426 protein-coding genes and 2 pseudogenes (1 of these 428 only partly in view) are annotated in these 461,373 nt (G+C 45.6%); 196 read left to right on the forward strand and 232 right to left on the reverse strand.

What is annotated here, in order from left to right:
* Together NL647_RS07120 and NL647_RS07125 are read left to right on the forward strand one after the other, a co-directional pair.
* Positions 1-319, forward strand: a pseudogene (locus NL647_RS07120) (hypothetical protein); the annotation flags it as partial.
* 4 nt (positions 320-323) lie between these two features.
* Entirely contained in the window at positions 324-1,970 is a 1,647-nt protein-coding gene (locus NL647_RS07125; RefSeq protein WP_009704022.1) for a BatD family protein, read from the forward strand.
* A gap of 67 nt (positions 1,971-2,037) precedes the next feature.
* Here the strand turns inward: NL647_RS07125 and NL647_RS07130 are convergent, their stop codons facing one another.
* The 5 genes from NL647_RS07130 to NL647_RS07150 all read right to left on the reverse strand — a co-directional run bounded on the left by NL647_RS07130 (position 2,038) and on the right by NL647_RS07150 (position 8,026).
* Positions 2,038-4,104, reverse strand: coding sequence for a GGDEF domain-containing protein (locus NL647_RS07130; protein WP_017818511.1), 2,067 nt, complete (start codon positions 4,102-4,104; stop codon positions 2,038-2,040).
* A 373-nt stretch (positions 4,105-4,477) separates the two neighbouring features.
* Complete coding sequence (gene pstB / locus NL647_RS07135) at positions 4,478-5,227, reverse strand: phosphate ABC transporter ATP-binding protein PstB (protein ID WP_005452851.1); 750 nt, start codon at positions 5,225-5,227, stop codon at positions 4,478-4,480.
* Between the two features lie 60 nt (positions 5,228-5,287).
* The gene (pstA, locus tag NL647_RS07140) at positions 5,288-6,151 is read right to left on the reverse strand and encodes a phosphate ABC transporter permease PstA (protein ID WP_009697868.1); all 864 of its coding nucleotides are present in this window, start codon (positions 6,149-6,151) and stop codon (positions 5,288-5,290) included.
* A gap of 22 nt (positions 6,152-6,173) precedes the next feature.
* On the reverse strand, positions 6,174-7,106 hold the full coding sequence (gene pstC / locus NL647_RS07145) for a phosphate ABC transporter permease subunit PstC (RefSeq protein ID WP_005452855.1): 933 nt from the start codon (positions 7,104-7,106) through the stop codon (positions 6,174-6,176).
* A gap of 98 nt (positions 7,107-7,204) precedes the next feature.
* Positions 7,205-8,026, reverse strand: a complete 822-nt coding sequence (locus tag NL647_RS07150) for a phosphate ABC transporter substrate-binding protein (protein ID WP_253649897.1) — start codon at positions 8,024-8,026, stop codon at positions 7,205-7,207.
* Between the two features lie 333 nt (positions 8,027-8,359).
* Between NL647_RS07150 and NL647_RS07155 the strand changes: the two genes are divergently transcribed.
* Positions 8,360-10,003 carry a methyl-accepting chemotaxis protein gene (locus NL647_RS07155; protein ID WP_253649898.1) on the forward strand — a complete coding sequence of 548 codons (1,644 nt, stop codon included), beginning with the start codon at positions 8,360-8,362 and terminating at the stop codon, positions 10,001-10,003.
* A gap of 218 nt (positions 10,004-10,221) precedes the next feature.
* Here the strand turns inward: NL647_RS07155 and NL647_RS07160 are convergent, their stop codons facing one another.
* Both NL647_RS07160 and NL647_RS07165 read right to left on the reverse strand, forming a co-directional pair.
* The gene (locus NL647_RS07160) at positions 10,222-10,413 is read right to left on the reverse strand and encodes a hypothetical protein (protein WP_005452866.1); all 192 of its coding nucleotides are present in this window, start codon (positions 10,411-10,413) and stop codon (positions 10,222-10,224) included.
* Positions 10,414-10,906: 493 nt separating this feature from the next.
* Positions 10,907-12,250: a DEAD/DEAH box helicase gene (locus NL647_RS07165; protein WP_253649899.1), complete on the reverse strand. Its 1,344-nt coding sequence runs from the start codon at positions 12,248-12,250 to the stop codon at positions 10,907-10,909.
* A gap of 423 nt (positions 12,251-12,673) precedes the next feature.
* On the opposite strand from NL647_RS07165, the gene NL647_RS07170 reads away from it, so the two are divergent.
* Positions 12,674-12,922, forward strand: a complete 249-nt coding sequence (locus NL647_RS07170) for an Lpp/OprI family alanine-zipper lipoprotein (RefSeq protein WP_005441096.1) — start codon at positions 12,674-12,676, stop codon at positions 12,920-12,922.
* 319 nt (positions 12,923-13,241) lie between these two features.
* On the opposite strand, the gene NL647_RS07175 is transcribed toward NL647_RS07170, so the two are convergent.
* On the reverse strand, positions 13,242-13,442 hold the full coding sequence (locus NL647_RS07175) for a hypothetical protein (protein ID WP_253649900.1): 201 nt from the start codon (positions 13,440-13,442) through the stop codon (positions 13,242-13,244).
* A gap of 65 nt (positions 13,443-13,507) precedes the next feature.
* Here NL647_RS07175 and NL647_RS07180 point away from each other — a divergent pair, with 65 nt between their 5' ends.
* From NL647_RS07180 to NL647_RS07190, 3 genes are read left to right on the forward strand one after another with little or no spacing between them, the layout of a single operon-like run.
* Positions 13,508-14,107 (forward strand): phage repressor protein CI, encoded by a 600-nt coding sequence (locus NL647_RS07180; RefSeq protein WP_253649901.1) that lies wholly within the window; start codon positions 13,508-13,510, stop codon positions 14,105-14,107.
* On the forward strand, positions 14,107-15,141 hold the full coding sequence (locus tag NL647_RS07185; RefSeq protein WP_253649902.1) for a hypothetical protein: 1,035 nt from the start codon (positions 14,107-14,109) through the stop codon (positions 15,139-15,141). The genes NL647_RS07180 and NL647_RS07185 overlap by 1 nt, the downstream gene beginning before the upstream one ends.
* Complete coding sequence (locus tag NL647_RS07190) at positions 15,138-15,611, forward strand: Panacea domain-containing protein (protein WP_253649903.1); 474 nt, start codon at positions 15,138-15,140, stop codon at positions 15,609-15,611. Before NL647_RS07185 ends, NL647_RS07190 begins: the two co-directional genes overlap by 4 nt.
* Before the next feature lie 56 nt (positions 15,612-15,667).
* Here the strand turns inward: NL647_RS07190 and NL647_RS07195 are convergent, their stop codons facing one another.
* Genes NL647_RS07195 through NL647_RS07205 form a run of 3 tightly spaced genes read right to left on the reverse strand, consistent with a single transcriptional unit; the run spans position 15,668 to position 19,141 of the window.
* Positions 15,668-17,782, reverse strand: coding sequence for a hypothetical protein (locus tag NL647_RS07195; RefSeq protein ID WP_253649904.1), 2,115 nt, complete (start codon positions 17,780-17,782; stop codon positions 15,668-15,670).
* Entirely contained in the window at positions 17,772-18,224 is a 453-nt protein-coding gene (locus NL647_RS07200) for a hypothetical protein (protein ID WP_253649905.1), read from the reverse strand. The genes NL647_RS07195 and NL647_RS07200 overlap by 11 nt, the downstream gene beginning before the upstream one ends.
* Entirely contained in the window at positions 18,224-19,141 is a 918-nt protein-coding gene (locus tag NL647_RS07205) for a hypothetical protein (protein WP_253649906.1), read from the reverse strand. Before NL647_RS07205 ends, NL647_RS07200 begins: the two co-directional genes overlap by 1 nt.
* A gap of 225 nt (positions 19,142-19,366) precedes the next feature.
* On the opposite strand from NL647_RS07205, the gene NL647_RS07210 reads away from it, so the two are divergent.
* Positions 19,367-20,413, forward strand: coding sequence for a tyrosine-type recombinase/integrase (locus tag NL647_RS07210; RefSeq protein WP_253649907.1), 1,047 nt, complete (start codon positions 19,367-19,369; stop codon positions 20,411-20,413).
* Between the two features lie 180 nt (positions 20,414-20,593).
* On the opposite strand, the gene NL647_RS07215 is transcribed toward NL647_RS07210, so the two are convergent.
* Genes NL647_RS07215 through NL647_RS07230 form a run of 4 tightly spaced genes read right to left on the reverse strand, consistent with a single transcriptional unit; the run spans position 20,594 to position 24,709 of the window.
* Complete coding sequence (locus NL647_RS07215) at positions 20,594-21,520, reverse strand: L,D-transpeptidase family protein (RefSeq protein WP_253649908.1); 927 nt, start codon at positions 21,518-21,520, stop codon at positions 20,594-20,596.
* A gap of 6 nt (positions 21,521-21,526) precedes the next feature.
* Positions 21,527-22,942 carry a deoxyribodipyrimidine photo-lyase gene (gene phrB, locus NL647_RS07220; RefSeq protein ID WP_050938341.1) on the reverse strand — a complete coding sequence of 472 codons (1,416 nt, stop codon included), beginning with the start codon at positions 22,940-22,942 and terminating at the stop codon, positions 21,527-21,529.
* A gap of 23 nt (positions 22,943-22,965) precedes the next feature.
* Positions 22,966-23,769, reverse strand: a complete 804-nt coding sequence (locus NL647_RS07225) for a MerR family transcriptional regulator (protein ID WP_005452878.1) — start codon at positions 23,767-23,769, stop codon at positions 22,966-22,968.
* On the reverse strand, positions 23,759-24,709 hold the full coding sequence (locus NL647_RS07230) for a DUF523 and DUF1722 domain-containing protein (RefSeq protein WP_005452880.1): 951 nt from the start codon (positions 24,707-24,709) through the stop codon (positions 23,759-23,761). Before NL647_RS07230 ends, NL647_RS07225 begins: the two co-directional genes overlap by 11 nt.
* Before the next feature lie 397 nt (positions 24,710-25,106).
* Between NL647_RS07230 and deoD the strand changes: the two genes are divergently transcribed.
* The 4 genes from deoD (at position 25,107) to NL647_RS07250 (ending at position 30,576) form a co-directional block, all read left to right on the forward strand.
* Complete coding sequence (gene deoD / locus NL647_RS07235) at positions 25,107-25,817, forward strand: purine-nucleoside phosphorylase (protein WP_005375140.1); 711 nt, start codon at positions 25,107-25,109, stop codon at positions 25,815-25,817.
* Positions 25,818-25,885: 68 nt separating this feature from the next.
* On the forward strand, positions 25,886-27,355 hold the full coding sequence (locus tag NL647_RS07240) for a hypothetical protein (RefSeq protein ID WP_005452883.1): 1,470 nt from the start codon (positions 25,886-25,888) through the stop codon (positions 27,353-27,355).
* Between the two features lie 169 nt (positions 27,356-27,524).
* Positions 27,525-29,009, forward strand: coding sequence for a hypothetical protein (locus tag NL647_RS07245; RefSeq protein WP_253649909.1), 1,485 nt, complete (start codon positions 27,525-27,527; stop codon positions 29,007-29,009).
* Positions 28,993-30,576, forward strand: coding sequence for a GGDEF domain-containing protein (locus NL647_RS07250; RefSeq protein ID WP_017818508.1), 1,584 nt, complete (start codon positions 28,993-28,995; stop codon positions 30,574-30,576). The genes NL647_RS07245 and NL647_RS07250 overlap by 17 nt, the downstream gene beginning before the upstream one ends.
* Positions 30,577-30,624: 48 nt before the next feature.
* Here the strand turns inward: NL647_RS07250 and NL647_RS07255 are convergent, their stop codons facing one another.
* The gene (locus NL647_RS07255; RefSeq protein WP_114092097.1) at positions 30,625-31,515 is read right to left on the reverse strand and encodes a DMT family transporter; all 891 of its coding nucleotides are present in this window, start codon (positions 31,513-31,515) and stop codon (positions 30,625-30,627) included.
* A 146-nt stretch (positions 31,516-31,661) separates the two neighbouring features.
* On the opposite strand from NL647_RS07255, the gene NL647_RS07260 reads away from it, so the two are divergent.
* From NL647_RS07260 to NL647_RS07280, 5 genes are all read left to right on the forward strand, one after another.
* On the forward strand, positions 31,662-32,048 hold the full coding sequence (locus NL647_RS07260; RefSeq protein WP_009697879.1) for a DUF3302 domain-containing protein: 387 nt from the start codon (positions 31,662-31,664) through the stop codon (positions 32,046-32,048).
* Complete coding sequence (locus tag NL647_RS07265; RefSeq protein WP_005452888.1) at positions 32,048-33,178, forward strand: HlyD family secretion protein; 1,131 nt, start codon at positions 32,048-32,050, stop codon at positions 33,176-33,178. The genes NL647_RS07260 and NL647_RS07265 overlap by 1 nt, the downstream gene beginning before the upstream one ends.
* 310 nt (positions 33,179-33,488) lie before the next feature.
* Positions 33,489-34,037 carry an ECF-type riboflavin transporter substrate-binding protein gene (locus tag NL647_RS07270; RefSeq protein WP_005452889.1) on the forward strand — a complete coding sequence of 183 codons (549 nt, stop codon included), beginning with the start codon at positions 33,489-33,491 and terminating at the stop codon, positions 34,035-34,037.
* A 6-nt stretch (positions 34,038-34,043) separates the two neighbouring features.
* On the forward strand, positions 34,044-35,801 hold the full coding sequence (locus tag NL647_RS07275; protein ID WP_253649910.1) for an ABC transporter ATP-binding protein: 1,758 nt from the start codon (positions 34,044-34,046) through the stop codon (positions 35,799-35,801).
* On the forward strand, positions 35,798-36,637 hold the full coding sequence (locus NL647_RS07280) for an energy-coupling factor transporter transmembrane protein EcfT (RefSeq protein WP_253649911.1): 840 nt from the start codon (positions 35,798-35,800) through the stop codon (positions 36,635-36,637). The genes NL647_RS07275 and NL647_RS07280 overlap by 4 nt, the downstream gene beginning before the upstream one ends.
* Positions 36,638-36,724: 87 nt before the next feature.
* On the opposite strand, the gene NL647_RS07285 is transcribed toward NL647_RS07280, so the two are convergent.
* Positions 36,725-37,906, reverse strand: coding sequence for an MFS transporter (locus tag NL647_RS07285; protein ID WP_009697882.1), 1,182 nt, complete (start codon positions 37,904-37,906; stop codon positions 36,725-36,727).
* 347 nt (positions 37,907-38,253) lie between these two features.
* Here NL647_RS07285 and NL647_RS07290 point away from each other — a divergent pair, with 347 nt between their 5' ends.
* Positions 38,254-38,997: a metalloregulator ArsR/SmtB family transcription factor gene (locus NL647_RS07290; protein ID WP_253649912.1), complete on the forward strand. Its 744-nt coding sequence runs from the start codon at positions 38,254-38,256 to the stop codon at positions 38,995-38,997.
* 51 nt (positions 38,998-39,048) lie between these two features.
* Here the strand turns inward: NL647_RS07290 and napH are convergent, their stop codons facing one another.
* Both napH and napG read right to left on the reverse strand, forming a co-directional pair.
* Positions 39,049-39,903 carry a quinol dehydrogenase ferredoxin subunit NapH gene (gene napH, locus NL647_RS07295; RefSeq protein WP_045486394.1) on the reverse strand — a complete coding sequence of 285 codons (855 nt, stop codon included), beginning with the start codon at positions 39,901-39,903 and terminating at the stop codon, positions 39,049-39,051.
* Positions 39,903-40,673: a ferredoxin-type protein NapG gene (gene napG / locus NL647_RS07300; RefSeq protein WP_005452896.1), complete on the reverse strand. Its 771-nt coding sequence runs from the start codon at positions 40,671-40,673 to the stop codon at positions 39,903-39,905. Before napG ends, napH begins: the two co-directional genes overlap by 1 nt.
* A 682-nt stretch (positions 40,674-41,355) precedes the next feature.
* Here napG and NL647_RS07305 point away from each other — a divergent pair.
* A complete protein-coding gene (locus NL647_RS07305; RefSeq protein ID WP_005452898.1) occupies positions 41,356-41,856 on the forward strand; it encodes a GNAT family N-acetyltransferase in 501 nt (166 codons plus the stop codon).
* A 91-nt stretch (positions 41,857-41,947) separates the two neighbouring features.
* On the opposite strand, the gene NL647_RS07310 is transcribed toward NL647_RS07305, so the two are convergent.
* Together NL647_RS07310 and NL647_RS07315 are read right to left on the reverse strand one after the other, a co-directional pair.
* The gene (locus NL647_RS07310; protein ID WP_017818498.1) at positions 41,948-42,937 is read right to left on the reverse strand and encodes a phosphotransferase; all 990 of its coding nucleotides are present in this window, start codon (positions 42,935-42,937) and stop codon (positions 41,948-41,950) included.
* Positions 42,937-43,212: a GNAT family N-acetyltransferase gene (locus NL647_RS07315; protein WP_009701951.1), complete on the reverse strand. Its 276-nt coding sequence runs from the start codon at positions 43,210-43,212 to the stop codon at positions 42,937-42,939. The genes NL647_RS07310 and NL647_RS07315 overlap by 1 nt, the downstream gene beginning before the upstream one ends.
* A 142-nt stretch (positions 43,213-43,354) precedes the next feature.
* Between NL647_RS07315 and NL647_RS07320 the strand changes: the two genes are divergently transcribed.
* Positions 43,355-44,101 (forward strand): flagellar brake protein, encoded by a 747-nt coding sequence (locus NL647_RS07320; RefSeq protein WP_017189597.1) that lies wholly within the window; start codon positions 43,355-43,357, stop codon positions 44,099-44,101.
* 63 nt (positions 44,102-44,164) lie between these two features.
* Here the strand turns inward: NL647_RS07320 and NL647_RS07325 are convergent, their stop codons facing one another.
* The 3 genes from NL647_RS07325 to NL647_RS07335 all read right to left on the reverse strand — a co-directional run bounded on the left by NL647_RS07325 (position 44,165) and on the right by NL647_RS07335 (position 50,216).
* Positions 44,165-45,793, reverse strand: a complete 1,629-nt coding sequence (locus NL647_RS07325; protein WP_005452906.1) for a methyl-accepting chemotaxis protein — start codon at positions 45,791-45,793, stop codon at positions 44,165-44,167.
* 206 nt (positions 45,794-45,999) lie between these two features.
* On the reverse strand, positions 46,000-47,628 hold the full coding sequence (locus NL647_RS07330; RefSeq protein WP_005452908.1) for a methyl-accepting chemotaxis protein: 1,629 nt from the start codon (positions 47,626-47,628) through the stop codon (positions 46,000-46,002).
* A gap of 227 nt (positions 47,629-47,855) precedes the next feature.
* Positions 47,856-50,216, reverse strand: coding sequence for a Lon protease family protein (locus tag NL647_RS07335; RefSeq protein ID WP_005452910.1), 2,361 nt, complete (start codon positions 50,214-50,216; stop codon positions 47,856-47,858).
* A gap of 197 nt (positions 50,217-50,413) precedes the next feature.
* On the opposite strand from NL647_RS07335, the gene NL647_RS07340 reads away from it, so the two are divergent.
* Both NL647_RS07340 and NL647_RS07345 read left to right on the forward strand, forming a co-directional pair.
* On the forward strand, positions 50,414-50,911 hold the full coding sequence (locus NL647_RS07340; RefSeq protein ID WP_005452911.1) for a hypothetical protein: 498 nt from the start codon (positions 50,414-50,416) through the stop codon (positions 50,909-50,911).
* A 101-nt stretch (positions 50,912-51,012) separates the two neighbouring features.
* The gene (locus NL647_RS07345) at positions 51,013-52,644 is read left to right on the forward strand and encodes an ABC transporter ATP-binding protein (protein ID WP_053052339.1); all 1,632 of its coding nucleotides are present in this window, start codon (positions 51,013-51,015) and stop codon (positions 52,642-52,644) included.
* A 281-nt stretch (positions 52,645-52,925) separates the two neighbouring features.
* Here NL647_RS07345 and NL647_RS07350 read toward each other — a convergent pair whose 3' ends face one another.
* The gene (locus NL647_RS07350) at positions 52,926-54,965 is read right to left on the reverse strand and encodes a prolyl oligopeptidase family protein (protein ID WP_253649913.1); all 2,040 of its coding nucleotides are present in this window, start codon (positions 54,963-54,965) and stop codon (positions 52,926-52,928) included.
* Between the two features lie 137 nt (positions 54,966-55,102).
* Complete coding sequence (locus NL647_RS07355; RefSeq protein ID WP_005452914.1) at positions 55,103-56,002, reverse strand: LysR family transcriptional regulator; 900 nt, start codon at positions 56,000-56,002, stop codon at positions 55,103-55,105.
* 156 nt (positions 56,003-56,158) lie between these two features.
* Here NL647_RS07355 and NL647_RS07360 point away from each other — a divergent pair, with 156 nt between their 5' ends.
* Both NL647_RS07360 and lldD read left to right on the forward strand, forming a co-directional pair.
* A complete protein-coding gene (locus NL647_RS07360; RefSeq protein WP_005452915.1) occupies positions 56,159-57,850 on the forward strand; it encodes an L-lactate permease in 1,692 nt (563 codons plus the stop codon).
* 291 nt (positions 57,851-58,141) lie between these two features.
* Complete coding sequence (gene lldD / locus NL647_RS07365) at positions 58,142-59,281, forward strand: FMN-dependent L-lactate dehydrogenase LldD (RefSeq protein WP_005452916.1); 1,140 nt, start codon at positions 58,142-58,144, stop codon at positions 59,279-59,281.
* A 66-nt stretch (positions 59,282-59,347) separates the two neighbouring features.
* Here the strand turns inward: lldD and NL647_RS07370 are convergent, their stop codons facing one another.
* A complete protein-coding gene (locus NL647_RS07370) occupies positions 59,348-59,695 on the reverse strand; it encodes a helix-turn-helix transcriptional regulator (RefSeq protein ID WP_253649914.1) in 348 nt (115 codons plus the stop codon).
* 349 nt (positions 59,696-60,044) lie between these two features.
* On the opposite strand from NL647_RS07370, the gene NL647_RS07375 reads away from it, so the two are divergent.
* The 5 genes from NL647_RS07375 (at position 60,045) to fusA (ending at position 66,734) form a co-directional block, all read left to right on the forward strand.
* A complete protein-coding gene (locus NL647_RS07375) occupies positions 60,045-61,148 on the forward strand; it encodes a mechanosensitive ion channel family protein (RefSeq protein WP_026138297.1) in 1,104 nt (367 codons plus the stop codon).
* A 170-nt stretch (positions 61,149-61,318) separates the two neighbouring features.
* Positions 61,319-62,203, forward strand: coding sequence for a LysR family transcriptional regulator (locus NL647_RS07380; RefSeq protein WP_047514134.1), 885 nt, complete (start codon positions 61,319-61,321; stop codon positions 62,201-62,203).
* 179 nt (positions 62,204-62,382) lie between these two features.
* Positions 62,383-63,387: an N-acetyltransferase DgcN gene (gene dgcN / locus NL647_RS07385; RefSeq protein WP_253649915.1), complete on the forward strand. Its 1,005-nt coding sequence runs from the start codon at positions 62,383-62,385 to the stop codon at positions 63,385-63,387.
* Positions 63,388-63,413: 26 nt separating this feature from the next.
* Positions 63,414-64,400, forward strand: coding sequence for an N-acetyl-D-Glu racemase DgcA (gene dgcA, locus NL647_RS07390; RefSeq protein WP_253649916.1), 987 nt, complete (start codon positions 63,414-63,416; stop codon positions 64,398-64,400).
* A 309-nt stretch (positions 64,401-64,709) separates the two neighbouring features.
* Entirely contained in the window at positions 64,710-66,734 is a 2,025-nt protein-coding gene (gene fusA, locus NL647_RS07395) for an elongation factor G (RefSeq protein WP_253649917.1), read from the forward strand.
* A 73-nt stretch (positions 66,735-66,807) separates the two neighbouring features.
* Here fusA and NL647_RS07400 read toward each other — a convergent pair whose 3' ends face one another.
* The 4 genes from NL647_RS07400 to NL647_RS07415 form a co-directional block, all read right to left on the reverse strand.
* Positions 66,808-67,002 carry a hypothetical protein gene (locus NL647_RS07400; protein ID WP_253649918.1) on the reverse strand — a complete coding sequence of 65 codons (195 nt, stop codon included), beginning with the start codon at positions 67,000-67,002 and terminating at the stop codon, positions 66,808-66,810.
* 101 nt (positions 67,003-67,103) lie between these two features.
* Positions 67,104-67,310 (reverse strand): (Na+)-NQR maturation NqrM, encoded by a 207-nt coding sequence (nqrM, locus tag NL647_RS07405; protein ID WP_005452936.1) that lies wholly within the window; start codon positions 67,308-67,310, stop codon positions 67,104-67,106.
* On the reverse strand, positions 67,310-67,807 hold the full coding sequence (locus NL647_RS07410) for a NifB/NifX family molybdenum-iron cluster-binding protein (RefSeq protein ID WP_005452938.1): 498 nt from the start codon (positions 67,805-67,807) through the stop codon (positions 67,310-67,312). The genes nqrM and NL647_RS07410 overlap by 1 nt, the downstream gene beginning before the upstream one ends.
* Complete coding sequence (locus NL647_RS07415; protein WP_005452940.1) at positions 67,804-68,094, reverse strand: DUF134 domain-containing protein; 291 nt, start codon at positions 68,092-68,094, stop codon at positions 67,804-67,806. The genes NL647_RS07410 and NL647_RS07415 overlap by 4 nt, the downstream gene beginning before the upstream one ends.
* A gap of 341 nt (positions 68,095-68,435) precedes the next feature.
* Between NL647_RS07415 and NL647_RS07420 the strand changes: the two genes are divergently transcribed.
* The 3 genes from NL647_RS07420 (at position 68,436) to NL647_RS07430 (ending at position 71,650) form a co-directional block, all read left to right on the forward strand.
* Positions 68,436-69,428, forward strand: coding sequence for an ABC transporter substrate-binding protein (locus NL647_RS07420; RefSeq protein WP_005452943.1), 993 nt, complete (start codon positions 68,436-68,438; stop codon positions 69,426-69,428).
* Between the two features lie 88 nt (positions 69,429-69,516).
* Entirely contained in the window at positions 69,517-70,416 is a 900-nt protein-coding gene (locus tag NL647_RS07425) for a proline/glycine betaine ABC transporter permease (protein ID WP_029788247.1), read from the forward strand.
* On the forward strand, positions 70,409-71,650 hold the full coding sequence (locus NL647_RS07430) for a glycine betaine/L-proline ABC transporter ATP-binding protein (RefSeq protein ID WP_029788248.1): 1,242 nt from the start codon (positions 70,409-70,411) through the stop codon (positions 71,648-71,650). Before NL647_RS07425 ends, NL647_RS07430 begins: the two co-directional genes overlap by 8 nt.
* 69 nt (positions 71,651-71,719) lie before the next feature.
* Here NL647_RS07430 and NL647_RS07435 read toward each other — a convergent pair whose 3' ends face one another.
* Positions 71,720-71,935: a hypothetical protein gene (locus NL647_RS07435; RefSeq protein WP_005452947.1), complete on the reverse strand. Its 216-nt coding sequence runs from the start codon at positions 71,933-71,935 to the stop codon at positions 71,720-71,722.
* Between the two features lie 198 nt (positions 71,936-72,133).
* Between NL647_RS07435 and NL647_RS07440 the strand changes: the two genes are divergently transcribed.
* Both NL647_RS07440 and NL647_RS07445 read left to right on the forward strand, forming a co-directional pair.
* Positions 72,134-72,643 (forward strand): copper resistance protein NlpE, encoded by a 510-nt coding sequence (locus tag NL647_RS07440; protein ID WP_050904135.1) that lies wholly within the window; start codon positions 72,134-72,136, stop codon positions 72,641-72,643.
* Between the two features lie 193 nt (positions 72,644-72,836).
* Positions 72,837-73,649: a 5'-methylthioadenosine/S-adenosylhomocysteine nucleosidase gene (locus NL647_RS07445; protein ID WP_050933437.1), complete on the forward strand. Its 813-nt coding sequence runs from the start codon at positions 72,837-72,839 to the stop codon at positions 73,647-73,649.
* A gap of 68 nt (positions 73,650-73,717) precedes the next feature.
* On the opposite strand, the gene NL647_RS07450 is transcribed toward NL647_RS07445, so the two are convergent.
* Together NL647_RS07450 and NL647_RS07455 are read right to left on the reverse strand one after the other, a co-directional pair.
* The gene (locus NL647_RS07450) at positions 73,718-74,104 is read right to left on the reverse strand and encodes a universal stress protein (RefSeq protein WP_038899338.1); all 387 of its coding nucleotides are present in this window, start codon (positions 74,102-74,104) and stop codon (positions 73,718-73,720) included.
* Between the two features lie 76 nt (positions 74,105-74,180).
* Positions 74,181-75,065 (reverse strand): LysR substrate-binding domain-containing protein, encoded by an 885-nt coding sequence (locus tag NL647_RS07455; protein ID WP_061065940.1) that lies wholly within the window; start codon positions 75,063-75,065, stop codon positions 74,181-74,183.
* A gap of 94 nt (positions 75,066-75,159) precedes the next feature.
* Between NL647_RS07455 and NL647_RS07460 the strand changes: the two genes are divergently transcribed.
* Positions 75,160-76,065 (forward strand): DMT family transporter, encoded by a 906-nt coding sequence (locus NL647_RS07460; protein WP_049534830.1) that lies wholly within the window; start codon positions 75,160-75,162, stop codon positions 76,063-76,065.
* 121 nt (positions 76,066-76,186) lie between these two features.
* Here the strand turns inward: NL647_RS07460 and NL647_RS07465 are convergent, their stop codons facing one another.
* Positions 76,187-76,846: a hypothetical protein gene (locus NL647_RS07465; RefSeq protein WP_005452963.1), complete on the reverse strand. Its 660-nt coding sequence runs from the start codon at positions 76,844-76,846 to the stop codon at positions 76,187-76,189.
* A gap of 295 nt (positions 76,847-77,141) precedes the next feature.
* Between NL647_RS07465 and NL647_RS07470 the strand changes: the two genes are divergently transcribed.
* Positions 77,142-78,233, forward strand: coding sequence for a transporter substrate-binding domain-containing protein (locus NL647_RS07470; RefSeq protein ID WP_038899365.1), 1,092 nt, complete (start codon positions 77,142-77,144; stop codon positions 78,231-78,233).
* Between the two features lie 81 nt (positions 78,234-78,314).
* Here the strand turns inward: NL647_RS07470 and NL647_RS07475 are convergent, their stop codons facing one another.
* From NL647_RS07475 to NL647_RS07485, 3 genes are all read right to left on the reverse strand, one after another.
* Entirely contained in the window at positions 78,315-78,833 is a 519-nt protein-coding gene (locus NL647_RS07475) for a glycine zipper 2TM domain-containing protein (RefSeq protein WP_253649919.1), read from the reverse strand.
* Between the two features lie 220 nt (positions 78,834-79,053).
* Positions 79,054-79,401 carry a GlpM family protein gene (locus NL647_RS07480; RefSeq protein ID WP_253649920.1) on the reverse strand — a complete coding sequence of 116 codons (348 nt, stop codon included), beginning with the start codon at positions 79,399-79,401 and terminating at the stop codon, positions 79,054-79,056.
* Between the two features lie 18 nt (positions 79,402-79,419).
* A complete protein-coding gene (locus tag NL647_RS07485) occupies positions 79,420-79,779 on the reverse strand; it encodes a hypothetical protein (RefSeq protein WP_005452972.1) in 360 nt (119 codons plus the stop codon).
* 227 nt (positions 79,780-80,006) lie between these two features.
* On the opposite strand from NL647_RS07485, the gene NL647_RS27225 reads away from it, so the two are divergent.
* On the forward strand, positions 80,007-80,189 hold the full coding sequence (locus NL647_RS27225; RefSeq protein WP_005452974.1) for a hypothetical protein: 183 nt from the start codon (positions 80,007-80,009) through the stop codon (positions 80,187-80,189).
* 65 nt (positions 80,190-80,254) lie between these two features.
* On the opposite strand, the gene pncB is transcribed toward NL647_RS27225, so the two are convergent.
* Positions 80,255-81,565 carry a nicotinate phosphoribosyltransferase gene (pncB, locus tag NL647_RS07490; RefSeq protein WP_005452976.1) on the reverse strand — a complete coding sequence of 437 codons (1,311 nt, stop codon included), beginning with the start codon at positions 81,563-81,565 and terminating at the stop codon, positions 80,255-80,257.
* Between the two features lie 390 nt (positions 81,566-81,955).
* Between pncB and NL647_RS07495 the strand changes: the two genes are divergently transcribed.
* Positions 81,956-82,681 (forward strand): NUDIX domain-containing protein, encoded by a 726-nt coding sequence (locus NL647_RS07495; RefSeq protein WP_050902495.1) that lies wholly within the window; start codon positions 81,956-81,958, stop codon positions 82,679-82,681.
* 31 nt (positions 82,682-82,712) lie between these two features.
* On the forward strand, positions 82,713-83,366 hold the full coding sequence (locus tag NL647_RS07500) for a nicotinamidase (protein WP_005452981.1): 654 nt from the start codon (positions 82,713-82,715) through the stop codon (positions 83,364-83,366).
* A 99-nt stretch (positions 83,367-83,465) separates the two neighbouring features.
* Here the strand turns inward: NL647_RS07500 and sodC are convergent, their stop codons facing one another.
* From sodC to NL647_RS07515, 3 genes are all read right to left on the reverse strand, one after another.
* Entirely contained in the window at positions 83,466-83,978 is a 513-nt protein-coding gene (gene sodC / locus NL647_RS07505) for a superoxide dismutase family protein (RefSeq protein ID WP_017818482.1), read from the reverse strand.
* A gap of 27 nt (positions 83,979-84,005) precedes the next feature.
* Entirely contained in the window at positions 84,006-84,470 is a 465-nt protein-coding gene (locus NL647_RS07510) for an ankyrin repeat domain-containing protein (protein ID WP_009697911.1), read from the reverse strand.
* Between the two features lie 100 nt (positions 84,471-84,570).
* Entirely contained in the window at positions 84,571-86,085 is a 1,515-nt protein-coding gene (locus NL647_RS07515; RefSeq protein WP_069217780.1) for a catalase, read from the reverse strand.
* A 259-nt stretch (positions 86,086-86,344) separates the two neighbouring features.
* On the opposite strand from NL647_RS07515, the gene NL647_RS07520 reads away from it, so the two are divergent.
* From NL647_RS07520 to NL647_RS07530, 3 genes are all read left to right on the forward strand, one after another.
* Positions 86,345-86,701, forward strand: a complete 357-nt coding sequence (locus NL647_RS07520) for a VOC family protein (protein ID WP_017189613.1) — start codon at positions 86,345-86,347, stop codon at positions 86,699-86,701.
* A gap of 188 nt (positions 86,702-86,889) precedes the next feature.
* A complete protein-coding gene (locus tag NL647_RS07525) occupies positions 86,890-87,693 on the forward strand; it encodes an alpha/beta hydrolase (protein WP_005452997.1) in 804 nt (267 codons plus the stop codon).
* Between the two features lie 134 nt (positions 87,694-87,827).
* A complete protein-coding gene (locus NL647_RS07530; protein ID WP_050902581.1) occupies positions 87,828-88,721 on the forward strand; it encodes a DMT family transporter in 894 nt (297 codons plus the stop codon).
* Positions 88,722-88,822: 101 nt separating this feature from the next.
* Here NL647_RS07530 and manA read toward each other — a convergent pair whose 3' ends face one another.
* The 3 genes from manA to malX all read right to left on the reverse strand — a co-directional run bounded on the left by manA (position 88,823) and on the right by malX (position 92,875).
* On the reverse strand, positions 88,823-90,010 hold the full coding sequence (gene manA, locus NL647_RS07535) for a mannose-6-phosphate isomerase, class I (protein ID WP_253649921.1): 1,188 nt from the start codon (positions 90,008-90,010) through the stop codon (positions 88,823-88,825).
* 21 nt (positions 90,011-90,031) lie between these two features.
* Positions 90,032-91,210, reverse strand: a complete 1,179-nt coding sequence (locus tag NL647_RS07540; protein WP_253649922.1) for a MalY/PatB family protein — start codon at positions 91,208-91,210, stop codon at positions 90,032-90,034.
* Positions 91,211-91,303: 93 nt separating this feature from the next.
* Complete coding sequence (gene malX, locus NL647_RS07545; protein WP_253649923.1) at positions 91,304-92,875, reverse strand: maltose/glucose-specific PTS transporter subunit IIBC; 1,572 nt, start codon at positions 92,873-92,875, stop codon at positions 91,304-91,306.
* Positions 92,876-93,112: 237 nt separating this feature from the next.
* Here malX and malI point away from each other — a divergent pair, with 237 nt between their 5' ends.
* Positions 93,113-94,135, forward strand: coding sequence for a Mal regulon transcriptional regulator MalI (malI, locus tag NL647_RS07550; RefSeq protein ID WP_253649924.1), 1,023 nt, complete (start codon positions 93,113-93,115; stop codon positions 94,133-94,135).
* On the opposite strand, the gene NL647_RS07555 is transcribed toward malI, so the two are convergent.
* Both NL647_RS07555 and NL647_RS07560 read right to left on the reverse strand, forming a co-directional pair.
* Entirely contained in the window at positions 94,132-94,872 is a 741-nt protein-coding gene (locus tag NL647_RS07555; RefSeq protein WP_017189618.1) for a DNA-binding transcriptional regulator YciT, read from the reverse strand. The two genes, malI and NL647_RS07555, sit on opposite strands and share 4 nt — an antisense overlap.
* A 91-nt stretch (positions 94,873-94,963) precedes the next feature.
* Positions 94,964-95,353, reverse strand: coding sequence for a VOC family protein (locus NL647_RS07560; RefSeq protein ID WP_017818473.1), 390 nt, complete (start codon positions 95,351-95,353; stop codon positions 94,964-94,966).
* Between the two features lie 158 nt (positions 95,354-95,511).
* On the opposite strand from NL647_RS07560, the gene NL647_RS07565 reads away from it, so the two are divergent.
* Positions 95,512-95,988 (forward strand): peptide-methionine (S)-S-oxide reductase, encoded by a 477-nt coding sequence (locus NL647_RS07565; RefSeq protein ID WP_253650112.1) that lies wholly within the window; start codon positions 95,512-95,514, stop codon positions 95,986-95,988.
* Positions 95,989-96,140: 152 nt separating this feature from the next.
* Here NL647_RS07565 and NL647_RS07570 read toward each other — a convergent pair whose 3' ends face one another.
* The 10 genes from NL647_RS07570 to NL647_RS07615 all read right to left on the reverse strand — a co-directional run bounded on the left by NL647_RS07570 (position 96,141) and on the right by NL647_RS07615 (position 107,926).
* Entirely contained in the window at positions 96,141-97,553 is a 1,413-nt protein-coding gene (locus NL647_RS07570) for an alginate export family protein (protein ID WP_005453010.1), read from the reverse strand.
* 101 nt (positions 97,554-97,654) lie between these two features.
* The gene (locus NL647_RS07575; protein ID WP_005453012.1) at positions 97,655-99,241 is read right to left on the reverse strand and encodes a PTS transporter subunit EIIC; all 1,587 of its coding nucleotides are present in this window, start codon (positions 99,239-99,241) and stop codon (positions 97,655-97,657) included.
* A 3-nt stretch (positions 99,242-99,244) separates the two neighbouring features.
* On the reverse strand, positions 99,245-100,651 hold the full coding sequence (locus tag NL647_RS07580) for a Sapep family Mn(2+)-dependent dipeptidase (RefSeq protein WP_017818470.1): 1,407 nt from the start codon (positions 100,649-100,651) through the stop codon (positions 99,245-99,247).
* A gap of 59 nt (positions 100,652-100,710) precedes the next feature.
* Positions 100,711-101,406 (reverse strand): ribose-5-phosphate isomerase RpiA, encoded by a 696-nt coding sequence (gene rpiA / locus NL647_RS07585; protein WP_009697920.1) that lies wholly within the window; start codon positions 101,404-101,406, stop codon positions 100,711-100,713.
* Positions 101,406-103,403: a transketolase gene (tkt, locus tag NL647_RS07590; RefSeq protein ID WP_253649925.1), complete on the reverse strand. Its 1,998-nt coding sequence runs from the start codon at positions 103,401-103,403 to the stop codon at positions 101,406-101,408. Before tkt ends, rpiA begins: the two co-directional genes overlap by 1 nt.
* Positions 103,404-103,415: 12 nt before the next feature.
* Positions 103,416-104,369 carry a transaldolase gene (gene tal, locus NL647_RS07595; RefSeq protein ID WP_009697922.1) on the reverse strand — a complete coding sequence of 318 codons (954 nt, stop codon included), beginning with the start codon at positions 104,367-104,369 and terminating at the stop codon, positions 103,416-103,418.
* A 4-nt stretch (positions 104,370-104,373) separates the two neighbouring features.
* Complete coding sequence (locus NL647_RS07600; RefSeq protein WP_017189624.1) at positions 104,374-105,108, reverse strand: HAD family phosphatase; 735 nt, start codon at positions 105,106-105,108, stop codon at positions 104,374-104,376.
* A 23-nt stretch (positions 105,109-105,131) separates the two neighbouring features.
* A complete protein-coding gene (locus NL647_RS07605; protein ID WP_005453032.1) occupies positions 105,132-106,289 on the reverse strand; it encodes an iron-containing alcohol dehydrogenase in 1,158 nt (385 codons plus the stop codon).
* A 71-nt stretch (positions 106,290-106,360) separates the two neighbouring features.
* Positions 106,361-107,071 (reverse strand): ribulose-phosphate 3-epimerase, encoded by a 711-nt coding sequence (locus NL647_RS07610; RefSeq protein ID WP_005453033.1) that lies wholly within the window; start codon positions 107,069-107,071, stop codon positions 106,361-106,363.
* A 9-nt stretch (positions 107,072-107,080) separates the two neighbouring features.
* Positions 107,081-107,926 (reverse strand): Cof-type HAD-IIB family hydrolase, encoded by an 846-nt coding sequence (locus NL647_RS07615; RefSeq protein WP_045421774.1) that lies wholly within the window; start codon positions 107,924-107,926, stop codon positions 107,081-107,083.
* Positions 107,927-108,138: 212 nt separating this feature from the next.
* Between NL647_RS07615 and ulaR (NL647_RS07620) the strand changes: the two genes are divergently transcribed.
* From ulaR (NL647_RS07620) to NL647_RS07655, 8 genes are all read left to right on the forward strand, one after another.
* Positions 108,139-108,915: an HTH-type transcriptional regulator UlaR gene (gene ulaR / locus NL647_RS07620; RefSeq protein WP_005453036.1), complete on the forward strand. Its 777-nt coding sequence runs from the start codon at positions 108,139-108,141 to the stop codon at positions 108,913-108,915.
* A gap of 291 nt (positions 108,916-109,206) precedes the next feature.
* A complete protein-coding gene (locus NL647_RS07625; RefSeq protein ID WP_083135310.1) occupies positions 109,207-109,647 on the forward strand; it encodes a PTS sugar transporter subunit IIA in 441 nt (146 codons plus the stop codon).
* An 11-nt stretch (positions 109,648-109,658) separates the two neighbouring features.
* Positions 109,659-111,059 (forward strand): fructose-specific PTS transporter subunit EIIC, encoded by a 1,401-nt coding sequence (locus NL647_RS07630; protein WP_010453114.1) that lies wholly within the window; start codon positions 109,659-109,661, stop codon positions 111,057-111,059.
* Between the two features lie 121 nt (positions 111,060-111,180).
* Positions 111,181-114,012 carry a GH92 family glycosyl hydrolase gene (locus tag NL647_RS07635; RefSeq protein WP_180826920.1) on the forward strand — a complete coding sequence of 944 codons (2,832 nt, stop codon included), beginning with the start codon at positions 111,181-111,183 and terminating at the stop codon, positions 114,010-114,012.
* 134 nt (positions 114,013-114,146) lie between these two features.
* On the forward strand, positions 114,147-116,567 hold the full coding sequence (locus tag NL647_RS07640) for a GH92 family glycosyl hydrolase (RefSeq protein WP_253649926.1): 2,421 nt from the start codon (positions 114,147-114,149) through the stop codon (positions 116,565-116,567).
* Positions 116,568-116,614: 47 nt separating this feature from the next.
* Positions 116,615-119,320: a GH92 family glycosyl hydrolase gene (locus tag NL647_RS07645; protein ID WP_253649927.1), complete on the forward strand. Its 2,706-nt coding sequence runs from the start codon at positions 116,615-116,617 to the stop codon at positions 119,318-119,320.
* A gap of 144 nt (positions 119,321-119,464) precedes the next feature.
* The gene (locus NL647_RS07650; RefSeq protein WP_253649928.1) at positions 119,465-121,921 is read left to right on the forward strand and encodes a GH92 family glycosyl hydrolase; all 2,457 of its coding nucleotides are present in this window, start codon (positions 119,465-119,467) and stop codon (positions 121,919-121,921) included.
* An 89-nt stretch (positions 121,922-122,010) separates the two neighbouring features.
* Positions 122,011-124,491 (forward strand): GH92 family glycosyl hydrolase, encoded by a 2,481-nt coding sequence (locus NL647_RS07655; protein WP_253649929.1) that lies wholly within the window; start codon positions 122,011-122,013, stop codon positions 124,489-124,491.
* A 64-nt stretch (positions 124,492-124,555) separates the two neighbouring features.
* On the opposite strand, the gene NL647_RS07660 is transcribed toward NL647_RS07655, so the two are convergent.
* Both NL647_RS07660 and NL647_RS07665 read right to left on the reverse strand, forming a co-directional pair.
* Positions 124,556-124,921, reverse strand: coding sequence for a VOC family protein (locus NL647_RS07660; RefSeq protein ID WP_253649930.1), 366 nt, complete (start codon positions 124,919-124,921; stop codon positions 124,556-124,558).
* A gap of 81 nt (positions 124,922-125,002) precedes the next feature.
* Positions 125,003-125,869 carry a LysR family transcriptional regulator gene (locus tag NL647_RS07665; RefSeq protein WP_038899312.1) on the reverse strand — a complete coding sequence of 289 codons (867 nt, stop codon included), beginning with the start codon at positions 125,867-125,869 and terminating at the stop codon, positions 125,003-125,005.
* 103 nt (positions 125,870-125,972) lie between these two features.
* On the opposite strand from NL647_RS07665, the gene NL647_RS07670 reads away from it, so the two are divergent.
* Both NL647_RS07670 and NL647_RS07675 read left to right on the forward strand, forming a co-directional pair.
* A complete protein-coding gene (locus NL647_RS07670; RefSeq protein ID WP_253649931.1) occupies positions 125,973-126,584 on the forward strand; it encodes a LysE family translocator in 612 nt (203 codons plus the stop codon).
* A gap of 108 nt (positions 126,585-126,692) precedes the next feature.
* Positions 126,693-127,043, forward strand: coding sequence for a rhodanese-like domain-containing protein (locus tag NL647_RS07675; RefSeq protein ID WP_253649932.1), 351 nt, complete (start codon positions 126,693-126,695; stop codon positions 127,041-127,043).
* A 79-nt stretch (positions 127,044-127,122) separates the two neighbouring features.
* On the opposite strand, the gene NL647_RS07680 is transcribed toward NL647_RS07675, so the two are convergent.
* Positions 127,123-128,205 carry an AarF/UbiB family protein gene (locus NL647_RS07680; protein ID WP_253649933.1) on the reverse strand — a complete coding sequence of 361 codons (1,083 nt, stop codon included), beginning with the start codon at positions 128,203-128,205 and terminating at the stop codon, positions 127,123-127,125.
* A 128-nt stretch (positions 128,206-128,333) separates the two neighbouring features.
* The gene (locus tag NL647_RS07685) at positions 128,334-129,203 is read right to left on the reverse strand and encodes an SDR family oxidoreductase (RefSeq protein WP_253649934.1); all 870 of its coding nucleotides are present in this window, start codon (positions 129,201-129,203) and stop codon (positions 128,334-128,336) included.
* Between the two features lie 187 nt (positions 129,204-129,390).
* Here NL647_RS07685 and NL647_RS07690 point away from each other — a divergent pair, with 187 nt between their 5' ends.
* The gene (locus tag NL647_RS07690; protein WP_253649935.1) at positions 129,391-129,936 is read left to right on the forward strand and encodes a TetR/AcrR family transcriptional regulator; all 546 of its coding nucleotides are present in this window, start codon (positions 129,391-129,393) and stop codon (positions 129,934-129,936) included.
* 92 nt (positions 129,937-130,028) lie between these two features.
* Here NL647_RS07690 and NL647_RS07695 read toward each other — a convergent pair whose 3' ends face one another.
* The gene (locus tag NL647_RS07695; protein WP_253649936.1) at positions 130,029-130,979 is read right to left on the reverse strand and encodes a LysR family transcriptional regulator; all 951 of its coding nucleotides are present in this window, start codon (positions 130,977-130,979) and stop codon (positions 130,029-130,031) included.
* Positions 130,980-131,168: 189 nt separating this feature from the next.
* On the opposite strand from NL647_RS07695, the gene NL647_RS07700 reads away from it, so the two are divergent.
* The 3 genes from NL647_RS07700 (at position 131,169) to NL647_RS07710 (ending at position 134,710) form a co-directional block, all read left to right on the forward strand.
* The gene (locus tag NL647_RS07700) at positions 131,169-131,984 is read left to right on the forward strand and encodes an enoyl-CoA hydratase/isomerase family protein (RefSeq protein WP_253649937.1); all 816 of its coding nucleotides are present in this window, start codon (positions 131,169-131,171) and stop codon (positions 131,982-131,984) included.
* 217 nt (positions 131,985-132,201) lie between these two features.
* Complete coding sequence (locus NL647_RS07705) at positions 132,202-132,633, forward strand: DUF2000 domain-containing protein (protein ID WP_017818453.1); 432 nt, start codon at positions 132,202-132,204, stop codon at positions 132,631-132,633.
* Between the two features lie 340 nt (positions 132,634-132,973).
* Positions 132,974-134,710: an ABC-F family ATP-binding cassette domain-containing protein gene (locus NL647_RS07710; protein ID WP_253649938.1), complete on the forward strand. Its 1,737-nt coding sequence runs from the start codon at positions 132,974-132,976 to the stop codon at positions 134,708-134,710.
* A 45-nt stretch (positions 134,711-134,755) separates the two neighbouring features.
* Here the strand turns inward: NL647_RS07710 and NL647_RS07715 are convergent, their stop codons facing one another.
* Both NL647_RS07715 and NL647_RS07720 read right to left on the reverse strand, forming a co-directional pair.
* Positions 134,756-135,640, reverse strand: a complete 885-nt coding sequence (locus NL647_RS07715; protein ID WP_253649939.1) for a glutathione S-transferase C-terminal domain-containing protein — start codon at positions 135,638-135,640, stop codon at positions 134,756-134,758.
* 63 nt (positions 135,641-135,703) lie between these two features.
* Positions 135,704-136,243, reverse strand: coding sequence for an NADPH-dependent FMN reductase (locus NL647_RS07720; RefSeq protein ID WP_253649940.1), 540 nt, complete (start codon positions 136,241-136,243; stop codon positions 135,704-135,706).
* Positions 136,244-136,392: 149 nt separating this feature from the next.
* On the opposite strand from NL647_RS07720, the gene NL647_RS07725 reads away from it, so the two are divergent.
* The gene (locus NL647_RS07725; RefSeq protein WP_253649941.1) at positions 136,393-137,343 is read left to right on the forward strand and encodes a LysR family transcriptional regulator; all 951 of its coding nucleotides are present in this window, start codon (positions 136,393-136,395) and stop codon (positions 137,341-137,343) included.
* Between the two features lie 116 nt (positions 137,344-137,459).
* Here NL647_RS07725 and NL647_RS07730 read toward each other — a convergent pair whose 3' ends face one another.
* The 6 genes from NL647_RS07730 to NL647_RS07755 form a co-directional block, all read right to left on the reverse strand.
* Positions 137,460-137,891, reverse strand: coding sequence for a VF530 family DNA-binding protein (locus NL647_RS07730; RefSeq protein ID WP_005436283.1), 432 nt, complete (start codon positions 137,889-137,891; stop codon positions 137,460-137,462).
* A gap of 165 nt (positions 137,892-138,056) precedes the next feature.
* On the reverse strand, positions 138,057-139,661 hold the full coding sequence (locus tag NL647_RS07735) for an ABC-F family ATPase (RefSeq protein WP_080585318.1): 1,605 nt from the start codon (positions 139,659-139,661) through the stop codon (positions 138,057-138,059).
* Positions 139,662-139,867: 206 nt separating this feature from the next.
* Positions 139,868-140,320 (reverse strand): hypothetical protein, encoded by a 453-nt coding sequence (locus NL647_RS07740; protein WP_005453079.1) that lies wholly within the window; start codon positions 140,318-140,320, stop codon positions 139,868-139,870.
* Between the two features lie 13 nt (positions 140,321-140,333).
* Complete coding sequence (locus NL647_RS07745) at positions 140,334-142,007, reverse strand: LruC domain-containing protein (protein WP_050904209.1); 1,674 nt, start codon at positions 142,005-142,007, stop codon at positions 140,334-140,336.
* 226 nt (positions 142,008-142,233) lie between these two features.
* Positions 142,234-142,653, reverse strand: a complete 420-nt coding sequence (locus tag NL647_RS07750) for a VOC family protein (protein ID WP_253649942.1) — start codon at positions 142,651-142,653, stop codon at positions 142,234-142,236.
* 4 nt (positions 142,654-142,657) lie between these two features.
* Positions 142,658-143,458: a PhzF family phenazine biosynthesis protein gene (locus NL647_RS07755; protein WP_253649943.1), complete on the reverse strand. Its 801-nt coding sequence runs from the start codon at positions 143,456-143,458 to the stop codon at positions 142,658-142,660.
* Positions 143,459-143,804: 346 nt separating this feature from the next.
* Here NL647_RS07755 and NL647_RS07760 point away from each other — a divergent pair, with 346 nt between their 5' ends.
* The 8 genes from NL647_RS07760 to cydX all read left to right on the forward strand — a co-directional run bounded on the left by NL647_RS07760 (position 143,805) and on the right by cydX (position 150,188).
* Positions 143,805-144,761 carry an MBL fold metallo-hydrolase gene (locus NL647_RS07760; RefSeq protein ID WP_253649944.1) on the forward strand — a complete coding sequence of 319 codons (957 nt, stop codon included), beginning with the start codon at positions 143,805-143,807 and terminating at the stop codon, positions 144,759-144,761.
* Positions 144,751-145,065 carry a hypothetical protein gene (locus tag NL647_RS07765; protein ID WP_005453102.1) on the forward strand — a complete coding sequence of 105 codons (315 nt, stop codon included), beginning with the start codon at positions 144,751-144,753 and terminating at the stop codon, positions 145,063-145,065. The genes NL647_RS07760 and NL647_RS07765 overlap by 11 nt, the downstream gene beginning before the upstream one ends.
* Complete coding sequence (locus NL647_RS07770) at positions 145,053-145,919, forward strand: DUF692 domain-containing protein (protein ID WP_253649945.1); 867 nt, start codon at positions 145,053-145,055, stop codon at positions 145,917-145,919. Before NL647_RS07765 ends, NL647_RS07770 begins: the two co-directional genes overlap by 13 nt.
* Positions 145,912-146,643: a putative DNA-binding domain-containing protein gene (locus tag NL647_RS07775; RefSeq protein ID WP_253649946.1), complete on the forward strand. Its 732-nt coding sequence runs from the start codon at positions 145,912-145,914 to the stop codon at positions 146,641-146,643. Before NL647_RS07770 ends, NL647_RS07775 begins: the two co-directional genes overlap by 8 nt.
* Positions 146,640-147,239 (forward strand): DoxX family protein, encoded by a 600-nt coding sequence (locus NL647_RS07780; protein WP_009697956.1) that lies wholly within the window; start codon positions 146,640-146,642, stop codon positions 147,237-147,239. Before NL647_RS07775 ends, NL647_RS07780 begins: the two co-directional genes overlap by 4 nt.
* Positions 147,240-147,328: 89 nt before the next feature.
* On the forward strand, positions 147,329-148,924 hold the full coding sequence (locus tag NL647_RS07785) for a cytochrome ubiquinol oxidase subunit I (RefSeq protein WP_005436271.1): 1,596 nt from the start codon (positions 147,329-147,331) through the stop codon (positions 148,922-148,924).
* Positions 148,925-148,933: 9 nt separating this feature from the next.
* Positions 148,934-150,070, forward strand: a complete 1,137-nt coding sequence (gene cydB / locus NL647_RS07790) for a cytochrome d ubiquinol oxidase subunit II (RefSeq protein WP_029788296.1) — start codon at positions 148,934-148,936, stop codon at positions 150,068-150,070.
* Positions 150,071-150,080: 10 nt separating this feature from the next.
* Positions 150,081-150,188, forward strand: a complete 108-nt coding sequence (cydX, locus tag NL647_RS07795; protein ID WP_005453120.1) for a cytochrome bd-I oxidase subunit CydX — start codon at positions 150,081-150,083, stop codon at positions 150,186-150,188.
* Between the two features lie 75 nt (positions 150,189-150,263).
* Here the strand turns inward: cydX and NL647_RS07800 are convergent, their stop codons facing one another.
* From NL647_RS07800 to NL647_RS07825, 6 genes are all read right to left on the reverse strand, one after another.
* Positions 150,264-150,758 (reverse strand): GNAT family N-acetyltransferase, encoded by a 495-nt coding sequence (locus NL647_RS07800; protein WP_253649947.1) that lies wholly within the window; start codon positions 150,756-150,758, stop codon positions 150,264-150,266.
* 94 nt (positions 150,759-150,852) lie between these two features.
* Positions 150,853-151,320 (reverse strand): Sbal_3080 family lipoprotein, encoded by a 468-nt coding sequence (locus NL647_RS07805; RefSeq protein WP_009697960.1) that lies wholly within the window; start codon positions 151,318-151,320, stop codon positions 150,853-150,855.
* 144 nt (positions 151,321-151,464) lie between these two features.
* Positions 151,465-151,929, reverse strand: coding sequence for an NUDIX domain-containing protein (locus NL647_RS07810; RefSeq protein WP_199479102.1), 465 nt, complete (start codon positions 151,927-151,929; stop codon positions 151,465-151,467).
* Positions 151,930-151,959: 30 nt separating this feature from the next.
* Entirely contained in the window at positions 151,960-152,289 is a 330-nt protein-coding gene (locus NL647_RS07815) for a hypothetical protein (protein ID WP_005453130.1), read from the reverse strand.
* 141 nt (positions 152,290-152,430) lie between these two features.
* Positions 152,431-152,979 carry a nuclear transport factor 2 family protein gene (locus NL647_RS07820; RefSeq protein ID WP_367618292.1) on the reverse strand — a complete coding sequence of 183 codons (549 nt, stop codon included), beginning with the start codon at positions 152,977-152,979 and terminating at the stop codon, positions 152,431-152,433.
* A gap of 11 nt (positions 152,980-152,990) precedes the next feature.
* Positions 152,991-153,854 (reverse strand): alpha/beta hydrolase, encoded by an 864-nt coding sequence (locus NL647_RS07825; RefSeq protein ID WP_367618293.1) that lies wholly within the window; start codon positions 153,852-153,854, stop codon positions 152,991-152,993.
* Between the two features lie 302 nt (positions 153,855-154,156).
* Here NL647_RS07825 and NL647_RS07830 point away from each other — a divergent pair, with 302 nt between their 5' ends.
* Entirely contained in the window at positions 154,157-155,062 is a 906-nt protein-coding gene (locus NL647_RS07830; protein WP_061065973.1) for a helix-turn-helix transcriptional regulator, read from the forward strand.
* A gap of 2 nt (positions 155,063-155,064) precedes the next feature.
* Here the strand turns inward: NL647_RS07830 and NL647_RS07835 are convergent, their stop codons facing one another.
* Entirely contained in the window at positions 155,065-155,979 is a 915-nt protein-coding gene (locus tag NL647_RS07835) for an AraC family transcriptional regulator (RefSeq protein WP_253649950.1), read from the reverse strand.
* 339 nt (positions 155,980-156,318) lie between these two features.
* Between NL647_RS07835 and NL647_RS07840 the strand changes: the two genes are divergently transcribed.
* A complete protein-coding gene (locus NL647_RS07840) occupies positions 156,319-157,563 on the forward strand; it encodes a dipeptidase (protein WP_253649951.1) in 1,245 nt (414 codons plus the stop codon).
* 61 nt (positions 157,564-157,624) lie between these two features.
* Here NL647_RS07840 and NL647_RS07845 read toward each other — a convergent pair whose 3' ends face one another.
* Positions 157,625-160,048, reverse strand: coding sequence for a formate C-acetyltransferase/glycerol dehydratase family glycyl radical enzyme (locus NL647_RS07845; RefSeq protein ID WP_253649952.1), 2,424 nt, complete (start codon positions 160,046-160,048; stop codon positions 157,625-157,627).
* A 2-nt stretch (positions 160,049-160,050) separates the two neighbouring features.
* Entirely contained in the window at positions 160,051-160,992 is a 942-nt protein-coding gene (locus tag NL647_RS07850) for a glycyl-radical enzyme activating protein (protein WP_045387086.1), read from the reverse strand.
* 254 nt (positions 160,993-161,246) lie between these two features.
* Between NL647_RS07850 and NL647_RS07855 the strand changes: the two genes are divergently transcribed.
* A complete protein-coding gene (locus NL647_RS07855) occupies positions 161,247-161,921 on the forward strand; it encodes a fructose-6-phosphate aldolase (protein WP_253649953.1) in 675 nt (224 codons plus the stop codon).
* Positions 161,922-162,161: 240 nt separating this feature from the next.
* On the opposite strand, the gene NL647_RS07860 is transcribed toward NL647_RS07855, so the two are convergent.
* The 4 genes from NL647_RS07860 to NL647_RS07875 all read right to left on the reverse strand — a co-directional run bounded on the left by NL647_RS07860 (position 162,162) and on the right by NL647_RS07875 (position 166,145).
* Positions 162,162-162,590 carry a DUF2809 domain-containing protein gene (locus NL647_RS07860; RefSeq protein WP_253649954.1) on the reverse strand — a complete coding sequence of 143 codons (429 nt, stop codon included), beginning with the start codon at positions 162,588-162,590 and terminating at the stop codon, positions 162,162-162,164.
* Complete coding sequence (creD, locus tag NL647_RS07865) at positions 162,577-163,917, reverse strand: cell envelope integrity protein CreD (RefSeq protein WP_253649955.1); 1,341 nt, start codon at positions 163,915-163,917, stop codon at positions 162,577-162,579. The genes NL647_RS07860 and creD overlap by 14 nt, the downstream gene beginning before the upstream one ends.
* A gap of 75 nt (positions 163,918-163,992) precedes the next feature.
* Entirely contained in the window at positions 163,993-165,435 is a 1,443-nt protein-coding gene (creC, locus tag NL647_RS07870) for a two-component system sensor histidine kinase CreC (RefSeq protein ID WP_253650113.1), read from the reverse strand.
* Positions 165,435-166,145 (reverse strand): response regulator, encoded by a 711-nt coding sequence (locus NL647_RS07875; protein WP_017189660.1) that lies wholly within the window; start codon positions 166,143-166,145, stop codon positions 165,435-165,437. Before NL647_RS07875 ends, creC begins: the two co-directional genes overlap by 1 nt.
* A gap of 261 nt (positions 166,146-166,406) precedes the next feature.
* Between NL647_RS07875 and NL647_RS07880 the strand changes: the two genes are divergently transcribed.
* Positions 166,407-166,919 carry a DUF2799 domain-containing protein gene (locus tag NL647_RS07880; RefSeq protein ID WP_009697974.1) on the forward strand — a complete coding sequence of 171 codons (513 nt, stop codon included), beginning with the start codon at positions 166,407-166,409 and terminating at the stop codon, positions 166,917-166,919.
* Positions 166,920-166,945: 26 nt separating this feature from the next.
* Here NL647_RS07880 and NL647_RS07885 read toward each other — a convergent pair whose 3' ends face one another.
* Together NL647_RS07885 and NL647_RS07890 are read right to left on the reverse strand one after the other, a co-directional pair.
* A complete protein-coding gene (locus NL647_RS07885) occupies positions 166,946-167,404 on the reverse strand; it encodes a GNAT family N-acetyltransferase (protein WP_009697975.1) in 459 nt (152 codons plus the stop codon).
* 90 nt (positions 167,405-167,494) lie between these two features.
* Positions 167,495-167,965 (reverse strand): GNAT family N-acetyltransferase, encoded by a 471-nt coding sequence (locus NL647_RS07890; RefSeq protein WP_026138289.1) that lies wholly within the window; start codon positions 167,963-167,965, stop codon positions 167,495-167,497.
* A 132-nt stretch (positions 167,966-168,097) separates the two neighbouring features.
* Between NL647_RS07890 and NL647_RS07895 the strand changes: the two genes are divergently transcribed.
* Positions 168,098-169,288: an MFS transporter gene (locus tag NL647_RS07895; protein ID WP_009697977.1), complete on the forward strand. Its 1,191-nt coding sequence runs from the start codon at positions 168,098-168,100 to the stop codon at positions 169,286-169,288.
* Entirely contained in the window at positions 169,263-170,234 is a 972-nt protein-coding gene (gene yidZ / locus NL647_RS07900; RefSeq protein ID WP_253649956.1) for an HTH-type transcriptional regulator YidZ, read from the forward strand. Before NL647_RS07895 ends, yidZ begins: the two co-directional genes overlap by 26 nt.
* Before the next feature lie 44 nt (positions 170,235-170,278).
* Here yidZ and NL647_RS07905 read toward each other — a convergent pair whose 3' ends face one another.
* Positions 170,279-171,169: an alpha/beta hydrolase gene (locus tag NL647_RS07905; protein ID WP_005453194.1), complete on the reverse strand. Its 891-nt coding sequence runs from the start codon at positions 171,167-171,169 to the stop codon at positions 170,279-170,281.
* Between the two features lie 148 nt (positions 171,170-171,317).
* On the opposite strand from NL647_RS07905, the gene NL647_RS07910 reads away from it, so the two are divergent.
* Positions 171,318-172,235 (forward strand): LysR family transcriptional regulator, encoded by a 918-nt coding sequence (locus NL647_RS07910; protein ID WP_050933958.1) that lies wholly within the window; start codon positions 171,318-171,320, stop codon positions 172,233-172,235.
* Positions 172,236-172,243: 8 nt separating this feature from the next.
* On the opposite strand, the gene NL647_RS07915 is transcribed toward NL647_RS07910, so the two are convergent.
* Positions 172,244-173,119, reverse strand: coding sequence for an aspartoacylase (locus tag NL647_RS07915; protein ID WP_017189664.1), 876 nt, complete (start codon positions 173,117-173,119; stop codon positions 172,244-172,246).
* 61 nt (positions 173,120-173,180) lie between these two features.
* Positions 173,181-174,059: a 6-carboxytetrahydropterin synthase gene (locus NL647_RS07920; RefSeq protein WP_005453207.1), complete on the reverse strand. Its 879-nt coding sequence runs from the start codon at positions 174,057-174,059 to the stop codon at positions 173,181-173,183.
* Between the two features lie 202 nt (positions 174,060-174,261).
* Here NL647_RS07920 and NL647_RS07925 point away from each other — a divergent pair, with 202 nt between their 5' ends.
* From NL647_RS07925 to NL647_RS07960, 8 genes are all read left to right on the forward strand, one after another.
* Positions 174,262-175,131 (forward strand): DMT family transporter, encoded by an 870-nt coding sequence (locus tag NL647_RS07925; protein WP_253649957.1) that lies wholly within the window; start codon positions 174,262-174,264, stop codon positions 175,129-175,131.
* Positions 175,132-175,523: 392 nt separating this feature from the next.
* The gene (locus tag NL647_RS07930; RefSeq protein WP_253649958.1) at positions 175,524-177,698 is read left to right on the forward strand and encodes an FUSC family protein; all 2,175 of its coding nucleotides are present in this window, start codon (positions 175,524-175,526) and stop codon (positions 177,696-177,698) included.
* A 10-nt stretch (positions 177,699-177,708) separates the two neighbouring features.
* On the forward strand, positions 177,709-179,394 hold the full coding sequence (locus NL647_RS07935) for a TolC family protein (protein WP_050926395.1): 1,686 nt from the start codon (positions 177,709-177,711) through the stop codon (positions 179,392-179,394).
* Positions 179,394-179,597, forward strand: coding sequence for a DUF1656 domain-containing protein (locus tag NL647_RS07940; protein ID WP_005453214.1), 204 nt, complete (start codon positions 179,394-179,396; stop codon positions 179,595-179,597). Before NL647_RS07935 ends, NL647_RS07940 begins: the two co-directional genes overlap by 1 nt.
* 12 nt (positions 179,598-179,609) lie before the next feature.
* Positions 179,610-180,497 (forward strand): HlyD family secretion protein, encoded by an 888-nt coding sequence (locus NL647_RS07945; RefSeq protein WP_005453216.1) that lies wholly within the window; start codon positions 179,610-179,612, stop codon positions 180,495-180,497.
* A 19-nt stretch (positions 180,498-180,516) separates the two neighbouring features.
* Positions 180,517-181,203, forward strand: a complete 687-nt coding sequence (locus NL647_RS07950) for a potassium channel family protein (protein ID WP_253649959.1) — start codon at positions 180,517-180,519, stop codon at positions 181,201-181,203.
* Positions 181,196-182,341, forward strand: a complete 1,146-nt coding sequence (locus NL647_RS07955; RefSeq protein WP_005453220.1) for an AI-2E family transporter — start codon at positions 181,196-181,198, stop codon at positions 182,339-182,341. Before NL647_RS07950 ends, NL647_RS07955 begins: the two co-directional genes overlap by 8 nt.
* Before the next feature lie 193 nt (positions 182,342-182,534).
* Positions 182,535-183,206: a DUF2057 domain-containing protein gene (locus NL647_RS07960; protein WP_005453222.1), complete on the forward strand. Its 672-nt coding sequence runs from the start codon at positions 182,535-182,537 to the stop codon at positions 183,204-183,206.
* Between the two features lie 63 nt (positions 183,207-183,269).
* On the opposite strand, the gene NL647_RS07965 is transcribed toward NL647_RS07960, so the two are convergent.
* The 3 genes from NL647_RS07965 to NL647_RS07975 all read right to left on the reverse strand — a co-directional run bounded on the left by NL647_RS07965 (position 183,270) and on the right by NL647_RS07975 (position 185,559).
* Positions 183,270-184,106, reverse strand: a complete 837-nt coding sequence (locus NL647_RS07965; protein WP_005453224.1) for an outer membrane beta-barrel protein — start codon at positions 184,104-184,106, stop codon at positions 183,270-183,272.
* Between the two features lie 126 nt (positions 184,107-184,232).
* Entirely contained in the window at positions 184,233-184,676 is a 444-nt protein-coding gene (locus NL647_RS07970; protein WP_009697987.1) for an RDD family protein, read from the reverse strand.
* A gap of 118 nt (positions 184,677-184,794) precedes the next feature.
* Positions 184,795-185,559 carry a ferredoxin--NADP reductase gene (locus NL647_RS07975; protein ID WP_009697988.1) on the reverse strand — a complete coding sequence of 255 codons (765 nt, stop codon included), beginning with the start codon at positions 185,557-185,559 and terminating at the stop codon, positions 184,795-184,797.
* Between the two features lie 209 nt (positions 185,560-185,768).
* Here NL647_RS07975 and NL647_RS07980 point away from each other — a divergent pair, with 209 nt between their 5' ends.
* Positions 185,769-186,221 (forward strand): thioesterase family protein, encoded by a 453-nt coding sequence (locus NL647_RS07980; RefSeq protein WP_005453229.1) that lies wholly within the window; start codon positions 185,769-185,771, stop codon positions 186,219-186,221.
* A 679-nt stretch (positions 186,222-186,900) separates the two neighbouring features.
* Here the strand turns inward: NL647_RS07980 and NL647_RS07985 are convergent.
* Positions 186,901-187,119 (reverse strand): VF530 family DNA-binding protein, encoded by a 219-nt coding sequence (locus NL647_RS07985; protein WP_005436214.1) that lies wholly within the window; start codon positions 187,117-187,119, stop codon positions 186,901-186,903.
* 132 nt (positions 187,120-187,251) lie between these two features.
* Here NL647_RS07985 and NL647_RS07990 point away from each other — a divergent pair, with 132 nt between their 5' ends.
* Positions 187,252-188,181: a LysR family transcriptional regulator gene (locus tag NL647_RS07990; protein WP_253649960.1), complete on the forward strand. Its 930-nt coding sequence runs from the start codon at positions 187,252-187,254 to the stop codon at positions 188,179-188,181.
* On the opposite strand, the gene NL647_RS07995 is transcribed toward NL647_RS07990, so the two are convergent.
* The gene (locus tag NL647_RS07995; RefSeq protein WP_020195369.1) at positions 188,178-188,468 is read right to left on the reverse strand and encodes a putative quinol monooxygenase; all 291 of its coding nucleotides are present in this window, start codon (positions 188,466-188,468) and stop codon (positions 188,178-188,180) included. The genes NL647_RS07990 and NL647_RS07995 overlap by 4 nt on opposite strands.
* Before the next feature lie 5 nt (positions 188,469-188,473).
* Positions 188,474-189,127: an oxygen-insensitive NAD(P)H-dependent nitroreductase NfsB gene (locus NL647_RS08000; protein WP_020195370.1), complete on the reverse strand. Its 654-nt coding sequence runs from the start codon at positions 189,125-189,127 to the stop codon at positions 188,474-188,476.
* Between the two features lie 195 nt (positions 189,128-189,322).
* Here NL647_RS08000 and NL647_RS08005 point away from each other — a divergent pair, with 195 nt between their 5' ends.
* Positions 189,323-190,759 carry a helix-turn-helix domain-containing protein gene (locus NL647_RS08005; RefSeq protein WP_253649961.1) on the forward strand — a complete coding sequence of 479 codons (1,437 nt, stop codon included), beginning with the start codon at positions 189,323-189,325 and terminating at the stop codon, positions 190,757-190,759.
* A gap of 129 nt (positions 190,760-190,888) precedes the next feature.
* Complete coding sequence (locus NL647_RS08010; RefSeq protein WP_253649962.1) at positions 190,889-193,546, forward strand: alpha-amylase family glycosyl hydrolase; 2,658 nt, start codon at positions 190,889-190,891, stop codon at positions 193,544-193,546.
* A 119-nt stretch (positions 193,547-193,665) separates the two neighbouring features.
* Here the strand turns inward: NL647_RS08010 and NL647_RS08015 are convergent, their stop codons facing one another.
* Positions 193,666-194,832, reverse strand: a complete 1,167-nt coding sequence (locus NL647_RS08015; protein ID WP_253649963.1) for a D-alanyl-D-alanine carboxypeptidase family protein — start codon at positions 194,830-194,832, stop codon at positions 193,666-193,668.
* Between the two features lie 253 nt (positions 194,833-195,085).
* Here NL647_RS08015 and NL647_RS08020 point away from each other — a divergent pair, with 253 nt between their 5' ends.
* From NL647_RS08020 to NL647_RS08035, 4 genes are all read left to right on the forward strand, one after another.
* Positions 195,086-196,381 (forward strand): alpha/beta fold hydrolase, encoded by a 1,296-nt coding sequence (locus NL647_RS08020; RefSeq protein ID WP_253649964.1) that lies wholly within the window; start codon positions 195,086-195,088, stop codon positions 196,379-196,381.
* A 188-nt stretch (positions 196,382-196,569) separates the two neighbouring features.
* The gene (locus NL647_RS08025; RefSeq protein WP_005447484.1) at positions 196,570-196,785 is read left to right on the forward strand and encodes a DUF4177 domain-containing protein; all 216 of its coding nucleotides are present in this window, start codon (positions 196,570-196,572) and stop codon (positions 196,783-196,785) included.
* A 20-nt stretch (positions 196,786-196,805) separates the two neighbouring features.
* On the forward strand, positions 196,806-197,012 hold the full coding sequence (gene yidD / locus NL647_RS08030; RefSeq protein WP_226982152.1) for a membrane protein insertion efficiency factor YidD: 207 nt from the start codon (positions 196,806-196,808) through the stop codon (positions 197,010-197,012).
* The gene (locus NL647_RS08035; RefSeq protein ID WP_005447482.1) at positions 197,012-197,401 is read left to right on the forward strand and encodes a hypothetical protein; all 390 of its coding nucleotides are present in this window, start codon (positions 197,012-197,014) and stop codon (positions 197,399-197,401) included. Before yidD (NL647_RS08030) ends, NL647_RS08035 begins: the two co-directional genes overlap by 1 nt.
* A gap of 82 nt (positions 197,402-197,483) precedes the next feature.
* Here the strand turns inward: NL647_RS08035 and NL647_RS08040 are convergent, their stop codons facing one another.
* From NL647_RS08040 to NL647_RS08055, 4 genes are all read right to left on the reverse strand, one after another.
* Positions 197,484-197,972: a GNAT family N-acetyltransferase gene (locus NL647_RS08040; RefSeq protein WP_009697997.1), complete on the reverse strand. Its 489-nt coding sequence runs from the start codon at positions 197,970-197,972 to the stop codon at positions 197,484-197,486.
* A gap of 231 nt (positions 197,973-198,203) precedes the next feature.
* Positions 198,204-198,446, reverse strand: a complete 243-nt coding sequence (locus NL647_RS08045; RefSeq protein WP_239212896.1) for a glutaredoxin domain-containing protein — start codon at positions 198,444-198,446, stop codon at positions 198,204-198,206.
* Positions 198,447-198,471: 25 nt separating this feature from the next.
* The gene (locus NL647_RS08050; RefSeq protein ID WP_005447479.1) at positions 198,472-199,404 is read right to left on the reverse strand and encodes a ribonucleotide-diphosphate reductase subunit beta; all 933 of its coding nucleotides are present in this window, start codon (positions 199,402-199,404) and stop codon (positions 198,472-198,474) included.
* A gap of 52 nt (positions 199,405-199,456) precedes the next feature.
* Positions 199,457-201,715 (reverse strand): ribonucleoside-diphosphate reductase subunit alpha, encoded by a 2,259-nt coding sequence (locus tag NL647_RS08055; RefSeq protein WP_253649965.1) that lies wholly within the window; start codon positions 201,713-201,715, stop codon positions 199,457-199,459.
* A gap of 465 nt (positions 201,716-202,180) precedes the next feature.
* Between NL647_RS08055 and NL647_RS08060 the strand changes: the two genes are divergently transcribed.
* Positions 202,181-203,161 (forward strand): rhodanese-related sulfurtransferase, encoded by a 981-nt coding sequence (locus NL647_RS08060; RefSeq protein WP_253649966.1) that lies wholly within the window; start codon positions 202,181-202,183, stop codon positions 203,159-203,161.
* Positions 203,162-203,218: 57 nt separating this feature from the next.
* Here NL647_RS08060 and NL647_RS08065 read toward each other — a convergent pair whose 3' ends face one another.
* Positions 203,219-203,524 carry a DUF6482 family protein gene (locus tag NL647_RS08065; protein ID WP_009703238.1) on the reverse strand — a complete coding sequence of 102 codons (306 nt, stop codon included), beginning with the start codon at positions 203,522-203,524 and terminating at the stop codon, positions 203,219-203,221.
* Between the two features lie 109 nt (positions 203,525-203,633).
* On the opposite strand from NL647_RS08065, the gene NL647_RS08070 reads away from it, so the two are divergent.
* From NL647_RS08070 to NL647_RS08080, 3 genes are all read left to right on the forward strand, one after another.
* Positions 203,634-205,115 (forward strand): deoxyribodipyrimidine photo-lyase, encoded by a 1,482-nt coding sequence (locus NL647_RS08070; RefSeq protein WP_253649967.1) that lies wholly within the window; start codon positions 203,634-203,636, stop codon positions 205,113-205,115.
* 79 nt (positions 205,116-205,194) lie between these two features.
* Complete coding sequence (locus NL647_RS08075) at positions 205,195-205,695, forward strand: fasciclin domain-containing protein (RefSeq protein ID WP_038898256.1); 501 nt, start codon at positions 205,195-205,197, stop codon at positions 205,693-205,695.
* A 44-nt stretch (positions 205,696-205,739) separates the two neighbouring features.
* Complete coding sequence (locus NL647_RS08080) at positions 205,740-206,429, forward strand: flavin reductase family protein (RefSeq protein WP_005447467.1); 690 nt, start codon at positions 205,740-205,742, stop codon at positions 206,427-206,429.
* A 19-nt stretch (positions 206,430-206,448) separates the two neighbouring features.
* Here the strand turns inward: NL647_RS08080 and NL647_RS08085 are convergent, their stop codons facing one another.
* Both NL647_RS08085 and NL647_RS08090 read right to left on the reverse strand, forming a co-directional pair.
* Complete coding sequence (locus NL647_RS08085; protein ID WP_005447466.1) at positions 206,449-207,321, reverse strand: patatin family protein; 873 nt, start codon at positions 207,319-207,321, stop codon at positions 206,449-206,451.
* A gap of 191 nt (positions 207,322-207,512) precedes the next feature.
* Positions 207,513-208,154: a MarC family protein gene (locus tag NL647_RS08090; protein WP_005447464.1), complete on the reverse strand. Its 642-nt coding sequence runs from the start codon at positions 208,152-208,154 to the stop codon at positions 207,513-207,515.
* Between the two features lie 213 nt (positions 208,155-208,367).
* Here NL647_RS08090 and nfsA point away from each other — a divergent pair, with 213 nt between their 5' ends.
* The 4 genes from nfsA (at position 208,368) to NL647_RS08110 (ending at position 213,439) form a co-directional block, all read left to right on the forward strand.
* Positions 208,368-209,090, forward strand: coding sequence for an oxygen-insensitive NADPH nitroreductase (gene nfsA, locus NL647_RS08095; RefSeq protein ID WP_047514303.1), 723 nt, complete (start codon positions 208,368-208,370; stop codon positions 209,088-209,090).
* 534 nt (positions 209,091-209,624) lie between these two features.
* Entirely contained in the window at positions 209,625-210,746 is a 1,122-nt protein-coding gene (locus tag NL647_RS08100) for a polysaccharide export protein (RefSeq protein WP_009698012.1), read from the forward strand.
* A gap of 71 nt (positions 210,747-210,817) precedes the next feature.
* Positions 210,818-211,258 (forward strand): phosphotyrosine protein phosphatase, encoded by a 441-nt coding sequence (locus NL647_RS08105; protein ID WP_005447459.1) that lies wholly within the window; start codon positions 210,818-210,820, stop codon positions 211,256-211,258.
* 30 nt (positions 211,259-211,288) lie between these two features.
* Positions 211,289-213,439 (forward strand): polysaccharide biosynthesis tyrosine autokinase, encoded by a 2,151-nt coding sequence (locus NL647_RS08110; RefSeq protein ID WP_154202942.1) that lies wholly within the window; start codon positions 211,289-211,291, stop codon positions 213,437-213,439.
* 113 nt (positions 213,440-213,552) lie between these two features.
* Here the strand turns inward: NL647_RS08110 and NL647_RS08115 are convergent, their stop codons facing one another.
* Positions 213,553-213,924, reverse strand: a complete 372-nt coding sequence (locus NL647_RS08115) for a hypothetical protein (RefSeq protein ID WP_005447457.1) — start codon at positions 213,922-213,924, stop codon at positions 213,553-213,555.
* 4 nt (positions 213,925-213,928) lie between these two features.
* Positions 213,929-214,237, reverse strand: coding sequence for a monooxygenase (locus NL647_RS08120; protein WP_050932693.1), 309 nt, complete (start codon positions 214,235-214,237; stop codon positions 213,929-213,931).
* A gap of 109 nt (positions 214,238-214,346) precedes the next feature.
* On the opposite strand from NL647_RS08120, the gene NL647_RS08125 reads away from it, so the two are divergent.
* Both NL647_RS08125 and NL647_RS08130 read left to right on the forward strand, forming a co-directional pair.
* The gene (locus tag NL647_RS08125; protein ID WP_253649968.1) at positions 214,347-215,240 is read left to right on the forward strand and encodes a LysR family transcriptional regulator; all 894 of its coding nucleotides are present in this window, start codon (positions 214,347-214,349) and stop codon (positions 215,238-215,240) included.
* A gap of 326 nt (positions 215,241-215,566) precedes the next feature.
* Positions 215,567-216,838 carry a DUF1835 domain-containing protein gene (locus NL647_RS08130; RefSeq protein ID WP_253649969.1) on the forward strand — a complete coding sequence of 424 codons (1,272 nt, stop codon included), beginning with the start codon at positions 215,567-215,569 and terminating at the stop codon, positions 216,836-216,838.
* A 49-nt stretch (positions 216,839-216,887) separates the two neighbouring features.
* On the opposite strand, the gene NL647_RS08135 is transcribed toward NL647_RS08130, so the two are convergent.
* Positions 216,888-217,484, reverse strand: a complete 597-nt coding sequence (locus NL647_RS08135; protein ID WP_253649970.1) for a TetR/AcrR family transcriptional regulator — start codon at positions 217,482-217,484, stop codon at positions 216,888-216,890.
* Between the two features lie 284 nt (positions 217,485-217,768).
* Here NL647_RS08135 and NL647_RS08140 point away from each other — a divergent pair, with 284 nt between their 5' ends.
* From NL647_RS08140 to NL647_RS27230, 5 genes are all read left to right on the forward strand, one after another.
* On the forward strand, positions 217,769-218,608 hold the full coding sequence (locus tag NL647_RS08140; RefSeq protein ID WP_005447451.1) for a hypothetical protein: 840 nt from the start codon (positions 217,769-217,771) through the stop codon (positions 218,606-218,608).
* A gap of 12 nt (positions 218,609-218,620) precedes the next feature.
* Positions 218,621-219,745 carry a BamA/TamA family outer membrane protein gene (locus NL647_RS08145; protein WP_253649971.1) on the forward strand — a complete coding sequence of 375 codons (1,125 nt, stop codon included), beginning with the start codon at positions 218,621-218,623 and terminating at the stop codon, positions 219,743-219,745.
* 9 nt (positions 219,746-219,754) lie between these two features.
* Positions 219,755-220,819, forward strand: coding sequence for a DUF4056 domain-containing protein (locus NL647_RS08150; RefSeq protein ID WP_253649972.1), 1,065 nt, complete (start codon positions 219,755-219,757; stop codon positions 220,817-220,819).
* A 320-nt stretch (positions 220,820-221,139) separates the two neighbouring features.
* The gene (locus NL647_RS08155; RefSeq protein ID WP_005447448.1) at positions 221,140-222,444 is read left to right on the forward strand and encodes a dicarboxylate/amino acid:cation symporter; all 1,305 of its coding nucleotides are present in this window, start codon (positions 221,140-221,142) and stop codon (positions 222,442-222,444) included.
* 403 nt (positions 222,445-222,847) lie between these two features.
* The gene (locus NL647_RS27230) at positions 222,848-223,312 is read left to right on the forward strand and encodes a DUF6795 domain-containing protein (RefSeq protein WP_313905200.1); all 465 of its coding nucleotides are present in this window, start codon (positions 222,848-222,850) and stop codon (positions 223,310-223,312) included.
* A 133-nt stretch (positions 223,313-223,445) separates the two neighbouring features.
* Here NL647_RS27230 and NL647_RS08160 read toward each other — a convergent pair whose 3' ends face one another.
* The 5 genes from NL647_RS08160 to NL647_RS08180 form a co-directional block, all read right to left on the reverse strand.
* Positions 223,446-223,889: a DUF6795 domain-containing protein gene (locus NL647_RS08160; RefSeq protein WP_367618288.1), complete on the reverse strand. Its 444-nt coding sequence runs from the start codon at positions 223,887-223,889 to the stop codon at positions 223,446-223,448.
* Positions 223,890-224,065: 176 nt separating this feature from the next.
* Entirely contained in the window at positions 224,066-224,440 is a 375-nt protein-coding gene (locus tag NL647_RS08165; RefSeq protein WP_017818396.1) for a YkvA family protein, read from the reverse strand.
* A 221-nt stretch (positions 224,441-224,661) separates the two neighbouring features.
* Complete coding sequence (locus NL647_RS08170) at positions 224,662-225,786, reverse strand: M20 family metallopeptidase (RefSeq protein ID WP_045396822.1); 1,125 nt, start codon at positions 225,784-225,786, stop codon at positions 224,662-224,664.
* A 9-nt stretch (positions 225,787-225,795) separates the two neighbouring features.
* Positions 225,796-226,263: a YjiG family protein gene (locus NL647_RS08175; protein WP_005374849.1), complete on the reverse strand. Its 468-nt coding sequence runs from the start codon at positions 226,261-226,263 to the stop codon at positions 225,796-225,798.
* A complete protein-coding gene (locus NL647_RS08180; protein ID WP_005437881.1) occupies positions 226,263-227,003 on the reverse strand; it encodes a nucleoside recognition domain-containing protein in 741 nt (246 codons plus the stop codon). The genes NL647_RS08175 and NL647_RS08180 overlap by 1 nt, the downstream gene beginning before the upstream one ends.
* Before the next feature lie 422 nt (positions 227,004-227,425).
* Between NL647_RS08180 and NL647_RS08185 the strand changes: the two genes are divergently transcribed.
* On the forward strand, positions 227,426-227,749 hold the full coding sequence (locus NL647_RS08185) for a hypothetical protein (protein WP_045414386.1): 324 nt from the start codon (positions 227,426-227,428) through the stop codon (positions 227,747-227,749).
* Between the two features lie 91 nt (positions 227,750-227,840).
* Positions 227,841-228,557 carry a DsbA family protein gene (locus tag NL647_RS08190; RefSeq protein ID WP_020195400.1) on the forward strand — a complete coding sequence of 239 codons (717 nt, stop codon included), beginning with the start codon at positions 227,841-227,843 and terminating at the stop codon, positions 228,555-228,557.
* A gap of 113 nt (positions 228,558-228,670) precedes the next feature.
* Here NL647_RS08190 and NL647_RS08195 read toward each other — a convergent pair whose 3' ends face one another.
* The 5 genes from NL647_RS08195 to NL647_RS08215 all read right to left on the reverse strand — a co-directional run bounded on the left by NL647_RS08195 (position 228,671) and on the right by NL647_RS08215 (position 239,242).
* Entirely contained in the window at positions 228,671-230,731 is a 2,061-nt protein-coding gene (locus NL647_RS08195) for an alpha-amylase (protein ID WP_253649974.1), read from the reverse strand.
* 191 nt (positions 230,732-230,922) lie between these two features.
* The gene (gene mtgA, locus NL647_RS08200) at positions 230,923-231,600 is read right to left on the reverse strand and encodes a monofunctional biosynthetic peptidoglycan transglycosylase (protein ID WP_110416118.1); all 678 of its coding nucleotides are present in this window, start codon (positions 231,598-231,600) and stop codon (positions 230,923-230,925) included.
* 177 nt (positions 231,601-231,777) lie between these two features.
* Positions 231,778-234,006: a 1,4-alpha-glucan branching protein GlgB gene (gene glgB, locus NL647_RS08205; RefSeq protein ID WP_005447426.1), complete on the reverse strand. Its 2,229-nt coding sequence runs from the start codon at positions 234,004-234,006 to the stop codon at positions 231,778-231,780.
* A 226-nt stretch (positions 234,007-234,232) separates the two neighbouring features.
* On the reverse strand, positions 234,233-236,413 hold the full coding sequence (gene malQ, locus NL647_RS08210; protein WP_005447424.1) for a 4-alpha-glucanotransferase: 2,181 nt from the start codon (positions 236,411-236,413) through the stop codon (positions 234,233-234,235).
* A 375-nt stretch (positions 236,414-236,788) separates the two neighbouring features.
* A complete protein-coding gene (locus tag NL647_RS08215; protein WP_005447423.1) occupies positions 236,789-239,242 on the reverse strand; it encodes a glycogen/starch/alpha-glucan phosphorylase in 2,454 nt (817 codons plus the stop codon).
* Positions 239,243-239,809: 567 nt separating this feature from the next.
* On the opposite strand from NL647_RS08215, the gene malT reads away from it, so the two are divergent.
* The 8 genes from malT (at position 239,810) to sstT (ending at position 249,658) form a co-directional block, all read left to right on the forward strand.
* The gene (gene malT / locus NL647_RS08220; protein ID WP_253649975.1) at positions 239,810-242,518 is read left to right on the forward strand and encodes an HTH-type transcriptional regulator MalT; all 2,709 of its coding nucleotides are present in this window, start codon (positions 239,810-239,812) and stop codon (positions 242,516-242,518) included.
* 877 nt (positions 242,519-243,395) lie between these two features.
* Positions 243,396-244,313, forward strand: coding sequence for a DUF368 domain-containing protein (locus tag NL647_RS08225; protein ID WP_050908771.1), 918 nt, complete (start codon positions 243,396-243,398; stop codon positions 244,311-244,313).
* A 449-nt stretch (positions 244,314-244,762) separates the two neighbouring features.
* Complete coding sequence (locus tag NL647_RS08230; RefSeq protein ID WP_005447420.1) at positions 244,763-245,188, forward strand: hypothetical protein; 426 nt, start codon at positions 244,763-244,765, stop codon at positions 245,186-245,188.
* A 9-nt stretch (positions 245,189-245,197) separates the two neighbouring features.
* Complete coding sequence (locus NL647_RS08235) at positions 245,198-245,809, forward strand: SCO family protein (RefSeq protein WP_005447419.1); 612 nt, start codon at positions 245,198-245,200, stop codon at positions 245,807-245,809.
* A complete protein-coding gene (locus NL647_RS08240) occupies positions 245,799-246,266 on the forward strand; it encodes a copper chaperone PCu(A)C (protein ID WP_253649976.1) in 468 nt (155 codons plus the stop codon). Before NL647_RS08235 ends, NL647_RS08240 begins: the two co-directional genes overlap by 11 nt.
* Before the next feature lie 177 nt (positions 246,267-246,443).
* A complete protein-coding gene (locus NL647_RS08245) occupies positions 246,444-246,746 on the forward strand; it encodes a glucose PTS transporter subunit EIIB (RefSeq protein ID WP_253649977.1) in 303 nt (100 codons plus the stop codon).
* A 254-nt stretch (positions 246,747-247,000) separates the two neighbouring features.
* Positions 247,001-248,077, forward strand: a complete 1,077-nt coding sequence (rsgA, locus tag NL647_RS08250; protein WP_009700613.1) for a ribosome small subunit-dependent GTPase A — start codon at positions 247,001-247,003, stop codon at positions 248,075-248,077.
* Between the two features lie 363 nt (positions 248,078-248,440).
* Complete coding sequence (gene sstT / locus NL647_RS08255; protein WP_026000277.1) at positions 248,441-249,658, forward strand: serine/threonine transporter SstT; 1,218 nt, start codon at positions 248,441-248,443, stop codon at positions 249,656-249,658.
* A 79-nt stretch (positions 249,659-249,737) separates the two neighbouring features.
* On the opposite strand, the gene iolG is transcribed toward sstT, so the two are convergent.
* The 9 genes from iolG to iolE form a co-directional block, all read right to left on the reverse strand.
* The gene (gene iolG, locus NL647_RS08260) at positions 249,738-250,724 is read right to left on the reverse strand and encodes an inositol 2-dehydrogenase (RefSeq protein WP_253649978.1); all 987 of its coding nucleotides are present in this window, start codon (positions 250,722-250,724) and stop codon (positions 249,738-249,740) included.
* A 21-nt stretch (positions 250,725-250,745) separates the two neighbouring features.
* Positions 250,746-251,573, reverse strand: coding sequence for a sugar phosphate isomerase/epimerase (locus tag NL647_RS08265; protein WP_017189700.1), 828 nt, complete (start codon positions 251,571-251,573; stop codon positions 250,746-250,748).
* Positions 251,574-251,758: 185 nt separating this feature from the next.
* The gene (locus NL647_RS08270) at positions 251,759-252,592 is read right to left on the reverse strand and encodes a MurR/RpiR family transcriptional regulator (protein WP_005447408.1); all 834 of its coding nucleotides are present in this window, start codon (positions 252,590-252,592) and stop codon (positions 251,759-251,761) included.
* 72 nt (positions 252,593-252,664) lie between these two features.
* Positions 252,665-253,492 (reverse strand): class II fructose-bisphosphate aldolase, encoded by an 828-nt coding sequence (locus NL647_RS08275; RefSeq protein WP_005437843.1) that lies wholly within the window; start codon positions 253,490-253,492, stop codon positions 252,665-252,667.
* A gap of 10 nt (positions 253,493-253,502) precedes the next feature.
* Complete coding sequence (locus tag NL647_RS08280; RefSeq protein WP_069687870.1) at positions 253,503-254,372, reverse strand: 5-deoxy-glucuronate isomerase; 870 nt, start codon at positions 254,370-254,372, stop codon at positions 253,503-253,505.
* 180 nt (positions 254,373-254,552) lie between these two features.
* Positions 254,553-255,539 carry a 5-dehydro-2-deoxygluconokinase gene (gene iolC / locus NL647_RS08285; protein ID WP_005447397.1) on the reverse strand — a complete coding sequence of 329 codons (987 nt, stop codon included), beginning with the start codon at positions 255,537-255,539 and terminating at the stop codon, positions 254,553-254,555.
* 12 nt (positions 255,540-255,551) lie between these two features.
* Positions 255,552-256,727, reverse strand: a complete 1,176-nt coding sequence (locus tag NL647_RS08290; protein WP_069687872.1) for a Gfo/Idh/MocA family protein — start codon at positions 256,725-256,727, stop codon at positions 255,552-255,554.
* Positions 256,728-256,825: 98 nt separating this feature from the next.
* The gene (gene iolD, locus NL647_RS08295) at positions 256,826-258,697 is read right to left on the reverse strand and encodes a 3D-(3,5/4)-trihydroxycyclohexane-1,2-dione acylhydrolase (decyclizing) (protein ID WP_253649979.1); all 1,872 of its coding nucleotides are present in this window, start codon (positions 258,695-258,697) and stop codon (positions 256,826-256,828) included.
* 93 nt (positions 258,698-258,790) lie between these two features.
* Positions 258,791-259,684, reverse strand: a complete 894-nt coding sequence (gene iolE / locus NL647_RS08300) for a myo-inosose-2 dehydratase (protein ID WP_253649980.1) — start codon at positions 259,682-259,684, stop codon at positions 258,791-258,793.
* A 538-nt stretch (positions 259,685-260,222) separates the two neighbouring features.
* Between iolE and NL647_RS08305 the strand changes: the two genes are divergently transcribed.
* Complete coding sequence (locus NL647_RS08305) at positions 260,223-261,665, forward strand: sugar porter family MFS transporter (RefSeq protein WP_005447390.1); 1,443 nt, start codon at positions 260,223-260,225, stop codon at positions 261,663-261,665.
* Between the two features lie 70 nt (positions 261,666-261,735).
* Positions 261,736-262,626, forward strand: coding sequence for a LysR family transcriptional regulator (locus NL647_RS08310; RefSeq protein WP_253649981.1), 891 nt, complete (start codon positions 261,736-261,738; stop codon positions 262,624-262,626).
* A gap of 12 nt (positions 262,627-262,638) precedes the next feature.
* On the opposite strand, the gene NL647_RS08315 is transcribed toward NL647_RS08310, so the two are convergent.
* Entirely contained in the window at positions 262,639-263,388 is a 750-nt protein-coding gene (locus NL647_RS08315) for a sulfite exporter TauE/SafE family protein (protein ID WP_253650114.1), read from the reverse strand.
* A gap of 31 nt (positions 263,389-263,419) precedes the next feature.
* The gene (locus NL647_RS08320; RefSeq protein ID WP_045486129.1) at positions 263,420-264,307 is read right to left on the reverse strand and encodes a TIM barrel protein; all 888 of its coding nucleotides are present in this window, start codon (positions 264,305-264,307) and stop codon (positions 263,420-263,422) included.
* Between the two features lie 180 nt (positions 264,308-264,487).
* On the opposite strand from NL647_RS08320, the gene NL647_RS08325 reads away from it, so the two are divergent.
* The 4 genes from NL647_RS08325 to NL647_RS08340 all read left to right on the forward strand — a co-directional run bounded on the left by NL647_RS08325 (position 264,488) and on the right by NL647_RS08340 (position 267,715).
* Positions 264,488-265,693, forward strand: a complete 1,206-nt coding sequence (locus NL647_RS08325) for an acetyl-CoA C-acetyltransferase (RefSeq protein ID WP_253649982.1) — start codon at positions 264,488-264,490, stop codon at positions 265,691-265,693.
* A 27-nt stretch (positions 265,694-265,720) separates the two neighbouring features.
* The gene (locus tag NL647_RS08330) at positions 265,721-266,374 is read left to right on the forward strand and encodes a CoA transferase subunit A (RefSeq protein ID WP_274880027.1); all 654 of its coding nucleotides are present in this window, start codon (positions 265,721-265,723) and stop codon (positions 266,372-266,374) included.
* Positions 266,374-267,051, forward strand: a complete 678-nt coding sequence (locus NL647_RS08335; RefSeq protein ID WP_053053514.1) for a 3-oxoacid CoA-transferase subunit B — start codon at positions 266,374-266,376, stop codon at positions 267,049-267,051. The genes NL647_RS08330 and NL647_RS08335 overlap by 1 nt, the downstream gene beginning before the upstream one ends.
* 169 nt (positions 267,052-267,220) lie before the next feature.
* Positions 267,221-267,715: a type IV pilin gene (locus NL647_RS08340; protein ID WP_253649984.1), complete on the forward strand. Its 495-nt coding sequence runs from the start codon at positions 267,221-267,223 to the stop codon at positions 267,713-267,715.
* Positions 267,716-267,768: 53 nt separating this feature from the next.
* Here NL647_RS08340 and pdxY read toward each other — a convergent pair whose 3' ends face one another.
* The 6 genes from pdxY to NL647_RS08370 form a co-directional block, all read right to left on the reverse strand.
* Positions 267,769-268,632 carry a pyridoxal kinase PdxY gene (gene pdxY / locus NL647_RS08345; protein ID WP_005447374.1) on the reverse strand — a complete coding sequence of 288 codons (864 nt, stop codon included), beginning with the start codon at positions 268,630-268,632 and terminating at the stop codon, positions 267,769-267,771.
* A 107-nt stretch (positions 268,633-268,739) separates the two neighbouring features.
* Entirely contained in the window at positions 268,740-268,922 is a 183-nt protein-coding gene (locus tag NL647_RS08350; RefSeq protein WP_005447373.1) for an AbrB/MazE/SpoVT family DNA-binding domain-containing protein, read from the reverse strand.
* Positions 268,923-269,068: 146 nt separating this feature from the next.
* On the reverse strand, positions 269,069-270,379 hold the full coding sequence (gene potE, locus NL647_RS08355) for a putrescine-ornithine antiporter (RefSeq protein WP_005447372.1): 1,311 nt from the start codon (positions 270,377-270,379) through the stop codon (positions 269,069-269,071).
* A gap of 65 nt (positions 270,380-270,444) precedes the next feature.
* A complete protein-coding gene (speF, locus tag NL647_RS08360) occupies positions 270,445-272,625 on the reverse strand; it encodes an ornithine decarboxylase SpeF (protein WP_005429232.1) in 2,181 nt (726 codons plus the stop codon).
* Between the two features lie 710 nt (positions 272,626-273,335).
* Entirely contained in the window at positions 273,336-273,782 is a 447-nt protein-coding gene (locus NL647_RS08365) for a helix-turn-helix transcriptional regulator (protein ID WP_005447369.1), read from the reverse strand.
* Between the two features lie 496 nt (positions 273,783-274,278).
* Positions 274,279-275,484 carry a tetratricopeptide repeat protein gene (locus NL647_RS08370; RefSeq protein ID WP_005447367.1) on the reverse strand — a complete coding sequence of 402 codons (1,206 nt, stop codon included), beginning with the start codon at positions 275,482-275,484 and terminating at the stop codon, positions 274,279-274,281.
* 513 nt (positions 275,485-275,997) lie between these two features.
* On the opposite strand from NL647_RS08370, the gene pulA reads away from it, so the two are divergent.
* Entirely contained in the window at positions 275,998-279,987 is a 3,990-nt protein-coding gene (gene pulA, locus NL647_RS08375; protein WP_253649985.1) for a pullulanase-type alpha-1,6-glucosidase, read from the forward strand.
* 122 nt (positions 279,988-280,109) lie between these two features.
* Here pulA and NL647_RS08380 read toward each other — a convergent pair whose 3' ends face one another.
* Together NL647_RS08380 and NL647_RS08385 are read right to left on the reverse strand one after the other, a co-directional pair.
* Entirely contained in the window at positions 280,110-281,243 is a 1,134-nt protein-coding gene (locus NL647_RS08380) for a glycerate kinase (RefSeq protein ID WP_253649986.1), read from the reverse strand.
* A 149-nt stretch (positions 281,244-281,392) separates the two neighbouring features.
* On the reverse strand, positions 281,393-282,529 hold the full coding sequence (locus NL647_RS08385) for a sugar diacid recognition domain-containing protein (protein WP_253649987.1): 1,137 nt from the start codon (positions 282,527-282,529) through the stop codon (positions 281,393-281,395).
* Between the two features lie 534 nt (positions 282,530-283,063).
* Here NL647_RS08385 and NL647_RS08390 point away from each other — a divergent pair.
* Positions 283,064-283,237 (forward strand): hypothetical protein, encoded by a 174-nt coding sequence (locus NL647_RS08390; protein ID WP_005428284.1) that lies wholly within the window; start codon positions 283,064-283,066, stop codon positions 283,235-283,237.
* A 38-nt stretch (positions 283,238-283,275) separates the two neighbouring features.
* Here NL647_RS08390 and NL647_RS08395 read toward each other — a convergent pair whose 3' ends face one another.
* Together NL647_RS08395 and NL647_RS08400 are read right to left on the reverse strand one after the other, a co-directional pair.
* Complete coding sequence (locus NL647_RS08395; protein ID WP_253649988.1) at positions 283,276-284,964, reverse strand: amidohydrolase; 1,689 nt, start codon at positions 284,962-284,964, stop codon at positions 283,276-283,278.
* A 79-nt stretch (positions 284,965-285,043) separates the two neighbouring features.
* Positions 285,044-285,433 (reverse strand): hypothetical protein, encoded by a 390-nt coding sequence (locus NL647_RS08400; RefSeq protein WP_253649989.1) that lies wholly within the window; start codon positions 285,431-285,433, stop codon positions 285,044-285,046.
* Positions 285,434-285,675: 242 nt separating this feature from the next.
* On the opposite strand from NL647_RS08400, the gene NL647_RS08405 reads away from it, so the two are divergent.
* From NL647_RS08405 to NL647_RS08445, 8 genes and pseudogenes are all read left to right on the forward strand, one after another.
* Entirely contained in the window at positions 285,676-287,523 is a 1,848-nt protein-coding gene (locus NL647_RS08405; protein ID WP_253649990.1) for a M3 family metallopeptidase, read from the forward strand.
* Positions 287,524-287,578: 55 nt separating this feature from the next.
* Positions 287,579-288,115 (forward strand): DUF924 family protein, encoded by a 537-nt coding sequence (locus NL647_RS08410; protein ID WP_009695992.1) that lies wholly within the window; start codon positions 287,579-287,581, stop codon positions 288,113-288,115.
* Positions 288,116-288,258: 143 nt separating this feature from the next.
* Entirely contained in the window at positions 288,259-288,549 is a 291-nt protein-coding gene (locus NL647_RS08415) for a putative quinol monooxygenase (RefSeq protein WP_009695991.1), read from the forward strand.
* A 203-nt stretch (positions 288,550-288,752) separates the two neighbouring features.
* Positions 288,753-289,463: an HAD family hydrolase gene (locus NL647_RS08420; protein ID WP_050907996.1), complete on the forward strand. Its 711-nt coding sequence runs from the start codon at positions 288,753-288,755 to the stop codon at positions 289,461-289,463.
* Positions 289,464-289,618: 155 nt separating this feature from the next.
* A complete protein-coding gene (locus NL647_RS08425; protein ID WP_110414962.1) occupies positions 289,619-289,936 on the forward strand; it encodes a DUF4144 family protein in 318 nt (105 codons plus the stop codon).
* Between the two features lie 139 nt (positions 289,937-290,075).
* Positions 290,076-290,640, forward strand: a pseudogene (locus tag NL647_RS27235) (methyltransferase domain-containing protein).
* Positions 290,641-290,702: 62 nt separating this feature from the next.
* Entirely contained in the window at positions 290,703-291,953 is a 1,251-nt protein-coding gene (locus NL647_RS08440; protein ID WP_253649991.1) for a hypothetical protein, read from the forward strand.
* 94 nt (positions 291,954-292,047) lie between these two features.
* Positions 292,048-292,986, forward strand: coding sequence for a LysR family transcriptional regulator (locus NL647_RS08445; RefSeq protein WP_005447345.1), 939 nt, complete (start codon positions 292,048-292,050; stop codon positions 292,984-292,986).
* 35 nt (positions 292,987-293,021) lie between these two features.
* On the opposite strand, the gene NL647_RS08450 is transcribed toward NL647_RS08445, so the two are convergent.
* On the reverse strand, positions 293,022-293,468 hold the full coding sequence (locus tag NL647_RS08450; protein ID WP_005447343.1) for a hypothetical protein: 447 nt from the start codon (positions 293,466-293,468) through the stop codon (positions 293,022-293,024).
* Between the two features lie 363 nt (positions 293,469-293,831).
* On the opposite strand from NL647_RS08450, the gene NL647_RS08455 reads away from it, so the two are divergent.
* The 6 genes from NL647_RS08455 to NL647_RS08480 all read left to right on the forward strand — a co-directional run bounded on the left by NL647_RS08455 (position 293,832) and on the right by NL647_RS08480 (position 302,182).
* The gene (locus NL647_RS08455) at positions 293,832-294,323 is read left to right on the forward strand and encodes a VOC family protein (protein WP_005428296.1); all 492 of its coding nucleotides are present in this window, start codon (positions 293,832-293,834) and stop codon (positions 294,321-294,323) included.
* 215 nt (positions 294,324-294,538) lie between these two features.
* Positions 294,539-296,209, forward strand: a complete 1,671-nt coding sequence (locus NL647_RS08460; protein ID WP_253649992.1) for an ABC transporter ATP-binding protein — start codon at positions 294,539-294,541, stop codon at positions 296,207-296,209.
* Entirely contained in the window at positions 296,202-297,890 is a 1,689-nt protein-coding gene (locus NL647_RS08465) for an ABC transporter ATP-binding protein (protein WP_253649993.1), read from the forward strand. The genes NL647_RS08460 and NL647_RS08465 overlap by 8 nt, the downstream gene beginning before the upstream one ends.
* 51 nt (positions 297,891-297,941) lie before the next feature.
* Positions 297,942-299,915 carry a TonB-dependent receptor gene (locus tag NL647_RS08470; RefSeq protein WP_253649994.1) on the forward strand — a complete coding sequence of 658 codons (1,974 nt, stop codon included), beginning with the start codon at positions 297,942-297,944 and terminating at the stop codon, positions 299,913-299,915.
* Positions 299,915-301,162 carry an MFS transporter gene (locus NL647_RS08475; protein WP_253649995.1) on the forward strand — a complete coding sequence of 416 codons (1,248 nt, stop codon included), beginning with the start codon at positions 299,915-299,917 and terminating at the stop codon, positions 301,160-301,162. The genes NL647_RS08470 and NL647_RS08475 overlap by 1 nt, the downstream gene beginning before the upstream one ends.
* 153 nt (positions 301,163-301,315) lie before the next feature.
* Entirely contained in the window at positions 301,316-302,182 is an 867-nt protein-coding gene (locus tag NL647_RS08480) for an AraC family transcriptional regulator (RefSeq protein WP_253649996.1), read from the forward strand.
* A gap of 236 nt (positions 302,183-302,418) precedes the next feature.
* On the opposite strand, the gene NL647_RS08485 is transcribed toward NL647_RS08480, so the two are convergent.
* Positions 302,419-302,880 (reverse strand): ecotin family protein, encoded by a 462-nt coding sequence (locus NL647_RS08485; protein ID WP_009695978.1) that lies wholly within the window; start codon positions 302,878-302,880, stop codon positions 302,419-302,421.
* A 210-nt stretch (positions 302,881-303,090) separates the two neighbouring features.
* Here NL647_RS08485 and NL647_RS08490 point away from each other — a divergent pair, with 210 nt between their 5' ends.
* The 3 genes from NL647_RS08490 to NL647_RS08500 all read left to right on the forward strand — a co-directional run bounded on the left by NL647_RS08490 (position 303,091) and on the right by NL647_RS08500 (position 304,501).
* Positions 303,091-303,687, forward strand: a complete 597-nt coding sequence (locus NL647_RS08490) for a LysE/ArgO family amino acid transporter (RefSeq protein WP_253649997.1) — start codon at positions 303,091-303,093, stop codon at positions 303,685-303,687.
* A 39-nt stretch (positions 303,688-303,726) separates the two neighbouring features.
* Positions 303,727-304,146 (forward strand): VOC family protein, encoded by a 420-nt coding sequence (locus tag NL647_RS08495; RefSeq protein WP_009695976.1) that lies wholly within the window; start codon positions 303,727-303,729, stop codon positions 304,144-304,146.
* A gap of 103 nt (positions 304,147-304,249) precedes the next feature.
* On the forward strand, positions 304,250-304,501 hold the full coding sequence (locus tag NL647_RS08500) for a TIGR03643 family protein (protein ID WP_253649998.1): 252 nt from the start codon (positions 304,250-304,252) through the stop codon (positions 304,499-304,501).
* 29 nt (positions 304,502-304,530) lie between these two features.
* On the opposite strand, the gene NL647_RS08505 is transcribed toward NL647_RS08500, so the two are convergent.
* The 4 genes from NL647_RS08505 to NL647_RS08520 all read right to left on the reverse strand — a co-directional run bounded on the left by NL647_RS08505 (position 304,531) and on the right by NL647_RS08520 (position 311,347).
* On the reverse strand, positions 304,531-305,256 hold the full coding sequence (locus NL647_RS08505; RefSeq protein ID WP_005447330.1) for a hypothetical protein: 726 nt from the start codon (positions 305,254-305,256) through the stop codon (positions 304,531-304,533).
* 517 nt (positions 305,257-305,773) lie between these two features.
* Positions 305,774-308,464: an alpha-glucosidase gene (gene ygjK, locus NL647_RS08510; RefSeq protein ID WP_253649999.1), complete on the reverse strand. Its 2,691-nt coding sequence runs from the start codon at positions 308,462-308,464 to the stop codon at positions 305,774-305,776.
* 525 nt (positions 308,465-308,989) lie between these two features.
* A complete protein-coding gene (locus tag NL647_RS08515) occupies positions 308,990-309,757 on the reverse strand; it encodes a hypothetical protein (RefSeq protein WP_005447325.1) in 768 nt (255 codons plus the stop codon).
* Between the two features lie 456 nt (positions 309,758-310,213).
* Complete coding sequence (locus tag NL647_RS08520) at positions 310,214-311,347, reverse strand: MBL fold metallo-hydrolase (RefSeq protein WP_253650000.1); 1,134 nt, start codon at positions 311,345-311,347, stop codon at positions 310,214-310,216.
* Between the two features lie 157 nt (positions 311,348-311,504).
* Here NL647_RS08520 and NL647_RS08525 point away from each other — a divergent pair, with 157 nt between their 5' ends.
* Positions 311,505-311,750, forward strand: a complete 246-nt coding sequence (locus NL647_RS08525) for a Rho-binding antiterminator (RefSeq protein WP_009695972.1) — start codon at positions 311,505-311,507, stop codon at positions 311,748-311,750.
* A gap of 95 nt (positions 311,751-311,845) precedes the next feature.
* On the opposite strand, the gene NL647_RS08530 is transcribed toward NL647_RS08525, so the two are convergent.
* From NL647_RS08530 to ompW, 5 genes are all read right to left on the reverse strand, one after another.
* Positions 311,846-313,333, reverse strand: a complete 1,488-nt coding sequence (locus NL647_RS08530) for an MDR family MFS transporter (RefSeq protein WP_009695971.1) — start codon at positions 313,331-313,333, stop codon at positions 311,846-311,848.
* Positions 313,330-314,355, reverse strand: a complete 1,026-nt coding sequence (locus NL647_RS08535) for an HlyD family secretion protein (RefSeq protein WP_005447317.1) — start codon at positions 314,353-314,355, stop codon at positions 313,330-313,332. Before NL647_RS08535 ends, NL647_RS08530 begins: the two co-directional genes overlap by 4 nt.
* A gap of 258 nt (positions 314,356-314,613) precedes the next feature.
* Positions 314,614-317,214, reverse strand: coding sequence for a TRAP transporter permease (locus tag NL647_RS08540; protein WP_170922489.1), 2,601 nt, complete (start codon positions 317,212-317,214; stop codon positions 314,614-314,616).
* A gap of 77 nt (positions 317,215-317,291) precedes the next feature.
* The gene (locus tag NL647_RS08545) at positions 317,292-318,263 is read right to left on the reverse strand and encodes a TAXI family TRAP transporter solute-binding subunit (protein ID WP_017189728.1); all 972 of its coding nucleotides are present in this window, start codon (positions 318,261-318,263) and stop codon (positions 317,292-317,294) included.
* Positions 318,264-318,718: 455 nt separating this feature from the next.
* Positions 318,719-319,363: an outer membrane protein OmpW gene (ompW, locus tag NL647_RS08550; RefSeq protein WP_005447312.1), complete on the reverse strand. Its 645-nt coding sequence runs from the start codon at positions 319,361-319,363 to the stop codon at positions 318,719-318,721.
* A gap of 506 nt (positions 319,364-319,869) precedes the next feature.
* On the opposite strand from ompW, the gene NL647_RS08555 reads away from it, so the two are divergent.
* The 4 genes from NL647_RS08555 (at position 319,870) to NL647_RS08570 (ending at position 322,792) form a co-directional block, all read left to right on the forward strand.
* Entirely contained in the window at positions 319,870-320,520 is a 651-nt protein-coding gene (locus tag NL647_RS08555) for a Qnr family pentapeptide repeat protein (protein ID WP_005447311.1), read from the forward strand.
* 8 nt (positions 320,521-320,528) lie between these two features.
* On the forward strand, positions 320,529-320,840 hold the full coding sequence (locus NL647_RS08560; RefSeq protein ID WP_005447308.1) for a cupin domain-containing protein: 312 nt from the start codon (positions 320,529-320,531) through the stop codon (positions 320,838-320,840).
* Between the two features lie 331 nt (positions 320,841-321,171).
* On the forward strand, positions 321,172-321,957 hold the full coding sequence (locus NL647_RS08565) for an EAL domain-containing protein (RefSeq protein WP_253650001.1): 786 nt from the start codon (positions 321,172-321,174) through the stop codon (positions 321,955-321,957).
* Positions 321,958-322,099: 142 nt separating this feature from the next.
* Positions 322,100-322,792, forward strand: coding sequence for a helix-turn-helix transcriptional regulator (locus NL647_RS08570; RefSeq protein WP_020480876.1), 693 nt, complete (start codon positions 322,100-322,102; stop codon positions 322,790-322,792).
* A 240-nt stretch (positions 322,793-323,032) separates the two neighbouring features.
* Here the strand turns inward: NL647_RS08570 and NL647_RS08575 are convergent, their stop codons facing one another.
* The gene (locus tag NL647_RS08575; protein WP_005447303.1) at positions 323,033-323,779 is read right to left on the reverse strand and encodes a hypothetical protein; all 747 of its coding nucleotides are present in this window, start codon (positions 323,777-323,779) and stop codon (positions 323,033-323,035) included.
* A gap of 187 nt (positions 323,780-323,966) precedes the next feature.
* On the opposite strand from NL647_RS08575, the gene NL647_RS08580 reads away from it, so the two are divergent.
* The gene (locus NL647_RS08580) at positions 323,967-324,296 is read left to right on the forward strand and encodes a multidrug efflux SMR transporter (RefSeq protein WP_005428450.1); all 330 of its coding nucleotides are present in this window, start codon (positions 323,967-323,969) and stop codon (positions 324,294-324,296) included.
* Between the two features lie 16 nt (positions 324,297-324,312).
* Positions 324,313-324,942 carry an HAD-IB family hydrolase gene (locus tag NL647_RS08585; RefSeq protein ID WP_253650002.1) on the forward strand — a complete coding sequence of 210 codons (630 nt, stop codon included), beginning with the start codon at positions 324,313-324,315 and terminating at the stop codon, positions 324,940-324,942.
* Between the two features lie 56 nt (positions 324,943-324,998).
* Here NL647_RS08585 and NL647_RS08590 read toward each other — a convergent pair whose 3' ends face one another.
* Together NL647_RS08590 and NL647_RS08595 are read right to left on the reverse strand one after the other, a co-directional pair.
* Positions 324,999-326,177, reverse strand: coding sequence for a lytic polysaccharide monooxygenase (locus NL647_RS08590; RefSeq protein ID WP_253650115.1), 1,179 nt, complete (start codon positions 326,175-326,177; stop codon positions 324,999-325,001).
* A gap of 215 nt (positions 326,178-326,392) precedes the next feature.
* Positions 326,393-326,833: an Lrp/AsnC family transcriptional regulator gene (locus NL647_RS08595; protein WP_045486755.1), complete on the reverse strand. Its 441-nt coding sequence runs from the start codon at positions 326,831-326,833 to the stop codon at positions 326,393-326,395.
* A 147-nt stretch (positions 326,834-326,980) separates the two neighbouring features.
* Between NL647_RS08595 and NL647_RS08600 the strand changes: the two genes are divergently transcribed.
* The 3 genes from NL647_RS08600 (at position 326,981) to NL647_RS08610 (ending at position 330,776) form a co-directional block, all read left to right on the forward strand.
* On the forward strand, positions 326,981-327,565 hold the full coding sequence (locus NL647_RS08600) for a LysE family translocator (RefSeq protein ID WP_009702356.1): 585 nt from the start codon (positions 326,981-326,983) through the stop codon (positions 327,563-327,565).
* A 280-nt stretch (positions 327,566-327,845) separates the two neighbouring features.
* Positions 327,846-329,768 (forward strand): S9 family peptidase, encoded by a 1,923-nt coding sequence (locus NL647_RS08605; RefSeq protein ID WP_187993357.1) that lies wholly within the window; start codon positions 327,846-327,848, stop codon positions 329,766-329,768.
* A gap of 234 nt (positions 329,769-330,002) precedes the next feature.
* Entirely contained in the window at positions 330,003-330,776 is a 774-nt protein-coding gene (locus NL647_RS08610; protein WP_009695961.1) for a siderophore-interacting protein, read from the forward strand.
* 69 nt (positions 330,777-330,845) lie between these two features.
* On the opposite strand, the gene NL647_RS08615 is transcribed toward NL647_RS08610, so the two are convergent.
* From NL647_RS08615 to NL647_RS08625, 3 genes are all read right to left on the reverse strand, one after another.
* Positions 330,846-331,715, reverse strand: a complete 870-nt coding sequence (locus NL647_RS08615; protein ID WP_005447289.1) for a LysR family transcriptional regulator — start codon at positions 331,713-331,715, stop codon at positions 330,846-330,848.
* Positions 331,716-331,783: 68 nt separating this feature from the next.
* A complete protein-coding gene (locus tag NL647_RS08620) occupies positions 331,784-332,296 on the reverse strand; it encodes a GNAT family N-acetyltransferase (protein ID WP_005447287.1) in 513 nt (170 codons plus the stop codon).
* Positions 332,297-332,484: 188 nt separating this feature from the next.
* Positions 332,485-333,282: an arylamine N-acetyltransferase gene (locus NL647_RS08625; protein WP_005447285.1), complete on the reverse strand. Its 798-nt coding sequence runs from the start codon at positions 333,280-333,282 to the stop codon at positions 332,485-332,487.
* 291 nt (positions 333,283-333,573) lie between these two features.
* Here NL647_RS08625 and NL647_RS08630 point away from each other — a divergent pair, with 291 nt between their 5' ends.
* From NL647_RS08630 to NL647_RS08640, 3 genes are all read left to right on the forward strand, one after another.
* Positions 333,574-334,722 carry an S-(hydroxymethyl)glutathione dehydrogenase/class III alcohol dehydrogenase gene (locus NL647_RS08630; protein ID WP_005434809.1) on the forward strand — a complete coding sequence of 383 codons (1,149 nt, stop codon included), beginning with the start codon at positions 333,574-333,576 and terminating at the stop codon, positions 334,720-334,722.
* Positions 334,723-334,910: 188 nt separating this feature from the next.
* A complete protein-coding gene (fghA, locus tag NL647_RS08635; protein WP_009701302.1) occupies positions 334,911-335,750 on the forward strand; it encodes an S-formylglutathione hydrolase in 840 nt (279 codons plus the stop codon).
* A 200-nt stretch (positions 335,751-335,950) separates the two neighbouring features.
* Complete coding sequence (locus tag NL647_RS08640; protein WP_049535082.1) at positions 335,951-337,141, forward strand: BamA/TamA family outer membrane protein; 1,191 nt, start codon at positions 335,951-335,953, stop codon at positions 337,139-337,141.
* A 49-nt stretch (positions 337,142-337,190) separates the two neighbouring features.
* Here the strand turns inward: NL647_RS08640 and NL647_RS08645 are convergent, their stop codons facing one another.
* A complete protein-coding gene (locus NL647_RS08645) occupies positions 337,191-337,559 on the reverse strand; it encodes a DUF805 domain-containing protein (protein ID WP_017189737.1) in 369 nt (122 codons plus the stop codon).
* Between the two features lie 276 nt (positions 337,560-337,835).
* Here NL647_RS08645 and NL647_RS08650 point away from each other — a divergent pair, with 276 nt between their 5' ends.
* The 3 genes from NL647_RS08650 to NL647_RS08660 are packed head-to-tail and all read left to right on the forward strand — an operon-like array spanning position 337,836 to position 339,806.
* On the forward strand, positions 337,836-338,297 hold the full coding sequence (locus NL647_RS08650) for a hypothetical protein (RefSeq protein ID WP_005447276.1): 462 nt from the start codon (positions 337,836-337,838) through the stop codon (positions 338,295-338,297).
* Between the two features lie 2 nt (positions 338,298-338,299).
* The gene (locus tag NL647_RS08655; RefSeq protein ID WP_005447275.1) at positions 338,300-339,391 is read left to right on the forward strand and encodes a GGDEF domain-containing protein; all 1,092 of its coding nucleotides are present in this window, start codon (positions 338,300-338,302) and stop codon (positions 339,389-339,391) included.
* 10 nt (positions 339,392-339,401) lie between these two features.
* Positions 339,402-339,806, forward strand: a complete 405-nt coding sequence (locus tag NL647_RS08660; protein WP_253650003.1) for a hypothetical protein — start codon at positions 339,402-339,404, stop codon at positions 339,804-339,806.
* 87 nt (positions 339,807-339,893) lie between these two features.
* Here the strand turns inward: NL647_RS08660 and NL647_RS08665 are convergent, their stop codons facing one another.
* From NL647_RS08665 to yidD (NL647_RS27240), 3 genes are all read right to left on the reverse strand, one after another.
* Positions 339,894-340,691, reverse strand: a complete 798-nt coding sequence (locus NL647_RS08665; RefSeq protein WP_005447273.1) for a Cof-type HAD-IIB family hydrolase — start codon at positions 340,689-340,691, stop codon at positions 339,894-339,896.
* A gap of 150 nt (positions 340,692-340,841) precedes the next feature.
* Positions 340,842-341,807, reverse strand: a complete 966-nt coding sequence (locus tag NL647_RS08670; protein ID WP_047514456.1) for a DUF3137 domain-containing protein — start codon at positions 341,805-341,807, stop codon at positions 340,842-340,844.
* Positions 341,808-341,838: 31 nt separating this feature from the next.
* Positions 341,839-342,189 carry a membrane protein insertion efficiency factor YidD gene (gene yidD / locus NL647_RS27240; RefSeq protein ID WP_079401627.1) on the reverse strand — a complete coding sequence of 117 codons (351 nt, stop codon included), beginning with the start codon at positions 342,187-342,189 and terminating at the stop codon, positions 341,839-341,841.
* A 511-nt stretch (positions 342,190-342,700) separates the two neighbouring features.
* On the opposite strand from yidD (NL647_RS27240), the gene NL647_RS08675 reads away from it, so the two are divergent.
* Positions 342,701-344,380: an RluA family pseudouridine synthase gene (locus tag NL647_RS08675; RefSeq protein WP_047514471.1), complete on the forward strand. Its 1,680-nt coding sequence runs from the start codon at positions 342,701-342,703 to the stop codon at positions 344,378-344,380.
* A 213-nt stretch (positions 344,381-344,593) separates the two neighbouring features.
* Here NL647_RS08675 and NL647_RS08680 read toward each other — a convergent pair whose 3' ends face one another.
* The 9 genes from NL647_RS08680 to NL647_RS08720 form a co-directional block, all read right to left on the reverse strand.
* Entirely contained in the window at positions 344,594-345,934 is a 1,341-nt protein-coding gene (locus tag NL647_RS08680) for an MATE family efflux transporter (RefSeq protein ID WP_005449001.1), read from the reverse strand.
* Positions 345,935-346,144: 210 nt separating this feature from the next.
* Entirely contained in the window at positions 346,145-347,167 is a 1,023-nt protein-coding gene (locus NL647_RS08685; RefSeq protein ID WP_009696617.1) for a LacI family DNA-binding transcriptional regulator, read from the reverse strand.
* A gap of 134 nt (positions 347,168-347,301) precedes the next feature.
* Positions 347,302-348,396 (reverse strand): ABC transporter ATP-binding protein, encoded by a 1,095-nt coding sequence (locus tag NL647_RS08690; RefSeq protein ID WP_154202979.1) that lies wholly within the window; start codon positions 348,394-348,396, stop codon positions 347,302-347,304.
* Positions 348,396-349,745, reverse strand: coding sequence for a GH1 family beta-glucosidase (locus tag NL647_RS08695; RefSeq protein WP_009696616.1), 1,350 nt, complete (start codon positions 349,743-349,745; stop codon positions 348,396-348,398). Before NL647_RS08695 ends, NL647_RS08690 begins: the two co-directional genes overlap by 1 nt.
* A gap of 23 nt (positions 349,746-349,768) precedes the next feature.
* Positions 349,769-350,653 carry a carbohydrate ABC transporter permease gene (locus NL647_RS08700; RefSeq protein ID WP_154202980.1) on the reverse strand — a complete coding sequence of 295 codons (885 nt, stop codon included), beginning with the start codon at positions 350,651-350,653 and terminating at the stop codon, positions 349,769-349,771.
* Position 350,654: 1 nt separating this feature from the next.
* Positions 350,655-351,644, reverse strand: a complete 990-nt coding sequence (locus tag NL647_RS08705) for a carbohydrate ABC transporter permease (protein ID WP_005448995.1) — start codon at positions 351,642-351,644, stop codon at positions 350,655-350,657.
* A 60-nt stretch (positions 351,645-351,704) separates the two neighbouring features.
* Positions 351,705-352,952 carry an ABC transporter substrate-binding protein gene (locus NL647_RS08710; RefSeq protein ID WP_005448993.1) on the reverse strand — a complete coding sequence of 416 codons (1,248 nt, stop codon included), beginning with the start codon at positions 352,950-352,952 and terminating at the stop codon, positions 351,705-351,707.
* A gap of 22 nt (positions 352,953-352,974) precedes the next feature.
* Positions 352,975-353,979, reverse strand: coding sequence for a LacI family DNA-binding transcriptional regulator (locus NL647_RS08715; RefSeq protein ID WP_005448990.1), 1,005 nt, complete (start codon positions 353,977-353,979; stop codon positions 352,975-352,977).
* Between the two features lie 480 nt (positions 353,980-354,459).
* On the reverse strand, positions 354,460-355,785 hold the full coding sequence (locus NL647_RS08720; RefSeq protein WP_005448989.1) for a carbohydrate porin: 1,326 nt from the start codon (positions 355,783-355,785) through the stop codon (positions 354,460-354,462).
* A gap of 446 nt (positions 355,786-356,231) precedes the next feature.
* Here NL647_RS08720 and NL647_RS08725 point away from each other — a divergent pair, with 446 nt between their 5' ends.
* On the forward strand, positions 356,232-357,422 hold the full coding sequence (locus NL647_RS08725) for a GGDEF domain-containing protein (RefSeq protein WP_005448988.1): 1,191 nt from the start codon (positions 356,232-356,234) through the stop codon (positions 357,420-357,422).
* A 51-nt stretch (positions 357,423-357,473) separates the two neighbouring features.
* Here NL647_RS08725 and NL647_RS08730 read toward each other — a convergent pair whose 3' ends face one another.
* Positions 357,474-357,755: a hypothetical protein gene (locus NL647_RS08730; protein WP_005448987.1), complete on the reverse strand. Its 282-nt coding sequence runs from the start codon at positions 357,753-357,755 to the stop codon at positions 357,474-357,476.
* A 141-nt stretch (positions 357,756-357,896) separates the two neighbouring features.
* Positions 357,897-358,181, reverse strand: coding sequence for a pyrimidine/purine nucleoside phosphorylase (locus tag NL647_RS08735; protein WP_005448986.1), 285 nt, complete (start codon positions 358,179-358,181; stop codon positions 357,897-357,899).
* A gap of 220 nt (positions 358,182-358,401) precedes the next feature.
* Here NL647_RS08735 and NL647_RS08740 point away from each other — a divergent pair, with 220 nt between their 5' ends.
* Positions 358,402-358,905, forward strand: a complete 504-nt coding sequence (locus tag NL647_RS08740) for a DUF2850 domain-containing protein (protein WP_009696613.1) — start codon at positions 358,402-358,404, stop codon at positions 358,903-358,905.
* A gap of 348 nt (positions 358,906-359,253) precedes the next feature.
* Complete coding sequence (locus NL647_RS08745; protein ID WP_253650004.1) at positions 359,254-361,794, forward strand: glycosyl hydrolase family 18 protein; 2,541 nt, start codon at positions 359,254-359,256, stop codon at positions 361,792-361,794.
* Positions 361,795-361,913: 119 nt separating this feature from the next.
* Here the strand turns inward: NL647_RS08745 and NL647_RS08750 are convergent, their stop codons facing one another.
* Together NL647_RS08750 and NL647_RS08755 are read right to left on the reverse strand one after the other, a co-directional pair.
* Positions 361,914-362,768, reverse strand: a complete 855-nt coding sequence (locus NL647_RS08750) for an alpha/beta fold hydrolase (RefSeq protein ID WP_253650005.1) — start codon at positions 362,766-362,768, stop codon at positions 361,914-361,916.
* Between the two features lie 122 nt (positions 362,769-362,890).
* Positions 362,891-363,481, reverse strand: a complete 591-nt coding sequence (locus NL647_RS08755; protein WP_005448982.1) for a TetR/AcrR family transcriptional regulator — start codon at positions 363,479-363,481, stop codon at positions 362,891-362,893.
* 253 nt (positions 363,482-363,734) lie between these two features.
* Between NL647_RS08755 and NL647_RS08760 the strand changes: the two genes are divergently transcribed.
* Together NL647_RS08760 and nhaD are read left to right on the forward strand one after the other, a co-directional pair.
* Positions 363,735-364,760, forward strand: a complete 1,026-nt coding sequence (locus NL647_RS08760; RefSeq protein WP_253650006.1) for an acyltransferase — start codon at positions 363,735-363,737, stop codon at positions 364,758-364,760.
* A 420-nt stretch (positions 364,761-365,180) separates the two neighbouring features.
* Complete coding sequence (gene nhaD / locus NL647_RS08765) at positions 365,181-366,611, forward strand: sodium:proton antiporter NhaD (protein ID WP_009696610.1); 1,431 nt, start codon at positions 365,181-365,183, stop codon at positions 366,609-366,611.
* Positions 366,612-366,637: 26 nt separating this feature from the next.
* On the opposite strand, the gene NL647_RS08770 is transcribed toward nhaD, so the two are convergent.
* Entirely contained in the window at positions 366,638-367,033 is a 396-nt protein-coding gene (locus NL647_RS08770) for a GFA family protein (protein WP_154202984.1), read from the reverse strand.
* 157 nt (positions 367,034-367,190) lie between these two features.
* Here NL647_RS08770 and NL647_RS08775 point away from each other — a divergent pair, with 157 nt between their 5' ends.
* Positions 367,191-367,355 carry a hypothetical protein gene (locus NL647_RS08775; protein WP_253650007.1) on the forward strand — a complete coding sequence of 55 codons (165 nt, stop codon included), beginning with the start codon at positions 367,191-367,193 and terminating at the stop codon, positions 367,353-367,355.
* Between the two features lie 243 nt (positions 367,356-367,598).
* Here the strand turns inward: NL647_RS08775 and NL647_RS08780 are convergent, their stop codons facing one another.
* The gene (locus NL647_RS08780; protein WP_172581209.1) at positions 367,599-369,332 is read right to left on the reverse strand and encodes a hypothetical protein; all 1,734 of its coding nucleotides are present in this window, start codon (positions 369,330-369,332) and stop codon (positions 367,599-367,601) included.
* 9 nt (positions 369,333-369,341) lie between these two features.
* The gene (locus NL647_RS08785) at positions 369,342-369,806 is read right to left on the reverse strand and encodes a CesT family type III secretion system chaperone (protein WP_009696607.1); all 465 of its coding nucleotides are present in this window, start codon (positions 369,804-369,806) and stop codon (positions 369,342-369,344) included.
* A gap of 541 nt (positions 369,807-370,347) precedes the next feature.
* Between NL647_RS08785 and NL647_RS08790 the strand changes: the two genes are divergently transcribed.
* Positions 370,348-370,956 (forward strand): YitT family protein, encoded by a 609-nt coding sequence (locus NL647_RS08790; protein ID WP_005448966.1) that lies wholly within the window; start codon positions 370,348-370,350, stop codon positions 370,954-370,956.
* Between the two features lie 151 nt (positions 370,957-371,107).
* Here the strand turns inward: NL647_RS08790 and NL647_RS08795 are convergent, their stop codons facing one another.
* Positions 371,108-371,557 (reverse strand): DUF302 domain-containing protein, encoded by a 450-nt coding sequence (locus tag NL647_RS08795; RefSeq protein WP_005448963.1) that lies wholly within the window; start codon positions 371,555-371,557, stop codon positions 371,108-371,110.
* Between the two features lie 213 nt (positions 371,558-371,770).
* On the opposite strand from NL647_RS08795, the gene NL647_RS08800 reads away from it, so the two are divergent.
* Both NL647_RS08800 and NL647_RS08805 read left to right on the forward strand, forming a co-directional pair.
* A complete protein-coding gene (locus NL647_RS08800; RefSeq protein ID WP_253650008.1) occupies positions 371,771-373,762 on the forward strand; it encodes a peptidase U32 family protein in 1,992 nt (663 codons plus the stop codon).
* A gap of 32 nt (positions 373,763-373,794) precedes the next feature.
* The gene (locus NL647_RS08805; RefSeq protein WP_199450140.1) at positions 373,795-374,190 is read left to right on the forward strand and encodes a hypothetical protein; all 396 of its coding nucleotides are present in this window, start codon (positions 373,795-373,797) and stop codon (positions 374,188-374,190) included.
* Positions 374,191-374,313: 123 nt separating this feature from the next.
* On the opposite strand, the gene NL647_RS08810 is transcribed toward NL647_RS08805, so the two are convergent.
* The 10 genes from NL647_RS08810 to agaR (NL647_RS08855) form a co-directional block, all read right to left on the reverse strand.
* Entirely contained in the window at positions 374,314-375,168 is an 855-nt protein-coding gene (locus NL647_RS08810; protein WP_253650009.1) for a tagatose bisphosphate family class II aldolase, read from the reverse strand.
* Positions 375,159-376,364 carry an N-acetylglucosamine-6-phosphate deacetylase gene (nagA, locus tag NL647_RS08815; RefSeq protein WP_253650010.1) on the reverse strand — a complete coding sequence of 402 codons (1,206 nt, stop codon included), beginning with the start codon at positions 376,362-376,364 and terminating at the stop codon, positions 375,159-375,161. Before nagA ends, NL647_RS08810 begins: the two co-directional genes overlap by 10 nt.
* Entirely contained in the window at positions 376,354-376,794 is a 441-nt protein-coding gene (gene agaF / locus NL647_RS08820) for a PTS galactosamine/N-acetylgalactosamine transporter subunit IIA (protein ID WP_009702878.1), read from the reverse strand. Before agaF ends, nagA begins: the two co-directional genes overlap by 11 nt.
* Positions 376,795-376,853: 59 nt before the next feature.
* The gene (gene agaE, locus NL647_RS08825) at positions 376,854-377,738 is read right to left on the reverse strand and encodes a PTS N-acetylgalactosamine transporter subunit IID (protein ID WP_009696601.1); all 885 of its coding nucleotides are present in this window, start codon (positions 377,736-377,738) and stop codon (positions 376,854-376,856) included.
* Positions 377,728-378,504: a PTS N-acetylgalactosamine transporter subunit IIC gene (agaW, locus tag NL647_RS08830; protein ID WP_045486019.1), complete on the reverse strand. Its 777-nt coding sequence runs from the start codon at positions 378,502-378,504 to the stop codon at positions 377,728-377,730. Before agaW ends, agaE begins: the two co-directional genes overlap by 11 nt.
* A gap of 16 nt (positions 378,505-378,520) precedes the next feature.
* Entirely contained in the window at positions 378,521-378,994 is a 474-nt protein-coding gene (gene agaV, locus NL647_RS08835; RefSeq protein WP_005448946.1) for a PTS N-acetylgalactosamine transporter subunit IIB, read from the reverse strand.
* 22 nt (positions 378,995-379,016) lie between these two features.
* Entirely contained in the window at positions 379,017-380,174 is a 1,158-nt protein-coding gene (locus NL647_RS08840) for an SIS domain-containing protein (RefSeq protein WP_253650011.1), read from the reverse strand.
* A complete protein-coding gene (locus NL647_RS08845; RefSeq protein ID WP_253650012.1) occupies positions 380,171-381,481 on the reverse strand; it encodes a D-tagatose-bisphosphate aldolase, class II, non-catalytic subunit in 1,311 nt (436 codons plus the stop codon). The genes NL647_RS08840 and NL647_RS08845 overlap by 4 nt, the downstream gene beginning before the upstream one ends.
* Before the next feature lie 8 nt (positions 381,482-381,489).
* Positions 381,490-382,266, reverse strand: a complete 777-nt coding sequence (gene agaR, locus NL647_RS08850) for a transcriptional repressor AgaR (protein WP_005448941.1) — start codon at positions 382,264-382,266, stop codon at positions 381,490-381,492.
* A 439-nt stretch (positions 382,267-382,705) separates the two neighbouring features.
* The gene (gene agaR, locus NL647_RS08855) at positions 382,706-383,476 is read right to left on the reverse strand and encodes a transcriptional repressor AgaR (protein ID WP_009696595.1); all 771 of its coding nucleotides are present in this window, start codon (positions 383,474-383,476) and stop codon (positions 382,706-382,708) included.
* 499 nt (positions 383,477-383,975) lie between these two features.
* Between agaR (NL647_RS08855) and NL647_RS08860 the strand changes: the two genes are divergently transcribed.
* The 7 genes from NL647_RS08860 to NL647_RS08890 all read left to right on the forward strand — a co-directional run bounded on the left by NL647_RS08860 (position 383,976) and on the right by NL647_RS08890 (position 391,508).
* Positions 383,976-384,221 carry a DUF3297 family protein gene (locus tag NL647_RS08860; protein ID WP_005448935.1) on the forward strand — a complete coding sequence of 82 codons (246 nt, stop codon included), beginning with the start codon at positions 383,976-383,978 and terminating at the stop codon, positions 384,219-384,221.
* A gap of 225 nt (positions 384,222-384,446) precedes the next feature.
* The gene (locus tag NL647_RS08865) at positions 384,447-385,157 is read left to right on the forward strand and encodes an ABC transporter ATP-binding protein (RefSeq protein ID WP_005448934.1); all 711 of its coding nucleotides are present in this window, start codon (positions 384,447-384,449) and stop codon (positions 385,155-385,157) included.
* Positions 385,144-387,669: an ABC transporter permease gene (locus tag NL647_RS08870; protein ID WP_253650116.1), complete on the forward strand. Its 2,526-nt coding sequence runs from the start codon at positions 385,144-385,146 to the stop codon at positions 387,667-387,669. Before NL647_RS08865 ends, NL647_RS08870 begins: the two co-directional genes overlap by 14 nt.
* The gene (locus NL647_RS08875) at positions 387,669-388,802 is read left to right on the forward strand and encodes a lipocalin-like domain-containing protein (protein ID WP_253650013.1); all 1,134 of its coding nucleotides are present in this window, start codon (positions 387,669-387,671) and stop codon (positions 388,800-388,802) included. The genes NL647_RS08870 and NL647_RS08875 overlap by 1 nt, the downstream gene beginning before the upstream one ends.
* A gap of 82 nt (positions 388,803-388,884) precedes the next feature.
* The gene (locus NL647_RS08880; protein WP_253650014.1) at positions 388,885-389,736 is read left to right on the forward strand and encodes a helix-turn-helix domain-containing protein; all 852 of its coding nucleotides are present in this window, start codon (positions 388,885-388,887) and stop codon (positions 389,734-389,736) included.
* A gap of 86 nt (positions 389,737-389,822) precedes the next feature.
* The gene (locus NL647_RS08885) at positions 389,823-391,175 is read left to right on the forward strand and encodes an MATE family efflux transporter (protein ID WP_017189759.1); all 1,353 of its coding nucleotides are present in this window, start codon (positions 389,823-389,825) and stop codon (positions 391,173-391,175) included.
* Positions 391,176-391,241: 66 nt separating this feature from the next.
* On the forward strand, positions 391,242-391,508 hold the full coding sequence (locus NL647_RS08890; protein WP_005448923.1) for a DUF2999 family protein: 267 nt from the start codon (positions 391,242-391,244) through the stop codon (positions 391,506-391,508).
* Between the two features lie 189 nt (positions 391,509-391,697).
* Here NL647_RS08890 and NL647_RS08895 read toward each other — a convergent pair whose 3' ends face one another.
* The 3 genes from NL647_RS08895 to NL647_RS08905 all read right to left on the reverse strand — a co-directional run bounded on the left by NL647_RS08895 (position 391,698) and on the right by NL647_RS08905 (position 394,474).
* Positions 391,698-392,519, reverse strand: coding sequence for a hypothetical protein (locus NL647_RS08895; RefSeq protein WP_253650015.1), 822 nt, complete (start codon positions 392,517-392,519; stop codon positions 391,698-391,700).
* Between the two features lie 108 nt (positions 392,520-392,627).
* Positions 392,628-393,110, reverse strand: a complete 483-nt coding sequence (locus tag NL647_RS08900) for a methylated-DNA--[protein]-cysteine S-methyltransferase (protein WP_253650016.1) — start codon at positions 393,108-393,110, stop codon at positions 392,628-392,630.
* Positions 393,107-394,474 (reverse strand): DNA-3-methyladenine glycosylase 2 family protein, encoded by a 1,368-nt coding sequence (locus tag NL647_RS08905; protein WP_253650017.1) that lies wholly within the window; start codon positions 394,472-394,474, stop codon positions 393,107-393,109. The genes NL647_RS08900 and NL647_RS08905 overlap by 4 nt, the downstream gene beginning before the upstream one ends.
* Positions 394,475-394,677: 203 nt before the next feature.
* Here NL647_RS08905 and NL647_RS08910 point away from each other — a divergent pair, with 203 nt between their 5' ends.
* The gene (locus tag NL647_RS08910; protein WP_005448910.1) at positions 394,678-394,881 is read left to right on the forward strand and encodes a hypothetical protein; all 204 of its coding nucleotides are present in this window, start codon (positions 394,678-394,680) and stop codon (positions 394,879-394,881) included.
* A 349-nt stretch (positions 394,882-395,230) separates the two neighbouring features.
* The gene (locus NL647_RS08915; RefSeq protein WP_005448907.1) at positions 395,231-395,674 is read left to right on the forward strand and encodes a DoxX family protein; all 444 of its coding nucleotides are present in this window, start codon (positions 395,231-395,233) and stop codon (positions 395,672-395,674) included.
* A gap of 159 nt (positions 395,675-395,833) precedes the next feature.
* Here NL647_RS08915 and NL647_RS08920 read toward each other — a convergent pair whose 3' ends face one another.
* Positions 395,834-396,727, reverse strand: a complete 894-nt coding sequence (locus tag NL647_RS08920; protein ID WP_005448905.1) for a LysR family transcriptional regulator — start codon at positions 396,725-396,727, stop codon at positions 395,834-395,836.
* A gap of 148 nt (positions 396,728-396,875) precedes the next feature.
* On the opposite strand from NL647_RS08920, the gene NL647_RS08925 reads away from it, so the two are divergent.
* Positions 396,876-397,229 (forward strand): DUF413 domain-containing protein, encoded by a 354-nt coding sequence (locus NL647_RS08925; protein WP_009696586.1) that lies wholly within the window; start codon positions 396,876-396,878, stop codon positions 397,227-397,229.
* Positions 397,230-397,374: 145 nt separating this feature from the next.
* Here the strand turns inward: NL647_RS08925 and NL647_RS08930 are convergent, their stop codons facing one another.
* Positions 397,375-397,626: a DUF3081 domain-containing protein gene (locus tag NL647_RS08930; RefSeq protein WP_005448903.1), complete on the reverse strand. Its 252-nt coding sequence runs from the start codon at positions 397,624-397,626 to the stop codon at positions 397,375-397,377.
* A gap of 374 nt (positions 397,627-398,000) precedes the next feature.
* Here NL647_RS08930 and nagB point away from each other — a divergent pair, with 374 nt between their 5' ends.
* Complete coding sequence (nagB, locus tag NL647_RS08935; RefSeq protein ID WP_005448902.1) at positions 398,001-398,801, forward strand: glucosamine-6-phosphate deaminase; 801 nt, start codon at positions 398,001-398,003, stop codon at positions 398,799-398,801.
* 126 nt (positions 398,802-398,927) lie between these two features.
* On the opposite strand, the gene NL647_RS08940 is transcribed toward nagB, so the two are convergent.
* From NL647_RS08940 to NL647_RS08975, 8 genes are all read right to left on the reverse strand, one after another.
* Positions 398,928-399,794, reverse strand: a complete 867-nt coding sequence (locus NL647_RS08940; RefSeq protein ID WP_253650018.1) for a glycerol kinase — start codon at positions 399,792-399,794, stop codon at positions 398,928-398,930.
* A 151-nt stretch (positions 399,795-399,945) separates the two neighbouring features.
* Positions 399,946-400,374, reverse strand: a complete 429-nt coding sequence (locus NL647_RS08945; RefSeq protein ID WP_005434695.1) for a hypothetical protein — start codon at positions 400,372-400,374, stop codon at positions 399,946-399,948.
* Positions 400,375-400,821: 447 nt separating this feature from the next.
* Positions 400,822-401,703: an L-ribulose-5-phosphate 3-epimerase gene (locus NL647_RS08950; RefSeq protein ID WP_253650019.1), complete on the reverse strand. Its 882-nt coding sequence runs from the start codon at positions 401,701-401,703 to the stop codon at positions 400,822-400,824.
* Between the two features lie 8 nt (positions 401,704-401,711).
* Positions 401,712-402,359 (reverse strand): 3-keto-L-gulonate-6-phosphate decarboxylase UlaD, encoded by a 648-nt coding sequence (locus NL647_RS08955; protein ID WP_038880142.1) that lies wholly within the window; start codon positions 402,357-402,359, stop codon positions 401,712-401,714.
* 5 nt (positions 402,360-402,364) lie between these two features.
* Positions 402,365-403,186 (reverse strand): Cof-type HAD-IIB family hydrolase, encoded by an 822-nt coding sequence (locus NL647_RS08960; RefSeq protein WP_005434688.1) that lies wholly within the window; start codon positions 403,184-403,186, stop codon positions 402,365-402,367.
* Between the two features lie 4 nt (positions 403,187-403,190).
* A complete protein-coding gene (locus NL647_RS08965) occupies positions 403,191-403,883 on the reverse strand; it encodes an L-ribulose-5-phosphate 4-epimerase (protein ID WP_009696581.1) in 693 nt (230 codons plus the stop codon).
* Between the two features lie 9 nt (positions 403,884-403,892).
* Complete coding sequence (locus NL647_RS08970) at positions 403,893-404,369, reverse strand: PTS sugar transporter subunit IIA (RefSeq protein WP_009702554.1); 477 nt, start codon at positions 404,367-404,369, stop codon at positions 403,893-403,895.
* Between the two features lie 123 nt (positions 404,370-404,492).
* The gene (locus NL647_RS08975; RefSeq protein ID WP_005434683.1) at positions 404,493-406,253 is read right to left on the reverse strand and encodes a PTS ascorbate-specific subunit IIBC; all 1,761 of its coding nucleotides are present in this window, start codon (positions 406,251-406,253) and stop codon (positions 404,493-404,495) included.
* Between the two features lie 386 nt (positions 406,254-406,639).
* Between NL647_RS08975 and ulaR (NL647_RS08980) the strand changes: the two genes are divergently transcribed.
* Both ulaR (NL647_RS08980) and ulaG read left to right on the forward strand, forming a co-directional pair.
* Entirely contained in the window at positions 406,640-407,395 is a 756-nt protein-coding gene (gene ulaR, locus NL647_RS08980; protein WP_005448893.1) for an HTH-type transcriptional regulator UlaR, read from the forward strand.
* 124 nt (positions 407,396-407,519) lie between these two features.
* Positions 407,520-408,587, forward strand: coding sequence for an L-ascorbate 6-phosphate lactonase (gene ulaG / locus NL647_RS08985; protein WP_005448892.1), 1,068 nt, complete (start codon positions 407,520-407,522; stop codon positions 408,585-408,587).
* 566 nt (positions 408,588-409,153) lie between these two features.
* Here the strand turns inward: ulaG and NL647_RS08990 are convergent.
* Positions 409,154-409,858, reverse strand: a complete 705-nt coding sequence (locus NL647_RS08990; RefSeq protein ID WP_253650020.1) for a carbonic anhydrase — start codon at positions 409,856-409,858, stop codon at positions 409,154-409,156.
* An 867-nt stretch (positions 409,859-410,725) separates the two neighbouring features.
* Entirely contained in the window at positions 410,726-411,349 is a 624-nt protein-coding gene (ureG, locus tag NL647_RS08995) for an urease accessory protein UreG (RefSeq protein ID WP_253650021.1), read from the reverse strand.
* A gap of 799 nt (positions 411,350-412,148) precedes the next feature.
* Here ureG (NL647_RS08995) and NL647_RS09000 point away from each other — a divergent pair.
* Positions 412,149-412,973, forward strand: coding sequence for an AraC family transcriptional regulator (locus NL647_RS09000; RefSeq protein ID WP_253650022.1), 825 nt, complete (start codon positions 412,149-412,151; stop codon positions 412,971-412,973).
* A 225-nt stretch (positions 412,974-413,198) separates the two neighbouring features.
* A complete protein-coding gene (rnk, locus tag NL647_RS09005; RefSeq protein WP_042604974.1) occupies positions 413,199-413,591 on the forward strand; it encodes a nucleoside diphosphate kinase regulator in 393 nt (130 codons plus the stop codon).
* 68 nt (positions 413,592-413,659) lie between these two features.
* On the opposite strand, the gene NL647_RS09010 is transcribed toward rnk, so the two are convergent.
* A complete protein-coding gene (locus NL647_RS09010; protein ID WP_253650023.1) occupies positions 413,660-414,925 on the reverse strand; it encodes a RidA family protein in 1,266 nt (421 codons plus the stop codon).
* Positions 414,926-415,039: 114 nt separating this feature from the next.
* Entirely contained in the window at positions 415,040-415,222 is a 183-nt protein-coding gene (locus NL647_RS09015) for a hypothetical protein (RefSeq protein WP_053052533.1), read from the reverse strand.
* 1,165 nt (positions 415,223-416,387) lie between these two features.
* Between NL647_RS09015 and NL647_RS09020 the strand changes: the two genes are divergently transcribed.
* A complete protein-coding gene (locus NL647_RS09020; protein ID WP_253650024.1) occupies positions 416,388-416,615 on the forward strand; it encodes a PAS factor family protein in 228 nt (75 codons plus the stop codon).
* Positions 416,616-416,742: 127 nt separating this feature from the next.
* Here the strand turns inward: NL647_RS09020 and NL647_RS09025 are convergent, their stop codons facing one another.
* Genes NL647_RS09025 through NL647_RS09035 form a run of 3 tightly spaced genes read right to left on the reverse strand, consistent with a single transcriptional unit; the run spans position 416,743 to position 419,500 of the window.
* The gene (locus tag NL647_RS09025; RefSeq protein WP_253650025.1) at positions 416,743-417,747 is read right to left on the reverse strand and encodes an iron ABC transporter permease; all 1,005 of its coding nucleotides are present in this window, start codon (positions 417,745-417,747) and stop codon (positions 416,743-416,745) included.
* Positions 417,740-418,729: an ABC transporter substrate-binding protein gene (locus NL647_RS09030; protein WP_253650026.1), complete on the reverse strand. Its 990-nt coding sequence runs from the start codon at positions 418,727-418,729 to the stop codon at positions 417,740-417,742. Before NL647_RS09030 ends, NL647_RS09025 begins: the two co-directional genes overlap by 8 nt.
* Before the next feature lie 9 nt (positions 418,730-418,738).
* A complete protein-coding gene (locus NL647_RS09035; protein ID WP_114093179.1) occupies positions 418,739-419,500 on the reverse strand; it encodes an ABC transporter ATP-binding protein in 762 nt (253 codons plus the stop codon).
* 273 nt (positions 419,501-419,773) lie between these two features.
* Between NL647_RS09035 and NL647_RS09040 the strand changes: the two genes are divergently transcribed.
* Positions 419,774-420,550, forward strand: a complete 777-nt coding sequence (locus NL647_RS09040) for a helix-turn-helix domain-containing protein (RefSeq protein WP_253650027.1) — start codon at positions 419,774-419,776, stop codon at positions 420,548-420,550.
* 113 nt (positions 420,551-420,663) lie between these two features.
* On the opposite strand, the gene NL647_RS09045 is transcribed toward NL647_RS09040, so the two are convergent.
* The 12 genes from NL647_RS09045 to NL647_RS09100 form a co-directional block, all read right to left on the reverse strand.
* Positions 420,664-421,716 (reverse strand): DMT family transporter, encoded by a 1,053-nt coding sequence (locus NL647_RS09045; protein ID WP_253650028.1) that lies wholly within the window; start codon positions 421,714-421,716, stop codon positions 420,664-420,666.
* A gap of 198 nt (positions 421,717-421,914) precedes the next feature.
* A complete protein-coding gene (gene ureG / locus NL647_RS09050; RefSeq protein WP_009696564.1) occupies positions 421,915-422,529 on the reverse strand; it encodes an urease accessory protein UreG in 615 nt (204 codons plus the stop codon).
* A gap of 30 nt (positions 422,530-422,559) precedes the next feature.
* Positions 422,560-423,306, reverse strand: a complete 747-nt coding sequence (locus NL647_RS09055; RefSeq protein WP_237359321.1) for an urease accessory protein UreF — start codon at positions 423,304-423,306, stop codon at positions 422,560-422,562.
* Positions 423,257-423,766: an urease accessory protein UreE gene (ureE, locus tag NL647_RS09060; RefSeq protein ID WP_009696562.1), complete on the reverse strand. Its 510-nt coding sequence runs from the start codon at positions 423,764-423,766 to the stop codon at positions 423,257-423,259. The genes NL647_RS09055 and ureE overlap by 50 nt, the downstream gene beginning before the upstream one ends.
* 19 nt (positions 423,767-423,785) lie before the next feature.
* A complete protein-coding gene (ureC, locus tag NL647_RS09065; protein ID WP_010453624.1) occupies positions 423,786-425,489 on the reverse strand; it encodes an urease subunit alpha in 1,704 nt (567 codons plus the stop codon).
* Between the two features lie 11 nt (positions 425,490-425,500).
* On the reverse strand, positions 425,501-425,821 hold the full coding sequence (locus NL647_RS09070) for an urease subunit beta (RefSeq protein WP_009696560.1): 321 nt from the start codon (positions 425,819-425,821) through the stop codon (positions 425,501-425,503).
* A 10-nt stretch (positions 425,822-425,831) separates the two neighbouring features.
* On the reverse strand, positions 425,832-426,134 hold the full coding sequence (gene ureA / locus NL647_RS09075) for an urease subunit gamma (protein WP_009696559.1): 303 nt from the start codon (positions 426,132-426,134) through the stop codon (positions 425,832-425,834).
* 77 nt (positions 426,135-426,211) lie between these two features.
* Positions 426,212-427,120 (reverse strand): urease accessory protein UreD, encoded by a 909-nt coding sequence (locus tag NL647_RS09080; RefSeq protein ID WP_253650029.1) that lies wholly within the window; start codon positions 427,118-427,120, stop codon positions 426,212-426,214.
* Positions 427,121-427,580: 460 nt separating this feature from the next.
* Positions 427,581-428,414, reverse strand: coding sequence for a helix-turn-helix transcriptional regulator (locus NL647_RS09085; protein WP_253650117.1), 834 nt, complete (start codon positions 428,412-428,414; stop codon positions 427,581-427,583).
* A 170-nt stretch (positions 428,415-428,584) separates the two neighbouring features.
* Positions 428,585-429,685, reverse strand: coding sequence for a hypothetical protein (locus tag NL647_RS09090; RefSeq protein WP_253650030.1), 1,101 nt, complete (start codon positions 429,683-429,685; stop codon positions 428,585-428,587).
* 63 nt (positions 429,686-429,748) lie between these two features.
* Positions 429,749-431,194 carry a TrkH family potassium uptake protein gene (locus NL647_RS09095; RefSeq protein WP_253650031.1) on the reverse strand — a complete coding sequence of 482 codons (1,446 nt, stop codon included), beginning with the start codon at positions 431,192-431,194 and terminating at the stop codon, positions 429,749-429,751.
* A 605-nt stretch (positions 431,195-431,799) separates the two neighbouring features.
* Positions 431,800-432,492, reverse strand: a complete 693-nt coding sequence (locus NL647_RS09100) for an AraC family transcriptional regulator (protein WP_226982138.1) — start codon at positions 432,490-432,492, stop codon at positions 431,800-431,802.
* A gap of 658 nt (positions 432,493-433,150) precedes the next feature.
* On the opposite strand from NL647_RS09100, the gene NL647_RS09105 reads away from it, so the two are divergent.
* Positions 433,151-433,927 carry a hypothetical protein gene (locus tag NL647_RS09105; protein WP_253650032.1) on the forward strand — a complete coding sequence of 259 codons (777 nt, stop codon included), beginning with the start codon at positions 433,151-433,153 and terminating at the stop codon, positions 433,925-433,927.
* Between the two features lie 51 nt (positions 433,928-433,978).
* Here NL647_RS09105 and NL647_RS09110 read toward each other — a convergent pair whose 3' ends face one another.
* A complete protein-coding gene (locus NL647_RS09110) occupies positions 433,979-434,734 on the reverse strand; it encodes a hypothetical protein (protein WP_017189786.1) in 756 nt (251 codons plus the stop codon).
* A gap of 244 nt (positions 434,735-434,978) precedes the next feature.
* On the reverse strand, positions 434,979-436,205 hold the full coding sequence (gene gltS / locus NL647_RS09115) for a sodium/glutamate symporter (RefSeq protein ID WP_253650033.1): 1,227 nt from the start codon (positions 436,203-436,205) through the stop codon (positions 434,979-434,981).
* Positions 436,206-436,652: 447 nt separating this feature from the next.
* Here gltS (NL647_RS09115) and NL647_RS09120 point away from each other — a divergent pair, with 447 nt between their 5' ends.
* The 4 genes from NL647_RS09120 to NL647_RS09135 all read left to right on the forward strand — a co-directional run bounded on the left by NL647_RS09120 (position 436,653) and on the right by NL647_RS09135 (position 439,425).
* Positions 436,653-437,024, forward strand: a complete 372-nt coding sequence (locus tag NL647_RS09120) for a GntR family transcriptional regulator (protein WP_005428840.1) — start codon at positions 436,653-436,655, stop codon at positions 437,022-437,024.
* Positions 437,021-437,878: an ABC transporter ATP-binding protein gene (locus NL647_RS09125; RefSeq protein WP_009696550.1), complete on the forward strand. Its 858-nt coding sequence runs from the start codon at positions 437,021-437,023 to the stop codon at positions 437,876-437,878. The genes NL647_RS09120 and NL647_RS09125 overlap by 4 nt, the downstream gene beginning before the upstream one ends.
* Positions 437,878-438,708, forward strand: coding sequence for a hypothetical protein (locus NL647_RS09130; protein WP_253650034.1), 831 nt, complete (start codon positions 437,878-437,880; stop codon positions 438,706-438,708). The genes NL647_RS09125 and NL647_RS09130 overlap by 1 nt, the downstream gene beginning before the upstream one ends.
* Before the next feature lie 198 nt (positions 438,709-438,906).
* Positions 438,907-439,425 carry an RNA methyltransferase gene (locus NL647_RS09135; RefSeq protein WP_020195062.1) on the forward strand — a complete coding sequence of 173 codons (519 nt, stop codon included), beginning with the start codon at positions 438,907-438,909 and terminating at the stop codon, positions 439,423-439,425.
* Positions 439,426-439,515: 90 nt separating this feature from the next.
* On the opposite strand, the gene gltS (NL647_RS09140) is transcribed toward NL647_RS09135, so the two are convergent.
* Together gltS (NL647_RS09140) and NL647_RS09145 are read right to left on the reverse strand one after the other, a co-directional pair.
* The gene (gene gltS / locus NL647_RS09140; RefSeq protein ID WP_005428854.1) at positions 439,516-440,751 is read right to left on the reverse strand and encodes a sodium/glutamate symporter; all 1,236 of its coding nucleotides are present in this window, start codon (positions 440,749-440,751) and stop codon (positions 439,516-439,518) included.
* A gap of 560 nt (positions 440,752-441,311) precedes the next feature.
* The gene (locus tag NL647_RS09145) at positions 441,312-441,944 is read right to left on the reverse strand and encodes a CatB-related O-acetyltransferase (protein ID WP_009696547.1); all 633 of its coding nucleotides are present in this window, start codon (positions 441,942-441,944) and stop codon (positions 441,312-441,314) included.
* 198 nt (positions 441,945-442,142) lie between these two features.
* Here NL647_RS09145 and NL647_RS09150 point away from each other — a divergent pair, with 198 nt between their 5' ends.
* From NL647_RS09150 to NL647_RS09165, 4 genes are all read left to right on the forward strand, one after another.
* A complete protein-coding gene (locus NL647_RS09150) occupies positions 442,143-442,916 on the forward strand; it encodes a DUF4344 domain-containing metallopeptidase (protein ID WP_009699794.1) in 774 nt (257 codons plus the stop codon).
* 41 nt (positions 442,917-442,957) lie between these two features.
* Positions 442,958-443,344 carry a thiol-disulfide oxidoreductase DCC family protein gene (locus tag NL647_RS09155; protein WP_009696545.1) on the forward strand — a complete coding sequence of 129 codons (387 nt, stop codon included), beginning with the start codon at positions 442,958-442,960 and terminating at the stop codon, positions 443,342-443,344.
* A gap of 175 nt (positions 443,345-443,519) precedes the next feature.
* Positions 443,520-445,181, forward strand: a complete 1,662-nt coding sequence (locus NL647_RS09160; protein WP_045485989.1) for a methyl-accepting chemotaxis protein — start codon at positions 443,520-443,522, stop codon at positions 445,179-445,181.
* Between the two features lie 121 nt (positions 445,182-445,302).
* The gene (locus tag NL647_RS09165; protein ID WP_053052521.1) at positions 445,303-445,797 is read left to right on the forward strand and encodes a peptidylprolyl isomerase; all 495 of its coding nucleotides are present in this window, start codon (positions 445,303-445,305) and stop codon (positions 445,795-445,797) included.
* Between the two features lie 96 nt (positions 445,798-445,893).
* Here NL647_RS09165 and NL647_RS09170 read toward each other — a convergent pair whose 3' ends face one another.
* The 9 genes from NL647_RS09170 to NL647_RS09210 all read right to left on the reverse strand — a co-directional run bounded on the left by NL647_RS09170 (position 445,894) and on the right by NL647_RS09210 (position 454,256).
* The gene (locus NL647_RS09170; protein ID WP_253650035.1) at positions 445,894-446,550 is read right to left on the reverse strand and encodes a DUF2268 domain-containing putative Zn-dependent protease; all 657 of its coding nucleotides are present in this window, start codon (positions 446,548-446,550) and stop codon (positions 445,894-445,896) included.
* A gap of 68 nt (positions 446,551-446,618) precedes the next feature.
* Positions 446,619-447,410 carry a LytTR family DNA-binding domain-containing protein gene (locus NL647_RS09175; RefSeq protein ID WP_253650036.1) on the reverse strand — a complete coding sequence of 264 codons (792 nt, stop codon included), beginning with the start codon at positions 447,408-447,410 and terminating at the stop codon, positions 446,619-446,621.
* Between the two features lie 15 nt (positions 447,411-447,425).
* Positions 447,426-448,448: a sensor histidine kinase gene (locus NL647_RS09180; protein WP_253650037.1), complete on the reverse strand. Its 1,023-nt coding sequence runs from the start codon at positions 448,446-448,448 to the stop codon at positions 447,426-447,428.
* Positions 448,449-449,795 carry a hypothetical protein gene (locus NL647_RS09185; RefSeq protein ID WP_253650038.1) on the reverse strand — a complete coding sequence of 449 codons (1,347 nt, stop codon included), beginning with the start codon at positions 449,793-449,795 and terminating at the stop codon, positions 448,449-448,451.
* Positions 449,796-449,840: 45 nt separating this feature from the next.
* Positions 449,841-450,626, reverse strand: a complete 786-nt coding sequence (locus tag NL647_RS09190; RefSeq protein WP_061009073.1) for an outer membrane lipoprotein-sorting protein — start codon at positions 450,624-450,626, stop codon at positions 449,841-449,843.
* On the reverse strand, positions 450,619-451,887 hold the full coding sequence (locus NL647_RS09195; RefSeq protein WP_253650039.1) for an ABC transporter permease: 1,269 nt from the start codon (positions 451,885-451,887) through the stop codon (positions 450,619-450,621). Before NL647_RS09195 ends, NL647_RS09190 begins: the two co-directional genes overlap by 8 nt.
* On the reverse strand, positions 451,875-452,573 hold the full coding sequence (locus NL647_RS09200) for an ABC transporter ATP-binding protein (protein WP_005374479.1): 699 nt from the start codon (positions 452,571-452,573) through the stop codon (positions 451,875-451,877). Before NL647_RS09200 ends, NL647_RS09195 begins: the two co-directional genes overlap by 13 nt.
* A 9-nt stretch (positions 452,574-452,582) precedes the next feature.
* Positions 452,583-453,251 (reverse strand): hypothetical protein, encoded by a 669-nt coding sequence (locus NL647_RS09205; RefSeq protein ID WP_253650040.1) that lies wholly within the window; start codon positions 453,249-453,251, stop codon positions 452,583-452,585.
* A gap of 84 nt (positions 453,252-453,335) precedes the next feature.
* Positions 453,336-454,256: a LysR family transcriptional regulator gene (locus NL647_RS09210; RefSeq protein ID WP_050918524.1), complete on the reverse strand. Its 921-nt coding sequence runs from the start codon at positions 454,254-454,256 to the stop codon at positions 453,336-453,338.
* Positions 454,257-454,375: 119 nt separating this feature from the next.
* Here NL647_RS09210 and NL647_RS09215 point away from each other — a divergent pair, with 119 nt between their 5' ends.
* The 3 genes from NL647_RS09215 to rodA all read left to right on the forward strand — a co-directional run bounded on the left by NL647_RS09215 (position 454,376) and on the right by rodA (position 457,833).
* Complete coding sequence (locus NL647_RS09215; protein ID WP_017189797.1) at positions 454,376-455,425, forward strand: HlyD family secretion protein; 1,050 nt, start codon at positions 454,376-454,378, stop codon at positions 455,423-455,425.
* Between the two features lie 10 nt (positions 455,426-455,435).
* A complete protein-coding gene (locus NL647_RS09220; RefSeq protein ID WP_005443463.1) occupies positions 455,436-456,446 on the forward strand; it encodes a DUF2955 domain-containing protein in 1,011 nt (336 codons plus the stop codon).
* A 304-nt stretch (positions 456,447-456,750) separates the two neighbouring features.
* On the forward strand, positions 456,751-457,833 hold the full coding sequence (gene rodA, locus NL647_RS09225; protein WP_005428884.1) for a rod shape-determining protein RodA: 1,083 nt from the start codon (positions 456,751-456,753) through the stop codon (positions 457,831-457,833).
* An 85-nt stretch (positions 457,834-457,918) separates the two neighbouring features.
* Here rodA and NL647_RS09230 read toward each other — a convergent pair whose 3' ends face one another.
* The 3 genes from NL647_RS09230 to NL647_RS09240 all read right to left on the reverse strand — a co-directional run bounded on the left by NL647_RS09230 (position 457,919) and on the right by NL647_RS09240 (position 461,000).
* Positions 457,919-458,635: a YebC/PmpR family DNA-binding transcriptional regulator gene (locus NL647_RS09230; protein WP_017189799.1), complete on the reverse strand. Its 717-nt coding sequence runs from the start codon at positions 458,633-458,635 to the stop codon at positions 457,919-457,921.
* A gap of 135 nt (positions 458,636-458,770) precedes the next feature.
* The gene (locus NL647_RS09235) at positions 458,771-458,980 is read right to left on the reverse strand and encodes a DUF3283 family protein (protein ID WP_005448858.1); all 210 of its coding nucleotides are present in this window, start codon (positions 458,978-458,980) and stop codon (positions 458,771-458,773) included.
* A 94-nt stretch (positions 458,981-459,074) separates the two neighbouring features.
* Entirely contained in the window at positions 459,075-461,000 is a 1,926-nt protein-coding gene (locus NL647_RS09240) for an ATP-binding protein (protein ID WP_253650041.1), read from the reverse strand.
* A 68-nt stretch (positions 461,001-461,068) separates the two neighbouring features.
* Here NL647_RS09240 and NL647_RS09245 point away from each other — a divergent pair, with 68 nt between their 5' ends.
* Positions 461,069-461,373, forward strand: partial view of an ABC transporter substrate-binding protein gene (locus tag NL647_RS09245; RefSeq protein WP_017189801.1) — the beginning only. Its footprint extends 451 nt past the window's final position; the window shows 305 of its 756 coding nt (coding positions 1-305); the start codon lies at positions 461,069-461,071; its stop codon lies beyond the right edge, outside the window.

Genomic DNA, 461,373 nt, shown 5'->3' on the forward strand with positions numbered 1-461,373 from the left:
ACAGCAACAAAAGTCTCAAAATGAGGCTAAGAAAGAGCAAGGACAACAGTCACAAAATCAGCAAGAATCTGAAAATAAAAAAGAAAAGCAGAAAGCCGAGCTGCAACGCGCTAAACAAGGAAAAGAGAAACTGGATGAGCAGAAAGATCAGCCAATGCAGGCTCAAGCTCAACCAGAGAAAACACATCAGGATGACCCTGAGTTCCGACGCTTAGAAGCGGTGGAAAGTGCTCGTGACCCAAGCTTCCTGATTCGTGCTCAAATGCAGTTGCAAGCTCAACAAAAACAACCTCCACAACAATCAAATAAGGAGTGGTAAGTCCATGATGAAAAAAGGCGCAAAACTGGTCTTTGTTCTAATGGCCAGCCTACTAACTAGCTTTTCGGTTTTTGCTCAAAGCCTTCAAGCCAGCGTAAATAAGACTCAGGTGGCTAAAAACGAAGTGATCAACCTTAGGATCATGGCAGACACAGAGCTAGGCTCAGATGCGATTAACTTTGATGCTCTGAAAGATGATTTCTTTTTGGGTCAGCCGCGTTATGGTCGCTCGAGTAATAACATCAATGGTCATAAAACCGTTCGCACTGAATGGAGTATTTCAATTGCTCCAATGAAAGAAGGTGTCGTGACCATCCCTAGCTTCTCTGCTGATGGAATGACAACAGAGCCTATCAAACTGCGCGTCACCAAAGATCAAACAGAACCGGACATGGATGAACTGTTTAGTTTCAACATGGACGTGGATAACCATACGCTTTATCCCCAGCAGTCTACGACGGTGCGAATGCAGTTAGTCATAAAGGCAGATCCTCGTCGCCTTGATAACCCTCAAATCCTCCCACCAAGTATTGAAGGGATGAAAATCGAGCCAGCAAGCGATGCCAAACAAGGTCGTCGCGTTATAGATGGACTTGAAGTTACGGTGTTAGAACAGTCATTCCACATTACTGCGGATCAACCAGGCACGTACACGCTTAACGGCCCTAAGCTGACTGGTTCATATATCTATGGGGACAGCTTAACTGGCTCAACCAAGATCATGCCAATCAACACAAAAACAGAGCAAATGACAATTACCGTCAAGCCAATTCCAAAAGACTTCAAAGGAAACTGGCTGCCTGCAAGTGCGTTAGAAATGACACAGAGCTGGCAAGATGATCAGGGTAATCCTCTGTCTGTGAATAAGATAAACACTGTGAAGCAAGGTTCTTCTATCACTCGTACGATTCGCATTCGAGCACATGGTACTCAAGCGGAATACTTGCCACGTATTGGTATTATTTACCCAAGTACATTACGTGTTTACCCTGAACAACCACAGTTTGAAACCTCGCGCGATGGCACAGTGACGATGACCGTCAAACAAGTGCTAATCCCTACCGAGGCAGGCAGCCTGACACTTCCGGGGTATTCTGTAAATTGGTGGGATAGCAATCGAGATCAAGAGAGAAAAGCAGAGATCACCCAGCTCAAATTGAATGTCGAAAAAAGTGATAGTGGTTTAATTACCTTGCCAGAAAGTGCGTTACCAACGCAACCTGCAGCTACTTCGGCACCCACTGCGCCAAGTGGTGTAGATTCAATTTGGCAAACACTCACTTTCGTATTCGGCGTATTGTGGCTTGTCACTTCTGCTATCGCGTTTGGACTATGGAAAACACGCGCAACTCAACAAACAGAAAAGGCAGTAAGCGCGCGTCATGGTTCGCCAATTCAAGATTTAGAGCGCACCATCAAACAAGGTGACAGCGTGATGATTGAAAGAGCAGTTAATGATTACCTAAACACCCATCATAGCAGCAGCGAATCTGACGCAGTAAGAGCGGTGAAAGAGGAGTTAGCCGTTATGAACCAATCTCGCTTTAGCGCGACACAACAAGCGTGGAAAGCAGAAACTCTACTCGTCAAACTTAAACAACTGGCGAAAGAGAAGCACACTAAATCTAGCCACCAGCTAGAAAAGTTGTAATCTCCTTCATCCTACTAACGCAAAATGGCAGCTCAATCAGAGCTGCCATTTTTGTATTTTGGTGATCTTAAGCAACGATTTGATCCGGCGTGTCGAACATACGAACACAATTTCGACCGCTATTTTTCGCCTGATAAAGCGCTTTATCTGAAAGTTGATAAAGGTGATCAAAATTAAAATCTTTTCCTTGAGTTTGATAACAGGAATAACCGACAGAAACCGTAAGCAATTCACCTTCTGGGTTGTGACAATGCTTGATTCCTTCATCCTCGATACAACGTCGAATACACTCCGCACGTAGCCTAACCTCTTCTTGGTCAGACCCGATCATAAGAAGGACAAACTCCTCACCACCAATGCGACAAAATACTTCGTCTTCATCTTTGGTATGATGCTCAAGAATATTGCCAATTCGCATTAAGGCAATATCCCCTTCTAAGTGCCCATAATGGTTGTTAAACAAACCAAAATGGTCAATATCGATCAGAATAAGACCGAAAGGCATCACCTCATTATGTTCGATATAACAATACTTTTGCATCACATGCTCTAACATGCGGCGGTTGCCCAAACGTGTTAGCGGATCAAGTTTGGACAAAACCTCCAATTGTCGATTCGCTTCTTCCAGCTCTTTTGTTCGATTCTTGACTTCAAGCTCTAGGTTCTCATTGAGCTCTCTAATCGCTTCCTGCGCTTGCGTTCTTTGCAGCACTTCAGCAAGGCTTGAAGCAAACATTCGAATCACTTCACGTAGCTGAGATGTCAACGGTGCACGGGTAAGAAGGTTATCCACGGCGATAAAAGCGATAGGACCGCTGCTATTCGATGTCAGCACTGTCATGGCAGCCCAACCGAACCCTACAATGTTACAGTCATGGTAAATAGGTACCGATTCTTCAAAGGCGACCTCATTTGGCATCGAGCGAGCTAAATTGATCAAAGAGAAGTCTTGCGTCTCACCAAAAAAGTAAGATTCATCAACCACATTCCCTTGAATGTCGGTTCCCCACGTTCCTTGCATATAAGAGCAATTTTCATCGGTTAAGAACACGGCCATACGGTCAATGCCAAGGTTCTTAATTGCAAACGTCACCGCAGATTTACAGACATCACTCACGGTCGTACAACGTGATAGTTCAACCATACTGGAGTGCAGCATACGCACATTTTGCTCTTGGCGTTTTCGGATAAAAATTTGAGAGAAAAGCGAACCAAAAGACTCCAGCATTTGCTTTTGGTAAGCGGTAATCGGTTTACGGTGAATGAAGTTGTCCAACGCAAACCAGCCAAACGGCTCATTCCCATCGCGTAAAATCAACATCGCGTTCCATCCCTGCCCGACAACTTTGCCTGCGGTATATATAGGGGCATCTTCAACGATGACCAGATTGCGCTCTATGCTCGACAAAGCGGCGATGTACTCTTCACTCAATTGGTGAAGATCATACTGAGTGTGGAACTCGTCAATAGTAGTACCCGACTCATCTGTACCGTACGTGCCACTGAAACTGCGCTTTTTCATATCAAGCAACATCAAGGTTGAGCGATCAAAGCCTAGACGCTCACGCAGTGCCTCTACTGCTTTTAAATAGAGATCTTTCAAAGAGTCTGGGTTGGAAATTTCTAAAGCGACTTGTTGTACGAGCTTCATATTTTCGATGAACCGTTCACGTTGGCTGAGTTCATCAACATATTGGGCTTCTCGTACATCGCGATGCTTCATCTCAAGCGACGCGTGTTTTTCAGCTCGAATGCACTGCCAACGAGCAGCAGCGAGCTGCATAGCGTCGTAGCTTTCTTCGTAAATATTGTGAGCCGATCGGGCTTGAACGTTTTGTACTAGTAGATAGGTGCGCTTAATCGGTGTGTTATCGAGCATCATGATGTAGCTGTCGCCACCCAGATCTTGAATGTGTTCCCAATTGCAGGTGTTGATCGCAAGGGGAATAATACTTTCTGAGGTATCAAACTGGCTTGCCCAATCCCAAAAAGCTTCTGGATACTGACGAATTGGAAATAAGTCACCACGGGAAAAAAGAATGGTCCCGGTTGGATTAGTCAGCGGATCGTCGAAAATCGCTATCGCGCTGGGGGAAAAGTGCTGTTCTAGATGCTCGAAGATGGCTTCCGCCAAGAGCCTATGATCTCTCGTCGAAGAGACTGTTCTTGTAAAACTTTTTAAACTCACCTGACCAACCTAATCTACTTTTTTATTTTCGATAAAAAACTACTTAGGTGTAGATATGCAATCAATGGAATCCAAGTTGAGCTGTTAAGTCTTTCGCAAAAAATATTAACTTAATTTCACATTCGAGAACCTTTCAACATTTTTAGACAGGTGTTTCATCAGAATTACATACTGCAAAAAAAATGAGCAAAAATGAATCAACATGAGCATTGCTAATAATGATAGGCAGTCACACCCAAAATAAAAAAAGCCCCTCACTAGGAGGGGCAAGAGTACCATCGCTTATAGTTATTAACGTATATGCTTGTAAATACTGTAATTAACCAAAGTCACCGTTTACATAACCTTGGGTGCGGTCGTCTTTTGGATCGCTAAAGATAACTTGTGTATCGTCATGTTCAACCAATTCGCCCATCAGGAAGAACGCAGTACGATCTGAGATACGACGCGCCTGCTGCATTGAGTGCGTTACGATCACGATGGTGTAGTTCTTCTTCAACTCTTCCATCAATTCTTCGATTTTGTGGGTCGCAATCGGGTCAAGTGCTGATGTTGGCTCATCCATTAGAATCACATCAGGCTCCATCGCGATTGTACGTGCAATACATAGACGCTGCTGCTGACCGCCAGATAGACCAAACGCGTGAGACTTAAGACGGTCTTTTACTTCATCCCAAAGTGCTGCACCACGCAGAGATCGTTCCACGACTTCATCGATGTGCTTTTTGTCTTTGATGCCTTGAGCTCGCAGACCGTACGCCACGTTTTCATAGATACTCATTGGGAATGGGTTTGGCTTCTGGAATACCATACCAACCTTAATACGAAGATCAGCAACATCGATATTGCCGTAAATATCTTCACCGTCCATTGCCAACTTACCCGTGATCTTCACGCCTTCAATCAGGTCATTCATGCGGTTCAAGCAACGTAGCAATGTTGATTTACCACAACCTGAAGGACCGATAAGTGCCGTCACTTGGCGTACTGGGATTGGTAAGTTGATTGATTTCAGTGCTTGGTTGTCACCGTAAAACAGATCTAGGTTTTCAATATCAAACTTGTTCATTTTCTTAATCTCTTAAATCTTGAATTCGTGTCTTTTAACGTGCGTTCTTAATTCGTTTTGTTAGTAAGTTGCGGTGTTAAAACGTCGTGCGATAAGTTTTGTAAACATGTTGATCAGTAGAACAACAACAATCAGAACTGTCGCGGTACCGTAAGCCTGATTCCATTCTTCAATGGTAAACAGTTCGGTAGTCAGTTTGTATAGATGAACGGTTAACGTACGACCTGAATCCAATAGAGAATCCGGAATACGTGCAACCATGCCTGCTGTCAGGAATACTGGAGCAGACTCACCAATGACACGACCAATACTTAGAATGACCGAGGTTAAGATACCTGGCATTGCGCTTGGAAGAATTAAACGCCAGATAGTGTAAATCTTAGAAGCACCCAGACCGTAAGAACCTTCACGGTATGTTTGCGGTACTGCCATCAACGCTTCTTCCGTAGTACGGATGATCACTGGCAGGATAAGGATACTTAGCGTTAGGGCACCTGATAGAATCGAGAAGCCAAGACCAAGAATTGCCACAAAGAAAGTCATACCGAATAGACCGAAGATGATCGACGGAATACCCGCCAATGACTCAGTACAAAATCGGATAATCTTCACTAAACGACTGCCTACTTTCGCGTATTCGGTCAAGTAGATTGCTGTCATGATACCGAGTGGAGCAGCCACTGCGATAGATGCGATAACCATGTAAATTGTCGCCACAATCATTGGGAAGATGCCCTGCTCTTCACCTGTACGCGTATAGTTATCAGTAATGAAGTTCCAATCTACATGTTGTAGACCGTTTGATAGGATGTACCAGATAATCCAGAACAAAAAACCTACCGTCAGTGCTGCCGAGATCCAGACAAATGCGCTAAAGACATTATCTTTGAACTGGCGTGCTTTTTTAAGTTTTGCGCGATCCATAATAGTCACCTTTAACGAGCGATTACTTCGCTTTTTCTCGGTTTAGGTAAAGTAGTACAGCGTTCAACGACATGATGAAAACCAGAAGTACCACACCTGTAGCGTAAAGTGCGTTTGCGTGAACACCACTTGCGTAAGACATTTCAATAGCGATGTTTGCCGTTAGCGTACGCGCCGAATCCAAGATGCCTTCTGGCATAGCTGGCGCGTTACCCATAACCATAATGATCGCCATGGTCTCACCCAACGCACGACCGATACCCAGAATCACACCTGTCATGATACCTGAGCGAGCCGCTGGAACGAGCAATTTAAAGATGGTGTAGATTTTAGATGCGCCTAACGCCAAAGAACCTTCTTTGTAAGTACGAGGAACCGCGCGGATAGACGTTTCAGAAACCGTAATTACCGTTGGTAGAATCATCACACCAAGAACGATGATACCTGCAAGGATAGTGTTACCCGCTGGCACATCAAAAACGTTTTGAATCAGTGGAACGATAATAACTAGACCAAAGAAACCGTAAACGACGGAAGGGATACCTGCGAGCAGTTCTACTGCCGGGCGAATAATGTCCGCCAAGCGCTTTGGTGCGATTTCCGCGATAAAGATAGCAGTCAAAACACCAATTGGAACACCCACTAAAACCGCGCCAGCTGTCGATACGATAGAAGCGACGATCATAGTGGCAACACCGTATAGTGCAGGTGGTAACCAGTTTTGACCTAGGACAATGCCCGAGACGCCCGCTTCTTGGAATGCTGGGATACTCTCTCGAACGATGAAGTATGCGATAACTGCTAATGATACGATGCCGATAACAGCACTCGTTAGGAACAAGCCGTGGAAGATGCGTTCTCTCCAATCGACGCGGCGTTTTTCGCGTAAACCTGGCTTGCTGATCGCTTTAGCGTCAGTAGTCATAAGCTTTTCACTATTTGTTGCGATGGTCATAAAAATCTCACGGTTCTTGGCAATGCCGTTGAACACAATGGATAGAAAAGGCTCAGCCCGAAATGTTGGGCTGAGCAAACTTTAGAGTCCCGATAGGATTAGTTAACTGAGATGTAACCTTTTTGGTCAACTAGCGCTTGCGCTTCGTCAGTTAGCATCCAGTCTAGGAATCTTTGAGTTTCAGCAGATGGCTTGCCATCTTTGTAAAGGACAAGGAAAGGACGAGCAACTTTGTAAGAACCGTTCTTCACATTGTCTACCGATGCTTCGATACCATCGATTGGAAGCGCGTTTACAGAGCCATCAACAGTACCAAGAGAAATGTAGCCGATTGCGTATGGGTTAGAAGCAACCATAGTCTTCAGTGCACCGTTACCGTTAGCAACTTGAGCGCGTTGAGAGATTGCAGATACTTTCTTACCAGAAATTTTCATTTTTAGAGACATGATGTCTTCGAATGCACCACGAGTACCAGAAGCCGTATCACGAGTGATTGCTACGATTGGCTTATCTGCACCGCCAACATCTTTCCAGTTTGTCACTTCGCCTTTGTAGATAGCAGTAACTTGCTCAGCCGTTAGACCTGATAGTTTGTTTTGTGGGTTTACAACAACTGCGATACCGTCTAGAGCAACTGTCTCTTCTTTTAGAGCAGGCTCTTTCTCAGAGTCTTTTAGGTTACGAGAAGACATACCTAAGTCTGCAGAACCGTTTTTCGCTGCTTTAACACCAGCAGATGAACCAGGACCTTGAACTTCGATAAATACGTTCGGGTTTGTCTTCATGTATGTTTCAGAGAAAACTTCCATCAGTGGAGTTACGCTGCTAGAACCCACTGCAGAGATAGTTTCTTTAGCAGAAACAGGAGTCACTGCCATTGCGCCTAGAAGTGCGATTGCACCGATTACTGTCTTTTTCATCACAATTTCCTTTAAGTGGCCTTATTGCCGTTGTGTTTCACTTGAACGGTGCTCACTTTAGAATCCAAATATGACAGTTGTGTTTCACTTAGTTGAAGCCTCTATGACACGTTGTCATTTCTGCTTAATAAATCAGCAATCAAACTTTATTTACTTTCGAGCTCAAAATACTTTGACTGCTTTTTGTAATAGCAAAATGCCAACTACATCGCTTTTAATATATTTCATAACAAATAAACATTGTTAAATGATTGATATATCGAGACTAATGATTAGAATCGTTACGCTTTACTTACAAAAATGATAATAGTTACAATCTTTAGAGGGTCAATCATGCGTCAATTACTTAGTGCGCTGTCTATTAAGCTACAGGTTTTCGTGCCCGTACTTTTCACTGTCATACTTCTCATCGTAGGTTTGAGCGTAGGCATAGGAAAATTAGAGCAAGCGTTCGATAAAGTTACGGTTTCAACAAATAACCTTATCGTGCACAAAGAAGAACTGAGCTCAATCGTAGACAACACTTATGCCATGCGCATTAAGGCTATCTACAGTCTTTTCAGGGCTGAAGATGTCAAAACACTTAACCAAGAATTACAACGACGTCAGGCGACAAACCAAGATTTTTTAAACTCAATCGATCAAATTGAAGGTATTCATGCAGAGGTAAATGCCATGCGTGAGGCGATGAACCACTATGTGGATTTCACTCGAGTCACCATGACACCTCTGTTAAATACCAAGCATTCATCGGACTACACAACATCGGATTTTGACCGAGAATACGAAACCGCAATGGGCAAATACCGCCTCGCTGGTGAGGCAATGATCAATGCCATTGACAGCTTGTCTAAAAAGCTCAATCAAATCGTAACGGATGAAGTAGAAGAAAACGGAGTATTGCACTCTAATACGCTAACCTACAGCACCATCTCGCTGGTCATCATCCTTTCTATTGCTTCATTAATCAGTTGGCTGCTGGCAAGCTATATTGTTGCGCCTATTCGTAATCTGCAACAAACCATGAGAGAAGTAGCAAAAGGCAACTTGCTTGTAGAAGCAGAAGAAGTAGGTAAAAACGAAGTATCCGAATTGGCAAGTGACGTTAACCAAACGATCCATCAGCTTCGTGGCACCGTCGATTCTCTAGTACGAATCAGTGAAGATGTCGCTTCGGCCTCTACTGAGCTTGCGACAGTCATGACACAAAGCAGCGCAAACTCTGATCAAGAAAAACAAGAAGTAGAACAAGTCGCTTCTGCAATTAATCAACTTGAATCTACCGCTGCGGAAGTGTCAACTAACGCACAACAAGCGGATAGCGCGTCTAATGAAGCGACGAAATTAACTTCACAAAGTTTGAGCATGTTTGAGGAAAGCACGCGTGCAAGTACTAAGATGGCAGATCAACTCAACGAAGCTGCCCACGTAGTGACATCACTAAAAGACCAGTCGGAACAGATTGGTAAAGTGATTGAGGTTATTGAAAGTATCTCTGAACAAACCAACCTGTTGGCACTCAATGCCGCTATTGAAGCAGCACGCGCAGGTGAAAGTGGTCGTGGATTTGCCGTAGTTGCAGATGAAGTACGTATGCTTGCAGCAAGAACTCAAGAATCGACCAAAGAGATCCAAACCATCATTGAAGAGCTACAACAACAGTCTGGTCACGCAAACGAAAGCATGCATTCAAGCTTAGCCATGCTAGAAGACAACCAGGCGCTTGCTGCAGAAGTAAGCCGTTCTCTGAGCGACATCAACAGCGCGATTTCTGACTTGAACGCGATCAATACTCAAGTTGCGACCGCTTCAGAAGAACAGAAACAAGTCACCTCTGACATCAACAACAACTTAAGCACTATTTATGAGTTGGTCAGCCAGAACGTAACGGGTATCACCCAATCAGCCGCTGCAGCGCAAGAGTTGTCTGGTTTGGCAGAAAATCAGAAACACCAGCTTAAGCAGTTCCAAATCTAAGCGTTCGACTCAACGCATAATTTACACACGAGAAAACAAAAAGCTCCGCAATCGCGGAGCTTTTTATAAACAACAAAACGATTCAAATATCAGGTCACCGGAAAGCAAGACTCAATTAGAAAAGATGTGTCGTTACAACCCAAATTAGAGCGAGGAAGCCAACAAAATAAAGTGAGGAAACAACAATGGATTTTATCAACTCTCCCATCTGTGATTTCTCAGTAATCATGAGTTCCTCCACGATACATAACCAAAGCACAGCTTATTACTGCCATACAGAGAAACGAAAACATCTCAACGAACAAAGTTGTTTGTTCCCACCCTAGTTCTCGACATTGTTGCTCAGTAAGGGTCATGTCTATTTCTTCTAACCATTGATCTTTTTGTTGCTGAATATCTTGCTGCTGCATATCGTATTCTCCTCTTCACACCCCGCTCATGCTAAGCAAAAAAACCGTTCAGAAAAATCAAAGTGTCTTTAACCCACGTTTAGAATAAATAAACATAAAGCTTATACCCAAGTAACCTCGAGATGCTTGGTTCAGCGAGGATGACTTGGTTTGTAGACGCGGCGGCGATTTAAAGGTTTAGTGGGTCTAAATCAAAAATCGACAACAAAGTATACAAGCCAAGGCCCTTACTATTTACAAAGAGTGCCCTTCGGGAGCGTGTCATTGACTCGCTTTTTTAGTCAAACAAATGGCTACGTCAAACCAACTTGGAAAGAGCTGGCTATTACGCTGCGTCGTTTTCCTTGAAGTCAAATCAATAACAACGCTCTGAACTCCGCATCTTGAAGTCACTTGGGTATATCTGTATCGTTTGTTTGAAAGAATAAGGCATAAAAAAACCGAGCTCTTAAGCTCGGTTTTCGTCTATCAGTTTTGTCACTTTCGCTAAAGATTAATCTTCAGAACTTGGTGCTGCTGGCTTCTTTTTAGGGATAAACACGTTATCACCCACTGCCACGTTTTGATAGAAACCTTTGTCGCGCTGAGCTGGTTTCTTCGGCGTTTTCTTAGCTTGAGGACGTGCTTTCTTAGGAGCCACTTTCTTATTGCGGAAATCTGGCTTACGTGGCTTCAGACCTTTGAATTTACCTTTTAGATCTTCAAACACAGAGAAGCTCAAATCTTGCTGTAAGTATGTTTCTACACGCTTGAAGCTATCCCAATCTTTAGGGCCGACCAATGAAACTGCATCACCTTTGTTACCCGCACGACCAGTACGACCAACACGGTGAACGTATTCTTCTGTATGCTTAGGCATATCGAAGTTAATTACGTGTGTCACAGTCGCGATATCAAGACCACGAGAAGCAACGTCCGTTGTCACCAGTATCTTAAATACCGCACGCTCAAACTGGCTCATGATGGTATTACGTTGAGTCTGGTTCAAGTTACCGCTTAGTGCGATAGCTTTCAGTTTCTTCTCGTTCAACTTCGCTGTTAGACGCTCAGTATCATCGCGAGTCGCAGTAAAAATGATCACCTGACGGTATTCAGCTTCTTCTAGAACTCGTTCAAGAATCGCTTCTTTGTGATCTAAGTGATCACATAGGTAGAATTTCTGAGTAATGTCTTTGTGTTCTTCGTTCGAAACACCAATTGCAATACGTTTTGGCGCATTCAGCATTTCTGCCGCGATGTCATTCACTTCTGCGTGATCAAGTGTTGCAGAGAACATCAAAGTTTGACGACGACGGTGTCTTGCCGCTTTATGAATGCGACGCAACTCCGGAGCAAAGCCCAGATCCAACATACGGTCAGCTTCATCTAGAACCAATGTTTCCAGACCATCAAGGAACAAAGAACGGTGCTCCAGATGATCAGCCAAACGACCTGGAGTGGCAACAATAAACTTAGGGTAGCGACGCAGTGCTTTAACCTGATCGTTAAAGTTTTCACCACCAAGAATCAATGCAGCATCGTAGGACAAACCACCAAGCATTGAGCGAAGCTCACCATATACTTGTTTTGCTAGCTCACGCGTTGGCGCAAGAATCACAGCTCGTGGGTCTTTTGCAGAAAACGACTTATTCTTTAGTGACTTATGTAGCATTGGCAATACAAACGCCAAAGTCTTACCCGAACCCGTTTTCGAAGATGCCAATAGATCCTTGCCTGCAATCGCAACAGGAATCGCCTGCTGCTGAATGTCAGTCGCTTTTTTGAAATCGTAGTGTTTTAGGTTCTTCAACAATCGGTTGTCTAGGCCTAGATCTTTAAATTGCAAAGTATTCTCCAATAAATAGTCAGCGTCTTGAGCGCTTTTTCAGTGTCGTTTCCGCTCTAACGCAGCAAAAAATAAAAGCTCGATATAGTACCGCAAATCATAGGAGTATAGATAGAGATCACACAAACTAATTCCAATAGAAAAAATAAAGTTTCCGCTTAGAAACTTTCATTTGTGTCAATATCGTCTAAATTATTGATATCAGGTAGTAGCAAAAGAGCTGCTGTACTACCTGATACTGGCGTTAGCAAGTGAGTAATCACTTACATTTGTAAGAAGAAAGTTAGCGTCCGTATCAGGTACTCTATGAAATCCTTGGATTTTTTTGACTTTTGCTACATCATGTTCTGATAGAATGTATTCACATTTGACCCTATGACTATATGACACAGAATTTATAGCGTAGAAATTTCACTATATGCAAGGAGTTCTAATATGAACAAAACGTTGATCGCAGCTGCAGCAACTTCAGTACTTCTACTAGCAGGTTGTGCTTCTTCTGACGAAGCAGCAACAGCTACTAAACTAGACGAACTAAGCAACCAAGTTAGCCAACTAAGCCAAGACGTACAGTCTCTACAATCTGACGTTCAAAAGTCTAACGACGCGGCTATGGCAGCTCAAGAAGAAGCTGCACGTGCTAACGAGCGTATCGACAACATCGCTCAGTCTTACACTAAGTAAGAAACACAAGCATAAAAACTTAGGCTATCAATAACTTGCCTTTGTTATGATGGCTACTTGTCGATTAAGTGGCGACATTACATCGTGTCGCCACTTTTGTTTTTGCCAACCTTGAGCCAAACACTTCCATAGAACAACTAAGATTCTTTCTACGTTCCTTCAGAGCTACCTGAAATAATTTCACCCTCAGAGTTGTCATTTAAGGTTTTGATGATCCCCTCACTGATCGCGGCCTATAGAACCTCCCGTAAGTAGCATTGTTAAGAGGATTGAGTCCTGCCTTGCTGAATGAGTTTGGTTTTAGGTGACGCTGCGAAGCTCATACCTTTTGCTCCGCTAGCTTTTCCATGTACTTGACCATGTTCACCATAATCAGACCTTTAGAGGCGTCTTTTGGAACAATAGGAATGTTGCCAAGGTCTTTTTGACGGTCAAATGAAGAGGAAGGCATGCCAGTGCGGTGCAAAAATTCCTTTTTTGTGCATACGGGCGCATCAATTGCTATTTGAAGCGTTGCCATAAGTGGTATCCTTCTTGTTTGAGATTTGTTGATGCTTAATGATGGAACATGATAGAGCTAAAGAAATGAGTCAAATTCCAGCTAAGGTTCCCCCATTCGATTACTCAAGTGCTCGCGAATTTACGGATAGGCTAAAAATAGTGACTGGTTGTGATAGCTATAACTTGCTCGCCGATCACTACGGAATCCCAAAATCGACCATCCTAACTTGGCATCATCACGATCGAATTGCTCATGAGTTAATTGTTCGAGAACACCTAGCATCTGGTGCATCAGTTAAGTACCTTGCTCTTGGTGAAGGTGAACCGTTTTCTGGTAGCAGCAGTCCGAATGAGAATCTCGCAACATACAAGCTTGAGGGTGGCTTATTAGAGAAATCCGGCAGCATGTCTTTGGACTTGGCGACCCTTGACCGCTTTGGTCTTAAGCCATCAAATACCCAAGTCATTGAAGACGATGCTGGTATTTACTACATCAACAAAGAATCAACAGACCCTATATCCGGTAACTACCTGATTGATGTAGATGGGCGGCTATCTATCAACTATCTACAACGATTACCTGGTAAAAAATTGGCAATTGCCTTTGATGCTTCAACGATTGAAGTGTCGGAAGAAGATATCAAGGTGCTTGGCCGCGTAGCTATGGAGATGAGGAAAAAGTGATGGGGACATCAGCTCAAGAAAACCAGCGAAATTCTGACAATGATCAGACCTTTGGTTTCAGTTCACCAAATAAGGTTTGGGAATCTCTAGGGAAAAAGTTAGATCAAGGTTTTTATATATTCCTCACCGTAATAGGCACTGTGCTCCTCACTTTAGGTGGAGCATTTGCAAACGGTTACTCTTGGCTTGGAACCGAAGGGGCTTGGACAACTTCAACGGGCTTTTGGAGCTCTTTATGGGCAATTGTATGCAACCCTTACATTCATTTTATAGCTGGTCCTATACTTTTTGGATGGGGTGCGACTGGTACTTACAAAGACTTTGCGCAACTTGATAAAAAGAACCGCGCCTTAGAAAAAGATAAACGCTCAATGTCACGTCAAAAGCTAATGCTGGTCAAATCTCTCGAAGATTCCGAACTAGAAAACAACACGCTTAACGCAAAATTAAAATCTAAGCATGCTCAGTTAGTTGAAACTTGGTTAAATGGCGCATTCACCCAACTTCTCGATGTAAACACTCATGCGAGAGTATCTATTTACTACTATTACCAGGATGCTTTCTATATTCTTGCGCGTTTCTCGCCTAACGGCCATATTGGGCGTATTCACAATCAAAAATTTGCTTTAAATAAAGGCGTAATCAGTCAAGTATACAGACACCTTGAATGCCACGAAGTTAAAGCGCCTTCTCATGGTGATTCGCCTGAAGAGCACAAAAAGTATATGATGGAACATTATGGATATACTGAAGATCAGCTATCTGAGTTTAACATGAAGAGTTGTCGTTATTTTGGTCAAGCAATTAGAGAGGCGGACTCAGTAATCGGAATAATTCTTTATGAAAGTGACCATAGTGAAGACTTGATCGACAGTGATTTAATAACCAGAATTAAAGATTATAATAAGAACTACTGGAGCCACTTGTGTCAGTTCGTACGGCACGGATTAGAGTTAGACTTATCTGCACAACAACATGAAAGTTCAAGCCCTGATCAAGATGCCTTAGCAGAACTAGGAGGTAGACGTAAATGAATGAACTTCAACGCATCGTTGCTTATTTGTGTAGCAACTACCCACACGGGTCAGAGCTTTCAAAAGCTCGCCTGACGAAGCTAGTTTATCTTGCAGATTGGTTTAGTGCGTTATCTGACGAAGAAACACTTACTGATATTGATTGGGTTTTTAATCATTACGGACCATACGTAGATGACGTTGTAGATAGCGTAACACGGCATAAAGACTTTAGTGTAGATCACACTAAGACAATGTATGGCTCCGACAAATGGGTAATCTCTTATCATGGTTCAGAAAGAGAAGTTAATCGCTTGAACGAAAGAACAAAAGAAATCTTAGATTTGGTAATCAAAAAAACCAAAAATATGTATTTCAACGATTTTATTGACTATGTGTATTCAACTTATCCTGTTCGAGCTCAAAACCGTTATACGAATCTGAACCTAGTAGAGCTTGCCGATGAGTATTTAGAGAACCAGGCAGTTTAACGTGTTATAAAAAAGGCATCTATATGATGCCTTTTTTAGTTTTATCTGGACAAGTATTACGCATTTAAAGGGCTAGACTCAAGCCTTACAATTACTTTCCTAGGTAAGCGAACCAACTCAAAGCTACTTTCGCTTAGCCCAGCTACTGAAGAGTTAAATGTGTCTTCATTTTCATCAAATGATGCTGCCACAATGCTCTGTAATCCCCGAGTTTTTGCTAAGGTGTCTAGCATCTGATTCACACTCTTGGTACTCATAGAGTGCTGTGCTGGCTCATCAAACAATATTAGCCCCGGATGGTTTCCCCCTTGAGATGCCGATGCTTTATATAGTGCAATCAAGTAAGACCAAATAAGCCTTACAAAATCACTCGCTGATGAGTCAGATTTGATATCAGCCACACTTGCACTTTGCTTTTGCTGAAGCTCTGTTGGTGTTTCCAGCTGCTCTCGTAGCTCTATGTCACTTAGGTAAGGGAGTAGCGTTCCTGGCTTCACTTCGATTTCGTCGACTTCAGCACTTCGGTAGCCAAATTTGGAAGCTAGTGACTTAAACTCAGTAGAGAAAGCGTTAATCTTGCCCCAATCATTTCCTGTAAAGCTATGTTTTGAAAGTGAAGCTATCTCTGAATTTAACTTCTTATAGTGTTTAGCTAAAGACGCCAGTGTTTCTAGGAGCCCCGTCATTTTATCTTCAAGCTTTTTCAGATCTATCTGACGATTTTCTATAACGATTTTCTTTCTAATATCAGCTTCTTTGATGCTGTTCGTTGATTTGATGTCTCGTTTCAGTGAGATGAGTTCTTTTCTAAACTTAACTACCTCACGATTTATGGTTAGTAGTTGACCTTTGTCTCGCTCAATTGTTTTTTGGAGGCCATCTATTAACGACTTAGTCATCTTTTTCTGGTTATCTAAGTGAGTGATATTTTCTTCTAATGACATCGGCATAGCTACGCTATCCGGAGAAATTAAAATATCATCAATTAGATTAAGACAGGTATGGCACCTTCCTTTGGCAAAATCCAGCTCTGCTTCATCCACACCAAACTTGACTAACTTTCTCGTAAGTTTGTTACCTTTCAAATCTTTATCGATGCTCTCTAAGCTTTCTTTATATTGACCAAGCTGAGACTCATTAATTTTAATCTGGCTCCCACACATTCCCTGCATGAGCAAAAGCTCATCGATTCTATCTTGAACTGATTCGATTTTAGCTACTAAGTCCTGCGAGTCGTCAGAGAGCTGTGCCTTCTCATTTTTCACAACCTCATACATTTCTTGGTTTAGCTCAGCTTTGACCTGTTCAAATGGTTTAACCTCTAAACCTACTCTTTCACCTATGGTTACCAATTTCGGGTCAAACTCGACTGATGGTACTTTGCTCACCCCAGAAACAGATAAACCTTTATTTTCTACTGAAACCTTAATTTCAGTTGCAGACTCAGACCACTCACTAAGCACCCTAGCACGCTTTGATTGCAGTTCATTGAGCTTTTTGGTGTTCCTGAAACTATCGAGGTCTAGCAGAAAACTAGCGACCTTTTCTCGCATCCCACTTACCCCATAATATGGGATATTAGCAATGTAATCTGTCCAACCTCTTTTCTGTTCAATAAGTAAAGCAGAGAAGACTGATTGCAAATACAGCTTGGTCTCTTTACCTTTATTATCTGACAAACTAGGAAGTTCAAAGCCTAAGAACTTTTCAAGGTATGCAAAGAACCCTCGGTATTCATCTTGGGCAGAACCCGCATCATGTAAAAACGTATATTGGCTTCTGAAGTTTGATAAAGATTCGTTAGTCAGATATGCACCTTCAATAATCTGAATCAGCTTTGTATCAACAGCTTCCGATTTGATAGCGCGTTTTAATGTTATGATTTGCCCCTGTTTGTTCTCTAGCTCTAAATAGACCGTAGAACTAACAACTCGCTTTTCTTCACCATCTAAATCAAATCTATCTTTTAGTGCATATGGTAGAGCTGCACTTCCTTTAGACCCGATGATCTCTTCCATACCAAGAGCATAAATTAACGAGTTAACGAAAGTACTTTTTCCTGATGAGTTGTCACCACGAATAATGTTTAGACCAGGACTGAACGGAATTCTATACCCATAATCTTGGTTGTCTGTAGCGGATAACGTTACAAATAATTGGTTAAACTTCATCTACCCACCTTTTAGCTGCATTACTTACCATTTTTTCAGTGATCTTTTTTGCAATTACTTTCAATTCTTTCGCTTCTGAATCAAACAACTCAACCAGTTTAGTCCCTGATATAAAGTTCTCGGACTTCGCAGTTAGTTGATATGCACCATTACTGGTCCTTGCGAGCAAGCCTTCTGAGGTTGCATAGCTAAGCGCCATATTGAGTGACGGATCAATTCCCCATACACCTAATAGGAGCTCTTTTTTCTCGGCGGACACCTGTAATGCTTTCATTCGTTGAGGATCAAGCATCGCCCAATTAAACAAGTGCAATTTAAGGAGACTCGCTTTACCACCGCTACAACACAATTTCAAAATCAAAAGCAACTTTCCAATTTTGTACATTGGTCTCAGCTCAGGAATTACTGCCGATTTTTTTCGGTTAAAAATCAGTTTGCTCACTACTCAATCCTCATTGGGCATTCTGCAATCCACCTCGCCACCATGTGCTTGGTAATCGACACCAAATCTTCGTATTCAATCGTTGAAATGTAAGGGTCTTTTTCAAATCGACCAATCAGCTTTTCTTCAATTGAAGAAACTAACCTTTGAGGACTGTCTTCCCATGTCATCGACACTTCTTCTACCTCATCCTCAAACTTGTTTACAAGCTTTGCTATACGCTCATAGAGATCTGGTGATTGGATAAAAATACGTCGTAAAATATCGTACCCATCAAGGTATAGTTTTTTGGTCAATTCATTAAGTCGTTGATGTGTTTTAGGCTTATAAACATTATTGATGGAGCTTCTGACTTCATTTTTTTCGTCAATATTTTCGTCATACTCTGTCGTTAGTTCAGGTTCTGGAATCACTTCACCTTTAGCACTCGTGAAACACAATTGCTCACCATTCACCACCTGCTGCTGTCTTATATCCTGAATATAGTAATCTAGGTCTTTTACTAGTACTTGGAAGTCATCAGCTATAAATGACAACCCTTGATCTTTGACTTCAGCTTCTTTCTTTCTCGCATGCGCATGAATGTCATGTTTTCCGATACGAGGAGTAATGAATAACCACTGAGAAATCTTGCAATCGCCTATATGCTTTATTAAAGCTTCTTCGTTCTTAGCAAGCTTACCAATGTCAGTCGTCATCTTATCTCGCTGCTTCTCATGAAGAATCCCAGCGCTATATTCTTCATCAGGACAATAGCACTGAATCATAATGCCCTCGTCCAGAACAAAGCCTTCAATGCCTAGGTCACCCGGAGACGCTACCATGTCTTGATAGGTGTCATATCGCTTTTTAAAGACCAACTGGATCAACCTTTCCCATCTGTCACCGTCTAATAGGCCAACATCAGTGTGAATCATATATTTTGAGCACCCATCGCATATAAATAATCCTCATGATACGTGCTCGGTTACATCCAGTTAATCCTTAAATTTTAGAGGGTTATAAGTTATCACCATATATGTGATTAACACCTCAACGCGCACCACATTAATTAACTTGTTTATCATTAACAAAAACAAACAATGGATAATCAGGACTCATCAATGCACTGTATATAAAAACAGTATAACACGGCAATTATAATGTCCATTAGAAACTTAAAAGACGGTCACAACAAACCTTGGCTTTGTGAATGCTACCCGCAGGGCCGAGCAGGTAAACGAATTCGCAAACGCTTCGCTACAAAAGGCGAAGCACTTGCGTTCGAAAAATTCACCATGGCCGAGATTGATGATAAACCTTGGCTTGGTGAAAAGAAGGACTTACGTACACTTCAAGACTTAATCGAACTCTGGCACAAGCTTCACGGTCAGCACCTAAAGTCTGCGGCAAAAGTGTACCCTCGCCTCTGCATAATAGTGGAAGAACTCGGCAACCCGTTTGCAATCAAGTTTACTGCAAAAGACTTTGTTCACTGGCGTTCTAGCCGAAAAGCAAAAAACCGATATGGGGATGAGACTGCTACTGGTAAATCAATTTCCGCTCCTACCAACAATCTTGATTTAAGATATTTGCGAGCTGTGTTCAATGAGCTGATTTCCCTTGGAGAGTGGACTAAACCAAATCCACTTTCCAGTGTTAAAGCGATCCCTGTTAATGAGTCCGAGATGGGCTTCTTCTCAAATGAAGACATCACCACCCTCTTCGACCGTATAGGTAAAAGCAAGCGCGCTAAAGAGTTCGAACTCGTATGCAAAATTTGCTTATCGACAGGGGCACGAATTTCAGAAGCTATCAATCTTCGACTACCGCAGATCACTAAACACAAAATCACATTCATTGATACCAAAAGCAAAAAGAACCGAACTGTTCCAATCACTGAAAAACTTTATAACGAACTGATAGAGTTTGAACGAACAGGAGAGAAAGATCGCTTGTTTAAAAACTGTATTCACGGCATTGGATATATTGTTAGCCAAACATTTCCAGACTTACCGAACGGCCAGAATACACATGTTTTTCGACATACATTTGCAAGTCGATTCATGGAGGCCGGAGGAAACATTCTGGTATTGCAAAAAATTTTAGGCCACAGTGATATCAAGATGACCATGCGCTATTCCCATTTCTCAACCGATCATCTGATTCAAGCGGCTGAGTTAAATCCCATTTCAAGATTGGGTTTGTAGCCACAAATATGGCGACAAAATGGCGGCGAATTTTCTTAATACTGATGATTATTGAAGAGTATTGATATTATGCGTAGTTTATAACTCATTGAAATATCTTTAAAAGCCTTGATTTCACTGACTTCCAGAAAGCACTACGCATTACACTAAGTAAGATGTGATTCCGCGCTTTAACGCTTGTTAAGGCGCGGTTATTTCTACTGGAACACCATTCTGAGCAGCAATCGTTGCTTTAGCTTTCGCATTCGTCATCCCATATTCATCCAACCACCAATCCAACTCTTGTGGAATTTGTAAGTGATCTTTCTCGCCGTTGCTGCGAGTCAATGGTTCATGCGCCTCAACAAACACACTACGATCTGGTTCTAATGCGACTTTAACCGGTTGATTGATGATTTTTACTTTTTCGCCACGACGTACTTTATCAAATAACCATTCGATATCTCTTGGGTCCATACGAATACAACCCGCACTCACACGCATACCAATACCAAAATCTTTATTGGTGCCGTGGATCAAGTATTCACCATGCCCATATGCCAAACGAAGTGCAAACATACCTAGTGGGTTATCTGGTCCAGCAGGAACGACAGCAGGTAGGTCAATCCCCTTTGCTTTGTACTCTGCACGAATAGAGGCAGGTGGCGTCCAAGTCGGATTAGGACGCTTTTGACTGATACTTGTAGTCATTTCTGGAGTGTCTCGACCAATTCGACCTATACCTACAGGAAAAACATGAACCACGTTTTCGTTTTCTGGGAAATAGTAAAGTCGCAATTCGGCAAGGTTAATGACAATACCTTTATGAGGGACATCAGGAAGAATAAGCTGAGTAGGGATCGTTAAAACGTGACCATCTTGAGGGAGAAACGGGTCAACCCCTTTGTTTGCAGCCATTAGCGCAAGCATGCCAACATCATATCGCTTCGCAATATTCGCCATAGTTTCGCCTTGTTCAACCACATGGTTTTCCATGCGACCTATAACGCGAGCTCCGTCCTCTGGTAGTTGGTACATTTTAGCGAATGACAAACTACTCACTAAAGACAACGATATAGACAACAGGGTTCTTTTAGCGATACTCATTGGACGCTTCTTGCTAGGCATCTCTCTCTATTCCTTGGCATTTTTGAAGAGCCGTAAGGTTATCTCTCTTTCCACCTTGTGATCAACCATCGGCTTGTGATAATCCAGTAAATTAAAGCCACTCCATAGCCAAGGGTTATGAATGAATTTGTTTGGTACTTGTTTTATTTCCGGCACCCAATGGCGAACAAAGGTTCCGTCAGAGTCAAATTTCTCGCCTTGGCTGATCGGATTGAATATGCGGAAGTAAGGCTGCCCGTCGCACCCTGTTGATGCCGACCATTGCCACCCACCATTGTTGGCGGCAAAGTCTCCATCCACCAGCTTACTCATAAAATAAGCTTCACCCCACCGCCAATCGATATGAAGATCTTTGGTTAAGAAGCTTGCCACTATCATACGTAGTCGATTGTGCATCCAACCTGTTGTATTAAGTTGGCGCATTGCCGCATCCACGATAGGGTACCCAGTATTTCCTGCTTTCCAGCGTTCGAAGGCTTGCTCATCGTACGACCACTGAATCTTGTCTTCCCAAGCAATGAAGCCTCTGCCCTTGACCAACTTTGGCTCGAATACCAATAAGTGTTGATAAAATTCTCGCCAAATGATTTCGCTCAGCCACGTCGCTTTACCATCTGATAGGTCAACCATAGGGCTTTCAGCATACAACCTAGCGATGCACTGCCTTGGTGACAGAGCGCCGATAGCCAAATACGGAGACAATTGACTCGTACCATCAACAGAAGGGATATCCCTTTCAGCTTGGTAGGCATCACTACGGTCTCGAGCAAATTCTCGCAAATGCTGAACAATATCACTGGTTGCTGCGAACCATCGCTTGCTAGATTCTCTAGGATAAGAGAATGCGACACCATCATGGTAGCGATCTGGCTGAATCGGCTGGATGGTAGACGGTGACAGCTCGGCTTGCGGCTCAGGTTTCGATACAACTGGCATTTGAAACTTTGCCAACCAAGCACGTTTAAACGGGGTGAATACTTTAAAGTACTCCCCCTGTTTATTTAAAACGGTAGTCGGAGCATGAACGCACTTATCGTGAAAAGTATCAAAGGCAATGCCTCGAATTGAAAGTGCGTGAGAAACCTCTCTATCTAGTGCTTGTTCATTCACCTCGTAATGGATGTTCGCCATGACACGTTGAGCGCTTAAAGAAGTAGCCCAATCATTTATGACCTCTGTTACATCGGCAAACTCGGGCACCTCTTTGTATAAAAATGGGATGTTGAGTTTGGCGAGCTCTTCATTAAGGTGAGATAAACGTCGAGCAATCAAATCAGCTTGCATCGGTGCCATATGGTGCTCTCGCCACTGCTCAGGGGTCGAAACAAAACAAGCAACAACCGGAAGCCCAGTATCCAATGCAGCCTTAAGTGCTGTGTGGTCTAACGTTCTTAGGTCACGTCGAAACCATACAAGAATCATGTCGCCTCCTTACGAGGATGGATTTATTGCGGGAAATGCAGTTTTTCGATGACTTCAGATAGCTTCACTTGCTTCGGAGCTTGCTCTAATAAGGTCGCCAAAGCTTCAACTTGCTTGATAGGCAGCGCTTTATTCGAGAAGAAATGCACGTATTGATAACGTGACATCACATCATGCTCAACTAAACCCGAGATGTCTTCGACTTTATCAATCAGAGTAATGTGATACCCCTGTTCACACAGCTTTGCCGCCTGAATCCAGCTCTCTGAGTCACGAACTTGTTCAAAACTCAAAAGCAAACATTTTCCCTTGGAAGATGCCTTATTTTCCGAATCGACAACCAAGGCTAATCGAGTAATCAAGCAAGTTTGGAACAAACCAAGCTGTAAAGAACGTAGCGAGACTTTCACCAAATCTAACGCTTCAAACACAGGATTGACCAGCTGTTCAATGACAATGTTGAGTGGGTACTCTTTTAGCACATTCGATAACAGCGTTTCTGTTTTGCCACGATTGAGTTCAGATAACGCTTTGAGCATTGACTCCACTTCTTCTAGTCGTTGGATATCGGTCACTAAATCCACATCTGATTCCTGACCTAGCAAGCCTTTGACTTTGCCAATCGCAACGCCTTTTGCAAGCCAACCTTGAATTTCACGAATAGTATCTAAATCCTGCTGTCGATACAGGCGGTGACCCTTCTCTGTTCTTTGTGGTTGGATCAAGTTATAGCGTCTTTGCCAAGCGCGCAGAGTAACGGGTTTTACTCCCGTTAACTCTGATACATCTCGAATTGCGTATAGTTTTTCTTCTTGGCTACAATCCATAACGAAGTCTCATCTCCTGTGGATACGGTTCTAAGTATTTTTGTTTCTGTAAGTACGCGTCGGGGTACGTATTGAGATAGTGCTTAATTAACGTTAACGGGGCAAGTAATGGTAACAAGCCCGTACGATAATCACTGATCACCGTCGCCAGCTCCGCTTTTTCATTAGCGGTTAAAGAGCGTTTAAAATAGCCTTGCAAATGCATCAGGACGTTCGTGTTGTTTTTTCGACTGGCGCGATTCTGTAACGCTTTCATCAGACCTAGACGATATTCGTTGTAAAACTGTTCCATTTCGTAACTTGATACATCTGCAACCAAGCGTCCCAGCGAACGATAAGACTCTGGATGGTGCGCCATTAAAGTCAGCTTATAGCGAGAGTGAAAATCAATAATTTTGCCGCGTGTGGGCTCGCCGCCCATCGACTCATAAAAGTCATTCAAACAGTAAACACGCGTGATGAAATTTTCTTTTAAAACCGGATCGTTTAGACGACCGTCTTCTTCTACAGGCAACCACGGCATTTTTTCCATTAATGTTCTGGTATACAAACCAATACCTTCTTTCGCCGCACTATTTTTGCTGTATACCTTCACTCGCTCCATGCCACACGTTGGTGACTTCGCACATACGATGTAACCACACAGCTCTTCACCCTCTAATTCGTTCACCTTATTTTCTGAGTACGCAAGCATGTTGTCAGTATGGTCGTTTTCTGGATTTTTCGTTTCTACCAGCGCGATTCGCTCCTCATTGCTTACCAAACGAATAGTAGGGCGGGGAACAGACATACCAACACCGACTTCTGGACATACGGGAACAAAGCTAAAGTAGCCGTCGAGCTCTTTCGTTACGAAGTTACTGATTTTATGTCCCGAATCGAAACGAACTCGTTCGCCTAGTACACAAGAACTGATACCAACTTTGATTGAAGATTCCATAACGAAGCATCCTATACAAAATGTTTTGTTGTATAACTTATAGCAAGTCAAATAACATTGTACAAGAAAATAAATTGTACAATTTAATCGTTTTACTCACTCTCTTCGAATATCGATCAGAAACTTTTAAGAAAAAATTTTGTGCTGAAAGACGAGATTTTGTGCGCGCAATCGACAAACTGCTCAAAAGCAAATCGATTGCCTTTTTGCTTTCAACAGATTTAGTTATCAACAGATTATTTAAACAATAAAACCGACCATTTTGTGACTCAACTCTCATGCCCCCCTACCCTGTCCCGATATTATTGCCTCAACGAAAACGAACAAGTTCAACAGAATTGGTAATAGCATTCTATAATTGATGCGTTTTACCTGAACAAAACTTTGGAGAGCACTTATGGCAACCCCACACATCAACGCACAACCAGGTGATTTCGCTGAAACAGTACTAATGCCAGGCGACCCGTTGCGTGCAAAATACATCGCAGAAACTTTTCTAGAAGATGTGAAACAAGTTTGTGACGTTCGCAACATGTTCGGCTTTACTGGCACATACAAAGGTAAGAAAGTGTCTGTTATGGGTCACGGTATGGGTATCCCATCTTGCTGTATCTACGTACACGAGCTAATCGCTGAATACGGCGTGAAAAACGTTATCCGCGTAGGTAGCTGTGGTGCAGTACGTGACGATGTGAAACTAATGGACGTTGTTATCGGTATGGGTGCTTCTACAGACTCTAAAGTTAACCGTATCCGTTTCAACAACCACGATTTCGCAGCAATCGCTGATTACGGTCTTCTAGAAGAAGCGGTTAACCAAGCGCGTGCTCAAGAAGTACCAGTTAAAGTAGGTAACGTATTCTCTGCAGACCTATTCTACACACCAGAAGCTGACATCTTTGAGAAGATGGAAAAACTAGGCATCCTAGGTGTAGATATGGAAGCGGCAGGTATCTACGGCGTAGCTGCAGACCTAGGCGCGAAAGCTCTAACTATCCTGACAGTTTCTGATCACATCATCCGTGGTGAAAAACTAAGCTCTGAAGAGCGTCAAAAGTCGTTCAACGACATGATGAAAGTTGCTCTAGAAACTGCAATCAACATCTAAGAAATACTTAAGTAGTAATTTGCAGCCGGAGCCTGACCGGCTGCCTGAATTATCCCGAGGGGGCGATTGTGTCTAACGGCGAACTGCCAAAGGACGCAGATGGGTTACAACTCAACTTTTGTAAAACATTGGCGTGTGACAACTTTGGATTGAGTGATGCAAAGCGTTACGTCTTGCAGCATGCTAACCCTAAACGTCCGGCGATGGTGTGCCGTGAATGTGGAGCTTTCCCCCCCTTACTTAACAACCGCGATGTGGTCAACGAACTTCATCGTTTGAGACACGTCCACAGTGATGGACTACCTGCTTGTCGCAATGATGACTGCGACAACTTCGGACTTTCTGTCCACACTCATAAACACCTCTATCACGCTTTTGGTTACAGTGGCGATCGCCAACGTTACCGCTGTAAAGTGTGTCAAAGTACTTTTGTCGATAAATGGTCTGGTGCCAACAAAAAGCTTCAATTTCAAGAGAACTTGATGGGCTTGCTGTTCACGGGATATTCCGTCCGAGAAATCTGCCGTAAACTGAGCATCAATCCAAAAACCTTTTACGATCATGTTGATCACATTGCTAGTCGTTGCCGCCGTAAGCTTGCAACCATTGATGCACGCTGGGTAAACCACGCGCAGCATTATGAGCTCGCTTCTAGCTACGTTGCATTGCAACCCCATAGTAATAATGGCGTGTATTGGATTGCTTCTGGTGAGGCACATTCGGGCTACATTCTTTGTCAGCATGTGAACTATTCATCTGATGATGAGCCAGTGGCGTCCTTGGATCACAATCCATACGATGAAGTTTCTCGCTTTGTATCACAAGAATACACCGCTGAAGCAAGTGAACCACCACCAGAGCCATCAAAAAAGCTGCGTGAGCGCATCGATCAGAAATACCAAACGATTTTGGCCCGTGGTAACGTCGAAGATCCAATGGGAAATCTCTCTGTTTTCCACTATCCGTCTAAAGGTGCCTTAATTCGTCCACCTTATACCTCGTACGCACACTATCTTCATGTATTGGATATGTGTTGCCCAGAGAAGCGCGTATCGATCTACATGCCACAAGATCCCCTGCTCCGCTCAGCGGCGTTGAGCGTCTGTTTGTCTCGTATTCAAGAGAAAAACGTCGATCTTATGTACGTAGAAGAAGACGCAATTTGGGATATGAATGCCCCGTTTGGTAAGGTAGATATCGCTTATATGAGTTGGTGGCGAGATCGCTGGGCGATTTCTAGTCAATACGAATGTAACAAAGGTATTTGTTATCTAGCTGGTGATAAAAATGAACCTGAAGCTTGGTTCAATGTAGCAACAACTCGCCACATCCAATTCTATCAAAACCGTTTCCAACTGCTGTTTGAGAGCTTCATCAACGAGCCACGTCGCAAATTAAGACCTGCTGGTATATTGCCTCTTTTAGATATATTCAGAGCTTGGCATAATTTGTGCTATCAGGATAAGCAAGGACTCACTGCCGCTCAGAGACTGAAAGTCACCGACGCACCACTAACGATCAAACAATTGTTGTCATGACTATTTAACAGTTTACTCATTTAGAAGTGGTAAGTAAGCGCTGAACACGGTATACATTACAGTATCCGATCCCTTATTGGTGTGGCGATTTTCCACACCGAAATGATAAACGCATCTAACCACTTGTTTTTAGGTGTAAATTCCAGTTCTATAGTCATGGATGTGAACGTTGGATAAAAGCCAAATTCAGCTCGAAACTGAGCTAACTGCGCTTGAAGGTCAGATAAAAACTGATCCTGAGCGCGCATTTCGAATTGCAGAACAATGCCGGATACGCGCAGAACAAATTCTGTTTGTTGACGGTGAGATTCGTGCGCTTATTGTTATGTCCCATGCCTGCTGGTGTAGCATGGATTATCGACACGGCTTAAAGCTGGTTAAAGACGCCTATAACCTTCAAATTCAACTCGACACTGACGACCACTTACCTGAAATACTTCACTTATTTGCCCTACAATACTGGGGACAAGCTAAGTACTACTCTGCTCAGCAATACTGGATTAATGCTCTAGAGCAGTCTGCGCTAGTCGACGATATCGAGGTTCAAATCGAAGCTTTGATTGGTCTTGGTAATGTTTGGCGAATCACCAATGAACACAAACTTGCCGCCTCAACCCATGAGCTCGCGGTAAAAGTGGCAAACAACGTTCGCATAGCTTGGCTAGAAGGGAAAGCCAGAATCCTGCTTGCTTGGGATTACTACTTGCTGAATAACTTTGTCGAAATGCTAACAGTGCTCGACGGTGCGACCGAAGTACTTCGAGATCACGAAGACAGCACTTGGCACGCAGAAATCTGGGATTTCAAAGGTCTCGCTCTACTGGGTTTAGAACGTTTAGACGCAGCGGAAGAAGCTACTCAAAAAGCCCACCAGCTCGCAATTGAACAAGATCTTACGTGGATGAAAGCGCATTCTTTCATCAGCCGAGCAAGGCTCGAATTACTACGTAAAAATACCGAAAGTGCATCTGAGCTACTGCAATCAGCAGAACAATCCGCCCTCGCGTTTGATAACGGCGAATTGCTCAGTCAAATTTGTTTCCAACAATCGCGCGTAGCGGAAGAGCAAGGTGACTATCAAGGTGCTTTCCAAGCGTTTCAGAAATACCGCAAACACGCACTCAAAATGCTGAAAGAGCAAACGCATCGAGTCAGCATGGACAAAGCACGAGGCTCAAAACGCCAGTTAGAACAGCGAGCACGCAAGCTCATCAATCGTATCCGTGCTCAACATGAATATGACCCAGAAAAGCAGTTCTCAAATGTAGTATCAGAAACTTACTGGTGGGAACAACTGGTTCTATTTAAGACCGAATTAAAACGCTCTAATCATGCGATCATCATGATCCGCCACGCTGAGCCCGCATTTCTCGATATTTGTACCGAGCTGGTTCACTCATTGACCACTTCCAGTGATTTAATTTCCCGCCTAAGCAGCGATCGCTTAGCCATGCTTATCGCAGAAAAAGACCAAGCGGCAGAAGATCTGTATCAAACCGTGTGTTCGATGCTAGACATCTATCCTTGGAAGCGTCGTGGTCTTGATGGTCCAAAACCGACACTTTATCTACAGGACATCCTAACCTTCCCGTTCACCTTAGAGCAGTTGGAAGAAAGCCATATTGAGGTATTGAAGAATGGAACAACTGCTTAGTAAGGTCACTGATGCGGGAATGGATCCCTCTTCTGTCGCCGGTGAAGAGGCATTGATTCTGTGGGAGCACATTCGCCTTCATATCGCCTCGACCAACAAAGAAAAAGCGCATTGCTACATCATTAGTGCTGAATATCGTAGCAAGATTAAACAGTTAACCGAGAGTATTGAAGAGCTACGCCTTGCACTTGATCTACTAAAACTCCCAGAGGATGTAGAAGATATCCTATCGGTAAAAGCGAGTTTAAGTGATCGCTTGGTAGAAAAAGGGGACTATAACGCAGCACTGACCGAATACATCGCCTCAACCAACATCGCCGTTGAGTACGGCTATATCGATGAATATGTTCTCGCCATCATTGGTATGGGCAATCTTTGTGATGCGTATGGGGATCATAATCGTGCCCTACGTTATTACCAGAAAATCGACGCGATTGACCATGCAATCGGTAGCCGTTCACTAAGACTGCGTTACAAACTCTACATGCTAGCGTGCTACATCAGCCTGCAACGCATCGGCGCAGCAACCGAGCTACTAAGTGAATGCGAAGAACTGAGTATCCTAGTAAGTGATAAGAACTTAACTGGGCAAATTCATTTATATCGCGCCAAGTTATATCGTCTCCAAAAGGAATATGAACAAGCCTTACTTGCGATTTCGCAAATCCAGTATGCGACAGGCAAGCAACATACTTACTGGCTCTCAACCATGGTAAAAATTGAAACGGCTTACTGCTTAAATGAGGTCGGTCATCAATCTTTAGCGAACTTGCTGCTGGCATCAACGGGCAAACGCATTAATGAGCACTCCTCACCACTTATTGCGAACCGATTCTACAATGCAATGAGCCAAGTATGCGCGTCGCAAGGCTTGTTCAAAGAAGCGTTAAACTACGAGAAGAAAGCTTTTCGAGTTGAGTCCGACTTAGTCAAACATATTCCGATTAGTGAGTTGGGACCAGCACAGTTGCGCCGCCTCACTCGCTTTGAGCTGCAACTAAAACTCATTCTGTCTGAGATTGAAAACAAAGAACTCAAAGAGACCACCAAGCAACACAAAAATACCGTAGCTCAGCTTCAACAAGATGTATTCACCGATCCGCTGACTTCTTTACATAACCGACGTTGGTTGGAAGTGAAACTAAAAGATCTGCTGCTGCACGACACGCCATTTGCACTTATGGTGATCGACATTGACCACTTCAAATCGATTAATGACGAACTCAGCCACCTTGTTGGTGACAAGGCGATCGTCAATGTGTCGAAAGAACTCTCAGGTTACTTCAAGTTCCGCGGTTCATCGTGTGTGCGCTTCGGTGGAGAAGAGTTCTTGGTTATTCTTGAAAACACCGAAGTCGCTAAGGCTGAAATGCACGCAGAAAACTACCGAGAACGTATTTACCAATTTGGGTGGCATGAGATTCTTGGTGAACGCGGTCTGACCGTGTCGATAGGCATTACTTTGCATCGGGAGGGAGAGAATACGCAACGTACCTTCTATCGCGCCGACAAAGCCCTATACCGCGCCAAAGCCAATGGCCGAAACCAAGTCTGCACTGAACTATAAAAACGCCCCAGCAACAACTGGGGCGTTTTTATAAGCCGAATGACAAGCTTAAAGAAAAAACAAAGAAATACCGCCAAGTGCGACTAATGTACCAAGGATACTCTTCACGCCGACCTTTTCTCCTCGCAGAGCATAAATCACCAAAATAAACAGTGGGCTGGTTGCAATTAACGTCTGAGCAATGGCGGGGTTAGCGTATTTCAACGCGATTTGTTGTAACCATAATGCCAGAAATGTCCCCACGAAAATTGCCAACAACAGCCAAACTAGCGCTTTGTTGCCCATTGCTTTTAGGTGCTGTTTAATGCTGCTAAACGGCGCCGGTTCGACAATTTTCACCACCAAACACACTGCCAACACGCCAATACTAAGACGAATGAGAGCACCGAGCAGCGGTGGAAGATCGCCCGCAACCAACGCATAGTGAGAGATCACCACACCTGAGGCTTGGCACACACTCGCGAGTAACCCAAATCCGATACCGCTCCAGTTTGTTGCCGCTCCCGAGGTTGATGGTTGAAATACCACAAACGTAACCGCAACCGTGGTCACTACCACGCCCAGCCAACTTTGTAGTGTGAGTTCAGACCCAAGAAAAACCATGGCAAGCACGCCGGATAAAGGCGGTGCAAGGGATTCTAAAAGTAATGTTTTGTTCGGACCAATGCGCTTTAATGCAGCAAAATAGGCACTGTCACCAACAGCAATACCAATCACACCAGAAATTGCCAACACCGCGAGATGTAACGGCTCAATGTACGCAGGTATACCTTGAGGTAGAAAAGGAATAACAACCACCATCATCATTGAGGCGATCACACCTTTTACTATGTTCAACTGCATTGCTGAAAATCGGTGGCTGAATTGGCTGTAAATCCAAGTCGCAACCGCCCAAACGATGGCTGCACTTATCGCGGCAAGTTCACCAGAATAATGCACTACTCACTCCTTCGTATTCCATGCCGTATCTCTCAATAACTGTGTATCAAATTATAAATTACTTGATCCACCTATTGTTCTATCAAATACTTAAACAGTTAATTTACGTAAGTTTTTCTATTTAGCAACAAGCACAGGGAAGTAAGATGTTTCTAGACTATTTTGCACTTGGGTTACTCATTTTCGTTGCTCTGGTTATCTTCTACGGGATCATTGTCATTCACGATATTCCTTATGAAATAGCGAAGGAACGTGAACACCCTCATCAAGACGCCATTCACTATGCAGGCTGGGTCAGTCTTTTCACACTTCATGCTCTTTGGCCATTTCTGTGGATCTGGGCAACCTTATGGCGCAAAGAACGCGGATGGGGTTTCAAACAACTTGAGCAAGAAACGCATGATATCCATCATCGCCTCGAAGAGCTAATTGACGAAGTCAATGAATTGAAAAAAGAAGTCTCAACACTCAAAGGTCAAAAACCTGCACAAAGTGTTCCTGCACAAAAAGAACAAGGTAAGGAGGAGCAATAATGGATTTACTACTGGTTCTGACTTACGCCGCATTATGTATCGCCATTTTCAAAATCTTTAACATTCCACTTAACAAATGGACAGTGCCAACCGCAGTGCTTGGCGGCGTTGTATTGGTCGGCACACTAATCTTGTTGATGAACTATAACCACCCGTTCACACAAATTGGTAATCAAGTATTCTCTACCACACCAGTGGTGTCAGGCGTTCGTGGGCGCGTCATTGAAGTGCCTGTACAACCAAACCAACCTCTACAAAAAGGCGACGTTCTTTTCCGTATCGACCCGATTCCATTCCAAGCAGAAGTCGATAAGTTACGTGCAAAAGTGAAAGAGGCAAGCCAAGGTGCACTTGGACTTGAGTCTGGCGTGCAAGAAGCGGAAGCAGCGGTTATCAAAGCGCTTGCCGAGCGTGACAAAGCACAGCGAGAATTTGACCGTTATCAACGCGGTTTTGATCGCGGAGCATTCACTGAGCAGCAATTGGATACTCGACGCCAAGCATACAAAGCGGCACAAGCCGCATTGGAAGTCGCACAATCTAAGCAACAACAAGCGCAAATCGCGCTGGATTCTGAAGTGGGTGGTGAAAACACCCAAGTCGCTTCATTGCTTGCAGAACTTCGCCAAGCAGAGTTCAACCTAGAACAGACCGTCGTTACAGCTCCTACTGATGGCTATGTTACCCAGCTCGCACTGCGTCCTGGTGTTATGGCAGTACCATTGCCTCTTGCTCCAGTGATGACCTTTGTTCATACCGAAGATAAACTCTATACCGCTGCGTTTCGCCAAAACTCACTACAGCGTTTAGAACCGGGATTTGAAGCGGAATTTATGTTCCGCGCGCTACCGGGCAAAGTCTTTAAAGGTGAGGTTGTTGATGTATTGCCAGCCATCGGCGAAAGCCAATTCCAAGCTCGTGGCTCCCTGCTTGGTACAGAGGCATTGCGTACCAGCGGTCGTGTATTCGTGACGCTGAAAATTACCGATGACCTTGCTGAATATCACCTGCCTATGGGTACGGCGGTAGAGGTTGCCGTTTATTCTGACAGCTTCACTCATGTCTCCATCATGCGTAAGGTTCTCATTCGAATGAAGAGCTGGCAAAACTACCTATACTTAGACCATTAATTTATCGATAAAAATCGCATTAAAAAGTGTAATCAGGGGCTGACAGTTAGCCCCTGATTTCATTCTAGCCATCCAGACAGATAGCATTCCCACTTTTATCAATATTCTGTATAATGCGCGCCTTATTTTTGATGCTTGCTGAAAAACTAAGCCAGTCAATAGAGTGCGTGAATCCAATCACACATTTCTTGAAGAAAAACAGAGCAAACAATAAGCAGCTTGGTTGTTTCTTAACTTTGTTACACAATCAGCGCTATACAAAAAAGCAAGTGAACGTTCTTTAAAATCGACAATTGAACTGAGGTTATCTATGAATCTTTCCGCTAAAACCGTTGTGGTTATTGCAATCGGTGCTGCATTGTACGGCATCGGTGGTCTGCCAATGTTCGGTATTCCAGTATTTGCAAACACGACGCTAAAACCAGCAATGGCGGTATTAGCATTGTTCTCAGTACTATTCGGTCCTCTTGTGGGCTTCTTGGTTGGCTTTATTGGCCACTGGGTCACTGACCTGTTCGCAGGTTGGGGGGTATGGCTTACTTGGGTACTTGGTTCAGGTATTGTCGGTTTAATTATCGGTCTTTTCCCTTCTCTGACGCGCAACCGCTTGGAGAAAGGTGATTTCAATATGAAAGACTTTGTGTTGTTCGTGGTACTTGCTCTATTGGGTAACGTATTTGGTTACGGTTGCTCAGCCTTCCTAGACACCATCTTGTACGCAGAACCGTTCACTAAGGTATTTACTCAGCTATCTATCATTGCAGCTGGTAACACCATTCTTATTGCTATTGTGGGCTTCTTCATTCTTAAGTCTGTCGCAAAACGTAACAAGCAAAGCCGCAACTTAACAGAGGCTTAATGTCGAATGACAATCGAATTTTCTAACTTCTCTTTTAGATATGAGTCGCTGGACAAACCGACGCTAAAAAATATCAATCTAAGGATAGAGAAAGGAGAGAAAATCGTCATTATCGGTCCAAGTGGTAGTGGTAAATCTACCCTTGGCCAATGTCTTAACGGACTAATCCCACACGCAATCAAAGGGGAGAACAGTGGCAAACTGACCATCAATGGTCAAGACACAACCCCTTTTGACATGCACCAATACACCGAGCAAGTTGGCACCGTTTTACAAGATACAGATAGCCAATTTGTTGGGTTAAGCATCGGCGAAGACATCGCGTTTGCACTAGAAAACCAGCTCACTTCTAACATCGACATGTACCCGTTAGTCAAAGCAACGGCGAAAATGGTCGACCTAGAACAAATGCTAAACCGCTCCCCTCATGATCTATCTGGTGGTCAGAAGCAGCGTGTTTCTTTAGCTGGTATTTTGGTGGACGATGTCGATATCCTACTGTTTGACGAGCCTCTAGCGGCACTCGACCCGAAAACCGGTAAAAAGACCATTGAAATCATCGATGACTTGCACCGTGAAACAGGGAAAACCATCATCATTATCGAGCATCGTCTTGAGGATGTGCTGCACCGTTCTGTCGATCGCGTTATTTTGATGGAAAGTGGTGAGATCATCGCCGATACAACACCTGATGCAATTTTGGCGTCCCCATTGCTGGAAGAATATGGCATTCGTGAACCTCTGTATCTTTCTGCATTGAAAGAAGCGGGCTGCGCGATTGAAGGTGACGCGAAACCATCAAGCCTAGATACGTTGCCACTGGCTCAGTACCAAGCAGCTGTCGACTCTTGGTTTAACACTTCACAAGAGACTTCAATAGCCGCCCCACTCGACTCACTGCTAGAAGTGCGTAACTTAACCTATTCTTATGACGGCGAGAAAAATGCCCTCGAAAACGTCAGCTTTGATGTTAAACGTGGCGAGTTCGTTTCTGTTTTGGGAAAAAATGGTTCTGGTAAATCGACGATAACAAAGTTGGTGATGGGCGTTATCGAAGCTGATCAAGGCTCGATGTCGCTAAATGGTCAAGACCTTAGTGAACTCTCCATCTTCGAACGCAGCCAAAAGGTTGGCGTAGTCATGCAAAACCCAAATCATATGATTTCACATCACATGATTTTTGATGAAGTGGCATTTGGTCTGCGCAACCGTGGTGTTGAAGAGAAACAAGTCGAAGTGAAAGTACTCGAAGTCTTAGAGTTATGTGGTCTCAGTAAATACCGTCATTGGCCAATTGAAGCTCTTAGCTACGGTCAGAAAAAACGCGTAACCATTGCATCTATTTTGGTGCTAGAACCTGAGCTATTGATTCTTGATGAGCCTACTGCTGGTCAAGATTACCGCAACTACACATCGATGCTGAGCTTTATCGAGAAACTCAACAGAGAACTCGGCATCACCGTGATGATAATCTCTCATGACATGCATTTAGTCTTGGAGTACACCACTCGTTCCATCGTGATTGCCGACAGCAAACTCATTGCTGACGCGCCGATGACGGCGGTTTTCAGCGCCCCTGCACTGTTAGATCAAGCAAACTTAACGACCACCAGTTTGTATGAACTCGCAACCAAGTTGAATATTGAGAATACGAACGGCTTTATGCAGCACTTTATCGATGTAGAGAAAGCGAGGCGTGCAAACAAAACCGAAGCTGAGATTACCGTTCAAGCAAGAGAAAACGTTGAGAAAGTAGTGGCATGAAAGACAACAAAATGAAGTTTGGTATCAACTATATTGATACACAGTCGCCACTGCACAAGCTGAATGGCATCACTAAGTTCTTGATGTTTATCGCTTGGGTGACAGTAGTGCTGACGACATTCGATTTACGCATCATCGCGTTATTGATCATTGTCGGTCTTGCCCTGCTCAAAATGACTAAGGTGCCATTCCACGTATACAAGCCATTGTTAATTGGTACAGGTAGTGTATTGCTTATCAACGCATTGTTTATGTTTGCATTAGCCCCACAACAAGGCACTGAGTACATGGGGTCAACGACCGTTTTATTCTCATTGCCAGGTAACTACTCCCTGACTCAGGAAACCTTGTTTTACCTTGTAACGGTAACGCTGAAATACTTCAGTATGTTCCCTATCGCTTTGGTGTTTGTGTTTACGACACATCCTACTGAGTTTGCGGCAAGTTTGAACCGTTTGGGAGTGCCTTACAAAATCGCTTATGCCGTCAGTTTGACCTTACGATACTTACCTGAGGTGAAGAAAGACTTTGTAAATATCATGCATGCACAACAAGCTCGTGGCGTAGAACTTAGTAAGAAAGCACCGTTGTTTGCTCGAATGAAGAATGTCGCCAAGATTCTGGGGCCGTTGATTTTCTCTAGCCTAGATCGCGCAGACCAAATCTCCAATGCAATGACATTACGTGGTTTTGGTCGTCACTCATCTCGCACTTGGTATAGCTTAAAACCGCTAACTAAAGCAGACATGCTGTGTATGGCGGGCATCGCTGTTATTGTTGCGGCAGCAATCGCTAAACGAGTATTAGACGCTCAACTGTTCTGGTATCCGCTGTAATACCGCAACACTAACAATAAAAAATGGGATGCCGCAGCATCCCATTCTTGTATCTAACATCTCATTTATTGAGAAGTGAGCACTAACTCAGTTCCATCTCAACACGCGTGTTTCATTGCCCTCTTGCGGCTTGGCTGGGATGTTCAACGAAAGCAACAGGCTCACCGCCGCCATGCCTGCGCCTATATAAAATACGCTTGATGGCGATACCAACCAAATCACCCCGAAAGTAACTGGGATGACGACAGCTGCAATGTGGTTAATCGTAAACGCCACGCCGGCAGTTGAAGCCATATCGGCAGGATCGGCAATCTTTTGAAAATACGTTTTGATCGCCAATGCTAACGCGAAGAACAGATGATCAATAACGTAAAGCGCAGCTGCCCATTCCGCTGTTTGAACCAAACCATAGCCAACAAAAACAAAAATCAAACCAACGTATTCGAACATCAAAGCCTTACGCTCACCAACAGCGCCGATAAAACGTCCAATACGTTTAGCAAACAAAAAGTTAAAGACGTAGTTAATAAGGAAAAGTAACGTAATGTCCGCAGCCGAATAACCGAACTTCTCTACCATCAAAAAGCCAGCAAATACGGTGAAAATTTGGCGACGCGCCCCGCTCATAAAAGTCAGAGCGTAATACAACCAGTAACGCTTACGTAAAACCAGCTTCTTATTTTGTGGTACTTCGGTTTTAAACTCAGGGAAAGCAAACGCCATCACGATAATCAAGACAAAACCAATCCCCCCAGCAAGTAGGTAAACGGTTTTGAAATCGAACTTAAGTTGCTCTAACAACACCCAAATCGCACCGTAAGTAAAGAGTGAAGCCAACGCACCAACCGAGATGAATTTACCCAGCATCTCTGGCGCCTCTTCTTTAGAGAGCCACTGCAGCGACAAAGATTGCTTTAACGTTTCAAAGTAGTGGAAGCCCGTCGACATCAACAGGGTAGTAAAAAGAAGTCCAAATAAAGATGGGAAGTAACCTGTTATTGCCGTCCCTAACGTCAGCATTGCCAACGACACCAACATAAAGCGCTGCTCACGAATAAACAGCAATACAAATACGACGGTAAAGGCTAGAAAGCCAGGGATTTCTCGCACGCTCTGTAGTAACCCGATATCTGCGCCATCAAAGTTAGCTTTTTCAATGACAAAGTTATTTAACAGCGCCATCCAAGTCGAGAAGGCGATAGGAACGATAATAGAAATCAGCAGAAGAAAGTTTTGTGGTGTTCTCCAGCTTTTCGGTGACGTGCTCATGATGTGTCCTTAGAATATGAAGCCGCCATCATACCGCCAAATGTAACAAATTCGCAATATCATTATTATTTCCTCGTTAGCTTGGCTTTCTTTTTTATTTCATCATGTTAGCTTAAGAAGCAGATTCATCTCCTCGTTTATCAAACGATTTTATGTGACTATTTTTAAAGTATATTTTACAAAATTATTCCGTATTTCTAGACACCAACATTGAACCGCAACATCGTGATGAAGAGATAGGTGATGAGATAAAGGAAAGATACGTGCTTCTTGTTACACACCGGCAGGGTTATACTGTGCCAATCAACGTTCATTTTGACGTAAGTCTCTGCAATTCCTAATTTGATATGATGAAAAAACAAGTTTTGTTCCTTTGCACAGGTAACTCCGCGCGCTCGCAACTTGCCGAGGCAATTTTCAATCACATGGCGGAGGAGTTGTTTCATGCGGACAGCGCAGGTCTTCATCCTAATGAGGTCGATGAAAGAGTATTTGAGGTATTACAAAGCCATGGAATGAGTGGCAAAGGTTTACGCTCAAAAGATTACGCAGAAGTCGAAGACAATCACTACGACTTCGTTATCACACTGTGCGATAACGCAAAAGACGAATGTGTCATCTTCGAACAAGATATCGACCAACTGCACTGGAATCTTACCGACCCAAAACCGCTTGATGGTATTCAACCATTCCAGAATACGGCAAAAGAGTTGGTCGAACGTATTAGCTTGTTTTTGTTGTTAAATAGCGAAGAAAACACCAGTCATGTGGACCCAAGCAGTTTCTTCAAACTGATGAGCGATCCCTTGCGTCTGAAAATTTTGATGTTGCTGGAAGATGAGCAAGATCTGACGGTGACTGATCTTAAAAACGCACTAAATGAGAGCCAACCAAAGGTATCTCGCCACTTGGCATTACTGCGTGATACCACGTTTTTAAAAGACACACGCCATGGGCTTTGGATTCATTATCGTCTCTCACCATCGCTACCAATGTGGATTAAGCATCTGTTGCAAACGGTGCGTGTCGGTAATCCTGGTATCATCAATATTGAAAAAACACGTCTGAAATCACTCCAGAATCCAGAGTGATTTCACTTCTTTTAGTGGTCCACCTTTCCTAGCGTCAGCTTAACTGGACCACTAATCAATGTTCTTCACCTTGAGTCGGTTTTGGAATTCAAACACTTTTTCAGGGCACACATCTAAGCATCGACCGCAGCTCATACAAGTTTGATCCATGACTCGTCGGTCACCTTCTTTGAGGGGTTGGCGCAGAATATCTGGTTCAGGACATACATAAAAACAGTCCATGCATTTGGTACAATCTTCTCGACGAACAGCCGTCACTCGCAACAAACTCTTACTACCAATTACGCCATACATTGCTCCCAGAGGGCACAAGTGACCACACCAACCATGCTCAACCAAGAGTAAATCCAGCACAAACACAAGTAGTATCAATACCCATCCAGCACCCATGCCAAAGACTAAGCCTCGATGAAGGGCGGCGACGGGGTCCAACCATGTCCAAAGTACAGAACCTGATATCGCACTGCCAAGCATTAGAGCAGGGATCAACCAATAACGGATGTTCGGCGACCAACGGTAGCTCGCTTTAAGGTTAAGCTTTCTGCGCAACCACGCCGCAAAGTCTGTGACAATGTTCAAAGGGCACACCCAAGCACAAAACGCTCTCGGGGCAAGAATCGCGTAAAAAACTAAGACAATCACAACCCCTAGCAGAGCATTAAACTCTGGGATATGACCTGTCGCCAGCGATTGGAGAACAATCAGAGGATCGCTTAACGGCACTGTATTAAGCAACATACTCGAAGATAAGTTACCTTGCAGAATGCCCCATGTGGGACCGGCCATAAACAGAGCAATGATCGTCAATTGGCACAATCGGCGAACAATAAGAAAACGATGCGCTTGCCACCAGCCAAGCTTCTCGACAGCTTCTTTGCCAGCATCTTGCGCTAAATTCTTGGCCATCACTGACCTCCTTTAAGCGACTCTAGAGCACCACTAGGCACAGGTGTTTCTTCAGGCAATACGTTTTCTAGCGGCTTGTCGATTTCTTGCCAGCCAAAATTGTAGTGACTACCAACTTTGCCCTTGGCTAAATCTGTTGGAACAACTTTAATCGCCGCAACATCTAGCACACATGCTTGCTCACACTTACCACAACCAGTGCACACATCAGAATTAACCGTTGGAATCAATTTAGCGTGATAACCCGTTCGATCATTTCGGATGTTTTCTAGCGTTATCGCTTCATCAATCAGCGGGCATACGCGGTAACAAACATCACAGCGTAAACCTTGCCAGTTGAGGCAGGTTTCATGGTCAATAAGCACAGCCGTTCCCATTCTTGCATCGTCAATGTCCGTTAAATCATGGTCTAAAGCCCCGCTTGGGCAAGCGACGACGCAAGGGATGTCTTCGCACATTTCGCATGGAATATCACGCGCAGTGAAGTAAGGAGAACCTGTTGCGACAGGAGACAGTAAACTAGCAAGCTTTAACGTGTCGTAAGGGCATGCTTGAACGCACAAGCCGCAACGGATGCAAGCCGATTCAAATTCACCTTCAGGTAACGCGCCAGGAGGTCGAATCGGTACGCCTTTAGTTTCTCGCGCTTGGCTTTGCATTGACTGCAAGCCAAGAACACAAGCCGCAGCACCAACACCAGCCGCAGTGCGTGCGGTGTCACGCAGGAATCGTCGCCGACTTTGCGAGACTTTTGATTGAGAGGATTTCATTATTATATTCCTCAACTACGCTCTAATTGCTCTTAAATAAGTTAAGCATAAATAGCGTTAAAAAGGCGGTCTCCCCATACCCCATAAGAGGTAACTCCAACCTGTCTTGATTAAAATCAACTCGTTGCAGATACCCAGTTCACATTTTGGTGAAATGGCTTTATTTCGATCAATATACCCAAGCAACTTCAAGATGCTGGACTCAGAGCGTTGTCATTGATTCGAGGTCAAGGAAAACAACTTGGAACGGCGAGCTCTTTCCAAGTTGTTTGAAGCAGAGATCGAGTCAATGCCCCCTCCCTAAGGGCACTCTTTGCAAATAGTAAGGGCCTTGGCTTATATACTTTGTTGTTGATTCTTGATTTAGACCCACTAGACCTTTAAATCGCCGCCGCATCTACAAACCAAGTCATTCTCGCGGAACCAAGCATCTCAAGGTTACTTGGGTATGCAACTTCACCATTATTCCCCATAAAGGTGAAGTTCTTTAGTATAAAAATTCAACACAAAATCACTCTCATTGGTGTTTTCAATGATAATTCACTATAAAAAGTTGAAATAAGCACTCGATAACCCACTAAATTAAAAGCGGTTTAGCCTATAAAGTTCAAAAAATGCTATTCAAAACAGAATTCTCTCGTTAGATTGAAGTTAATTCCAAAAAACTACAAAGGAGAGAAGCATGGAAATTATCGTTCGTCCAACCACTGTTGAAGACGCTGCTGCGCTAGTCGAAATTTATTCACAACCAAAAGCACAACGTGAAACCCTGCAACTCCCTAAGCCATCTGTCGCTATGTGGGTCGAACGGTTATCGAAAATACCAGCAGGTGTGTATAGCTATGTCGCAGAGATCGATGGCAAAGTAGTCGGAAATATAGGCTTTCATCACTCACAGCGTCCAAGAACATCACATACCGCATCATTTGGTATTGGTGTTCATGATAAGTACCACGGTTTAGGGGTTGGCAGCGCATTGATCAGCACGGTCACCGAGTTGGCGGATAATTGGTTGAATGTAAGACGCATACATATTGAAGTAAACTCAGACAATGAGGCAGCCATTGGCTTGTACAAAAAACATGGCTTCGAGATAGAAGGCGAGTTTGTCGATGCATCTTTTCGTGATGGTGAGTTTATAAATACTTACAGTATGGCTCGCATCAAAAAACCGAAAAACTAACCAACACTAACGATAAACCTCCCAAAGCACCAATACCCAAGTAACCTAAAGGTGCTTGGGTATAACGCAGCAATTTCCTGGGAGTTTTTATTTACTGGTGAGAACCTAAATCGAGCTCATCGAGGGCGCGTTTGGTGAGTGATTCCGTATAGGGATTAATTTTCCAGTGCTCTGGACTCCATCCTTTCACAAATCGTTGAAAATCAGCCCAAGCAAGTGCGAACAATGGTCGCCATTCTTGCTCGACGACGTTGTTATCAAGGTCGGGCTGGTAGTGATTCAGCGCATTCGTTAACGCAGAAAAATAGTTATCTAACACCCAAGACTCCATCTCAGTACACTGACTCGGCTCGATTGCACTGCTCATAAACAACGCAACATCTTTCATCGCACAGCCATGCCCCACGTACTGGAAGTCTACCGCTGCCGCCGCTGAGCCTTGTTCGTTAAAACAAAAGTTTGCCAGCTTGGCATCACCATGCACTAAGGTTTGAAACCGAGCCTGACGCAACGTTTGGTCAATGCTCTCCGCGCGTTGCTTGAGCCTATTATCTTGTAACGCAACCAATTCATCCGGTCGCGTTTGCAAATGCCAGTAGGTTCCGGTTTGCCAAAGTTCATCATGGCGCCCCCCAATATGGCGCGCATGAAAGTTGGCTAACCACGTCAAGCAAGCTTTTAACTGACCTTTGGTCGCGTCTTTGACGACGTTTGGATAACCCGCCAGAGCCAGATCTTCCATCACAATCAACCACTCTGTTTCATTCTGAAAGCACTTCAATCCTTGTGGAATTCGACAACGTTCATCAACAGGTTGGCTGAAGTGCTGATACCAACTCACTTCAACTTGATAAGAATGCAGTTTACGTTGATGCGAGCGGTCTGTATTCCACCCTCTCGGATGTTGTGACGGTCTTGGTAATTTGACGTGTTTTACGATAACGGAACGGTCTGGAAAAGTCAGTCGAACTAACTCCCCATAACCGCCCCATAAAGATTGAATCACATCGATGTGCTCTAAAGTGCCAAGCGCTAGCTCGTCACCGATGTTCTGATAAAGCGGATTATTCATTGGCTCCATTATGCGAGTAAATGTGCCCATTCAGGGTGCGTTGCCATGTATTTAATCACGTATGGGCAAACGGGTACAATGCGATAACCTTGCGCTTCGATCTCTGGTAAAACAGCTTCCATCATCACTTTGCCATACCCCTTCCCTCTTACTTCTTCAGGAATAAGCGTTGAAATGATATGCATCTCTTGCCCATCGAGCTTATAAACCACTTTCGCTTTGTGGTTTTCCTCCAAATCGACCCAAAAAATTTGGCTTGTTGTGTCTTGTGTCACTTTCTGCATTATCCGTGCCCCACTTTTCACTTGTGCTTTATTGAAACTCGCTATGCGACTGCATAGAATGATATCCACGCAATAGTCTAGTAATTTAGTATTACCATAACATAGCGCGAAACGTCTTCTCACATTAGGTACGACAATAATAATGAGAAATATGATGACGAGTGCAAGGGACAATCGTTCGTCTCAGCCAAGCAAAAATGCACCTGAACGTCAGGCAACAACATTAAACAGCACTGATGCAATGGCAATGGTGGAGCACGGTAGTGAAGTGACATTGAATGTTACGACGCCCGTGGGGACTAAGTTCATCACCACCAGCACCTTTATGGGCTGTCATTCCAACAATACCGCGCTAATTGAGATCCCAAATATCTCCGATGACGATTTAAAGTTTTATTTTCAAGAGGGATTTTGGATTAACGTGAAAGCTTATTCACACCGTGGTGAAGGCGCTGTTATTCCTTTTCGAGCACAACTTCAACATCGCCTTGGAGACCCATATCCACTCTTAGTTTTAGGCTTGCCAAATACCATGCAGGTCTACCAATTGAGAAAAGAAGTGCGATATGAAGTGAACTTACGCTCTCGACTCCAGTTTGAACAATTCCGTGCAGAGTGCGAAATTCGAGATCTATCAAAAAGCGGTTGTCGCTTTGTAACTTCACCGATGAGCCGAACACTTCAAGTTGGTGATCTTGTCACGTTGGATATCGCGATGCCCGGGAATGGGCGTATGCTCGCACCACTCAAAGGGCGAATCTGCAACTTACAGAAATCCACACATTATGCGCGATATGGCATGGAGTTTGATGACTTCGGCAAAGCAAATGCAAAGAACCTATTGAGCCATCTTAAATTTGATGGCACGAAACTGAAGCTGAAGGGATAACCCTCCTCAGCACCCAAAACAAAAAGGCACCGATAGTCGGTGCCTTTTGCTTTTCTGCTCAAATTACAATTTGAAGAAGCTTAATTGCTCTTTTTGCTTTTCCGCCAATTTAGACAGCTCGCTGCTTGCACTTGCACTTTGGCTAATACCAGCAACGTTCTGGTTGACCAGTTCAGACATATTGACCACATTACGGTTGATATCTTGAGTCACCTGAGATTGTTGTTCTGCCGCCGTTGCAACTTGTGTATTTGAGTCGTTGATGTCTGCAACAGACTCTGTAATTCCCACCAACGCTTGGTTCGCTTGATGAGCCAACTCGTTGTTGCGAGACAACATATCTAAGCTCACTTGCATGCTGTCATTCGCCAAACCCGATTGCGCTTGCAGTTCTTCAATGATGGATTGGATCTCTTGTGTTGATTTCTGAGTGCGAGCAGCCAGCATACGAACCTCATCCGCTACGACCGCAAAACCACGTCCGGATTCACCTGCACGAGCGGCTTCAATCGCAGCATTCAGCGCTAACAAATTCGTTTGTTCTGATACACCGCGAATCACCTCAACCACGTTGCTGATTTGCTCAGACTGAGTTTGAAGACGCTGAACCACCTGAGCTGCGTCGTTCAGTGCTTCTGACATCTGTTCACTAGCGTGTGCACTCTCTTTGAAAATGGACAAGCCCGACTTCGCCAAGCCATCAGCTTCACGTGCCGTGGAGTCTGCTGCTGTTGCATTACTGCTTACATTGTCTGCGGTACTTGCCAATTCATTGACTGCCGACGCGACTTGTTCAATCTCGATCAACTCTTGTTGCGCGTTAGCTTCTGCTTGAGTCATCACAGCAGCCAGTTCGGTTGACGCCGAAGCAACCTCTTCACTGATACGCATCAATTGATCTACGGTGCTACGCAATTGTTCTGCGGTTAGGTTTACATCTTGGCTTAGTTTCGCCATTTCGTTTTCACCATCCGCTTCCGCACGCACGTTCAGATTACCCTGGGCAAGCTGACGCATCACACCTTGTAGATTGATGATTGGTGTCACTATCTTGCCAGACAGTAACCATGCACCGATAAGCGTTAGGGCAAACACTGACAGAACCGTGAACGTCGCATTGTCTTGTACACGTAGGTTTTGACGTTCACTTTCTGCCATGCTTTCTGCAGCAACTTCATTAACACGCTTAGACAACGCATTCATTACTGTCACCATGTCGTTACCTGCACGGCGGTATTGAGTGATCATCTCCTCACGCTGATCTGCGCTGAGTAAACCTTGATCGTATTTTGTCACAGCATCAATCACTCGATGAGCTTGCTCGATATATGCGCTTACTTTCTCACGCACATCGTTAGTTTGCGAATGGTAAGCAGGGTTCGCACCAATTTGACTTACCTTATTGTCTATCTCTTTTGCGATGTTGTTGAGCTCATTGATGTAATTTGTGCGACGCTCAGGGATGTACATGGCGTAAATGCCGTTGATTCGAAGGGGATAAACCAAGTTGTCGATTTCTGACAATAGGTCTTTGTACAGAATGACAGACTCACTATTCTCCGTACTGCGTTTTAACTCTACTTGTAGCTCATTACGTGTGAACCACAGAGCAATAACCACTGCTAACGCCGTTGCCAAAACTGGCAAAAGTACCTGCATTCTGACTGACAGGTTTTTTAATAATTTCTGCATTTCCGAACCAATAAAAAAATAAAAGACGTGGGGGCACGTCAAGTTTTGTAAAATGGGCGGGAATGTTATAGATATCAGTAACTTTCAGCCAACAAATTATGTTTATCGTATTGATAAGCAAGCTCAATAAAATGCTGGAATTATGGATAAAAAAATCCCCAAGCCTTCGCTTAGGGATTCTCGTAATATCAATTGGCGCGGATTGCTTATAGTTTAAAGAAGCTCAATTGCTCTTTCTGTTTCTCGGCAAGGTGAGAAAGCTCTGTACTTGCGCTCGCGCTTTGGCTGATGCCTGCTACGTTTTGGTTTACCAGTTCAGACATGTTAACCACGTTACGGTTGATGTCTTGAGTTACTTGAGATTGCTCTTCTGCGGCAGTCGCCACTTGCGTGTTTGAATCGTTAATGTTTGCAACAGACTCTGTAATGCCAATCAACGCATCGTTCGCTTGTTGTGTCAGCTCGTTATTGCGGTTAAGCATTTCTAGGCTCACCTGCATGCTGTCGTTTGCAAGACCAGACTGCGCTTGAAGCTCTTCAATAATTGATGAGATTTCTTGCGTTGAGTCTTGAGTGCGCGCTGCCAGCATACGAACTTCGTCTGCTACGACAGCAAAACCACGACCAGATTCACCAGCACGTGCAGCTTCGATCGCTGCGTTCAGTGCGAGAAGGTTAGTTTGCTCAGATACGCCACGAATCACTTCAATCACATCGTTGATTTGAACAGACTGCTCTTTTAGGCGCAATACCACTTGTGCTGCATCGTTCAGTGCTTGAGACATCTGCTCGCTTGCTTGAGCGCTCTCTTGGAAGATCGACAAGCCAGACTGTGCTAGACCATCAGCTTCACGCGCAGTCGCATCTGCAGATGTCGCGTTATCACTCACATTGTTTGCTGTGCTTGCTAGCTCGTTAACCGCTGATGCAACTTGCTCGATTTCAGCCAATTCTTGTTGAGCATTCGCTTCAGCTTGCGTCATTACCGCTGCAAGTTCTGTTGAAGCAGACGCCACTTCTTCACTGATGCGCATCAATTGATCAACCGTATCGTGAAGCTGTTTCGCTGTTTGGTTTACGTCTTTGCTTAGCTGAGAAATTTCGTTGTCGCCATCAATGTCTGCACGCACTGACAGGTCACCACCTGCTAGCTTACGCATCACTTCTTGCAGTTTTTGGATTGGCGTAACAATCATGCCAGATAGGAACCAAGCACCCAGCAAAGAGAACGCAAATACCGCAATCACAGAGATCATTGCATTGTTTTGTACGCGAGTATGCTCACGAGCGCTTGCTGCAGTTGCCTCAGTCGCAATCTCATTCACACGTTGTGATAGTGCGTTGATGGTTGCCACCATTTCGTTACCAACACGGCGGTAACCTGAGATGAAGTTTGTGTATTCGCTATCAGAAACCAGACCACGATCATGACGGTTGAAGAACTCTACAGCACGTGTTGAGTAATCAATGTATGCATCGATGCTTTGACGTACTTTTTGCGCTTCTTTACTGAACGTGCCGCGCTCATCAACAAGATCAAGATCGATATCAATCGCTTTCGCGCCTGACTTTAGATCAGCAAGGAATGCATCACGACGAGAAGCATCGTAGATCGCGTAAACCGCGCTTATGCGCAATGGGTAAACTTGGTCATCGATTTTCGCTAATGTGTCTTTATAGAACACAAGAGAATCGGAGTTAGAAGCAACCAATTCTTGCTCTGCTTCTAGGTTGTTTTGAGTGATCCACAATGTAATAAACAGAGTGATCGCGGTGAATAAAACTGGAACCAAAACTTGCGTACGTACCGACAAGTTTTTCAGTGATAGCTGCATGAGTAACCTCAGGTATTTGAGTGTTGGCTTCCTTGCGATGGGATTATTCCCAGACGAATAAACAAGGAGGCAAATACTAGAGGTAGATCACACTTTTGTCCAGAACGAAAAGCCATCAATTTCATAACTTTATCGACAATATCCCGTCAAGTGCGACGGGATATTGTCGTTATGACAAGTTATGAAAATTTGTACGCTTTTCTATCAATTTTTATGTTAATAAGCGCCTATTTTCTCAACGCATTAAGCTTAGCTTGTGCCAAACCAAAAATAGTATCGATTGGGTATGTGCCTTCATCTGTTGCTTCGCCCGCCGCTTTGCCAGTGAACAGCTCAACAGCCTCAGTAACATGGTCGATTGCCCAGATATGAAAGTCCCCTTTCTCTACCGCTTTAACAATGTCAGAACGAAGCATCAGGTTATGTACGTTTGAGCGCGGAATAATCACCCCTTGTCCATCGTGACGACCTTTAATTTCGCACACATCGTAGAAACCTTCGATCTTCTCATTTACCCCACCGATAGGCTGTGCTTCACCAAATTGGTTCATCGAACCTGTGATAGCAATGTCCTGACGGTTTGGCTGCTTCGAGAATGCCGATACTACCGCACAGAACTCCGCCATACTCGCACTGTCACCGTCAACGCCACCATATGATTGCTCGAAAGTAATCGTGGTTGTTAGTGGAACACGTGCCGTCTTACCAAATACAGACGATAGATAAGCCGACAGAATCATCACACCTTTCGAGTGAATGCTGCCGCCAAGATCAACGCTTCGCTCGATATCAATCACGTCGCCATCACCGTAACAAGTGGTCGCTGTAATTCGGTTAGGTGCACCGAACATGTGATCGCTGGTGCTCAGCACTGACAATGCATTTACCTGCCCTACCGCAGAACCTTCGGTATGGATCAAAGTCGTGCCGTTGACAAAGGTTTCCATCACGCTGTCTTGCAAACGACTCACTCGCATTTCCTGATTACTCAGCGCCTCTTCTACGTGCCCGATACGAATCATATTGGAGTTCGCTTGGCGAGCCACGTAGTTAGACTCACGTAATAGGTTTGCAATGTTGGCAGAGTGCAGTGAAATCTTCGTCTGGTCACCAGACAAACGAGAGCTGTATTCAATGATGCGTGCGATGGCTTTCTTATCGCAATGCAGCATATTATTGTCGTTCACCACGCTTGAAATAAAGCGTGCATATTGTAGTTCTGAATCCGGTGTACGCTTCATCTCATCTTCGAAATCAGCCGTAACACGGAATAGTTCACCAAATTCTGGATCGTAGTGTTGTAGCAATTGGTAAGTGCGGTAATCACCAAACAAGATGATCTTGATATCCAATGGAATCGGTTCAGGATCGAGCGAAACCGCCCCCGTCAACGTCACCTCTTTCTCTAGCGAAGTGAAGCTCAATTGGCGAGAACGCAATGCGCGCTTCAACCCATCCCACACATAAGGTTGCTCAAGCACCTTTTGTGCATCCATCAGCAGCACACCACCGTTCGCTTTGTGTAAGCTACCAGCTCGAATCAAAGAAAAGTCCGTGAACACGGTACCTTTGAACGTCGCCGTTTCAATTGAGCCAAACAGTGAGTGATAGTTTGGGTTTTCTTCCACCACAATAGGGAATTCACAATCTTTACGACTCACCAACACGTTTACTTTGTAGCGGCGTGGGAGCTTCTTATCTAAAGATGCTGTTGCAATCTCACCTTGCTCTCCGCTCTGCTCCAAGAAGATCTCTGCATTTTCAACAATGTCTTTTTGCAGATCGGTCAGGTACGTTTTGATTTCTGGGTACTCTGCATAATCCAATTTCAATTGCTTAATGAAATGGGTGATCACATCCAGAGTCACGTCATCGTTGAGCTTTTTGATCTTCTCACTGAACGTGTCTTCCCACTCGGTCAACTCGCGAACCATGTTGCGCAGGCTGATTTCCAATTCATCAATGCTGCTGCCGAAATACTCTTGTTCTTTCTTACTTAGCTCATCAAAAGATTCTTCGGTGTGCAGATCTTCACCGTTCATCGCCACAAATTGGTAATCGCCTTGTGCCGTAATCGTTAGACTAATGCCCTTCTCTTTGGCTTCTTTACTGATACTGTCTAACTCTGATTGCTGCTTATTCGCCAATTGGTTTTTTAGGCGATCGGCACGGCTATAGTACATCTCGTTATCGAAGGCGAGTGGCAATGCGTTAAGCAATTTGCCCATCAGCTTTTCAATATCCACTTTCAGCTTATTACCAATGCCACAAGGCAGCTTAAGCACTTTCGGTATACGCGTATCTTCAAAGTTCGCAACGTAACACCAATCAAACAGTGCCGCAGCATCATGTTGATGACGGTTTAAATAGCGCAGGATCATCGTGCGCTTACCTAGACCATTCTGACCTATGGCGTAGATGTTGTACCCTTTCTCCTTGATTGACATAGCAAACTCAACCGCTTTTTGTGCGCGCTCTTGTCCAACAATTTCGTCAATCGGAGGTAATTCCTTGGTCGACTTACATGGCATATTCTCTAACTCAGCTACAGAATACAGCTGTTTAGCTTCCAATCTTTGTACTGCCATACTTGCCTCCTTTTCTTATTGTCTTTACCTCAGTGTAGAGATTATTTGTTTAAATTTAAGTGATTTATCTTCCACCCCGGTTCGTTTGCACATTTTACGAGCAGCTGTTCTAAGTTTAAAATGCTAATAAGTCGCACTTGCAATTGATAATTAATTTCATTTAATATCTATCCAAATCGAATTTTGTGGAGACGAAGATGAATATTGAGCAATGCTGGATGCGCTACTTGAAAGCAGAGCAATTGATGGAGCAAGGTCACTGGCCTGAAGCCCATCGTCTGTACGAAGATGTGCTCAACCATTTGCCAAATCACATTCACTCCGCTCTTGAAAATGAACAAACTAAGCCATGCCAGTTCGTATGTTTAGTGAGTGGTTTACGCGATGCCAGCGTGGCGCAATCTGAAATCCTAAACAAACTAGGAATGCAGCAAGAAGCGTTCTCGGCTCTTAATCAATCTTATGCGCTACTCCAGTTTTTACAGCTAGAAAGCCACGATTTAATTGGTCGAGTGAGCCAGATGCTCAGCAAACACAGTGAAGATTTGTTGGCTCATATGGCAGCGTTTTGCTCTGCTCAGAGAAATGCAGAGTGGATGATAGAACTCGATCATGTCACTCGTGCTCATGAGCAGTTCTTGTATTTACAAACCATGAGTTCTGCAGAAACCGGAGCGACTCAGCTATATAATTGATCGTTCAAGATAATTGATCATTTGAGCGATAAGGCATAGGAATTTGCCACGGCAAGGCGACAGCATAAAAGTAATAACAACTCGATACACAAGGAAACGTGATGTCCACACAAACCATTCTTTCGGTGAGTAACCTATCTGTCAGTTTTACGACAAACGATGGTATCGTCGATGCAGTAAAGAAGGTGAGCTTTGATCTCAAAGCTGGTGAAACACTGTCTATCGTAGGCGAATCCGGCTCAGGAAAATCAGTATCAACCAATGCGTTGATGAAACTACTACCAGACAATGCCATTTTGCACTCAAATTCTTCTATCTTCTTCGAAGGCGAATCCATACTAGATAAAACCGAACGTCAGATGCAGAGCATCCGCGGCGATCGTATTGGCATGATCTTCCAAGAGCCGATGACTTCACTCAACCCTTACATGCGCGTTGGTATTCAAGTGGCAGAAGCCATTATGTGTCATCGTCCTGTAAGTAAAAAACAAGCCAAAGCAAAAGTACTTGAACTGTTCGATTTGGTGCATCTACCAAATCCTCAACAAGCTTATGATAAGTACCCGCACGAATTTTCAGGCGGCCAGTTGCAACGCATCATGATTGCCATGGCATTGATCAACGAACCAGATATCCTGATTGCTGATGAGCCAACCACTGCGCTCGATGTCACCGTCCAAGCAGAAGTGCTTTATCTGATTAAAGAGATTCAAGCCAAGATGGGCATGGCGATCCTATTTATCACTCATGACTTAGGCGTTGTGAAGCACTTTGCAGACCGAGTATTAGTCATGTGTAAAGGTGAAGTCGTCGAAGAGGGCATCACTGAAGCGCTCTTCTCAGACCCGCAACATGATTACACTAAGATGTTGATTAATTCGATTCCAAAAGGCAGCAAAGACCCAATTGAAGAAGATGCGACTGAACTGCTAAAAGCCGATGACATCCGCGTTAAGTTTCTTGTTAAACCTCACTTCATTGCGAGTAAAAATGAATACTTTGAAGCCGTGAAAGGCATCTCCTTAGCGTTAAAACAAGGAGAGACCCTAGGTATCGTTGGCGAGTCTGGCTCCGGCAAATCAACCCTTGGTCGTGCATTGATTGGCTTACTGCCGTCAACGGGTAAAATTCAGTTCAAAGGGCAAGACCTAGCGCTTCTGACGGACAAAGAACGCTTTGCGCTGAAGAAAGACGTGCAGATGGTTTTCCAAGACCCATACGGTTCGCTTTCGCCTCGTATGACCGTTGGCGAAATCATTACTGAAGGACTAACCGTTCATCAACCTCAAATGAGCAAAGCGGAACGAATGCAAAAGGCGCGTGATGTGCTGCGTGAAGTGCGTCTAGATCCAGCATCTATTAACCGTTACCCACACGAGTTTTCTGGCGGTCAGCGTCAACGTATTGCGATTGCGCGCGCGTTGATTCTTGAGCCTTCTTTCATTTTGCTTGATGAGCCAACCTCAGCTCTCGACCGCTCTGTTCAGTTAACCGTCATTGATTTGCTAAAAGATCTGCAGAAAAAGCACAATATTGGTTACCTCTTTATCAGCCATGACCTTTCTGTCGTTAAAGCACTCTCTGACCGTGTATTGGTCATGCAAAAGGGTGAGGTAATGGAGCAAGGGACTGCGGAAGAGATCTTCCATAACCCGAAAAGTGATTACACTAGAAAGCTGATTGATGCCTCATTTGATCTTGAAAACAATGAAAATCAACATGATGCTGCTTAGATTAGTCACAGTTTCATATTCATACACTAGGATTAAAGTATGGTGAGATTTTCGCCATAACTACGAAAATGGTATAGCTGCCATTCGGTTTGGCCGCCGAGACTGGTTGGTTCAAAGTTAGGCTTAGTCACCCTAACTATCAAATTGAGTTCCCCCAACCATGAAAAATGCCGCGAATGATTTCGCGGCATTTTTTATTGTGTTTCAGATGGTATCTCGCACCTGACTGGCTGCTAGCCTCTGACGCCAAGGAAAACAACTTAGCGTCAGGTCGTTAGCCTTTAAATATCGAGTGCTGTAATGCCCATGTTATGTAACGCAAACGCGTAAACATCCGTGGTCAGATCGATTTGTTTACTCAAAGGCATACCCGCGCCATGTCCTGCGTTAACATCAATACGAATCAATACTGGATTGTCTCCCTGATGCTTGTCTTGCAACTCTGCGATGAATTTGTATGAGTGTGCAGGTACCACACGGTCATCGTGGTCTGCGGTCGTGACAAGCGTCGCAGGGTACGACTCGCCCTCTTTCACGTTGTGTACGGGTGAATAACCGAGTAGATACTTGAACATAGCCTCAGTTTGCTCTGACGTGCCGTAGTCGTACTTCCAGCCTTCACCAGACGTAAAGGTGTGGTAGCGAAGCATATCCAATACACCAACCGCAGGAATCGCGACTTTAAACAGCTCTGGACGTTGAGTCATACACGCACCAACTAACAAGCCGCCATTTGAGCCCCCACGAATCGCAAGACGCTCTGAACTGGTGTAGTTCTTCTCAATCAAATATTCCGCTGCGGCAATAAAGTCATCAAACACATTTTGCTTTTGTTGTTGAGTACCTGCATTGTGCCAAGCTTTGCCATACTCACCGCCACCACGCATGTTTGCCACCGCGTAGATGCCGCCCAGTTCTAGCCAGTTCGCAACATTTCCCGAGAACATCGGCGTCAAACTGATATTAAAACCACCGTAGCCATACAGCATGGTTGGTGCGCCACCATCGAGTTTGGTGCCTTTTTTGTAAGAGATGATCATCGGTACTTGCGTGCCATCTTTCGAGGTATAGAACACTTGTTGAGATTCGTATTCTTGACGGTCAAACGGCGCTTTTGATTCTTGGTAAAGCGCTGAACCACCACTTTCTACATCAAAAGAGAAGATGGTTGGAGGGGTCACGTAGTTAGTAAAAGTATAATAAAGCGTCTTGTCTTCTGCTTTGCCTTGTAAGCCATATACGGTGCCTTGATCGGGTAGAGTGACTTCGCGTACCAACTCCCCCTGATAAGTAAACTGCTGAACCTTGGAGAGAACATCAACCATGTAAGTGGCAAACAAATAACCACCACCTTTGCTGATATCCAGTGGTTGTTCCTGCTCGGCTATGATCTCTGTCCATTGTTGAGATTGAGTGTTGTAGCCAACCACCTTGCCGTTTGGCGCATCCAAATTGGTGTAAAAGATCAATGTGTCATCTTGGTTATCGATAAGATAAGTGTCACCTTCGACAGTATCTTGAAGCGTACTCACTGCTTGCTCTTCTGAAGTAAGATCGACATAAAACAGTCTGTTTCCTGATGTCGATTCCGCACCAGTGATAATCAAGAAACGATCATCTTTGGTTGTCACTCCCCCTACATAACGGTGCTTTTGTGACTCCAATGCACCAAAGATCACTTTGTCTTCAGATTGTGATGTGCCTAGCTCATGGTAGTAAAGCTTGTGCTGCTCAGTGCGCGCTGAAAGCTCACTGCCTTTTGGTTTGTCATAACTTGCATAATAAAAGCCTTTGTTGCCAAGCCAAGAAATCGTAGTGAACTTAGCATCTACGATTTCAGGCTCAAGTTGCTCTTTCGTTTCGACGTCAATGACAAAGATCTTACGCCAATCACTACCACCCTCAGAAATTGAATAGGCGACAAGAGTGTCGTCATTAGAGAACTTCACTTCCCCAAGCGATGTCGTTCCTTCCTCTGAAAACGTGTTTGGATCGAGAAAGATTTCCGCTTCTTCACCCTCTTTACGGCGGTATAAAACGCTCTGGTTCTGCAAACCGTCATTTTTATAGAAGTAGGTATAGTCGCCATGAACAAAAGGTTGAGAATACTTTTCATAGTTCTGACTGTTCGCCACTAGTTCACGAATTTGCTGACGGAAAGGAATCTGACCTAAGTAATCGAAGGTGATTGAGTTTTGTCCTGAAACCCACTCTGCGGTTTCTTGGCTCAAATCGTCTTCCAGCCAACGATATGGGTCTGCGATGTCGTGACCAAAATAAGTGTCGACGACAGAATCTTTACGAGTTTTTGGGTAATGCATAACGTCCGTGTTACTCCATTTGAAGTTAAGTGTTTAGTTTTATTATTTTATTGAGATTTATTCTCAATACCTACCTTAGGGTTCAGGTACAGAATTTCAACCAATAGATTGAAACATTTCTTATATTTATGAACCGACTAAAAGTAATGTGAGATAGTGAGATATCGCTCTCGAATGTGTTCTATTAAAAGCTTCACTTTGTTAGGCGGTTGACGAGTAAAAGGGTAAACCGCGTAGATACCTAGCTTTTTACCAACCAATTCTGGGAAGATATCCACCAACTCCCCACTACGAATGTCATGATAAACCAAGCAACGCGGTACGTAGGCAATGCCGTGCCCACCCAAAGCTGCTTTTCGTAATGCGGTAGCGTTATCTGTCGAGAAACATCCAGAGACTCTAACGATGTAATCGCCATCTTTGCCTTTGAACTGCCAATCCGTTGCCCCCGTGGTTTGATAGGCGTATTGCAAGCAGTTGTGTGTCGTTAAATCGATCGGTTCGATCGGTTTACCATGTTTAGCAATGTAAGAAGGAGAAGCACATACTACCCATTGAGAGTCCAGAATATGCCTCGCAATCAGACTGGAATCTTCCAAGTAGCCGGTACGAATTACCAAGTCAAAACCACCAGCAACCAAGTCGACAAAGCGGTTATCAAGCGACATATCCACTGTTAAACCAGGATGCATATTACAAAACTCTGCAACTGCATCCGCTAGAATCAAATCACCGGAGATAGTCGGCACCGACATTTTAATATGACCACTGACATTCTCACCAAAGCCTGAAACTGCATCCATAGCCTCCTGAGTGGCTTGCTTCACATTTTTAGCACTATGTAACAAAACCTTTCCCGCTTCGGTCAGGGTCAATTTACGCGTTGTTCGATATAATAGCTGAGCGCCAATTTCTTCTTCCAATCGAGCAATTCTTTTACTAACTACCGAATTTGTAAGGTTATTTTCTTCAGCCACCTTACTAAAGCTGCCCATTTCTACTACCTGAGAGAATAGGATTAGGTCGTCTGCACGCATCGATTATGTCACTTTTGGAATAAATTAATTTCATTATTTCCCTATATCTATAAAAAATAAAGGGGTAAATTCACGCCAAATTAACAAAACCATTACAACAAAAATCATCTCTACAGCATAAAGCCGTTCGAGAAGTCAGCGTACGAGGATGTACCAATGAGTGAAACCCTACTTGCCCTTGTGGCGTTTTCGCCAATTGTTGTCGCCGCCATATTATTGGTTGGTCTCAACTGGCCTGCTAAAAAAGCTATGCCTGTTGCGTTCGGTCTAACCGTCGCTATCGCCCTAATGTTTTGGGATATGTCAGCTACTCGCGTACTGGCCTCTGTATTCCAAGGGTTAGGAATTACTGTCTCTGTTCTATGGATCGTGTTCGGTGCCATCTTCTTGCTCAACACTTTAAAACATACCGGAGCGATCACGACTATCCGCAATGGATTTACTGATATTTCGGCAGACCGTCGAGTGCAAGCCATCATCATCGCTTGGTGTTTTGGTTCATTCATTGAGGGTGCATCGGGGTTCGGTACACCTGCAGCTATCGCAGCACCACTATTGGTTGCGATTGGTTTCCCTGCTCTTGCAGCGGTCTTGATGGGCATGATGATCCAATCAACACCAGTATCATTTGGCGCGGTTGGTACACCAATCATCGTGGGTGTGAATAAAGGTCTAGATACACACAACATTGGTGAAGCACTTGTCGCACACGGTTCAACGTGGGATGCCTACCTGCAACAAATCACCGCAAGTGTGGCAATGATTCACGCGACCGTTGGCACGCTAATTCCTGTACTAATGGCAATGATGCTGACTCGCTTCTTCGGTAAAAACAAGAGCTGGAGCGAAGGTCTAGACATTCTGCCATTTGCACTATTTGCTGGTGTTGCTTTCACCGTTCCTTACGCACTTACAGGCGTGTTCTTGGGTGCAGAGTTCCCATCACTCATTGGTGGTCTAGTGGGTCTAGCCATTGTGGTTACCGCGGCGAAGAAAGGCTTCCTTGTTCCAAAAACAAAATGGGATTTCGAAAGCGAAGATAAATGGCCAGCAGAATGGCTCGGCTCTCTAAAGATCAATCTGGATGACAACCCAGGCAAACCAATGAGTCTGACCAAAGCATGGGCTCCATACGTACTACTAGCGATTATCCTCGTAGCAAGCCGTGTGAGCCCTGAGTTCAAAGGTCTACTTAAGAGCGTAAGCCTTTCGTTTGGTAATATTCTTGGCGAGACAGGCATCAGCACAGCGATTCAACCTCTATACCTTCCTGGTGGCATCCTAGTCTTCGTAGCATTGCTTGCGGTTCTTCTACAAGGTGGTGGTGCGAAATCATTGGGTAAAGCGTTTGGCGAATCGAGTAAGACGTTAATTGGTGCAGGTTTTGTTCTTGTGTTCACCATTCCTATGGTTCGCATCTTCATTAACTCAGGTGTCAACGGTGCAGATCTCGCAAGTATGCCAGTAACCACGGCAAACTTCGCAGCAGACCTAGTTGGCTCAGCATTCCCGGCGTTGAGTGCTACCGTTGGTGCCCTTGGTGCATTCATCGCCGGCTCTAACACAGTGTCGAACATGATGTTCAGCCAATTCCAGTTCGAAGTAGCACAGACACTGACCATCTCAAGTGCCATTGTCGTGGCTCTACAAGCGGTAGGCGCTGCTGCGGGTAACATGATTGCTATCCACAACGTGGTTGCTGCATCCGCAACCGTTGGCTTGTTAGGACGCGAAGGTGCAACGCTACGTAAGACGGTAATTCCAACGTTCTACTACCTCGTGGTAACTGGCATCATCGGTCTGATTCTAATTTACGGTTTCCAAATCACCGACGCTTTAATGAATTAATAATAAATGCAGGGCTTCCCCCGCCCTGCTCTTTCTCTGGTACATCGGTCTGCACTACTACCCCGACACTTTTGGTGTGGCTTGCTGCATCAATCCCCCGACCGGTGTACCAGTCTTTTTCAGTGCAGATAATTGATTGTTCAGTGTATGGAATCCACCACAGCTCAATCACTTATCTATACTCTATTCTGACGTCGACTGCCGAAAGGATGGCAGTCAGTGGAACACTGACAGAGCAGGTGCTCATTGACTCAGGACGCAATCTTAGAATAACAGCCAGGACACACTATTATGATTATCTCTGCTTCTACAGATTACCGCGCTGCTGCGAAAGCCAAGCTGCCTCCATTTCTTTTCCATTACATTGATGGTGGTTCATACGACGAGCGCACGCTGAAACGCAACACCGATGATTTAGGTGATGTTGCGTTGCGACAACGTGTTCTGCGTGACATGAGCGATCTAAGCCTAGAGACTGAGATCTTCGGTGAGAAACTTGCTATGCCAATCGCACTTGCTCCTGTTGGTCTTACTGGTATGTACGCAAGACGTGGCGAAGTACAAGCCGCGAAAGCCGCAGAAAAGAAAGGCATTCCTTTCACCATGTCAACGGTATCCGTTTGTCCTATTGAAGAAGTCGCACCTGCGATCGAACGCCCAATGTGGTTCCAACTGTATGTTCTAAAAGACCGAGGCTTTATGAAGAACGTACTTGAGCGCGCGAAAGCGGCAGGTGTAACGACACTGGTTTTCACCGTAGATATGCCAGTTCCAGGTGCTCGTTACCGTGACATGCACTCTGGTATGAGTGGTCCAAATGCAGCGATGCGCCGAGTATTCCAAGCCATGCGCCATCCAAGCTGGGCACTGGATGTCGGTGTATTAGGTAAACCTCACGATTTAGGGAACATTTCTACTTACCGTGGCGAACCAACGAAGCTGGAAGATTACATTGGCTGGCTCGGTGCAAACTTTGATCCTTCGATTTCTTGGAAAGATCTAGAGTGGATTCGTGACTTTTGGGACGGACCAATGGTCATCAAAGGCATCCTAGACGAAGAAGATGCAAAAGACGCAGTTCGCTTCGGTGCAGACGGTATCGTTGTATCCAACCACGGTGGGCGTCAACTTGACGGTGTCCTTTCGACAGCGAAAGCTCTGCCTAGCATCGCAGATGCAGTGAAAGGTGACCTAAAGATTTTCGTCGACTCCGGTATCCGCACTGGTCTGGATGTCGTTCGTATGTTGGCGCTTGGTGCTGACTGTACGTTGCTTGGTCGCTCTTTTGTTTACGCACTAGCGGCACAAGGCGGTGCGGGTGTTGAAAACTTGCTTGATTTGTATGACAAAGAGATGCGCGTAGCGATGACACTCACTGGCGCAAAAACTATCGCCGATCTGTCGCGTGATTCTTTGGTGAAAATTCCATAGACCTTGCCGACTCTCCCCCTAACAAAAAAGCGAGCTCAATGAGCTCGCTTTTTTTAGAAATTTGAATTAGCGGACGTGATGTTCGTATTCAATCACTACTTGGTTGCCTTCAATAAAAACGTTACGAATGTCACCGTCTACGGTCACTCTGTTTTGTAAGTAAACCGAACCAGAACCCGATACATCGCGTTCGGTCATTGATGGGATAACTTGTCCGGGACGAACGTGCAATTGATCACATAACTGCTTAACAAAGCCCAAAGTCAACGGTGCGTTACCGCGTAACAACGAAGAGAACTCATGTAGACTTAAACCTAGACGTTTTGCCATCTCCATTTGGGTAAGGTGCATTTTTGCTTTTTGCGACATCCAAATGTCGTAGAGCGCATTTCGGTCTAGCTCTGTAAATTCCATGGTTCATCTCCGCATTTCAAAGTGACCTTAAAGTCTCATATTTAAATGTGATAAATGTTAGCGATGAGTCAAAGAACCTACAATTGATGGTTCGTATGGTAGTGCTTATCTTTCAATCTACGAGTTCTATCACATCTCATAGGTTGATTTACTCATACTTTACATTTCGTCATACCTATCATTATCTTGAATTAATATAAAAGTCATTAATGCCAATGTAAACAGCAAAACATCCCTGTTACAACACAACGAGACTTTGTCACTTTCGTTCCACCTCATCATTTTTCTAGGGCGAATTGGTAAATTCTGCTACCTTTCCCCCATTGTTCTATAAAAAGAAACTTTACTTATGCCACAGTGGTTTACAGAGCTTCAAACTTACGTCATGGCTAACCACCAAGATTGGAGCAGCAGCGTTTTATTTATCACGATAGCCAGCTTCTTTGCTTGGATTGCTTGGCGTGTCTTGCATTCGCGCCTCTCTATTCTTGTAGAGAAAACCCCCTTCCATTGGGATGACCTTTTATTAGAAGCGTTAAAAACCCCCGTCAGCACACTCATTTGGTGTTGGCCCGCTACGGTATCAATCGGCATTGTTTTGCAAAGTGAGTTAGGCAACGAGTTCAACTGGCTTAGCACACTCAAACTCATCCTAGTGATCAGCATATTAGTTTGGATAGTGATGCGTCTTATCACTAATGTTGAGGACTATGTGCTGGAACAGAAAACTCGTGATGAAACCACGGTGCAAGCGATCGCCAAAGTCGCGCGCCTGTTCTTCATCGTGATTGGTGTGCTTACCGTCATGCAAGCATTCGGGCTTAGCCTTTCTGGTTTGCTAACCTTTGGTGGCGTCGGTGGTTTGATTGTCGGTTTAGCAGCAAAAGACTTACTGTCCAACTTCTTTGGCGGCTTAATGATTTACTTCGATCGCCCATTTAAAGTTGGCGATTGGATTCGCTCGCCAGATCGTAAAATCGAAGGCACTGTTGAACGTATTGGATGGCGCATGACCAGTATCCGTACTTTCGATAAAAGACCGCTCTATGTACCAAACTCAGTGTTCAGCAATATCGTCGTAGAAAACCCATCGCGAATGCTAAACCGACGCATCTTTGAAACGATCGGATTACGTTATGATGATGCAGAAAAAGTACCCGTCATCATCGATGCAGTACGTGAAATGCTACAAAACCACAAAGATATTGATACGCGCCAAACTCTGATTGTGAACTTTGATTCGTTTGGAGCTTCCTCACTAAACTTCTTCATTTACACCTTCACTAAAACGGTGAACTGGGTGCGTTACCATGAAGTGAAGCAAGATGTGTTACTGCAAGTAATGGCGATCATTAAAGAACACGAAGCGGACATCGCATTCCCAACTCAAACGCTCAAGCTCGATCCAATTCAAATGGCGAAAGCACAAGCTCAAGAAGAGCAAGGCTACTAGCGATGCAGACTGCCGTCATCTAACGATGGCTTATCGAATAAGGACCAAGCCCCGGACGTTATGCTGGGGCTTTCTTTTTATCTATAGGACAAGTTCGAGCAACTATTGTTAAAAAGCGTAGGAATTGGATAAGCTAGCTTCAAGCTCAAACGAATGAACAGGACAGCGCAGTGAATTTAAGACAATTGGAAGTCTTTTACGCCATCATGCAAACCGGAACCGTTTCTGGTGCCGCGCGCTTATTGCATGTATCGCAACCCAATGTCACTCGGGTACTTGCCCACACGGAACAACAACTTAGCTTTGCCCTGTTTGAGCGCGTCAAAGGCCGCTTAGTACCGACCCAAGAAGCCAAAGCCCTATTACCAGAAGCCGAGAAAGTCTACCAACAGCTTGGGCAATTTCGTTCCCTCACCAGTAAAGTGAAACAAGGCACTCAGCACTTGAGAGTCGGAGCACCTCCTGTCTTAGCTTCCCAACTGCTTGCTCCAACGGTTGCTGCACTGTCGAAGCAACAAGGCATCTCATTTGAGCTATTAACGGCAAACCGTGATGAGCTGTGTTCAGGCTTACTTAAGCACGAATTGGATGTGGCGATTGCCTTCGGTGAAGAAGCGCCACCCGCAATTTTGAGTGAGGTGTTACTCAAGCAACAACTTGTTCTGATTGCGCCAAAAGAAGCGCTCAGTTCAACTGAGGACTCGGTATCGTTTGATGATTTGATTCAGCACGAATTGCCAATCATCGGCTTGGACAGTCGAGACCCACTCGGTTTGTTGCTTCATCAAACACTCTCGGCACGCGACGAACATTATCACCACGCTATCACAGTACGCAGTTACGCCGCTGCTGCTGAACTGGTCAAACACCATGCCGGCTTTGCGATTGTCGACCCATGGACATCAAAACAGTATCAAGATGATGAATCGGTAAGCGTGCGCTCACTTTCTCCTGCGCTGTCATTTTCAATCTCTATCATGTTTGCGGAACATACACCGCAATCCATTTCGACCAAGCTTTTTATTGATTCACTTAAGCGACATGTGAATCAGTAAGTTAGCACTCACCTTACCCTATAACCTCAAGTTATAGACGCACAACAAATAGGCATTCGGCTTCCCTCTTCAAACTGGCTACATTGTTTGAAAACGCCATTACTTGAACGTATTGGTTAAAAACGTCTTGTTTGAAAACGTACTGTTTAAAAACATACAGAATGACAGAGGGAACCATCATGCAAATTGCTCAACCTTACTTACTTTTTCTTGGTGACGTCACCGATCCATTAGCCGCAAAAACTGCGCGCGGTATCCATCAATGGCGCCCAGAGATTTGCTTAGGGCAGCTTCGTCTTACGTCAGAAACCGTTTCATTAGGTTTAACCGATATGACGCTGCAACAGGCTCAGCAGCAAGGCGCAAAAACGCTCGTCATCGGCACAGCAAACCCTGGTGGTGTTATTCCTGAATCATGGCAAGCGACGTTACTAGAAGCGGCGGAAATGGGGTTTGAAATCGCCTCAGGTATGCACCAACGTCTTTCTGAATTCGCTCCTTTAGATGACTTACAACAACGTGGCTTAACCAAGTTACACGATGTACGCCATTACGATGCCTCGCTCAAAGTGGGTAATGGTAAAGCGCGCTCGGGGAAACGCTTACTAACGGTTGGCACCGACTGCTCGGTTGGCAAGATGTTCTCTGCCCTCGCGATTGAGAAAGCTTTACAGCAATCTGGTTGTAACGCTGAGTTCAAAGCCACAGGTCAAACGGGCATCTTAGTCGCGGGCAGTGGTATTTCGATTGATGCGATTGTCGCGGACTTTATCTCTGGTGCGGTGGAAGCCATCTGCCCTGAGTTTACTGACCACGAATGGGACATCATTGAAGGGCAAGGCTCGTTGTTCAATCCTTCTTTTGCGGGCGTGAGTTTAGGCTTGCTTCACGGCGCACAAGCGGACGCTTTGGTATTGTGTCACGAGATCGGTCGCCCACACATTCGCAACCTTCCCCATGCGAAATTGCCAACGATTGAACAAACCATCGAGGCAAATTTACAAGCAGCACGTTTAACAAACCCTGACACACAACTTGTTGGAATCTGCTTGAATACCTCTGCAATCAGTGAAGATGATGCCGCACAGCTTTGCCAAGAATGGACGGAGAAATACCAAGTGTCCGTAACCGATCCTGTGCGTTTTGGCGTAGAGCAAATTGCTCAACAGATTATTGCGATTTAAGTTGCGATTTAAGGATTGTAGATGCGATGAAAATCCATGTAGAGCCCGTCACCATTGCGATGGCGACGCCTTTTCGTATATCCCGTGGCAGCAGAACTGAATGTCACGTGGTGCGCGTAACCGTAGAACAAAGTGGCATCAGTGCCCAAGGTGAATGTACGCCTTACCCTCGTTACGGCGAGTCGGTGGAATCGGTAATCAAAGCCATTTCTCAAGCCGCTCATGAACTGCAAGGTTTGTTTGCCAAAGGTGACGCGAACATAGTCTCCCTCAGAGAAAAACTACAAACTCTTCTCCCTGCCGGTGCGGCACGTAATGCGCTCGACTGCGCGATGTGGAACTTACAAGCCAAACTCGCAGGCAAGCAACATGCCCAAGATCTATTTGAATTGCCGACATCGATTGTCACTGCGATGACCGTGTCGATTAACACGCCAGAGGCAATGGCAAACCAAACCCGTAGTTACATCGAACAAGGCGCAAAACTACTTAAAGTGAAGCTCGATGGCGAACAAGTGATTGAACGCGTTCGCGCTGTTCGTGAAGCGGCAGGCGATGCGATGATCGTGCTGGATGCGAACGAAGCATGGCAAGAACTGGACTTAGACACCACCTTTGCCGCGCTAGCGCCACTGAATATTGCGATGATTGAGCAGCCTTTACCCTCGAATGACGATGACAAGCTAAAAGACATTTCGCACCCAATTCCACTTTGTGCCGATGAAAGTTGCCATACACGCCAACAATTGCATGAATTGGTAGGCAAATACGAAATGGTCAACATCAAACTCGACAAGACGGGTGGTCTTACCGAAGCCTTATTGCTTGCAGAAGAAGCGAAACACCTTGGTTTTACCTTGATGTCCGGTTGCATGTTAGGCACTTCATTGGCGATGCGTGCAGCGCTACCCATCGCGGTCCAATCGAAAGTGATTGATTTAGATGGTCCGATTTTACTGGGTCAGGATATTGAGCCCGCTTTGGTATATCGAGAAGGAGAAATCGTTCTGTAAAGAAGCGATGATAACCCCATCACCGATTTCATGACCTAGATTAAAAAACAATCACCATCAGCATGAAATAAGTCACATAAATTACGAGGTTATTACGGCATGCTAACACGGTAGTAACCTCTAATGCGCTTTTTCAGCAAGGTGGTGGTTGTATGTATAGAGTCATCCGAAAAATGACATGGAAGACGAACAGGCGGTAAACCCGCCCTACTCCAATGCAGTTCGTACCTGATATCAGGTTTGCTTTGGAACCGTTGATTTGCCGATAACGGCTTACTCGGTTTCGCACGTCATTTGCAAGGAGGCTCTATGCCTATCAATAAGATCCGCAACGTCGCCTTTGTCGGTCAAACGGGTACCGGCAAAACCACACTGATAGAAAAACTGCTCTACACCTGCCAAGCCACTAGCCATTTAGGTTGTGTGGAAAAAGGCGATACGGTGACCGATTTCGACCAACAATCCATCCAATATCAACACAGTATCGAAGCCACCCCAGTCGCCCTAAGTTGGAACAAACACCGCCTCAATATCATCGACACCCCCGGACAAAGTGAATTACTCGGACGCACACTCAGCGTGTTCCCTGCCGTTGAAACTTCCGCGTTGATCATCGACCCACAAATGCCCATCAACCAAACTTCTGACCGCTTGTTCGCCTTTGCTAAAGAGCAGCAAAAGTGCCAGATGATCATCATCAACAAGCTCGATAATCACGGTAACCAACTTGAAGCCGTGATGGAAAACATCATCGAACACTTTGGTGATAATTGCTTACCAATCAACTTACCTTCTGCCGACGCTCAATCGGTCGTAGATTGCTATTTCGAACCAGAGATCGAACGCGACACTTTGCTCGCTAAAGTCGAAGAAGCGCATGAAACCTTGATAGACCAAGTGATTGAAGTCGATGAAGAGCTGATGGAACTGTATCTCGAACAAGGCTCCGAGCTAACAGCAGAACAGCTGCATGATCCGTTTGAAGAAGCATTAAGAACCGGACACGTAATTCCAATCTGCTTTGTGTCATCCGAAACAGGCGCAGGGGTAGAACTACTGCTGAGAACTCTTGCGGAAATCATGCCGATGCCAAATGAAGGCAACCCACCGCTGTTGGAGAAAAACGGCAAAAAGGTCAAAGTAAACTGTGAAGCACTTGAGCACAGCGTAGCTCATGTGTACAAGATCAGCGTCGATCCTTACATGGGCAAACTCGCTTACTTGCGTGTTTACCAAGGTGAAATCAACGCAGGCAGCCAACTCTACATTGGCGAAAGCAACAAAGCGTTCAAAGTCGGTCATCTCTACCAATTGCAAGGCAAAGACAGAACGGAGATCCCAAGGGCGCTTGCCGGCGACTTCTGTGTGCTCGCCAAAGTGGATGAGTTGGAATTTGATTCCATTGTTCATGACTCTCATGAAGAAGATGGCGTGCAACTCAAAACCCTCAACTTCCCTGATTCAATGTACTCGCTGTGCCTAAAACCCGTTAAGCGTGGTGACGAGCAAAAGCTTGGGGATGTACTGAATAAAATCGCCAGTGAAGACCCTTCTCTTCGAATCGAACATCGCGCACGCACTAATGAAACCATCATCAGTGGTCAGGGTGAATTCCACCTCAAAGTAGCGCTGGAGAAAATGTCTTCTGTTTACAAACTGGAAGTGGAAACCAGCCAACCAAGCGTCGAATACTTTGAGACCATAACCAAACCAGCAGAAGGTCATTATCGTCATAAGAAACAGAGCGGCGGCGCGGGTCAATTTGGTGAAGTGCAATTAAAAGTACGCCCACTCGAACGCGGTGCGGGCTTCAAGTTCATTAATAAAGTGGTTGGCGGCGCGATTCCTACTGCACTCATCCCAGCAGTGGAAAAAGGCATTGTTCAGGCATTGGAAGAAGGGGCGATTTCTGGTAACCCAATCAAAGATGTCGAAGTGACCGTTTACGATGGTAAATACCACTCGGTTGACTCGAAAGAAATCGCGTTTGTCATCGCAGGTAAGAAAGCCTTCTTAGATGCGATCAACAATGCAGACCCGATAGTGCTCGAACCGATTGTGCAAATGGAGCTTCATATTCCAACCGCAAACGTGGGTGATGTATCCGGCGACTTATCCGGTAATCGCGGGCTAATTGAAGGAACAGAGCCTATCGACGCAAACTTCACCATGTTAAGAGCCAAGTCTCCAGTCAACGAACTGCAAGATTATGCTCGTCGTCTGCGCTCAATTACTGGCGGTGAAGGTAGCTTTAACATGACACTCAGCCACTACGAACCAGCGCCACCAGCTGTGCAAAAACAGGTCTGCAACGAAGCGACGCAGCAAAGCTAAGGCTTAATACGTTTAACCTCACTAACAAAAAACGCCCTCAAAACTTGAGGGCGTTGTTGTATTCAGTTGAGGTCTATTTGTCTAACGACATACCAATATGTTCAAGCTTGGATTGGAACTGTTCAACACTGTCGGCTTCATAGGTAGGAGAACCGTTAAAATAGCGTGGCTTCTCTGGCAACATCGCATTCTTGAGTTCTTGTTCCTGATCGACATTGTCATGGTACACCGTTACACGGTTTGGGATATCCTGCTTCATAAATGCCATTTTGGTTCTCCTTTATTAAGACGAATCTTAAGCGTAGAACTGAACAAAAAATGCGCAAAAACTCATCATTAAAAACTTGATCTTCTAGACAATATTAGGAACTATTGACCTTTCGAACTTGGCTCTTGGATCTGATAGAGGCGGCGTTCATTCTCTGCGCAAGTAGTCTCACAGTTACACACTTTGTCAACGCCGACGTTATTCAAGCCACCGCAACTGCCTTGAATGCGTTTATTGTGAAAGATCACGCCCAGTGACATCAACAAAATGATGGCTAAGAACCCAAGAAAAGTGAACAACCAAACCATTACTTCACCTCTTTCACGTAAGAAGAAACCAATGCTTTAAGTTTAGTTGGGCGCAACGTCATGAGTGTGTTTTTTGATTGAGATTGAGGATTGATCAATAGCGAAGGCGCTTTTTTGCTACCACAGCCACCGCAACCACCTTTTTTGACGTGATTGGTCGAAGGGCGACCTTGCGTCGCAACCGTTAATGGCGATCGAGGCACACCCATTACATCATCCAGTGAGCTGCGAGTCGATAGCTTAAAGACTTGTTTACCACTGCTCAAGAGCTTACCAAGCGCACGTTCCCCAATGTTGCGAACCAACACTGCATCCACATGATATTCTTGCAAAGATTGAATAAGTTGAGATTTTGCTTTACAGCCAGCTTGTGGCATAGAAGCAATATTAGCTAGGTTTTTCAACAGCCCTTCCGTATCGGAATAAATCGCAATGTATGGGGCTTTTACAAAATGATTGGCGACGCGTTCGCCGTCATTCGGAATAGCGTAAATCATGAGTTTGACTCCTGGTCAGGAAAAACAAGTGCATGACCCTCAACTAGGCTTTTCGCGACTTTAAAACGCGCGCTTTTAACCGTATTACCAAAGGTCTGGCGAGAGACTCCCATTTGGTCGGCAGCTTGCTGCTGGCTCAATCCTTCCAGATCGGCTAATCGCAATGCCTCTAGTTCTTCTGGCAATATGTTGACTTTCTCCAGCTCATAAAACGGTACGCCATTGGGCTTAAAACAATGGTGTGCTGCACGTCCACATATGCGTCTTTCTATTTTTGGTCTCGCCATCACATCCTCTCTACAAAACGCCTTAACCTTACGCTCGTTTATGGCATATGCCAATTATAGTTTTTAGCATATGCCAATATCTTAGTTTGCAAAAATCGTATTCATAGCGAAATATTCGTTAGACATCTAATAATAATGCAACAGCGCATACAAACCACCATACGATTCATTGACATGAGTCGATAAAAAACCTTTCATTTCTGTGGCTATTTTCATCAAAAATTCACCAACACTTTCACGCTCATTAACAAACAAAGCTATAATTCACCTAACACATTAGTTTGAACACTAATGATTAATTAGTTACCCTAAGTGAGCAATTTAGAGAAAGGAAACTCAATATGACGTACAAAACTCCCTTACTACTAGCGATTGGTGCGCTAGCAGCGACCAACGCAAACGCAAGTGAGTGTGGAACGGTTACCATTGCAGATATGAACTGGAACTCTGCAACACTGATTGCCAACGTGGACCGTTTTATTCTTGAGCACGGCTACGGCTGTGATGCCGAACTCATCCCTGGCGACACCATGCCAACTGGCACCTCAATGATCGAAAAAGGACAGCCCGATGTGGCACCAGAGCTTTGGAGTAACAGCCTTAAAGATGCACTAGATAAAGGTGTTGAAGAAAAGCGCCTACGCTATGCTGGTAAAGCACTCGTCGATGGCGGTGAAGAAGGTTTCTGGATCCCTGCCTACCTTGTTAAACAATACCCTGAAATGAAAACCATCGAAGGTGTGAAAAAACACGCGAAGCTGTTCTCTCATCCAGAAGACAAAGCAAAATCGGCATTTTACAGCTGCCCAGCTGGTTGGAACTGTCAAATCAGCGCCGGTAACCTTTTCAAAGCGATGGACCTTGCCGGATCAGGCTTTGATATTATCGACCCAGGATCAAGTGCAGGTCTGTCTGGCTCAATAGCAAAAGCCTACGAACGTGAAGAAGCCTGGTTTGGTTACTACTGGGCACCAACTGCGGTTCTCGGTAAGTACGATATGGTGAAAGTGGATTTCGGTAGCGGCGTTGATGAGAAAGAATTTGTCAGCTGTACGACACAAGCTGATTGCGAAAATCCAAAACCAACCATGTACCCACCTTCACCGGTTCACACCATTACGACTGAAGAGTTTGCTTCACGCTCTCCGGCTGCATACAACTACTTCACTAAACGTGGTTTCACCAATGCAGACATGAACCAATTGCTGGCTTGGATGGAAGACAACCAAGCGGACGGTGAAGAAACCATGTTCCATTTCCTAGAAAACTACCCACAGATCTGGACCGCATGGGTTCCTCAAGACGTAGCTAAAAAAGTGCAAGGTGCACTGTAAGACTTAGACGTTTCGTAAATGGTATAGGAATACCAAAATTGTTGTATGCCGAGGCTCACTTGGGTCTCGGCAAGAAAAGGAAGTAAACATGTCTGACTCGAATTGGCTTAGCGAATTCCCAGAAATGGATCGCTCAGATCTCAGAGCTATCCGCAAAACCCTAGATGGTGCCTACCGCGATTTCTCTCGCGAATACGGCGACCTTATTGAATCATTCTTCGATCCTCTTCTCTCATTTCTCGTTTGGTTCGAAAAACTCCTCATTTCTACACCATGGATGATCATCCTTGGTGTATGTACCGCGTTGGTTTATGCCGCAAGCCGATCGTGGAAACTGGCTGTCGCGTGTTTCGTGTCATTAATCCTGATTGGGTACTTTGGCATGTGGGAAGACACGATGCGGACGCTCAGCATCATCACGGTGTGTACCATGCTCGCCATTGCGCTCGGCATTCCTATCGGTATTGCCATGGCACGATCCAATCGCGTGCAATCCGTCGTGACACCACTGCTCGACGTGATGCAAACCATGCCCGCGTTCGTCTATCTGATTCCGGTCGTTATGCTCCTTGGTATCGGTAAGATCCCAGGTTTGATTGCTGTTGTGATCTACGCGATTCCACCAGTCATTCGTTTAACCAACTTAGGCATTCGACTCGTAGATAAGGAAGTTCTTGAAGCCGCCACCGCCTTTGGTGCAAGTAACAAGCAACGCTTAATCGGCGTACAATTACCTTTGGCAATGCCAACCATTATGGCTGGTATCAACCAAACCATCATGATGGCACTTTCTATGGTTGTTATCGCTTCTATGATTGGCGTTAAAGGCTTAGGTCAGCCAGTATTAAAATCAATTACCAACCAGTATTTCACCCTTGGTCTGCTTAACGGGCTAGCAATTGTGGCACTGGCGATTCTGTTTGACCGAGCGTCGCAAGCTTACGCGAAGCGAACCCAAGCACACTTAGGAGATCTGAAACATGACTAAGCCACTTATTGAAATTAGCGGGCTGTATAAGATCTTCGGACCAAAGCCAAAAACAGTGATTGAGCGAGTAAAACAAGGCCAGAGCAAAGACCAAATTCTGGCTGATACGGGTCATACCGTTGGTTTAAAAGACATCAATCTGCAAATTAACAAAGGCGAAATCTTCGTTATTATGGGGCTATCTGGCTCTGGTAAGTCGACCATGATTCGCCACTTCAACCGTTTAATTGACCCAACCATGGGGCAAATCTTAGTTGAAGGCGTCGACGTAATGCAGCTGTCACCAAAAGAGCTAGAAGAGTTTCGCCGCCATAAAATGTCGATGGTATTTCAACGCTTTGGTCTTTTGCCCCATCGTACTGTGGTTGACAACGTAGCTTACGGCTTGGAAATCCAAGGCATCAAAAAAGAAGCGCGTCTTGCGAAAGCCAATGAATGGTTGGAGACAGTTGGTCTGAAAGGTTACGAGAACCAATACCCTGCGCAGCTTTCTGGTGGTCAGCAACAACGTGTAGGCTTGGCTCGTGCACTGGCGACTGACGCCGAGATCCTATTAATGGATGAAGCGTTCTCGGCACTCGACCCTCTGATCCGTAGCGAGATGCAAGATCAGCTGATTGAACTCCAAGAGAAGCTACATAAGACCATTATCTTTATCACTCACGATTTGGATGAAGCGCTTCGCTTGGGTGACCGTATCGCTATTTTGAAAGATGGCGAGTTAGTACAACAAGGTTCTCCAGACGAGATTCTGCTACACCCTGCCGATGAATATGTAGAGGCCTTCGTGAAGGACGTAAACCGAGCACGCGCTCTGACGGTTGAAACCGTGATGCAGCCACCAGCGTATCGCATTGCAGCAACAACCATTGAAGAAGCCCTTGTTGAGATGAAACGCGTGAAACAAGACTACGCGTACCACGTGACCGATGATGGCTATCAAGGAGTGGTTACCAAAGAGAGCTTGCTAGATGCTGCGAAAACCGATGCCGCACAAGAGCTGGCAGAAGAGATCTACGAAGAAGTGCCTGTTGTCTCTCCTGATTCCGTAATTGAAGAAGTACTTCCAGACACCATGTCTTGTGACTACTCACTGCCGGTTGTGGATGACGAAGGTAATCTGCAAGGTGAACTAGAACGTAGCGCCGTGGCTGAAATCTTTACTGATAATACCGAAGAGGAGTCTCCGTCAAAGGAGGTCAAAACACCACCCGCAATGGATAAAGCATCCTAATACGCAAAAGGCTCATCATCTGATGAGCCTTTTTTATCTGGTCGCGATTTAAAAATTGCGCTACGAAAGTCAAAACATAAACACAAGGAACACAACCAACAGAAAAATACCAAAATAGCTGATGCGTATTCGCATCGCTTTCGACATTGGTTTGTGCGGACGCTTGCCTAAAGTAATAATCGACAGCCCGATATAACCGGTGCAATAACTCAATCTCCACAGGAAAATTTCTATAATAATAGAACGAACAATTGCTCGAAGAACGACTGTAACCAATTCTTCCATTTTCTTCTCCTATCCCTTTTATTTGCAAATCACTGACGTTAAAGATTTTTTCTTACAGAAGCTGTTCAATGGTTTGCTTTGTTCTGACGCAGGTTTAGGAAACAAGTCTATTATTATCACGGTATACCTAAGTGACCTTAGCATACATGCAACGAGATTACTTTGGTATATCAACTTGTTGATTTAGAGAGGAATAAAATGAAAAAGACACTATTAGCACTCACTGGTGCGGTCGTTATTCTAGCAGGCTGTCAGGATGAGAAACCAGCAGAGACAACTGCGGTTGACATTCCTCAGGCCTCAGAAGTTGGAAGCACCGTTGATGCAACACCGATTGAAGAAGAGCAAATGATCACGACAGATACCTTTGTAGATTCTGGTCACAATGCGCAAAATTCGCTGGATTGGAACGGCATTTACAAAGGCAAACTTCCTTGTGCAGATTGCGCGGGTATCGATACAACGCTAACCCTTAACGAAGACGGCACTTATACATTAGTAGAGCTGTATGAAGGCAAAGAAGGCGACCCAATCAAATCAGAAGGTAAGTTCACTTGGAATGAATCAGGCAACACCATTACATTGGTTGATGAGTCTGGTCCAAACCAGTACTTCGTTGGTGAAAACATGCTAATGAAGTTGGATATGAACGGCGAAAAAGCGACTGGCGAACTGGCTTCATTTTACAACCTGAGCAAGATGCCTTAATACGGTATAACCATTTAATCTAGTCCTGATAAAGACCAAATCCGAGCCTCCCCCGCTCGGATTTTTTCATTCTTGTTATTTAGAACGACAATCAAGAATTTTCATTTATTAAGAAAAATAACAATTCAACCAATTGACGCAAACGATTGCTATTGGTAGATTTCGCCATCTTTCTCATTTGTAAGTATGTCGTATGCAAATCTTTAAACGTTTCGCTGCACTTTTTCCTGCAGTACTTTCTTTCTCTGTTTTCGCTCAAACTCAACCAATCCTGGTGCAAGGTGCGATGGATATTGAAACCAGCACCCTAGTTGAAGCATTGGATGATGCCAAACAAACCACCATTGGTTCTTGGACCTTCTGGCAAGGTGATATAGATGGCTATCCAGTCGTGGTTTCTCGTACCGAAGTTGGCTTGGCGAACGCTGCGGCCTCGACCACTATTGCGATTGAACACTTCAATCCAAAGTATATTATCAACCAAGGTACATCTGGTGGTCACGATCCTAAGTTATACCGCAGTGACATTGTGGTTGGCGAAGCGAGTTTCAACATGGGCGCTTACAAGTCTGAGTTTACCGAAAAAGGCAAAGGCATCGACCCAATGAAGTGGCAGAACTTCGACGTAACCATGCGTCTACGTGAAAACGGCGAGTTTGTTGAACACAAACAATTCAAAGCGGATCCGGCACTGGTTGAAACCGCTCTTTCTTTGTCTGAAGAATACAAAAAAGGCAAAGTCGTGAGAGGCTTGATTGGCTCAGCGGACGAATGGAACCGCGAAGTGGATCGTATCAACTGGTTCCATGAAACATACGGTACGTCTGTTGAAGAAATGGAGACTTCCTCTGCGGCATTGGTTGCTCAAGCTTACCAAGTGCCTTTCGTTGGTATCCGTATACTTTCGAACACAGATCAACACAAGCAAGACTTCGATCCGCAAACCGCGGTCGATTGTCAGCTATACACGATTGATGTGATTAAAGCGCTGATCAAAAAGCAATAGTCGCTTTTAGAATCATAAAGGGAGGCTTAGCAAAGCCTCCCTTTTACTTTGTAATCTTGAGTGAGGGCTCAGTCCAAATATACGACGAGCAAGTCTGCCTCAATAGCATTGGCGAGCTTGGGAATAGAAGAGAACAAGCGGCTCATAAACTTATGATGGTGACCACACACCACCAAATCGATGTCATTTTCCTTCGCTATACCAGCCAACTTAATATGTAGATCCCCCACCACCACCATGGACTCGCTAATTGGATAATCACTCTGCTTAGCTAAAGCATCAAGTTCTTGCATTAGCTTTTGCTCGTCCTTCGATTCCAGCGCGACCCTATCGTGATCAACAAAAACAAAAGACACCTTACTGTTTGCATCTCTTGCCATCGCAATAGCTTTGTCGATCACTACTCGACTCGAATCTGATAAATCAACTGCCACCAAAATGTGCGCGTAGCTCATGATACTCTCCCAACTGACCTGCCTAAACTAAGTCTAGCATCACAAGGAATACCACGAAGCAATCACACAATCTGCGCTATAAGCACTGCTGTTTAAGCCAGTTAGTCAACTTGATGATTTCAGGCTGGCGAGCACGATTCTTCTTATGTACAAAGTAAAAGCTATCCCCAGTTTCTAAGCCGTGAGAGGGGATATAAACCAAGTCTTGAGCCTTATCCCGTTCATTCAACATAAAGTCATTGGCAAACGTAATGCCTTGGTCATAGCGAGCAGCTTCGATAGCCAGCAGCATGTGACTGAAGTGCTGCATATCAATATCTTTTGGCAACTCAAACCCACCGGCTTTGCACCACTCTGACCAATCTTTACCGCGCTCACGATAGATAGAATCAGTCGAAAGAATCGGATAGTGCCAGAGTGCATCCGGCATTGGTTGGTCTTGAATTTCTTTCCAGATATTGAGGCTACATACCGGATACAAAGTCTCATCATATAAACGCACAGCCACGTAATTACGCTTAGGCTTCTGCACTGTGATAAAACAGTCACCAACGCTGTCGGTTTGTTCTGGATCTCCTGCAACCATGTTGAGCGTAAGATCAATTTCCGGATGCTGACGCTTGAAGTCCGCCAATCGTGGGATTAACCATTTCACCGCCAGCGAGCTGTAAATTGCCAAGCGTAGACTGCCCTTTTCGCCTTCACGCACTTTTTGACTCGCCATCGCAATGGCACTAATAGCAGGACTGATATCTTCAAGATAACGAAAGCCAGTATCCGAGAGCGATAACTTACGCCCCTGACGAATGAACAGGGCTTCACCAAGGTAGTCTTCTAATATACGAATCTGATGACTCACCGCACTTTGCGTCACGTTGAGCTCCTCTGCTGCAAGGGAAAAGCTCAAATTACGAGCAACGGATTCGAAACAGTGAACCGCTCTAAGAGGTGGCAATTTCATTATCTAAAAATCTCATACTTAAACTAATAAATATCATTTCACTTCATCCTATGACATCACCTACTCTTTGGCAAAGAATGAGGAGAGGAATAACGTGAAAGTCACATCTGTCGGCGCAGCCATGCTGCTATTAATTGTTGGTAACCTAATTGCGGTGCTCTCAGACGCTTTGATCAAAAGTGTCGGTAACGAGGTGCCGGTTTTTCAGTTCGTGTTTTACCGACAATTGTCAGCGGTGATGATTTTATTGCCTGTATTCTTGCTCACCAAACAAGCCCCATTGATGGAAGGCTTTAAATGGCATGCAGTGCGTGCCCACGTTTGGCTAACTGGTGCGATTTTTATGGTGTTTGCCATCTCTTCAATGCCACTCGCTACGGCAAATGCGATCTTTTATGCAGCTCCTTTGATCATGTTGCCACTGGCAGCCATCTTCTTTGGAGAGAAACTTTCTGCACAATCTATTGCAGCGGCAGTGATGGGCTTTGCAGGCGTGCTTGTGATTATTCGTCCTGATCAGATTGATTGGGCGGCGCTATCGGCATTGGTTGTCGCAGTCACTTTGGCGATCAACAACCTGCTAATTCGGAAGTTACCGAAGAACCAATCCGTACCACACACACTTTTGATGACGAACCTAGCCGGTATGCCTGTATCACTCTTGTTGGTGTTTATCGAGGGAGAAGCATGGGATTGGAGTTCATTCCCTGTGGCGGCAGGTTCAAGCTTATTCATCATGATTTATGCAGCAACCTGCGTGTTGGCTTATCGCTCTATCGATAGCAACAAAATTGCTAGCGCAGAATACAGCGGCTTAATTGGTGCCGTGATCGTTGGTTTGATTTGGTTCGGTGAAGTGCCAGATATCTTTATGGCAATCGGCACGGTAATGATTGTCGTGCCTCTGATTTGGCTATCAAAACGAGAACGCCGCAAACAAAAGCAAGCACAAGCCGCCAAACTCGCAGAAGAGCAACATCACCGAGCCCCTGCAGCGTAAGTATTTAAAAAGCCGAGCGTTCATCGCTCGGCTTTTGTATTTTAGTATCCGATATTCATGCTCGCTTCTGAAACTCACTCTATGCGCAGACATCAACACAACACCCGAATTGTCGTTGCCCTTAATTACTTGTAGAAGAGGTGATCTTACCTAGCCCGTACAGCGTGATTTCTCGCTCATTCATATTGTAGATATTGTCAGCCGATGCTGCGTTTATAGTGAAGTAGTAAAAGCCTTCTGGGTCGGGTAATCCCATTTTTCTGTAGTAATCAATGTATGGCTGATGATATTCGTGACCAACAGGAAAGTCTGTGGCAATGTCATCCCCAGCTCCCCAAGAATGCACTCCGATCGTCGCCCCACTTTCTATCGTTCTATTCACGCCAGCTACAAACAAATCTGTACCACCAGAGGCTATCTCTCCATCAGCAGCAATGTAAGAATCTAAATGGCTTGCACGTACTTGGTAAGCAAGCTCTAGGTTTGCATCATCATCAGCAGAACCATCAATACTAATAAACTTAAGTAGTTTAATCTCTGGGTGCTTTTTCATCATACGTTCAAATGCAGCAGGTGACCCTTTACAAACGACCCCTTGTAATTCTGCCACATCCCCCTTAACTGCAAAGGACAGACTAGGTTCATCTGGAAACAGTTGATCTCCACATTGTGATACAAACAAATTAGGTGCATTAGCTGGAGTAGAAGAATGGCTTTGTCCCTCGATACCACAGCCTGTCAACGCAATCAAAATAATCATCGTCAATGTTTGTTTCTTCATTACTACTCCAATAAAACATCATTCAATAAAGAGACAAATTTTAAACAAAAAAACAGCCTCTTCTATCGATGCTTACATACGCTTACAGACTCTCCCAATGCTCGTCTCGCTGTTAACGTCATCGAACTTGAAATTCAATGAAGCGTTGCCTGCTATAGTTAAAACAGTAAATAACAAAATTAAGGCAGCATTGAATTCATCATTACCTCTCGGAAACTCTCAACACTCGGGCTTTTTTGTGCAAGAAATCGCTCTTGATTCAATTCAGCGCTGCCACTTTTTTGAGGGTCTGCGCATGCAAATTGGTTTGAAAACGACACTTCAATTCCTTGTAATTACAACATTTTTGCTTCTTTCTTTACTGACTAGTTCCTCTAACGCTTCTCCGCTTAAGGTCGGGACTTACCCATGTCCTCCTTTTGTTATTGGTTCTGTTGACAGTGATTTGAACGGTCTCAGCATTGAATTATGGGAGCAAATTGCCAAAGAAATGAGCGTCGAGTTTCGTTTTGAAAACCAACCTTTAGACGATCTACTCAACGCGATAGAAACAGAACAAATAGATATAGGTGTTTCATGTATTTCTATCACTCCAGAACGCGAACTGTTCGCTGATTTTTCTCATTCTTTCTACGAAACCCATCTCGCGATTGCGGTAAAAAACCAAGGCTATCTGCATACCTTGCAATCTATCTTTTTGAACCCGGCTTTGTGGCTCATCGTTGGTGCCATCATATTGGTAGCTGGCTTAGTCGGAGCATTTTTCTATGCGTTAGAAGAAGGGAAAAACGAAAAGTTATATTCAATGAAAAACAGAAGCGGTCGCTGGGTTGAAAGCTTTATTCTTGGCTTGCTGTTTATTACCCGAGGACCGTTTAACTACTTTGAATTTAAAAGCTTAACTGGGCGAATTGTGACGGTATTCATTGGTGTTTTCAGCATGCTTTTTATCGCCAGTATTACTGCAGTTTTGGCTAGCAAACTCACCCTTAGCCAAGGTTATTCACAAATCAAAGGTATCAATGATCTTGCCAATGTTGAAGTCGGTACCAAAACGGCTACCACCTCTTCCTTGTTACTCACTAGCTTTGGCATTCGCCACAAAGACTATGCAGACATGACGGCGCTTTTAACTGCCTTAGACAAAGGAGAAGTCGAGGCGATTGTCGCGGATGATGTTGTGCTCAAATACATGATTGGCAGTAGCAGACTATCTGGGCAATTTGAGGATTTAGAAGTGTTGCCGTACCAACTAGAAAAACAGAACTACGGCTTCATCATCACAGAGAATAACCGTTATGAGGAAGAAATTAACCGCGCGCTGTTACAAATCCGTGAATCACGAAAGTGGCGTAAAACGTTGGTCGACTATTTCGCAGACAAGTAGTATTCACCACTATCTTCTAAAACGAAAAAAGCCCTTAAGTTCAATGAACAAAAGGGCTTATGTATTCAATCTAGTTGGCGATTATTGCGGTAGAACCACTTTACCATCTTGAATTGGGAAAGTTTTGCCTGCAGGTTTGCTCTTCATGCGCACAGTCGTTGGTGCACCTGCAACTTCATAAGTGACATCGTAACCTACTACTTTTTCTGAAGTGGTGTATTCAGTGTGGCATTGTTTCTCTGTTGAAGTCACAACATCGCCCTTCTGCACATTGTCTTGAATTTCACGCCCCGCCATTGCACCGGCGATGGTTCCTGCCGCCGTTGCAATCACTTTGCCTGAACCACCACCGATTTGGTTACCTAGTGCAGCACCCGCCGCCGCACCGCCAACCGTGCCAAGGATCTTGTTGTTGTCTTTAGGTGCAACTTGATGCGTCACTACGACATCTTTACACACTTGATGTGGGCTCTTCACGGTTTCAGTTACCGCTTCAACAAGCGTAATGTTTGCTTCAGTTGGTGCAGGTGGCGTTTTGTCTTTACAGCCTGCTAGTACAGCAACCACTGCCGTCGCGATTGCGATAGATTTCATATTCATGGATTACTTCCCAGTACAGTTATCTTTGATTGGCGGTATAGTAAATCGAGAACTGGAATTCACATCAGGTAAAAACAAGCCCGAGGTCATTAGCAGGTTAAAAAACGGCGTTTTATAAACGGAATGTCAGGAGGTAATCTTGAAAAGGTCAATCGGAGCCAGATCACATCAATGCTGACTATGAATCGCCCAGCAACTACTAAGTCAGATTGAGCAAACTTTAAGCAACCACCATCCATCGAGTCCAAAAGGCGAGCAAAATCGATGCGAACATGACCCAAACCAGCGTCGCGGCTGTCAGTGTAACCACCAAGCTCAAGCGGTAGCTAAAGTAAAAGACAGACATCAGATACGCCGCATAAGGTATTAGAGAGTAGATACCGAACAGTGCGGTTTGGCGCAGTGCCTCCATATCTCGCTCGCTGCCCACAATAAAGTGCGCAATCAATGCGAAGGTCGGAAACAAAGGCACCAAACCTGCAATATAGAAGCTTTTTGATTTAGAGAGCATGGCAATGACGAGTACTGCCACCGCACCGAGTAACGATTTGAGAAAAAGACTGGTCATCAATATCTATCAAACCGTCTAAGCTAAACTCAAAAACAGCTCATCATCTGTCAGATATTTATGACGATGGCTTAGACTGCGTAAGTGCATAAACATAAAGTCAGGAAAACCTGGAGCAATGACGTTGTTTGGCTCCCAGAAGATGCCACCCACGAAAACGTAGCGGCCTTGCTTTTCATCATCATGCAAAGGGTTATTGATTGGTGTCGACAATTCAGCGCGGCATCCTTCAACCACACAGACGATTTGCCCTTTAAAAATGCCAATTACACGTTTAACAAGGTTCGCTTTTATTCCGCACTTCCATGCTTGGCGCGTTGCCCACTCATAACCGTGTTTGTTAATCGCTTTTTTCTGTAAATGCACAACCAAATTCATCGCTCATTCCCGAGTTGACCTTTGTTTGTACTATAACCAAATCGCCTTCTCGGTTTGCCGATTTTAATTTGTCGAAACCATAGAAGATAAAAATCAAGAAACGGGAGCTTTACAACAATTCGCCTTTTCCTTAACGAATTTTAGGATTTTTCTGACAATATAAAACAACTTCTGTTGCATAGAATGGCGTCATATTTATAAAAATAACGACAACAATAAGGTGACGTATGGCTTTTGATGACTATTGGAAGAAGGTTCGTGAAAAGCACTTAAAGAGTGCCAACTTAGAAGGGCTTATTGTTAAAAGAATACGAGCGAATACAGGCAGTAAGAGACTCCCATATCGAACGAAGTGTGGCGCACTGTGTGAAATCAAGTACAACGAAGTGTGCGACAGTCAAAAAGAGTGATGATTCTGCACCACCCTTTTCTCAGTATTTCAACTTTACCGCCGATAAACACCGTTATTACCGGACTACGCGTCAATAAGGTAGTTATCGCCTTCGTTTTCTAGGCGATCGATCAGTACGCGACACTCATCGAGATCAAGCGGCTGCTCAAAACGACGCTTCAAATTCATTAAAAAGAAGATGTCTTCGCACATCGCTTTCTCTGGCTCATCGCTGATTTTCGCAACAGGTGAGCCGTTGCATGACACCATTTTAATAACGATAGACAAAGGTTTGTACGCAACACCTTGTGCGTTCACGTAATCACCCATATCGTTCGCAAGCGACGTACCAATGCCAAAACTCACTTGAACACGACCTTGGAAGTGCTCACAAATATCTAGCGCTTGATCGAAGTTCAAACCATCGGTAAACACCAAGGTTTTCGTCATTGGATCGATGCCAAGCGATTGATAATGCATAATCATCTTTTCGCCCCATGTGTAAGGGCAGCCACTATCATGACGCACTCCCACATAAGCATTACTGAGTTCTTCATCAAAGTCTTTTAAGAACGCATCAATACCAATGGTGTCCGTTAATGCAATGCCTAACGCGCCATTAAACATCTTTTGCCAACGCTGCAGTGCTACCTTTTGTGAATCACGGACATTCACGAGCGCTTGGTGCCCCATAAACCATTCGTGTGCCACTGTACCGATTGGCGTGAGATCGAGCTCTTTCGCCAAATGGTAGTTACTGGTTCCAGTTAGACTGTCAGGCAACTCTTCGCTCAGGTACTGCAACATTGATCGCTGAGCTTGGAACGAGAAACGACGACGAGTCGACATATCAGCAAACTTAAAGTTGGTGATATTACGACGTTTCAGCTCTGCTTTAAGGAGACGAACCTTCTCTTCTAAAACCGATTGGAACTGCTCGACTGGGATCTCTGCCCAACGTGCACGGCTACGCACTTCGGACACAATACTCATGATGATGGTTTCGTAAAGAATGGTTTCTTTCCAAAGACCATTGATGGTAATGCGTAATTGGCTTGTGCCATCAGCCATGGTTTTCGTATTGAAAGAAACATCGCGTTGAGGGTTAAAACGAAACGCATGCAGTGCATCAACAAACTCAGGACTTAGATAAGGCGCAACACCTTTCATGTACTCAATTTCTTCTGCAGAGAAGGTGATATCTTGCAGTTTAAGTACTTCAGCTTTCACCTCTGGCAGCAATTCAGATAGATCTTCTTCACTGCGCACGATGAATTTATAAGACACCATCGCATCGGGATAAAGCGCTGCAACAGCACTCATCATGTTCACTTTGTATACGTCAAAATCTAACGCACTTTGGATGATGCGAGACGAAAATAAATTGGTGGTCATTCGGAGCCCTTCTACACGCCCTTTTTCGTTTATACCCAAATTCCCTCAGCACGGTACAAACCGCATCTTATTGTTTTCCCGACAAAGTTGGGGGAAAGTTCTCAACAAGGCAAACTTGGGTATATAACTTGTTGTTACTAACTTAATTGCGTAAACAATAAACACCCACTTAGGGTTTGTCAACTTTTGTTACTAACCACTCATTTTTATAAGGTTTTTACGCACAAAATTCGGACAGTTATTGTGGATAACCTGAGCAGATAAGCACACCTTTGCTTAAAGAGGAACGCTAGACAACAATGAACACGTTTCTAACAATCGGTTACTTACCCATTGATTGACTACTTGTTATGCGCTAGATTACTTACAAATTATTCTCAGGACCAAATCATGATCGTAACCGTCGACATTATTCCATTCAGACTATCTGGCTGCGCCGATAAGGGGTTGGAAGTGTTGCTGATCAAGCGTTCGAACCCGGAACGTCCGTACCACGGTGTATGGGCCCTACCCGGCGGGTTTGTGTTTGATAAAGACATGACCCACGAAGGTGGACGCCCGGCAGACGAGAACTTTGAAGCAGCACGACGCCGTATCTGCCGCGAAAAAATCCATACCTACCCTCGTCACTTTAGTGAAGCCTTTGTCGATGGCGACCCAAAACGCGATCCTGAAGATTGGAGTCTGAACATCACTCACTACGCCTTGGTTGACCGTAACAACAAAGAGCAAATCGACAATGCTGGCGTTCCAGAATGTCATCTAAAGTGGTTCCCACTACAAGCAATCCTTGATGGCGAAGAGACCCTCGCTTTTGATCACCAAAAGATGATTGAAAAGGCATGGCAGAAGTTGCGCGCCTCTATCGAATACACCTCGATCCTGTTGTTCGCACTTGATAAAGAGTTTCTGGTTGCCGACATCATTGCCGCCTATCAAGAGTTCGGTATCGACATCAGTCGCATGACGATCAAACGACGCTTGATTGATTCAGGTGTACTCAAGCCAACCAACAAAGTCGCTTCCACTAACAAAGGTAAAGGCGGCAAACCAGCGATGGTCTACACCCTAGCAAGCGACGAAGTAACCTTTTTCCAAAACTGTTTGCGTGGCTAACGCAAGCATAAAGACAGACAAGGAGTCTGCCATGACAGTTCGAGTTAATTACCAAACCACAGCAGTGATCGACGTGGATCCTGAGAAAGGTTTCACCGAACTTTGCCCTGACGAACTGCCAGTCACTGGCGCATTAGAAATCGTTCCAGAACTACTAAAGAACCACGCGAAAGGTCGCTTAAAGCTCGTCAGCCGTGATTTGCACCCACCAAAAGCGGCGTGGGACGCAGAAACGCCAGCGAATATGCTTGAACCAGTAGGCTTACCTAACGTGGATATTAAGTGGAACCGCCATTGTGTGCTTGGCACTACGGGCGTTGAACTGTTGGACGGCCTACCTCCTGTTCTGGAGTACGATTTCCAAGTGAACAAAGGCATGGACCCAGACGCACATCCTTACGGTATCTTTTTCCACGACGTGGCTGATACCAAAACCACAGGTGCGAATGAGTTCCTCAAGTTCAACAACATCGATACAGTTGTTGTCGGCGGCTTAGCGCTCGATTTTTGTGTAAAAAAATCCGTCACTCAAGCACTCGACTTAGGCTTCAAAGTAATTGTGAACCTAGCTTCTAGCCGTGCGGTCTTGCCAGATACCGTCGATGCGGTAATTGCAGAGATGAAAGAGAAAGGTGCGATATTTGTCGACAAGGCGGATGACATCATCGTTGAAAACTTCGCGTAATATATGTCGATTTAAATCTAAGCCCATCAGCTTTTGCTTAAAAAGAAAACGGTCCAGCTTATCTGGACCGTTTTTTGTTTGTGGCGTCTAAGAAGGGGATTACTTAATCACACCACACACAATGCGAGCACCGCCGCCGCCAAGTTTCGCCGGATGGTCAGAGTGGTTATCACCACCAGCATGAACCATCAAAGCACGACCTTTTACGTCATCAAGTTTCACTCGTGGTGCCAATACTGGCTGATCCGCCATTCCATGAGCATTCACGTAAAGCGCAGGTAAATCGCCAAGATGATTGTCGTCCGTCCAAGGGAAGCCATGCTTGCCTGTTTTTTCTGGGTCATAATGCCCTCCAGCAGCACCGCCAAGAATGGTTTTACCTTCTTTGGTAATGCTGTCACACGAGCCGTTAGCGTGTAAATGGAAGCCATGCGTACCAGCGGGTAAACCCTGTAGTTTCGGTGTAAAAACGGTGCCGTAATCACTGTCGCTGATCATCACGGTACCAGTTGATTGCCCAGAGCCAAGGTCAATCATTTCTACGCTTACTGTCTCGGCAAAAGTTGGAGAAGAGAGAAGCGTTAGTGCAGCAAGCCATGTTGTTTTATTCATACTGTGGGTCCTATTTATTGTTATTTATCAGTGTTGAAGCGATTTCAACACATTGGATTGACCATAGATCTCGGCAAATTCTTTCAAATTTAGCCCAGCTTTATTGCGCAGCTCTGGTGAACAATCCGCTTGATAGAGGTCTTTAGCTATGCCTATTTCACGTTTGATGAGTGCCCCCATTAATGCAGTGTTACCACGCTTATCTTGTAGGCAGGCGTTGGCTCCGGAGTCGAGCAGCAAGCGAACGGTTTCTCTATGTCCTTGATATGCGGCCACCATCAATGCGGTATAACTTTGGTTATTGCGTTGGTCGATTGGGAAGCCTTGAGAAACAAATGTATCGACCACTTCGTTATTGCCAATTCGCGCAGCATCGAAGAACAGTTCAACCAGAGATTGGTATTCCTCTTCCAGCTTGTCTTCGGCGGCCAATAAGCTCAGCGAAAAGCTCAAAGAGAACAGAACGGCACTGAGCAAAAACACGGTTTTCATTTACTCACCCTCATTAACAGAATTGGAGAATGACCCACGGGAGCCCTGATTTTCGGGCAGAAAAGAGCAGATAAATCTCCCGCAGGTCAAAACTTATTGCTTACATCATCGCTTTGTTTTTCACTTGCTTGAGATTGGTATCTGTCGCCTCAGCCAAACGCGTACCGTACTCTTTGTCTGCGCGGTAGAAATAGCTCACCATGGTTTCCTTAACGTCTTTATCCATCACCTTGTTCAGGTCACCCGCTAAGTTGGCAATCAAATCACTCTGGTCTTGCTCGTTCATGCTGCGGAACAACACACCCGCTTGGTAGAAGTTGCGAGGATTGCTGATCGCTTTTTGTTGAACAGTGCCAACCAGCTTGGTTTCAACCGCTTTAAATTGCGTGTCTTCTGCCAACGCCAGTTTACGGCTTGGTTCGTAGTTCACATCACCATTGCCTTGCTTCGCGTTGTTGCTCAATCCATCTTGGTTATGGTTATTCACTGATGCTAAAGGACGGTTTACTGGCAGCTGGAACAAATTCACACCCAAACGGTACAACTGTGTATCTGCATAAGCGAACAAACGACCTTGTAGCAAACGGTCTTCTGATGGTTCGATACCAGGAATCAGATTCGAAGGCGCAAATGCCGACTGTTCAGTGTCTAAAAAGAAATTTTCTGGTAGGCGATTCAACGTCATAGTGCCGACTTTTTGATCCGGTACATTCAGCCATACTTTGGTTGCATCCAACCCGTTGTAATCCAGTTTGCTCAGAGCTTCTGGTGACAGCACTTTCACGTAGAGATCCCACTTAGGATAGTTACCACGCCCAATTTCTTTGTACAGATCATTGGTTAAATGGTTGAAGTCCTTACCCTGCATCGCAGTTACTTCATCAGGACGAAGGCTTTCAATACCTTGTTGGCTCTTCCATTGGAACTTCACGTAGTTCACATCGCCTTGCTTATTGATCCACTTGTAAGCGTGCACACCAAAGCCATCCATCGTGCGATAGCTTGCTGGCGTGCCTAAGTTGCTATAAACCCAAGTCAGCATGTTGGTCGCACTCGGCTCATGACTGAAGAAATCAAAGAATCGGTTTGGATCCTGAACGTTGTTAACTGGAGACGGTTTGAGAGAGTGCACCATATCCGGGAACTTAATCGAATCACGGATGAAGAACACAGGCAGGTTGTTCCCTACCAGATCCCAGTTACCCTGTTCAGTATAAAATTTAGTGGCGAAACCACGAGGATCGCGAAGTGTCTCTGGTGATCCTTTTGAGTGAATAACGGTCGAAAAACGTACGAAAACAGGAGTTACTTTTCCTTTGTTAGTAAAAGGAGCGGAAACCGTTAAGTCACTAAAATCACCCGATGCAACAAACTCACCGTGAGCACCTGTACCACGAGCATGCACAACACGCTCAGGAATTCGCTCTCTAGCAAAACGCTGCAATTTTTGGATCAGGTGAACGTCTTGCAGTAATACGCTGCCATTTTCACCTGCTGTGATTGAATTCTGGTTGTCACCAACTGGTGCACCATTGTCTCTTGTCAGGGTTTGCGCCTGTAGAGATGTGCTGGCTAAGCCAACTGTAATTAATAAAAAGCTTTTTGACATCTGCATGGTTGCTCTCCAATGCGTGCTAACCATTTGACCAGTCGAGTGGTCAATGGATACTCAAAAGCTCTTTTCTGCCCACCGAGAATATATCTTCAACAATTACATTTGTTTAATGGGAAATAACGATAGATTTAATAGGGAGAACCAATGAAATTTTTGAGGTTTTATCGGTTTGATTAATAAAACCTAGACTCGGGCTGAGAAACTCGACGGAAGAGTTAATACACTGACAGAAAAGCACAGCGATGAAAAGGACACCAGAATGCACCAACATGAAAAGTTAAATTACGTTGAGTTTGGCACGCGAGACATCAATGCGACTAAACAGTTTTTCGAGCAAGCCTTTGGATGGAGCTTCGTTGACTATGGACCAGAGTACAGCGCCTTTTCAGGTCAAGGTTTAGACGGTGGCTTTTTTGCAGCAGAGCAAGTGAGCCAAACAACAAATGGGGCGGCACTACTGGTGTTCTATAGTTCAGATATTCACGCTACGTTAGCTAAAGTCGAACAGTTCGGGGGGCAAGTAATTCGTCCGATCTTCGAATTTCCCGGCGGTTGTCGTTTCCATTTCACCGAGCCGGGTGGCAATGAATTCGCAGTCTGGTCTGAAAACCATTAATTAATGACAGGTAAAACAATAATTAATGACAAGTAAAACAACAACGTACCATTACATTCGATAGTTGACTCGAAGAGTTACAAACCAGCTCGCCTCGCCTTCTCATTTATTGATAACGCGGGGCTTTTAGAGCGGTTAAATCTTATACAGTTGTTTTTGTTCTTTAAATACAAAAGCAAAGGTAAAACATGGAAGTTTTGAAGCGTTGGTTCATCGCCCTTTCAATAGGGGTTGTATTATCGGCATGTGGTGGGGGAGATGGCTCCTCTGTAGACAGCAGCTCCGCATATGTTCCTGCGGAAAAAATACAAGACAATATTTTTTCCAATATCACTGGCGTTAGTTATCCCTACGACATCTACTTGCCAGAAAACTATGAAGAGCGCACGACATCTTTGCCCGTCATCTACGTTTCCGACGGTAATGGGACTGGTCAGGGGTTTGGTAACCTCATCGCCAATGCCGAACTCGATGTCATCCTAATCGCCATTCATGAAGGTCCTCCTGGACGCAGAAACATTGATTATTTGCCACCAGGCGTCGATGACTTCTACCTTTTCTTAACCCAAGAACTCATCCCAATTGTTGAAGCCGAATACGATATTGATCCAAATGAACGCACACTGGCTGGACATTCATTTGGAGGCGCAAAAACTGCCTATATAATGCTAACGGAAGACATCGGCGTCGAGTTCTTCAAAAATTTCATCATCTCTGACGGGTCATTTTGGCGCATTGATGACACCATCTATTCTTTGGAGGAGCAACGTTACGAGGCTTCACCATGGTTAGAAGCCACCGCTATATTGAGCTCAACAAACATCGGAAATCATCCATCGGTTGATGCTTTCTATAAACATATCCAATCGAAGGGCTACATGGGTTTTAATTTGCCACCGCTCATCGAGTACAAAAAATTAGATCACGGGAAGATGTGGTACCACACCTACAGAGACAGTCTACCAATCTTGTTTCCAAAAGAAGAAATTTAAGACCATCAAAATAAGTCAGTGGTAGCCAGATTCGGAACTGACATTGCATTTCTGGTTGATCTCATCCTTGGTTTAATCCACTGTTAGCGCAACAATTAATCAATGGGGCGCTAGACCTCGACCAAGGATGTATCATGACTGCAGCCAGTTTTTTTCGCTTACTTTGTCTCGCTGCTATTTGGGGTGGCTCGTTTCTGTTTATGCGAGTCGCCGCTAATACGTTCGGACCGGCTTACTTAATCGAGTTTCGTGTTGCATTTGCGGCAATAGCATTGCTCTTAATAGCTTTCTATCTCAAAAAGAAACTTGCTTTCACAAAACACATTAAGCACTTTTTCATTATTGGCTTGTTTAATAGCGCCGTGCCCTTTCTGCTTTTTGCTTATGCTGCTCAAACGCTGAATGCGTCGACCTTAGCCATTCTCAACTCAACCGCACCGATATGGGGTGCGTTAATTGGTTTTGTTTGGTATCGCAGTCCTTTAACGGCAAAAGCCATTCTAGGTATGATGATTGGTATTGGTGGTGTGGCTGTACTTGTCGGCTTGGATTCTTCAACCATCGGCAGAGAGGCTATCTTCCCCATCGGGGCAAGCCTAATGGCTTCTTTCAGCTATGGGATTGCAACCAACTACACTAAAAATGCTCCGCAAGTTCCAGCTTTCGACAATGCACACGGCAGTATGTGGGCAGCGGTTATTTGGGTTCTACCGTTATTACCTTTCCTACCAATGCGCGCTGAACCAAGCAGTTTTGAATGGAGCTCCGTCATCGCTCTTGGCGTTGTGTGTACCGGTCTCGCTTATTTACTCTACTTCCGCTTAGTTTCGGATATTGGTCCTGCTTCTGCCTTGACCGTCACTTTCCTTGTCCCCGTTTTTGGTATTTTATGGGGTTACTTGATTCTGGGTGAACCTGTCGGTTTTAATACCATCATAGGGACAATTTTGGTGCTAGGCGGAACCATGTTGGTGACAGGTTTCTCTCCTGCTGCAATGCTGGCAAAGCGAAAACAAAGAGTGGCATAACGACCGTTGTAGTGCGCAGTCACCATATTTATGCCCAAGTAACATCAAACCATTTGAGACCGCGGGAATAGCGGTCTCAGTGTATGAGATAGACAAAGCACTCAGTTATACGCTCTTGCTAGCAAGCCACTGCCTTGATATTGGTAAAACTTACAATCGTTAGTGATAAATGCAGATTCTCCGGCTTTAAGGGTCAGACTTGTCTCTAGTGTCATGATCTCAACTCTGCCTTCAACACAAAAAACAATCTCTGCACCACGCACAAACTGTTGTTTGCATTCGCCATCGGAAGAGAGAATATCAAATCCAAAATCATCTACCGGAATTGGATAGCTCAATTTGCCCTCTTTATGAATTGGCGGCAGCTTAATCAGTTCCGGTTGCGTGGTGTGAAATGCCGTATTTGCGATAAGCTCATCCACATCAATGTACTTGGACGTTAACCCAGCTCTAAGCACGTTGTCAGAATTCGCCATGATTTCCAACGCTGTACCTTGCACATACGCATGAGGCGTTTCGGCATGGAGAAACATCGCTTCACCAGGTGCAAGTTCTATCGTGTTCAACATCAACGGAGACAGCAATCCAATGTCTTTCGGGTAATGCTTTTGAAACTCAGCCACATAACTGAGCACTTCTCTTTCCAATGCCGTCTTCGGACCACGCTCTAATGCCGCGTCCAATTCTGCCAAGGCTTGAATTTTATGAGTTTCGTTCAACGTCATGATCGCCGTGAAGAAGTCTTTCAGCCCGTCTTGATTTGGGTGCTCGGCTAACGCTGCCACCTTACCATCTAAACTGCGAATACCAAATTGGCGGAACAGCGTCAGTATCTGTTCTATCGGACGAAAGCCATTCATCGCCTTGTAGAAAGTCAGTGCGTAGACCAACTCTGGCTTGTGATTAGCGTCTTTGTAGTTGCGATTAGGAGCATTAAGCGGAATGCCTTGTTCATTCTCTCGTGCAAAACCAAGCTCAGCTTTTCGCTTGTTAGGATGAACTTGAATCGAGAGCGGAGAATCCGCCGCAAGCACTTTGAATAGGTACGGAAGTTCACCGAAACGCATCATGGTGTAATCACCAAACATGCTTGCTTTGTCTCTCGCAATCACATCAGATAATAACTCACCGGTTGCTGCGAGGCGCGAGCAACCATTAGGGTGCGCTCCCATCCAAATTTCAGCTTGAGGTTGATGTTTCGCATTTTCGATGCCAAATAGTTTAGAAATCGACTCTTTGCTTCCCCAAGCGTAGTTTTGAATCACGTTATCTAGCTTGAACAGTGACATCTCACTCTCTCCCGCGGTGTTTTAACACTGCAATTTGATCGCTTGAATCAAGGCTGAAACGCCCTGCTCGACTTTGCTTCTTGGGCAACCCAGATTGAGTCTGAGATAGCCTTTACCAGAATCGCCATAAACATCTCCAGACATGATGGCAACATTGAATTGCTCAATTAACGCCTGATTAAGCAGCGTCATATCTAGATTCAAAACAGATAAGTCAATCCATGCTAAATAGGTCGCGTCTGGGACAAGGTAACTCACTTCAGGAAAGGCGCTTTCCAGTGCTTCTTTCACGTATTGATGGTTAGCCAATACATACTCGTTGAGCGCCTTTAACCAAGGTTCTCCGTGACGATAAGCCGCCATCGTACCAAGCACGCCCATAATAGAAGGCGATGAAAGACCATCCACCTCTTTGAGTTTATGCAGATAACGTTCGCGAGTTGGTGAATCCGCGATCAACGCATACGCGCCATTCAAGGCTGGAATATTGAATGATTTAGACGCCGATGTGACGACAGCCCAATCTTGTAAACAACCAACCCCCACGTAAGGGACGTGACGCTTAAAGCACACATCCATGTGGATCTCATCAGAAATAACTTTGACTTGGTATTGGTTACAAAGCTCCGCCATCTTTTCCAATTCGCTTTGACGCCACACTCGCCCTGTTGGGTTGTGAGGGCTGCACAACAACAGCACTGTGTTATTCTGGTCAGCGAGTTTGGTTTCCAGATCTTGCCAGTCAATTTCAAATCGACCCTTCTGTTTGATGAGCGGACTGCGAACGCACGTACGGTCTTGCCCTTCAATCATTTTGTCGAACGCATCATAAGCTGGCGTATGGAACACCACGCCCTGCCCCGGCTGACTCCATTGCTCAATCAACTTTGACACAATGTAGATAACCGAAGGTCCGTACACCACTTGCTGAGTATCGATTTCGCAGTCAAAGCGAGTCTGATACCAGTAGCGAATCGCGGACTTAAAATCCTCATGATTCCAGCGGCTATAACCTAATACCGGATGCTCTAAACGTTGTTTAAGCACATTCATTACAGGCTCTGGCGCAGCAAAATCCATATCTGAAATGGTAAACGGGAGTAGACCCGCTTTACCAAATCTATCCTGAACGTAGTCCCACTGCGTGCAGTAAGTGCCAGTGCGATCAATCGGTGTATCAAAGTCGAAATTCTGAGTCATACGAATATTCCAATATTAAGGTCCCTCGTCACAATCTCATTGGGGGGGGAGGATGGAGATTGTGCCGAGGGGGAGCATCTATCAAAGCAATGATTAGCTAGCAGACATGATGGCTTGCATTTCATTCTTCACTAGGTGAACTTGCGTGCCAATCACGACTTGCAGGTTGTGCTCATCAAGCTTCACTACACCCAACGCACCGTTGGCTTTCAACTTCGCGTCGTCGACCAAACTCATATCGTTAACAGACAAGCGAAGACGAGTGATGCAGTTATCCAAAGCCGTGATGTTCTCTTTGCCACCAAGGGCTGCCAATACTGCGGCACCTTTGCCAGATTCGTTGATGAATGCCGCTTCAAGCTCTTTGTCCACTTCCGCCGTATCGACTTCACGACCTGGTGTTTTTAGGTTGAACTTAGTGATCGCAAACTTAAATACTGAGTAATAAACCACGAACCAAACACCCGCCACCAGCGGTACTAAGTACCATTTCGTCGCCGTGCCTTGCAGGATACCGAACACCAAGAAGTCAATCAGGTTGCCGTCTGTGTTACCGATGGTGACATCAAGCAAGCCCATCACCATAAAACCCAGACCAGTCAGAATCGCATGGACAAAGTAAAGCACTGGCGCAACGAATAGGAACAAGAATTCAAGCGGCTCAGTGATACCGCCTACCACACAAGCTACGACGCCAGAGATAAGCAGTGCTTTAATTTTTGAGCGGTTCTCAGGGCGAGCACAGTGGTACATCGCAAGAGCTGCACCCGGTAAACCGCCTAGGAAAGTTGGCATTTTACCTTGAGACAAGAATGCCGTGACTTCCGGTGTAAATGCCGTTGTGTCAGGACAAGACAATTCAGAGTAGAAGATGTTTAATGCGCCAGACACGGTTTGACCACACACATCCATAGTACCGCCTGCTTCAGTGAATCGAATCAGCGCAACCAAGATATGGTGAAGACCGATTGGCAGCAATAAACGTTCGCCTGTACCAAACAGCATAGGACCGAAATCACCCGCGCCTTCGATCACATGACCGATACCATTAATGCTTGCAGCAAAGTAAGGCCATACGAATGGGATAAATACACCGACAACGCCCAGTACCAATGCAGAAATGATTGGAACAAAACGAGCACCACCAAAGAACGCTAGCGCATCTGGCATTTTGAAGGTGTAAAAACGCTGGTGAAGTTTCGCAACAATCACACCAACGATTACCGCGCCAAGGATACCAGTATCAATCGATTCAATGCCGATGATGCTTTTCACACCGTAGGCGGCACGTTCCGCTTCACTGTCTAGTACACCAGCGACGGTTAGGAAGAAGTTGATCGCAAGGTTGAACGCAGCATAGCCAACGAAACCCGCGAAACCTGCCACGCCTTTCTCTTCACGCGCTAACCCAAGCGGGATAGCTACTGCGAACATTACAGGTAAGTAAATGAATGCGACAAGACCGATTTTGGTCATCCACATAAACAGGTATTGCAAAGGGGTGTTGTCTAAAAATGGGATGGCTTCTTTGATAGCAGCGCTAGAAAACGAGCTGCCGACACCAAGAAGAATACCTGAGAATGCCAGCAGCGCGACTGGCAACATGAAGGTCTTGCCGAGGCTTTGCAAGAACTCCCACATGGTCGATTTATTGCTTTTAGACATAGTTTGTCTCCGGAATTTGAGAACTTGTAGGGCTCATACACATCACATTATGTGCGCATGAAGTGTTGTTTTTATGCACTCAATATACGCTGCTAAAAATTTTGATAAAACGTTTTACCAAAAATTCTGTGATCGAGTTAGATATCTTTTTCCACAAACTGTGTAGGGCTTTTAAAATCAACCTAATAGGGTTACAGTTTGATGATAAAACGTTTTTCTAATCCATAAAGTGAATCTATGTCGTCAAAAAAAGTGACCATTACAGAAGTCGCTAAACATGCTGGCGTGTCAGTTACCACCGTCTCTATGGTGTTGGGGAGTAAAGGGCGGATCTCTCCAGACACAATAGAAAAGGTCAACGCTGCGGTAGAAGAGCTCGGCTATATCCGTAACCGTGCCGCTGCCAACCTACGATCCAATTCCAGCGAAATCATTGGATTGATCCTCAAAGACATCAGTGATCCCTATTACGCAGAAGTCGCAGCAGGATTGAGTGAAGAAATCGAGCAACAAGGTTACATGCTGTTTCTGGCTCAAAGTGGGGATAGTCAAGAAAAGTTTGAGAAGTGCGTATTAACCATGGCACGCCAAGGTGTCGGTGGTATCGCATTTTGCCCGATTGGTGAAAGCCAGCAGTTCAACGTCGAAAACCTTAAGCAACACAATCTGCCAATGGTGTGCATTTCACGCGCTTCGGTGGATAAGCAAATCGACTATGTAGGACCAGACAACATGTACGCCGCCAAGTTGGCGACGGAGCATCTGGTTAAGCAAGGGCATCGCAGAATCGCTTATGTCGGTGGCGCGAGCAGTTCTTTGTGCCGTGCTGAGCGTATTGGTGGGTATTGTTCAACTCTGATGCAGTTTGGTTTGCCTTTCAAACCAGAATGGGTGGTCGAGTGTGAGAAAAGCCAAGCGTCTGCCGCTCAAGCTGTGCAGCAGTTGTTGTTGGAACATCCACAGATTACTGCGGTTCTTTGTCACCATTCCTCGACGGCACTAGGCGCGGTTTATGGCATACATCGAGCGGGACGTTCTATCGGTAAAGATCAGTTTATCGGCGAGCAAGTATCGGTGATTGGTTTTGATGACGTTGAAGAAGCAGAGTTAATTGAACCACCGCTCACCTTCGTTAATTCCAATGCACGAGAGATGGGAAGACAAGCGGCAAAACGATTGATCAATCAACTCAAGCAAGAAGACAGCGAACCTTACAGCTTGATCCTGCCTCCCAAACTCATTGTTCGTGAGTCGGCTTAACCCAACACCACTTCCACGCCTTGCTTTCTCAACTGTTCGAGGTCGCTTTTCGGAGCGGCTTTGTCGGTTAACAACACAGAGATTTCACTCGTTTTACCAATCGAAGATGGGTAGATTTGCCCAAACTTGCTTGAGTCCGTCAGCACGATATTACGGCGCTTTTTCGCAATGATTGTTTCAGCGATTTCTGCACGCATCATGTCTCGGCTAGTAAAGCCTGTGTCTTGATGGAAACCGTCAATACCCAAGAAAGCCGTGCTGAAATGAATGTTCTCAATACACAGCTTAGTCAGCGGTCCAACCAAGCTCTCGCCTTGATGCTGATACACACCACCAAGCAAGATGATGTTAGCTGAGGTGTTACGGATGAGGTGGGCGATGTACGCTGATGGAGTAATGAGGGTGACGTCACCACGTTCAGCCAATGTGCGAGCCAAGAGCGCATTAGCACTGCCGCCTTCGATCAATACAGTTTCGTTTGGTGATACCAAGTCTGCCGCTTTGTTGGCTAACGCTTGTTTGATGTCGAAACGCACTTCGAGTCGCGTATCAATGTCGTCACTTTGTAGCGCCGTCGCAGCGCCGTGTACGCGCTTTAAGTAGCCTTGTTGCTCAAGGAAGTTCAAATCCTGTCTGATGGTCACGCCCGACACGCCAATGATGTCAGAAAGCTCCGTCACTTGAACGCGTTTGCGGTCATTAACCAATTGCAGGATTTCATTTTGTCTTGAGTTCACAGGCTCACTCCTTATAGATGAGCTTGCAGTATACGCCCGAACACTTTCATATGAAAGCAGCCTGTGAACGATGGAAGTAAGCTAAGCTGCGTTACACCGTAAGCTCAAGACGGTTGCCATCCGGATCTAACACGCAGCTTTCATAATAACCATCACCTGTTTGTCTCGGACCATCGACCCATTGGTAGCCATCATCCACTAAGGTTTTAGTTAATTGATCCACGGCCTGCTCTGATCCTAAGGCGAAGGCAAAGTGTGCCAACCCTGTGACCTGCATTGCATGAGATTTTTCACAGGCGGTCACACCTTCCATCGACATTAACTCCAGTCGTGCACCACTTTCAAACGAAAGAAAGTAAGATGAAAATTGCTTAGTTGGATTGTGATATTTATCGTTAGACACCGCGTTAAAGTATTTCTCATAGAAGGCTTTTAGCTCTTCCAAACGTTCAGTCCAAATCGCGATATGTTCTATTTTCATTAGGATTCCCCCTAGCTCTTAACTGCGCTCAATCTAACGAGGAAACGCAGCACAAAAAAGAGAGCAAATCACTTCTGAGTTGTTCCTGTTTTATGGTTGGAGTTGTGTTTGAATGAAAGTGATGCCCATAATGGCGCAAAGTTTTTCAGGACAGAATGATGGAAGAAATTTACTTCGCAGGCGGCTGCCTTTGGGGTGTTCAAGAATTTATGCGTCACCTTCCCGGCGTAATCAGCACCGAAGCAGGACGAGCAAATGGCACGACGGACAACACTCAAACCGAATACGATGGCTACGCGGAATGCGTGAAAACCCAGTTCGACCCTGAACAAGTGTCGGTTGAAACTTTAATGGGGTATCTGTTTGAGATCATCGACCCGCACAGTGTTAACAAGCAAGGTGAAGACGTAGGTGAGAAGTACCGCACCGGGGTTTATAGTCAAAACGAACAACACCTAGCGATTGCCAAAGCATTTATCGCAGCAAGACCAGATGCCGATAAGATCGCCGTAGAAGTGCTGCCACTCACGAACTACGTGCCAAGTGATGATGAGCATCAAGACCGACTCACACGCTTTCCAAACGACTACTGCCATATCCCGTTAGATTTGCTGTATAAGTACAAGCAAACCTAGAGGCACCCACTGAACACTTCCCAGTTTTCCAATAAAAAAGCCCAGCATGTCGACTGGGCAAAATTGCTGCTTAAAAAACATGACGTGCCTTAATCAAGGCAAATAGGACAGATAAAAGCAGTATGCTTGGATATTTATCGTCTATCGCAATACTAGAAGTTGTAGATCACTGCGATTTCGGCACGAGTAATGTTATCGCTTTGAGGACCGACAACATCACGCGTATAGTCACTATCCAACGCATAGTACAGGTTCAACTCCGTTTTTAGGTTGCCCGTAATGTAGTTGTGGAACTGCAGATAAAATTGAGTGTAAGCGTATTTTTCATCAGAGTTTTCACCGAACAAAATATCCTGATTTAAGGTATAAATCGCATCGTCTGTATCGGCGCGCCACGTTGACATAAAGCCAGTGATAATGCTCTGTTTTGGCATGTACTCAATAACTGAATAACCGCCAACCTGCATCGCGTTACCGTAAGCCCCGTCATGAGCAAAACCTAGAGGATCCCCCGTCCATAGTGGGTTGAACGTGTTCACTTTATCGCTATCCTTACTTGTTCCCGATGCATAATGAAGGTTTAAACCTGCACGTACATTCCAATCTGCACTCCAGTTGTAGTTCAGATCCGCATAAGCCATATACGCTGAAATATCTTTGCCAGCATGGTCACCAAACTGATAAACACCATCAACCATGTACCCGAAACCTTCACGAACAAAATCATGTGCGTGCAAGCCCAGTACTTGAATATCCACATCCCCATCAGGAGCATTAACGAATGAACTGTTAGTCACGTCATTGCTCATGAAATAAGCCTGCATTGCGCCATAGTCCGTGCGCCAATTCGCAAAGATACCTGTGGAGGTTTTTCCGTTGGTTTTGTCATCCCAGTTCCCACTCCAACTGCCATCTTTGCGCAATGGGAAGACTTCTTCACCGTAATAAACATCAAAGTTGATGCCATTCACTCTGTATTTGGCACTCGCCGCATTCCAACTCGATTGCACGGGTGTTGGTTCTCGGTTCATCATTTGCCATTCATTGAGGTAGATCTCTTGGCGTCCTAAACGTGTGCTCAAATACTGTTCACCATCATCGAGCAACTTGAACTCTGTGAATAGTTGGTGGAAGTCAGTACCAGCATCATCTACCGGACCAGGGTTATCTAAGTTGGTGTAGTTGGTGCGGATTTCACCGTAGATTCGAGCCCAATCTTGGTATGTCACATCAGTAGCAAACTGCATTCGGCTACGGAACTCATTTTTCTTACGTACATCAGAGTCATACATATGATTCCAACGATTATCAAAAGCCGCTTTAATGTTACCGCTAAATGAAACTTTCCACTCTCCATCATCAGTAATATCAAGGCGTTTTAACTTCTCTGAAAAGCTCTTTTCGCTCTCCGCAAGATTGTCTACGTAGCTCCAATCTTCATTTGCACGATCACCCCAAAACACGATTGGGTTTCTTTCAGACCATGTAGGGGCTTCGGTTGCGTGTAGCGCACCAGAAATACTCACTGCAAGCAAGGTTAGGGACACTTTTGTTATATTTTTCATAATTATATTTCCATATTTTGGGTACAGAAATCCCTACCCGTGGTGCTCGCACCACAGGAGGGTTCACTTGTTATTGGTTTTTTATTTGTAGGGGGGAATGATTAAGAGTCGACGCCCAGCGCTTCTTTAATACCTGACGCAATGGTAATAACGTTCGCACCGTAGATGACCTGAATTCCTTTTGGCATTCTCACCACGCCAATTGCATTCAGTTGTTTTTTCCAGACATCATCTGCTGCCGCTAACGTTTCATCATGTAGGGAAACCCTTAAGCGTGTGGCGCAGTTTGAAACGTTATCGATGTTCTCAGCACCACCCAGCGCTTTAATAATTTCGACTGGAAGACCTGCAGAGTTCTGCTCTTTTTTCTTCTTGAAGTCTGCTTTTGAGTAAAGAGCGATATCTGCATCATCGTCCTCTTCACGACCTGGTGTTTTAGAGTTGAACTTCAGAATCACGTACTTAAATGTGTAGAAGTAAACAACGAAGTACAGTGGGATAATCCATAGCAACGCCCAAGCATGTACCTTCTCTGGCTGTAGTAGGTTTGGCACCATAAACAACAGTTGGTTACCATGAATTGAGACGCCAAACATCTCAGTAATGACATAAGCCAAACCATTTAATGGCACGTGCACAGCAAAGAACAAGAATGGTTGAACAAACAAGAAAGTGTATTCAAGTGGCTCTGTGATCCCGATAACTGCTGCAGTAAATACGGCAGGGATCATAATCGCAGCGACTTTCTTTTTGTTTTGTGGTTTCGCGGTGACATACATCGCATAAGCCGCACCTGTAAGACCACCAATCTGAATTGGAATACGACCACTAGTAAAGTTATGTGTGATGTAACCAGTTGCCTCAGGGGAGCTCATTTGACCATTCATGATATTACGTACACCTTCGTACACAACGCCATCAATTTCCATTACCCCACCCACACGAGTGTATTCAATTGGGAAGGCGATGAGATGGTGGAGACCAAATGGTAGTAACCCCTTATCAAACACGCCGAATAGGAAAGAGCCAAAGATACCCGAGCTAGTAATAAGCGTCGTGATAGATTGCAGCCCACCCGCGATCGGTGGCCAAGCATGATAAGCGACAAAGCTGATCGGCATAATCGCAAGATAAGCAAAGATTACGACAGCACGTGGACCAGAGAAGAAGCTCAACATTGCTGGCATTTCAAATTTGTAGAAACGGTTGTGCAGTGCCGCGGTGATACAGCCCACAATGATCCCGCTAAAGATCCCCATGTTGTATGAGAATACGCCTAGGTTTTCACCCCATAGTGAATTGAAATTTTGTGCGGCAACTTTGTCGTAACCCATGTTGTTAACAAGGTAATCAACACTGGTCGTTTCCGGTGTCCAGCCGTTAAAAGCGGCAATGGAACCAATCGCGACGTTGAAACACATAAACATGGTAAAGCCTGTAAATGCTGCCCAACCTTTTTCAGATTTTGACAAGGCAAAGGCTAAACCAATCGCAAAGAATGGTGGTAGGTTTCGCATTACCATCAAACCAAGATCGAGCATCAGTTTGAAGAACGCAAAAATGACAGAGTCTTGAGCTGACATTTGGTTTACAACGCCAGCGCCTATCCCTATAAAAATACCTGCAATGACCAGTACAATGATGGAAACCATCATACCGCCGGCAAGTGCTTGAACCTTATCTCTCATAATTTACTCCTGAAGTGATATGAGAACTTTCACGTATATCGTTATTGCTTTTATTAGTGACTCTAGGTTGAGCTGTTCATTTGGCTCGTGCACAAAGGTCACTTCTTCAGGGAAAGTTGGTCCAAAAGCTACTCCATGCTCCAATGCACGCGCGTACGAAGCCGCGCCTTTACTAAAGCAATTTGCATCCGTTCCAGTAACATCGGAATAAGCTTTCCCCATCGCTTGGATAAGGGCACTTTCGGGAGAGAGGTAGGATAGAGGTAAGTACTGATGTTCGACAAAGTTCACACCAGCTTGTTGGGATAAAGCCAGTAATTGGGAACGAACTCTCTCGATACTCAGTCCTTTAGGAAACCGAAAATCAAAATCCAAATTGTAGCCATGCGAATCCATGTTGATGGCAGAAACACAACACGTTGTGTATCCCATCTCATCATCGTTATGGTATAGACCTAACTTATGCCCGACGTAGTCATTTGCAAAGTGGGAATCAAGCAAGTGGACCAAGCTGGCAGAGTTTGGATCTAATCCTTCCACATGGCGCATAACGTTGACGAACTTGTCCATGCAGTTATCAACTTTATGCGGGTTGCGGGATTTCTCCCACGGCGTTGAAATCTCAACGCGGTAATGTGACTGACAGTCAATCACATCAGCAAAAGCAGCAAACTGATGCGCTACTTTTTCAGCACTAGAGCCTGCCAATTCAAGCACCAAAAAGTGACAAGTGGATGTTCTATCTCGTTCACTCTCGATGCGTCTAATTTGGCATGCGCTATCACTGCTTCTGGCAGAAAATTGCTTCTCCAATGACGCATACAAAATACCCTTTTCACCGTTGACGATTGGGAAGTCGCCATCTGGAGAAAAACCATATTCTGGCTGCGGATTGTGTTGAAAGTAATGCTCTACACATTCCCAAGTTGTCTCTTCTGCACCACCAATAATGACTCTTATTTTCTTATTGAGAGGGGCAGTAAGTTGTTTAAACAACTTGAGGATGTACAAGCTAGCAATCAGTGGACCTTTGTTGTCTGTTACGCCTCGTCCAAAAACCATGTTATCAATTTTAGTCATGCGGTATGGCGGCGTTCGCCATAGCGTCTCATCCCCTGCTGGCACCACATCAACATGGTGCAGCAGAGCGATTTCTTGATCACCTTGCCCAAAGCTTATATCCAAAGCATAACCTTGGTGATCACGCACTTCTAAACCTTCTCTTTCAGCAAATTTGATTAAGTAATCAAACGCTTGTCTAATTTGATAACCAAACGGAGCATTCTCTGTTTGTGTCGTCAAATCACGTACTGATGGAATAGCAACTAGCTCAGATAAATCGTTAAGTAACTCATCAATATGCTGTTCAAGATACTCGATTGCTTCTGTCGAAAACTTGCTTTCCATCATGTTTAATCCCTTAAATCCCTAGCCAAGAAGAGGTTATTAATAAACTTGTTATCAGGCTCTCAATTTACCGATAACCAACGAACGCCTTGTGTATTTGAAAACGCCATATAGTGCGCACGGCATTGAGAAAATATGCCATTCTCAACCACACCTGAAAGGGAGTTCAGTCGCTGTTCTAATTCGGTTGGCTCACTCATATCTAGACCAGAAACATCCAAAATGATATTGCCATTATCGGTAACGCAATCAGGGCGTTGCAAAGGACGACCACCAAGGGATTTTAAGGCGAGAATAACTGGCATTTTCGCCGCTGGGAGGACTTCAATTGGCAGAGGGAATCTCCCCAACGTTTCCACTAAACGTCCTTCATCTGAGATGGTGATAAAGCACTTAGTCATAGAGGCAATGACTTTTTCACGCCCTAAAGCCGCGCCTCCACCTTTGATTGTGATGCCGTTTGTCAACCCTTCATCAATGCCATCAACGTAATAATCCACGTACAAGCAGTCTGCGAGAGGGATTTCTTTCAAACCTGAACTCTGGATGGCTTTAGAAGAGCGTTCTGAACTTGATACACAGTGAGCAAACGCCACGCCACTAGCTGCCAATAATTGGACAAATACTTCTGCTGTTGCACCTGTACCAATTCCAATAACCGTATCTGGAGTGACATTTTGTAGAATGTGGTCCAAGGCTGCTTTCGCAGCCTTAACTCTGACACATTCATCCACCGTATTTGTGATGAAAGTTTCCATTACGCGTTCTCCATCATACGCTTGGCAGTATCCACAACGTTTGCCACAGTAAAGCCGTACATTTCAAAGAGCTGATCAGCAGGAGCAGACTCACCAAAGCTCGTCATACCGATGATCTCTCCTTGTAAGCCAGCGTACTTAAACCAGTAATCTCGAATACCAGCTTCAATCGCGATACGATTGGTCACATTGGTTGGGAGAACGTGTTGCTGGTATTGTGCACTCTGCGCGTCAAACACGTCGGTTGCAGGCATCGAAACCACACGACAGCGAACATTGTTCAACTGCGCCTTTGCTTCCATAGCAAGAGCAACTTCAGAACCCGTGGCAATGAGAATAAGCTCAGGTTCACCGTCACAGTCGGACAAGATGTAACCACCTTTCACGATGTTTTCTAATGTCTCCTCATCACGCTCAAATTGAACAAGATTCTGGCGCGAGAAAATCAGTGAAGTTGGACCATCCGTTCTCTCGATAGCGGCTTTCCAAGCGACTGCGGTCTCGACTTGGTCACAAGGACGCCATGTGCTCATGTTTGGCGTTAAACGCAGTGATGCGATTTGTTCCACAGGTTGATGCGTTGGACCATCTTCACCCAAACCAATTGAATCATGCGTGTAGACAAAGATGCTGCGTTGCTTCATCAATGCGGCCATACGCAATGCATTACGTGCGTATTCCATAAACATTAAGAATGTGCCGCCATAAGGAATAAAACCGCCGTGGAGAGCAATGCCATTCATCATGGCTGACATGGCAAACTCACGAACTCCGTAACTAAGGTAATTACCTGAAGCATCCTGAGCGGTAATCGCTTTTGAACCAGACCAATTCGTTAGGTTTGATGGAGTTAGATCTGCCGAGCCACCTAGGAATTCAGGTAAGTGCGCGCCGAAGGCCTCAATCGCGTTTTGCGATGCTTTGCGAGTCGCGATAGTCGCAGGTTTGGCTTGCAAAGTTTTAATCACATCTTCACTGATTTGAGCCCAGTTTTCTGGTAGGTCGCCCTTTACTCGACGATTAAACTCTGCTGCCAGCTCTGGGTATGCCGATTCATATTCCACAAAGCGATTCGCCCATTGCGCTTCCGCATCTTTACCTGCAACTTTGGCATCCCACGCTTGATAGATTTCATGCGGGATTTCAAACGGGGCGTATTCCCAACCTAGGTTTTGACGTACTAGCGCTACCTCTTCTTCACCTAACGGTGCACCATGACAATCGTGGCTTGCTGATTTGTTTGGCGATCCAAAGCCAATAATGGTTTTACAGCAAATTAACGTTGGCTTACTGGTTTCTGCCTGAGCCTCTAGAATCGCTTGGCGAATTGATTGAGCGTTATGACCATCAACATCCGCAATGACGTGCCAACCATATGCTTCAAAACGTTTAGGCGTATCATCCGAAAACCATCCTTCAACCTCGCCATCAATTGAAATGCCATTGTCATCCCAAAACGCAATCAGCTTGCCTAAACCTAGTGTACCAGCTAACGAACAAGCTTCGTGGGAAATGCCTTCCATCATGCAGCCATCACCCATAAACACATAGGTGTGGTGGTCAACGATATCATGACCAGGACGATTAAACTGATCAGCTAATACCTTCTCAGCGAGTGCCATACCAACCCCATTGGTAATGCCTTGACCTAGCGGACCAGTCGTTGTTTCAATCCCCGGTGCATAACCATATTCTGGATGTCCCGCAGTCTTAGCATGCAACTGACGGAAAGATTGAATATCTGCCATCGTCAAATCATAGCCAGACAAATGCAATAAGCTGTAAATCAGCATAGAGCCATGACCGTTAGAAAGAATGAAACGGTCACGATCCGGCCAATTAGGGTTGGTGGGATTATGTTTTAGAAAATCACGCCACAGAACTTCCGCAATATCCGCCATGCCCATCGGTGCACCAGGGTGACCAGAGCCAGCTTTTTGCACCGCATCCATACTCAATACACGAATCGTGTCTGCAAGTTTATTTCGAGAGATCATCTTCACTGCTCCTTACAGACGTGCTTCAATCATTGCTTCTAGTTTGCCTTGGTCTACGGCAAAGTTACGAATACCCTCAGACAACTTCTCTGTCGCCATTGGATCTTGGTTCATTTCCCAACGGAACTCAGCTTCAGTCATTGCCGTTGGCGCAGGGTTCACATTCGTGCGTTGAGCATAAAGCTTTGGTTCAACCTCACCCTCTTGCGCTGCAAGTTGATCTAAGATTGCAGGACCAATCGTTAGACGATCACAGCCAGCTAGAGCGAGCACTTCATCAGCATTACGGAAGCTAGCGCCCATAACCACAGTGTTATAGCCATGATCTTTGTAGTAGTTGTAAATCTTAGAAACCGAGACAACACCCGGGTCTTCATGTGGAAGGTATTCTTTTTGATCAGTATTGTTTTTGTACCAATCTAAGATACGACCAACAAATGGAGAGATAAGGAATGCCCCCGCTTCTGCACACGCTTTTGCCTGAGCAAAGTTAAACAGCAGCGTTAGGTTACAGTTAATGCCTTCTTTTTCGAGTACTTCTGCTGCACGAATGCCTTCCCATGTTGACGCCAGCTTGATCAAAATGCGCGCTTTCTCAATGCCAGCTTCTTGGTACATGGCGATCAATTTTCGCGCTTTCACCAAACTGGATTCTTTATCAAATGATAAGCGAGCATCAACCTCAGTAGAGATACGCCCTGGTACGGTTTTTAAGATTTCTACGCCGATGTTGACCGCCAATTTATCGCTTGCATCGATGATCTGCTGTGCTCTATCTGCGCTTTGTTTTTTCGCCCATTCAATCGCATCTACAATCAAGTGATCGTATTGAGGCATCTCTGCCGCTTTAAGCACTAATGAAGGGTTTGTCGTCGCATCTTGAGGCTGGAATGCAGCAATCGCATCAATGTCACCAGTATCAGCAACAACCGTTGTGTATTTTTTCAATTGTTCTAATTTGTTCATAACTCTATCTCGATAAGTTGATAATCAATTGCGCTAGCGAAATTTGACTCATTGACGATAAAACAATGTCTGCATGCGAGACATCTAAGTGCTGAGTCAGGTAATTGGTTACCGCAACTGTTGAAATACCTGCCGCTCGAGCCGCTGTAACTCCTGGAGGAGAGTCCTCAAAGGCAATGGCTTGACTGGCAGAAACTCCGAGTTTTTCTAGGCTAGTGAGATAAACGTCCGGAGATGGCTTACGACGTTCAATCGAGATTTCTTCTGCTCCGGTGAAACAGTCAAAGTAATGTTCTAAATTCAGGCGCTTCAGAATCGGCATGTAATGCTCGTATTCAGAACTTGTTGCTAACGCCATCTTAAGCTCCATTTGCTTTGCTGTGTCTAGATAGCAGCGAACACCTTTTCGTTCTGTTTGAAGTGCAATCAGTCGATAAGCATGACTAAAGACTTGTTGTCTGATTTCATCATCAGATAACACTTGCTTTGAATGATATCGATAAAGGTCACAAAGAGAGGTTGCTGGTACTGAGCTCCCAACTAGACCAGCAACCTGGAGTGGCGAAACATCAATCCCGAATGGCTTCATTAGAGCTTCCCAGGCCCTAAACAAACAGGTTTCTGTATCGACGAGTAGACCATCGAAATCGAAGATTAACGCTTGAATATCACGACGTTTGATGTCCTCTCTATCCACATTCAACGCTGCAAATTTCATTGTTTTTACTTCGTTTTCCATGTTCTCAACCCCTTTTTGTTCTGCTATACCAAGCTGGCGTGCAGAATCGTTTTCATCTCTTCGCCCGTTGTCAAAGGTAGGTTGAAGCAGAACGCTGGTTCTAATGCCTTTACGTCTTCCTCTGTGACTCCTACCTGCGTTAGGTTGTGCTCTAAACCAATTTGCCCTAAAAACGTGACTAAGTGCGTTGCTAGCGATTGCGCTTTTTCTTCAGTGCTTCCCACGGCACCAAATAGCTCTGCAACTTTTGCGTAACGTTCTGGTTGTTTACGCCATTGCAGTTGAACATAAGCGGGATAAACCACCGCTAGTGTCAAACCATGAGGTAAATTCGTTTTTCTACTACCTAAGATTTCCCCTAGAGGATGCGGTGCGCCTGCGCCACCATTAGCCAAGGAGATCCCAGCCAACGTATCAGCGCTTGCCAATCGACAACGACCTTCGATATCGGAGCCGTTCTTCACAACAGCAGGCAAGTTTTCTACCACCAGCTTCATGGCTTCTAGCGCCAAACTATCAACTAATGGTGAAGGCTTTGTGCCGGTGTACGACTCAAACGCATGTGAAAACGCATCAAAACCAGTCATCGCAGTCATACGAGGTGGTAAGGTCAGCATTAATTCAGGATCAATAATGGCTTCACATGGATAAAAATCAGGATGGAACAATGTCAGTTTTGAGTGGCTATCAAGATCAGTAATAACCGCTGCATGAGTAACCTGAGAGCCCGTTCCAGATGTTGTTGGTATCGCAATCAAAGGCACAGTTGATGCTGGCAGCGCCTTAATATCACCAAAAGGCGAATCATAATTTTTAAACCAGTGTGCCCAATCAATTGTGTCAACCTTCATGGTTGCTGCGATGATCTTCGCGGTATCGATCGATGAACCACCGCCAATGGCAAGTACAACGTCACAGTCAGCTTCGATACCAACTTGTCGTCCAAGCTCAACAACCGTCGTTGGCGGATTAGGTACAACGCCATCGAAGTGCGTTACATGAATATCTTGTTCGGCAAGCAAAGCAAAAATACGCTCATAAGCTGGTTTAACTGCTTCAAATATCGGTTCAGATACAATCAAACAGCGTCGACCGTATTTGGCAATCATATGACCAATTTGGCTCACATTGCCCGGGCCAAAGCTCAGCTTAGTCGGTTGGTAGTGATTAAAATGTGTCATGGCAATTCCTTGGTTGGTGTCGAGCCGGAGCATTTCGAGGGGGAAGTTCAGCCCGACACCATTAACTCTAATTAAGCTAGTTCAGCGGCAACGGCTTCTTCAGCAGCATTCAGTGCAGCACGGAAATCTTTTACGCCAGCTGTAATGCCTTCTTTGTGACCGAAGATGTTGGTTGATGCCACCATCACATCAATGTCTTCTTTCAACAGCGGCTCTAGGTTGTGGTTACGGATACCACCGTCAACACACAATTCACAGTTAGGGTTACGCTCGTTAATTAGCTGACGCGCTTCGCGAATCATTTCAATCGCAGACTCACGCCATAACCATTCATCGTTGTTCACGCCATGAATAACAATGTGTAGTCGGTCTAGGTAGTAAATTGCTTCTTTAACGAAAGAGACAGGAGTAAAACAGCCAACGGTTAGACCAAACTTCATGTTGTAGTCACGGCAGTACTTCATCATGTACGCCAATGGCGCACCCAAGAAGTTCTCTGCTGGAAGAATCAGCATGTCTGCGCCAGCTTTAGCAATCTTTTCTACAAATAGACGATCACAATCTTTAAAGTAAGCGTGGACTTCGATTGGCTTATCCGTGTACTGACGAATACCTTCAACGATTTGATGACCACCCATAAGCTGCATGTTTTTCAAATCATGCATATCAGCAGCATCACAGTGAATGTAATCCGCACCCGCGTCAGACACTTCTTTTACGATATCTGCGATGTGGCCGTAATCTACGTGTGCAAGACCTGCTGCGATTTTTACTTTTTTCATTGTGTTTCCTTAATAGAAGTAAGAGTGTTGGCATGAATGCTGACCTTCAGACACGATCAATCTGAGGTACTGCCCAATGCCGCAACCGTTGTTATCTGTGACAATTAAGTTCGCTAACCCACGAATGGCTGGACTAGCGTTTTCCATTGCTACGGGTTCTCCAACAACGCGTAACATTTCTGCATCGTTGTCTCCGTCACCAAAAGCAATGGTGTATTTCGGATTCAGGTTGAGTTGATTAAGTAGGTGAAGAGTTGCGGTGCCTTTGTTCGCTCCCTTCGCTGTGATATCAAGCTTGTTCGGAGTTGAAAGATCGGCTTGTACATGATGATGAATCAGCACATCACGTAATTCACAGAGAGCGACTTTGTCTTCGCTAGAGACCAAGACTTTATATACATCACCACATTCATTAAGTAGTGAACGAACACTCGGTACAATTTTCATGTTGTCCTCAACGCCCAGTGCCAACATCTGTTGCTGAAGACCTAGGAAGTGTTCAGATTGTTGAGTCGCAAAAATGCCGTTTTCGCAATAAAGCGTGAAATAAAACTGACCAATATTGAGAGTGTCGAGTAATGCATTGAGTACATTTGAACCAATGACTTGGCTATCGTTGATGCTGCCTTGAACAGGGTCAAACTGGTAGGCTCCATTACAGCAAATCATCGGCAGTTCAATGCCAAGCTGCTTGGCAAAAGGAAGCATCAGGTTATGTGGACGACCACTTGCTAATGTGACTTTATAACCTTCACTAATCGCAAGTTTGATCGCTTCGATATTGTTACTACTGATCTGATTATGGTCATTTAACAGTGTGCCATCTAAATCGATAATGATTGCTTGATACTTCATCTTGGTCTCCAATGACTCTTTGTGACGCAAAATGACTATAAACGGTCAAATAACGTCACGTAAAGTCATTTTTGACTTAAAACGATTCAAAACAGGCTAAAGATCACAAAAATCGGTCACAAACAATTCAAAAAACGTCATTTTGATTTTTTATTTGCTCAAAACGTCAAATTCGGTCAAAATTGGTCAAAACAAAAATCAAGGACTTAACTATGAATGAAGCTCAGCGTCATAGAAGGCTTTTGGAGTATCTAGAAAATCACACGTATATCAGCACGAGCGACTACGTTGAGATGCTTGATATTTCTCTATCAACAGCCCGACGCGACATAACAAAACTCGCAGAAGACGGGAAACTCACTAAGATCCGCAATGGTGCGGAAGTGATTAAATCAGAACAAGTAGCCACACAATCTCATGTTGCTTCTCATTTCATTCCTTCAGAAAAAGACATTGAGAATTTTGCAGCTAAATCTCGGATTGCCCAAGCCGCCGCTGAAATGTGTGATGAAGGTGATAGTGTGGTGGTAAGTGGCAGTAACACAACGTTATTGTTGGGTGACTATTTAGCTGGCAGCAACATTCAAGTGGTGACCAACTTTATGCCACTTGCTTACCAACTCATTCAGAAGAAACATTCTAGTTTGATCATTCTAGGTGGGCAGTATCTACCAGAGCGTCATATTACCATCTCACCAGATGCTGAAAATACTGACGACTATTCAAGTCGTTACGTTTTCTTCACAGGTACCGGTGTTTCGAAAGCTGGCGTGTACACTTCTGATCTCTTGGTTTACATGGCTGAGAAGAAACTATTGGAATACGGTGATCGTCTAGTAGCATTAGTCGATAGTAGCAAGATAGGCAAACACGGCGGAAAGCTTCTGGCTTCTGCCTCTCAACTTGATACCCTAATTACGGATCAAGGTGCCGATGAAACAACACTTAAAGCACTAGAAGAAGCTGGCGTTCAAGTAATTACGGTATAGCAACGTATTACCATAGACATAACAGCCGGAAGCAACAGTCATGTTCTTCCGGCTTTTTCAATTAATATTTGATTCCCTTCTCGTTTATTTTCAAGCTTCATTATTAATTTCAAAATAAATGGAATATAAGTCACAATACTAATTCCCTTCTAGCTCATTGATATTAATGACTTCTATCACACTTAGCTCTCAGTGATACAAAAATATAGTTATTGGATTTTTTTTACTATTTCAGAAAACCATAACATTAATTAAATTTGCCTCATTACTTCAGTACCAATGAGTCAAAAAATGATTACAGAACTAACAAACGTCAATTTAATTAAAGGCAACCTTCAAGCAAATAATAAAAAAGAAGTCTTTGAAGAGCTAGCGCAAATGCTATTCGAAAATAATCGAATCAGCAGCAAAGAGGCTTTTTTAACCGACATCGAAGCACGTGAAGCATTAAGCGTGACTTCAATGGACGGCATCGCTTACCCACACGCAAAAAGCAAAGCGGTTACAGAGCCTGCAATCGCTGTTGGCGTAAAGCACGAAGGCATCGAGTATGGCGACGAAGAGGGAGTCAAACCGACCGTATTCTTCATGATTGCCTCACCAGATAACGGTGCCGACCACCATATTTATGTTCTTCAAGAATTATTCGGTAAATTTAGCGAAGAGTTTATTGAAGATATTCATAACGCAAAAGACGAAAACCAAATACTAAATATTTTAATTAATTCATAAGGCGTGAAATTATGAGTACAATCACAGCTCAAGCTAGTAATAATAGCGATTTCAAAAAAATCCTAAGTACCATGAAAGGTCACCTTTTATTCGGTACTTCTCACATGCTTCCATTTATCGTTGCGGGTGGTGTACTACTGGCGCTAGCGGTAATGGCATCAGGTAAAGGTGCGGTTCCTGCGGACGGTTTATTGGCTGATATTTCTAATATCGGTATTAAAGGTCTAGTGCTGTTCCCAATTATTCTTGGTGGCTTCATCGGTTACTCAATTGCAGACAAACCAGCACTAGCGCCAGCGATGATCTCTTCTGGCATCATGGCTGACATGGGCGGCGGCTTCCTTGGTTGTATCGTAGCGGGCTTCATCGCAGGTGGTGTGGTATTCCAACTTAAGAAGATCCCTCTTTCTGCTAACATGACTGCGTTGGGCGCTTACTTCATCTACCCTCTACTAGGTACGCTTATCTCTGCAGGTATCGTTCTATGGGGTATCGGTGAGCCAATCAAGATCTTCATGGCTTCTATGAACGAATTCCTAGCTTCTATGGCTGGCGCTTCTAAAGTGGTTCTAGGTACGATTCTTGGTGGTATGACTGCATTCGATATGGGCGGTCCAATCAACAAAGTAGCAACGCTATTCGCTCAAACTCAAGTTGATACACAACCATGGCTAATGGGTGGTGTTGGTATCGCAATCTGTACGCCTCCTCTAGGTATGGCACTAGCAACATTCCTATTCAAGAAGAAGTTCACTAAGCAAGAACAAGAAGCAGGTAAAGCAGCAGCAATCATGGGTTCTATCGGTATCTCTGAAGGTGCTATCCCATTCGCAGCAAACGACCCTGTACGCGTTCTTCCTTCAATCGTTGCTGGTGGTATCGTTGGCTGTGTGTTCGGCTTCCTAACAGACGTACTGCTACACGCACCATGGGGCGGTCTAATCACAGCACCTGTATCAAGCAACATCCCAATGTACGTTGTGGGTATCGCACTAGGCTCACTAACAACAGCGGTTATCGTTGGCTTCTGGAAACCAGTTGCTGAAGAAGAAGCAGAAGACGAAATCGCAGAAGCAGCACCTGCACAAGCTCAAGCGGCTCCAGCAGCAGGCGAAGGCGAGTACGACATCGTAGCAGTAACATGTTGCCCATCTGGCGTAGCACACACATTCATGGCAGCGAAAGCACTAGAGAAAGCAGGTGCAGCAGCGGGTCTGAAAATCAAAGTAGAAACTCAAGGTCAAAACGGTATCCAGAACCGCATCACTGACCTAGATGTAGCAAACGCGAAGCTGGTTATTCTAGCTCACGATATCCAAGTAAAAGACGCTCACCGCTTTGCAAAAGCAAACGTTGTTGAGTGTTCAACGAAAGAAGCGATGCGTAACGCAGCGACTCTTGTGAAAGCTTAAACCTTAAGCTCCTCCCCCTAAGAGCCCTTTCCCCCAAAGGGCTCTATTTCAAGTTTTTAAGTTTTAGTAATACCCCTGATTTTTTTAATTATATAACCCTACAATTTACAAGGCTTTAAAAATGAAATTCAAACCTTCCCTACTCGCTTGCGCAGTTCTCAGTGGTCTAGTCGGTCTGAGTGGCTGTAACGACGACACAACCAACATTTATGAAGGCGGTGACACCAACCCTGCACTGCCGGATATTCCTGACGGCGGCAAGCCAGTATGTCCTCCAGTTGGCGATGGCGACTGTGATGACAAGCCAAACCCAGAAACACCTGAAATCGACATGGGCGTTCACATCCCAGTAGATTTCGCCGATATGGACGTAACACGCTACGTCAACCCATTCATCGGCACAGGTAACCTAGGCAACACCTACCCTGGTGCAACCACACCACACGGCATGGTGCAGCTTTCTCCAAACAACGGTTCTAACGGCTGGGAATACATTTCAGGCTACTATTACCACGACGCACGTACTTCCGGTTTCTCTCATACCCACCTTTCCGGAGCTGGTGCTGGCGACTTGAACGACATTCTCGTCATGCCAATCAACTCGCGTTCGGATTACATGATTGATGAAGGTTCGGCAACGCTAAACCTAGAAGCGTCTCGCTTCCAACATCGTGACGAGCAAGCGACAGCGGGCTACTACAAAGTCGATCTATTGGATTATGACATCAAAGCTGAGTTGACGGCGTCGGATCGCGTTGGTGTGCACCGCTACACCTTCCCTCGTGATGAGAAGTCAGAAATCATCGTGAACACTGGCTTCAAAATTAACTGGGACTACACCTCAGATTCTTACTTGAAATGGGACAAAGACAATAACCGCCTTGAAGGTCACCGTTTCTCTGATGGCTGGGCACCAAGCCAAAAAGAATTCTTCGTGATGGAATTCGACCAACCAATCAAAAACGTTCGCTTTGCTTACTACGATAAAGAGCAAGGTCGTTACATGGACGTGCCAGAAGGCATTACGGAAATCGGTAACGAAACACGCGGCAAATACCAATACGCGCGCGCTTACGTAGAGTTCGACACATCCAAAGACGGCTTAACGGTTGAAGCGAAATTGGCGCTATCAAACGTTGAGATCGGCGAGAATGGCAAGTCTGGTGCTTCTCTTAACATGACAGAAGTTGCGGGCATGAACTTCGACCAAGTACGCGAAGCGGCAACGAAGAAATGGGAAGACGAACTCGGCAAGATCCAAGTCTCTGGCGACGAAGATTACAAACAGACGTTCTACACCGCGATGTACCACTCGTACCTAGGTCAAACCATTCACTCTGACTTAGATGGTCGCTACCGCCAAGTTCACCAAGGTCGTAACGCTTACCCAGATGGCAACACACCTTGGGGCGATAAGATTGATACGCTAAAAGAGTCGATCCGCACAGCCGATGCTAACAAAGATGGCAAAGCAGACTTCACACGCTACGACACTTTCTCGTTATGGGATACCTACCGCGCAGTTCAACCGCTGTCTTCGATTCTTGAACCTGACCGCCTAGCCGACGTGGTGCTGTCTATGCTGTCTTACGCCGAAGAAGAATGGGTGGATGACAAAGGCAACGTGCGCAAAGGTCGCCTGCCTGAGTGGACATTCAAAGGCAACGAAACTGGCATGATGATGGGCATGCACTCAACGCCTGTGATTCATGATGTGTTGTCGAAAGGCTCACTAGAAAAACGCATGATCGACCTTGGCTTCACAGAAGCTGAGCGCAAAGACGTCAAAGAACGCTTAGTTGAAGCAATGATCACTGACGCGCGCGCCGCAACGAGCCAAGGCGTAGCATGGATCAAAGAGTACGAAGAACAAGGTTACGTGCCAGCGCAATTGCACGACACTCCACCAGATTCTTACGGCGGTCACTCACCGTTTAAAGACTCTTGGACAGCATCTTATTCGCTTGAATACTCAATGAACGACTGGGCAATCGCGCAATCGATCAAAGAAGTCTTCGGTGAAGAAGACCCGCGCTACACCGAGTTCGCTAACCGTTCTAAAAACTGGCAAGCACAATTCGACTTCGGCGGTAAGCAATACCAAGGTTGGTTCAAAGCCCGTGACTACGATGGCGAGTTTATCGATGCAGGTTGGGTAGACCCAATCACTGGTCGCGCGGTGGGTAAAGACTGGCGTCCAGACATGTTCAACTGGGCATTCTCTGAGTCGAACGGCTGGCAATACTCGTTCAGCGTTCAACATGACATTCATGGCTTGATTGACCTGATGACACGCTTCGACAAGACACAAAACCCTGAAGCAGAACGCGGTGACTTGTTCGCAGCTCGCTTGGATGAGTACTGGTCAACCTACCCAGACCGCAACGCAGGCGACAACCAATTCCCAGTGTTCAACACAGGTAACGTTGGTCAGCACGTTCAAGGTAACGAACCAGATATCCACGTGCCGTACTTGTACAACTACGTCGGTCAGCCTTGGAAAGGTCAGGCAGCCATCGCCGCAGCAACCAACATTTGCTACAAGAACACCGCTGACGGCATTTGTGGTAACGACGACTTCGGTACGCTCTCTGCGTGGTTTGTGTTCCGTGCGCTTGGCTTCTACCCAGTGAACGCTTCTTCTGGCATCTACGAAATCGGTACTCCGCTGTTTGAAAGCGCGTCTATCGATGTCGGCAACAACCAGAAGTTCACGGTTACCGCGAAGAACGTTAGCCGCGAAAACATCTTCATTCAATCGGCTCGCTACAACGGCAAAGACTTCAACCGCACTTACCTGACTCATGACGAAATCATGTACGGCGGTGAGCTGGAGTTCGTGATGGGCGACAAACCAAATCAACGTTGGGGCTCTCTAGAGCAAGATCTTCCACCAGCACAAGGCATCGGTGAGTTCTTGCATGAAGACGAGATGCCAGCAGGTTCTCGTTAATCCCAATAGTGACAACTCAGCCGGGGGCGCACATCTCCCGGCTATCCCTACAAGCAAATTTTATAAGCAGCCCTTTATAAACAGTCTCTTATAAACACTTTTTTATATACGAATAACGACAAAACGGTATGCACATGTTTAAACGTAATCTTATCTCTTTGGCTATCCTGGTTGGTCTGACGGGTGGCTTGGCTGGCTGTAACAGCGACAACGATTCTTCCTCTTCACTGCCGAGCGATCCAATTGTTGATCTTGCGGTGTTGAAATACGTCGATCCAATGATCGGCACAGCAGCTTCTGGACATACATTCCCGGGCGCGACGGTACCGGCAGGTATGGTTCAACTGTCTCCAGATACTTTCATCGGCTCTAACACAGACCATGAATCTGGGCTTAACCCTTGGCACTCGGCTTCTGGCTACTGGGATTCATCCAACTACGAAACTGGCGAAGTGGTTAACACTGACGTTCCCCTGTACGGCTTCTCCCATACTCACCTTTCAGGTACAGGCGCAACGGACTTAGGCGACATCTTGGTTCTGCCATACGCAGACATGGCAAACACTCAGCTGAACTCTTTTGACAAAGCCAATGAAGAAGCAAGCGCGGGCTACTACAAAACCAAGCTAAACCAAGGTCAAATCGAAGTAGAGTTGAGCGCAACCAAACGCGTTGGTTTGCACAAATACACTTTTGCTGAAGGCGCGGACCGTAACGTGAAGTTCGATTTAGGTCATACCCTAATGAACAACAACGGCAAGTCTTTGAAGAACAAAGTAGAAGTGGTGGACGAATACATCATTCGCGGTCGTAAAACCTCAACAGGCTGGTTCCAAGGGCAAGATCACCAAGGTCAGGACATCTTCTTCTACGCGAAATTCAACCAACCAATCGCCAAGGCACTGTTGGGCGAACAAGATCTAGAACCAACTCGCGAAATGCGCAATGGCGCGGTTTACTCAGGCGATGATCTGACCGCTTACCTAAACTTCGGCACAGGCGAAGAGCCAATTGAAATCCGCGTGGGTATCTCTCCAGTTAACTGGCAAGGCGCGCAGAAAAACTTAGAAGCAGAAGCACCAAGTTTCGACCTAGCAAAAGTAAAAGAAGACGCGGAATACGCATGGGCTGAGAAGCTAGCAAAAATCAAAGTAGAAGGCGGCACAGATGCAGAGAAAACCAACTTCTACACTGGCATGTACCACATGATGATCGCACCAATCGAGTTCTACGATGTGGATGGTCAATACGTGGATATGCTTGGCACAGTGCGCACACTGAAAGATGGCGACACACCAAACTACTCGATTTACTCAACGTGGGATACGTTCCGCGCGGTTCACCCAATGTGGACTATCATCGACCCAGACCAAGCAACGCTATACGTCAAAGACTTGATTCGTAAATCCAACGACGAGTTTGGTCTATTGCCGAAATGGGAAGGTCACGGCTCAGAAACTGGCACCATGATCGGCTACCCATCGGCAGCGATTCTTGGCGATGCGGTAACCAAAGGCTTGATTGATGCAGAGCAAGCTTACACCGCATCAGTGAAATCAGCACGTTACACTCCGCATGAATACCCACAGATTCATGACGACATCCTAAGCTCACTCATGGCAGGTCAGTTGAACTACCACGAGAAAGAACAGTGTGTTCGTTACCCGAACTGGAACTCAGTGTCGTACTCGTTGGAATTCTCATTCTACGATTGGACGATCGCAGAAATGGCAAAAGCCGCTGGCGATATGGACGCGTATGAAGAGTTCAAAGCTCGTTCTTACAACTCTTTGAAACACTGGGATGCAAAAGCAGGTAACGCAGACGGCACGGGCTTCTTTGTACCGACAGAACTGAAAGAAGGTGACCCATGTGCACTGAAATACGCTTCAACTGACTTCGACCCTTACAAATCTGACGCGTTCTACTACACAGAAGGTAACGCGTGGCAGTGGCAATGGGCGTTCATGCAAGACTTAGACAAGCTGACTGAAATCATGGGCGGCACTCAAGGTCTAAACGACAAGCTGAACAACCTATTTACCGCCGATCCAAATGGCGGCGAAGCGCACCAAGACATGACAGGCTACATCGGTCAGTACATTCACGGTAACGAGCCTTCGCACCACGTTATCTACTTGTACAACCGTACTGAAGAATCTTACAAGGCGCAGGAATACCTAGACCAAGTTTACGACCAGTTCTACAAACCGACGCCAGACGGCATCATCGGTAACGAAGATGTGGGTCAAATGTCGGCGTGGTACTTGATGTCGGCACTGGGCTTCTACCAAATCTCGCCAACCGATCCAACCTACAGCATCGGTCGTCCAATCTTCGACAAAGCGACGGTAGACATTGGCTCTGGCACCTTCACGGTAACGGCTGAGAACAACGGTCCAGACAACATGTACATCAAAGAAGTAACCATCAACGGTAAGCCTTTGGATGTGTACAACACCTTCCAGCACAGCGAATTCAAAGCAGGCGGCGAACTGCACTTCGTGATGACAGCTGACAAGTCTGAAGCAATGCAAGCCAACCTAGGCGAATAATGATTTTGAGGGGACCTCGTGTCCCCTTTTCTCGTGGAATAAAAACAATGAAACTAAAAAGAACCCTTCTCTCTACCGCAGTGTTAACCGCCATGCTTGGTCTTGCTGGTTGTGGCAGCGACTCTGATCCGGAAACTCCGGTTATCTCTACCCCTACTTTGGAATTCGTTGATACCTTGATCGGCACTAAAGGTCTTGGCAACGTTAACCCTTCTCCAGTCATGCCAGAAGGTATGATTCAACCGTCACCAGATAATTTCGATCCAAACGGTTGGAATGGTAAGGGCTCGCCTGTTGAATACGATCCTGTGCACAGCTTGCTTTCTGGCTTCTCAATGACCCACATTTCCGGCGCAGGTAAAGGTGACCTAAACGACTTCGCCTTCTTGCCATACACAGGTTTCAATACTGATGCCGTGACCATGGATAAAAGCTCGGAAGTGGCAGAAGTTGGTTACTACTCGGTTGATCTTGTAGAAACTGGCGTAAAAGCTGAACTGTCGGCAACCGACCGCGTGGCGTTCCAGCGTTACACTTTCAAGCCGGGTGAAGACCGCAAAGTGCGTATCGACCTGCAACACGAACTGTTGGAGCAATACGGCAACCACTCTCGCAGTATCTACTACAAACGCGTTAACGACACTACCGTCGTAGGCGCGCGTACCTCAAACGAATGGGGTCAATGGCAAACCGTATTCTTCGCGGCAGAATTCTCTGATCCAATCATTGAAGAGAACCTGTACACCAAGCTGGCTTCTGAGAGCAAACTGACTCCAACTGACGCTACCGAAGTCGGCTTAGAAGATTACCGCGGCTACGCAGAGCACAAACCAATGCCGGGCGAACCAGAACCTGATCCAGAACGTTTGGCAAAACGCGCAAACGATGTCCTAACGCATTTGAACTTTGGCAAGAGCGATGAGCCATTGGTGGTCAAAGTAGCGATTTCTGGCACTGGCGTTGACGGCGCACTGAAAAACCTAGAAGCAGACACTAACGGCTGGGACTTCGACAACGTCGTACAACAAAACCGCGTGGCTTGGGAAAACATCCTTGGCGAGTTTGAACTAGAAGGCGGCAACAAAGCCGACAAAACCATGTTCTACACCTCGCTCTACCGTACGTTTGTTGCTCCATTCCTATACCAAGATGTGGATGGCAAATACCGTGGCATGGATGGCAAAGTGCACCAAGCAGAAGACGGCTTAGTGAACTACTCAGTGTACTCAATGTGGGATACCTTCCGCGCCGCACACCCACTGAAAACCATCATCGATAAAGACCGCGCAATTGAACACGCACGCGATCTATTGAACAAATACCAAACGGGCGGCGTACTACCAAAATGGGAACTGCACTCGGATTACACCGGTGAAATGGTCGGTCACCCTGCGGTCTCGGTTATCGCCGATATCATGGTCAAACACCCAGAAGCCTTTACCGCAGCCGAGTTTGATTTGGCGTTGAAAGCCGCTGACGAAACAGTCAACTTCAACCTTGATAAAACAGAGAACTGGGTGCCTTACCAAGATGCTTGGAACGGGGACAAACGCTTCACGGTCATGACTCGTCATAACGACTACCAAGAAGACGTCGGCTTTATTCCAGCCAATACCAAATGGGCACCGGACTCTGGCGACAAACCGGGTTACGTGGAAGGCTTAAAAGTCGATAAATACGACGAGCTCGTGAACGAGTCGGTGTCTTACGGTCTTGAGAATGCTTACTACGACTGGTGTATCGCTCAGATCGCTAAACTTGCGGGCAACGACCAACAGTACGACCTCTACATGGCTCGCTCAGAGTCGTTCAAGAACTACTTCGATTACAACCCAGAGCAATACGGCAAACTGCAAGACACCAAAGGCAACGCATTGGGTGCGACGGGCTTTATGCGTCCGGCTTACATGAACAGCGGCAGCAAGGTTTGGGCGAACAACCTGAAAGCCGAATGTTTGGACGAGAACATGGCGCTGTCTATCCCAGACGGTATGGACTACAACGCGTGTAAAGACCGCAAAGCACTCAACGAAAGTGACGTGTTCTGGCCTTACCGCGCCGAGCACCGTGGTGAAGACTTCACCGAAGGCAATACATGGCAATGGACATGGTTTGCACCGCACAACTTGAACGGTCTGGCTAACGTGATGGGTGGCGAGCACATCGACCGTACTGACTTCTCTCTTCCTGAAGACGTAACCGAACAAGGTAAAGCGGCATTCTTAGCCAACTTGAATGCGCTGTTTAATGCGGACTCCAACGCCGATACGAGCCAATCACACGACATGTCTGGCTACATCGGTCAGTTCGTGATGGGTAACGAGCCTGATCACCACGTTCCTTACCTATACAACTGGACGGCAGAGCCTTGGAAGACACAAGAAATTGTCGACCAAGCGATGAACGAGTTCTACCACCCAACGCATGAAGGTCTGATTGGTAACGAAGACGTCGGTCAGATGTCGGCGTGGTATGTGATGTCTGCATTGGGCTTCTACCAAGTCACGCCGGGCGAAGCAAGTTACACCATCGGTCGTCCTCTGTTCGACAAAGCCGTGATTCCAGTCGCGGACGGTAAATTCACCATCACCTCAGAAAATAACAGCCAAGAGAGCATCTACGTGAAGTCGGTGACCATCAACGGCAAACAATTGAGTGACAACTTCAGCTTCGCGCACAGCGATTTGAAAGACGGTGGTGAACTGCATTTCGTCATGACTTCAGACAAATCTGAAGCGATGAAAGCGCTGTAGCTGACACCCACTCAAATAACACCCCCAAACTACTTGGCGTTGTAACTAGGCGACATCGTTGCAACGTCAAGTGGGGCGGGGATAAAGGGGTACACCCTCGCCCCTTATTTTCTGTAGAACCTTCACTTCTGTGGAACCATAAAAATGAAACTAAAAAGAACCCTTATCTCTACCGCTATTCTCGCTGCCATGTTTGGTCTTGCTGGTTGTAACAGTGATGACGACAACAGCAAGTCTGGTACTCCATCCCTCGACACCACACTAACTCAATACGTCAATCCATTGATTGGTACAGGCGCAGATGGTCACACCTTCCCTGGGGCGGTTGTGCCTTACGGTTTGGTGCAACTTTCTCCTGATACCGAAATGGAAGGCTGGGGCTCTGCTGCAGGTTACTTCGACCACGGCAAGCTGACTGAAATCCCAGTGTATGGCTTCTCCCACACCCACCTTTCTGGCACAGGCATTACCGACCTTGGTGACATCTTAGTTTTGCCTTTCACCAAGAAAGAAAACGCCGTTTTCAATACCTTCGATAAAGACAACGAAACCGCAGAAGCAGGTTACTACGCGGTTGAACTGAACAAAGGCGAAATCAAAGCGGAGCTAACTACCACGCAACGTGTTGGCTTCCACCGCTACACCTTCAAAGAAGGCACCACGCCACGCATCAAGTTCGATTTAGACCACACTCTCAACAAAGGTCACTTCAACAACCGCACAATGAAGGGCGATTTGGAGTTCATCGACGCTTACACCATCCGCGGTTTACGTAGCTCGAATGGCTGGGCGAACAACCAACACGTGTACTTCTACGCCACCTTCAACCAACCTATCGTCAAAGCCATTGCTTTGGTTGATGGCGCAGAAACGGAAATCGATGTAAACAACGACAACATCGACGCAGTGAAAGCCATCGCTTACCTAGAATTCGCACCATCATCAACACCGCTAGAAATCCAAGTAGGCTTGTCACCAACAGGCACAGAAGGTGCGGAGAAGAACTTAGAAGCAGAAGCGAAAGGTGTGTCATTTGATACTGCGCGCGCTCAAGCCAACGACGCATGGCACCAAGAGCTTAGCCGCATGATGGTATCTGGCGGTACGGAAGATCAAAAAGAGATCTTCTACACCGCGCTTTACCACGCTTCTATCGCGCCAATGATTTTCCAAGATGTCGACGGTCAATACCCTGCGCTGCGTACTCGCATTCAAAAAGACGCGGGCGACACACCAAACTACTCTGTGTACTCCATGTGGGATACTTTCCGCGCAGCGCACCCACTGAAAACCATCATCGATCCGGAACGTGCCGAAGAGTTTGCCAACGACCTGATTCGTAAATACGAAGACGGTGGCATCTTGCCGAAATGGGAACTGCACAGCCATTACACTGGCACTATGATCGGCTTCCCTGCGGTTTCTATCATTGCTGACGCGATGGCGAAAGGTTTAGACATCGACCCACAACTTGCCAAAGAAGCGGCTGAGTTTACGGTGCGTTACCACGAGGCATCTGAATTCCCAGATTGGACGGAAGACAACAACATCGGCGCAGCAAACGTTGTGCAAGTGAAGGTGTACGAAGAAAACGGCTTTGTTCACCACGGCTACTGGAACAGTGCGTCTTACACGCTTGAGTTTGCATATGGCGACTGGGCAATGGCAGAAATCGCGCGCATGGCTGGCGATGTAAAACTGCAAGAAGAGTTTATGACTCGTGCCGACAACTGGCTTAACCATTGGGATGCCGAGACAGGCTTCTTACGTCCGAAAAACCACCCGCTTAGCTCATCACCAAACAAACCGCCTTTGGAGTTCAACCAACCGATTGATGAAGAGCGTTTGGATGAGTGTGAAATGGTTGAATGGCCGGAAGGCTCTGGCGTGATGAAAGAGAAATGCCCACTGCTACCGTTCGACCCTTACTACGTGGACGAGTTTGCCTACACCGAAGGGAACGCGTGGCAATGGAAGTTCCAACCAATGCACGATTTCAACCGTCTGAAACAAGAAATCTACCAAGCAGACTTGGCGCAAGGCAAAGACACCACACCAGAGAAAGCCTTCCGTGAAGACTTGGACGAACTATTCAACGCGCGTTCTTCAAACACAGGTGAAGAGCTGCCCGACCTAACGGGTTATATCGGTCAGTACATGCACGGCAACGAGCCATCGCACCACATTCCTTACCTATACGCGCTAACGGATGAGCCATGGAAAGCGCAAGAGTATCTAGACCGCATCATGTCAGAGATGTACACCAGCGAGCCAACTGGTTTGATTGGTAACGAAGACGTGGGTCAGATGAGTTCTTGGTACTTGATGTCGGCAATGGGCTTCTACCAAGTGACGCCTGCGGATCCGGTCTATACCATCGGTCGCCCTATGTTTGATGAAATCACCATTCCAGTGGAAGGCGGCGAGTTCACAGTCATCGCAGACAACAACAGCCCACACAACAAGTACGTGAAGTCCGTAACCATCAACGGCAAGCCGCTGGATGCCAACTTCACCTTCAAACACAGCGAAATCAAAGCGGGCGGCGAGCTTCACTTCGTCATGACGGGTGACAAGCAAGAAGCGCTTCAAGCTCAGTAACGTTTTATGTAATTCGTGTTTAAAGAATAAGCAGATAGATTAACTCAGTGGCAGGAAGTGACGCGCTTCCTGCCTAAGGAATCAAGATTATGAACTTTACGAAAACCGCTATCGCCACCGCAGTGATTGCAAGTGTTATTGGTTTGGCTGGCTGCAACGATGGCGACGATAACACCTCACCAAGCGTCGATACTTCCAACCTCAAATACGTCGATCCATTCATTGGAACAGGCTTTAACGGACACACCTTCCCGGGTCCTGTTGTGCCAGAGGGCATGGTGCAACTTTCTCCAGATACCGAGTTGATCGGCTGGCACTCTTCATCAGGTTACCACTTCGATAAAAAGACCCTGTTTGGCTTCTCCCACACTCACCTATCCGGCACGGGTATGGGCGGCTTAGGTGACATTCTGTTCCTACCGTTTACCGAAGATAAAGCTAAATACATCGAAGACAGCGACGACTACCGAGAAGCGATTTCGGTCAAGATGGACAAAACCTCAGAAGTGGCAGAAGCGGGTTACTACTCGGTGAAGATTGCTGAGAACGGTATCAAAGCTGAGCTTACGGCTTCTGAACGTGTCGGCTTCCACCGCTACACCTACCCACAAGGTCAACCACAACGTCTGAAGATAGACCTCAACTCCATCCTAAATAGTGACTGGGGTTCGACCTCTCTGCGCAACAAACTGACGGTGAGCGAAGACGGTCATACCATCACGGGCGAGCGCGATGCAGCGCACTTCTCTGGCTGGGCGAAAAACCAAAAAATCTTCTTCTATGCGACTTTCGATAAGAAGATCAAAGACGTTTACATCCTTGCCAATGGCGAACCTGTTGACGGCCTAACGGCAGAGCACGTTTCCGAATTGATTTACGATGACCAAGGTAATCCAGTTAAGCGTGTCAAAGCGGACGTCACTGCCTACATCGAATTTGAAGATGAAGGCTCACAAGAGCTGAATGCGCAAGTGGCGTTATCTGCGGTTGACCCTCAAGGTGCAGAAAACAACTACGATGCCGAAGCGAATGTCTCTTTCGATACTGCGCGTAACAACGCACGCGAGAAATGGGCAAAAGCACTCAACTTCTCTATCGAAGGTGGCACAGAAGATCAAAAAGAGATCTTCTACACCGCGCTTTACCACACCAAGATTGCGCCGATAGTGCATCAAGATGTAGATGGTCGATTCCGTGGCATGGGCAAAGGCTCGATTCGTGAAGGTGAAGGGGAATACTCCATCGCTTACGGTCAAGCAACGGAAGAACAGCCAAACTTCTCGGTTTACTCTCTATGGGATACCCAACGTGCATTACACCCACTAAAAACCATCACAGAGCCAACTCGCGCGGTGCAATACGCGAAGAACCTAGTTCAGAAGTACACTGAAAGCGGCTTGCTGCCGAAATGGGAGCACTTAGGTGACGAAACAGGCACCATGGTTGGCTACCCAGCGGTAGCAGTGATTGCGGATGCAATGACCAAGTTCCCAGAAGAGTTTACTCAACAAGAGAAAGAGCTGGCGCTGAAAGCCGCGATCGACTCTTCGACTTACGGCAACTACCCGGTACTGCAAGCAGATTGGGATCAGGGCGTATTGGATCGCACTTTAACCAAGCACATCGACTACATTGAGAAAAACGGCTTCACGCCTGCTATCCAGCGTGTCGATGGTGAACCAGTATTTGAAGACTACACGGTTGAGTCTGTTTCTTACGGTCTGGAAAACGCATTCTACGATTGGGCTATCGCACAAATCGCCAAAGCGGCCGGTGATACTCAAGCAGAAGAGCAATACCTTGAACGCTCAAAAGGCTACAAGAAGTACTTCGATTACAACCCAACGGAATACGCAGAGCATGGCGTGACGGGCTTTATGCGTCCAGTGATGATTGATGAAACCTTCATGACGCCATTCGACCCATACGGTACAGAACACGAGACAGGCAACTACACCGAAGGTAACGCGTGGCAGTGGACTTGGTTTGTACCGCATGACATCGCGGGCTTGAAGACCATCATGGGTGGCGATGCTGAATTCCAGAAAAACCTAGAAGCAACCTTCACCGCAGAAAGCCAAGGCACAGAAACACCGGATATGTCTGGTTTGATTGGTCAAGTTGCGTTTGGTAACGAGCCTTCGCACCACATTCCTTACCTATTCAACTGGACCGCAGAACCATGGAAGACGCAAAAAGTCGTCGACCACATTCTTGATGACATGTATTTCGCTGCCCCAGAAGGCGTAGTTGGTAACGAAGACGTGGGCGCCATGTCCGCTTGGTATGTGATGTCTGCATTAGGCTTCTACCAAGTGAACGCAGCAGAACCTATTTACACTGTGGGTCGCCCGCTATTCGACAAAGCGGTGATTCCGGTGAAAGGCGGCACGTTCACCATCACCACAGAGAACAACGCCGATGACAACATGTACATCAAGTCTGTCACCATCAATGGCAAAGCTTTGGATAACGGTTTCTTCTTCGACCATTCCGAGTTCAAACCGGGTGGTGAGTTGCACTTCGTGATGACGGGCGATCAATCAGAAGCGATGAAAGCGCCTCAATAAACCTCTATCACTCTTCCCTCTTCAAAGGTCAGTTCGCAAGCGCTGACCTTTTTTCATAAACAAATCAATCGATGTTCTGACCAATACGCCACAACACGCCACTAGGATCGTGCAAACAGAACTCTCGCATCTTCCAAGGTTGATCAATCAGTTCCGTCATCTTGGCTCCGAATGATTCCAAATCTACACTTGAAACATGCTCATGCCAGTTGACAACATCTTCCACCAACAAATGCATCATGAAATTATTGCAATGTTTCGGCTCATAAAAATCTTGCAGCAAGAATGAGCAACTGCCCTTGAAGAAGTACGCCACACCACCAAAATCCGAAGGCATCTCAAAACCCAACGCCTGATAAAAACGCTTTGATAGCTCATAATCTTTCGCCGGAACAAAAGATTTAATTTCAACAATATTGAGGTTTTCCATTTCCTAAATTTCCATTATGTAGCACGTATTCAACCACTCTAGGTAACTCAGCGCGCCCTGGCTAGGGTCTCTCTTTGTTTCTTAGGTGCAAGGCACACACTCCGCCATTTGGTTTTGCAGCCAATGGACAAATTTTTGTTCCAGTTCAGAACGTGCTTTGTCTTGAGTCAATAAGACATAGTCATGCCCTGACGGCACAAAACCAAATGGTGCGACAAGGTTGCCACGTTTGAGATCGTCCATCACCAAAGGATAAGAGCCCATCGCCGCGCCTAAGCCATCTACCGCAGCTTGAATGCAAAAATAGAAATGCGCGAAAGACTGTTCCGCTTTTCCGTTTATCGACGCTTCACCAGAGCGCTGCATCCATTCTTGCCACGCTTCAGGTCTAGTTTGGCTGTGTAATAGCTTCACAGAGTTCAAATCACTTTTCACTTGCTGCCAGTATTCAGGTGAAAACACGGGACCCACCCACTCTTCCACCAGCTTGGTTTTTGGGTAGTGATACAAAGGCTCAAAGTCATCTCGACGAATTGCCATAGCAAGCCCTGTCGAGCCGAGCGTTACAGGTCCTCCCGCAGTCGAAAGTCGAACGTCTGCGTCGCAACCATCATTAAACGCGGAAAGCCTTGGCATCAACCAACGCATGGTTAACGTTGGCTCACAAGAGACTTCAAGGTATTGGTGCTTCTCCTGCACCAGCTTGTTCATGCCAGTTTCCAACGCTTGGAATGCTTGCTCGGTATAGCTTTTCAGCATCTCACCCTCTTTAGTGAGCAGCATATTGCGCCCCTGTTTGTAGAACAGAGGCTGAGCCAGATAGGTTTCCAACACTTTGATCTGCTTACTCACTGCGCCATGCGTAATACTGAGCTTATTTGCTGCCTCACTAAAACTCGCAGACGATGCGGCGACATGGAAAACATGGAAGGATTTAAGATGCCTCATCTGTGACTTTTTCTCACACTTAGCGGAATTTGTTTCGATTATAGTCTCCGAACTCTCGACCTACAATTGCCCCATTCATAACAACAAAGAAACAGGAAACACCATGGAGCTTTTCAGCCTTGCCTTATTAGGTATACTCATTGTCATCAGTCCCGGAGCCGATTTTGTCTTGGTTCTTAGAAACAGCCTCAACAGGGGCAGACAAGCCGGAATTTGGAGCGCCGTGGGCATCAGTCTTGCGATTTCGGTGCACATTACCTATTCATTGCTTGGCATCAGTTACTTAATTTCACAGAACGAATGGTTGTTCAGCTTGATTCGCTACTTAGGTGCGGCTTATCTGATCTATCTCGGATTGAAAGGGATTTTTGGGGCTGATTCTCAGCAGAAGATAGAGGGGGAAACACAACAAAGCATCTCCATTTGGCAGTTCTTTTTCCAAGGCTTTTTGTGCAATGTACTTAACCCAAAAACCATGTTGTTCTTCTTGAGTATCTTTAGCCAAGTCATCGACCCGAATACAGAATCGCAACACCTTGCCTTGGGTTACGGTGTCTACATGATCGCGCTACACGGGATTTGGTTTTCTATGGTTGCCATCTTGTTTACCTCTCCGCGATTACAGAGCTTATTACTGCGCGTGAAACACAGGTTGAATCAAGCTTGTGGCGCTGGGTTATTGGTGTTTGGCGCAATGTTAGGATTAAAGTCATAACACGCTAGGTTACGACATTTCGACCGATGCCACATCGAAGTTTGATAATCGCACGTATAATCTTAATCAGAACGATTAAGGGCTATTGACCTTGAGGAAAGGAACTCAATGAAAAAACTACTTCCGATTGTATTCACTTGTTTGAGCTTAGCTTTCTCCGCACCATCGGTATTTGCTTCTGAACGTGCAGAGCAAGGTTGGCAATGGATTGAGCAAGGCGCAATGATTGTCGATGTACGTACACCACAAGAGTTTGCTGATGGTCACTTGGACAATGCAGTTAACTTCCCGCTTTCAGAGTTGGATAAACACTTTGCTAATGTCGATAAAAAAACGCAGGTCGTGCTCTACTGCCGCAGTGGTAATCGCTCAGGGCAAGCGTATCAATACCTGCAATCGCAAGGGTTTACCAACCTTCATAACGCGGGTGGCTTGGTTGAGATGCAGCAAGCAAAGTAATACGACTTAGCACCTACCTAGCCAACTGAACGGAAAGCACACCTCTCGTGTGCTTTTTTTGTTTTCTCGACGCCGAAAGCTAAAGCTGGTACTGCAGCACCAATTCGTGTTTCTCTTGGTAGGTTTGAATCAGTTCGGCTTTACTCTTAGCGGCGTTTTGATAAAACAATGCACCTCCTTCAACCAACAAATCATAATGTTGCTGCAGCATATCTAAAACAAACTGCACACGTTTAATTGTGGTTGGCGTGCAACTCTTACCATCCAAATCATCTTCAATATCGAGCACATGCGAACGAAACATCTCAAGCGTAAAAAGATGTTCCAACTCAGCATCAGATTTTAGCGCTGTTTGTATCTTTTCCATCGACGTTTGCACTCGCTCTACGATTTCTGGCACGGCATAGTTTTGAACTAACCAGTCCCGCTTGTATTCAAGCATCTTAATGCCTTGTTGTTTAACGTTTTTGAATAGCTGCATTGCCTCTTTTCGGGAATAATTTTGCTCCAATAACCAACCAGAGAAGAAGCGCGTTTCAAATCGCTCACAAGTATCAAACATAGGGTCATGCATACCATTACTGTTGAACTCTCTTAACGGGTCAAACCGATACATATAACCAAAATCGAACAACTTTAGCTGACCTTGTTTATCCACCAGCAAGTTCCCTGAACACAAATCCCACTCAAACAACCCACTTCGCTCACAAACAAATAGAGTCGAGAATAGCTGCCCTAATAAGTCCTCAGTTAGGGCCTGAATTGGCGAACCTTCAATCCAATCTGAAACAATGATCCCTAAACGATAATCAGCATAAACAGTCTCAACAATATGTTTAAAATCCTCAGTTAAATTCGGATTGTCTTTTTGAGTTTGAAAATCAAGACGGCGTTGAACTTCATTCAGAAAGGAGTACTGACCATCAGGGTTTTGCACTTTCGGCTGTGGGCGTTTTTTCTTGAGCGTATAGTCTCGTCCGCCGATACGAATATGAAATACCTGCGCCGTCAAACCACTTTCAAACGTTTCGACAACATACTCTGAGTTCGCTGTCGTAAACGCCAAGATTTCTGGTGGCAATGGACATTGATCCACATTGCCGACAATTAAGTTTTGATCACTTAAGTCAAATGCTTGCTGCTGTAATTGGCGTTGGTTCATGAAGTGCTCCCTGCTAACGATTCAGATATTGTTTACTTTATCGACAATGAAGCACATGACCTCCCCCTTTCTGACCAAAGTCATGGTTGAGTACTTGGGTGGAGTCCTGTTTAAATCGATGAATTGATTCAGCTGTTGTCTTCTTCAGTGAGCTTGCGAAAGTAGTCTTCCAGTCGATGATGACCATAAGTCGGAGCGATGTTATCTCCACCTAGCATGGTCAGGAAGAACTCAGCAGGACCGCCCCACTTCTCTGGTAGGTGGCTGACCATTACGAGAGCAGCTCTGCGCAACAAATCCGGCAAATGCGTATTTTTCTCCGGCTTATTCTGAGATTTGAATGCAAGCTGAGCAATTTGGTTCACTGAAAACACATTCGGTCCGCCTACGTTAATCTCCGTTTCAGTGCTATCGATAGCCTCAACACAAAATCTCGCCAAATCTTTTCCGTGAATGGGGTTAAGCAAGTTTTCACCATCGCCAAAAGTAAACACTCGACCCGATTTCGCCATGTTGTACACCTCGGTAATATCAGAGAAAAAACCATTCGGACGAATCACACAAGGGGTTAATTTTGTTGATTGCAAAAGTCGACTCGCAAAGCGCTCTTTCGCCTCTAGCAGACGAACTTGAGGATATTTCTGAGCATTGAACGCAGAGATATAAATGAATTTACCAACACCTGCTCGCTCTGCTTCTTCGAGTAAGTTCAAGTTTGCTTGGTAGTCGACATCCAAATAACCTAATCCATCTTGCTGACGAGTAATGCCCAAGCATGAGATAACAACGTCCACACCCTCGCAAACTCCTTTTAGCTCATCGGGGTGAGTCACCTGAGCTTCTACTGCCTGCGACTCTTGTAAGCCCATCGCAAGGAGCTTGGTTTTGTTTCTCGCCAACGCTTTAAACTCGGCGTTCTGCGCCATGAGAAATTCAACAATATTCGATCCTAAATAACCCGTTGAACCGACAATTAAAATTCGAGGCTGCGTTTTCATATCGATGTTTCCTATTCTTGGTAGAGGAACAAGACAAAGAGTCCCTTAGCCTTTATTTGGACCAGATGGTCTTTTTAAGTTAGTACGATTCAAACACAAGGTAAAGATCTTTCTTGCCCACTTGGTCTAAAAAAAGAATCTTGTGATATACTGCCGTGATTACGCTAACCATCGAAAAGAGAAAAATATGCCTAAAATCGTCGATCACGATAAAAAACGAGAAGAAATAGCGCTAAAAGCAACAGGTATATTTCTTGAATTTGGCTACAAAAATCTTGGGATGAGACAGCTTTGTGAACAGCTTGGCATGAGTAAAAGTGCGGTCTATCACTACTACAAAAGTAAAGATGAGCTGTTCAAAGCCGCTACCGATGCAATGGTTAACTTCGATGCAGAAATATTGGCAGGAAGACCGAGCTCAACAAGCGCTAGCCCTGAACAACAAGCAGAGAACTTTGTATTAATTTTCCAACAGATGGCACCACGTTTCTTCCAAGAGATGAAGTTGGTGTCTGATTATATTGATGTGATTGGGCAAGAAAACGTAGCTACCGATCCATGCATGTTACTAGCGAATCAAAAGTACATGACGATGCTGGAAAACTACGTTTCAGCGCAACACAAAGAATCGCTTTATACCCTTATGCTAGGACTACTGAACCATCAATTGATGTTGGGTAAAGCGCTAGAAGATTCGTATGTTATTGAGCAAGTTGAGCGCATTTTAGTTTAGATTCAAACTCGCATTTAAAAGCAATGTGAAAGAGGCTCCGTCGAGCCTCTTTTGTTTAGATTAATATGGTGAAGTCTAGTCGCTTAATAGCTCTACTTCCCTCTTCCATACATCTTGTCGAAGTTTGGAATGTTCTTTTCCCAAATGGGCGTCTCTTCTCCCACAATGTATTTGAGTGTATCAATAAACAACTTGGTTTTGATTGGTGCATCTCGGTGCGGATACACGGCGTAGAAGGTGCCGAAATCATCAATATTCAAGTCCGTCATGATCGGCACTAGCTTGCCTTGTTTGATTTCGTCTTGAACCATTTGTGCGGTCACCACTGCAAGCGTATTTCCTCCAGCTGCGCTTCTTGCCAACATTTCCACATCATTCACTTTATAAGCGACATTAAGCTGAAAATGCTGTTGTTTACCTTGCTCATCTTGATAGCCGAATTTATCGAATAACAAACCTGGGGCGGCGTAGATAGTAGCGGGTAAAGATTCCAATTTCTCTAGACTGTTCACCTCACCATGCTTTTCTAAAAACGCAGGGGCAGCAACAATCAAAAGGCGACTTCGCGCAATCTTACGGGTAATCAAGCTTGAGTTTTTAGGTCGCCCAATGCGGAAGCCAATATCAAAGCCCTCTTGCACCATATCCACCATGCGATCTTCTAAGCGCAATTCAAACTCCACATCTGGGTATTGTTGTTGAAACACCGAAATCGCATCTTGAACATATTGACGCCCGAACATGGTCGAGCTGGTAATGCGCAAGACACCACGAGGCTCCTCGTGATAATTCTGCGCCAAACGGTGAGTATCACTGAGAAGTGACCGAAGGGATTTGGCTTGGTTGACCATTTCATTCCCAGCAGCCGTTAACGATAAAGAGCGCGTGGTTCGGTTGAGCAATCGAACGCCCAACTCCTCTTCCAAACGGCTGATCTGTTTTGAGATCACCGAACGATCCACATTCTTCTGTTCTGATACCTTGGTGAACGAACCAAGCTCGACCACTTCAAGTAACAGCAATAAACGACTAGAGAAATCCATAACGTCTTACCTAAAAAACTATTGTTGCTTTTATGGCATCAATTATATGCCATTTAGCTTATTTTTCTCATCTTATAACAAATCTATAGTAGCTGCACACAACGGGAGAGATACAAACCTCCTCAATACCAAACCAATAAATTCGCGTTACCGAGGTCTGCTGATCTTACTAACGCTGAGGAAACAGCTATGAAAACTCTATCAATCACACAACAAAACAGCATCGCTACTGTTGAAATCAACAACCCACCAGTGAACGTACTGACTATCGATTTAATTAATGAAATCAAAGAGTTTGTACTATCACTTAAAGATGACCGCGATACAAAAGTGGTGGTATTCAAATCACTTCATGAGTCTTTCTTCTTGGCGCATTTAGATTTGAACGTTATCAACGGCACACAAGGTGGTCAGGCAGCATCAATTGAATTCAACCACATGATTGCCAACATCAAAGCGATGAAACAAGTATCGGTTGCTGTGGTTGATGGCGTGGCTCGTGGCGGCGGTAATGAGTTTGTGATGGCGTGTGACTTGGCTTACGGCACTGAAAACGCAGCATTTGCTCAGCCAGAGATCCACGTCAACATCCCAACGGGTGGTCAAGGTGCGGTGCAGTTCGCTCGTCGTATGGGTAAAAACAAAGCGCTTCAAGCACTGCTACTTGGTAACGACTTTACGGCACAACAAGCGGAGCAGTTAAACATCATTACTCAGTTTGTTCCTAAAGCAGAGTTGGATGGATTCTTGGCGGCAACATTGGGCATGATTAGCCAACTAGAAGTGCGTGACATCGTAATGTACAAAGAGATCATCGCAACCTCTATCAAAGATGAAGACGCAGGTGCAGAGCTAGAATTGCGTTACTTCTTAGAGCGCGCAAAAGAGCAAAAAACCGCAGCGATCATCGGCGCGTTCCTAAAACATGGTGGTCAAACAGAGCGTGAAGCGAAAGACATCCAAGGCATCTTTGTGGATACCGCGGCTGAGCTAAACAAACAATAGAACTTGGTTCAGCCTCGACCTAAGGCACCGACCTTCCGTTAGTGCCTTGTCTATTTGCAAACTTTGGGGAATCTTATTGCATGAAAAACGATTAAATCATTCGTTTATTGCAAACTGGGCTTGTCAACAGCAACGTTAGAAACAAAATTGCGCGTGCGAGGAAATACAATGGAGGCAGTTAAACAATAGCCAGATCAATAGAAAAACGAGGTCCTCCATGAATCAACTTCCCGACGAAAACCAAAAACGATTTGTTGCCGTAATCAGTAAAAAAGTCGAGGTGGGACGCGCCGTTAACGTATTAGGACACTTGAGCGTAAGCCTTGCGGATCAACTTTCTGATGGCGACGCAGTCTACACCGACTATCACGATCTCGACGGCAATGTTCATCCAAATATCTCGCACTATCCGTTTATCGTCTTGAGAGCGGACAACTCCAACAAAATCAGAAAACTTCGCCAAGAAGCACTCGATAGAGGCATCCCATTCTCTGATTTTACTCACACCATGGTAGAAGGCGGCTCTGAAGTTCAACAGCAAACCACCAAAAACACACCGGAAGCCGAGTTAGAATATTTGGGTATTTGTTTGTTCGGCGAGACTGAAACTCTTCGAGAATTGACCAAGAAGTTCAGCTTATATCGCTAAAAGCGCGTGATGCCTTGGTGATCCTCTCATCATTTTTTCATCAAGCTATCTGTACATTGCCACTTTTAGGGTTAGAATCTAGCGTATCTATCAACCAAAAGTGGCAACACTTACAACGAAATTAAGGAGGAATTTATGTCTTTGTGGTGTTCAATCAACCCACGTTTTTATGGCATGAAGGACCGCTCAAGAGTTTCAGATTTCGCGCTGCGATAATCTCGACTTGAGCGAATAATTACCTTTCGACGAAAACACGTCACCCGAGTACTTTCCCTCAAGCTCGAAGAATTATTGTCAGCTATGACAACGGCGTCTTGCGCCCAAAATTCTTGAGAACACTATGAGTACTTTTTTAACTGCACAATCACTAACCCTTTCTCACACAGCAACACCAATCTTCAAAGATCTAACGTTTACGATTCATCGTGGCGACAAAATTGGTCTTATCGGTCATAACGGCTGTGGTAAAAGCTCCCTACTCAAACTGCTTAGCGGTCAATTTGAACCAAGCCAAGGCACGGTTGCCAAAGCCAGTTCATGTTTGATGCGTTATGTTGAGCAGCATTTATCTGAGTCTTTAAGCACACATTCCGTATTGGACGCGTTAGTGGAATCCTTATCCGATGATGAGATTTGGCGCGCCGAACTCTTATTGGATGAACTCGGATTTTCAAACACAGAACGACACATGCCGGTTGAGAATTGCAGCGGAGGTCAGCAAATGCGACTCCTGCTTGCTCGTGCGATTATCCATCAACCTGACTTACTGCTTCTGGATGAACCAAGCAACCACTTGGACTTGCCATCGCTCCTTTGGTTAGAGCAATTCCTATCAAACTGGAAAGGCTCATTCGTATTGGTATCTCACGATCAAACCTTACTCGATCGAGTTACCAACACTACTTGGGTCATGCGAGATCGATCTCTGCATCATTTCTCTCTGCCTTGTTCTCAAGCAAGACAAGCATTGAAAGAGAAAGATGAAACCGATCAACTTCGCCATGCCAGCGAGCAGAAAGAGATCGACCGAATCGAAAAAAGCGCCAAGCGTTTAGCCACTTGGGGCAAAGTCTACGACAACGAAGATCTTGCTCGAAAAGCCAAGACCATGTTTGCGCGCAAAGAACGTTTAGAGGAAGAACAAACCGAACTGACAGAAGGCACACCGTGGGCGCTACAACTTCAAGGTGAATCGATGCCAGCAAATCGACTGTTAGAGGTTCTGCCTTTCTCAGTAACGCCACCAAACAGTGATTATCACTTGTTTGATATGGCAGAAATGCGCGTCAAAAGTAGCGACCGAATTGCCGTTCTAGGCAGTAATGGTTGCGGCAAATCGACTTTGTTGAACCTGCTTTATCGTCAGTATGAAGCATTCCAAAATGACCTAGGCAACCAACATGAGAGTGTGACTTTCCACGATCGCTGTCGCTTGGGTTACTACGATCAATCCCTAAAGCAACTCGACGATCATCAATCCATCACGGATGCGTTGCAGTCGTTTGCCAGCATCAGCAGTGAACAGGCAAAACGTTCGCTAATTGGTGCAGGATTCGAGTACGCAAGACACGAACAGAAAGTCGTCAGTCTAAGTGGTGGAGAGCGAGCAAGGCTGCTGTTTGTGGGCTTAACCCTCGCTCGTTATCACATGTTGTTTTTAGATGAACCGACCAACCATTTGGATATGGAAGGCAAAGAGGAGTTGATTGAAACTTTGCAAAACTTCGAAGGTGCTGCCTTATTGGTGAGTCACGACCGAAGCCTGATAGAGCAAAGCTGTAATCGATTCTGGTTTATTGAAAATGGTTTACTGACGGAGTATTTAAGCGCGGAAGATGTGTATCAACGCGTAACTGATACAGCACCGAAATCAGCCATATCGCATCATTGCAATGAAGTAATGTCGATGGAAACAAATACCGCATCTGATGAGCAATCCGAAGAGCAAATGCTGGAAAGACTGTTGGAGCTGGAAAGCTTGCTGGAAGCAGATTTAGGGCGAAAACCAAAACATCAAAAACCAGCGATGCAAAAGCAATGGCAGCAAGAGATAGAGGAAATTACGGCGCAGCTATAAAAACAAAGCCGGAGGTAATCTCCGGCTTTCTTTATTAGATTCGAATTAGATCCACTCAATCTCAGGTCCTGCGGGCACAATCCCATTTGGGTTGATGTGCTTGTGCGAGAAGAAATAATGCAACTTCATGTAATCAATATCGATAGTGCTGCGAATGCGATCATCGGCAACCAAATCCAGCATGTAGCGATACAAGTTTTGGTGCGCCTTTAGGGGCTTTTTGTTGGCTTTGAAGTGCACTTCATACACCGCCTCGAAACGCACCAATGTTGGCAGCAAGAACAAGTCAGACAGGGTAACGTCTTCACCATGCAAGTAGCGCAACTGCCCCAAACACTGATCCAGCTGCGCTAACGCATCAAACAAGGTTTCGCTCGCTTGGTCATATTGCGCTTGCGTGGTTGCAAAGCCGACTTGATACACCTTGCCATTCACATTGCTGTGAAGCCATCGATTTAGGCTTTCGATCTCTTCACGCAATGCTGCGGGTACCAACTCCACCGGGTGTTTTGCCAAAGGTAGCCAATTCGTAGCGAGGTCCATTGCCATTGCGGCTGAATCATTGCCCACAATCGCATGGTTTTGCTTATCCCACAGTAGAGGGACGGTTACGCGTCCGGTGTAATCGCTTTTCGCTTTCAAATACAACGCCGCTAGATTATCCGCGCGGTATAGAGGATCAGGATGTGCACCATCAAATTCCCAGCCATTACTGTAACGCTTTGCAGCAACGGAAGAGACGGAAATGCTCTCATCCAATCCAAGGTACTTGATTACTAGGTAAGGGCGATGGGCAAATGGACAAGCCAACGACATATACAAGTGATAGCGACCCGCTTCGATCTGACTTGGTAACGCGAATTGATCTTCTGCTGTCAGCTCACTTGCGTCTTTGTTTGGATACCAAACGCCTTGTTCTAATACCGCCATACCTTACCTACCTTTCTTGATTAGCTACCCTTATGAATCACTACTTATGCGAGTATAGATAACTTACAGAGACTTCTCGAAAGACGTCATTAGCTCACTCAGTTCCGCTGAGGTCGCAGCATCAAATTTGCCATCTTGGAACTTGTCGTAGAAGCCGCCTAGACTGTATGTGCCTTTTACATCGCCCCCCCACCAAGGCATTAACTCAGCCATGGTTTTGATGTTAGTTGCGCCGCCGTTTGCACCTGGCGACGTGCTCACTAGTAGAACTGGTTTCTTAGTGTCGCCAAAGAAAGACGTACCTTGAGGTGCAACACGTGATAGCCAATCAATCGCATTTTTCAGGAATGCTGGCATTGAGCCGTTGTGCTCTGGTGATGCAATGATGATCGCATCGTATTCGTTTAACGTTGCACGCAGTTTGTGTGCGTTTTCTGGGATGCCCTGACCTTCAACGTCCAAACCGTACATTGGCAATTCAAAGTCATTTAGGTCAATGGTGTTTACTTCTGTTTGTGTAGCTTGGTTTGCCAACGCTTGAACCAATAGGCAGTGGATTGATTGGCTGTTATTACTACCAGTAAATGCGACGATCTTTTTCATAGTGGAATCCTAATTACGTTTGCCCCTACTTATGTCGGGCACTCAGTGAATGAGGTGATATTAATTAACTCCCACTAGTGAATAAACACTATAATAGTGGCTATATAGTTCACCATTGGTGAACTATAAAAACATGAGGAAACTAATGCGTGGATAAGATCAGAGCATTAACCGTATTTCGTCGAGTGGTGGAGCTAGGTAGCTTTGTCGCGGCAGCAGAAGATTTAAACCTCTCAAAAGCCGCAATAAGTAAGAACATCAATGAATTAGAGAGCTATTTGAAAAGCCCTTTGATTAACCGTACTACCCGCAATTTGCACATTACCGATAATGGTCAGCTCTATTATCAACAAGTGTGTCAGGTTCTCGATGCACTCAACAACGCAGACCGCTCAGTGATTGAGTCTTCCCACACATTAAAGGGCACACTCAAAATCAGCATGCCGATGTCATTAGGGTTGATTGAGCTAAACCCCATCATCTGTGAATTTATGAAGCTGCATCCAGAGCTTTCCATCGAAGTGGTGATGAGTGATGAACATATTGATTTGATTGAGCAAGGGATCGATATTGCCATTCGTGGCGGAGGCGAATTGGGTAACTCTAGCCTACGCTCGCGCAAACTACTGGATATTCGTCGTGTACTTTGCGCTTCCCCTCAATACCTTGAAGAGTCGCAGCCGTTTCAATCTCCACGTGACGTTATAAACCATCGCCTACTTAGTTATAGTCTCTCTTCAACGTCTCGCCGTTGGACATTTCAAAATGGCAGTGAGGTATTGGAAGTTGATCTGCCTGCGAGTGTTTACACTGTCAACAGTGGTTTGGCGCTCACCCAAGCGGCATGTGCCGGACATGGGGTTGCGTTGTTGCCAGACTTCTTTGTTGAGCCTCAATTAACTTCAGGTGAATTGGTTGAAATTGCTCCTGAATGGCAGATGGAAAAGCACGCGCTGTATATCGTTTACCCTTACCACAAAGAGCAATCGCAAAAGTTACGAGCCTTTATTGATTATGTGGTGGAGAGCTTCCAAGCGCGATTCAGCCGTCAGTCAGACCCGCAGCAGATGTACTCTTCGATTATTAAGCTAGGGTCTTGATAACAAGGTTTAGCTGAAGAAAAGATAATAAAAAAGCCAAACTGGGTAGTTTGGCTTTTCATCAAAATCATCCTGCTCTTAGACATCGAGCCTACAAGAACAAGAAAACTGAAAGTTTATCGACGGCGGTTATTAAAGCGAGCACGATCTGAGCGTTGCTTTGCTGAACGCTCTTTGTGCGCAGACGCAGCCTTTGCTTGTGAAGCCAGAATCGATTCAACCGTCAGCTCCATTGGCTCACGCGGCTCCAATCCATGACGGAAAGTACGTGCGCGTGGTGGTAGGTTGTACTCGTATTCCGACGCCTTTGGCATGCGCTTGTAGCGGTATAGGTAGAAGTTCTCTACACGCTCGCGAGCCCATTCTGTTTTCTTCAGGTATTTAACACTGCTTGCAATGCTTGGCTTGGTGTTGAAACAGTTCATACGCATTGCTGTGTCGAGGATTTCCCAACCGTAATGGTCAACAAGCTGCTGCAACATGTCTTCTAATTTAAGACCGTGCAGAGGGTTGTTCTTCTGCAGTTCAATACGTTCTTCGTCGGTCATAAATTCATGGCTCATGAACGGCTCCTTAATTGTGAGTGGCGAGCGTTATACTCACCACCTTACCTCTATTAGGTTTAGATTAAATCACTATTGCGAATAATCTGTTGTATTCTTCGTCTCAAAGACGATCTTTACGTTGAATTATTCACAATGATCGGCGCTTGGTTACGCAGCGCTAAGCACCTTTTGTTGGTGTGCCATGTACTCTTCAAATGTACCTTGGAAACTCACCAACTGTTTGTCTTTTACATCAATGATTGAAGTCGCCAATGACGATACGAACTCACGGTCATGACTAACAAAAATCAAAGTGCCTGTGTAGTCTTTTAACGCGCTGTTTAACGCTTCAATTGCTTCCATATCCATGTGGTTGGTTGGTTCATCCATAACCAAAACGTTGATGTCTTGCATCATTAGCTTACCAAACAGCAGGCGGTTCTTCTCACCACCCGAGCAGTTTTTCGCTTTTTTGTTGGCATCGTCAGCGGTAAACAACAAGCGACCTAGAATGCCACGCACCATTAAGTCATTGTGCTTCACGGTACGCCACTGTGAGATCCACTCAAAGATGGTCAGATCGTTATCGAAGTCCGCACTGCTGTCCTGTGGGCAGTAACCAATTGAAGCGTTTTCAGACCATTTTACTACGCCCTGAGTTTGCTCTAGCTCGTTCACTAGGCAACGTAGCAAGGTCGTTTTACCCACACCGTTTTCACCGATGATCGCAAGGCGAGTGCCCGCTTCAAGTAACAAATTGCCTTTTTCAAACAACAATTCATCATCAAACGAGTGACCAAGATCTTGCAGTTCCAACGCTAAACGATGCAGTTTTTTGCCCTCACCGAAATCAATCGATGGGCTAACACGGCTACTTGCTTTCACTTCGTCGAGTTGGATTTTTTCCATCTTCTTAGCGCGAGAGCTGGCTTGTTTCGCTTTCGATGCATTTGCACCAAAGCGGTTTACGAATTCTTGAAGTTCGTTGATCTCAGCGGTTTTCTTCGCGTTGGAAGCCAATAACTGCTCACGACGAAGACCAGATGCTTCAAGGAAATATTCATAGTTACCAGGGTAAATGCGCAGTTCGCCGTAATCGATGTCTGCCATGTGAGTACACACAGAGTTTAAGAAGTGACGGTCGTGCGAGATGATGATCATCGTACACTTACGTTGGTTCAACTCTTCTGCCAACCAGTTGATGGTGTGAATGTCCAAGTTGTTGGTTGGTTCGTCGAGCAACAAAATATCTGGGTTAGCAAACAGAGCTTGCGCCAAAAGCACACGCAGCTTCCAGCCCGGAGCAACTTGTTGCATCAAACCAAAATGCAGTTCTTCTTCAATACCCGCTTGAAGCAAAATATCGCCAGCACGGCTTTCTGCTGTGTAGCCGTCCATTTCTGCGAATTCGCTTTCCAGCTCAGCGACTTTCATACCATCTTCTTCACTCATTTCTGGTAATGAATAGATGCGGTCACGTTCCTGCTTCACTTCCCAAAGCTTGCGATCGCCCATGATCACAGCGTCAATTACGCTGTATTGCTCGAACGCAAACTGATCTTGGCTCAATACGCCCAGTTTCAGCCCCGGAGTAATAGAAACGTTGCCCGAGCTTGGCGCTAATGCTCCGCTCAGGATTTTCATAAATGTCGACTTACCACAGCCGTTTGCGCCAATCAGACCATAACGGTTGCCGTTGCCAAACTTAGCAGAGATATTTTCGAACAATGGCTCGGCACCAAATTGCATGGTGATATTGTTTGTACTAATGATAGCGGCGTCCTCGAAGGAAATTTCTTTTAAATAACAAGTTGTTAAATCACTTTCGAGATACGGTTAGAAAAGGGCATATTGAAAGTGGACGCCATTCTATCTGATTCGTTCAATAGGTGATATAGATCACGCTAATGTTGCGAAGGATTTTTATCTAAAACAAAGCGCAACTTTCGCCACGCTTTGCTTACTGACAATATCTTGGATTAAAAATCGAGATGGTAATTGTTGTTGGATTGGTTCAGCGAAATCACCCAGTTCTTCTCAGATTCACTAGCGCTCATTGGCACCCATTGTGCGTACAACTTGGTCCAATTGCCATTCACCTCCAACTCAACCTGGCTGGTTCGCGTTGGGTAGACTGTTGTGATCCGTGACATAGGGTCCGCGATCACATCCCCATTCTCAGTGGTAAATGCCGCTTTAGTATAGAGGTGTAATGCACCATCAGCAGAGCCTTGGTAGTTCATGGACAGAGTAATCGTCTCACCAATATCAAAAGAAAAGTCGCGCTGCGCCACAATGTCTTGCGTATCATCAACCTCGTCAGCAACAGGTGTTGGTGCTGGCGTAGAAGAACCGCCACCGCCCCCGCCTCCACAAGCAGCGATTAAGGTTGAAGCAAACATGATGGTCAGTAGTTTTGTCGAAGTATTCATGTGATGCTCCTTGTTATTCCGTTGCTGAGATAGCTTTGCCGCTGGCTGCCGTCTTGTACCAATCAGTATCCGTTTCGCCACTGCTGGTTACCCATGTTGGGAATCCTGTGTAGGCGTGACTGATGTCAGTATTCTCGGTTGGGTGATCCCATTCATCACGAATGTTGATTGCCCAAGGCATATTGTTACTGGTTAGGAAGTATTCTGAACCGCCCGTGTCATCGTCATGCAAGTTGTACAAAGCGTTATTCATCTCGCTTGTGCCAGAAAACGACTTAAGGTGGGTTTGCCACGTCATCCCCGGGAAGGTTGCGACAAAGTCACCGTGGTACGTGCCTTCTGCCGCAAAGATGAATGAGTCATAAGGCGGGTAGCCGACTTGGTCTCGTGCGACTGGCGTGGTCAGTTCAACCACCATTTGGTAGCTGAGAATATCGGTCGCTTGCTGATTCAAACAATTGCTCTGAGTACGATAATAAGTACAACCTGATGTCAAAACACCGAGTGCATCCAGTTCCGCTCTTAAGTTCTCAGATACCACCAACACTGTTTCACTGCCAGATTGAAGCACCGTATGTTCCACCGCTTGACCATTTTTGGTCACCGTTACTGATGCTACGTTGGACGAATCCACATTAGGGAGCTTCACGGCAAAACCATTGGAATAGCCTGCTCCCATGGCTTGCAGGGTGTAATCGACGGTAATGGTCTTCAATTCACGCTGACCATTCAAAAGTTCGGTTACACGATAGCGCCACACCACATCGTTGAAGTCGTAGTCCCCCATTAACGGCCAGCGATCTTCGAACGCCATCGTCGCGTAAGTATCAGAGCTTGGGTAAACTGATGTCACTGTGACTTCCGGATCATTTTCTTGAACCAAGACTTCGTATTTCGAGTCGGTCGTGCCATCGGTATTCACGCCATCTACCGCCGAGAAAGGTGAAATATCCACAGTAAAGATCAAATCGTTGAAGTCGTTATCACCACTTGGGCGGCGAATGTCTTCAAAACCAAGCACTAAAAATTCGTTCTCAGTATCCAAGAACGCGACATTGTGGCGACGGTAATTAGCGGTCGTTTCTGGATTCAAGCTGGATAGACTGTAGAAAGGCGTATTCCAGGGACCAAGATACGGAATGTTATTGTAAGTACTTGCACTCCAACCATTTGGAATAACAAAGAAAGCTAAGGTTTGTCCTGCGGTCAGTTGAACATCAAGTTCAATCGTGTCCCCTTCTTGCATATCCCCATCAGGCGCTTTGGATGCGTTCGGGAAGATAACCATATGAGTGACAATATCGTCTTTGCTTGCTGGCGGGTTGTCAGTGTCATAAACAAAATACCCGAGAGAATTACGATACCCAGCCCCTTCGTTTAAAAAAGTGACAGACGCTGTCGCATAATCCGCACCGTTGAGTTCATCATCGATGTCGATATTAGAATAACGGTCCGGCGCGATAAATGCGGTATTGACGTAAGTACCTTCTGGCAGCATCGAATAGACATTCGTCAGGGTATCTTGAGGCAAAGTATCCGCAATAGAAATGGTCTCAAGTGGTTTACCCTTGATGGTGTAATTTGAATTGTCGCTGCCTGATTCGAACGATAAATCACTGGTAGTGAGTGCGTATCCGGACATCGATACGCAACAACTGGTTAGCGCAATAAGTTTCCCTGCTTTCATATTATTCCCCTCATCAACTGAATCGTTGGTCGTAGAGGGTTAACGCAAATATGATGCCGAAAACACCTTATTTAAAAACAACAAGTTATATTGACTGAAATACTATTATCAATTTGAGAATTAAGCTGATAAGCAAAGTGAAGCACATTGGGAAGAAACGGAAGGGGCAAATGCCCAAAACAAAAAAGCGTCCCGAAAGACGCTGTTAATATCAATTAGCATGAATCTATGAACGCGAAGCCATTGGGTGGCTTGGACTCATCTCTAGCAAGTCCCACAGGTTGCCATAGAGATCTTCAAATACAGCGACTGTGCCGTAGTCCTGCTCCGTTGGCGGGCGAACAAACTGAATGCCCTGCTCTACCATTCGGTTGTAGTCGCGCCAGAAGTCATCGGTGCTCAAGAATAGGAATACCCGTCCACCAGTTTGATTACCGATGAAGTCATGCTGCTCTGGCTTAGACGCTTTGGCTAGCAATAATGTCACACCATTAGAACCCGGTGGAGAAACCACAACCCAGCGCTTATCTTGTTCTGGTTGGTACGTATCTTCCATCAGCTCAAACTTCAGCTTATTCACATAAAAGTCTATCGCTTCATCGTAATCTTTTACGACCAAAGCAATATGGATAATGGATTGTTTCATCGCGTTATACCTTTAGTTTTCCGCTGATTACCGTCTTTGCGGAACCAATCAGTTTAATGCGTCCGTTTTCAAGCAATTCGGTTTGTAAATGGCCACCGCGGGCTGAGGCTTGATAAGCGCGGAACTGATTTTGACCGAGTTTTTGCGACCAAAACTGAGTCAGTGCGCAATGGGCTGAGCCTGTGACAGGATCTTCATTCACGCCCACCCAGGGGGCGAAGTAACGCGAGATAAAGTCGAGATCCGGAGAATTCGATTGAGCAGTTACCACCACACCACGCCCTTGAATGTTCTTTAATGCGTCAAAGTTAGGCTCGAGTTCCAACACGGTTTTTTCATTGTCGACTTCAATAAAGCCTTTGCTGTCAAATTGAGCATAAGAAACCACTTGCTCCGCTTTCAATCCAAGTCCTGCTAGCAATGCGATGTCTTGTTCAACATCCATTTCAAACTGCGTAGCAGGAAAATCGAGCTCAATCGTCGACTGGTTTACTTTTACATGTAACTCACCTGAGAGGGTTTGAAAGGCAATGGTATCGCCAACCTTTGCTAATCCTTGTTCTTTTAAGATTTGCGCTGTAGCTAATGTGCCATGACCGCATAGCGCCACTTCGACTTTAGGTGTGAACCAACGCAGTCGCATGTCTTTCAAACAGAGAAAAGCGGTTTCTGATACCGCCATTTCTTCAGCGATAGAGAACATCAATGCTTCTGGTAAAGGTTCTTGTGAAAGGCAGACTCCGGCAGGGTTTCCTTTGAAAGGTTCGGTGGTGAAAGAGTCCACTTGGTAGATATCGAGATCCATGATGCGCTTCCTAACATTGCGATTTTGGCAAGGTGTCAAACAGCTTATCGGTTTCATTGTAAAGCGACAATGCATGCCCTGATTGTTCTTGCAAAACACAAATAAAAGGCACCTTTCACGGTGCCTTTTTACATTCTGATGCTTGTTCAGCTCAAACCAATAACGTTCAATTTACCTGAACGAAACTTTAAAATTACTAGATATAATTAACCATTCATATTGGATATCTTATTCCCGTGCTTTGACGGACATCAAAAACAAATCGTTTTTCCTGCCTCTTCAACACTTCTTTGGATGCTCACCCAAAGGAAATAAATAAGAAAAATCAAACTCATAGGTATTTGATATGAAACAGCCTTTAAAAGCGTTAGTGCTGGCTCTGGGGTTATCTCTCGGAGCCGCCAACAGTTACGCACTCTCTCTCGAACCGCTAGACAAAGATTTTACTTTGCAACTTCTTGGTTCTGGCGGACCAATCTCTGATGACCTTCGTGCCTCGTCTGGTGAACTGGTTTGGTGGAAAGGAAAGTCACGCGTGATGATCGATGCCGGTGGTGGTGTCTATCTGCGTTTTGGGCAGGCGGGCGGCAAACTGGAAGACTTAGATTTCCTTGGTTTAAGTCACTTTCACACCGACCACGTTGCCGACGTTCCAGCCCTGCTAAAAGGGGGGTACTTCTTTGATCGTGAAGATCCTCTCGATATCGCGGGTCCAGAAGCGGGCTCTGCATTTCCTAGCTTGACTGGTTACATGAAAGCGCTTTTCGACGGTGATGAAGGCGCGTACGCATATTTGAACGGTTTGTTTGATGGCAGCGATGGCTTGTTCCCTGTCACCATTACCGATGTGCCATACAAAACTTCCCAAGGCACCAAGGTGTACGAGCAAGATGGATTAACCATTTACGCACTGGGTATCCCACACGGCGACGTTCCTTGTCTCGCTTTTCGAATCGAAAGTGCCGAAGGCGTGATGGTGATTTCCGCTGACCAAAACGGCAGTAACTCTGACTTCATCGACTTCGCTAAAGGTGCGGACATCTTATTGATGCCATTAGCTATTCATGAAGAAGCCGACGAAGCCTCATCGTTTATGCACGCTAAGCCATCGGTTGTCGGCAAGATCGCCGCAGAAGTGAATCCAAAACTCTTGGTGCTTAACCACTGGATGGGCTTAGGTCTAAAACTTAAACCAGCTTCCATCAAGATCGTTAAAGAGTACTACCACGGTCAAGTTATTGCTGGTCACGATTTATCTAGCTACCCAATGAGCGCAGCGAAGGAGATGTCTCATGAACAATAAACTTGCTCTATCTATCGCGATGACGTCTGTCATTACTTTGAACTCAGGCATGGCGTTTGCCGATGCACCCACAGAAGCTCCCGTAGAGGCTCAATCCAGCTCTCAACATGGCGGTAAGTGTGCGGCTGGTAAATGTGGTACAGAGAAACGCTTTGAGAAACAAGAACTAAAGAACGATCCACAAGGTCGCTTGGTACGCGCTCGTGACGGCAAATGTGGCGTGACTGGCGAAGGTATTAACCCTTCAGAAGAAACCATCAAACTCACCAAAAGCAAAGTAACAGGTGGCGTATGCGGACAATAACCGATACATCAAAAGGGATTGGGCTGCGCAGCGAACACGTTGATTTGCTGTGTCAGTTGCCCGAGCACCCAGATATCGATTTCCTCGAATTAGCACCGGAAAACTGGATGAATATTGGCGGCTTGAAACGTGAACAGCTGCAAAACATTGCGAAATATTATCCGCTTGTCGCTCATGGCTTGAGCTTATCGATTGGTGATTGCCAACCGTTAAACGAGTCTTTTGTACGAGACGTCGCACGCTTTCTCGATGAATTTAATATCGACATCTATAGCGAACATCTGAGTTTCTCTAGAGACAATCAGGGCTATTTGTATGAACTGCTTCCGATCCCTCGACATAAAGAGAACATTCCGTATTTGGTCGAACGCATTCAACGCGTGCAAGACATTATTAAGCGTCCATTGGCGTTAGAGAATATCTCTTACTACCACGATTACGGACATGAAATGCCAGAGGGCGAGTTTATCGCTGAAGTGAGTGACCGCAGTGGATGTGAGCTGCTTATCGACATCAACAATGTGTTCGTCAACAGTCGAAATCATCATTTCTGCCCTTACGACATGCTGAGTACTTTACCAAGCGACGCGATTCGTTATTACCACATTGCGGGTCACTTGAAAGAGCGTGATGACTTCTTGCTCGATACCCATGGAAAGCCAGTGCCTGATGAAGTGATTGATCTGGCTCGTTACACCTACTCGGTGCATGGCAGCAAACCTTTACTGCTTGAGCGCGACCACAATGTGCCGTCGTTGCTTGTTCTGGCTGAAGAGCTTCGCAGCATTCATGGCGAGATCTTGGATTTCAGTCAAACACTCGAAGTGTTGTGTAAGGAGGTGCTCAATGCTTAATCCTCCGAGCAAAATGCGCGCGCAAACCGAGTCCCTAACGGCTCTAATTCGCACGCCTATGAATCAGCATGCGCTGTGTCGATATAGCGAATTTATCCGCTACAACATCTTGGGTGTCGTTGCGAATACGTTCCCTCTATTTTCTTCGCAGTTCGCTGATGAACAACTAGAACGCATGGTGGATGACTTTGTGGTGATGCATGGCGCATCTGAGCCTGAGTTTCATCATATTGCCACCGAGTTTGTTCAATTTTTGCAGCAGAAAGTGCATCAAGACTCTAGCTCTATTTCTGCCGATCAGATGGCGTTGTTGGAATATGAATGGGTGGCGTTCAATGTAGAAATTGACACCTTAGTCGCGGCATTCACTTCTTCATCGAATCCGATACTAGAACAGAACCAAGTGCTGCAACTCAACCCAACATTAAGGCTGCTAGAAGTGCCTTTCTTGCTGCATCAAGACTCCGTGACTTTCCTAACTGACAAGCGTCACCCTGTGTTTTATGGCGTGTTTCGGAACTCACAACATCATGTGATATCGCAAAAGCTCAGAGAAGTGGATGTCGCATTGATTCAGCTATTACAACAGCAACCAAACCTGACTCTGGCGCAACTACAACAAATGATTGCTCAGCAACTCGCCAGATTCAGTTTCATGGAGTGGGCTCAACACTTCAGTGAACTAGGACTCGTCAGCGTCCGCCCTTCAGGAGAAAAATTATGATTAAGTCAGCCCTCAATTGGTTCGACGGTCTCGTCGAGAAATGCAAAAGATACGATTACTTAGCGTTGCTTGCGATTCGTCTCTACCTCATTCCGGTCATTTTCGTTGGCGCTCGCTCTAAGGTGCTGGGCTTCTCTGGCACCGTCGCGTGGTTTGGCGCGTCCACCGCAGATGGAGGTTTGAACTTACCATTTCCCGAGTTGTTAGCGTTTCTTGCCGCAGGTACGGAAGTGCTTGGCTGTATTTGTATCGCTTTGGGTTTGTTTACTCGAGTGATGTCGATTCCGATGATTTTCTTGATGAGCGTTGCGAGCGCAATGGTGCACTGGAAACACGGTTGGGATGCCATCGCCACCAGCGGCATGGAAGCAACAGTACGTTTGAACGGCTTTATTGAATGGTTAGCAACCAACTTCCCAGGTCGATACAACTACATCACCGAATTGGGCGACCCAGTAATGCTCAACAACGGTATGGAGTTCGCAGCCACCTACTTTGTGATGTTGCTGGTGCTGTTCTTCTACGGCGGTGGTCGCTATGTAAGCTTGGATTACTGGTTGAGAAAACCTTTCTCTCGCATACCAGCAAAGGCGTAATTCAAGTGCCCCCAAGCTTTAACGCTTAATTAAACAGACTAATAATAACCTTATCTAACCCGCTACTCTGGTAGCGGGAAGGAGTCCTTATGTTTGCAGATGTCGTTGATCTGTCGCGGTTTCAGTTCGCTAGTACCGCACTCTATCACTTTATATTCGTCCCACTGACCATAGGTTTGTCTTTCTTGCTGGCTGTTATGGAGTCTTTGTACGTCATGACGGGGAAAACCATCTACAAGGACATGACCAAGTTCTGGGGTAAGTTATTCGGGATTAACTTTGCCGTGGGCGTGGCGACCGGTCTTACCATGGAGTTTCAATTTGGTACCAACTGGGCGTATTACTCTCACTATGTGGGCGATATTTTCGGGGCACCGCTTGCCATCGAAGCCTTGATTGCCTTCTTCCTCGAATCCACCTTAGTCGGCATGTTCTTCTTCGGTTGGGATCGATTGTCAAAACGCCAACACTTGTCGGTCACTTGGCTGACAGCGCTAGGTTCTAACTTCTCTGGCTTGTGGATTTTGATGGCGAATGGCTGGATGCAAAATCCAGTCGGCGCAGAGTTCAATTACCAGACCATGAGAATGGAAATGATCAACTTTGCTGATGTGGTGTTTAACCCCGTCACGCAAGTTAAGTTTGTTCATACCGTGGCTGCCGGTTATACCACAGGTGCTTTGTTTGTAATGGGCATCAGTGCTTACTACTTACTCAAAGGTCGAGATATCTCTTTCGCTCGCCGATCGTTTGCAGTGGCGTCAGCATTTGGCATGGCTGCGATTGTGTCGACATTGATGCTGGGTGATGAATCGGGTTACGAGCTTGGTGATGTTCAACAAGTAAAACTCGCGGCAATTGAGTCCGAGTGGCACACCGAAGAAGCACCTGCCTCGTTCACGCTATTTGGCTTACCAAACCAAGAAACCATGGAAACCGACTACGCCATTAAGATTCCATATCTAATGGGGATCATCGCGACTCGCTCGCTGGATGAGCCAGTGATGGGCTTACGCGATCTGATGGCGCAGAACGAAGATCGTATCCGCGATGGTATCCAAGCTTACGGCATGCTAGAGGAACTTCGCGCAGGTAACGACAGCCCTGAAAACATCGCTCAATTCGATGAGATGAAGAAAGATCTCGGCTACGGTCTGCTATTGAAAAAATACACCGAGAACGTTACCGACGCGACTGAAAGCCAAATCAAGCAAGCTGCGCAAGACACGATTCCTCAAGTGGCACCACTGTTCTGGAGCTTCCGAATCATGGTGGCGTGTGGGGTATTGATGTTCGCGATTATCGGTTTGTCTTTCGTCCAAGTCTGCCGCAAAAAGTTGGGTTCGAGCCCTTGGTTATTGAGAGCGGCACTATGGGCGATTCCATTGCCTTTCATTGCTTGTGAAGCAGGTTGGTTCGTTGCCGAATATGGACGTCAGCCATGGGCAATTGGTGAGGTGCTTCCGGTCAATATGGCAGTATCTAACCTCGCACCAAGTGACATTTGGATTTCACTCGGGTTTGTTTATGTGCTCTACACAGCGTTCTTGATTGTAGAAATGTTCTTGATGGTGAAGTTTGCCAAACGTGGACCAAGCGTGCTTAAAACGGGTCGCTATCACCATGAAGAAAACAACAAAAAAGACAAACAATCCGACACATTCAAACTGATTGATCAGCACTAAGGAGGCACTATGTTTGATTACGAAAACCTACGCCTATTTACTTGGGCGATCGTTGGTGTGCTGTTGATTGGTTTTACCATCACCGACGGATTCGATATGGGGGTAGCCGCGCTGCTCCCTGTTATGGGGAAAAAGAACCTAGAACGTCGCGTAATGCTTAACGCTATCGCGCCGCACTGGGACGGCAACCAAGTTTGGCTGATCACCGCTGGCGGTGCCATCTTCGCGATATGGCCCTTGGTATACGCCGCAGCGTTCTCCGGATTCTATATTGCCATGCTGTTGGTGCTCGCATCCCTTTGGTTGCGCCCTATTGGTATGGATTACCGAGCTAAAATCGATAATCCGCAATGGCGCAATGTGTGTGATGTCGCCTTGTTCATCAGCGGTGTGATTCCACCGATTATCTTTGGGGTTGGCTTCGGTAACTTGTTGGTTGGCGTACCGTTCGAGTTAAACAACTTGCTGATGCTCGATTATCAAGGTGGGTTCTTTGACTTGCTCACTCCATTCCCAATTCTGTGTGGCTTGGTGAGTTTGACCATGGTGGTGACGCAAGGTGCTGCTTTCCTTCAAATGAAGACAAAACATGATCTACGTGCACGAGCACAAAACATCACGTTGTGGGGTGCGGGTGCAACCATGATGTTGTTTATGTTCGGTGGTTTGTTTGCGGCATCGCAATCAGGTTACATCATCATCGGCGCGATGCTAAAAGATGGCATTTCAAACCCACTCAACAAACAAGTGGTGAGTATTGCAGGTGACTTATTGCATAACTTCAGCGAAATGCCACAACTTTGGCTGATTCCGTTCACTGCGGTAACCAGCTTACTCGTGTGCTTTTGGGCAACAGTCTCTCGCCGCGCTGGAGTGGCGTTCACTATGTCGAGTATTGCGATCGCTTGCATCATCTTAACCGCAGGCGTCACCTTGTTCCCGATGATCATGCCATCAAGCATCAACCCATCACACAGCTTAACGTTATGGGATGCGACATCGAGTGAGAAAACGCTCGGCATCATTTCTATCGTTGCCATCATCGTTGTTCCTGTGATTTTGGGCTACACCGCATGGTGTTACTACAAAATGTTCGGACGTTTGGATAACAACTACATCCGCAGCAACAGCTCATCGCTCTATTAAGGAGGCAAGTATGTGGTACATGTGTTGGGTACTTGGCGTATTACTCGCCTGCGCCTTTGGCGTCATTAATGGTTTATGGCTAGAGAACGCAGGACGCTTTGAAGAGGATGAGTTCTAATTTCTCACTTCATAATGGAACATTCTCAATAACAAACGCCCTCATTCACGAGGGCGTTTGTTCATCTCAATGAATTTACTCTGCCGACAATCGATAGCGGCGCACTTCGTATTGGTCTTGTTCTGAATAAAATGTATTGAGAAACTCGCCACCCGCCTTTTCGATCACGCGCCTTGATGCGGTATTGTTCACATCACAAGTAACGATAGCGCTGTCTTCTATAACCTCGGCTTTCACCCAATTCAACATGAATGTGGCGATGCCTTTGCCTTGAGCATCTGGCGCGGTTTCGTAACCAATATGCCCTATCACATTTTCAAGATAGTCGTTATTACCATCACGAACCCGAATCGAACCAAGTATCACCCCTTCCTCTATACAGAAGTATGTCGAAGACGGCGTCCAACCTTCCGGCAAGCCTTCGCCTTTCGCGTATCCAATTCGTTTTTTCAGCAACGCTTCACTGTCGCTTTGGGCGATGATGTACATTTCCATTTCCGCATGAGCACACTTTTCAACATACTGTTCAAACGCTTCAAAATGGCTGAGATTGGCTTTAACTATTTGCATATAGCACCATCTTTCAGGCTTAAATATCACAAAAAATAAAGCTCAAAAGAAGGACATTACTTTTGAGCTTTCATTATGTTCTTAAGCTATGTATTTAGATTTCACCAGATTTAATTTTCTGTTGAGCATCGCTAATTGTCTGCTCTCCAAATAAGATCTTAATCATCGACTCGATACGCTTGGTATCTGTACCAAATTTGTCCAAATTACCATTGTTTGGTGCTTTAAATTCAACTTGACCAACTTTCTGGTCATTTTTATAAGCGTTAATCTTTGCATCCGCAATAAAGGTTCTAAAGTCCCAACTCCAGCGAGACACATAGGTTAGCGTCAGTTCATCTGCCTTAGGTGCAGTGCCATCACTGACCACTGTACATTTACGCGCAGTGTCTAAGCACCATTCTTGCAAAGAATCTAAGAACACTGCTCTTGTCGCATTATCTTTTACGATGGTGATTTCTTTGCTTTGATTCGACTGCGCAATCGGCTCAGCCGTATATTTAGGTGCGGAACAACCTGCTAATACAACAGGAAGAGCTAGAACTAGAGCTTTTTTAAACATATTTTTTCTCTGCTTATAAATAACAACCAATGACGCCAAATGAATAATCAGCATCGAATGTTGGATACTGACAGTTTTCATTCAATGCCTCAATAATCTTTCTCACAAAATCAACAGGATAAATACATTCTAGTTCGATGATTATTACGAAACTAATGGCTCGATGTTTTCTGCAAATAAGCACTCAAGAGGATAAGGCAAAGCAAGTGTCGGCATATCTGATTTCGAGAACCAAGCTAGCTCGCTAGTCTCGTCATCTAGTTGTTCTTCAAAGTGTCCCGTTTGCAGACACTTTAACAAGACAACTGTGTATTCGACTGGGTCGCCGTTTGGATAAGTAAAACCAAATCCTTCTCCACCGAAAACACCGAGCACACGTTCAACTTCAACCGCGAGTCCGGTTTCTTCTCTTACTTCTCGAATCACAGCTTGCGAAGGTGACTCACCTGGTTCAATCATGCCTGCTGGTAAGCTCCAACTGCCATCAGATTTCTTTTGCAACAGAAGCTGGTTGCTTTCATTAAGGATCACAGCGGCAACGCCCGGAATCATTAATACTTGATTACCTATTTTGCTGCGTAGCTCTTTTACGTAGTGACTGGCACTCATTTATCTTCCTTGAACTTAGTATTTAGTTTCTCACCAGACATTCATTTTGAAATACAACAAGAAACAGCTGATAAAGATCAAGCCACACCATGAAAAAAAGCTTATCGCCTTCTGTTCAGTCGTTGCTTCCTCAGGATCTGGGTGCAAAATGCCATAAAGGCAGGCAATGGGGATCAACTCGTAAGTTTTGCCAATGTATTGATGCCCCATTTCGAGAAATGGTGGAATGTACAAATACACCACAGCGTAAGTAATAAAATAAAGTATGCCGAGGATCCGGTTCAAGCCAATGACTTGCCCTTCTCGATAAAACCAAATTAACGCCGCTACCCCTGCAAGTATTGCGATGAGTAAAAACATCCGTTCTTCTACCCTTCTTTTTAATTTTCTCCCACCCTATTTAAACCACTCAATTAATCAATCAGTTATGCAACTAAACACGATACAGCTCAAATAGAAAAAGGCACCAATTGGTGCCTTTGTGACGCTCTGACGCGTTTATTAGTACGTCACTTTCAGTGCTTCGCGCGCTTTTAAGTTCTGCGCTGCATGCTTAGGCGCGTCTGCCAAGATATTTCGGCTACCTTGTTCTGATTTTCGATTCAGTGTCACTGAAGTGATTTGCCAGTTATCGCCCGCCCGTTGCAAACCAAACTCGTATTCACCCGAAACCGCCCAGAAACCTTCTTCACCGAGCCAATGACTAGCGATGAAATCCACTGTCACACTCGCCTTATCGCCATCAATAAAGACGCGTAGATTGCTCAAGTCATGGAATGTCGCATCAAACCCAGGCAGGAATCCCGCCCACTGCTGCATTAAATCTTGGCGTTTGACTTGTTGGGCTTCACCGCCAAACAGCGTGGTGTAATCCACCGTCAATTCTGGAGCGAACAATCGACCTAAGTATTCAAATGCACCTTGGTCTGCCAAGGCTGAGAAGCTGTTAATGTTGCTTCGAATTTTCGCTTCGTCCAAGGACATGGTTTGAGCATTCACATTCATGGCAATCACACCGATAAACAGCAACGACAGTTGTTTAAGTTTCATCATACGATTCCTTATAGGTTCGCTTCGAAGTGCTCTACAACTTCATCGACAGCCAGTTTTACTGCTTCTGGTTGGTCATAGAAATCGAATTGATTGATGCCGTATAGCCATACTGCGTTAACGTTGCTACCAGCATTCTCGATGTAACGATGCGCACCAGCAGGCAGAGCCATAGCTTCAGATGCCACCATTAGCACTGGTTTATCTTGTGTTGCTGCACTCGCTTGAGCGTCGTAGTTCAACCAACCAGACCATGATGCAACGTTGTATTGGTTGTCATATTCAGGAATCAAACCGCGGTCAGTCTCTGTGTAGTAAGGCGCTTGGAACATCAGTGCGTTCCCATTGGTTGTGCTTGCCGCTTCGATGTAAACGGGAGTCGCTGAATGTGCTGCCTCTTCCGCTGCTGCGAGTAAGTTTTTAGCGCTTTCTTCGCCACCATAAATTTCGGTCGCCATCGCTTTATCGTGCAACCAAGGAGCAACCACTGCCGCGGCTTTTACTTTGTCATTACCGGCAACCGCATCTAGCATGTAGCCCGCCGATGCACAGATACCCAAACCACCGATGCGTGATGCATCAACGCCATCGAGTTGACTCACAGCTTCAATCACCGTGCGAATGTCTGCGGTTTTACGTGCAGGATCTTCTAAGTACATCACTTGGTCTTTGCTTTCACCCCAACCACGGAAATCAAACGTCAATGCCGCGTAACCTCGCTCTGCCAATGCTTGAGCATAAACCGCCGGCATCTGCTCTTTCACTGCTGTCCACGCGCCCGTCACGATAACAACTGGGGCATTTTTCGCACCTTTTGGTAGGTAAAGGTTTGCAGCTAGTTGACCAACTTGAGTATTGAGTTCGATGTGTTTCATGGTGGTATCCTCTAAAGCTAGGTTCGTGTTGTTGTCGTTTACAGAAACTGAGTGAGCAAAGGTGGTGAACGGCAAACTACCTAATAGTAGTAAAAGCGATTTCTTAAACATGGCATCCTCTCTGTCTTATGTTTTGCCTAAGCTGTCCGGCTAACTTGGGTATAGATTAGCGCTGCACCGCGAGAGAAGATTGAACATTCCTGCCCAAGTTTTTGTACTTTATTGCCCCCTCAATGAGTTGACGAAATGTGCAAAACTCGGCTAATTTCAGCTAGCAAGTGGAAGAGAACAAAGGAAAGAAAATGAAGTCCGAGCTTAAGTTTTATGACTCTGAATCTAATGCGCTATCAAGCTGTGGCGACGTGCTGGATATTGAGTTTTCAAACCATGGATTAGATTGGTCGGGCGTATTGGTCGAAAAAGGCACGTCCCCTTATTTCTATCCGAAGAATGTCTACACCCCTTACTTCTACTTTGCATTGGCACTAGAAAAAGATTTGAACTGGAGCGTCGAAAAAGATGGCACGTTTGCCGATCTGAAAACCAGCCCAGGCAACATTTGGATTAATCCGCCTAAAACCCCGTTTACCCATGATGTGGCAGAGCCTTGTTACTTCGTGATTTTAGCGATTGAAGAGCAAGAATTTTTCTCACACTGCCCGCTCAATTTAGAGGGAATTGAGCTGCAATTTTTGAACAACTACAACGTGTTGGATGAGACCATCAAAGGCATCATTGAGCTGTTTATGTTGGAAGCGAAAGCCAAAGGACGAAATGGCAAAACCTACCTCAATAACTTGGTTTCACTCCTTGCAACCCACTACATTCAAAACTACTCCAACTACTTTGACCTTAAGAACAACCAGCTTGCTGCCTCTAAGTTCGACCAACACCAAGTCGATAAGATTGACCAATACATCGAAGAAAACATCGGCGACAACATCGCGGTCGATGATCTCGCAGACTTACTCGGTTGCAGTAAGTTTTACTTTCTGAGGGAATTCAAAAAGCTCATCGGCGTAACGCCTTATCAGTACCTGATGAACAAGCGTTTGGAGCAAGCACGAGTGGCGCTCTCTTCTGGCTCAGTCAATATCGCTTTAACGGCGCACGAGCTTGGCTTTAATGATCAATCCCACTTTACTCGTGCGTTCAAAAACCATTTCGGCATGACGCCGGGACAATTCGTCAAACAACAAGAAAGCTAATCTTAAGGCTGGTTAGCTTTCTTCCACTGCAAAGGGGTGATGCCATTCGCGCGTTTAAAGGCACGCACAAACTGAGTGGCATCAGCGTATCCCAAGTGCACAGCAATATCTCCAACGGCACTGTTTCTTTGAATCAAAACGCGTTTGGCAAAGGTAAAGTTGAGCGCCTCTTTTACCTCTCGAAAACTGGTGCCTTCTTGCTTCAAACTGCGCTGTACCGTGCGCTTTGAAATGCCTATTAACTCGCTAAACACGTCCAAAGACATATCAACTCGCCCTACATACGCCGACAAAGCTTGCTCAACATAGTAAGCAAAAGGCTTGTCTTCCGCGCGCACATTTATGCTATCGATCTCTTCTAAAGCGGGATACTCCAACGCTAAATATTCTTGACCAAGAAACTGCGGAATATCGTTTCTGATTTGGAGCTCAGTTAAGGGCTGGCCTTGCGGGTGAAGCAGATAGTAAGCGTTCGGCTCTTGCAGATTTGGGTACCAAGCTTTCATATACGCATGAAGATAAACCGTCAGAAACAACTCGGCTTCTATTTGATCAAAGGCACTAGCATCAGCTTCTACACGAGTGACATGAGCTGACGTTTCAACATTCAAGGCTCTTAGCCCTAAGCTCGTTATGACGTTTTCCGGCGTGGCTTGATTGAACTTCAAATTAATACTCGCGTGCTTCGCGATACGTTGTAATGAAGAGACAAATACCGTTGCACCTAAGTGCTGTCTCAACCCAGATAACAACCGAGAAAAAGCATGGAAAGGAATGAACTCAGCCGTTGAAGTGTCTAGCGCAAATGGCATGTCCGCTTGCTCTTGCAGTTGCGCCAGTGCTGTAGGCTCCAGAACTAACTGACCAAGAAAATCATACACGATTGTTTTTCTAATCAATGGGATGGAATAACTCACACCTTCTCCTAGGTTCAACACGTCTCTTTTCATTACACGACTTCTGACGTTACTTGACTGGCTTTTCAAAAGATAGGACACGTGGCGCAAAATGCACATTTTCATATTCCTAACTGGCTAAGATAACCACATCGCTTGAGTGAAGTTAAGGCAAAAATTTGAGCCATAGATCGTATTTCACATCAAGTTTCCGTTATCGCTTAGAGATTGGCAGCAAGAACGTGAGTTTTGACTAATATTCAATTAGTTGAATTAAACCGTTAACGACAAAAGCCATCTCTAAACGCTAGATGCACCCATCAAAATAAACGGACTTACACTCACTATTGAGAGGTTACTATGATCAAGAAAATGTCATTGGCAGCAATCACTATCGCCGTATCAATAGGCTCCGCTTACGCCAGCGTAGAAAGCAAAACGTGGCCAGCCTCAGACAAAGCGAAAGCCTTTGTTCAAGACACCATTGTGATTGGCATGCTAGCAAGCCCTTATGGTGCTGGTTGGACAGATGATCAACAACTTCTCGATTACTTCCAATTAGCACGCGATAACGGCATTACTGGTCATGAATACACAATTACTGCGGCTGACCATAACTTTGATGACTTCATCTTCCACCATCACAAGCACCGTGCTGCCATGGCGAAAGAACCAGACAATTTTATTGTTGCCCATTCCAACCAAGACATTGAGAAAGCGCACGTAGAAGGCAAAACCGCCGTTCTTTGGAATAGCCAAACTGCCACCATTTTGGAAGAAGACGTGACTCGTATGGCGCTGCTTAAAGACATGGGTTTGAAAAGCATGATCTTAGCGTACAACGATATTTTTCGTACTGGTTCAGGTCAATTAGCCGCCTACAATGGTCGCGATATTGGCTTAACGCCTTGGGGCCAATCGGTGATTGATGAGATGGTGAAATACCGCGTAATTCTGGACTTGAGCCATACCGGTTCCAAGACCGCCAATGATGCGATGGATTACATGGAAAAGAATCATGCTGGAACGCCATTTATCTACTCTCACTCAGTCCCTGCGGGTTTGTATAAGAGTGAACCCGATGCAACACCAAAAGGCTGTTACCGTGCAATCCCTGATGATGAAGCAATTCGTGCTGCGAAGTCAGGCGGTTATGTATCTCCAACCTTTACTGAGTGGATGATGGATGGTGTATGGCCAGAGGACATTTCGCCAAAGCAAGCGGCGGATATGATTGACTACTATGTGAAATTGGTTGGCGTTGACCATGTTGGTATCGCAACCGATGACATGTTCTCAACAAAAGGCGTGGTCGATTTTGCGGTGAAAAATGCCAAGATGTATGACGATGGCGGCTACATGATTGACGCCTTCAACAAGGGCGCAACAGGCAACGGTGAGCTATCCAAGATCTTAGCTGCAATTACTGATGACTTATGGGCACGAGGCTATAGCAACGAAGACTTGGCGAAGATTTACGGCGGTAACAAGATGCGAGTATACGCCCAAGTTTCCGAAGGCGTTGACCCAAAAGCGTTCCAAGAGCAGTATTCAAAACGCTTGGAAATGCTGACGAAAATGCGCCACGAGCATATGGGTAAATAAACTCAGACCAAAACGCAAAAAGGCACCAATCGGTGCCTTTTGTTTTAGTTAGTCAGTGTACTTACAGTTCGTGCTCAGTACGTGCGATGATGTCGTCTTGCGCATCTGGTGATAGCGCGGTGAAGAAGGCTGAGTAGCCTGCAACTCGCACAACAAGATCACGATATTGTTCAGGGTTCTTCTTCGCAGCTAGCAAGGTCTCGCGAGAGACGATGTTGTACTGCACGTGCCAGCCTTTGTGGTGGTTGAAGAAGGTGCGAATCAACATAGAGAGCTTGAGCTTATCCCCTTCAGACTCAACCGCTGCCGGGCTTAACTTCTGGTTAAGCAGCACGCCACCAAGGATCTTATTCGCTTGGATCTTACCGACCGAGTTGTATACCGCTGTTGGACCTAAACGGTCTGAGCCAGATGACGGGCTTGCACCTTCAGCTAACGGCGTTTTCGCTTTACGACCGTCTGGCGTTGCCATGGTTGAAGCACCGAATGGGACGTTTGCCGAGATACTTGAAGTACCTGCGTAGTAACCGCCGCCAATTGGACCACGCCCATGACGCGTATTAACAAACTGCTCTAGCTCATCAATGTACACTTGGTACGCGTCTGCCAGTAGTTGGTCTACCGCATCATCATCGTTACCGTATTTTGGTGCAAAGTTGATAAGACGTTGGCGAAGCTGCTCGTTCTCCATGCCGTCGAAATCTTCTGCTAGTGCTTTTGCCAGCTCTGGCTGAGTGATTTGTGCGTCATCGAAAACAAGGTGTTTGATTGCTGCTAGGCTGTTACCCAAGTTTGCGATACCGACTTGCAAGCCAGATACCCAGTCGTATTTCGCGCCGCCTTCTTTCACAGTTTTACCACGAGCTAAACAGTCATCCACCAGCGTTGAACAGAAGATGTCTTGTGCTTGCTGTTCAAGTACGCTGTCGACTACCGTATCAATCTCAATCGATTTACGGGTGTAGTAGCGGATTTGCTCTGCCCAAGACGTCGTCACTTGCTCAAAGCTCTCAAAGTTACCTTTTGCTAATGACTTATCGTGTGGCAAGAAAGCTTTACCCGTTGTTGCATCCACACCTTCGTTCAATGAAGCGAGCAGGATACGAGCAAAGTTAATGAAGCTCATGCCCGTACAACGGTAACCCCATTTGCCCGGAACCGCCGTCTCGATACAGCCGATAGATGCGTAGTTGTAAGCGTCCTCTTTCTCTACGCCAAGCTTGATGAATTCAGGAATGACAATCTCGTCGTTGTTGAACGCTGGCATGCCGAAGCCGCATTTAATCACTTCGATACAGCCCATTAAGAACTCTTGGTTCAAACCTTCGTGGTAACGCACACTCAAGTTAGGTTGCGTCGAACGTAACTGACCACAAGATTCCAGAATCGCCCAAGAAAGTGGATTCACTGCGTCTTCAGGCTCACCCTTTTCATTCAACTTCTGACCGCCGATACACACGTTTTGATACAACGGAGAACCTGCGGAAGCTTTTGAGTGCGCGCCAGAGCGAATCTTGTTTACTTCAAGCAGCTTCAACCAGCAGCTTTGCAGCAACTCTAATGCGAAGTCTTTTTCAATCGCGCCGTTTTCGATATCGCGAACATAAAATTCGTTTAGGAATTGGTCCATACGACCGAAAGAAACCGAGTGACCGTTCGATTCGATTTGTAGCATCAACTGAACAAAGTAGCTCAATTGCAGTGCTTGCCAGAAGTTTTCTGGCGCGTGGCTCGCGACATGACGACAGTTTGCCGCAATACTTTCTAACTCAGCTTTGCGCAGCGGGCGTGTCTCTTCTAACGCCATTTTTGCCGCCAATTCAGCGTAGCTCACCATGTGCTCTTGAATCGCAAGCAGTACGATTTCGACCGACTTGTAGAACTGCTCTTTCTTCAAGCCTCCAAAGGTCGAAACATCATTGTTAGCACGGTGCTGACGAACATCCTCTAGCAAGCCGTTCATGCCTAGCTTCAAGATTTTTTCGTTATCCACCGCAAGGTGCGCGTCTCCCGAAGTCATGTTGCCTTCGGCTTTAATGATGGTGCTGGCTAAGATTTCTTGCTGCTCATCAGTGAACAAGCCATAACAACGGTCTTGAACGGTTTTACCGCGCCAGTACGGTGTGATGCTGTGAATGCTTTGCTTATCTTCTTCAGTGACCGCAAAGCCTGCACCAGGGCGGTCGGCTAGCTCATCAATTTCCGCTTCAATCCAACGTACAGTGTATTCTGGGAAAATAGGCGCAGCGCGTACTTTGCTCGCTTGGTTACCAACGATTAACTCATCATGCTTAATCCAAATCGTACGAGTGCGTAAGTGCTCTTGCAGTGCTAGCGCACGTTGGACAATTACAGGTTTGTCTTCGTTCGCTTGATAAGCACGAGTGTATGCCTCTGCACGCTCGGTACAGACAGGTGGCGTTACGATATTTACCAGTGCCGATTTGTGCGCTTTGATACGCTCAGGAAGGTAATTCAGGTCCATAGTTAACCTCTTACAATCACGTTAAGTTGGGTGTTTTCGCTTGCGTATTGCATGGCGCTTTCTAGCAGTTCTGGTTTGTTTAATGGCTTGTCAGAACACTCGTAAGGCATATCGAGCAAACGGTATTTATTGATGCCGAGCGTGTGGTACGGCAACAAGTGAAGTTCTTGGCAGCTTTCTAGTGAAGCCGCAAAATCGATGATGTCTTTCAACTCTTCGATGGTGTCATTGAACCCCGGCACAACGGGAACGCGAATCACAATGCGTTTCGCGATAGGTGCCAGTTTTCGGAAATTGTCTTTGATGCGTTTTAGTGAACCTTTCGCCCAGCTAAGAAACTTTTCTTCGTCGGTATGTTTTAAATCCGCCAACCAGCAATCAATATGCGGCGCGGCTTTTTCGACGTTCTTCCACGGCACATGCATGCACGATTCAATGGCGGTAGAGACTTGGTTGTCATGCAGACGCTGCGCGAGTTCTGCCACCAAATCTGCTTGCATGAGTGGCTCACCACCGGAGAAGGTCACACCACCTTGGCTTTGGTCGTAGAAAGGTTTGTCTTTCATCAAGGTGTCGAACAACATGTCTGATTTCGCCTCTTCACCGCAGACAGTCAGTGCTTGCGTAGGACAGACGTCTCGCAGCGCGATCAGTTGGTCTTCTTTGATGGCTTTGCGATTGATGATGATCTGGTTGTCGATGCGTTGAATACCATCGCTCACCGTTTCACTACCCGCAGTAGATTGAGTTGTAGCTTGATAAGCAGAAACGCACAGCTGGCAATCTTCCATGCAACTTCGCTGATCAAATAAGAGTGAATGCTTTTCGTTGCGGCTTTCTGGGTTTTGACACCAAGGGCAAGACAAGCTGCATCCTTTAAGAAAAAGAATGGAACGAATGCCATCGCCATCATGGGTAGAGAATCGTTGGATATTGAAATACATCTCTGCTTGCCTCTTGGTCTGTGCTACCGCTGTGTACTTAATCCGTTTCTTGCTGGTTAAGTCTTATCAGCGGCTTTTCTTTGTTCGAACTGAAAGCTTCATTTGAGCGTTTACAAGTTTCACTTAACTTTCATTTAATGAAATTATTATAGTTTCAAATGAAATTTCAATTGATCAAAATTAAGATCTCGTTCGATTGTCAGATCTATAGTGATCCCATCATCAAAACGAAGATTTTGTTTAAGGTAGAAACCATGATTGAACTTTATTTAGATACTGCTGATGTGGCAGAAGTAAAACGCTTTAACCAGTGCCTACCGCTAAAAGGCGTGACGACAAACCCAAGCATTTTGGCAAAGTCAAAACAGGGACTGAATGAAACCCTAGCAGGCATGCAAGAAGCACTTGGCGGTACACCTCGCTTTCATGCTCAAGTCGTGAGTTCAACCGTCGAAGGCATGCTGGCAGAAGCGCGCCAACTGAATGAATTGCCCTACGATATGGTGGTAAAAGTACCAGCAACAGAAACGGGCTTAGCCGCAATTAAGCTAATGAAAAAAGAGGGAATTCAGGTTCTTGCTACCGCTATCTATTCAGCTCAACAAGGCTTCCTTGCAGCACTGTGCGGTGCAGACTACCTAGCACCTTACGTAAACCGCATTGATGCGATGAACGGCAACGGTGTTGAAGTGGTCGCGGATCTTCAATTACTGCTCGACCAAAACCAACTATCAGCGAAGATTTTGGCAGCCAGCTTTAAGAATACTCAACAAGCGATGGAAGTGATGAAACTGGGCATCGAAGCCATTACATTGCCAACCGATGTGGCAGCGCAAATGTTCGCTCACCCAGCAGTAAAACCTGCGGTTGAACAGTTCGATAAAGACTGGAAAGAGGCGTTCGGCGATAAACTTTCATTTGAAAGCTAATTAAAAGTAGCAGCTAGACTTCTTAGTTAACAATAAAGGGAATCTTAACTCACCCTGTGCGCCGGTGAGTTTGAGATTCCCTTTTGTATTTCATATAAAGAGGTGATGTTTACAGCAGTTCTCTGTTGGTCAGTGACCAAAGGTACACGCGCTTGAGTAAACTGATTTTGAACCTCTTACGAATACCTCGTTTGGAATTGCGGAGTCGGTTTGGTATCGCAATGGCTTTCATCTCGGCTTTCATTTCTTTTCTATCCAACAACACAGTAGACCTCCGATGCAGTAAGCCAGCAGATCTTTCCAATCAAATGTGGCACCCAAAATTACAGCCAGAGGCGATGAAGATTCGATACCAAGCCAAGCTGCGACCTGAAGCAATTGCCCCAACTCGACGGCAAACGCAATCAACACCACCAGTGAAACCAGCCAGTTAACGGGCATGGAGAACAAGCTTGCAAGAAAGTAGTAGAGCCAAACCACAACCAGAACATCACCAAATGTCGGGCGAATAAAGCTGTCTCGAACATAGAGCGCAATAACGACCAATGTGATAAAACACACCAAGCTTTTCAGTCCATTTTTTGCAGAAAATCGCAGGCGGATAGCGGACGTCTCTTCCACCATATCGCTTAGCTGCCCAGTGAGAGTTTCTCGCTTAAACGTCTTCATGATTCGCCTTTGCACTTTCTTCTGCTTTCTTATTTCGTGCGTACCAGTCGATGTTGCGTGTAATGACCATAGTGAAGCTCAAAATCGCGAAACACAGTAATGTCCCCATGACCAATGCGTAGCTCTCTGCTTGTAGCAAGCCAAACAGTAATCCGTAGAGAGTAAGTAAACACGCTCCAAATATCGCGCCGTGTTTGGTGTTGCTCAACATACCGCTCACGTACACACTTAAAAGCCCGGTCGATGCAACTGCCGACACCACATATGCCCAGTTAAAGCCGAGGTGTTCACTCATCGAAATCAGCAACAGATAGAAAAGCGCTAAAGCCAGACCAATAAAACCGTATTGTACTGGGTGAACCGGACGCGCCTGGAACAGCTCCAGCAAGAAGAAACTCGCAAATACTAATGTGATAACCAACAGTGAATAGTTCACAGCTCGGTGAGATTTCAAATAGTGGTCCACGGGATCAATCAAATCTACGCCCATTTGTCGCTGTTCAAGCTCGTGACAAGCGTGATTCGATGACAAACAGCTTTGGAACAGCTGCGCGATATTGGTTGAGAAGTTGTTGCTCGCCCATTGCGCGTTAAATCCATCTTCAGATACTTCTGACGACACCGGTAAGTAATCACCAATAAAGCTTGGATGTGCCCAAGTTGAAGAGAGTTCAACCGTTGTTTGACTGCCGATTGGTGTGACTTGAAGCTGACCCATACCTTGCAGCAAGAAGTTAAGATCGAATGCCAAAGGTTGTTCTGCGTTTAGGTCTGCAAGTGTCAGATCACTGTGGAAGCCTTGTGGTAACTGATTTAACCCCGTTCCCGGTGCGACTTCGATGTCAGCACTCGCCATGGTCATGTCATCCAAACGAATCAATCCACGGCTGTCTTCAATGCCAACCACTAGGCTCATGTTTTCAATATCAAGCCCCTGCAACGCCGCGAGATCGTCTGCATCAAAAGCGCCTTTCAGTGCCACTTGTGCTTTGTATAAACGCGCGCGGTAAATGCCTCGGTACTTTTCAAAACTGTCCAGATTCGCGCTCATATCAAAAGTGCTGGGTAAAAGAAATTTACGACGCTCTTTAATCTGTACTTTGTCATCTCGGTAACTGGTTTCGGTGTAGTTAACCATGATGAATGGACCAATGATGCGCTGTTCGCCGCTGCTGCTGCGTGCGATGTCGTTTCTGACTTCATCTTGGCGATATGAGCGTTCTGAGATCAGCCCTGTGACCATTGAAAGCGGGATTTGCAGTAAGACAAACAAAAACAGTACGAAGGCGAACTTCGTACCGAGTTGGTTATTGAGGATCTTTTTCATATTTCATTCTCCATTTGCTGATGGAAGTAATCTAAATCAGCAATTTGGAGAACGAATGGAGCTAATGTGGAGTTTCTATGGAGTTGGTAAAATCAAGGTCACTTTCACACCAGAATCGACGTTTTCGACTTGCAACTTACCTTTGTGCAGCTTGGTCACTTGCTCAACAAAATTTAGCCCAAGCCCAGTACTCTTAACGCCATTTTCCCGAGCGAGGGAGTAGAAGCGCTCCGTCAAACGAGGCATTGCATAGTCGGGAATGTGAGGACCTGAATTGAAAATCGACAAGCACACTTTCTCTTTCGCGACCTCAGCTTTCCATTCAATGCATCCCTCCGAATCAACAAAATCCAGCGCATTGTCCATCAAGTTAAAAACGGCTTGTTTCAGCAAGAAGGCATCACCAAACACGGAGAGATGGTCATCAATTTGGATTTTGGCAGTGACCGACTTAGCACTCAAACGCGCATCCGCCGATTCAACCACTTCATTGACCATTTGTTTTAGCGAGATAGCTTCGACTTGTTCTAGTTCAGGGCGCTTTTCAAGACGAGCAAGTTCTAGCAACTTATCAATCAATGACTGCATGCGGTCGCTTTCTCGCTCAATGTTGCCAGCAAAGCGCGTGACCTTTTCTTCAGGCAATGGCATTTGCAATATTTCACTCGCGCCTTTAATCGCTGATAACGGGCTTTTCAGCTCATGAGTCAGCGTCTGTACGTACTCTTCCACATATTGTTTACCATCGAGCTGATTGCGCATTTTCTCCAATGCGTCGCTTAGCGTGCCGTACTCATAAAAGATACGAAATGTCGGCTTAGAGACCTTTTCACCCTCACCCATTTTGGTCGCGTAGTCTTCTAGCTTGTTCAATGCCGAGTGAATTCGCCAAGCAAACAATGCCCCTGCCAATAGCACTAAACCACTCATCCACACCATCCAAAACAGCACATTGCGTTTAGACAGATCGATGAAGGGTTGTACTGAGCGATTGGATTTTGCCACCGTCACGCTGCCAATAATTTCGCCTTTGTGATAAATGGGCGCAGCAACGTGCATAACGGTTGAGAGCGGATCTTTCGGGTCTTCGATGGTACTGCGCGCGCCGTATTGACCACGCAACGTGAGATAAACATCGTTCCATTGCGAGTAGTCTTTGCCTACGTCTTGCTGCCAAGAATCCGCAATCACAATCCCTTGTTTATCTGTGATGTAAATTCGATGGTTAATCGCTTTTTTGCCAATTTCCCAAATGCGCGCTTGGGGTTCTCGCTGCCCATAAGCCGCTAGTAGTTTGGAGAAGCGACTCTCAGACAACTTTCCGTTTGCAACGTCCTCTTCTGCCAATACCGCGAGCAAGTTCGCCATATCCACCAGCGTCTCTTCGGTGGTTTGACGCACGGTTGGCTTAAGTTCTTGGACGACAGTTTTGCTCACCATGTAAGCCGTCATTCCGACTAAGATGAAGTAGAGAAAAAACAGTCTGAGTCCAAGTGGGATCTTCGGCCAACGATTCATCATTCACCTTTAATGCAGTAAAAGTAACCAAAGCCACGTTTGGTACAGATGCGTTCAGACATCTCAAACGGCTTCAACTTATGGCGAATCGCTTTGATATGGGTATCGATATTACGCTCATATGCAGCCTCTGGCGCCATGTCTGCCGCGATCATAAGTTGCTCTCGACTCAATACATTGGAAGAGACGGAAATCAGCTTATCGAGGATCTTAAATTCCACCGCTGTTAGCCCAAGCATTTGTCCACCGACACCATAATCAAAGTTCTGCGCAACCAAATCGTGACTAAATTGAGATTGCTCTATGGTTAATGTTGGTTCTGGTTTATGTTCCACCATCGGTGCTTTGGATTTGATTCGTAACTTGATGCGCGCCAACATTTCACGCGGACTAAATGGCTTAGTCACGTAATCATCCGCGCCAATCTCCAAGCCCACTACACGGTCAATTTCATCGCTTCTTGCGGTGAGAAAGATAATTGGAATATCAGAAAACTCACGGATAGCTTTGCAAAGCTCAAAGCCGTTGCCGTCTGGCAAGCCAACATCCAATACAAGCAAAGCCGCGGTATTGTGCTGCAAAAAAGCGAAACCTTCTCCTGCCGTTGCAAACCACTCTACGTGGTAGCCATCCATCTCCAATACATGAATCAAGTTGTCGGCAATAGCAGATTCATCCTCGATAATGACAACGGTTGATTGGTCACTCAATGTCTAAACCTCATTGACTATATTTATCTTAATGTCGTTGTTGCGTGTCTACTTTGATGTAAAGGCTATCGAATTGATACAACAAAGGCAAAATCCGTGAACAATATTAATCAAACTCGAATTCATTCAGCGAATTGAACTTATCACTGATACTGATGACTCACTACAATTGCGAATACAATGATTTCAACTATTGATATGAACAGTGTTCATTTTACACTCAACCATATCAATTCGATTTTGTTTAAAGGACAGTAACTGATGAAAAGAGCGCTAATCCCCCTAGCAGTACTCACTTTGCTCTCTGGTTGCGCCAGCATGTCTCCAGATGAGTGTAAGACAGCAGACTGGTATAGAGTAGGCTACAAAGATGGGCAGGAAGGTAACAATCCGAGCATCATTAACAGCTACGCTGAAGACTGTGGTGAAGCGGGTGTCACTCCAGATCGAGAACAGTGGAAAGAAGGCTTTGATAAAGGCACGATTCTTTACTGTTCACCAGACAATGGCTATACCGTCGGTATTGAAGGTAAAGAATATTATGGTGTGTGTAGCAATAAACAGTTCATTGAAAACTATCAGTTAGGCCATCAAGAGTACCAACGCCAACAGCGTATCCAAGAGATCGATAATGAAATTTCTATCATCGATAATCAACTGGATAACAACCCAGATAAAGACAACGCTAAACGCTTAAAAGAGAAGAGAAAGCGATTGGCTGACGAACGTTCAAACCTCTTGTCGCCAACCATCAATTTCAATTTGAACTTCTAATTTCAACTCACTATCAATCAATGACCCTAGCTCAGTTCTAGGGTCATAAATTGACTATTTGGATCGAGTTCGTAATCACCAAACGGATCGCAATACACAAAGCCATGCTTTTCATACAACAGGCGCGCAGGTTTAAAAAATTCCATCGAGCCAGTTTCTAAACTTAAGCGCTGCAAACCTTTTTGCTTCGCTTGCTCAATTACATGAATCAATAATTGAGACGCCACACCTTGGTTTCTTGCCGCTGGCGTGGTGCGCATGGATTTAAGCTCAGCATGTTGATCATCCAACTCTTTAATCGCTGCACACCCAAGCAGTTGCTCATCCTTCCATCCGGTCCAAAATGTTACTTCTGGCGCTTTGAGCTTAGCTAAATCTAACGCATGCACACTCTCTGGCGGCGATGTGGCATACATGTCTTGTAGATGTTCTTCTAGTAATGCGATTACGGCTGTTCTTTCTAAATTGTCGACTTCAATTTTCACATATCGTCCTTGAGAGTTCGTGGTTATTCATTCAGTTGCATCAAATTTATTGCAAAATTTAGTAGGTACAATCTATTGCTTTGTTCTTCTTTACAATTCCTGTCGCATGATGTGCTGAGGTCCAACTGGTCCACCATGATAAAGCTCATTAGTATCTTCAAAACCCGCCTTTAGGTAACACTGATAGGCGGGGACGTTGCGACAATTAACCGTTAGGTAGAGAAATTCAAATGTTGGATAGTGCAACTTAACAAAGTCCCTAAACAAACCAATGGCTTGCTTCGCAATACCTTTGCCTTGATGGCGACGATCCACCAGTAATGAGCGAACACCTAAACTTCTTTGAGGGCAAAAGTCATAATCTTCACTGTACGCAGCATCAAATAAAAAGAACCCGACCACACGATCATCTTCAAGGATCAAATGAGGCAGCTCTGTCGGTTTAAGACTTTCCAATCGCTGACCAATATTCTCAACCGTAAACTGAGCTTGATCTTCCAAGACTTGCAGCTCAATGGTTTGCGCGTGTCGACATGGCGTATACTTTTCAATAGTAATCATGGTCATCCTTGTTGAATTTACGTTCGATTTATACAGGGTATGTCGTAAATGGAAATACCTACGGTCGCAATTCCCACTCGCTGGCAAACGTTTCACACATTATGATCCTCACCAATTGTTAGTGAGGTTGCCATGTTCCGTTTTTTGCTTTGTAGTTTTTCCCTTGTATTACTCTATCCTACCGCGATTGATCTTTACCTTGTAGGTTTGCCTCAAATTGCCGCGGATTTAAACGCCAGTGAATCACAGTTACACATTGCGTTCTCTATCTACCTTGCCGGTATGGCAACGACTATGTTGTTTGCAGGAAAGATCGCCGACTCCATTGGTCGAAAACCTGTTGCTATGGTTGGCGCTGCGATCTTCATTGCAGCATCACTACTTGGTAGCATGGCTGAGCAGTCCGAGGCGTTTTTAATTGCTCGATTTACCCAAGGTATTGGAGCTGGCTCTTGCTATGTGGTTGCTTTTGCCATTCTTCGCGACACGTTGGATGACAAACGTCGCGCGAAGGTACTATCTATGCTCAACGGCATTACCTGCATCATTCCTGTCATCGCCCCCGTTGTTGGCCATCTCATTATGCTCAAATTCCCTTGGCCAAGCCTGTTCACCACAATGGCAGGCATGGGTGTGGTGGTTTGTTTGCTTTCAACCTTGGTGCTCAAAGAATCAAAACCTAACGTAATACCACAACAAAGCGCCGCTTCAGCTTCTAACCAAGAAACCTTCTGTGAGCGCTTTTTTATTAGCCGACTCATCATTACTGCCATTGGCGTGACCACCATTCTTACCTACGTGAATGTCTCTCCAATGCTGGTGATGGGCGAACTTGGTTTTGATCGTGGTGGCTATTCTTCTGTCATGGCAGGCACGGCACTCGTCAGTATGCTCACCTCTTTTTCTGCGCCATTGGCTTTGTCTTATTTTAAACAACGTACACTGATGCTGACGTCGCAAACCGTGCTTGTCAGTGCTGCGATGGTGATTGGTTTTGCGCATCTAGACCAATGGGGAATCCCATTTTACTTATTCGGATTTGGGCTGATTTGCGCTGGCTTCTCGATTGGCTTTGGCGTGGCCATGAGTCAAGCGCTCAGCCCATTCTCTCAACGTGCAGGTGTAGCAAGCTCATTGCTGGGCATCGCTCAAGTGTGTTGCTCTGCGATCTACATCTGGTTCATGGGATTGATTGGCGTTAATGCGCTGAATATGTTGGTGTTTATCTTAGCAATAGGTGGCGTAATCAGCTTGGCTCTAATACTATTTATTCCTAAGCCTGCTCATGAAAGCCACTATGAAGAAATCACTAGTCCGTCTTGATCTCAACTTATTGTTCACTCTGCAATTGCTGCTGCAAGAGCAGAGTGTTTCCAAAGCGTCGAAGAAATTAAACGTTACGCCGTCAACGGTAAGTAAATCGCTCAATAAGCTTCGTGACTGGTTTGATGATCCTCTGTTTGTCAAAACACCGAAAGGATTAGCGCCGACTCCGTTAGCACAAAGCATGGAGCAAGATCTGGCAGAATGGCTACAAATTGGCAGCCAAATTGCGGAGAAACGCAGCGATATAGCACCAAAAGGCGTACGCTTTGATCTGACCATTGAATCCCCGTTAGTGCTGACGATTCTTGATGAGCTTCTTATCGCAATCCACCAACGTTACCCGGATGCTAAAGTCAAAACCAGCAACTGGGATTATGATTCACTCGATGCGATTGTGCGTGGAGAAGCAGACATCGGCTTTACCGGAAGAGAGAGCCATCCCCGCTCAAAAGAGTCACTCGACCTGCTTCCTTACTTCCTCGATTTTGAAGTGCTGTTCTCAGACCTACCTATGGTGTACCTGCACAAAGATCACCCTGCTTTGAAGCAGGAATGGAATCTTGAGACCTTTTTGAGCTATCAACACATCAATATTGTTTGGGAAAAGAGTGAAACATGGGCATTGGATGAAGTATTGAGTGAACTGGGCTTACAGCGCTCAATTGGCTTAACCATGTCGAGCTTTGAGCAGTCTCTATTTATGGCCGCACAGCCACACCACAATATGCTGACCACCGCACCGCAATACTGTGAAAGTTACACCAAGAAGCTACATCCAGATTTGATGTGCCTACCCATTCCATTGGAACAAACTCAACAAGATAAACTGCTGATCCCGTTCACCATGATTTGGCACAAACGTAATGCGTACAACCCAAAACTGGTGTGGTTACGAAATACCATTAAGTCACTTTATGGTTGTTCCAGTGACATCGATAAATAGCAAAAAGGGCGATATTCTCGCCCCTTTTTCTTCTAATGTTGTGATTAGCTAAAAAACTCAATGATCTGCTCAACAGCTTGATCAACGTATTCGTCTTCGTCATAGAGCCCAATGTGATTCGCACCTTCAATTCTAATCAATTGTTTAGGCTGCGAAGCCGCATCAAACATTTGCTCACTTTCGTATGCGGAATCCGCTTCTGTACCGACAATCATCAGCAGTGGTGTCGGTGTCAGGTTTGCAGCAATATCCAACGCAGAAAAGTTAGCCAACGTCTCATAAGACCAAGGCAAAAACTTGCTTTCGTATAAGCCTTTTGCTCCGCGCTCTGTCATGTAGTACTGGTAGAACTCTCTAAACAGACGTGGCATTTCCTCACTGTCTTCAGTTGGTGCATGAGGCAGAAAATCAATCTGCCCAGTAGCAAGATAACGTTCTCTCGCTTCATTACCTTTAAGCAGTAAATCTAACAAACCCTCTCGACCAATTACGTTGTGATAAAAACCTCGGTGGTCAAAGTAAGCACTCACCGTCGCAAGTGATTTTACGCGTCTATCTGTCGCAACGGCGTGAGCTAAATACCCGCCGCCAGAACAAACACCTAACCCATGGATTTGCTCGTTGTTCACATACGTTAAAGAACGTAAATAAGTGACCCCATTGCGGCAATCTTCCGCTTTACTGTATGGGTTCTCATGAAATCTTGGTGCACCTTCACTCGCGCCAAAACTGGCATGGTCAAACGTTAATACCACAAATCCCTTAGCAGCAATTTTCTCGGCGTAGATTCTTACCGTCTGCTCTTTCACACCCGCCTGTGGCGCTGCAATCAAAACCGCGGGTAAAGGATTCTCCACTACGGATGGACGATGAATTTCCGCTGCAAGTCGGTTGCCATTGCTGAAAAATGAAGCCTCATATCTTGTTACTGTCACTCGATTCACTCTCTATGGTTAACGGTTTTTTAGACGATAGAGACGAGCATTCACAAACATTTGTACTCTGCTCCTCTCTTTTAAACCAGTATAAGGAGCGCTATTATTCAGATATATATAGGCATTATGAAAACACTGTTAGGTTTACATGAACAATCTATCTTGGCGAGGTATTCGAGCGTTTATTTATGTGGCGGAATGTGGAAGCTTTACCTCCGCAGCCGAAGCGATGGGCGCATCAAAGGCAAACGTGAGTCAGCTCGTGAGTGAATTAGAGTCCTCGCTAGGTGTCCAATTGCTTTATAGAACCACACGTCAGCTTCGCCTTACTGAAATTGGCGATGGCTACTTTCGCAAGTGCAAAGAAGCAATGCTACAACTGGATGCCGCCGCAGAGTGGGCACAGCAAACCACCAGCGAAATTAAGGGTCGGATCCACATGAATTCTGTCGGAGGGCCGATTGGCGAAGAGCTCATTGCACCATTGGTGATGAGTTTTCAATCCGCCTACCCGAACGTAGAAGTAGAGCTCGATTTCTCAAAACATCGCGTTGATCTCATTGAAGATAGCTACGACTTAGTCCTCCGAGTCGGCGAAATGCCAGACTCCACTCTCATCGCGCGCCGACTCACCACACTTCGCACGCACTATGTCGCAAGTCCAGATTTTCTGGAACGACACCCGAACATCCTCGTCCCAGAGGATCTTAAAGCCTTGCCTTTGATTCATGGCAGTGTTGATCATTGGATCATGAAGAATCATAAAGAGCAGCGCGTTATCAACGTAGGGCAAGGTATTAAAGCGGCTACTGGCAGGACCATGCGGCATGCGGCGCTTTCTGGACTAGGGGTAACGCGACTAACCGATGTGTACTGCCATGCTGATTTGGCATCCGGAAGACTTATCGAGGTGCTCCCGGAATGGTCAGAAAAAACCTTACTTTCGCTCGTCTGTCCGCCAGTCAAATATCAACTACCAAGAGTCAAAATGCTTATGGACTGGATAAGCGACCGATTCGAAGAACACTATAAACAGTTCAGAATTGAGGGCGAACATTCAAGCTAAGCTCGGTTTCAATCACTCGTGCGAACGCATTTTTTCTCAGCAAGTGCCATAGCGATATTGGCTTTGCTGTACGCACTCTCGTTGATGAAATGCGGATAGATATCCTGTTTGCCTTCCCAGAAAATATCGTAACCAAAGAAGGTCGCGAGTAGTGGTTCGCCCGGTTTGACTACCTCGAAATCTCGTCCACAGATCATAGGATGTACTGTCGCGACACGCATACCATCGTGGTCGACAGGGATCATGACTTCTTCGGTGTAAAAATACGCGTCGTAGTCATTCAACTCACCAACTCGACCAAGGTTATGCTGTTCAAGGTAATCGAGCACCATGGTCAGCATCTTCTTCATTAGCTCTAGAGTGTCGTACTTCAGTGAACCATGTGCTTGAGCTCCAACTTCGATCATCACGCCATGCTGCCCGGTGGTGCACAAATAAGGTTGGTCATCCCACGCTTTTCTGTCTTCAAACAAGATGTTGGCTTCTGGCATGCGTTGCTTCACATACGCCCCCATCTTGCGATAGAACACGTCATTAGAAACCAAAATCAAGGTCGCACCCATGTTACTGGTGGTGTTGTGCAGATCGATGATCAATTGATTCTCTTGGTGAGCATGTACTTGCGTGAATTGCTGCGCGATTTCAGTTTCTTGCTGAGTCGCAGGCGATGATTGATTCGCCAAGGCAAATTCACGGTTGAGATCGGTCTCCACATAACGAACGTTTTGCTTTACCGCTTCAGGGTTGCCAAGCACACACTGAGTATTGAACGTCGAACGGTCAGCAACATAGAGGCGATCTTTGATGAGCTTTTGAAGATAAATGCCAGAAAGCTCGTTACCATGCGTACCTGCCACGAGTAGAACACGATTAAGTTTGTCCATAAAAGTGATATTCCAAATATTGAGTAAAAGTGAGTTTTAATTGAGATTGAGCAGCGCCCTCTTAGCGAAACGCCATCGCTCCTTTTCCCACACCTTCATAGGCGATAATTTGCAGTGACTGCCCCTCATTTAATGAAGGAGCAATTTCATTAGCGATAAATACGGCAAGAAGTTCCACCGTTGTATCCGTGTTCAGCACTTCGGTTTCACTGTGTGCAATCGCTAACTGGAAGTCCCCTTGAGAAGTGGTGTAACGAAAGCCAAAGTGGGTATCGCTACTGCTGCCATTAGCGTGTTCACTCAACTCTAAATGCTCAACTTCAACTAAGTCTTCGATGGAGGCGAGATAGATATCTTGCCAACGCTGTGCAAAAGCGTGCTCGCGTTCGATATCACGCTGCCCATCCACTAGGATTTGGATCGGTGAACGATGTCCGTGTGCGATACGCTGACAATTACCATCATGTTTTTTTAAACCGTGGGTGTAGTGATAGTAAGCGCCATCGAGTTTTTCATGACGCAAGGTCACATCAATCGATGCCACATTACTCGGTAGATGACCTTGTAGAACATGGTGAATGTGTTTCGTCACGCTTTCTATTGAGATTTCTTTAGCATCAACAAAGCAAAAGGCTTCATCCGGACAATGTAGATGAATGCCCTTTTCACCACGCATAAGGTCGACTTGGGAATAGCCTGATTGAATACTTGTGGTTTCCACCGCGTCATTATCTACGGGAACAAGCAAACGGTGATCAACATATTGATCGACCAATTGTTTGATTTGCTTCTTCACTTTCGAGAAATCCAGCACCATGCTCATCTCATTGAGATCGCCATGCATTACGACATCCAGAATCCAGCTCTCGCCGACCATGCCTCGTTTTTCACACAAATACGATGCATCAATAACCGTGAGATCATTAACAAATAGATTCAACCCGAATTCCTCATTCTGTATTTATTACCGAACCAAATTGTTATGTTATAACAATTACTATTTTCACTCAATTTGGCAAGACTTCGATATCTCAATGCACCATGAGTGTGCGTTTTCAGCTATAACTAATCACTTTATCAACTAATTAGCTTCTTATGTTTGGCGCTACACTGCGTATCTTGCTTAGGATTGAGGATAAGGAATGTCGACATTTTTACTGACCGCGATTGCTATGTTGGCGTTTGCTGCCAATTCACTGCTGTGTCGCTTAGCATTAGCAGCAGGTCTCATAGACGCGGGCAGCTTCACCCTTATCCGTTTACTCTCTGGTGCAGTCACCTTAGTTGCCATCCTACTTCTGAGAGGAAACTTTCGCAGCCAGCTACCGACAACCAAATTCAGTCTGTTTGCAGGAGTAGCCTTATTTGGATATGCCGCCCTGTTTTCTTTCGCCTATATAAAACTAGCAGCTGGAACCGGAGCCTTGTTACTTTTTGGTGCTGTACAGCTGACCTTACTCGCCCTTTATTGGTGGCAAGGGCAGCGCTTTAAATCGCTCGAAGTGTTAGGCATTGCGGTGTCGTTAGCGGGGTTTGCTTGGCTCATGCTGCCATCGGCAACTCGACCAGATGTCTGGTCTGCTGTATTGATGGTACTTTCCGGTGTTTGCTGGGCAGGCTTCACCGCTCTAGGTAAACACGCCCCAACTCCGAGCAGTGGGATTACTTGGGGGTTCATTACCGCTTCCATCATAGGACTCTTACTTTCCCCACTGTTATTAGATTCAATTCAAGTAACCTTAAAAGGTACATTATTAGCCATTGCATCGGGTGCCATCGCCTCAGGTTTTGGTTATGTACTTTGGTATCAGGTAATGCAAAAGTTATCTCTGTTACAAGCAGCGGTTAGCCAGCTTTCTGTTCCTGCCATCGCTCTGATTTTAGGTAGCATATTGTTAGGTGAAGCCCTGACCCTACATTCGTTAATAACCAGTGCTATCATTCTTGGCGGCATTGCATTGGTCTTTTTATCTCGCTCCCAAAAATCCAAAACCACATCTACAAGCCAGTAAAAAACAAAAACTTCCCTCTCAACTTATTCCTCATCATCTATGCTTTTTGTTAGGCACTTGTTTTCACAATAATTTGGAAGTGAGCAAGACCTAACATGCTGGCGATGAGCCTTGAATAGAAATTTGGTTTGATAATTCCTGCAAAACTGTATCAGTAATGAGACTTTCTAGTTAAACGTTTTCTTGGTCGTTTTTCCTCCCACGCTATGAGCAACGGGGCTCGAAGAACGATTTAGGCTTTTCAGTCCGATTGGGTTTTGACAAAGGATTTACAAACCTCTTCATTTCAATCGCTATATTCCGCGTCCGCAATTTTTTCAGAACGAAATTCTGATTATTGATTGAATAAATTCATCCACTTACAAGTATAAGCCTGAGCTAACGTTGACACTATGAACGAGAAAATCAAATTCGCCACAAAAGTAGCGCTTAGCCTAACTCTGGCTTATCTGATCCCGTTTGCAATGGGTTGGCCGCAAGCATCTACCGCGGCTACGACAGTCATGTTAATCGCTTCTACCGGTAGTCGACGTGAGTCTCTCGCCAAAGGCACATTGCGTGTGCTGGGTACTTTGGTAGGTGCGGTAATCGGTTTGTTGCTCGTCGGTATGTTTGCCCAAGATCGCTTGCTGTATATGCTCAGCGTTTCTGTCGTTGTTTCCTTTATTTTCTATTTCCGCAACGCGTACCAAAAAGACCCAACCTTACTTGCCTTAACTGGCGTAATGGTCTTAATGATGTCGAATGGTGGAGATGCAGAAGGCGCATTCATGTATGGCGTTGATCGCGCGTACATGACGATCTTTGGTGTAGTGCTTTACACCTTGGTGGGCACATTCCTATGGCCGACCAAAACAGAGCAAAATCTGCGTCAACTCATTGAGCAACTGAATCAAGCTCAACAAGCGTTGTTTAATGCCATTTTGCAAAACTTCGAACAAAAAACAGCGCTACAACAGGATGTGGTCACCAATGCGGAAGCGACTGAAAACGATGAAGCACCGTCACCAACCATCGATGAGTTGTTAGAAAAAGTATTCGCCGCACAAAACGCGCTAGAACAACGCTTTGCAACCGTCAGTGTCGAGTGCAGTGATGTCTCGGCCTATATGAAAGAGTGGCAACTCGCGGTCCACTTCAATAAGCAAATCACTCAAGAGCTTAGCGTGGCTGCACATAGTCACTTTAGCCACCAGCAAGACCGAAGCTGTATCAACAACTTTGATCAAGCGACTCAAGAAATCCAACAACTGTTCAAGATCAGTCAAGAGATGTGGGACAACGAGGGAGCGGCTTACCGAGCTCAAGAATTAAACATCGAATACAACCAAGCTGCGCTGGCAGACGCGTCTCACCTTGTGAAAGGCTCAGCACTCACACTTGGTCACTTACTTAAACTCATGCACCAAAGCTTGTCTCGCTTAGCTGAGAGCATTAGCTGTATTGATTCTGTGATCAACAATGTGTCGTTTAAGCAAGAATTGCCGAAGCAGAAGAGTAAGTTCCTTTGGTGGGATGCTGAGAACTTCAAAACCGCAGTGAAAACCTTCACCACCTACTGGGTGGCAGGGTTAATTTGGATTTATTTCAACCCGCCAGGTGGCTACTCGTTTGTTACCTTCTCAACCATCTTTATGTCACTGCTGTCGTTTGTACCTGTTCACCCATTCATGTTGCTGATTTTGTTTACGTTTGGCTTCCTATTTGCAGTGCCTTCGTACGTCTTTATTTTGCCGGGTTTAGAGCTAGGTGCCGAACTGGGCTTGTTCATCTTTATCTATACCTTTATCGGTTTCTATCTATTCAAAGGACCGGTGACCATCTTCTATATGATTGGCTTGTTCGTGCTCGGTCTCGACAACAATATGACCTATCACTTTGGCATCCTAATGACGATCATGACCTTGTTCTACATGGTGGTGTTCATGATCATTTTCGCTCATTACTTCCCTTTCAGTTCACGTCCGGAGCATTTGTTCTTAACGCTGAAAGAGCGGTATTTCAGGCATGTTGGTGACCTATTTGCTAGCTATCACCAACAATCCGAGTCCTCTTTTAAAAAGCTGAAACGTTCTTTGCATTTGGTGACACTAAACGTCTCTTCCAAAAAACTGATGGTTTGGAGCTCAAAGATCAACCACAAGTTATTTGATAAAACGCCGCCATCGGCCATCGGCGCATTCAGCAAGTCATGCAATGCCCTAAGTAACCACGTCAACATTTTGATTGCTGCCGAACAAAAGCTGTTAAGTAACCGACTTATCAAACAGTTACGCAGCAAGCATACCGATTCCATATTACCTCTGATGGCTGGCGCACTAGCAAGCCATCAGACGACCGACGAGCTCAATTCTGTGTTCGAACAATACAGCCAAGATTACCAATCCTTTGAAAATAAACTGGAAGAATTCTTTAGTGAGTTGGATTTATCTGACTACGCTTATTCAGAGATAGCCGGTTTTTATATCTTGCTGAATTTAAAACGGAACGTGTTCGAAGCAATAAACCAATGCAAGCAAACCTACGAGGATATCGATTGGGTGAACTTACGTCAGAAGCGGTTTTAAAGGTGAGGATATGATGCTTCTAAAACTAACTAAACCTAGCCTCGCCATACTCTCTGTACTCGGATTGAGTGCGTGTACGACTTTGGGTCCGGATTACGTCCATCCAGAGCAAACCGCCTTACCAAGTGATTGGTCATTAGAAAAAGCGGCGCAAGACACACAGCAATCCGAGCAAAAACTGCAGCAGTGGTGGCAGCAGTTCAACGATCCAACACTGAACCAACTGGTTGAGATGGCGAGCCAACAAAACCTCGATCTTGAGGCGGCGGGTTTGCGCATAGTCCAAGCACGTTCGCTATTGGGCATCTCCACAGGATTGCAATACCCACAAGTGCAAACTGTCTCCGGTAACTTAGCCAGAGCTTATGTGAACGACCAAGGTGTAAATAACGCCGCGCTGTCCTTTGATGCAGGGTGGGAAATGGACATCTGGGGCAAATACGCGCGTGGCATTGAATCTGCTGAAGCTGGCTACTATGCGTCGATTGCGTCTTACCACGACATCATGGTGACCATCACTGCGGAAGTGGCACGCAACTACATCAACTACCGCACGTTCCAAGAGCGTATTTTACTCTCTCGTCGAAACATCGAGATCCAAGAGCGCGTAGTGAATATTACTCAGGTGCAATTTGATTCTGGTAACGTAACCGAGCTCGACGTTCAGCAAGCGAAAAACCAGCTCTTCAATACTAAAGCGGCGCAACCTTCGCTTGAAATTGCAATGAAGCAGTCGCGCACTGCATTAGCATTGCTGTTGGGTGTGCTGCCAGAAGACGTTGAAAAGCTGTTGCAATCTGATGGCTTTGCTCAGCGGATGGCGGATTACGAAAACCAGTTTAAATCCTCAGGCAGAAAACCCGCACTATCAGGCAACGACGAACGCTCCATCGTACCTCGCCCACCTCTACTGGATAACAAAGTGGATGCAAATTTGGTGATGCGTCGACCTGATCTTCAAGTATCAGAAATGCAAGCTCGTGCTCAGAGTGCTCAGATTGGCGTTGCCGAAACAGCCTTGTACCCAAGCTTCTCTCTGTTCGGCTCTATAGGTATCGATAGCACGGTTCCAGATGGCAGCAGCTTCAGTTTCAGTGACTCGCTAACCATGGTGGTAGGTCCAACGTTCAGTTGGAATATCTTCCAATACGGACGAGTGAAAAACAACATTCGATTTGAAGATGCGAAGTTTCAAGAAACGCTGACCAACTACAACAAGAAGGTGCTGCAAGCGGTTAATGAAGTGACTAATGCACTGGAAGCTTATGACTTGTATTTGGAGCAAAAATCGCTGCGTCTGCAATCGGTCAATTCGTCGATTCGCGCGTTCAATATATCGATGACGCAGTACGAAAACGGTCAGATTTCCTTTGAGCGTCTTCTGAATTCAGTAGAAAAGATGACTCGCGCAGAAGACAGCTACGCCACCATCAAAGGTAACGTCGCAAACCAAGTTGTGGCACTTTACAAAGCGCTCGGCGGTGGATGGGAGGCTCAAACAGGTAAACCATTTTTATCTGAAACCGTCGCCAAACAGATGCAAGACCGCAGCGATTGGGATGGTTTGCTGGATGAAGAAGAACGTGTTCTGCCACCAATTCGCATCGAGCCATCTTCAGACAAAGCGCAAGCAGACAGTGCCGAGCAACTAAGTACCCAGAAAAATAGTTCCGAGCAAGATGGGGAGGTGCAGTAATGCCACACGAACTCTCTTGGGGGGACGTTTACTTTTCTCCCTTGTTACTGGTGCTGATTCTTGCCGTCACTGCCACATGGATAACGGTGATCATCTTGAACAAGACACGCTTGTCACGCTTCATTGCATTTCCGTCTCTGACATTCATTGCCATCATGGTGTTTTACGTGGTGGCCATCGACAGTTTTTATATACAGTTTTAGGTGCCCAACAAGATGAAAAAACTACTCGTTATTGCACTCAATCTTGTCATTCTTGGTGGCGCGGCGTGGTTCGGCTATCAGAAGTTCGAAGAGTATTTTAATAACCCATGGACCCGCGATGGTCAGGTACGTGCGAACGTTATCAAGGTTGCACCTCGTGTATCTGGTCCTATCGTTCATGTTGCCGTGATGGACAACCAAGAAGTGAAGAAAGGCGATCTGCTGTTTGAGATCGATCCAACCACTTACGACGTTGCCCTATCACAAGCAGAAGTGGCGTTAGAGAAAGCCATCGTCAGTTCACGCGGTAAAAAGATCGAATACGATCGTTTAAAAGACATCCGAGCCAAAGACCGGGGCGCAGTTTCTCACAAAGATCTCATTCGTCGCGAAATCACCTACGAAGAATCGTTACTGCAAATCAAATCAGCAGAAGAACAGCTTAAGTCTGCGCGCCTGAACCTTGGTTACACCAAAGTGTACGCATCGGTTGATGGCTTTGTATCGAACCTAGATATCCGTGACGGTACACAAGCGGTTGCAAACCAGCCGTTAGTGGCACTTATCGACAAAAACAGCTTCTGGGTCTTTGGCTTCTTCCGCGAAAACCAATTGGCTCAAATTGCTCCGGGCAATGAAGCTCGTGTCACCTTGATGTCTCACCCAGACACACCTATCGACGCTACGGTGGACTCCATCGGTTGGGGTATCGCCCCTAAAGACGGCACCGTTGGCTACAACCTTCTCCCTAATGTGAACCCTGTATTCCAGTGGATTCGCTTAGCCCAACGCATTCCCGTTCGCGTGTCATTGCATGAATTACCAGAAGGCGTCGACCTACGCTTTGGTCTTTCTGCTTCCATCATGGTGATGAAGGACTCATCACAAGAGCAAGAATAGGAGTTAAACAGACATAACCATGGCTATCGGAAAAAAACTCAAAAACATCAATGAAGAAAACAACTTCTTCTATCTGACCCTAGCGTTAGTCGGGCTCTTAATTGGCGGTGCGTTTGTACAGGTTGTAGGAGAAGGAGCGATGGAACACCTGTTACAAGGGTTCACCATCATCACTTTTATCGTCTGTATGGCGAGCTTACGCTTTGACAAAAACTGGTCACGTTTTCTTTATACCTTGCTCGGTACTTGGGTATTGGTGATTGGTATTAAAGCCGCTCTCGGTATCAAAGAAATGGACGTGGTGATGCTCGCCCTCACCTTCGCCTTCTTCTTCGGGACATTCAAATCCATCGCAAGACAGATTCTGTTCACTGGGCATGTGAACACCAACAAAGTCATTGGTTCGGTTGCCCTATTTTTGCTGCTGGGACTGATGTGGGCAATTGCCTATCTCATCCTTCTTGAGTTCTCTCCAAACTCATTCACCGGGATGGAAGCCATCTCTTGGGGTCAGAACTTCTCTAATGCAGCGTATTTCAGTTTCGTCACCTTAACCACGTTAGGTTACGGCGACATCAGCCCTCTAACACCATTGGCACAAGTCGTTGTGTATTTAGAGGCCATTGTAGGCGTGTTTTATATGGCGATTGTTGTTTCAAGTCTCGTCAGTTCCAACATTGAACATCAGGTAAACAAAAATGGATAAACAATCGGAAAAAACAGAGAGTAAGATTTTCATCAGTAATATGGTGGAATCTGCGATACGTATCGGCTTGATCTTAGTCTTGCTGATGTTTACGTATGACATTATCAAACCTTTCATTCTTCCTGTGATTTGGGGTGCGATCATCGCGGTTGCATTGATGCCAATCTGTAAAAAACTAGAAAGAGTGTATGGTGGTAAACGAGGTCTCGCTGCAACGACAATTGCGTTGTTGGGTATCGCCCTACTGGTCACGCCTCTAGTGATGGTATCAGGCTCCATTGTTGATGGCGCAACGCACGCACTAGAAGTATTGCAAAATGGCGACATCAAAATCCCTGGTCCAAAACCTTCTGTTGCTGATTGGCCACTTGTCGGTGACAAGCTTTATGAAGTATGGACGCTGTTCGCGACAAACTTAGAGAAAGCAATTCAAACCTTTATGCCACAAATCAAGTCAGGCTTAACGTCTCTACTTGGCATGGTAGGCGGTGCTTTGGGTAGTCTGCTTCTTTCTATCCTATCGCTTGCGATTGCTGCTGGCTTTATGACTTACTCAGAGTCCTTGGCATCAGGTCTTAGCACCATTGCCGTTCGCACCGCTGGCGACAACGCCAAGAGCTGGACAACACTTATCGCCGCAACCATTAAGAGTGTGTTGCTTGGCGTGGTTGGTGTCGCTGCGATTCAAGCGCTATTGATTGGTGCAGGTTTCTTCATCTTCGGCGTACCTGCTGCAGGTCTACTCACACTTATTCTGATGATCCTGTGTATCGCACAGCTTCCTGCACTGCTTGCCGTACTGCCTGTAATTGGCTACATGTACATGACCCAAGACACCAGCACTGCGACTATGTTTACTGTGTGGGTTGTGGTTGCGGCATTGTCAGAGAACCTGTTCAAGCCGATGCTAATGGGACGCGGTGTTGACGTACCGATGCCTGTGATTCTACTTGGTGCCATTGGCGGCATGCTCTTCTACGGCATCGTTGGTCTGTTCTTAGGTGCCGTTATCCTAGCGATTTGGTATGAGCTATTCGTATGGTGGTTGAGCATAGAGAAAGCACAACAGCAAGAAGAAGCGGTCATCGAAGAGAAAGAAGCGTCGCAAGCGGAATCTGGTCACGGCGCTGGTATCTAACCTTGCAAGCATTTGAAACAAACCGCTGTCTTTGCAGCGGTTTGAGCTATTTAGCTCACAGTTTCATCGCTTGGAATCAGATTAAAATGACGTTCTTGTTAAATTTTCAATCTTCTAACATTCGAGAGTTGCAATCAGACAATGAACAATGCAATCTCGATGACCACTAATGACAGTGCTTAGGATAAAAACAATGAAATTGATCAAGCCTTTAACTTGCGCGCTTGCTTTGGCAATGAGTGGCATGGCATTCGCGGATGTGACGGTAACCGTTCCTGACGACGTTTCAATCTATGCGGCTAACGGTGAAAAAGTAAAACTATCTGGTGGCTTTTTTGCTTCTGAAAGATCATTCACTCTGCCTGACGGTGTAAACCAAGTTGTTTTCCGCTACGCACCTTACTTCAGCCAAGGCAATGATCGCCTAAGTGTTGAGAGTGACGTTATCGTAGCTCGTTTCGACGCAACCGATGCTGAGCTAGCGTTCCAGCTTCCTGAATACCGTGACCTTCGCCAAGCAGAAGAAAGAATCAAAGACCTAGATTGGAAACTGGTTGATGCTTCAGGCAATGCAATTGCGGTAGAGCAAGACAAGCTAATCAAACCAGGTATGCAAATTGGTCGTGACTACGTTCGCGAAGTGGAAGACTACAATAAAGCAGGCGGTGTAGCGGCAATCGGCGTTGCAACTGCAGCGGTCGTTCAGCCTGTAACGCTTCCAGCAGCAATTCCATCAGACATGAAGCAAACTAAGCCTGCGACGATGAAAGCAGATTCAACGGCTGAAGAAATGCTGCACTTCTGGTACCAAAAAGCAGACGCTGAGACACAAGCGCGCTTTAAAGACTACATCAACAAGCAATAGCTCGTTGTCTGGTAGACGAAATATTCAATACAAAAAGCCACACTCCTGTGTGGCTTTTTTAATTCAGAATTTGTACGCCATGGTCAGCATTGGACCATAGAATCGGTAGGTAACATCGAGCGCAGAATTGTCGCTTTCGTAATCAACCCCTACTTCGTAATAGTTAAATGAACCCGTCATGCTGAATTGGTCGGTAAAGAAGTACTTTGCGCCAATGTCCACTTCAAACAAATAGCCTTCTATATCATCCACAGCTAAATAGAACACCTGTGCGTGGCTTTTTAAAATCCAGTCTTGCGTCAGTGAATACTCTGCTCGAATCCCCAAATCAGGCAAAGGGGCAGTAACATCATTTAAAACCGCATCATCAACAAACATTACTGGAATTTCATCCACCCCACTCACTTTTGCGCCAAGCTTGCCATCTAAACCTAATGACAGCCACATCACGTGCAGCCCCGCCAATACATCCACCGCCCATTTATCACTGGTGTAAAACTGATAACCGTAACCTAGGCGTGCAATATCAATGTTCAGTTCTGTGGTCAGCTTAGAGCCAGCTTGAACCGCATAAGTGGTGCCATCAACGGTAATTTCAAAAGGTTTGGTTACCGCTGTGCGGGTTGCCTCACGGTGCAAACTACGCCAATCAAGATACACGCTATGTTTTTTATTGAAGTAATACTCCACTTCAACATAAGGCAGCACGGTAAACTCTTTCAAATCGAGATCAGATTCGAAATCAATGGTACGTATTTGGTCGAGGTAAGGGTCGTAGGCGTTAAGTTTGGTGTCAGTGCGAGAGAAAAATCCCCCCGCTTCAATCTCCCACTCTCCAGCAACAACGCCGGAAGAAATGAGAGTAGCGAGGCACACTGTCCAACCAGCTTTGTTCATCATCCTTGAGTCCTAAGCGATTGAATTTATGTTTGAAGTAAGTGTAGTCGTAGGAAGAGAGATATGGAAAGACGATTCGATCGCAACTCTGCATGAAACTGATCATTCAACGTCAAATCAGCAGTTGAGTTAGCAATTCACCACTTTGGTACCTGAAAGCAAATCGTGTAACAAACGACGCTCAGGGTGAAATAAAAATAGAGCAAGGTTGACCAATGGTGTAAACGGGATAAGCATTTCAATCAAATAGCTCATACACAATCGTAAAGACGTGGTCACTTTCGTCGTGTCGTGACCGTTCTTCATCACCACTTTGATCCTAACCAAACGCATCCCAACAGTTTGTCCCTCACGGAGAAAATTCCAATTCGCCATCATCAACATAGGAATGGTTAGCACGTAGCTTGCTTTTGTGTCCTTAACTAATTGAAGGTTTTCACTCAAAGAAAGTTCGAAGCCATTTACAACAGAATTGATGGTCAAAGCGATTGTAAGCACTAAACCAGTCACGATCATCAGATCGATGAAACCACCAATAAATCTTCGCCTTCTATCGGCAATTGAGCACCACATACTTCCCCCTGAAATGCAAGCTGATGCATTCTAGGGATGGGTTGTAAGGCGCTCAATTGTGAGAAGCCATATTTGTGACCCTCTCTCAGAACTGAGATGGTCAAATATCAATCAAACCTCACCAATATCTCTCGTAAATGATATTGCCACCTGTTCGGGCACGATACTTCTCTAAGCCTAAACCTTGCAGTACTGGAGAGGTATCTTTGATCATCTCTGGGTTACCACACATCATCACAAAACTGCTTTGTTTAGAAAACGGCAAGTCAGCACGATTAACAAGCTCTCCCGACGCAATCAACTCTGGAATGCGGCCTTGAAGCTTACCCGGAATACTCTCACGGCTGACAATCGGCACATAACGCAGACGACCTTCATATCGCTGTTGGAGCTGCTCAATCAGGTATTTGTAAACTAAATCTCTTTCGTAACGCACACCATGCACCAGCACAATGTGATCGCTGTGTGGAAGTAGATTGATGTCGTCTAACAAAGAGAGAAATGGACCAATGCCTGTGCCCGTAGAAAGCAACCATAGATCGTTTGCGTGTTTGGGAATGGTATCGTGGATAAGATCGCCATGAGCCGTTTCTCCAACATAAATGCTATCGCCAGTTTGAAGCTGTTGCAGCCTTGGCGTCAGTTGCCCTTCTGGGTTCGCGACGACTAAGAATTCGAGCCATTCGAACTGCTCACTGGGCGCATTCACCACCGAGTATGCACGGCTAATGGGATTGCCCTGTTCGTCGAGCAAGGCGAGTTTGGTAAATTGTCCGGCTTTGAAGGAGAGAGGCGCACCGGAAACTCGTAAACTGAACAGCTCACCTGTCCAGTCGATTCGTTTTTCTACTTTGGCAAGATTGAAACCTTTCAGTTCTGTCATTGGACATCTCCTTTTGGTTACGCTTACTTAAACCTACGCCTCACAACTGACTATGTAAAGTTTTTAGTTTACAAAAATAAGCATCTAATTCATTTCACATTTTGCATACAATTTTATTACATCTTAATCAGTTCCATCTAGAATAAATACTCAAAGTGATAAGTCGCTTGGTAAATTGCGGCAACGTCGATGAAAAAGGAACATGAGTAATGGATACTTTATTAAAAGAATTCCCAGTGATTACGGAAATCAAAGTCGCTTGGGGAGAGATGGATGCCCTCCAACACGTCAATAATGCGGTGTATTTTCGTTACTTCGAAACTGCGCGTTTGGACTACTTCAACAAGATTAATCTGTTGGTAGATCTGCAGACGTCTCACATCGGTCCGGTTCTAAGTGAAACCCAATGCCGCTATAAGCTACCCGTTACGTTTCCAGATACGCTTTTGATTGGCTCACGCGTAATCGACATGCAAGAAGATCGCATCACGATGGAATACCAAGTGCTGAGTAAGAAGTGGGGCAAGATTGCGACCATCGCGACGGCTACTGGTGTGATGTTTGATTTTAAGAACAACGTGAAAGCTGCAATTCCAGACCACGTCCGCCAGTCGATTTTAGACTTGGAAGGCACCGTGGGCAGTACGCATCATTTGGAGTGAGAAAAGAGGCAAGAAGCGAGAGATTAGAATCGACATTCCCGACTGCGCTCCTTCGTCGCTATCGGGAATGACGCAGAGGAACTCTTCCAGCCTATGCGATGAGAAAAGCTGTGTCCTTCCAGCCTACACGGTAAAAAGTTGTGTCATTCTAGCGAGCCAAGGCGAGACTAAGAATCTACTTACCGCTTGCTGCAAACCATAGCGCAATGAATAAACTCAATATAATCTGAGAGTAGATTCTGAATCACGCTCGTTCCTCGCGGTTCAGAATGACGGTTCTCTGCCCTACAATACAGGGTCAAACGTCATTCCGGACGAGCCTAAGCGAGCCATCCGGAATCTCGCTTTAAACATCACAACAGAGATCCCCTACTGCGCTCCTTCGTCGCTATCGGGAATGACGCAGAGGAACTATTCCAGCCTATGCTATAAGAAAAGCTGTGTCATTCTAGCGAGCCAAGGCGAGACTAAGAATCTACTTACCGTTTGCTGCAAACCATAAAGCAATGAATAAACTCAATATATTCTGAGAGTAGATTCTGAATCACGCTCGTTCCTCGCTGTTCAGAATGGCGGTTCTCGCTTGGGTGTTCACCCTACAATACAAGCTCAGACATCATTCCGGAAGAGCCTAAGCGAGCCATCCGGAATCTCTCTTTTAAACGTGCACCAAATCCAATTAGCAGAACGTCTCGATGTACAGCGCTTCTACTTTATCTCTTGCCCACTGCGTTTTGCGCAGGAACTTCAACGACGATTTGATTGAAGGATCTTTCTTAAAGCAGTTCACACGAACGCGCTCATGCATTCCGTTCCACCCAAAGTGCTCAACTAAACGGGTAAGGATTTTCTCTAAACTCAACCCGTGAAGTGGGTTATTCGGCTGCTGTTGGCTCATGCTATTGATCCGGTAAAGTGAAGTTGCGCGCTAATCTAACTCAAACTCGCCGTGCAACCTAATGTTTTAACCTTGAATTGCCCTGCGACTCTCCCCTATAGTAGCCCAAACTTCTTAAAAGCCCTTTTCATTATGAAAGCCCTCAACGATCTGAATATCTTTGTCGAAACCGCACGCCAAGGCAGTTTTTCGAAAGCCGCCAACAGCATGGACATGACACCAGCAGCCATCAGTGCATCGATCAAACGTCTTGAGGGACAAATAGGCTTTCCGCTGTTTGTGCGCTCCACTCGCAGCCTTCGCTTAACGTCGGAAGGCGAATTGTTCTTAGATAAAACCACCCAAGCGCTCGCAATGCTTCAAGAGGGGTTAGATCAGATCTCAAGCGCGCGGGGCGAGTTATCAGGTCAGCTGCACATCACTGCGCCATCTGATTTTGGTCGCAACATGCTGCTTGATTGGGTTGATGAATTTATTGATGTTTACCCGAACGTCTCTATCAAGTTAGAGCTGTCTGATAGCTTGACTGATATGTACACCAAACCCGTCGACATCGCGATTCGCTACGGTGAACCTGCTGACTCTAACCTCGTCGTATTGGCATTGTGTGGCGCAAATGAGCGAATCCTGTGTGCCTCTCCAGAATACGTCGCAAATAATCCTGTGCTGACCAAACCGGAAGATCTAAACCAACACAACTGTTTGTGTTACATGGTGGCGGATTCGGTTTACAACAAATGGACGCTGACTCGCGGTGACGAAACAGAACAGGTTGTTGTGAGTGGCAAGCTACTTAGCAACGACAGTGACTTATCCCATCGCTTAGCAATCAAAGGCAAAGGCATCGCCAACAAATCACTGATGGACATCAGCCAAGATTTGATTGAGGGAAGATTAGTAAGAGTATTGCCTGAGTGGGATTGTGGTCCGGTACCGCTATACATGGTGTGCGCCGATCGTCGTTTGCTGACGCCAACCATTCGTACTTTCCGTGAATTCATTCATGAAAAATGCTGCCAGCAACGTAAGAAAGCGCTGGCAACATTCTGCTCAGAAGGTTAGCCGACAAACGTCATTGGGCGAATCTGAGAATATTCAACCCAATCGTTATCTTCTAGCGTCGAGATAAACTGTGCGATATGTGGGCTTTGTAGGTGCTTATCTAACGCTTCTTGCGATGCCCAAATTTCTTGGAACATAAACAAGCCTTCGATCTTTTGATCCAAATACAGTTCGTATTGGCAACAACCGTCTTCTTCACGAGAAGGTTCTAGTAGACCAGAAAGTAAGTTGGTTACGTTGTCGATACTATCTGGGTAGGCTTTAATTTCTGCAACTAAATGGATCATCTTGATTAAATCTCAGTAAATACAGTTTCTGCTTCCCAGCGTGACTTAGGCGTCTTAGCATTGAAGTCATCTTCCGCGTGGTAGCCAAGCGGCACAATCACAACACCAGTGTAGCCTTTTTCACGTAGACCAAATTCTTCATCCAACACTTTCGGGTCAAAACCCTCGATTGGCACCGCATCAATTTCTAGCGTTGAAGCACCCAGCAACAATGTACCCACGTTGAGGTAAACCTGTTTCTCCATCCAATGATTAGCATCTTTTAGGTCAAAACGGTGCATGTTTACAAAGTAACTACGACCGCCACGTACCGCTGCTCTTGCCTCTTCGGTTGGGAATCGACCGTCTTTTTCTTCCTGCGCCAATAGCGCTTCGATGTAGTCGTTATCGATGCCCGTTTTGGCACAGAACACCAACACGTGTGACGCATTCAAGATCTTCGCAGCGTTGAACGCGTAGTTCTCTTGTGCTGCTTTTGCGATACGTTGCTTGCCCTCTTCTGTGCTTGCCAGAATGAAGTGCCACGGCTGAGAGTTCACGCTCGATGGACTAAAACGAATCAGCTCTTTGACTGCGTCGATCTTTTCTTGCGGCAGCTTACGAGTTGGGTCAAAGACTTTGGTTGAGTAGCGGGATTTAGCAGCTTGAACGATGTCCATCGGGGTCTCCAGTCGAGTAGTTTATGCTGGTTATCACTTTAACCTTATGAGTTACAGGGAAAAACCGATTTCAGTTAAAAACATCTTCAAAATAAATTTGAAAATCGCCGATGTAACAAGCTTTGAGCACTCTCACTGAAGCAACACCTGGTTTAAGCAATAATGTCGCCTTTGCTCTGTTATCGAACCACTTTCATGCTGCCTCAAGACAACATCATCACTCCCTTTCTCTGCAAAAAACTTGGGCATAATCACCTAAGAATTGCTGGCGAATATTGGCACATTGAAAAGCTGGTTGCCTTGCAATGTATGATGTTGCAAGAGGCACCGACGCTACGTGAAGGTTTGCTGTGGTGGAGCAAAAGTGTTTCGCTATTCGACCGTCGCTTGTACATTGTTTTCGAACACAGTGATAACCAGGTTCAGATGCGGCTAGAGTGCAGAGCTACCGAAATGCCAAGCTGGGCAGAATCGGTTTATGACTTGCTGCTGATGCAATTGGAACAGATAGGTTTGAGTGCATCTGTGCGCATTCAGCTTCACAACCATGACCTTTATTCTGCTCATTTCGAACTAGGAGAAGACAGCAGCCCGAAACAGAACTCGGTTGTGTTCGACTTGGTGAAACATGTTTATTTGCTGCTGTCTCATCAGCCAATTGAACAGCCAGAATTGCTAAGCGTGCTTAATGCTCTGTTCGTCAAAAACAGCAATTACGCACTGAAACTAGAACAAGCCGCACTGCAACTGGGCGTACCCAAGCGCACCTTGCAACGTCGCCTGCAAGAAAAACAAATGAGCTATTCGCAATGCGTCGACTTCGCCAAGAAAAAGCATGCACTTGCCCTACTTGCAGACACTCAACTCACAACGCAGCAAATCGCTTATAAGTTGGGTTATGAAGAGCCTTCCAACTTCCATAGAACCTTTCGCCGTTGGTATCCGTTTTCACCAATGCAATATCGCCAGCAGTGTTTGGATAACCGCACTCATCTCAATAACCAACCCATCCGCTTGTACTACGCCAAAGCGAATACTTTAGCCGATAACGACATTGACCAACCCGTCGGTAAAATCTGGATGGAAGTGGATAATATTGCGTTTGAAAAAGTGGTCTCCGTTGAGTGTCGAGACCGTGATGGCACGTGGCGTCGCTACCCTGCCTTCTTCGAGCGTTTCTTGAATAATGGCACCGAACTATGGGCGACAACCGAGCTTCCTGTTGCTCATCCACTGACCTTTAGACTGTGTTATGAAGTCGATGGTGAGCGCTATATTGATAACAACCACCAGCGTGATTACGTGGTTTCTAAAGGGCTTTTAATTGGCGCAACAGAATACATTGTCCCGACAAGACAACTGATCCAACTCGGCACTCTGTACACCTTGTTTGTGGAACTCGCCTGCGGATTAAAAGACGTGGCGAAGATCGATTGCTACGCGGATGACGAGCTAACTCCGCACGCAATGAGCCAGACTCAGAACGCAGAAGATTACACATGCTGGGCGCTGCAACTGCCCCTACCCCAAACGGTTAAACAATGCCGATTCCGACTCTATGATCATTCTGGTAATGAGTTAGCCAAAGACCATTACCCGATTCAATATCCAATTGTGCAACCACTCAGTTAAATATGTAGCACAGTTCAAATTCAGCTCTTCGTGACATCATTTCACGTCTCTTTTGGCGTGAAATGACACTCTCAATTTCAAACCTTTGTTTTATCGTTTCCGCATTGCTGCATAACGGAGACAAAAACCGTGTTTGAAACCTTACCTAACCCTTTGAATAAAATAAAAATACTCCCTCTAGCGATCGCCCTAGCTCTTTCTGGCTGTGGTAGCGATGAAACTACGCCAGCCGATACAGGAAGCCACGTGGCATCTCCTGATTGGCAAGACCAGATCATTTACTTCTTGATGATCGACCGTTTTAACGACGGCGACAACACGCTTAACGATCAAGGTCAGAATGAGTACGATCCTACCTCAGACAAGAAATTCAGTGGTGGTGATCTTGTTGGTGTTAGTGACAAGCTAGGCTACATCGAAGACCTAGGCGCAACCTCTATCTGGATTACGCCGCCAGTGGCAAACCAGTGGTGGGACGCAGAACAAAACTACGGCGGCTACCACGGCTACTGGGCGCGTGATTTCCAAAAAGTGGATGAGCACTTTGGTGACATGGAAAGCTACCAAGCGTTAGCGCGAGAAGTGCACGCTCGTAACATGTTCTTGATTCAAGACATCGTGACCAACCACGTTGGTAACTTCTTCACTTACGATGACCCATACAATTACGACCCTAGCCTACCTTGCCAAGGTTTCCGTTTGATTGAAAATGCGCTGCCAGCAGGGCAAGAACTGCCTTATCCACTCAACATGAATGAATGTAAAGAAGATGGCACGGGCATTTACCACTGGACACCAAGCATCACCGACCACAACGACCCCGTCCAAGAAAAAACCTGGCAACTGTCAGATCTGGATGACCTGAATACGTCCGATCCTGAAGTACGTGCTTATTTAAAAGAGAGCTACCGTAAATGGATCCGCGAAGTGGGCGTTGACGGTTTCCGTATCGATACCGTGAAGTTTGTTGAGCACGATTTCTGGAACGACTTCCTACATGCCGACGACGGTGTGATGACTCAAGCGGTTGATACTGGTCGCGATAACTTCCTGACCTTTGGTGAAGTCTTCGAAACATCTACGCCTTACAACACCGAAGGCGAAGAGAAGATGCTAAGTTACATCGGCGAAAGCGGCTCACCAGAACAGTTAACCTCGGTGCTGAACTTCCCATTGCAAGCTACCATGACGCGCGTGTTTGCAGCAGGACAACCGACCGATTACTTACGCTTCCGCCTTGAGAAAATGATGGAGATGTTCCCGAATCCATACATCATGCCGAACTTCATTGATAACCACGATATGCCGCGTTTTCTATCGCAAGGCAGTGTCAACGATATGAAGCAAGCGCTGATTACCATGATGGCGGTACCGGGCATTCCTGTGATTTACCAAGGTACAGAACAGGCGATGTCAGCAGCGCGCGATGCGATGTTTGCTGGCGGTTACCGTGAAGACGGTGACTACGTAGATTCATTCGACCAAAACAGCGAGATGTACTTGTTCATCCAAGAGCTTGCTAAGTTACGTACCGAAAACAAAGTCATGACTCGCGGCGAAATGAAAGTGATTGGCAGCGATAAAGCTGGCGCCGGTGTGTTCGCCTTTACCCGAACGTTGGATAACGACGAAGTCTTGGTGGTAATGAACACATCGAATTCCCCGATGTTGATGAACCAACTCGATGTAGAGCAAGCGGGCGGCACCGTCTTCCAACAACAAATCATGTCGAATTGGGCAGACGCTCCGGAGCAGTTAATCGCAGATGAAAACGGTCACGTAACCCTTGAGCTACCAGCCAAATCTGCCGTAATTTACTCGAAAACTAACGACACACAATCGGTAGATACCCCAGATCTCAACATCCAACTGGCACAGGATTGGGAAGGACAAACCATCACTGATGACATCGTGATTACTGGTACTGCTAACGCAAACGAGAAATTGAACCTTGTCGTGGACGGTAATCTGGAAACAGCACAAGCCATTACCGTAGGTGCTGACGGTCAGTTCAGCGTGACTTTATCTACCCGACACTTTGCGATTGGCGAACAGCAACACCGCTTCGCGATTTACTCCACTGAGAAAAAAGCGGGCATTGAAGATGTAAACTTTGTGTCGGACTTAAGCTGGTCGAACACGCCAGACGACACTATTGATGACGCAGGTGATGCGCAAGATGGCATGGGCGGTCCTAACGGTAACTACTCGCTACCAACGGATCCAACGTTCGATAAAGACAACAGCCAACTCGCAATCAACAAAGCTGAGGTATTTACCGTCGGCAGTAACGTGCGCTTGACCTTCACCATGGACAAGATCACCGATACTTGGTTGCCGCCAAACGGCTTTGACCACGTTGGTTTCACCATCTTCATTGATTTACCGGAAGAAGCAGCAAGCAACCTAACGGAACTGCCTAAGATCAACGCTTCTATGCCAAGCGGAACATGGAGTCGCAATGCTGTGGTCTTCGGCTGGCAAAGCTCCATTTACAACACTCAAGGCGCAAACGCGACAACATGGGGCGAAGCCGTAACACCAGCACCAATGGTCACGGTAGACAAAGCCAACAACACCATTTCGATGGACTTCGCGAGTGACGCGCTGGGTCGACCTGATTCACTGGATGGTATTCGATTCTATGTGACAACTTGGGACTTGGATGGATTGTCTGCCACTTACCGTCCACTGGAACAAGACAAAGGTCCTTGGAACTTCTCTGGCGGCGCATCGGATGAGAGCAAGATTTGGGATGACTTACCAATCATCACCCTGTCTGAATAATCACTGAAACCACAATAAACGCGAAAGCAAAAAGCAGCTCACCTTCGAGCTGCTTTTCTTTGTTTGAAATTCTGAAATTCTGAAATTCTGAAATCACTATTGCGAAACTCGCACTTGCGCTAGCTAAACAGAGACTTCACCCACAGCACTAAACTGTCCCATAACTTTCCAATCCACGAGCCCTCTTCCACTGCTTGGTTACTCACCAACGGATAGCTCGCCACGGTTTTATCGTCACTCTTCCACACGACTTTGCCAACCACATCCCCTTTTGCGATGGGTGCAATCAGCGGCTCATTCACGACCACGCTCTTGTCTAAACCAGCGGTTAGAGAGCGAGGGAGCGTCAGGTACGCATCTTGGGCAAAACCCAAATCAATCTCACTGACATCGCCTTTCCACACTTTTGCACTCGCCTGAACTTCGCCCTGTTTTGCCACTTGTTTGGTGTCATAGAAGCGGAAGCCATAACTGAGCAGGTTCTTAGACTGGCTAATACGCGACTGTTTGCTTGGCGTTCCCATCACTACTGAAATCAATCGCATCTTTCCTTGCTTAGCAGAACTGACCAAACTGTACCCTGCATTGCTGGTGTAGCCCGTTTTGCCGCCATCGACATCCATCGATTTGTCCCACAACAGTTTATTGCGGTTGTATTGGGTGATCTTATTCCACTTAAATACCTTCTCACTATAAAGCGCATAGACTTCAGGCACATCATTGATGATGGATTGCATCAGAGTCGCCATATCATTAGGAGAAGTTTGAATGCCCTCGCTATCCAGACCATGCGAGTTAACGAAGTAGGTATCATTCAAGCTGAGCTTATCTGCCCAACCGTTCATCAAGGCGACAAATGCCCCTTCACTACCAGCAACATGTTCGGCGAGCGCCACACAAGCATCATTACCAGATTGAATGATCACTCCACGCATTAGATTGGCGACGGTGATTTCATCTTTGGGTTGGATAAACATTTTTGAGGAGTCTGGGAATTTGGCTGACCACGCGTTCTCACTCACCGTCACTTTATCATCCCATTGAAGCCGCCCGGATTTGATTTCTTGCCCCACGACGTAAGCGGTCATCAACTTAGTTAAACTGGCAGGGGCTAATCCGGCACGCGCGTTTTGCTCAGCAATAATGGCTCCGGACTGAAAGTCCATTAACACATAGCCTTTTGCCTGTAACTGAGGCGGATTCGGCGTCACGACCGCCAATGTAGGGGCACTGATGGTCTGTAGTAATAAACAAGTGAGCGTGATTCGGGTTAGTGACGTGTTCATCAAGCATCCTCCATGGTCAATGACCGCCAAATGTCTCGTTTCATAAAAACGGTAAAACAGTGATGTCTAAACTGCACTTATCAGATCATAGTTCACTCAGTGCATACCAACACGGAAAGATCGAAGAGTTTCTGTTTTGAGTGCCATTCCTTGCCTTTCCGGCTTCAAAAATCGAGTTCTTACAACAAATCTATTGTTTCTAATAAGGAATTCGATATCGTAAAGCGACTATAAACAAGGACAGACCATAACAATGAACGCTCAATCATTTATAGACGCAGGACTGCATTACACGCCCCACTCGTTTACCGTGCCGCTGAACTACCAAGATCTAAGTAAAGGCACGATCAACGTCTTCGCTCGCTCCGTTTGTTTAGTCGGCGATGAAGACTCCGACAAACCATGGTTAGTGTATTTTCAAGGCGGTCCGGGCTTCCCTTCTCCTCGTCCAAACGGAAACAACGGTTGGATAAAACGCGCACTGAGTGAGTATCGTGTATTGCTGCTCGACCAACGCGGCACTGGCAACAGCAGCGTGATTAATCACCAGACGCTTGCACACCTCACGCCTAAGCAACAAGCGGACTACTTAAGCCACTTCCGCGCAGACAACATTGTTCGCGACGCGGAATTTATCCGTGAACAATTTGGTGTTGAGAAGTGGGCAATTTTGGGTCAGAGCTTCGGTGGTTTCTGCTCACTAACCTACCTATCGCTGTTCCCGAACAGCTTGCTGCAAAGCTACATTACGGGTGGTGTGCCTTCGGTTTCTCGTCATGCCGATGATGTGTATCAAGCAACCTTTAAGCGCACCATGGAGAAGAACCAAGCCTTCTTCCAGCAATTCCCACAAGCGCAGCAGCTATGCCAGAACATTGCCAATCACTTGTTGGAGCACGAAGAGTTTCTGCCAAATGGTCAGCGCTTTACTGTCGAACAGTTCCAACAAATTGGGATTAACTTTGGTGTCAGTGATACCTTCTTGCCAACTTATTACTGGCTAGAAAGTGCCTTGATTGAAGTGAACGGTAAACCTCAGCTTCGTTATGAATTCCTCAACGACATGTTGGCACAGCAAAACTTCCAAACCAATCCAATCTACGCGATTCTGCACGAATCAATTTACTGCCAAGGGTTTGCTTCTCAATGGAGCGCTCACAGAGTGCGCCAAGAGCATGATGCGTTCAATTACGAACAAGGTAAGCCGTTTTACTTCACTGGCGAAATGGTCTTCCCTTGGATGTTCGATCAATACGTAAACTTAAAGCCACTGAAAGAAGCGGCGGAGTTACTGGCAGAGAAAGCCGATTGGACGCCGTTATACGATGCCCAGCAACTGGCAAACAATAAGGTGCCTGTAAGCTGCGCTGTCTATGCCGACGATATGTTTGTGGAAATGGACATCAGCCGTGAAACACTTGCTGCAATGCCGAACTCGAAAGCATGGATCACCAATGAATATGAGCACAACGGTCTTCGCGCAGATGGTGAGCGTATTCTCGACAAGTTAATTGCGATGGGTAAACAAACCGCAGCAACGTTGAAATGAGCAACTAACGCTCAGAATTCGCTAAAAACCTAGATAGAAAAACGCCTCTTTATCACGAGATAGAGAGGCGTTTTTGGTTCAGCATCAAATATTAATAAATACCATTAGGCAAACCCGACAAATGCATCTTGATGCATTTTATTTCTTATTGTAACATCCTGTTTTTATTAAATTAGTTGGTTATAAAAATGACAAAGTTTACAGAATATAAAGTGGTTCACATTGTTGAAGGTGGTTGCGGCACAATTCTACTAGGTGCAAGTGGCTTGCCTGTGCAAAAGATGGAAGCAGAGCTGAACAAGTACGCACAAGATGGTTGGCAAGTTGTATTCCAAGTAGTGGAACAAAAACGCTTTATGCTATTTTGGAAGCGTGAGGCTGTAATTATCACTCTCGGCCGATAAGTTTGCTTAAATATATCTCTTTGAAATTGATCCATCGCTACCAGGCTAGCGGTGGTTCAAAGCAGTTATTGAATATTGAATGTAATTTTGAGCCCACTTGCTCAGAGTACACCAAACAATGTATTGCTAAGTATGGGGCAATAAAAGGTTGGAAACTTGGTTTGGCAAGAATTAAGCGGTGTAACCAACCCGACCTCATTGAAAAAATATATGACGAGGTACCGTAATGCGCTTATTTGAGCCAATTGAACAGCTAGAGAAACAGGAAGAATTACTGAGAAGTCAGGTAAACTCATTACCTGAACATCAAAAGAAAGAATTCTATGAACGCCAGTCTAAAAGTCTCAAGGACCCCGATACCTACGCAACGTTAAACTGGTTCTTTCTTGGCGGTTTTCACCATTGCTACCTAGGTAAATATGCTTTGTTTGCTTTAGAGCTAATATTGTTAATCGTAAGTATCGTTGGCTTTGTTCTTGGACATCCTAGTGCGTTCCTTATCCTCGCGTTACTCATTATATATGAACTACCACAATTGTTTTTTTCACAGAAAATAGCAAGACAGCACAATTATCAGTTATCTTGTGAAATCTTCAATGAAGTGCGAAGAAACTAGATGATTAAACGATATAGCACTCCCCAACGTTTGGCATTTTCAGTTTAAGGTTGGGGAGCGTGTCTCACAACATAATGTGGCGTTAGTCTTTGACTCGCTTGGTCATCATTTTGGTGATCACTCGGTAGCCCATCTTATGGTAGAAATCTTCACCTTCGTGATTAAATGACGCCACAGTTAAACCGAGCTCTTCAATATCTTGGCTGCACAAATCACTCTCGATTTTATCCATCAAAGACAAGCCAATACCTAAGTTACGGTGGCTTTCAGACACCACCAACTCATTGATATATCCAACGCGTCTTTCCGGAGAGAGAATCGAGTTTACCTCTCGCACGGTACCAGAGATAAAACCAACCACCTGTCGGTTCGAACAAGCTATAAAAGCCGTGATGCTGCCATCAAAATATTTATCGAAGATGTTGCGATCTTCCCTTAACTGCGCCATTTCTTCCGGAGAACGGTAGAAATCTGGCTCAGCATCATGGTGAGAAGTGTCGAGTTCGACCAAGAGCGTTTTCAACAGAGGGACGTCTTCTTCTCTTAGTCTTCTGATATGAAACTGTTGCATGTTGAATTCCTTTGCCAACCGACCTGTATCAGGCACAGATCTTTGCTTCAACTGATTATCGGATAAGAAGTTTTAGGAATGTGAAGCGAATCAACAGTACAAATTTCGACCATTTATGTCGAGTGCGTTTTCAACAGTTTTATGAGTTTTTACTGATAATTTGAACATCCACAAAATTTAAGTGGAAATAAAAATCCCCTTTTCTCAATAAAAGGGGATTAGATACCTAATTTAGAAAGCGGCGTTTTGCTCAAAAGCGAGTGCCGATTTTAAGCGACTGAAATCACCAATGGGTTCGCCATCAAGCATAAACTGCGGGTAGCTTCTTGCGGTTGGGAATAACTCGAACAAAGTTTCCCGCTCAAACTCCACACCTAACTTGAGCGTTGCCACGTTAAAGCCCTGATTTTGCAACCACATTGCCGCGGTTTCACATTGGGAGCACTGCTCCTTGCTGTACATTTCTATTTTCATCACTCTTCTCTGCTATTCCTTGCCGTTAGAAATCTGCATCAAAACTCAATTGGCGATCTTGAGGTCGTTTGTACTCAGTAACGCGTTTTTCGAAGAAATTGGTCTTTCCTTCCATATCCAATAAGCGCATGTAATCAAATGGGTTTTCAGCACCAAAGATCGGGTTGAAACCAAACAAACCAGCGATAACATCGGCAGTATGCTCAATGTATTGGCACATCAGCTCAGCATTCATACCAATCAAGTCCACTGGTAGGGCTTCCGTTACAAACTCTTTCTCAATTGAAACCGCTTCACGGCAAATCTCTTCAAACTCTTGTTGTGTCACTTTACCCTGCCCCAAGGTTTTGAATAGCAGCGCAGAAAAGCTAAAGTGCAACCCTTCATCACGAGCAATCAAGTCATTACTTGCTGCCAAACCAGCAAGTAAACCACGTTTACGGAAGTAATAAATGGCACAGAAGCTGCCAGCGAAGAACAAACCTTCCACCAAGCCAAAGGCGATCAAACGCATTGCCAATGGTTTATCGGAAGAGATCCACTTCATTACCCACTCCGCCTTACGCTTCACAGTAGGGACGTTTTCAATCGCATTGAACAAACGCTCACGCTCTTCAACATCGGGAATGTAAGTTTCGAGTTGCAGTGCATAAGTCTCTGCGTGAATGACCTCATTAAACGCCTGCAAAGCAAGGAAGCAGCGCGCTTCTGCGATTTCAATTTCGCCATAAAATCGAGTCAACAAGTTCTCGTTGATCATCCCTTCGCTCTGAGCAAAGAACGCCAACACATGTCGAATGAAGTGCTTTTCGCCTTCGGTCAGCTTGGCAAGATCAGCAAGATCTTGAGCAAAGTCGAGCTCTTCTGTCGTCCAGAAAGCCGCTTCGTGCGTTTTGTACGCTTGCCAAATCTCTTCGTATTGAATGGGGAACAAGCTAAATTTGTTTTTAACAATCATACCGTTTCCTTACTTTCGGTTGATGTGAATCTTTTTAATTGACGAGATAGGTTTATGCGCCGCAGTTTAGGCAAGCTTCATCTTCGCTTTGCTGACCAACGGTGACTTTCACCGCATTCGTTGATGGCTTAGAGCGCAAGTAGTACATGCCGGTTTTCAGACCACGTTTCCACGCGTAGAAGTGCATCGCATTGATTTGGGCGAACGTTGGTGATGCGAGCCATAAGTTGAGGCTCTGCGATTGGCAAACAAACGGGGCACGAGCTGCCGACATATCAATGATTACCTTCTGAGAGATTTCCCACACGGTGCGATACACGGATTGCAGGTCGTCTGGAATGGCATCAATGCCTTGTACTGAACCGTTATTGAGAATAATGGCGTCACGGATTTTGCTCGTCCAAAGACCGCACTGTTCGAGATCGCTGACCAAATGTTTGTTGATGATGATGAACTCACCCGACAAGGTTTGGCGTTTGTAGATATTGCTGGTTTGCGCTTCAAACGCTTCGTTGTTGCCTAGAATTTGCGCTGTCGACGCCGTTGGCATTTGAGCAATCAGTAGCGAGTTGCGCACACCATGCTCTGCGATTTGGCGCTTGAGCTGTGACCAATCCCAGCGGCTGCTTGGTTGTTCACCCCACAGATCAAATTGGAACTGACCATGACTGATTGGTGAGCCGTCATAACTGGAGTACGCGCCTTTTTGCGCCGCGATTTCACAAGACGCTTCAAGGGAGGCGTGATACATGGTTTCCGCGATGTCACGGTTAAGCTGCAATGCTTCTTCGCTATCGAATGGAAGGTGCATTTTGAAGAACACATCCGCCAAACCTTGGATACCCAAACCAACAGGACGATGCGCGTGGTTCGATTTTTCAATCTTATCGGTTGGGTGATAGTTCACATCGATAACGCGATCGAGGTTCTTAATCGCGACTTTGGTGACTTGGTGAAGTTTGTCGAAATCAAACCCCGTGTCTGTAACAAACTTAGGCAGTGCCATAGACGCCAAGTTACAAGCCGCCGTTTCATCTGGCGTCGAGACTTCCATGATCTCTGCGCACAAGTTACTCGACTTAATGGTGCCGAGGTTTTTCTGATTCGACTTTTCATTACACGCATCTTTGTAGAGCATGTACGGTGTTCCCGTCTCAGCTTGCGACTCAATGATTTGCGTCATCAATTGGCGGGCTCTGATGGTCTTCACGCCCAAGCCCATACGCTCGTATTCTTGGTACTTCTGAGTAAATTCAGCACCGTATAAATCAGACAAGCCCTTGGTATTGTGAGGGCTAAACAGAGTCCATTCCGCGTCGTTTTCGACACGTTCCATGAACAAATCTGGCACCCATAGAGCGAGGAATAAATCACGTGCGCGGAACTCTTCTTTGCCGTGGTTTTTACGTAAATCGAGGAAGGATTCGATATCCGCATGCCAAGGCTCCAGATAAACCGCAAACGAGCCTTTGCGCTTACCGCCACCTTGGTCGACATAGCGAGCGGTTTCATTGAAGACTTTGAGCATTGGCACGATGCCATTCGACACACCATTAGTGCCAATAATTGGCGCACCCGTCGCTCTAATATTGTGGATGTGTAGCCCAATGCCACCCGCCGATTTAGAAATCAGCGCACAATCTTTGAGGGTGTCGTAAATGCCGTTGATGGAGTCTTCTTGCATCGCTAATAGGAAACACGAAGACAGTTGCTGCATCTTACAGCCAGCATTAAACAACGTTGGCGTGGCGTGGGTGTAGTAACCAAGACTGAGCAAATCGTATAGCTCTCTAATTTCTTCAAGATCGTCACACGCGACAGCGACCGCTACACGCATGAACATATCTTGTGGTCGTTCAACCACCACACCTTTTACTTTCAATAGGTAGGAACGCTCGAGAGTTTTGTAACCGAAGTAATCAAACTGATAGTCACGTTTGTAGTCAATCATCTCTTCGAGCGCAAACTGATTCTTGGCAACAAAGTCGACGTAAGCATCGGAAAGAATACCGATTTCAGAGAGCTCACGTGTTGCAGTAGCGTATCCGCTAGTTTCTTTTTGCAGAGAACTCACCATCACGCGAGCCGCAAGCTTGGCATAATCAGGGTGTTCCGTCGCAAGGCTTGCTGCCGTTTCAGCGAGGAATACATCGATTTCCGTCACCTTAATGCCGTCGTACAAACCGCTTACCACGCGTTGTGCAACCGCAATAGGTTCGACTTTTAGTCCATCAGCCAGCGCTTCGGCTCTTCGAGTCACCTTATCTAGACTGGCTTTTTCTTTCCGTCCATCTCGTTTTATAACGTCCATAATCTATATCTTGTGTGTAGTTTAAATATTGAGCACCATATGTACGCAATAGATCTAGATGATAATGGTTATCATTACAAGAAAGTTTTTTAAAAGTTAGAACTGACCATGGAGAGGGTAAGGAAACATATTGACACTGACACCAAGCTCGATAGGAACAGCAATCAGAGGCAAGCACCGCAAACGTGATAAAGTGATGAAGTTTTCCACAAAGCTTTAATTTTCATTAACTTAGTTCATTTCTAGAAAAGAATAACAAATGTGATCTGGTTCAAACTTTCACACCCTTTAACTTCCAATGCTACGCGCTGAAATTTGTTGAAAAAAACGCCGGGGAAACATGACTAAAAATATCCGCATAGTTTGTCCGTATTTCCGACTAAATTACTCAGGTATACTCCGAGCCGCTAAAATTGTTAGGTATCGAGTCGTCGAACCATCAACCTTTTAAAGTAAGGAATAATCATGAGTCAGTATGTTGTCTGCGCCCTGTATAAATTTGTGGAACTGGAAAACTACCAAGAGTTACGCGAGCCATTGCTTGCACTAATGGAAGCCCACGGTGTACATGGAACGTTGCTACTGGCGAGTGAAGGTATTAACGGTACGATTGCAGCGAAACGCGAAGGTATTGAGACACTGCTTGCATGGCTAAATGCCGAGCCTCGCCTTACTGGTATTGTTTACAAAGAGTCGTACTCAGATACTCAGCCGTTTAACCGCACCAAAGTAAAGCTAAAGAAAGAGATCGTGACATTGGGCGTTGAAGGCATCGATCCTCGCCATGTCGTTGGCACCTACGTAAAGCCGCAAGATTGGAACGATCTGATTGCTGATCCAGAAGTATTTGTGGTTGATACTCGTAATGACTATGAAATCGAGATCGGAACATTTAAAGGTGCAGTTAACCCAAATACTGACACGTTCCGCGAATTTCCTGACTATGTAAAACAAAACATGGACCCAGAGAAACACAAAAAAGTCGCGATGTTCTGTACGGGTGGTATTCGCTGTGAGAAGTCGACCGCTTACATGAAAGAACAGGGCTTTGATGAGGTGTACCACCTAGAAGGCGGTATTCTGAAATACCTTGAAGAAGTACCAGAAGAAGAAAGCTTGTGGGAAGGCGATTGTTACGTATTCGACGGTCGCGTTGCGGTGAACCACCAGCTAGAAAAAGCTGACTACGACTTGTGTAACGCTTGCCGATTGCCAATCACAGAAGAAGACAAACAATCAGAGCAGTTTGAGCAAGGTGTCAGCTGCCCAAAATGTTTTGGTAAACACAGCGAAGAACAGGTAGCACGCTTCCGCGAACGTGAAAAGCAAGTGTCGTTAGCTGCGGTTCGCGGCGAGCAACACGTCGGTGGTGAGAGTGCCAAACAACGTCAGCAACGACGTGCAGAAAAACTGGCAAAGAAAGACGCACAACGTAAACAAGCGTAATTAGTAAGGTGCGAGCTAACAAACCTAGCTCGCACTTTCTCCCCTTTCAATCTAATTTCAATAGAGGTCGTTGTCTTTCAGCAACACTTCCAGCTCGTTAGTACCACTCCTACTTGGCTGCCCAACCATTTCATCGTAGGCACTTTGCTGGCGAAGCACCTGTTTGTTCGCTTTCAAATTACGACACTGTTTTTGCAACTCCAATATCGAATGCGCCCTTAAAAACTTCCCTTTATCGTCAGTAACAAAGTGTTCCTCTCCGTCGACTAGAACCGAGACTTGATACAAAGCGAGATCGAGAGAGTGGATGACAAGCTTGTCGATATAGAAGAATTTTTCCAGTTTACTGAGTGGCATAGACATAAAGCACCTCCTTGCTCCGTGCCTCTACGTCAACCGTAATAAAATCGATCACCGAGTGAGAAATTTGCCTCTCTCATGCGTAGAAGTCGGAAAACCAGTGAGGGCTCCGATGCAAACAATCAACTTAGTATGGCTAAAACGCGACTTACGCCTGACCGACCACCTTCCTTTGCAGCATGCTCTATCTTCTGACAATCCAACAGTGCTGCTCTATATTTTTGAGCCCATGCTGCTAGATGACCCACATTACTCCGAACGTCATTGGCGCTTTGTTTGGCAGTCACTCCAAGATATGGACGTACAGCTTGCCCAACATGATCAAAAGATCTCAGTAATGTTTGGCAATGCTCGGGATTGTTTGAGTGCAATTCAAAAACAATTCAACATCAATGCCGTTTTCTCCCATCAAGAAATTGGATTGAATTGTACGTTTGAGCGAGATAAACAAGTATCAGCATGGCTTCAAGCACAAGGCATTCCATGGCATGAGTTTGATCATGGTGCTGTTGTGCGAGGCGCAAAAGACCGATTCAGCTGGGACAAACACTGGGATACCGTTATGCGAGCTCCCATAGAAAAGATTGAACTTGAAAGCGCTTCTCTTATTACCCTCGACATCGACGCGCCAGATTTCACCTTTACTCCTCCCCCTTCTTGGTTAGAAAAAGTAAAAGGCATGCAAACTGGCGGGAGCTCACTCGCTTGGCAAACATTGGAAGACTTTTTTCAACGCCGAGGACGAGATTATTACCGCAGTATTTCCAACCCGACGGCATCTCGAACAGCCTGTACTCGCCTCTCTCCCTATCTTGCATGGGGTAATATTTCGCTTCGAGAAGTGTATCAGTACCTCTTGCAACATTGGCAAGTGACGGGGTTTCGTCGCAGCCTAATTGCGTTGTCTTCAAGGCTTCATTGGCATTGTCATTTTATGCAGAAATTTGAATCTGAATGTGAGATGGAATTTCGCTGTGTGAACCAAGCCTATGACCCTTTGCTTCGCCAAGCGAGCAACATCGACCAAATCCGACTAAAGGCTTGGAAGGAGGGAATCACTGGCATACCTCTCGTCGATGCTTGTATGCGCTGCCTTCATCACACCGGATACATCAACTTTCGTATGCGTGCGATGTTAGTGAGCTTTTTAACACATCATATGAACATGGACTGGCGCGATGGCGTAACTCATCTAGCGCAGCTCTTTCTCGACTTTGAGCCGGGCATCCATTATCCACAATTTCAAATGCAGGCTGGAGTGACGGGCACCAATACCATCCGCATCTACAATCCGACGAAACAAGCACAAGAACACGATGCCGATGGTGAATTCATTCATAAGTGGATTCCGGAGCTCGCCAAGGTACCTTCCCCACTGTTGTTTGAGCCTTGGAAAATGACCGCAATGGAAGTCGTGATGTACCAGTTAGAACCGGATTCAAAATACCTCGCCCCAATAGTCGATGTAGAAGCGAGTGCGAAAGCAGCCAGAGAACGATTGTGGGCTTGGCGAAAACGTACCGACGTAAAAATGGAAGGTACACGCATTTTAGCTCAGCACGTCCGTCCTTCGAATAAAAAGAAAGCCAGTTGATCGCCAAGAAAAGGGCGTGCGTACAAACAGGGACTTTATCAGGGAGAGAGCGGTACCCAAACAACAAAAGGAATGCATTATGTTGAAACGCATCTTGGTTACGACCACGGTTTTGTTCGCCACCCTAACTTTTTTACTGCCAGCGAAAGCACATGAACATGGAATGATGAAAGAAGACATCGTTGATGTGGCCGCAGCAAATGGCTCGTTCAATACGTTGGTCGCAGCAGTCAAAGCCGCAGGCTTAGTGGATACGCTAAAAGGTAAAGGTCCATTCACTGTATTTGCACCCACAGATGAAGCTTTTGCTAAGCTTCCAGATGGAACAGTCGAAATGCTACTCATGCCCGAGAACAAAGATAAGCTGGTTGCGATTCTCACTTACCATGTGGTTCCGGGAAAAGTGATGGCCGCAGACGTAGTGAAAATGGACAAAGCGACGACAGTCCAAGGGCAAGACGTGATGATCAAAACCATGGGCGATAAAGTGATGATCAATAACGCTACCGTAATTGCCACCGACGTCAAAGCTAAGAATGGTGTGATACACGTGATCGACACCGTCATCATGCCGAAATAGTGACACAACATGGAAGGGCGAGGTTTCTCGCCCCTTTTTAGGACATGGAAAACATCAAACTCTCAAAGCATGATATACAAACGATGGAGCAGCGCCAAAGAACTCGATTGGTCAACTCCCTTGCGGGATACAAAAGCGCGAACCTCATCGGAACAAGAGACAGGCAAGGACAAGAGAACCTGGCTATCGTAAGCTCTGTGATCCACTTAGGCTCACATCCGCCACTGTTTGGTTTTATTGTTCGTCCACGCAAAAGCCGTCGTCATACATTAGAAAACATCCTCGATACCAAGCACTTCACCATTAATGCCGTCGGCGTCGATTTCGTCCAAAAAGCACATCAAACCTCCGCCCGCTATCCAAAACAGATATCAGAGTTTGAAGCGGTAGGACTTACTCCTTACTATGATGATGCGTTTCCTGCGCCATTTGTCCTAGAGAGCAATCTCAAAATGGGGTTGGTGTTGAGAGAACACATCAAGATTGAAAGCAATCAGACAGAGATGCTGATTGGTGAAGTGTTGATGGTACACGCACCTGAAAGAGCCATCATGCCCGATGGCTACCTAGATCTAGAGCTACTCGACTTAGTGACCATTTCCGGGCTCGACAGCTACCACGTCACGCAACGTCTGCATAGGTTAAGTTATGCCAAACCAGACGCTCGCCTATTCCCTCTGACGAGGGAGGGAGAACCTTCATCTTGGGGAGCACTTGAAGTTGATATGGACTAACCGCTTTAGACATCAAAAGCTAAATACAGAAGTGGCAGTTTTCTCTGTCTAAGCCGTGTTCACCGGCCCGGTTGGTAAGGTGGGCGCGCCCTGCTTCCAATCCCATTTCGTAACCTTCTAGCAATACCGACTGGCGCATTGATAGACGTTGTACACTGAATTCATCCGGCGGTGCAATAACGCGAATGTGCGTGTCTTTTGGAGGATTACGAATGAAATCTAACGATTCGTTGTAGTTCTCTGAACGGCGCAACATTGCCTCTGCCATCTGTGGATGCTCAGCGAACAACTTCTTCATTAACCAAGGCGTTTTTACCGGCTTTTTCTCATAAGCCAAAGGATGAGAAAGGATAACCGTAATATCACGAGCGCCGCGACGATGTGCTTCTCGAACCGGAATGGAATCCGCCACACCACCATCGGTATAACAACCACCAGAGAAGCAAGGAGTATGCTTGTACGCAATAGGCAGTGCCGTCGTCGCTTCCATCGCATTATGGAAGTTATGACGATTTACACGGTAATAATCCGCTTTACCCGTATTTACGTTCGTTGTCGCCGCTAAGAAAGGAATGCCTTCAAACAGTTTCGCTTCATCGACTGGGTACAAACGATTTGATTCTTCAAACAACCATTTCACATCGATCAAATCACCGCCTTTTAAAAAACGAGTAGGATCGAAAAAGCGTTTGCTGGTTGCTAATTTAGTAATGACGTTGATGCTACGGTGCGGGTAATCGGTCAAATAACCGATCAAATTTGAAGCCCCTGCCGATACGCCAATCGCAAAATCAAATGGTTTGTAGTCTTGTTCTAAGAATGCATCCAATACGCCGCTAGCAAAAACACCACGCATTGCACCACCTTCGACTACGATTGCTTTTGTTGCCATGTTTCCCCCCAATAATTGCTCTGAAAAGGTTACTGAAATTCGTGCTACAGCAACAATTGGTTATTCTTATTATTGAGATAGGCGAAGTCTATGTGTTTCTTGCTTTTTAAGTGGAAACTTAGGATCAAAAAATCCACATCAACTGCCTAGTCAATGTGGATTCAAAGTAAAGTATTCAGATGCTAAAGAAATTAAGCAAAAACGGTTTTATACGCCTCTGCAGCGCCATCAATGAACATTTGTGTGCCAATCACGGCGAGGATCAGCCCCATCATTTTGGTGATCACATTTAACGCACTTGGACCAACAGCTTTCACTAACTTGTCGCCAAAGAGAAACAAAACGTAAGTAATAGCACAGAGCACAGCAAAGGATGCGATAGTAATAATGGTTTCCGTTATTCCACCCGCTGTTGCAAAGTTCATTGCTGTCGCGAGAGTGCCCGGACCAGCTAAAATCGGCATTGCCAGTGGGGAAACTGCAATACTTAAAGCCGCCTGTTCTTGCTCTGGTGAGTAGGCTTTCTCTTTGGTCTTCTTGTGCGTTGATTCACCTTGCAGCATGTGAAAGCCAATTAAAAAGACTAAGATGCCGCCGGTAATACGCAACGCGTATAACGTAATGCCGAACAAGTCGAAAATCACCTTACCCGCAACAGCAAACACAGCAACAATAACAAAAGCGATAAAGACCGAACGAAATGCAATTGAGCGGACCGTTTGTTTATCATCATCCGCTGTTAGGCTTAAAAAGATAGGAATGTTAGCGATAGGGTTCATGATGGCAAAAAAGCCCATAAACACTGTGACCGTATGAAGTATTAGCTCTTTCATGTTCTCCACATTTGGTAAGCTATTGATTATTAAAAATCAGTATATACCCAAGTTTATAAATAACGTTACTTTATGTTCAATTTGCTCGGTTGCACTTCGTCAAGTTTTGTCCTGTGGCACACTTTGTAGTGCATCTCTGTTTACGCTCCCAATAAATGCCGTTATGGTGAAGATTCAGCCAAATAGAACCACTCTTCAGGAAGCCAGAACATCATGAACAATACGATTGAAACCATTCTTGCTCATCGCTCTATCCGAAAATTCACCGCAGTTCCTATTACTGATGAACAAAGACAAACCATCATTCAAGCAGGTTTAGCTGCGTCTTCTTCTAGTATGCTTCAAGTCGTCTCAATCGTTCGAGTGACTGACTCTGAAAAGCGTAAGCAATTGGCTCAATTTGCTGGTAACCAAGCTTATGTTGAAAGTGCGGCAGAGTTCTTAGTGTTTTGTATTGATTATCAGCGCCATGCAACCATCAATCCTGATGTACAGGCAGACTTTACAGAACTAACTCTGATTGGAGCAGTAGATTCTGGAATCATGGCACAAAACTGCTTGCTTGCAGCCGAGTCCATGGGATTAGGTGGCGTATATATTGGAGGACTAAGGAATAGCGCCGCTCAAGTTGATGAGCTATTGGGCTTGCCGGAAAATAGCGCGGTGTTGTTTGGTATGTGCTTAGGGCATCCCGATCAAAATCCCGAAGTAAAGCCACGCCTACCTGCACATGTGGTTGTTCATGAAAATCAATACCAAGAGCTAAACTTAGATGATATTCAGAGCTACGATCAAACTATGCAAGCGTATTATGCGAGCCGTACAAGCAATCAAAAACTGAGTACATGGTCGCAAGAAGTCACTGGGAAGCTTGCTGGTGAGTCGCGACCTCATATCCTGCCGTACTTGAACAGTAAGGGGCTAGCAAAACGCTAATATCATTGAAATGATGGTTTGTTGTATGAAATCGTTCATCAAACCATCACTTTGTTGAACCCACATCAAATTTTGACCATACGTTGCCAACTTTCTGGCAAAACCATAACAAAGCGCTATTGACGCAGAACAAAAAATACGACACGCATCACATTTTAAAACAAAGCATATAAATTTTTTTAGAAAAATGGTCGCATCAATAACTAATTGAAAAACTGTCAAATTACAAATTTCGTGAGCTGATACGGAAAATTAGAGCTAATTAATAAACACTTTTGTCAAATCCACGCTACTCAACGCACAGAAATATAAAATTCAGCAATATATAGCTGGCTTTTTATCAATTTATCGTCTATTGCCCCTCCTCAAAAAATTCTTTAGAGTGCGCTCGCCAGATGCAACCCGTTTCTTATTGAGTATTTTATAAATTAAAACAAATAATACTGCCCAATAAAATTGTGACGTGTTGTTGTTTAGGCAAAAAACAATGTTGTTCTTAGCAACTCGCTCTTTACGTCAGATGAATGAAAAAGCATGAATTTCAACTATACAAAGCTAGGCAGTTTACTCCTTTCCTCTGTACTTCTCGCTGGATGTACAGTACCGGGCAGTCACTTATCCACGAGTGGAAAGCACATCGTTGAAGACAACAGCGCCAATACGGCGGCAGATTTTAACGTCTTTCCACTGACTCTTGATAAAGTCTCGCAGCTAAAAAGCTCAGATGTAGAGACCAAAGCGAACCCAACACTTGACCATCAACTCGCGGCTTACGAGTATGAAGTCGGTCCTGGCGATATTCTGAATATCACTATTTGGGATCACCCTGAACTTACCATTCCAGCAGGCTCTTACCGTAGCTCTGAAGAAGCAGGTAACTGGGTGCATGCTGATGGCACCATCTTCTATCCATACATCGGTATTGTTGAAGTTGCGGGTAAAAATGTTCGCCAAATTCGTACCATTATTGCTAACAAGTTGGCGAAGTACATTGAGAGTCCACAAGTGGATGTGAGTGTTGCGGCATTTCGTTCCAAGAAATCTTACATCACTGGCGAAGTTAACAAGCCAGGGCAACAACCTATCACCAATATCCCACTTACGCTTCTTGATGCAGTTAACCGCGCTGGCGGTCTAGCAGAAGATGCGGATTGGCGTAACGTCACACTGACACGCCAAGGCAAAGTCGAAAACATTTCTCTCTATGCGCTAATGCAAGAAGGTGACCTTACTGAAAATCGATTACTTCAACCTGGCGACATCGTACATGTGCCAAGAAATGACACTCAAAAAGTGTTTGTTATGGGTGAAGTTAACGATCCTAAGCTACTGAAAATGGATCGCGCAGGCATGAGCTTGACCGAGGCTCTAAGCAATGTTGGTGGTATCAACCAACTTTCTGCGGATGCAACTGGCGTTTTTGTCATCAGAAAATCTCAAGACAATCAAGCATTAGGCGACATTTACCAACTTGATGTCTCTGACGCAGCGGCGTTAGTGATTGGTACTGAATTTGATTTGGAACCTTACGACATTGTGTATGTTACTGCTGCACCAGTCAGTCGTTGGAACCGCGTTATTGCACAGTTAGTACCGACGATTTCAGGCTTCAATGAGCTTACAGAAGGTGTTCTACGCGTTAGAAACTGGCCGTAGTTCAGACGTTCTTGAAAGGGCTTATGTGAAGAGGTAAGCCCTTTCCAATAGTTATTGATAAGGAACAAACCATGTTTTCAAACATTCTTGTCGTATGCGTAGGTAACATTTGTCGCTCTCCGACTGGGGAACGAGTGCTTCAACAACTTCTTCCGAATAAAACCATTTCTTCAGCCGGTATTGCCGTTGAGAAAAGTCGACTGACTGGGAAACCAGCGGATGAGACAGCAACGCTCATTGCCTCGGAAAAAGGGTTTTCTCTTGAGAATCACCAAGCGCAACAACTTACTGCGCAGCTTTGTGCGAAACAAGATCTTATCTTGGTAATGGAACAAGGTCATATCGATGCATTAACTGAGATCGTTCCAGAAGCAAGAGGCAAGACCATGCTGTTTGGGCATTGGATGAATTCTGTCGACATTCCAGATCCATACAGACAAAGCAGAGAAGCATTTGATCATGCGTTTTCTCTGATTGAGCAATCCGCTCAGGCTTGGGCAAAAAAACTATAACTTCAGATTACTTGGCGAAATAAAAAAACAATGGCTAACCAAACTATAAGTTCATCTGCACCAACCGATGATGAAATCGATCTCGGTAAACTGTTTGGCATATTGATAGATGCGAAATGGTTCATCATTGGCATTACGCTTCTCTTTGCAACAATCGGTATTGCCGTGGCATTGCTATCGACACCTATCTACAAAGCTGATGCTCTGATTCAGATCGAACAGAAAAGCTCTGGTGGTATTTCGGCGATGGTCGGCGATATGGGCGAGCTTTTTGCTGCAGAATCGTCAGCAACGACTGAGATTGAGATCATCAAATCACGTATGATCCTTGGTGATACGGTCGATAAATTTAACCTAACGACGATTGCCACTCCGGACTATCTTCCTTTTGTCGGTAAAGGTCTTGCTCGCATCAATGGCACTCAAGATTACATCTCAGTTTCAACTTTCGAGATGCCACGTACCGCGCAAGGCTACAAACATCACCTTGTGGTAACAGATGCAGAGAAAGGCAGTTTTGATCTGATGATTGAAGATCAAATTGTGCTTTCTGGCGTTGTTGGTCAAACGATTGAAATGAATGGCTACCGCATCAAAGTACGTGAACTGGTTGCGCAAAACGAAGACAGTTTTTCAATCGGAAAAATTAGCAAGCTTGACGCGATCAACCGATTGGCTTCACAACTGTCTATTTCAGAACGTGGCGCGAAAACAGGTATTGTGTCACTGAGTATTGAAGGCGAATACCCTGAACGTAACCAGCAAATTTTGAATGACGTTGTGCAAAACTACTTCCTACAGAATGTAAGAAGAAACTCAGCGGAAGCGGAACAGAGCCTAAACTTTCTAAAAGATCACCTACCGGAAATCAAAGAGAAACTGACAGGGTCTGAAGACGTACTGAATCGTTTTAGACAAGAAAACGAATCGATCGACTTAAACCTTGAAGCACAATCAACACTCAAAGTGATGGTCGCTCTTGAAGCGCAGCTGAACGAACTGACATTCAAAGAAAGTGAAATCAGCCAAAAGTTCACGCAGGATCACCCAGCATATAAATCACTATTGGATAAACGTCAGACGTTACTGCAAGAAAAAGCTCGTTTGAACCGACAAGTTCAGAAGCTGCCAAAAACGCAGCGTGAAGTCCTACGTATGACACGTGACGTTGAAGTTAACCAACAGATCTACATTCAGCTTCTAAACAAAGTTCAAGAGTTGAACATTATTAAAGCTGGTACCGTTGGTAACGTACGCATTATCGATAGTGCACAGTCTTACGCTATTCCAGTGAAGCCTAAGAAGCCTCTTATCGTTGTTCTAGCAACACTATTAGGCGGTATGGTTGCCGTTGCTTTTGTTCTGGTTAAAACCGCTTTCCACCGCGGCGTCACTTCTCCAGACGAGATTGAACAAACGGGTATTTCTGTTTACGCAAGTGTTCCTAAGTCGGTACAACAATTAGAAGTTGCGAGCAAACTTAAGCGCAAGAGCAACAAAGACCTGCTTCTATTGGCAGAAGAAAACCCTGCGGATCTTTCGATTGAAGCACTACGTGGACTTCGCACTAGCCTTCATTTTGCGATGATGGAAGCGAAAAACAACGTACTGATGATCTCTGGTCCAGCGCCTTCAATTGGTAAGACATTTGTATCGACAAACTTTGCGGCAGTAGCAGCGAAGACAGGTCAAAAAGTGTTGTTGGTCGATGCGGACATGCGTAAAGGTTACTTGCAACAATGTTTTGGTCTGACGGCTGATAACGGTCTTTCTGATTTCTTAAGCGGTAAGATTAGTCAAGATATGGTGATCAAGCCGACTAAAGTTGAGAACTTAGATGTAATTACTCGTGGTCAAGTACCACCAAACCCTTCTGAGCTTTTGATGCACCCACGATTTGTTGAGTTTGTAGAAAAAGCATCACAAGAGTATGACCTAGTGATCATCGATACACCGCCAGTATTGGCAGTGACTGACCCTAGTATCGTTGGTGCGATTGCAGGAACCACTCTGATGGTAGCTCGCTTTGACCAAACGACATCGAAAGAGCTTGAAGTCGCTCGCAGTCGATTTGAACAATCGGGTGTAGAAGTCAAAGGCGTCATTCTTAACGCAATTGAGAAGAAAGCGGCGAGTTCATACGGCTACGGTTATTACAACTACGCCTATAAGAGTGAGTAATGTCGCTACACCCAAGTGACTTAAGCATACTTGGGGAAAACCATAAATAGAAACACAAAGCCCCGCAATTATCGCGGGGCTTTTTAATAATGATCTAATTAAGATAGCTTCTATTATTGCTTCTTCAATTGAAGAAAAGTGAGCACACTCAATAGCAAGAAGAAGGCGGGATCACTCCAACCAAAGCCAACAAACACCCCCGTGATGCCAGCATAAGTAGTGATCGCTACGCCCAAGACATTCGTGACCAACAAAGCTTTAAACAGTTGTTTCGCCGTATTGCCAGATTCAACATCACGCAACATCAAACTTACCGCAGCAATCCCACCTAAAAAGATTGACGTATGCTGGGACAAAAACAGTGCGTACTGGTCATTGATTTGTACACCATACATCGGCCACATCATGGTTGGAACAAAAAATAACGCAAAAGCAAATACCGTATAAATCGTGCCATGAACGGTTAGAAAGGTGCGGTTAGTCATAATATTACTCTCCGATTGGACCTTGGTTGATGGTACTTAGTGACGCGTTGATATCAAATATCTGCCCTCTTACTCGTTCAACCCCCATCTGTTTCAGACGAGCAGTGTGCATTTCGAGATAAGCTTGCGCCGTGGCTTCATCTTCAAAAAGATAGATGCCACCACCAAGTTTATCTTTCTCGCTTTCCGTCCAAATTTTCCAAATCATACCCGGTTCTTGGTTAATTGATTTAGCTAAATCGATCAGAGCATTCGACATCTCTTCACCAAACGGACCATGAAATTCAAAATCAACTTGCAATAGTTTCGCCATCTTGAGTCTCCTCTTCTTATTGACTCGCTTTTGATGGGAAGATTATTACCTTTATAAAACTGACAAAAAAGTTCATAATTTTGCCATTAACTGTGGAAAAAACTGACTAATGAGACTCAAAACAACCTTAGAGCAATGGCAAACACTACAAGCAATTGAACAGGCGGGGAGCATTCAGTCAGCCGCAGTGATGCTCAATAAAAGCCATACCACGCTTATCTATTCGGTGAAAAAGCTCGAAGACCAATTGGGTATCAAGCTGATAGAAGTAAAAGGTCGTAAGGCCGGATTAACCGAACACGGTCAGACGATGTTGCGCCGTGCACAATCAATGCTTGAGCAGGCTCGTGAACTTGAAATGATCAGTGGGCAGCTAAATAGCGGTGTAGAATCACAGATAACGGTAGCGATCGATCACTTGTGCGACCCAAGTTGGCTCTATACTCCACTTAGTGAATTTCTCACACACAACAACACGACTTCCGTTCAAGTTGTAGAGACCTCTCTGAGTAAAACCACAGACATGGTGATCAATGAACTTGCGGATATTGCCATCATCAACCTTCCGATCACCAACTACCCTGCTGAAGCGTTCGGCACTACCACTATGGTCCCTGTGATCGCAGCTCGACATCCACTAGCAAAAAAGGAACATATTTCATTGGCGGACTTTGCAACCACCAGCCAAATTGTGGTTCGAGACTTAGGGGAATCAAACAAAGAGAAGCGAGACGTAGGCTGGTTACGCGCGCGTCAAAGAATCACGGTAGATAATTTTGACCACGCATTTAGAGCGGTTGAGCAAGGCGTCGGCTTCTGCCGCCTCCCAAAACATCTCGTCGAGTACCGTCAAAACAACCATATCAAAGAGATAGATCTTGAACATTCGAACCAATATCAAGTCGCTCTACATCTTACCTTACCGAAAGGGGCGAAAAGTGGACCCGCCGCCCTTGCCCTCTATAAAACACTCCTTGATAGTGCCAAAGTGCGAGTTGGATAGAGCGACACAAAACAAGCTCAACAGGCGCAATTCTTAAGCCTTCATCATGGATGCTTTCTCTTCTCCAGCTTACTCCTCGCTTAAGTTCTAGAACTGTTTTATGTGAAGTTAAGTGCAGTTTTGCTTCTTTATATTATTCAAAGTTGCGATACCTGTTTCGATTACATACCATTGAAGCAGCTCAAGCCTAAAGCACCCAACACTCGCGGAAAGAACTCGGTTCACGGCACCTCAACCACCCTGCTCTTGTTAGCAGGAACAATCTGTTTTTACCTTCTTTTTAACTTCTAATAAAGCGAGTGTGGAAGAGATAAGAAAGGTGAAAAATGCAATCTTACAATAGCTTCTCCATTAACCTTAACCAGCAAAAGTCTGTAGCAAAAAAACGCTTAAAGGCGATCCGCCAAAATGACACCATTGCACTCAAACAGGTTAAACAGTTTCACTCCCAACCAGAAACACTTACTCCTGACTCTATCCAGCTGTCAGACGTTCAACACGCTCTAGCTAGAGAGCTTGGCTTGCCCAGTTGGAGCAAGTTAAAAGCACATATAGAGGAACTAGAAAGGCACAAGCACGCTATTGACCACCAAGCAAACCCGCTTGATGCAGATTTAAAAACACTCCACGTCCGCTGTGGGCACGATATTCAGCAACTATTAAAGACTTGCGGGTTTGAAGGTGATTTCTTACCTATGATTGATCCACTGTGCATCGGCCCTATTCCCAATGATAAAAAAGGCTTTGTCGCCATTCGAGCACAATACGTCGTAGGCACATTGCTACCCGTGATGGGTCGCAAAGATTCGGTTCAAAATGTAGCGCAGTTTGAGCAAAACAATATCCATACTCTACTTAACCATCAATATGAACGTATTGTTTTTTGGGTTGAACACGATGCCTATGATCAATTCATGCTACTTCGAGGACTTTCCTTGTTAGAGAACAGGGTAGGTAAAGTGATAGAGATCATCGAATTCAACCAGTTTCCAGGAACAGAACGGTTTATTGGCTTTGGGCAACTCCCTGCCGAAGCTATTCGCTCATGTTGGCAACACCGAAAGCCGGTTACAGCGAAGCTTTTCAGTCAAGCCAAACGCTGCTGGCAAGCGTTGCGGGCTCAAACACCGCAGCCGCTCCTTAACTTGCTAGAACAACATGAATTAGATTGCTTACCGAATATCAAAGCAGTGATGAAACGACACCTTCAAGAACTGCCTAACTCGGAGTCAGGATTGAGCTTCACCCAATATTTGGCGTTGCAAGTATTGGGCGAGCAAAACACAGCCATCACCGTTAAAGATTGGTTTCAGAGAAGTCAGCAAAGAGAGCCACTTCCCACCCTCGGTGACGTAATGTTTTATGCATTGCTACTACCACTCGCACGAGCGGAAAAACCACTGTTTGCTGTGGATTCATTTGATAAAAATTGGTGGGAACAACAAGTCAGTATTAATGCTCGTGGCAAAGCTTGTTTGAGTGGGAAAGACTTTTTCATTCAAGACTATTGGGTCGGAGGGCTCCATAACCGAGAACAAGACTATTGGACGTGGGATCACACCTCTCTATCAACACTGCGTCATGTCGTGATGAGTTAAACATTTGAGGCAATAAGCAATAAGCAATAAGCAATAAGCAATAAGCAAACTAACGTCGGTAGCCATCTAAAAACAGCGTAAGAATATCCTCAACGACTTTCTTGCGCTGCTCAATACTCGGCACCGCTTGATTAGCAACCAATTGTGGCCACAAACAGTTTCCTTTCAATAAGCACATTAGCATGCAACTCATCATGACTGGGTCAAGCGCTTTGAGCTTGTTATCCGCAATGGCTTCTTTAAACCAGTTTTCCAGCAATGCATCTTGGCGTTGAAGTTGGTGTAAGTAGTTCTCTGCCAATTCTGGTGTGCGCATAAACTCACTGATCACCATCTTGGCGAGCGGCAAACCAAAGTCTTCATACATAGAGTTCAACTTGGCATGCAAATAGGTTCTAAGTTGTGTTTCGATATCGCTCTCTGGTGAGTAATTGAGTTGCAATCGTGCACGCTGAGTTTCGAGCACGCTTTGTATCGACTCGATAAACAACACATCTTTACTTTCAAAATGGCGATATAAGGTACGCTTCGATGCCCCAGCTCGCTCACACACTCTATCCATATTTGCGCCACTAAATCCGTGCTCAATAAACTCCTGTTGAGCCGCTTCAATCAGCGCAATGCGTTTTTTTTCCGAAAGTTTCATCGTTCTAGATTCACCAACCTCATGTAAGTGGCTGCAGAGTATAGCGCGCAAGAATCTAAAGTACACTTTAAAGTTTACTTTTTAAATTTTAAGAGTAAGATGCGCTCGCCGAAGTTAAGAAGCCTCTCTAAAAACACATAAAAGCCGCGGATCTTAACTCTCGTTTTGGTGCTTTTTCCTTATGAGAAAGCAGTGATTTTTCCGTGACGATAATTGAATCTCATAAGCTAAAAGTAACCTATCTTCCGCTTACATTGAGATCGCCACGATTTATGAAGTGACTTATGAAATTACCTTCTTTGCTTGTTGCTGCATCTTGCTTGTTTACCGGAGTCGCGAATGCGGATTCCATTTCTCTTCCTATTTGGAAAGAGAAAGCAGAGGCGCTTGGCTACAATTTGCCAAAACCTTTTGGTTTAAACCTCAGCTATATGAGTATGGAACAAGGCATCAATGTCGACTCTATCGCTTTAAAAGGCTTGGGCGGGATTGAAAAACTAGTCGATATGCAAGCAGAACCAGGTAAACAAGCCACCGATGTAATGACATTGCGTGCTGATGTCTGGCTATTTCCTTTCTTAAACGTTTATGGCTTGATCGGCACGCTCGACGGCTATTCAGAAACGGATGTAAACGTCAAAGTTAAGTTGCCGTTTGTGAAACCACAACGTATTGAGAACTTTCGTCTAGACCTTGACGGTTACACCAAAGGTCTTGGCTTTGTACTTGCCGGCGGCTACGACCAATGGTTCGCACTGGTCGATGCAAGTTACACTCAAACCAATTTAACCGTTATTGACGGTTCAATTGATGCACTTGTTGTATCTCCTCGTGTTGGTTACGACTTCCATCAAAATGGCGTGCCAATTCGATTTTGGGTTGGTGCTATGTATCAAGATGTCGAACAAGAACTCTCTGGTTCACTCAAAGATCTTGGACTACCACAATCTTTAGGTGGCGTAATCCCATCAGGCGCGCGTTTTGAAGTAAAACAGCGTTTAGAATCTGAATGGAACACCATCGCAGGCATGCAATACCAAATTAATGAAGATTGGTACCTTTTGGGTGAAGCCGGTTTTGGAGATCGTCAAAGCATCTTCTTCTCTTTAGACCGTCGTTTCTAGGGTAACAAGAAGATGAAAGCCTCTTATTCTCTTGCGCTCACCGCGCTGCTTAGTTCGTCATCTGCTTTTGCTATGCAGCAAGACGAAAGTAGCTTAATGGATGACATCCTGACCAAGCTTGGTTCAAGTGAGACCGTGGATGAATCTAAGTTAATCGACTGGGGCGTATTACCTGGTCCTTTTGTTAACCCAGAACAAGGGTTTGGTATTGGCGTTGCCGCAGTGGGGTTGTACACGCCTTATGACTGGCAAAAAGGCGATCCTTACTCGACCGTCACCGTTACTTCTTATGGTTCAACCTCGGGTTCTTACGGCTTGGGGTTAAACAATCGCACCTATTTAAAAAATGACAAAGTCCGTCTTTTAGGTGAGGCATGGATAAGCCATACCCCCGGTTACTATTGGGGTATTGGCAGCCAAGCCGCAGAAAACGAGAACAACAAAGTGCAGTATGAAGGGCAACGTTTACAGTTGAGCCCAAAAATCGCCGTTGAAGTCGCACCAAATACTTACGCCAAACTTGGCTGGCAATGGCAGTCATTCAGTAAGGTCGACGGTGTCGATGGCGATATTCTCCCTTCAGAAGTTGCCGATGCCACCAGCAGTGGTGTCTTAGTTGGAATGGAATACGACACGCGTGATTTCGAACCGAACCCAATGCGTGGACAGTTTCTCGATATTGAATGGATAGCGAACCGAGATTCACTCGGTAGTGATGAAGACTACGACAACCTCGTTGCTAACTATCGTGTTTACCAACAATGGTCTGACACTACGATTATCGCAATGGAGGTATATTCACAATCGATTTTCGGTGACGCTCCTTGGTTTGATTACGCCCAGCTAGGTGATGACCAGCGTATGCGTGGCTACTACCAAGGGCAATATCGCGATAAACACCAGCTTTCTACACAAGTAGAGATTCGCCATACCATTGCAGGTCGTCATGGTGTGGTTGGGTGGCTAGGTGCCGGTAATATCGCACCGACTTATCACGACCTCTTTAAAAGTAGCTGGTTACCTACTGTCGGGGTTGGTTATCGATTTGCCTTTAAGGCACGTATTAACGTGCGCGTCGATTTGAGCGTCGGCAAAGACAGCACTGGTTTTTATTTCCAAATTAATGAAGCATTCTAGGAGTAGGGTTTGAAGAAAGCAGCACTATTACTACTGAGCCTTTGTAGTGGACTCGTCCACGCGCAAGAACTGAAAGCACCGGTTGGCGTAAGACCGTGCTGTGCATTTGGTGTCGATCTCAAAGCGCAACTAGGAAGCGTGCCTGTTCCATTCTTTTCTCTTGAGAATGTCTTAGCCAGCAACGAAGTGGGTACTCACCACTATAACGATGGCAGTGAGTCTGTCTCTGGTAGCCTGCTAGGTCTGAATGAAGAAGCTAACGGCATTATCTTTACCGAACTAGGCGGGTTTATTGATACTGCCCACGTCCGTGATACCGCAGATTACACCTATTATTTATTCACCCTAAATCAACATTATCTCGGTCGCGCAGCGCATCTGGACTTGCCTGAAGAACTTCGTGTTCGTCGTATTCGTTGGTATGAACAAAAAGAGAAGCTTAGCGAAGAAGAGAAGCTAGATCGCAGTGCTCAAGCAGCAGCGCTAACCGCGTTTCGACTGGCTCAATGGCATGAAATAGCTCAGTGGTTCGGTATGGTGTCCGTTAGCGGATTTAAAGAGCTGGCATCTGCCTTTTCATCCGAAGACCTCTACTCCAACATGCTCGGCGCAAAATTAGCCAAGCAAGTATTACTGGACAACCCCAAGCTCGATCAAAAAGGCTTTTCTAGAGCCATGGACAGCGCTTTCAAACAAGCTTTAAAGGATTTAAAAGCTCAATCGAAAGCGATAACGAAACAGAAAATCCAGCAACTCGATGGTGATTGGTGGGATAGCTCGCGACGCTTACCTGATAAATGGGTAGTTCGATTCCGAGATTACCATATGGCACTGAACTTAACGCCCAACTACTCTGGTGCAAACCATGAGCTTTCGTTATCCGCGACCTTTGCCGATCAACAACCAATTGACCAGTGGATGAGCGTAGAGTTTAGAGCAAGCGACAATGAAAAAGCCTTCTCAGCACTGCCTAAGTCTCTGACCTCAAAATCAATTTGGACACCTACAGATTATCAACAGATTTCAAATTTTGCTCGTACCATCGATAACCAAACCCGCCCTCCATTGAAATAACACCGCAATAAACAACTGAATAAAAGATGCCTAGTTATGCACTTGGCATCTTGCCCTCTACTTGTATGCAAACAGTTTTCTACCAATCAAGAATGTAAGAATTCATTTCTATCGGTTGTAAATTCGATAAATTTGTTAATTAACAAACTTTTCAACCAGCCTTTTAGTTGCCATTTAGTTAATATTCTATTTTTTAAAGTGACTAACTTCACATCTATCGACCATTCAGAGGATTATTCTTTCGTATTTTCACACTCCGCTGCTAATCTGCACGCCGCCTTGAAGTGAACTCAAGGTGCATAACTATAAGGAGTGTTCTCATGAATACCAAGAAACCGATGTCGCTCACCAGCCGCGTAATTTTGGGTATGGTAGCGGGTATCTTGACAGGATTTGCAATTCGCACACTTTTTGCCGACAACGGATTTGTCGACGCATACATTGTTAATGGATTATTCGAAGTTGGTGGACAGATCTTCGTTGCCAGCTTAAAAATGCTTGTTGTACCGCTAGTATTTGTTTCGCTAGTTTGTGGTACCAGCTCTCTAAAAGACCTATCTACATTGGGTCGCATGGGTGGTAAAACCCTTGCTTTCTACGTAGCAACAACCGCTATCGCAATCACACTTGCTCTAACCATGGGTACGCTATTCCAGCCGGGTGCTGGTGCAGACCTAACCGCAGCAAGTTCATTCAAATCAGCAGAAGCGCCATCTTTGGGTCAGGTGATCATTGATATGTTCCCGACTAACCCAATCAGCGCAATGGCAGAAGGTAAAACCCTGCAAGTTATCGTGTTCGCCGTCCTATTCGGTATCGCGATCAGTGCAGCAGGTAAGCCAGGCGAGCGTATCGCAGCTTTCTTCTCTGATCTGAATGAAGTAATCATGAAATTGGTTGCGATTCTGATGAACCTTGCGCCTTACGGTGTGTTCTTCCTAATGGCGAAGCTGTTTACAGGTCTTGGTCTAAGCGCAATCTTCAACCTTGCTGAATACTTCGTAGTACTAGCAGGTACGCTATTGCTGCATGGTCTTGTGACTTACAGTCTGATGCTAAAAGGCTTCACTGGTCTAAATCCAATTACGTTCCTACGTAAGATGGAAGACGCAATCATGTTTGCTTTCTCTACAGCATCATCGAACGCGACCATTCCAGTGACAATGGAAACGGCTAAGCACCGTATGGGTGTTGAGAACCGCGTATCATCGTTCACAGTACCTCTAGGTGCAACCGTGAACATGGATGGTACTGCGATCATGCAAGGTGTAGCGACAGCCTTCATCGCGCAGGCATTCAACATCGACCTAACTATGGGTGACTACCTAATGGTTATCATGACGGCAACATTGGCGTCTATCGGTACCGCAGGTGTTCCTGGTGTTGGTCTAGTAATGCTAGCAATGGTATTGAACCAAGTAGGTCTGCCACTAGAGGGCATTGCACTTATCATGGGTGTTGACCGTCTACTTGATATGATTCGTACCGCAGTAAACATCACCGGTGACAGCGCAGTGACTATCATTGTTGCTAAATCAGAAGGCGCACTGGATGAAGCCCGCTTCAACGATCCAAAAGCTGGGGTCGCCGAAGAAGAAGTGCATCTGAAACGCGCGGAAGCTTAACCCCTTCCAAACTAAATTATCCTGTCTAAGCAAAAACCACCTTATTCTGAGGTGGTTTTTTATTTCCAATAAACCCGAAATCAAAAAGGTTTAGATACAATTCTCGTCCCCCGAGGTTGTTTCAATTACTAATCGGTAAGTAGTTAGATTCTATATTAGTTCATCTAGATGGGTTAAGATAACTGGTCTATGTTTATCACTTTGAAAATGATATATGGGACATTTTCATCATATAGAGATACAATTTCCATTATCAAATTAAAGATCAAAACCAAATCGCGATAGATAGTAGTCTGATAATTAGGTTGGTACTAAGATACATACATCATAATTTCATATTTAAAAATAGTCTTTTTTATTCATTTTATCATTTCCAATACTTGCATTAGGTTTCAACGAAAGTATGTTCGATTTTTTTAAGAAATTTAAATATACATTAAGCCCAGAGATAAAAGGTACTTTAGTTCTTGATCAAAGACCTCTAGAAAATCTAACGGTTTACTTAGAAGCTAATTTTTTAAAGAATACTTACAAAAGGAGTTCAAGTACTAATGAGTTAGGTGAATTTCACTTTAAACCAGTCATACATTCTCAAAGGTTCAAAGAATTCGCTTTGAATCAAACATACTCATACATAGGGATATACACCTATATAAATGAAGAAAAGAAATATATTTGGGAGTCTCAGTTAAACTACGTTTCACCACCTATATTTATAGAGGACAACTTAAGTAATCTTTACTGTGAGCTTGAAGATACCGAGTTTCGATACTTTTTCAAGAATATAAACCTAGAAAATGCTCGAGATCTAATGGTGGTTAGCTCCTGCAATTTAAATGGATTTTTATATAAAAGACATTTTTCATAGAGTTTATGATTGTGATGATTATTAAACTCAAAGTTCTTTATAAGCAAAAGCTATACCTGAACGCCTCAATCAAGTTTAAACATATCAATCAAAGTGCTCATTCTCAGAATATTTCTCTAAAGGAATTCACTACTTAACTTTCGTATACTCCTGATTCCACATAACCAGTTAGTTTGCACTGACTGTACACATAAGTATCATCTTCACCATTTCCAAAATAAGAAAAAGCGAAGTAGTAAACTTCATTGGTTACTTCACAATTCAAATTTCCCATATTTTCTCTAGCAAACTCATAAGTCTCATAACCATCAATTGAAGACTCCCATATCGTCACCTCTTCTCCATTTGCTAGATGAGTCTTCAGGAAAACGAGCACGTATTTCTGATTTAGGCTCAATATGCCTTGAGATTTACACTCTTCAAATGCAGGGAAGGCAAACGCTCCGCTAGCATCAGTAAGAGTTTGAAACTCATGTATGGTTCCACGAACACCAACTCGAAGGACCACTAATTGAGATGACAACGGTGTTCCGTTCAAAGTTAACATCCCCCGGATATCTGGCGTATACCTGTACATGGAAGGCTGCCCTTAGCTAAAAACTTGAATCCGAAAGTATACTTTCCAATAGACCAAATCCACCACGGTAAACAACATTACGACGAGCTCGTGTGCTTTGAGTAAATGTTAAAAATAACAATTTCTTATTTGAACTAAACCAAACATTGAACATGTTTGATGGGCAGTTTCCCCACCTACTTCACCATCGAACTCAGCTTTTCTCTCGCTTGTTCTTCATGCTCGTCGGTGATGGCATTGCCGACCGAGTTCGCCGCTAGCGTCAGTGCTGCCATATCATCGGTAAAACCGACGCCTGCTAATACGTCTGGCACCATATCTGTCGGTAGGACGAAGTAAGCCAACGCACCACCTAAGATAGCCTTGTGGCGAACGGAGGTATTGGAATCTGCCATAGCGAGCCATGATTTAATGCCCATAACCGCAATCTCTTCGCCTGCTTTCTTGACGGAATTTTTCATTTTACGCCAGAAGGTTTTCTCATCTGGTGCTTGCATCGTTTGGTCTAAGACGTCATCGGACGCCGAATTTACAGACATGCTTGTGGTCATCGTGCCTCCTAAATTTATGACTGTGGCATAGATATTAAGACGATGAACCTGAACGTAGGATTAATAGCGAGTAATGATAATGAAGAAAGGAAACAAAATGGCTAGATAAAAAAATCCCCAAACCGAAGTCCGGGGATTATTGCTTTGGAAACAAAAAGTCTTGGAAACCAAATGGTTTGAAACCAACAGCTTTGGGAACCAAGCTTTAGAAGCAGAATGCCTTATTGAGCAATCTTCTCCAGTACACGCATCAGCATTTTGATTCGCGGTTCGATCGACTCGAGCAACAAGTACTCTTGATCGCTGTGGAAGCCTGCACCGATAGGTCCTAGACCATCCAAAGTTGGAACGCCAAGAATCGCCGTATTGTTTGCATCAGAGCCGCCACCGACTTCTTTCCAGTTGATGTCGATAGCCAGTTCACTTGCCGCTTCTTCAACTAGCATCATCAGGCTTTCTGTTTGTGGGCTTGGCACCATAGAAGGCTTATACGCTTCACGAACCAACTCAATGCTCACGCCATCAACGAATGGTGTTTCCAGCATGCCGTTTAGCTTGCTATCGACATCATCGTATTCTTCGTTGCTCCAGAAACGCACATCCACGATCGCTTCAGCATGCTCAGGGACGATGTTCGCACCGTTACCACCAGAGACAATACCTACGTTCAACGTGGTACCAGATTCAAAGTTGGTCATTGCATTGACAGCCAGAATCCAATTCGCCATCTCAGTGATTGCGCTGCGACCATTTTCTGGCTCGTTACCTGCGTGAGCTGCAACGCCATTAAAGGTCATTTTGTAGCGAGCCATGCCTTTGCGCGCTTTCACTAAACCGCCATCTGCACGTGCGGCTTCTGCAACCAGTACATTCTTAGCGTTTTTCGCAACTGATTGAATCCAATCCACAGAGTCCAGAGAACCCGTTTCTTCATCTGGGTTCATGCAGATAGCGATAGATAGCTTATCCAACACCGCTTGGTCTAGATTGCGCATCGCGTATACGATGTTCAGCAAGCCAGATTTCATGTCCGAGACGCCCGGACCGTAAGCTTTCTCTGCATCTTGAGACATTGGACGAAGCTCAGCAGTACCCACAGGGAACACGGTATCCATATGACCAATCAGCATCACGTCGATTTGCTCAGCTTCCGGCTTATTTCGAACCTCAAGACCGATGCCCGCTCTGCCACAGTCGATGCGTTTTACGCTCCAACCTGACATCGCTTGGTACTTCTCTTCAAATTGAGAAGCGATGAACTCGATACCATCAGTGGTGTAAGTGCCACAATCCACATTGATTAGCGGACGTAGCTCTTCTAGATATTCATTTAGAGAGAATTGCATGACTCACTCCTAGACAAACAGATTCATCACCAGCATTGCGCCAAACGCGTTCAATACTGAGATTGCAATCATAACTGGGATGTAACGACCTTCAGTACCAATTGGACCCATGATACGACCCATGTACTGAACTTGAGAGCCCATTAGGTAGATAGCAGGCGCAAGAATCGCAATATGCGTGCCGTTAAGGATACCTTGGTCAAACAGCGTGATAACCACACCCACTGCGCCGCCCATCGACATCCAAGCACCGATCAATACCGCTGCAGCTTCACCCGGAAGACCAAACACCGCCATGATTGGAGAAAACACCGTACCCATCAGATCCAACGCGCCAGTGATTTGCAGCGCTTTGATGATTACGAACGCCATCAATACGTTAGGAACCGTAGAGGTAGTCGCAATCACCCAGCCTTTCTTAGCACCTTCGACGAAGATATCCGTCACCATTGGTTTTTTCGCTTTAACGTCACCCATTATGCCGTCTCCTCTTTTAGGTTCTCTGATTTGTTTTGGTCTTGCTTGTCTTCTTTACCTTCCGTCATGTTTAGGTAGATACGGAACAGGTTCGCGCCGATGATCTTAAATGCGAACATCACCACAACCGCTAAACCAATAGAAGACGTTACCGCTAGAGAGCCGTCAGCCATCGTCAGCGTGAACAGCACAGCACCTGATGAGAAGAAGTTCACGATGGTTGCACCCGCAGTGAACTGGAACATAGTAAATACGTCCGTTTCACGCTTAGTTAGGTGACCTTCATCTTTTAGCTGACGCGTCATTGCCGCACCAGCATCGGTACTTTGTAGAGAAGCAATCAGAGCCAGACCAGAGTTACCAGGGATACCCATTAGAGGACGTAGAAGAGGAGTAAGAAGCTTACGAGCGGCTTCAAGTGCACCGTAGTGCTCAAGTACGTTGATCATACCTAATGCGAACATAACGGTTGGAATCAAAGTAAGTGCGAAAATGAAACCGTCACGAGCACCGCTACCGCCAGTACCGCGAAAAGATGTGGTCGCAGCTTGTACCGCGCCATCCGCACCTTCCGTTACGCCGTAAGCCACTTTACCGAAAGAGCCATTAAGCGTTGTAAAGTCGAATACACCGTACCATTCGTTGGATTGCATCAGACCAGAAAAGAACACAACCGCAAACGCGAGTGCAATGTAACACCCGATCGTCACCTTGCGTTCAGCATGAACAGGGCTTGTCATAAATTCACCTATGTATGTGGAACAGAACGCATAGATGATCCCTTGAACGACGTGCTAGAGAGATGATCAAAATCAATCCATTTACCGAACAATCATGTCACTCATTTATGAAGTTTTATTTTATGATTTGAATCACATTTAAAAGATAATAAATATTTATGACCAAGATAAGGTAGATTTATCTAACTATCCACAAACTCCATCCATTAACAAAACAAACCAAAATTATGAACAAGTTTGTTATTAGCCACATCTTCGACGTGCTTCATGATTTGTTGCTTATTTGAGATTTCTTGACCAAAAATTAACAAAAGTTCCGTGTAATTTATTTTAGGGTGGTTCGGTCATTACTTAGAGACTTATTCAGGGTTTGCCTTTTGCTTCGATCACAATCCAACATCGCTCGATGGACACTCGCCCTTGTGGCTTGGGTTATCGTGATCTGTTTAAGTAAAAATGCAGGCTTCTACCAATCTTGCCCTCTGATTGGCGTGCAAGTGACAGCTGAACACGCTGCTGCGCAGCAACAAAAGAGCGAGAAAGGGCTGACTAAGCAGTGTGAACTGTCTGAAAAGCTGATTCAGGTTTCACAAAACCATCTCGACAGCTTCATTGTTCCCTTATTCCTATTTGCGTTTGTCTTGCTGTCTATCACCAGCACCGAGCGTAATGCTTTCCGCCATCATACCGAGCCCATACCTGACAAATATCGGGTGCACCTCAAGCTATGTGTGTTTAGAGAATAAAACCCGATTGCTATTCATCCCCACATCAATTGTTTTATTTTTAATCACTTCGCGACAAAAACCGCGAAGAAAGAGAGTTTTAGGAAATATCATGAAATTCACACGCACACTATTAACTGTGGCTATCGCGCTGGTACCTCTATTTTCACACGCAGCAGAAAAAACGTCAGAAGAGAAGCTGCAAGAAATTACTCAATTGCTGAAAGAAAACCCGCAGATCCTCGATTCACTGCATCAAAACCTACAAGACTACGTCGCTTACCAAAAGACGTTTAACGCGACTTTGGATGAAGCGCGCGCCTATCTTAACGATGGCAAGCACTCTTACTTCGGTGCAGAGAACCCTGAACTGACGATCATCAACGTGACCGATTACAGCTGTCCTTTCTGTAAGCGTCTTGAAGGTGAGCTAGTGAAGGTAGAGAAAGAATACCCGCAGGTAAAAGTGCTGAACATGACAGTATCGTTCAAAGAACAGTACGAGAAGAACGGTTACAACTCGGCAAGTTACGCATTGAACGTATGGCAGAACCAACATGACAAGTACAAAGAAGTGCACGACTTGTTGGTGAAGAAGCCGGGTCCACATGATGCAAGTTCACTACAAAAAATCGCTAAGAAGACTGGCACAGAAGCACAGCTTGTCGACGACAAAGAGACCAAAGCATTATTGGATAAAAACTACGAGTACTTCACTCGCTTAGGTCTACGAGGCACACCAGCGATCATCATTAATGACCAAGTCATTCCGGGTTATGTACCTTTCGAGGAGCTTGAGAAAGTCATCGACCAAGAGCTAAAGAAATAACTATCGAAATAGATAACTATTAAAATAGATAAGTAACCATCAAAAACAACAAAGCCCTTCCCTGAGAATTCAAGGAAGGGCTTTTTCTATCTAGGCTTAAAACGAAGTTCTAACTACTTGTCGCGCCCCACAAACGCCACAACGACTTTGTCATTGCCAAGCGAACGAGAGAACACGTACGCGCCTTCTTGTTCAATTACTTGATGTTGACCCGCACCAATCGCTGGATGCGCTTTCCGGAACTGACCAAGGGTTTGCCAGTGTTTGAGCAGCGCTTGCTTCTCATCAGATAGCTTCCATACCATGTCAGAGCGTGTGCCTTGGTGGAAATCGTCCGCGTAAGGACCAATGTTACGACCAACTTCATCACCATAGTAAACCTGAACAGCACCAGGGCTCAGAAGCAGTGCATTCGCGGCGTTACGCTGCATGCCGTAATCTTTGAAGCGAGAAAAGAATAACTCCGTATCGTGAGAAGACATGTAACTTACTGGGTTGAAGTCTTTCTCATTGGCGATAGTATCTGCATAGCTTTGGTAGGTGTCTGCCATTTGGCTGAAACACGCCGCGCCTTTGTCTAACTTCTTCTGCATGTCGAAGTTAATCAACGCATCAAAGCCATCGTCAAAGTAAGGGCTGCGATATGCGGTATGTCCCCATACTTCACCCATCATCCAGAATGGCTGACCTGACTTACTGTTCTCTTTACGCCACTGCTCAAGACTGCTTGATGCCTCTTCTTTCAAACGTTTCCACACATCACCTTCAACGTGCTTCACCGTATCAACACGGTAACCATCAATGCCAAAGCGTTTCACCCAATCAGTTTGCCACTCAATTAGGTAATCCGAGACGGTGTAATTATCACGCGCCTCAACGCGAGTATCAGGGTTATCCAAGAGCCACTGCGCAGGCTTCACAGCTTTGTCTGATTCGGTGATAAAGTCAGGCAAACCCGCCAAAGACATAGTGATATCACTGCTGCCCGGAGCTGGGTATCCCGGTAGACCTGTTCTTACCCAGTCACCGCCCCACCATTTCGACCAGTTTGGACTCTGGTAGTCAATATTCTGGTGGTAGCTATGCCAATTTTCACCCGCTTTTGGTTGCCAATCCCCCCACTTCTTCGGTAGGTCAGCGTTTGGCTTTAACACCTCAATACCGTCAAATTGCAAATCGGCTAACGTTGAGTAGCCAGTGTGGTTGATTACCGCGTCCATCAAGACTTTGAGACCACGCTTATGCGCCTCTTCCACCAGCACTTTAAGGTCATCTTCGTTACCAAAGTTCTCATCAATCTTGGTGAAATCACGCGTCCAGTAACCGTGGTAAGCATAGAACGGGAATGAGCCGCTATCGCCCCCGCCCACAAAGCCGTGTACTTGCTCAACGATTGGCGATAACCAAATAGCATCTGTACCTAGGCTCTTGATGTAATCCAGTTTCTCGATCACGCCTTCTAGATCACCGCCGTGGAAGGTACCGATCTCTTCTTTGCCGTCTTTCTTGCGCCCATAGCTATTGTCATTGCTCGTATCGGCGTTGTTGAAACGGTCGACCATCACGAAGTAAATGTTGGCATTACGATAATCAAACGGCACTGCTTCTTTGGTTTTCTTCGCTGGCTCTAGTAGCACCAAACCGCCGGAGTCTTTGCTTGGCGTCAGCGATACTTGCTGATCTTTTACTTCAACCATTTGACCAGAATAGGCATCACGCAACTTGGTGCCATCTGGGAAACTGTCACCTAACGCGATGGTGACTTCGCCACCTTGGTAAACCTCACATTGCACTTGTGGGATTGGGCGTTTGAATTCTGTCTTGGCAGCTTTCTTAGGTTCACGCTTGAAGCGCAGTGTTTTCGCTTCCGCATCAAAAGCGAAAGAGTAATCGCCAGTAAAACGGATTTTTAACGGCAATTCCGTTGGCTTTCCACAATTCAGCGCGATCGGTTTGTTGAATTTAACTTTCTGACCATCGGGCGCAACGCAATCGCCTTCAACGCCAGTGATTTTAAGCGTATAGCCGTCTTTGGTTAATGGCACAACCAAAGGCTGCTCTGCACTTAAAGGAAAGTCACGGCTGTTGGTCGTGGTAGATATGGTGATGTTTGGCTCGGCGATGGCACTTGCCGATGCAAGCAATAAGGTAGTCGTAATCAGATTCAGTTTCATCGTTCAGTCCATTGGTTGCGCATAGACGCAGTATTCGTGTTGTAGTTTTATTCACACTAATAGTAAATGGATGAAAAACTGAGCACATCATTCTATAAGGCTACGCCCTAAAGCTTGTGACGCTTCACATTTTGCCTTTATCGGGGCGTAGTTCTATTTACGGACACAAGATAGTTAAGGAAAAGAGAAACTTATAACTCGACGTTGCCAAGATTGCGCATTTGGATCAGAGCCCAATTGGTGCGATGTTGAGTGTAATTAGTGTGCGGATACACTTTGATCTTGTAAGGATTCGGCAGAACCACCGCTAACCTCGCCGCTTGCCATTGGGTCAGTTGGCTAGCCCGAATGCCGTAATAGTTTTGTGCTGCAGCTTCGATACCGTAAATACCGGGACCAAACTCCACGACATTCAAATACACTTCGAGGATGCGTTCTTTACTCCACATTGCCTCCATTAAAAGAGCAAAGTAGAGCTCGTACGCTTTGCGCACATAAGAGTGTGAAGGGAACAGAAATACGTTCTTTGCAGTTTGCTGAGTAATCGTACTTGCACCACGAGAAGGTCCGTTCTCGCCGGCTTGTGAGATAACAGAAAACAGTGAATCAAAATCCACCCCATAGTGATGAGGAAATTTCTGATCTTCCGTAGCCATCACCGCAAGTTGGATATTTTTTGAAATCTGAGACAGCGGTACCCACTCTTGCTGACTACTCTCTGGATAGCCTTCTGGTGGCGAGATCATGCGGCTGATCTTCCATCCCCATAGAGGCGGATTCACGTATTTGACGAAGCCCACCAGCAAAACGGGAGTCAGTAACAAAACCAATGAAATTTTGAATAGAAACGACTTCAGTCTTTTCAGCATGCTTTATTTGCCTAGCCAGAGTAAGGAATACGCCACTTTTACACGTGTGGGTGTTCAAGTAAATGGGAGCGAAGGTTGCCTGATTCAAGGTAGAACAACAAGTTTACAAGGTCAAAAATTGGTTAAAAAAAGCCCAATTTACAATGTAAACCGGGCTTACTGTTTGATTAATGAAAGTTATTTCGTCAGTTTATAGAATACTGTCGATAGAGGTGGTAAACGCAGCTCAAGAGATTGAGGTAACGACTCGCTTTCTACTTCTTGCGTTTCGACGTTGCTTAGTACCTCAAAGCCGCTGCCGTCGTATTTCGCGTCGTCAGTATTCAACAGAAGTTCGTACTTGCCTTCCATCGGTACACCCAAACGGAAACGCTCATGAGGCACTGGTGTGAAGTTGCTGATCACCAATACACGTTCGCCATCTTGGCTAATACGTTCGTGCGCAAGGATACTTGCTTCCGCTTCATCTTGCAGACGCCATTCAAAGCCAGCAGGCACACAATCTTGATCGTGCATCGCCGCTTCGTCACGGTACAAGTGGTTCAAGTCGCGAATCAGTGCTTGCACACCTTGGTGGCGACCAAACTCAAGTAAGAACCATTGTAACTGGTCATCGTGATTCCACTCTGCGGTTTGACCAAGCTCAGCGCCCATGAAGTTTAGCTTCTTACCTGGTTGACCATACATGTAACCGTAGTAAGCACGTAGGTTCGCCGTTTGTTGCCACTCATCACCTGGCATCTTGTTATGGATAGAACCTTTGCCGTACACCACTTCATCATGAGATAGCGACAGCACATAGTTCTCGCTGTGTGCGTAAACAAGCGGGAACGTGATGGTATTGTGGTGGTATTTGCGGTGAATAGGATCTTCTTGGATGTAAGAAAGACTGTCGTGCATCCAACCCATATTCCACTTAAAGCCAAAGCCTAAACCGCCCATAAATGTCGGTGCAGATACGCCTGGGAATGCCGTCGATTCTTCTGCAATGGTCATTGCATTCGGGAAGTGCTTGTATACTTCTTCGTTCATCCACTTCAGCGTTGCGATCGCATCGTAGTTCTCATTGCCGCCGTCCACATTTGGAATCCACTGATCGTGACTGCGTGAGTAGTCTAGGTAGAGCATCGACGCAACAGCGTCCACACGGATACCATCAATATGGAATTGCTCAAACCAGTACAGCGCGTTAGACACAAGGAAACGGCGCACATGCTCACGACCTAGATCGTAGATGTAAGAGTTCCAGTCTTGGTGCCAACCGCGGCGAGGATCTGGATCGTGGAACAGTGGTGTGCCATCAAAGTTTGCTAAGCCATGATCATCCGATGGGAAGTGTGCTGGAACCCAATCCAGTACCACGCCCAAGCCAGCTTGGTGACACGCATCAACGAAGAACTTGAAATCATCTGGAGAGCCGTAGCGACTTGTCGGCGCAAACAACCCTACAGGTTGGTAACCCCAAGAGCCAAAGAACGGGTGTTCTGAAACTGGCATCAGCTCAACGTGGGTGTAGCCCATATCCACAAGGTAAGGCACTAACTCAGCCGCGAGTTCACGGTAATTTAGGAAATCCCCATCTGCGTTACGCTTCCAAGAACCCGCATGCAGTTCGTAGAAAGATAAGGCTTCATCACGTTTCTGTGTGACGGGACGATTTTGCCATTTTGCATCTTGCCATTGGTAACGGTTGTGATCGTAAGTGATCGACGCGAATGACGGATATTGTTCAGAGTAGAAGCCCCAAGGGTCTTGCTTATGAGGGAGCCCTTCCCCATTTGGACCTTTGAGTTCGAATTTGTATTGTACGCCCTCTTCCAAACCAGGAATAAACAAGCCCCAGATACCGTAGTCGAGACGTTGCATTGGATGGCGACGACCATCCCACTGGTTGAAGCTGCCCACTAAGCTGATGGCAGAAGCATGAGGGGCGTAAACAAGGAAGCGCACACCAGAGATATTTTCACCACCGCGTTCGATGGTCACAAACTGCGATCCCATGTAGCGGTACATGTCTTTTGGCGTGTGCAGGTGTTCGTATTCTTGATAAATGTTGTGGTACTGGTAAGGGTCGTCAATGAGCTGTTCCACGCCATCCCAATCCACAGCAAGTTGGTAGTGAGTTAGGTGCAGGTCACGCTTCTCTTTCAAGATGAAGCCGCTCTCGCCTTCGCGTTCTAACTCAACACGAGGTTCACCGCTGACAACCAATTCAACTTTGTCTGCACCCGGCATCCAAACTCGTAACGATCCTTCGCCATCATCGATGAATGGACCAAGTGACGCAAATGGGTCTGAGTAAGCCGCCTCAGCTAGTAATTCATAGGCGCGTTCGTATTTTTTCTTTACCTTGGTTTTCAAATCTTTCTCCCTAGCACCGATATTCTCCTTATGGTTTTTGAACATCGGATTTCCTCAGCCAAACGTTGTGAATTCACACAATTATAAAAAACCGCACTCTATCCAAGAGATGAATAAAATAGCGTCAAAAAACAAAAATGCCCGCTATTGTTGCGGGCATAATAACGGTACTTCATCCTAACGGATTGTGCCGATTTAATGAGTGACCTAGGCTGTACTTTCGTACCTCAGCGCAATTAAATTCGCGAACTCCTACATCACCCATTCCACCTTATTTGCTCGCTTTCGCACGCACTTCAGTGAGGCGCTTAGAAATACGGTTAACGTCTTCACGGCTGAAGATTTCGTCAAGGTTCATCGATAGTTTACGACGCCAGTTTGGATACTCGTCAACAGTACCTGGAATGTTTACCGGTTGGTCCATTTCTAGCCAGTCTTCAAGCTGAACACTTAGTAGTGCTGAGTCACCCGCAGCCACATGCAGTTGCAATGCTTCACTTAGGTAACCATCCATTGGTACGTACTGCGCATCATGACCGATACCTTCTGGTAGGTAACCATGCCAACGAACACTGTCTAGGATGCCTTGTTTGCACTTCAAACGGTCATCAAACAGACCTTCCAGTTGTTGCTCGTCTGGGTACAGACCGATCTCTCGACCCATCTTCAAGTCATCACAGTGCCAGAAGCCACGTAGGGTTGGCATATCGTGCGTACACAATGCCGCCATAGACTGCTCAGCGTAATGCTTCGGAGAAATGAAGCCGCCGTCGTCTTTTGATGTTTCGAAGAAGAATACTTTGTATGAGTGAACACCTGCGTCACGAAGGATATCAACGATTTCATCAGGCACGGTACCCAAATCTTCACCGATTACAGAACACTGATGACGATGAGATTCTAGCGCTAGGATTGCTAGCATATCTTCAACTGGGTAGTACAGGTATGCACCTTCTGTCGCCTTCTCACCTTTTGGAATCCACCAAAGGCGAAGCAGACCAAGAACGTGGTCAATACGCAGTGCGCCACAATGCTTCATGTTTGCACGTAGCAACTTGATGTACGCGTCGTAGCCTGTCGCTTCCAACACTTGTGGGTTTAGCGGAGGCAGACCCCAGTTTTGACCCAGAGGACCAAGGATATCTGGTGGCGCACCGATGCTTGCATCCAGTACTAGGTTGCCATCATCAGCCCAAGTCTCGCTGCCTGAATCTGCAACACCAACAGCAAGGTCTCGGTATAGACCAACCGCCATGCCTTTTTCTTCTGCAAGAGCCTGTGCTTCTTTGATCTGATCGTCTGCAATCCACTGTAGGTACATGTACAGGTGAACGCGGTCAGAGTTGTCTTTGATGTACTTCTGAGTTGCCGCAGCATCAAACGTACGGAATTTCTCAGGGAATACCGGCCAGCCCCAAACACTTGAATCTTCAGCGTGTAATTCACCATGCAGAGCATCAAATGCCGCTTGGTGAAGTAGGCTCTCACCGCCAAGTTCTACAAACTCTAGGAACGCGCGCGCACGATCAGTGTTCTTGTCTAGATGACGTGCTTTGAACTCGCTAAATAGCAGCGGAAGAATGTTCATCTTAAGCTCAGAAACCTCGGTGTAGTTCACCCAGTGTGCTTCACGAGCTTTTTGCAGACGCTGTTGGAACTCAGCGCTGCCAACGCGTTGTTGTGCTTCTGCACTTAGTGCAAATTCAGGCACAGAGCTTACGTCGATGTACATAATGTTCAGCCAACGACGAGAAGACGGGCTGTATGGGCTCGCACCTTCAGGGTTCGCTGGGAACAATGAATGAATTGGGTTCAAACCAATGAAGTCACCGCCACGAGAGGCGATATCACTGACCAACTGCTTAAGGTCACCAAAGTCACCGATACCCCAGTTGTGCTGAGTACGCAGTGTGTAAAGCTGAATGCTTGGCCCCCATAGCTTTTTATGTTGGTTTAGATCTTCTTGTTTGAAACACGCTTTCGGTGTGATGATCAGCGACATTTCGTAAGGTGTCTTACGGCGTTTACGGCTGATGATCAGTTTGTGGTAACCCCATGCCAAATTCTTTGGCAATGCAAACACTAGAGGGCCACCCTCAGCTCGTTCATCACGAACAATTTGCGACTGAAGATAGCCTTCAAGTACCTCTCCTTGTTCTGTTTCTAAACGCCAGCTAAATTCACTCTCACGAGCACTCGTACCTAGGTTTAGTTCCACTTCGACTGGGTCGCCGTCGCGTAAAACAAGAACAGGGGCTAGTACGTCTTTCTTATGTTTTTTCTCAGCAGAAGCCAATAGCTTCTCATCGCTGCTAGTATCGTAGCCAAGTGAAGTGAGCAAGCGGCGTAGTGTCTCCTCAGAAACTTTTGCCTCGTCTCCCCACGCGCTGACGTAGCTATCAGCTAATCGCGCCATGTCTGCGACTTTCTTTAATGCTGTTTGTTCTTTCATCGCTTTCTCCGAAGGTAATACCAACACCTTCCATGTAGGGTTTTATTGTTATCAATAACTAATTCTTGAAAATGACCAAAGGCAGCGCTCGGCTACCTTGGTCTTATACCCAAGTGACCTCAAGATGCACAGTTCAGAGCGTTGTCATTGATTCGAGTTCAAGGAAAACAACGCCGTGGAATAGCAGCCTCTTTCCTAGTTGTTTGACACCGAAATCGGGTCAATGACACGCTCCCAGAGGGCGAGTTGCCTTGTCTTACATGCTTCGTTAACAATTTTTGATATAGAACCACTATATCTTCAAATCGTTGCCTTGCCTGAAAACCAAGTCAATCTCGCTGAACAAAGCATCCTGGGGTTACTTGGGTATCACTTTTAACGTTTTACCGCTTCAAGTTTCCAGATGTTGTTCACATAGTCACGAATTGAGCGGTCTGATGTGAACTTGCCAACTAGGGCAGTGTTAAGAATGGCTTTCTTAGCCCAGCCAGCTTGGTCTTTGTATTGTTTGCCCATTTCTTCATGCGCTTTCACATAAGATGCGAAGTCAGCAAGACATAGGTACGGGTCGCCGCCATCTAGTAGGCTATCGAATGTAGCGCGTAGTAGACCTGGTTGACCTGGCGTAAACTCATCACCTGTTAGTAGGTCTAGAGACGCTTTTAGTAAGTGGTCAGCATTGTAGTAGTCGTAAGGGTTGTAGCCAGCTGCTTTAACCGCTTTCACGCCTTCAACATCAAGACCGAAGATGTAGATGTTCTCGTCGCCCACTTCTTCGCGAATCTCAACGTTAGCACCATCCATCGTACCGATAGTTAGGGCACCGTTAAGAGCCATCTTCATGTTACCTGTACCAGATGCTTCTTTACCTGCTAGAGAGATTTGTTGTGAAACGTCTGCCGCAGGGATGATGATTTCAGCCATGCTCACGCGGTAGTCAGGGATGAAGACCACTTTCAGTTTGTTGCCGATACGTGGATCGTTGTTGATCTTCTCTGCAACCTTGTTCACTGCGAACATAATTTCTTTCGCTAGGTGGTAACCTGGAGCAGCTTTCGCAGCGAAGAAACATACGCGTGGCTCACACTCGAAACCAGGTTCGTTTAGGATGCGGTGGTATAGAGACAGAATGTGTAGCAGATCTAGGTGCTGACGCTTGTACTCGTGTAGACGCTTGATTTGAACGTCGAAGATAGCGTTAGTATCTAGTTCGATACCCATGTTATCTAGAACCCAATCAGCAAGACGCTGTTTGTTTTCTTTCTTAACAGCCATGAACTCTTTTTGGAATTTCGCGTCTGTTGCGTACTTAGCGATACCTTCTAGTTGCTCAAGTTTTGCTGGCCATTCAGGACCGATCTTGTCGGTAATTAGCTTAGATAGACCTGGGTTACAGAACTTCAACCAACGACGTGGCGTGATACCGTTTGTTACGTTATGTAGACGAGTTGGGTACATCTCGTGGAACTCTGGGAATAGGTCTTTCTTAACCAACTCAGAGTGAAGTGCTGCTACGCCGTTAACTGCGTAAGAACCGATTACACATAGGTTTGCCATGCGAACCATGCGGTTGAAACCTTCTTGGATGATAGAAAGCTTAGCTTGCTTCTCACCGTCACCAGGCCACATCTTACGAACTTCTTGTAGGAAGCGGTGGTTGATTTCAAAAATGATTTCCATGTGACGTGGAAGTAGACGCTGGATTAGCGACTCTGGCCATGTCTCTAGTGCTTCAGGAAGTAGCGTATGGTTAGTGTATGCGAAGGTCTGAGAACTGATTTCCCAAGCCGCTTCCCAAGTCAGACCTTTCTCGTCCACTAGGATGCGCATTAGCTCAGGAATAGCGATTGTTGGGTGCGTATCGTTCAGTTGGATAGTCTCTTGCTTCGGTAGATCCGCTAGCGAGTAGCCTGCTGCTTCGTGGCGACGTAGGATGTCGCGTACAGATGCTGCAGAGTGGAAGTACTGTTGCATTAGACGCAGTGTTTTACCTTTCTCGTGGTTATCGTTCGGGTAAAGCACTTTAGTGATGTTGCCTGCGTCGATCAGTGCGTGCTGAGCTTCGAAGTAATCACCGTTGTTAAAGCTTTCTAGTGAGAATGGTGCAATTGCCTGACATTCCCAAAGGCGTAGAGGGTAAACAGTATCTGATTCGTAACCTACGATAGGTAGATCCCAAGGCATTGCTTTTACAGACATGCCAGGAACCCATTTACGAACTTCTTTACCGTTTTCGTTTACCACTTCAACGTGACCGTAGAAGCCGATTTCTTGCGCTAGCTCTGGACGAGCCACTTCCCAAGGGTAACCTTCTACACCACGCCATGCGTCTGGTGCTTCTTGTTGACGACCATCTTTAAACGACTGCTTAAATAGACCGTATTCGTAGTGTAGGCCGTAACCTACTGTTGGGAATTCTTGAGCCGCACATGAATCCATGAAACATGCAGCTAGACGACCTAGACCACCGTTACCCAGTGATGGGTCGCGCTCTTCTTCTAGAAGGTCTGTTAGGTTGTGACCTAGCTCAGCCATCGCTTCAGTGATCTCTTCGTAAAGACCCATGCTGATTAGGTTGTTACCAGTCAAACGACCGATAAGGAATTCTAGTGAAAGGTAGTTAACGCTTTTCGCTTCTTGGATGCGAGCGTCTGCTTCAGTAGCAAGCAAATCACAAGTCGTAAACTCAGCCAATGCACGACCCATTGCTAGGTACCATGCGCGGCTATCTGCATTTTCAACCGTGTGAGCGTAAGTCACAGATAGATGTTTCTTTACGCTTTCTTGGAACGACTTCTTGTCAAATTGTTTCTGTTGAGTAGGTTTCATTAAGAAATTCTCACGTCTTTTAGTAATTCATCTGCCATACATCGTGCATTTCCCTCTGTGAATAAACATCCTCCCATTTGTCCTCCCTACAAGGAGGAGGGGGTAGGGCGTAGAGGGCGTAAGCTTGCAAACTTAGTGATCCAAATCGCAACACGGCAGCCTATAACCCTATTCTTAGTGATTCGGATCACAGCCATCTGTGAGAAAGATTAAAATTTGTTCATGACGTTTTTTATTCCCCCTTCCTACTCCAATGTAAAAACTGTCTTATCGATCACATTACGTCTTTTAACATTGATAATTTCTCCTTAATAGATGTGCAACTCTCTCTACATGGGATCAATACCATCGATGTTTAAGTGACCAAAATCACAAATACAGGGCGTAGTTGGTGGCATTTGCATCAACTCTTGAGAATTAGGAAGTGGATCAAAGTAACAACCAATTCTGTTGTCGTAACATCCAAAACGACTCGCAAGCCTGTACACTTTTTATACAAACTAGAATTTAGTGGTGTGAGTCAGTTTCTAGTTTCGCTAGCTCAAAAAATTAAGGACAGAATTTATAATGTGGATTCCATCTAAACTTACTCGCCCAGGTCGCCTGCACAACGCAATCGTCCGTCCGCGAGTGTTGGACTTACTGCAACAAGCGCCTTACTACAAACTGGTATTGTTTCGCTCGCCGGCTGGTTACGGGAAAACCACCATGGCGGCACAGTGGCTGTCAGACAAACCCAATGTAGGTTGGTACAGTATCGACGACAGTGATAACGATGGTTTCCGCTTCGTTAACTATCTACTGCAAGCTTTAAACAAAGCGACCAACTACAACTGCTCTAACGCTCAAAAATTGGCTGAAAAGCGTCAGTTCTCTTCTTTACGCTCTTTATTCAGCGAAGTTTTCGCTGAAATGGCAGATTTTCAGCATGAGTGTTACGTCGTACTCGATGACTACCATCTGATCACTAACGACGAAATTCACGAGTCCATACGTTTTTTCTTAAAGCACATGCCAGACAACCTTACTGTAGTGGTTACTAGCCGTGCGGCACCGCCATTAGGCACTGCGAACCTTCGTGTCCGTGACTTGATGATCGAAATCGGCAATGAAATGTTGGCATTCGATACCGAAGAAACCACACGCTTCTTCAACCAACGCATTGCCGATGGCATCGATGAAGACATGGCGAACAACTTACGTACTTACGTTGAAGGTTGGCCATCAGCGTTACAACTTATCGCCCTACAAGCACAGCATCAGAACCGCACTCTGGCACAAACCGTAGAGTCGGTGTCTCAGTTTAATCATGCACACTTATGGGATTACTTAGTCGAAGAAGTCTTTGATCTATTAGACAAAGAGACACGTCATTTCTTAATGCAAGTGTCGGTACTCGACCATTTCAACGACGAACTCGTCTTTGCATTGACGCAACGTGAAGATGCACTCGGCATGATTGAGTCACTCAATCGATACGGCTTGTTTATCTATCCACTGGAAGGTGAACAAAACTGGTTCCGATTCCACAATCTGTTTGGCGAATTTTTGTCGCATGAACGTCAAGCGCGTATTCCTCAACAAGAGAAAGATCTACACCGCAACGCAGCTGTCGCCTGGCTAAAACAGAAAGCACCGCATCAAGCTATTCACCACGCACAGAAATCTGACGACACTGATCTAATAGTAGAAATCTTGAATGAATTTGGTTGGAAGATGTTCAACCAAGGTGAGTTAACAACGCTAGAAGCGGCGATCAACCAGCTTGATAAAGACTTACTCTTCAGCCACCCGAAACTGTCGATGTTGCGCGCATGGTTGGCGCAAAGCCAACACCGCTACAACCAGGTTGGTGAGCTTCTAGCAGAAGCCGAAGAAGAGCATAAGAAACGTAATATCGAACTTGATTCTGGCTATCAAGGTCAAGCTAATGCCCTACTCGCTCAGGTTGCAATCAACAGCAACCAACCAGAGCGTGCATTAGAGTTAGCCGAGTTAGCACTGAGCCAACTTGACCCAACGGTGTACCGCAGCCGTATCGTGGCGACGTCAGTCGTTGGTGAAGTAAACCACGTACTGGGTAAACTTGACCGCGCATTACCAATGATGCAACAAACCGAAAAACTGGCACGTCAGTATCAGGTTTACCACCAAGCGTTATGGGCAATCTTGCAACAAAGTGAAATCATGATCGCGCAAGGTTACGTCCAAGCAGCATTTGAGCTGCAAGATTCCGGCTTCCGCTTGATTGAAGATCAACAGCTTCAGCATGTTCCTCTTCACGAGTTTTTATTACGAATTCGCGCGCAAGTATTGTGGTGCTGGAACCGCTTGGATGAAGCAGAAGAGTGCTCATACAAAGGGCTACAAATTCTAGAAAACCACTCACCAAGTAAGCACTTACATAGCTACTCAATGTTGGCGCGTATTGCGATTGGTCGCGGTGAATTAGACAAAGCGGGTAAGTTTATCGAACACATCCAGCACTTGATGAAACAATCCACTTATCACGTAGACTGGACGGCAAACGCATCGCTCTCTCTGATTTTGTTTTGGCAAGCTCGTGGCAACACAGAAGCAATTCAAGAATGGTTGAACACCGCAGTTCGTCCAGATTCAGCGTGTAACCACTTCTTGCAGTTACAGTGGCGCAATATTGCTCGTGCTCACATCAACCTTGGCCAATATGACGAAGCGCGACAAGCTTTGGACTTCCTACAAAGCGAAGCTCGTCGTACTAACTTGGTGACCGATACCAATCGCAACCTTGTGGTTGAAGCGGTATTTGCCGCGCGTCAGAAAGACGAAGAGCAAGCAAAAGCACTATTGAAAGAAGCACTAGTGATGACAAACCAAACCGGTATGGTCGGCAACTTCTTAATCGACGGTGCAACGATTGGTGGTCTACTAGAGAAGCTAAGTCTTCGTCATGAGCTGGGCGATTTAGAACGTCACCGTGCTCAGCAATTGATGAAAGACATCTCTTCAAACCAACGCAGCCGTTCGATTCACTTTGATGAAGACTTTATTGAGAAACTGGTGAACCACCCGAACGTGCCGGAGCTGGTTCGAACCAGTCCACTCACGCAACGTGAATGGCAAGTGCTTGGTTTGATCTACTCAGGCTTTAGCAATGAGCAAATCGCTCAAGAGTTAGACGTAGCAGGCACAACGATTAAGACTCACATTCGTAACTTGTACCAAAAGCTCAACATTGCAAACCGTAAGGAAGCGATTGTGACGGCGGAGAACTTGCTGCAATTGATGGGTTACTGATCACTCGAAAGAGAGTAGCTAAACAGGGGTTGGCGTATTGCGTCAGCCCCTTTTTTGTGGGCATTCATGCAAATTGCAAAGCCTGTAAGAAACGTTGTACATATATACGACTTGGAAAGGGCTGGCTATTACACGGCGTTGTTTTCATTGCGCTCGCATCAATAACAACGCTCTGAATCCTGCATCTCAAAGTCACTTGGGTATACGACAGACAAAAAAATAGCCAACCGCAATTAAGGCGATTGGCTTATGTATGATGTGAACAATGTATATTCACTAACAACGTCAGTTGGCTAGGTGACCCTCGGCTTAAGAAGGGTCGAAAAGAATTATGCATTAATCATGCCAATTTGAAAAGCATTATTTTTGGGCACAAGATCTCATATCAAACTGCCAAGATGTTACAATATTTGCAATATGCAAAGTCAAAATGCAAATTGCAGTTGCAAGTCGCAACTCTGTGGCATAAGTGATAAATAAGTCACCAAACGACTTCATTCAACAAATTTATCGATTTTACGCTGACATTTATTCAATCAAGCGCCCCTTTACAGCTGATAACAAATCCATTTCTTTATCGCGTATCTTTCTGTTTTTATTCACCTAAACTAACCAAAAAGCTTAACGTTGCTAGGTTCTGTAGGCCTTTCAAGCTGATTTTTACAGCGAGTGTTTGCCTAGAATGACTAAGCAATACACTCCTTTCCTTGCCTACAACGATTTTAGCCATGCGCCCATCAGAACAAAACTTAACCACGAAAGTTCAACAGATCCTAGATAAGCAATCATTTAGATATTTTCCTCACCACTATTTCATACTTTTTTGACATCAATGTTTGTATACTCAGGACCATCTACATGACTTAGTACTTGAGAAATGAACTATCTAATCACCTACTTCAAAGGAATGGCGATGGGTGCAGCCGATGTTGTCCCAGGCGTATCAGGCGGTACCATTGCATTTATTACTGGCATTTATGACACACTGCTAGAAAGCATTCGACGTATTAACCCTTCACTTTTCTCGATTTGGAAAAAGGATGGCTTCAAAGCTGCGTTTAATCACATTAACGGCTTCTTCCTTATCTCTTTGTTTGCGGGTATTTTCACCAGCATCGCGACGCTGGCAAAACTAATCAGTTGGTTATTGGAAACTCATCCAATTCCAATTTGGTCATTCTTCTTTGGTCTGATCTTGGTGTCTGTCTACCACATCATTCGCCAAGTAGAAAAGCGTGACGCTATCCGTTTTGTTGCGTTATTGATCGGCATTGGTTTCGCCTACAGCATCACGGTGCTAAAACCACTTCATATGGAGCCAACGGCGATCAACACCATTCTGGCTGGAGCTATCGCAATCTGTGCGATGATTCTACCGGGTATCTCAGGCAGCTTTATTTTGCTGTTGATCGGCATGTATGCTCCTGTATTGGGCGCGGTAAAAGGTTTCCAAATTGATATCCTTGCGCTGTTCCTTGTTGGCTGTGTTGCTGGTCTGCTGTCCTTCTCTCACTTGTTGTCTTGGTTACTGCGCAAATTCCGCGATTTAACCTTAATGTTCCTAACTGGCTTAATGATCGGTACGCTACCAAAGATTTGGCCTTGGAAGGAAACGCTAACATGGCGTACTAACTCGAAGGGTGAGCAAGTGCCATTGCTAGAGCAAAACCTATCACCGTTTGAGTTTGAGCACATCACGTCTCAACCATCACAACTGTTGTTAGCCGTGATCATGATGCTAGCCGCTATCGCGTTAGTACTTGGTTTAGAGAAGTTTGCGGATTCAAACAAGTAAATCTGAACCACAATTCCATCATTTAAGAAGCGGAGCCATTGGCTCCGCTTTTTTTATTTACGCTTTACAAACAATAGGTTTCAAATAGATAGGAATATACCCAAGTGACTTCAAGATGCAGGATTCAGAGCGTTGTCATTGATTCGAGGGCAAAGAAAACAACGCAGCGTAATAGCCAGCTATTTCCAAGTTGTTTGACGCAGCAATCGGGTCAATGACACGCTCCCAAAGGGCGAGTTGCTTTGGCTTGTATACTTTGTTGTCGATTCTTGATTTAGCCCCACCAAACCTTTAAATCGGCGCCGCGTCTACAAACCAAATCATTCTCGCTGAACCAAGCATCTCGAGGTTACTTGGGTATAGTGCACAATTTGTTGAAGTTACGAGTTTTCGTACATCCCATCTGTGCTAGGATGCAGGCAATGTTAAGTGATAAATACAGAATCTTAATGAAAGTGTTACAAATCGCAGGGATAGCCGTGGCACTGGTCGCTGGCTTTTACGCGCCTACCCTAATAAAAAACTTCTCTTCAGCGCCCGAGCCTAAGTCGCTCGATGAATACTGTTTCCTCTCTACTGAACCTTGTATCCAACATAATGTTGCGATGACGCTTAGCGTCGATACTGCTCAACCTCTTATCCCAGCTCAGCTCGAAGTCAAATGGCAAGACAGCGAAGCGGATCAGCTCGTATTAAGTTTGGTTGGTCGAGAAATGGAAATGGGCGAGCCAAAATTCATGCTAAAGAAAGTGGCACCAGGTAAATTTGTGGGTGATGTGACATTGCCCGTTTGTACACAAGATTCAATGACGTGGGTTGGTGAACTTTCCGACGGTAAAGACACCATCTACCCGGCCCTCAAAATGCAAAGATAAGGAATTGATATGAGCCGTAATTGGTCTCTCTTTCTCGTGGTTGCGTTTGTCCTTGGCTTTGGTACCAAAACGTACCTAGATGGACAAAAAGACGTAGAGAAAAAACAACAAGTCACTACCGAGCAAAGCGTGTTGTTTGGCGAAGGCGATAAACCTGTCGATATCTTCGATACCAGCGATGATCGCATTCGCATTGTTTACTTTGGCTTTACGCGTTGCCCAGACGTATGCCCAACCTCATTAGCCATGCTAGCAGGTGCACTCAATCAAATCGACGATGCGCAAAAAGCGCAGTTGCGCCCAATGTTCATCTCGCTTGATCCAGAACGTGACGAGGCAGATGCATCAGCCAAGTACGCCCACTACTTCCACCCGATGATTGAAGGCCTGTCCGCACCACTCGACGTGACCACCCCACTTGCCCACAAATATGGTGTCATTTTCCGTAAAACGGAGCTAGAAGGCTCAGAGCTGAAATACACGCTCGACCACAGCTCTTACTTTTACTTCTTGAAGCCTGACGGCACACTCATCACTAAAGTGCCACACACCTTAACGCCTGCGCCAATTGTCGAAGCGATAACCAAACTAACAGCAGAAGGAAAAACCAATGAAAGCTAAGCATGCAATCAAAACGTTAGCCCTCTCCGCCCTACTTCTAAGCCCTTTGGCACAAGCAAACCTAAACGTGATGCCACACAAACCGTATGCACGAGCAATGGCGCCAGGTGCTGTGACGAGCGCTGTGTTTGTGACCTTTGCTAACCGAAGCCAAGAAGACATCAATATTGTCGCAGCAGAAACCCCTGCAGCAGGTAAAGTCGAGTTGCACGATGTGATTAAAGAAGGCGATGTAATGAAGATGCGTCAAGTAGACCACATCACACTCGCTGCAAAAGAGACCACCGAGCTAAAACCGGGCAGCCTGCATATCATGCTATTCGACCTTAAAAAGCCGCTTAATGAAGGCGACGAAATCGAAGTGACAGTGACTTACGACAACGACCAAAAGCAAAGCTTTACCGCACCAGTTAAAAAAGTCATGGCTGGAATGAAAAAGCACGAACATCATCATTAGTGTCTCTTCACTTCATCGATTCAAAGCTCCTCCAACGTGAGGAGCTTTTTTATTCCTCTCTCTTTTCTCTAAGCAGTATTCGCCAAACTATCAATGCATGATTTTGTGTCCTAAATCAGAGCGAAACAGCCGCTGCTGAGATATAAACAAGGCTTTGCTGCAAACGAGTTTCTCGCCATGTTAAAAGCCCTTTCTCGCGTATTTAAAATGCTGACGCAAGTAAATCCAAACCTAGAACAGGATGTCGATACCATCATTGACGCTATTGGTGGCATGAGTAATTTGGCGGAAACTGGTGCTTGCGCGACAAGGCTACGACTCACACTAAAAGACACCACCATTGTGAATCAAAAAGCACTGAAGGAGCATGGAGCGCATGGTGTCGTGATCATTGATGAACGACATATCCAAATCATCTACGGCGTAAAAGCCAACACCTATTCACAAGAGATGGAAGAACGTCGAATAAAACACATATAAAACGCAAAGGAGTTGTAAGAATCAGAGCACAGTCGCTATACTCCGACCGTTAACTCACCAACTTAAGAGGAAATATGATGATTGTAATGAATAACACTAACTGGGCAGTGAAAGGGTAACGTCCAACTTTTTCTCGTGGCTAAGCCACACCACCTCCCTTCTTTGCCCGGTTTTCACCGGGGTCAGCTCTATGCGAATTAGACCCTAATGCGATTTGTATTAAGGCGCTTTGTTGCGTCTGGGATAATTCAACAATGAATAAAACACATTCTTTTTGTGAAACACTACTAACTCAACCTAACCCATTAAAGCTATTAGGTTGGAAACCCTTTTTTCAACAACAACTGACGTTAGACGATTACCAAGACACGCTTTTCGCGCGAGTGATTGCTCACCATCGTAGTGGTTACGTTGTGGTTAGCGAACAAGGTGAAACTCACTTACCTATCCATCCCTCGTTACCCAGCATGACCGTTGGTGATTGGGTAGTATTGGATGGTCAGCAACAGTTTTCTCGCCTACTTGAACGCCGCAGTTTATTCAGCCGCAAAGCCGCAGGTAGTAAGGTCGCCGAGCAACTTATCGCCGCCAACGTGGATACTGTCTTCATCGTTTGTTCACTCAACCACGACTTTAACCTCAGTCGCATTGAGCGCTATTTGGCCCTCATCAATGAAGCTGATGTAGAGCCCGTGATTGTGCTGACGAAAGCAGACTTATGTGATGATGTTGACGAGCTCAAAGCTCAGGTACAAAAGCTCGATCCGTTGCTTATGGTGGAAAGCGTTAATGGTTTGGATGAATCAGACGTTGCCAAATTAATGAGCTGGTGCGGCGAAGGTCAAACCGTCGCATTTATTGGCTCTTCAGGGGTAGGAAAATCGACCTTAGTCAACACCCTGCTTGGCGAGCAAGAACAAGCGACTGGTGGTATTCGTGAGGATGACAGCAAAGGTCGACACACTACGACCTCGCGCTCAATCCACCTATTACCATCCGGTGGGATCTTAATGGACACGCCGGGAATGCGAGAGATCCAATTAGCAGATTGCGAGGCAGGCGTGAGTGAAACTTTCGCTGATGTTGAAGCCTTAGCTGATAACTGCCGATTCAATGATTGCCAACATCAAACCGAGCCAGGTTGCGCGGTTCAAGCTGCGATTGAAGATGGCTCTCTTGAGCTACGACGCTTTACTAACTATCAGAAGTTATTGCGTGAACAAGCCCATAACGGAGCGAGTCTCGCAGAGCAAAGAGCGCAGAATAAACAGTTCGGCAAAATGGTTCGCAGTATTGTTGACGGAAAGCGCAAACGCCAACAGAGTTACTAGTTTGTTGTATTTGCGTAATCAATAGAACAAAGGAGGCTAACGCCTCCTTTTTTAATAACTTTATGAAAAACCATCATTCATACTTCGCCATACAAATCAACACAAAAGACCAATAACGATAACATTGAGCGAACATTTAAACTAAGAACAAACTAAAACTAGACACAAAATATTACCAAGTTAAGATATGTGATATTCAGCAAGAAAATGGCTGGATTTATAAAAACAGGATAATTGATAATCAGGATGTCTTAGCAGCACAACCACAAGATTCAGCCCCTTCATGCGAGGGAACATTACGCCGTGTAATGACTGAATATTGCGCTGTTGCTGAGTCAAAAATTGCAGGAATGATGTATGCAAATGCAACACAACAGTCTCGTTGCCCGATTCGCTCGCGGTAACCTCGTTCTCCAAATCCTCGTCGGTATCGTCTTAGGTATTCTGCTTGCGACTATCTCGCCAAGCCACGCAGAAAGCGTTGGTATGCTGGGTAGCTTGTTTGTTGGTGCACTAAAAGCGATTGCTCCAGTATTGGTATTTATCTTGGTGGCTGCGTCTATCGCAAACCAAAAGAAAAACCAACACACTTACATGCGTCCAATCGTAATTCTTTACCTAGCGGGTACCTTCTTTGCGGCACTAACCGCAGTAGTACTAAGTTTCCTTTTCCCGACCAATTTAACGCTAGTAACGGGCGCTGAAGGTGCAACACCACCACAAGGTATTGCAGAAGTTATCCAAACCTTGTTGTTCAAACTGGTTGATAACCCAGTAAACGCGCTAGTAGAAGCAAACTACATCGGTATTCTTGCTTGGGGTGTGGGTCTTGGTCTTGCACTTCACCACGCATCAGCAACAACAAAAGCGGTATTCGAAGATCTAAGCCACAGTGTTTCCCACATTGTTCGTTTCATCATTCGTCTTGCGCCATTTGGTATCTTTGGTCTGGTTGCCTCAACGTTTGCAACAACAGGTTTTGGTGCACTAGCAAGCTACGCTCACCTTCTAGCGGTACTACTAGGTTCAATGTTTATCATTGCGCTAGTGGTTAACCCTGCGATCGTATACTTCAAAACGAAAGAAAACCCATACCCGTTGGTGTTCCAATGTCTACGTGAAAGTGGCGTAACGGCATTCTTTACGCGTTCAAGTGCTGCGAACATTCCAGTGAACATGAACCTATGTAAGAAGCTAGATCTAGACGAAGATACGTACTCAGTGTCTATCCCACTAGGTGCGACCATCAACATGGCGGGTGCAGCAATCACTATCACTACCCTAACGCTAGCAGCGGTACACACTATGGGTATCGACGTTGACCTAATGACAGCGGTACTACTAAGTATTGTTGCTGCAGTATCAGCGTGTGGTGCATCAGGTGTTGCTGGTGGTTCTCTACTGCTTATCCCACTAGCGTGTGGTCTGTTTGGTATCTCAAACGACGTAGCAATGCAGGTTGTAGCCGTTGGTTTCATCATCGGTGTGATTCAAGACTCTGCTGAAACAGCCCTAAACAGCTCAACAGACGTTATCTTCACTGCCGCTGTTTGCAAATCAGAACAGCAAAAAGCTCAGTAAGACTTAAGCATCTTTAAGATCTCAATAATAGGAAGGGGAGCCAATGCGGCTCCCCTTTTTGTTTCCTGTTAGGGATGACCTACAAACGAACCGTCTTCCCTGTTTGCATCGACTCTAACGCGGCATCCGCTAACGTCAGAGCAATCTCACCATCTATACCCGAGCAGCATGGTGCTTCGCCTTTAAGTACTTCAACAAAGTGTTGCCACTCTGCCACATAAGCACGCTCATAACGCTCTAAGAAGAAGTACTTTGGTGTTGCGCCTACTTGCCCTATTTCTGTGCTGTGACTGACTAGATTTTCGGTCAGATTCGCCACTTGCAGCATGCCTTTCTCGCCATGCACTTCGAGACGCTGATCGTATCCGTAGCCAGAACGGCGACTATTGTGAATCGTCACCATCGCACCAGAAGGGAATGTAAGCGTCACCACACTGGTATCGATATCTCCCGCTTCACCAATGGCAGGATCTACCTTGCAGCTGCCATGTGCCGTAACCGTGATTGGATCTTCCCCTAAGATAAACCGCGCCATGTCGAGGTCGTGAATCGTCATATCACGGAACATACCACCGGACGATTTGCTGTATTGTGCTGGCGGTGGCGCAGGATCGCGAGAGGTGATGACTACGCTTGCTGGTTCGCCAATTTGACCGTCACCCAACGCTTTCTTAAGGCTCAAGAAATGCGGGTCAAAGCGGCGATTGAAGCCTAACAAAAAAGGCACCTGATGCTGGTTTACTACGCCCAAGCAATCACGTACTCTCCCCAAATCAAGGTCGATAGGTTTCTCACAAAAAATTGCTTTGCCTGCTTTTGCTGCTCGCTCAATCAAATCCGCATGAGTATCGGTTGACGAGCAAATACACACCGCATGAACGTTCTCATCCGCCATCGCCTCTTCTACGGTTTGGCGCTTTGTCTGCGGATACTGCGCACAAAACTGATCCGCATAGACCTCATAAGGTTCGACAAGCGAATAAATCGTGGTTTCAGGTGAACGTTCGATATTGATCGCATGCACTTGACCAATTCGACCCGCTCCAAATAAAGCAATATTAAACATAGGAAATCCCTTATGTGTCGACTAGTCGAATTGATGCTTCATACCCGCCAACATATCTGCGGCGATATCGTAATAATCCCCTTCCCAGAGTTGGTCGTTGAGGAATTCACCAGAGTAGAATCCGTCGTAACCCGTTTGTCGAATCGCATCGACCCACTCTTTCAATGGCACTTCACCTTGCCCTAGTAAGTAACCACGTAGAGCGCGCTCATCAGGCCAAGCTTCGCCCGGTGCAGGACGCTTACCGTCAGACAAGTGCACGTTGAAAATCAGCTCGGCATCGATATTTGCCACTTGTTCCAACGTTGCTCCGCGACATGCCCATAAGTGCCATGTATCCAGAACAAAACCAAAGTTGTCGCGGCCGACGGCGTCGTACAGGCGGAAGTAATCTTCCAATTTGGCGATTGGAGTCCAAGCCGCGCCTTCATATTGGAAACGGATGCCATAGCTCTTACCAATGTCGACAATCTGGCGAATGTTCTGTGCCGTGAGTTCGATGTTTTGCTCTTTAGTTAAGCCATTTAATGCCTCAAAAGCATTGAGCTGGATGGTAGGTGCACCCACGGCTTGCGCAAAACGGCACAGCGTTTCTGAATCTTGGAACAATTGACGTTGGCTGGCTTTATCTGTCACTTCAACCGCGCCAATGATGTCGATCGCCGTTGGGACAATGCCAAACTCATCCATACGTTGTTTGAGTTGCTCAGCGGAGAAGCCAGCTTGAATATAACGCCAGAGTTTTTCGGTGTGAATTTCGAGCCCTTGGTAGCCAGTTTCTTTGGCAAGTCGGACATCAGATAGGATATTGCTGTGCAGAGAGCACATGCCATGTAGAGCAAAACGCATCAGATTTACCTCTTCTCACTGCCCTGTACATTGCAGGACATAAGCCGAATTCAGCTCGAGCAAACCCGCAGCGCAACCGCTAAGTTGCACTTAATCAGTGGACAAAGGTATGGAAAAATCTGCGCGCTTTACTGCTTATTCGCTCGCAGGATCGCGTCCCTATTTGAGATTACTGAGCGATGAAGTTACTTCACTTCTCGACAAATCAGACTCACCGCAATCGCCTGCGCCAAATACATGGAGCTGCTGAGCGAACGGAAGCCCATCAATTCGCCTTCTTGCACTTCAAAACAGACATCCATTTTGCTGCCATGAGGCGTCATTTGGTTATCAGTAATGCAGACAATCGGTACGTTCTTTTTGCAAGCATCATCAATCAGTTGGCTGGTTTCTTCCGCGTATGGATTGAAGGTGATAGCAAACAGAACGTCTTTTTCGTTCATTCGTCGAGTTAACGGAGACAACATGCCACCGTGATCATCCAAGAGCACTACACTCTTGTCGGATTTCATGAGGGCGTACCAAAGATAGAAGGCCACTGGGTAAGCGCGACGAGTCCCCTGGATGTAGATGGTTTCTGCTCCATCCATCAGAGCCACTGCACGTTCCAGTTTTTGTGGAGAGACCGACATTTGAAGCTGTTCTAGTGCTTCAATGTTTGCGTGTCCGAAATCTTGGAAGATGGCTTGAGGCGAGTCATGTGGGACGTCCTCCATCTCACGAGCTTTACGAACGCGCTCTTTGTAGTCTCTCGGACGATTCAAATACTGATCGCGAAACAGTACTTGCATAGAAGTGAAGCCATCAAAGCCCATCGCATTAGAGAATCGACTCAAGGTCGACAATGGTACGTTGGCTTGCTTGGCAATGGTCGCCATGGTTTCTACCGCCACCAGCATCGGCTGGTCGGTTACAAAATCCGCGACTTGCTGCAAACGTCCGCTCAAACTGTCGTAACGCTTTGCGATTAACTCTTTTAGTGTGTCTAAATCTGCAGGTGCTTTCACTTCAACATCCATAGTTATACTGCTCTCCTATCAATGAACGCTTGGAGATAGAGGCCCCTTATAGTAACAAAAGGGGCTGCTATTTTAAGATAATAATTCAAAGTTTCGTACCGCTTCTTCTTTCACGTACGGCATCGCCTTTTGCATGAAGTAAATACGGTCAAACTTTTGCGGTTCCTGATTCATGTAATCGCGAAGATTATGACCCAGAGCCTGACGCAAACAGGTGCCAATATTGAACTTGGACACACGACTTTGCTTCAGCTTGAGCATGTCTTCATCGCGAATACCACTCGAACCATGAATCACCAACGGCACAGCCACAGCATTTGCGATACGGTCTAGGCGACCAAAATCGATAGTACAAGTGGGCTCGGTTAAGCGGTGAACATTACCGACAGAAATTGCGACACAATCTACGCCACTCTCTTCTGCAAAGCGCGCCGCATCTTCCGGTTCTGTGTAGATAGATTTTATGTGGTCGCGACCTTCTTCGTAAGGCACCGAACCAATTTCCCCCTCTACCGATGCTCCTAGAGCATGCGCCACTTCAACGACTTTCTTAGTGCGAGCAATGTTCTCGTCCAACGTCAGTTGCGAACCATCAAACATCACAGAACTAAACCCAGCTTTAAGCGCGCGAAAGACGATGTCTTCTTCGTAAGTGTGGTCAAGGTGAAGCACGACAGGCACCGTGCTCTTATGCGCTAGATTTAGGAACATCGCCGCAGCGGTTTCGACGCCATAAAAGTCCACAACGTCTTTATTACACGCCAGAATTACAGGTTTGTTCACTTGCTCTGCCGCTTCAACAACAGCACGTGCATCTTCAAAGCCGAACACATTAAAGCAAGGGACAGCGTAGTTAGACGCCGCAGCCTCCGGCAATAGGTCATTCAAATTTACCAACATGATGATTCCCCTACTTAAATTTCGCGATCATGTCTTTGATGCCAGGGATCGTCTCCACTTGGTATTCGTGGTGCGGATCAAAATGCTGAATCAAAGATTTCTCTGTTTTGCCAACGATGATGGTGAAGTAATACATTTCATAACCCGGCGCCGCCACACTTGGGTGATAACCTTTGTCGATGGCGATCACAGAGCCAGTGCGCACATGGTAAACCGGACCAAAGTCGTCTTCATGCTCGTATAGAAACTGCGCACCAAAGCCGAAATCTGGGTTAAAGCGGAATTGGTACACTTCTTCATAAAGGGTTTCTTTGCTGCCATCAGGCTTAACACGATCTTCATCGTGCTTGTGTGGTGGAAAGCCAGACCAACCACCTGCACCAACGGTGAATAGCTCACTCACCAATAAGCGACCACGTTTGTCTGCGTTGGATTGACCCAGCACGTGTTTGATTTTGCGGTGTGTTTTGGTGTCATCCGAACCATATTGCACCATATCTACGTTCTCTTCGCGAACACAGAAAGGCTCCAGTGACGCTTCAAACTTACCACCTGCAATCATAACGTCAGCTTTGTCGCTCACACATTGAATGGTCGCGCGGTAGCCAAGTGGTACGTAAACCGCTTCTGGGTTGCCGTCCCAAACTGATTTGCGTTTACCAATGTTGTCGAACGTTTCACTTTCACCGTCTTTCGTCACGGTGATGCTGCAAGTGCCGCCAGCCAATACGATGACAGACTCATACCCTTCGACAACATGGTCAAAGGTTTCGTTCTGATTCAAGAACACTTGGTTGAAGTAACATAGCGGCGTTACTTCGTCGTTCGCACCAATAATTGGTTCATTCTTGTTATCAAATGGTGGAATGTGTTTTCCCATTTTCTTTTCTCCTCACAGCTCGTAGTGAAACGAGGCTGCCCTATCCTTCTGAAAGTGGCTTAACAAAAAAGCCGGGCCACGATGGTGTGTACGCGCACTGTTTGGTTACCCTCAAAGTGACATACCGGCCCGGGAGACCAAACGCGCAGCAATGTGGTGCCCGAAAGCACCAAATCGTGCTTAACTTCGCGTCTCAATAAAATCGAATAGTTGTTCCTTAGTTGGCATGGCTTCTGTGCAGCTGTGACCGCTGACATTAATCGCCGCTGCTGCCGTGCCGTTGCGTACGCCCTCTTCTAACGAACCACCAGTAACTAGCGTCCAAATCAGACCGCCAGCGAATGAGTCACCAGAGCCAAATGGCTTATTGGCTTCGACTCGGAAAATGCCTTGCTCGAACTTATGACCCGTACGGTCGTACACTTTCGAACCATGCTCACCGGCTTTCACCACCACGACTTGGGTGTTCTCCGTTAGGAAGCGAGCCGCCGTTTGGTCATCATCGGTGTTGCCCGGAGCAATGACGGTTTCCATCATGTCGAACTCTTCACGGTTACCGATCACGATGTCTGAAAGACCCGCGGCAATGCCGTAGTAAATCGAAGCATCGGTATCCGTGCGCCAAGAGTAAGGGCGGTAATCAACATCCAGCACCACTAAGGTATTGCTGCGGCGCGCGTGCTGCATCGCAATCAAAGTGGCTTCACGGCTTGGGCTTTCCGACAATGCCGTTCCCGTGACAACCAAAACTTTTGAGCTAGCGATGTAAGCGGGATCAATCTCTTCTGGCTTGATGGTCAAATCCGATGCGTTGTTACGATAGATAAGCACGGTGCAATCTTTTGGCTTCATCTCTGTGAATGCCACCGAGGTGCGCGAACCAGAACCATCGGTTCTCATGCCATCAAGGTTGATACCTTGCTCCGTCATATAACCTTTAACGTAACCACCGAATGCATCGTCAGCCACGCAGCCAATAAAGCCGACCTTACCGCCTAACTTGGCAATGCCCACCGCAATGTTTGCTGCTGAGCCACCAACGAATTTGTTGAAGCCAGAGATATCTGCCATGTCGGTTTTAGCTTCGCGAGCGTAGAGATCTACGCCCGCACGTCCTAAAACGATGGCATCCAATGGTCGATTTGTTTCAAGTGCAATGTTTGTCATCGTCTGTTCCTATTATTTGTAGTCAACCCAAGCGGCGTTCTGGTCTGCCGATTCCACACACTTCTCGCATAAGCGCACGCCTTCGATACCTGCATCGATACCTGGGAACCAAATTTCAGACAGCGCTTGCTGGTCATCACGGTCAGCCGCATCGAATGCCAACGCGAAACGGTGGTACAAGTTCGCCCATGACTCGAAGTAACCTTCTGCATGACCACCACCAACACGGTTAGAAGCCACACCCGGTGCATCTTGGTATAGGTAGCCCATGCCACGCTCTAGAATGCGTGGTGCTTCGCCTTGCACTTCAAAACGAAGTTGGTTTGGTTGCTCATCCCACCATTCGATGGACGCTTTCGAACCGACGATGCGGATTTTTTGTTGGTGCATCGAACCTGCATTCACTGCCGACGCCCAAAGCGTACCGACTGCGCCATCTTTGAATTGCATCATGATGTGAGCGTTATCTTCGAGCGGAGCACGTGACTTGATGAAGCTTTGACGCATGCAAGACAGACGGTCGATTTCAAGACCCGTCATCACTTCACACAGGTAGAAAGCGTGCGTACCCACATCACCCAGAACATAAGTTGGACCTGAGACTTCTGGGCTGACGCGCCATTTCAAACCTGGATCGTTTTTCTCGTATTCTTCGTTGTGGAAGCCGTGAGCAAACTGCATGTTCACCACACGAATCTCACCCAGATCACCACGCTTCACCATTTCACGCGCTTGCTGAACCATTGGGAAACCGCTGTAACCGTACATCACGCCAATCACGCGATTGCGCTCTGCTGCGATCTGTTTGAGCTCTTCTGCTTCTTCCGTCGTGAAGGTGATTGGTTTTTCACACACCACGTGCAAGTTGGCTTCCAGTGCTGCTTTACAAATTTCGTAGTGAGTTGAGTTTGGCGTTGCTACCGAAACAGCTTGAATGCCATCTTCGCGTTGCGCTTCCTTCTCAAACATCTCTTTGTAATTTGCGTAGCAACGGTCGCCATCTAGACCTAAGTTCTCACCGAAATCACGACAACGAGCCGCATCCAAATCGAATGCACCAGCGACCAATTTGAACAAACCATCGCGCTGCGCCGCATTACGGTGCGAGTAACCGATCTGACTGCCACGACCACCGCCGACCATTGCCCAACGGATTGGTTGTTCAAAATGACGTTCTTCATTAAACATGTTTGACTCCTTGATAGGCTCTTGCTTGAGAGCCTATAAATCGAATTGTTGAAATCTGTTTTAAAGCTGGATGTTTTGATACATAAATCGGTTTGGGCTTAAACGCCGGCACGTTGCGCTGCTCTGCCTTCTTCCCATGCCGCCACTTTCTCAGCGGTGTCATCATTGCGTGTCACTTGAGGAAGACCCACTTCCCACCAGCAATCACACTTAGACCAAGCCATTGGCGATACTGGGTCGATGTCGACCACAATCACGTAAGTACGGTCGGCTTCTTTAGCGCGTTGGAATGCGTCATCAAACTGGTCGATTGAGGTCAGCTTCTCGCTGATTGCGCCTTGCGCTTCGGCATGCTTAGCAAAGTCCACGCGAGCTACCTCGCCATCAGGACGGCGACAGTCTTCCAATAGGTTATTGAACGACTCGTTACCCGTATTGTTTTGCAGCTTGTTGATCACCGCGAAACCACCGTTGTCGCATACCACGACAATCATCTTGTGACCCGTCAGAACTGACGAGTAGATGTCTGAGTTTTGAATCAGGTAAGAGCCGTCGCCGACGAGCACAACCACATCGTTATCTGGATTCGCAACTTTCGCGCCCCAGCCACCTGCGATTTCATAACCCATGCAAGAGAAGCCAAATTCAATGTCGAACTTACCAATTTGGTAGTTCTGCCAGTTCATCGCAAGCTCTGCTGGTAAGCCACCCGCTGCCGTAAGTACGGTGTCGCCCGGCTGCATAGATTTGTTGAGCTTGCCAATCACTTCTGCATAAGAAGACGTACCGTCGAGTAGGTCGCCTGGTTGAGGATGAGTACGACGATGCACCACGGCTTTCCATTCATCCGCTTGCGCTTTCGCCGTTGCCGCCCACTCGTCACTACTACGGAAATCGCCCAGTAGGTTAGACAGCTCAACTAAGCCACGTTTTGCGTCTGCTTTAACTGGAATAGCACGATGTTTAATGGCATCAAAACGTGCAGTATTGATGGTAACTAGCTTCATATCTGGGTTCTTGAACACCGACCAAGAGCCTGTCGTGAAGTCTTGTAAGCGAGTACCCACAGCCAACACCACATCCGCATGCGCTGCCATGTAGTTTGCAGAGTCTGAACCTGTCACGCCGATTGGACCTGCGTTTAGAGGATTGTCTTGCAGCATCGTGGCGCGACCAGCAATGGTCTCAACCACAGGGATGTTGTGCTTTTTCGCAAAGGCAGCCAACTCGTCCGTTGCTAGTGAGTAATGCACGCCACCGCCAGAGATAACCAAAGGTTGTTCCGCGCTAAGCAGCGCCGCTTTTGCATCCTCTAGATCTGCCACTTCTGGCTCTGGACGACGAATGCGGTGTACTTTTTCTTGGAAGAAGACTTCAGGGAAATCGTAAGCTACGCCCTGAATATCTTGTGGTAAGCCGATAAACGCTGGACCACAGGTTTCTGGGTCAAGCATGGTGTCAATAGCCTGAGGCAATGAGTGCATCAATTGCGTTGGCGAGATAATGCGATCCCAGTAACGTGTTAGCGGTTTGAACGCATCGTTACAAGTGATCGAAGGATCGTAGAAATTCTCTGGCTGTTGAAGCACAGGATCTGGCAGACGGCTAACGTAAGCATCACCAGAAATCAAAAGCACTGGTAAACGGTTTGTGTGCGCGATACCTGCTGCGGTAACCATATTGGTTGCACCCGGACCAATTGAACTGGTCGCGATACCGATGCGACGACGTAAGTTCGCTTTGGCATACGCGATTGCCGCTGTTGCCATCGACTGCTCATTTTGACCACGCCAAGTCGGAATTTTGTCTTCGATATTTTTTAGCTGCTGTCCAAAGCACGTCACGTTACCGTGACCAAAGATGGCGAATGCTGCACCAAATAGCTGTTCTTTTTTACCATCAATTTCAATCATTTGTGCGGCTAGGTACTGAGCTAGCGCTTCTGCAACAGTTAGGCGTACAGTTTTCATTGTCTTCCCCGGTAGTATCAATCATTTTTGTAGCCGCGTTGTCTCCACGGCTTGATACAGGGGAGACGAATCTCCCCTTCCTTACTTGTGCTCTTATAGACCGTATTTCTTCGCGTAGTCTGTGATGTTCTCGTAAGCCGTTTTCGCGTACGTCAATGGATGCGCTTTCGCTGGGTCTTGCTCTGCTTCAACCAGCAACCAGCCTTGGTAGTTGCGCTCTTTCAGTGCTGCGAATACGTCGTCGTAATCCACGTCACCTGTACCAGGAACAGTAAATACGCCATCAAGCACTGCGTTTAGGAATGATTTGTCTGCATCACGTGCGGCTTTCATCACTTCTAGACGAAGATCTTTAAAGTGCATGTGACCAATGCGGTGACCCCAACGTTTGATCATGGTCACTGGATTACCACCACCGTAAGTGATGTGACCCGTATCTAGAGTTAGGTAAACCGCTTCGCCGGTGAATTCCATCATGATGTTGATGTCATCTTCGGTTTCACAGATGGTGCCAACGTGATGGTGGAAAGAGAGTTTAATGTCGTGCTCGTTTAGCAGGTATTCAGCAACTTGAGTTAACTTCGCGCAGTAGGTTTTCCACTCGTCCATAGTAAGGATCACGCGTTGAGAAAGTGGCGTGTTGATGTCGCCGTGAACCGTGTTGCTCACTTCACCGAACACCATTGCTTTACAGCCAGCAGCCTTAAGCAATTTGATGTGCTCTTGCATCGCTGCGATTTCTTCTTCCGCAGTCAGCTTCATTAGATTGCCGCTGTACCAGCCAGAAGCGAGCACTAGGCCATGTTTTTCTAGTAGAGGGATTAGAACTTCTGGCTCACGTGGGTACTTAGTACCTAGCTCTGTACCAGTGAAACCAGCTTCTGCCATTTCACTTAGACACGTTTCCAATGGGATATCGCCGCCCAGTTCTGGCATGTCATCATTTGTCCAAGTCAGTGGGCTAATTCCATATTGCACGTTGCTCATTTTTATTCTCCGACAATGTTTCCGTTATTTAATAAATGTCGTGAAGTAAAAGCGTGGTTTTTATAGATGCTTTTCTTTCACCGATTTCGTTTCACTGGAAATTACATTAGCGAAAAAAACTTTAAATGAAAAATATTTTTCACAACATGAAATCGATGTCATCAAATTGTTAAATCATGAAAAAAGCCAATCACAGCAAGCCCTACAAGCAAACTTGCGCCAGATCTCATTTTATTTAAAACCTTTATTTTCAATAATTTATACTGACATTTAAAAATGAAAAATGTTTTTCATTTTTTGATTTGGGTAACACTTTAGGATAAAAAACGAACAGACACCTAGTCGAATAACAAAAGAGTAAATATGATAAACGCAACCGACAAATGAAAAATAATTTTCATACATCTAATAAACATTAAAAGTCGGCAATATAGATACCCAATACTCGTACCCTACAAAACAGAGTATTGGCCGCTACCCAACTTGATCTTATTCGATGGTTAAAGGAAAGCTTGGGGATCTAATAAAGGAAAAAACAATGGAAGCTACATCCAAGGCCGAAGCTCGAAAGCACAATATCGCCTACATCGTTAGGATTTGTTGTATCGCTGCGCTCGGAGGCATCTTATTAGGTTACGACACTGCTGTTATCTCTGGCGCAATTGGTCCAATCCGTGATTACTTCGGACTGTCACCAGCTCAAACTGGCTGGGCCGTATCCAGCGTAGTATTAGGTAGTATCATCGGTGCGGTCAGCGCAGGCTGGGCAGCCCTAAAATACGGTCGACGCAACACCCTCTTCATCGCCGCCATTCTCTTCATCATATCCGCCATTGGCTCTGCACTCGCTCAAACTTTCTCTTTCTATGTGGTTCTACGTATCGTCGGTGGCGTAGCTGTAGGTTTGGCTTGTGTGGTATCACCAATGTATATGTCAGAAGTCGCACCAAAAGACTTCCGAGGTCGTGCGGTGAGCATGTTCCAGCAATCGGCAGTTATCGGTCAAACGGGTGTGTTTTACGTCAACTACCTCATCGCAAAAGGCATGTCAGAGGCTTGGTTAGTGGATATGGGCTGGCGCTGGATGCTTGGCTCTGAAGTGATTCCTGCCGCGCTTTTCGCAATGTTGTTGTTCCTCATCCCAGAATCACCACGTTGGCTGGTTTTGAAAGGCAAAGTAGACGATGCCAAAGAGACGTTATCTCGTATCTCAAACCCGAAACACGCAGATCGTTTGATCAAAGAGATCCAAGAGTCGTTGAAAGAAACCGTCGGTGCGAAGAAGAACAAAGTCAGCCTGCGTTCGCCATTATTGTTCGCCATCTTAGTGATTGGTACGTTCGTTGCGGCGGCTCAACAGCTAACAGGCATCAACGTGATCATGTACTACACACCTGAGATCTTAAAACCGATCACTGGCTCAACAGAAAACGCGCTGTTCCAAACTACCTTTGTCGGCATTGTCTTTATCGGTGGTAACGCACTTGGTATGTACCTGATTGATAAAGTAGGTCGTCTACCATTAATGAAATACGGTACCTTTGGTTGTGCATTTGGTATGTTCGTGGTCGGCTATGTGCTTTACCAACAAACCGAAGGCTACGCAGCACTGTTCGCATTGTGTTTGTACGTAGTGTCTTACGCGACATCATGGGGTTGTGCATGTTGGACCATGATTTCAGAAATATTCCCGAACAGCATTCGCTCTCGTGCCATGGCCATCGCCGTCGGCGCACAATGGTTTACAGGCTTCATCGTGACGCAATCTTTCCCAATGCTAAACGAAAACCCTTACTTAAAAGAGCAATTCAATGGCGCATTTAGCTTCTGGTTATTCGGCGTCTTGTCACTCATCTGTATGGTCATCGTAGTTAAGTATGTGCCTGAAACGAAAGGCGTCAGCTTAGAGAAAATGGAAGAAGCGATGGCGAAAAAACTGGGTAAAAAAGTATCTGGAAGTGCGACTGAAGCACGTGCATAAGATAACTTAATGTTTTACAAAGGGAACAGGTGATCGCACTTGTTCCCTTTTTGCTTTGGAGGCAAAACTCATGCTCGATAAAATGGCGTTCTTTGTCTATGTGATCCGCTCTGGGTCTATCTCCTCCGCAGCACGAAAATTCAACATTTCGGTCTCCGCAGGAAGCCGTTGGCTGCAAGAACTGGAGCAACACTTCGGTACGACCTTATGTCGCCGCTCGAATCGGTTATTGGAAGCCACTCAAGCGGGGCAAACCTTATACGAAGAGTTTTCTCCTTTAGTCGACAGCGCAGAGCGCATCAGTCGCAAGTTAGAAGACTTCCAAGACAGCGAAAAAGGTCACATCAACATCGCGTGCACGCCCGTCTATGCCAATCACTATCTGATGGATAAAATCGCCGAGTATTCCAAACTCAACCCAAAGGTGACCTTCAACATCAACGTCACTCCTTGGGCATTGGATCACGCCAGTACTTGTGACCTAATGATCAGTGCCAATGCCAACTTCCAAGGCTACCGTGAAAAAGATTTATTACTGGTGAAACGCGAGCTGATGCAGTGCCCGTTTATCGTCGTGGCTTCGCCGCAATACCTAGAAAAACATGGCTTGCCCACACATCCAGAAGCACTACGAGACCACGCTTGCTTAATTGCAACCACACTGACGGGCAGCAATGATTGGATCTTCCGCCAAGGTGTGGAAAACATGGTACTCAAAGTGCCAAAAACAATCGAGGTGAACGACAGCGACCTATTACTAAGTGGCTCCTTAAAAGGAGCTGGTGTCGCCTACTTACCGCAATTCGTCACCGAAAAAGCAGTCGAGAAAGGCGAGTTGGTACCACTATTGGAAGAGTATGAGACCAGTATTTGGAGTTTGAATCTGTATTACCATTCACCCAAAACTGCATCTCCAGTGGCAATAAAGTTCAAAGAGTTCTTATTGGAAAAACCTTGTTGAGTCGGATTGGAGTTAAAACAATAAAGTGCTCACGCCATCGAAAGTCAGCTTGGCGCCTGAAAGAAACAAGAACAGGTAACAGAGCTGATAAATTTTTTCCTGACTGACGCGATGCAAAAGATACACGCCCATTTTAACGCCAACAGGCGCGAGTGGAATTAACACCAGCGCAGTCATTAAGTTGGTCGAATCAAACTCGCCAAGCCAAATGTAAGGTACGAGTTTCGCTACATTCACTATGCCGAACAACAGTGCCATGGTCGCTATTAGGTTGATTTTAGGCAGTTTCAACGGCAGTAAATAGATACTCGCAGGACCGCCACCAGCATGAATTGCGGTACTGGAAAAACCGCTCAGAGTACTCCAAACCCAAGCGCCTAACTTCCCTGATTGAGATGGAGTTTCACCACTTAGCCAATACTGAAAACAGAACAGCAAAGACAGCACGCCAACGGTGATCTTCAACGCCGACTCTGGAGTGATACTCAAAAATAACCCCGCTAATACCACCCCAAGCAAAGCCCCCGGCAACATAGTTTTGAGCACTCGAACATCGGCATTTCGATAATGATGACGCACCGCAAATGCGTCCATCACCAATAGAATCGGCAATAAAATCGCCGCCGCTTGTGTTGGCGGTATCACCAGCGCCATCATAGGAACAGCCAAAATGCCCAGCGCTCCACCGAGCCCACCTTTACCAATGCCATAAATTAGCACCGCAGGAATCGCCAAAAGATAGAACCAAGGATCGCTGAGCATCATTACTGCCTTTTCATCATCTAGTTTCGAATCACGCCACAATCTGAGCGAGATAATCGCGACTGCGTTTTAAATCACGCGAAACCTGACTCACGTCTGCGGTGCCGTGCTCATGCTCGACCACGATCCAACCTTGATAGTCGGCTGCTTTAAGTGCACTCATCACTTGTTGCAGCTTGATATCGCCATCCCCTAAGGGAGTGATCAATCCTTTACTATAGGCGTCAACCCATTCCAACTTATCACGGATAGCTAGTCTCAATTTGTCCGTCGATATATCTTTAACATGAATATGCTCGATGCGTGATCCGTACTGACGAATGATCCCTAGCGGGTCCATCCCATCTAAAAACACATGCCCGATATCGATACATAATCCCAGTTTGGTCCCGGGAATCTGACTCATGACAAAATCGATCTCATCTTTATAACTGATGTAGCCGCCAATGCCCGGATGAAGCAAACAGCGCAAACCATATTGGCTTGCCACGCGAATAATTCGCTCAAGGTTAACAATCATGGTCCGTTTATTTTCCATATTCAGACGCGGTGCAGTGACGCTTTGTCCGATATAGCCATAACGTTCCGTATGAATGCCTTCCATGATCAGTAAATTCTTTACGCCCAGCGAATCTAAACGCTGACAGACGGTGTCGACTTCTTCCAAAATGGCAGACATGTTTGCAGAGTCGCAAAATGGCACTTGTACCTTGCCAGCGCACACCTGCAGTCCACGTACACGAAACGCACTTTTCACCAGTTCAGGATCTTCAGGGAAGAAGCCATCCGGTCCTAATTCAATACCACGAAAGCCACTGTCACTTGCATCCATTAACACCTTTCCCCAGCTTGGATTGGTCGCATGAGATGCCTCTTCCACTCCCCAGCAACATGGGGCGCAAGCAATACGATCAAGCATGTGTTTTTCTCCTAAGTTGATTTCTTTTCACCTTAAGATTGGTAGGGGTAAAAGTTCGTGATTTGCGCCTCGTTTGTACTTTGCATTTTCGCAAAGCGGCTTTGAATTCCTGGCTATATCGCGACCACATCGCACTCCCTACACTGGTTATGACAGAACGATTACGGAGTAAACAGCGGTATGGAACGAATCTTTATTGTGGCGGCAAAGCGCACCCCAATTGGCAGCTTTAATGGCTCATTAGCGTCATTGTCTAGTGTTGAACTGGGCGCTCATGCCATCAAGGCAGCCTTGGAACAAGTGGACATTGCCCCAGAACAAATCGATGAAGTGATTGTTGGCAACGTACTTACTGGAGGCGTAGGCATGGGACCGGGTCGCCAAGCCGCAATGAAGGCAGGCATTCCAGAATCCGTTCCGGCTTACACACTCAATATGATTTGTGGCAGTGGGATGAAAGTCATCATGGACGGTGCAAGCCATATTCGAGCGGGCGACGCAGAACTAGTGCTTACTTGTGGTATGGAGAGTATGTCCAACGCACCATACATCTCTTCCGGTCAGATTCGTCGCGGTTATCGCATGGGTCATCAACTCCAAGAAGACAGCATCATCAAAGATGGTTTGACAGATGCCTTCCACAATTACCACATGGGTGTTACGGCAGAAAACATCGCCAAGCAATTCCAAATCAGCCGAGAAGACCAAGATGCCTTTGCCTTACAAAGCCAACGTAAAGCGATCAGCGCGATAGCAAATGGTCATTTTGAAGCAGAAATTGCGCCAATTACGATAGTGGATCGCAAGCGCCAATTCGAAGTAAAGAACGATGAATATCCGAAAGCCGACAGCACCTTTGAAGGTCTACAAGCACTGCGTCCTGCATTCGATAAAGAAGGCAGCGTTACCGCAGGCAATGCATCCGGTATTAATGATGGTGCATCCGCAATTTTGCTCGCTTCAGAAAGTGCCGTAAAACGCCATAACCTCAAGCCAATAGCTGAACTCATCGAATACGGACAAGGTGCTATCGCCCCAGAGGTGATGGGCTTAGGTCCGGTGTCTGCGATTGCCAATACCTTAGCCAAAGCCGAAATGGCGATTGAAGATATCGACGTTTTTGAGCTTAACGAAGCCTTTGCTGCGCAAGCACTTGGCGTGGTTCGCTCCCTTACCGAGCAACACAATATCGATGAAGCGTGGCTGCTAGAACGCAGTAACTTAAGTGGCGGTGCCATTGCACTTGGTCACCCAATCGGCGCATCAGGTAACCGCATTGTGACCACCTTGGTTTATCAACTGCAACGCACTCGCCGTGATTACGGTTTGGCATCACTGTGCATCGGCGGTGGCATGGGCACGGCGTTAATTTTGAAACGTTGTTAGAAGGAGCCTCTCATGAACACGAAAAACATGAAAAAAGCAGCCACTACAGAGCAAATTGAAAGCCTATTGCACGACGGCATGACCATCATGATTGGCGGCTTTATGGCAACAGGCGCACCAGAACGTTTAATTGACTTGTTGATCAAAAAAGACATCAAAAACATTACCTTAATCAGCACAGACACAGGCTCACCGGGTCGAGGTTCTAGTCGACTTATCGCGGAAAAACGCGTGAAGAAACTGTATGCCTCGCACATCGGCACTAACCCCGAAACGGGCAAACAAATGAATGAAGGCACACTTGAAGTGGAGCTTGTTCCTCAAGGTACATTGGCAGAACGCATTCGCAGTGCTGGCGCAGGTTTGGGTGGCGTACTAACACCAACAGGACTTGGCACCATCGTCGCAGAGAATAAACGCTTGATTGAAGTTGACGGCAAACAATATCTCTTGGAAATGCCACTGAAGGCCGATTTAGCACTGATTCGTGGATCTAAAGTTGACCGTCGTGGCAACGTTTTCTATAGCAAAACCACTCAGAACTTTAATCCTTTAATGGCAACTGCGGCGGAAACCGTGGTGGTGGAACCAGAGCAGATTGTGGAATTGGGCGATATTGAGCCTGAAGCCGTGCATACCCCAAGTTTGTACGTCGATTACATCTTAGTGGAGGACAACTAATGACTGCACAATTAGATAAAGAAGTCGTTCGCCGCCGCATTGCATGGCGCGTTGCTCAAGAGATGAGAGATGGCGACATCGTTAACCTAGGAATCGGTCTACCAACGTTGGTTGCCAATGAAGTAGACAAAGACGTCGAGCTATTACTGCAAGCGGAAAATGGCTTAATTGGCATTGATAAGCTGGCATCTGAGGCAGAAATCGACCCTGATCTGGTCAATGCCGGCGGACAAAACATCACCGCTATAGCAGGCTCTTGCTACTTTAATAGCGCGGACTCTTTTGCCATCATTCGCGGTGGTCACGTGGATTCAACCGTGCTCGGAGCACTGCAAGTGGATGAACGTGGCAATCTTGCCAACTGGATCATTCCGGGCAAAATGGTGCCTGGAATGGGCGGCGCAATGGATCTTGTGGTCGGCGCAAAGAAAGTTATTGTCGCCATGGAACACACGGTGAAAGGCAATCCAAAACTGCTTAAGCATTGCACTTTACCGCTGACCGCTGTGGGTCAGGTAGATTTGATTGTCACTGAAATGGGCGTGTTCGAAATCACCGGTAAAGGCATGATGTTAACCGAACTCGCACCGGAGTTTTCCGTTGAAGATGTACAAGCGGCGACGGAAGCCCAACTGATTGTATCACCTAGCCTTATTCCCATGCCGACACCAAACTAATCCAAAAATCAAGAGGAGCAATACGCTCCTCTTTTCATACTTTGATCGTACTTCAAGTTTCTGTCAGGTTTTTCTGAAACACGCTATTTGCCCTTAAATTTTCGAAAATCGATGCGTAGAATCCCGCTCAGTTACGCATATGGTTGAGTTGTACATAGGGTAAAAACCAATGAGATTGTTGTCTGGATTCTCAGCAAAAGAGTGGCTGTTGACCGCCGTGGTACTCGGAGGGTTAACCATAGCCACAGTCCATTATTCTAACCAACGTACTTCTGCTGCCCGTAGTGCTGCAATCCAAGTTCTGTTCGCTGACATGCAGTATTACGTCTCGCTCCTACACAACAATGCAAAAGCGTTTAAGCAGGACCGAGGCGCAAACCAGTGCGTCCTGACAGCTCTTGGCTATCAAGATTTCTACAACGGTTATCCAGAGACTCAGAGTGAGTGTGGTGAGCAAGTTGGATTTTTCGACAATCTGACCATCACTGATGAGATGAAACAAGCAGACTTGGTCTTTATCGAAAACAATCGTTATTCAATTGTCGGTTACGGCAGTGACGAATCACCAAAGGCACTGATGGCAAATCAGTGTTACGCCTACTATCGAATGGACAGCAAAGGCGTTGATGGACACAGCTTTAGAATTGACACCACTGGCTGTTAATGAAGATCAAAAAAGGGAGCACTGTGCTCCCTCTTTCCTACCAATGATAAGACTTAACTTAATGTCACTTCTTCCAATGGGAAGTGCTTGCTCGGCTCAACGAACTCTTGTTGTGCTGCGATGGTTTGCAGTTCCCATTCGCCCGCTTGGTAAGTCGCATTAAGTACGCCGTAACACGCGTCGTGGCAGTGTTGGAAGGCTTGTTTTGGCGTCCAGCCTTTCAGCAAGCCAGCGGTAAAAATCGCCGAGATCAAATCACCTGCACCGACGGGGGCTTTAGCAAATTCAAAATGAGGGCGCTTCGCTAAATAAGTGCCTTCTTGCGTCGCAAGTAACATATTGAAGCTATCGTCAGACAAACAGTAAAGGTGTTTCACCAACACCACTTTAGGACCTTTTGCTAGTGCACGCTGACAAGCGTTGATCGCATCATCCAGCGTATGAATTTCCATCTCTGCAAATTGGCTTAACTCGAACTGGTTAGGCACGATCACATCTGCCATTGGCATCAGACGGTTTAACAAGTTTTCTGCAATACCCGGCGCCACAATACAGCCTTTATCTGGCGCGCCCATCACTGGGTCACACACATAAAGTGCGTCTGGGTTTGCTTGTTTTACTTTGGAGACGGTTTCTTCAACTGCCAGACATTGCTCAGCACTGCCTTGATAGCCAGTCAGAACCGCTTGGCACTTTTCTAGCGCACCAATGTTGCCAAGACCACGAACCAGTTCGCTGATGTCATCAGCCGAGAACGCACGCCCCGTCCAACCTTCTTGGTACTGGGTGTGGTTAGAGAATTGAACCGTGTGAATAGGCCACACTTCAAAGCCCATGCGTTGCATTGGGAAAACGGCACTGCTGTTACCAGCGTGACCAAAAGAAACATGAGATTGTATAGAGAGGATACCTTGCATAGTACCAGACCTCTTCTTGTTGTTATCAATAGTTCAAAGACAGCGGCGAGCGCCAGATTTGCGAAACCAGTAGTGTATCCGACAAACCAAGATTCTCTAACTCAATTCTAGCCTTCTTCGCTCGAATCGATTGGAGAGCTGGTTTTCAGTACCATTTTCTTAATTTCCATTTTGTCTTTATTGAGCGCAATTTCGAGGGTGTCCCCTTCCCTTATCCCGAGCTCAGTCAGGATCACGCTTGGAATGACTACGACGGTATCGTCACCGATTTTAACAGGTTGGCTAATCATCTTTCGTCCCCCAATTGTCGAAAATGAGTTTTCACGTTATGAGTGGTGTTGTGTCCTCAACTTACCTAGTGTTTCAAATCAAAAGGTTATGGATAAAAGCAAAAGAGCCCTCCACACCGCGTATGGGAAGGCTCGATTGAAAAAACTTAGTTCACGAGAGGTTCGTGTTTGGAAGCGATCAGACCGTACGCACTCCAACCTAGGAAGGTAACGATAGAGCCCCACATCATGGCTTCGTAGCCAGAACCGTACAACGCATAGAAGCTGTACAGAGAACCAATCAGAGCGATGATGTTCGTTGTCTTCATCTCGCGCTCAGGCACGTGCGCCACTTGCTGCATGATGAAGATTGCGCCCATACATAGAATGTAAGGAATGACGTTAGTCACTACCGCCAGGTTAACCAGCGCTTCAAATTGCTCGTTCAATGTTGGCGAGATAGTCATTAAAGAAAGCACCGATTGGATAACCGTGATAGCCACCATGCCTTTGATTGGTGTACCGCGTTTATCAACTTGTGAGAACAGTTTCGGGAAGAAGCCTGCATCTGAAGATGATTTGAATACTGACGCGATAGTGAACTGCCAACCCAGTAGTGAACCTGCACAAGCAAGAACTGCCATACCCGCAACCACTTTACCCGCCGTAGAACCTAGCATCACTGTCCATACTGTTGAGAATGGCGCTGTAGATGCAGCAAGCTCAGAGTTCGCTACGATACCAGAACAGATGTTGGTTGAAACAATGTAAACCACTGCCGCAATCAGCGTACCGCCCAATACTGCGATTGGTACGTTCTTCTCTGGGTTTTCTACCGCTTCTGAGTTCGCACAAGCCGATTCAAGACCTAGGAATGCCCAAAGTGTCATCGCGATCGACGCACTTACCGCTTCACCAAATGGTAGGTGGTGTGGGTTCCACGCTTCTACGTACATGGTTGGGCTAAAGTAGAACCACCCAACGATACCCAAAGAACACACAGGAAGGATAACGCCCCAGACTGTAAACGAGCCGATTTGACCAGTAATCTTCGCACCACCAAAGTTAGCGAAGGTACAAATCCAAAGGATAGCGATGGTGTACAGACAGGTCTCTACTGGCGACAAGGTCACTTCAAAAAACGCAGATCCGTAGCCCACACAGGTTATCGCAATCGCGATGTTGGCAATCAACAACGACAAGCCGTAGGTCCAACCCGCCATAAACGCACCCGATTTACCAAACGCGTACGACGCATAGCCGTTCATACCACCGTCACGTTTACTAAAGCGACCACACTTTGCAAATACATAGGCAAGAGCCAATGAACCCGCCGCAGTAATCAGCCAAGATAGAATCGAAATCGTGCCCACTTGCGCCAGCTTACTTGGCAGCATAATGATGCCCGAGCCAGCCATGTTAATGAATGTCAGAATGGTTAGCTGCACCACCGACATTTTTTTGGTTTCAGTACTCATAAATTATTCTCCACGAATAAACGGTTCGCACCGCGACAATCAAGTCACGATGCGAACGGGGTAGATTAATCTTTAAGGGCGTAGCAATGGGCGGTGGTGCGACCATTGACGTCTTCTAGGTATACACCTTGAATCTCTGGTGCGAAGCCTGGGAATCGGTTGATGCCTTCTTCTAGAGATAAGAAGTAATCGACCACTTGTTGAGTCCAGATTTCGCCCGTGATCACACAGATAATGCCTGGAGGGTAAGGAAGCGCACCTTCTGCTGCGACACGACCTACCGCTTCTTTCAGAGGCAAGTAATCACACTCGCCGCGGAAGTATTTGCGTGTTGCCACATCTGGTTTGTGCACCATAGTTGGGAAGTATTCGCTACGGAACATCGCTTTTTGTAGCTGTTTCACGTTCAGCTCTTTGTACATGTCATGCATTTCCTGACATAGCTGACGGATGGTGTAGCCGCGGTAGCGTTCTTTGTTCGCTTCGTAAACGCGAGGAAGCACGATGTTTAGCGGCGCATCATCACGAATAAATTTCTCGAAGCGGTTAATTTGCGCCACAAGATGACGGATCTTACCCATGTCCTCTGCTGGAGTGAGAAGGAACAAGATAGAGTTCAAGTCACACTTCTCAGGGATGATGCCGTTCTCACGTAGGAAGTTAGCCAATAACGTTGCAGGAATACCAAAGTCTGCGTAGCTACCATCTTCAGCAATACCTGCTGTAGTGAGTAGCAATTTACATGGGTCAACGAAGTACTGACCTTCGCCGTAGCCTTCAAATTTATGCCAGCTTGCGTCTGGCTCGAACATGAAGAACTTCTTATTGGTTGCGATAAGATCGGTGTCGTAACTGCCCCATGGTTGACCATCCACTTGGTCAGGAATGAACGGACGAATCAGCTCACAACTTTTCAGGATTTCTTTACGTGCTTCGATACCAGTCTTAACCGCATCACGCCATAGGCGTAGACCCGCTTCACCATCGTGGATCTTCGCGTTCACATCCAATGCTGAGAACAGCGCGTAGAATGGTGAAGTTGACGCGTGCATCATAAACGCGTTGTTGAAGCGTTTGTGGTTACAGTAGCGAGCCTGACCTTTGATATGGTGGTCTTTTTTGTGGATTTGCGATGTTTGAGAGAAGCCTGCTTGTTGCTTGTGAACAGACTGAGTCACAATCACACCCGCATCTTCTGGTTTCAGATCCAGTAGCAGTGGAGAACAGTCTTTCATCATAGGAATGAACTGCTCGTAGCCCACCCATGCAGAGTCGAATAGGATGTAGTCACATAGATGACCAATCTTATCCATCACGTAACGTGCGTTGTAGATGGTACCGTCGTAAGTACCCAATTGGATGATCGCAAGACGGAATGGACGTTCATCACGAGCACGCTCTGGCGACACTTTCGCAATTTGAGCACGGATGTATTCTTCATCAAAACAGTGCTCATCCATACCACCGATAAAGCCCCAAGGGTTACGTGCTGTTTCTAGGTAAACTGGCATACCGCCCGCTTGGATCAATGCACCGTGGTGGTTTGATTTGTGGTTGTTACGGTCAAACATCACCAAATCACCTTCGGTCACTAACGCGTTACAAACCACTTTGTTTGAAGCCGAAGTGCCGTTAAGTACGAAGTAGGTTTTGTCTGAGTTGAACACTTTTGCTGCGTGTGCTTGAGCTTGGTGAGCAGAACCTTCGTGGATCAGCAAGTCACCTAAATCAACGTCCGCGTTACACAAGTCACTACGGAATAGGTTTTCACCAAAGAAATCGTAGAACTGTTTACCTGCTGGGTGTTTTTTGAAGAACTGACCGCCTTGGTGTCCTGGACAGTCAAATGCAGAGTTGCCCATTTCCACGTAGTGAGTCAATTGTTTGAAGAAAGGTGGAAGTAGGCGACATTCGTATTTGGTGACAGCCTCATTGATTTGGCGACCGTAGTATTCAATTGACTGTCTTTCCAAATCGATAACGCCGGTTAACCATACGTAATCTTCTGCTGAAACTGGGTTTTCATCTGTGACCAAGAAAACCGGAATGCCATAACCCGTTTCAGAAATAATTTTGTGTAGACCAGCCTTAATATCTGCAGAAGTAATAATTGCAGCGCCAACGTCAGTTAATTCGACGTGCTCAAGTGGTTTTAAAGTTCGGTTAAATTGCTCATCCAAAGATTCAGATAATAAACTGAAGTCTTCTGGCATGTAATTACTAACACCGATAATTAAACGTTTCATTTGAAATATCTCTTATTTGTTCTGTAAAGACGACAAGCACAGATATTACAAACGAAATTAATATTTAAAATTCAAAAAACAAATTTCGTGATTATTAGTTCATAATTAAAACTCTTATTTTCTCGAAATAAAATTTCGCGATCTTTATCACTTTCCTTTCGATAAGCCAATGATATTAGATTTTGGCTTAAATTGAATTTAGGTGAAGAATTATGTGACCTCACCAGTTATTATTAAAAAAGGAATCAAAAGAAAATAAAATTTTGCGATTTTCATCACTCTATATTTAATCACTTTGATTTAATAGATTAAATACAAACAATAATTACGCTTATATTTAACAATTTATAAACTATATACCCAAGTAACTTCAAGATGCAGGGTTCAGCGCGTTGTCATTGATTCGAGAGCAAGGAAAACAACGCAGTGTAATAGCCAGCTCTTTCCAAGTTGTTTGACGCAGCAATCGGGTCAATGACACGCTCCCAAAGGGCGAGCTGCCTTGGCTTGTATACTTTGTTGCCGATTCTTGATTTAGATCCACTAAACCTTTAAATCGCCGCCGCGTCTACAAACCAAGTCAGTCTCGCTGAACCTAGCATATCGAGGTTACTTGGGTATAAACAAAAAGCCATCAACATTTCTGCTGATGGCTTTTTACTTTATTGTTTTACTTTGTTGGTTTTACTTTGATAGCAGCGAGAGCCAGTTTAATCAAACAAATGGCTATCGAGCCTCACGCCATTATTCGACCACAATTGATACCGTTTCACCGCGATTCCAGACGAGTACATGGTGTGCTTACAGTCCATACATTCCACAAAGTACAGACCACTCATGCCAGCCATAACATGTAACCTTCGACTGTCACAGCGCTTACAAGACAAGCGCTGCACCTTACTGTTTACATCCACACGACGGGCGAAGTTCAGCGTTTCATGCGAGCTTAGAGCCTCAACAGCGCTGTCTTTAAACGGGTGCTCACTGAGCAAGTGGTTGATGGCATAATCATACACCGGAGGAATCGATGTTTTGCCATTCTCTATATTGGTTATCTTAGCAACGGAAACTCCCAACAAAGATGCAAATTCCACTTTGCTGTATTCCAAGATAAACCTTGAAGAGATGAACTTATCTGCACTAATGATTCTCAACATACACAAATCTCTAATAGACATAAAAAGAGCGTGAGTTTGCCCCTTTATGTTGAAAAGGATAATAACAGGTTGCTTCTTACTGTATTTATACGCAGAGTGTGCGCTATTTTATTTTTGGGTATATTGCGCTCAATTAAGTTAAAGATCAATAGAGATAATAGAAAACCGAAAATAGAAATTAAGATTTAGTAATATAAAACTTAATAGCTAATATTAGTTAAAGTAATGAATCTAGATAGATCAACACAAATTAAGCTAACAAATTATTTTCATAGCCGTTTTATTGGCTAATCAATAATATTGGATTGGAGCTTAATTCGTGTATTTCCAACAAGGGGGGATTTCCCTCTATTTGTCGATTTATATAACGATAGGTGATTAAGTGATGGATTTCTGTTGAAAAATTGCATAAAGATCACTCACCTCTTTATACCTAAGAGATGCTTGGGTATATGCACTTGGTGGAATTTCTTATAACACGGGCAATAAAAAAGCCTCACGAATGAGGCTTGTTGAGATTCTGTGGCTGTAAGAAGTTCTGAGTAAAGTCGAGCACTTCTTTTGATGGTTGCTTGGGTGGAGAAGCAAACTCTTGCTGTGGTGGAACCTCAGCATCAAAGTTCAGCTCTGGTGCGCCATCAAGCAAACTTTCTTCTTCATGATGTTCTTCACTCAGCAACTCATTGAGTTCATCTTGATCTGGGAAGTAAGGTTCACGTTTGTAGACCTTGTTTAACGCACGAATGATAGAGTGCTTTTTGACGAAACCAGATGCGAGCTTCCTCTGCAGCGGTTTAGCGATAGATTGCAGCCCCACTACAACATCCACGCCGATGTTGCTTGCGACTTCATCACGAACGACACGTGCTGGCTCATAGCCCATGTTCGCGGATAAAAACAGCCAAATATAAGCAATCGCATTGCCTGTTTTACCGGTATCTTTCCACGCTTCTCCCGCGTGAAACATTGCCTCTGCGCTGCCACTCTCCGCCGCTCTTTCAAGCCAATAACACGCTTTCACCATGCTTTTATCAGTGCCAGTGCCTCTTAGATAACACAAACCCACTTGGATTTTACCTTCAGCACTGTCTTGCTCGGCAGCTTTCATAAACCAGAACAAAGCATCAGCACTACGCCCTGCCGTATTCTCCGGTGATAACTGCCATTCCCCCATATACAACATGGCAGGAATACAACCCTCATCTGCTGCCATTTCGATGAGTTGATGCCCTTTGGGAATATTCTTCTCGGTACCACGTCCAGACAAAAGTGCCTTACCCGTTGCAAATTTCGCGTCGATATCACCTTCCATACCGGCAATCGCAGTACGCCAAAAATTCGCTTGCTCTCTTAAGATAACATCTTCACGCATTCGCTCAGCCAAACGCACCACACCATACATACCTGTGACGTTATCCAGTTTGGCAGCTTTGTCGTACCAATACAGAGCGCGCTTGAGATTGTCTCGCTCTGACTCTTTCGCTAAATAGAGAATTGTCGGAATATGACCGGTCTCCGCCTTAAACTCACGCTCTTTACGTTCTTGTTCGCGCGCTTTTTGCATCGCCTTGCGATACGCCACTTCACGCGCTTTCCTCTCTGCCTCTAGACGTTGCTTACGCATCGACAACGAGATCATCCAAACAAATATCAGGATGAGTGAAAGGCCAGTTGCTGTAATAGCAATGCCCATACTACTCATAAACCGCCTCTTTTTAGGTCAGTGCTCACCGAGACTTTCCGCGCTTGGGAAAATCTGCAAAATTCTAACTCGGGGTATAATTGCGCCATCTTTGGCGTACTCCGCTCTATTATATAACGACCATGTAGGTAAAATCTGAAGTTTACTGGTCGAGTATGGCGAATTTTTATTCGATATCACCGCAACTTATTTTTAATTAAAAAATAACACCCCTAATTTTATAGAAATGAGTCACAGTTTTGGGGCTTAGACATTCTCCGCCCCTATCATCCCCCCTTTCTCCTCCTATAAAAATTTACATCTTTAGGCTGTGCTGAATATCTCACTATGAGACCGTTTTATTATTTAATTTGTGAACAAAATCTAGTGTGACAGAAAATTTTTACTTGTAAAAAACTTAACTGCCTGCTCTCACATTTTGCTGATAGTTCAGTGTATTAGCATCTTGTTGAACATTTCCTTTTCGGCATTTTGCCAATCTATTATCAATTCAATAACAATGGATTTGTAAACGTGGACAATAAAACATTTAAATTATCAGCGATTGCTAAAACCGTACTGCCGCTCCTTTCTGTGGCAGTCATCAGCGGTTGTGGCAGTGATAGCACAAGCGATGACACAACGAACCCTGGCTCTGGTCTACACCCTGCGGGAGAGAACGAAGTTGTCATCTATTACAAACGCGATGTCGCAGCTGCATCATCAGCAAGCGATTACGAAGGTTGGGGTCTACACCTTTGGAATGGCGAAGGCTGTACCAGTACCGATCTTGAAGAAATGGGGCTCCCAGAGGGCGGTACGGACTGGGGGTCACCTCGCCCATTCGACGGCATCAGTGACACTTACGGTGCTTACTACGTTCTGAAAGTGAACCCAGACGCATCTGACCCACACAACTGTATGAACTTCATCCTACACAAAGGGGATGAGAAGGCATTCGGCAGTGCAAACTCAAAAGTTGAGCTGACTAAGCTAGGTGAATCGAAAGGTTTGTTCGGCTTCCACGGCAGCAGCGAACTTTACTACGAACCAATTGAAGAACGTCCTGTCGAAATTGACGGTCAAAAAGCGCATTGGCTAGATGCTAATACCATCGCTTGGGAAGCGGCGGCGAATGCAGACTCAATGAAGCTTTACTACAGCTTGACTAACGACATCAAGATGGATGAAGACAAGCAAATCACTGGTGGTACAGCAGTTGAGCTGACGAAAGCAGGCGAATTGTCTGAAGCACTGAAAAAACGTTTCCGTCACCTTTCTAGCCTACAAGCAGCAGGTATCGATGTTGATGCTGACGTACTTCACACCATTCTAAAATCGCAAATCGTCATGGTGGCTTACAACGCAGATGGCGATGTTATTTCTGCAACTGAAGTACAAAAACCAGGCGTACTTGATGCCGTATTTGCTAACAAAGATGCAGGTAACGCAATCGGTCAGGAACTTGGCGCAATTGTTGATGGCAACGCAGCAACATTCAAGCTTTGGGCACCAACAGCGCAAGACGTTGACCTGATCATCTACGATGCAGATTTGAAAGAACAAGCAACTGTTGCGATGACAGAAGATCCAGCTACAGGTATCTGGGCATCAGAAGCGCAAAGCGACGTATTAAACAAATACTACCGTTACCAAGTTAAGGTTTACCACCCAACAACAGGCGTTGTAGAAACTCGCCTTGTTACTGACCCATACTCGCTAAGCTTGTCTCAAAACTCTCTGTACTCACAAGTTGTAGACCTAGACAGCGATAGCTTGAAACCTCAAGGTTGGAATGATTACAAACGTCCTGAACTTGCTAAAGACGAAGACCACGTACTGTACGAGTCGCACCTACGTGATTTCAGCTTTAGCGATACCAAAGGGACCAAAGCATACAATGGTAAGTACCTTGCCCTGACAGAAACGGATCGTGAATCGGTTTCACACCTTCAAGCTTTGAAAGACGCAGGTCTCACTACGCTTCACATTCTGCCAGCATTCGATATCGCTACCGTCGATGAAAACGAAGCAAACCGCGTGGATATTACTGACACGGTTGGCAAACTCTGTGACATTAAACCAGCCGCTTCTGTTTGTGGTACAGAAAACGAAAGTAAAGTCATTGAAGATGTCCTAAACAGCTACGATCCAACAACGGGTTCAGCTCAGGCTCTGATGAATGACCTACGTATGCTAGACAGCTTCAACTGGGGCTATGACCCATTCCATTACACAGTGCCAGAAGGCAGCTACGCGACCGATCCTAATGGTTCTAAGCGTATTGTTGAATTCCGTGAAATGGTTCAAGCAACACACAAAATGAAGCTAAAACTTATCATGGACGTGGTGTACAACCACACTAACGCATCTGGCGTAAATGATAAGTCGGTTCTGGATAAGATTGTCCCTGGATACTACCACCGCCTGAACGTAAACACGGGTGGCGTAGAGAACTCAACTTGTTGTGATAACACAGCAACAGAGAACCTAATGATGGGTAAACTGATGGTTGACTCATTGTTAGTATGGGCAGACGACTACAAAGTGGATGGTTTCCGTTTTGACTTGATGGGTCACCAGCCAAAAGACGTGATGGTTTACGCGCTAGAGCAAGTACGTAAAGTTGACCCTAACACACTATTCTACGGCGAAGGTTGGGACTTTGGTGAAGTGGCACAAAACGCTCGCTTCGACCAAGCGACGCAAGTCAACATGGCTGGCACAGAGATCGGTACTTTCTCGGACCGTCTACGTGATGCAGTTCGTGGCGGCAGCCCATTCGATGGCGGTAAAGACTCAGAAGGTAACCACCCACTTCGCTTCAACCAAGGTTTTGGTAACGCAGCATACGCTAACGAAGAAACGAAGACAGACGCTGATTCAGTAAACGGTCGTCTGCACAACCAAGATCTTGTTCGCCTAGGTATGGCGGGTAACTTGGCTGAATTCGTTCTTCTTGATTACAAGGGCGACACTAAACTTGGTAAGAACGTAGACTACAACGGTGCACCTGCGGGCTACACTAAGATGCCATCAGAGAACATCTCTTACGTATCTAAGCACGATAACCAAACGCTTTGGGACAACAACGCTTACAAGATTGCTACAGGCACCCCTTCTGCTGAACGCGCTCGTATGCAAAACGTGTCTCTATCTACGGTAATGTTGGGGCAAGGTATTCCATTCATTCACATGGGTTCTGAACTGCTACGTTCGAAATCGATGCAGCGTGACTCTTACGATTCTGGTGACTGGTTCAACCGTGTGTTCTTCAACGGTACGGACAACAACTGGAACGTCGGTCTACCTCGTCAAGATAAAGATGGCGCAAACTGGGAGCTTATCCAGAAGATCGTTAGTGACAGTTCTGCGAAACCAAGTGCTGAAGATATCGAGCTAACTAAGAAGCAATTCCTAGAACTACTGAAAATCCGCAGCTCTAGCGAACTGTTCCGCTTAGATACTGCACAAGAAGTAATGAACCGCGTCGATTTCCGTAACGTAGGCAAAGACCAAGTAGAAGGCTTGATCGTTATGTCTATCGATGACGGTAAATCAGCAGGTAAAGACCTAGACACCAACTACGATGCCGTTGTGGCAGTGGTGAACTCAACGTCTAAAGAGCAATCTTTCACAGTGAAAGGTGCAACAGGTTTCGAACTGCATGAGATTCAGAAGAACTCAGCAGACGACATCGTAAAAGGTGCAAGCTTCGCGGGTGAGACGTTCACAGTTCCTGCGCTAACAACAGCGGTATTTGTACAGCCTCAGGGCGGTGCACAAGGCGACGGTCTACCGGTTAACAAGGACAACAAAGACGTATCAAGCATTCCTCCTTACGGTGAAACTGTGGTTTACGTGAAGGGTTCGATGAACGGTTGGTCTGATAGCAGCGATTGGGCAATGACCTTTATCGGCAATGGCTTGTACTCAGTAACAGGTGTACTTGAAGCTGGTGAGCACGAGTTCAAGTTTGCAGATTCAGGTTGGTCAAATCCAAACATCGGTTGTGATGCAGCAACCCAAGCAAGTGACTCTTTAGACCTAGGTGCAGCGGGCAACTGTAAGCTATCAGTGGCTGAAACTGGCAAATACAACTTCACTCTAAACGCACTGAATGTTCAAGATGAAAGCGTAGAAAAACCAGTAATTTCAGTAACGAAAGCAGCAGATGCGCCAACGTTTGGTGACACGTCACTGTTCTTACGCGGCACTATCACCACTTGGGATACGCCAGCTGAAGACTCTAGCGCTAAATTCTCTTACGTAGCCGCTGATGTTTACTCACTAGACATCGCTCTAGCAGCAGGCAGCTACGAAATGAAGATCGCAAGCGCAGACTGGGCTGATGCGACCAACTTTGGTGGTGACGGCAGCGTGGAGCTAGGTAAAGCGGTCACCATGAATGCCGGTGGCGGTAGCAAAAACCTTAAAATTACGATTGCTGAAGCAGGAAACTACAACTTCCACTTCAATGCGGCAGACAAGGCGGCACCAATCGTAACGGTAACTAAGAAGTAAAACAGTAGGCGCAATCATGTGCTAGCTTGGGGAGGGTAACACCTCCCCTTTTTTGTGCCTGTTTTCCGCAACGACGAAAACCACAAACCTCCACAGCTCATCGCTCCTAAGCACAGCGAGAGTTAGTGTGGCAACTGCCACAACCTCGCCACGTTTTCTGCCAAATTGGCTAGGTTTGTATCCGCTTCTTCCATCGCTTCAGGCAAGCTCATTGCGCGTGGCACACACACGAATACCGCATCAATGCCACATTCATAGACTGCTTGGAAGTTATCACCTGTGCAGCCTGCTAGGGCAATCACTGGCAAACCATATTCTTTCGCCACTTTCGCCACACCCATTGGTGTTTTGCCATGCACGGTTTGATGGTCAATACGACCTTCACCAGTAAAGACAATATCAGCGTCTGCTACATGCTCTGCGAGCTTTACGGTGTCTAGCACAATCTCGATACCCGGTTTCAGTCGTGCTGGGAGGTAACCAAGCAACGCCGCGCCCATACCACCGGCTGCACCTGCGCCTTTTTGAGTCAGAACGTGCTTGCCCGTCACTTGCTCTGTCAGTTCGCCGAATTTGTTGAGAGCGGAATCTAATAGCTCAACACCTGCTGACGTTGCGCCCTTTTGCGGACCAAAAATTGCTGATGCGCCTTTCTCTCCACACAATGGGTTATCAACATCACACGCCACCAACACCTCACAATCAGCTAAGCGAGCGTCGAGACCAGACACGTCAATGCTTGCTAGCTCAACCAAACCACCACCATTGAGGGTGATTTCACGACCAGAACGGTCTAAGAACTTCACCCCTAATGCCGCCAGCATACCCGTACCGCCGTCATTGGTTGCGCTACCTCCTAAGCCGATGATCAAGCGTTGAATACCGCGATCAAGCGCATTCGAAATTAACTGACCGGTACCAAAGCTGCTGGTGTTTTTCGGGTCACGAAGATCACTTGGCACAAGATGTAAGCCACTTGCCTCGGCCATCTCAATCACTGCGGTTTCGCCGTCCCCCAGAATACCGTAAAACGCCTTCACATCATTACCGAGCGGACCTTTTACGGTCACGAAAACCTGCTCCCCCTCAGTCGCATCAATCAAAGATTGAACTGTACCTTCGCCGCCGTCAGCAACAGGTAGCGTGACAAACTCTGCGTCTTGCCAAACACGAGACAAACCCACCTTGATCGCCTCACTCACTTGTTTAGCGGTCAAGCTCTCTTTAAACGAATCTGGGGCAATCACAACTTTCATTTCATTCTCCTGAAAACAGCGCGCTGCGAGGAACAAGTCGCAACTCATCAATGTAGCTATTCTCACTCAAAAACTCGGCGAATTCTTTAGGCAAACAACCAAAGTACACTGAGCTTAATCATTTAAATCTTGTGCGCTTGCACAATAAATCAACTTAACTTATTGAGATGACTGGCAATATAAAGCTCAACCAACCCCGTAAAATCATGCGTTGAAATGCCCGTCACTTCACTGATTTTATCTAGACGGTACCTCAATGTATTTCTATGAATAAACAATGCATTAGCGCAATCATTAGCGTTGCCATTGGCATGAAAATACGCCTCTAAAGTTTTCACCAACTGCCCAGATTTGTCTGCTGAAGCAAGAGAAGTCATCGCCTGAGCGAGTTGTTCACCTTGCCAAGAGTCGGCTAACGGGGCGAGTAACACAGGTATGCGATATTCAGAGAAGCTCAATGTGATTTGTTCTGGATGAGAACGGCGACCAACGGCAAGCACCTGCTTGGCACTTTGGTAGGAAAGAGGGAGTTGTTTTACGCCATCAAAATATTGCCCAATCGCAAGGCGAACATCGTCAATTTGATTGGCCGTTAATCGGCGCTGAATGCGCTCAAGTATACTTTGGTCACTGTTCGAGGTAGAGGAAGAACGCAAAGACTTCAGAACGACAATTTCGTTCATCGACATGATCGCCACCAACGGTTTATCTTCAGAACGATACAGTACGTCCACCACTTCACGTACCTTGCTCAAACTAACAGGAGCATTATCTGCAATAAGCTCAATCACCACGGCAACTCTTTGTGTTACTAAATCGATGCAAAGACGCTGAGCCCAATCGTGCAGATCTGAATCATTGAGTTGTTGGTTTAACCATGCTGACACGAACTCTTCTTGGTGGCGACGATCCCATTGCAACTGCTCCACCAGCGAAGCTTGCTCAATGGTCAGTTCCGCTGTCACCTTAACTAACTGAGCAAACGCTCGGATTTGCTCAGGTTTGCCAGTGACGCCCACCACACCAACCACTTCACCTTTAAAGTGCAGCAGCATATTGATGCCCGGTTTCACGCCTTGCAGGGATTGGCAACTTTGCTCATCCAACTCCAGCGAATCACCGTGGTTGAGCGCTAGCACCGCCCCATCGTGCTTTTGACCAATGCGCTCAGCTTCACCACTGCCAATAATAGTGCCTGCCGCGTTCATCACATTGATGTTGTGTCCAATGATCGACATAGTGCGATCGACGATTTGCTGCGCGAGTGTGTGGTCGAGAATCACCATTTTTGTTCCTAAAATCTCAACGATTGAGGCGTCAATAAATCACACTTTGTCTTCTATCGCCATGATATTGAACTGGAATCAACGCCAAAGTGAAATATCACCCAATTATACCCAAGTGACTTCAAGATGCAGGATTCAGAGCGTTGTCATTGATTCGAGAGTAAGGAAAACAACGCAGTGTAATAGCTAGCTCTTTCCAAGTTGTTTGACGCAGCCATTTGTTTGACTAAAAAAGCGAGTCAAAGACACGCTCCCAAAGGGCACTCTTTGCAAATAGTAAGGGTCTTGGCTTGTATACTTTGTTGCCGATTCTTGATTTAGACTGACTAGATCTTTAAATCGGCGCCGCGTCTACAAACCAAGTCATTCTCGCTGAACCTAGCATCTCGAGGTTGCTTGGGTATAACCTTAAATTATTTATGGCTATTAAGCCAAAAAGTCAGCCATCACTGCTTATACTTATAGTCGAGCCACCCAAGTTTTTGTACTTGGCGCGACTTGAACCGACAACCAAACAGTGACCGGAGGGAGACTATGGAACTGCGGAACAAGGCGGGCGACATTGCCAAAATTGCTGACAACCTCACCTTGAAAGAAATAACCGAAATGGGCTACACCGTCGATCTATGCGATGAAGCCTTTGATCCAGGCGAACATTGGAAAGCAGAAGGACAAACGCAAGGTATGGGCGAATACCCTGAAGAATAATCTATAGAACCTTTTAGCCGAGTGAATCATCGCTCGGCTTATTCATCATCAATTTGTTCATACACCACTTCCCCGCGCAGCACTGTCATGAGGACACGCGCTTGTGCTATGTCTTGTGCTTTCAATTGGGTAATATCTTGATCCAATACGGCAAAATCTGCCGATTTCCCAACATCTATTGAGCCAATGTCCTTCTCTAAACCCAAGCTGTAAGCCGGATGAATTGTATATGCATCAATCGCAGCGGTAACGTTTGGCAAGCCAGTATCTCCCATCACCAAACTGTTGGAGATGCCAACCAATGGGTTCAAATCATGCACATTCCAATCACTGCTTAACGTCACGTTAGCTTGAGTATTATAAAGCGCGCGCAGGTTCATTAAGGCTCTAGTTCGCTTAGCGCCTAAGAAGGCTTCTGCCCATTGATGTTCGTGATACGCCACATAATCGGAACCGACTTGAAAGTCTGCCGTAACGTCCAACTTGGCAAACCTTGGTACATCTTTGCTGTTCACCAGTTCCACATGCGTCAAAGTATAACGACGCTGGTTACCTTGGCTGCGCATTTTTTCAATCGCATTGAGTGATTCGCGAATGCCGCCATCTCCGATAGCATGAATGTGCGCGCTGTAACCGAGTTTATCGAGCTTGTTTAGCCATTCTGGCATCACTTTTGGTGAGATGTAATTCAACCCATATGGTGAATCAGGCAAGTAAGTATCAAGATAAGGTGCAAGGGTTTTTGCGGTGCCATTTATAAAGATGCCATCGCTGTACATTTTGACTTGGTTTACCAGTAACAAGCGAGAGGTGTCGTCGGACTGAATGCGTTTCAAATACGTCAGTTGAGAGTCCATGCTGTCGGTCGGATAGATCCATGGTCGTAAAGAAACACGAGCGGTCAAATCGCCTCGTTTTTCGCTCTCTTTCCATACTTCATACCAACCTCGCTTCCAGTACATTCGTCCATCACCAATTGTGGTAATGCCGTAGAGCGCGGCTTCTTCTAATCCGGTCAACAAGCCTTGGTAGCTCACCGCAAACTGCGCACTCATGCTGTTCCAAGCCAGCTCCATCACTAAATCACCCGCGTTATCGAGCAAGATGCCATTCAACTCGCCTGTATCCGGATCTTTGAGAATGCGACCGCCTTGCGGATCGGACGTGGTTTTATCAATGTTCGCCGCTTTCAGCGCAGCCGAGTTAACCCACATCGAGTGAGAGGTTTGCTCCATTAACACCACAGGCGTATCAGGAAACACCTCATCGATCACTTCGAGAGGTGTGCGTTGGTTTTCTTCCGACAAAGTAGCATCAAGCGTAAAACCGTAGCCCATCAACCACTCGCCATCTTGGACAAACTCTTTGCAGTCTTGCAGTTGTGGGATTTGCTCATCCAACATTACGCCAGCTTGCAACAAGCACGTACCGCCTGCTTCGGAAGCCGCCTCAAACACATGGTTGTGGTTATCGACAAAGCCCGGTAACAAATAGGTATCGCTTAAATCCACCACTTCCGTGCCATCACCAACCCACGCTTGTGCCTTGGCTTTATCGCCAATAAAAGCAATCCGCCCGTCACGCACGGCGACAGCATCGGCTTGCGGATGACCATAAATACCAGCGTTGATGTACACCATGTCTGCCGTTTGCTCAGCAGCATTCGCCCATGCGCTAAATGCAGACAGCAACACAGCACCAAGAATCCGTCTATGAGGAGTTAACATGACACCTTCCGTTGTATTCGCTAACACATTGAGTATATGCAAACTGGTTTAGTTTGCTGTCGGTGCGGGTTAGGCGTCATTATTTCTGTGCGCTTGCTTGGATTTCCTCTACAAACAGACGCACCTCTTCTAGATAGTTGCCATTCGCACAACCCCAGTCACTCACTTCGATAAATTCACGCGTTAACTGACCACTTTCATCATGAATGACGTTTTGGCGAAACAAGTTCCAATTTGCCGACTGTTTTGGATTGTTGGCATCCACATAACGCTCACCATAGCTTTCGATTAACTGGTTGTAGGCATTCTGACGCTGTTCTGCGTTTGCCGATTCACTCAGTATCACAGCGCAGTTTTTTTCGATGACCTGAACTCGGTCATTGGTTGGCAGCGTCGTTGAGCATCCTGCTAATGTTAGACCCATTAGACCCATTAGACCCATTAGACCCATTGTTATTCTTGTTTTCATTATTGTTTTCCTTACCTTTAGCACCACCGCGAAAGACCGAATTTTATAAACTGCGCTCCACGATTTCTAATCAAAAACGGAAAAACTTTGTGACTGACGTCTGCACATGTAAAAAGTGCGGTAAATTACTGTTTACAAGCCATAAAGAAGACAAATGGATTTCGCATTCCTTTCTGCTATTTAGACGTGCCATAATCAACGACGATAAAAACCTCAATAAAGCAAACATTTGAAGGATCAAAATGACTGCAACGGAATACCTAAACGACCTCAACCAACGTTACCTCGCTATCCATCGCACCAAAGAAGACTTCTTTTGGGAAACCTACATGGGCATCAGCGACGACCACGATGGTTCGACAAAAGCACAAACCGCTTGGACCAATTTCTTGAGCAACGCCGAACAAATCTCAGCCATCAAAGCGCAACTTGAATCGGCTGAAGCGATCGCTGATCCACAAGAGAAACAGCAAACGCAAATTGGTTTGCAAGGATGGTTGGCAACATTTGAATCGCACGCGATTGAAGGCGAACAAGCTCAAGCCCAAAAGAATGCTCTGATTGCATTTGAAGCCGAGTTGTTCGAGAAAAAGCAAAATCACGTCCTGACGTTTACCAATGAAAACGGTGAACAAACCGAGGGCTCTTTGCCTGTATTGTCTTCGACCATTCGCGCCAATAATCACCAAGAAGTGCGTCAATCAGCACATCAAACGCTACTCGACCTTGAGCAATGGTTGCTGCAAAACGGCTTTATTGAGCTGATCAAACTGCGTAATCAATTCGCACGTTCTTTGGGCTACGAAACCTTCTTTGACTACTCAGTGAAGAAGACGGAAAAGATGAGCTCTGAGCAACTGTTCAGCATCTTAGATGACTTTGAACTGCGCACGCGCGATGCCCACCTAAGCAGCTTGGCAAACCTTGCAGAGCAAAAAGGTCAAAGCGCACTGACTGGCTATAACTTTGTGTACTCGTTTGCCGGTGACGTCATGCGTGACTTAGACCCGTACGTGCCGTTTTCAAAATCACTACGTCGCTGGGTAGAATCATTCGGTCGCCTAAATATCGAATACTCAGGCGCAGAGCTGACGCTAGACCTGCTTGATCGTAAAGGCAAATACCCGAACGGTTTTTGTCATGGCCCTATCCCATCGTTCTACAACCAAGGCGAATGGGTTGCCGCGCAGGTGAACTTCACCAGTAACGCGAAGCCAGACCAAGTGGGCAGCGGCTATGATGGCATCAATACTCTGTTCCACGAAGGTGGTCACGCTGCGCATTTCGCTAACGTGAAGATGAACGCGCCTTGTTTCTCTCAAGAGTTCGCACCAACTTCCATGGCATACGCAGAAACTCAATCCATGTTCTGTGACAGCCTGCTGACCGATGCCGATTGGCTAAAACAATACGCGTTGGACGCAGAAGGTAACCCAGTACCGGATGAGATCATCCAAGCGATGATCAATAGCCGTCAGCCATTCAAAGCGTACGAAGAGCGCAGCATTTTGGTCGTGCCGTATTTTGAACGCGCACTTTACCAATTAAGCGATGAAGAACTGACGCCAGAACGCATCACAAAGCTGGCACGCGATTGCGAAAAGCAAATCCTTGGTTTGGAGTGCAGCCCACGCCCATTGATGGCGATTCCACACCTTCTGTCTGATGAAGCAGCGTGTGCCTACCACGGTTACTTGCTAGCACATATGGCGGTTTACCAGACTCGCGCTTACTTCCTCGATAAGTTTGGCTACCTGACTGACAACCCAGAGATTGGTCCACTACTGGCGAAACATTATTGGCATGCGGGTAACCACCTATCGCACAACGAGACTATCGTTAGTCTCACGGGTGAAGGCTTTAACGCTAAGTATCTGGCAGACATGTGTAACCTATCCCCAGAACAAGCATGGGAAGTTCAGCAGCAGAAGATTGCTTCGCTGCAAACTCGTGAACGTGCTCCGGTAGCGTCTTTAAATGCCAGCATCAAAGTGGTGGATGGCAGCAAAGAGCTTGCAAGCAATACGATCTCAGACGAGCAGATGTGCGAGCAGTTTGAGCACTATATCGAAGAGACTTACGGTCGATAAGCGAAACCAAGAGCTAGGGTATACTCCTAGCTCTTTTTCTATCAGGGAAGCAACCATGTACCAAGATATCCTGACTTTCTGGTTTGAAGAACTGGAACCAAAAGACTGGTTTGTGAGTAATGCAGACGTCGATAAACAGATCGAAACGCGCTTTCTCACCACCTTAGAGCAAGCCGCTCAATCTGAATTGTTTGACTGGCGAGAGACGGCACAAGGTCGCCTCGCAGAGATCATTGTGCTCGACCAATTCTCTCGCAATGTTTACCGCAACACGCCAAAAGCGTTCGCTCAAGATGCCCTCGCACTTGCCTTGGCGCAAGAGACGATTCGTTTAGGGTTGGACCAAGAATTGACCGACGTTGAGCGCAGCTTTTTGTATATGCCATTTATGCACAGTGAATCTAAGCGGATTCATGAAGAGGCAGAAAAGCTGTTCAAAGCTCTGGGGCGAGAATCTAACTACGAGTTCGAACTAAAGCATAAGGTGATCATTGATCGCTTTGGTCGCTATCCACACCGCAATGCGATTTTGGACCGTGATAGCACCGCAGAAGAAGTGGAATTCTTACAGCAGCCTGGTTCCAGTTTTTAAACACAGCTAGCACAAAATTGAAGCAGGATTATCAATTTATATTTGATAATAAATCAATCATTGTGCTGTTTATCATTTGGTGATTCGCGACTAATCTTTACCTCGTCAACACGATACATCACGATCAACAGAGGATTTCCACCATGGCTAAATTGACCATCGTCGCTAACATCATTGCCAAAGCAGACCAAGTAGAATTGGTAAAAGCTGAGCTACTGAAACTGATTGATGTCACTCGTGCCGAGGAAGGTTGCATCAACTACGACCTTCACCAAGATAACGAAAACCCAGCGCATTTCACCTTCTACGAAAACTGGGAATCACGCGAACTATGGCGCAAGCACATGGACAACGCGCACCTAGCACAATACATGAAAGCAACAGAAGGCGCGGTAGACACCTTCACTCTAAACGAGATGTCGCACATCGCTTAACGCTTGTACTACGCAGCACGCACTAGAAAGCCAGCAACCATCACCTTGCTGGCTTTTTGTTTTTCTTTTGCTTGTTCTCTCTTGCATCCTCTCCGAGCGATTCAAAGCAAGCTTATGAAAACATGAGCAAGATCTGATTATCTCCCCCCTAAGACTGGCAAGATTTAAAGCTACTCACCCTCTGCTGTATCAAAAGGTTTTGTATGAAGTTAGACGCCGTATTGTGGGATTACGATGGCACCCTAGTAAATTCTGTTCCGAAAAATATCGACATCACCAAAGCGATATTGTCCGTTGTAGCGCCGCGCCTGACCGGGGATAACTTACCGAAATACCTACGCAGTGAAGCGGATTATCATCATGCCAATCACGCAGCGAAAAACTGGCAAGAACTGTACGTAAACTACTATGGTATGTCCCAAGACGAAATGCTCATAGCCGGCACCATGTGGGCAGAGCACCAAGAACAAAACCAAACACCAGTGGATCTATTCAATGGCATTGCCAATGTGGTGAATGCGTTCGCGCACCTGCCACACGGAGTCTGCTCTCAGAACTCGCAATCCAACATTCGCAACGTACTTAGCGCCAACCAAATCAATGCTCCGTTTAAAGCCGTCGTGGGCTACGATGATGTGTCCAATGGACATCAGAAGCCGGATCCTTTTGGTGGCATCAAATGCATTGAATCCATCTTTGGGCACACGGATAAACAGCTGCTGATGTACATTGGTGACCACGAAGCGGACACGCTTTTTGCACGCAATATCGAGCAACATTTAGGTAGCAACTGCAAAGTGATTGCCGTAGCAGCAGCGTACAGTGGCGCTCAACCGCAGCACTGGAACGCCCAGCCAGATTATGTGGCACATCAAGTAGACGACTTAATCGACATCATTGGTAATTACGCTTAGCCTCAACATGCACAACACTGAAAACCCGAAAACCATCTCGAAGACAGAAAGCCTTTTGCTCTCTTAAGGCTTTGTGTATCGTACATGCCTTGTGCTGGCTTACTCGGCTCACGCGCAACTTCAGACCATTCACACTCAATACCTAAGGTAACGCAATGATCACATGGCCTTGTTTACTTAAACTCGATGGTGACGATGAACTGGTGTATTTAGCTTCACCAAAGCAGCTAAATGCAGAATGCCAAGCGTTGATTTGGGGTCAGGATGACATAGTGATTGATACGCAAGGTCATTGCTACGCATTGCAAACTGGCTTTGACAACTCTGTAGAATTAAGCCTTTTGCCACAAACACTGAATGTGCAGCAAGTGACAGAGCTGATTCAAAAACACGAATTTAGCAAAGCACAACGTTGCATCATCAAAATCCATTTTGTGTCGGTCCAGCAAGCGATTGAAGCGTTGGCTGATTAACAATTACGCCCTTGTTTTTATGCTGAGATAAAAACATAAGCACCTGAATTTCGATACTTTCTCATTTTGAGACTCATAATCACTAAAAACAGCGGAGTGATTCTTGCTACTTCAATCTTTTGGCTTTGAGGAAAATGACATGCAAGAAAAAGTTCGCCAACTGGATGCGCAGCAAACCACCTCATTTGACACGGAATACATCGATAAAGGCATGTTTGAAGTACTAACCAAACAAACATCTGGTCTGCCACCTTTTCCAAGATGCTGCGCTTGAAAGCAGTTTTGATATCATCCAGTTCAACTGGGTCTTGCATCACTTTGTTACCGACACCTATCAGTCCACCAAGCAAGTACAGCAAGAGGCTCTTCATTGTGCCTACCGGCATTTAACCCCAGGAGGGCTGATTGTCATGTTTGAAAACTTCTACGAAGGGCTTTTAGTGAACAATTTACCCAGTTCACTGATTTATCGATCTACCTCATCCAAGCTACTAGCACCGCTCACTCAACGACTAGGTGCGAACACTGCGGGCGTTGGTGTCTGCTTCCATAGTCGTACTACTTGGCACGATATGATCATTGAAGCGGGCTTTAAAACCGTCTTGCACGTTCCCTTCTATGCCTTTGGCAATTTGAGTAGTCTCAAGACCAAAGCGTTGCATTTGCGAAAACAAAATGTGGGATTATTGATTGGTAAAAAGTAGCTAATCCGCTATTAAAATTTGTTAATCTGGCACGATGAAACGTGTGAATAGTGAAGCCGCTTATGAACAAGGTCGTATTGGTATTTGGTGGATTGGGGAGCGCCAAATCGTCTGTGGTAGGTTTGTATAAGAACCTTCTGCACACCTTAAGTTCTCGCTTTGATGTCGTCGCCATTGACCCTGCAGTTCAACATCCCAAGTCCTGTGCATCGCAGTTCCAATTCCCTTACTCCGCTCGCTACGCCGATCTTGATGCGTTTTTACAAGCTCATTCACACACTGACGTTGCTGCCGCCTTCGTTCTAACACCGGTCGGCACACATCTTTCCATCATTGAACAAGTGAGTAATGCCCTCGACATTCAAAACCTGTTGTTTGTGGTTGAGAAACCGTCCTTCTCTTTAGCTGAAATCGACACAGGCTTTGACCAAGTCATTCCTAAGCTTAAACGTCGCGGAGCACTGTTTTACTTTATTGATACCGCTTTGGTTTCCCCTTCGTTGGAAGCACTCTTTGCCGATTCATCTATCGCGCTACCTGACTCTGCCCCGCGCAAGGTTATCGCGATTGCAGCCGACAACCCCATCGACAATCATGAAGCAATCCAAGACTTCCGTTTTGAAAACCGAATTGAATTACTCAACGCGAGAAAGCTACTTAACTTAGCCACCAGCGGCGGCGGAGGTTATGGCTTTGATATGGGCATCCATGCGATTGCTGGGCTAGTTCGCTACCTGCATAAATCCGGCATAGGAGACTCGCAAGTTGAACTAAAACAGATCCGTGCCGAACGTATTAACGAATCGCAATTGGAGTACACACAAGGCGCTGAAACCCATCTCTATATCGAAGGCGAACTCACGTCTCCGGAGGGCAATATTGAAGTCGTGATTGAGGCAGGAAAAGCGGGTGATATTTGGGACAGACGGTTGGAACTGCACTACACAGACCGCGTCATCGCAATTGGCTTTGGCACACTCAAGCATCCTCCTTATCTTTGGGAGAGAAGCCCCAATGGCATCAAGAGCACCACATTTGATGTTTCTGGCTCAGGTTATGCGATGCACTTTAACGACATCCTATGCGCGCTTGGTTTTGACGCAGAGCCTTTGCTCTCACAACAAGAAAGCGAAGCCTTGATGTCACAATCGATGAACTTGCTGCGCTGCGTATTTGACGCCATCGGCGATACCCATCAAGTTCGCGAACGAAACATTACCGTGGCTGATAAACACATGCCCAAATACCTATCGGAAGCAGAGCTAGAGATTAGGAAAGAGCTCAGTCAATACCTCAACAGTTTGATTCATTAAATGGGCAACGAGTCAGTATTTCTGGCTCAATTCAATTAAGTGATATAGTTTCTATTCATACCCTTCAATTTGTAAGTTGAATGATAGGAATATCATGATAAATCTATCCCACTTAATCAAAAATGATATGAACCTGCTGATTTGTCTGTACGTTTTACTGCAAGAACGCAGCGTGAGCAGAACCGCAGAAAAGCTATTCTTATCTCAATCGGCCGTCAGTAAACAACTTACTAAATTGCGCCAGGAGTTTGATGACCCCTTATTCGAGCGAGAATCCAAAGGTTTATTGCCGACCCCAAAAGCGTTGGCATTGGAGAGCAAACTGCAACAAATCCTGATGCAAATTGATCAGCTTCGTGAACCAGAAGAATTTGACCCAGAACGCTCGACTCGCGTTTTTAGTATCGATCTTATCGAAACCGCTTACTCCACAATTTACCCACGTTTTCTGCCTCAGGCGTTATCCAGTGCACCGAACATCACCATCAAAAGTGCCGATTGGAGCCACAGCAGTATTACTCGATTACAAAGGCGAGAAATCGATTTTGGTGTCGGTATTTTTGAGTTTGATGATCGTTCGAAAACCCATGTCGACACCATCCCTGACACACTGAATTACGCGGAACTGATGCGCGATACTTCGGCATGTATATTGAGAAAAGGACACCCTGCATTAGAGGAAGAATGGAACCTTGATGCGTTCTTAAAGTACCGCCATATACAAGTCATCACAGGAGGCGTGTCTAGTTGGCTACTGCACGAGGTGCTCGACACAAAACGACTTCGCATTGATAACGCCGTCAACATGTCCGACATTTCCAGCGCGGTAAAACTGTGTGAAAAAAGCGACTTGGTACTGACCTACCCCTACAAAAGCATCCGCGAGTTCGAAGGTAAATCAGACATTGTGATCAAGCCGCTCCCGATAGAGATGGAGCCCGGTGGGTTCTTTCTACTTTGGAACAAGCAACTCGACAACGACCCAAGCCATAAATGGTTAAGAGAACTAATCGTCAGTCAGTCTTATGCTTAATCTCAGAGCCTGTAACCAAAGTAGAAAATGCAAAGCTATGAGTTGATGTACTTTAGATGAACATTCAAGCGCCAAAAGTAGAGTGCTTGCAAAGCGATAACAGAGAATGTCGAAAGTAATTCAATAATAAAATAATGTTGATCGCCAAAATCAAAAGATACGATAGCCATCCCAACAAGCACAGATAAAGCGACAAACCTAAAAGACAAAGGGATAGATAAAGCGATAGAGCGAAGAATGTAGGTTTTACCATCTCTATTGTTCGTTCTATACGTGACACCTACCCCCAAAATTGACACGACTAAGATACCGATAGCCTCGGTTATCATAGCTTCATTGCTTGCATACGGTGCCAAGATCATCAAGTACGGGGTTACCGTATAAAAGATTAAGAATATTAAAGCGTATTTAATCCAATCACTGTCTGGCACTTTGTTGTCTCTTAGCTCCTCAGACAGCTTTGATGTTTTCCAAATGTACAAATCCTTATTCCTTTTATATGTGAGCTCAGATTTAAGGCTCCCCTAAAACCCTAACTACTAACGTTCAAAAACAACCAGTCAATATCAATAAAAACAGATAACTAGCAGCAACTTCGGTCTGAAGTTTACCTCACAAAACCATTCACAATCGATATAAAACAATCCAAAAAGCAAAGGAATTTATAAGATAACCGTTTGATAAGCTCGCGGAATACATTTGTTTATTCTTCTCCTTACCCACCAATAACAAAATGTTATCATTATAAAAATTATTGATAATTTCATGTAATCAGAAATTCTCCATATACTCTCCTCCATCGAAACGAAACACGAATTAATCATCACAGTTTTTGGAGCAGAATTATGAAAATGAATCACGTAGGCATCATGGTTGGCGATATGGACAAAGCAGTAGAGTTCTACACTAAAGCGCTTGGTCTTCGCATCGTAATGAACAACACAAAAGTTATCGAAGAGCGCGAATCAGCAATCGGTCGTATGTGTATCGCCGTATTCGGTGAAGGCTTCAAAGGCTTCAACATCGCTCACCTAGTGACGTCTGACGGCATCGGTGTTGAGTTGTTTGAAATGAAAGAGCGTCAAGAGCGTCACGAAGTAGACTTCTCTCGCCTAGGCATCTTCCACTTCTGTCTACAAGTAGCGAAAGAGCAGTTCCCACAAACTATCAAACGTATTGAAGAGTTTGGTGGTAAAGCTCGCATGGACATCATGCGCTACCACCCAGAAGACGACAGCAAACAAGCTCAAATGATCTACATGGAAGACCCGTTTGGTAACCTATTCGAGCTTTACTCACACACTTACGAAGAGACTTACGCGTCTGATTACGAATAATTAAACGTCTAAGAACAAAAAAGGACTGGCACTAAGCCAGTCTTTTTTTAATAACATCAGTTTATTAAGCTCAACCAATCTATATTTCTTCTTTTTTAACTCCCACGTTAATATTGCTAGCACATAAAGATTCCCGATATTCGCTTTCTATTTCCCGATATTGCTATTGTTAAAATAACGCTTAGATGAGAATACCTCCCATTAAGGAGTCATCTATGCATCTAACGGACAAGATGAGCGTCACTCAAGCACTCATCTCATTATTAAAAACGGAAAAAAAACGCATCACTTATACCGGTGTTAACGCGGTGTTGTGTGTGTTCGCAGAACTCGTCACTTGGATTTGCTTATACGCCGCATTGAGCAAGTACCTAAATACCCAAAGTCTCTATTTCTACTTAGCCCTTATGACCATTGCAGTCTGTGTGCGCTATTTTTTCTATACGATTTCGGTATGGCAGGCGCACCTTGCGGCTTATCAAATTATTCAGACCATTAGGCAGAAGCTCGTTCGTGCTCTGTCCGAAATGCCAACCGCTAAACTGATGCAATACCATCGTGGAGATATAGAAAAACGACTCAGCGACGATTGTCAAAGCCTTGAACCTCTTATTGCTCATCATACGACCGATATTATTACTGGTACTTTACTTCCGTTTGTTTTGCTTGGTTTTATGGTCAGCATCGACTGGCAGCTAGGCTTAATCGCATTAAGTCCTCTCCCCCTCGCCGTGATTGCCCAAACAGTCATGATGCGTGGCTTTTCAGATAGACAAAAAAAGTACAATCAAGTCGTTGCGAATATGCACAAAGCGCAACTAGAGTTTTTGCGTAGCATCGGCGTGATGAAACTATTCGGCGTTGACGCGGACTCTTACCGCCAGTTAAGCAATAACATGACTAAGCACCACAAGCTGGTTAACGCTTATACCAATCAAATGGTTGGAGCATGGGTCACCTTTACCACCTTAGCTCAGGCGTCTTTGGTTCTTGTTATTCCATTCGCCATCGTCAAATTGACCCAAGGTTCATTAAGCCCGGCCGAGCTCGCGATGATCGTGATTCTTTGTGCCGGCATCCTTAAACCATGGTTGGATCTAACAAAGATATTTGGGCAAGTGCAGCAGTCCTTTTCTTCTCTAGAGCGAATACTACCTCTGTTCTCAGCAACGTCGGATCAACATTTCAAATCCATTGCAGCGCCTTATGTCGAGCTTTGTTGTGAAAACTTAGCAGTCAAACGTGACTCACTCGATATCGTCAGTGGACTGAACCTTCAGTTATCTCATGGCGAGTGCATCGTAATTCAAGGCGCATCAGGCTCAGGGAAAAGTAGTCTACTGGCAACGCTCTACGGAGAATTAGCAACTTACGAAGGCGATTGGTTTATTAACCAAAAAGCCGTGTCTTCGATGTCCGATAGAGAACGAAGCCAATTTATCTCAGTTGTCGACCAACACCCTGTTTTCTTCAGCGCATCAATACGCGAAAACTTGGTCTTAGGAGATCGATTGATACACGACTCCGTGATTATCAAACTCCTCGATATGCTTGGACTTTCTGCACTTATCGAACAGCTTCCGAATGGTTTGTATTCCAGTATGGATGAAACCGAACGCAATTTTAGTGGAGGGGAACTACAGCGGTTAGCCATCGCTCGCGCCATGCTAGTACGCCCTGCCATTCTGGTTTTAGATGAAGCGACTTCTCATCTAGATAAGGTAACGGAAAATCGTGTTCTAGAAGCAATACGTCAACATGCACCGCAGCAAATCCAATTGGTCATCAGTCATGGTTCACAAGCATTAACTATCGCTAACCGAGCGTTTTCATTATCACACGGGCAGCTTAAACAAATTCATCTTGAGGAGACCGTCTGTGCGTAACATTCTCAAGCTACTCGATCACGCCGATATCAATCCAAAAACGTTTTTGGTTGGCATCGCTGGCAAAGTGTTCAGTGAGATTCTGCCATTATTTTGTTGGCTACTGATATTCGGAGCCCTTACCCAAACATGGTTACTTTCTCTTGAAGCCCTATTCGCAGTTTCACTTATCACGGTTGTCGTTCAATGGCGGTTAGGACAATCCGCCAAACAAAGCTTCTTAGGCGCTTATGACATTACTCACCACCTGAGAAAAGTGCTACTACATGACATTCGTAGCCAACCGTTTTCCAAGATCACAGGGCAAGGTCTGGGAGAGCGCATTAAGCTAATTACTCGTGATTTAAAAGCATTCGAAGACATTTTTAGTCACCTAATTGCTGACTTGATCGCAGCTTTGGTGGTTCCGTTCGCGATGCTTTGTGTACTGCTATTTTGCTCACCTTACCTAGCCTCACTTATGCTGATTGTTATGGTGATCGCGAGCTTATTGCTGTGGAAATTCGAAGATAACTTTTCCAAACAAGCACAACGCCATGTCGACAAAAACGCTTCTTGCACCAACAAACTGCTCGAATACATAGCTTGTTTACCAACGCTAAAACGCTTTGGTCGCAGTGAAGTATTAGCGACTCCACTTAATCAAGAATTAGTAGACTTGCGCAAAACAGGGTTAGGGGTTGAATGGGCTGGTGGAATTGGCGTCATTTTAGCAAGCTTGTTACTTGAGCTTTCTATTCCGATGGTTGCGGCGCTCGGTGCTTACTTAATGAGCCTGGGCAACCTTACGCTCGGGGAGTGGTTAGTTTCAATCATTGCTGCCGTCGCTTGTATCCGACCATTTGTACGCATGACTATTTTCTCTACGTTACTCAGATACATGGCTAAATCTGCCGATCGTCTATATGACCTAAGCCAAGAACCGCAGCAACCTGTGCATGGTGTTCAAGCACATCACCACGACATCGAATTCAAAGCAGTTGAGTTAACTCTGGATGGCAACACCATTCTTAAAGACATCAATTTGCAGGTTCCATATGGGCAACATATCGCGCTCATCGGTACCAGTGGAGCGGGAAAAACCACCTTGTTAGATTTACTTGCTGCATTCCACATCCCCACTCATGGAGCGGTAAGAATTGGTGGTTGCACGGTAGAAGCAACAGGGACAATGCACTGGTACCAGCACATCTCCTACGTTACCCAAAATGTGCAATTGTTCGCAGGATCGCTAAAAGAAAACTTGCTCATCGCCAAAAAAGACGCGAGCACCGAAGAGTTAGAAACTGCAATCACTACCGCAGGACTTGATGAGCTGATCGCTCGCTTGCCACAAGGACTAAACACCGAAATAAACGAGAATGGCAAGGATTTATCGGGTGGAGAACGTCAACGCTTGTCCCTCGCAAGAGCGTTGCTTCATGATGCGCCCATTGTGCTACTTGATGAGTTTACATCCGCACTCGACCACCCCAAACAACGGGAAATACTGCATAGCATTACCGAGTGTTTTGCCTCTAAAACCATGATCACAGTAGCGCATCGATTGGACACCATTGCTGATGCAGATTGCATCTATTTGATGAACCACGGTCGCATTGAGGATTTTGGCTCGCACGACCAATTAATCGCAACCTCTTCCCACTACCAGTCTCTGTGGGAAGCTCAACATAACAATTAAAAATTCAGCGCTGTGAGTAGTGCTAACTTATTCAGATTCAAGGAAAACAGTATGTACAAGATTTCTTCGCCGCGCACCGTCATTGCGAGCGCTATCCTCACAATTTTGGGTACTTCATACTCCTATGCCGAAGAGACGCCACCAGCAATGGAAGTGGTTACCGTTGAAGCAACCAAGTTCGATACTCCTTTATCGCAAGTGAACAATTCAGTTGTGGTCAAAACGGGAGAAGAACTCGAAAAAGCAGGCATTTATCAGGTCAAAGATCTCGAGATGGTATTCCCTGGACTGCTTATACAAACTCGCGGGAACCGAACTTACGCCAACACCACCGTTCGTGGGATTAGTTCACCTGACTACTATTCGCCAACCGTGAGCATTTATGTTGATGGCGTCCTGCAAGATAACGCTTTTGTCACTCAACCGCTGATTAACGTGGAAAAAGTCGAATTGCTGCGCGGTCCGCAAGGCACTCTTTACGGTGGGAACGCGCAAGGCGGTGTCATTAACATCGTGACTCGTCGTGAAACTGACGCCACCGAAGTTAAAGCTTCTGCTTTATATTCTAATTTGAGTCAGCAAGTTGATGCTGTCGCCGCTACCCGTTTATCTGACTCCATTTCAGCGGATATTGCAGCTAGATATATCTACGATGAAGGTGATATTAAACACGCCACCAGCGGGAAAAAAGACGCAAACGATGCCGATGAGCAAGCATTAAAAGTTCGCTTTCACTACTTACCAAATGACTCAAAACTTAGCGCAACCCTATCAGTCGCCGCAGATAAGCTCGACAGCCATGAGGAGTGGTACCTCACTGAGAGTGAACATGACTCTGGTGTAAAAGACGCACCAATCCCCAAACTTAAGCGAGACGTTAATACTTTCGCGCTGAATCTTGGTTACGATTTAGATTCCTCTCAAATCACAAGTATCACCGCTTATCAAACACGCGAGATAGACCGCGAATATGTCTATGGCTACTACCAAGAAGATCAAAACAAGTTCAGCCAAGAGCTACGTCTAAACCAACAATACAACGATCGTTTTAGCTACGTAGTTGGCGGCTACTTGGAATATCGCCGTTTGGGCGTTTCAGCCAATAACGCACGAAATAAATTGGACTATGACACGTACGCGTTGTTTGGGCAGACAAACTACCAGTTTGCACCACAGTGGGATGTCACTCTTGGCGTCCGAGCTTCATACCTAAAAGTAAACTCTGACTTCAACGGTAACCCGGCATGGTTTATCAATCCTTATAACAAGGAACAGACAGAATCGACGGTTTCACCAAAAGCTGCAATTGGTTGGCAAGCGAATGAGGACACTCGACTTTACGCTTCCATAACCAGTGGTTACCGACCGGGGGGCTACAACGTTGTTCCTCTGAGCAATGCAGATGCAAGCGGTTACGACGCGGAAAAATCACTGAATGGCGAGCTAGGCTGGCGCACCAACTTTGCGAATCAAAAAATCGATTTTAGTGGCGCATTGTACTGGATTAAAACGGATGATATTCAACTATATACCGGTACTCCTGGGCATCAAACTCTTAAAAATATGGGTGAGGCTCTGAGTAAAGGTATCGAAGCTGAGTTCGCTTTCTACCCAACCGATGATCTGACCATCACTGCTGCCGGGACTTTTGGACGTTCAACATTTGAATCAAACAACAGTACCTTTGAAGGGAATCGACTGCCTTACGCGCCAGACACCACGGCAACGTTGGGCTTTAACTATTACCTACCAGTAACAGGAATCAAAGGCGACATTTCGATCAACTCTCAAGCTCGTTATAACTCTAAAATCTACTTTAACGAAGCTAACTCACTATCACAAAGTGCGTACACTCTCGTCGATCTATCCATTAACTACGACTATAGCGAAGCTCTGTCTATCTCGCTCTTTAGCAACAATATTACTGACAAAGACTACACCACTTACGCATTCTCTTATGGTCAGACATACAGCAATTACGGTACAGGTAGAGAAGTTGGTGTGAAAGCGAAGTACGAGTGGTAATGAAACCTATGGTTAGCGCTCAAGGAATCAAACTCAAACCATTGCTCGCCGTTCTGGCGAGCGTTTATACCATCCAAAGCTTAGTCAGTATGTTCACACTTCAAGGCTTGCCAGCGATAATGCGACATGAGGGCATAGATACCTCCCAAATAGGGTTGTTCTACCTTGCAATGCTTCCTTGGGTCGCTAAATTTTTGTGGTCACCTTGGATCGAACGGCAACGCAAAAAGGGAGCGAGTTTACAAAATCACGCCATCATTATTTTTGGTTCTCAGCTAGTTTTAATTGCCATACTCGTTGCGCTTTGCGTCATTGGAACGATCGAGAATCGAATGACCCTGTTTGCTGGCGTTTTGGTTATCAGCTTATTTTCCAGCTTCGCTGATATCGCTACAGACGGTCTGGCGATTGACCAGTTGGAGGCAAAAAGAAGATACCTAGGCAACGTCATGCAAGTTGGTGGTTCGTATCTAGGGGCTGTTTTTGGCGGTGGATTATTTATCTATGCGACTTCATTGCTCGATTGGCAAACCGCATTATTCGGTCTGGCTCTTCTGACTTTATTATTCAGTATGCCAACGCTTTGTTTATTCTGGAATCACGGCGCCAATCAGAAAAGCGTGCCAACAGCTCGTATTCCCTCCCTTAAAGCTGCATTTTCTAACCCTGAAGTAAGGATTGGACTGCTCCTTGTGACCGTATCGCAGCTCGGAACGAGAGGGGCATTATCAATGATGATGCCTTTCTTAGTCGACAGCGGTATACAGCTAGAAAACTTGGGTCTTTTGGTTGCAGGTGGAGGAGTGATTACTGGTTTAATTGGCGTAGTGCTAGGTGGCTGGCTAATCAAAAAAAGTCTAGCACTCAATGTGTTACTACTAATGATGGTCTTTGAAGTTGTGTTTTTTAGCTTCTATTTAGCATACGACTTAAATATTGCTGAGCAAGGATGGTTAATCGCGGGTATCTTTGTCGTTAATGGCATCATTACGTCGGCTAAATTTGTTGCGCTTTATACTCTAATGATGGGGTTTGCCTCCGGACATCAGTCAGGTGTGAACTTCTCTCTTTTCCAATCGATGGATATGTTCATTGCAATCGTGATGGCTATCATTTGCGGGGCACTGATCGGCGCTTTCGGGTATTCAGTGCATTTTATGTTAATGATCGCTTTTAGCCTCATCGCTATCTTCATAATCCCAGTCTTAAAACCAAATGAGAAGGCGAGCCTCATCTCACAAATCTAACCAAGCCCTGTCGTTAAAGATGCTCTAGGTATATCCAGAGCTTCTTTCTCTGTGAGCTCGACTTAGTTCAATAATCCCTACAAATGATATCTATTATCATTTATATTAATTGATCAGGGAGATGCTCACGAGAAAACGACGAAGGCTGAAACAATGAGTAATATCGTGAAGAGCTTAAACTTAGTAGGCAGCGTAGATGGAACGTTTGATGTTGTTGCTCTCGATGATGGTGTGAATGCCTACATCGTTAACTGTACAGCAACAACGGACATTCAGTTCAATGATCCGGCAGACGCGGGGTTCTATATCAGCTTTGCTGGTATTAACCACGCCTACAGCCCCAAATACCCTGATTACCCTGCAGCATCTTTTGCTTCTCGATGCATAGCATCACTTTTGCCGAAGCCTGAACCTGTAAACCCTATTGAGCTAGGAGAAGGAGGTCGAATTGAGAACATTCGAATTCATTTCCCATTACACCATAGCTTGACTAAAAATCTTCTTCCTCAAAATAGGGGCTCATCATTCAAGCCTTTCGATCTTTATGAAACAGGTTGGCAAATGCCACTTACAGGAGAGATTCTTAACGTTGCCAAATCGATTTGGAACAATGACTTCCAAGGTATAGCCCGAACAGTATGGCTAAGAGGAAAAATCTTAGAGCTGCTTGCGTTACTCATGGTGCACAAAGAGCCTAAGTCTCTCGCCGAGCAAGCGTGCGATCTCATTGCAACGCAGCCCCATATTGATTGGAACATACCGGGCTTATCTAAAGAACTCGCGACGAATGAATGTTATCTAAAGCAATCCTTTAGAGAGCAGTTCAATATGGGCGTCGCAAGCTGGATCCAAGCTTATCGCATCAGCCTTGCCAAAGAACGTTTAGCCAACCCTAATGAGTCCATCACCAAAATCGCCTTAGACTTGGGCTATCAAAGTGGTAGCTATTTTTCGAAGGTATTCAAACAGCACACCGGGCTTACGCCCAAAACATTTCGCAGCCGCTCTCCAAAACAGTAATCGGTGTCGCACAGCGACGAAAAAGCGTGATATAGAAAAAAGGCTTGGTACTGAACCAAGCCTTTCACTTATTAAATGACTTGTTGAGGCGGGGTGCGCTTTGAGATACCTCTTTGACAGCCAAGATGGCTTCATCACCTTTGATATGAATATTCAGGCGCAAAGTGCAGACGACGAACAACCCGCCAATCCTAACAAGCCACTATAAGTCAGAGCGGCTTTGCTAGGCTTCAAGATCACTCTTCAGGAGCCCATACGCGGATATCGACATCCAAATCAGCGGGAGCGTAAACCACGACTGGTAGCTTGCTGTTGTAACGGTACAAATCACGAGTCGGCATTTGCACGAACGTTTCGACCTTCTCCATATCTTCAGGACAAGCCATTAACGTTGAGATAGCACCACCCGCTGAAGAATCAACTTGATAGTAGGTATAACCCCAACCTTCCAATGTATGCTCCGTTACAGAGCCACCTAAAGATACGCGGTTACAATCTGTTTCCATCATTTTACCAACCACCAACTCTACGCGCTTATCTGCTTCATTGCTTGCTGGGTCTACATAGAAAACATGTTTTGTCATGCTCTCCATTTCTGGAAACATCTCTGCTGATGGACGAGATACATCATTTGCTGAATTCATTGCAGAACATCCGCTCAGTGCCATAGCACCGGCAGCTAACCAAACTGCTTTCATTGTTTTTTCCTTTTTCATATGGACGTGCATATTGTAACTGGGAACACCAAATTAGTGTAAATATGCGATGCAAATTGCTCACGACTCTCACAATTACGACGTATCCCCCCATCGAACAGTTCTGGCAAGTCTCTAATCTGGACCTTGCAGCGATTTGGCGACAAGGTTATGGTTTGAAACCTGATTTGGTCACAATTCAAGGAAGAGAAAATGACCACATATCTTGCTGGTTTTACGCTGGGCATTTCCTTAATTCTGGCTATTGGGGCGCAAAATGCCTTCGTTTTAAAACAAGGCATCAAACAGCATCATGTATTCTTAGTGTGCTTCTTATGCGCCTTGTCTGATGCCATTTTAATTTCTCTTGGTGTCGCGGGTTTCGGTTACTTGGTAACTCAGTTTCCTTTGATCGAGACAATTGCGCGTTACGCTGGCGCAGCATTCTTAACTTGCTACGGCATCAGTAGCCTACGCTCTGCATTCACACAAAAACACATAATGAACCCTGAAGGTGATGCCTCAAAAAGTGCATGGCAGACAGCACTGATTTGCTTGGCATTCACATGGTTAAACCCACATGTTTATCTTGATACAGTGGTGTTGCTGGGCTCTATTTCCACTCAATATGAACCACATAAATGGCAGTTTGCGATAGGTGCTGTTTGTGCCTCTTTCGTATTCTTTTTCAGCCTAGGCTATGGCGCAAAACTGCTTATCCCGATCTTCAAACATGCGCGTTCTTGGCAGATTTTGGAATTCATCATTGGCTTTGTCATGCTGGCTCTGGCGATCAGCTTGCTGGTTTAGTGCGTATACTTTTCTCATCATGGAAAAAAGGGCAACGTCATGGCAAATCCGAGAAATCCAATTGAAGTAAAAGCGCTCGACCACGTGGTACTAAGAACAGACAATCTCGACGCGATGCTGCACTTTTACCGAGATATATTAGGATGCCCAATAGAGCGTGAATTACCAGACTTGGGGTTAACTCAGCTTCGTGCAGGAATGGCGATCATTGATTTGGTGACGGTCGATAGCGAACTCGGAAAGCTAGGTGGAAAATCGCCCAGTCAAAACGGTCGTAACCTTGACCACTTTTGCGTGCAAATTGCCCCTTTCGAGGAAAAAGAACTGCTGTCTTACTTACGCCAAAACAATGTGCATGTTGCAGAGTTTGCTGAAAGATATGGTGCCCAAGGCTTCGGGCGCTCTGTCTACTTGGAAGATCCAGAAGGCAATGTGGTCGAGCTGAAACCACAGAAATAATGCACCAGAAAACCACCCATTTTCGACCAGAAACATCCCTAAATGAATCCCAATCGCTGCGCGTTACGTATGTGTGTATCCAACAGCAGAACAGGATTAACGAATGACCTTTAGCGATGACATGCTATCAAGAATTATTGAAATGGCATGGGAAGATAGAACCCCGTTTGAAGCCATCCAACATCAATTTGGTTTGGACGAGAAAGGGGTTATTAACTTAATGCGCCACCACTTACAACCGAGCAGTTTTAAGCTTTGGCGACACCGAGTCTCCGGCAGGAAAACCAAACACCTAAAACTGCGCTCTCCAGAAGTGAAGCGTGGCTATTGCCCAACACAGTACAAACAACATTGAGCCTCTCTTAAATTTCTAATGCTATGTGCTTAAACCATAAAATACGGCGCACTATCGCGCATGAACTCAGCCATTGAGGCTAGATAGTCCCATGTCTCTCGGTAAGTGTGGTTCATACATTGGGTGAACACCTGACACAAAGACGGGTCCTCTTCCAACCACTGGCTGACATGCTGAGCCGTATAAGAGACCTGCTTGACCTCATCATCCAGTATTTTTTGAATGGTTGGGCGCATCTCTTTCAGGTAAGGGACATCAGATTGATCAATAAAACTAAGCTGCGCGACCAGCAAACACCATGAACGGATTTCAACAGAATGCGCGCGGAAAAGGTGAATTTTAATATCGTCGTAGAAGTTGCTAACGTTGTTAAAATTGAAATCACTCGACTTGGCTTCTTGGTATACCTCAGTTTGGTATCCCGTCAACGGGATTAAGCTGGCATACATAGCGGAGTGATTTAAGTCGTTTTGACAATGGTGCATGATTTGCTGCTTCATCTCCCCTTGCGCATAACGATTGGCAATCATCTTGAGCCGCTCTGCGCCCTCTTCCTCATTGATGGCGTTGTGCAACAGGTAATACGCCATGGTTTGCTTGCTCTGAAAAATCTCTTGAGTGAGCTCATTCATCGCTTTTGGTGTAAGGGAAGAATCCGAATAAAGGTAGCTTGCAATAGAGGCTTTGTACTCATTAGAGGGCACAAAGTTATTATCTTCTAACAAGTTATAAAGGCTGGTCTGTAAACAATTCATGTCACCTTCCTTGATGGTGTTGCAACGCAACACGTCATGCTGACAACGTAGAAAGTGAGGTATTTATCAATACGCTCTTCAAGGTGAGGAAAATTCAGGCGGCAGAGTAGAGTGTTGGAATGATTTTGGCTCGGAGCGGCTGAACAGCGGCGAGATTTGGGGTTACTCTAATGCTTTTGCATGAATGTAAATGACCTCACTAATACTTGCAGCATATGCATTGTTACAGCATGGTTAAACGATCATTTTATAAATGTTATCTATTGCAAATCGACAGAATGAAATGCGGACAACTAACTTACCAATATTTAAAGAAAAATCTCTCTGTAGCGCAATTTCTATGGCAAACAACTTTTCAAAAACAGCGGAAAATTAGTGTTTTAGCTCTACAAAAACCGGACAGCTTTCACTGTCCGGTTTGATCTTATTGAGCCTAATTTGAAGGGGTTAAGCGGTTGTAGATGCTAGGGGGGTCATCTACAACGCTTAATGCTTTACGTTGTCAGGGGCGCAAAACTTATTTGCCCACAAAACCGTTGTACAACATGTAGAGGTGGGCAGCACTCCATGAGAAGTTATTTGCACCTTGTACTGCACCAGTTTCTGGGTTGTAGTTTTCCTGAATTGGCGTTGCTTCCGTTAGACCTTGAGCGTTCTTGAATAACTTATCGACCATTTGACGAGCTTCCACGCCGTAGCCGTAGTTGTCCATACCACGAACACCGAAGTAGAACTGATCGAGCCACACACGACCGCGCCAGTAAATGTCTGGACCGTAAGCTGGGTTATCCATTGATGCGGTACCTAACGGGATCTTCGGCGAGTTAAACTTGCTGGTATCAAGCATGTTCTTCACCACTTTATCAGCATGCTCTTGTGTCGCCGCGTTGTTGAACAATGGTGACCAACCTTCAGGACCCATGCCGCGTTTGACTAGAGCTGGACCCGCACATTGGTTACTCAAACCTCCAGGTACCACTTCGATATCGTAGTAGAATCCTGTCGCTTCATCGAACATACAACGGTTGATGTACTCTTTGGTGTCATCCGCTTTCGCTTTAAACTCAGCAGCTTTCTCCGCTTTACCCAGAACGTCTGCAATTTGCGATAGGTACAGGTTATCTGAGTACCAGTAAGAGGCTTGGTCTACCGACTCTTGCATGAGCGAGTAACCTGACAACTTGTTCTCGTCATTGGTGTTCTCGTTGAACTTCACTTCCCAGTCTTTCTTCGCCTGAGCCAGTTTGTCCATGTTCGCAGCTGAAGTATCACGGTAAGTGATCTCCGAGCCTTGTGCACCCATCACCATATTGTACGTGTTGTCGAAACCATTGGTGTTGTGAGCGTAGCGACCCATTTGGTCAATCACTTCTGCTTCTTCTTGCGTTGGTAGATCAGACTTACCTTGCAAGTCATCGATGGTATCGATAAAGCCAAACACACCCGCGTTATCGCGCCCTGATTCCCAACCAGCAGCCACTTTTGCCGGAATGCTCATCGCCGTATAATCACCAGAAGTCAGCAACTCATTGTATTTCTCGATGCCAGTCTCTTTGATCCACTTGTCACCATTTGCTTCGTCTTTGTACTGGAACTTCATGTCGTCTACAGACGCATCTGGTCCCCAAGATCCATCATTCACGTCATCTTCAAATACGGTATGAATTGGGTCTTTCGCTGCACCGTATTCCGGAATGCCGTTCTTGTTGGTATCGCGAGCACGTAACCACCAATCGTGGAATGCAACGAGCTTCGGATACATCTCTTCTAACCACTGTTTCGCTTCTTCCGGACGATTATGTTCGTCTTTTAGTGCGGTATACACTTCCCATACTGCCCATGCCGCAAGAGATGGTTTGGTGTTACGTTCGTTCCAGTTCAAACCGTCTGTTGCCAGTGGGAAGACTTTTTTGTATTCCGCAGACATACCTTGCCAACGTTCAGCCGGTAAGTTGTATGTCACCACATCAAGCAAGTAGCCTTCATCCCATGGACGCACAGGGTCGTCAGACTTAACTTGGTATTGGAATACCGTGCGAATGTTTTCCATCGCAACGTCTGGGTTGAAATGAGACATCGCGTACGCTTGTTTCCACGTATCCCACGGCCAAGTCATGTTGCCAGAGAAGTACGGCGCGGTAACAGAAGGTGTTACGGTGTCGTGGTCAATCGCGCCAGCAGCACCACGCCAGTTCGCACTGAGCGTTTCCATCGCTTTTACTGCAACGAATTCATGCTCTTTAGAAGCCGCGTCATTCGTTAGACCTTTTTCTAGGTATTCTTCCCAGCGCATTGCCGATTTGTGCATGTAACCGTTCGGGTCTGCCATCACATCGTCTAATTTAGCAAACTCAGAAGCTTGCTCTTTGGTGTTTTGCACGTGAGTGTAAGCCGTGTACAGTGTGATTTCTTCGCCGTTACCTAAGGACGCGGTTTGTACAAAACCTTTTTTGTCATCACTGATGGTTGAAGTTTCTGGCTTGATAGAGCGTGTCACTTCGAATTTCGAATCCCCCGAAGTCAGTAGAGACCATGAGTCACGAACTGCACCAAAAGACACTTCTACACCGTTATCGGTGGCTGTGATAGCACGAGAATAGGTAGGGTAAGCTTCTTCAACGCTGCGAACTGTGCTGTCATCGTTCTTGTATAGCTGACCATCATCCGCGCGATAATCTTGCATTAACTCGCCATCCCATTCGCCTTGAATAGCCAGTTTATTTGGGTTTTTGATTGTCGTTTTAACCAAAGAAGTACGGTCGGAGACAAAGCGCATTTCCAGCTTCGCTTCGACGCCATCATCACCCGTGTATGTTTGGATCAGCGCGCCTGGCTGTGAGTATGCTTCTGTCAGCTTAAGCGGCATCGGTTTACCACCAACCGTTAACGCCAAACGGTCGAAACGCGCCGCCATGAATGACACGTACTCTTCGGTTAGCAACGCGGTACCACCTAACGTGATCTCACCACCTTTGGTGTCTAGCGTGTGACCATGCCACGAACCGTTATCAAACATAGGAATGTAGCGAAGGTGACCACCATGCAAATCGCGCAGTGCCACTGGCACACCTGCACGGTTGATGGTGTTATGGAATTCAGCCGCTTTCAATGGCGCATCCACGTTAGAGTCATTATCACTACTGTTGCATCCACTTAGTGTTAGAGCAACCCCGACAGCAATCGCACATAAAGAAGTCTTAAAGTGCATGTTATATCCCTCATTTATTGGCTTTTGGTCCTGATCAGGCGAAAAAAGGTCGAGACATGCCCTGCCGAGTTTCGATGATGAAGATTCAGCCTTATTTATTTCACTTTTGGATTTGAGAAGAGATCGGTTAATTTGTCTCTTCTTCGTTTGACCTATTTAAATATACCCAAGTGACTTCAAGATGCAGGATTCAGAGCGTTGTCATTGATTCGAGTTCAAGGAAAACAACACCGCGTAATAGCCAGCTCTTTCCAAGTTGTTTGACGCAGAAATCGAGGCAATGACACGCTCCCGAAGGGCGAGTTGTCTTGGCTTGTATACTTTGTTACCGATTCTTGATTTAGAGTGACTAGATCTTTAAATCGTCGCCGCGTCTACAAACCAAGTCATTCTCGCTGAACCTAGCATCTCGAGGTTACTTGGGTATAACAGGTCATTAATTTTGGATAATAGTGGGTCTTTGATGCATTCATTATCAAACACATCCACTTAATATAAGTTCTTTATTTTATGATTAAATAGTCACTATTTTTCATTCGCCATTGAGATGGCTTTTAATAATTCACCGTCAATATTCGGAATCGTATCCGAAAGGAATATCTGATTGCCCGGAGTGTAAGTCATCAAGACGTTTCGGAGTCGCTTACTGCCTTCTCCGCTCTTGTTTTGCACATCAAATTCTATCAGTTTGTTGTACACCTCGTTCGCCAGTTTCTCTTCCTGTTCTTCAGTGATAGCAATGCGTCCCATGCAAATCGGTGGTCGCACATCATGGCTAAACACTTCATCTCGAAAGCGCTTAGCAAACAAAGTATCGAGCTTAGAACCTTCTTCGAAAATAAAACGACCTTGGTCTTTAAAACGGTATTGGTCATCACCTTTTAGCTCGATGTAATCCATCATTTCCAACGCACGGAAATAAAGCGTGATCGAGGTATGGGTCAATTGGTATTTGCTCGCAATATCTTGCGGAGACCATTCCTTCCGACGTAATAAATACAAAAAATCAAATAGGTACGGATACTGGTGAAATATTTCGCTGTTAGTGTCGGTGATAAATTGCTCGTTTTCTTGTTGCAGCTGTTTACCACGCATGGACAATTCGACTAAGTCGGTATCTAAATGAGTGGCATACGAGAGTATTTTATCCAACCCTAAAGACGTGTTATGCAACTGCCTTTTAATCGTTGATAGAGGAATTCCCATTCCAATAGAGAGGTCAGAATAACAAATACCCTTCTCTTTAATTTTTTCTCGCAAAGCAGCAAGTAAATACGTTGCAGAATTATTCATCGAACAATGCCTATTTTATTTTTGTCAGCATCCCTGATGATATATTCAAGAAATCCCTACTCTTGTGATGCCGGTTCCAAATATTTCCAGCAATTTCTATCTATTAAATATGTTTCAATGATGAGACTTTTTACCAAGCATTAACCGATCAATTTTTACCCACCAAGATTAAGCTTTAACCAGTTATTGCAAGCCTTATCAGTATGCGATGAGTATAATTGTTTTGATGCGTAAAATTAAGTTCACCTAGTTTTTTAGTAAAAGTTTTCTTTTTAAAGATTAAATTTTTAGGTGGTGAGTATCAAAAAGTTGCACTTAGAAAATTAGTCACGTGAGAGATCACAGAAAAACGGTGACTTGCTGGTAATTTATTGATTCGATGACCAGTAAAAAGCTTGTTATAAGGACCAAGAAAGTTGGTTAAATTGGTAGGGATATTATTGAAGCGTCGTCATATTATACCCTTATTTTTCTAGCTTGCTCACATAATTTTTCCACCTGCCACCATGTGTTGTTTTTATATTGTTGCGCGACATAAAAACTCTCGCCTGCCATAGGGGTAAGTAACTCAATGTGATCCACTTGGCAATGTGCTATCAAATCCTTAATCGGCTCATCCCATTTATGAGTAAACAACTCATACGTTGCCCAGTGTACTGGCAACAGCTTCTTTGCTTGCAGATCTTTAAAAGCTTGCACTGTGTGATGGGCTTGCATGTGCCCCCAATTCTCTACCGGATAACCTTGATTGCCCTTCACATCTGCCGCGACTTCCAGACAAGCAATGTCTATCGGTCCGCAGCGCTGAGCGATTTGTACAAAGTGATTGTCGTAAGCAGTGTCCCCGCTGAAATAAAGCGTCTCTTGTTGTCCTTTCACCACCCAAGACGCCCACAAAGTGGCATTCTTATCCAGATAAGTTCTACCTGAATTATGGTTAGCGGGCGTGCAAATCAACTCGACGTTGGCGTACTGAACGCTCTCCCACCAATCGAATTCCACTACGTTGTCCGGTCTAACGCCCCAACGAATCAAATGCTTACCGACACCTAGTGGCACATAAAATGTTACAGATCTATCAGAGTAATAACGTATAGTCGATGCTTCGAGGTGATCGTAATGATCATGAGAGATCAGGATGACATCGGGAGTCGGCAAGCTGTCGCGAACTGATGTATTGGGAATATTGCGCTCAAACCACGCCTTCGCAATCAACGGCGACGCGTAGTCGAACACAGGGTCAGTCAGGATGCGCACACCATCGGTCTCAATCATCAAAGTGGAATGCCCCAGCCAAGTGACTCGCATCGCTTGTTGTCGCTCTAAAAACCGCGTGGGCTCTATCGCTGAATAAGGCAGTTGCTTATCAGGACTGAGCGGCGAACGCCCGCCCATGTAAGCCCAACACACTTGCCAAAATGACTGAGGGCTTGGCACGTTTGGCATCTTATCTTTGACGCGTCCATTTTCAAATTGAGCTGATTGGTTGATGCGATGCGCCAACTGCGCGTAGTAAGTATGAGGAGTAATCAGTGATTGCGTTGCGCGCTCACGAGCCAAGTACGTGTTTTTAAGTGTCGTTTCAGACATGTCCTATCTACGTCTTGTTCACTAAACTATGGTTTTAGTTAAGCCTGCTTGTGTGTCTTTTTCATGACCAAAATAGGGCGTAAGATGAAGATTAGGTTTCAGAGAAGGATTCCTGTTCTTAGTCGGTCTTGATAAAGAACAGAAAAGGAGAAAAATTATGGTGACCTGCAGCCAATACGATTTTATTGAAATCGCCTGTATGTTTAAGCTACCCGTAGAAATTACGCTCAAGAACGGTGAGAAGCACCAAGGTAGCGCGTTCGATACTGGTTACGATATGGAACGCCAAGAATGCTTATTTTTGGATATTGAAGGTGAACGCATTTCGTTTCCAACCGAACAGTTAGTCGCGATGAAAGCACTCAAAGACAATCCGCATTTCAGTGAAGTCACCTTCGGTTGATTGTCCGATATCAACTCCTAAGCCCCTAAGAATCAGATGTACAAAAGCGCCCTTAACTGGCTGAGTTAAGGGCGCTTTAGTTTATGTTTAGAGGTTTACTTTGAACGGATAAATACCAGCATCGGCATCATGATCACGAACATCACCCCGACCAACTGGAAGGTGTGCACAAACGCGACCATTTGCGATTGCTGATGGAGCATGCTTTGGTACTGCTCCAATGCAGCAGGATCAGTAATCGACAATCCTTGCTTAGCAGCCCAATCATGCAACACAGGATTGTAAGGATTGAAACCTTCACCCAAAGCGTGCCATTGCTGTTGTCCATCACGGTACTGATATGTGGTAGCGATGGAAATACCAAATGAGCTACCAATGGTTCGGAACAAGTTAAAAATACTCGCCCCTGCTACTGACTGTTCTTTTGGTAGCGTCATGTAAGCCAGCGTCGACAAAGTCGAGAAAGTCAAACCTAAGCCCATACCTTGAATCATACTTGGCATCACGATCCAGAAAGTGTCAATTTCTGTCGAGTATAGGGTCATAAAATAACTGCCAATTCCAATACAGGTTAAACCAAATACAATCTTCAACCTTGGATCAAATTGCGGGTTGATGATGATGACCAAAATTAACATACAGGCGGACGCTAACCCTCGTGGTGCCATCAACATACCTGTGGTCGATACTGGATAGTTCAACAAACTCTCAAGCAGCATAGGCTGTTGAGTGGTCAAGCCAAACATCGCCATCGAAACGACCGCTATCATCAAAGACGAGACCATGAGGTTTCTGTCTTTGAGGAGCCACAGCGGCGCTATTGGACTCTTAGTCTTCCAGCTGCGGTAGATCCACATGACTAAGCCCATTATCGCTAGCAGTGCAGCGGTTTGAATGATGCGTGAGTTAAACCAGTCTTCATCGTTCCCTTTATCGAGCACGAACTGCAACGCACCAACACCGAGCGCCATATAGCCAATGATCCACCAGTCGAAGTTTGGTTTCGACTTGTTGCTGATGTGGATGTAGCGATAGATCAGCGCGGTACACACCAAACCAAATGGTAAGTTAACGTAGAAAATCCAACGCCAGTTGATGTTATCGGTAATCACACCGCCCACCACCGGACCTAAGATAGGACCCAGCAAGATACCGATAGAGAAGATCGCCATCGCCTTGCCTTTTTGCTCAGAAGGGTAAATCTGAACCAATGTGGATTGCGCCAATGGAATAACCGAAGCACCAAACGCACCTTGAATGATACGAAATACCACCATCTCTTCGAGCGAGCTGGCTTGTCCACAGAAGGCACTCGCAATGACAAAACCAATCACCGCCACCAGCATGACTTTGCGTTCACCAAAGCGCGATACCCAAAAACTGGTCATCGGAATGAAGATCGCTTCTGCCATGCTGTAGCCAGTTAGCACCCAAGTGATTTGGTCTGCCGTTGCGCCTAGTGCGCCCATCATGTGTGAAAGCGACACGTTGGCAACGGTCATATCTATCAGCACCATGATGGCAGAAAGCATCACGGCGACGGTGGCTATACCCCGTTTATCTGCCGTAATTTCGTTACTCATTGTGCGTTACTTTTTAGATCAACAGTGACTTCAGAACTCGCCCCCACACGCAACTGTGGCGCACCTTCAGGTACCTCTAAAGTTAAACGCACAGGGAAGCGTTGTTTAATTTTCACCCAGTTACCGGTTGCGTTTTCTGGTGGCATCAATGAGAAAGAGGTACCACTTGCAGGCGATAACTGCTCCACTTTTGCATCCCAAACCACATCTGGGTACATGTCGATCACGACTTCAGCGTGCATACCTGCTTTGATGTGAGTTAAGTCAGTCTCTTTGAAATTCGCGCGCACCCAGTAGCTGTCTTTGATGATCACAGGGAATAGTGTTTGACCGATGCTTACTACCGAACCCGTATGAGTGTTGATTTCACCTGCAATGCCATCGACTGGAGAAGTGATGTCGGTGTAGCTCAGGTTCAATTCAGCTTGTGCAAGTTGCGCTGCTGCTTGTTGAACAACCGCCGCTTCTGCACCTTCTTCACCACGGTTTGCGATTGCTTTTTCAACTGTTGCTCGCGCTTGCTCTAGACCAGCTTGCGCGTTAGCGAGTTTGTTTTTCGCCGTATCAAGGTCTTGGTCAGACGCTAACTTACGTTTCACAAGAGAATCGGTACGTTTGTACTCCACTTGCGCTTCAGTCAAGTTAGAACGCGCCGCATCCAAACCAGCCACAGCTTCGGTCACTTGTTTGTCTGCCACATCGTGTTGTTGAACGGCCAACTGATAAGCGGCTTTCGCTTGTTTCACTGCTAATAAGTAAGGGCGAGAATCAATCTTAAGCAGTAAGTCACCTTTGTTGATGACTTGGAAATCTTTCGCTTCTACTGATACCACCTGACCCTGAACCTGTGGAGCGACAGATAGGATTTTGGCTCTTACATACGCATCTTCCGTACTCGGGTGACTGTCGGAATATTGCCAAGACCAGTACATCGCACCAAAGGCGATTGCACAAACGAGTAGGAAAAGGATTTTGGTCATTTTAGATTTCGAAGAGGATTTCTTCGCGATATCGTCGCTCATTTATATTGTCCAAGTGTTCAATTATGTGATCAGTGTAGGATTTTTCCGCTTTCGAACAACAAGATGATCTGAAAGGTTAAGATCCGATTTTGAGCGTTGATCATTTGTTCAAATGATGCGCAAAGCAATCAGACATAAAGTATAGAATGCGCTAATAATTTCGCGACATTGAAAATAGAAATGATGAATATTTCAGACAGAAAAAAGCCCCGTCAGTCTTGGCTCCAACGGGGCTGTTAGGTTATTTTTCTTTAACTATCAACATGCTGTGTCGTTCTGCATTGCCACACGCCGACGTTGTAGCCAAATCACAACACCAAACAAGAACATTGCTGGAATCCACATCCACTCTTTGCGATAACGCTCAACTGGCACACGCACATCGACAATCTGTTGGTCGAACTGCAATCCTGCCGCCTCTGCTGGGCTAGCAAAACTAACGATATCAATCAGAGTTTGTTCATCTTGCTGATAAGTCGCTATGCCAAGTGCGTCCAGCTTATCTTGTCCGGTTTCCCCTTCAGGAACCGAAAGCAGCACCGAGAATTCACGCATCTTACCTACCGCATCTTCACCGCTGATTCGCATTCTGAGTACACCGCCCTCTTCAAGCGGTTCAAGCGTTTGTGCCAGTTGGGCAGGATTGCTCGATTGGTACGGATCCACCACCATGTCGATCCAGAACCCTGGGCGAAACAAGGTAAATGCTACGAGCAGCAACAACACGCCTTCGTACCAACGATTACGAGTCAGGAACCAACCTTGCGTCGCAGCAGCGAATATCAACATCGCAATAGTAGAGATAACAAAGATGGCGATACCGTGCGCCCAATCCACGTCAATCAACAACAAATCCGTATTGAAGATAAACAAGAACGGCAAAGCCGCGGTTCTCAAACTGTAGTAAAACGCGGTTAAGCCCGTCTTGATCGGATCGCCTTTCGACACCGCAGCTGCAGCAAAAGACGCCAGACCTACTGGCGGTGTTACGTCCGCCATGATACCGAAGTAGAACACGAACAAGTGCACCGCAATCAACGGCACTATCAAGCCGTGTTGTTGACCCAGCGTAACGATAACAGGCGCCAACAAGCTCGATACCACGATGTAGTTCGCCGTCGTTGGCAAGCCCATGCCTAGAATCAGGCTCAATACCGCCGTGAGCATCAGCATTAACAGCAAGTTACCCATAGACAGCATCTCAACCAAATCAGCCAATACTAAGCCAACCCCCGTTTGCGATACCGCACCAACAATTACGCCTGCGGTGGCGGTCGCGATGCCAATGCCGATCATATTGCGCGCACCAGCAATCAAGCCTTCACGCAAGTCGATACAGCCGTCTTTGAAGTTGCCATAATCGTGTTTGCCATCTTTACGCATCCAACTCAACAGAGGACGCTGAGTCAAAACGATCACCACCAGAATCACACTACCCCAAAAAGCAGACAACCCCGGAGACAGACGCTCGACCATCAAACACCACACCAATACCACCACAGGCAGTAGGTAATGCAAGCCAGAGAGTAAGACTGCGCGTGTATTTGGTAACTGTTCTAGTGGAGCATCTGGATCTTCTTCTGGTAGCGGCTCATTACTTGCGGCGACTTTTAGCAGTGCCAAGTAAACCGTAGCCAGAATTAACGCCATCCCTGGTAATACAAAGTCACCCAATACTGGCTTCAACCATCCTAAACCGTAGTAGACTGCCATCGACAATCCAGAAATCAACGCCGCGCCAAATGCAAATCCCGTGAGTCTCGCTAGCCAAGGTTTTGAGCGTGCGGCATCAATTGGCTGCATGCCCAACTTGAGCGCTTCTAGATGGACAATATAAAGCAGTGCGATGTAAGAAATTGCGGCAGGTAAGAAGGCGTGTTTGATGATCTCAACATAAGGAATGCCGACGTATTCCACCATCAAAAACGCTGCGGCTCCCATAACAGGAGGCATGATTTGCCCGTTCACCGATGATGCCACTTCGACTGCTCCCGCTTTCTCAGGAGAGAAGCCAACTTTGCGCATCATAGGAATAGTGAACGTCCCCGTGGTTACCACGTTGGCGATCGACGATCCCGAAATCAAACCCGTTAAGCCCGAAGCAACGACGGCTGCTTTTGCAGGACCACCACGCAGGTGCCCCAACATGCTAAATGCCAATTGAATGAAGTAGTGCCCTGCTCCAGCGCGTTCCAATAACGCACCAAACAGAACAAACAAGAAGACAAAGCTGGTCGATACGCCAAGCGCAATACCAAACACACCCTCCGTGGTGATCCACTGGTGGTTAGCCAGCGCATCCAACTGAACACCGCGATGGGACAATAAACCCGGCATATATGGACCAGCTAAGCTGTAGCCGATAAACACCAACGCAATCACCGGCAAAGCAGGACCAAGCACTCGACGCGCGGCTTCTAAAAGCAAAGGCAAGCCGATCAATGCGGTAATAAAGTCTTCAGTGGTTAAGCTGCCCGGACGTTGTGCTAGTGCTTCGTACATAACAAATAAGTACAGCGAAGAGGCACAAGCAATCAAACCCAACATGATGTCGAAGACAGGAACACGATCGCGTGGAGAACGCTTAAAAGCGGGGAAAACGAGGAAGGCAAGCAACAGGGCAAAGCCAAGGTGAATGGCGCGCGTTTCGGTGTCGTTCATCACACCGAAACCGACAATAAATGGGAGCGGAGACGCTATCCAAAGTTGAAACAAAGACCACAGTAACGCCAAACCCGCAATCAGCTTTTCCATGATTCCGATTGGCAGGCGAGCACCCACATCTTGGGCAATCAGTTCTTCTGCCGACAGCTCATTCGGATGCATGTCAGCATGGGACGTGGAGATCGTCTTATCCATAATTTTCTCACAAACAACAGAGAAGCAAGCGCTGAGAATCCATCGCAGCGCTTGCTAAAAATCGAAGGTGTTAAGAGTTACAACCAGCCGCGCTCTTTGTAGTAGCGAACCGCACCTTCATGCAGTGGCGCAGACAGACCCACCTCAATCATTTCTGATTCTTTCAGGTCTTTAAATGCTGGGTGCAGGCGTTTGAAGCGGTCTAGGTTATCGAACACAGATTTCGTCAGTTGATACACTAACTCAGGGTCCGTCTCTGCTGTGGTTGAAAGTACCGCTTTACCGCCGATAGATTGAGTATCGTTCGGGTTGCCACGGTACATTCCGCCCGGAATAGTTGCTTTGGTGAAGTACGCACGCTCAGCAAGTAGCTTGTCGATTTCAGGACCAGTCACTGGTACTAGCACAGCATCGGTGGTGGTTGATGCTTCCTGAATCGCGCCGTTTGGGTGACCGACGAAGTAGCTCATTGCATCGATGTTATTGTCACTCATTGCGGAAGCTTGTTCTGCTGGCTTCAGATCCGATACCAAACTGAACACATCTTGCGACCAGCCTTTTGCTTGCATCACTTGTTCAAACGTATCGCGTTGACCAGAACCAGGGTTACCGATATTGACGCGCTTGCCTTTCAAATCGTCGAAACTGGTGATGCCCGCGTCTTTGCGCGCAAGAATCGTGAACACTTCACTTTGTAGGGAGAAAACGGCACGAATATCCGTCATTGGTTGGTTATTTTGGAAAGGAGCCACGCCTTCTAAGGCTTTGTATTGATGGTCTGACTGCATGATACCGAAGTTGTATTCACCACTGCGCAAACCATTTACGTTTGCCACGCCACCCCCACTAGCTGGAGCATTACACTTAATGCTGTGGTCTGCTGCGCCACGGTTTACGAAACGACAGATCGACTGTCCAGCAACGTAATAAACGCCCGTTTGACCACCGGTGCCGATAGTAATAAATTTCTCTGCCGCACTTATTTTCTCACTGTATGAGAACAGCGAGACTGCCGAAGCAAATACTGCAATGAGTGTGGTTCCTTTCATTTTAGGTTCTTCCTGTCTATCGATTGAAAAATAAAGACATTTTTCTCAGCTAAAGACAGCAAAACCGGAAAATACTCGTGTGAAAATTTCGCACTTCATGAGCAATTTTCCTTAGTCAGCCAGTCCTTAGCTTCATTTTGTAATTTTTATTTCAGCGTTCGATTAATAATTAACCGAACACTTCCAGTCGAATTTATCAGAACAATTTCAAAACCTAGCTATGGTAATTTTGCGCTTTTCTCAGCAACCGAGAATTAACAGAAAATTCATCTTTTTGGTCACGTGTTTACAAATACCAAAGTAGTGCACCACTATCGTAGTCATATGGGGAGAGAGAAGAGGTATAGGGAAGGAAAAGAAAACTAGAAAGAATAGATAAAAAAGAGGGGCAATCCCCGCAACTGCCCCTAAAAGTCATGCCAATAATCTTATTGTTCTTTTGCTACTGCTTTTTCTTAGAACTTGTAACCACCGCTGATCATGAATACCCAAGGGTTGATCTTTACGTCAGTCTTTTGTGCTGCGCCATTAAATTTATAAGTCGCTTCGGTCTCGATATTTGCATACCAAGCGGATGCGTTTAGGAACCAGCTTTCATTGATCATGTAATCGACACCTACATTGGCAGCCAGGCCAAATGAGTCATCCAATTTTAGATCAGTAAGACCTACATCTTTGGCTTTACCGTTAAAGCCCTCATCAAAGAACATGGTGTAGTTTAAACCCGCACCTACGTATGGGCGGAACTTGCTTTGCGAATCACCAAAGTAGTATTGCAGCATCACTGTTGGTGGTAGGTGTTTAGTATCTGCGATATCACCAAGACCAAGAAGATCAGTCGAGATATCGTGACTAAATGGTGTTGCCGCTAGAATCTCCAGGCTGATGTTGTCAGTAAACATGTAACCAAACGTCAAACCCAGTTGAGTGTTTGAATCTACTTTTAACTCTTCTTGAGAACCTAGAATCTTGTCACTGCTGTCGTTTGGTACAACCGATGCCGCACCAACACGTAGAATGAAGTCACCTTCACTGTGAGCAAAAACACTTGGAGACACTAACGCAGCAACCACTGCTAAACTGCAGATTGTTTTTTTCATTGTTATTTCCTTTTGTAGGGCTTTGTTTCTTTTGTACTCCGCTATGCTCTTCCTTTTCGGACGGTTCTGTTATCAATCCAAAACCTTGAAGCACGCGAGTATCACTATTTTCTTGAGCTGCGCGCAAAATAGCATATAGAAACCCTACTATTTTGATGGAAATCAATTTGTGAAAAATATAGCTTTTCCGTATACAAAAACGCCAATTTGATCAACAAATTATGCAAATCGGATACAATTCTGTAATGCAAACTGTGCGTGTGAGAAGAGTACGTCGCAGTTCTCATTTCAATTCTTCTGTAAGCCTCTGTGCTCAACAAAACTTTTTTCTCGATATGCTCGGATTATTTTTACAAAACATCGACTTTAAACAGCCCGTTTGACCGCTTAAATTGGCGATTTTCGGGGTCTGTAAACCACTGAAATACAAGAAGTTATATTTCTGGAAAATCAGTTACTTAGAGTGATAGTCTGCATCTAACCAAGTAAGGAAAAGATAAAAAGCCATGATTAAGACCGATCTCACTTTCGAACAGGAAGACTTTTCGCATCACGATTTGCAAAACACCACTTTTCAAAATTGCCGCTTTTATCAATGCAACTTTGACCACGCCGATCTCAGTGATGTGAAGTTTATTGATTGCCGCTTTATCCAACCAAGCGACATTGAAGGCTGTACCTTTCGCTATGCCAAACTTAAAGATGCCAGCTTTAGCAACTGCATGTTAGCGATGTCTCAGTTTAATGGCGCAGACTGCGTCGGCATTGAGTTACGTAAATGCGATTTGAAGGGTGCAAACTTTCAAAGTGCTAATTTCGCTAATCGCGTCAGCAATACTGTGTTCTTTTGTATCGCCTACATTACGGGTTGCAACTTGGCTTACACTAATTTTGAGCGCGCACTGCTAGAGAAATGCGATCTATTTGAGAACCGATGGAATGGTGCCAACTTGATGGGTGCAAGCTTTAAAGGTGCGGATCTATCACGTGGAGAATTCAGCCCTGAACAATGGGGCAGCTTTAATATAGAAGAAAGCGACCTGACCCATGTTGATTTAGAGGGTTTGGACATCCGCCGCGTCTCTTTATACGGTGTTAAGATTTGCGACTGGCAACAAGAACAATTGCTCTCGCCATTTGGCCTGATCGTTATTTAGGAAACATTATGAACCTTTTAAAAGACCTACCTTGTGATTTGAGTGAAGAGGTATTTGAAGATTTACTCACACACAGACAGCTCCGAATCGAGCGTATTGTATCGAAGGGGCAAACGACGCCAGAAGGCGAATGGTACGATCAAGAAGACCATGAGTGGGTATTGGTGCTAAAAGGCGTAGGCGAACTGACTTATGAGGACGGCACGAAGAAGCGTTTGGAAGCGGGCGATCACGTCAACATTCCAGCGCACACGAAGCATCGAGTAAGTTGGACCGACCCAGAGCAAGAGACAATATGGCTAGCGATCTTCTATCAATGAGATAGTTCACCGCCTATTCCCTCCCTTTTAAACTTTCGTTAAAAGCTCACTTATTGATACTTTTATCACTTCAAGCAATTGGCTTTATTATTTAATAATAAAGCCAACCATTAAAATCCGCATAAAAAACCATGCCCATTAAGAGTTAGATGAAAATATTAGTATTATATATATTAGTGGGTAATTAGATTTCACTGACGCTATAGAGATGGCGTCATAATTCTGACAAAATATCTTAAAAAGATATTATTGGGATCTTTAAAATAATTTCTTTGACGTGATTCTGTCATCTAGTATTTTATAAAAACGTTTGCCTAAGGAATAAAAACAGATGACTATAAAAATAGAAGAAATATCAATTGACAATAATATTGTTAGTGTTTTCTGGAATAATCAAAATTTTGTCAGCCTTGAGTTCAAGCTTCAGCCAATCGTAGATCCAAAGAACTATAAGATTCACGGTTATGAAGTGCTGTCTCATTTAGTTAATTCAAGTGGGGAGAGGTTGAATAGCGAGGAGTTTTTTGAATATATCAATGATGAGTTCATAAAAAAGATTTTTCTATGTCAAATCAGATTCTTAAATGAAAATTTATCTCAGTTTAACCTAAATATATCACTCAACCTACCTCTTAGTTGTTTACTTGATTCATCCTTCGTTGATGAAGTCATAGAAAATACTGAAAATCCCATCATCATCGAAGTGACGAAGATAGAAAGTATTAAAGAGGTCAACGCTGCCAAAAGAAACATCGTTAAACTCAAAAAACAAGGACACCAATTCTGGTTGGACGACTATCATCATGATGAGAAGCTCAAAACCTCTGCGTTGCAATGCATTGATTGGGATGCAATAAAACTCGATAAGAGTTACTTGCTATACCAAGATGGCTTGACCATGATCGGAATGCTGATTCCTTTACTTAAATTCCATAGCAAGAAGATCATTGTAGAAGGTGTAGAAACATCCTCTCAACGAGTCGCATTTCTTCATCCTGAGGTCTTTCATCAAGGTTACAACTATTATTACCCGCTCTCACTCTCTGAAACTCTCGATTTATTGAACTTTAGAGAGATAAAGGAAACACATCGATTCGAAACAGTTTTGTCCGCGTAGACTTGTTTATATTCCTATGAAAAAAGTTACATTTAAAGCGCTCAAATATCAAAGTCCACAGTTATTAATAGAAGCATACGTCTCTCGGCATTTATTAGTCAGAGTGTCCAATGCGATAGGCTTTGTTAGTGTGAGTGGTCGAATGATACAGATTAAAGGAAGGGACATTATTTATGTTCCCGCGCACTCTAAATGTTGGGTCTCACTTAGACCAATCAATAAGGACAAAGAAATAGAAGTTGAACGCTTCACTTACACAGAAGAAATGCTAAGAGTCATTGTAGATAATTATTACTTCTTCGATTTTGGAACGGGAGATGATCAAGAGAAGTTATTTAATACAAATGACTACTTCGACTCTTCAATTGAATATTGTTTGTCTGACGTTTCGTCATGTATGGTTCACTCAATCAGCGTCTTCGCACTTACGTCTTTTTTAAGCAGTTGTAGTGAGTTCGATAAAGCGAACATTTTATCGTCTGTAAAGCTCATAAATAAGATGACTAACTGTATTCAAGCAGACACTGAGTACCCATGGACGTTGGAGAATGTTTCGATAAAAACAGGGATCAGCAAGAGTTACTTATTAACTGAGCTCAAAAACTCGAACATTACCTTTACCCAGTTAACCAATAATATCAGGTTAAAAAAGTCAGTTTCGCTCATTATGTCAGGTATGTCGATCAAGCAAGCAGCGATCAAAAGTGGGTTTGGGTGCCCTAATTACTTTAGTCGGGTGTTTAAGAGACGTTATGGGGTTCAACCGAGTCGACTGATCAAGTCGTCCGGTTTTGTTGATACTGATGGTTTGGACTTCATCAAAGCCAAGCTGTAATCATCCAACGTCATCTATTGCGTCCAAGACCACACTTTTATTCCCCCTTCTAGAAGCGAAAATCGCAGTTAATTGGCGCTGTTAGTCACAAGAAAAACGGGGGGAAGAAATATCTCTTCCCCCCAATGCGCAAAGGGTCTTGGTAAAGCGCAAATAGAATTGAAGTCATGACCTCCGAGCCAGTCTCCCAACCGTTACTCAGAAATGAACCTAGTCACCACTTCAATATTCAATAAATCGTTATTGGATAGAGAGTGTGTTTTGTTTGCGATTATATTCGAAGCGATGGCTCTGCTTAGCGTGGTCTTTTACTTCCAGACCTTCCATCGTACTTGTGCCCTTCTCAAGTCGAACTTGATCACCGTTCAGCTCGACAATCAGCTTTTCGTAATGACTGCTTTGATTTGCGTCTTCATATTGCAGTCGCACTGTGTAAGTGCCTTTACTCTCGTCATATTCTGCCTGATAGCCTTCATTGAATGCTTCAATACTGATGCCTTCAGGGTAGACCACCATGGTGATACGTGTTGGTTTTTCACTGAACTTGTAGGTAGAGATACCAAAGCGTGTTTCAATGATTTCTTGTTCATAATAGAAGTGCGCAATTTCCTCTGGTGTGCTCACCATTACCATATCAGGCGAAAGACGCATGAGATGGTATTTCCAGAATGAAGAGGTTTTGCTGTCACCGACATTGGGCACTAGCGCTTGCAGCTCTTCTAAAGTGCTCACGTTAAACTCCCACAGCAAACCCAAAGAAAGTCTGTCTAGGGTATAGGTGACTTTGCGCGATAAGTTTTCTGCTTCAAAACCAAGTAAATCATCGCTGATTGCATCAGTAATAGAGTGATGGAGCAAATCGATCCCATCCACTTGATAGCTTGCTCTAGGGTCTTTGAACTTGGGAATTGAATCCGTTGACATCCCTTCACCGCCACACCCACTCAATGCCAATATCACCGCAGTCGCCGCTATCGCTTTATGCATCAATACACGCTCCTCTCTAAAGACGGCGGCAGTGTAACGACTACAACCAAGACTTGGTGTAAGCGTATGTAAGACGCCACTATTATTACATTTAAGTAAAAGTTATTTTATTTTTTGCAGGATTATCATTTTATTCGACATCAATATACTAAGCGCACTCCACAACAACTGAAGACGAATGATAACAATGAGCTGGTTTTTCTTACTTTTAGGCGTGGGCGCAGAAGCCCTTTCACATGTTGCACTTAAAGCGACTGACGGTTTTAGCAAGCCACTGCCAGCAACACTAGTTTTGCTGGGTCACTTGGCAGCATTTGTCTGCTTAGCACAAGCAATGAAAGGCGGTATGCCTGTGGGTATCGTTCACGCACTTTGGGCTGGCTTAGCTATCGTATCTGTTACCTTAATTTCTCAACTAGTGTATCGCCAGCATATGGATACCAGCCTTTGGATTGGTATGGCACTTATCGCTGCAGGTGTGATGGTGATAAACTTCTCCCACGGACACGCACATTAACCCTTAAGGCAGTAGATTGTCAGATTCTCGAAAGCCCGCTTTAGCACTGTTTGATTTTGATGGCACCATCACCGATGAGGACATGTTTAGCCTGTTCCTTCACTACTCGGTGACGGGTCCACGCAAGTGGCTAGGCAACATTATCATCTTGCCATTTTATGCGATGTACAAAGCTGGGTTCCTCCCTGCTAGACGAATGCGTCCAATCGCCAGTTTTGTTGCCTTTGCAGGGCGACAAACCGAAGAAGTGAAAACACTAGGAGCACGGTTTGCTCAAGAGATCATCGTGCAACACATCCGCCCTGAAGCCAAAACACGATTAGATTGGCATCATGCTCAAGGGGATACGATCGTAGTCGTTTCTGCGTCACTTAACGCCTACTTAAAACCTTGGTGCGACACTCAAGGTTACAACTTGCTGTGCAGTGAACTCCTTGGGAACAGCAAACGCATTAGCGGACTCTATCACAGTAAAGACTGCAGTTTGGAAAGGAAAGTCGAACGCGTTCAAGCAAAGTTCGACGTTAGTCAATATCAAGCCATCTACGCGTATGGCGATACACATGAAGACATCCCCATGCTCAAATTGGCAAAGCATGCCACGATGAATTGGCAACCTTGGTCTGCTAGTCGTTCCGACAGTTAAAAACAAGAAACCCTTCTCAATCGAGAAAGGTTTTATTTATTTGGGAAGAAAGAATGCTAGCGCCAAACGCCCCATTCACCTGTTGTTGCAGGTTCTTCGCCACGAGTCCACCATTGTGCGGTCCACTCACGACCATTGTGCGTTACGACATCGCCTTGGTTGTACACCGCGTCTTTGCTCCAAAGATTGGTTGGCTCGACTGGTGGTTGAGTATCGCCTTTAATCAACGATAATGCGTAACTAAAATTGGCACTCGGAGCCAATACTTGGTTCGCATAAACATTGTTCGTATCGAACATGTAGTGATTCATCGCTTCATGCCAAATACCTACATACCAATCACCGGTTTGCTGTGAGTTAAATTGATCTGCCAGTTCTGCTGCCCATGTCGTCGTGTTATTGGCATTAATAGGGAGTGAAAGGTCGACGATCTCAGTACCTGTTTCATTAAACGTACGAAAGCGCACGGTATCACCCGCCTCGACAGGACCAAACCCTTGTGGAACAAAATAGCCAAGTGACGTGAGGTTATTACCCGGTTCGGTGGGATCGACAGGGTCAGTTGGTGGTGTGGTGCCATTACCGTTCAACGTAATATCACTACAGTTGTAGAAACCTTCACCCGCTACATCAATACGCTGCCAACGAGTGTAAAGGATCGCATCACCCGAACGATCAGCAGGGAAGGTCACTTGCATGCGGTAGCGTTTTTCTGCATCAACATAAACGTCACCAGCCGTATCGATCAGTTCTAAATCGGCCCAAGTAAGAGGTTGCGTGTCGTCATAAGTTGGCTTGGAAAGGTAGAACTCCCAATAAGAAGGGTTATGTGGAGCTTTGCCATAGAACACCAATTCAATTTGGTTGTTGGCGTCTGGGGTGACATTGGTACGCTGCCAATTTGGCGATGGAATGTTTAGACCTTTTTTCGCCGCATCGCCTGCAGAACACAGCTCTCCATCACGAACGATTGCTTGTACATGTGCCATATCACGATAATTTGGCACGTTAGCCGCCACTTCACTGCGCTGAACAAATGGGTATGCCCCCGACTCGTCATAAGCAGCCTGACACGCTTGGTTTGGAATTTCATTGGTCCAAAAGCCACCGTCTAAATAACAGGTATTTTGACGTGCGCTTGGAAACTCGACCCAGCCGTGGGCATTAACATTAAATGAGCTTAACGCTGCAATCGCGCCCAAGCTCACTAGGGGAAGGGTTACGTATGATTTCATCATTCATCCTTAAATTTTCTATCACGCTGCTCGCGAACCAAGCAACGACGTAGAAAAACTAGCAGGATGCGATTATTTAGAAGGTGAGAATAAATGCTGGAATTGTCAGATTGTAGCCTGCTTTCCAGCATTTTATGTGGACTGCAGTCATACTCGACTCACTCTTTCGAGTCACTTCAAATTGATGTGCTACAACACAATGTTCCATATAGCGGTTATCGTTCATCTTTTGGTGTGTCCATCACCACCATGGTCGTGATTGCTTTGACATATTCGCATTCACCAAGCACGTCTGCATGAAACGCTTTGTATGCCGCAAGATCTTGAGTTTCGACACGCAACAAATATTCATTTGCCCCTGTGATGTTATGGCATTCCACCACCTCATCCACAAAACGTACATGATCTTCAAAACCGAGCTGCGCTTGCTTTGAGTGCGAGGCCAAACCTATCGACACATAAGCGACAAAACCAACGCCCATTTGCTGATTGTCCAACACTGCGCGATAGCCTTTGATAGTCCCTTTGCGTTCGAGGTCTTGTACGCGGCGCAAAGTAGCAGACGGCGACAATCCAACGCGCTCAGACAGCTCTACATTGGAAATTCTTCCGTCCGATTTCAGTGCTTGCAATATTCTTTCGTCAAATCTATCCATAATGTTCTTTTGTTGTTTAAGCGAAGCATTTTCATCAAATAAAAGCACAAAATTGATGACACTTCTACCTATCATTGTGTTTGACCGGTCAGAAAACGTAACCCCTTGCCCATCACTTTGTGGCAAACATATTTGTAGGAACACACTATGGAATACTCTCAACTTGGTGCACTCGCGCTGTTTGCGTTTGTCTCGACCTTCACTCCGGGTCCAAACAACATCATGCTCATGACATCTGGCGCCAATGTCGGCTTTAAACGCACTATCCCCCATATGCTGGGGATTACCCTCGGCTTTGGCGCAATGCTGATCTTAGTTGGCATTGGCTTGATGAGCTTGTTCCATGCTTACCCGATCACACATAGCATTCTTAAGGTATTGAGTCTGACTTACTTGCTGTACCTAACATATAAAATTGCCACCAGCAGTAAAACGGAAGTCAACGATGATTACCGCCCAATGAGCTTTTTAGGTGCAGTAGCATTTCAATGGGTCAACCCGAAAGGTTGGTCAATGGCATTAACCGCAATCACGGTATACAGCAGTGGTGGCTCTTGGCTAGAACTGGCATTCATCGCGGGTATTTTTTGCCTCGCGAATCTGCCTTCCGTGACCTTTTGGACCGCTGCTGGTATCCAGCTTCAGCGCTGGCTTACTACCTCCAAACGAGTGAAAGGATTCAACTATGGCATGGCAGCACTTTTGCTTTTGTCGACTATCCCAATGATATAAATGACAAAACAGCGAAAGATAAGTGTGACTTATGCCAAATTTCGACTAGTCCCTTGTTCGGTAAGTACAAAAAATCGCCACTTCCAAGGATGGATTGGGTCATAGTAGCAACAGCAGTGACAAGAATATTAAAAACCCTCAAACATAAGCCCTATCGATATATTCGATTTTGGCTTTTCTTTCACTGCCTTGTCGCTTTTGTTCTTTAATAGCGACTATCGATTCATTCTGACCGACAAGCACGATGCTGACAGGTCCGTCACACAAGGAGCGTTATACAATGCGTACTCGCAAGCTTATTCTTGCTACCGCTTTTGGTCTACTACTCGCGGGTTGTAGCCAAACTTCAACCACGACGACTGCCGAAGTTATCCCACCGGAATATCCCGTAGATTACTTCTTCCGTAATGCTGAAGTCTCTAGCTACCAAATCTCCCCTGCTGGAGATTACATTTCAATGATGAAACCGTGGCAAGATCGTAAAAACGTATTTGTTCATCCAGTTGGTAAGCCAGAGGATGTGAAACGTATTACGTCAATTACTGGTCGTGACATCGCTTACTACTACTGGGTTGGTGATGACACCATTATTTACTCTCGCGATACGGGCGGTGATGAAAACTTCTATCTCGTAACGATCAATGTCAAAACGGGTGAAGAGCAAACCATCACACCTACATCTGGCGTAGTGGCTTATGTGATCGACACTTTAGAAAGCCAACCAGATGACATTCTTATCACGACCAACGAACGTAACCCGCAAGTGTTTGATGTTTATCGTCATAACTTAAAAACGGGTAAGAACACGCTTGTGGCTCAAAACCCAGGGAATGTGCGTTACTGGGGTACAGACCACGATGGGAACATCCGCGTGATTTCAACTTCAGACGGCGTAAATACAGCGGTTCTGTACCGTGATACCGTGGATGAAGAGTTCCGTCCATTGAAGAACCTCACCTTCAAAGAAGACTTCTCTCCAATCTCATTTACACCAGATAACAAGAACCTGTACGTTGCCTCACGTATCACTCGCGATAAATCAGCGATCATCGAATATGATGTGAAGGCTAACAAAGAAGTGCGCGAGATCTTCTCTCACCCAGAAGTGGACGTCACCAGTGCAAGTTACTCAAATGCACTCAACAAGCTCACAACGATCTCTTATGTGACAGACAAACGTCAGTACCATTTCCTTGATAAAGGTTATGAAGAGACTTTTGAGCGTCTGCAAGAAAAGCTACCGGGTGTTGAAATCTCGGTGAACAACACCACTCGCGACGAGAGAAAAATGATCGTCGTGACCTACAGCGACACCGACCGTCCTAATTACTACTACTACGATCGTGATTCAGACCAACTTGAGAAGTTAGCTGCAAACGCACCTTGGCATAAGCCAGAAGACATGGCGAAGATGAAGCCAATCACATATACCGCTCGTGATGGTGAAACCATCCATGGCTACTTAACGTTACCAAAAGGCCGTGAAGCGAAAGACTTGCCACTGCTTGTTCTGCCGCACGGTGGTCCTTGGGCTCGCGATCACTGGGGCTTCCAACCAGAAGTTCAGTTGTTTGCAAACCGTGGTATTGCCGTTCTACAGATGAACTTCCGTGGTTCAACAGGTTATGGTCGTGAATTCTGGGAGAAGTCATTTAAGCAATGGGGTCAGTCGATGCAGGATGACATCACTGACGGCGTTAAATGGGCGATTGACCAAGGCTACGCACAAGATGGTGAAGTATGTATCTACGGCGCATCCTACGGTGGTTACGCCACATTAGCTGGTGTGACGTTCACGCCAGACCTATATAAGTGTGGTATCGACTACGTTGGTGTGTCCAACCTCTTTACTTTCATGGATTCCATTCCACCATACTGGGCACCATTCCTAGCTATGCTGCATGAGCAAGTTGGCGATCCGAATAACCCAGAAGATGCGAAGATGATGAAAGCATACTCACCAGTATTCCATGTTGACCAAATCAAAGCTCCATTATTGGTTCTACAAGGCGCGAAAGACCCACGTGTAGTGAAAAGCGAATCTGACCAAATCGTCAATGCTCTTCGTGAACGTGGCGTCGAAGTGGAATACATCGTGAAAGAGAATGAAGGTCATGGCTTCCGCTCTCTTGAAAATCGCCTCGATGGTTACCAAGCGATGGATCGATTCTTGAAGACACATTTATTAGAACAAACGCAGTAAACAAACTCCATTCTTCTATTAAGGGCACTTCGGTGCCCTTTTTTATTCTTTAAACCCAAATCTTATAAACATGGATGACGAAGTGTTCATTCGGGCGAGGTCTGTCGGAATTAAATCGCCGATTTTCACATCAGAGTGTAAATTTAGATAAAGACGCTATCTGCCTTACTGAGATGCTGTTAATCTTAGATGAGAAAGAGAATAGTTATCAAACGTAGTGAAATGTGAATTAAAATGAAAAAGAAACCACAACCAAAAAGCCTCGTTGTTATCAACACACAAACAGTAACGCCTAACATGCAGCGTATTACCCTGCAAGGCGAAGCACTAGGCAACTTTCCACAAGATTGCGAAGGCAGCTACATCAAGCTGCTGTTCAACGAAACAGGCGGTACTGACATCCAAGGCTTTTCTGAAGAAAACCGTCCAGTTATGCGTACCTACACCATTCGTCGCTTCGATCCACAAGCATGCACGATTGAAGTCGACTTCGTTCGCCACATTACTAAAGACCTACAATGTGGATTTGCAGCGCGCTGGGCGATGTCCGCAAAAGAAGGCGACACCATCAATATCGCCGGTCCTGGCAGTATCTCGAACCTAAACACTGAAGCCGACTGGTTCTTTATGGCTGCGGATATGACGGCGTTGCCAGCGCTATCAGCGAAGATTCGCACTCTGCCAGAAGACGCAAAAGGCTATGCCGTGATCAGCGTGATTTCTGAAGCGGATATCCAAGCTCTCGAAGCACCAGCAGGTGTGGAAATCCATTGGGTCACCGAGCAATCACTCGAAGATAAAGTCCGCGCACTAGAATGGAAAACGGGTGAAGCAGCAGTGTGGTGTGCTTGTGAGTTCGACTCAATGCGCGCGCTACGCCAATACTTCCGTAACGAAAAAGAAGTGGAGCGTGAAAACCTTTACCTCAGCAGTTACTGGAAACAAGGCGTATCAGAAGATGGTCATAAGGTCATCAAACGCGAAGATGCCGAGCTAAACGAACAGTGATTTAAGAGCGCAAAAAAAGCTAAGTAACAAGATTTGCTACTTAGCTTTTAAACACATAAATACCTATTTCTAATTTAGGCTCTCAGCCAAGAAATCAATCAGTAAGCGCACTTTTGGCGACAGGTTTCGGTTTTGTGGGTATAGCGCCCAAATACCTTCGCGATCGTCTCGGTAATCGGTTAACACTTCCACCAGCTCGCCATTGTCTAACGCCTCTTGCACGTAGTAGTCCGGCAGCTGCACCAAACCTAAGCCTCGTTTCGCTGCATCCACCAAGGCAAAACCACTGTTGCACTTAATACGACCAGAGACACGCAGAGACTTCTCACGTTTTTGCTCTTTGAAGTGCCAATAGTCAGCGGTACCCACCAAGCATTGGTGATGACTCAGTTCAGACAAGGTATGCGGCTCACCAGAGCGCTCTAAGTAAGCCGGGCTGGCACACACATACAGCTGACGCGATGAAAGGCGTTTAGCGATCAAGCTCGAGTCTTGCAAGCGTCCCAAACGAATCGCCACATCGACACCTTGCTCAATCAAATCGAGCTTTTGGTTAGTAAGAATCAGATCGAGATTTACTTGCGGGTACTTTTCTAAAAACTGGTGCAGCAGCGGAGCAAGATTCATTTCCCCATAGGTCACGGGCGCAGTCACTTTGAGCACACCTTTCGGTTCGGCTTGCATCTGAGTTACCGCCAACTCAGCTAACTCTAACCCTTCCACAAGGTGCTTACACTGTTGGTAATAAAGTTGACCAGCTTCAGTTAACGACACTTTACGCGTAGTACGATGAAGCAATTTCACTGCTAAGCGTTCTTCTAACGCTGATACACGACGGCTGATTTGCGCGACCGATGTTTTGAGCTTATTGGCTGCGCCGGTAAAGCTGTTGGTTTCTGCGACGGCGACAAATTCGCTGACGCCTTCCCAATTCGCCATGATTTTGATCCTATGGAATTCAATTTATTACGTATTCTCACACAAAGTTAATCGCGGAGAAAACCCGTTTAAAAAGGATAGCCGACTAAATGAACCGTCTGTTGCGGCCAAATAATTTTCAGAGAGCATACCATGGTGTCATCAGTACTGACCCAATGATTTGGGGCAACTTTTATCTTCAAATTATTGATGGGCGTATAACCACTGGATCGATAAACTGGCGTGCGACCAAATAAAACAGAAAATGCGTCGCCTCGCTCCAATGCATCCTGATGAACCGCTTCCAACAAGATTTTCACCAGCCCTAACCCGCGAGAACCGGGGTCAACACAGACTTCTGCAATACCACTAATGGGAAAAGATTGATCATCAATCATGACTTGTTTTTCGTGTACGGCAACATGGGCAGCGAGTTTATCGCCATCCCAAATTAGATAGCGGTGACGAGGTATTTCATTGAAATAACGTTGAGTTTGAAAGATTTTGTCTTGCTCCTTGGTGAAGCAAGTGGACAGCAAAGCTCTTAACTTAGCATCGAGTTCTTGGGTGACTTCATCATCAAGCAAGTATTCAAAGCGCATGATTTACCTCATTTATTCTTCAAGGTTAAAAGTAAACCTTTGAAAACTCACTTACTGAGATATAGCGCAAATAAAAAAAGCGCAGGTTGAGCTGCGCTTTCCATTTTTGAGCCGATAAGTAAGGAAATTAAGCGTAACGCGATGCTTGAAGTCTCATTTCGAGCACGATTCCCCCTCAGTTACGACTCTTACACTGGCTTTAAAGATGAGTAATCAGCATCAAGAGCGATACCAAAATGGGTTTTAAGCGCAGATAGATACGTTTCTCCCGCTTCCAGCTCAATCTCAACGACCTCACCATTTGCTCGGTACTTTAAACTGTGATTGAACAAAGTAATGATGCCGCTATCTGTCGCCAACGCCGCAACTCGACTCGAAGTGAAATGGGAATTTGGTGAAGTCGATGTGTAGTGATTGCCGCATACGATGTCACCGTCAAATACGTGCTCAAAGTCTAAACTATACAAATCAATCCATTGCTCAGGGTCATCATAGGATTGAACTTGCAACATATAGCCAACCAACTCATGTTCGATAAATCTGAATGTTTGAAGGTCAGTATGAATATCTTGGTTGAGTACAAAGGGTAGTGGTGCGCGTGGCGTGTTAGAACCGAACCCCACATCAACGATCCACTTATCTTCCCCCATGGTCACCAAAGTGAATTGATGCGTTCGACCTGATGGTGTGCCAGACAAATGAACGCGCCCCAACAACGGTCGTGCATCAAAGCCGATGGTTTTCAGTACATTCAAAAGTAATGCATTCAATTCATAGCAATAGCCACCACGCTCGCGATAAATCAGTTTGTTAATAATGTCTTGTTCAGCAACTGAAATGCCACGCCCAAGCGCAATATCAAAGTTCTCAAAAGGCAAACGACGATGCTGAGCATTGTGTAGTAATAACAAAGTATCAGTATTGATATTCAGCGATTGAGAGATACCCACTTTCTTTAAGTAGGCTTGAAGATCTGTTTGGTTCATACCCATTCCAATTCAACGTTTTTACGGTGGCAACAACACTAAACCCTCAACTGCACTTGAGGTCAAACACCAATGCGATTTTTATCATTCTTCTTAACCTCACTCGCACTAACAATGACGTTATTGAACTCATTATTACACATACGTAAAAATCATTTTCAATTTAGCCGGATTATCATTTTTCATGAAACACCTAAAATGGGCACCAACAAAACGACGCAGCGCAGTGAACAAACCTCAACTACGCTTATGACGTCACTCCATATACTGAGAATATAAAGGAAACATCCAATGTCGCTTGAAATCAAACCTGGTCAAACTCACATTAAATCAAAAGCAATGGTTGCATGGGCTGCTGGCGAGCCACTTAAAATGGAAGAAGTTGATGTACAACTTCCAAAAGCTGGTGAAGTGCTAGTACGCATCGTAGCAACTGGTGTTTGTCACACTGACGCATTCACACTATCAGGTGACGATCCAGAAGGTATCTTCCCTTCAATCCTTGGTCACGAAGGTGGCGGTATCGTTGAAATGGTTGGCGAAGGCGTAACAAGCGTTGAAGTTGGCGACCACGTTATCCCACTTTACACCGCTGAATGTGGTGAGTGTAAGTTCTGTAAATCTGGCAAAACTAACCTATGTCAGGCAGTTCGCGAAACGCAAGGTAAAGGTCTGATGCCAGATGGTACAAGCCGTTTCTCTATCAACGGTGAGACTATTTTCCACTACATGGGTTGTTCTACTTTCTCTGAGTACACGGTTCTTCCAGAAATCTCACTAGCGAAAGTAAACAAAGAAGCACCACTTGAAGAAGTTTGTCTTCTAGGTTGTGGCGTAACCACTGGTATGGGTGCGGTACTAAACACAGCTAAAGTTGAAAAAGGCGACACAGTTGCTGTATTCGGTCTAGGCGGTATCGGTCTTTCTGCAATCATCGGTGCTCGTATGGCTGGTGCAAGCCGCATCATCGGTGTAGACATCAACGAAAGCAAATTCGACCTAGCGAAACAACTTGGTGCTACTGATTGCATCAACCCAATGAAATTCGACAAGCCAATCCAAGACGTTATCGTTGAGATGACAGACGGTGGTGTTGATTACTCATTCGAATGTATCGGTAACGTAAACGTGATGCGTCAAGCACTTGAGTGCTGTCACAAAGGTTGGGGTGAGTCAGTAATCATTGGTGTTGCTGGTGCAGGTCAAGAGATCTCAACTCGTCCATTCCAACTGGTAACTGGTCGCGTATGGCGCGGTTCTGCTTTCGGTGGCGTTAAAGGTCGCTCTGAGCTTCCAGAAATCGTAAACCGTTACATGGCTGGCGAGTTCGGTCTACAAGAATTCATCACGCACACGATGGGTCTACAAGACGTGAACGAAGCGTTCGAACTGATGCACAAAGGTGAATCTATCCGTACCGTTCTTCACATGGATAAATAATCCAAGGTAACGGTTCACGTAATGTGACTGATATTTGAAAATTTGAAACAGGCTCTCTTCTCTCTTGGACACGTTTTCTTTTGGGAAGAGAGCTATCCGCTGTCTTTAACGGTCTTGTCCACCGTTAAAAATCATTGTTTTAAATACTCACAGTTTCAAACAAACATTGTTTTATCGAGAGATTATCCATGACCATTGAAAGCCTAAGCCAAGCCAAAGTATTCGGTGGTTGGCATAAACAATATACACACGAATCTCGCGCTTTAAATTGCAACATGCGCTTTGCGATCTTCTTGCCGCCAAATGCAACCAAATCAAACCCAGTACCTGTGGTTTACTGGTTGTCTGGTTTGACGTGTACTGATGAGAACTTCATGCAGAAAGCCGGTGCGTTTCGCATGGCTGCTGAGTTAGGTATCGCCATTGTGGCACCGGATACTAGCCCACGTGGTGACGACGTTGCAGACGACGAGAACTACGATTTGGGGAAAGGCGCGGGTTTCTACCTAAACGCCACTCAAGAGCCGTGGTCGCGTCACTACCACATGTACGATTACATCACCCAAGAGCTACCTGCGATCATTGAAAGCAACTTCCCTGTCTCTGACGTGAAGTCGATTTCGGGTCATAGCATGGGTGGTCATGGTGCAATTACCATTGGTTTGAAGAATTCAGATCAGTACCGCTCAATTTCTGCTTTCAGCCCAATCAGTAACCCAATGCAATGCCCTTGGGGTCAGAAAGCGTTTACCGCTTACCTAGGCACCGATATTGAAAGCTGGAAACAATACGACGCAAGTGAATTACTCAAACAAGCAAAATCACCATTGCCAATCTTGGTAGACCAAGGTGATGCTGATAACTTCCTTGCTGAGCAATTGAAGCCTGATGCGTTACTGGCGGCAGCAAAAGCTCATGATTCTGAAGTTGAACTGCGCATGCAGCCAGGTTACGACCACAGCTACTTCTTTATCTCTAGCTTTATCGCTGAACACTTGAACTTCCACGCTAAGTACTTATTTGCTTAACCTTGGTTGTGACATAAGAAAAACGATAAAAAACTGAATGGTTAAATATACAAAGCCACCCACTTATTGGGTGGCTTTTTGCGTTTTAAAAACACTCACCTTCTCTTTACAAAACCACCATTGCAATTGCTCTGATTGGTGTCTAACTTGTAAGGGAACGCTATTCGCTTACTAGGGTCTATAGACCCGAATAGGACCCTATGAAAAAACCATCGTCAGTTATCATTAGTACCACCTGTTTCAGCTTTTTGCTCGCCTCTCCAATGGCTCAGGCAATCAACTTTTTTGATCCCATTGATGGGCAATTGGACATGGGAGAATATCTGGCTGAAAACGCTTATGGATTTCTGCCCGTCCCGATAGTGATTACCGAGCCCGCCGTGGGCTATGGCTTGGGCTTCACTGGCGTGTTTTTGCATGAATCCGATGAGCAACGGGAGAAAAGGCGCAAACTGGCAGAAACCTCTCTCGATGGTGGTGCGCAGCTACTAACTCCAGCCATTACTGCAATCGGTGGTTTTGCCACCGAAAACGGCACTTGGATGGGCTTCTTAGGGCACCGCCGGACGTGGGCGCAAGACACGGTGCGTTACCTAGGTGGAGTGGGTTATGGCGACTTCAATATGACCTTCTATCCGCAATCCACCTTGCCGGGCTTAGATAGCGTCTTTAACGGCAAAGGGTTGGATTTCGAAATAACTGGCGGTGGCATGCTCAACCATCTTCAATACCGCATTATTGATGCCCCGCTATTTATCGGTGTGAAACAGCTCTATTTCGTCACCGATCAGAAAATCACCAACTCCCCTATTGCCGATAAGTTATTGCAAACCCTGACCAATACCTCTCCGACTACCTCTGGATTGGGTCTGACACTGGAATGGGACAGCAGAAACAACTTCTTTAGTCCGACGCAAGGCTACAACTACAAAGCCGAATACCTTTGGTACAACGACGCGATTGGCAGTGATTACGAATACGAACAACTGGATGTGGAAGGCATTAACTATTGGGAGTTAGCGGATCGATGGTCGCTAGCGCTACGTGGTCAATACAAATCTCTTTACACTGACGAACGCTTTTTACCACCAGCGTCTTATCCAGACATTGAACTGCGTGGCGTTGCGAGAAATCGTTATCAAGGGGACGAGACACTGTCAGTCGAATCACAACTGACCTATCAGTGGAACACGCGCTGGTCGACGAATGTTTTCGGCGGCTTTGGCTACGCTTCAACCGAAGCATCACTATTCGAAAACAACGCCGAATACGCTTACGGCGTGGGCTTTCGTTACCTCATCGCTCGTCGTTATGGTCTGCAAGCAGGCATGGACTTCGCCTTTAGCGATGAAGACAGTGCAGTGTATTTCCAAGTGGGCTCAGGCATCTAAACCCACTTATACCCAGTAACTTCAAGATGCTGGATTCAGAGCCAAATCTCTACTCATGCTTCGGGTTCGCACCATATTGGTTCGAGCCTTCTTCACTGTCTTGGATGAGAAAGTACAGCAGCACTAAGACACCAATGATGGGCACAAAAGCGATCAACGCCCACCACCCAGTTCGTCCTGAGTCGTGTAAACGCCGCACGGTAACCGCAATCGATGGGATCATAATGAACAGGGCATAAATCACACCAAAGAAGCCAAAATTGTCCATTTGCATCACACTGCCGATCACTCGATCGATGATGCCCATCACCAAATTGACCAACACATTCACTAACGTAAAGTACCAATACTCTTGGCGTCTAGCCCTACCACTAAAGTTGGAGTAATTGAGGATGACCCTGTAGTACCAATCAAACATATCGCTTCTCCTAATGAGATGAAAGTGTCGCGAAAGTTAGACAACGTGAGGCAAACTGCACACAAAATAGACTAAATAATGTATTCATCCAATAGTTCTATTTTTAACTATGTCATTAACCTTGACGTATATTCCACCAACGGTTACTTTTCACCCATAACGTATTATATAAATCCATCAAGTTGGCTCTATTATTAATAAATAACCGAAATTTCTGCGGATCGACGTAGTGACGCTATCCCGCCGAAACAAGGGCAATAAATCAAAGGGCACAAGATGAGAAAAACAGTGGCACTCGCTTTGCTTTTGTTTGCACCGACACTTTTTGCAAACACGATACAGTTTAGCAGTCCTGAGAAATCCGATGTTGTTGTGGCATTAAAAGACCTAGAGTCATTGCCTCAAACTACCTACACCACCAAACTGCCTTGGCTCGAAACGCCAGCCGAGTTTGAAGGCGTTAAGTTAAGCATCCTATTACAAAATGCATTTGGACAAGTACCCCAGCGCGTTGAAGTACGTGCATTGAATGACTACCACTCCGATTTATCTCGTGAAGATATCCTTCGTTACCAGCCTATCGTGGCGTACAAACAAAATCATAAATACATCAAGATCCGAAACAAAGGTCCCTACTGGTTGATCTATTCTATAAATAAATACCCAGAACTAGACATAGCCCCATACCATTCGCAAATGGTCTGGCAAATCAACAGGATCAGCGTGAAAGAAGAATAACAATGAAGGCGAAACCCCATCCTACAAAACAAGGTCCATTTTCGACTAAGAGTAAGTTATTGTTGTTGATTTTTTCATCGACATTGCTGCTCGCCAACATCGTATTATTGAAAGAAACCCGAGCACTTACCCAAAGCTACTCTGCCCAACAAAACCAAGCGACTTGGTTTTTATTTCATTTATCTAAAGAGTTATCGGAATTAGTGGGTGAAGCGCGTCGGCTCAATGAGAGCGTGATGAACATTGATGGAGCCGAGCTGCAATATGAGTTAGCTTGGAGCCGTTTTGATTTGCTGATCAACAACAAAGAAGCGGACTCTTTCCTATCAAGAGAAGAAGTACGCGTGTACTTTGTCTCTCTATTCGATAAATTTCAACAACTCGAACCCATCTTAGTTGAAGCCAAAACAGGCAGCAGCGTGGCTGCTAATCAGTTTTACCGCGCAACGCAAAATCTATACATGGAAATGATTGACTACGTCACCCAGAACTTCCGTGTTGCAAGCCCGCTTTATCAGCAACAGCAAGTTCGTGCGTACAATTTACTGCAAGCGCAGTACATCTTGTTGGGCATTTTCGTGCTTACCGTGGCGCTGCTGACCTACTTCTATAAGCAAGAATCAAAGTTCCACAAACAACTCGCGTTAAGTGATCCACTGACGAATCTTGCCAACCGCAGTGCTTTGTTTCTCGATTTACATCGCAAGGAAGAAACCAAAACCCCGTTTTCGCTGCTCCTACTCGATCTGAACGGCTTTAAGAACATAAACGATACGTTGGGACATCAAGCGGGTGACATCGCTTTAATCGAGATAGCAAAGCGCTTAAACGACATGGCATTGGATGACTTTACTGTCTATCGCATGGGTGGTGACGAGTTTGCCGTAATCATCAACACAACCGACGAGAACAAAATTACCGAAGCAACGCACCACGTCCATGTAGTGTTTGAGAAACCGATTCTCGCCTCCGACCAAGCCGGAGCCCTATCCACCAGTTTAGGTGCAGCGAGCTACCCGCAAGATGCCGACAACATTGACTTCCTAATCAATTTAGCGGATAAGCGCATGTACAAAATGAAATTCCAACGTTAAACGGATAACCATGATGAAAAATTTCATGCGAGCGGTGCTATTACTGCTAGTGATCGCGCTTGGTGTGTTGGCTTGGGTCTTTATCCCATCCCACGAGACAGTGGGCGCACAAACCCTCGAAGAGGCGCTCAACGACAACTACACACTGGTTGGTCATCGCATTCACTCTACAGACCCTGACGCGGGTAACATGTTCGGTTACTTTGTTGTATACAAAGGCGCAAGCACCGAAGACCTAGAGCCGTTTTTGGTGACTTCTGATCAGTTTATTCGTATGGAGCAAACCGGCGACAACATGCTAGCTCTAACCGTGAATGGTCGTATTTACCGTTATCACAATGATTTGTGGGTAGAAAACCCAGATGGCAAGCTACAACACTGGTTTATAAGTGCGACAGCGAAATACGTACGCTAACTCATACCTGTTTGAGCCTTAGACAAACAAAAGCCCCGCTCATCAAATGGCGGGGCTTTTTTATGCTTGAGATTCGTTAAGCGGCGATTAAAGCACTTTTTCTTTGATGACCTTCATCACACCCGAATCACGGTTACTTGGTGCTGAGAAGCGCGCCACTTTTTTTACTGCTTCATGTGCGTTTTCCATCGCATAGGAATGCTCACTCACTTGCAGCATTTCTAGGTCATTGAGGTAATCACCAAACGTCATCGTCTCTTCAGGACCAAAACCCATGGTTTGTTGAAGGTGCTTGATCGCCGCCCCTTTTGACGCTTCTGCGTTCATCACATCAAGCCAGATCTTCGCACTCACCACCACTTGATGACTGTGACCAAACTTCTCACTCATTGTAGGGAATACCAATTCTTCAGAACCACCAAAGTGACAGATTGCGACCTTGATAAATTCGTCCTCTACTGCCAGCAAATCCGGCACGTATTCGCAACGGTGGTAGTATTTCTGGAACTCTTCTAACGCTTTTGGATCTTTGGTTTCGATGTAAGCCGAACGCTTACCACACAGTACAAGGTGTGTGCCTTCTACCGCACGTGCCGCTTTTACTATCTCATCGATTTCCGATTTCGGAATGGTGCAGCTATAAAGCTCTTTGTCTTGGTGCATCACCAAGGTGCCATTTTCTGCCACGTAAATCATACGGTCTTGAATTGGCGCAAACGTATCACGCAAACTGTAGTACTGACGACCTGACGCTGCGGAGAATAAAATGCCCTTCTCTTCAAGCTGTAAAAACAGGTCAAAAAACTCTGGGTCTAGACGACCATATTGGTCAAGTAAGGTGCCATCCATATCGGTGGCGATGAATTTGATGCTAGCTTGTGACATGACTTTAACTCAAAAGTGAAGCAGCTCAGGTCACTCTTTGAATGAAAACAGGCTGCAAAAAATAGTCACGCTAAGGTACAGGATCTTGGATGAATCTCAAGCTGAAATCACCGAGTCTTTACCGAGTTTCACTTTGAGAATAACAGGGGATTACGCCGTTTCTACGACACTATCAGGCTCCATCATTGGTCGCATAAGGTCTAAACTGCGAACCGTGCCAATCAAGAAATCCAACTCACGATAAATCTCCGCGACCGCTTCAAACTCACCCGCAGGTTCATCCAATTTAGGCTCAAACAGCTCTTTCCAATGCGAGATGGCGATGTAGAGCTTTCCGTTTACTTGAGAAAGCGACAAGCTAGAAAACTCACTTTCACGACGAAAAGTCAGCACACGCTCCATCAATTCATCCGTTAACAATTGCTTTGCCGTGTTTAAATCGTCGCTATACACCTCATACTGCTGGTCAAATTCTGGATTGCCCAGTCGGACTCGTTTACCTATTTGAATCTTGAAGAAGCTATCCCACAACTTTTCGCGCAAGGTTGGCGTATCATCACGATCAGTCAGCACAAAGGTGCAAATGTCTTCATTCATCGGAACGTCGATTTCGCAAAACAGCCCCGCAAAAAATACGTGATGCTTACTCGAACTGTCACTTCCAGAGCTGATGAGCTTTGATGCTTGAATCTCAGACATCACCACTTTGGCTTCACCGATGGTACCTGAAATAAAATCATCACTTTCGAAACCATCACAGCGGTCTAAGTACAAACCACTACGTTCAAAGGTATCTTTGTCAAGCTTGCGGCTTGGGTCCCAAGTCAGTGAAGGCTCAATGTGTGCCAACAAACTCTGCATAATGTATTGCTTGTAGGTTGTACGATACTCATTGTGCTTTTTGTTGAAGTAAGCCCAACCGCCGAGCAACAGTGCCAAGAGCACAAACATGGTAGCGAAGGTGGCAATATCAAAAGCCACTGCTCCAAAGAAAACACACACCGCGACACCAAGAAACTTGCGGCGACGAAGCGCTTCTAAACGTAAAGCTTCCAGTGGTTCGAGCTTATGTCGCAAATCATTTTCAAACAGAGTTTTGAGTTGATCAGTGGTCATCACATTCCTTTTTATTTACGTACAGAGTCCATTACCAACAATTGCAGGGTGAATCATTGCCACCGCTACAGGCATCACTCGGGACGCAATCCAAAGAGTTGCATCCCATATCCGTTACACAAGATGAGTCTTTGTTCTTACGCCGCTTGCGATTACGGGAAGGTTCCTCAGTTTGAAGACGCTGATGAGCATGTCTACAGCGTGTAAACTGGTCTTGAACACTGGTATAGCTAGAAAACACGCCTTTACGTTGAATTATTTTGCTGATGGCTGCAGAACAAGAATCCGTGCCGTAGTACACCGCATGAGCACAACGGAACCCTTTGTGTGGGGATAAATAGCGTTGATAAAATCGTATCAATGCCAACACCAGTTTCGACATGCTTTTCCTTTTGCATCTAATAAATCATTCGAGAACAACGCTCTTTCTTATACCCAAGTAACCTCGAGATGCTAGGTTCAGCGAGAATGACTTGGTTTGTAGACACGGCGACGATTTAAAGATCTAGTCACTCTAAATCAAGAATCGGCAACAAAGTATACAAGCCAAGACAACTCGCCCTTCGGGAGCGTGTCATTGCCCCGATTTCTGCGTCAAACAACTTGGAAAGAGCTGGCTATTACACGGTGTTGTTTTCCTTGAACTCGAATCAATGACAATGCTCTGAATCCTGCATCTTGAAGTCACTTGGGTATATCAATCAAAACAGTACATCACTCAAATTAATCATTTCAAACGCAATCCTAATTTCTGCGTTCTAAGCAATGAAAATCATTGAGATAAGGAGTCATAGCGAGCCGATACCGTCAGCCCAGGAGCGCCTTCGAATAGCAATCACAGCCAAAACAGGTACAATCCGTGCTCGATTTTTATTTCGCGCGGACTCACTCTCATGCACTCGCCTGAACAATGCTTTACTCGATTTTCTGCAGACATTTCTGGCTATAACTTGCCAGCGCAGTTTACGTTTCCGTTCTACTACACCCCTCACCCATTGTGTGTATTGGCTGCAGAGCAATTACAGCAGCACCTCATGACACAAACTGACTTTGAGCACGATTTTGGTCTTGAGGATGAGCAAAGTGGACGCGGTAAGATGTTCGGTGTTTTGCTAGTGCGTAATCCACAAGGTGAGATTGGCTACTTCAGTGCGTTCTCTGGCAAGATTGCCGATCAAAACTTGCTCCCTGGTTTTGTTCCACCCGTATTCGACATGTTGACGGAAGAAGGTTTCTTCCGAGGAGAGACGGATGCTATTAACGCGGCGAATGCGGAATACAAAGCCTTTGCTGCTAATCCAGAACTGGCACAACTGAAAGCAGAAATCAAAGCCGACCGCGAAGCGTATCAACAAGAAGAGAATGCCCAGCGCCAAGTGATGATTACCGGTCGTGCAGAACGAAAACAGCAACGTACGCAAGGCGAGCAAACCTTAAATCCAGAAGATCTAAAAGCGCTACTGGATGATTTGGGTAAACAAAGCGTTGCTGAGAAGAATGTGCTCAAGTACCTCAAACAAGCTTGGAACGAAAGGCTGGCAATCAAAGAAGCACGCTTAGCCGAGCTAGAACAAACACTGGCAGGGCTCAAAGAGCAGCGCAAAGATTTGTCTAATGCTCTACAACACAAACTGCATAAGCAATACCGCTTCTTGGACAACCGCAACGCAGAGCGCGACTTGGTGGACATTTTTGCTCCTACTACCAATCCAGTACCACCAGCCGGTTCTGGTGAATGTGCCGCTCCGAAACTGCTTCAGTTCGCATACAAGCATGGCTACCAACCACTAGCATTAGCTGAGTTTTGGTGGGGCGTATCGCCGAAATCGGAAGTGCGCCAACACAAAAAGTTTTACCCATCTTGCAACAGCAAGTGTCAGCCGATTTTGGGGCACATGCTGCAAGGCTTGGATGTGGAGCCAAACCCATTGGCAGAAAATTGGGCAGAAGATAAAGAGTTAGAAATACTGTTCCAAGATGAAGCCATGGTAATCGTCAACAAGCCATCGGGTCTGCTTTCTGTTCCGGGTAAAACTATCAAGGATTCCGCGTACACACGTCTTCAAACAATGTTCCCAGATGCCGAAGGACCATTTGTGATTCATCGCTTAGATATGGCGACTTCGGGGATTTTGGTGTTTGCTTTAACCAAACGCGCGAACAAGAGCTTGCAAAAGCAGTTCATTACACGCGGCGTACAAAAGCGTTATATGGCACTGCTTGAAGGTGTATTAACTGAGCCTGAAGGTGAAATCTCGCTTCCGATGCGTGGCGATCCAGATGACCGTCCACGTCAACTTGTGTGCTTTGAGCACGGTAAACCTGCCGAAACTTACTGGCAACTGATTGAAATAAAAGACGGACGCAGCAAGGTGTACATGTACCCGAAAACGGGGCGTACCCACCAATTGCGTGTACACAGTGCCCACCACATGGGCTTGAACATGGCGATGGTTGGCGACGGCTTATATGGCGAGAAAGCCAACCGTCTGCATTTGCATGCGGAGATGTTAGAGTTGGATCATCCGTACAGCAAGGAGCGTATGTGTTTCCAAGCAGAGTGTGAGTTTTAAAGTGACTCTACGTGAAAAGCAGATAGCAAAAAGGCGCTGAGTTACAGCGCCTTTTTTATGTTGAGAGCAAGTAAGAGACTCCCGACTGCGCTCCTACGTCGCTATCGGGAATGACGCGTTATAGAACAAAGTTTCCAATCACCATAGCTGAACATCGTCATTCCAGAATCGAGGAACGAGATGTCTGGAATCTCTGGTTTTTATGAACGGAAGTTAACTGACTTTAAACTTCGTCCACACTTGAGAGCGCCAGCGTCTTGCCATAATGATACCGCGCACCCATTCATCTAGAGCAATTGCCATCCAAGCACCAATCACGCCATAACCCATGTGAATGCCGAAGATGTAAGAAAACACCACACCTAATCCCCACATGCTCAGAATACCCATCTGTACGGGGAACTTGATGTCGCCCGCCCCCTTGAGTGCCGAAATGAAGATCAGGTTAAACACGCGTCCTGCTTCTAGCACGATTGACCCCATGACCAATGCGCCCGCCAATGCCAAGATTTCTGGCTGATCGGTAAACACGCTCAGAATCTCTTCATGGAATAGGTAGATCAAACACGTCGCTGCTGTTGATGCCGCAAAGCCAATCAAAAAGTAGATCTGCACGCGTTTCAAAATGCTGGTCACCCAACCTTTGCCTATGTAGTACCCTGTCTGGATTTGCGCTGCCTGACCAATCGCGAGCGCAAACGCGAAAGAGAAACGTGCGATGTTTTGCGCATAGGTAAATGCCGCTAGCGAAGAGGTACCCATTTGCACCACAAAGTACACGATGCAGATTTGCGCCATGTTGTAAGACAGTACTTCGCCCGCGTTCATGCCACCGATTTTTAAGATCTTTTTGTAGACCTCTTTCGGAACTTGTTTGAGCTTAGACATTGGCAATTCAATACTGCTGCGTTTCAAAATCACGCCTAATAGCAAAGTACCGATCACTTGGCTGACGACAGTCGCCACCGCAACGCCTTCAACGCCATACACAGGCAAACCAAAAGGCTGGTACAAAGCAATGTAGTTACCAATGATATTGAATACACCAGAGATAAGGTTCACCACCATTGGTGAGCGTGAGTAACCATGGCTGCGCAGAATTGTGGTGAAGACGATACCAATCGTTACGTTGAACGTCATCGCACCGCTGATCAGCAAGTATTCTCTTGCGTATTGCTCAACCTGCGCCTCTAACCCGTAGTAAGGTAAGAAGAACACCGCACCGATCACAGCAAGCACACTCAAAAATGCACCAACAATAACGGACAAAGCTACGCTGGCAACGCCAACATCAACGGAGTCTTTCTCACGCCCTGCACCGTTGTATTGCGCGATCAAGATGCCCGTGCCACTACTCACAAAGGTGGATACGATGATCAGGAAGAACGTGAGCTGCGTGATAACCCCAACCGCAGAGACGGCTTTATCCGAGTAACCACTCAGCATGAATACATCACTGGTTCCTAAAGCCGTCCGTAGCAATATTTCGACAAGTATCGGCCAAGCCAATGCCACGATAGACATACGCTGGTTGATATTCTGGCTTTTAGGCATGAATTGAGACCTTTCCTACAACTAAAAACTGCCCCACAGAAAACTGTGAGGCAGTTCAAAAAATTAGATTTATTAGAATTTGGACATTTCGGCAATTGAACACTTAACCACCAAAATGCAGGCGCGAATTCTAGACGGAGTTTGGTCACAAATACAACAAAATTTCGTCGAGTTTCGGAAAATATTTTCTAATGCATTCGACGGATTGCCTTAGCTTGACTGACGAAACTTTGAAGCAGTAGATTGACGAACAATCAACTCAATAGGTGGCAAACGCACCTCGTGTCTCTCACCACTCAATAAATTAAGAATGGACTCTGCACTGAGCGCTCCGACTTCTTCAATTGGCTGACGCAACGTGGTTAATGCTGGCGTAAAATACTGTGAGGTCGGCAAATCATCAAAACCGATCACGGATACATCTTCTGGTACACGAAAACCATGGTCATGCAGAGCTTTTATTGCTCCATAAGCCGTTTGGTCATTGGCAGCAAACAACGCGGAGAAATGCACTTTAGATTCGATCAACTCAACGGTTTTGGCGTAACCGGACTCACTGCTGAAGTCGCCTTGCTTAACCAATTTTGGTAGCACTTTAATGCCAGCCTCTTGCAGTGCGTTCTTGTAGCCAACAAAGCGAGCAACGGCGTCTGGTTGATTCAAAAGCCCTTTAATATGCGCGATGTTAACATGACCTTGCTGCATCAAATGCAGTGTCGCCATATATCCACCCAATACATTATCTATATTTATGGATCGAACCTTATCGCCAATGACATTGTATCCAACCGCAACAACCGGAATTCGCTCTGCATATTCCAGTATCTGCGCTTCCGTCAAACTGCCCGTTACAATGATGACGCCATCGACATTGCTCTTCGCCAAATACTCCAAAGCATGCGATTCCAATGAACGCTGCCAATGTCCCGTCGCAATCACCAACGAGTACCCCTGAGCATTCAGAACCTTTTCCATATCGTTAAGGATACGACTGGTGTGCGGACTTTCTGGATGTTGGATAAGGACGCCAATCGTCATGGAACGCGTATTAGTGCCTTGTCCCATTTGATAGTTCGGCTTATAGCCCAGTGACTTGATCGCTTTCTCTATGTTTTGGCTTTTATCGTCCGAGACAAAAGTTGTACGGTTGAGGAAACGTGAAACGGTGCTCGGTGATACCCCAGCCAACTTAGCCACATCGTAAATAGATGCTGCTCTTTTTTTCTTTTTCATTGTAGGAATTTTCCCAGCAAGCTAATAACAAAAATATAAGTTGCACCGGGGAACGCGACAACGTTTGGATATGGGAAATGAGAGCTAGATAATTTGCCAGTACGCAAGCGCGCACTGGCTTTCATATCGAGGGTTTAGAATGTCGCTAGCGAGTTTTCACTCAGTGCATCAAACAGATGAATCGCATCTAAATCCAAGTAGAGAGTTAAACTATCCACATCCACTTCCGCAGCTTGTGTTTCAACCATTAATGGCTGACCAGCAATTTCCGTTTTCAGTAGAATACTTGCACCTAGTAGCTCCTTGTCTTTAATTTTGACAGGGAATGGCAGCACGCGGTCATGATCCACTTGCTCAGCACGTAGATGGATGTCCGTAGGACGTACACCAAAGTGCAGTGCTAAGTTCTTCGATGCGTGTGCTTTGAAACGCTCTGGTAGAGGAATACGAACATCACCCAATTCCACTTCCCAGTTACCGTCTTCACCAATCAGCTTGGCATCCAACATGTTCATGGATGGGTTGCCAATGAATTGCGCCACAAACTTGTTAGCCGGGCGTTGGAACACTTCCGTTGGTGTGCCAACTTGAGCTACATAACCATCTTTCAAGATCACGATACGGTCTGCCAGTGTCATCGCTTCAATTTGATCGTGGGTTACGTAAATCGTGGTGGTTTTTAGCTCACGATGAAGCTGTTTGATCTCTTCACGCATTACACCACGCAACTTGGCATCTAGGTTCGATAATGGCTCATCAAACAAGAACACCTTAGGAGTGCGCACCATGGCACGCCCCATCGCAACACGTTGACGTTGACCACCAGACAGCTCTTTTGGTTTGCGATCTAACAGTGCGTCCAACTCAAGCATTTTTGCCGCTTTACGCACTTCAACATCGATTTGGTCTTTTGGCATGCCTTTCAGTTTCAGTGCAAAAGCGATGTTCTCGTATACCGTCATATGTGGGTACAGCGCATAGCTTTGAAACACCATCGCAAGGTCACGATCTTTCGCATCGATTTTATTCATCAGCTTATCGCCAACGTAAATCTCACCACCCGTTATACTTTCCAGCCCAGCAAGCATACGTAGCGTGGTCGATTTACCGCAGCCCGATGGACCAAGGAAAACCACAAACTCTCCATCTTTCACCGTGAAGTCGAAGTGTTTCACTACCTCAACATCATCGTAGGATTTTTTGATATTTTTGAATTCGACTTTTGCCATTACTGGTTCTCCTCTGCTCGATCTAGCAGCATGTTACGGTAAGCAATTGCGCTCGCTTTTAAGGTGCGTTTTTGTGTTTGGTAATCCACGTGGACAATGCCGAAGCGCTGCTTGTACCCGTAAGCCCACTCGAAGTTATCCATTAAGCTCCAAGCGAAGTAACCATTCACATTCACACCTGCTTTAATCGCAGCATCCAACGCTTCTAGATGCAGTTGGAAGTAACGCACACGTTGCTCATCATTCACTTCGCCAGCAATGCAATGGTCATCGCCAGCTGCGCCGTTTTCAGTGATGTAAAGTGGCGGCAAGTTTGGATAACGGTCATTCAGACGCAATAGTAAGTCCGTCAATGCCTGAGGGTGAATTTCCCAGCCAATGAAGGTGTGCTCTTGTTCTGGTTGAGGAACGGTTTCAATATCACCATGTTCGTTGTAACGCACCACACAACGGGTATAGAAGTTAATCCCGATAAAGTCCAAATCGGTTTGGATGATGTCGAGGTCACCTTCCAGAATCATCGGTAGATTGTGCGATTGGCGATCTAAGACCAACTGAGGGTATTCACCCTTCAATACAGGGTCCATAAACCAATGGTAACCTTCCGCATCACTGTACTCTGCCGCACCGATATCCGCCTCGCTGTATGGGTAAGCAGGCGTCGCATTGAACACACAACCGTGCATCGCATTTGGTGCATTCTTACGCATGTGTGGAATCGCAAGACCATGACCCAGCATTAGGTGGTGTGCTGATAAGAAACCTTCGCGTTCACCCTTAAGACCTGGAGCATGTTCACCCCAACGGTAACCTAGGTAGGCTGAACAGAACGGTTCGTTCAGTGTCGCGTAAGAATCAATCTTATCGCCAAAGTAAGCACTAACTACATCCGCATACTCTGCAAACTTGTAAGCCGTTTCTCGATTTAGCCAACCACCTTTGTCTTCTAGGTATTGCGGAAGATCCCAGTGGTAAAGCGTGACGAAAACTTTCAAACCACGAGCGTGACACTCATCGATGATTTGCTCATAGAACTTCAAACCTTCTTCATTCACTTTGCCATCTTCTGGAATGATGCGCGGCCATGCCATGGATAAACGATATGCGCCAACCCCTAAGCCTTGAATCATCTCGATGTCTTGCTTCCACAAATGATAGTGATCACATGCCACATCACCGTTATCTGCGTTGTCGACTGCACCTGGCTTATTACAAAACGTGTCCCAAATCGAAGGCGTACGACCACCTAACTGCGCACCGCCTTCAATCTGATAAGAAGAGGTTGCGACACCAAATAGGAACTCTGGGCTACGTAATTTTGAATCTTGTGGTAATTGGAATTTATTCATTGTTATAAAACCTTTTGTTTCGCTTAGCCCTTGACGGCACCAGAGGTCAAGCCGCTGATCATCTGTTTAGAGGCAAATAAGTAAGTAATCACTAACGGTAAAATGGAGATGGTTGTTCCGAGCATCACCGCTCCCCACGGCGTATTCGGAATGCCCTGCACGCTTCGCAGTGCCTGCGTAATCACGTAGTTTTCTGGCGTTGTAAGTACCACGAGTGGTTGCATGAACATGTTCCAGAAGAAGACAAACTGCACGATAGCCAAAGTTGCAAGCGCCGGTTTCATCAGTGGCAATACCACACTCCAGTAAGTTCTAAATTCACCCGCACCATCGAGCTTCGCCGCTTCTAACAGCTCTTTTGGAATCGAAGCCACCACGTGCTGGCGCATCAAAAAGATGCCAAATGGTGTCGTTGTGAACGGTAGCCAAACCGCTAAGTGGTTATCGAGTAAGCCGAGAAACTTCACGATCATGAAGTAAGGGATCAAGCTCAATACTGGCGGAATCATCATTGAGCCAACCAACATACCAAACAGCACGTTTTTGCCCTTGAACTTGTACACCGCAAACGCATAGCCTCCCATGCTACAAAACAGCAGTGAAATTGTGGTGCCTAGGAATGCGATGTAGATAGAGTTAAACATCGCCTGCCAAAACGGCATGATTTCCAGTAGTTTTGCGTAGTTGACCGCTAAGCTGTCGCCAATCGCAAAGCTAATCCCAGTGCCAAAGATTTCGGTACGATCACGGGTTGATAGCAGCGCCGACCAAATGAACGGAAATACGGTCATGATGGCAGAAACAATCAGGATTGAGCCGAGCATCACCATCAGTATTTTTATGAAGATCTCGATACTGCGATCGCTTGGACGCCAACGCTGCGCCGCAGGTAAAGTGTTAGTACTCATCTTATTGCTCCCCTAGACCTTTCTTACCGAAGAAGAAGAATTGAACCGCTGTACAGCCTGCAATCAAGGTAAAGAGCAGCCACGAAATCGCTGACGCTGTACCCATCTCTAGCCATTCCCAGCCCACTTTGTAGAGGTACATTGAGATGGTTAAACCAGACTGACCTGTACCACCCGTACCACGCGTTAGAACGAAGGGTTCTTCGAACAACTGCAAGTTACCGATGATGGTCATGGTGACCGCAAAGAAGATGAATGGACGAATCATTGGTAGTGAAATGCTCCAGAATCGACGCCATGCGTTTGCACCATCCATACGAGCCGCTTCTAGGATGTCTTTAGGAATCGTCATCAAACCAGTGGTGTATAGCACGATGTTAAAACCGGTGTATTTCCAGAACACCATAATGGCGATAGAAGGCTTCACCATGGTTGCGTCATCTAACCAACGGATTGGCTGGAAGTCGTTCACCCAAGAGAATGCCCAACCAAATAGTGTGCTGTCTGCCAATGCCATTAAGCTTTGGTTGATGATCCCTGAGTTTGGCGAGTACATGTTGAAGAAGATAAGTGACGCAGCCACCGTTGACGTAATGAACGGCAGGAAATAAGCCGACGTCAACCAATGACGAAAACGGTCACCCAAAGACACCAGAATGTACGCCACAGGCAGAGCAACCAAGTGCTGCGCTACACCAGACGTAATGGCTAGCCAAAGGGTGTTCTTCAATGAGCGCCACAGCCACGGGTCAGTCAGAGCAATATGGTAGTTCTCTAGCCCGACGTAATCCATCGCACCCAAACCTTCGACTGGGTTCCACTCATGGAAAGAAAGAAAAATTGAAAACAGTAACGGGAAGATCCCGAAAACAGAAAAAATAATCAAAAACGGCAATAGGAATCCATACGGTGTAAGCGCTTTCAAACTTAGACGAGAAAAAATGCTCTCACGTTGTGATGTTTCCATAACCTTGCTCGCTGCATGATTCATAGTAACGACCTCTACTCAGGAGGGCGATTTGCCCTCCTTGCTTACCAAATGGCGAAATGCTTACAAATTACGGGTGCGGCGCTTAATCATGCGTTCCGCTTCTTTCAATGCCGTTTCAATGTCTTTGCCTTCATCCAGCACTTCCATCAGTGCGTTTTCTAGGATGATAGAGCGAGCAACGTGGTCGCCTTTTGCTGGTGCCACTGGCTTGATGTTTTGTGCCACCTCAGCAAACAATAAGCGCGCTTGCTGCCCACCAAGGAACTCGACTTTCTCTTCAAACATAGGGTCGTCGTAAGTTGTTGTGTTTGCAGGGAATGCTGCGATAGTTTCGAAGTGTTTAAGCTGAATATCGCGACGAGTTGTCATGTATTCGATCAGCTTCCACGCTTCGTCTTGATGCTTAGATTGGGTTGGAATCGATAGGAATGAGCCACCCCAACTACCGTAAATACCATCAGGAAGGTTAGATACACCCCAGCTACCTGCAGTCTCAGGAGCAATCCAGTTGTTTAGGTGACCAAGTAGCCAAGCCCCCGAAAGCTGAGTAGCAAATGTGCCGTTACGGAAGCCTTCGTACCATTCGTTTGACCACGCAAGAATACGACCATCTAAACCTTTATCACGAATCTCTTTCGCCACTTCAAACGCGTGCACAAAACGCTCAGAGGTCACGACTGGGTTGCCATCTTTATCGAAGTATAGACCTTCACCTTCTGGCACTGTGGTAAAGATAATCGCTTGTGCCACATCCGCAGCAGACGCGATCAGTTGAACGTTTTGTTGCTTCAGCTTTTCACCCGCCGCAATATAAGAGTCCCAATCTTTGATCGCTTCATTGATATCAATGCCCGCTTTTTCAAAAATGTCAGTGCGGTAGTACATCACACCCGGACCTAAATCGACTGGCATACCATACACATCGCCATCTGCACCTTTACCTTGTGCCCATGCATAAGGCGCAAAGTTTTCTGCGTATTTGTCTGCACCATAGTTTTCAGACAGATTAACTAAGCCGCCAGACGCCACAAATGGACCGATTTTTTCTACATCAACAACAATCACATCACCTGCGCCAGACCCCGTCGCCAAGTTGGTTGTCAGCTTGGTATGGTGGTCACCGTGGTTATTCATTAGGTAATCCACTTTAATGCCAGTTTCCTTCTCGAAATCCGGTAGCAGCACTTTCAAGCTACTATCAAAATCAGGGAAACCATCGAAGCGAATTTTGGTTTCATCAGCCGCATTTACCGTTGCAGCAACACCCAAAGCAGCGGTCATGGCAAGCGTCAAAGTTTTCAGTTTCATGTTGTTGTCCTTAATTATCGTTTTATAGGGTATGCAGTTCCTTGACTGAACTTCTTGGCACCAAGCTTGGCGACAATTTGAAGTTCACATCTCGTTTATTTTTATTGAGAATTTGAATCACGAGCTGGACAGCTTCAGCGCTCATTTGCTCAATAGGGAAGTTAACTGTGGTTAGGGCTGGCGTGAGGTAACGTGCAAATAAAATGTCATCAAACCCCACCAAAGAGATTTGCTCCGGAACGTTGACACCATTGGCTTTCAGCACTTCGTAAGCACCAAACGCCATATGATCATTACACGCAAATACAGCAGTAAAATGACAATCGCGCTTCAACAGTTTACGCATTGCGCTTTCCCCTGATTCTTCGGTAAAACCGGCCTCGGACACCAACGCTTCGTCATACTCGATTCCCGCTTCTTCAAGAGCCTTGCGGTAACCTTGTAGACGCCCCCGTGCGTCAGATTTGTCCAGAGGACCGGTGATACACGCTATGTTGCGATGCCCCATTCGCAACAAGTATTCGGTCGCCAACTGACCACCAAATTCGTTATCGATCTCAATACAGCATTGCGCCATTTCTGGAATAAAGCGATTCACTAGTACCACCGGAATGCCTTTTTCTTTAAGATCGATTAAATAATCATCCGTCAGGTTTTGTGCATGCAAAATGATGGCATCCACGCGTCGTCCAAGCAGAAATTCCACTGACTCACGCTGGCTTTGCTCAGAGTTTGAACCTGCAGTCACCACCACGTGGTAACCGAAACGGCGCAGACGCTCTTCCATGCTGTGCAAAATGCCAGAGTAAAATGGACCACCAAGCTCTGGCACGATGATGCCAATACTGCCAGTGCGACTAGACGCCAAAGCCTGAGCGATTGAGTTTGGACGATAGCCAAGTTCTTGAATCGCTTTCTCGACTTTCAGCTTCTTATCGTGACTTACACGGCTAGTGCCATTGATCACACGAGAAACCGTTGCCTGAGAAACCCCTGCGTATTCAGATACATCTTTAATCGTCGCCACAAGAAACCTCTTCCACCTGAGCATCAAGATTCAATTTTGCTTCGAGATGCATTTCTCGAAACCGCTTTCATGGCAGCTAGTATTTCTTATCCACTAGGGTGTTATCGTGAGAGAAATCACACCGAAATCCCTTTAGATTCGGGCAATATCGGAAAAAATGAAGCGGTAGGCAGTTTCCTTTCACGCCATGAAACTGTTTCATGAAACGGTCATTTCACGCTCAAATGAGATTCAATAAAGGCATTGATTTCACAACTCTTTAATAAAGATCTCTGCGCAGTTTTTAAAGCATAGAAACAAAAAAAGAGCCGCAAATGCGGCTCAAAATAGGGTCAATAATGGACTGTACGGTGTTCACTGGCTGCAATGAACGCCATGACTAAATAGAGAGAGTTAAGAAATAAATCAGTGGTAGAGACCTAATAAATCTGCCTTCAGTACCTACCACTGTTACATGGACAGTAATTAATTAGACTCGGTTTACCACCAAGCTTCCCACATAGCACCTACGCTAAATGTGTCTTGCTTAGGGTCATTGTTGGTTGCTTTGTTGTCGACCTCACCTGCCGTCGCGTAGAAGCGGAGCATCGGACGAGCGCCAGCGCCCCAATCAAACGAGATATTTTGCGATAGCGTCACTTTCCAGCCTGTGTTGTCATCATCGGCACGTGCGTAATCAACCATTTGGTAACCCGCTTCTAGCCAAGTTGAGTGAACATCATTCCAGAAGTACATAGGACGGACGATAGCACTGTAGTTAGTACGCTCATCTTCAAGCTTGTTTGAACCGTCAATTGAGTAATCGTGGTATGCCAATAGGTATTCAACCGCAGCGTTTTCACCAAGGTTTGCATTACCTTCAAAGCTTGCGTAAATAGTTGTTAAGTCTTCTGTTTTCCAGAATACGCCGTTGTCAGCGTTATCAGAATAACGCAACACTAAACGGTTTGATCCGCTGTCGTGTGCACGAGAAATCACCGCACCCAGCTGGTAAGCATCAATGTGTTCTGAGCTCTCAATTGCTTCTGAATCAAAACCATAGTTCGCGTAAAGCTCTAAATCAGCAAAGCCCATATCAATGCCGTGCAGTTTAGATGTGAATGCATACGCACCGCTATCACCCGTTCCAGAGCCACCAGTACAAGAGATTGAAGGGTTTGATCCCGGAGTGATTTCCGGGTTACAGCTTTCAACCGAAGCAACCACACCAAGGTCAAGTTTGACGGAACCAAGCTCAAGGTTGTTGATACCGCCACCTTGACCATCGTGCATCATCCAAAAGTAATCGTTGATGCCCTGTTGTGGACGCTGATGGAAATCACGACCAGCCCAAATGTAAGCGTTCGGCTGACTCTCTAGTACATTCGTAACGCCTGCATAAGCCTTTTTCAGGTTCACTTCGTCACCCCAGTGATCGAACATCACCACAACATCCCAGATTGCGCCACTGTCATTCTTAAATGCTTTAGCTAACTGGAATTCACCGCCATTGCCTTCGTTACCTAATCGACCAATAGCGGATGAGCCGTTAAAAGAGCCATCAACCATCACGTACTTTTGGTCGCCCCCTTGGTAGTGAGCACCGTAACGAGCATAACCAGAGAACACAACGCCATAAGGAATCTCAATGTCCGGCGTTAATACCGCTGGTTGTTGGTCATCGACATAAGTTGGGTCAATGCGTTTCTCCAGTTCTTGAATACGTTTTTCCAAAGCTTCTACATCAGAATCGGCAGCAAAAGTAGAAAGAGAAGCAAGCGAAGTGGCCACTGCAAGAGTGAGAGGTAAAACCTTTAAGTTTTTCATGTGATTTCCCTAAGTTTTTGTAGGTGTAATTATTTCAATAGGGATCTTAAGGAATGAAACGTTTGAAAAGTCGCTACTGCTTCACATGGCACAAGCACTCGAAATGACATGAAACAACGCATGAAACTAGCGCCGTATTTTGTTAATTAAAATCATAATGTTATTAGATTCTAATTTGTCATTCATATTTTGAAATCGCTTTCATTTCACAGAAATGTTTAAGAATAATCACGTTAATTTGTTCAAAATAAGCGCAATTCATACTTGGTTTTTTGAAAGTTTTCATAATCCTGAAAACTTTCACAGGTCGTAAATTTCTTACAAATTCAATAACTCACATTCATGCCAAACATGATTCATATCACAATTAAACGTATTGCTATTCCATGTAGTACTAAATTACCACCTAGAATAGGCATTAAATAATTCTAAAGTAGGGATACACAATGTCGAAATTGGCCGGAGCACGCCTAGAGGAAATGGCGGATATCCGATCGACAAGAAAAAAGAAGATTGTATTTCTCTGTTCCAGCATTGCGACGGCATTTTTAGCCTATGGCTCTGTGCTGCATTACTTTGAAGGGAACTGGGGGCTTAGCTTTTTAATTGGTCTGTGTGCTGTGGCATGTTTAGCCATCAGTTATTTAATTAAAGTACGTGGGCATCATCAATACGCAGATTTACTGCTCACCGCGGTATTGATGTTCGATGGTTTACTACTGCTGCTCTATAACGACGCGCCATCCGGCAGGTTGCTTTGGCTCTACCCCATTGTGGCTGCCATTATTCTAATTAATGAATTTAAGGTCGGCTTACTATTCAGTGTCAGTTACACACTCATCATTTTTTTTGGTTTAACTTTTCTAGAAAGTGTTCCCACTGCAAGTGAAATGACTGAGCGTCGCTTTATGTTCACCTTAGTGGCGATCTGCTTTGTGTGCCATACGTTTTCTTATTACTACTCAAAAGTGGTTAATTACATCCAAACTCTCTATCGAGAAGGGATTGAAGAACTCGCTTATCTCGATCAATTGACAGGCTTAGCGAATCGCTGGAGTTTTGAAACTTGGGCTCGCGCCAAGCTAGAGGAGCTAGATCAAACCCATAGTAATACGGTTACCGCATTGGTCTTCCTTGATATTGATAACTTCAAACACATCAATGATAACTATGGTCATGATGTGGGTGACCGCGTACTAAAACACTTCGCGACACGCTTGAAAAACAACATTCGCAACAAAGACCGAAAGACAGACAAACACGATTATTCGATCGCTCGCTTTGCGGGTGATGAGTTTGTACTCATGCTCTACGATGTGCGCTGTAAAAAGGACTTAGACACCATCATGGATCGCATCGTCAATCTATTTAAAACTGGCTATCAATCGGAAGACACGATTAATGAGCTTACAATGAGCATTGGCGTTGCCATCTATCATCAGGATGCGAATGACCTATCTGAGCTGACTCGTTGTGCGGATAAAGCCATGTACGCGGCAAAGCACACGGGTAAAAACCAGTACGCCTATTATGAGCATTGCTCGCATGCAGAAGAGTTACGCCATCAAAGACATTCGCTTGTTGGCGCAATGGGAAGTGAAAATGTGACCTCGTTACAACGCGATGCCAGTTTATAACGACCAATTGCTTAGCATCATAGCAAGTGCAAATGGTCGTTATCACACATGTTAAGCAAACATGTACATCGCCCATAAACCGCCGAGCAAAAACGTAATCAACCAAATCACTTGGCGTGTTTTACTTGGTTTATCCTCTCTAGGACGAATAACGGGTTTCAGTGCCCGTTCCTTAATTTTTCCGACCAGACTGTTTTCAATCGCTCGTTTATAGAAAGCACGACGCTTTTGTGCCGCATTCGCAACTTTCGTGAAACGGTGCCTTTGCTCTGTCGTAAATTCCGTCGCCTCAAAGCGAGGAGGGAGATCAGAATGTTTAGGTTGTACTGCCATCACTTCCTCCTTGTTGATGGTTGCACCTGTATTAAGTATATACAAAGTTATCAGTTTGTTGTTAAAAAACGTTTGTATCTGAACAACATGCATGAAAAAAGCCACCCAAAAGGTGGCTTTTATCTCAATTCTATTTAGTGCTTAGAGGTACTCACATAAGTACGCGGTCGCGTCTTTCACTTGCAGTTCGAATGATGAATTACCTTCAACTTCGAAGAACTCACCACTATTGTAGGTGACCCAATCCACTTCACCCGCTTTCTTTACGATCAACGCACCTTTAACAACACTCATACGCTCCGGCGCTTGTGTGCCGAACGTGTATTCACCTGGTAGCATTACGCCAACACTGACATCCTGCCCTTGTTGACTAAAACCTAGTGACTTTACGCCACCAGCAAAATAACTGTTTTCCTTAATACTCATTATTGGTTTCCTTATCAAAAATCAGCTCTTTTTTACCCTGTTTCGGTTTACGACTCAAGTCTCTAAATGGGTCTTTGTTGAAAGAGCAAATTCTCAATAACTATGTTTCGGAATGTAAAAGTGGACATCAGATCATAGTTTCACCGTCTCAAAAGCTAGATTGTTTGTTTTTGTAGCTCAAGCTTCTCACCATAATAAAAAAGGAAGGTAAGTAGGAATCATGACCACCACTGCGCGCAGGAAAAGGAAACAGAAGCCAGAACCGCAACCCTCATTTTGGGCTCGTCATCAGTTCAAAATCATTAAAGGGGGCTTTGCTGTTTTAGGTTGCTCGTTGATTAGTGTGCTTGGTTACCAGTTGTACGCATCTTACTTAGATTACATCGACCCAAACAAAATCTACGGTGAATGGATAGAGATCGGTGCGCCACCTTATCAAACCGAACAGCTTTCTTTTACACCCGAAGGTGTCTTTCGCAACCATCGCCTTATCGCCACTCAATTCGAGTTTGATGGCAAAGTCGTCACACTGAACACCGGGCTTGGCAAAACTGAGTACCAAATCTCAGGGTCTCATCTCTCTCCACAGATACGACGCATTGAACCTCGACTCCCTGACCAACGCTTTATCCTAAAAGGCTTCGAACACACGGTTCAGGGCTCAGAAACTGGCGCAGCTTCCAAACGCAGAGCAGCGTTGAGCGAACACTTCAGTCGCAAATAACCTCCTTTTCAACGCTACCTCTATGTCGTAACTCTTTCTGTTTCATCAGAAAAGTTTAATTTCACTCGCAAAATAACCCCTACGGACTGAGTAAGCGATTAATTAAATACATGCAAAATATTTATAAAATCTTGGCTCAATATTGTATTTTCTATGCAAAACTATGTTTCTTGTAGTGAGTTTTGTGTAACACGGTCGAATCTTGATTTATTTTTTTTTGAAAAAAAATAAGCCTCTGAAATGCTCAAAGGGATGCTTTTGCACAGTGTGTGAATTGATTGTCTTTTCTGTCGCAAGAGCAGCTTATGTTCCTAAACGAGCATGAATTCAAGGATTGAGAGAGAAGTTATGATTCGATTTAACCTATGTGCAGCTGGGGTTGCCCTAGCACTATCTGGCGCTGCAAACGCGGCTCCAACCGCACCAAGTATCGATATGTACGGTTCCAATAACCTTCAATTTTCTAAAATTGAATTGGCAATGGAAACCACATCTGGCTACAACGACATGGTCAAATACCATGAACTGGCTAAGATCAAAGTGAAATTTAACCAGTGGAGTGGCACATCTGGCGACACTTACAACGTCTACTTTGACGGTGTAAAAGTGGCAACAGGCGCTATCACTGGCAGTCAAACCACGGCTTCATTTGAATATGGTCAAGGCGGCTTGTACCAAATGGAAATCGAAGCGTGTGACGCAACAGGTTGTTCTAAAAGCGCTCCGGTAGAAATTACCATTGCAGATACAGACGGCTCACACTTGAAGCCTCTGACGATGAATGTTGATCCGAACAACAAGAACTACAACACCGATCCAAGTATCGTGATGGGTACTTATTTTGTTGAATGGGGCATCTACGGTCGTGATTACACTGTCGACAACATGCCAGTTGATAACCTAACTCACATCCTTTACGGCTTTATCCCAATTTGTGGTCCAAACGAATCAGTAAAATCAGTTGGTGGTAACAGCTTTAATGCACTGCAAACGGCATGTCGTGGTGTGAATGATTACGAAGTGGTTATCCATGACCCGTGGGCTGCTTATCAGAAGAGCTTCCCTCAAGCAGGTCATGAATACAGCACGCCAATCAAGGGTAACTACGCAATGCTAATGGCGTTGAAACAACGTAACCCGGATCTAAAAATTATCCCATCTATCGGTGGTTGGACACTTTCTGACCCATTCTACGACTTCGTTGATAAGAAGAATCGTGACACGTTTGTCGCGTCAGTTAAGAAATTCCTGAAAACTTGGAAATTTTACGACGGCGTAGATATTGACTGGGAATTCCCTGGCGGCGGCGGCGCTGCAGCAGATAAGGGTGATCCTGTAAACGATGGTCCTGCATACATTGCATTGATGCGTGAACTACGTGTAATGCTAGATGAACTTGAAGCAGAAACAGGTCGTACTTACGAGCTAACTTCAGCAATCGGTGTTGGTTACGACAAGATTGAAGACGTAGATTACGCAGACGCGGTTCAGTACATGGACTACATCTTTGCGATGACTTACGACTTCTACGGCGGCTGGAACAACGTTCCTGGTCACCAAACTGCTCTTTACTGTGGCTCATTCATGCGTCCTGGTCAGTGTGATGGCAGCGGCGTGGATGAAAACGGCGAACCGTACAAAGGTCCAGCATACACTGCAGATAACGGTATCCAGCTTCTTCTAGCGCAAGGTGTTCCTGCAAATAAACTGGTTCTTGGTACAGCGATGTATGGTCGTGGTTGGGAAGGTGTAACACCTGATACGCTAACAGATCCAAATGACCCAATGACCGGTACTGCAACAGGCAAACTGAAAGGCAGCACAGCTCAAGGTGTTTGGGAAGATGGCGTAATCGACTACAAAGGTATTAAGTCATTTATGCTAGGTGCGAACAACACTGGCATCAACGGCTTTGAATACGGCTATGATGCGCAAGCAGAAGCACCTTGGGTGTGGAACCGTTCGACTGGTGAGCTAATCACATTTGACGATCATCGTTCTGTGTTAGCGAAAGGCAACTACGCAAAATCTCTAGGTCTAGCAGGTCTATTCTCTTGGGAGATTGATGCAGATAACGGCGACATCCTTAATGCAATGCACGAAGGTATGGCTGGCGGCGTCGTTACCCCACCAAACCGTAAACCAACGGCAGCAGCAGGCGCAGACCAAGCAGTAACAGGTCCTGCAAGCGTTGTGCTTGATGGCAGCAACTCAACTGACTCTGACGGTACAATCGCAAGTTACGCTTGGGAGCAAGTATCAGGTACTGCAGTCGTTCTATCTGGCGCGAACACAGCAACAGCAAGCTTTGATGCGGTAGAAGTCGCAGCTGAAGAGCAACTAACGTTTAAGCTGACCGTAACAGATAACGAAGGCGCAACGGCTTCTGATCTTGTTGTAGTCACCGTTAAGCCAGCAGGCGTGATTGATCCACCAAACACAGCGCCAGTTGCACAGGTTTCTGCACCAGCAATGGCAAGCGCTGGTGACGTGGTTGTGATTGATGCTTCAGCTTCTAGCGATGCTGACAACGACACACTAACGTTCGATTGGACGCTACCACAAGGTCTAAATGCTACGGTCAACGGTGCGAAAGTAACGTTCACAGCAGCAGAATACCCACAAGACACAAGCTTAAGCTTCACAGTAAGCGTAAGTGATGGTCAAGCAGTATCAACTGCAAGTGCAACCGTTGTTGTAGCGAAGCACAGCACAGGCGGTGGTACTTGTACTAACGCATGGGATGCAACGGCAGTTTACACTGGTGGTGATCAAGTGACTTACGCAGGTAAAACTTGGGAAGCGAAATGGTGGACTCAAGGTCAAGATCCTAGCAAGTCTGGCGAATGGGGTGTTTGGAAAGAAGTTGGTCCAGCTAACTGTAACTAAACACTGCTAAGGTGTTGTTATTCAGCACCTACCGCTATCAAAATTGTAAAATAGAAAAGGACAGCATCAGCTGTCCTTTTGTTATTCTAGATTTTGATTCACAAGCGCCATCGCTACGATCAACGAGCGTCAACTAAACGGTCAAAGCTCTGGAATACCTCATCACACTTCATGACGCGACCATGACCCTGCCCTTGCGTCGTCACCAATTCGACTCGCTCAATCTCATTAGCAGCTTTCGCAGATACACCGTGTTTGGTGAATTTGTCTTGTTCATCATGAACAATGATAGTTTTTGCTTTTCGCTCAGCGAGACGCTTTTCAGGGTCAATGGATTGCAATGGGTAACCAAACTGCTCTTCCACTTCCGAAACCACGGCTTTGAATAGCTTCATTGAATAACCCGAACGCGCAATGCTGCCAAACAAGTTTTCTACGTAGTTAAGCACAGGCGCAATCAACAGCAATGGCTTGTTTTCTAATTTGCTGTGACGACATTCTAACGCCGACGCAGTACCCATACTGTGCCCCACCAAACCTGCAACATCATCAACAGAATCCAACACGTCCTCTAGACCACGAACAAACCCCGGGATATGCCCATACTGACCATCACTTTCACCATGAGCAGGGTGATCGTAAGCCAAAGCGGTGTAACCCGATGCGGCGATGTGCTCCATCAACGGATAGAACTGACTTGCTGTCCCCGACCAACCGTGAGTCAGCACCCATACCGGACCATTACCAAGCTGATAAGTTTTGATTGCACCAGCATGACCTTGTACTTCACTTTTAATCAGTCCCTGTGGCTCTGTATTTTTAGGCTGAGTACGTGCTGGGGTAAGCAACAGCTTACGCGCGGTCTTTTTTGCATGTGACGGTGCCAACGTATGGTGCAAACGCGTACTGATGTTGACCAAGCTACGCTTAACACTGAAGCGCTGCGAAGTATTGAAGTAGATTTTCTCACTCATGATCTTTTCCTTAACTATCAGCTTTGCACAAAATAGAACGGTCGTGCTTTTTACACTGATAAGAAAGAGCGCTCTATGTCGCTCTTCATTATGAATCTCGTACTATGCCCGCTACCGCGGGGCTAGCGCTTCCATCGAATAAATAAATTATCGATGCCTTGCCAAAACAATCTCTGGCTCTCTTCTTGCCCTTTAATCGAATAAAACACGTGCGCACTTAAATACTGCCCGTATAAATCAAAGGTCGCTTGTCGCGTATCTAAATCGGCGACAAACTCTTGGTTCTCTTTGCCTTTCTTGATTTGAATTTCAAGATAATTCAGCCAAGTATCAATCGATTTACGTAATGCAGCTTGCAACGCACAGCCTTCTTCTGCAGTGTCGTTCCAAGCATCAAGGAACATACAGCTACCTTGAAAAGAGTGATTCCACGTCATCCAAGTGTCCAACAGACCACGTACTTTACGTTCGATATTGCTGTCACCCAACTCACGCGCAGGCGCAATAACCCGCTCTGCGAATACTTGATTGGCAAACTCCAACACCGATAGTTGAAGGTTCAACTTGGAATTGAAGTGAGCAAACAAGCCACTTTTCGACATGCCACACTGCTTCGCCAACTCACCTATAGTGAGACTTTCCAACCCGTTTTCACTCGCCAGTTGGAATGCACGCTGCAATATCAGCTCTTTGGTTACTTTTCCTTTTTTCATAAATACATTTTTAGCACGGTCGTACTTTTTTACAATCTAAAGTTTACTGGTCAAACCAATGTATACCCTCTGACACACTCACGATCGCAATACATTGAGCAACTCAATGAATACGAATTTTCGAAATTTGAGATGGGTCTGAATTTCACAAACTGGTTACTATCAATTGCACATGAGTTGATTTTTTACCGCGATGAGCAAGCTATTAGCTGTTAATTTCTCAGCGATTTTTCACTTTTTTAGGTAAGTATTTATGGCAACCACAAAGAAAATTGCCAGTTTAGAGTTCGCCCGCATCATCGCAATGTTCGCGGTCGTTGGGCTTCACTGTCAAATGGCACTCACGTACTGGCAATGGGATGAGGTACCTTGGGTTGGGTATATGCTTAACCAATTGGCTCGCTTTGCTGTACCACTGTTTTTCCTCATCTCCGGTTATCTAATCCAGCCTAAACTCAGCGCAAATCCCGTTGAAACACTGAAAAACTACGCTAAGCCCTTGCTTAAGATATGGCTGGTTTGGAGTGCGATTTGTCTGTTAATGCCGTTCCGTTGGCAAGTGGTTGCGGAGGCAAGCTATCTCACTGAGCGACAAGGCTATTTGGGCTACCTGATGTCGAACCCAATTAACTCGCTGTTAGAAGGCGGCTTAGTTCATTTGTGGTTCATTCCTGCACTTGTGATTGCCGTCGCTATCATTGCATTGCTGGTTCGCGTTGGCATGGCGCAGTTGCTGCTCCCGACGGCAATATTGTTGTACGTCTATGGGGTACTCGCAGGCAGTTACATCACACTGACTGAGCTACCAGCGCCCTTCTTTACTCGCAATGGTCCGTTCTTCAGCACATTGTTGGTTGTGCTTGGTTACTTAGCGAGACAACACCAGTGGCAATGGTCTCGTAATAACACCATTCGCTTGATTTTGGTTGGTATGGCACTGCACTTTGCCGAAGCCTATTATTTGATGAACGACGAGATCGCTTTTAATTCACACGACTTCTTATTTGGCACTGTGATCTGGTCTTTAGGCGTATTCATGTGGCTTCTTGCCCATCCAAACTTTGGCAATATGCCATGGGTGTTTAAGTGGTCACCGAGCATTTTAGGTATCTACGTGAGTCATTTGCTGGTGATCATCATCATGATGAACGTGGCAGGTATATTAGGGCTAGAAAACTTAGCTAAAGACGCCTTTATTTACCCAGCAACCATTGTGGTAACCCTGCTGCTTGTAAAAGGCATTGAAGCTACGCCGCTGAAAAAACTATTACTGCGCTAAATCCATTCAGCACTATGTATGGTCTGCACTACCACTTTTTGGCTAGTGCAGACTTTATAAAAATGAGAGCTCTCTCTCACTCACCAAAATTATCATTTCTAATACTTTGTAATTTGCTTTCACTCACAAAAAACATTGTTCATTTACTTTAGATTTATCCGACATCAACAAAATGCTCATTAAACGGAGGCGGTATGTGGGCAGGTCAGGGACTCGTTCCTTTTTTAGAAATTAGCCATTGGTTAACCTATGGTTTATACGCTGCAGTAATCCTATTTGGCGCGGCGAGCATTGCGTCACTCAGAAAGTAGTGGCGCAAGCTACATCAATTCAAAACTCCTACCGTTAATTCGAGCTTACTCACACTTAACCTATTAATATGTGGCTAAAATTTCTCCAGTCAGACAAGGAGAAATGTCTATGCCAATCTACCCAATTGTCGCGTTTTGCTGTTTGATATTTTCTAGCTCCACGTTTGCAGCTGCGACCAGTGAACTTAACCTCGTCAATTCCACCGTCGGCTATGCCGCACTGATTTTCTTCACCATTGCCTACATTCTGGTAATGCTGGAAGAATACCTACAAATGCGAAAATCCAAGCCTGTACTGCTCGCCGCGGGATTAATCTGGATTTTAATTGGCTATACCTTTGCCCAACACAACCAAGCTGACGTTGCTAAAGCCGCACTGGAACACAACCTTTTGGAATACGCTGAACTTTTATTGTTCCTATTAGTGGCGATGACCTACATCAATGCGATGGAAGAACGCAGACTGTTTGATGCACTGCAAGCGTGGATGGTTGGCAAAGGTTTTGATTTCAAAAAGTTATTTTGGCTCACAGGTAGTCTTGCATTTGTGATTTCTCCTATTGCCGATAACTTGACCACAGCGCTATTAATGTGTGCAGTAGTGATGAAAGTTTCTGGCGACAACCCAAGATTTGTCAATCTTGCCTGTATTAACATCGTCATTGCCGCAAACGCTGGCGGCGCATTCAGCCCATTTGGCGATATTACGACTCTGATGGTTTGGCAGGCAGGACACGTCAGCTTTGCTGAGTTTATGCCGTTGTTTGTACCTTCTCTAATCAACTACGTCATACCTGCATTCATCATGTCGTTGTTTGTACCAAACACAAAGCCAGATACGGTTCATGAGCACATCGAACTGAAACGTGGTGCAAGACGTATCGTTGGCTTGTTTATCCTGACCATTGCAACAGCGGTTTCCTTCCACGCCGTTTTACACTTCCCTCCAGTGGTCGGCATGATGATGGGACTCGCTTATCTGCAATTTTTTGGCTACTTCCTGCGAAAAACACTCAAACATTCTCTTGCCAAAAAAGCCGCAATGGCGATTGCCAACGGGGATGACTACGCACTGAAACGTCTGGGTTCTGTTGTACCATTTGATGTCTTCCATCGTGTGTCTCGCGCCGAGTGGGACACCTTATTGTTCTTCTACGGCGTAGTGATGTGTGTTGGCGGTTTGAGTTTGCTTGGCTATCTCGAACTGGTTTCCAACGTGATGTACACCGAGTGGAATCCAATTTGGGCGAACGTCATGGTGGGGATACTTTCTGCCATTGTCGATAACATTCCAGTGATGTTTGCTGTGTTAACGATGGACCCAAGCATGTCGATGGGTAACTGGTTGTTGGTGACACTAACAGCAGGCGTTGGCGGTAGCTTACTGTCGATTGGTTCTGCTGCTGGCGTAGCTCTCATGGGCGCTGCGAGGGGGCAATATACTTTCTTTGGTCATCTCAAATGGGCACCAGTGATTGCTCTTGGGTACGCAGCGAGTATTGCCGCGCACCTTTGGATGAATGGCAGCTTGTTCACTTAAACTGCCTTAATCCATCGGAATAATTCTTATCGGTCTGATGGATGGTTCACGCCATCCATCACCTCTATCTCTCCCAGTTCATACGGATTTACGCCCTCTAAGCAGCCAACGTTATAGCCATATTCACTCGGATTAGAGCGGCGCTGATGGTGAGTGTAGATGCCACATTCTCCACAGAAGAAATGCTTAGCTGTGTTGGTATTAAACTGATAAATCTTGAGTACTTCCTCACCTTGAGTGATACGAATTCCGTTCAACGGTACCGATGCTACAATCGCACCGCGACGTCGGCACATGGAACAATCACAGCGTCGAGGCTTCTCGATTCCATTCGGTAATGACAGTTCGATTTGCACTTTTCCACAATGACAAGAAAGCTTATGCAAAGGCTGAATTGTCGTACTACCCACTTGTTTAATCATGATTTTTCCTTGTTCCTTCCCTGTACACCTAAAGTGTGTTGTTCTTTCATGATGTTTTTTTGAGCTGCATGGTAAGGAGGTATCATGAGCAAAAAACACTCCAAATCATGCCTAGACTAATGTAACTGATAAGCGGTGGGGAAAACCACTTCAGCTTATGAAGAGCACCGACCGTGTATACAACAAGCCCAAACATAGAATGACCTTCGAAGACTATACCGACTTCACACAGGCATTCCCTAGCATGATTTATCTGCAGCGTTTAGTGAGTGGAGCGCTGTTTATCGTCACTCCAATCACTGGTCCAACAACGTTGTTTTAACCTGCTTATTCAATGAATTAGCCAAGAATTCAGATTACGAGAGGGGGTGCTGATGGCTGGATTGTTAAAGCTCATCAACACAGTACTGGTGCTGCACCAAGGGGCAGTGAATGTATTGGAAAAGCCGAGTGTATGGTTCAGCGAAAGTGACCTGGGTATAGATTTCGGGAAGGTTGCCCGAGCTAGAAAGAAGAGGTAGAGCGTGCTGACCATATAAAGTTCAACACGCTCAAGGGGGTTCAGTTACTTAGTGAGCATCTCAGCCTTAACAGCCTGCCACGCTTTATGCTCGGGTGTGGTCAGGTGGATAGGACCAAACGTACGCTCTGGGATGATTTTATCACTCAGCCTTTCTACCTCTCTGGCCACAAAGCTGCTAAACCAGATCTGATTAGGCATTCCGGGCCAATACTCGGTGAGCTGCTGACGCAGATTATCCAGCTCGTTCAGGCGACCTTTGATCTCGTTCAGCGCCTGATGCTGTGGTTTAAACAGCAACCGGGTGAACCAGTTTGAAGAAGCCTTCTCCATGTTGGTGACTTTATCTCTAAGTTCTGTCAGCGCCTGCTTTACAGGAAGCCGGGTAACCGGAAGGCCTTTCTCTCTGATCTCTGCTGTTATCGGCAACTGCTCTAGGTTGAGTTCTATCTCTCCGGCAAGACCGCGGTTTTCTCCGCTGACAGCTTTGACCATATCCCGCAGTTGCGTTAGTGATTCGTCACCGTGCAGCGGGGCGCTGGTCATTCTGGTTATAGGGACCGAGCGGAACTCTAGCTCCGGCCAATTTGTTCTGGCGTGCGCCTGCAGATGACGGGCGAGTTTAACCCGAGCCATCAAAGCGGGCTGTTGATCCCGAGAGAGTTTGATCTCTTTGGTCAGCGCGGCTTTTTCACGTCTCTCAAGTATCAGAAGCTTTTGTTGTTCGGCCTTTTCTGCGGCTTTAATCGCCTCATCACTCGGCGCGCGAGTTGTCAGCCGGTTGCTGCTGTCCCACTTCAGGTAGTGGCGCAGTGCGCCAGTTTCACTCTGCACCGCTTTTTTGACCAGATTTACCAGGCTGCTTGAGCCAGCAGAAAAACGGGTATCAAAGCCCCGGTGACCTTTAAGCAGCGCTTCGAGAAATCCTTTCAACTCCTGGCGATCTTTAGGACAACTCAGCTTCATTTCGCCGTTTGCCACATTTAAGAAACGGCTGAGCATGGGATCGCCGCTTTCCAGTTGCGTTTTCAGTTTCTCCTGGTGTGAGGCCGCTTTCTTGCCAGTGAGCAGGTAGTCGGACAGTATCTGGTTGATACCGTCTGAGATCATATTACGTTCACTGGAAGTAAATTTAATCTCAGTTTTCGGTGGCTCGACAGCAGGAGCCGGCGCGTTTTTTGGCGCTGCTTCAGCTTTTGTTTCCTGAGGCTTAGCTTTGGTTGTCTGCTCCGCTTTAGTCACCGCTTCGGCAGGCAGTGTTTTAGCGGCTTTTACCTTGCCGTGAGAAAGGCGCAGGTACGAGCCCAGAATATTGTCTTTGCTCTCTAAAGGTCGGGTTAACGCTTTATACATAGAGCCGAACCTTGAGTGACCTTCTAGCATCAGGTTAAACATTTCTGCCAGTTTTTGCGGCGAGCGGGGCAGTCTGATGACCCTGACTTTTTCCTGATCATCTATGGTGATCCGTCCCTTGATCTCTTCCATCTCACAATATCCGCGCAGAAACTCGCCATGCTTCTCCGGTTTATTGTCTACGTATTGTTGCAGTGCGCTGCTAAAAGCTTTGGCAAGTGGCGTGAGATCCTCATCATGGATGCGAGGCGCACTCTGCAAACCTACAGGGTTCTGGCTTAGCGGCTCACTCATACTCTGTGTTGAATGCGCAGCCCCCGGAAGTTCTGATTTAGATTTTTCCAGTTTCGGCGCCTGTTTCGGTGCACTCTGGTGTACCTGAGAGACACCTTTAAACAAGGTGTTGAGAAGTTTAGTTACCGGCATAATGACTCCTTAACCTTTTAACAGGTGCGCGTCGCAAAACAGAGAAGGTGCTTTAGCCTCTTCCTTTAAAGGGGCTTGAAGAGCGTTTCTGGCATCAGTCGCTGTGGTAATAAAGTTGCCAAGCAGGTTCGCCAGTAGTTCCAGCTCCAACCCTTCAATCGGGTGCTGGTAGCGCAGCAGAACCTGATCGCCTTGCGGACTCAGGGCGTAGTGTGCCTGACGCAAGACGGGATTTTCAAAGTTGTGCTTAAGAAGACGGGTCAGGTGACGCTCTCTCTGCACCTCCGACAGAGCCCCTAATTCTGCAAGAAACTGAAGGTGGTTGCTTCCCGCTGCCATATCGATTGCCAGCTCGATGCCTTCTTCAGTCAGCAGTGCACAACGTCCAAAGTTATCAAGCTCTAAGCAGTCCAGTTGCCAAGTGTTACCCAACTCGAGAAGCAGGTTGTTCAGAAAGGTTTGGTCGGCCGTCATCAGCACCTCCAGATACAGTCGGGGAATGAGTGTTCAGACTACCGCGCATGCAAGGGGAATTTCTTTCATTATTAGGCAAGGTTTTTTAGGTTTATTAAGCAAACGCTGATGCCAGTGGGCGCGCTATTTGACCGTTTATCGCAAGCCTGCTGTTGCGCTGGATACATAATATTGCGGCTCTGCAGCTTGGTACTTACCTCTACTCACCCTGGATATCAGAGACGCTGGCTAAAGGCGTGTTAGTTCTTGTGCTGGTGCGCAGCGGACTTGTAATGCGGAAGCAAGGAAAGGTAGTAAGGTGGTTGCCGATGCGCTGTTGAACAAAATACGTACAGCAAAGAGCAACATGCCCTAGCTTAATGTGTAAAGTCTGTTAAACAGTTAACATCCGCGCAATCTAGGTCGAAAACTCGACATCAATCACTTTTCACGACATTTTATTCAGCGGTTTATCACTATTTGGTTGGCGTTTTGCTAACCGCATCCGTTTTGGTTTCGTTCTTACAGCTAAAACGGCTTTAATACCAAGGAAAATACTTTTATGGATAAAGATCATAGCCTTAGAGAAAACCTCTTGGCCTTGACGCTCGGTAGTGCGTTGGTGTCACTTGGGGTTATCTTCTTCAGCAAGGTGGGATTGCTCACTGGCGGAACGGCCGGTTTGGCGATCTTCCTTACCAAAGTCAGCGACTTCAGTTTTGGCCAGATATTCTTCGCACTGAACCTGCCGTTCTACATTCTCTCTGTGATGCGCATGGGTTGGCGTTTTACCATCAACACTTTTATTGCGGTTTCGATCGTGTCTTTTGCGGTAGACCATTTGCATCATGTGATTGAGATTTCTCGTATTGAGCCCGTGTACGCAGCGCTACTCGGTGGTGGTTTGATTGGCATGGGCATGCTGGTAATTTTCCGCCACAAGATGAGTTTAGGTGGCTTCAACATCTTGGCGCTTTTTCTTCAGGAACGCTTTGGTATTCGAGCAGGTAAAGTACAAATGGCTCTGGACTGCACCATCGTAGTGATGTCGCTGTTTATCGTTGATGTTTACTTGATTGCTCTTTCTGTACTTGGCGCTGTGGCGACCAACTTGATCTTGGCGATGAACCACAAACCAGGGCGTTATCAGCCCAAGCCGCAGCCAGTATAAACGCAATAAACGGCGAACTTAGTCTTAGCGTTCAACAGCAGCTAAAAATAAAATCCCCGAGCAATATATCGGGGATTTTTGTTTTCAAAATTAATATAGATGATAGCGTCGTAAGCTTAGATAGCGATGATAAGCCCCTATTCTTCAAGCACTATTTTGCCGCTGCACCGGTTAGCTTACTGAGTACACCACTCACCTTCGTCAGCACTTCATCACACCCTTCAATACCGTGGCGCTCTTTTAGATACATTGGGTTGTTGTAAGCAAGCCATGTCTTACCTTCTGCATCCTCATAAACCAGCACTTTTTGCGGTAAATCAATCGCCACTTCTTGTGCACATTGCATCAATGGCGTCCCTACTTTTGGGTTGCCAAACACGATCACTTCTGTTGGTCGTAGCGTCATATCGACCTTCGCCGCATTCTCTTGATGGTTCACGCGAGCAAACACATTCAACCCTTTACCCTGAGCAATCTGAACAAATTTATTCGCTGTATCTTGCACCGAATGTTGGCTTGCAACGCGGATAACACTCTCTTCTGCTAGGGTCGAAAATGACGCCAGAGCAACAACCAACCCAACTGTGATTACTTTTACCATCTGCCAATTCCTTATTTTTACTATATCCAAAAAATTATATACCCAAGTCACCGACTCGCGAGCATGTGGACTCAGGTCATGACTTCCCGTAATCACAATAGACCGACCAACAGGCAATAATTGATTCAGATTAATAAAGCGTTAATCAATCCAACATTAAAACTGTGAAGCACATAAAATACGCAACCTATTTTATTGAGTAAGAGTTAACTAGTGACACGCGATCAATTTGAGTTATTAGCGCCAGGTGGCGATTTAGATTCCATTAAAGCGGCCATTGCTGCAGGTGCCGATGCTATCTACTGCGGACTTGACCGCTTTAATGCACGTAACCGCGCAACCAACCTCACCTTAGATAACTTGAACGGCGTATTACAGTTGGCGCATCAGCACAATTGTAAAATTTTCCTCACGTTGAACGTGTTAATTCTGGAAAGCGAAATTCCTGCTATAGTTCGCTTACTTAGCCAGTTGAACAACACCGCGATTGACGGCGTAATCGTGCAGGATCTTGGTCTTGCTTACATTCTCAAGAACCACTTCCCAGAGTTAGATGTACACGCTTCAACCCAGCTCAACACTCACAATGAAGGACAGATTCTGTTCCTCAATCAGTTGACAGCGAGCCGCGTGAACCTCTCTCGTGAACTCAATATCCATGAAATAAAACACTTGGCTCAGTTCGGTCGTCAGCACAACGTGATGATGGAAGTGTTCGTGCACGGCTCTTACTGCATTGGTTTCTCTGGCATTTGCTACATTAGCTCAGCGCGTAATGGTGCATCGGGCAACCGTGGACGCTGTAGTCAGCCTTGTCGTGAGCAATACGAGACAACCAAGACAGGCAACAGCTACCCGCTCAACATGAAAGACAACTCAGCTTTTGGCGATCTAGAAGCGCTTGCCGATGCAGGTGTGTATTCATTGAAAGTAGAAGGTCGCATCAAGAAATCCCACTACGTATACACCGTCGTCGATAATTGGCGTAAGCAGATTGATCGCTTATGTGATGGCGTAGAGCTGTCGAGCGACACCACAGAGTTGTACACCGTATTCAACCGTGATTTCTCCAACGCATTTTTGCAAGGCGACTTCGGTAAAGCGATGTACATCGACAACCCACGCGACCATGCGGTGAAACACTTCTCAAAGATATACAAATGCGAATCCGCGGACGATGTGCAAACAGTGAAGAAGAAGCTGTACGACGACAAAACCGCAATCATCGAAAAAGTCGCCGAGAAGACGCAAGACTTCGACGTCACGGCAACACAAACCTCAGGCAGTAGTTTAAAAGGCGCCATTGATGTACCGAGTTTACCGACGCTACCTCAGCCACAAGAGCGTGAAGGGACAGCAAAACTATCGGTACTGATTTCGTCGCTAGAAGATGCTTCGCTGTGCAAATATCGCGATGTCGATGTGTACTTTCAACTACCAATGGGATTAGCGAGCGAGTTAAACGCCATGGTCGACTTATTCCAAGAAAACACGGCGTTGAAGCCTTGGTTCCCTGCAATTTTGATTGGCGACGATTACCAAGCTGCACGCAAGTTCTTAGACATTATCCAACCAGAGCTGCTGATCACCAACAACTCTGGCGTAGGCATACTCGCTCAAGAGCTTGGATTAGGTTGGGTTGCAGGTCCACAAATGAATACGGTGAACTCATACTCATTTAAGTGTTTGCAAGAAGAATTCGCGGCACGCGGAGCATTTATCTCAAACGAGCTGAACATGAAGCAAATGCGTCATATTAAACGCCCACACAACATGCGCAGTTACTACAGCATTTACCACCCAAATACGCTCTTAACCAGTCGCCAATGTTTGTTCCAACAAACCGAAGGTTGCCGCAAAATCAAGGTTAACAAAGGTTGTTTGAAGCGTTGTGATAAACGCACATCAATCATCAACCTCAAAGACAACCCATATGTGGTACAAAAGCAAAAAGGCAGCCATAACGCAATTTACAGCGAACATAACGTGCTGAACCTGCAAGTACTGCAAGATTTGCCGCAACTGTTTACAGACGTGTTGATTGACCTACGTGATATCCAGACAGAAACCAAAGTCACAATCACCAAACCTGAGCTAATAGAGGCTTTTTCAACGCTGCTTGATGAACACAATGAGCAGAATCTAGACGCTCTGAATGTTGCGATTCACCCTACTGCTAATGCTCAGTATTTAAAAGGCTTATAAGCGAATAGAGCAAGATTGCACTCGCACAATTTATGGAAGACTTATACCCAATGAAGCAAGAAACGCTCAGCTACTTTGATGCTCTGAATTACAGCGTTGTGACGCAATCAGAAGACGTCTATGAGCTCACGCAAAACCGCACGGGGTTGACGGTAGAGCTCAACTTCTCTGCTCTTGGTAAAGGCAAATTGCCCGCAGAAAGCGCGCAAAAAACTGATAAGAAACTTTATTTTATCGATATTGATGACATCGAAAACATCGGTTTTGAAGCACTCGAATCTTTTGTCATCAGGCTGAATGAACATTGTTCCATGGTGGTGTTTGAGGAAGAATTCTTTGAACAAAGCATGAAAGAGATGTGGATGTTCTTATCGAATGATCCACGTGATCGTGACGTGTTCAACGACAGTAAATTCTATCGGGCGTAATACCCACATCATAACGGTTAAAATGTCATAAAGATAAAAAGGTGCTAGAAGACCTAGCACCTAGGTAAACATGTCATCGGGGGGAGTTTACCAAATATAATCAGTTGTTAGGGTCAACAGACCCTAGAGCTTTCCTTCACTTCCGCACATATGGATCTTATCCATCACCACCTGTTTCATCGCCGCTTTACCAGGCGTGATGTATTTACGAGGGTCGTTTGCGTCAGGGTGATGCGCAAAATGTTGTTTGACAGCATTTGAGAACGCGATCTTCAGCTCAGTCGCCACGTTCACCTTGCACACGCCAAGGTCAATACAACGACGAACCATTTCATCAGGAACACCTGATGCGCCATGCAGTACTAACGGAATATCGACAACACCACGGATTTTATCTAAGCGGTTAAAGTCGAGTTTAGGCTCCGCTTTATACAAGCCATGAGCTGTGCCAATTGCCACAGCTAACGAATCAATACCAGTACGACGAACAAACTCTGCGGCAGAAGCTGGGTCGGTCATTAGTGCATCGGCACTGTCGACAATCAGATCGTCTTCTTGACCGCCTAAACGACCTAACTCAGCTTCGACACTTGCGTCGAATCGGTTACAGTATTGAACCACCGAGCGCACAATCCCTATGTTCTGATCAAACGCATAATGCGAACCATCAATCATTACAGAACGAATACCGTGATCGACCTTAGTACAAATGTCTTGTAGGTCTTCATGGTGATCAAGATGAAGAACCAACGGGATTGAATGCTTATGTGCAGCTTCTTTACAAATACTGATCAGGTAATCGGTGCCCGCATAATCAAAAGTTCCCGGCGTGCCTGCGAGAATCACTGGGGAGCCCATCTCTGAAGCGGTTTCAACAATGACTTGGACCGTCTCTAAGTTATGAATATTAAATGCAGGCACCGCATAACCAGCTTGTTGAGCACGTTTTAGCATTTCACGGGAAGAAATTAGATACATAAAGCCTCCTGACTTGGTACGGATGCATCAAACACAAGACGCCCATTGACCCAAGTTTTTACAATTGAGAAATCTGATTTAACAGCGACCATAGATGCGCGCTTTCCGGCTTCTAGGGTGCCTAATTGGTGTTGCAAACCTAACGATTGAGCCGGAGTTAACGATGCCATCAACCAAGCTTGCTCTAGTGGGATGTTTAGCCATTTATGAATATTTTTAACTGCTTGCGGCAAGGTCAAAGTGCTGCCTGCCAAACTTCCACTTTCTGTAGTAACGACGCCGCCTTTCATTTGCACTTCGTATTCACCAAGCGTGTAGCGACCATCAGGCATTCCTGTCGCACTCATAGCATCGGTAATCAGCGTCATGCGTTGACCACAACAGCGATGCGCGACATCTATAGCAGCAGAATGAACGTGATGCCCATCGGCAATCATTTCGACATAGCTATTAGGGTGGATAAGCCCTGCCCCAACGACTCCTGGATCTCGGTGATGTAGACCACGCATGCCGTTGTAGCAGTGGACAATGCCATTTGCGCCAGCATCCAACGCCTGTTTCACTTGGTCGTAACTCGCATCGGTATGCCCAAGCATCACGTTAATACCCTGTTTATTCAGGTAACGAATCGCATCGATTGCCCCGTCTTTTTCTGGAGCCAGTGCGACGGTGACGAGCTGGTCATCACAATAAGAAATCCACTGCTCCAACTCTTCGAGCGATAAATCTCTAAACCATGTCGTCGGGTGCGCGCCGCGATTCTTCTCGGTGAAATAAGGTCCCTCTAGATACGCACCTAAGATCTCAGCACCATCAACGCCATATCGTTTACTCACAGCAACTTGCTTTAACGCGGCACGAATTTTTGCCACAGGAGCGGTTACGGTTGTGGCAACAAATGCGGTGACGCCCAAGCTCGCGAAATAGCGAGACATCGTATTGAGGCTGTCATGCTCGGCATCCATAACGTCACAGCCTTTGGCTCCATGCACATGACTGTCAATCAGACCGGGTAGTATGCTCACCTCACCTAAGTCAATAAAATCAATGTGTTGATGAGAGTTGAATGGCTCAACAGAATCAATCACCCCATTTTCGTCGATGCGAATTAGCCCATCATCAAGCCATCTATCACCTTGCAATACACGCTGAGCTCGGTAGCAAGAATGCCTTGCACGATCTTGTTCAGATGCCATCTTCTTCTACCGTTCCCACATGTTTAGCTCTCTCAGCCATTTCAGCACTCAACGAAGTAATGCCACGATGCCCACAAGCCAGCGCTTGATCGCGAAACTCTGCGAGATCGAGTTCATCGCGTTCCAAAAGCATCTCAGCCGCCATCTGCATGTTTGTTCCCGTTACAACCTGGACATCGTCACGCTCTTGACTGATCAGTGATGCGGTACGAAAAGGTGTACCTCCCAACAAATCAGTCAAGAAAACAATACCTTCGCCAGAATCAACTTCATTAATCGCCTCGCGCATTGACACTTCCAGTTGCGGAGTCGTTGCCTCTTCTGGAAAGTCGATAAACTTAAATTGAGGTTGCTCCCCAATAACCTGAAACACCGCTTTGGCAAGACCGGAAGCAAACCCTCCGTGACCAGATAGAATTACAGCAATCATTTACGTTTCCTTAATGGGGCAGAGCACTCCACCCCAATGTTTTGTGTGTCCAATGTGATTTATAAGAAACCCATAAAACGCCCTACAACGCCTAACACCACGGTGATACCGATAAGTTTTAGCGGGCTCCAACCACGCTTGACGAGCGCGTACATAGCTAGGGTGTAGACCAATGGAAGAAACGCTGGCATGAGTTTATCGATCACATCGCCTTGCAGTTTCACCACGGCATCACCGGCGGTAATTTCTGCGGTCGTCGATAGACGAACATAAGTCGCCACCAAAGCACCTATCACCGTCATACCTACCATCGAAGCCGCGTGTCCGACTTTCTTCGTGTTGGCTTTGATAACAGGGATAGCAGCAACCCCCATGCGATACGCATAATGTGCGAGACCAAATCGCAGACCAAAATGCACCACGTTAAACAGCACAATAAAGAACACCGCACCCATGATGGAGCCTTGCAGCGCAAGGTCTGCACCGATACCGCCACAAATAGGAAGAAGAGTCAGCCAGAACATCGCATCACCGATGCCACCCATTGGTGCACCAACCGCAATCTTAGTGCTCTGAATACTGCTGACGTTTTGCTTGGAGCGTTCCATCGCCAGAACGATCCCCATGACAAATGTCACCAAGAACGGGTGAGTATTGAAGAACCCCATATGACCTTGCATTGCTTTAGATAGGTCAGCTTTATTGGTGTGAATCTTCTTCAGCGCAGGCAGTAGTCCGTACAACCAACCAGAAGCCTGCATACGTTCGTAGTTGAAAGACGCTTGGAGTAACAGCGAGCGCCACGCCATACGATTGATGTCTGCTTTGGTTAGATCTGCACCAATCTCTTTATTTTCATACTCATCTTCAGCCACGCCAGGAGCTGGCTGCACATCAACATTTTGGTTACGAAGGTCGAGTTCGTTACTTACATTAGATTCCATCTTCAAAGTCCTCAGCAGGTGCAGTTACAGGAGTGGGTTCCGTTTTACGCATGAAGTCGATAATGGCCATGGCCGTCGCAGCCGCGGCAATCGCTAAGATTGGCAGTTGAAGCCAAGCTGCAGCGACGAAGCCAAGGATGAAGTAAGGAATGTAGGCGTTCTTCATCATGATTTTCATCAAGACAGCAAAGCCTATTGCAGGCATGATGCCACCAGCGACGCCTAAGCCATCAATGAGATCTTTCGGTAGTACTTCAACGATTTTCCCTGCATGTTCAGCCCCAAGATAAACGGGTAAGAATGCACACAGAAAGTAGAAAGAACCGAGTACAGCAAGTGCCATATAGTTCACGCGTTCAATACCATTGGCATCCGCATTTTGTGCGTACTCGTCACACTTAGACATGACCGCAGACATCGCAGAGAAGAGCAGCGTAATGCCCATCTGTACGGCAACGGCGAAAGGCACAGCGACGCCAACCGCAACATTTGGCTCGACTTTGGTTGTAATCGCGAAAGCCGTACCCACGATGGTACCGATGATAACGTTTGGTGGTTGAGCCCCCGCAAGAGGGGCAAGTCCCATCCAAATCAATTCAAGCGTACCGCCGACCAAGATACCGGTTTGCAAGTCGCCTAAAATCAGACCAACAAGTGGACCAAGCACCACCGGACGGTGGAAGTGAGTAAGACCATTAAATAAATCTAGGCCAGCAAAAAAGGCTAAGATGCCGAGCATCAAGGCCTGTAAGAGTCCTATTTCCATGATTTCTTTCCTATTGTTAGATAAGAGTAAAGAGGTCAGTCGCACTTTCAGTTGGCACCCCTTGGATCGTGCATTTCACCCCTAGTGCTTTTAATTTTTCAAACTCCGCAACGTCTTCAGTTCCGACTGAAACCGTCTTGGCAATTTGCTTTTTCCCCTCAACGTAGTGCATGTTTCCGACGTTGATATTGCTAATTGGCACACCGCCTTCCACCAATTGGCGGAAATCTTTTGGTGTGCGACAAACCATTAGAATTCGTTGGCGTTCAGCCGCTTTATGGATGGTGTCGATGGTCTTTTTCACCGTCCAAAATCGGATTGCGATGCCATCTGCTAGCACCATCTCCATTAAGTTCTGTTGAATGGTGTCTTCTGCTACCTCATCGTTCACAACGACAATAATGTTGGCATCCGCAAAACCTACCCATTGCACACCTACTTGGCCATGGACAAGGCGCTCATCAATACGACTTAACACGATATTTGGCATGGTCTATTCCTTTTCGAATCCGTTACTTGTTGAATGGGTAGATGGTGACACCTTGCACCACACGATTGACTTCACCGGTTGGGCACGGATTGTCCGGTCCAAATCCCAGTTGAAGTGATTTTTCAAATGCCAACATTTGGCAGAAGAGAATGAATGGGAAGCACAGCCACTGATCGCCCAAGTCCAATCTCCCAAATTCAAAAACATCATCTTCGTTGAGAGACAGTTCTGTGAGAGCAATATGAGCTAATGCTTGCTTGTCGCGGCGGATCTCATTGAATAAATCCAGATCGTACCCACGGGTATAAGCGTCACTTGATAGCAACTGGATCACGACCGCTTTATCGTTAATGGTGAATTTAGGACCATGGCGGAAGCCAAGAGATGAGTCGAAAGCCGTCATCACTTTACCTGCACTTAGCTCAAGCGATTTGAGTGATGCTTCACGGGCAAGCCCTGCAAAACCACCACTACCAATTACGATTAAACGCTCATAAGGCTGGCTGGCGAGCGCCTTAATAGCAGACTCCCATTGCTCTAACTTGGCTTCGCAAAGTGCTGCTACCATTTCAATTTGTTCATGCCATTGCTTTGGAGATTGACCACCAAATAACGTCAGCGTAGACATCAACATACAACTGAAGCTTGATGTCATCGCAAAGCTCTTATCATTTGAGCCTTCAGGCATGATCACGCAGCAAGCATTTTGTGCAGTTCGAGCGTAATGAGAGAGTTCCCCGTCACGGTTACACGTCAAGAACAAGTGATGACAATGAGGAACAAGCTGATCGACAAGAGCAACAGCAGCAACACTTTCCGGGCTATTACCAGAGCGGGCGTAAGAAACGACCAAGGTCGGACGACTCGGGTCCAGATACTGTTCCGGGTTTGACACTAAATCCGTGGTTGGGATGGACTCAACTTGAAATCTCAGCCCCTCTTGAATAAATGGTGCTGCCGCATCGCCGACAAATGCAGATGTGCCCGCACCAGTCAAAATAATGCGTAGGTCTGGCTGCTCAAGCAGAGGCGTTAGAAAATCGCGGATTGCCTCATACTGCTCTTCTAAAATGGTAGAAAGTGCTCGCCATAACTGAGGTTGATGACTGATTTCTTGAGCCGTATGAACACCATTACGTTTTTCTAACCATGGCAACTCATAGCCTAAAACTGAACTCATTTGGTCGTCTCCTTGCTAGCCACTGAATTGGCGTAACAGGCTTCGGAATAGACTTGTGTCACTTCCATTATCTTGTGCACGACAATCTCAGCAGGTTGATTTTGAATTTGATGTTGAGAAATTGCCTTAGCTTGGTTGGGTAAATATTGGCTAAGGATTGTGATTGGCAGAGGGTGAGCAGCTAAGTTGTCAAACAGAGCTTGCTGCGCCGCTTTAACCTCTGGATGATTCCAGTAGTAACGGATGCGATCACTCAAGCTGTAGCTGCAATCGAGATATTGTTGATGCCCTTTGCTGGAGTAGTGAGAACGCCAATAATTAGGTTGCTCTCTCATCACTTGTTCTATGGTTTCGCGTAAGTGAGAAGCATGATGAGCGCCTAACCACTCTTTCTCCGCAGATTCCAGACCATACAAGGCTTCACGCAAAGCAAATGTGAGAGCTGGACCGACTTTGAGAATCGCAAAATGATCGCGAATCAGTTGGTGATATGCCTCTGGGTTTTGGTAATCCGTAGAATGCGCTTCGAAGACCAGATTTGGTTGGCTGTCGATCATATTGCTTAACGATCGCGCTGCCGCACTGTGGTAGTGATGTACTGAGTGGTGATCAAATTCCACTCCTGGTTGCACCACTAAGCCAATCACACGAGGCCAAACATAGCTAAGCCCGATATCACTGAACGTTTGATGATGAGCATTTAGCGTTGCCAATGCTTCTTCCGCTTTCGTCACTTGAATACCTTCTTCTTTAAGCGAATCAAGAGCACCACCTGGCGTTGGAACTTCCGTGCCAACCACATACACTGGCGCTTCACCACCGACCGTTTTCCATGCTTGCTCTGCCACCAAACATAACTGGGCAGCACGCTGCGCCATTAGCTCTTCACTCAGCGGTACCTCGTCATCGGCACAAGGCATTGAACAATCGAGATGAATCTTCTTAAAGCCCGCGCAAACATAGTCTCGAATCATTTGCGCTGAATATTCCATTGCTTGGCTTGCTGGTAAGTGCTGCCAACAGTTAGGACCAAGATGATCGCCACCCAATACCACGTTCTCAGCGGGAAAATTAACCCGCTCAGCCAAATCAAATACGTGGCTCGCGAAATCTTGTGGCGTCATTCCGGTGTAGCCACCAAACTGATTAACTTGATTTGACGTTGCCTCAATCAAAACCAGTTGCTCATTTTGCGCAGCCTGCTTTATCGCAGCTTCAAGTACTAAGGGATGAGCAGAACACACAGCATAAATACCGGTAAGCTGACCTTGTTTGTGTTGCTCGATTAGAGAAAGTAACGCTTTCATTTTGATTCCTAGTTAACGATTTGATCCGCAATGACGACATCTACGCCAAGTTCAATAAGGGATTGGTGCGTGTTATGGGGAATGTTGCGATCTGTGACCAAGACGTCGATCTGGCTTGCAGCTCGGATCATGCAAAAGCTTTTGCGCCCAAATTTGCTTGAATCGGTGACAGCAATGACTTGGCGAGCAACCTCACACATGGCGCGATTCACCTGAGCTTCTTGATTGTCCGGCGTAGTCACGCCAGCAAGCAGGTCGAATCCATCCACGCCCAAAAACAGCTTGTCAAAAAGGTAAGATCGAATTTGTTGTTCACCATGGTTACCTATCAGTGAACAAGAAGCGCGACGCAAGCTACCTCCAACCACATGTAACTCGACGTTTTCCATCTTGCTAAGTTGGTAGGCGGTATTGAGGGCGTTGGTCATCACAACCAATTGCTGTTTATTGACCAAGTACTGCGGCATAAGACCTATCGTGGTACCGGAATCCAAAATGATCGCTTCACCATCTTGAATAAGGCTCGCAGCAGCCTGTGCTATCGCTTGTTTCGCACTGCGATTAAGTTGATCTTTGCGGTAGAGCGGTTGGTCAAAGGCAAAGTTAGGGTTGAGTGTTGCGCCACCATAACAGCGAAAAACACAGCCTTCTTTTTCTAGAAGATTGAGGTCGTGGCGAATGGTGACAGCCGATACATTGTAATGCTCGACAAAGTCGTCCACTTTTCCTGAACCATGACGACAAATATGAGCCATGATTTGCTGTCTTCGTTCTGCACTGTTCATTCACCAACTCTCCTTTCGTTCCATTTCGCTTTCCGTTAGAAATGTTTCGATTTTCTTTTCGTTGGTATTAAAACAGGGCGAAGTTAGGAAAAGTGAAAGCTAGATCACAGTCATTTTTCTTTCGTTTTCACCCCAAAAAACCTTTCACTTCATGAAAAACGAAAGACTTTTCTTTCGTTATTAAATTGAAAGTAATCACAAAGGGGCGCATAAAAACTCACTTTCGATACAAGGAAAGTGAAAGGCAGGATGAAATAGAGTTAACAGCTGTCGTTTCGAACTACAGCCTGCGCGAGATCACAAAATGCAATATCGGTTATTTTTTGAAGGTCGATGAAGTTGTTAGAAGGCGTTTTTTTGATGCTGAAGTTGCACAAAGGTTTAAGTCGATCAGAAATAATCTTCACGATATTGATAGAAAAACCAATATCACTAATCACTAATCAACAATACGTACATCAACGCCCATTGAAGTGAGATGTTCAAGGTAATCGGACGGGATGCCACTGTCAGTAATGAGCATATCAAGTTGCTCTGGTCGGGCAATAAGGCAAAAACTCTGACGAGAAAACTTTGATGAGTCAGTTACAGCAATAACGACTTGTGCCGCGTCAAGCATTCTTCGATTAATGTCAGCCTCACCCTGATGAGGAGTCGTGACGCCAGTAGATTTGTCAAAGCCATCAACACCTAAAAAGAGCTTGTTAAAGCGATAGCCTGCGAGGAAGTCCTCACCACTCAAACCGTGGACGGAATAAGAATTCTCACGCATGGTGCCTCCAGTGACCATAACAGAGACATTACTTTGATTGGCAAGGTGATAGGCGATGTTAATGCCATTAGTCATGACGACAAGATCATTCTTGCCTTTCAAATGATAAGCAATTTGCTCTGTGGTTGAACCAGAGTCGAGAATGATTTTATCGCCGTCCGCAATCAACGAGGCAGCATACTCTCCGAGCTTCGCCTTGATATTACTGTTGAGCTGCTTTTTATCATTGAGAGGACGTTCAAACGCAAACTGATTATTCAACAGTGCTCCGCCATAACAACGTTTGACGCAGCCTTGTTTCTCTAGATAGTTGAGGTCATTTCGAATGGTCACTTCTGACACATCATATTGCTTGGCAAAGTCACTCACTTCACCTCGCTGGGCGTTCTGGATGAACCGCAAAATCTCTTTGCGCCTTAATGATGCGTTTAATTTCATAAAAGTTGATCACCGGTAACAAGCTATAGATGTAATGATAGGTACTCGTATACCCAAGTAACCTCGAGATGCGTGGTTCAGCGAAAGTGACTTGGTTTGCAGACGCGGCAACGATTTGAAGATCTAGTGGTTATAAATCAAAAATCGTTAACAAAGTATGGAAGCCAAGGCAATTCGCCCTTCGGGAACGAGTCACGGAAACAATTTCTTCGTCAAACGACTTGGAAATAGCTGTCTATTACGCTGCTTCGTTTTCCTTGAACTTGAGTCAGTGACTCGTTCTGAATCCTGCATCTTGAAGTCACTTGGGTATATCTGTTGATAATGCAACCTTTCTTTAATGCTATCAAATTGAAATCGAGAGCGTATTCATGCCAAAAAAGACGATAGCATGACTGTGAGTGTTATACGCTTCAAACTCACATCAACATTTCTTGAACACTCGCCTTGCACTGACTACAATGGCGCACTTTTTTTACGGACTTCAAGGTCACACAAAATGACAGATACAGCTAAACCAGCTCTACCAGATCGCCTAGCGGGTAACCCACGTAGCCCATTCTTCATCAAAGAATGTTTCGATCACCAAATCGGTATCCGTTTTAACGGCAAAGAGCGTACTGACGTAGAAGAATACTGCATCAGCGAAGGTTGGGTAAAAATTGCTTCTCCTAAAGCAAAAGACCGTTTCGGTAACCCAATGCTTATCAAACTTAAAGGCGAAGTTGAAGCGTACTACGTGTAAGCCGACCACGCTGAATTTCTTTGAAAGCTCGAATCTGACTCGGGCTTTTTTAATGCCTGCCATATCCCCTCCTCGTTTAATCTAATCCCTCTTCTTTTCAGTACAAGTTATTAAGAAATCGATGTAAATCGCTGTTTTTATCTTATTGTTGTCTAAAGTTTCTATAGAACTTACTGTAATAACCATTGCCAAAAGAAACGACACCTTTGAACACAAGGAGAGGAAATGGAAAGCCCACTTGTCACACTTAAACATGCGAGTAAAAGCTTTGTCGATGGTAAAGAGACACATCGCGTGTTGGAAGGCGTCGACTTTACGTTGAACACAGGAGCGAGTGTTGCGCTGACGGGCGCCAGTGGTAGCGGCAAAAGTACCCTACTCAATATCATCGCTGGCTTTGAGCCGCTTTCCGAAGGTGAGTTGTGGTTAGATGGCGATAACACGACGGCTTGGAAAGACCCACAATGGAGCCGATTTCGACACCAAAAGCTCGGTGTTATCTTCCAGCAATTCAATCTGTTAACGCCGCTCAACGTGCAGCAAAACATCGCCTTCCCTCTGCATTTGAATCAACAGAAATGGAACGACTGGTGCGATTACTTGGTCGAGACTCTGGGCATCAGCCAACTGCTCGATAGACATGTTTCTGCCCTTTCCGGTGGTCAACAACAACGAGTTGCGATTGCGCGCGCATTAGCCCACAAACCTAAACTGCTGCTTGCTGATGAACCCACAGGTAACCTCGACCAAAAAGCTGGTTTGGAAGTGATGAAACTACTGAGTGAAATCACCACCCAAGGCAATACGGCAGTGCTGTTAGTCACCCACAGTCCTGACTGCGCTGAGTTTATGAAAACACGGCTGCGATTGGATAATAATCAGCTACAGAACAGTCATCAAGTAAACAAACATGAGCTTCACCATGAAGCAAGCTAAGCTCCAAAACACCAGATTCACGCATACTCGACTCGCCCTGAATCTGTTTGCGGCGCACTATCGGCAGGCACCACTGCAAGCCGCCGCGATTCTGATCGGTATCGTGTTGGCTGTGACCTTGTTTGTTGCGGTACAAGCCATCAACCTCAATGCCAAGCGCAGTTATGCAGAGTCTACCGAGCAGCTTAGCGCACAAGCTCAGAACTTAATTATTCCACCAGCAGGGCAAAACTATCTGCCTGAATCACTCTACTTCACCCTTAGACAAAACGGGCTCAGTGCAGCACTACCTGTAATCGAAGGGCGAGTGAGAGACGAACAAGGGCGTCGCTGGTCAGTGCAAGGTAGCGAGTTGATTGCCGCCATCTCTTCGCGTTCTCGGTATTCTGCAAACGGAAAGTCATCAGAAAACCAACAGAACGTCTCTTTGTTCGACAGTGCTTTACCTTTGCCTGAGCTTTTAGCCGGCAAGCCAATCGTGATGATGAGTCAATCTCAACATCAAAACTTAGGAGAGGTAGAAACCCTAACTCTGGACGACATTCCAACCCAAATGGTGGTGCTACCCGACGAATGGCAGTTAGGTAGCCGAATGTTGATGGACATTGGCTTTGCCCAGCAACTGCTCAATAAACAAGGACAGCTCAGTTACATTGCGGTTTTCCACTCGGGTGATAAAAGGAATAAAGACACGCAAGCAAATTGGCAGAAGCTGATTGGCGATCAAGGGCAATGGATTTCCAACAATCAAAGCACAGACCTTGGCTCGCTGACCGACAGCTTTCACCTCAATCTCACAGCAATGAGCTTACTTGCCTTTTTAGTCGGGCTGTTCATTGCCTACAACGGCGTAAAATACAGTTTGCTGAAACGCAATCGTCTGTTAGTACAAATCCAACAGGCAGGTGTTGCGCCGAGCATTGTGTTCTCTGCGCTGTTAGTTGAACTCTCTCTTCTCGTTACCATCGGTGCTTCCCTCGGTTTTGTATTGGGCATACAGCTCAGCCATTGGTTGCATCCGACCGTAGCACTGACTCTAGAACAACTTTATGGTGCGACACTGCTGCCCGGCACTTGGCAATGGCAATGGTGGGCGCAAGCCCTGCTGCTCACATTAGCCGCAACCATATTGGCATGTTGGCAGCATTTTAAACAGCGAGTGCGCCAGCCGCTTTCCTCTCATGGCGGATTTTATCAAGCACCTGAAGCCTCTAACGAAAACCAATTGTTCTTGATAGGTGCTGCGTTGACGGCTCTCGCACTTGCAGGGTTATGGCTGAGTGAGCATCATCGCTTTACCATGGCGTGGCTCGGCGTGCTTGTGGTGTCGATTCCTTTGTATCTACCTAAAACACTCAGCGTCTTAGCCAATTGGTGTGAAAAGCGCACCACTTCCGGTTTGATGCAGTATCTGTTTGCTGAGCTGCGCGAGCTGATTTCTCCGCTTTCTCTCGCCATGATGGCACTGCTACTCGCTGTTACAGCCAATATGGGGATGAACACCTTAGTGGGCAGCTTTGAATCCACCCTAAAACAGTGGTTAGAACAAAGACTGCACGCCGATATTTACGTCAGCCCTGCCCAAGGGGAAATCGCAGATGTAGAGCGCGCATTAGGACAGTTCGACAATGTTGAGACCGTCTACAAGCAATACTACGTCGACGATAACCTGCAAGGCTTACCGATTTTACTTGGCACCAAAGACAAAGACACCTTAGAGCAAACCATGGTGTTCAAATCGCATTTGGAGAACTTCTGGTCACGTTTTTACCAAGGTGAATTAGTCGCCATCAGTGAACCAACCGCGGTCAAACTGGGTTTATCACTGGGTAGCGAGCTCACACTTGATGCTGTTCCAAATAAGAACCTGCTTGTGGGGGCGATATTTCACGATTACGGTTCACCCAATGGTGAAGTGTTATTGGCACCCAAATTATGGCAAGAGAGTGGCTTTACCGACCTGCCAACAAGCCTTGGCATTAAAGTATCTGGTGACCCACAAATCGTATACGACCAACTGCGCGAGCAACTGAATCTGCATCCAAGTCAGCTCTACGATCAGGCGCAAATCAAATCCATCGCGTTGGATATTTTCTCGCAGACCTTCGCCATTACACGCGCACTCAACGGCGTGACGTTGATGGTCGCAGTGATTGGCTTGTTCAGTGCTTGTTTTATGTTACTCGACGCGCGCAAAGCCGCCATTGCAAGGCTGTATGCACTTGGCGTCAGCCGTCGTAAATTAATGACCATGGTAGTCGGACAGATCGTTGCTTTGGTCAGTTTTACTCTGGTTATCGCCCTGCCCCTCGGTGCGATGGTGGGTTACGTGCTGACAGACATCGTCACCTTGCGCGCTTTTGGTTGGAGCTTAAATTATCTGTGGAATTGGAGTGATGCCCTCAGCATTGCGGCGATCACCATCTTGGTGGCAGTGATTGCGACCTTGATTCCGCTGTGGCGATTAGTCAGCAAGCCTGTCGTGTCCAGTTTGCAAAGCGAGGTGTTGTGATGGTTCGATTAGCAAGCAAACTTACTCTGTTCATAGGTAGTCTGTTCCTATTTGGATGTGAAGATCCCCAACAAAAAAATATGAGCACACAAAATATGGGCGCATTGCTGGGCAGTGGAGATACGCAAAGTGAGAGCAACCCATTCACACCCGTGGAAAAAGGGGTTGAACTCACCTTCCCAGCAGACCATCAAGCGCACCCGAATTTTCGTCATGAATGGTGGTACTTAACCGCTAACTTAATTGATGAAGACAGCAACCCACTTGGCGTCCAATGGACACAATTTCGCTTTGCTGCTGCGCCGCCGCCACCGCCAAAGGGCGAAGATGACGTGAAGAAAACCGAATGGCAGACTCAGCAAATCTTCATGGCACACAGCGCGGTCACCACAACCGACAAACACTACGCCGATGAAAAATGGTCACGCGATCAAGCCTCTCTAGCCGGCGTCGACACTTCACCATTTCGGGTTTATCTCGATGATTGGCAGTGGACTTCTTCAACCACCGATCTCTTCCCTGCAACATTGAAGGCGAACTCGGAACAGTTTGGCTATTCGCTGACGCTTACCAGCAGCGCACCTTATCAAAAGCAAGGCGAACAAGGTTACAGCACCAAGAGTGCCGATGGTCAGGTGGCTTCGTATTACTACAGCCAACCGTTTATTGATGTCTCCGGTGAAGTCACTATCGACGGCAAAACTCATCAAGTGTCGGGCAAAGGTTGGATAGACCGAGAGTGGAGCTCGCAATTCTTACTCGACTCACAACAAGGCTGGGACTGGTTTGCCCTAAGGTTGAGTGACGACACCAGCTTGGTGGTGTTCCAATTGCGAGATTCCAAAACCGGTCAAGCCAGTTACGCCAGCGCAAGGCTGATGCAGCAAGATGGTTCTGGCATCGCCATTTCTCAAAAAGACATTCAGTTAGAGGCAACAAAGCACACAGAAATCCAAGGTCGCAATTATCCAACCCAGTGGCAAGTGTCGATTCCTAAGCAGCAAATCGAGCTTACAATTTCTGCACTCAACCCGAACGCGAAAATGCCGCTTTCGGTGCCTTATTGGGAAGGTCCAGTGCGTATTGATGGCTCTCATTCTGGGACTGGTTATATGGAACTCACCGGCTACTGAGGACAAAAATTTCCGTGCACAATCTTGATTATTCGATTCATAATGATGAAATCATCATCCCCAAGAGCTATTGAATGCCCTCATGAGCAATATGATTTCGCCAATTCGACAAGTGCGACTCATTTTAGGTGAACCGTGTCGAGCGCTTGAATTTTCAGACATCCAAGAAGACCCATACATCGAGCCACATCGCCACGAGTACTGGGAGATAGTCTGGTGCTTGGATAATAGCGGAACGCAGAGCATCGATTTCGTCGAATACCAAAACCGCCTGGGTCGCTTATTTACCATATCACCAGGGCAGGTTCACCATTCCGAGTTCATGGGCAAAAACATTCGCATGTTGATATTCCGTCCCGGCTTTGCTGAAACCAATCCACGCAGCACCCAGTTGGTGAATAGCGTATTTTCTACGATTGAACGACCGCCATACCTCGATTGCAGCGAAGAGAGTTTTCCCTACCTAGAATCAATTTACACCCTAATCAAAGAAGAATGTGAAAGAGAGGATTGTGATTGGGATCTTGTCGAATCACTCATCAACAGCTTTCTACGTTATGCATTACGCTTTGCTAAAACACCGTCTCAAAAAGGGGAGCAGAAAGACGCTCGCATCGTACAGTTGACCGAATTAATTGAGCTGCATTATCGCGAACAAAAGAAATGCCAGTTCTACTCCGATGCCTTAGCTCTCACCAGCAAACGTCTAAACGAGTTAGTGAAAGCCGACAGAGGCAAGACGGTCACGCAACTGATTCATGACCGAATCATATTAGAAGCCAACCGAGAACTGGTGTTTTCGACGAAAACCGTCAAGACCATAGCATTTGAATTAGGCTTTGATGACCCTGCCTATTTCAGCCGCTTCTATCGGAAACAAAAAGGAGAAACACCAGCGGAATTTCGTCTCCGATGTTTAGATAGTGCAATATAATGGGCGGATAATCCCTTTTCGCCACGCTTGAATGTACTGATAATACCCGAACATAAATCCACCACATTCGGGTATTTTTCTATTCCATGGCTATCAATCTAAAAACTGATCCCATTTCAAAATCCTTTTATCAGTACCTGTGGCCTGCTCTCACTGGCATGGTGATCAAATCTTTGTTCATCATGGGCGATGCGTTATTTATCGGTTTGGGCGTTGGTCCCGATGGACTTGGTGCTATTGCCTTAGTCATTCCACCGTTTTCGATTTTTACTGCCATCGCCATGATGGTTGGCATTGGTGGCGCCGCAAAAATGTCGATCGAAATTGGTAAAGGCAACTCCGAGTCCAGCCAGATGTGGTTTAGCCAATCCATGTTGATTACCACTTTGCTATCCACTATCACGGTGACGCTCGCTCTCATTTGGTTAGATGAATTGATTGCCTTAATGGGCGCTTCAGGCAACTTGGCTCAGCTTGCTCATGATTACCTTGTTGTACTGTTACCGTTTTTTACTCTCTATTCCCTCGCTTGGGTACTGTCTTGCTTTGTGCGTAACGACACCAACCCCAAATTGGCAACCTATGCGATGTCGATTGGTGCCATTACTAATCTCGCATTTGATTACCTATTTATCATCGAGATGAACATGGGGATGAAAGGCGCAGCGTATGGTACGGCCATTGCTCAAGCGGTCATCGCACTGATTTTGTTGACTCACTTTGTGCAAAAGAAAGGCGCTTTGGTACTGAGCTTAAAAGGCATCGGATTCAGCAAAACCAAAGAGATTTTAAGCATCGGTACACCGACATTCTTTATCGAAGTCACGTCTGCAATGACCATTGTTTTGTTTAATTATGTCTTACTGACTCAATTTGGTGAGAGTCATATCATTGCCTACGGCTTGACTACGAACGTCGGTGTGTTCGCCCTCTTTGTCATGGTCGGCATCGCGCAAGCGTGTCAGCCAATCATCAGCTTTAACCACGGCGCAGCTCGCCCAGAGCGCATTGATGAGATCTTAAAACTAGGGTTAAAAACGGCAATTGGTAGCGGCACCGTCTTCCTAATGGGGATTTGGTTATTGGCACCCATAATTGCATCGGTGTACTTAGGTAACAGCAACGACTTGATCCCACTTGCCGCGACTGCACTCACCTTCTACTTCTTCGGCGTGCCTTTGATGGGGTTAAACATGGTGATTGCTAATTTGTTCCAAGCCATTGCCAAACCAAAGCAAGCAACACTCATTTCATTGAGCCGAGGGTTTGTTTTTGTTGCGTTGGGTGTTTTGATACTGCCTAAGTTCTTCCCCCACAACGGTATTTGGGCAAGCATTCTCTTCGCAGAGTCTTTCACCGCGGTGATCAGCTTGAGCATGTTATTCAATTACCGGAAACGCGCGGTAGAACCAACAAATGCTTTCGCGAGCAGTTCTTAGTTCAACCAAACCCAGCCAAATGATAAACTCGGGTTCTATTTCATTCTGTGATTAAAAGGAAATGCGATGAACCCGATTATTGCGCTGTTGAAAGAGAACAATATCAGCGACGAACAAATCAACGAGATTTTTCAGACTCTGACCCAAAACCCTCTTGCGGCAATGGCAACAATCAGCCAGCTAGGTCTACCACAAGACAAACTACAAATGCTGATGGCGCAAGTGATGCAAAACCCAGTGCTAATCAAAGAAGCGGTGGATGAGTTGGGATTGGATTTCTCAAAAGTTGAAGAAGCAAAAGAGAAGCTTCAAAGCCAAAATCAAGGCAACTAATTCCTTGTATACCTAGGTCACCTCGGATGCTTAGTTAAGTGAGAATCACTTGATTTGAAACCTGCGTTTGAAGTCGCTTGGGCATAGTAGAAAGCAGAAGGCAGTTAATCCCAATTGAGTGGGCTTAACTGCCTTTTTGTTATCAGGTTCAAGCCGTTATTTGCTACTTTCTATTCTCACGTATTCTAGCTACGCCAATGGTGAGTTCTCACAATACTTCTGGTCATCCGCAGTCAGTTTTTGCTTACTCGCTTGGCTTAAGTGGTAGTGCACCAACATCAATAAATCATGCGCGTAGAAAAGCTCAAAAGCGTCCTCTCCATTTTGTCGACAGATTGCTTCACAGCGATCAGCGTGCACTTTGGCTTTGAGTGGGTTTCCTGCTTTGAGCAAACTCATGGCTAAGCGATATTCTGCACGCTCTTCTTGCATCCAACCTCCCGCTACTTTCCAATACTCCAGCGCCAATGTAGCAGCCTCTAGCATGTGTTCTGCTTGCGCTTCAGAGCGTGTTTCAAGCTCTTCATATTGGCAGGCAAGGTTGTTACCCGTAATGGCAATTGAACGCGCTAAAGGCTCGGCAGCTTGATCTGAATCTATACCGTTGGCAGCTTTTGCTAACCACGTGCTCGCTTGCTCTAGTTCATTCATTGCTGACAGCTCGTTAGCAATTTGAGCAAACACGCGACGCTGATCGACATCATCTAGATCCGTAATCGGGTCTGTATTTTGATCAACGAAGTACTGTGCAACGGCTTTGGCTCTCTGACGCGCTAGACACTGAGTCGCTACGCCATTTTCGAGCTTATCTAAACTGGAGAGAAACTGGCTTGGGTCGTGCAGATGACCAATGGATGTGTGCAACATCAAGGGTAAGATGCGCTCAGCATGGTTAGTGTCTTCTACCTCGCTAAGCGCTTGTTCTAATTGATTGTATGTTTGTTGTGGCTGCGCTTCATGTCGCTGCCAGCTTTGGTTTATGAATGCATCAAAATCCGTATTGAAAGACATATCCTTATTATCCTTTTTCATTGCTCTGGATTGTTTATTAGCACAACAACCCTACACAAAATTTAGCCAAATAAGATAAACCTTGCCGGATTCTGAGAATGGTCTCACTTAAAGTGGCGTGCCCTTCTCCAATGCGAGTAATCGTTGCTTTCGCTCTACCCCGCCCGCATAGCCCGTAAGCTTGCCACTTTTGCCGATGACACGATGGCACGGCACCACAATCGAGATTGGATTTTTACCATTCGCTAGCCCCACCGCGCGTACCGCTTTCGGATTACCGATGGCATTTGCCAAGTCTTGGTAGCTCCATGTCTCACCGTAAGGAATAGTCGTTAGCGCATCCCAAACTTGAGTTTGGAAAGCCGTACCTGTCGCTGCAAGGGGCAAGTCGAATTCGTTACGCAGCCCAGCAAAGTATTCTTCCAATTGAGTAACAGTCTGGCTGAGCACTGCATGTTGATCATAACGCTCACCCAACTCGTCTGGTTTGGTGGTACACGTTTCAAACCAAATTCCCAGCAAACCTTGATCGTTAGCTTGAATGGTCACAGCGCCTAACGGACTTGGCATTACCGTATAAAGTGATTTCATGATTGATTCCATAAGTGAAAAGTCGCGTAACTGCCCCAAGGCGACGCAGTATGAGCATTCAATGACGGATAGTTTGGCATGGCTTTCTTCACCACCAAGTCTTTATCTAAAAAACAATCGGGCTGAGATTGGCCACGCAGTTGCGCATAACTCACCGTCCACGGACCAATGCCCTTTAATTCCAGCCATTGCTGCGGATCGGCTTCTGGGTTTTGCTGCATGTACTGAGCAAATCGCACGAGTGTGTCTTTACGGCTTTGCGGCATACGCAAGAAGCTAACATCGGCATTCGCAATGGCTTCTGGCGTTGGAAAGTGGCGCGCTTGCTGATCGTTACTGAGCGTTTCTACCAACAAATTAAGTTGTCCGATAGCCGCTTTGACCGACACTTGCTGCCCCAACACAGCGCGTACACCGGCTTCCCACGCACTCCAGACGCCCGGAATGCGAATCCCTTGGGTTTTCACCAACCCTGGCGCGATGTAATTAAGGTGCTGCTCCACCGTGCAAATATCCGCATCAAGGTCGAACATGCGACGCACTCCAGACACCAAATTCTGCAATTTAGTGACGTCTTCAATATCGAACTCCATCTCAAGGTAACCCTCCCCTTGAGTGACCTTAAATCGTGCATGGCAATCATCAAGTAGAACATTGCGCTGGTAAGCATCTTGTGTGACTTGCTCCATTCCTTCAATCGCACGCAGACGATAAAAGTCGAGCATGTGTTGCCAGTGCAAAGCGCCGCGATAAGGTAGCACGATTCGATTCGTCCCCACTCCATCAAACTCCTTTCTACGCACTTGAGAAGGCGTTAGCTGAAGGATCTTTTGGAACGCATCATTGAAACGTCGAGTGCTGTTAAAACCCGCGGCAAAACCGACTTCGGTGACAGACATCGAACTCGAATGCAGAAGCTGCTTGGCAAACATCAATTGCTGATACTGCGCATATTGCTTAGGTGACATCCCCAAATATTGCTCGAACAGCATGCGCAAGTAACGATCCGAGATCCCAAGACGATCGGAGAGATCTGCAAGGGACTGATGGTGTAACTCGCCTTGATCGATCATTTTGATCGCACGTTGGAATGTGGTTTCAACCCCTTTCCAAGCCCATGATCCTGGCGCACTGTCCGGGCGACAACGCAAACACGGACGATAACCTGCCTTCAAAGCTTGCGTCTTGTCAGTGAAGTACTCGACGTTTTCCTCTTTGGGCAAATTGGCTGGGCAGATCGGGCGACAAAAGATCCCTGTGGTTTTCACCGCAATGTAAAAGCGCCCATCAAAACGGCTATCACGTGCCATGCGTGCTTTTTGACATTGTTCGAAGGTCAACGATGTGTGTGGGTGGATGAGCATAGTGCTGTCCTTGCGTACACAGTGTGTGTTTAACGAGTGGGTAACTTGCTCGCCACTCGATCGGTATAACTTCATTGTAGAACGAGGAGTTACTGTAGATTAGCCATTTTCGGAACTCAATATTGAGAAATTTTGGCATTAGTAAATTTGTGCACTAAAGTTAGATCAGAACAACACAACAACGTCGGCTAAAGGGAATTGGCATGGACTTACATACGTGCGTGATTGTACTTAGAAATCACAAGGTTATTACCAGTAAATCAGTCGAGCACTCGATAGGGATTATCGAACGTGACTCTGATAACGAGATTTCAGAAATTCAAATCAATGCGACTGATGGTGTGAATATTCGCACTTATCACTACAGTAGTGTGGAAGACTCGCTTGAAAGCTTAATGAATCTATAAAAACTCCTTTCTCCCTTGTTAATCGTAAAAGCAAAAGAGCACAGCCCCCTGTGTTCTTTTTTTTTGCCCGTAGTACACAGGCGCCCTTCCAAAAGACCAACAAAAGTAAAGAATGTCATTCAAAATTTTACCAATTCCTTGATCAAATCCAGCACGTATGAGCACTAAAAACAAATACTTTTAACATTTTAAGTTAATGTATTTAAAAACAAAAAAACGTTCCATCGAATTTATCGAACGAGAACATCAAATTGCCCCAATTTTTTCTTTCTCTCCTCCTACCTACACTGATTTCAACAGCAAGGGAGTCACCACTCCTCATCAGAAAAATTCGAGAAAGGATAAAGTCATGAAAGCACTACTACAGAAAATCACTACTTCAAATGCAGGTTACAGCGCACTCGCACTTCGCATTCCAGTTGGCATCATCTTTATGGCGCACGGCGCCCAAAAACTTTTTGGCTGGTTTGGCGGTTATGGTCTTGAAGGTACAGGTCAATGGATGGCATCGATTGGTTTAGGTCCAGGCATGCTGATGGCATTTTTAGCTGGCAGTGCAGAATTTTTTGGCGGCTTGTTCATCTTGCTTGGTCTACTTACTCGCCCAGCAGCCGTGGCTTTAGCATTCACCATGGTGATCGCCATTTTCTCGGTTCACTTTGAAAACGGTTTGTTTATGTCGAATAACGGTTACGAGTTTGGTCTAGCACTGCTGGCAGCAAGCGTTTCTCTCGCTTTCTCTGGCGCAGGCAAAGCCGCATTGGATGAAACACTTCGTCAGAAACTGGCGTAAACGGGAGCAAAAACGACCTTCACAGTGCCACAACTCTCGCTTCAAGAAGGCGATTTATTTATAAACATATCGGCATTTCCCGAAACCCATACAAAAAACCCCTTGGCTTCACACCAAGGGGTTTTCGTTTAATTTTGCACTGGATCGCAAAAGCAGAAATTACTCGTCTGCTGGAATGTCGGCTATTTGCTGCAAGCTATACGCCGTTAACGGGTCAATCTCTTTTACGATTTCTTCAACCTGCTTAATCGCTTCTACAGACGTGCTGGCTTTGCGATAGCTCAAATAGATAGGACGGTACCAATCTTCTACGCCAGACACCTTGTGGAGCTGCCCGCTTGCAATAAACGGCTCTACCAGAGACGCTGGCAGGTATGCGCTGCCACCTTTCTCTAAAACGAAGTCTAACGCGATACGAGCGGTAGAAGTGCGAAGGTAAGGCGCTGGGATTTTCGGGTGACGTTCCGCGTGCTCTGAAGCGAAGCGCGTACCCCAATCAACGTAAACGTATTTCTTATCAAATACCGTATCAAGAGAATCTTGTTCGGTAGACACAAGCACCAACACCACGTCAGCAACTTTTTTGCAGTTAAGCTCATCCGCTTTGATTTGATCGAAGGCGAAAGCCATATCGAGTGTGCGCTCAAGCAGGCTGCGGCTTAGCATCTCACGCCCCATGACTTCTGCCATAAAGCCATAGCCACCAAATGAGTCTGTTACGACACTCAAACAGTTTTGCAGATAAGCATCCCAAATGTTCGGCGTACCACCCATGGTGAGCTGTAACGCTTTGCCATCTTCGAGGGATAATTCGAGTTTGGCTTGCTGCAAAGTGGTGACCATCACCTCTGCATAGCCTATTAAACGCTCACCTGCGGAGGTCAACTTTATGTTATTTCGATCACGAATAAACAACTGCGTATCGAAATAACTTTCGAGTTGTTTGATGCGTGCGCTCACTGCGGCTTGAGTAATGTACAAGTTCTCAGCAGCTCGTCCGAAGTGACGAACCTTTGCCAGCTCTAAAAATGTTCGAAAGACCTTTACATCCATAAACCATCTCCTGGTCAATATAAAACCAGATTAACAACTAATTAAAATTTTGACGACAAAAAAGTTTTGTTTTTCTTTTGTTAGCTTTGCGCCTAATTTTCGCCGTAATTCATCACATTCATCAATAACGGTTACAGAGGCTGTTGATATGTCTGACACTGAATTTCGTCATGGCAAAAAACGTTTTTACGACAACGTAAAATTCCCACGCGGCTTTGCAAAGTCTGGCGATTTTACTCTTTCGGAAGAGGAAATCCTAACAATTTATGGGGATACTATGCTTGGCCTAGAGTCAGGCGAGTTGACACCTGAGAACAGCGAAGAGAAACACTTCGTAAAAGTTCTGGAAAACCCAGGCAAAGCGAAAACTAAGATCGAGCGCACTTGGTTAAAATACACACAGTTAGCTCGTGGTCGCAAACGCTTCCACACGCTAAATGGTCGTAACAAACCAGAGGCGACAGATGACTACGCAGAAGAGAGCCTAGCAGAAGACGATTAACCGACTCTGCCAAGCCTTAATGCTTGGTTAATCCTCAGAATGTTTCATTCTGTGGAGTTGCAAAAATTTTTCTTTTCCAAAAGCCCAGAGGTGTTTCACCAAAGGGCTTTTTCATTTTTTAGTAAACCTATTGTACGGCGAACAATCACTTCGCCAGCATGGCGACCTTCTTCAAGAAGCTGTCTTTAAGATGCTCTTGGTCGTACTCTAGCTGATAGGTGTTGTGGAAACCCACTTTGAGCTCCACGCCATTGCCTCTCAGAAACACGTTATAGCCGTCGTAATCAGAAAAGGCTTCTACCCCTTCATACATCTTGCCAAACTCGGTAGGCGTACCGTTGTTCATCACACATTCGTATGCTTGCAGCACTTTGGTTGCGTCTAATTCGTTTTTCATTGCGATTCCCTCAGCAATAAACACACTTTAAGTATGGTTAAGGAAGAAACGCCGTGCCACACCATAGATTGCGTGAGATCATAACTTCGGCATTTTTCTTCCCTTTCTCCTACGCAACTCGGTTCAATTGGCTCGCTCATTCAGCCAAAAAACTTTTTTTCAGTCATAAATTTTAAACGCTAATCAACTAGTCTAACGCCCTCTATATAAGAGGGTAATCGCAACAAGCAAACGTAAAAACTGTTGAGAAAAGCAACATTGGTTAAAGAAAAAGCAAAATTTTGACCTAAAACAATAGCAGATCGTCATTACTTATTTTATAATGCGAATTAATGTTTCAGGACATCTTAAATTCCAATAACTAGGGGCACAAAATGAGACTTATCCCGTTAGCTCAAGCAGCACAAGTAGGCAAGTGGGCAGCAGCACACATCGCTAAGCGCATCAACGACTTCAAACCAACTGCTGAGCGTCCGTTCGTTCTGGGTCTACCTACTGGTGGCACTCCTCTAGCAACTTACAAAGCATTGATCGAACTTTACCAAGCAGGTGAAGTGAGCTTCGAACACGTTGTGACTTTCAACATGGACGAGTACATCGGTATCCCTGCGGATCACCCAGAATCATACCGTTCATTCATGTACAACAACTTCTTCAACCACGTAAACATTCAAGAAGCGAACATCAACCTTCTTAACGGTAACGCGGAAGATCACGAAGCGGAATGCCAACGCTACGAAGACAAAATCAAATCTTACGGCAAGATCAACCTATTCATGGGCGGCGTAGGTAACGACGGTCACATCGCATTCAACGAGCCAGCATCTTCTCTGTCTTCTCGCACTCGCATCAAGACACTAACTGAAGACACTCGTATCGCGAACTCTCGTTTCTTCGATGGCGACATCAACCAAGTTCCTAAGTACGCACTAACTATCGGTGTTGGCACGCTACTAGACGCTGAAGAAGTGATGATCCTAGTAACTGGTCACAACAAAGCACTTGCTCTACAAGCAGCAGTAGAAGGCAGCGTAAACCACCTATGGACGGTTTCTGCACTTCAACTACACCCTAAAGCAGTGATCGTTTGTGATGAGCCTTCACAACAAGAGCTTAAAGTGAAGACTGTTAAGTACTTCTCTGAGCTAGAAGCGGAAAACATCAAAGGTTTCTAATCCTTCGGGTAACAACCAAAGATAAACGCTGAATACACAAAACCCGTGAGTCATCACGGGTTTTTTCGTTTTTAAAGACTGGCAGGTTTGAAGGTGTAGGAATTTAAACTACCGTTAGCGAGGCGTTTAATAAGCTTGAATACCAAACTGGCGCAGACGTTTTGGCAATACCTCATCGAGTTTATCTAACTCACTCGGTTCGACCTCAATGAGGTTGAAGTTATGCTGCTCGTACACCGCACGAATCTTCTCTCGCTCCGCTTCTAACATCTCACCGGTGTCGCTGCCCCAAAACTGCAGATAGACTTTGCCACCCGGAAGGTAGAAATCGCTTGTCACCTCTTGGTCGATCGGCAGCTGACGCTCATAAGCGTGTACTACCCCTGCCAAATACAGCCAGTTATCGATCAGCAGTTCTCCTTTAGAACGAACATAATGCCCGTCTAAAGTGCGATGCTTAGCTTCAAACTTCTGGCGAAAACTAGAAAACGACTTATCTGTGGAATGGGACTCGGCATCTTGACCTAAAAACTCAATCACAGACTGCTTGAGACGCTTGTTACGTAGCACTACGTCGTGCCACACCACAAAGGTATTCTGCGACTCTTTATCGATTCTCTGCTGGCCACCAGCGCGGATTCCGGCTTCGGTTAAGCTCCAACCCTCTTCGGATTTGGTTATCCAACCTAATTCACTTAACAGCTGGTTCATGCGCTTGGCATTGAGCTTAAGCTTCTCACCCAACTGGGTTGCGCTGTAAGTTTTGCCAGATGTTGCGGCAAGCTCGATGTGCAAGTTGGTCGGCCATACGATGAACTGCCCAAATTTAGGGTGATCGACATACTCACCGCCAAACTTGGCGCCCTCTTCGGTCAAAATCCATTTCTCGTCTTGGCGAACGATGTAGCCTGCGCGTTTCAGATCAGCAAACAGCAGCTTGGCTTCTATCTGACGCATTTTTGCCAGCGCCGACGTCGATATTTTTTCAGACACGATTCATGCCTCCTGCTACTGTTTGAAATAAGGTAATGACTTGGATATTAACGCATTGATTTCATTGCTTGAAGTAAGAATAGTTGGGATTTTCTATCCACAACAAAAAAGGAGCACTTTGGCTCCTTTCTCTACATCGAATTGAATCGGCTTAATTATTCGCGAGTTTGGCAAATTTGCTGTAGGTGCTGATTTTGCCGTTGATGTACTCGATACCACTGTGCACATTGTTTTCGGTATGACCAACAATTTGGTATTCGACGATGAATTCACCGCTGATGACTTTGATAAACAAGAAGCCGTCGCTGACCTTCCATAACCCCTGCAAACCACGCTCGCTGAACAAGTCTTTTTCCACCAACGTGCCATTTGGTTTGAGCTCTAAAATCGACGAGAAACCGTCTACGTTCACTTTTACCCAAGGCTGTTGATGCACTTCGTAGCTGAGGATTTTGCGGCGTGTCTTCGCCCACTCACGCAGTTCTTGCTCTTGCGCTGGGGTGAGAATTGGCAGGTCTTCCATCTCCAATAGGGTGTGATGTTTTTCGTACCAGAAAAGTTGCAGATGGAGTAATTTCATTCAGATTAACGGGGTTTCATAACGACAAAGCGCAACTTTGCGCCAACCATGATGGTAAGTCAACCAATGAAACGAAAGAGTGCAGTTTTTACGAGGGTTAAAAACTGCACGTTCCCACGATGGGAAAACGGTGCCCAATAACGAGCACCGGAGCATATATACCCAAGTGACTTCAAGATGCAGGATTCAGAACGAGTCACTGACTCAAGTTCAAGGAAAATGAAGCAGCGTAATAGACAGCTATTTCCAAGTCGTTTGACGAAGAAATTGTTTCCGTGACTCGTTCCCGAAGGGCGAATTGCCTTGGCTTCCATACTTTGTTAACGATTTTTGATTTAGAACCACTAGATCTTCAAATCGTTGCCGCGTCTGCAAACCAAGTCACTTTCGCTGAACCACGCATCTCGAGGTTACTTGGGTATAACTGTTTATACAGTTAAGAGAGAATTATGCGGCAAACAACCTTGGTAATTCCGCATGATCACACGCTTGATTTAAGCGCTGTTGGGCGGTTTGAATGTGCGCGCGCCAATGTTCATCTTGCGCCCACATCTCAATCACCAGCGGCACGACGCAGTCTGTCTCTTTGAGTGTGCGGAAAATGGCATCGAAGTTCACTTCACCATCGCCAATCACTAGATCGCGGAACTGACCTTTGTATTCTGGCGTCACACGATAAGTGTCTTTAAGGTGGATTTGGGTAATGTGCGGCTTACTCAATTTCAGTTCGGTGCACACGTCATAGTTCCAACCCGAGATGTTGCCTACGTCTGGATAAGCAGTGAAATACGGCGAATTCACTTCGCGATTGAGCACCTCAAACTTACTCAATGAGTTAAGGTAATCGGTGTCCATGATTTCAACAGCAAGCATCACACCTGCGCGCTCTGCCAGTTTCGCCGCTTCCTTCATACCTTCAATAAAGCGCAAATGCGTGGCACGGTTTGCTGGCTCGTAATACACATCGTAGCCAGCCAATTGAATGGTACGGACGCCAAGTTTGTACGCCAATGCGATCGCCTTTTCCATGTGTAGCACGGCTTGCTCGCGTATCTTCGGATCAGCCGAGCCAAACGGGAACTTACGGTGCGCGCTCAAACACATCGACTGCAATGGCATGCCGTAGCGTTCGCACTGGTGACGCAGGGCATAAATCGTCTCGTCGTCCCAATCTAAGCGGCTGCGACGCTCGTCTGATTCGTCCACCGAGATCTCAAGAAAATCGAAGCCCAACTCTTTGGTCACGCTGAGCTTTTCTTCCCAAGTCAATTCGTTCGGCAACGCTTTCTCATACAAGCCAACACGATGACGTTGTAGGTTCTGATACATGTCGCCCCCTAGTTCCAGTAACGGTCGATTTGCGCTTTCAGTGCTTCTGCGGTTTCTTGCCCTTTGTCACCCGCCAATGCACGACCTGCGATAAAGGTTTTCGCTTTGATACCTTCAAACAGGTAGATGTCTTCTGGCACGATACCGCCCGTGATAGAGAGCTCGATACCTAGCTCAGAGAGTTGACGCATCTTGTTGATGTCAGCGTCTGTCCAGCCAATCCCTGCCAACTCTGCGTCGCGAGAACGGTGGTAAATCGCTTGAGTGATACCAAGATCCACCCACGCTTGCGCATCTTCCATCGTCCAGTTGCCGTAGATTTCGATTTGGATTTCGCCACTAAATTCATCCGCGACTTTTTTACACGCTTCGATGGTCGCAATGTGCGCTGCGGCTGAAACCGTAATCCAGTCAGCGCCCGCTTCAAACGCCATGCGAGACAAAATCGCGCCGCCATCAGTGGTTTTCATATCGCACACCAGAATGTGGTCCGGGTGGTTCTTACGTAGCGTCGAGACCGCATTCATCCCTTCTGCGAACGCGAGAATAGTGCCCACTTCAATCACATCGACGTAGCTGTGTACATTGCTTGCAACCGCCACGGCGTCAGTTAGGTTAGTTTGGTCTAGAGCGATTTGAATCATTGGTTTGGTCATGATGCTTATCCTTGAATTTTTTCACGTATCAGACGAGCTAAGCCGTCGTTATTGTTATCGGTTTCGCACACCAAACGGGCGCTTGAACGTACCGTCTCGTCTGCGTTATTCATGGCAACGCCTAATCCGGCGTAACGGAGCATGGAAATATCATTGTGGTTATCGCCCACGGCAATGACATGATTCGGGTGATAACCCAGCTCAGAAACGTATTCCGCCAGTCTTAAACCTTTGCTGTTGCCTTTTGCTGCGAAGTCTATGCGATTCGACCACGAGCGTTCGCCGTTGAATTTCTCTTTCACCCATGGGTTTTCAATCAAGCGTTCTACCGAGCTTGGTAAACCTTCCACCACGAACTTCCACACGAACTCGGTATTGCGCACTTCTTCACTGAACGAGTCGATTTTGTAGATCTTCGGTTGAAGATGCTCTGGCGCGGTTTTCGCCCACTTTTCCAACGCTTCCATGTAGTGAATTGGGTTGTAGTTTGAGTACGTCATGGCATCGGTTACGTACATCACCATCTTGACCTGAAACTCCTTCGCCAAGGCGATGAACGTCAGCGCGTCTTCCTTATCGATGGAGTTGTGCTTGAGCACTCGGTCATTGTGGTAGTCATAAACATAAGTGCCGTTGCAGCAGATGATAGGCGTGGTAAGACCCAACTCATCGTAATACGGACGTGCCGCAGTGTGATGGCGTCCGGTGACAATCACCACGTGACACTTCTGCTGCGCTTCTTGAATCGCTTTTTTCACCTCTGGGTGAATGCTGTGGTCATCGGTGAGGACGGTTCCGTCTAAATCTAAAGCAAGCACTTTGTACATGTCGTTACCTCTGCCCGTAGTAGGCGTTTTCACCGTGCTTACGCAGGTAGTGTTTGTCTGAAAGCTCAGGCTGGATCTTGATGCCGCTATTGAGTGAACGCGTTGCTAATGCCATGGCAGAAATCTCTTCCAATACCACCGCGTTATGCACAGCATCGTCTGCGTTGGTTCCCCAAGAGAAAGGCGCATGCCCTGCCACAATCACGCTTGGTACTGCCATTGGATCGATGCGGCGTTGACGGAACTCTTCCACAATCACTAAGCCGGTGTTCTTTTCATACTCTTCCGCAATTTCACGTTGTGAAAGCTTACGAGTACACGGAATGTCGCCGTAGAAGTAGTCGGCATGAGTCGTGCCCAATGCCGGAATATCAATCCCTGCTTGTGCCCAAATCGTTGCGCTGCGTGAGTGGGTGTGCACCACGCCGCCCACTTGTGGGAACGCTTTGTAGATCTCAATGTGGGTCGCGGTATCGCTGGATGGATTCATGTTGCCTTCCACCACATTGCCGTCTAAATCGACCACCACAATGTGCTCAGCGCGCATACCATCGTATTCCACCCCCGACGGTTTAATCGCAATCACGCCGCGCTCGCGGTCAATCTCAGACACGTTGCCCCAAGTGAAGGTTACTAAGCCGTATTTCGGCAGTTTGAGGTTGGCTTCGAGCACACGTTGTTTCAGTTCGCTGTACATGATTTCTCCTTAGGCTGTGACAGCCAGAGCTTCATCAATCACGTTGAATACATCGGTTTTGCTGCGGCAACGGCGAAGCTTGTCCAAATCCACGCCCGTTTCACTGTCTTCATCATCCAACACTTGGGTCACTTCCATCAGACCTTCCATGTGCTCGTCTGAAGAGCTGCCCGCTAGCGTGATTAGCACATCAACTGGCTCGTCTTCGCCTTCAAAGTAGATTGGCTCTTCTAGCGTAACCAGTGCGAAAGCAGTTCGAATCACGCCGTTTTCTGGGCGTGCGTGTGGCAGTGCCAAGTTAGGCGCGATGCAGATGTAAGGACCTAACTCTTCCACGCTGCTGATGATGGCGTCATGGTAAGAAGGCTGAATCGCACCAGAGGCAATCAACATGTCCGTACCAATCTTGATGGCTTCACGCCAGTTAGATGCTTTTGCTTGCAGTTTGATTGAGTTGTTGTCGATCAGTGATTGTTTTAATCCCATTGTTCTATCTCCAGTTTGGGTGCCGTGACTTTGGCTTTTCGAAGCCCGGCACCACTGTTGTTATCCGCTGTTTGTTATTGGTTTCTTATCTCTTCATTAAGAAAAGTATTTGGTCATGCTTTTTTATTTTGCTGGTACAAAGTTTTTATTGATGATGTCGAGTAACTCGTCCCCGAAGGAGTTAGGGTTAAGCATGTTTTGCACCCCAAGTACAAACTTGCCTTCGCCTGGTTCCATCTCCGCAGACAGGTGCTTCGACGATACGATGATGTCCGTGCTCGCAAGCTTCGACTTGTAGTCCGACACTGCGCATGAGTCCATCACGTGAGGAATGCCTTTCTTCTCTAAGTATTTGCCGATCTTCATTTTCATCATCATCGATGAGCCTTGACCATTACCACATACCGCTAGGATGCTTACTGGGCGCAGACCGTCGCTCGCTTTGATTGCTTGCTCTACCGCTTCAATCACTTCTGGCTCTTCACTGATTTCTACTGTGCCTTGCGCGTCTTCTTCAGCACGTAGCTTGCGAGAAGCGAAGAACATGTAAACCAGAGACAGACCAACAAGAACGAAGAAGAACATTTTCGATGCAGACAGACCTTGCATGATTGGTGGGAATACAAGCGCCCAGTCCGCCATGCCCATCCAGCCGTTGAATTCTGTGCCGTGTTGGCTAAATAGGTGGATAGCCCAAGCAGAACCTAGTACCTCGATGATGCCCATCACGAAACAGATCTTCATCACCGCTTTCCAGCCACCGAAGTGGTTAGCAAATACGCCGATGGTCGCGTTAGAGAAGAACATTGGAATGAAGCCAGGGATGATCATGATTGGCGCATCGAATGCCAGCATTGCCAGTACTGCCGCGAACTGACCCAGCGCACCCCACATGAAACCAAATACCATTGCGTTTGGAGAGAATGCGTAGATAGCCGCACAGTCAATCGCCAGTACCGCATTTGGAATCACGCGCTCAGAGATGCCTTTGAACGCTTCAGACAGCTCAGCAACGAACATACGCACACCAGCTACAATCACCTGAATCGCTACAGCGAATTTCAGACCCGTTTCTAGGATGTAGATAGTCCAGTGTGTGGTGCCCGCCATTTCTTGAAGGTTATCAAGACCGAATGAAAGCAGAATGATGCCGAAGAACACCGTCATCACGATCGCCGTTGCTGCGATGCTATCGTGGAAGATGTGTAGCCATTTAGGCAGTTCTAGGTGGTCAACGCTGTCGTTCTTATCACCCAGTTTTGGCGCTACTTTTGTTGCAATCCAAGACGCGACCTGTTGTTGGTGACCAATTGAGAAACCCGCCCCGCCGGTGACTTCTTCCGTTGGCTTGAACATGATGTTGGAGGAGATACCCCAGTACAGCGCCATTAACACCGCAGAGTAAATGATGGTTTCCCACATGCTTGCGCCAAGCACAAAGTAGAACACCGCAATCAGACCCGCTTGCTGGAACATGATGTGACCAGTCAGCATGATGGTGCGGATACCCGTGTAGCGGCGGAACAGTACCAAGAGGATGTTGATACCTAATGCCAACAGAACGGCGTAACCCACCCAAGAGTAGTTGTCGCCCATCGCTTCCATGGTAGACATCATGGAGGTGTAAGGGTCAATGACTGAGCCGGTTAGCCCGTGATATTCAGAAAGTTTGGAAATCACAGGTTTGAAGCCAGCAACTAGGGTGCCCGCACCCACTTGAACCAGCATGAAACCCACGATCGTTTTGATGGAACCTTTAATGATGGTGGTGGCGTCTCTTCTCAGCAACCAATAGCCAATGCATGTTACCAAACCCAGTAGTAGTGGGGCTTTGGTCATAACTTGGCTGTAAAAAATATAGAAGATGTCGTACAAGAACTCCATATCTTTACCCCTAGAGTGTTTTTTATTTGTAATCGTATGTAGGTCAGAGTGATTCCATCTGATGTCGTAGAATCTACTCAGTTTTTGCTCACGAAATAAACTCTAACAATCAAAAGTAATCACGCAATGCTCATTTGTGATTATTTTGATATTTATCAATTTTGCCTTCCAAAAAACCCCACAAATGGTAAGCGGATCACACACAAAAATTAAATTATCAATAAATACAATGACTTATGAAATCTTGTGATGAAGTTCAGATTTTCATCAGTCTTGAATTTGACAATCAAGAGCGTGATTAATAGAATCAAAACAAATCACAAGTAATCACCAAATAATCACTAGATACACATTTCGGTGAATTTGAATCAAATAGGGTGATGGGTATGAATGAAGTACAAAGACACAATGGCATTCTGTCTTTATTAGAAGAAAATCAGACGATTAACGTCTCACACATTATTGAGAGCTTTAACGTCTCTCCGGCTACGGCTCGCCGTGATATCTCTAAACTGGATGAACTAGGCAAACTACGCAAAGTACGCAACGGCGCAGAACGCGTCGAAGCAGAAAAGAAAAAATGGTCACCGCTGAACATCAACAGCACTGAGCATTACGAAGAAAAATCCTTGATTGCGATGCAAGCCGCTGAGCTTTGTCAGCCTGGCGACAGCGTGGTCATCAACTGCGGTTCGACCGCTTTCCTACTTGGGCAGAAGTTGTGTGGGCAAGACGTGCAGATCGTCACCAACTACTTCCCATTGGCAAGCTACCTGATCAATGAAGACCATGACGATGTGATCATCATTGGCGGTCAATACAACCGTTCACAAAAATTGTTCTTAAATCCGGCGCCCAACTCGCTTGGCAGTTACGCAGGCAATTGGATGTTCACCTCGGGCAAAGGATTAACCGAAGCCGGACTCTACAAAGCCGACATGTTAACCGCGGTGGCTGAGCAGCAAATGCTTGAGCAAATCGACAAACTCGTCGTCGTGGTAGACAGCTCCAAAGTGGGTCACAGAACGGGCATGTTGTTCTGTCCTACCGAGAAAATCGACATTCTGATCACTGGCAAAAACGCCAACCCAGAGGTCATCAAAGCGATAGAAGCAAAAGGGACACAGGTCATTCTGGTCTAACGCGCCCTAGCCTCTTTCTCAAATAAATAAAAATAATTCAGCTCAGTGCCTTAACCACAAATTAAGGCGCTCGGCTCCCTACATCCCAAATTTAATAAAAATTGTGAAACAAAAAGGTGTTGCTATGAGTAAAGTAAATGAAATCACTCGTGAATCTTGGATCCTAAATACATTCCCTGAGTGGGGTACCTGGTTAAACGAAGAGATCGAAAATACGGTGGTAGAACCAAATACATTCTCGATGTGGTGGCTAGGTTGTACAGGTATCTGGTTGAAGAGTGAGGGCAACACCAACATCTCTATCGACTTCTGGTGTGGTACGGGCAAAAAGACACAAAAGAACGCCTTCATGAAGAACCAGCACCAAATGATGCGTATGGGCGGTGTCGAAGCACTGCAACCAAACCTACGTACTGCTATCTTCCCGCTTGACCCGTTTGCTATCAAAGAGATCGACGCTGTGATGGCATCCCATGACCATGCTGACCATATCGACGTTAATGTCGCGGCAGCGGTACTGCAAAACTGTGGTGACCACGTGAAGTTCATCGGTCCACAAGCGTGTGTCGATTTATGGATGGGTTGGGGCGTGCCAGAAGAGCGTTGTGTTGTCGCGAAAGTGGGCGATGTACTTGAAGTCGGCGACATGAAGATCCGCGTACTGGATTCATTCGACCGTACTGCACTTGTCACGCTGCCAGAGGGCACTTCTTCTTACGATAAAGAAATCCTCGACGGCATGGACAAACGCGCGGTGAACTACCTGATTGAAACTTCAGGCGGCTCGGTTTACCACTCTGGTGACTCGCACTACTCGAACTACTACGCCGCACACGGCAACGAATACCAAATCGACGTGGCACTGTTGTCATTCGGTGAAAACCCACGCGGCGTGACTGACAAGATGACATCTTCTGACATCCTACGTGCAGCAGAATCATTGAATTGTGATGTCGTGATGCCATTCCACCACGATATTTGGGCGAACTTCCAAAACGACCCACGCGAAATCGAAGTGTTGTGGAACATGAAGAAAGACCGTCTGCAATACAAGTTCGCACCGTTCTTCTGGCAAGTGGGAGGCAAATACACCTTCCCTACCGATAAAGGTCGCATGCACTACCAACACTTCCGTGGCTTTAGCGACATCTTCAAAAACGAACCAGAATTGCCATACAAAGCGTTCTTGTAATTCCGTCGCAACGTCAGACAGCGAAAACCAAAAGGGCTCTCAATTGAGTCCTTTTTTATTGCAGAAACCGCAGATTATACAGAGCGCACTTTCTACGACGATTAACATTCGCTATCTAATAAGTAGGAGAGCTTTCAGAGAGACTCACGCTCTCAAAAAACCTAGACGCGAGTGCACATCTACAAGCATTCTAATAAATGCCAACTTCGCTCTAACTTACGCTCAATATCGACAATATCCGTCTAAAGCCTCAAAGATAAACCACTTAAAATTTAGCCACTTAGGCATCATCCATCGACAAAAATCATTTGATGTACTGCTTACAAGTCCAATGTTAAATTGGTTTCGGTTAGTACATCCGAGTGCAATGTGTGACTGCGTTCGATGTCGCTTAAGTGTCAAATCTCCAAGGACGGAGTACCCATCAGGCACTTGAGTTCCACTTGATGTATGCTCTTATTTTTAATATCAAAAAGGACTCACTAAGAGTCCTTTTTTTCGTTTAGACAACCGTTAATCTCAGATAGCACGTAAACCGCGTCAGACTTCGACTTGCCATTGATGGGTTAGTTGAGAATGAGTCGAGCGTTAATCGGCTGGATAGGACGATTGTTCTTGCCCATGATTTCCATAAACGCTTTCACTTGCGCTGCAGATACCGTTTGAACCTCTTTTAGTACTAACCAACGAACGCCTTCAGAACATGGCGGTGTCGTTAACGAGCCATTGAATCGGTAGTAGCTGTGCTTAGAAGGAATGAGAGACTTGATGCTCACTGGTGCAAAGCTGGTTGTTTTGCCTTTTTCAAAGTCATGCTTTAGCAACTGCTCCAATGCTGGGTTTTCATCTCCTAGCTTATAGAAGACTGCCACAACCGCTAGATTGCCATCCTTATCAGCATGAACAAAGTGCGCCTCTAGCGGGTACTCTTTTCCGTTGATGTGATTTTCAGATGGCGTATGGAAGTGAAACTGAGAAAGCGTGAACTTTTTATCGTCAACCAATAGCGTGTTATTGCCTTCAACATTGGCTTGCAGAGTATGGCCATTATCAATAGCAGAAACGGCATCACCTAAATAGTTGATGTTGATTTCATCCATAATACCCAACACGGTTGATTGAATATTAACAGGACTTTGGTTCTTACCTTGCTGGCAATCTTCAGAGAACTTACCCCAAAACTCAGGTCCATTCTCGCCTTCATATCCCCAATGCGCAGCATGTGCTGTAGAGCTCAATAAAAGGCTAATCGCTAACAGTGATTTCTTCATCTTATCCTCATTTAATAAATTAAGAAAAATCAGATAATTAGTAAAACCTCAAAGTCATCACAGTGTCAGATAAATATAAACACATCCATAATCAACATTTATCAAAATGAATTAAGCAAATATTTAAACCACTTTGGAACAGAACTAATAGTAAGGTTTGTATTTCACCATCAGACTAGATTATTTCAACATAAAGGAATCACAGCAAAACTGCTTGAAGCCTTATTCTTATACCTTAATAATCCAAACGCAAAACAAACATCGTCTAAAACGACATCAATTTACCTCGTCATAAAAAACCGAACTCTAATTCAGAGTTTACTGCAAACTAAAACTATCATTTAAAAAGACATACGATTATGAGTGAATATATCTACGTTTATGATGACAAAATCTTGGATGAATACCTAGATAAAGTGAATGCTCGTAAAGATATGATTAATCGAACGACATTAAGATTATTTGCCAATGAGCTTAAAATTGAACTTTCAGTCGGTAGGCTTAAAGCAAAAGAGTTTTACGACTATATAAGAAGACCCAAGAACATCATTAGGTTATTGAAGTAGGGACTATTTAATAATCTGCTCCAGATATTTAGATTCGGCTTCAACCACAACTGAACGCATTGAAACAGAACGTGAGTCGTATACTATAGTTTTCATCAAACGTTACTACACAATTGTTTGGTTTCACTTTGGTTCCGTAGATGTAATCATCTACTTTTCCTGCTATTGATTCTTTGCAGCTTTAAGCATTTAAAGCTGCTTTTTTTCAGTATCGACTCACTGTGGATATTAGGCATAGAAACGACTGCAAACAAACGCAATACTTCATGATACGCAGCAGTTTCTATGGCGTACTTCGATGCTATCTCTTTTCAAGCATGCCTTTATCGACAATGAAGTCTATGATTTCTTGCAGCCCCTTCCCTTCTTTCAGGTTGGTAAACACATAAGGTTTTTCTGGACGCATTCGAGCGGTATCCGCTTCCATGACCTCTAATGATGCTCCAACGTAAGGCGCAAGGTCTATTTTGTTGATAACAAGCAAGTCAGAGCGTGTAATGCCCGGTCCGCCTTTGCGTGGAATTTTCTCCCCTTCCGACACATCAATCACATAGAGCATCAAGTCAGCCAGTTCAGGGCTAAACGTGGCACTGAGATTGTCACCACCACTTTCGATAAATACCACGTCTAGGTTTTTGTGCCGCGTAGAGAGCTCCTCCACCGCAGCAAGGTTCATCGAAGCGTCTTCTCTAATCGCGGTATGCGGGCAACCACCGGTCTCAACCCCGATAATACGGTCTGCATCTAAGGCTTCTGCCTGAGTGAGTATCTTTGCATCTTCTTGTGTGTAGATATCGTTAGTGACGACAGCGATCTGATAAAGATCTCGGAGAGTTTTGCACAGAACCTCTAGCAATGCCGTTTTACCAGACCCAACAGGTCCACCAACGCCAATTCGCAAAGGTTGTTTGTAGTCTTCTTGCATAAGAGTTGTCCAAATTATGGATGGAGTTGAAAATTCGATGTGTAATTATTTAATGGCTAATAATGAAAAAGCCGAACGTTATTGAAAGTCACCAATCAAGAGGATGATTTTAAATGGCGCTCATCAAGCAACAGGTGATGATTGTTTTATTGAGTATTGGAGTATTGAATAAGGCACTGAGTTGTGAATGGTTTGAGAGTGATTAGGCAAACTCATTGGCGAAGTTTTTGACTAACTAACCCGTAAATATTGATAACGAAGGTTTGCAATTTTTATCATCAACAATGTCTACATGATTCGACTGGTAGGTTATGTCTCCTAACCACTCTCGAAGCAAAATATACAATAAAAGCCTCACCATTCCATTCCGATATCAGCCCATAAAATTTAGAATTAGAATTCAGGCTAAATTATCTGAACATTGTGACTTCATATCTACATCCTAAGATGTTCAAAATACTTCAAGCACCATCTCTGCATAAATAACACTATTATCAGGTGTGCTATTGATGCTCAATTCAGCTATGTGACTCGTAATCTTAATTTTCATGATTGATAAAAACAAAAACATTATTCATTACTTTCAATAAGTTAAATAAAAAATCAATAGCGCCTATTTAGATTTGAGCTCAAATTACTGAGATAAGACACTTTCTTTGATGAATTTATGAAAAGAACAAAGGAGTAGCGTTATACTGTGCGTTGTACTGTCGCATGGATGCTTTTCTTTTAGCCCAACTTACTGCCTGTAGTAAGCCCAATTATGAGATAAGCAATAGTGGAATATAGATATATTGAAATGTTCAAACCCGTAAAACTTGAGGAGTTTTACGTAGAGTATCACTACATTGTCAACATCGCCTTTGCCAAGGGGACGGTGTACATCAATGAACAACAAATCACCATCGATGGTCCTTCAACCTTAATCATTCCTCAATTTACCTGCTTGTCGTGTAATTTGACTCAAAAGTCGTCATTCTCACCATTGCAGATTCAGTTGTTAATCGTGACCGATGAGATGCTCGAATCCTCACTGCTTCAGCTTCCCCAAAAACGTAGCTTTGTTAAAAACACTGTCGCCCATCAACTGCCAACACCAGTGGATGTGGACAATAACTTTCAGCTACTCAAAGAAGTGTATGACTCCTTAAGTAGAGATGCATTAAAGATCATGTTCTTAGAGCAAACGCTGTACTTCATACTGCTCTCTCTTTGCGAATCGGGTATCGATGTTTTCAATGTCTTTCAGTTCAATTACGAAGAAAGCAAACGCGAAGTCATCGCACGAATGATCACGAAAGAACCACAAAGAAAGTGGCAAATTCAAGATGTCGCCAAGCAACTGTTTACCTCTACCTCAACATTAAGAAGGCATTTGCAGAAAGAGAACCTGTCGTTTAGCCAGCTATTGGTAGATGTAAGAATGGGGCTTGCATTGAACATGCTAACGTTCACTTCCTACAACGTTTCACAGATCAGCAACCGCTGTGGATTTGGTAGCGCCGCTTATTTTTGTGATGCCTTCAAGAGAAAATATCACTTAACGCCATCACAGTTCCGAGCTCAGTCTAAGAAGACCAGTGATGCGTCACTTGTCTCCACAAGAAGTGACGATGTGAGCTAACACCGCTCCAGAAAAAGGCAGTGGATGACGGATCGAGCGTGAAGCCTTGCGCTTTCTGCTCACTCTATTTTGCTTTTCATTTAAATCACCAATCATTGCGTCCAGGTAACGTTTTCTCTCGTCCTTCAGGAGTATGGTGTTTCGCTTTATGTACTAGAAAACTTCACGATATACCCAAGCCATCTCAAATGGCTGGGTCATAAAAATTAGATTTAGGGAAATATTATGTCTAATTCGATCACCGTTACATCTGATGACTACAACAACATCTGTCGATTACTGGATAACATTCCGAATTGCAGTGACGAGCTGCTTAAATTAGAAGATGAAATTGACCGCGCTTTGATTGTCGATGCACACGAGATCGACAACAATATTGTCACGATGAACTCTAAGGTGACGTTCAAATTCCTTGGTGAGGAAGAGCAGATTCAGAAAGTGCTCGTGTATCCAAACCAAGTGAAAGATAACTCACATATATCTATACTAGCCCCGATTGGCATGGCACTTATCGGACTGTCTGTCGGTCAATGCATCGATTGGACACTGCCAAACGGCAACAAAAAAACCATCGAGATCTTGGATGTCGTTTTTCAACCAGAAAGAAATATAGAGTAGAGATAATCCAACGAATAAACTCAATCATCAGCCATCACTCTTAACCAGAGTGATGGCTTTGTATTTGATTACACTTGTGGCGGTGTGCCTTCTGCGTTTGACAGAACACAATCCATTTGAACTTTTGCACCTAGCGCAATGTTAGATACAACAATCACGGTTCTTGCCGGCAAATCGCCATCAAAGAAAGTGGCGTACACCTCGTTGATTGCATCAATATCAGCAATGTCAGTCACTTGAATATTGACCTTAACCGCGTCATTCATCACGTGACCAATACTCTCAACGATCGCTTTAATATTTTTCAAACATTGCTCAGCTTGCTCTTTAGCCCCACCTTGAACCAACTCATGGTTCAGTGCATCTATCGGTAGTTGCGCGGAAATGTGGTTATAGTGAGAAAACGCCACAGTTTGCGTCGCAAGCGCATCAAGAGGAGCATTCAGCGTGTTGTTTGCCTTAATCACAATGCCATGACGATCTTCAACTTCTTGAGGCGGCGTACCGTCACCATGAGAAATCACGGCATCAATTTGTACTGCAGCGCCCATTGGCAGCGCTGAAGCTTGAATAACCGAGCGAGCAGGCATGTAAGCCACGGCTCTTGCGATCGCCGAATCTGGGAAGAAAGTACGGTACACTTCGTTCACTGATTCAATATCTGCTAGATCTTGCAGGTAAACGGTCGTTTTTACGATGTCATCTAGCGGAACATCAATGCTCTCTAGAATGTTTTTGATGTTTTGCAGACATTGATGAGTTTGTTCTTTTACGCCACCTTCGACCAAGTTTCCTGTCGCTGCATCTACCGGCAACTGTGCGGAGATGTTGTTGTAGTGCGAGAATGCGACCGTTTGTGTAGAAATCGGATTGGTCGGGGCTAGATCAGTATCACGCGATACCTTGATTAAGTCACATGGCTTTTGGGGTGTTGTCCCCTCTCCATTAGAAATAAGCGCATCCATTTGTAGTAACGCTCCTTCAAAAGGCACCGCCTCAATCGCCAGCACTGTGCGTGTTGGTAAAAGGTTCGTAAAGAAAGTCGTATATGCCTTATTTACTTCTTCAACGTCATGAATGTTGGTCAAGTAGACATTTACCTTAACGACATCATCCATTACATGATCAATGCTCTCTACAATTCTTTTAATGTTCAAAAGACATTGTTTGGCTTGCTCCTGAATGCCACCTTCAACAAGCTGGTTGGTTTGAGGATCAATCGGAAGTTGAGCGGAGATATTGTTGTAGTGAGAAAACGCAACACTTTGCGTTGAATGGCTGTTGAGTGGTGCAGTTTCTGTATTTCTAGAGCATTTAATAATGGTGCCAGTCATTTTAATGTTACCTTTAATTAATGATAAAAGTATTTAACTTACATAAACATCATGGAGGCTAGAAAGGAGAGCCATTAGCTATATTTCATTCCAATTCAACATAGAATAATAAAATCAACTGCTTCTGTTATATCCATCTTTTAAACCATAGATAAATAGAGCCAAGATCAACAAAGAAGCGGTGATAATCAGAATAGTTCCTAATATATCGATTTTATTTAAAGAGAAAGTAATCATCCCGGATAGAACCCCAACAAGGATGACTAAATCAATTAATATGCCTCTAAATATTTTCATACCTCTCCTTTCACAAACAATCACATCGTAAGTAAAACTATAAGATTATGCTGATTATTTAGACGTACTTCATTACAACATGCGCGCATTATGTTTAATTTTTACGCGCTTTACATTTCAATTTTCCCATTGCCTTGATGCACCTTTTCCTACTCAAAAATTCATCTCTAATATCATTAATAAAATGAAACCAAGAAGAACAGAAAAAGGCTTGCATTTGATTTTATAAATTAAACAATTAAGTCATAATGTTTTGAAATAATAAGAAACATTTCACACCCACTTGTCGATATAAACTCCTATTTGATAGAGTCCACTCGCTCATATGAATTGAGTAACCTACTCACAGATAACTTTATTCCGCTCTTGCACAACTTAGCCCTATCCAATTTTGGTTAGGGCTTTTTTTGAGGTAGAAAATGAACTTAGAAAGGATTGACTATTCATCGATTGAGGACTTTGAGATTAGGTTAAAGCCCTTCAATGCCACATACTGGAACAAGATATTAAGTTTTCTCAATTCTATTGATGATGTCACCTCCTTTTCTTGCGATTCAGAAGACAACGTCTTTGTCGAATTAGACTCAAGCTTACTCTTCTACAACTGTGAAAATTCAAATAAATACAAGTTTAATTTCGATAACGTTTTTATTTATCAGTTTAAGTCTATCGCCAGTGATGGGTATAACATCCGCTTATATTCGAATGGTGTTAATTTTTTATCTATTTAACGGATAGTAAGCCGAAAAAACATGTACGAGAAAACAGATAAGTTATGTCCAAATTGCTTTCGTTGGCTGCTAAGAAATACAGCCAAAGGTGAGATATATTGCCCCGATACGATCTCATGCAGAGTGAAGGGCTCATTGAGCATGCCTCCGTTAAAAGTCACCAAAGCGAGGCTAAGAAAAACCTTAGTTAACGAAATTAGAAAAGACAGACAGCACCAGAACCTAACGGTCATCAACCGAATTAATAAGCTCTTGAGTTAGAACATAACAAAAGAAGTGCTTTCACTTTGAAGCACTCACCAAAACTTGGATAAAGCGAGCAATCTCGCCCAAACCAATATAGATGCACACAACCACCACCGAGTATGCACATGCTCGGTGGTGGTACTTTATTTAAGCCCAAACAACGTAGAAAACAAAAGGACAAACAACAGATGAAGACTGTTATTCATGAAACCCTATTCCGCTTATCTTCAGCCCCACAAGAGTCTCATGTTCAAATTAGGCAGGAGCTCTACAACACTCTAAAACTGCCATTCGAGAAGCAGTTAGCGCTATATACCCATGTTCTTGGTCCAGTAAGTTCCGGTCAGCTGTCCAGCAACCAGAGCTTAACCAGAGCGGTTGGCGATGCGGAAAGAATCATCCTAAACAACAAGTAGTCGACGGCGAGAAGTCGCTTTCTCACTCCCGCTTAACCAAAAACAGTCGGTCTCGCCGTTTGGATACATAGCGAGACCGACTGTTATATACCGAGTTAACGCTAAGACAATTGGGGTCTATCTCGCCTCATTTCTTTCTAAGTACGAAAAACAGAATAAACATAGAGCCAATTGCTGAAGTCATCAGACCTATGGGTAACTCCTGACCTGGGATCAGCACTCGACTCATTAAGTCACTGGCTGAGAGCAGCATCGCGCCAATAAAAGCACATAAAGGCAATAGATAACGATGACTCGGTCCGGAAAATGGTTTCGCAAGATGCGGCACGATGAGCCCAACAAAGCCAATCACGCCACTTAAAGAGACAAAGATCGCTGTAGAGAGTGCCGATAAAATAAACACGGTCACACGGAGAAATTTGACGCTTACACCCAGTGAGTTACTGGTGTCCTCATCCACCAACACGGCATCGAGAGAACGCCAGCGCAACATGGTAAACAGTGTGAGCAAAATAACCCCAACAGAGGCAAACGGCAGATTTTCCCATTTTGCCAGACCTAAGCCCCCCATTGACCAAAAGAGAATATTACTCGCCGAACGTTGATCGCCGGTATAAATCAAGTACCCAGTAATGGCACTGAACAGGAACGAAACCGCCAGCCCAGATAAGATCAGGCGTTCAACCCCTTGCGATTTTTGCAAAAAGAACACTAGGATGACCGAAGCCGCCGATAAGGTTGCCCCAGCAAATGCTGCCACAGGTAAAGACCATTGACCTAACGCTAAATCGAAATGGCTAATAACCGCAACAACGCCAGCCGATGCACCCGCGGAGAGCCCAAACAAAAATGGATCAGCCAAGTCGTTCTTAGTCACGGTCTGCAATAGCGCCCCCACCATAGCAAGCCCAGCACCAACTAAAATCGCGAGCAGAAATCTAGGAATTCGAATCTCACTCAAAATAACGTTGGTCATTGCAGGTAGCGAGGCGTGGTCAAAGGTAAAAAACTGATAAACCGAGGAAAAGGGTATGTTTATTGTTCCGTAAGAGAGCGAAAGGAACAGTATGACCGATAGCAGCATCAGACTTGCCACGATAGCAAGCCAAAACTTTACATTCGAATTACTCATTAATCACGATACCAGCCTCGGGATGGAGCTTGGCTGCAATCTTCTTGATGGCAACCACATTGTTGGGACCTGGCGTCAGCTCACTGTACTTCAACCGCAAAAATTGACCATTTTTCACCGCATTCGTTTGGCGCATTAGAGGGTTGTCACTCAGGGCTTTTATCGAACTGTTGATCGCTGCATCATCTGAGCTGCCATAATCCACCAAAATGATCATATCGGGATTATGAATGGCGACTTTTTCCCATGGTGCGGTGCCCCAACTAAAGTTATCATTGCCCATCACGTTGACGCCACCAGCCGCTTTGATCAGCGCGTGAGGCATGGCAAAGCGCCCACTGGTAAAGGGCTGATCAATGCCTGAATCGTAAAGGAACACCTTCTTGATTGGATAAGCTGCCACCTTTGCCTCTATTTCGTTGAGGTCTTTTTTCCAATTCTCGACTAAGCTCTGTGCTTTATCACTCTTATCGAAGACTTTGCCCAGCTTAAGGACATCGCCGTAAAGCAGCTCCATAGAAGCTTCTTGCTTCTTCTTAGTGATGTGAGCGCAGCTTTCGCTGAGTACCAGCGTCTTTACTCCAAAGTGAGCCAAGTTTTGTGGCGTCAGATCCGAGCCAAATTTAAGACCGTAGTTCCAACCAGCAAACAGGAAGTCTGGATTCTTTTCTAGTAAAGGTTCTAGCGTTAAGTAACGCCCAGAGATTTCGGGAATATCACCTAAGTCTGCCTTGAACTGATCGGATACTTGATACCAACCTGTAATACCATTTACTGCCACCATGTTAGGTTGCAGCCCCAATGCGAACGCCATTTCCGTCATATTGAGATCTTGGAATACCGCTCGTTTTGGTGCTTGTTCAAACGTCAACACGTCCCCGCAGCTTTCAACACTGACTGGGTAATGTGGTTCCGTCGGTGCATTGGTGTTTGCGTAAACAGAGACAGATAAAAACAACGGCATCAAGCATATTTTTTTCACGGTAACTCCTTAATCTATTTCAAAAAAACGGATCGCTTTTCCTGTTGTAGGATGTAAGAAATGAAGGGTATTCAAATCAAAAGTATCTTTTATCCAGTGAGCGTTGAGCGTGTTTTCGACCGTATCGCACACCTGCATCTTGCCTCGATTAATGATCATCACTTGGTCGGCAAAGTATTCGGCAAGGTTTAAATCATGTAACACGGCAATCGTTGTAATCTGCTTATCCTTAACGATTTTAAGGAGCTCTATTCTCGCTTTAGGGTCTAAGTGATTCGTCGGCTCATCTAAAAGCAGCAACTTGGGCTCTTGCACCAACACTCGCGCTAAGTTGACGCGCTGAAACTCTCCACCAGAGAGCTGTCCAACTTTTTGCTCTCTTAACGTCTCCAGTCCAAGCTCATCGATCACTCGGGTAATGCATTCGTTGTCGTATTGGCGTGTGGAATAGTGAAAATGAGGGAATCGCCCCAGTGAAATATAATCAAGCACTCTCATTTGTGGGTCGACTGTATTATTCTGCCCCATAAATGCAATATATCTTGAACGCATTTTATGGTTATAACTCGAAAGTGGTTTTCCAAGAAAACTCAATTCACCAGAGAATATATTCACCGTTCCCATAATGGTGCGAATAAAGGTCGATTTTCCGCACCCATTAGGACCAACAATCGCTAAGAACTCTTTCTCTTTGAGACTAAAGCTAATATCCCTAACTAACTCCGTTTTAATGCCCAGTGACAATCCCTTAATGGTTAACACTTCTTTCACATTAATAAGCCTTGCTAGTTAATATTTAGCCATTATCAAATAAAAAAAGCCGTAGTCAATAAAAACAGAAAATAAAAAACATGTTTTTAATTATGATTTAGAAATATATTCATTTTACTTAGAAATAGAGCCCTATCCTTTATTCATGTGAAACGAATAGCAAAGTTAATTGAAAAACTACTATATCAAATAGCTAAATTTCCAATCGTGATAATAGATATGAAGTATAGAAAAGTAATTGACTGTAAAACGATAACACTCAGAGAGTTTTATGTGGAACATCATTACATAATATATCTCTCTGAAGCCAAAGGACTGGTGTCCATCAATGACAGTAAGATCGCCATTACTTCCCCAACTATCTTGATGATTCCTCAATACAGTCGAGTTTGGTGTGACTTACGCAGCGAGAGCCCGACACAGTGCATTGAGGTTCAAATACTGACTGTATCCAACCATACGATCGACTCTCTGATTGCTAAAGTTCCACAGCGGGCATTTGGTGCCAATAATATCTCTTACGCTATCAGTGACAACTTCGAGATAAAAGACAGATTCAAAATACTAAAAGAGGGGCATGACACCTTAAGCAACCACGCTTTAAAGACGTTACTGGTTGAAGAGTCTCTATTTTTTATATTCTTAACAATGAGTTACTATGAAATGGATATTGTTCGAATGTTCAAGTCCGATCATTACCAATCAAAGCGAGAAGTCATCACTAGGATGATAAGCCAAGATCCGACTCATAGGTGGCAAATTGAAGAAGTCGCCAGCAAGCTGTTCATCTCCTCTTCCACGCTAAGAAGACACTTGAATAAAGAAGACGTCTCTTTCAGCCAATTGCTGTTAGATGTAAGAATGGGCATTGCACTCAATATGCTGACGTTCACTTCCTACAATGTCAGTGAGATCAGCCATCGTTGTGGCTTTGGTAGTTCGGCTTACTTCTGTGATGCATTCAAACGAAAGTACAATCTTACGCCCTCAAAATTCAGGCAGTATTCTAGAGAAAACAACGGCTCATCACTGCTGACACTCAAGTACTAATCACTCCCTCATAATCAAACAAACGCAATCAAAACTCAGAATCCACAAAACCTAAAAAAGCCCAATATTGGCGTTAATATTGGGCTTTATATTTTGTTTATAGGTACGGAAGCTTAGCTTTCCACTTTCGCTGGCTCGCCTTTGAACTTGTTTAGCACAGCAGTATGCAGACCATTCTGATATGCCACCGCAACGAGTACAATCACCACACCGATTGACTGCAATAGCGTCACCGACTCACCACTTGTAAATGGTGCAACAAGAACGGTAGTAATTGGGCTTAATAGCAATAGACCTGCAACAACGGTTGGGTCCAAGTTTACCGAACCAATTTGTACAAATACCCAAGCAACCGCATGACCAACAACACCTAAGATCACAATCCAGATCCAGTTGCTCATATTAATCGCATCACCAGCAATCGAACCATCAGCTGCTGATAGTGGCAGTTTGCCGTCGACAAGAACACCCGTGGTAATGTTGAAACCGTGCGTCGTCGCCATAACAATCGCAGCAGGGATAAGCTGAGCAAGGAATACCCACATCAGTGGCTGGAAGTAGCGACCTGCGTTCAGTGTGCCCGACTTACGGCTAGTGTAGAGGTATAGCGCGTAACAAATACCGGATTTAATACCCAGAATCGTACCCACTAGTGCAATTGGGTAGCCCCACATGGTGCTTGGACCTTCAGATGGACCACCTTCTAGAACACCACCCGCTAGAACAATACCGAACAACATAATCGGTACTAGGAACCAGAAACTTTTCTCTGGCTTAAACTTATCAAACGTCATGGCAAGCAATGGCATGATGATGATCTGTAGGTTAAGCAAGATAGATGAGATGCCCGCACCAATAAAGAAGATCGCAAAGTTCCAAGAGGTCATATCAAGACCAAGGAAAATACCAGCAACAATAGCGAGAGCAAAACCAGATTTATTAATTAATCCTTTCTTTTTAATTTCGGCAACGGCAAACGGAATTAACACCAAGAAGCCGACAAGACAACGTAAGAAGGCGTTGGTTGCTGGTTCAAAGTTTGCTTCTTTTACCATGATTGCCGAGAACGCTAAGGCGAAAATACCAATCATAATAAACATATAAGCAAGTGGTTTGCTCATTTTTTTCTCTGGTCCAGATGTGGACTCGATTCTAACTTCAGACATAAATAGCCCCAGAATGTAAATAAAAGTAATATTGGATTTTTTAATTAACGCACATTGTTATTTAGCAAAATAAAAATATGCATTAATAAGCCATACCAGTACTCAATGACTGGTATGGCTTAATTAATACAGAGTTAAATAATTTGCGTAGGGAAACGCTAGGGTAAATATCGTTTTTATATTAAAAGAAGATGGATACTATCTACGGTCAGGCAGCATGCCTTCTTTCAAAATAAAGCTAATAATTTCTTCTAAACCAACACCGTCATGTAAGTTCGCGAAAATAAATGGACGATCGCCACGCATCTTCTTCGCATCACGGTCCATAATATCGAGAGACGCGTGTACATATTCAGCAATGTCGATTTTATTAATGATCAATAGATCTGACTTGGTGATGCCCGGACCACCTTTACGTGGGATCTTGTCACCTGCAGACACATCAATAACGTAAATCGTTAGGTCAGACAGCTCTGGACTGAATGTCGCAGCCAAGTTATCACCACCAGATTCGATCATCACTAGCTCAAGGTCTGGATGACGCGATTGTAAGTCGTTCACCGCCGCTAGGTTCATCGAAGCGTCTTCACGGATAGCAGTATGTGGACAGCCGCCTGTTTCTACGCCAAGAATACGATCTGATGGCAGCGCGTCATGCTTGAGCAAGAAGTCCGCATCTTCACGGGTGTAAATATCGTTCGTTACAACCGCGATGTTGTAATGATCTTTAAGTGCTTTACACAATTTACGTAGCAGCGCTGTTTTACCAGAACCAACAGGACCGCCTACACCAACACGTAAACACTGTGTCATATTAATTTTCCTTTTGTTCTTTAAAGCAAATTAGCTTCGAAATAGTCTTGAATATTGCGTTTCATGTTTTGCACTTCCTAGCGCTAAACCAGGAAGCGTTGGACCTAGCTCCCAATCCTCTAAGCTGAGGGCTGATTCGACCGCTTCAACAAGCTTAGGTTGCAGTCGAATACACAGACGCTGTGCTGCGGTATGCCCCAGCGGTAGTGCTTTACATGCCACCGCCAATTGGTTTTCTAACCATCCCCATGCAAAACCAAGCAGGCTCTGTCGAACAGGAATATGGTTAAGCTGTGTAACCCAAGCAAACATGGTCACGTATCCAGATTCTTGAAGCTGTTTTGCCCCTTCAACATGCAGCTGAGGGTGCATTTCAAGATTGGTCAGTAAGTCTATTAATGCTTGACCAAGACGAATGTCTTCTTCGCATAACTCAGAGGTTTCGCGATTCGCTAACAGCCAATCGTTCCAAAACGTCACTTCTTGGCAATCACGATTCGCCCACGAGTGATACAAGCGCGCTAGCACAGGTAATTCGCAACGCGATAAACCGTCATCAAGCACGCCTTCTAACCACGCACCAAGCTCTTCTTCGTTTTTCACCCAACCAAGCTCAAAAGCGCTTTCTAGCCCTTGCGACCAAGCAAACGCACCAATAGGAAGCGCTGGGCTAATAAATTGCATCAAACCAAGTAGTGCTAGATCACCGACTTCACGATCAGAAGTATTAGTGTTCATGCTGATGCCCGTGGTGATGGTGACCATGAGAGTGATCATGAGATTGCTCACGACCAACATGCGCGTATGCACCGGATTCTGGGTCAAAAGGCGCTTGATGATGCGTCAATGTTGCGCCAAGCAGCAGTGCCAATTCTTCAAGCACATGATCCGGCGTCATTCGAACCCAGCAACGTCCGTCTTCATCCTGACCAACCGCAAGCAACGTGTGGCGGTTGCCTAAGTGATAACAAAGACGAGCGAGAGGAAGCGTGCCATTGATGTAAGCCGTCGTGACGGGTTCGTTCGCAGCATGGACACGAATCACTTCACCCGTTTTCGCTTCTAGCAGGTCGCCATCACGTAATACTGGTCCACGATCGAGAAACAAACCGACATCATGTCCCTTTTCCGTCACTCCTTTCAGGCGTCCTCGGATACGCAGCTCATAAGGAAGAATAAGACTATCGAATACCTCACATTCCGTATTGGCATCTAATCGTTTTGTTAGTTCAAGCATTGCAAGCCCTTACTGTTAATTAGAACAAATGGTAGCGTTGAGCCAACGGAACTTCTGTTGCTGGTTCACACGTCAATAGAACGCCGTCTGCACTTACTTCATAAGTTTGTGGATCTACGGTCAGTTCAGGACACACGTCGTTGTGCTTCATGTCTTGTTTGGTCTTGTTACGAACGTCTTTACACGCAACAAGCGGGCTGTTCAGACCCAGCTTTTCTTCTAGACCTGTGTTCATCGCAGCTTGGCTAACAAACGTCATGCGCGTCGCTGACACTGCGCGACCTAGTGAGCCAAACATGTTGCGGTAGTGAACTGGCTGAGGCGTTGAGATCGCCGCGTTTGGATCGCCCATCGCAGCGCCTGCGATCATGCCACCTTTCAAGATGATGGATGGCTTAACGCCGAAGAATGCTGGTTTCCAAAGCACCAAGTCAGCGAATTTACCTACTTCAATCGAGCCCACTTCGTGTGCGATACCGTGAGTGATTGCTGGGTTAATGGTGTATTTCGCGATGTAGCGCTTCGCACGGAAGTTATCTGCGCCAAGATCTTGGTCTTCAGGAAGTAGACCACGCTGTACTCGCATCTTGTTTGCAGTCTGCCAAGTACGACATACCACTTCACCCACACGTCCCATTGCTTGTGAGTCTGATGACATCATCGAGATCACGCCCATATCGTGAAGAATGTCTTCTGCGGCAATACTTTCGCGACGAATACGAGAGTCTGCAAACGCAACGTCTTCCGGGATATTTGGATCTAGGTGGTGACACTCCATCAACATATCCAAGTGCTCATCAACGGTATTGATGGTGTACGGACGCGTTGGGTTTGTGGAAGAAGGCAGTACATTTGGCAGTGCACACGCTGCAATGATGTCTGGAGCGTGACCACCACCCGCACCTTCCGTGTGGTAGGTATGGATACAACGATCTTTGAATGCAGCCAGCGTATCTTGTAGGAAGCCAGATTCGTTCAAGCTATCTGAGTGAAGCGCAACCTGAACGTCGTAGCGATCTGCAACATTCAAGGCGTTGTGAATACATGCAGCAGTCGCACCAAAGTCTTCGTGGATCTTCAGGCTCATAGCGCCTGCTTTTACTTGCAGCTCAAGCGCTTCAGGCGTACTTGCACTGCCTTTACCCAGTAGACCGATGTTCATTGGTAGATCATCGACCGCTTGCATCATCTTACCGATGTGCCAAGGACCCGATGTGCTGGTTGTCGCTAGACTGCCCGTTGCAGGACCCGTACCGCCACCAATCATGGTCGTTACACCGCTCATCAGCGCTTCATCAATCTGTTGCGGACAGATAAAGTGGATGTGTGTATCGATACCACCTGCGGTTAGGATTTGGTTCTCACCTGCGATGATTTCAGTACCAGGACCAATGATGATATCAACATTAGGCTGTACGTCTGGGTTGCCGGCTTTACCAATGGCTGCGATACGACCTTGCTTAAGACCAACGTCAGCTTTAACGATGCCCCAGTAATCCATGATGATAACGTTAGTAATAACCGTATCCATCACTGCGTCATCACAACGCTGGCTCTGACCCATACCGTCACGAATAACTTTACCGCCACCAAATACGACTTCTTCACCGTAGTGCGTGTGGTCTTTTTCAATCTCAATCCATAGCTCTGTATCACCCAGACGGACTTTGTCGCCCGTGGTAGGACCGTACATGTCTACATACGCTTGTCTAGAAATCTTCATTACTGTTACCTTTACTTAGAATTGTTATCTAGTGAGCCCATCACGTCGCCACGGAAACCGTAGACTTGACGTAAGCCAGCGAACGGAATCAGCTCCACTTCGCGGGTTTGACCTGGTTCGAATCGGATTGACATGCCAGCGGCAATCGCTAGGCGGTGACCGTAAGCAAGCTCTCGGTCAAAAGATAAAGCGCGATTCGCTTCAGCAAAGTGGTAGTGCGAGCCAACCTGAACAGGGCGGTCACCCGTATTAGAAACTTTCACTGGAATCGTTGTGCGGTCAGTACACAGCTCAATGTCATCCGCTTTTAGTTGGTATTCACCTGCAAACATGGCGGTCTCCTTAAATAATCGGGTTATGCACAGTCACTAGCTTTGTGCCGTCAGGGAAAGTTGCTTCTACTTGTACTGTTTCAATCATTTCAGCAATGCCAGGCTGAACATCAGCACGAGTTAAGATTTCACGACCTGCACTCATCATTTCTGCAACGGTGCGCCCTTCACGTGCACCTTCCATGATTGCGCAGCTGATCAGCGCAACAGATTCTGGGTAATTCAGTTTGATGCCTTTTTCTTTGCGTCTTTCAGCAAGCAGACCTGCAGTGAACAAAAGTAATTTGTCTTTATCTCTAGGTGTTAATTCCATCGTTTACTCCGTTTCATGATTTTCAATATAAAATCGCGTTATTAGGTGTTTAATAAGGCGTTATAATTCGATTTTGATTAAGTCAGCCAGATTCTTGGTATCACCGGTTCCATGCCAATGAGCAGTGGACGCAATACTTCTCTCGCTTGTTGGAATAAGTCCCAAACTTCGTTTCTTTCGGTACCGAGATAGCGGATGACCAACACGCCGCGTCGCTCACTCACCGCCCAGCGATCGGATGCTGGCATGTGCTCTCGAAGTGCTAAGATGGCTTGTTTTGGATCGTCTAGACCCACCGCCCACATATTGGCGTGAACCGTTGAACCACCTTGTCCCCACTTACCAGTAAAACGCGGATGAGTTGGGTCGATCGTTTGTCTTTCAAGCCACAGTGGCTTGCCATTTTGGTAGAGGTTAAATTGTTGGGTGATGCATCCACTGTTGAATGGCAACTTACTGGCAGGTCGCCCTAGAACGGTAATTTCCCAGCCAAGACACTTGGCATTTGTACCCAAGTTGATCGTGCAAGTTTGGTCACCAATAGAACCATCAAAAGCAATCGACTCTTGAGGAAGCCACTCTAAAATGGCGTTATCCTCAACATCCAAGTTGGTGTGTTGTTTCCACGGCACCAAGTTGCGGTCGGCTTTGTACAGCTTGTTTGCGGCGGGGGTTGTCACTAGAGCGTGAGCGTCACTTTGAACACTAATGTTGAAGTTCAGCTCGTCACCACTCACCAAACCACCAGGCGGGTGCAGAATGTAGACATGGCAACAGCCATCTTTGCCCTCAGGATAGAAAGGTCTTTGGACAATCAGAGGTCCAAAGTGTCGTAGGGTATTTAATCGTGTGACACTGGAATTGCCTTCAGCATGAGCACCAAATTTTAATGTCAAAGACGCTAACCACTGACGATTGAGACCAAAACCTTGTTCAACACGAGGTGTATTGGTTTTGTCAGTCGTTGTCGTTTGGAAATCTGTCATATGAACATACCTTTCTACCTACCTTTAAATAAAAAATTAGGATTAAAATGCTTATTACCGTTTCATTGGTAACGAATGAAATAGGTCAAACTTCAACGAATAACGCTGAATAGGAATAGAAATTACGAGTAATAAATAACGCCTAGTGAAAAAAGAGAGACTTAATAATTCTCTTCTTTAATTTACCCCATAGCGTCACTATTAATAAACTTACACAATTACATGAATTTCTATATCGATGCTGTAACGAATGGACACAATATACAGGAATCAAGCGAAGTCTAAATTAGACATTTTGCCCAAAAGATTACAATATAAATGTCAGCATCACTTCATTATTAATGGAATGTTTAAAACTATTTCTGCATTACTAAATAAAAAATATAAACAGTGAATTTACTCACAATTTCTATCATTGCTAAACGATGAGATAAGAGTGAATTACCGGAAACCGCCAAACTTAAACAATGGATTTTCTGAAGCGGCTTCTGAACTGCTGAGGTGTGGTGAGTTTATTTTTTTTAAACACAGTGCAGAAATAGGCGGAGCTCTTAAATCCACTCAGGTTGCTTATCTTCAATATGCTGAAGTTACTAAACTTCAGATACCGAATCGCGACATTGAGCCTCACCTCGTTGAGGATGCAAGAGAAAGACTTCTGCTCTGCCGATAACCCTCTTCTCAAGGTAGAAATGCTGGTAGCCATAGACAAAGCCGCCGCCTCAAGCGTCCAATGCTTCCTCGGTTCACGCATAAGCAGATTGGACAATCTCTCAGAAACCGACAGGTCACTTTTCATGTTTAAGACGATATTGATGTCTTTGTTTTCCAGGTGTAGGTGAATCAGAAGTTCAACCACACTCTGTCTAAGCAGCACTTTATTCAACCGCCCCATACAACGATGCCCATCAACGACCCGATTCATTAAAAAGACATCACAAAAATCTTTGTTATGAGCTTTTAAGAAATTTCCGCCATCACTCGAACGACACAACTTTCGATTTCTCTTATCAAAGATAAACTTGTTTAACTCATAAAGGTCTTGCTTAATAAAGCCAATATCAAAATTATTTAAGCTAATGAAATCTAATTCAGACTGCTCAGTTAACTTTGATATATTAACGTGAACAAACGAGTTTTTTGGAATGATAATTAAGCTATTGTTAAACTCTTGAACTGGAGAGCCATTAATACTAATGTCTCCTTGATAACCTGAGACTCTGGCAAATATCGTCTTTTTAGTTCTGTAATTGTGTAGCCTAACATTGCTGGCATTAATATTATGAAAAAACATTGCTATCAAATAATTAACATCTATATACTGTCAAGCATACTAGCAAGATAGTCGATTCTTTGTGCGACATGTATAGATAATCAATCCATAAATGAAGTTATATGACTTCAAATCTAAATCGTTCCCCTACCCTTATAGAAAACTGGTCGCAGTAAAAGCAAGAAACCCAACTAGCATAACAAGTACTTCTTGGTGTTAGCCTCAGTTAGGCTTTTGACTACCCCTTCTTGTTCAAGCAGAGTGAGCGCTTTTTCAATAGGCAGTCTTAACAACCCTAGCTTTATCATTAACGTATCGACCGATACTGAAGTGTCGCCGACGGACGACAAGCACTGAACAATGCAATCTCTGGTCTTACGCTTTGACTCGTAGTTGCTGATAAACCGCCTTTTGACGGCGACCTTCTCTTGCTTGCTCTTACATTGATTACCCAAATCCATACGAAACCAATTTAAGTCTTCCAATAACACGCTATATGGCTCACCCAAGTTATCAATGACCACTAACTGATCATCCGTTGAGTTGATCACGGTGTAATCCACACCCTCCGATATTCTTGTCTCGCTCGGTGTTTTTATACTCGAATAGAAGCGAATGGTGTCACCAAGCAAGCTATCGCTCTCTTTCTCCAACTTGCCCGTGGCGACAGCCAAACCAACATCAATCAACTTATAGAACTCACGCACGATTTTGTGTTTTGGCTGATAGGCACAGTCCAAGTTCAGCTCGCAGGTTGCACAGTGATAATGACATTTACATTGGACGTAGGATTGGTTGGAACCATCGTAGACCCAGTTATTGCGATAATTGATGTAATACATACTACCCAGAGCCGTATGGGTCGCATTCACCTTGTTACTTTTTACCAACCGACTCATGGTGGTAACGAGCGTCTCTTGGTTATAAACACCCTTGATATAGAGGTTTTGACAAAGCTCTTTTAGACTCACCTTCTGCTCAGAGTTAAATAAATAACCAATGATTTGATTCTCTAAAGCATCAAGGGTGTCGTTTTCTTTTTCCTCGAATTCTTTTTTGAATTTTCGGACTAAGATTTTCAGTTTATCTTTAGCCAGACGTATCACTTGAGCCTTGGAGATATCATGTGTTGGTTCTAGCAAGGAGTAGAGCTCAAACCCCGCGCCTTCAAACTGTAGGGTGCGACATAAACCTTGCCTTAACGTTCTAATTTCTTTCTTTTTTCTTCCATCCACAGCATGAACACGCAAGATAAAGTGATGAATCTCTTTCGCAAAAAATACCAATTTCATAATCGTCATTTAAAAATAAAAACCTGAAGGGCTTACTAGTGAGCGTTGGAAAATTCGGCGAGGTTAAATACGCCAGAAACAAGGAGATAAAACGACCACGATGGTGAGGATCTCTAAGCGTCCCATCAGCATTCCGAGGCTCAAAATCCACTTTGCTGCGTCTGGCAGTGCCGAGAAGTTGCCAGTTGGACCAATAATAGAACCGAGACCAGGACCGACATTCGCCACCGAAGTAATGGCACCAGACAAGCTAGTGACAGGGTCTAAGCCTATGATTGCCAATAGCATTGCGATAAAAATAATCGTTAATGCATAAACAAAAGCGAATGCCGTTACACCTTGCACAATACTGTCTGACAAACGTGCTTTGTTGTAACGCAAGGTAAAGACGCCAGAAGGGTGTACCAACTGAAAAACCTGTTTTTTAAGCAGTGAGGTCGCTATCTGAATTCGGAAGATTTTGAAGCCCCCTGACGTTGAGCCAGAGCACGCGCCCATCAACAGAACGAAGCAAAACAAAATGGTTGGCAAACTCCCCCAACTGGAGAAATCGTCTAATGCAAAACCCGTGGTGGTCATCACTGTAACGATATTAAAGGTCGCAATACGAATCGCGTCGATAAACGGATAATCGAGCTTCAATGCCAACCAGCAAGCCACAACCAAACTCAAAGCAACGACCAACTTAAAATAGGCTCTGATTTGCGCGTCTTTCACTAAACACGACAGACTCTTTTGGTTGATTGCTGCCACAAACTGAATGAATGGCATACCACCCGCAAACATAAAGATGATCGCCACCCAATGAGCCATTGGCGAGAAGCCGTTCATAGAAGCATCGGTCGTTGAATATCCTCCGGTAGATACGGTGGTCAGTGCGTGGTTTATCGCATCAAATACAGTCATGCCAGATAGCAAGTAACTCATCACACAAAGAAAAGTCAGCAGCAGATAAACAGACAGAATACTCTTGGCAACACTCTTCATTCGAGGCGCACTTTTTGTTGACCAATCAGAGGATTCGGTTTGGAAGAGTCGCATTCCACCAACATTGATCATGGGTAGAATAGCGATAGCCATCACGATGAACCCTACGCCACCAAACCACTGGAGCAGCGAACGCCAAAGCAATATGCTGGGTGCCATGTTATCAAGACCAGCAAGAACCGTAGACCCAGTTGTGGTGATACCAGACATGGTTTCAAAATAAGCGTTGGTGAAGCTAATTTCATTGATGAATACAAAGGGAAGTGACGCAAACGCGCTGCCTAGAACCCAGACTAGCGTGGTGATCAAAAACGCATCTTTTACTTTGAGAGCGATTGATGTTTTCCCGCCAATCGCCACGCACACTAATCCCCCGATATGGGTAATGATTGCTGATAAACCAAAATCTAACGCCCCTTGAGTCCCTGTCACTACAGCCATCAAAAATGGGATATACATAAATAATGCGAGTTTAGATAACAGGAATCCCAAAACGAGAAACACTGGTTTATAGCTAATCATTAAAAATCAGTTCATTTATTCTTACCAACAACTTTATTATTTATTCAATTTTCCGAATCAAATTCAATTGATATATAAGGTTAAATCAATGACCGATATAATATGAGCAAAAATATAAATCATGCTATTTATTAGCAAGACACATCAAAACACAATAGGCAGATAGCGCAATGACTTATTCTTATCGTTTCGTTACATTGATATAAACAACTAATTAAGAACAATCTGAATTAATAGTTATAACTTTATGTTTCTACCTAAAAAGATCCCTCTATTACCTAGTTACTCGATGTCGAGTAACTGCTACATAAACACAGGTTTTTCATCGCCCTTGAGCGATCGCAGTGAAAAGATTCAAATTACATCTTGTTTAACAACGGTTTATGTAAAGATATATAAGACCACCACTCATTTATACCTCTCGAAGTTTTGTTTGCCATTAAGACCCATCATGGAGAATGGACTCATCAATTCACTCGACATTCTGCTTAAGAAAAATGACGATACTCTGTCCTCCACGGACAAAGATCTACTAACCCATGCCATCCACTTTTTTAGGTCTCAGTTTGCAAGCTAACACTGAAGAAACCATATAAATAGTGCCATTAGACATTGTTTTCTTTGGAGTTCTTTCTGAATTCCTGAGGCGTCACACCATACTTCTTCTTAAAGATCGTACAAAAGTACGCCGAGCTATTGAAACCACTGAGTTCACTGATTTTTAAAACATTGTATGACGTGAACGTTAAGTAGTTGATGGAGATACCTAACCTTACATCATTGAGAATGTGCGAGAAGGCTCCCCCTTCCTTAGAGAGGTTTCTCCGTAACGTAGAAGGGCTGGTAAACATACAACTCGCCGCCAAGTCTAACGTCCACTTCTTCGTTGGTTCAGACATAAACAGCTTGGCTAAACGAGAAGACAACGATATGTGATAATCACTGTTAAACAATATGCTGACATCCACACCTTTTTTATACAGCAGTAATACCAAGTGAAAGATACTCTGCTTCAGTGCGATATTTTTAATGCTTTTCAGCTTTTGGCAATTATTAAGTTGTCTATTTGAGTAAAAGATTTCACACAGTTCTTTACTCTTATACAGAATAAATGACTCATTCTTGTTTTTGTTTAAGATGAGATCATTAAGCTTTTCGAGCTTCACCTTCATCTTTTTGATGTCAGTCTTGTTGAGAGTCACGACCTCAAATGAGCTCTCATCCCCCTGCCTAAGCAGATCGCACTCAACCATCGCCCCTTCTGGGATAACCAGTAAGCTATTGTTAAACAATGACACTTCGTTTCCATTGATGGCGATGAACCCTTGGTAATTGGAGATCCGAACGAGTAAGCTCCTTTTCGAACGGTAGGGCTTCAGTGTGACTTTCTTTGATTGAACTTGATGGAAAAACATATGCGAATGACCTGGTGCTTTTTTCTGAGAGTATCACTCCTCCCACTGAAAACATCATGAGCCATAATCAATGAAATATTTTCAAAATAATATGATGGTATTTCTACATTTTGTATTTATTGGTGTATTTTCTGGTAAAAAAACACAGTTAACATGATAAGCGGCTGTTTATTATAGAAAACAGACAGAAAATCCTGCACTTGTTATTTAACACCGCATAATAACAACCATTTAATTATTCGCTCATTCGATATAACACAACTAGGTTGGTACACTATCTGGGTTTCTGTTTATATTTTTAAATCACCTGAGATATACCACTTTTTTCGAAGGAATTATGGAGCGCATTATTCGGTTTTTTACTTTCGGTCTTTGGGGAACGAAAGAGGAACGACACCTTTCAAGAAAGATCAATCATTCTTACACATCATTAAAAGTCGTTGGCAGGGGGACGGTGTTTATATCTGCCAAAGAGGTTCATCAAGACCTAATGACGAACAATATTTATGAAAGAGCTCGGTTACTCGTTGAGGAAAAATAGTTGTTTTTGTTGCTAATCTTACCAATCTTGGTAAGTGGTTTTTTGGTTTGTCATATCCATCCGTTCTATCGATACAAGGTGCACCGTTATGAAGGACAGTACCTGTACTTAAAAAGCGCAAACTTAGGCATGATATGTTTGTTTATCGCCTTAGGCTTAGTCTTGCTCATTAATCGCTACGCGTATTTTTTCGCAGCCATCGTACATGTCGCCCCGATAAAATGGTTGCCTGACGCATTGTTGGCACAAACGCCTTATGAGTTTACATCGAACCTACTCTATGAACTTGATGCCTTTACCAATCAAGAGGTAATTAATCTCACCTGGGTAACCATGATTACGTTTTCGATGTTGCTCGTGCCTGTATTTTGGTCTCTGCTCGCCTACATCAAATATTGCATTCGCTACATGACGTTTAGCCCAAAAGAGCGACTGAATGCGAGAGTCTTTTCCGACAGCTCGCTGGATGACTTTCTCTTTAAATCAGCCTTAGAAAAAGGGGACAAAATGGTCATGCTGACCCTGTCGGATAGAAGGTTATATGTGGGGAAAGTGCTCAGCTTAGGCGAGCCCAACGAAGCAGAAGGACTCAACCAAGAGATATCGATAAAGCCGGTAATGAGTGGGTATCGAGACAAGGGTACGCTAGAAGTCCATTTTACTAAGCACTACGCCAACACTGATGCCAATGCCGTCACCATCATAAAGCAAGATCTGATCTCCTCAGCCTGCGCTTTTAGCTTTGCAACCTATGAGAAATTGCATCGAAAAGGCTAGAACTTGTGAAAGCGTATCATCCTACCCACGGTTGATACGCTTATCATACTTCTACGCTGGCTTAACGTTTAAAAGAAACTGCTCTAGAGAACCGATTCCCGCCAGCTCAAAAATCTGATTAAGCACGTTCTGATGATAATTGTGCATATCAAGGATTTCCTCAATCACCTCTCGCTCCATGCTACCCAGAAAAATGCCCGCTAATATGGCGTCAAACCAGCGGAAAGTACACCGAGCGACGACGTTTTTTACGTTAAGTTCATTTGCCCTAATCGTGATATCCAGCAGCAGTTGGTACTTATAAAAATACAGCTCACTGCCATATTCCTCCGTAATAGGGAACGCCTCCGCTTCCTCGCCAAATATCAACAAGCGATCTTCTATCATTTCTTGATGCTTGGTTTGCACATTGCGTCTGAAATTACTGACTTCCACACCCAACCATGAACCGACCAGCAAGATGTAACTGTCCATACCTTGAAGGCTCTCAAGTACTTCCTGCTGCTTTTCATAGATGGCCTTTCTCACCGCTGGCACTTTAGCCTTCGGACATAAACCACGCCAAGCAAGGTCCAATAAAGTCACAAGTTCATTGGGATCTTCGTTATCCGAGTAATAAAAAGTAGAGCGGTTGATGAAGCGATCTGCCAAACGTTGATGTTTATCCCTGTAGAGATGAATCAGACAGGCATCCGTCGTTTTACAATAAGCTTCACAAGGTATAGAAACATAGTGTGATTGGACACGGTTGATTTGGTAATGCGTGTTCTCGCACGAGTGTCCCAGAATGCGTTTTAAGAGGCCCATAAATCTCCTAAAGACCTACAAGAGGTTGATATCCTTAACAAACAAACTTAATGGTGACTCTGCACCCTAGCATGCTCATTTTTTATTTGGGTCTCATACCGGAAGTTGACGGTTTTTCACTGTAACTTGCTTGAGAATCTAAAGGAGAGGAGCCCTGCGCCGTAACTCATTCAGGACGAGACATACGTCAGATCAAAAAAGCCAGTCTCTCGGGACTGGCTTTTGTTTTGTGGAGCGAGGCTGGTTACTTAATAAAAGAAATACAGCCTTGCAGAATCACTAGGTTGACGATATCGATAAAGAACGCGCCAACGATAGGCACCACCATAAAGGCTTGTGGTGATGGACCGAAGCGGTTAACGATAGAGCCCATGTTCATTACTGCCGTTGGGGTTGCGCCCAGACCAAAACCACAGTGACCACTTGCGATGACCGCTGCATCGTAGTTGCTGCCCATCACGCGGAACGTTACGTAGTACGCGAAGACTGCCAGAATCACCGATTGCACTGCCAAAATGATGAGGAACGGGATTGCTAAGTCGAAGATGTTCCACAGTTTTAGGCTCATTAGTGCCATCGCTAAGAACAGAGACAGCGAAACCGTACCGAGAATATCGACCGTTTCAACATCCACTTTGCGAACTTTGGTCACTTCCATGATGTTGGTGATCACCACACCGATAAACAGCGCGTAAACGAAATCTGGAATCATCAACCATTTGATGCCAAAGCTGTTCACCCAACCTTCTAAGTAGCCAGCACCAGTGACACACAGCAGGATGATCGACAAGCTTTCGACCACTTTCTTCGCGGTCACTCGGTCTTCTTCGTGCTCGTTGTAGGTCACCAATTCAGGGAAACGTTCGTGAGTTTGGTTGGTGCGTCCATATTCAGATTCAAGGTTGTGCTTATCTATTAAACGCTGCGCCACAGGACTGCCGATGATGCCACCAATCACCAATCCAAAGGTAGCGGATGCCATTGCCACTTCTAAAACGTTGTGCAAGCCGTACATATCTTGGAAGGTTTGCGACCATGCTGCGCCCGTACCGTGACCGCCAGACAGCGTAATCGAACCTGCAATCAAGCCCATAAGCGGGTCCAAGCCAAGCGCGGTTGCCAAAGAGACACCGACCGCGTTTTGAATAAGAATGTACACCGATGCCACGGCTAAGAAGATAAACACCTTAGCGCCGCCTTTAATCAACTGGGTGTAGTTCGCAGCCAAACCAACAGTGGCGAAGAACATCAACATGAAAGTGTTTTGCAGCGGTAAATCGAAAACTAAATCCACGCCATTGAAATGCATCGCGGTGATCGCACAAGCGACAATCAAACCACCCACGATTGGCTCGGGAATATTGAATTTCTTTAAGATCGGTAATTTAGCGTTAACGAATTGTCCCAAGAACAACACACAAATAGCGACTAGAAACGACTCTTGTGGACCGACAGAAATGACCTGATTCATAAAACCTCTTTGCCTCCTTTTTCTCATCCTTTGAGTAACAACTCGCAGGTTGAGCGGTATTTAGGCAGGTCAGAGTGCCTACTGAACGTGTGGTTTTCTAGGGTCCAAACCCACTAAATTCTCATTAAATAAGAAAGCAACAACTCAAATATTCACCCAATTCTCACTCAATGAAAAAACACACTTTTTCACCAAGTTTTGTGGCGCAATTTTCTCGTTTTTTTCGCTCTTCTCAACTTATGAGAAGTGAACAATTTTTTACCAGTTTTTGAAGGCAAAAACGTATGCGATTGCGTACAAATTTTGCGTGAAACTCTGGTGCAAACTTTGTCGAAATTTCATCGGCAAAAGTGATTGAGAAAACAGCGCAAGAAGATTGGCGCTTTCTATCCCATCGCCAAGGTGTTATACATATATATAACACCAACTCAGCCAAGGAAACCAATCATGACGCATTGGCATGATCGCCAACCGATTTTCCGTCAGTTGGCTGACCAGATCACCCAGCAAATATTGCAAGGCATCTGGCAAGAGGGCGAAGCTTTGCCTTCGGTACGCAGTGTCTCTGCGGATATGAAGATCAACCACCTGACGGTCATGAAGGGCTATCAGTTATTGGTTGATGAAGGATTGGTAGAAAAGAAACGTGGGCAAGGCATGTTTGTCGCCCAAGGTGCAAAAAAACAGCTGCTTGCTGATGAAAAAGCACGTTTCCTTGAACAACAAATTCCGCAGATCGCCGACACACTACAACGTCTGGATATGTCTCTTGATGAATTTATCCAACAAATCCAAACACATATTGAAGGTGACCAATGAGCGCATTAGTCAGTGTAAAACACGTCTCCAAGCAATATCGTCAGCAGGGTGAAGCGCTGCATGACGTGAGCTTTGATCTACAAGCGGGTCAGGTGCTTGGCTTGTTAGGTCATAACGGTGCGGGTAAATCGACTCTCATTAACGCCCTACTCGGTGCACACGAATATCAGGGCACCATTCGCATCAACGGCTTTGAGCCAATCATGCAACGCGACAAAATCATGCAGAGCTTGTCTTACATCTCGGATGTGAACGTTCTGCCAAACTGGATGACCGTTGCTCAGCTGCTCGATTACACCGAGGGCGTACACCCAGGTTTCAATCGCAGCAAAGCCGATGCCATGCTTCGTCAAACCGACATCAAGCCGCGCGCACGTATCAAATCCCTATCGAAAGGCATGAAGGTGCAATTGCACTTGGCTGTCGTCATCGCGACCAATACGCAGATTCTGATTCTGGACGAGCCAACGCTTGGCTTGGATTTGGTTTATCGCGATACCTTCTACCGTCATTTGCTGGAATGGTTCCACGATGGCGAGCGTGTGCTGATCATAGCGAGCCATGAAGTATCGGAAATCGAACACCTACTGACGGACGTGCTGATCCTTAAACACGGTCGACCTGTCCTACAAACCTCAATGGACAGCATCAGCGAAGATTACTTCATTCTCGATGCCAGTGATGAGCATCGCGCACAAATCGAAGCGCTGAAACCACTGTCATCGCAAAAAGGCTTGGGCACAACTAAATGGTTGCTGTCGTCACAATACGCAGAGCAAGTTGCAGGGCTGGGTGATGTATATGGCGTCAAGCTTGCGGATCTGTTCTTGGCATTGCAGAAGGAGGCAGCATAATGAAATCGATTGTCGCGATGTTGCGTAAAGAATGGCTAGAGAACCCGTTGGTTACACGCGTGCCGTTATTTATGTTCGCCTGTGGCGTGCTGCTGTTTGTCAGCTTAATGAGTAGTTCGACACTGCAACACAATATGTTCTTCCAAATGAGCTTTGGCGGTGATGTCAGTGACATCCACAAAGAGCTCGGCGATGACGTCAACATGCTGATCACCGGCGGCATTGGTTTGTTGTCTATCCTGCTTGGCACTCAATATTTCCCAAGAACGCTGCGTAAAGAGCGCTCAGAGGGCAGTATCATGTTTTGGCGCAGTATGCCTGTCAGTGACGTGAAAACCCACCTAGTGAAGCTGACGTTTGGTTTATTGGTGATTCCATTGGTGTGCTCGGTATTGGTTTTCGCTGCGGACTTTATGCTGTGGATGTTAAATGTTTCAACCGACCATCAGCTGGCGTTATTGTATCGCCAAGCATCATTGGGCTTCGTGCTGCTGAACTGGGTAGAGTTCTTGCTTCGAATGGTGGTAGCTGGCGTGTTGTTATTGCCGCTCGCACTAACCGCAATGGCAATCTCACAGAAAGTGAACTCACCACTATTGGTCATCTTGATTGGTATTTACGCACTACGTTGGATGCCAATTGCGATGTTCAACTACTATGGTCTGGATGATTTCTTCTCGGCAATTTTCTATCTACCACTGCACGCGATTCTTGCGCCAAACCCGTTCAGCGCGATTCCAGGTGCAGGTTGGATGAACGTTGGGATTTACGCTTTCATCGGTGTGCTTGCTTGGACGGCTAGCATCAAGTTCAGCCGCACCGTGAACTAACAAGCACAAGCACACATCAAAAGCGAGGTACTGTCCTCGCTTTTTTCATTTTCAGCACCATCCATCTTCACTCTGTTTGCGTCAACACAAAAATAATCAGCCTATAGCAATAGCGCTTCGGCGTGGTTAAGTTCATAATCCCCCGCTTAATGCGCTCAGCGCTGTTATCTAGAATTTTTGAAAAGCAGAACACCAACCATGACCACCAAGCCAACAGCCATTATTGGACTGTACAACCCAAAGAGTCCAACCAACGTTGGCGCTGTATTGCGAGCCGCAGGCTGCTACGACGCTGCGCAAGTTCGTTACAACGGTACACGCTACAGCCGCGCAGTAAAATTCCAGACCGACACCCAGAACTCACAAGAACGTATTCAATTAGTGGAGATGGAAGACCTCACTGCCAATGTTGCCGACGATGTGGAAATTGTTTGTGTAGAGTTAGTGGTCGGTGCAACAGCACTGCCGCAATTCACTCACCCAGAGAACGCGATTTATGTGTTTGGACCAGAGGATGGCTCATTGCCGCAAGAGATGGTCGATAAGGCGCATCACGTGGTGTACGTGCCGACTCACGGTTGTATGAACCTAGCCGCGACGGTGAACGTTGTGCTTTACGATCGCATGGCGAAAACACTGGGGACGATTGATGACCACCAGCAAGTCCTTGCTAATCGCGACAACAAGAACCGCTTGAAAATGAAAGCTTGCGTATAGACTGACGAAGTTCGTCGTTGGCAAGCGCCAGAAACAAAAAAGGTCACAGCAATACTGTGACCTTTTGTTTTATTTGGCGTCTTAATCTATCTAGCCAAGGAACGAGATGTAACCTTGTAGAATGATCAAGTTAACAATGTCGATGAAGAAGGCACCAACAATCGGAACAACCATGAACGCTTGTGGTGACGGACCAAAGCGGTTAACGATTGAACCCATGTTCATTACCGCCGTTGGGGTTGCCCCCAAACCGAAACCACAGTGACCACCTGCGATAACCGCAGCATCGTAGTTGCTACCCATCACCTTGAACGTTACGTAGTAGGTGAAGATAGCCAGAATCACTGACTGCACGCCTAGAATCACCAAGAATGGGATCGCTAGGTCAAAGATGTTCCATAGTTTCAAGCTCATCAGAGCCATCGCTAGGAACAGAGACAGCGACACCGTACCTAACATGTCGACCGTTTCGGCATCCAACTTACGAATCTTGGTCACTTCCAAGAAGTTAGTGATGATCACACCAATGAACAACGCATAAACGAAGTCTGGAATCATCAGCCATTGAATGTCGTAAGTGCTCACCCATTGCTCTACGTACTTAGCACCTGTTACACAGATCAATAGGAAGAACAGTTTCTCAACCACTTTTTTCGCGGTTACTTTGTCTTCTTCGTACTCGTTGTACGTCACCAACTCCGGGAATTTCTCGTGGGTTTTGGCATCTCGACCACCACGACCATACTCAGATTCGATGTTGTTCTTTTCGACCAGACGCTGCGCAACCGGACTACCGATGATACCACCGATGATCAAACCGAATGTTGCTGACGCCATCGCGATTTCCAATACGTTATTCAAACCGTAAACGTCTTGGAAAGTTTGTGACCACGCCGCCCCCGTGCCGTGACCACCTGATAGAGTAATCGAACCAGCGATAAGCCCCATCAGCGGATCTAAACCCAATGCCGCTGCCAGTGAAACACCAACACCGTTTTGAATGATGATGTAGAACGACGCGACTGCTAAGAAGATGAAAACCTTCGCGCCCCCTTTCATTAACTGAGTGTAATTTGCTGCCAAACCAACGGTAGCGAAGAACATCAGCATGAATGTGTTTTGCAACGGTAAGTCGAACTCCAAATCGACGCCGTTAAAATGAAGAGCAGTAATGATGCAGGCAACAATTAAGCCCCCTACAATCGGCTCAGGTATGTTGAATTTCTTTAAGATCGGTAGCTTAGCATTAATGAAATGCCCCAGGAAAAGCACACTGATCGCAACCAAAAAGGACTCCAGTGCACCTACAGATATTAAATGATTCATATCGCCTCTTATTATTGTTCTCTTCATCCTCCGTAATGATTGAGTGTTAGTTTAACCTTCGCTCAATAGCAAATTTTCTCGCTATATTTTTCCGAAAATACTCAAAAGGTTGTGTTAAATGCGCCTTAGGCTAGTTTAAGGGACGGTCGTTAAGCGATGTTCTGATTTACGCGCTATTCGCAAGCCCTAAAATGTAAAAGGAGCCTGTTAAGCTCCTTCTTATCCTCTTCATAGACAAACAGAAATGACTGCTTGCAGGAGATGGATATCGTGTTGTGAGTATTGTCCGAGTGACACTTTCTGAACCGCTATCGGGCTCCCTTACTTAAACAGAATGTGATCATCACTATCGAGCAAAGTTCCTTCCCGTCATAACGAATAGAGCGCCGAGGTGGCGCTCTAACATCTGGGTTTGCTTGTATCCCATCGTAGTTAAAAACTCTGACTCATGGTGTTTGGAACGAGCCGAATCCCGGGAAATTCTCAAGCTTGCAACAAGTGTTCTCGTTACAACGGAGCGAGATTATAACATATCGCTGAAAATTTTCCTCATTTCAGTGCTATTCGCCACTTTCATAGTTTGCTTCTGCAATGATCAACTGTTCAATATCATTACTGCAGATGAAAGCGCGAAGTGCCTCGAACTTGGCTTCATCCCACGTGTAGATTTGCAGGGCGAGCAGCTTATCAATGATGTCTTGCTTAAAGCGAAGCTTAACGGGTTTTGCCGGAGATCCTGCCACCACAGTGTAAGGTGGGACATCTTTGGTCACGACGCTGTTTGCGGCAATCACTGCGCCTTCCCCAATGGTGACACCGGGCATGATCATCGCGCGCATGCCAATCCAAGCTGCGTCACCAATCACGGTATCGCCTTTGCCTTGGTAAGATTGCTCGATGTCATCAAGGAACGGATACAGACAAAACCAGTCCGTCCTGTGATTATGGTTGCCGCCCATCAAAATCACCGCTTCAGCCGCGATACACACGTAATCACCGATATAGAGCTGATCGACTTCCCACCTCGGTTGCCACGCTTTACTGACTTCATCGCCATGCAGATAACGCACGACAGAATCTTCGAAGCCATTATCCCAACAATCGCTGTAATAACTATGGGTGCCTTTGATGTGGATGTTTTGGTTTTGCACCACTTGATGCAGGTACTGAAATTTGGACCAATGTTTTTTCATGGCAATTACCTCAATAAAGTAAATGTATGCCACGGAACGATTTCTCGTGGCGTTGTTGCTGCGTTCTCAGTCAACGACGCCTATTGGATGCGGGGTTGCAGTAGTAATGGATTATTCATGAATGTGTCCTCCAGCGCGCACACTATAAAAAGCATGTATAATTTTCAAGCAAACCAAACAAATAACAAGATTCCGAAAATGAAAAGTCACTCTGCCTTTGCCTCTCTGCTGCTGTTTGCTGCCACAGCGTCTGCGAGCGAAAACATTAAAATCGAATACCTCCCAGCGGAAACTGCCGATGATCGCTTTGCTGCGCAAGTGATTGAAAGCAGTGAAGTGAACGACATCTTTGTCCAGCTTTCTGATGATTACTTCCCGTTTGATAACCCACTGACATTGACCTACGGTGGCGAAGACGGTCCGCTTTACGATCCAGAAACCCACACCATCCATATCCCATACACCTTCTATCTGGAATCATTCAACTACTTCACCAACAACAAATACCAAGAACGTTACGGTAAATCACCGAAAACGGGCGCGCTCGATACTTTGCTGCACACGCTATTGCACGAAGCCGGACACGCTTACATTGCCGATCAAAACATTCCGGTACTGGGTAAAGAGGAAGATGCGGTCGACAACTTCGCCACCATTTTGTTGATTGATTACGTCGATGACGGTGCCGATGTGGCGATCAGTGCTGCAGACATGTTCGCATTCGAATCCGACGACAGACCGGACTACTACGATTTTGGCGAGTACATTGACGAGCACAGTTTCGATCTACAGCGTTACTTCTCTACCCTGTGTCTGGTCTACGGCAGCGATCCAGAGCAATACAAAGCCTTGTTAGATGAAGTAGAAAAAGATTACTTACGCGATCGCAAAGAGTTCTGCCAATTCAATTACGGCAACATCCGTGATAATTGGCTGCATTACTTGCAAGACAATGAACTAAAAGAAAAATAATCGCGTAAAAGGGATAAGAACCGCCAACAATGAGCTCAATCATGACCAAACTGACCGTATTTTACGATGGCACTTGTCCCTTGTGCGCCAAAGAGATGAAGGCGCTAAAACAACGCGATTCCAAACAGCAGATTAAAACCGTCGATATCTACAGCGAGGCGTTCGCCGATTATCCGCAGATCGATCCGGAGCAAGCCAACACCATTTTGCACGCCCTCAACGATAAGGGTGAGCTGCTGCTTGGGTTGGACGTGACTCATCGTGCATGGCAATTGGTCGGTCGCGGTTGGTTGTATGCACCATTGCGTTGGCGCATTATCAAACCTGTTGCGGACTGGCTTTACCTCAAATTTGCCAAAAACCGCTACCGCGTTTCCTACTGGCTAACGGGCACTTCTCGCTGCAATAACGGTTCGTGTTCACGTTAATTGTGATCCCGCTTAAAAATGCTACGACCTTAGTCTAAATTTATAAACTTCCTGTACTTCTGATTGATTAACTCGGTTAATCTCTAAGCATTACAACAATAAGTATTAATAATTTTATCAGGCAGGCTTATTCAGCTTGTCACTTGTAACGCTGCGCCGAGAGAAGGACGTCTCTATGAATCTGACGATCAGAAAACGACTATATATCCTTTCAATAATTCCAATTCTAACCATGGCAATAGGCATGATGTGGTTCACCTACCTACAAACCACTGCCTACAACGAACACGAGATTGAGCAGACTCGAAGTCAAATGATGGAGATGAAAAAAGCTGAGCTCAAAAACTACGTCCAAATGGCGCGTTCCGCTGTCGAGCCACTACTCGCTCAAAACGCCCCACTTGAAGAGGCTCTGCCTATCTTGAAACAGCTGGAGTTCGGTCAATCCGGTTACATCTTTGGCTACGATTCAAAAGGCGTTCGCGTCGTAGTGGGTAAAAACACTAAAGGCATCGGGGAAAACTTCTATAACTTGCAGGATAAGAAAGGCAATTACCTAATTCAGGATTTGCTCAAAAACTCCAAAACTGGTGAGTTCACGACTTATTACTTCCCGAAACTCGGTCAGAGCGAAGCACTACCGAAACTCAGCTACTCAGTCTTTATTCCTGAATGGGATTTGATGTTGGGAACGGGTTTCTATACTGACGATATCGACGCTATTGTGGCAAACATGGAAGAAGAAGCGCACCAGGCTCTCAACACCACACTGACGGCAATTGCTCTATTCTGTGTCTCGATTGCAGCCATCGTTGCAGTCTTCGCGGTGTTTGTTAACCGCAGCATCATGAAGCCTATTGAGCAGTTTGATGCTTCAATTCACTCTTTCGCGCAAGGCGATGCCGACTTAACCGCACGCATGGAAGAATCAAGTGTACCGGAGTTCACTCAGCTTAGCCGTAACTTCAATATCTTTGTTGAAAGCCTGCAAGGCATCATCAAGAGTGTTAGCCATGTTGGGCAAGAAGTGGTTTCAGAGACCAACGACATGTCACAGCGAGCGTCGCAAGTGGACGAATTGGCTTCAGGTCAACGTGAAGAAACCGAACAAGTCGCTGCGGCAATGACCGAGATGACAGCAACGGCGCACGAGATTTCCAGCAACGCTAACCAAGCGGCGCAATCCGCCAAAGACGCTGATGATAACTCACAGCAAGCAAAACACATTGTTGATTCTGCAGCGAGCTCTGTCGAAGCGCTCGCGCTAGAAGTGTCGGAAGCCAGCACGGTAATTTCTCGTTTAGAGAGCGATGTACAAAACATTTCTTCTTCGCTAGAAGTGATTCAAGACATTGCCGAGCAAACCAACCTATTGGCACTAAACGCAGCCATTGAAGCAGCCCGTGCAGGCGAACAAGGTCGCGGCTTTGCAGTCGTTGCTGATGAAGTTCGTAAACTGGCGAGTCGCACTCAAGATAGCACAGGCGAAATTCACCAAATGATTGAGCAGTTGAAGTCTGGCTCGGATGCAGCAGTGAAAGCCATGGGTTCAAGCCAAGCGCGTGGTGAAGCAACGGTTGAGGAAGCACGTGCTGCCTCTGCCGCACTGCAAGAAATCCAAGCCGCAATTGCTAACATCATGGACATGAACACCTTGATCGCAACGGCAACCGAAGAGCAAAGCCAAGTTGGGCAAGAGATTTCACAACGTATTGAAGTGATCTCTCAACAAAGCAGCCAATCGGCACACCTTGCCAACCAAAACCGTGCAGGCAGTGGCAACCTTAACCACAAAGCTAACGAGCTGTACGACTTGGTCGGTCGCTTTACGGTTTAACGCTTTCCTCACCCATTCACTATGCAAACAGCGACGCCAAAACGTCGCTGTTTTTATTTCTGCTATCCTCAGAAGTCTTAGCTATAATGCCGCCAACTTAGCACCCATAAGGGCAAACCAGATGATTATCATGACCACCAATTTCGGTGACATCGAGATTGAACTGAACCTAGAACGAGCGCCAGTTAGCTCAAAGAACTTCAAAAAATACTGTGAAGATGGCTTCTACAACGGCACCATTTTCCACCGCGTTATTGACGGCTTTATGATCCAAGGTGGCGGTCATACCGAAGACATGGCAGAAAAGCCAACACGCGCCCCTATCGCGAACGAAGCAAACCGTGGTCTAAAGAATCTTGTTGGCACTATCGCAATGGCGCGTACCGATGCTCCGCACTCTGCAACGGCACAGTTCTTCATTAACTTGGAAGACAATGATTTCCTAGACCACACCGCAACTACCAACCTAGGCTGGGGCTACGCCGTGTTTGGTAAAGTGACTGCGGGTATGGATGTCGTAAACCGCATCGCGAAAGTGAAAACGGCCTCTAAGCTTGGTCACGATGATGTGCCATGCGATCCAATCATTATTGAGAAAGTGACAGTCAGCGAATAAGCCCATTCGCCTCTTGGTAGAAATCGTCGCTATAAAACGACAAAAGCGCCTAACGTCTTATGACCTAGGCGCTTTTTGTTTTTATGACACAGCCTATTAGTTTGGCTTGTGCCAGAGTGATTGATAGAAAAGCTCGGCTTTTGCTCCGACTAAATCAAGCTCAGAGCCTTGAAAATCAGCCAGATATTCAGCAACAAGGTTATACCCAACCCAATATCCCATGTATTTCGGCCAGCGGCTTTCATCGCTGCCAAGAAAGTAAGCGTCGAAGTTGTAATCTAAGCTGGTCAACTTGTCTTTCATCTCAGCATAGAAAGGGCGCCAATCTTGATCTTTGATTTGCTCAAACAAGCTCGGAGTGACGCCGCCATTCACCTTACGTTCGAAATGACAAGCTAACCCTTCCATAATAAGCACATCACCAAGCGCAACGCCATTCTCTCCCGCTCGCATACGAAACAGGTGATGCAACTCATGCGCTAACACCGCAGCCAGTTCTTTCTCAATAACGTTTTTAATATCAGCACGTTGAGTATCAAGCAGAATCTCTACACGATAGGCACTTAAGCAATAGCCACCAATGCCCGTCTGCGGTACGTCATTGCGATCAAACGGGCTAACAGTCAGGTCGACGTTACTTAAATCAAAGTAACTAGAAAGTTGTGAGCTCAGATCATCAAGTTTCTGATGTAAATACTCAGCGAGTGGAGACAACTCTCCCGTCGCATTTAACAGGGTTACGCGATAACTCATTTATCTTCCTTGATAATTTGGGTTAGGAGCAGCGAGTTTACAGTGTAAAGAGTGAGCAGTTCTAGCGATTACATTCCTTTGAACAAACTTTGAGATGCACGGCTCACAGGGAGCTTGTTTTCTCCAACGTGAACAAACATCCTTCCAGCAAAGTCTTTGTTTACTTTGCTAATTTTGCACACTTGCACCACGCTTGAACGGTGCACTTGCCAGAACTGTTCTGGGTTAAGCTGCCCTATCAACTCTTTCAACGATGTACGAATTAAATACTCCTGCACTTTGCCTTGTCCTTGTTGGGCATATACAGAAACGTATTTTTCTTCCGCTTTGAAATACAACACATCAGACGTGGCAATCAGATGAATATCTTCCCCTTGCATCGCTTTGATCCACTGAAGATATTGCGGCGTTTGTGGCGCGGATAATTGTTGTAACTGTTCTAACAGGCTGCTCATCTGCACATTACTGCTTTCTTGCTCTCGCTTAGCAAGGCGTGCTTTCACTCTTTCACACGTCGTCAGCAGGCGCTCATCCGAGATAGGCTTGAGCAAATAATCGGCGGCATTTTGTTCAAAGGCTTTGATGGCGTAATCATCGTACGCAGTGACAAACACAATCAAAGGTGGATTGGCGAGTTGATTGAGTTTTTGCGCTAGTGTCATGCCATCCAGAACTGGCATACGAATATCAAGAAACGCAATGTCAGGTTGGTTTTGCTCAATGACTTGCAACGCTTGTTCACCATCCGCGACTTTGGCTATCACCTCTAGCTCTGGCCACACTTCAGCTAGGCTTTTATCAAGATGACGCCTCAATAGCGGTTCATCATCAGCAATAATGGCAGTAAACCCTGTATTCATTCCTTTCTTCCTTGATTACGATTCCATTGACCAGCGCAAGCGAACACAAACGCCACCCTGAGCAGACTCACTGATAGAAACCTCCCCTTGCCCTGCGAACAAAGCTTCAACTCGCTGCTTGAGATTACTTAAACCGACGCCAGAGCCCATGTGCCCACTCACGTGATTTAAGCCAACACCTGTGTCTCTGACTTCAATCAGCAAGTTCTGTTGTTCGCGCTTAATCAGCAAACGGACTTCACCGCCTTCTCGCTTCGGCTCAATACCATGGATGATGGCGTTTTCGATTAAGGGTTGAAGCATCATCGGCGGTAACTCGCTTCTGCCTAACCCCTCTTCCACTTCAATCTTGTAACTGAGTCGGTCACCCAAACGAGTTTGCTGGATGCCTAAGTAAGCCTCAAGTAACGCCGTTTCATTGTCTATGGTGGTGTGCTCTTCACGTGAGCTTTTGAGCGTTGCACGCAGCAGCGCGGTTAACTGTTCTAGCATCAGCTTAGCTTTATCAACATCTTGCGACATGAGCGCACTGATATTTGCCAAGGTATTAAATAGAAAATGCGGCTCAATCTGGCTTTGCATCTGCTTAAGCTGACTAAGTAATAGTGCACGATCTTGCTCTGCTTTCTCGCGTTTGATGGCTTCCAACTCTCGTTGAGCGATTGCATGTTGCTCGCGTGAGTAGAAATAGAAAAAGCACATGGCACTGAATAACAACCCCATGAGTCCAACCGATAGCATACCTGAGATGCCGAAATATTCTCCGAGCCAAAACTGGGCGTTTACCACACCGAACAATAAGCAAGCCGTCAGCGAGATAGCCACTTCCGCCAAACGAGGAATGGTAGGAAACAGGCGGTCGACAAGCCATGAGAAGAAGATAGCCGAATAGCCAAATCCAAAACTCACCATAACATGAACGTAGAATGAGCCCCCCCAAACAGAAAGCGTCATTGCTGCGATAAAGAGACAAAATGCCGTGGTCACTAATAAGCTACGCGACCATCCACTTTTCACCACTGATTTTGCTGAACACATTTAGAATTTCCCTTTGATGTTAAAAACAATCATATGCTTATCATTGATTTGTGCGTAAGCAGATTGGTCGTCTCCGGTTAAAAAGCGTGCGGCAACTTCCACTTCTACACTTTGATCGCCGGTATCAATCCATTGGTAGTTAAGCCACTGCGTGACAATCACACCACCATCTTGTGGCGCCAACATCACATCCAACGTAGGGGTTACATCACTTAGCCAGCCCATATCCGCTTTACCGTTCCATGCAGCCCACGCTTCCAAATCCCAACTCCAGTGCAGCATTACGTTATGCTGAACGATATTGGCATGCTGAAACCCTTGGGCGTAGCTTGTCGCAAGTAGAGCGCTGCTAGCCAACAGAGAGTTGTTAGGTTCAGGGAGCTGAGAGAGTAATTCGCCACGCTCTATTGCTTGCTGCCATTCGCTTTTCGACCATGCTCGGCTGTCGTACCAATATTCAGCAATCACGTTGTGTCCGGCTTGGTTTGCCCAGTTCATCCCAACTAAAGCTTGGAATGCGCTTCCCTGTTCCTCAACTGAAACGGGTTGGTAAAGATCATCCTGCTGAAACTGATAGCCGACACTTTGCTTTTGCCACAGCATGGAACCGTGCATGGCGATGGATTCATCCCACACGGCAATGGCACTGGCTCCGAGTAAACCTCGGCGCACATCATCGTAATAACCAATAAGTTGATACTCGGTGTCTCCCACCAGCGCATAACGACGAATACCAACTCCTTGTTGCTCTGCGGCTTGATCAAGTGAACTTTGGTCTTGTTGCCCCCAGCTTGAATCGGTCGCAATGACGGTCCATTCGCCGGCCATATCGTAGTGTGAAAGTGAAAACACGCCCGCGCCCTCTTCTGCGACTAAGCCAACAGGGTTTTGTCGATACGGCTTAAACAGATCCAAAGGTCGGTAGCCATAACCCACACCCCAATCCACGCGCAACTTACCTAAGCTCACATCAAGCGTAGTGTCACCGACTTGCCACTCCCCTAGCCAAGCCAGCTCTCTAATCAACAACTGGTTATCAGCTTCACTCCACCAATCACTCTCTCCTTGTTGATTGAGGTACAAACCTTGGCTGTACAGAGCAAACAAGCCACTGAAGTTTTGATAATTCACCTGCACATCCAACAGTGCATTAAGTGAATCACGAGAACTGCTCTGCGCTTGTATAAATGCGCTGTCACGCTGCTTGGCCGTTTCGTAACTGACAGCCCAATCCCACTCAAAACTCAGTTCATCATTGGCAAAAGCAGGGGCTGACGCGCCCACACACAATGAGGCAGCAATCAACAAACTGGTGCTTTTGTTAAGGTTAGGCTGGTGCGATTTCATGTAACTTCCTTGCTCGTTTTCATGGTTCTATTTACGGAGTTCAGGCTAAAGCTGAGTCGTATTGGCTTTAGGCAGATAGCTTGGGTTGTAGAACTTGTTATCCAGTTGCCAAGGCACGATTTCTTGGTACTCGATAACGGTCTTTTTGCTCGGCTGAATGCTATCAAGCAAGGTCATCTCACTGACGTAGTCTTCACCGTTGTCGGTTGCACGTCCGTATTGCGCTTGCTTGGCGAGTTTGCCAGAGCGCAAGTAAAGATCGGCTTTGATAGGAAACGCATCTTGCTCAGACAACCACAAGTCGATCTTCTGATAGCTCGCCCCTTTGGTCTTCGCGGTTAGAGCAAGATGATAAGCCGCGACACTTTCTCCGTTCACCGAAACGGTTTCTGTCGCTTTCCATTCACCTTGATAATCTTGGCTCCACGTCAGGGTTGAGATGTCGCCGATAGACGCTTCCCCAAGCAGCTTTTGCATCGGCGTAATGCGAATCGGACGGCGGCTCTTAGGCATTTGCAGCCAGTAGTTGTCGCCCATCATCAGCATCTTTTGCCCAGCTTCGACTGCTGATTTGAACACCACTAGCGATTCACGATTTGGACGCGTGTACACGTGGTAAAGGCGGGTTTTATCTAACTCTTGGTCTTGATATAAGCGCACCAGTGACACCACTTTGGAGGAATCATCTTGCAAGCGGTAGCTGTCGGCTTTTTCAATCAATTGCGCAACTTGCTGTGCATCTAGCGCTGTTTCATTTGCACTGACATTCATGCTTGCAACGCCGCTTACCGTCAGCAGTGCAATTGGTAATAGTGATTTGAAATTAAACATAAATCAGTGCCTCCGTAATTGGCTTGTTCACCCCTTTGCGCGCCGAGAAAAACGCCGCAACCAAACAAATCATCATTACTGCAAATCCTGCTATGGCTACCAGCTCCCAAGAGAAGTAAATCGTTAATGGGTAACCTTCTGTGCGTCCTGGCGGTGGCGGCATTTGCACATCCACGACCATCAGTAAGACGGTGACTAGCGCCGTAAACAAAGCACCGATTAAGCTGCCAATCACGGCAAGTAACCCTGCTTCGCGCAAGAACCCAGCAATGATTTCGCGAGGGTAGCTACCAAGAGCCGACAAGGTGCCGATTTCACGGGTGCGCTCGGTGACCGACATGGTCATGGTGTTGAACAGGGCGACAAAGACCACCAACGCCATTACTGCGCCCATGATGCCGAAGATACGGTCGTACAAATCTTTCACTTTGAGATAAAAGAACGCACGTTCTTGCCAAGGCGTAATTTCAATATCTTGATCACCAAAGTTCTGTTTTTGCTTACTCAGAACCGAAGCAACTTGTTGCTCGACTTGGTTAGTTAAACTGGTATCGAACAGAAAGACAGATAACGCGCTGACTTTGTCTGAACCGAGCAGCGATTGCGCGCTGTTGATGTGCACGTACAACTGGCGTTTATCAAGCTCAGGTACGCCGGTTGAGTAGATGCCACGTACTTTGAAGTCATACGCATTCAATGCGCCATCGGTAGTGGTCGCCAGCAAGGTAATCCAATCGCCAACGTGCACGCTTAGGTTGTTCGCCAAATCAACGCCGAGCATCACTTCTGGCTCTGCTGGGTCATAACGCGATGCATGAATGTTCGAAAGTGTTTGCCCTTCACGCACGTCCAAAAACGGTCCTTTCATATCGAATTCGCGTTCGTTAACACCAATGCCGATAAAGATCGATGACTTGTTGCCGTTGGAAATCAAACCGCTGAACTCAACTCGTGGCTGCACACCTCGCACTTCATTCAACCCAATCAATTGCTTGGTGATGTCGTCGGCGTGAGTTAACCCGTTACTCAGCGGCATCTCTTCTTCTTTGGCGAAGTAACCCGGAGTGGTTAACGTCAGATGCCCCGTGTCACGCGCTGTCGATTCTTTCAAACTGTCATAGGTGTACAGACCAAAACCGCCCGCACTGGTTAACGCAAACACGGCAATAGCGATGATCAGCATCGACAACAAACTGCGACGGCGATTGCGTTGCAGGTTCAACCAAGCAAGACGAACCGAAACAGGAATTAGCTTGCCCATGAAACCTCCTCCACACTTGCGTGCGTTTGGGTAATTTTGCCATCCACCAATTCAATGGTGCGGTCACAACGGGATGCCATGCGAGGGTCGTGAGTGGCGACGATAAAAGTGGTGCCTAGCTCGTGTCCGAGCCCTTTCATAATGTCGATGACCTTGTTGGCAGTTTGGCTATCAAGACTTGCGGTTGGCTCATCAGCAATCACCAATGCTGGTTTGTGCACTAAGGCGCGCGCAATTGCCACGCGTTGTTGCTGACCGCCTGATAGGTTATCGGGCATGTGATGAATAAACTCGCCCAAGCCAACGTGTTCTAGCATTTGTGTGGCGAGCTCGGTTTGTTCAGCTTTTGAAAAGCCGTTGAGGTGTAACGGATACGCCACGTTCTCTAGCGCCGTCATCACGGGGACAAGATTGAATTTTTGGAACACAAAACCAAGCTTTTCACGACGCATTTTCGCCGCCTGCATTTGCCCGGTTGGGTATGGGCTGCCTGCAAACGTCACCTGACCTTGGTATTGAGTATCCAGCATACCAAGCACGTTAAGTAAGGTGCTTTTGCCTGAGCCAGACGGTCCACACAGAGCCACCATTTCGCCAGCAAACACTTCACCAGACACGTCTCGCAATGCACGCACGGTTTGGCTGCCAAGGGCGTAATCGCGACTAAGTTGATTAAAAACGATCATGACGCCTCCCTAATACTTCGCTAGCAGCGCTTTCGCGGTTTGCGTTTCTAAATTGCTGTCACCCAACTGCTCCATTTGCACTAACCATATTTTGGCTTGTTGAACGTCTTCAGCGCGCAGCGCTGCTTCAATGGCGTAGCGATAAATCCAAGACGTTGCGGCGAAAGGTTGTTGGCTAAAACTCGGCTCATCGAGCAATGAAAGGTACAGCTCGTAGCCACGCTCAAAGTGATTGAACATGTCAGGTAGAGAAGTAAAGGTGGTGGCTGCCATGGCAGTGGCCAGTTGGTATTCCGGCAAGCCTTGTAAGCGTTGTTGCTCTTGCAGTGGTACTGGCTGATTCACCATTAAATCCAAACCTTTTTGGATTGTGGCAAGACCCCTCTCGGTGAACTTCATCTTGTTCCAAGGCATAAACGCTTCACGACCTTGCAATGTCTCAGCACTGCCTAAATACACCAAGGTCACTGGCGTTGCGCCCTGCTCTTCGAGTTGTTTGGATAATTCGCCGTAAACGGTATCAACTAAGCCAGAGTCACCCTGCGCTGCTTGGTTGAATTGACTGAGTGTGCGCTCGCTTGGGTTAGCCAGAGCCAAATTGCTGCTGAGTGCAAATGCGGCGATAAAGGTACTTGCCAGTTTAAGAGCTTTGATTGAGCGAGATTGAGAAACCATCATGTACTGTCCTTAGTTGAACGTGATTTGATGGTTTCAGATTAAGGGAGAAGATCGCACGCTGCTTTTACATGCGACCAATGGCAGTTATGCGGAGTGAATGGTATTGAGAGAGGATGAATGGTTTCGCTTCTCTGAAGCCTGCAAAATCGCTTCGACCATTAAGGTCAGCGCTTTAGGCTGATAGTTACGCTGACGATAAACCAAATAGGCTTCGCGATCCCCGCGGCTATAGGATGGTGCGACGCGCACGAGATTCAATTCAGGCTTAACGTGGCGTAATGGGATCGACGCAATTCCCAAACCGTTTTCCACCGCTTTGATCACTGCGGTTATGTCATTGACCACTAAGCGCGGCTTGCAGTTGAGCATGTCCACCAGCTTGTCTTGTTGGTAGATAGGCACTTGTGTGGTGTGTGTGCTGGCTACCCAGTCTTGCTTGGCTAAATCTTGTAAGGTTTCAATATTGCCGCCCGCTTGCACCAGATATTCAGGGCTAACAAAGAAAGCGTGCTCTACTTTAAACAACGGGCGCGCGATCATATCGTCCAAACCATCCAAATCGAACGTCACCACTAGATCACGATCGGTTTCTGGAATCGAATTCACTTGGCTAAGCAGAAGATCAATGGTCACTTTTGGATAGGTTTTGATGTAATCCTCAACCACCTTATCGACTAAGTCATTGTAAAAGCGGCTTGGCATCACCAATCGGATTCGCCCCTCCACTTCTTGGCTTTGCTGATTGAGCTGCAAGATGCCGGATTCAATCTGCGACATCGCACTGCTGAGCTGATCAAACGCCTGTAAGCCTGTCTCGGTTGCCACCAACTCACGTCCCTTCTTCTCCAGTAATCTCAGCCCTAGACGCGCTTCCAGCGCCGATAAACGACGAGACATAGTAGAGACCGGCAGTTCGAGCTTTTTCGCCGCCGCGAGCAGAGAGCCTTGCTCAACCACTGAGCAAAACAGGTACAGATCATCAACGTTTCCAAATATGGAATTCATACTTCTTCCATTGGTTATTTTTTCCAATTTTAGATGAGTATAACCTAGCCCACGTAGAAAAGAGACCCGAATATGCCGTGAACGCGGCGCGTAATAACGAATGAATACTAGGTACAGACGTGAAAGAAAATTTTTATAAATACGCGATATACACTGTTTTTTCAGCGGCTGCTTTGTTCTCCGCTTTTTTAGTCACCTCAGACAATGTTTCCCCTTTCACCACCCAAGCGACACTGCATCGTAATGTCGCAACCATTGCGCCGGAGGTATCTGGTGTGATTACGGATGTGATGGTGAATAACGGTGAATTGGTTGAAAAAGGTCAGCCACTGTTTGCTATCGATGCCAGCAGCTACCAATTGAAAGTGGCACAAGCCAAAGCCGAACTGCGCCAAGCACGTGAATCAGATTCCGCGAAATGGCAACAATTGGCAGCAGCGAAACAAACCCAAAGCCAACGCGAGTTCGAATACCACAACGCGAAGCAAAAACTGGCGCGTAACCAAAAACTTCGCAATAAAGGGCTAGCAACTGAGCAAGAGCTGGATGACGCGATCACTAATACACAAGTCGCCAGCAGTGCGGTGGAAGCAGCGAACGCAGAAGTGAAGCGCATTGAGGCAGAGCTTTCTACTCAAGACCGTACGGCAGCTATCGAGTTGGCAGAAGCAAAACTTGCCAGTGCGGAGCTGGACTTAAGCCATACCCAAATCGTGGCGCAAACCGAAGGCGTGGTAACGAACTTGCAACTGCAATCAGGTAGCTACATCACACAAGGCACAGCGTCATTGATGCTGGTGGACGAAGCCCATGCGTGGATCAGTGCAGACTTCAACGAAAAAGGCATTGATAAGCTAACTAATGGTCGCGAAGTGTTGGTGTCCTTCGATGCGCTACCGGGCAAAGTATTTAGTGGTGAAGTCAGCAGCCAAGAGCGTGCAATTTACGATACCAACAATGCTAATGGACAGCTTTCTAGCGTGACCAATGATACTCGTTGGATCCGTGAGCAACAGAAAGTGCGTACTCGCATTACAGTTAACGAGTTAGATCCTTCTATGATTTCTGGTTCACGAGCAAGTGTGATCGTTGAAAGCGGCAATCCAATCATGGATGTCATTGGCTCAGCTTGGATTCACTTGGTAGCGATGTTCCGCTACATCTACTAGGGGGTGAACCATGTGGACCTTCGAAAGCCTGTTTCAAAGTCGTTCTGAGCGTAATGAAGCACTGCGTGTCGCCCTTACTGTGACAATTTGTATGGTGCTGGGCAAACTGCTGAACCTTGATTCTCCAGTTTATCTGGCGCTGTACCCAACCATCATCATGACCAAGAACAAAGACTATTCTTGGCTTGGTCTGCTTCGCACCTTGCTACCTACGTTATTAGCAGCAAGTGCAGCATTAGTGGTAACTGAAGTGTTTTCGCAGCATCCGTTTGTGGTGTGGACCATTAGCTTGTTCTTCTTCGACTTTATGCGCCGCAGAGCGACCACGCCGCCGAAGAAAGGTCAGATGCTAATGCCAACCTTCAACTGGATTCTGATTGTGGTGTTTGCTCAGCATACCACCATGGACATGCCAATGCGCATTCATGAAATCCTGCTATCGATGCTGATAACCATGGTCGTCGCAAAAACCATGGTGACTCTGTTCCCTGTTGAACGTGGCGGCAAACCACCAGCATTTGAAGAAGAGCCTGTTACGTTTGAGAACCGAGCGATTTCACTCGCGTTGATTGGTCTTGGTGTGGCGTTCTTAATGATTGTCGACATCATCTCAGCAACGTTTTGTTTGGTGCCAGTGATTGCCGCAGCAACGCAAACCACACACAAAAGCTTTATCGACGTGGTTGACCGCCGTTTTCAAACTCAGGTGGGCGGCTGTGCATTAGCTGTAGTGTTCACCTTGTTGATGGCTGGGCATCAATCCACGTTCGGTTACTACACCATCGTATTGGGTCTGCTTGCCTTTATGATTACCGCATCAATGGCAAAAGCAAAAGGTCCAGCCAAAGACGTTCATGCTGATGCATTATTGGCGACCATGTTGCCGATTCAACTCTACATGACCAGCAATGAACTGGGCTTGGAGAGCACCTTCCTCCGAGCTTGGGAGCTCACCGTGACTTTATTTGTGCTGTGGGCGTTGTACCATTTCACGCACAAGCCAGAAAAAGCCCAAGCCTAATCATGCCATCGCCTTAAGTGCTCAATACTTAAGGCGAATCTGCTCATTTCATTGCGCTGTCTGTACCAATTTCCATTTCAACCTTATAAAAAGTGTGGCGCAAAGCCTCAGCCTGGTGTATTTATCCTTCCCACGGCTTTCCAGGTCAGCTTACCCATAACAGGCGGCGTCGCACACTCCTCTCTTGCACACCTTTGCGTGGTGTCTGTTATTTCCAAATTGGATTCTTAGCATCGGAATAGTTTGAGCTCGCAGAGTTCTGGTTGTTTTCGCCCCGCATTGGGGCGTTTTTAGGTTGTAGAAGATGAACAAGCGTTTCTTCCCTAGGATTGATTTGCCATTGCTGATGGCGATCATTCCGATCATGCTATTGAGTTCACTCACTCTCTGGAGTGCCAGTGGATTTAATGAAGCTATGCTATTTAAGCACCTCGCTCGATGCGGTTTGACGCTGGTGTGTATTTTGGTCATGTCGTCGATTCCTGCGTCCAGTTATCAACGTTCAGCGCCTTATTTGTATCTGGTTGCGGTTTCGCTCTTGGCTGCCGTTGCCCTGTTTGGTGATAGCACCAATGGCTCACAGCGCTGGCTTGATATTGGCTTCTTCCGCTTTCAACCCTCTGAGCTGATCAAGCTCTCCATTCCCATTATGATCGCGTGGATGCTGCATCTAGAAGGTGGGCGACCAGACATTCGAAAAATTGCTTTCTGTTTGCTGATCACCTTTGTGCCTGCGGGCTTGATTGCCTTACAACCAGACTTGGACGGCGCTATCTTCACCGTGATTTACGCGTTGTTTGTACTGTTCTTTGCAGGCATGAGCTGGAAGATCATTGGCGGCTTTTTGGTGAGCATTCTAACGCTGGCACCAATACTTTGGTTCTTTGTGATGGAAGCGTATCAAAAGAGCCGTGTAACGCAGTTCTTGCACCCTGAATCGGATCCACTGGGTTCAGGCTACCAAATCATCCAATCATTGATTGCGATTGGTTCTGGCGGCATGAAAGGTAAAGGCTGGATGAATGCTACTCAAGGTACGTTAGGGTTTATTCCAGAGAGCCATACCGACTTCATCTTTTCGACCTACGCAGAAGAATGGGGATTTATTGGTTGTGTGGTGTTGTTAGCGTTGTATTTATTCATTACGGCGCGTGTGATGCTGCTAGCGTGCCAATCTGAGCATTTCTTCAGTCGCTTAGTGAGTGGCGCATTGGCGATGAGCTTCTTCCTCTATGCCTTCATCAACACCGGCATGGTAAGTGGCTTGTTACCAGTAATGGGCAGTCCACTGCCGTTCTTTAGCTACGGTGGTACGGCGATGCTGACTCAAGGCATCTGTTTTGGCGTGATCATGTCGCTGTGTTATTCCAAGTACCGAAACACCTAAACGCTAGCCACAATAAAAAAGACAAACAACACGATCAAAAAAGGCTTCCCTCGGGGAAGCCTTTTTTTACAACTGGAGAACCGAATTATAGTTCGCCGTTGTGGTATACCTGCTGAACGTCGTCACAGTCATCTAGAAGGTCTAGGAACTTCTGGAATTTCTCTGCGTCTTCGCCTGTTACTGGCGTGTTCGTTTGCGGTACGAATGTGATTTCTTCAACGTCGATCGTTAGATCTGGGAATGCACCGTTAAGCGCAGTTTTTGTTTTGAAGAACTCTGTGTGAGGTGCGAATACAGTGATAACACCATCTTCTAGCTCAACGTCAGTAACGTCCACATCTTCCATCATCAGCGTTTCTAGGATGATTTCATCATCTTCGCCTTTGAACTGGAATACAGCTTGGTGATCGAACATGTGAGAAACAGAACCTTCAACACCAATTTTCGCACCCACTTTAACAAAGCATTGGCGAACGTCTTGGAATGTACGGTTACCGTTGTCTGTTAGACAGTCTACGATCACGCTTGTGCCGCCAGGACCAAAGCCTTCGTAACGTGCTGGAGTGTAGTCTTCACCACCGCCGCCGTTCGCTTTGTCGATCGCTTTATCGATAACGTGTGCAGGAACTTGGTCTTTTTTCGCTTTTGCGATCAGGTGCTTCAGAGACAAGTTCATGTCTGGATCACCACCACCGTTTTTCGCGCACATGTAAATTTCTTTACCGTATTTGGAATAAACTTTAATTTTTGCGCCTGCAGTTTTCGCCATAGAGGCTTTGCGCACTTCAAAACTTCTTCCCATCGGGATGTCTCTCTAAATTCAAATTTAATGCGAAGGATTTTAGCAAAGAGTGAACAGTTTTACCTTTCACCTTGCAAAGGAATGGGGAGGAAACCTCATTCGCCGCTGTGGTTTACACCAGAGCCACGGTTCGCTTTATGCGACACCCATTACTCGTTTGTACTTATCGACCGCCTGTTGAAAAAACACTTTCTCGTCAGCGTCGTTAATCTTAGACAGCTGTTCGTCTATTACCTCAGGACCAGATTTCGCTTCTTTAAGCTTCCAAACTAAAAACGACGCTTGTTTATCAAGCTCGACTTTGTTTTTCTCGTCAGGCGGCAACAGGGATAGATTGAACGACATTCACAGCCTCAAGGTACTTTAATAAATACTAGCCGCGCACTATAGCACACAGATTTGACTTTTAAGAAGTGAAACGCACTTTACTTGATCAATTTCAAGTTGCTTGTTTTGGATTCGATCGCGTTTGCAAGGAGTCTGGTAGATATCGCTCAAAGATTTGCTGTAACCGTTCTTTCGTCACCGGCTTAGCAACAAACTCATTCATGCCAACATCAAAACAGCGCTTTTGATCTTCCTTGATGACATTCGCACTCAAAGCAATGATCGGCACTTGCTGTCCCCACTCGTCCATCTTGCGAATGTTTTCAGTGGCAATAAATCCATCCATCACTGGCATTTGACAGTCCATCAATATCAAATCGAATTTATGCGCTTGGCATTGCTGGAGCGCTTCTTCACCGTGTTCGGCAACATTCACCTGCATTCCGAGTTTTTCTAGCATCATGCGTACCACTTTCTGGTTCACTGCCGTGTCTTCCACCACCAGAATCCAAGGCTTCCCCTCGTCTTTGGCTGAGTTAATACACTCAGAAGTGATGGCATTACTCTCACCATTCGGAAAATCGAACACATTTGGTGTCTGAGGAGAAATAGCCTTTTCACTGACGATATTGAGTGGAATAGTAAATTCAAAACAACTGCCTAGACCGGGTTCACTGGTCAGACGGATTTCTCCGCCCATCACTTCGACCAAACTACTGCAAATCGCTAAACCCAAACCAGTACCGCCGTACTTACGAGTGGTACTGCCATCAGCTTGCTGAAACTTCTCAAACACCGCTTGTTGGTTCTCTTTGGCAATCCCAATACCCGAGTCCACAACACGAAAATGCACGCTGGCAACACCCTCTTCTCGGCTCACCTGCGACACCATTAACTTAACATGCCCGCGCTCTGTGAACTTCACCGCGTTACTGAGCAGATTGCTTAGCACTTGTTTGAGTCTGCCAACATCCCCTTCGACTTCTAAAGGTAACTGAGGGTCGATATCACAAACCAGTTGAAGATCTTTTTGCTGAGCTTTGACAGTATGAAGACGCCCGACCTCGTGAAGTAAATCGAGTAGATTGTAGGTCGTGGTTTCTAACTCAATCTTACCCGCTTCAATTTTGGAAAAGTCGAGGATGTCGTCGATGATGACCATCAACGAGTTTGAAGAACTGTTAATGATAGAAACGAAATCTTTTTGTTGATCATCGAGTTTGGTATCTCCGAGCAACGAAGCGATACCGATAATCCCGTTCATTGGCGTACGAATTTCATGGCTCATGGTGGCAAGAAATTCGCTTTTCTTACGGTTTGCCACTTCAGCTTTGTCACGTGCCTCTTCGATTTCAGCTTGGTGTTCTTTCACACGCTCAACACTTCGGTTGTATTTGCGTTCCAACAAACTCACTTCATCAAAGAACCAACGTTTTGGCAATGTCACTTTACTAGGTACATGACCGCCACTGAAATCGCTCACCGCACCGGAGAGCAACTCTAGTGGTTTCACCATCAAACGAAATGCCACCCATAAAACACCAATGATGAGTAAGAAGATCTTGATCGCTTCCGCGATCACGAGAAAAAAGAAGGTTTGCCATAACCCTTGATAGATCGGGCTAAGATCTGATTGCACCGTCACTTCGGCAAGATCATAAATTTTCGTCCCCATTTCGTATTTCAACGGCCATTGACGCTCGATCCGATCTTCCGTTAATGCGCTACCTAGTTCGAAGATCACTTCATCTGGGGTGGCAATTCTTAGATAGTCCACAGAGGGTAGGCGCATTGCGCCTTCAGCCTGAGTGCGTAACAGTTCTCTATCTTCAACCCACAAACTGGCAGAGAAACTGGAAAGGTAGCTGGTTTTTACCTGTTCAAGTTCTACATCTAGGCGAGCGAGATCATCGTTGAAATCACGATAAAGGCTGATCGAAGAGATGATCACGGTAAAGATTAAACTCAACGCAAAAATCGCCAGCATCAATTGATTTCCGATACTAAATCGGCGTTGAGCTCGCTCTTTTATCTCCATATGAAATCGCTCCCTTAAACTTGCGCTACTATAAATATAGTCACGTCACGACAATAATCGAGGTTAGGATGAAAGGACTCTTACGTACATTAGGCTTTAGTTTTATGGCCTTAAGCTCATACTCTATGGCAAGCGAAGTGAATTATTACGTAATTGCTGAGCAAGCCCGCCCATTTCAAATAGAGCAGCAAGGAGAGCAACACTCTGGAATTGTGACTGATATCGTCAGCGCCATCTTTGCGGAATCCGATTACGAAGTGAAATACCACACCTACCCATTCAAGCGCATGATTTCGGTACTCGAAGCGGGCGGCGAGGAAAACTGGGTTACTTATGGCAGCCCGAATTGGGGGAAAGTGCAATCGGAAAACCT

It is taken from the genome of Vibrio sp. Y29_XK_CS5 (assembly GCF_024181835.1).
Lineage (GTDB): Bacteria > Pseudomonadota > Gammaproteobacteria > Enterobacterales > Vibrionaceae > Vibrio > Vibrio harveyi.

Coding starts and splice junctions, on each gene's coding strand:
- NL647_RS07125 (WP_009704022.1), top strand. CDS start 324: ATGATGAAAAAAGGCGCAAAACTGGTCTTTGTTCTAATGGCCAGCCTA.
- pstB (WP_005452851.1), bottom strand. CDS start 5,227: ATGAACAAGTTTGATATTGAAAACCTAGATCTGTTTTACGGTGACAAC.
- pstA (WP_009697868.1), bottom strand. CDS start 6,151: ATGGATCGCGCAAAACTTAAAAAAGCACGCCAGTTCAAAGATAATGTC.
- pstC (WP_005452855.1), bottom strand. CDS start 7,106: ATGACCATCGCAACAAATAGTGAAAAGCTTATGACTACTGACGCTAAA.
- NL647_RS07150 (WP_253649897.1), bottom strand. CDS start 8,026: ATGAAAAAGACAGTAATCGGTGCAATCGCACTTCTAGGCGCAATGGCA.
- NL647_RS07155 (WP_253649898.1), top strand. CDS start 8,360: ATGCGTCAATTACTTAGTGCGCTGTCTATTAAGCTACAGGTTTTCGTG.
- NL647_RS07160 (WP_005452866.1), bottom strand. CDS start 10,413: ATGCAGCAGCAAGATATTCAGCAACAAAAAGATCAATGGTTAGAAGAA.
- NL647_RS07170 (WP_005441096.1), top strand. CDS start 12,674: ATGAACAAAACGTTGATCGCAGCTGCAGCAACTTCAGTACTTCTACTA.
- NL647_RS07175 (WP_253649900.1), bottom strand. CDS start 13,442: ATGGCAACGCTTCAAATAGCAATTGATGCGCCCGTATGCACAAAAAAG.
- NL647_RS07180 (WP_253649901.1), top strand. CDS start 13,508: ATGAGTCAAATTCCAGCTAAGGTTCCCCCATTCGATTACTCAAGTGCT.
- NL647_RS07185 (WP_253649902.1), top strand. CDS start 14,107: ATGGGGACATCAGCTCAAGAAAACCAGCGAAATTCTGACAATGATCAG.
- NL647_RS07190 (WP_253649903.1), top strand. CDS start 15,138: ATGAATGAACTTCAACGCATCGTTGCTTATTTGTGTAGCAACTACCCA.
- NL647_RS07195 (WP_253649904.1), bottom strand. CDS start 17,782: ATGAAGTTTAACCAATTATTTGTAACGTTATCCGCTACAGACAACCAA.
- NL647_RS07205 (WP_253649906.1), bottom strand. CDS start 19,141: ATGATTCACACTGATGTTGGCCTATTAGACGGTGACAGATGGGAAAGG.
- NL647_RS07210 (WP_253649907.1), top strand. CDS start 19,367: ATGTCCATTAGAAACTTAAAAGACGGTCACAACAAACCTTGGCTTTGT.
- NL647_RS07215 (WP_253649908.1), bottom strand. CDS start 21,520: ATGCCTAGCAAGAAGCGTCCAATGAGTATCGCTAAAAGAACCCTGTTG.
- phrB (WP_050938341.1), bottom strand. CDS start 22,942: ATGATTCTTGTATGGTTTCGACGTGACCTAAGAACGTTAGACCACACA.
- NL647_RS07225 (WP_005452878.1), bottom strand. CDS start 23,769: ATGGATTGTAGCCAAGAAGAAAAACTATACGCAATTCGAGATGTATCA.
- NL647_RS07230 (WP_005452880.1), bottom strand. CDS start 24,709: ATGGAATCTTCAATCAAAGTTGGTATCAGTTCTTGTGTACTAGGCGAA.
- deoD (WP_005375140.1), top strand. CDS start 25,107: ATGGCAACCCCACACATCAACGCACAACCAGGTGATTTCGCTGAAACA.
- NL647_RS07250 (WP_017818508.1), top strand. CDS start 28,993: ATGGAACAACTGCTTAGTAAGGTCACTGATGCGGGAATGGATCCCTCT.
- NL647_RS07260 (WP_009697879.1), top strand. CDS start 31,662: ATGTTTCTAGACTATTTTGCACTTGGGTTACTCATTTTCGTTGCTCTG.
- NL647_RS07265 (WP_005452888.1), top strand. CDS start 32,048: ATGGATTTACTACTGGTTCTGACTTACGCCGCATTATGTATCGCCATT.
- NL647_RS07270 (WP_005452889.1), top strand. CDS start 33,489: ATGAATCTTTCCGCTAAAACCGTTGTGGTTATTGCAATCGGTGCTGCA.
- NL647_RS07275 (WP_253649910.1), top strand. CDS start 34,044: ATGACAATCGAATTTTCTAACTTCTCTTTTAGATATGAGTCGCTGGAC.
- NL647_RS07280 (WP_253649911.1), top strand. CDS start 35,798: ATGAAAGACAACAAAATGAAGTTTGGTATCAACTATATTGATACACAG.
- NL647_RS07285 (WP_009697882.1), bottom strand. CDS start 37,906: ATGAGCACGTCACCGAAAAGCTGGAGAACACCACAAAACTTTCTTCTG.
- NL647_RS07290 (WP_253649912.1), top strand. CDS start 38,254: ATGATGAAAAAACAAGTTTTGTTCCTTTGCACAGGTAACTCCGCGCGC.
- napH (WP_045486394.1), bottom strand. CDS start 39,903: ATGGCCAAGAATTTAGCGCAAGATGCTGGCAAAGAAGCTGTCGAGAAG.
- napG (WP_005452896.1), bottom strand. CDS start 40,673: ATGAAATCCTCTCAATCAAAAGTCTCGCAAAGTCGGCGACGATTCCTG.
- NL647_RS07305 (WP_005452898.1), top strand. CDS start 41,356: ATGGAAATTATCGTTCGTCCAACCACTGTTGAAGACGCTGCTGCGCTA.
- NL647_RS07310 (WP_017818498.1), bottom strand. CDS start 42,937: ATGGAGCCAATGAATAATCCGCTTTATCAGAACATCGGTGACGAGCTA.
- NL647_RS07315 (WP_009701951.1), bottom strand. CDS start 43,212: ATGCAGAAAGTGACACAAGACACAACAAGCCAAATTTTTTGGGTCGAT.
- NL647_RS07320 (WP_017189597.1), top strand. CDS start 43,355: ATGAGAAATATGATGACGAGTGCAAGGGACAATCGTTCGTCTCAGCCA.
- NL647_RS07325 (WP_005452906.1), bottom strand. CDS start 45,793: ATGCAGAAATTATTAAAAAACCTGTCAGTCAGAATGCAGGTACTTTTG.
- NL647_RS07330 (WP_005452908.1), bottom strand. CDS start 47,628: ATGCAGCTATCACTGAAAAACTTGTCGGTACGTACGCAAGTTTTGGTT.
- NL647_RS07335 (WP_005452910.1), bottom strand. CDS start 50,216: ATGGCAGTACAAAGATTGGAAGCTAAACAGCTGTATTCTGTAGCTGAG.
- NL647_RS07340 (WP_005452911.1), top strand. CDS start 50,414: ATGAATATTGAGCAATGCTGGATGCGCTACTTGAAAGCAGAGCAATTG.
- NL647_RS07345 (WP_053052339.1), top strand. CDS start 51,013: ATGTCCACACAAACCATTCTTTCGGTGAGTAACCTATCTGTCAGTTTT.
- NL647_RS07350 (WP_253649913.1), bottom strand. CDS start 54,965: ATGCATTACCCAAAAACTCGTAAAGATTCTGTCGTCGACACTTATTTT.
- NL647_RS07355 (WP_005452914.1), bottom strand. CDS start 56,002: ATGCGTGCAGACGACCTAATCCTATTCTCTCAGGTAGTAGAAATGGGC.
- NL647_RS07360 (WP_005452915.1), top strand. CDS start 56,159: ATGAGTGAAACCCTACTTGCCCTTGTGGCGTTTTCGCCAATTGTTGTC.
- lldD (WP_005452916.1), top strand. CDS start 58,142: ATGATTATCTCTGCTTCTACAGATTACCGCGCTGCTGCGAAAGCCAAG.
- NL647_RS07370 (WP_253649914.1), bottom strand. CDS start 59,695: ATGGAATTTACAGAGCTAGACCGAAATGCGCTCTACGACATTTGGATG.
- NL647_RS07375 (WP_026138297.1), top strand. CDS start 60,045: ATGCCACAGTGGTTTACAGAGCTTCAAACTTACGTCATGGCTAACCAC.
- dgcN (WP_253649915.1), top strand. CDS start 62,383: ATGCAAATTGCTCAACCTTACTTACTTTTTCTTGGTGACGTCACCGAT.
- dgcA (WP_253649916.1), top strand. CDS start 63,414: ATGAAAATCCATGTAGAGCCCGTCACCATTGCGATGGCGACGCCTTTT.
- fusA (WP_253649917.1), top strand. CDS start 64,710: ATGCCTATCAATAAGATCCGCAACGTCGCCTTTGTCGGTCAAACGGGT.
- NL647_RS07400 (WP_253649918.1), bottom strand. CDS start 67,002: ATGGCATTTATGAAGCAGGATATCCCAAACCGTGTAACGGTGTACCAT.
- nqrM (WP_005452936.1), bottom strand. CDS start 67,310: ATGGTTTGGTTGTTCACTTTTCTTGGGTTCTTAGCCATCATTTTGTTG.
- NL647_RS07410 (WP_005452938.1), bottom strand. CDS start 67,807: ATGATTTACGCTATTCCGAATGACGGCGAACGCGTCGCCAATCATTTT.
- NL647_RS07415 (WP_005452940.1), bottom strand. CDS start 68,094: ATGGCGAGACCAAAAATAGAAAGACGCATATGTGGACGTGCAGCACAC.
- NL647_RS07420 (WP_005452943.1), top strand. CDS start 68,436: ATGACGTACAAAACTCCCTTACTACTAGCGATTGGTGCGCTAGCAGCG.
- NL647_RS07425 (WP_029788247.1), top strand. CDS start 69,517: ATGTCTGACTCGAATTGGCTTAGCGAATTCCCAGAAATGGATCGCTCA.
- NL647_RS07430 (WP_029788248.1), top strand. CDS start 70,409: ATGACTAAGCCACTTATTGAAATTAGCGGGCTGTATAAGATCTTCGGA.
- NL647_RS07435 (WP_005452947.1), bottom strand. CDS start 71,935: ATGGAAGAATTGGTTACAGTCGTTCTTCGAGCAATTGTTCGTTCTATT.
- NL647_RS07440 (WP_050904135.1), top strand. CDS start 72,134: ATGAAAAAGACACTATTAGCACTCACTGGTGCGGTCGTTATTCTAGCA.
- NL647_RS07445 (WP_050933437.1), top strand. CDS start 72,837: ATGCAAATCTTTAAACGTTTCGCTGCACTTTTTCCTGCAGTACTTTCT.
- NL647_RS07450 (WP_038899338.1), bottom strand. CDS start 74,104: ATGAGCTACGCGCACATTTTGGTGGCAGTTGATTTATCAGATTCGAGT.
- NL647_RS07455 (WP_061065940.1), bottom strand. CDS start 75,065: ATGAAATTGCCACCTCTTAGAGCGGTTCACTGTTTCGAATCCGTTGCT.
- NL647_RS07465 (WP_005452963.1), bottom strand. CDS start 76,846: ATGAAGAAACAAACATTGACGATGATTATTTTGATTGCGTTGACAGGC.
- NL647_RS07470 (WP_038899365.1), top strand. CDS start 77,142: ATGCAAATTGGTTTGAAAACGACACTTCAATTCCTTGTAATTACAACA.
- NL647_RS07475 (WP_253649919.1), bottom strand. CDS start 78,833: ATGAATATGAAATCTATCGCAATCGCGACGGCAGTGGTTGCTGTACTA.
- NL647_RS07480 (WP_253649920.1), bottom strand. CDS start 79,401: ATGACCAGTCTTTTTCTCAAATCGTTACTCGGTGCGGTGGCAGTACTC.
- NL647_RS07485 (WP_005452972.1), bottom strand. CDS start 79,779: ATGAATTTGGTTGTGCATTTACAGAAAAAAGCGATTAACAAACACGGT.
- NL647_RS27225 (WP_005452974.1), top strand. CDS start 80,007: ATGGCTTTTGATGACTATTGGAAGAAGGTTCGTGAAAAGCACTTAAAG.
- pncB (WP_005452976.1), bottom strand. CDS start 81,565: ATGACCACCAATTTATTTTCGTCTCGCATCATCCAAAGTGCGTTAGAT.
- NL647_RS07495 (WP_050902495.1), top strand. CDS start 81,956: ATGATCGTAACCGTCGACATTATTCCATTCAGACTATCTGGCTGCGCC.
- NL647_RS07500 (WP_005452981.1), top strand. CDS start 82,713: ATGACAGTTCGAGTTAATTACCAAACCACAGCAGTGATCGACGTGGAT.
- sodC (WP_017818482.1), bottom strand. CDS start 83,978: ATGAATAAAACAACATGGCTTGCTGCACTAACGCTTCTCTCTTCTCCA.
- NL647_RS07510 (WP_009697911.1), bottom strand. CDS start 84,470: ATGAAAACCGTGTTTTTGCTCAGTGCCGTTCTGTTCTCTTTGAGCTTT.
- NL647_RS07515 (WP_069217780.1), bottom strand. CDS start 86,085: ATGCAGATGTCAAAAAGCTTTTTATTAATTACAGTTGGCTTAGCCAGC.
- NL647_RS07520 (WP_017189613.1), top strand. CDS start 86,345: ATGCACCAACATGAAAAGTTAAATTACGTTGAGTTTGGCACGCGAGAC.
- NL647_RS07525 (WP_005452997.1), top strand. CDS start 86,890: ATGGAAGTTTTGAAGCGTTGGTTCATCGCCCTTTCAATAGGGGTTGTA.
- NL647_RS07530 (WP_050902581.1), top strand. CDS start 87,828: ATGACTGCAGCCAGTTTTTTTCGCTTACTTTGTCTCGCTGCTATTTGG.
- manA (WP_253649921.1), bottom strand. CDS start 90,010: ATGTCACTGTTCAAGCTAGATAACGTGATTCAAAACTACGCTTGGGGA.
- NL647_RS07540 (WP_253649922.1), bottom strand. CDS start 91,210: ATGACTCAGAATTTCGACTTTGATACACCGATTGATCGCACTGGCACT.
- malX (WP_253649923.1), bottom strand. CDS start 92,875: ATGTCTAAAAGCAATAAATCGACCATGTGGGAGTTCTTGCAAAGCCTC.
- malI (WP_253649924.1), top strand. CDS start 93,113: ATGTCGTCAAAAAAAGTGACCATTACAGAAGTCGCTAAACATGCTGGC.
- NL647_RS07560 (WP_017818473.1), bottom strand. CDS start 95,353: ATGAAAATAGAACATATCGCGATTTGGACTGAACGTTTGGAAGAGCTA.
- NL647_RS07565 (WP_253650112.1), top strand. CDS start 95,512: ATGGAAGAAATTTACTTCGCAGGCGGCTGCCTTTGGGGTGTTCAAGAA.
- NL647_RS07570 (WP_005453010.1), bottom strand. CDS start 97,553: ATGAAAAATATAACAAAAGTGTCCCTAACCTTGCTTGCAGTGAGTATT.
- NL647_RS07575 (WP_005453012.1), bottom strand. CDS start 99,241: ATGAGAGATAAGGTTCAAGCACTTGCCGGCGGTATGATGGTTTCCATC.
- NL647_RS07580 (WP_017818470.1), bottom strand. CDS start 100,651: ATGATGGAAAGCAAGTTTTCGACAGAAGCAATCGAGTATCTTGAACAG.
- rpiA (WP_009697920.1), bottom strand. CDS start 101,406: ATGGAAACTTTCATCACAAATACGGTGGATGAATGTGTCAGAGTTAAG.
- tkt (WP_253649925.1), bottom strand. CDS start 103,403: ATGATCTCTCGAAATAAACTTGCAGACACGATTCGTGTATTGAGTATG.
- tal (WP_009697922.1), bottom strand. CDS start 104,369: ATGAACAAATTAGAACAATTGAAAAAATACACAACGGTTGTTGCTGAT.
- NL647_RS07600 (WP_017189624.1), bottom strand. CDS start 105,108: ATGGAAAACGAAGTAAAAACAATGAAATTTGCAGCGTTGAATGTGGAT.
- NL647_RS07605 (WP_005453032.1), bottom strand. CDS start 106,289: ATGACACATTTTAATCACTACCAACCGACTAAGCTGAGCTTTGGCCCG.
- NL647_RS07610 (WP_005453033.1), bottom strand. CDS start 107,071: ATGAAAAAAGTAAAAATCGCAGCAGGTCTTGCACACGTAGATTACGGC.
- NL647_RS07615 (WP_045421774.1), bottom strand. CDS start 107,926: ATGAAGTATCAAGCAATCATTATCGATTTAGATGGCACACTGTTAAAT.
- ulaR (WP_005453036.1), top strand. CDS start 108,139: ATGAATGAAGCTCAGCGTCATAGAAGGCTTTTGGAGTATCTAGAAAAT.
- NL647_RS07625 (WP_083135310.1), top strand. CDS start 109,207: ATGATTACAGAACTAACAAACGTCAATTTAATTAAAGGCAACCTTCAA.
- NL647_RS07630 (WP_010453114.1), top strand. CDS start 109,659: ATGAGTACAATCACAGCTCAAGCTAGTAATAATAGCGATTTCAAAAAA.
- NL647_RS07635 (WP_180826920.1), top strand. CDS start 111,181: ATGAAATTCAAACCTTCCCTACTCGCTTGCGCAGTTCTCAGTGGTCTA.
- NL647_RS07640 (WP_253649926.1), top strand. CDS start 114,147: ATGTTTAAACGTAATCTTATCTCTTTGGCTATCCTGGTTGGTCTGACG.
- NL647_RS07645 (WP_253649927.1), top strand. CDS start 116,615: ATGAAACTAAAAAGAACCCTTCTCTCTACCGCAGTGTTAACCGCCATG.
- NL647_RS07650 (WP_253649928.1), top strand. CDS start 119,465: ATGAAACTAAAAAGAACCCTTATCTCTACCGCTATTCTCGCTGCCATG.
- NL647_RS07655 (WP_253649929.1), top strand. CDS start 122,011: ATGAACTTTACGAAAACCGCTATCGCCACCGCAGTGATTGCAAGTGTT.
- NL647_RS07660 (WP_253649930.1), bottom strand. CDS start 124,921: ATGGAAAACCTCAATATTGTTGAAATTAAATCTTTTGTTCCGGCGAAA.
- NL647_RS07665 (WP_038899312.1), bottom strand. CDS start 125,869: ATGAGGCATCTTAAATCCTTCCATGTTTTCCATGTCGCCGCATCGTCT.
- NL647_RS07670 (WP_253649931.1), top strand. CDS start 125,973: ATGGAGCTTTTCAGCCTTGCCTTATTAGGTATACTCATTGTCATCAGT.
- NL647_RS07675 (WP_253649932.1), top strand. CDS start 126,693: ATGAAAAAACTACTTCCGATTGTATTCACTTGTTTGAGCTTAGCTTTC.
- NL647_RS07680 (WP_253649933.1), bottom strand. CDS start 128,205: ATGAACCAACGCCAATTACAGCAGCAAGCATTTGACTTAAGTGATCAA.
- NL647_RS07685 (WP_253649934.1), bottom strand. CDS start 129,203: ATGAAAACGCAGCCTCGAATTTTAATTGTCGGTTCAACGGGTTATTTA.
- NL647_RS07690 (WP_253649935.1), top strand. CDS start 129,391: ATGCCTAAAATCGTCGATCACGATAAAAAACGAGAAGAAATAGCGCTA.
- NL647_RS07695 (WP_253649936.1), bottom strand. CDS start 130,979: ATGGATTTCTCTAGTCGTTTATTGCTGTTACTTGAAGTGGTCGAGCTT.
- NL647_RS07700 (WP_253649937.1), top strand. CDS start 131,169: ATGAAAACTCTATCAATCACACAACAAAACAGCATCGCTACTGTTGAA.
- NL647_RS07705 (WP_017818453.1), top strand. CDS start 132,202: ATGAATCAACTTCCCGACGAAAACCAAAAACGATTTGTTGCCGTAATC.
- NL647_RS07710 (WP_253649938.1), top strand. CDS start 132,974: ATGAGTACTTTTTTAACTGCACAATCACTAACCCTTTCTCACACAGCA.
- NL647_RS07715 (WP_253649939.1), bottom strand. CDS start 135,640: ATGGCGGTATTAGAACAAGGCGTTTGGTATCCAAACAAAGACGCAAGT.
- NL647_RS07720 (WP_253649940.1), bottom strand. CDS start 136,243: ATGAAAAAGATCGTCGCATTTACTGGTAGTAATAACAGCCAATCAATC.
- NL647_RS07730 (WP_005436283.1), bottom strand. CDS start 137,891: ATGACCGACGAAGAACGTATTGAACTGCAGAAGAACAACCCTCTGCAC.
- NL647_RS07740 (WP_005453079.1), bottom strand. CDS start 140,320: ATGAATACTTCGACAAAACTACTGACCATCATGTTTGCTTCAACCTTA.
- NL647_RS07745 (WP_050904209.1), bottom strand. CDS start 142,007: ATGAAAGCAGGGAAACTTATTGCGCTAACCAGTTGTTGCGTATCGATG.
- NL647_RS07750 (WP_253649942.1), bottom strand. CDS start 142,653: ATGAAACAATCCATTATCCATATTGCTTTGGTCGTAAAAGATTACGAT.
- NL647_RS07755 (WP_253649943.1), bottom strand. CDS start 143,458: ATGGATCTCGATATCTACCAAGTGGACTCTTTCACCACCGAACCTTTC.
- NL647_RS07760 (WP_253649944.1), top strand. CDS start 143,805: ATGAAACAGCCTTTAAAAGCGTTAGTGCTGGCTCTGGGGTTATCTCTC.
- NL647_RS07765 (WP_005453102.1), top strand. CDS start 144,751: ATGAACAATAAACTTGCTCTATCTATCGCGATGACGTCTGTCATTACT.
- NL647_RS07770 (WP_253649945.1), top strand. CDS start 145,053: ATGCGGACAATAACCGATACATCAAAAGGGATTGGGCTGCGCAGCGAA.
- NL647_RS07775 (WP_253649946.1), top strand. CDS start 145,912: ATGCTTAATCCTCCGAGCAAAATGCGCGCGCAAACCGAGTCCCTAACG.
- NL647_RS07780 (WP_009697956.1), top strand. CDS start 146,640: ATGATTAAGTCAGCCCTCAATTGGTTCGACGGTCTCGTCGAGAAATGC.
- NL647_RS07785 (WP_005436271.1), top strand. CDS start 147,329: ATGTTTGCAGATGTCGTTGATCTGTCGCGGTTTCAGTTCGCTAGTACC.
- cydB (WP_029788296.1), top strand. CDS start 148,934: ATGTTTGATTACGAAAACCTACGCCTATTTACTTGGGCGATCGTTGGT.
- cydX (WP_005453120.1), top strand. CDS start 150,081: ATGTGGTACATGTGTTGGGTACTTGGCGTATTACTCGCCTGCGCCTTT.
- NL647_RS07800 (WP_253649947.1), bottom strand. CDS start 150,758: ATGCAAATAGTTAAAGCCAATCTCAGCCATTTTGAAGCGTTTGAACAG.
- NL647_RS07805 (WP_009697960.1), bottom strand. CDS start 151,320: ATGTTTAAAAAAGCTCTAGTTCTAGCTCTTCCTGTTGTATTAGCAGGT.
- NL647_RS07810 (WP_199479102.1), bottom strand. CDS start 151,929: ATGAGTGCCAGTCACTACGTAAAAGAGCTACGCAGCAAAATAGGTAAT.
- NL647_RS07815 (WP_005453130.1), bottom strand. CDS start 152,289: ATGTTTTTACTCATCGCAATACTTGCAGGGGTAGCGGCGTTAATTTGG.
- NL647_RS07820 (WP_367618292.1), bottom strand. CDS start 152,979: ATGAAACTTAAACAACTGTCGTTGCTGTTTATCGGTGTGATTGCCATG.
- NL647_RS07825 (WP_367618293.1), bottom strand. CDS start 153,854: ATGAAACACATCGAACTCAATACTCAAGTTGGTCAACTAGCTGCAAAC.
- NL647_RS07830 (WP_061065973.1), top strand. CDS start 154,157: ATGAAGTCCGAGCTTAAGTTTTATGACTCTGAATCTAATGCGCTATCA.
- NL647_RS07840 (WP_253649951.1), top strand. CDS start 156,319: ATGATCAAGAAAATGTCATTGGCAGCAATCACTATCGCCGTATCAATA.
- NL647_RS07845 (WP_253649952.1), bottom strand. CDS start 160,048: ATGGACCTGAATTACCTTCCTGAGCGTATCAAAGCGCACAAATCGGCA.
- NL647_RS07850 (WP_045387086.1), bottom strand. CDS start 160,992: ATGTATTTCAATATCCAACGATTCTCTACCCATGATGGCGATGGCATT.
- NL647_RS07855 (WP_253649953.1), top strand. CDS start 161,247: ATGATTGAACTTTATTTAGATACTGCTGATGTGGCAGAAGTAAAACGC.
- NL647_RS07860 (WP_253649954.1), bottom strand. CDS start 162,590: ATGAAGACGTTTAAGCGAGAAACTCTCACTGGGCAGCTAAGCGATATG.
- creD (WP_253649955.1), bottom strand. CDS start 163,917: ATGAAAAAGATCCTCAATAACCAACTCGGTACGAAGTTCGCCTTCGTA.
- creC (WP_253650113.1), bottom strand. CDS start 165,435: ATGAATCGTTGGCCGAAGATCCCACTTGGACTCAGACTGTTTTTTCTC.
- NL647_RS07880 (WP_009697974.1), top strand. CDS start 166,407: ATGAAAAGAGCGCTAATCCCCCTAGCAGTACTCACTTTGCTCTCTGGT.
- NL647_RS07890 (WP_026138289.1), bottom strand. CDS start 167,965: ATGATTACTATTGAAAAGTATACGCCATGTCGACACGCGCAAACCATT.
- NL647_RS07895 (WP_009697977.1), top strand. CDS start 168,098: ATGTTCCGTTTTTTGCTTTGTAGTTTTTCCCTTGTATTACTCTATCCT.
- yidZ (WP_253649956.1), top strand. CDS start 169,263: ATGAAGAAATCACTAGTCCGTCTTGATCTCAACTTATTGTTCACTCTG.
- NL647_RS07910 (WP_050933958.1), top strand. CDS start 171,318: ATGAACAATCTATCTTGGCGAGGTATTCGAGCGTTTATTTATGTGGCG.
- NL647_RS07915 (WP_017189664.1), bottom strand. CDS start 173,119: ATGGACAAACTTAATCGTGTTCTACTCGTGGCAGGTACGCATGGTAAC.
- NL647_RS07925 (WP_253649957.1), top strand. CDS start 174,262: ATGTCGACATTTTTACTGACCGCGATTGCTATGTTGGCGTTTGCTGCC.
- NL647_RS07930 (WP_253649958.1), top strand. CDS start 175,524: ATGAACGAGAAAATCAAATTCGCCACAAAAGTAGCGCTTAGCCTAACT.
- NL647_RS07935 (WP_050926395.1), top strand. CDS start 177,709: ATGATGCTTCTAAAACTAACTAAACCTAGCCTCGCCATACTCTCTGTA.
- NL647_RS07940 (WP_005453214.1), top strand. CDS start 179,394: ATGCCACACGAACTCTCTTGGGGGGACGTTTACTTTTCTCCCTTGTTA.
- NL647_RS07945 (WP_005453216.1), top strand. CDS start 179,610: ATGAAAAAACTACTCGTTATTGCACTCAATCTTGTCATTCTTGGTGGC.
- NL647_RS07950 (WP_253649959.1), top strand. CDS start 180,517: ATGGCTATCGGAAAAAAACTCAAAAACATCAATGAAGAAAACAACTTC.
- NL647_RS07955 (WP_005453220.1), top strand. CDS start 181,196: ATGGATAAACAATCGGAAAAAACAGAGAGTAAGATTTTCATCAGTAAT.
- NL647_RS07960 (WP_005453222.1), top strand. CDS start 182,535: ATGAAATTGATCAAGCCTTTAACTTGCGCGCTTGCTTTGGCAATGAGT.
- NL647_RS07965 (WP_005453224.1), bottom strand. CDS start 184,106: ATGATGAACAAAGCTGGTTGGACAGTGTGCCTCGCTACTCTCATTTCT.
- NL647_RS07970 (WP_009697987.1), bottom strand. CDS start 184,676: ATGTGGTGCTCAATTGCCGATAGAAGGCGAAGATTTATTGGTGGTTTC.
- NL647_RS07975 (WP_009697988.1), bottom strand. CDS start 185,559: ATGACAGAACTGAAAGGTTTCAATCTTGCCAAAGTAGAAAAACGAATC.
- NL647_RS07980 (WP_005453229.1), top strand. CDS start 185,769: ATGGATACTTTATTAAAAGAATTCCCAGTGATTACGGAAATCAAAGTC.
- NL647_RS07985 (WP_005436214.1), bottom strand. CDS start 187,119: ATGAGCCAACAGCAGCCGAATAACCCACTTCACGGGTTGAGTTTAGAG.
- NL647_RS07990 (WP_253649960.1), top strand. CDS start 187,252: ATGAAAGCCCTCAACGATCTGAATATCTTTGTCGAAACCGCACGCCAA.
- NL647_RS07995 (WP_020195369.1), bottom strand. CDS start 188,468: ATGATCCATTTAGTTGCAGAAATTAAAGCCTACCCAGATAGTATCGAC.
- NL647_RS08000 (WP_020195370.1), bottom strand. CDS start 189,127: ATGGACATCGTTCAAGCTGCTAAATCCCGCTACTCAACCAAAGTCTTT.
- NL647_RS08005 (WP_253649961.1), top strand. CDS start 189,323: ATGCTGCCTCAAGACAACATCATCACTCCCTTTCTCTGCAAAAAACTT.
- NL647_RS08015 (WP_253649963.1), bottom strand. CDS start 194,832: ATGAACACGTCACTAACCCGAATCACGCTCACTTGTTTATTACTACAG.
- NL647_RS08020 (WP_253649964.1), top strand. CDS start 195,086: ATGAACGCTCAATCATTTATAGACGCAGGACTGCATTACACGCCCCAC.
- NL647_RS08025 (WP_005447484.1), top strand. CDS start 196,570: ATGACAAAGTTTACAGAATATAAAGTGGTTCACATTGTTGAAGGTGGT.
- NL647_RS08035 (WP_005447482.1), top strand. CDS start 197,012: ATGCGCTTATTTGAGCCAATTGAACAGCTAGAGAAACAGGAAGAATTA.
- NL647_RS08040 (WP_009697997.1), bottom strand. CDS start 197,972: ATGCAACAGTTTCATATCAGAAGACTAAGAGAAGAAGACGTCCCTCTG.
- NL647_RS08045 (WP_239212896.1), bottom strand. CDS start 198,446: ATGAAAATAGAAATGTACAGCAAGGAGCAGTGCTCCCAATGTGAAACC.
- NL647_RS08050 (WP_005447479.1), bottom strand. CDS start 199,404: ATGATTGTTAAAAACAAATTTAGCTTGTTCCCCATTCAATACGAAGAG.
- NL647_RS08055 (WP_253649965.1), bottom strand. CDS start 201,715: ATGGACGTTATAAAACGAGATGGACGGAAAGAAAAAGCCAGTCTAGAT.
- NL647_RS08060 (WP_253649966.1), top strand. CDS start 202,181: ATGAGTCAGTATGTTGTCTGCGCCCTGTATAAATTTGTGGAACTGGAA.
- NL647_RS08065 (WP_009703238.1), bottom strand. CDS start 203,524: ATGTCTATGCCACTCAGTAAACTGGAAAAATTCTTCTATATCGACAAG.
- NL647_RS08070 (WP_253649967.1), top strand. CDS start 203,634: ATGCAAACAATCAACTTAGTATGGCTAAAACGCGACTTACGCCTGACC.
- NL647_RS08075 (WP_038898256.1), top strand. CDS start 205,195: ATGTTGAAACGCATCTTGGTTACGACCACGGTTTTGTTCGCCACCCTA.
- NL647_RS08080 (WP_005447467.1), top strand. CDS start 205,740: ATGGAAAACATCAAACTCTCAAAGCATGATATACAAACGATGGAGCAG.
- NL647_RS08085 (WP_005447466.1), bottom strand. CDS start 207,321: ATGGCAACAAAAGCAATCGTAGTCGAAGGTGGTGCAATGCGTGGTGTT.
- NL647_RS08090 (WP_005447464.1), bottom strand. CDS start 208,154: ATGAAAGAGCTAATACTTCATACGGTCACAGTGTTTATGGGCTTTTTT.
- nfsA (WP_047514303.1), top strand. CDS start 208,368: ATGAACAATACGATTGAAACCATTCTTGCTCATCGCTCTATCCGAAAA.
- NL647_RS08100 (WP_009698012.1), top strand. CDS start 209,625: ATGAATTTCAACTATACAAAGCTAGGCAGTTTACTCCTTTCCTCTGTA.
- NL647_RS08105 (WP_005447459.1), top strand. CDS start 210,818: ATGTTTTCAAACATTCTTGTCGTATGCGTAGGTAACATTTGTCGCTCT.
- NL647_RS08110 (WP_154202942.1), top strand. CDS start 211,289: ATGGCTAACCAAACTATAAGTTCATCTGCACCAACCGATGATGAAATC.
- NL647_RS08115 (WP_005447457.1), bottom strand. CDS start 213,924: ATGACTAACCGCACCTTTCTAACCGTTCATGGCACGATTTATACGGTA.
- NL647_RS08120 (WP_050932693.1), bottom strand. CDS start 214,237: ATGGCGAAACTATTGCAAGTTGATTTTGAATTTCATGGTCCGTTTGGT.
- NL647_RS08125 (WP_253649968.1), top strand. CDS start 214,347: ATGAGACTCAAAACAACCTTAGAGCAATGGCAAACACTACAAGCAATT.
- NL647_RS08130 (WP_253649969.1), top strand. CDS start 215,567: ATGCAATCTTACAATAGCTTCTCCATTAACCTTAACCAGCAAAAGTCT.
- NL647_RS08135 (WP_253649970.1), bottom strand. CDS start 217,484: ATGAAACTTTCGGAAAAAAAACGCATTGCGCTGATTGAAGCGGCTCAA.
- NL647_RS08140 (WP_005447451.1), top strand. CDS start 217,769: ATGAAATTACCTTCTTTGCTTGTTGCTGCATCTTGCTTGTTTACCGGA.
- NL647_RS08145 (WP_253649971.1), top strand. CDS start 218,621: ATGAAAGCCTCTTATTCTCTTGCGCTCACCGCGCTGCTTAGTTCGTCA.
- NL647_RS08155 (WP_005447448.1), top strand. CDS start 221,140: ATGAATACCAAGAAACCGATGTCGCTCACCAGCCGCGTAATTTTGGGT.
- NL647_RS27230 (WP_313905200.1), top strand. CDS start 222,848: ATGTTCGATTTTTTTAAGAAATTTAAATATACATTAAGCCCAGAGATA.
- NL647_RS08160 (WP_367618288.1), bottom strand. CDS start 223,889: ATGTACAGGTATACGCCAGATATCCGGGGGATGTTAACTTTGAACGGA.
- NL647_RS08165 (WP_017818396.1), bottom strand. CDS start 224,440: ATGACCACAAGCATGTCTGTAAATTCGGCGTCCGATGACGTCTTAGAC.
- NL647_RS08170 (WP_045396822.1), bottom strand. CDS start 225,786: ATGCAATTCTCTCTAAATGAATATCTAGAAGAGCTACGTCCGCTAATC.
- NL647_RS08175 (WP_005374849.1), bottom strand. CDS start 226,263: ATGGGTGACGTTAAAGCGAAAAAACCAATGGTGACGGATATCTTCGTC.
- NL647_RS08180 (WP_005437881.1), bottom strand. CDS start 227,003: ATGACAAGCCCTGTTCATGCTGAACGCAAGGTGACGATCGGGTGTTAC.
- NL647_RS08190 (WP_020195400.1), top strand. CDS start 227,841: ATGAAATTCACACGCACACTATTAACTGTGGCTATCGCGCTGGTACCT.
- NL647_RS08195 (WP_253649974.1), bottom strand. CDS start 230,731: ATGAAACTGAATCTGATTACGACTACCTTATTGCTTGCATCGGCAAGT.
- mtgA (WP_110416118.1), bottom strand. CDS start 231,600: ATGCTGAAAAGACTGAAGTCGTTTCTATTCAAAATTTCATTGGTTTTG.
- glgB (WP_005447426.1), bottom strand. CDS start 234,006: ATGTTCAAAAACCATAAGGAGAATATCGGTGCTAGGGAGAAAGATTTG.
- malQ (WP_005447424.1), bottom strand. CDS start 236,413: ATGAAAGAACAAACAGCATTAAAGAAAGTCGCAGACATGGCGCGATTA.
- NL647_RS08215 (WP_005447423.1), bottom strand. CDS start 239,242: ATGAAACCTACTCAACAGAAACAATTTGACAAGAAGTCGTTCCAAGAA.
- malT (WP_253649975.1), top strand. CDS start 239,810: ATGTGGATTCCATCTAAACTTACTCGCCCAGGTCGCCTGCACAACGCA.
- NL647_RS08225 (WP_050908771.1), top strand. CDS start 243,396: ATGAACTATCTAATCACCTACTTCAAAGGAATGGCGATGGGTGCAGCC.
- NL647_RS08230 (WP_005447420.1), top strand. CDS start 244,763: ATGAAAGTGTTACAAATCGCAGGGATAGCCGTGGCACTGGTCGCTGGC.
- NL647_RS08235 (WP_005447419.1), top strand. CDS start 245,198: ATGAGCCGTAATTGGTCTCTCTTTCTCGTGGTTGCGTTTGTCCTTGGC.
- NL647_RS08240 (WP_253649976.1), top strand. CDS start 245,799: ATGAAAGCTAAGCATGCAATCAAAACGTTAGCCCTCTCCGCCCTACTT.
- NL647_RS08245 (WP_253649977.1), top strand. CDS start 246,444: ATGTTAAAAGCCCTTTCTCGCGTATTTAAAATGCTGACGCAAGTAAAT.
- rsgA (WP_009700613.1), top strand. CDS start 247,001: ATGAATAAAACACATTCTTTTTGTGAAACACTACTAACTCAACCTAAC.
- sstT (WP_026000277.1), top strand. CDS start 248,441: ATGCAACACAACAGTCTCGTTGCCCGATTCGCTCGCGGTAACCTCGTT.
- iolG (WP_253649978.1), bottom strand. CDS start 250,724: ATGTTTAATATTGCTTTATTTGGAGCGGGTCGAATTGGTCAAGTGCAT.
- NL647_RS08265 (WP_017189700.1), bottom strand. CDS start 251,573: ATGCGTTTTGCTCTACATGGCATGTGCTCTCTGCACAGCAATATCCTA.
- NL647_RS08270 (WP_005447408.1), bottom strand. CDS start 252,592: ATGGATGTTGAAGTGAAAGCACCTGCAGATTTAGACACACTAAAAGAG.
- NL647_RS08275 (WP_005437843.1), bottom strand. CDS start 253,492: ATGTTGGTAAATTTGAATGACCTATTGCCGGAGGCTGCGGCGTCTAAC.
- NL647_RS08280 (WP_069687870.1), bottom strand. CDS start 254,372: ATGGGAAAACACATTCCACCATTTGATAACAAGAATGAACCAATTATT.
- iolC (WP_005447397.1), bottom strand. CDS start 255,539: ATGACAAACATTGCACTTGAAACAAATCGACCATTGGATGCCATCGTT.
- NL647_RS08290 (WP_069687872.1), bottom strand. CDS start 256,727: ATGTTTAATGAAGAACGTCATTTTGAACAACCAATCCGTTGGGCAATG.
- iolD (WP_253649979.1), bottom strand. CDS start 258,697: ATGAAAACTGTACGCCTAACTGTTGCAGAAGCGCTAGCTCAGTACCTA.
- iolE (WP_253649980.1), bottom strand. CDS start 259,684: ATGAGCAACGTGCAATATGGAATTAGCCCACTGACTTGGACAAATGAT.
- NL647_RS08305 (WP_005447390.1), top strand. CDS start 260,223: ATGGAAGCTACATCCAAGGCCGAAGCTCGAAAGCACAATATCGCCTAC.
- NL647_RS08310 (WP_253649981.1), top strand. CDS start 261,736: ATGCTCGATAAAATGGCGTTCTTTGTCTATGTGATCCGCTCTGGGTCT.
- NL647_RS08315 (WP_253650114.1), bottom strand. CDS start 263,388: ATGCTCAGCGATCCTTGGTTCTATCTTTTGGCGATTCCTGCGGTGCTA.
- NL647_RS08320 (WP_045486129.1), bottom strand. CDS start 264,307: ATGCTTGATCGTATTGCTTGCGCCCCATGTTGCTGGGGAGTGGAAGAG.
- NL647_RS08325 (WP_253649982.1), top strand. CDS start 264,488: ATGGAACGAATCTTTATTGTGGCGGCAAAGCGCACCCCAATTGGCAGC.
- NL647_RS08330 (WP_274880027.1), top strand. CDS start 265,721: ATGAAAAAAGCAGCCACTACAGAGCAAATTGAAAGCCTATTGCACGAC.
- NL647_RS08335 (WP_053053514.1), top strand. CDS start 266,374: ATGACTGCACAATTAGATAAAGAAGTCGTTCGCCGCCGCATTGCATGG.
- NL647_RS08340 (WP_253649984.1), top strand. CDS start 267,221: ATGAGATTGTTGTCTGGATTCTCAGCAAAAGAGTGGCTGTTGACCGCC.
- pdxY (WP_005447374.1), bottom strand. CDS start 268,632: ATGCAAGGTATCCTCTCTATACAATCTCATGTTTCTTTTGGTCACGCT.
- NL647_RS08350 (WP_005447373.1), bottom strand. CDS start 268,922: ATGATTAGCCAACCTGTTAAAATCGGTGACGATACCGTCGTAGTCATT.
- potE (WP_005447372.1), bottom strand. CDS start 270,379: ATGAGTACTGAAACCAAAAAAATGTCGGTGGTGCAGCTAACCATTCTG.
- speF (WP_005429232.1), bottom strand. CDS start 272,625: ATGAAACGTTTAATTATCGGTGTTAGTAATTACATGCCAGAAGACTTC.
- NL647_RS08365 (WP_005447369.1), bottom strand. CDS start 273,782: ATGTTGAGAATCATTAGTGCAGATAAGTTCATCTCTTCAAGGTTTATC.
- NL647_RS08370 (WP_005447367.1), bottom strand. CDS start 275,484: ATGAGTAGTATGGGCATTGCTATTACAGCAACTGGCCTTTCACTCATC.
- NL647_RS08380 (WP_253649986.1), bottom strand. CDS start 281,243: ATGAAAGTTGTGATTGCCCCAGATTCGTTTAAAGAGAGCTTGACCGCT.
- NL647_RS08385 (WP_253649987.1), bottom strand. CDS start 282,529: ATGGTGATTCTCGACCACACACTCGCGCAGCAAATCGTCGATCGCACT.
- NL647_RS08390 (WP_005428284.1), top strand. CDS start 283,064: ATGGAACTGCGGAACAAGGCGGGCGACATTGCCAAAATTGCTGACAAC.
- NL647_RS08395 (WP_253649988.1), bottom strand. CDS start 284,964: ATGTTAACTCCTCATAGACGGATTCTTGGTGCTGTGTTGCTGTCTGCA.
- NL647_RS08400 (WP_253649989.1), bottom strand. CDS start 285,433: ATGAAAACAAGAATAACAATGGGTCTAATGGGTCTAATGGGTCTAATG.
- NL647_RS08405 (WP_253649990.1), top strand. CDS start 285,676: ATGACTGCAACGGAATACCTAAACGACCTCAACCAACGTTACCTCGCT.
- NL647_RS08410 (WP_009695992.1), top strand. CDS start 287,579: ATGTACCAAGATATCCTGACTTTCTGGTTTGAAGAACTGGAACCAAAA.
- NL647_RS08415 (WP_009695991.1), top strand. CDS start 288,259: ATGGCTAAATTGACCATCGTCGCTAACATCATTGCCAAAGCAGACCAA.
- NL647_RS08420 (WP_050907996.1), top strand. CDS start 288,753: ATGAAGTTAGACGCCGTATTGTGGGATTACGATGGCACCCTAGTAAAT.
- NL647_RS08425 (WP_110414962.1), top strand. CDS start 289,619: ATGATCACATGGCCTTGTTTACTTAAACTCGATGGTGACGATGAACTG.
- NL647_RS08440 (WP_253649991.1), top strand. CDS start 290,703: ATGAACAAGGTCGTATTGGTATTTGGTGGATTGGGGAGCGCCAAATCG.
- NL647_RS08445 (WP_005447345.1), top strand. CDS start 292,048: ATGATAAATCTATCCCACTTAATCAAAAATGATATGAACCTGCTGATT.
- NL647_RS08455 (WP_005428296.1), top strand. CDS start 293,832: ATGAAAATGAATCACGTAGGCATCATGGTTGGCGATATGGACAAAGCA.
- NL647_RS08460 (WP_253649992.1), top strand. CDS start 294,539: ATGCATCTAACGGACAAGATGAGCGTCACTCAAGCACTCATCTCATTA.
- NL647_RS08470 (WP_253649994.1), top strand. CDS start 297,942: ATGTACAAGATTTCTTCGCCGCGCACCGTCATTGCGAGCGCTATCCTC.
- NL647_RS08475 (WP_253649995.1), top strand. CDS start 299,915: ATGAAACCTATGGTTAGCGCTCAAGGAATCAAACTCAAACCATTGCTC.
- NL647_RS08480 (WP_253649996.1), top strand. CDS start 301,316: ATGAGTAATATCGTGAAGAGCTTAAACTTAGTAGGCAGCGTAGATGGA.
- NL647_RS08485 (WP_009695978.1), bottom strand. CDS start 302,880: ATGAAAGCAGTTTGGTTAGCTGCCGGTGCTATGGCACTGAGCGGATGT.
- NL647_RS08490 (WP_253649997.1), top strand. CDS start 303,091: ATGACCACATATCTTGCTGGTTTTACGCTGGGCATTTCCTTAATTCTG.
- NL647_RS08495 (WP_009695976.1), top strand. CDS start 303,727: ATGGCAAATCCGAGAAATCCAATTGAAGTAAAAGCGCTCGACCACGTG.
- NL647_RS08500 (WP_253649998.1), top strand. CDS start 304,250: ATGACCTTTAGCGATGACATGCTATCAAGAATTATTGAAATGGCATGG.
- NL647_RS08505 (WP_005447330.1), bottom strand. CDS start 305,256: ATGAATTGTTTACAGACCAGCCTTTATAACTTGTTAGAAGATAATAAC.
- ygjK (WP_253649999.1), bottom strand. CDS start 308,464: ATGCACTTTAAGACTTCTTTATGTGCGATTGCTGTCGGGGTTGCTCTA.
- NL647_RS08515 (WP_005447325.1), bottom strand. CDS start 309,757: ATGAATAATTCTGCAACGTATTTACTTGCTGCTTTGCGAGAAAAAATT.
- NL647_RS08520 (WP_253650000.1), bottom strand. CDS start 311,347: ATGTCTGAAACGACACTTAAAAACACGTACTTGGCTCGTGAGCGCGCA.
- NL647_RS08525 (WP_009695972.1), top strand. CDS start 311,505: ATGGTGACCTGCAGCCAATACGATTTTATTGAAATCGCCTGTATGTTT.
- NL647_RS08530 (WP_009695971.1), bottom strand. CDS start 313,333: ATGAGTAACGAAATTACGGCAGATAAACGGGGTATAGCCACCGTCGCC.
- NL647_RS08535 (WP_005447317.1), bottom strand. CDS start 314,355: ATGAGCGACGATATCGCGAAGAAATCCTCTTCGAAATCTAAAATGACC.
- NL647_RS08540 (WP_170922489.1), bottom strand. CDS start 317,214: ATGGATAAGACGATCTCCACGTCCCATGCTGACATGCATCCGAATGAG.
- NL647_RS08545 (WP_017189728.1), bottom strand. CDS start 318,263: ATGAAAGGAACCACACTCATTGCAGTATTTGCTTCGGCAGTCTCGCTG.
- ompW (WP_005447312.1), bottom strand. CDS start 319,363: ATGAAAAAAACAATCTGCAGTTTAGCAGTGGTTGCTGCGTTAGTGTCT.
- NL647_RS08555 (WP_005447311.1), top strand. CDS start 319,870: ATGATTAAGACCGATCTCACTTTCGAACAGGAAGACTTTTCGCATCAC.
- NL647_RS08560 (WP_005447308.1), top strand. CDS start 320,529: ATGAACCTTTTAAAAGACCTACCTTGTGATTTGAGTGAAGAGGTATTT.
- NL647_RS08565 (WP_253650001.1), top strand. CDS start 321,172: ATGACTATAAAAATAGAAGAAATATCAATTGACAATAATATTGTTAGT.
- NL647_RS08570 (WP_020480876.1), top strand. CDS start 322,100: ATGATACAGATTAAAGGAAGGGACATTATTTATGTTCCCGCGCACTCT.
- NL647_RS08575 (WP_005447303.1), bottom strand. CDS start 323,779: ATGCATAAAGCGATAGCGGCGACTGCGGTGATATTGGCATTGAGTGGG.
- NL647_RS08580 (WP_005428450.1), top strand. CDS start 323,967: ATGAGCTGGTTTTTCTTACTTTTAGGCGTGGGCGCAGAAGCCCTTTCA.
- NL647_RS08590 (WP_253650115.1), bottom strand. CDS start 326,177: ATGAAATCATACGTAACCCTTCCCCTAGTGAGCTTGGGCGCGATTGCA.
- NL647_RS08595 (WP_045486755.1), bottom strand. CDS start 326,833: ATGGATAGATTTGACGAAAGAATATTGCAAGCACTGAAATCGGACGGA.
- NL647_RS08600 (WP_009702356.1), top strand. CDS start 326,981: ATGGAATACTCTCAACTTGGTGCACTCGCGCTGTTTGCGTTTGTCTCG.
- NL647_RS08605 (WP_187993357.1), top strand. CDS start 327,846: ATGCGTACTCGCAAGCTTATTCTTGCTACCGCTTTTGGTCTACTACTC.
- NL647_RS08610 (WP_009695961.1), top strand. CDS start 330,003: ATGAAAAAGAAACCACAACCAAAAAGCCTCGTTGTTATCAACACACAA.
- NL647_RS08615 (WP_005447289.1), bottom strand. CDS start 331,715: ATGGCGAATTGGGAAGGCGTCAGCGAATTTGTCGCCGTCGCAGAAACC.
- NL647_RS08620 (WP_005447287.1), bottom strand. CDS start 332,296: ATGCGCTTTGAATACTTGCTTGATGATGAAGTCACCCAAGAACTCGAT.
- NL647_RS08625 (WP_005447285.1), bottom strand. CDS start 333,282: ATGAACCAAACAGATCTTCAAGCCTACTTAAAGAAAGTGGGTATCTCT.
- NL647_RS08630 (WP_005434809.1), top strand. CDS start 333,574: ATGTCGCTTGAAATCAAACCTGGTCAAACTCACATTAAATCAAAAGCA.
- fghA (WP_009701302.1), top strand. CDS start 334,911: ATGACCATTGAAAGCCTAAGCCAAGCCAAAGTATTCGGTGGTTGGCAT.
- NL647_RS08640 (WP_049535082.1), top strand. CDS start 335,951: ATGAAAAAACCATCGTCAGTTATCATTAGTACCACCTGTTTCAGCTTT.
- NL647_RS08645 (WP_017189737.1), bottom strand. CDS start 337,559: ATGTTTGATTGGTACTACAGGGTCATCCTCAATTACTCCAACTTTAGT.
- NL647_RS08650 (WP_005447276.1), top strand. CDS start 337,836: ATGAGAAAAACAGTGGCACTCGCTTTGCTTTTGTTTGCACCGACACTT.
- NL647_RS08655 (WP_005447275.1), top strand. CDS start 338,300: ATGAAGGCGAAACCCCATCCTACAAAACAAGGTCCATTTTCGACTAAG.
- NL647_RS08660 (WP_253650003.1), top strand. CDS start 339,402: ATGATGAAAAATTTCATGCGAGCGGTGCTATTACTGCTAGTGATCGCG.
- NL647_RS08665 (WP_005447273.1), bottom strand. CDS start 340,691: ATGTCACAAGCTAGCATCAAATTCATCGCCACCGATATGGATGGCACC.
- NL647_RS08670 (WP_047514456.1), bottom strand. CDS start 341,807: ATGACCACTGATCAACTCAAAACTCTGTTTGAAAATGATTTGCGACAT.
- yidD (WP_079401627.1), bottom strand. CDS start 342,189: ATGTCGAAACTGGTGTTGGCATTGATACGATTTTATCAACGCTATTTA.
- NL647_RS08675 (WP_047514471.1), top strand. CDS start 342,701: ATGCACTCGCCTGAACAATGCTTTACTCGATTTTCTGCAGACATTTCT.
- NL647_RS08680 (WP_005449001.1), bottom strand. CDS start 345,934: ATGCCTAAAAGCCAGAATATCAACCAGCGTATGTCTATCGTGGCATTG.
- NL647_RS08685 (WP_009696617.1), bottom strand. CDS start 347,167: ATGAAAAAGAAAAAAAGAGCAGCATCTATTTACGATGTGGCTAAGTTG.
- NL647_RS08690 (WP_154202979.1), bottom strand. CDS start 348,396: ATGGCAAAAGTCGAATTCAAAAATATCAAAAAATCCTACGATGATGTT.
- NL647_RS08695 (WP_009696616.1), bottom strand. CDS start 349,745: ATGAATAAATTCCAATTACCACAAGATTCAAAATTACGTAGCCCAGAG.
- NL647_RS08700 (WP_154202980.1), bottom strand. CDS start 350,653: ATGAGTACTAACACTTTACCTGCGGCGCAGCGTTGGCGTCCAAGCGAT.
- NL647_RS08705 (WP_005448995.1), bottom strand. CDS start 351,644: ATGAATCATGCAGCGAGCAAGGTTATGGAAACATCACAACGTGAGAGC.
- NL647_RS08710 (WP_005448993.1), bottom strand. CDS start 352,952: ATGAAACTGAAAACTTTGACGCTTGCCATGACCGCTGCTTTGGGTGTT.
- NL647_RS08720 (WP_005448989.1), bottom strand. CDS start 355,785: ATGAAAAACTTAAAGGTTTTACCTCTCACTCTTGCAGTGGCCACTTCG.
- NL647_RS08725 (WP_005448988.1), top strand. CDS start 356,232: ATGTCGAAATTGGCCGGAGCACGCCTAGAGGAAATGGCGGATATCCGA.
- NL647_RS08730 (WP_005448987.1), bottom strand. CDS start 357,755: ATGGCAGTACAACCTAAACATTCTGATCTCCCTCCTCGCTTTGAGGCG.
- NL647_RS08735 (WP_005448986.1), bottom strand. CDS start 358,181: ATGAGTATTAAGGAAAACAGTTATTTTGCTGGTGGCGTAAAGTCACTA.
- NL647_RS08740 (WP_009696613.1), top strand. CDS start 358,402: ATGACCACCACTGCGCGCAGGAAAAGGAAACAGAAGCCAGAACCGCAA.
- NL647_RS08745 (WP_253650004.1), top strand. CDS start 359,254: ATGATTCGATTTAACCTATGTGCAGCTGGGGTTGCCCTAGCACTATCT.
- NL647_RS08750 (WP_253650005.1), bottom strand. CDS start 362,768: ATGAGTGAGAAAATCTACTTCAATACTTCGCAGCGCTTCAGTGTTAAG.
- NL647_RS08755 (WP_005448982.1), bottom strand. CDS start 363,481: ATGAAAAAAGGAAAAGTAACCAAAGAGCTGATATTGCAGCGTGCATTC.
- NL647_RS08760 (WP_253650006.1), top strand. CDS start 363,735: ATGGCAACCACAAAGAAAATTGCCAGTTTAGAGTTCGCCCGCATCATC.
- nhaD (WP_009696610.1), top strand. CDS start 365,181: ATGCCAATCTACCCAATTGTCGCGTTTTGCTGTTTGATATTTTCTAGC.
- NL647_RS08770 (WP_154202984.1), bottom strand. CDS start 367,033: ATGATTAAACAAGTGGGTAGTACGACAATTCAGCCTTTGCATAAGCTT.
- NL647_RS08775 (WP_253650007.1), top strand. CDS start 367,191: ATGAAGAGCACCGACCGTGTATACAACAAGCCCAAACATAGAATGACC.
- NL647_RS08780 (WP_172581209.1), bottom strand. CDS start 369,332: ATGCCGGTAACTAAACTTCTCAACACCTTGTTTAAAGGTGTCTCTCAG.
- NL647_RS08785 (WP_009696607.1), bottom strand. CDS start 369,806: ATGACGGCCGACCAAACCTTTCTGAACAACCTGCTTCTCGAGTTGGGT.
- NL647_RS08790 (WP_005448966.1), top strand. CDS start 370,348: ATGGATAAAGATCATAGCCTTAGAGAAAACCTCTTGGCCTTGACGCTC.
- NL647_RS08795 (WP_005448963.1), bottom strand. CDS start 371,557: ATGGTAAAAGTAATCACAGTTGGGTTGGTTGTTGCTCTGGCGTCATTT.
- NL647_RS08805 (WP_199450140.1), top strand. CDS start 373,795: ATGGAAGACTTATACCCAATGAAGCAAGAAACGCTCAGCTACTTTGAT.
- NL647_RS08810 (WP_253650009.1), bottom strand. CDS start 375,168: ATGTATCTAATTTCTTCCCGTGAAATGCTAAAACGTGCTCAACAAGCT.
- nagA (WP_253650010.1), bottom strand. CDS start 376,364: ATGGCATCTGAACAAGATCGTGCAAGGCATTCTTGCTACCGAGCTCAG.
- agaF (WP_009702878.1), bottom strand. CDS start 376,794: ATGATTGCTGTAATTCTATCTGGTCACGGAGGGTTTGCTTCCGGTCTT.
- agaE (WP_009696601.1), bottom strand. CDS start 377,738: ATGGAATCTAATGTAAGTAACGAACTCGACCTTCGTAACCAAAATGTT.
- agaW (WP_045486019.1), bottom strand. CDS start 378,504: ATGGAAATAGGACTCTTACAGGCCTTGATGCTCGGCATCTTAGCCTTT.
- agaV (WP_005448946.1), bottom strand. CDS start 378,994: ATGCCAAATATCGTGTTAAGTCGTATTGATGAGCGCCTTGTCCATGGC.
- NL647_RS08840 (WP_253650011.1), bottom strand. CDS start 380,174: ATGAGTTCAGTTTTAGGCTATGAGTTGCCATGGTTAGAAAAACGTAAT.
- NL647_RS08845 (WP_253650012.1), bottom strand. CDS start 381,481: ATGAAAGCGTTACTTTCTCTAATCGAGCAACACAAACAAGGTCAGCTT.
- agaR (WP_005448941.1), bottom strand. CDS start 382,266: ATGAACAGTGCAGAACGAAGACAGCAAATCATGGCTCATATTTGTCGT.
- agaR (WP_009696595.1), bottom strand. CDS start 383,476: ATGAAATTAAACGCATCATTAAGGCGCAAAGAGATTTTGCGGTTCATC.
- NL647_RS08860 (WP_005448935.1), top strand. CDS start 383,976: ATGACAGATACAGCTAAACCAGCTCTACCAGATCGCCTAGCGGGTAAC.
- NL647_RS08865 (WP_005448934.1), top strand. CDS start 384,447: ATGGAAAGCCCACTTGTCACACTTAAACATGCGAGTAAAAGCTTTGTC.
- NL647_RS08870 (WP_253650116.1), top strand. CDS start 385,144: ATGAAGCAAGCTAAGCTCCAAAACACCAGATTCACGCATACTCGACTC.
- NL647_RS08875 (WP_253650013.1), top strand. CDS start 387,669: ATGGTTCGATTAGCAAGCAAACTTACTCTGTTCATAGGTAGTCTGTTC.
- NL647_RS08880 (WP_253650014.1), top strand. CDS start 388,885: ATGAGCAATATGATTTCGCCAATTCGACAAGTGCGACTCATTTTAGGT.
- NL647_RS08885 (WP_017189759.1), top strand. CDS start 389,823: ATGGCTATCAATCTAAAAACTGATCCCATTTCAAAATCCTTTTATCAG.
- NL647_RS08890 (WP_005448923.1), top strand. CDS start 391,242: ATGAACCCGATTATTGCGCTGTTGAAAGAGAACAATATCAGCGACGAA.
- NL647_RS08895 (WP_253650015.1), bottom strand. CDS start 392,519: ATGTCTTTCAATACGGATTTTGATGCATTCATAAACCAAAGCTGGCAG.
- NL647_RS08900 (WP_253650016.1), bottom strand. CDS start 393,110: ATGAAATCACTTTATACGGTAATGCCAAGTCCGTTAGGCGCTGTGACC.
- NL647_RS08905 (WP_253650017.1), bottom strand. CDS start 394,474: ATGCTCATCCACCCACACACATCGTTGACCTTCGAACAATGTCAAAAA.
- NL647_RS08910 (WP_005448910.1), top strand. CDS start 394,678: ATGGACTTACATACGTGCGTGATTGTACTTAGAAATCACAAGGTTATT.
- NL647_RS08915 (WP_005448907.1), top strand. CDS start 395,231: ATGAAAGCACTACTACAGAAAATCACTACTTCAAATGCAGGTTACAGC.
- NL647_RS08920 (WP_005448905.1), bottom strand. CDS start 396,727: ATGGATGTAAAGGTCTTTCGAACATTTTTAGAGCTGGCAAAGGTTCGT.
- NL647_RS08925 (WP_009696586.1), top strand. CDS start 396,876: ATGTCTGACACTGAATTTCGTCATGGCAAAAAACGTTTTTACGACAAC.
- NL647_RS08930 (WP_005448903.1), bottom strand. CDS start 397,626: ATGAAAAACGAATTAGACGCAACCAAAGTGCTGCAAGCATACGAATGT.
- nagB (WP_005448902.1), top strand. CDS start 398,001: ATGAGACTTATCCCGTTAGCTCAAGCAGCACAAGTAGGCAAGTGGGCA.
- NL647_RS08945 (WP_005434695.1), bottom strand. CDS start 400,374: ATGAAATTACTCCATCTGCAACTTTTCTGGTACGAAAAACATCACACC.
- NL647_RS08950 (WP_253650019.1), bottom strand. CDS start 401,703: ATGTATCAGAACCTACAACGTCATCGTGTTGGCTTGTATGAGAAAGCG.
- NL647_RS08955 (WP_038880142.1), bottom strand. CDS start 402,359: ATGACCAAACCAATGATTCAAATCGCTCTAGACCAAACTAACCTAACT.
- NL647_RS08960 (WP_005434688.1), bottom strand. CDS start 403,186: ATGTACAAAGTGCTTGCTTTAGATTTAGACGGAACCGTCCTCACCGAT.
- NL647_RS08965 (WP_009696581.1), bottom strand. CDS start 403,883: ATGTACAGCGAACTGAAACAACGTGTGCTCGAAGCCAACCTCAAACTG.
- NL647_RS08970 (WP_009702554.1), bottom strand. CDS start 404,369: ATGGGATTAAAACAATCACTGATCGACAACAACTCAATCAAACTGCAA.
- NL647_RS08975 (WP_005434683.1), bottom strand. CDS start 406,253: ATGGAGTTCTTGTACGACATCTTCTATATTTTTTACAGCCAAGTTATG.
- ulaR (WP_005448893.1), top strand. CDS start 406,640: ATGAATGAAGTACAAAGACACAATGGCATTCTGTCTTTATTAGAAGAA.
- ulaG (WP_005448892.1), top strand. CDS start 407,520: ATGAGTAAAGTAAATGAAATCACTCGTGAATCTTGGATCCTAAATACA.
- NL647_RS08990 (WP_253650020.1), bottom strand. CDS start 409,858: ATGAAGAAATCACTGTTAGCGATTAGCCTTTTATTGAGCTCTACAGCA.
- ureG (WP_253650021.1), bottom strand. CDS start 411,349: ATGCAAGAAGACTACAAACAACCTTTGCGAATTGGCGTTGGTGGACCT.
- NL647_RS09000 (WP_253650022.1), top strand. CDS start 412,149: ATGTTCAAACCCGTAAAACTTGAGGAGTTTTACGTAGAGTATCACTAC.
- rnk (WP_042604974.1), top strand. CDS start 413,199: ATGTCTAATTCGATCACCGTTACATCTGATGACTACAACAACATCTGT.
- NL647_RS09010 (WP_253650023.1), bottom strand. CDS start 414,925: ATGACTGGCACCATTATTAAATGCTCTAGAAATACAGAAACTGCACCA.
- NL647_RS09015 (WP_053052533.1), bottom strand. CDS start 415,222: ATGAAAATATTTAGAGGCATATTAATTGATTTAGTCATCCTTGTTGGG.
- NL647_RS09020 (WP_253650024.1), top strand. CDS start 416,388: ATGAAGACTGTTATTCATGAAACCCTATTCCGCTTATCTTCAGCCCCA.
- NL647_RS09025 (WP_253650025.1), bottom strand. CDS start 417,747: ATGAGTAATTCGAATGTAAAGTTTTGGCTTGCTATCGTGGCAAGTCTG.
- NL647_RS09045 (WP_253650028.1), bottom strand. CDS start 421,716: ATGTCTGAAGTTAGAATCGAGTCCACATCTGGACCAGAGAAAAAAATG.
- ureG (WP_009696564.1), bottom strand. CDS start 422,529: ATGACACAGTGTTTACGTGTTGGTGTAGGCGGTCCTGTTGGTTCTGGT.
- NL647_RS09055 (WP_237359321.1), bottom strand. CDS start 423,306: ATGATCACTCTCATGGTCACCATCACCACGGGCATCAGCATGAACACT.
- ureE (WP_009696562.1), bottom strand. CDS start 423,766: ATGCTTGAACTAACAAAACGATTAGATGCCAATACGGAATGTGAGGTA.
- ureC (WP_010453624.1), bottom strand. CDS start 425,489: ATGAAGATTTCTAGACAAGCGTATGTAGACATGTACGGTCCTACCACG.
- NL647_RS09070 (WP_009696560.1), bottom strand. CDS start 425,821: ATGTTTGCAGGTGAATACCAACTAAAAGCGGATGACATTGAGCTGTGT.
- ureA (WP_009696559.1), bottom strand. CDS start 426,134: ATGGAATTAACACCTAGAGATAAAGACAAATTACTTTTGTTCACTGCA.
- NL647_RS09080 (WP_253650029.1), bottom strand. CDS start 427,120: ATGACAGATTTCCAAACGACAACGACTGACAAAACCAATACACCTCGT.
- NL647_RS09085 (WP_253650117.1), bottom strand. CDS start 428,414: ATGTTTTTTCATAATATTAATGCCAGCAATGTTAGGCTACACAATTAC.
- NL647_RS09090 (WP_253650030.1), bottom strand. CDS start 429,685: ATGAAATTGGTATTTTTTGCGAAAGAGATTCATCACTTTATCTTGCGT.
- NL647_RS09095 (WP_253650031.1), bottom strand. CDS start 431,194: ATGATTAGCTATAAACCAGTGTTTCTCGTTTTGGGATTCCTGTTATCT.
- NL647_RS09110 (WP_017189786.1), bottom strand. CDS start 434,734: ATGGGCCTCTTAAAACGCATTCTGGGACACTCGTGCGAGAACACGCAT.
- gltS (WP_253650033.1), bottom strand. CDS start 436,205: ATGAATCAGGTCATTTCTGTCGGTCCACAAGAGTCGTTTCTAGTCGCT.
- NL647_RS09120 (WP_005428840.1), top strand. CDS start 436,653: ATGACGCATTGGCATGATCGCCAACCGATTTTCCGTCAGTTGGCTGAC.
- NL647_RS09125 (WP_009696550.1), top strand. CDS start 437,021: ATGAGCGCATTAGTCAGTGTAAAACACGTCTCCAAGCAATATCGTCAG.
- NL647_RS09130 (WP_253650034.1), top strand. CDS start 437,878: ATGAAATCGATTGTCGCGATGTTGCGTAAAGAATGGCTAGAGAACCCG.
- NL647_RS09135 (WP_020195062.1), top strand. CDS start 438,907: ATGACCACCAAGCCAACAGCCATTATTGGACTGTACAACCCAAAGAGT.
- gltS (WP_005428854.1), bottom strand. CDS start 440,751: ATGAATCATTTAATATCTGTAGGTGCACTGGAGTCCTTTTTGGTTGCG.
- NL647_RS09145 (WP_009696547.1), bottom strand. CDS start 441,944: ATGAAAAAACATTGGTCCAAATTTCAGTACCTGCATCAAGTGGTGCAA.
- NL647_RS09150 (WP_009699794.1), top strand. CDS start 442,143: ATGAAAAGTCACTCTGCCTTTGCCTCTCTGCTGCTGTTTGCTGCCACA.
- NL647_RS09155 (WP_009696545.1), top strand. CDS start 442,958: ATGACCAAACTGACCGTATTTTACGATGGCACTTGTCCCTTGTGCGCC.
- NL647_RS09160 (WP_045485989.1), top strand. CDS start 443,520: ATGAATCTGACGATCAGAAAACGACTATATATCCTTTCAATAATTCCA.
- NL647_RS09165 (WP_053052521.1), top strand. CDS start 445,303: ATGATTATCATGACCACCAATTTCGGTGACATCGAGATTGAACTGAAC.
- NL647_RS09170 (WP_253650035.1), bottom strand. CDS start 446,550: ATGAGTTATCGCGTAACCCTGTTAAATGCGACGGGAGAGTTGTCTCCA.
- NL647_RS09175 (WP_253650036.1), bottom strand. CDS start 447,410: ATGAATACAGGGTTTACTGCCATTATTGCTGATGATGAACCGCTATTG.
- NL647_RS09180 (WP_253650037.1), bottom strand. CDS start 448,448: ATGTGTTCAGCAAAATCAGTGGTGAAAAGTGGATGGTCGCGTAGCTTA.
- NL647_RS09185 (WP_253650038.1), bottom strand. CDS start 449,795: ATGAAATCGCACCAGCCTAACCTTAACAAAAGCACCAGTTTGTTGATT.
- NL647_RS09190 (WP_061009073.1), bottom strand. CDS start 450,626: ATGTTTAATTTCAAATCACTATTACCAATTGCACTGCTGACGGTAAGC.
- NL647_RS09195 (WP_253650039.1), bottom strand. CDS start 451,887: ATGGGCAAGCTAATTCCTGTTTCGGTTCGTCTTGCTTGGTTGAACCTG.
- NL647_RS09200 (WP_005374479.1), bottom strand. CDS start 452,573: ATGATCGTTTTTAATCAACTTAGTCGCGATTACGCCCTTGGCAGCCAA.
- NL647_RS09205 (WP_253650040.1), bottom strand. CDS start 453,251: ATGATGGTTTCTCAATCTCGCTCAATCAAAGCTCTTAAACTGGCAAGT.
- NL647_RS09210 (WP_050918524.1), bottom strand. CDS start 454,256: ATGAATTCCATATTTGGAAACGTTGATGATCTGTACCTGTTTTGCTCA.
- NL647_RS09220 (WP_005443463.1), top strand. CDS start 455,436: ATGTGGACCTTCGAAAGCCTGTTTCAAAGTCGTTCTGAGCGTAATGAA.
- rodA (WP_005428884.1), top strand. CDS start 456,751: ATGAACAAGCGTTTCTTCCCTAGGATTGATTTGCCATTGCTGATGGCG.
- NL647_RS09230 (WP_017189799.1), bottom strand. CDS start 458,635: ATGGGAAGAAGTTTTGAAGTGCGCAAAGCCTCTATGGCGAAAACTGCA.
- NL647_RS09235 (WP_005448858.1), bottom strand. CDS start 458,980: ATGTCGTTCAATCTATCCCTGTTGCCGCCTGACGAGAAAAACAAAGTC.
- NL647_RS09240 (WP_253650041.1), bottom strand. CDS start 461,000: ATGGAGATAAAAGAGCGAGCTCAACGCCGATTTAGTATCGGAAATCAA.